The organism is Stenotrophomonas sp. SORGH_AS_0321 (genome assembly GCF_031453215.1).
Classification (GTDB): Bacteria; Pseudomonadota; Gammaproteobacteria; order Xanthomonadales; family Xanthomonadaceae; genus Stenotrophomonas; species Stenotrophomonas chelatiphaga.
The window spans coordinates 2,504,170-2,955,695 of the sequence record NZ_JAVIZG010000001.1 but is presented as its reverse complement, the minus strand read 5'-3'; the positions used below and the strand labels follow the sequence as shown (position 1 = coordinate 2,955,695).

406 protein-coding genes, 16 tRNA genes, 11 pseudogenes and 2 riboswitches (2 of these 435 only partly in view) are annotated in these 451,526 nt (G+C 66.9%); of the genes and pseudogenes, 228 read left to right on the top strand and 205 right to left on the bottom strand.

The window, feature by feature from the left end; all coding sequences use genetic code 11:
- The 3 genes from QE373_RS13250 to QE373_RS13240 form a co-directional block, all read right to left on the bottom strand.
- Positions 1-1,083: the 5' end (the start) of a TonB-dependent receptor gene (locus QE373_RS13250; RefSeq protein ID WP_309687306.1), read on the bottom strand. Its footprint begins 1,767 nt before the window's first position; only the first 1,083 of its 2,850 coding nucleotides appear in the window; its start codon is at positions 1,081-1,083; the stop codon falls past the left edge of the window.
- 239 nt (positions 1,084-1,322) lie between these two features.
- The gene (locus QE373_RS13245) at positions 1,323-2,171 is read right to left on the bottom strand and encodes a hypothetical protein (protein ID WP_309687304.1); all 849 of its coding nucleotides are present in this window, start codon (positions 2,169-2,171) and stop codon (positions 1,323-1,325) included.
- 144 nt (positions 2,172-2,315) lie between these two features.
- Positions 2,316-3,209 carry an Hsp33 family molecular chaperone HslO gene (locus QE373_RS13240; protein WP_309687302.1) on the bottom strand — a complete coding sequence of 298 codons (894 nt, stop codon included), beginning with the start codon at positions 3,207-3,209 and terminating at the stop codon, positions 2,316-2,318.
- 82 nt (positions 3,210-3,291) lie between these two features.
- Between QE373_RS13240 and mtgA the strand changes: the two genes are divergently transcribed.
- From mtgA to QE373_RS13225, 3 genes are read left to right on the top strand one after another with little or no spacing between them, the layout of a single operon-like run.
- A complete protein-coding gene (gene mtgA / locus QE373_RS13235; RefSeq protein WP_309687299.1) occupies positions 3,292-4,032 on the top strand; it encodes a monofunctional biosynthetic peptidoglycan transglycosylase in 741 nt (246 codons plus the stop codon).
- A 13-nt stretch (positions 4,033-4,045) separates the two neighbouring features.
- Positions 4,046-5,065: a glycosyltransferase family 2 protein gene (locus tag QE373_RS13230; RefSeq protein ID WP_309689804.1), complete on the top strand. Its 1,020-nt coding sequence runs from the start codon at positions 4,046-4,048 to the stop codon at positions 5,063-5,065.
- Positions 5,025-5,456 (top strand): CBS domain-containing protein, encoded by a 432-nt coding sequence (locus QE373_RS13225; RefSeq protein ID WP_309687297.1) that lies wholly within the window; start codon positions 5,025-5,027, stop codon positions 5,454-5,456. The genes QE373_RS13230 and QE373_RS13225 overlap by 41 nt, the downstream gene beginning before the upstream one ends.
- Before the next feature lie 38 nt (positions 5,457-5,494).
- Here QE373_RS13225 and QE373_RS13220 read toward each other — a convergent pair whose 3' ends face one another.
- The 4 genes and pseudogenes from QE373_RS13220 to QE373_RS13205 form a co-directional block, all read right to left on the bottom strand.
- On the bottom strand, positions 5,495-7,420 hold the full coding sequence (locus QE373_RS13220; protein ID WP_309687294.1) for an AsmA family protein: 1,926 nt from the start codon (positions 7,418-7,420) through the stop codon (positions 5,495-5,497).
- Positions 7,421-8,049: 629 nt separating this feature from the next.
- Positions 8,050-8,718: a hemolysin III family protein gene (locus QE373_RS13215; RefSeq protein ID WP_123699527.1), complete on the bottom strand. Its 669-nt coding sequence runs from the start codon at positions 8,716-8,718 to the stop codon at positions 8,050-8,052.
- Positions 8,719-8,775: 57 nt separating this feature from the next.
- Positions 8,776-10,377: a peptide chain release factor 3 gene (locus QE373_RS13210; RefSeq protein WP_309687290.1), complete on the bottom strand. Its 1,602-nt coding sequence runs from the start codon at positions 10,375-10,377 to the stop codon at positions 8,776-8,778.
- A 113-nt stretch (positions 10,378-10,490) separates the two neighbouring features.
- Positions 10,491-10,967, bottom strand: a pseudogene (locus QE373_RS13205) (M23 family metallopeptidase); the annotation flags it as partial.
- Between the two features lie 254 nt (positions 10,968-11,221).
- Positions 11,222-11,339, top strand: a riboswitch (SAM riboswitch).
- A 79-nt stretch (positions 11,340-11,418) separates the two neighbouring features.
- Between QE373_RS13205 and QE373_RS13200 the strand changes: the two are divergent.
- The 6 genes from QE373_RS13200 to QE373_RS13175 all read left to right on the top strand — a co-directional run bounded on the left by QE373_RS13200 (position 11,419) and on the right by QE373_RS13175 (position 22,330).
- Entirely contained in the window at positions 11,419-12,450 is a 1,032-nt protein-coding gene (locus QE373_RS13200) for a homoserine O-succinyltransferase (protein ID WP_057508708.1), read from the top strand.
- On the top strand, positions 12,447-13,685 hold the full coding sequence (locus tag QE373_RS13195; RefSeq protein WP_309687287.1) for an O-succinylhomoserine (thiol)-lyase: 1,239 nt from the start codon (positions 12,447-12,449) through the stop codon (positions 13,683-13,685). The genes QE373_RS13200 and QE373_RS13195 overlap by 4 nt, the downstream gene beginning before the upstream one ends.
- Entirely contained in the window at positions 13,682-14,770 is a 1,089-nt protein-coding gene (locus tag QE373_RS13190; RefSeq protein WP_309687285.1) for a homoserine dehydrogenase, read from the top strand. The genes QE373_RS13195 and QE373_RS13190 overlap by 4 nt, the downstream gene beginning before the upstream one ends.
- A 27-nt stretch (positions 14,771-14,797) precedes the next feature.
- Positions 14,798-15,529: a response regulator transcription factor gene (locus QE373_RS13185; protein ID WP_309687282.1), complete on the top strand. Its 732-nt coding sequence runs from the start codon at positions 14,798-14,800 to the stop codon at positions 15,527-15,529.
- Between the two features lie 333 nt (positions 15,530-15,862).
- Positions 15,863-20,422: an ESPR-type extended signal peptide-containing protein gene (locus tag QE373_RS13180; RefSeq protein WP_309687280.1), complete on the top strand. Its 4,560-nt coding sequence runs from the start codon at positions 15,863-15,865 to the stop codon at positions 20,420-20,422.
- A gap of 63 nt (positions 20,423-20,485) precedes the next feature.
- The gene (locus QE373_RS13175; protein WP_309687277.1) at positions 20,486-22,330 is read left to right on the top strand and encodes a S8 family peptidase; all 1,845 of its coding nucleotides are present in this window, start codon (positions 20,486-20,488) and stop codon (positions 22,328-22,330) included.
- Between the two features lie 57 nt (positions 22,331-22,387).
- Here QE373_RS13175 and QE373_RS13170 read toward each other — a convergent pair whose 3' ends face one another.
- On the bottom strand, positions 22,388-23,380 hold the full coding sequence (locus tag QE373_RS13170; RefSeq protein WP_309687274.1) for an alpha/beta hydrolase: 993 nt from the start codon (positions 23,378-23,380) through the stop codon (positions 22,388-22,390).
- 136 nt (positions 23,381-23,516) lie between these two features.
- On the bottom strand, positions 23,517-24,899 hold the full coding sequence (locus QE373_RS13165; protein WP_309687270.1) for an L-serine ammonia-lyase: 1,383 nt from the start codon (positions 24,897-24,899) through the stop codon (positions 23,517-23,519).
- A 100-nt stretch (positions 24,900-24,999) separates the two neighbouring features.
- On the opposite strand from QE373_RS13165, the gene QE373_RS13160 reads away from it, so the two are divergent.
- A complete protein-coding gene (locus QE373_RS13160; protein ID WP_309687268.1) occupies positions 25,000-25,230 on the top strand; it encodes a glutaredoxin family protein in 231 nt (76 codons plus the stop codon).
- A 36-nt stretch (positions 25,231-25,266) separates the two neighbouring features.
- Here the strand turns inward: QE373_RS13160 and QE373_RS13155 are convergent, their stop codons facing one another.
- The 3 genes from QE373_RS13155 to QE373_RS13145 are packed head-to-tail and all read right to left on the bottom strand — an operon-like array spanning position 25,267 to position 27,021.
- Positions 25,267-25,842 (bottom strand): YceI family protein, encoded by a 576-nt coding sequence (locus QE373_RS13155; RefSeq protein ID WP_309687266.1) that lies wholly within the window; start codon positions 25,840-25,842, stop codon positions 25,267-25,269.
- 4 nt (positions 25,843-25,846) lie between these two features.
- The gene (locus QE373_RS13150) at positions 25,847-26,416 is read right to left on the bottom strand and encodes a cytochrome b (protein WP_309687263.1); all 570 of its coding nucleotides are present in this window, start codon (positions 26,414-26,416) and stop codon (positions 25,847-25,849) included.
- Complete coding sequence (locus QE373_RS13145; protein ID WP_309689802.1) at positions 26,413-27,021, bottom strand: YceI family protein; 609 nt, start codon at positions 27,019-27,021, stop codon at positions 26,413-26,415. Before QE373_RS13145 ends, QE373_RS13150 begins: the two co-directional genes overlap by 4 nt.
- 292 nt (positions 27,022-27,313) lie before the next feature.
- Here QE373_RS13145 and QE373_RS13140 point away from each other — a divergent pair, with 292 nt between their 5' ends.
- Entirely contained in the window at positions 27,314-30,826 is a 3,513-nt protein-coding gene (locus tag QE373_RS13140; protein WP_309687260.1) for an ATP-binding protein, read from the top strand.
- A 156-nt stretch (positions 30,827-30,982) separates the two neighbouring features.
- Positions 30,983-34,507: an ATP-binding protein gene (locus tag QE373_RS13135; RefSeq protein WP_309687254.1), complete on the top strand. Its 3,525-nt coding sequence runs from the start codon at positions 30,983-30,985 to the stop codon at positions 34,505-34,507.
- Positions 34,508-34,543: 36 nt separating this feature from the next.
- On the opposite strand, the gene mdtD is transcribed toward QE373_RS13135, so the two are convergent.
- The 5 genes from mdtD to QE373_RS13110 all read right to left on the bottom strand — a co-directional run bounded on the left by mdtD (position 34,544) and on the right by QE373_RS13110 (position 39,435).
- Positions 34,544-35,941 carry a multidrug transporter subunit MdtD gene (gene mdtD / locus QE373_RS13130; RefSeq protein WP_309687251.1) on the bottom strand — a complete coding sequence of 466 codons (1,398 nt, stop codon included), beginning with the start codon at positions 35,939-35,941 and terminating at the stop codon, positions 34,544-34,546.
- A 95-nt stretch (positions 35,942-36,036) separates the two neighbouring features.
- On the bottom strand, positions 36,037-37,140 hold the full coding sequence (gene hemE, locus QE373_RS13125; RefSeq protein ID WP_309687249.1) for a uroporphyrinogen decarboxylase: 1,104 nt from the start codon (positions 37,138-37,140) through the stop codon (positions 36,037-36,039).
- A gap of 24 nt (positions 37,141-37,164) precedes the next feature.
- Entirely contained in the window at positions 37,165-37,404 is a 240-nt protein-coding gene (locus QE373_RS13120) for a WGR domain-containing protein (protein WP_309687246.1), read from the bottom strand.
- Positions 37,405-37,783: 379 nt separating this feature from the next.
- Positions 37,784-38,896 carry a 3-dehydroquinate synthase gene (gene aroB, locus QE373_RS13115; protein WP_309687245.1) on the bottom strand — a complete coding sequence of 371 codons (1,113 nt, stop codon included), beginning with the start codon at positions 38,894-38,896 and terminating at the stop codon, positions 37,784-37,786.
- The gene (locus QE373_RS13110) at positions 38,893-39,435 is read right to left on the bottom strand and encodes a shikimate kinase (RefSeq protein ID WP_057508722.1); all 543 of its coding nucleotides are present in this window, start codon (positions 39,433-39,435) and stop codon (positions 38,893-38,895) included. Before QE373_RS13110 ends, aroB begins: the two co-directional genes overlap by 4 nt.
- A 96-nt stretch (positions 39,436-39,531) precedes the next feature.
- Between QE373_RS13110 and QE373_RS13105 the strand changes: the two genes are divergently transcribed.
- On the top strand, positions 39,532-39,735 hold the full coding sequence (locus tag QE373_RS13105) for a dodecin family protein (RefSeq protein WP_057508723.1): 204 nt from the start codon (positions 39,532-39,534) through the stop codon (positions 39,733-39,735).
- 27 nt (positions 39,736-39,762) lie between these two features.
- Here the strand turns inward: QE373_RS13105 and QE373_RS13100 are convergent, their stop codons facing one another.
- Positions 39,763-40,590, bottom strand: coding sequence for a kinase (locus QE373_RS13100; protein WP_309687240.1), 828 nt, complete (start codon positions 40,588-40,590; stop codon positions 39,763-39,765).
- A gap of 39 nt (positions 40,591-40,629) precedes the next feature.
- On the opposite strand from QE373_RS13100, the gene pdxH reads away from it, so the two are divergent.
- Together pdxH and QE373_RS13090 are read left to right on the top strand one after the other, a co-directional pair.
- Positions 40,630-41,229 carry a pyridoxamine 5'-phosphate oxidase gene (gene pdxH / locus QE373_RS13095; RefSeq protein WP_309687238.1) on the top strand — a complete coding sequence of 200 codons (600 nt, stop codon included), beginning with the start codon at positions 40,630-40,632 and terminating at the stop codon, positions 41,227-41,229.
- A gap of 135 nt (positions 41,230-41,364) precedes the next feature.
- The gene (locus QE373_RS13090; RefSeq protein WP_123699510.1) at positions 41,365-41,832 is read left to right on the top strand and encodes a DoxX family protein; all 468 of its coding nucleotides are present in this window, start codon (positions 41,365-41,367) and stop codon (positions 41,830-41,832) included.
- A gap of 46 nt (positions 41,833-41,878) precedes the next feature.
- Here the strand turns inward: QE373_RS13090 and prpR are convergent, their stop codons facing one another.
- Entirely contained in the window at positions 41,879-43,465 is a 1,587-nt protein-coding gene (prpR, locus tag QE373_RS13085) for a propionate catabolism operon regulatory protein PrpR (protein WP_309687233.1), read from the bottom strand.
- A gap of 152 nt (positions 43,466-43,617) precedes the next feature.
- Between prpR and prpB the strand changes: the two genes are divergently transcribed.
- The 6 genes from prpB (at position 43,618) to pbpC (ending at position 57,165) form a co-directional block, all read left to right on the top strand.
- Positions 43,618-44,508, top strand: a complete 891-nt coding sequence (prpB, locus tag QE373_RS13080; protein WP_309687231.1) for a methylisocitrate lyase — start codon at positions 43,618-43,620, stop codon at positions 44,506-44,508.
- A gap of 30 nt (positions 44,509-44,538) precedes the next feature.
- Complete coding sequence (gene prpC / locus QE373_RS13075; RefSeq protein ID WP_057508728.1) at positions 44,539-45,696, top strand: 2-methylcitrate synthase; 1,158 nt, start codon at positions 44,539-44,541, stop codon at positions 45,694-45,696.
- Positions 45,697-45,845: 149 nt separating this feature from the next.
- Positions 45,846-48,461: a Fe/S-dependent 2-methylisocitrate dehydratase AcnD gene (acnD, locus tag QE373_RS13070; protein WP_309689799.1), complete on the top strand. Its 2,616-nt coding sequence runs from the start codon at positions 45,846-45,848 to the stop codon at positions 48,459-48,461.
- Between the two features lie 34 nt (positions 48,462-48,495).
- Positions 48,496-49,680 (top strand): 2-methylaconitate cis-trans isomerase PrpF, encoded by a 1,185-nt coding sequence (gene prpF / locus QE373_RS13065; RefSeq protein WP_309687227.1) that lies wholly within the window; start codon positions 48,496-48,498, stop codon positions 49,678-49,680.
- A gap of 131 nt (positions 49,681-49,811) precedes the next feature.
- Positions 49,812-54,746, top strand: coding sequence for an alpha-2-macroglobulin (locus QE373_RS13060; RefSeq protein WP_309687224.1), 4,935 nt, complete (start codon positions 49,812-49,814; stop codon positions 54,744-54,746).
- Between the two features lie 46 nt (positions 54,747-54,792).
- The gene (gene pbpC, locus QE373_RS13055) at positions 54,793-57,165 is read left to right on the top strand and encodes a penicillin-binding protein 1C (RefSeq protein ID WP_309687222.1); all 2,373 of its coding nucleotides are present in this window, start codon (positions 54,793-54,795) and stop codon (positions 57,163-57,165) included.
- A 6-nt stretch (positions 57,166-57,171) separates the two neighbouring features.
- Here pbpC and QE373_RS13050 read toward each other — a convergent pair whose 3' ends face one another.
- Complete coding sequence (locus QE373_RS13050) at positions 57,172-57,741, bottom strand: ferritin-like domain-containing protein (RefSeq protein ID WP_057508731.1); 570 nt, start codon at positions 57,739-57,741, stop codon at positions 57,172-57,174.
- A gap of 47 nt (positions 57,742-57,788) precedes the next feature.
- Complete coding sequence (locus tag QE373_RS13045; RefSeq protein WP_309687216.1) at positions 57,789-58,271, bottom strand: peroxiredoxin; 483 nt, start codon at positions 58,269-58,271, stop codon at positions 57,789-57,791.
- Positions 58,272-58,461: 190 nt separating this feature from the next.
- Here QE373_RS13045 and QE373_RS13040 point away from each other — a divergent pair, with 190 nt between their 5' ends.
- On the top strand, positions 58,462-59,361 hold the full coding sequence (locus QE373_RS13040) for a DnaJ C-terminal domain-containing protein (protein ID WP_309687213.1): 900 nt from the start codon (positions 58,462-58,464) through the stop codon (positions 59,359-59,361).
- A gap of 507 nt (positions 59,362-59,868) precedes the next feature.
- On the opposite strand, the gene pilH is transcribed toward QE373_RS13040, so the two are convergent.
- Both pilH and QE373_RS13030 read right to left on the bottom strand, forming a co-directional pair.
- Entirely contained in the window at positions 59,869-60,240 is a 372-nt protein-coding gene (gene pilH, locus QE373_RS13035) for a twitching motility response regulator PilH (RefSeq protein ID WP_309687209.1), read from the bottom strand.
- Between the two features lie 88 nt (positions 60,241-60,328).
- The gene (locus QE373_RS13030) at positions 60,329-61,324 is read right to left on the bottom strand and encodes a YhdH/YhfP family quinone oxidoreductase (RefSeq protein WP_309687203.1); all 996 of its coding nucleotides are present in this window, start codon (positions 61,322-61,324) and stop codon (positions 60,329-60,331) included.
- Positions 61,325-61,467: 143 nt separating this feature from the next.
- Between QE373_RS13030 and hflK the strand changes: the two are divergent.
- The 7 genes and pseudogenes from hflK (at position 61,468) to QE373_RS12995 (ending at position 68,606) form a co-directional block, all read left to right on the top strand.
- A pseudogene (hflK, locus tag QE373_RS13025) lies at positions 61,468-62,602 on the top strand (FtsH protease activity modulator HflK).
- Positions 62,599-63,462, top strand: coding sequence for a protease modulator HflC (locus QE373_RS13020; protein ID WP_057509347.1), 864 nt, complete (start codon positions 62,599-62,601; stop codon positions 63,460-63,462). Before hflK ends, QE373_RS13020 begins: the two are co-directional and overlap by 4 nt.
- 64 nt (positions 63,463-63,526) lie before the next feature.
- Entirely contained in the window at positions 63,527-63,712 is a 186-nt protein-coding gene (locus tag QE373_RS13015; protein ID WP_309687201.1) for a DUF2065 family protein, read from the top strand.
- 261 nt (positions 63,713-63,973) lie between these two features.
- The gene (locus tag QE373_RS13010; protein WP_309687199.1) at positions 63,974-65,950 is read left to right on the top strand and encodes a hypothetical protein; all 1,977 of its coding nucleotides are present in this window, start codon (positions 63,974-63,976) and stop codon (positions 65,948-65,950) included.
- Positions 65,951-66,155: 205 nt separating this feature from the next.
- Complete coding sequence (locus QE373_RS13005; protein WP_042613514.1) at positions 66,156-67,448, top strand: adenylosuccinate synthase; 1,293 nt, start codon at positions 66,156-66,158, stop codon at positions 67,446-67,448.
- A 404-nt stretch (positions 67,449-67,852) separates the two neighbouring features.
- A complete protein-coding gene (locus QE373_RS13000; protein WP_309687195.1) occupies positions 67,853-68,083 on the top strand; it encodes a hypothetical protein in 231 nt (76 codons plus the stop codon).
- An 88-nt stretch (positions 68,084-68,171) separates the two neighbouring features.
- Entirely contained in the window at positions 68,172-68,606 is a 435-nt protein-coding gene (locus QE373_RS12995; RefSeq protein WP_309687193.1) for a pyridoxamine 5'-phosphate oxidase family protein, read from the top strand.
- Between the two features lie 307 nt (positions 68,607-68,913).
- Here QE373_RS12995 and QE373_RS12990 read toward each other — a convergent pair whose 3' ends face one another.
- Together QE373_RS12990 and QE373_RS12985 are read right to left on the bottom strand one after the other, a co-directional pair.
- On the bottom strand, positions 68,914-69,606 hold the full coding sequence (locus QE373_RS12990) for a peptidoglycan DD-metalloendopeptidase family protein (protein ID WP_309687191.1): 693 nt from the start codon (positions 69,604-69,606) through the stop codon (positions 68,914-68,916).
- Between the two features lie 4 nt (positions 69,607-69,610).
- Entirely contained in the window at positions 69,611-70,585 is a 975-nt protein-coding gene (locus QE373_RS12985; RefSeq protein ID WP_309687189.1) for a L,D-transpeptidase, read from the bottom strand.
- A gap of 190 nt (positions 70,586-70,775) precedes the next feature.
- Between QE373_RS12985 and QE373_RS12980 the strand changes: the two genes are divergently transcribed.
- Complete coding sequence (locus tag QE373_RS12980) at positions 70,776-71,552, top strand: hypothetical protein (protein ID WP_309687187.1); 777 nt, start codon at positions 70,776-70,778, stop codon at positions 71,550-71,552.
- 101 nt (positions 71,553-71,653) lie between these two features.
- Here the strand turns inward: QE373_RS12980 and QE373_RS12975 are convergent, their stop codons facing one another.
- Complete coding sequence (locus tag QE373_RS12975; RefSeq protein ID WP_309687185.1) at positions 71,654-73,768, bottom strand: catalase; 2,115 nt, start codon at positions 73,766-73,768, stop codon at positions 71,654-71,656.
- 118 nt (positions 73,769-73,886) lie between these two features.
- Here QE373_RS12975 and QE373_RS12970 point away from each other — a divergent pair, with 118 nt between their 5' ends.
- Together QE373_RS12970 and QE373_RS12965 are read left to right on the top strand one after the other, a co-directional pair.
- Positions 73,887-74,597, top strand: a complete 711-nt coding sequence (locus QE373_RS12970; protein WP_057509354.1) for an AraC family transcriptional regulator — start codon at positions 73,887-73,889, stop codon at positions 74,595-74,597.
- An 82-nt stretch (positions 74,598-74,679) separates the two neighbouring features.
- On the top strand, positions 74,680-76,062 hold the full coding sequence (locus tag QE373_RS12965; RefSeq protein WP_309687179.1) for an amino acid permease: 1,383 nt from the start codon (positions 74,680-74,682) through the stop codon (positions 76,060-76,062).
- Between the two features lie 68 nt (positions 76,063-76,130).
- Here the strand turns inward: QE373_RS12965 and QE373_RS12960 are convergent, their stop codons facing one another.
- The 4 genes and pseudogenes from QE373_RS12960 to gcvP all read right to left on the bottom strand — a co-directional run bounded on the left by QE373_RS12960 (position 76,131) and on the right by gcvP (position 80,218).
- Positions 76,131-76,355 (bottom strand): hypothetical protein, encoded by a 225-nt coding sequence (locus tag QE373_RS12960; RefSeq protein WP_309687177.1) that lies wholly within the window; start codon positions 76,353-76,355, stop codon positions 76,131-76,133.
- 35 nt (positions 76,356-76,390) lie between these two features.
- Positions 76,391-76,618, bottom strand: a complete 228-nt coding sequence (locus QE373_RS12955; RefSeq protein ID WP_309687174.1) for a hypothetical protein — start codon at positions 76,616-76,618, stop codon at positions 76,391-76,393.
- 85 nt (positions 76,619-76,703) lie between these two features.
- Positions 76,704-76,931 (bottom strand): hypothetical protein, encoded by a 228-nt coding sequence (locus QE373_RS12950; RefSeq protein ID WP_309687171.1) that lies wholly within the window; start codon positions 76,929-76,931, stop codon positions 76,704-76,706.
- A gap of 418 nt (positions 76,932-77,349) precedes the next feature.
- Positions 77,350-80,218: pseudogene (gene gcvP / locus QE373_RS12945) on the bottom strand (aminomethyl-transferring glycine dehydrogenase).
- A 60-nt stretch (positions 80,219-80,278) separates the two neighbouring features.
- Positions 80,279-80,381, bottom strand: a riboswitch (glycine riboswitch).
- Between the two features lie 306 nt (positions 80,382-80,687).
- Here gcvP and QE373_RS12940 point away from each other — a divergent pair.
- Both QE373_RS12940 and QE373_RS12935 read left to right on the top strand, forming a co-directional pair.
- Entirely contained in the window at positions 80,688-81,923 is a 1,236-nt protein-coding gene (locus QE373_RS12940; RefSeq protein WP_057509139.1) for a multidrug effflux MFS transporter, read from the top strand.
- A gap of 58 nt (positions 81,924-81,981) precedes the next feature.
- A complete protein-coding gene (locus QE373_RS12935) occupies positions 81,982-82,374 on the top strand; it encodes a hypothetical protein (RefSeq protein WP_057509140.1) in 393 nt (130 codons plus the stop codon).
- Positions 82,375-82,457: 83 nt separating this feature from the next.
- Here QE373_RS12935 and QE373_RS12930 read toward each other — a convergent pair whose 3' ends face one another.
- The 4 genes from QE373_RS12930 to QE373_RS12915 form a co-directional block, all read right to left on the bottom strand.
- Positions 82,458-84,443, bottom strand: a complete 1,986-nt coding sequence (locus QE373_RS12930) for a M2 family metallopeptidase (RefSeq protein WP_309687167.1) — start codon at positions 84,441-84,443, stop codon at positions 82,458-82,460.
- Positions 84,444-84,550: 107 nt separating this feature from the next.
- Entirely contained in the window at positions 84,551-86,197 is a 1,647-nt protein-coding gene (locus tag QE373_RS12925) for a phosphoethanolamine--lipid A transferase (protein WP_309687166.1), read from the bottom strand.
- Positions 86,194-86,952 (bottom strand): phosphatase PAP2 family protein, encoded by a 759-nt coding sequence (locus tag QE373_RS12920; protein WP_309687164.1) that lies wholly within the window; start codon positions 86,950-86,952, stop codon positions 86,194-86,196. The genes QE373_RS12925 and QE373_RS12920 overlap by 4 nt, the downstream gene beginning before the upstream one ends.
- A 107-nt stretch (positions 86,953-87,059) precedes the next feature.
- Positions 87,060-88,682, bottom strand: coding sequence for a glycosyltransferase family 39 protein (locus tag QE373_RS12915; RefSeq protein ID WP_309689796.1), 1,623 nt, complete (start codon positions 88,680-88,682; stop codon positions 87,060-87,062).
- Positions 88,683-88,905: 223 nt separating this feature from the next.
- On the opposite strand from QE373_RS12915, the gene QE373_RS12910 reads away from it, so the two are divergent.
- The gene (locus tag QE373_RS12910) at positions 88,906-89,604 is read left to right on the top strand and encodes a response regulator transcription factor (RefSeq protein WP_309689793.1); all 699 of its coding nucleotides are present in this window, start codon (positions 88,906-88,908) and stop codon (positions 89,602-89,604) included.
- Positions 89,594-90,874 carry a HAMP domain-containing sensor histidine kinase gene (locus QE373_RS12905; RefSeq protein ID WP_309687162.1) on the top strand — a complete coding sequence of 427 codons (1,281 nt, stop codon included), beginning with the start codon at positions 89,594-89,596 and terminating at the stop codon, positions 90,872-90,874. Before QE373_RS12910 ends, QE373_RS12905 begins: the two co-directional genes overlap by 11 nt.
- Here QE373_RS12905 and QE373_RS12900 read toward each other — a convergent pair.
- Together QE373_RS12900 and QE373_RS12895 are read right to left on the bottom strand one after the other, a co-directional pair.
- Positions 90,866-91,252 (bottom strand): VOC family protein, encoded by a 387-nt coding sequence (locus tag QE373_RS12900; RefSeq protein WP_309687159.1) that lies wholly within the window; start codon positions 91,250-91,252, stop codon positions 90,866-90,868. The genes QE373_RS12905 and QE373_RS12900 overlap by 9 nt on opposite strands.
- Before the next feature lie 147 nt (positions 91,253-91,399).
- Positions 91,400-92,620, bottom strand: a complete 1,221-nt coding sequence (locus tag QE373_RS12895) for an ISL3 family transposase (protein WP_309683669.1) — start codon at positions 92,618-92,620, stop codon at positions 91,400-91,402.
- Positions 92,621-92,743: 123 nt separating this feature from the next.
- Here QE373_RS12895 and QE373_RS12890 point away from each other — a divergent pair, with 123 nt between their 5' ends.
- Complete coding sequence (locus tag QE373_RS12890) at positions 92,744-93,994, top strand: DUF819 family protein (RefSeq protein WP_309687156.1); 1,251 nt, start codon at positions 92,744-92,746, stop codon at positions 93,992-93,994.
- Between the two features lie 44 nt (positions 93,995-94,038).
- Here QE373_RS12890 and QE373_RS12885 read toward each other — a convergent pair whose 3' ends face one another.
- The gene (locus QE373_RS12885; RefSeq protein WP_309687153.1) at positions 94,039-95,316 is read right to left on the bottom strand and encodes a phosphatidylinositol-specific phospholipase C domain-containing protein; all 1,278 of its coding nucleotides are present in this window, start codon (positions 95,314-95,316) and stop codon (positions 94,039-94,041) included.
- A 415-nt stretch (positions 95,317-95,731) separates the two neighbouring features.
- Between QE373_RS12885 and QE373_RS12880 the strand changes: the two genes are divergently transcribed.
- The gene (locus tag QE373_RS12880) at positions 95,732-96,853 is read left to right on the top strand and encodes a DUF3103 family protein (protein WP_309687150.1); all 1,122 of its coding nucleotides are present in this window, start codon (positions 95,732-95,734) and stop codon (positions 96,851-96,853) included.
- Between the two features lie 59 nt (positions 96,854-96,912).
- Here the strand turns inward: QE373_RS12880 and QE373_RS12875 are convergent, their stop codons facing one another.
- Entirely contained in the window at positions 96,913-97,137 is a 225-nt protein-coding gene (locus QE373_RS12875) for a CstA-like transporter-associated (seleno)protein (RefSeq protein ID WP_057509146.1), read from the bottom strand.
- Positions 97,137-99,218 carry a carbon starvation CstA family protein gene (locus QE373_RS12870; protein WP_057509147.1) on the bottom strand — a complete coding sequence of 694 codons (2,082 nt, stop codon included), beginning with the start codon at positions 99,216-99,218 and terminating at the stop codon, positions 97,137-97,139. The genes QE373_RS12875 and QE373_RS12870 overlap by 1 nt, the downstream gene beginning before the upstream one ends.
- Positions 99,219-99,436: 218 nt before the next feature.
- Here QE373_RS12870 and QE373_RS12865 point away from each other — a divergent pair, with 218 nt between their 5' ends.
- The gene (locus QE373_RS12865; protein ID WP_309687145.1) at positions 99,437-100,288 is read left to right on the top strand and encodes a pirin family protein; all 852 of its coding nucleotides are present in this window, start codon (positions 99,437-99,439) and stop codon (positions 100,286-100,288) included.
- Between the two features lie 56 nt (positions 100,289-100,344).
- Here the strand turns inward: QE373_RS12865 and QE373_RS12860 are convergent, their stop codons facing one another.
- The 5 genes from QE373_RS12860 to QE373_RS12840 form a co-directional block, all read right to left on the bottom strand.
- Positions 100,345-100,806 carry a hypothetical protein gene (locus QE373_RS12860; protein WP_309687143.1) on the bottom strand — a complete coding sequence of 154 codons (462 nt, stop codon included), beginning with the start codon at positions 100,804-100,806 and terminating at the stop codon, positions 100,345-100,347.
- 262 nt (positions 100,807-101,068) lie between these two features.
- Positions 101,069-101,932 carry a pirin family protein gene (locus tag QE373_RS12855; protein ID WP_309687141.1) on the bottom strand — a complete coding sequence of 288 codons (864 nt, stop codon included), beginning with the start codon at positions 101,930-101,932 and terminating at the stop codon, positions 101,069-101,071.
- Between the two features lie 590 nt (positions 101,933-102,522).
- On the bottom strand, positions 102,523-103,782 hold the full coding sequence (locus tag QE373_RS12850) for an ectonucleotide pyrophosphatase/phosphodiesterase (RefSeq protein WP_309687138.1): 1,260 nt from the start codon (positions 103,780-103,782) through the stop codon (positions 102,523-102,525).
- 46 nt (positions 103,783-103,828) lie between these two features.
- On the bottom strand, positions 103,829-104,326 hold the full coding sequence (locus QE373_RS12845) for a methylated-DNA--[protein]-cysteine S-methyltransferase (RefSeq protein ID WP_309687135.1): 498 nt from the start codon (positions 104,324-104,326) through the stop codon (positions 103,829-103,831).
- Positions 104,323-105,798: an AlkA N-terminal domain-containing protein gene (locus QE373_RS12840; RefSeq protein WP_309687131.1), complete on the bottom strand. Its 1,476-nt coding sequence runs from the start codon at positions 105,796-105,798 to the stop codon at positions 104,323-104,325. The genes QE373_RS12845 and QE373_RS12840 overlap by 4 nt, the downstream gene beginning before the upstream one ends.
- A gap of 146 nt (positions 105,799-105,944) precedes the next feature.
- Here QE373_RS12840 and QE373_RS12835 point away from each other — a divergent pair, with 146 nt between their 5' ends.
- The 4 genes from QE373_RS12835 to ubiM all read left to right on the top strand — a co-directional run bounded on the left by QE373_RS12835 (position 105,945) and on the right by ubiM (position 109,386).
- Complete coding sequence (locus tag QE373_RS12835; protein ID WP_309687128.1) at positions 105,945-107,108, top strand: hypothetical protein; 1,164 nt, start codon at positions 105,945-105,947, stop codon at positions 107,106-107,108.
- 58 nt (positions 107,109-107,166) lie between these two features.
- Positions 107,167-107,721 (top strand): DUF4019 domain-containing protein, encoded by a 555-nt coding sequence (locus tag QE373_RS12830; protein ID WP_309687126.1) that lies wholly within the window; start codon positions 107,167-107,169, stop codon positions 107,719-107,721.
- Between the two features lie 3 nt (positions 107,722-107,724).
- A complete protein-coding gene (locus QE373_RS12825) occupies positions 107,725-108,114 on the top strand; it encodes an MAPEG family protein (protein WP_123699483.1) in 390 nt (129 codons plus the stop codon).
- Positions 108,115-108,204: 90 nt separating this feature from the next.
- Positions 108,205-109,386 (top strand): 5-demethoxyubiquinol-8 5-hydroxylase UbiM, encoded by a 1,182-nt coding sequence (gene ubiM / locus QE373_RS12820; protein WP_309687120.1) that lies wholly within the window; start codon positions 108,205-108,207, stop codon positions 109,384-109,386.
- A 30-nt stretch (positions 109,387-109,416) separates the two neighbouring features.
- On the opposite strand, the gene QE373_RS12815 is transcribed toward ubiM, so the two are convergent.
- On the bottom strand, positions 109,417-109,650 hold the full coding sequence (locus QE373_RS12815) for an RNA-binding S4 domain-containing protein (RefSeq protein ID WP_042615304.1): 234 nt from the start codon (positions 109,648-109,650) through the stop codon (positions 109,417-109,419).
- Positions 109,651-109,883: 233 nt separating this feature from the next.
- Here QE373_RS12815 and QE373_RS12810 point away from each other — a divergent pair, with 233 nt between their 5' ends.
- The 5 genes from QE373_RS12810 to QE373_RS12790 all read left to right on the top strand — a co-directional run bounded on the left by QE373_RS12810 (position 109,884) and on the right by QE373_RS12790 (position 118,068).
- Positions 109,884-111,797, top strand: coding sequence for a DEAD/DEAH box helicase (locus QE373_RS12810; RefSeq protein ID WP_309687117.1), 1,914 nt, complete (start codon positions 109,884-109,886; stop codon positions 111,795-111,797).
- 196 nt (positions 111,798-111,993) lie between these two features.
- A complete protein-coding gene (locus QE373_RS12805) occupies positions 111,994-114,390 on the top strand; it encodes an EAL domain-containing protein (protein WP_309687115.1) in 2,397 nt (798 codons plus the stop codon).
- Between the two features lie 142 nt (positions 114,391-114,532).
- Positions 114,533-116,161 (top strand): diguanylate cyclase, encoded by a 1,629-nt coding sequence (locus QE373_RS12800; protein WP_309687113.1) that lies wholly within the window; start codon positions 114,533-114,535, stop codon positions 116,159-116,161.
- A 39-nt stretch (positions 116,162-116,200) separates the two neighbouring features.
- Positions 116,201-116,923 (top strand): pseudouridine synthase, encoded by a 723-nt coding sequence (locus QE373_RS12795; protein WP_057508677.1) that lies wholly within the window; start codon positions 116,201-116,203, stop codon positions 116,921-116,923.
- A gap of 74 nt (positions 116,924-116,997) precedes the next feature.
- On the top strand, positions 116,998-118,068 hold the full coding sequence (locus QE373_RS12790) for a sensor domain-containing diguanylate cyclase (RefSeq protein WP_057508676.1): 1,071 nt from the start codon (positions 116,998-117,000) through the stop codon (positions 118,066-118,068).
- Between the two features lie 6 nt (positions 118,069-118,074).
- Here the strand turns inward: QE373_RS12790 and QE373_RS12785 are convergent, their stop codons facing one another.
- The 3 genes and pseudogenes from QE373_RS12785 to QE373_RS12775 all read right to left on the bottom strand — a co-directional run bounded on the left by QE373_RS12785 (position 118,075) and on the right by QE373_RS12775 (position 119,952).
- Positions 118,075-118,992, bottom strand: a complete 918-nt coding sequence (locus tag QE373_RS12785) for a DMT family transporter (protein ID WP_123699479.1) — start codon at positions 118,990-118,992, stop codon at positions 118,075-118,077.
- Positions 118,993-119,031: 39 nt separating this feature from the next.
- Positions 119,032-119,833 (bottom strand): annotated as a pseudogene (locus QE373_RS12780) (DUF72 domain-containing protein).
- The gene (locus tag QE373_RS12775; protein WP_309687106.1) at positions 119,830-119,952 is read right to left on the bottom strand and encodes a hypothetical protein; all 123 of its coding nucleotides are present in this window, start codon (positions 119,950-119,952) and stop codon (positions 119,830-119,832) included. Before QE373_RS12775 ends, QE373_RS12780 begins: the two are co-directional and overlap by 4 nt.
- A 106-nt stretch (positions 119,953-120,058) precedes the next feature.
- On the opposite strand from QE373_RS12775, the gene QE373_RS12770 reads away from it, so the two are divergent.
- Both QE373_RS12770 and smrA read left to right on the top strand, forming a co-directional pair.
- Positions 120,059-121,618: a serine hydrolase gene (locus QE373_RS12770; RefSeq protein WP_309687103.1), complete on the top strand. Its 1,560-nt coding sequence runs from the start codon at positions 120,059-120,061 to the stop codon at positions 121,616-121,618.
- 89 nt (positions 121,619-121,707) lie between these two features.
- Entirely contained in the window at positions 121,708-123,540 is a 1,833-nt protein-coding gene (gene smrA, locus QE373_RS12765; RefSeq protein WP_309687100.1) for a multidrug efflux ABC transporter SmrA, read from the top strand.
- 139 nt (positions 123,541-123,679) lie between these two features.
- Here smrA and QE373_RS12760 read toward each other — a convergent pair whose 3' ends face one another.
- Positions 123,680-123,898: a hypothetical protein gene (locus tag QE373_RS12760; protein WP_309687096.1), complete on the bottom strand. Its 219-nt coding sequence runs from the start codon at positions 123,896-123,898 to the stop codon at positions 123,680-123,682.
- Between the two features lie 266 nt (positions 123,899-124,164).
- A complete protein-coding gene (locus QE373_RS12755) occupies positions 124,165-125,964 on the bottom strand; it encodes a DUF885 domain-containing protein (RefSeq protein WP_309687094.1) in 1,800 nt (599 codons plus the stop codon).
- A 104-nt stretch (positions 125,965-126,068) separates the two neighbouring features.
- Here QE373_RS12755 and QE373_RS12750 point away from each other — a divergent pair, with 104 nt between their 5' ends.
- Together QE373_RS12750 and QE373_RS12745 are read left to right on the top strand one after the other, a co-directional pair.
- A complete protein-coding gene (locus QE373_RS12750; RefSeq protein WP_309687091.1) occupies positions 126,069-126,428 on the top strand; it encodes a GFA family protein in 360 nt (119 codons plus the stop codon).
- Between the two features lie 53 nt (positions 126,429-126,481).
- Positions 126,482-127,231 carry a DUF4349 domain-containing protein gene (locus QE373_RS12745; protein ID WP_309689790.1) on the top strand — a complete coding sequence of 250 codons (750 nt, stop codon included), beginning with the start codon at positions 126,482-126,484 and terminating at the stop codon, positions 127,229-127,231.
- 23 nt (positions 127,232-127,254) lie between these two features.
- Here QE373_RS12745 and QE373_RS12740 read toward each other — a convergent pair whose 3' ends face one another.
- Both QE373_RS12740 and QE373_RS12735 read right to left on the bottom strand, forming a co-directional pair.
- Positions 127,255-127,548 (bottom strand): hypothetical protein, encoded by a 294-nt coding sequence (locus QE373_RS12740; RefSeq protein ID WP_309687088.1) that lies wholly within the window; start codon positions 127,546-127,548, stop codon positions 127,255-127,257.
- An 81-nt stretch (positions 127,549-127,629) separates the two neighbouring features.
- The gene (locus QE373_RS12735; RefSeq protein ID WP_309687086.1) at positions 127,630-128,574 is read right to left on the bottom strand and encodes a LysR substrate-binding domain-containing protein; all 945 of its coding nucleotides are present in this window, start codon (positions 128,572-128,574) and stop codon (positions 127,630-127,632) included.
- 133 nt (positions 128,575-128,707) lie between these two features.
- On the opposite strand from QE373_RS12735, the gene QE373_RS12730 reads away from it, so the two are divergent.
- Positions 128,708-129,580, top strand: coding sequence for a DMT family transporter (locus QE373_RS12730; RefSeq protein WP_309687083.1), 873 nt, complete (start codon positions 128,708-128,710; stop codon positions 129,578-129,580).
- A 3-nt stretch (positions 129,581-129,583) separates the two neighbouring features.
- On the opposite strand, the pseudogene QE373_RS12725 reads toward QE373_RS12730, so the two are convergent.
- A pseudogene (locus QE373_RS12725) lies at positions 129,584-130,484 on the bottom strand (peptidylprolyl isomerase).
- Between the two features lie 155 nt (positions 130,485-130,639).
- Between QE373_RS12725 and QE373_RS12720 the strand changes: the two are divergent.
- Together QE373_RS12720 and QE373_RS12715 are read left to right on the top strand one after the other, a co-directional pair.
- Positions 130,640-131,005 carry a PadR family transcriptional regulator gene (locus QE373_RS12720; RefSeq protein ID WP_057508663.1) on the top strand — a complete coding sequence of 122 codons (366 nt, stop codon included), beginning with the start codon at positions 130,640-130,642 and terminating at the stop codon, positions 131,003-131,005.
- Positions 131,002-132,024 (top strand): sensor domain-containing protein, encoded by a 1,023-nt coding sequence (locus tag QE373_RS12715; RefSeq protein ID WP_309687079.1) that lies wholly within the window; start codon positions 131,002-131,004, stop codon positions 132,022-132,024. The genes QE373_RS12720 and QE373_RS12715 overlap by 4 nt, the downstream gene beginning before the upstream one ends.
- A gap of 143 nt (positions 132,025-132,167) precedes the next feature.
- On the opposite strand, the gene phaZ is transcribed toward QE373_RS12715, so the two are convergent.
- Together phaZ and QE373_RS12705 are read right to left on the bottom strand one after the other, a co-directional pair.
- Positions 132,168-133,475 carry a polyhydroxyalkanoate depolymerase gene (gene phaZ, locus QE373_RS12710; protein ID WP_123699469.1) on the bottom strand — a complete coding sequence of 436 codons (1,308 nt, stop codon included), beginning with the start codon at positions 133,473-133,475 and terminating at the stop codon, positions 132,168-132,170.
- Positions 133,476-133,571: 96 nt separating this feature from the next.
- Positions 133,572-134,162: a class I SAM-dependent methyltransferase gene (locus QE373_RS12705; RefSeq protein ID WP_057508660.1), complete on the bottom strand. Its 591-nt coding sequence runs from the start codon at positions 134,160-134,162 to the stop codon at positions 133,572-133,574.
- Positions 134,163-134,225: 63 nt separating this feature from the next.
- On the opposite strand from QE373_RS12705, the gene QE373_RS12700 reads away from it, so the two are divergent.
- Positions 134,226-134,681 carry a CopD family protein gene (locus QE373_RS12700; protein WP_057508659.1) on the top strand — a complete coding sequence of 152 codons (456 nt, stop codon included), beginning with the start codon at positions 134,226-134,228 and terminating at the stop codon, positions 134,679-134,681.
- 595 nt (positions 134,682-135,276) lie between these two features.
- Here QE373_RS12700 and QE373_RS12695 read toward each other — a convergent pair.
- The 25 genes and pseudogenes from QE373_RS12695 to QE373_RS12575 form a co-directional block, all read right to left on the bottom strand.
- Positions 135,277-135,756 (bottom strand): hypothetical protein, encoded by a 480-nt coding sequence (locus QE373_RS12695; RefSeq protein WP_309687072.1) that lies wholly within the window; start codon positions 135,754-135,756, stop codon positions 135,277-135,279.
- Between the two features lie 16 nt (positions 135,757-135,772).
- The gene (locus tag QE373_RS12690) at positions 135,773-136,684 is read right to left on the bottom strand and encodes a hypothetical protein (RefSeq protein ID WP_309687069.1); all 912 of its coding nucleotides are present in this window, start codon (positions 136,682-136,684) and stop codon (positions 135,773-135,775) included.
- A 1,094-nt stretch (positions 136,685-137,778) separates the two neighbouring features.
- Positions 137,779-138,738, bottom strand: a complete 960-nt coding sequence (locus tag QE373_RS12685; RefSeq protein ID WP_057508658.1) for an acetyl-CoA carboxylase carboxyltransferase subunit alpha — start codon at positions 138,736-138,738, stop codon at positions 137,779-137,781.
- A 74-nt stretch (positions 138,739-138,812) separates the two neighbouring features.
- Entirely contained in the window at positions 138,813-142,394 is a 3,582-nt protein-coding gene (gene dnaE, locus QE373_RS12680) for a DNA polymerase III subunit alpha (protein ID WP_309687066.1), read from the bottom strand.
- A 651-nt stretch (positions 142,395-143,045) separates the two neighbouring features.
- Complete coding sequence (locus QE373_RS12675; RefSeq protein ID WP_309687063.1) at positions 143,046-143,723, bottom strand: ribonuclease HII; 678 nt, start codon at positions 143,721-143,723, stop codon at positions 143,046-143,048.
- A pseudogene (gene lpxB / locus QE373_RS12670) lies at positions 143,720-144,968 on the bottom strand (lipid-A-disaccharide synthase). The gene QE373_RS12675 and the pseudogene lpxB overlap by 4 nt, the downstream one beginning before the upstream one ends.
- Positions 144,965-145,756: an acyl-ACP--UDP-N-acetylglucosamine O-acyltransferase gene (gene lpxA, locus QE373_RS12665; RefSeq protein WP_057507849.1), complete on the bottom strand. Its 792-nt coding sequence runs from the start codon at positions 145,754-145,756 to the stop codon at positions 144,965-144,967. The pseudogene lpxB and the gene lpxA overlap by 4 nt, the downstream one beginning before the upstream one ends.
- A gap of 19 nt (positions 145,757-145,775) precedes the next feature.
- Positions 145,776-146,231, bottom strand: coding sequence for a 3-hydroxyacyl-ACP dehydratase FabZ (gene fabZ, locus QE373_RS12660; protein ID WP_057507850.1), 456 nt, complete (start codon positions 146,229-146,231; stop codon positions 145,776-145,778).
- On the bottom strand, positions 146,228-147,250 hold the full coding sequence (gene lpxD / locus QE373_RS12655; protein WP_309687059.1) for a UDP-3-O-(3-hydroxymyristoyl)glucosamine N-acyltransferase: 1,023 nt from the start codon (positions 147,248-147,250) through the stop codon (positions 146,228-146,230). The genes fabZ and lpxD overlap by 4 nt, the downstream gene beginning before the upstream one ends.
- Positions 147,251-147,418: 168 nt before the next feature.
- Positions 147,419-149,782: an outer membrane protein assembly factor BamA gene (gene bamA, locus QE373_RS12650; RefSeq protein ID WP_309687056.1), complete on the bottom strand. Its 2,364-nt coding sequence runs from the start codon at positions 149,780-149,782 to the stop codon at positions 147,419-147,421.
- A 95-nt stretch (positions 149,783-149,877) separates the two neighbouring features.
- A complete protein-coding gene (rseP, locus tag QE373_RS12645) occupies positions 149,878-151,236 on the bottom strand; it encodes an RIP metalloprotease RseP (RefSeq protein ID WP_309687054.1) in 1,359 nt (452 codons plus the stop codon).
- A gap of 34 nt (positions 151,237-151,270) precedes the next feature.
- On the bottom strand, positions 151,271-152,461 hold the full coding sequence (gene dxr / locus QE373_RS12640) for a 1-deoxy-D-xylulose-5-phosphate reductoisomerase (protein WP_309687051.1): 1,191 nt from the start codon (positions 152,459-152,461) through the stop codon (positions 151,271-151,273).
- 1 nt (position 152,462) lies between these two features.
- Positions 152,463-153,305, bottom strand: coding sequence for a phosphatidate cytidylyltransferase (locus tag QE373_RS12635; RefSeq protein WP_057507855.1), 843 nt, complete (start codon positions 153,303-153,305; stop codon positions 152,463-152,465).
- Positions 153,302-154,069, bottom strand: a complete 768-nt coding sequence (uppS, locus tag QE373_RS12630) for a polyprenyl diphosphate synthase (protein WP_309687048.1) — start codon at positions 154,067-154,069, stop codon at positions 153,302-153,304. Before uppS ends, QE373_RS12635 begins: the two co-directional genes overlap by 4 nt.
- Positions 154,070-154,074: 5 nt before the next feature.
- Positions 154,075-154,632 carry a ribosome recycling factor gene (gene frr / locus QE373_RS12625; RefSeq protein WP_057507857.1) on the bottom strand — a complete coding sequence of 186 codons (558 nt, stop codon included), beginning with the start codon at positions 154,630-154,632 and terminating at the stop codon, positions 154,075-154,077.
- A gap of 90 nt (positions 154,633-154,722) precedes the next feature.
- A complete protein-coding gene (gene pyrH, locus QE373_RS12620; protein WP_057507858.1) occupies positions 154,723-155,454 on the bottom strand; it encodes a UMP kinase in 732 nt (243 codons plus the stop codon).
- A 122-nt stretch (positions 155,455-155,576) separates the two neighbouring features.
- A complete protein-coding gene (locus QE373_RS12615; RefSeq protein WP_309689787.1) occupies positions 155,577-157,115 on the bottom strand; it encodes a GGDEF domain-containing protein in 1,539 nt (512 codons plus the stop codon).
- A gap of 212 nt (positions 157,116-157,327) precedes the next feature.
- On the bottom strand, positions 157,328-158,206 hold the full coding sequence (gene tsf, locus QE373_RS12610; RefSeq protein WP_042613840.1) for a translation elongation factor Ts: 879 nt from the start codon (positions 158,204-158,206) through the stop codon (positions 157,328-157,330).
- Positions 158,207-158,331: 125 nt separating this feature from the next.
- Positions 158,332-159,141, bottom strand: coding sequence for a 30S ribosomal protein S2 (gene rpsB / locus QE373_RS12605; protein ID WP_042613841.1), 810 nt, complete (start codon positions 159,139-159,141; stop codon positions 158,332-158,334).
- Positions 159,142-159,378: 237 nt separating this feature from the next.
- Entirely contained in the window at positions 159,379-160,086 is a 708-nt protein-coding gene (locus QE373_RS12600) for a fimbria/pilus periplasmic chaperone (protein WP_309687043.1), read from the bottom strand.
- Positions 160,086-160,334: a hypothetical protein gene (locus QE373_RS12595; protein WP_057507862.1), complete on the bottom strand. Its 249-nt coding sequence runs from the start codon at positions 160,332-160,334 to the stop codon at positions 160,086-160,088. Before QE373_RS12595 ends, QE373_RS12600 begins: the two co-directional genes overlap by 1 nt.
- Positions 160,335-160,447: 113 nt before the next feature.
- The gene (locus QE373_RS12590) at positions 160,448-161,482 is read right to left on the bottom strand and encodes a spore coat protein U domain-containing protein (RefSeq protein ID WP_309687038.1); all 1,035 of its coding nucleotides are present in this window, start codon (positions 161,480-161,482) and stop codon (positions 160,448-160,450) included.
- Positions 161,479-163,833 (bottom strand): fimbria/pilus outer membrane usher protein, encoded by a 2,355-nt coding sequence (locus QE373_RS12585; RefSeq protein WP_309687035.1) that lies wholly within the window; start codon positions 163,831-163,833, stop codon positions 161,479-161,481. Before QE373_RS12585 ends, QE373_RS12590 begins: the two co-directional genes overlap by 4 nt.
- A 7-nt stretch (positions 163,834-163,840) precedes the next feature.
- Positions 163,841-164,578, bottom strand: a complete 738-nt coding sequence (locus QE373_RS12580; protein WP_309687033.1) for a molecular chaperone — start codon at positions 164,576-164,578, stop codon at positions 163,841-163,843.
- 14 nt (positions 164,579-164,592) lie between these two features.
- The gene (locus QE373_RS12575) at positions 164,593-165,135 is read right to left on the bottom strand and encodes a spore coat U domain-containing protein (RefSeq protein WP_057507866.1); all 543 of its coding nucleotides are present in this window, start codon (positions 165,133-165,135) and stop codon (positions 164,593-164,595) included.
- 223 nt (positions 165,136-165,358) lie between these two features.
- Between QE373_RS12575 and map the strand changes: the two genes are divergently transcribed.
- The 5 genes from map to dapE are packed head-to-tail and all read left to right on the top strand — an operon-like array spanning position 165,359 to position 171,324.
- On the top strand, positions 165,359-166,135 hold the full coding sequence (gene map / locus QE373_RS12570; RefSeq protein ID WP_042613845.1) for a type I methionyl aminopeptidase: 777 nt from the start codon (positions 165,359-165,361) through the stop codon (positions 166,133-166,135).
- Between the two features lie 2 nt (positions 166,136-166,137).
- Positions 166,138-168,774 carry a [protein-PII] uridylyltransferase gene (locus tag QE373_RS12565; RefSeq protein WP_309689783.1) on the top strand — a complete coding sequence of 879 codons (2,637 nt, stop codon included), beginning with the start codon at positions 166,138-166,140 and terminating at the stop codon, positions 168,772-168,774.
- Positions 168,774-169,832 (top strand): 2,3,4,5-tetrahydropyridine-2,6-dicarboxylate N-succinyltransferase, encoded by a 1,059-nt coding sequence (gene dapD, locus QE373_RS12560; RefSeq protein WP_309687028.1) that lies wholly within the window; start codon positions 168,774-168,776, stop codon positions 169,830-169,832. Before QE373_RS12565 ends, dapD begins: the two co-directional genes overlap by 1 nt.
- 5 nt (positions 169,833-169,837) lie before the next feature.
- Positions 169,838-170,200 carry a Spx/MgsR family RNA polymerase-binding regulatory protein gene (locus tag QE373_RS12555; protein ID WP_309687026.1) on the top strand — a complete coding sequence of 121 codons (363 nt, stop codon included), beginning with the start codon at positions 169,838-169,840 and terminating at the stop codon, positions 170,198-170,200.
- A complete protein-coding gene (gene dapE, locus QE373_RS12550) occupies positions 170,197-171,324 on the top strand; it encodes a succinyl-diaminopimelate desuccinylase (RefSeq protein ID WP_309687024.1) in 1,128 nt (375 codons plus the stop codon). Before QE373_RS12555 ends, dapE begins: the two co-directional genes overlap by 4 nt.
- A gap of 93 nt (positions 171,325-171,417) precedes the next feature.
- On the opposite strand, the gene QE373_RS12545 is transcribed toward dapE, so the two are convergent.
- Positions 171,418-172,101, bottom strand: a complete 684-nt coding sequence (locus tag QE373_RS12545) for a pentapeptide repeat-containing protein (protein ID WP_309687021.1) — start codon at positions 172,099-172,101, stop codon at positions 171,418-171,420.
- 82 nt (positions 172,102-172,183) lie between these two features.
- Positions 172,184-173,077 carry a tetratricopeptide repeat protein gene (locus QE373_RS12540; RefSeq protein WP_309687018.1) on the bottom strand — a complete coding sequence of 298 codons (894 nt, stop codon included), beginning with the start codon at positions 173,075-173,077 and terminating at the stop codon, positions 172,184-172,186.
- Positions 173,078-173,445: 368 nt separating this feature from the next.
- Here QE373_RS12540 and asnB point away from each other — a divergent pair, with 368 nt between their 5' ends.
- Positions 173,446-175,137 (top strand): asparagine synthase B, encoded by a 1,692-nt coding sequence (asnB, locus tag QE373_RS12535; RefSeq protein ID WP_309687016.1) that lies wholly within the window; start codon positions 173,446-173,448, stop codon positions 175,135-175,137.
- Positions 175,138-175,165: 28 nt separating this feature from the next.
- On the opposite strand, the gene QE373_RS12530 is transcribed toward asnB, so the two are convergent.
- Entirely contained in the window at positions 175,166-177,475 is a 2,310-nt protein-coding gene (locus QE373_RS12530) for a penicillin acylase family protein (protein WP_309687013.1), read from the bottom strand.
- Between the two features lie 152 nt (positions 177,476-177,627).
- Here QE373_RS12530 and bfr point away from each other — a divergent pair, with 152 nt between their 5' ends.
- Positions 177,628-178,116 (top strand): bacterioferritin, encoded by a 489-nt coding sequence (gene bfr, locus QE373_RS12525; RefSeq protein ID WP_057507875.1) that lies wholly within the window; start codon positions 177,628-177,630, stop codon positions 178,114-178,116.
- A 118-nt stretch (positions 178,117-178,234) separates the two neighbouring features.
- On the opposite strand, the gene parC is transcribed toward bfr, so the two are convergent.
- Both parC and QE373_RS12515 read right to left on the bottom strand, forming a co-directional pair.
- Positions 178,235-180,478, bottom strand: coding sequence for a DNA topoisomerase IV subunit A (parC, locus tag QE373_RS12520; RefSeq protein ID WP_309687011.1), 2,244 nt, complete (start codon positions 180,476-180,478; stop codon positions 178,235-178,237).
- A 58-nt stretch (positions 180,479-180,536) separates the two neighbouring features.
- Positions 180,537-181,442 (bottom strand): helix-turn-helix transcriptional regulator, encoded by a 906-nt coding sequence (locus tag QE373_RS12515; RefSeq protein WP_057507877.1) that lies wholly within the window; start codon positions 181,440-181,442, stop codon positions 180,537-180,539.
- A 145-nt stretch (positions 181,443-181,587) separates the two neighbouring features.
- Here QE373_RS12515 and QE373_RS12510 point away from each other — a divergent pair, with 145 nt between their 5' ends.
- The 4 genes and pseudogenes from QE373_RS12510 to QE373_RS12495 all read left to right on the top strand — a co-directional run bounded on the left by QE373_RS12510 (position 181,588) and on the right by QE373_RS12495 (position 186,376).
- Positions 181,588-182,031 carry a MarR family transcriptional regulator gene (locus QE373_RS12510; RefSeq protein ID WP_057507878.1) on the top strand — a complete coding sequence of 148 codons (444 nt, stop codon included), beginning with the start codon at positions 181,588-181,590 and terminating at the stop codon, positions 182,029-182,031.
- Positions 182,028-183,521: an efflux transporter outer membrane subunit gene (locus QE373_RS12505; protein WP_309687008.1), complete on the top strand. Its 1,494-nt coding sequence runs from the start codon at positions 182,028-182,030 to the stop codon at positions 183,519-183,521. The genes QE373_RS12510 and QE373_RS12505 overlap by 4 nt, the downstream gene beginning before the upstream one ends.
- A gap of 11 nt (positions 183,522-183,532) precedes the next feature.
- Positions 183,533-184,696: pseudogene (locus QE373_RS12500) on the top strand (HlyD family efflux transporter periplasmic adaptor subunit); the annotation flags it as partial.
- A 96-nt stretch (positions 184,697-184,792) separates the two neighbouring features.
- Positions 184,793-186,376: a DHA2 family efflux MFS transporter permease subunit gene (locus QE373_RS12495; RefSeq protein WP_309687006.1), complete on the top strand. Its 1,584-nt coding sequence runs from the start codon at positions 184,793-184,795 to the stop codon at positions 186,374-186,376.
- Positions 186,377-186,536: 160 nt separating this feature from the next.
- Here the strand turns inward: QE373_RS12495 and QE373_RS12490 are convergent.
- A tRNA-Leu gene (locus QE373_RS12490) sits at positions 186,537-186,623 on the bottom strand.
- A 75-nt stretch (positions 186,624-186,698) separates the two neighbouring features.
- Positions 186,699-187,595 (bottom strand): LysR family transcriptional regulator, encoded by an 897-nt coding sequence (locus tag QE373_RS12485; RefSeq protein ID WP_309687004.1) that lies wholly within the window; start codon positions 187,593-187,595, stop codon positions 186,699-186,701.
- An 89-nt stretch (positions 187,596-187,684) separates the two neighbouring features.
- On the opposite strand from QE373_RS12485, the gene QE373_RS12480 reads away from it, so the two are divergent.
- On the top strand, positions 187,685-188,434 hold the full coding sequence (locus QE373_RS12480) for a sulfite exporter TauE/SafE family protein (RefSeq protein ID WP_309686999.1): 750 nt from the start codon (positions 187,685-187,687) through the stop codon (positions 188,432-188,434).
- A 98-nt stretch (positions 188,435-188,532) separates the two neighbouring features.
- A complete protein-coding gene (locus tag QE373_RS12475) occupies positions 188,533-189,753 on the top strand; it encodes an ISL3 family transposase (protein WP_309683344.1) in 1,221 nt (406 codons plus the stop codon).
- A 43-nt stretch (positions 189,754-189,796) separates the two neighbouring features.
- Here the strand turns inward: QE373_RS12475 and QE373_RS12470 are convergent.
- Both QE373_RS12470 and QE373_RS12465 read right to left on the bottom strand, forming a co-directional pair.
- A tRNA-Leu gene (locus QE373_RS12470) sits at positions 189,797-189,883 on the bottom strand.
- Between the two features lie 108 nt (positions 189,884-189,991).
- Positions 189,992-190,078: transfer RNA gene (locus tag QE373_RS12465), tRNA-Leu, on the bottom strand.
- Positions 190,079-190,164: 86 nt separating this feature from the next.
- Here QE373_RS12465 and rnr point away from each other — a divergent pair.
- The 3 genes from rnr (at position 190,165) to rlmB (ending at position 194,113) form a co-directional block, all read left to right on the top strand.
- Entirely contained in the window at positions 190,165-192,687 is a 2,523-nt protein-coding gene (rnr, locus tag QE373_RS12460) for a ribonuclease R (protein ID WP_309686996.1), read from the top strand.
- A gap of 58 nt (positions 192,688-192,745) precedes the next feature.
- Complete coding sequence (locus tag QE373_RS12455) at positions 192,746-193,228, top strand: GFA family protein (protein WP_309686994.1); 483 nt, start codon at positions 192,746-192,748, stop codon at positions 193,226-193,228.
- A 138-nt stretch (positions 193,229-193,366) separates the two neighbouring features.
- Positions 193,367-194,113, top strand: a complete 747-nt coding sequence (rlmB, locus tag QE373_RS12450) for a 23S rRNA (guanosine(2251)-2'-O)-methyltransferase RlmB (protein ID WP_057507885.1) — start codon at positions 193,367-193,369, stop codon at positions 194,111-194,113.
- A gap of 266 nt (positions 194,114-194,379) precedes the next feature.
- On the opposite strand, the gene QE373_RS12445 is transcribed toward rlmB, so the two are convergent.
- Genes QE373_RS12445 through QE373_RS12435 form a run of 3 tightly spaced genes read right to left on the bottom strand, consistent with a single transcriptional unit; the run spans position 194,380 to position 199,033 of the window.
- Positions 194,380-195,828 carry an efflux transporter outer membrane subunit gene (locus tag QE373_RS12445; RefSeq protein ID WP_309686991.1) on the bottom strand — a complete coding sequence of 483 codons (1,449 nt, stop codon included), beginning with the start codon at positions 195,826-195,828 and terminating at the stop codon, positions 194,380-194,382.
- Positions 195,825-197,792 (bottom strand): MacB family efflux pump subunit, encoded by a 1,968-nt coding sequence (locus QE373_RS12440; protein ID WP_309686989.1) that lies wholly within the window; start codon positions 197,790-197,792, stop codon positions 195,825-195,827. The genes QE373_RS12445 and QE373_RS12440 overlap by 4 nt, the downstream gene beginning before the upstream one ends.
- Complete coding sequence (locus QE373_RS12435; RefSeq protein WP_309686986.1) at positions 197,789-199,033, bottom strand: efflux RND transporter periplasmic adaptor subunit; 1,245 nt, start codon at positions 199,031-199,033, stop codon at positions 197,789-197,791. Before QE373_RS12435 ends, QE373_RS12440 begins: the two co-directional genes overlap by 4 nt.
- Before the next feature lie 201 nt (positions 199,034-199,234).
- Here QE373_RS12435 and QE373_RS12430 point away from each other — a divergent pair, with 201 nt between their 5' ends.
- From QE373_RS12430 to QE373_RS12420, 3 genes are all read left to right on the top strand, one after another.
- On the top strand, positions 199,235-199,963 hold the full coding sequence (locus QE373_RS12430; protein WP_057507889.1) for a response regulator: 729 nt from the start codon (positions 199,235-199,237) through the stop codon (positions 199,961-199,963).
- Positions 199,960-201,372, top strand: coding sequence for an ATP-binding protein (locus QE373_RS12425; protein WP_309686984.1), 1,413 nt, complete (start codon positions 199,960-199,962; stop codon positions 201,370-201,372). Before QE373_RS12430 ends, QE373_RS12425 begins: the two co-directional genes overlap by 4 nt.
- Before the next feature lie 248 nt (positions 201,373-201,620).
- Entirely contained in the window at positions 201,621-204,557 is a 2,937-nt protein-coding gene (locus QE373_RS12420; RefSeq protein ID WP_309689780.1) for a two-component regulator propeller domain-containing protein, read from the top strand.
- A gap of 90 nt (positions 204,558-204,647) precedes the next feature.
- Here the strand turns inward: QE373_RS12420 and rnt are convergent, their stop codons facing one another.
- The 11 genes from rnt to QE373_RS12365 all read right to left on the bottom strand — a co-directional run bounded on the left by rnt (position 204,648) and on the right by QE373_RS12365 (position 214,934).
- Positions 204,648-205,232 (bottom strand): ribonuclease T, encoded by a 585-nt coding sequence (gene rnt / locus QE373_RS12415; protein ID WP_309689777.1) that lies wholly within the window; start codon positions 205,230-205,232, stop codon positions 204,648-204,650.
- Positions 205,233-205,455: 223 nt separating this feature from the next.
- Positions 205,456-206,160 carry a phosphate signaling complex protein PhoU gene (phoU, locus tag QE373_RS12410; RefSeq protein ID WP_123699442.1) on the bottom strand — a complete coding sequence of 235 codons (705 nt, stop codon included), beginning with the start codon at positions 206,158-206,160 and terminating at the stop codon, positions 205,456-205,458.
- A gap of 32 nt (positions 206,161-206,192) precedes the next feature.
- Entirely contained in the window at positions 206,193-207,023 is an 831-nt protein-coding gene (pstB, locus tag QE373_RS12405) for a phosphate ABC transporter ATP-binding protein PstB (protein WP_101100120.1), read from the bottom strand.
- Positions 207,024-207,042: 19 nt separating this feature from the next.
- A complete protein-coding gene (gene pstA / locus QE373_RS12400) occupies positions 207,043-207,906 on the bottom strand; it encodes a phosphate ABC transporter permease PstA (RefSeq protein WP_057507732.1) in 864 nt (287 codons plus the stop codon).
- Positions 207,906-208,874, bottom strand: coding sequence for a phosphate ABC transporter permease subunit PstC (pstC, locus tag QE373_RS12395; RefSeq protein ID WP_123699440.1), 969 nt, complete (start codon positions 208,872-208,874; stop codon positions 207,906-207,908). Before pstC ends, pstA begins: the two co-directional genes overlap by 1 nt.
- An 85-nt stretch (positions 208,875-208,959) precedes the next feature.
- Positions 208,960-210,051: a phosphate ABC transporter substrate-binding protein PstS gene (pstS, locus tag QE373_RS12390; protein WP_057507734.1), complete on the bottom strand. Its 1,092-nt coding sequence runs from the start codon at positions 210,049-210,051 to the stop codon at positions 208,960-208,962.
- Positions 210,052-210,489: 438 nt separating this feature from the next.
- Positions 210,490-211,509 carry a phosphate ABC transporter substrate-binding protein PstS gene (gene pstS, locus QE373_RS12385; protein WP_042614357.1) on the bottom strand — a complete coding sequence of 340 codons (1,020 nt, stop codon included), beginning with the start codon at positions 211,507-211,509 and terminating at the stop codon, positions 210,490-210,492.
- A 201-nt stretch (positions 211,510-211,710) separates the two neighbouring features.
- Positions 211,711-212,922: an OprO/OprP family phosphate-selective porin gene (locus tag QE373_RS12380; RefSeq protein ID WP_309686975.1), complete on the bottom strand. Its 1,212-nt coding sequence runs from the start codon at positions 212,920-212,922 to the stop codon at positions 211,711-211,713.
- Between the two features lie 183 nt (positions 212,923-213,105).
- Entirely contained in the window at positions 213,106-213,795 is a 690-nt protein-coding gene (gene nth, locus QE373_RS12375; protein ID WP_309686974.1) for an endonuclease III, read from the bottom strand.
- The gene (locus QE373_RS12370; protein WP_309686972.1) at positions 213,795-214,151 is read right to left on the bottom strand and encodes a hypothetical protein; all 357 of its coding nucleotides are present in this window, start codon (positions 214,149-214,151) and stop codon (positions 213,795-213,797) included. Before QE373_RS12370 ends, nth begins: the two co-directional genes overlap by 1 nt.
- 3 nt (positions 214,152-214,154) lie before the next feature.
- Positions 214,155-214,934 carry an enoyl-CoA hydratase-related protein gene (locus QE373_RS12365; protein WP_309689774.1) on the bottom strand — a complete coding sequence of 260 codons (780 nt, stop codon included), beginning with the start codon at positions 214,932-214,934 and terminating at the stop codon, positions 214,155-214,157.
- Between the two features lie 183 nt (positions 214,935-215,117).
- Here QE373_RS12365 and QE373_RS12360 point away from each other — a divergent pair, with 183 nt between their 5' ends.
- From QE373_RS12360 to QE373_RS12350, 3 genes are all read left to right on the top strand, one after another.
- Positions 215,118-215,819 carry an FKBP-type peptidyl-prolyl cis-trans isomerase gene (locus tag QE373_RS12360; protein WP_057507738.1) on the top strand — a complete coding sequence of 234 codons (702 nt, stop codon included), beginning with the start codon at positions 215,118-215,120 and terminating at the stop codon, positions 215,817-215,819.
- Between the two features lie 99 nt (positions 215,820-215,918).
- Positions 215,919-216,731: a CoA pyrophosphatase gene (locus QE373_RS12355; protein WP_057507739.1), complete on the top strand. Its 813-nt coding sequence runs from the start codon at positions 215,919-215,921 to the stop codon at positions 216,729-216,731.
- On the top strand, positions 216,728-217,633 hold the full coding sequence (locus QE373_RS12350) for a sulfurtransferase (protein WP_309686966.1): 906 nt from the start codon (positions 216,728-216,730) through the stop codon (positions 217,631-217,633). The genes QE373_RS12355 and QE373_RS12350 overlap by 4 nt, the downstream gene beginning before the upstream one ends.
- A gap of 34 nt (positions 217,634-217,667) precedes the next feature.
- Here the strand turns inward: QE373_RS12350 and QE373_RS12345 are convergent, their stop codons facing one another.
- On the bottom strand, positions 217,668-218,237 hold the full coding sequence (locus tag QE373_RS12345) for an N-acetylmuramoyl-L-alanine amidase (RefSeq protein WP_309686964.1): 570 nt from the start codon (positions 218,235-218,237) through the stop codon (positions 217,668-217,670).
- Between the two features lie 72 nt (positions 218,238-218,309).
- On the opposite strand from QE373_RS12345, the gene QE373_RS12340 reads away from it, so the two are divergent.
- Together QE373_RS12340 and rlmKL are read left to right on the top strand one after the other, a co-directional pair.
- Entirely contained in the window at positions 218,310-218,837 is a 528-nt protein-coding gene (locus QE373_RS12340) for a hypothetical protein (protein ID WP_309686963.1), read from the top strand.
- A gap of 313 nt (positions 218,838-219,150) precedes the next feature.
- A complete protein-coding gene (gene rlmKL / locus QE373_RS12335) occupies positions 219,151-221,286 on the top strand; it encodes a bifunctional 23S rRNA (guanine(2069)-N(7))-methyltransferase RlmK/23S rRNA (guanine(2445)-N(2))-methyltransferase RlmL (protein ID WP_309686961.1) in 2,136 nt (711 codons plus the stop codon).
- A 98-nt stretch (positions 221,287-221,384) separates the two neighbouring features.
- Here the strand turns inward: rlmKL and QE373_RS12330 are convergent, their stop codons facing one another.
- The 9 genes from QE373_RS12330 to QE373_RS12290 form a co-directional block, all read right to left on the bottom strand.
- A complete protein-coding gene (locus tag QE373_RS12330; RefSeq protein ID WP_309686959.1) occupies positions 221,385-221,714 on the bottom strand; it encodes a DUF3325 domain-containing protein in 330 nt (109 codons plus the stop codon).
- Positions 221,711-223,345: a PepSY-associated TM helix domain-containing protein gene (locus QE373_RS12325; RefSeq protein WP_309686957.1), complete on the bottom strand. Its 1,635-nt coding sequence runs from the start codon at positions 223,343-223,345 to the stop codon at positions 221,711-221,713. The genes QE373_RS12330 and QE373_RS12325 overlap by 4 nt, the downstream gene beginning before the upstream one ends.
- The gene (locus QE373_RS12320) at positions 223,342-223,674 is read right to left on the bottom strand and encodes a DUF3649 domain-containing protein (protein ID WP_309686954.1); all 333 of its coding nucleotides are present in this window, start codon (positions 223,672-223,674) and stop codon (positions 223,342-223,344) included. Before QE373_RS12320 ends, QE373_RS12325 begins: the two co-directional genes overlap by 4 nt.
- A gap of 98 nt (positions 223,675-223,772) precedes the next feature.
- A complete protein-coding gene (locus QE373_RS12315) occupies positions 223,773-225,995 on the bottom strand; it encodes a TonB-dependent siderophore receptor (RefSeq protein WP_057507746.1) in 2,223 nt (740 codons plus the stop codon).
- A 262-nt stretch (positions 225,996-226,257) separates the two neighbouring features.
- Positions 226,258-226,659, bottom strand: coding sequence for a hypothetical protein (locus tag QE373_RS12310; protein ID WP_309686951.1), 402 nt, complete (start codon positions 226,657-226,659; stop codon positions 226,258-226,260).
- Positions 226,660-226,711: 52 nt separating this feature from the next.
- Positions 226,712-227,839, bottom strand: a complete 1,128-nt coding sequence (locus QE373_RS12305; RefSeq protein WP_309686948.1) for a M23 family metallopeptidase — start codon at positions 227,837-227,839, stop codon at positions 226,712-226,714.
- A gap of 283 nt (positions 227,840-228,122) precedes the next feature.
- Positions 228,123-229,412 carry a DUF445 family protein gene (locus QE373_RS12300; protein WP_309686945.1) on the bottom strand — a complete coding sequence of 430 codons (1,290 nt, stop codon included), beginning with the start codon at positions 229,410-229,412 and terminating at the stop codon, positions 228,123-228,125.
- A 222-nt stretch (positions 229,413-229,634) separates the two neighbouring features.
- Positions 229,635-230,501 carry a plasmid replication/partition related protein gene (locus tag QE373_RS12295; protein WP_309686943.1) on the bottom strand — a complete coding sequence of 289 codons (867 nt, stop codon included), beginning with the start codon at positions 230,499-230,501 and terminating at the stop codon, positions 229,635-229,637.
- A 63-nt stretch (positions 230,502-230,564) separates the two neighbouring features.
- The gene (locus QE373_RS12290) at positions 230,565-231,917 is read right to left on the bottom strand and encodes an aspartate aminotransferase family protein (RefSeq protein WP_309686941.1); all 1,353 of its coding nucleotides are present in this window, start codon (positions 231,915-231,917) and stop codon (positions 230,565-230,567) included.
- Positions 231,918-233,082: 1,165 nt separating this feature from the next.
- Between QE373_RS12290 and QE373_RS12285 the strand changes: the two genes are divergently transcribed.
- Entirely contained in the window at positions 233,083-233,463 is a 381-nt protein-coding gene (locus QE373_RS12285; protein ID WP_309686938.1) for a hypothetical protein, read from the top strand.
- Here QE373_RS12285 and QE373_RS12280 read toward each other — a convergent pair.
- The gene (locus QE373_RS12280; protein WP_309686936.1) at positions 233,435-234,451 is read right to left on the bottom strand and encodes an IS30 family transposase; all 1,017 of its coding nucleotides are present in this window, start codon (positions 234,449-234,451) and stop codon (positions 233,435-233,437) included. The two genes, QE373_RS12285 and QE373_RS12280, sit on opposite strands and share 29 nt — an antisense overlap.
- 290 nt (positions 234,452-234,741) lie before the next feature.
- Between QE373_RS12280 and QE373_RS12275 the strand changes: the two genes are divergently transcribed.
- A complete protein-coding gene (locus tag QE373_RS12275) occupies positions 234,742-235,086 on the top strand; it encodes a hypothetical protein (protein WP_309686930.1) in 345 nt (114 codons plus the stop codon).
- Positions 235,087-235,196: 110 nt separating this feature from the next.
- A complete protein-coding gene (locus QE373_RS12270) occupies positions 235,197-235,550 on the top strand; it encodes a hypothetical protein (protein ID WP_309686928.1) in 354 nt (117 codons plus the stop codon).
- Positions 235,551-235,733: 183 nt separating this feature from the next.
- On the opposite strand, the gene QE373_RS12265 is transcribed toward QE373_RS12270, so the two are convergent.
- On the bottom strand, positions 235,734-236,096 hold the full coding sequence (locus tag QE373_RS12265; protein WP_309686925.1) for a hypothetical protein: 363 nt from the start codon (positions 236,094-236,096) through the stop codon (positions 235,734-235,736).
- Between the two features lie 340 nt (positions 236,097-236,436).
- A complete protein-coding gene (locus QE373_RS12260; protein WP_309686923.1) occupies positions 236,437-237,108 on the bottom strand; it encodes a hypothetical protein in 672 nt (223 codons plus the stop codon).
- A gap of 320 nt (positions 237,109-237,428) precedes the next feature.
- On the opposite strand from QE373_RS12260, the gene QE373_RS12255 reads away from it, so the two are divergent.
- A complete protein-coding gene (locus tag QE373_RS12255) occupies positions 237,429-238,721 on the top strand; it encodes an MFS transporter (RefSeq protein WP_309686921.1) in 1,293 nt (430 codons plus the stop codon).
- Here the strand turns inward: QE373_RS12255 and QE373_RS12250 are convergent, their stop codons facing one another.
- From QE373_RS12250 to QE373_RS12240, 3 genes are all read right to left on the bottom strand, one after another.
- Entirely contained in the window at positions 238,722-239,183 is a 462-nt protein-coding gene (locus tag QE373_RS12250) for a bacteriohemerythrin (protein ID WP_057507758.1), read from the bottom strand. It abuts the gene before it with no gap.
- A gap of 247 nt (positions 239,184-239,430) precedes the next feature.
- Positions 239,431-240,756, bottom strand: a complete 1,326-nt coding sequence (locus tag QE373_RS12245) for a diguanylate cyclase (protein WP_123699422.1) — start codon at positions 240,754-240,756, stop codon at positions 239,431-239,433.
- A 68-nt stretch (positions 240,757-240,824) separates the two neighbouring features.
- Positions 240,825-242,126, bottom strand: a complete 1,302-nt coding sequence (locus QE373_RS12240) for an FAD-binding oxidoreductase (RefSeq protein ID WP_309686918.1) — start codon at positions 242,124-242,126, stop codon at positions 240,825-240,827.
- 103 nt (positions 242,127-242,229) lie between these two features.
- Here QE373_RS12240 and QE373_RS12235 point away from each other — a divergent pair, with 103 nt between their 5' ends.
- The 6 genes from QE373_RS12235 (at position 242,230) to QE373_RS12210 (ending at position 248,871) form a co-directional block, all read left to right on the top strand.
- Positions 242,230-242,991, top strand: coding sequence for a gamma-glutamyl-gamma-aminobutyrate hydrolase family protein (locus QE373_RS12235; RefSeq protein WP_309686915.1), 762 nt, complete (start codon positions 242,230-242,232; stop codon positions 242,989-242,991).
- Positions 242,988-244,385 carry a glutamine synthetase family protein gene (locus QE373_RS12230; protein ID WP_309686914.1) on the top strand — a complete coding sequence of 466 codons (1,398 nt, stop codon included), beginning with the start codon at positions 242,988-242,990 and terminating at the stop codon, positions 244,383-244,385. Before QE373_RS12235 ends, QE373_RS12230 begins: the two co-directional genes overlap by 4 nt.
- A 348-nt stretch (positions 244,386-244,733) precedes the next feature.
- Complete coding sequence (locus tag QE373_RS12225) at positions 244,734-245,846, top strand: polyamine ABC transporter substrate-binding protein (RefSeq protein ID WP_309686911.1); 1,113 nt, start codon at positions 244,734-244,736, stop codon at positions 245,844-245,846.
- A 138-nt stretch (positions 245,847-245,984) separates the two neighbouring features.
- The gene (gene potA, locus QE373_RS12220) at positions 245,985-247,121 is read left to right on the top strand and encodes a polyamine ABC transporter ATP-binding protein (RefSeq protein WP_309686908.1); all 1,137 of its coding nucleotides are present in this window, start codon (positions 245,985-245,987) and stop codon (positions 247,119-247,121) included.
- The gene (locus QE373_RS12215) at positions 247,118-248,029 is read left to right on the top strand and encodes an ABC transporter permease subunit (RefSeq protein ID WP_309686907.1); all 912 of its coding nucleotides are present in this window, start codon (positions 247,118-247,120) and stop codon (positions 248,027-248,029) included. The genes potA and QE373_RS12215 overlap by 4 nt, the downstream gene beginning before the upstream one ends.
- The gene (locus tag QE373_RS12210; protein WP_309686904.1) at positions 248,026-248,871 is read left to right on the top strand and encodes an ABC transporter permease subunit; all 846 of its coding nucleotides are present in this window, start codon (positions 248,026-248,028) and stop codon (positions 248,869-248,871) included. Before QE373_RS12215 ends, QE373_RS12210 begins: the two co-directional genes overlap by 4 nt.
- A gap of 80 nt (positions 248,872-248,951) precedes the next feature.
- On the opposite strand, the gene QE373_RS12205 is transcribed toward QE373_RS12210, so the two are convergent.
- Positions 248,952-249,308 (bottom strand): hypothetical protein, encoded by a 357-nt coding sequence (locus tag QE373_RS12205; protein ID WP_309686903.1) that lies wholly within the window; start codon positions 249,306-249,308, stop codon positions 248,952-248,954.
- A gap of 283 nt (positions 249,309-249,591) precedes the next feature.
- On the opposite strand from QE373_RS12205, the gene QE373_RS12200 reads away from it, so the two are divergent.
- Entirely contained in the window at positions 249,592-250,956 is a 1,365-nt protein-coding gene (locus QE373_RS12200) for an NAD-dependent succinate-semialdehyde dehydrogenase (protein ID WP_309686902.1), read from the top strand.
- Between the two features lie 69 nt (positions 250,957-251,025).
- On the opposite strand, the gene QE373_RS12195 is transcribed toward QE373_RS12200, so the two are convergent.
- The 9 genes from QE373_RS12195 to QE373_RS12155 form a co-directional block, all read right to left on the bottom strand.
- Complete coding sequence (locus QE373_RS12195) at positions 251,026-252,051, bottom strand: magnesium and cobalt transport protein CorA (RefSeq protein ID WP_309686900.1); 1,026 nt, start codon at positions 252,049-252,051, stop codon at positions 251,026-251,028.
- Positions 252,052-252,057: 6 nt separating this feature from the next.
- Positions 252,058-253,269: a DUF4105 domain-containing protein gene (locus QE373_RS12190; protein ID WP_309689771.1), complete on the bottom strand. Its 1,212-nt coding sequence runs from the start codon at positions 253,267-253,269 to the stop codon at positions 252,058-252,060.
- Between the two features lie 44 nt (positions 253,270-253,313).
- Positions 253,314-254,195: a transporter associated domain-containing protein gene (locus tag QE373_RS12185; protein ID WP_057507771.1), complete on the bottom strand. Its 882-nt coding sequence runs from the start codon at positions 254,193-254,195 to the stop codon at positions 253,314-253,316.
- Between the two features lie 110 nt (positions 254,196-254,305).
- The gene (locus tag QE373_RS12180; protein ID WP_309686896.1) at positions 254,306-254,860 is read right to left on the bottom strand and encodes a hypothetical protein; all 555 of its coding nucleotides are present in this window, start codon (positions 254,858-254,860) and stop codon (positions 254,306-254,308) included.
- Between the two features lie 89 nt (positions 254,861-254,949).
- The gene (locus QE373_RS12175) at positions 254,950-255,144 is read right to left on the bottom strand and encodes a hypothetical protein (protein WP_057507773.1); all 195 of its coding nucleotides are present in this window, start codon (positions 255,142-255,144) and stop codon (positions 254,950-254,952) included.
- Positions 255,145-255,223: 79 nt separating this feature from the next.
- The gene (ybeY, locus tag QE373_RS12170) at positions 255,224-255,709 is read right to left on the bottom strand and encodes an rRNA maturation RNase YbeY (RefSeq protein WP_309686890.1); all 486 of its coding nucleotides are present in this window, start codon (positions 255,707-255,709) and stop codon (positions 255,224-255,226) included.
- Complete coding sequence (locus tag QE373_RS12165) at positions 255,706-256,692, bottom strand: PhoH family protein (protein WP_309686885.1); 987 nt, start codon at positions 256,690-256,692, stop codon at positions 255,706-255,708. The genes ybeY and QE373_RS12165 overlap by 4 nt, the downstream gene beginning before the upstream one ends.
- 228 nt (positions 256,693-256,920) lie before the next feature.
- A complete protein-coding gene (miaB, locus tag QE373_RS12160; RefSeq protein WP_309686882.1) occupies positions 256,921-258,342 on the bottom strand; it encodes a tRNA (N6-isopentenyl adenosine(37)-C2)-methylthiotransferase MiaB in 1,422 nt (473 codons plus the stop codon).
- A 343-nt stretch (positions 258,343-258,685) separates the two neighbouring features.
- Positions 258,686-259,306 carry a glutathione S-transferase family protein gene (locus QE373_RS12155; protein WP_309686879.1) on the bottom strand — a complete coding sequence of 207 codons (621 nt, stop codon included), beginning with the start codon at positions 259,304-259,306 and terminating at the stop codon, positions 258,686-258,688.
- Positions 259,307-259,382: 76 nt separating this feature from the next.
- Here QE373_RS12155 and QE373_RS12150 point away from each other — a divergent pair, with 76 nt between their 5' ends.
- The 8 genes from QE373_RS12150 (at position 259,383) to QE373_RS12115 (ending at position 267,061) form a co-directional block, all read left to right on the top strand.
- Entirely contained in the window at positions 259,383-260,357 is a 975-nt protein-coding gene (locus QE373_RS12150; RefSeq protein ID WP_309686874.1) for a WYL domain-containing protein, read from the top strand.
- 47 nt (positions 260,358-260,404) lie between these two features.
- Positions 260,405-261,364, top strand: coding sequence for a lytic transglycosylase domain-containing protein (locus tag QE373_RS12145; RefSeq protein WP_309686871.1), 960 nt, complete (start codon positions 260,405-260,407; stop codon positions 261,362-261,364).
- 150 nt (positions 261,365-261,514) lie between these two features.
- Positions 261,515-262,135 carry a ubiquinol-cytochrome c reductase iron-sulfur subunit gene (gene petA / locus QE373_RS12140; RefSeq protein WP_123699411.1) on the top strand — a complete coding sequence of 207 codons (621 nt, stop codon included), beginning with the start codon at positions 261,515-261,517 and terminating at the stop codon, positions 262,133-262,135.
- Positions 262,135-263,394 carry a cytochrome bc complex cytochrome b subunit gene (locus QE373_RS12135; RefSeq protein WP_309686868.1) on the top strand — a complete coding sequence of 420 codons (1,260 nt, stop codon included), beginning with the start codon at positions 262,135-262,137 and terminating at the stop codon, positions 263,392-263,394. Before petA ends, QE373_RS12135 begins: the two co-directional genes overlap by 1 nt.
- A complete protein-coding gene (locus QE373_RS12130) occupies positions 263,387-264,136 on the top strand; it encodes a cytochrome c1 (RefSeq protein WP_309686865.1) in 750 nt (249 codons plus the stop codon). Before QE373_RS12135 ends, QE373_RS12130 begins: the two co-directional genes overlap by 8 nt.
- A gap of 163 nt (positions 264,137-264,299) precedes the next feature.
- On the top strand, positions 264,300-264,935 hold the full coding sequence (locus QE373_RS12125; protein WP_123699408.1) for a glutathione S-transferase N-terminal domain-containing protein: 636 nt from the start codon (positions 264,300-264,302) through the stop codon (positions 264,933-264,935).
- Positions 264,936-265,014: 79 nt separating this feature from the next.
- On the top strand, positions 265,015-265,491 hold the full coding sequence (locus QE373_RS12120; RefSeq protein ID WP_309686861.1) for a ClpXP protease specificity-enhancing factor: 477 nt from the start codon (positions 265,015-265,017) through the stop codon (positions 265,489-265,491).
- A 130-nt stretch (positions 265,492-265,621) separates the two neighbouring features.
- Entirely contained in the window at positions 265,622-267,061 is a 1,440-nt protein-coding gene (locus tag QE373_RS12115) for a PhoPQ-activated protein PqaA family protein (protein WP_309686860.1), read from the top strand.
- 33 nt (positions 267,062-267,094) lie between these two features.
- Here QE373_RS12115 and QE373_RS12110 read toward each other — a convergent pair whose 3' ends face one another.
- From QE373_RS12110 to QE373_RS12095, 4 genes and pseudogenes are all read right to left on the bottom strand, one after another.
- Entirely contained in the window at positions 267,095-267,445 is a 351-nt protein-coding gene (locus tag QE373_RS12110) for a DUF3301 domain-containing protein (protein WP_123699405.1), read from the bottom strand.
- Between the two features lie 662 nt (positions 267,446-268,107).
- Positions 268,108-268,992: pseudogene (locus tag QE373_RS12105) on the bottom strand (DUF2272 domain-containing protein); the annotation flags it as partial.
- A 152-nt stretch (positions 268,993-269,144) separates the two neighbouring features.
- Entirely contained in the window at positions 269,145-270,011 is an 867-nt protein-coding gene (gene nadC, locus QE373_RS12100; RefSeq protein WP_309686855.1) for a carboxylating nicotinate-nucleotide diphosphorylase, read from the bottom strand.
- Positions 270,008-270,277 carry a Trm112 family protein gene (locus QE373_RS12095; RefSeq protein WP_042614172.1) on the bottom strand — a complete coding sequence of 90 codons (270 nt, stop codon included), beginning with the start codon at positions 270,275-270,277 and terminating at the stop codon, positions 270,008-270,010. The genes nadC and QE373_RS12095 overlap by 4 nt, the downstream gene beginning before the upstream one ends.
- Positions 270,278-270,335: 58 nt before the next feature.
- On the opposite strand from QE373_RS12095, the gene purE reads away from it, so the two are divergent.
- Entirely contained in the window at positions 270,336-270,839 is a 504-nt protein-coding gene (gene purE, locus QE373_RS12090; RefSeq protein WP_057508690.1) for a 5-(carboxyamino)imidazole ribonucleotide mutase, read from the top strand.
- Complete coding sequence (locus tag QE373_RS12085; RefSeq protein WP_309686852.1) at positions 270,836-271,984, top strand: 5-(carboxyamino)imidazole ribonucleotide synthase; 1,149 nt, start codon at positions 270,836-270,838, stop codon at positions 271,982-271,984. The genes purE and QE373_RS12085 overlap by 4 nt, the downstream gene beginning before the upstream one ends.
- 93 nt (positions 271,985-272,077) lie before the next feature.
- Here the strand turns inward: QE373_RS12085 and QE373_RS12080 are convergent, their stop codons facing one another.
- Entirely contained in the window at positions 272,078-272,653 is a 576-nt protein-coding gene (locus QE373_RS12080; RefSeq protein WP_057508692.1) for a Fe-Mn family superoxide dismutase, read from the bottom strand.
- Between the two features lie 126 nt (positions 272,654-272,779).
- Here QE373_RS12080 and grxD point away from each other — a divergent pair, with 126 nt between their 5' ends.
- The 11 genes from grxD (at position 272,780) to QE373_RS12025 (ending at position 286,095) form a co-directional block, all read left to right on the top strand.
- Positions 272,780-273,100, top strand: coding sequence for a Grx4 family monothiol glutaredoxin (gene grxD, locus QE373_RS12075; RefSeq protein ID WP_042614176.1), 321 nt, complete (start codon positions 272,780-272,782; stop codon positions 273,098-273,100).
- Positions 273,097-273,846: an SDR family NAD(P)-dependent oxidoreductase gene (locus QE373_RS12070; protein WP_309686845.1), complete on the top strand. Its 750-nt coding sequence runs from the start codon at positions 273,097-273,099 to the stop codon at positions 273,844-273,846. The genes grxD and QE373_RS12070 overlap by 4 nt, the downstream gene beginning before the upstream one ends.
- A 260-nt stretch (positions 273,847-274,106) precedes the next feature.
- Positions 274,107-277,304, top strand: coding sequence for a TonB-dependent receptor (locus tag QE373_RS12065; RefSeq protein ID WP_309689768.1), 3,198 nt, complete (start codon positions 274,107-274,109; stop codon positions 277,302-277,304).
- 104 nt (positions 277,305-277,408) lie between these two features.
- Positions 277,409-278,806, top strand: coding sequence for a nucleotide 5'-monophosphate nucleosidase PpnN (ppnN, locus tag QE373_RS12060; RefSeq protein ID WP_185000375.1), 1,398 nt, complete (start codon positions 277,409-277,411; stop codon positions 278,804-278,806).
- A gap of 310 nt (positions 278,807-279,116) precedes the next feature.
- Positions 279,117-279,626, top strand: coding sequence for a GspH/FimT family pseudopilin (locus QE373_RS12055; protein WP_309686841.1), 510 nt, complete (start codon positions 279,117-279,119; stop codon positions 279,624-279,626).
- Positions 279,626-280,117 carry a type IV pilus modification protein PilV gene (pilV, locus tag QE373_RS12050; protein ID WP_309686838.1) on the top strand — a complete coding sequence of 164 codons (492 nt, stop codon included), beginning with the start codon at positions 279,626-279,628 and terminating at the stop codon, positions 280,115-280,117. Before QE373_RS12055 ends, pilV begins: the two co-directional genes overlap by 1 nt.
- Positions 280,114-281,289 (top strand): PilW family protein, encoded by a 1,176-nt coding sequence (locus QE373_RS12045; protein ID WP_309686834.1) that lies wholly within the window; start codon positions 280,114-280,116, stop codon positions 281,287-281,289. The genes pilV and QE373_RS12045 overlap by 4 nt, the downstream gene beginning before the upstream one ends.
- Positions 281,290-281,292: 3 nt before the next feature.
- Positions 281,293-281,817 carry a PilX N-terminal domain-containing pilus assembly protein gene (locus tag QE373_RS12040; protein WP_309686832.1) on the top strand — a complete coding sequence of 175 codons (525 nt, stop codon included), beginning with the start codon at positions 281,293-281,295 and terminating at the stop codon, positions 281,815-281,817.
- A gap of 11 nt (positions 281,818-281,828) precedes the next feature.
- Positions 281,829-285,515 carry a PilC/PilY family type IV pilus protein gene (locus tag QE373_RS12035; protein WP_309686828.1) on the top strand — a complete coding sequence of 1,229 codons (3,687 nt, stop codon included), beginning with the start codon at positions 281,829-281,831 and terminating at the stop codon, positions 285,513-285,515.
- A 16-nt stretch (positions 285,516-285,531) separates the two neighbouring features.
- Positions 285,532-285,966 carry a type IV pilin protein gene (locus QE373_RS12030; RefSeq protein WP_309686826.1) on the top strand — a complete coding sequence of 145 codons (435 nt, stop codon included), beginning with the start codon at positions 285,532-285,534 and terminating at the stop codon, positions 285,964-285,966.
- A 52-nt stretch (positions 285,967-286,018) separates the two neighbouring features.
- Positions 286,019-286,095: transfer RNA gene (locus tag QE373_RS12025), tRNA-Asn, on the top strand.
- 40 nt (positions 286,096-286,135) lie between these two features.
- Here QE373_RS12025 and QE373_RS12020 read toward each other — a convergent pair.
- Positions 286,136-286,525 carry a GspH/FimT family protein gene (locus QE373_RS12020; RefSeq protein ID WP_309686823.1) on the bottom strand — a complete coding sequence of 130 codons (390 nt, stop codon included), beginning with the start codon at positions 286,523-286,525 and terminating at the stop codon, positions 286,136-286,138.
- Positions 286,526-286,819: 294 nt separating this feature from the next.
- Between QE373_RS12020 and uvrB the strand changes: the two genes are divergently transcribed.
- The 3 genes from uvrB to QE373_RS12005 all read left to right on the top strand — a co-directional run bounded on the left by uvrB (position 286,820) and on the right by QE373_RS12005 (position 289,766).
- Positions 286,820-288,853, top strand: a complete 2,034-nt coding sequence (gene uvrB / locus QE373_RS12015; RefSeq protein ID WP_057508702.1) for an excinuclease ABC subunit UvrB — start codon at positions 286,820-286,822, stop codon at positions 288,851-288,853.
- 165 nt (positions 288,854-289,018) lie between these two features.
- Positions 289,019-289,093: transfer RNA gene (locus tag QE373_RS12010), tRNA-Val, on the top strand.
- Positions 289,094-289,349: 256 nt separating this feature from the next.
- Positions 289,350-289,766, top strand: a complete 417-nt coding sequence (locus tag QE373_RS12005; RefSeq protein ID WP_309686817.1) for a hypothetical protein — start codon at positions 289,350-289,352, stop codon at positions 289,764-289,766.
- 16 nt (positions 289,767-289,782) lie between these two features.
- Here the strand turns inward: QE373_RS12005 and QE373_RS12000 are convergent, their stop codons facing one another.
- Positions 289,783-290,100 carry a hypothetical protein gene (locus QE373_RS12000; RefSeq protein ID WP_259169863.1) on the bottom strand — a complete coding sequence of 106 codons (318 nt, stop codon included), beginning with the start codon at positions 290,098-290,100 and terminating at the stop codon, positions 289,783-289,785.
- A gap of 122 nt (positions 290,101-290,222) precedes the next feature.
- On the opposite strand from QE373_RS12000, the gene QE373_RS11995 reads away from it, so the two are divergent.
- The 18 genes and pseudogenes from QE373_RS11995 (at position 290,223) to QE373_RS11910 (ending at position 306,673) form a co-directional block, all read left to right on the top strand.
- Positions 290,223-290,894, top strand: coding sequence for a response regulator transcription factor (locus QE373_RS11995; RefSeq protein WP_309686814.1), 672 nt, complete (start codon positions 290,223-290,225; stop codon positions 290,892-290,894).
- A 2-nt stretch (positions 290,895-290,896) separates the two neighbouring features.
- On the top strand, positions 290,897-292,243 hold the full coding sequence (locus tag QE373_RS11990; protein ID WP_309686812.1) for a HAMP domain-containing sensor histidine kinase: 1,347 nt from the start codon (positions 290,897-290,899) through the stop codon (positions 292,241-292,243).
- 66 nt (positions 292,244-292,309) lie between these two features.
- Positions 292,310-294,751 (top strand): annotated as a pseudogene (locus QE373_RS11985) (DNA internalization-related competence protein ComEC/Rec2); the annotation flags it as partial.
- A 7-nt stretch (positions 294,752-294,758) separates the two neighbouring features.
- Complete coding sequence (locus tag QE373_RS11980) at positions 294,759-295,439, top strand: MotA/TolQ/ExbB proton channel family protein (RefSeq protein WP_309686809.1); 681 nt, start codon at positions 294,759-294,761, stop codon at positions 295,437-295,439.
- Positions 295,440-295,442: 3 nt separating this feature from the next.
- Complete coding sequence (locus QE373_RS11975; protein WP_042614192.1) at positions 295,443-295,865, top strand: biopolymer transporter ExbD; 423 nt, start codon at positions 295,443-295,445, stop codon at positions 295,863-295,865.
- Complete coding sequence (gene msbA / locus QE373_RS11970; protein WP_057508273.1) at positions 295,862-297,610, top strand: lipid A export permease/ATP-binding protein MsbA; 1,749 nt, start codon at positions 295,862-295,864, stop codon at positions 297,608-297,610. The genes QE373_RS11975 and msbA overlap by 4 nt, the downstream gene beginning before the upstream one ends.
- A complete protein-coding gene (gene lpxK, locus QE373_RS11965; RefSeq protein ID WP_309686803.1) occupies positions 297,610-298,629 on the top strand; it encodes a tetraacyldisaccharide 4'-kinase in 1,020 nt (339 codons plus the stop codon). Before msbA ends, lpxK begins: the two co-directional genes overlap by 1 nt.
- A 36-nt stretch (positions 298,630-298,665) precedes the next feature.
- The gene (kdsB, locus tag QE373_RS11960) at positions 298,666-299,436 is read left to right on the top strand and encodes a 3-deoxy-manno-octulosonate cytidylyltransferase (RefSeq protein ID WP_309686800.1); all 771 of its coding nucleotides are present in this window, start codon (positions 298,666-298,668) and stop codon (positions 299,434-299,436) included.
- A 65-nt stretch (positions 299,437-299,501) separates the two neighbouring features.
- The gene (locus QE373_RS11955; protein WP_309686798.1) at positions 299,502-300,914 is read left to right on the top strand and encodes a hypothetical protein; all 1,413 of its coding nucleotides are present in this window, start codon (positions 299,502-299,504) and stop codon (positions 300,912-300,914) included.
- Positions 300,911-302,752: an excinuclease ABC subunit UvrC gene (uvrC, locus tag QE373_RS11950; RefSeq protein WP_057508277.1), complete on the top strand. Its 1,842-nt coding sequence runs from the start codon at positions 300,911-300,913 to the stop codon at positions 302,750-302,752. Before QE373_RS11955 ends, uvrC begins: the two co-directional genes overlap by 4 nt.
- Before the next feature lie 9 nt (positions 302,753-302,761).
- On the top strand, positions 302,762-303,385 hold the full coding sequence (pgsA, locus tag QE373_RS11945) for a CDP-diacylglycerol--glycerol-3-phosphate 3-phosphatidyltransferase (protein ID WP_309686794.1): 624 nt from the start codon (positions 302,762-302,764) through the stop codon (positions 303,383-303,385).
- A 46-nt stretch (positions 303,386-303,431) separates the two neighbouring features.
- A tRNA-Gly gene (locus QE373_RS11940) sits at positions 303,432-303,507 on the top strand.
- A 109-nt stretch (positions 303,508-303,616) separates the two neighbouring features.
- A tRNA-Gly gene (locus tag QE373_RS11935) sits at positions 303,617-303,692 on the top strand.
- Positions 303,693-303,846: 154 nt separating this feature from the next.
- Positions 303,847-303,922: transfer RNA gene (locus QE373_RS11930), tRNA-Gly, on the top strand.
- A gap of 154 nt (positions 303,923-304,076) precedes the next feature.
- Positions 304,077-304,152, top strand: a tRNA-Gly gene (locus tag QE373_RS11925).
- Positions 304,153-304,218: 66 nt separating this feature from the next.
- A tRNA-Cys gene (locus QE373_RS11920) sits at positions 304,219-304,292 on the top strand.
- A gap of 109 nt (positions 304,293-304,401) precedes the next feature.
- Positions 304,402-304,833 carry a tyrosine-type recombinase/integrase gene (locus QE373_RS11915; protein WP_309686791.1) on the top strand — a complete coding sequence of 144 codons (432 nt, stop codon included), beginning with the start codon at positions 304,402-304,404 and terminating at the stop codon, positions 304,831-304,833.
- A 1,525-nt stretch (positions 304,834-306,358) separates the two neighbouring features.
- Positions 306,359-306,673: a hypothetical protein gene (locus QE373_RS11910; protein ID WP_309686788.1), complete on the top strand. Its 315-nt coding sequence runs from the start codon at positions 306,359-306,361 to the stop codon at positions 306,671-306,673.
- A gap of 518 nt (positions 306,674-307,191) precedes the next feature.
- Here QE373_RS11910 and QE373_RS11905 read toward each other — a convergent pair.
- Positions 307,192-307,836 carry a glycoside hydrolase family 19 protein gene (locus QE373_RS11905; protein WP_309686785.1) on the bottom strand — a complete coding sequence of 215 codons (645 nt, stop codon included), beginning with the start codon at positions 307,834-307,836 and terminating at the stop codon, positions 307,192-307,194.
- Positions 307,837-308,001: 165 nt separating this feature from the next.
- Positions 308,002-308,175, bottom strand: a complete 174-nt coding sequence (locus QE373_RS11900; protein WP_309686782.1) for a hypothetical protein — start codon at positions 308,173-308,175, stop codon at positions 308,002-308,004.
- A gap of 242 nt (positions 308,176-308,417) precedes the next feature.
- On the opposite strand from QE373_RS11900, the gene QE373_RS11895 reads away from it, so the two are divergent.
- Positions 308,418-308,654 carry a hypothetical protein gene (locus tag QE373_RS11895; protein WP_309686778.1) on the top strand — a complete coding sequence of 79 codons (237 nt, stop codon included), beginning with the start codon at positions 308,418-308,420 and terminating at the stop codon, positions 308,652-308,654.
- 1 nt (position 308,655) lies between these two features.
- Here the strand turns inward: QE373_RS11895 and QE373_RS11890 are convergent, their stop codons facing one another.
- Complete coding sequence (locus QE373_RS11890; protein ID WP_309686775.1) at positions 308,656-309,705, bottom strand: 4Fe-4S dicluster domain-containing protein; 1,050 nt, start codon at positions 309,703-309,705, stop codon at positions 308,656-308,658.
- The gene (locus QE373_RS11885; RefSeq protein WP_309689765.1) at positions 309,702-310,007 is read right to left on the bottom strand and encodes a hypothetical protein; all 306 of its coding nucleotides are present in this window, start codon (positions 310,005-310,007) and stop codon (positions 309,702-309,704) included. The genes QE373_RS11890 and QE373_RS11885 overlap by 4 nt, the downstream gene beginning before the upstream one ends.
- 165 nt (positions 310,008-310,172) lie before the next feature.
- Here QE373_RS11885 and QE373_RS11880 point away from each other — a divergent pair, with 165 nt between their 5' ends.
- Together QE373_RS11880 and hemN are read left to right on the top strand one after the other, a co-directional pair.
- Positions 310,173-310,598 (top strand): group III truncated hemoglobin, encoded by a 426-nt coding sequence (locus tag QE373_RS11880; RefSeq protein WP_309686773.1) that lies wholly within the window; start codon positions 310,173-310,175, stop codon positions 310,596-310,598.
- A 58-nt stretch (positions 310,599-310,656) separates the two neighbouring features.
- The gene (gene hemN / locus QE373_RS11875; RefSeq protein ID WP_309686770.1) at positions 310,657-312,066 is read left to right on the top strand and encodes an oxygen-independent coproporphyrinogen III oxidase; all 1,410 of its coding nucleotides are present in this window, start codon (positions 310,657-310,659) and stop codon (positions 312,064-312,066) included.
- Positions 312,067-312,094: 28 nt separating this feature from the next.
- Here the strand turns inward: hemN and QE373_RS11870 are convergent.
- Positions 312,095-312,181: transfer RNA gene (locus QE373_RS11870), tRNA-Leu, on the bottom strand.
- A gap of 150 nt (positions 312,182-312,331) precedes the next feature.
- Here QE373_RS11870 and QE373_RS11865 point away from each other — a divergent pair.
- The 4 genes from QE373_RS11865 to QE373_RS11850 all read left to right on the top strand — a co-directional run bounded on the left by QE373_RS11865 (position 312,332) and on the right by QE373_RS11850 (position 316,356).
- The gene (locus QE373_RS11865; RefSeq protein WP_309686767.1) at positions 312,332-312,778 is read left to right on the top strand and encodes a BLUF domain-containing protein; all 447 of its coding nucleotides are present in this window, start codon (positions 312,332-312,334) and stop codon (positions 312,776-312,778) included.
- 71 nt (positions 312,779-312,849) lie between these two features.
- Positions 312,850-314,178 (top strand): nucleotide sugar dehydrogenase, encoded by a 1,329-nt coding sequence (locus tag QE373_RS11860; RefSeq protein ID WP_309686765.1) that lies wholly within the window; start codon positions 312,850-312,852, stop codon positions 314,176-314,178.
- Positions 314,179-314,242: 64 nt separating this feature from the next.
- Positions 314,243-315,865: an FMN-binding glutamate synthase family protein gene (locus QE373_RS11855; protein WP_309686762.1), complete on the top strand. Its 1,623-nt coding sequence runs from the start codon at positions 314,243-314,245 to the stop codon at positions 315,863-315,865.
- Positions 315,862-316,356, top strand: coding sequence for a GNAT family N-acetyltransferase (locus tag QE373_RS11850; protein ID WP_309686760.1), 495 nt, complete (start codon positions 315,862-315,864; stop codon positions 316,354-316,356). Before QE373_RS11855 ends, QE373_RS11850 begins: the two co-directional genes overlap by 4 nt.
- On the opposite strand, the gene QE373_RS11845 is transcribed toward QE373_RS11850, so the two are convergent.
- Genes QE373_RS11845 through QE373_RS11835 form a run of 3 tightly spaced genes read right to left on the bottom strand, consistent with a single transcriptional unit; the run spans position 316,342 to position 319,301 of the window.
- A complete protein-coding gene (locus QE373_RS11845) occupies positions 316,342-317,592 on the bottom strand; it encodes a TIGR03862 family flavoprotein (protein WP_309686758.1) in 1,251 nt (416 codons plus the stop codon). The genes QE373_RS11850 and QE373_RS11845 overlap by 15 nt on opposite strands.
- Positions 317,576-318,007, bottom strand: coding sequence for an FKBP-type peptidyl-prolyl cis-trans isomerase (locus tag QE373_RS11840; protein ID WP_057508326.1), 432 nt, complete (start codon positions 318,005-318,007; stop codon positions 317,576-317,578). The genes QE373_RS11845 and QE373_RS11840 overlap by 17 nt, the downstream gene beginning before the upstream one ends.
- Positions 318,008-318,062: 55 nt before the next feature.
- Positions 318,063-319,301, bottom strand: a complete 1,239-nt coding sequence (locus QE373_RS11835) for a YcaO-like family protein (protein ID WP_309686756.1) — start codon at positions 319,299-319,301, stop codon at positions 318,063-318,065.
- A 310-nt stretch (positions 319,302-319,611) separates the two neighbouring features.
- Here QE373_RS11835 and QE373_RS11830 point away from each other — a divergent pair, with 310 nt between their 5' ends.
- The 4 genes from QE373_RS11830 (at position 319,612) to QE373_RS11815 (ending at position 322,469) form a co-directional block, all read left to right on the top strand.
- On the top strand, positions 319,612-319,977 hold the full coding sequence (locus QE373_RS11830; RefSeq protein WP_309686753.1) for a DUF6164 family protein: 366 nt from the start codon (positions 319,612-319,614) through the stop codon (positions 319,975-319,977).
- 28 nt (positions 319,978-320,005) lie between these two features.
- Positions 320,006-320,773, top strand: coding sequence for a sulfurtransferase (locus QE373_RS11825; protein ID WP_309686749.1), 768 nt, complete (start codon positions 320,006-320,008; stop codon positions 320,771-320,773).
- A gap of 107 nt (positions 320,774-320,880) precedes the next feature.
- A complete protein-coding gene (locus tag QE373_RS11820) occupies positions 320,881-321,876 on the top strand; it encodes an LLM class flavin-dependent oxidoreductase (RefSeq protein ID WP_309686746.1) in 996 nt (331 codons plus the stop codon).
- Positions 321,877-321,971: 95 nt separating this feature from the next.
- A complete protein-coding gene (locus QE373_RS11815) occupies positions 321,972-322,469 on the top strand; it encodes a pyridoxamine 5'-phosphate oxidase family protein (RefSeq protein ID WP_057508304.1) in 498 nt (165 codons plus the stop codon).
- Between the two features lie 79 nt (positions 322,470-322,548).
- Here QE373_RS11815 and QE373_RS11810 read toward each other — a convergent pair whose 3' ends face one another.
- Both QE373_RS11810 and QE373_RS11805 read right to left on the bottom strand, forming a co-directional pair.
- A complete protein-coding gene (locus QE373_RS11810; protein WP_309689756.1) occupies positions 322,549-323,124 on the bottom strand; it encodes an exopolysaccharide biosynthesis protein in 576 nt (191 codons plus the stop codon).
- Between the two features lie 82 nt (positions 323,125-323,206).
- Positions 323,207-324,517 (bottom strand): hemolysin family protein, encoded by a 1,311-nt coding sequence (locus tag QE373_RS11805; RefSeq protein WP_309686744.1) that lies wholly within the window; start codon positions 324,515-324,517, stop codon positions 323,207-323,209.
- 282 nt (positions 324,518-324,799) lie between these two features.
- Here QE373_RS11805 and QE373_RS11800 point away from each other — a divergent pair, with 282 nt between their 5' ends.
- Together QE373_RS11800 and QE373_RS11795 are read left to right on the top strand one after the other, a co-directional pair.
- Positions 324,800-325,426 (top strand): DUF47 family protein, encoded by a 627-nt coding sequence (locus QE373_RS11800; protein ID WP_057508307.1) that lies wholly within the window; start codon positions 324,800-324,802, stop codon positions 325,424-325,426.
- 12 nt (positions 325,427-325,438) lie between these two features.
- Complete coding sequence (locus QE373_RS11795; protein ID WP_309686741.1) at positions 325,439-326,560, top strand: inorganic phosphate transporter; 1,122 nt, start codon at positions 325,439-325,441, stop codon at positions 326,558-326,560.
- A 161-nt stretch (positions 326,561-326,721) separates the two neighbouring features.
- On the opposite strand, the gene parE is transcribed toward QE373_RS11795, so the two are convergent.
- Positions 326,722-328,611 carry a DNA topoisomerase IV subunit B gene (gene parE, locus QE373_RS11790; protein WP_309686738.1) on the bottom strand — a complete coding sequence of 630 codons (1,890 nt, stop codon included), beginning with the start codon at positions 328,609-328,611 and terminating at the stop codon, positions 326,722-326,724.
- Positions 328,612-328,774: 163 nt separating this feature from the next.
- Here parE and QE373_RS11785 point away from each other — a divergent pair, with 163 nt between their 5' ends.
- From QE373_RS11785 to truD, 9 genes are all read left to right on the top strand, one after another.
- Entirely contained in the window at positions 328,775-329,011 is a 237-nt protein-coding gene (locus QE373_RS11785; RefSeq protein ID WP_309686736.1) for a hypothetical protein, read from the top strand.
- 353 nt (positions 329,012-329,364) lie between these two features.
- Positions 329,365-331,029, top strand: a complete 1,665-nt coding sequence (locus QE373_RS11780) for a CTP synthase (RefSeq protein WP_057508311.1) — start codon at positions 329,365-329,367, stop codon at positions 331,027-331,029.
- Positions 331,030-331,122: 93 nt separating this feature from the next.
- On the top strand, positions 331,123-331,953 hold the full coding sequence (kdsA, locus tag QE373_RS11775) for a 3-deoxy-8-phosphooctulonate synthase (protein ID WP_057508312.1): 831 nt from the start codon (positions 331,123-331,125) through the stop codon (positions 331,951-331,953).
- Complete coding sequence (locus tag QE373_RS11770) at positions 331,950-332,303, top strand: hypothetical protein (RefSeq protein WP_309686732.1); 354 nt, start codon at positions 331,950-331,952, stop codon at positions 332,301-332,303. The genes kdsA and QE373_RS11770 overlap by 4 nt, the downstream gene beginning before the upstream one ends.
- A 126-nt stretch (positions 332,304-332,429) precedes the next feature.
- Complete coding sequence (eno, locus tag QE373_RS11765; RefSeq protein WP_309686729.1) at positions 332,430-333,722, top strand: phosphopyruvate hydratase; 1,293 nt, start codon at positions 332,430-332,432, stop codon at positions 333,720-333,722.
- Between the two features lie 4 nt (positions 333,723-333,726).
- Entirely contained in the window at positions 333,727-334,077 is a 351-nt protein-coding gene (ftsB, locus tag QE373_RS11760; protein ID WP_309686727.1) for a cell division protein FtsB, read from the top strand.
- Positions 334,074-334,772 (top strand): 2-C-methyl-D-erythritol 4-phosphate cytidylyltransferase, encoded by a 699-nt coding sequence (gene ispD / locus QE373_RS11755; RefSeq protein ID WP_123699379.1) that lies wholly within the window; start codon positions 334,074-334,076, stop codon positions 334,770-334,772. Before ftsB ends, ispD begins: the two co-directional genes overlap by 4 nt.
- A 34-nt stretch (positions 334,773-334,806) precedes the next feature.
- The gene (ispF, locus tag QE373_RS11750; protein WP_057508316.1) at positions 334,807-335,304 is read left to right on the top strand and encodes a 2-C-methyl-D-erythritol 2,4-cyclodiphosphate synthase; all 498 of its coding nucleotides are present in this window, start codon (positions 334,807-334,809) and stop codon (positions 335,302-335,304) included.
- Positions 335,301-336,332 (top strand): tRNA pseudouridine(13) synthase TruD, encoded by a 1,032-nt coding sequence (gene truD / locus QE373_RS11745; RefSeq protein ID WP_309686721.1) that lies wholly within the window; start codon positions 335,301-335,303, stop codon positions 336,330-336,332. The genes ispF and truD overlap by 4 nt, the downstream gene beginning before the upstream one ends.
- 9 nt (positions 336,333-336,341) lie before the next feature.
- Here truD and QE373_RS11740 read toward each other — a convergent pair whose 3' ends face one another.
- The gene (locus QE373_RS11740; RefSeq protein WP_309686720.1) at positions 336,342-336,878 is read right to left on the bottom strand and encodes a Smr/MutS family protein; all 537 of its coding nucleotides are present in this window, start codon (positions 336,876-336,878) and stop codon (positions 336,342-336,344) included.
- 194 nt (positions 336,879-337,072) lie between these two features.
- On the opposite strand from QE373_RS11740, the gene surE reads away from it, so the two are divergent.
- Genes surE through QE373_RS11720 form a run of 4 tightly spaced genes read left to right on the top strand, consistent with a single transcriptional unit; the run spans position 337,073 to position 339,942 of the window.
- Positions 337,073-337,852, top strand: a complete 780-nt coding sequence (surE, locus tag QE373_RS11735) for a 5'/3'-nucleotidase SurE (protein ID WP_123699572.1) — start codon at positions 337,073-337,075, stop codon at positions 337,850-337,852.
- Positions 337,849-338,526 carry a protein-L-isoaspartate(D-aspartate) O-methyltransferase gene (locus tag QE373_RS11730; RefSeq protein WP_057508319.1) on the top strand — a complete coding sequence of 226 codons (678 nt, stop codon included), beginning with the start codon at positions 337,849-337,851 and terminating at the stop codon, positions 338,524-338,526. The genes surE and QE373_RS11730 overlap by 4 nt, the downstream gene beginning before the upstream one ends.
- 22 nt (positions 338,527-338,548) lie before the next feature.
- Entirely contained in the window at positions 338,549-339,163 is a 615-nt protein-coding gene (locus QE373_RS11725) for a YqaA family protein (protein WP_057508320.1), read from the top strand.
- Entirely contained in the window at positions 339,160-339,942 is a 783-nt protein-coding gene (locus QE373_RS11720; RefSeq protein WP_309686717.1) for a peptidoglycan DD-metalloendopeptidase family protein, read from the top strand. The genes QE373_RS11725 and QE373_RS11720 overlap by 4 nt, the downstream gene beginning before the upstream one ends.
- Before the next feature lie 445 nt (positions 339,943-340,387).
- On the opposite strand, the gene QE373_RS11715 is transcribed toward QE373_RS11720, so the two are convergent.
- Both QE373_RS11715 and yhbY read right to left on the bottom strand, forming a co-directional pair.
- Positions 340,388-340,762: an Mth938-like domain-containing protein gene (locus QE373_RS11715; protein WP_309686714.1), complete on the bottom strand. Its 375-nt coding sequence runs from the start codon at positions 340,760-340,762 to the stop codon at positions 340,388-340,390.
- A 15-nt stretch (positions 340,763-340,777) separates the two neighbouring features.
- The gene (gene yhbY, locus QE373_RS11710) at positions 340,778-341,083 is read right to left on the bottom strand and encodes a ribosome assembly RNA-binding protein YhbY (RefSeq protein WP_309686710.1); all 306 of its coding nucleotides are present in this window, start codon (positions 341,081-341,083) and stop codon (positions 340,778-340,780) included.
- Between the two features lie 65 nt (positions 341,084-341,148).
- On the opposite strand from yhbY, the gene rlmE reads away from it, so the two are divergent.
- From rlmE to QE373_RS11635, 15 genes are all read left to right on the top strand, one after another.
- Positions 341,149-341,781, top strand: coding sequence for a 23S rRNA (uridine(2552)-2'-O)-methyltransferase RlmE (gene rlmE / locus QE373_RS11705; RefSeq protein WP_042614910.1), 633 nt, complete (start codon positions 341,149-341,151; stop codon positions 341,779-341,781).
- A 63-nt stretch (positions 341,782-341,844) separates the two neighbouring features.
- A complete protein-coding gene (gene ftsH / locus QE373_RS11700) occupies positions 341,845-343,794 on the top strand; it encodes an ATP-dependent zinc metalloprotease FtsH (protein ID WP_057687585.1) in 1,950 nt (649 codons plus the stop codon).
- Between the two features lie 126 nt (positions 343,795-343,920).
- On the top strand, positions 343,921-344,106 hold the full coding sequence (locus tag QE373_RS11695; RefSeq protein WP_057687586.1) for a hypothetical protein: 186 nt from the start codon (positions 343,921-343,923) through the stop codon (positions 344,104-344,106).
- 91 nt (positions 344,107-344,197) lie between these two features.
- A complete protein-coding gene (gene folP, locus QE373_RS11690) occupies positions 344,198-345,094 on the top strand; it encodes a dihydropteroate synthase (protein WP_309686702.1) in 897 nt (298 codons plus the stop codon).
- Positions 345,094-346,047: a tRNA (adenosine(37)-N6)-dimethylallyltransferase MiaA gene (gene miaA, locus QE373_RS11685; RefSeq protein ID WP_309686699.1), complete on the top strand. Its 954-nt coding sequence runs from the start codon at positions 345,094-345,096 to the stop codon at positions 346,045-346,047. The genes folP and miaA overlap by 1 nt, the downstream gene beginning before the upstream one ends.
- A gap of 102 nt (positions 346,048-346,149) precedes the next feature.
- Positions 346,150-346,428, top strand: a complete 279-nt coding sequence (gene hfq, locus QE373_RS11680; protein ID WP_042614905.1) for an RNA chaperone Hfq — start codon at positions 346,150-346,152, stop codon at positions 346,426-346,428.
- 14 nt (positions 346,429-346,442) lie between these two features.
- Positions 346,443-347,753, top strand: a complete 1,311-nt coding sequence (gene hflX, locus QE373_RS11675) for a ribosome rescue GTPase HflX (RefSeq protein WP_309686695.1) — start codon at positions 346,443-346,445, stop codon at positions 347,751-347,753.
- Between the two features lie 64 nt (positions 347,754-347,817).
- Positions 347,818-348,312, top strand: coding sequence for a CinA family protein (locus tag QE373_RS11670; protein WP_309686693.1), 495 nt, complete (start codon positions 347,818-347,820; stop codon positions 348,310-348,312).
- A gap of 36 nt (positions 348,313-348,348) precedes the next feature.
- Positions 348,349-350,028, top strand: a complete 1,680-nt coding sequence (ubiB, locus tag QE373_RS11665) for a 2-polyprenylphenol 6-hydroxylase (RefSeq protein ID WP_309686690.1) — start codon at positions 348,349-348,351, stop codon at positions 350,026-350,028.
- Between the two features lie 695 nt (positions 350,029-350,723).
- Positions 350,724-351,368 (top strand): transcriptional repressor LexA, encoded by a 645-nt coding sequence (gene lexA, locus QE373_RS11660; RefSeq protein WP_309686687.1) that lies wholly within the window; start codon positions 350,724-350,726, stop codon positions 351,366-351,368.
- A gap of 154 nt (positions 351,369-351,522) precedes the next feature.
- Positions 351,523-352,563 carry a recombinase RecA gene (gene recA, locus QE373_RS11655; protein WP_042615466.1) on the top strand — a complete coding sequence of 347 codons (1,041 nt, stop codon included), beginning with the start codon at positions 351,523-351,525 and terminating at the stop codon, positions 352,561-352,563.
- A 109-nt stretch (positions 352,564-352,672) separates the two neighbouring features.
- On the top strand, positions 352,673-353,167 hold the full coding sequence (recX, locus tag QE373_RS11650; protein WP_057508822.1) for a recombination regulator RecX: 495 nt from the start codon (positions 352,673-352,675) through the stop codon (positions 353,165-353,167).
- Positions 353,168-353,272: 105 nt separating this feature from the next.
- The gene (alaS, locus tag QE373_RS11645; RefSeq protein ID WP_057508821.1) at positions 353,273-355,924 is read left to right on the top strand and encodes an alanine--tRNA ligase; all 2,652 of its coding nucleotides are present in this window, start codon (positions 353,273-353,275) and stop codon (positions 355,922-355,924) included.
- 144 nt (positions 355,925-356,068) lie between these two features.
- A complete protein-coding gene (gene csrA, locus QE373_RS11640; RefSeq protein WP_057508820.1) occupies positions 356,069-356,269 on the top strand; it encodes a carbon storage regulator CsrA in 201 nt (66 codons plus the stop codon).
- 81 nt (positions 356,270-356,350) lie between these two features.
- Positions 356,351-356,443: transfer RNA gene (locus tag QE373_RS11635), tRNA-Ser, on the top strand.
- 121 nt (positions 356,444-356,564) lie between these two features.
- Here the strand turns inward: QE373_RS11635 and QE373_RS11630 are convergent.
- Together QE373_RS11630 and QE373_RS11625 are read right to left on the bottom strand one after the other, a co-directional pair.
- Complete coding sequence (locus QE373_RS11630; RefSeq protein WP_309689733.1) at positions 356,565-358,652, bottom strand: TonB-dependent siderophore receptor; 2,088 nt, start codon at positions 358,650-358,652, stop codon at positions 356,565-356,567.
- Between the two features lie 183 nt (positions 358,653-358,835).
- A complete protein-coding gene (locus tag QE373_RS11625; protein WP_309686682.1) occupies positions 358,836-359,537 on the bottom strand; it encodes a pirin family protein in 702 nt (233 codons plus the stop codon).
- 139 nt (positions 359,538-359,676) lie between these two features.
- On the opposite strand from QE373_RS11625, the gene QE373_RS11620 reads away from it, so the two are divergent.
- Positions 359,677-360,591 (top strand): LysR family transcriptional regulator, encoded by a 915-nt coding sequence (locus QE373_RS11620; protein WP_057508817.1) that lies wholly within the window; start codon positions 359,677-359,679, stop codon positions 360,589-360,591.
- 143 nt (positions 360,592-360,734) lie between these two features.
- On the opposite strand, the gene QE373_RS11615 is transcribed toward QE373_RS11620, so the two are convergent.
- The 9 genes from QE373_RS11615 to QE373_RS11575 all read right to left on the bottom strand — a co-directional run bounded on the left by QE373_RS11615 (position 360,735) and on the right by QE373_RS11575 (position 365,966).
- A tRNA-Arg gene (locus QE373_RS11615) sits at positions 360,735-360,811 on the bottom strand.
- A 54-nt stretch (positions 360,812-360,865) separates the two neighbouring features.
- Positions 360,866-360,942, bottom strand: a tRNA-Arg gene (locus QE373_RS11610).
- Positions 360,943-360,998: 56 nt separating this feature from the next.
- Positions 360,999-361,075, bottom strand: a tRNA-Arg gene (locus QE373_RS11605).
- Between the two features lie 63 nt (positions 361,076-361,138).
- Entirely contained in the window at positions 361,139-361,993 is an 855-nt protein-coding gene (locus QE373_RS11600; RefSeq protein WP_309686677.1) for an alpha/beta fold hydrolase, read from the bottom strand.
- Positions 361,990-362,799, bottom strand: a complete 810-nt coding sequence (gene thiD, locus QE373_RS11595) for a bifunctional hydroxymethylpyrimidine kinase/phosphomethylpyrimidine kinase (protein WP_309686673.1) — start codon at positions 362,797-362,799, stop codon at positions 361,990-361,992. Before thiD ends, QE373_RS11600 begins: the two co-directional genes overlap by 4 nt.
- 50 nt (positions 362,800-362,849) lie before the next feature.
- On the bottom strand, positions 362,850-363,344 hold the full coding sequence (locus tag QE373_RS11590) for a hypothetical protein (protein WP_309686669.1): 495 nt from the start codon (positions 363,342-363,344) through the stop codon (positions 362,850-362,852).
- Complete coding sequence (locus QE373_RS11585) at positions 363,341-364,738, bottom strand: PhoH family protein (RefSeq protein ID WP_057508813.1); 1,398 nt, start codon at positions 364,736-364,738, stop codon at positions 363,341-363,343. Before QE373_RS11585 ends, QE373_RS11590 begins: the two co-directional genes overlap by 4 nt.
- 85 nt (positions 364,739-364,823) lie before the next feature.
- On the bottom strand, positions 364,824-365,303 hold the full coding sequence (locus QE373_RS11580) for a peroxiredoxin (protein WP_057508812.1): 480 nt from the start codon (positions 365,301-365,303) through the stop codon (positions 364,824-364,826).
- A gap of 102 nt (positions 365,304-365,405) precedes the next feature.
- Entirely contained in the window at positions 365,406-365,966 is a 561-nt protein-coding gene (locus tag QE373_RS11575; protein WP_042615184.1) for a glycine cleavage system protein R, read from the bottom strand.
- Positions 365,967-366,130: 164 nt separating this feature from the next.
- Between QE373_RS11575 and dapA the strand changes: the two genes are divergently transcribed.
- The gene (gene dapA / locus QE373_RS11570; RefSeq protein WP_309686660.1) at positions 366,131-367,024 is read left to right on the top strand and encodes a 4-hydroxy-tetrahydrodipicolinate synthase; all 894 of its coding nucleotides are present in this window, start codon (positions 366,131-366,133) and stop codon (positions 367,022-367,024) included.
- Positions 367,025-367,052: 28 nt separating this feature from the next.
- A complete protein-coding gene (locus QE373_RS11565; protein WP_309686657.1) occupies positions 367,053-367,601 on the top strand; it encodes a hypothetical protein in 549 nt (182 codons plus the stop codon).
- A gap of 100 nt (positions 367,602-367,701) precedes the next feature.
- On the opposite strand, the gene fdxA is transcribed toward QE373_RS11565, so the two are convergent.
- The gene (gene fdxA, locus QE373_RS11560; protein WP_057508809.1) at positions 367,702-368,025 is read right to left on the bottom strand and encodes a ferredoxin FdxA; all 324 of its coding nucleotides are present in this window, start codon (positions 368,023-368,025) and stop codon (positions 367,702-367,704) included.
- A gap of 317 nt (positions 368,026-368,342) precedes the next feature.
- Between fdxA and xylB the strand changes: the two genes are divergently transcribed.
- Genes xylB through QE373_RS11545 form a run of 3 tightly spaced genes read left to right on the top strand, consistent with a single transcriptional unit; the run spans position 368,343 to position 372,701 of the window.
- On the top strand, positions 368,343-369,881 hold the full coding sequence (gene xylB / locus QE373_RS11555; protein ID WP_309689727.1) for a xylulokinase: 1,539 nt from the start codon (positions 368,343-368,345) through the stop codon (positions 369,879-369,881).
- A 22-nt stretch (positions 369,882-369,903) separates the two neighbouring features.
- Positions 369,904-371,244 (top strand): xylose isomerase, encoded by a 1,341-nt coding sequence (xylA, locus tag QE373_RS11550; RefSeq protein ID WP_309686655.1) that lies wholly within the window; start codon positions 369,904-369,906, stop codon positions 371,242-371,244.
- A gap of 32 nt (positions 371,245-371,276) precedes the next feature.
- Positions 371,277-372,701, top strand: a complete 1,425-nt coding sequence (locus QE373_RS11545) for a sugar porter family MFS transporter (RefSeq protein ID WP_309686652.1) — start codon at positions 371,277-371,279, stop codon at positions 372,699-372,701.
- Positions 372,702-372,805: 104 nt separating this feature from the next.
- Here QE373_RS11545 and QE373_RS11540 read toward each other — a convergent pair.
- Positions 372,806-372,880: transfer RNA gene (locus QE373_RS11540), tRNA-Glu, on the bottom strand.
- Between the two features lie 53 nt (positions 372,881-372,933).
- Here QE373_RS11540 and pcnB point away from each other — a divergent pair.
- The 4 genes from pcnB to panC are packed head-to-tail and all read left to right on the top strand — an operon-like array spanning position 372,934 to position 376,490.
- Positions 372,934-374,313: a polynucleotide adenylyltransferase PcnB gene (gene pcnB, locus QE373_RS11535; RefSeq protein ID WP_057508162.1), complete on the top strand. Its 1,380-nt coding sequence runs from the start codon at positions 372,934-372,936 to the stop codon at positions 374,311-374,313.
- Positions 374,314-374,318: 5 nt separating this feature from the next.
- Complete coding sequence (gene folK, locus QE373_RS11530; RefSeq protein ID WP_057508161.1) at positions 374,319-374,807, top strand: 2-amino-4-hydroxy-6-hydroxymethyldihydropteridine diphosphokinase; 489 nt, start codon at positions 374,319-374,321, stop codon at positions 374,805-374,807.
- 31 nt (positions 374,808-374,838) lie between these two features.
- Positions 374,839-375,654 (top strand): 3-methyl-2-oxobutanoate hydroxymethyltransferase, encoded by an 816-nt coding sequence (gene panB / locus QE373_RS11525; RefSeq protein WP_309686646.1) that lies wholly within the window; start codon positions 374,839-374,841, stop codon positions 375,652-375,654.
- The gene (panC, locus tag QE373_RS11520; protein WP_309686643.1) at positions 375,651-376,490 is read left to right on the top strand and encodes a pantoate--beta-alanine ligase; all 840 of its coding nucleotides are present in this window, start codon (positions 375,651-375,653) and stop codon (positions 376,488-376,490) included. The genes panB and panC overlap by 4 nt, the downstream gene beginning before the upstream one ends.
- Before the next feature lie 77 nt (positions 376,491-376,567).
- On the opposite strand, the gene QE373_RS11515 is transcribed toward panC, so the two are convergent.
- Positions 376,568-376,978: a hypothetical protein gene (locus QE373_RS11515; RefSeq protein ID WP_309686641.1), complete on the bottom strand. Its 411-nt coding sequence runs from the start codon at positions 376,976-376,978 to the stop codon at positions 376,568-376,570.
- 448 nt (positions 376,979-377,426) lie between these two features.
- Between QE373_RS11515 and panD the strand changes: the two genes are divergently transcribed.
- Both panD and pgi read left to right on the top strand, forming a co-directional pair.
- Entirely contained in the window at positions 377,427-377,807 is a 381-nt protein-coding gene (gene panD / locus QE373_RS11510) for an aspartate 1-decarboxylase (RefSeq protein WP_042614028.1), read from the top strand.
- Positions 377,804-379,315, top strand: coding sequence for a glucose-6-phosphate isomerase (gene pgi, locus QE373_RS11505; protein WP_309686634.1), 1,512 nt, complete (start codon positions 377,804-377,806; stop codon positions 379,313-379,315). The genes panD and pgi overlap by 4 nt, the downstream gene beginning before the upstream one ends.
- A gap of 228 nt (positions 379,316-379,543) precedes the next feature.
- On the opposite strand, the gene QE373_RS11500 is transcribed toward pgi, so the two are convergent.
- Together QE373_RS11500 and QE373_RS11495 are read right to left on the bottom strand one after the other, a co-directional pair.
- Complete coding sequence (locus QE373_RS11500; RefSeq protein WP_057508156.1) at positions 379,544-380,125, bottom strand: response regulator transcription factor; 582 nt, start codon at positions 380,123-380,125, stop codon at positions 379,544-379,546.
- Positions 380,122-381,351: an ATP-binding protein gene (locus QE373_RS11495; RefSeq protein ID WP_057508166.1), complete on the bottom strand. Its 1,230-nt coding sequence runs from the start codon at positions 381,349-381,351 to the stop codon at positions 380,122-380,124. The genes QE373_RS11500 and QE373_RS11495 overlap by 4 nt, the downstream gene beginning before the upstream one ends.
- A 113-nt stretch (positions 381,352-381,464) precedes the next feature.
- Here QE373_RS11495 and ispG point away from each other — a divergent pair, with 113 nt between their 5' ends.
- From ispG to argS, 4 genes are all read left to right on the top strand, one after another.
- On the top strand, positions 381,465-382,730 hold the full coding sequence (gene ispG / locus QE373_RS11490) for a flavodoxin-dependent (E)-4-hydroxy-3-methylbut-2-enyl-diphosphate synthase (RefSeq protein WP_309686624.1): 1,266 nt from the start codon (positions 381,465-381,467) through the stop codon (positions 382,728-382,730).
- Complete coding sequence (locus QE373_RS11485) at positions 382,711-383,436, top strand: phosphatase PAP2 family protein (protein ID WP_309686621.1); 726 nt, start codon at positions 382,711-382,713, stop codon at positions 383,434-383,436. Before ispG ends, QE373_RS11485 begins: the two co-directional genes overlap by 20 nt.
- Positions 383,437-383,631: 195 nt before the next feature.
- Positions 383,632-384,279: a response regulator gene (locus QE373_RS11480; protein ID WP_042614023.1), complete on the top strand. Its 648-nt coding sequence runs from the start codon at positions 383,632-383,634 to the stop codon at positions 384,277-384,279.
- 428 nt (positions 384,280-384,707) lie between these two features.
- Positions 384,708-386,546, top strand: a complete 1,839-nt coding sequence (argS, locus tag QE373_RS11475; protein ID WP_309686614.1) for an arginine--tRNA ligase — start codon at positions 384,708-384,710, stop codon at positions 386,544-386,546.
- A gap of 134 nt (positions 386,547-386,680) precedes the next feature.
- Here argS and eda read toward each other — a convergent pair whose 3' ends face one another.
- From eda to zwf, 5 genes are all read right to left on the bottom strand, one after another.
- Entirely contained in the window at positions 386,681-387,340 is a 660-nt protein-coding gene (eda, locus tag QE373_RS11470) for a bifunctional 4-hydroxy-2-oxoglutarate aldolase/2-dehydro-3-deoxy-phosphogluconate aldolase (protein WP_309686611.1), read from the bottom strand.
- 196 nt (positions 387,341-387,536) lie between these two features.
- Positions 387,537-389,453, bottom strand: a complete 1,917-nt coding sequence (gene edd / locus QE373_RS11465; protein ID WP_309686609.1) for a phosphogluconate dehydratase — start codon at positions 389,451-389,453, stop codon at positions 387,537-387,539.
- Between the two features lie 41 nt (positions 389,454-389,494).
- Positions 389,495-390,217, bottom strand: coding sequence for a 6-phosphogluconolactonase (gene pgl / locus QE373_RS11460; protein WP_057508151.1), 723 nt, complete (start codon positions 390,215-390,217; stop codon positions 389,495-389,497).
- Complete coding sequence (gene glk, locus QE373_RS11455) at positions 390,217-391,224, bottom strand: glucokinase (RefSeq protein ID WP_309686605.1); 1,008 nt, start codon at positions 391,222-391,224, stop codon at positions 390,217-390,219. The genes pgl and glk overlap by 1 nt, the downstream gene beginning before the upstream one ends.
- On the bottom strand, positions 391,221-392,657 hold the full coding sequence (zwf, locus tag QE373_RS11450; protein WP_309686603.1) for a glucose-6-phosphate dehydrogenase: 1,437 nt from the start codon (positions 392,655-392,657) through the stop codon (positions 391,221-391,223). Before zwf ends, glk begins: the two co-directional genes overlap by 4 nt.
- 342 nt (positions 392,658-392,999) lie before the next feature.
- Here zwf and ugpC point away from each other — a divergent pair, with 342 nt between their 5' ends.
- Positions 393,000-394,088, top strand: coding sequence for a sn-glycerol-3-phosphate ABC transporter ATP-binding protein UgpC (gene ugpC / locus QE373_RS11445; RefSeq protein WP_057508148.1), 1,089 nt, complete (start codon positions 393,000-393,002; stop codon positions 394,086-394,088).
- A gap of 152 nt (positions 394,089-394,240) precedes the next feature.
- On the opposite strand, the pseudogene QE373_RS11440 reads toward ugpC, so the two are convergent.
- A pseudogene (locus QE373_RS11440) lies at positions 394,241-395,114 on the bottom strand (folate-binding protein).
- Positions 395,115-395,153: 39 nt separating this feature from the next.
- On the opposite strand from QE373_RS11440, the gene QE373_RS11435 reads away from it, so the two are divergent.
- From QE373_RS11435 to QE373_RS11390, 10 genes and pseudogenes are all read left to right on the top strand, one after another.
- Positions 395,154-395,327 carry a DUF1674 domain-containing protein gene (locus QE373_RS11435; protein ID WP_083491974.1) on the top strand — a complete coding sequence of 58 codons (174 nt, stop codon included), beginning with the start codon at positions 395,154-395,156 and terminating at the stop codon, positions 395,325-395,327.
- Positions 395,328-395,385: 58 nt separating this feature from the next.
- Positions 395,386-395,781, top strand: coding sequence for a succinate dehydrogenase, cytochrome b556 subunit (gene sdhC / locus QE373_RS11430; protein WP_057508146.1), 396 nt, complete (start codon positions 395,386-395,388; stop codon positions 395,779-395,781).
- Positions 395,778-396,164: a succinate dehydrogenase, hydrophobic membrane anchor protein gene (sdhD, locus tag QE373_RS11425; RefSeq protein ID WP_309686596.1), complete on the top strand. Its 387-nt coding sequence runs from the start codon at positions 395,778-395,780 to the stop codon at positions 396,162-396,164. The genes sdhC and sdhD overlap by 4 nt, the downstream gene beginning before the upstream one ends.
- Before the next feature lie 31 nt (positions 396,165-396,195).
- A complete protein-coding gene (sdhA, locus tag QE373_RS11420; protein WP_057508144.1) occupies positions 396,196-397,986 on the top strand; it encodes a succinate dehydrogenase flavoprotein subunit in 1,791 nt (596 codons plus the stop codon).
- Positions 397,987-398,055: 69 nt separating this feature from the next.
- Positions 398,056-398,841, top strand: coding sequence for a succinate dehydrogenase iron-sulfur subunit (locus tag QE373_RS11415; RefSeq protein ID WP_057508143.1), 786 nt, complete (start codon positions 398,056-398,058; stop codon positions 398,839-398,841).
- Between the two features lie 70 nt (positions 398,842-398,911).
- Positions 398,912-399,160, top strand: coding sequence for a succinate dehydrogenase assembly factor 2 (locus QE373_RS11410; protein WP_042614010.1), 249 nt, complete (start codon positions 398,912-398,914; stop codon positions 399,158-399,160).
- Complete coding sequence (locus QE373_RS11405) at positions 399,111-399,551, top strand: hypothetical protein (RefSeq protein WP_309686591.1); 441 nt, start codon at positions 399,111-399,113, stop codon at positions 399,549-399,551. Before QE373_RS11410 ends, QE373_RS11405 begins: the two co-directional genes overlap by 50 nt.
- 35 nt (positions 399,552-399,586) lie before the next feature.
- A pseudogene (locus QE373_RS11400) lies at positions 399,587-400,829 on the top strand (lipoprotein-releasing ABC transporter permease subunit).
- Complete coding sequence (lolD, locus tag QE373_RS11395) at positions 400,822-401,535, top strand: lipoprotein-releasing ABC transporter ATP-binding protein LolD (protein WP_309686589.1); 714 nt, start codon at positions 400,822-400,824, stop codon at positions 401,533-401,535. Before QE373_RS11400 ends, lolD begins: the two are co-directional and overlap by 8 nt.
- 130 nt (positions 401,536-401,665) lie before the next feature.
- Positions 401,666-402,103 (top strand): DUF6491 family protein, encoded by a 438-nt coding sequence (locus QE373_RS11390; RefSeq protein ID WP_057508139.1) that lies wholly within the window; start codon positions 401,666-401,668, stop codon positions 402,101-402,103.
- Here the strand turns inward: QE373_RS11390 and QE373_RS11385 are convergent, their stop codons facing one another.
- The 4 genes from QE373_RS11385 to htpG form a co-directional block, all read right to left on the bottom strand.
- Positions 402,104-402,373: an oxidative damage protection protein gene (locus QE373_RS11385; protein WP_309686586.1), complete on the bottom strand. Its 270-nt coding sequence runs from the start codon at positions 402,371-402,373 to the stop codon at positions 402,104-402,106.
- Between the two features lie 125 nt (positions 402,374-402,498).
- Positions 402,499-403,515 carry an A/G-specific adenine glycosylase gene (mutY, locus tag QE373_RS11380; protein ID WP_309689722.1) on the bottom strand — a complete coding sequence of 339 codons (1,017 nt, stop codon included), beginning with the start codon at positions 403,513-403,515 and terminating at the stop codon, positions 402,499-402,501.
- A gap of 73 nt (positions 403,516-403,588) precedes the next feature.
- Entirely contained in the window at positions 403,589-404,956 is a 1,368-nt protein-coding gene (ftsY, locus tag QE373_RS11375) for a signal recognition particle-docking protein FtsY (RefSeq protein ID WP_309686584.1), read from the bottom strand.
- Positions 404,957-405,211: 255 nt separating this feature from the next.
- Entirely contained in the window at positions 405,212-407,119 is a 1,908-nt protein-coding gene (gene htpG, locus QE373_RS11370; protein ID WP_309686581.1) for a molecular chaperone HtpG, read from the bottom strand.
- Between the two features lie 698 nt (positions 407,120-407,817).
- Between htpG and rsmD the strand changes: the two genes are divergently transcribed.
- From rsmD to QE373_RS11340, 6 genes are all read left to right on the top strand, one after another.
- Positions 407,818-408,396 carry a 16S rRNA (guanine(966)-N(2))-methyltransferase RsmD gene (gene rsmD, locus QE373_RS11365; RefSeq protein WP_309686573.1) on the top strand — a complete coding sequence of 193 codons (579 nt, stop codon included), beginning with the start codon at positions 407,818-407,820 and terminating at the stop codon, positions 408,394-408,396.
- Positions 408,397-408,422: 26 nt separating this feature from the next.
- Positions 408,423-408,932 carry a pantetheine-phosphate adenylyltransferase gene (coaD, locus tag QE373_RS11360; protein WP_042612384.1) on the top strand — a complete coding sequence of 170 codons (510 nt, stop codon included), beginning with the start codon at positions 408,423-408,425 and terminating at the stop codon, positions 408,930-408,932.
- A gap of 82 nt (positions 408,933-409,014) precedes the next feature.
- The gene (locus tag QE373_RS11355) at positions 409,015-409,509 is read left to right on the top strand and encodes a hypothetical protein (protein WP_057506679.1); all 495 of its coding nucleotides are present in this window, start codon (positions 409,015-409,017) and stop codon (positions 409,507-409,509) included.
- A gap of 156 nt (positions 409,510-409,665) precedes the next feature.
- Positions 409,666-409,947, top strand: coding sequence for a YfhL family 4Fe-4S dicluster ferredoxin (locus QE373_RS11350; protein ID WP_042612382.1), 282 nt, complete (start codon positions 409,666-409,668; stop codon positions 409,945-409,947).
- Positions 409,944-411,665, top strand: coding sequence for a gamma-glutamyltransferase (ggt, locus tag QE373_RS11345; protein WP_309686563.1), 1,722 nt, complete (start codon positions 409,944-409,946; stop codon positions 411,663-411,665). The genes QE373_RS11350 and ggt overlap by 4 nt, the downstream gene beginning before the upstream one ends.
- 83 nt (positions 411,666-411,748) lie before the next feature.
- A complete protein-coding gene (locus QE373_RS11340; protein WP_309686560.1) occupies positions 411,749-412,636 on the top strand; it encodes an MBL fold metallo-hydrolase in 888 nt (295 codons plus the stop codon).
- 83 nt (positions 412,637-412,719) lie between these two features.
- Here the strand turns inward: QE373_RS11340 and upp are convergent, their stop codons facing one another.
- Positions 412,720-413,355, bottom strand: a complete 636-nt coding sequence (upp, locus tag QE373_RS11335) for a uracil phosphoribosyltransferase (RefSeq protein ID WP_057506676.1) — start codon at positions 413,353-413,355, stop codon at positions 412,720-412,722.
- 166 nt (positions 413,356-413,521) lie between these two features.
- Between upp and QE373_RS11330 the strand changes: the two genes are divergently transcribed.
- The 6 genes from QE373_RS11330 (at position 413,522) to QE373_RS11305 (ending at position 421,627) form a co-directional block, all read left to right on the top strand.
- Complete coding sequence (locus tag QE373_RS11330; RefSeq protein WP_309686556.1) at positions 413,522-416,080, top strand: TonB-dependent receptor; 2,559 nt, start codon at positions 413,522-413,524, stop codon at positions 416,078-416,080.
- On the top strand, positions 416,080-417,210 hold the full coding sequence (locus QE373_RS11325; RefSeq protein WP_309686553.1) for a phytase: 1,131 nt from the start codon (positions 416,080-416,082) through the stop codon (positions 417,208-417,210). Before QE373_RS11330 ends, QE373_RS11325 begins: the two co-directional genes overlap by 1 nt.
- On the top strand, positions 417,210-418,586 hold the full coding sequence (locus QE373_RS11320; RefSeq protein ID WP_309689719.1) for a metallophosphoesterase family protein: 1,377 nt from the start codon (positions 417,210-417,212) through the stop codon (positions 418,584-418,586). Before QE373_RS11325 ends, QE373_RS11320 begins: the two co-directional genes overlap by 1 nt.
- Complete coding sequence (locus QE373_RS11315; RefSeq protein WP_309686551.1) at positions 418,583-419,215, top strand: inorganic diphosphatase; 633 nt, start codon at positions 418,583-418,585, stop codon at positions 419,213-419,215. The genes QE373_RS11320 and QE373_RS11315 overlap by 4 nt, the downstream gene beginning before the upstream one ends.
- Before the next feature lie 165 nt (positions 419,216-419,380).
- Positions 419,381-420,796 (top strand): deoxyribodipyrimidine photo-lyase, encoded by a 1,416-nt coding sequence (locus QE373_RS11310; protein ID WP_309686549.1) that lies wholly within the window; start codon positions 419,381-419,383, stop codon positions 420,794-420,796.
- Positions 420,797-420,931: 135 nt separating this feature from the next.
- Complete coding sequence (locus tag QE373_RS11305) at positions 420,932-421,627, top strand: OmpA family protein (protein ID WP_309686546.1); 696 nt, start codon at positions 420,932-420,934, stop codon at positions 421,625-421,627.
- A 97-nt stretch (positions 421,628-421,724) separates the two neighbouring features.
- Here QE373_RS11305 and QE373_RS11300 read toward each other — a convergent pair whose 3' ends face one another.
- Positions 421,725-422,744 (bottom strand): LysR family transcriptional regulator, encoded by a 1,020-nt coding sequence (locus QE373_RS11300; protein ID WP_057506671.1) that lies wholly within the window; start codon positions 422,742-422,744, stop codon positions 421,725-421,727.
- A 146-nt stretch (positions 422,745-422,890) separates the two neighbouring features.
- On the opposite strand from QE373_RS11300, the gene QE373_RS11295 reads away from it, so the two are divergent.
- From QE373_RS11295 to QE373_RS11270, 6 genes are all read left to right on the top strand, one after another.
- Positions 422,891-423,118 carry a hypothetical protein gene (locus QE373_RS11295; RefSeq protein ID WP_057506670.1) on the top strand — a complete coding sequence of 76 codons (228 nt, stop codon included), beginning with the start codon at positions 422,891-422,893 and terminating at the stop codon, positions 423,116-423,118.
- Positions 423,115-423,885 carry an SDR family oxidoreductase gene (locus tag QE373_RS11290; RefSeq protein WP_057506669.1) on the top strand — a complete coding sequence of 257 codons (771 nt, stop codon included), beginning with the start codon at positions 423,115-423,117 and terminating at the stop codon, positions 423,883-423,885. The genes QE373_RS11295 and QE373_RS11290 overlap by 4 nt, the downstream gene beginning before the upstream one ends.
- Before the next feature lie 112 nt (positions 423,886-423,997).
- Positions 423,998-425,245, top strand: coding sequence for an efflux RND transporter periplasmic adaptor subunit (locus QE373_RS11285; protein WP_148049418.1), 1,248 nt, complete (start codon positions 423,998-424,000; stop codon positions 425,243-425,245).
- 98 nt (positions 425,246-425,343) lie between these two features.
- Positions 425,344-428,514, top strand: coding sequence for a multidrug efflux RND transporter permease subunit (locus QE373_RS11280; protein WP_101098418.1), 3,171 nt, complete (start codon positions 425,344-425,346; stop codon positions 428,512-428,514).
- 69 nt (positions 428,515-428,583) lie between these two features.
- Entirely contained in the window at positions 428,584-429,321 is a 738-nt protein-coding gene (locus QE373_RS11275; protein ID WP_309686540.1) for an SDR family oxidoreductase, read from the top strand.
- Complete coding sequence (locus QE373_RS11270) at positions 429,315-430,733, top strand: efflux transporter outer membrane subunit (protein WP_309686538.1); 1,419 nt, start codon at positions 429,315-429,317, stop codon at positions 430,731-430,733. Before QE373_RS11275 ends, QE373_RS11270 begins: the two co-directional genes overlap by 7 nt.
- Positions 430,734-430,901: 168 nt before the next feature.
- Here the strand turns inward: QE373_RS11270 and QE373_RS11265 are convergent, their stop codons facing one another.
- Positions 430,902-431,753, bottom strand: a complete 852-nt coding sequence (locus tag QE373_RS11265; RefSeq protein WP_309686535.1) for an endonuclease/exonuclease/phosphatase family protein — start codon at positions 431,751-431,753, stop codon at positions 430,902-430,904.
- Between the two features lie 90 nt (positions 431,754-431,843).
- Positions 431,844-432,167 carry a hypothetical protein gene (locus QE373_RS11260; RefSeq protein WP_309686532.1) on the bottom strand — a complete coding sequence of 108 codons (324 nt, stop codon included), beginning with the start codon at positions 432,165-432,167 and terminating at the stop codon, positions 431,844-431,846.
- A 432-nt stretch (positions 432,168-432,599) separates the two neighbouring features.
- On the opposite strand from QE373_RS11260, the gene QE373_RS11255 reads away from it, so the two are divergent.
- A complete protein-coding gene (locus tag QE373_RS11255; protein WP_042612362.1) occupies positions 432,600-432,773 on the top strand; it encodes a DUF1328 domain-containing protein in 174 nt (57 codons plus the stop codon).
- A 69-nt stretch (positions 432,774-432,842) separates the two neighbouring features.
- Here QE373_RS11255 and QE373_RS11250 read toward each other — a convergent pair whose 3' ends face one another.
- Complete coding sequence (locus QE373_RS11250; RefSeq protein ID WP_309686527.1) at positions 432,843-433,226, bottom strand: VOC family protein; 384 nt, start codon at positions 433,224-433,226, stop codon at positions 432,843-432,845.
- A 375-nt stretch (positions 433,227-433,601) separates the two neighbouring features.
- Between QE373_RS11250 and QE373_RS11245 the strand changes: the two genes are divergently transcribed.
- Positions 433,602-434,006: a hypothetical protein gene (locus tag QE373_RS11245; protein ID WP_309686524.1), complete on the top strand. Its 405-nt coding sequence runs from the start codon at positions 433,602-433,604 to the stop codon at positions 434,004-434,006.
- Positions 434,007-434,084: 78 nt separating this feature from the next.
- Here QE373_RS11245 and QE373_RS11240 read toward each other — a convergent pair whose 3' ends face one another.
- On the bottom strand, positions 434,085-434,537 hold the full coding sequence (locus QE373_RS11240) for a response regulator (RefSeq protein WP_057506654.1): 453 nt from the start codon (positions 434,535-434,537) through the stop codon (positions 434,085-434,087).
- 318 nt (positions 434,538-434,855) lie between these two features.
- Here QE373_RS11240 and QE373_RS11235 point away from each other — a divergent pair, with 318 nt between their 5' ends.
- A complete protein-coding gene (locus tag QE373_RS11235; protein WP_309686522.1) occupies positions 434,856-434,978 on the top strand; it encodes a hypothetical protein in 123 nt (40 codons plus the stop codon).
- A 290-nt stretch (positions 434,979-435,268) separates the two neighbouring features.
- Here the strand turns inward: QE373_RS11235 and QE373_RS11230 are convergent, their stop codons facing one another.
- From QE373_RS11230 to QE373_RS11205, 6 genes are all read right to left on the bottom strand, one after another.
- Positions 435,269-435,544, bottom strand: coding sequence for an AlpA family transcriptional regulator (locus QE373_RS11230; RefSeq protein WP_309686520.1), 276 nt, complete (start codon positions 435,542-435,544; stop codon positions 435,269-435,271).
- 223 nt (positions 435,545-435,767) lie between these two features.
- Positions 435,768-437,783, bottom strand: coding sequence for a DNA cytosine methyltransferase (locus tag QE373_RS11225; protein WP_309686517.1), 2,016 nt, complete (start codon positions 437,781-437,783; stop codon positions 435,768-435,770).
- On the bottom strand, positions 437,776-438,225 hold the full coding sequence (locus tag QE373_RS11220; protein ID WP_309686515.1) for a hypothetical protein: 450 nt from the start codon (positions 438,223-438,225) through the stop codon (positions 437,776-437,778). Before QE373_RS11220 ends, QE373_RS11225 begins: the two co-directional genes overlap by 8 nt.
- Positions 438,222-438,881, bottom strand: coding sequence for a hypothetical protein (locus QE373_RS11215; RefSeq protein WP_309686514.1), 660 nt, complete (start codon positions 438,879-438,881; stop codon positions 438,222-438,224). Before QE373_RS11215 ends, QE373_RS11220 begins: the two co-directional genes overlap by 4 nt.
- Complete coding sequence (locus QE373_RS11210; protein WP_309686512.1) at positions 438,874-439,191, bottom strand: hypothetical protein; 318 nt, start codon at positions 439,189-439,191, stop codon at positions 438,874-438,876. The genes QE373_RS11215 and QE373_RS11210 overlap by 8 nt, the downstream gene beginning before the upstream one ends.
- Positions 439,191-439,328: a hypothetical protein gene (locus QE373_RS11205; protein ID WP_309686509.1), complete on the bottom strand. Its 138-nt coding sequence runs from the start codon at positions 439,326-439,328 to the stop codon at positions 439,191-439,193. Before QE373_RS11205 ends, QE373_RS11210 begins: the two co-directional genes overlap by 1 nt.
- 32 nt (positions 439,329-439,360) lie before the next feature.
- On the opposite strand from QE373_RS11205, the gene QE373_RS11200 reads away from it, so the two are divergent.
- Entirely contained in the window at positions 439,361-439,990 is a 630-nt protein-coding gene (locus QE373_RS11200; RefSeq protein ID WP_309686508.1) for a hypothetical protein, read from the top strand.
- Between the two features lie 5 nt (positions 439,991-439,995).
- Here the strand turns inward: QE373_RS11200 and QE373_RS11195 are convergent, their stop codons facing one another.
- The 16 genes from QE373_RS11195 to QE373_RS11120 all read right to left on the bottom strand — a co-directional run bounded on the left by QE373_RS11195 (position 439,996) and on the right by QE373_RS11120 (position 447,376).
- Positions 439,996-440,256 carry a hypothetical protein gene (locus QE373_RS11195; RefSeq protein ID WP_309686506.1) on the bottom strand — a complete coding sequence of 87 codons (261 nt, stop codon included), beginning with the start codon at positions 440,254-440,256 and terminating at the stop codon, positions 439,996-439,998.
- Positions 440,253-440,543 (bottom strand): hypothetical protein, encoded by a 291-nt coding sequence (locus QE373_RS11190; protein WP_309686505.1) that lies wholly within the window; start codon positions 440,541-440,543, stop codon positions 440,253-440,255. Before QE373_RS11190 ends, QE373_RS11195 begins: the two co-directional genes overlap by 4 nt.
- Positions 440,543-442,306 (bottom strand): lambda-exonuclease family protein, encoded by a 1,764-nt coding sequence (locus tag QE373_RS11185; RefSeq protein WP_309686503.1) that lies wholly within the window; start codon positions 442,304-442,306, stop codon positions 440,543-440,545. Before QE373_RS11185 ends, QE373_RS11190 begins: the two co-directional genes overlap by 1 nt.
- A 2-nt stretch (positions 442,307-442,308) precedes the next feature.
- On the bottom strand, positions 442,309-443,154 hold the full coding sequence (locus tag QE373_RS11180; protein WP_309686500.1) for a recombinase RecT: 846 nt from the start codon (positions 443,152-443,154) through the stop codon (positions 442,309-442,311).
- 330 nt (positions 443,155-443,484) lie between these two features.
- On the bottom strand, positions 443,485-443,757 hold the full coding sequence (locus QE373_RS11175) for a KTSC domain-containing protein (protein WP_309686498.1): 273 nt from the start codon (positions 443,755-443,757) through the stop codon (positions 443,485-443,487).
- 97 nt (positions 443,758-443,854) lie between these two features.
- On the bottom strand, positions 443,855-444,367 hold the full coding sequence (locus QE373_RS11170) for a hypothetical protein (RefSeq protein ID WP_309686496.1): 513 nt from the start codon (positions 444,365-444,367) through the stop codon (positions 443,855-443,857).
- A 21-nt stretch (positions 444,368-444,388) separates the two neighbouring features.
- Positions 444,389-444,640: a hypothetical protein gene (locus QE373_RS11165; RefSeq protein ID WP_309686494.1), complete on the bottom strand. Its 252-nt coding sequence runs from the start codon at positions 444,638-444,640 to the stop codon at positions 444,389-444,391.
- 40 nt (positions 444,641-444,680) lie between these two features.
- Entirely contained in the window at positions 444,681-444,914 is a 234-nt protein-coding gene (locus QE373_RS11160) for a hypothetical protein (RefSeq protein WP_309686491.1), read from the bottom strand.
- Positions 444,911-445,042 (bottom strand): hypothetical protein, encoded by a 132-nt coding sequence (locus QE373_RS11155; RefSeq protein WP_309686488.1) that lies wholly within the window; start codon positions 445,040-445,042, stop codon positions 444,911-444,913. The genes QE373_RS11160 and QE373_RS11155 overlap by 4 nt, the downstream gene beginning before the upstream one ends.
- The gene (locus QE373_RS11150) at positions 445,039-445,278 is read right to left on the bottom strand and encodes a hypothetical protein (protein WP_309686485.1); all 240 of its coding nucleotides are present in this window, start codon (positions 445,276-445,278) and stop codon (positions 445,039-445,041) included. The genes QE373_RS11155 and QE373_RS11150 overlap by 4 nt, the downstream gene beginning before the upstream one ends.
- A 64-nt stretch (positions 445,279-445,342) precedes the next feature.
- Positions 445,343-445,507: a hypothetical protein gene (locus QE373_RS11145; RefSeq protein WP_309686480.1), complete on the bottom strand. Its 165-nt coding sequence runs from the start codon at positions 445,505-445,507 to the stop codon at positions 445,343-445,345.
- A complete protein-coding gene (locus tag QE373_RS11140; protein WP_309686477.1) occupies positions 445,507-445,773 on the bottom strand; it encodes a hypothetical protein in 267 nt (88 codons plus the stop codon). Before QE373_RS11140 ends, QE373_RS11145 begins: the two co-directional genes overlap by 1 nt.
- Complete coding sequence (locus QE373_RS11135; protein ID WP_309686474.1) at positions 445,770-446,234, bottom strand: hypothetical protein; 465 nt, start codon at positions 446,232-446,234, stop codon at positions 445,770-445,772. The genes QE373_RS11140 and QE373_RS11135 overlap by 4 nt, the downstream gene beginning before the upstream one ends.
- Positions 446,235-446,382: 148 nt before the next feature.
- Positions 446,383-446,586 carry a hypothetical protein gene (locus tag QE373_RS11130; RefSeq protein ID WP_309686472.1) on the bottom strand — a complete coding sequence of 68 codons (204 nt, stop codon included), beginning with the start codon at positions 446,584-446,586 and terminating at the stop codon, positions 446,383-446,385.
- Positions 446,587-446,622: 36 nt separating this feature from the next.
- A complete protein-coding gene (locus QE373_RS11125) occupies positions 446,623-446,940 on the bottom strand; it encodes a hypothetical protein (RefSeq protein ID WP_309686470.1) in 318 nt (105 codons plus the stop codon).
- Positions 446,921-447,376, bottom strand: coding sequence for a helix-turn-helix transcriptional regulator (locus QE373_RS11120; protein ID WP_309686467.1), 456 nt, complete (start codon positions 447,374-447,376; stop codon positions 446,921-446,923). Before QE373_RS11120 ends, QE373_RS11125 begins: the two co-directional genes overlap by 20 nt.
- Positions 447,377-447,459: 83 nt before the next feature.
- Here QE373_RS11120 and QE373_RS11115 point away from each other — a divergent pair, with 83 nt between their 5' ends.
- Positions 447,460-447,714 carry a helix-turn-helix transcriptional regulator gene (locus QE373_RS11115; RefSeq protein WP_309686466.1) on the top strand — a complete coding sequence of 85 codons (255 nt, stop codon included), beginning with the start codon at positions 447,460-447,462 and terminating at the stop codon, positions 447,712-447,714.
- 104 nt (positions 447,715-447,818) lie between these two features.
- Here the strand turns inward: QE373_RS11115 and QE373_RS11110 are convergent, their stop codons facing one another.
- The gene (locus QE373_RS11110; RefSeq protein ID WP_309686463.1) at positions 447,819-448,031 is read right to left on the bottom strand and encodes a hypothetical protein; all 213 of its coding nucleotides are present in this window, start codon (positions 448,029-448,031) and stop codon (positions 447,819-447,821) included.
- Between the two features lie 142 nt (positions 448,032-448,173).
- Here QE373_RS11110 and QE373_RS11105 point away from each other — a divergent pair, with 142 nt between their 5' ends.
- The 4 genes from QE373_RS11105 to QE373_RS11090 form a co-directional block, all read left to right on the top strand.
- Complete coding sequence (locus QE373_RS11105) at positions 448,174-448,617, top strand: phage regulatory CII family protein (protein ID WP_309686461.1); 444 nt, start codon at positions 448,174-448,176, stop codon at positions 448,615-448,617.
- A 79-nt stretch (positions 448,618-448,696) separates the two neighbouring features.
- A complete protein-coding gene (locus QE373_RS11100; protein ID WP_309686458.1) occupies positions 448,697-449,521 on the top strand; it encodes a hypothetical protein in 825 nt (274 codons plus the stop codon).
- A 5-nt stretch (positions 449,522-449,526) separates the two neighbouring features.
- Positions 449,527-450,993, top strand: coding sequence for a replicative DNA helicase (gene dnaB, locus QE373_RS11095; protein ID WP_309689712.1), 1,467 nt, complete (start codon positions 449,527-449,529; stop codon positions 450,991-450,993).
- Positions 450,990-451,526: the 5' portion of a hypothetical protein gene (locus tag QE373_RS11090; protein ID WP_309686456.1), read on the top strand. 84 nt of this gene lie beyond the right edge of the window; 537 of the gene's 621 nt are visible here — the first part of the coding sequence; it begins with the start codon at positions 450,990-450,992; the stop codon falls past the right edge of the window. Before dnaB ends, QE373_RS11090 begins: the two co-directional genes overlap by 4 nt.

The window sequence follows — 451,526 nt, the reverse complement described above, 5'->3', positions numbered from 1 at the left end:
TTCGACGTCGGTCGCACCGCCGTTCGGGCTGTACAGGCTGTCAGCGCTCAGGTTCAGGTCTTCGTACGCGCCGGACTGCAGCGGGTAACCGGCGATCTGGCGGTCCGAGCTGCGCTTGGAGTACTGCAGGTCGGTGACGAAACGGACGTTGTCGACGAGATCATAGTTGGCCGACACATACAGCGAGCGGCGCTCCAGCGGGGTCAGCAGGTGCATCTGATCCGAGGAACGGCTGCGGTCGTCGAGATTCTGCGGGTGGAACTGGCCCACGCCCAGCGCGGTGCCGCCACGGTTCGGCGCCTGGTAGCCGCCCGTGCTGCCGGCCGGACGCCAGTTGCCCCACTGCCCGACGTTGGTGAAGGACGCGTTGTGGTTCCAGCCCGGATAGGTATTGCGGGTGAACCAGCGGTCCTTGGCCCAGACTTCCTCTTCGTTGTGGTATTCACCGGCGATGGTCACCGAACCACGATCGCCGGAGAAGCCGATCATGAAGTCATAGGTTTCCTTCTTGCCGTCGCCCTGGCCGTACTGACCGGTGTAGACGTTGGCTTCGGCACCGTCGAAGTTCTTGCGGGTGATGATGTTGATCACGCCGGCCATCGCGTCCGAACCGTAGATCGACGAGGCGCCGTCCTTCAGCACGTCGATGCGCTCGACGATGACGGTCGGGATGGTCGACACGTCCTGGAAGCCGTCCGGCGAGATGCCCAGGCGCTTGCCGTTGACCAGGACCAGCGTACGCTGCGCACCGAGGTTGCGCAGGTCGATGTACTGACCGCCTGCTTCCTGGTTGGAGGTCAGCGGGGAGGAGCGGCTGAACGCCGGGCTGCCTGCGGCCGAGATGTTCTGCAGGATGTCACCGACCGAGCTGAAGCCCTGGTTCTGGATGTCCTGACGGGAAATCGTCAGCACCGGCTGGGCGGTTTCGACGTCGACCTGACGGATGCGCGAACCCGTGACCGAGATGCGGTCCAGGTTGGTGGTGCCGGAGGTTTCCTGCGCGACGGCGGCGCCGGTACCTGCAGCGCTGGTGATCAGCGCGATGACGACGGCGTCACGCAGTTTATTGCTGTTGCGGTTCATTGGGCTCTCTCTCCAAGTGGACTTGGTAGCTACGTGGTGTGGCCCGCGACGAAAGCGAATGGCGCTTCCAAAAATCGCCGGGCTGATCCCGATACTACTTCCGTCTTTTCGAAAATTAAAGCTTTGTTAATGATTCGCGTGATTTTGGTGAAATTCGGCAAACCCGTTCAGGCAGTCCGCAAACGAAAACGCCCCGGAATTCGGGGCGTTCTCAAAAATACCCTACAGGGATCAAGTGCTTACAGATCCTGCTCGTAACGGACATACGGAACAGTGCCGTCGTCGTTACTCTCATTGCGTGGTGAGAACGGGTTCTTGCCACGGCTTACGACGTTCTCCGCACCCACCGTCAGCTGGCCCGACCACGGCGTACGCCAGGTCAGACCGACCCCCAGGCCTTCCCATTTGCCGGGCTGGCCGGGCACATCGACCACGCGGCCGATGATGTTGCCGCTGAAGTTGCCATAGCCTGCGCCAATGCTGATGCTCTTGCTGTCCCAGCGATCCACGATCGAGGGCGCGGCATCAGCCAGCGGCACCAGGCGCGCCTTGGCGTAGGTGCCACCAATGGACACGAAGCCTTCGCGGCCGATGTTCTTCTGACCGAATACAGTGAGGTCGTTCTGCTCGGCACGCAGCGCTGGCGACTTGTTCGGTCCTGCCAGCCAGGCGGGCAGGGTCTCGCGGCCGGCGCCGGCGGTCAGTCCGACACGTCCACCGGCGCGGTTGAAGGCCGCCGTGGCACTGAATCGTCTGGACAGCGTGTCTTCGTCATCGCCCAGGCTGGCCAGCATGCAATGACTGGCAAGCCCGCTGATGCTGGTGCCACGGCTGCTGTTGCAGAGCAGCCCCAGCGAATCGCCGGAGGACAGGCCGAAGGCCGCATCCAGTGAACTCCGCCCGAAATGCCAGCGTGCGCCGGCCATCTGTTCGCCGGTCGGTTCCAGGTACAGCAGGGCTTCGACCTTGCCACTGCCCTTGTTCCAGACCGGGATGACCGTGCGGGTGTCCTTGGCCTGCGCATGTGCGCCCGTGACCGTCCCGAGGGCGATCAGCAGGGCAAGTGGCAGGCGCAGGAAGTTCGGCATGGGTCCAGTCAGACAGTCGAATGCAGGGCAAGTTCCCGCGGAAGCGGGAACTCGAGACTAGGCTGTTTATGAATCTTTAACAAGTCGTTGTCCTCCCCAGAACACGAACTCGCGAAGATGGTCGGCATGCTGGGGCGGAAACGGTTACTGAAGCCGCTCAGGGGCCGGCACGGAGGCTCCGGCACCGTGGAACAGTATCCCGAATTCCGTCAACGGAAAGTGATACTCCCGTCCGCAGAATTCGCATTTCACATCTACCGATCCCGTGGCTTCAGCGGCCGCGCGGGCCTCCTCCTCGCCCAACGACTGCAGCATGGCCTCCACCCGCTCACGCGAGCAGGAGCAGGCGAAGCGCAGCGGCTTGTCGCCCATGGCCTCGGGTTGTTCCTCATGGAACAGCCGGCGCACCAGCTCTTCGGCCGGGGTGAGCAGCAGTTCGGCCTTGCCCAGCGTCTCGAACAGCGCGCTGGCGCGGGTCCAGCCGTCGGCATCGCCTTCTTCGCCGGGCAGTTTCTGCAGCAGCAGGCCCGCGGCGCCCTGGCCATCTGCGGCCAGCAGCAACCGCGTGGGCAACTGCTCGGACTGGCGGAAGTAATCCTCGAAGGCCTCATCCAGGCTCGGTGCGGTGAGCCCGACCAGGCTCTGGTAGCGCTGCGGCTCGCGCGGGTCCAGGCCGGGGTTTTCGATGGTGATGGCCAGCACCGCGTCCTCGCCCAGTGCGGTCAGTTCGCGCGGGGCATCCTCGCCGTCTTCCACGCGCGCGATGCCGCGCAGGGTGCCGGCGGCGGTGCATTCGGCAAACAGCGTGCGCAGTGCGCTGCTGCTGCGCATCTGGATGGACAGCCGCCCGTCAACCTTGGTGTGGCCGGTGAACAGCGCCGCGGCAACCGTCGCTTCGCCCAGCAGGCCAGCGGCTACGGCAGGGTAGTCGCCGCGCGACAGGATCTCCTGCCAGGTGTCCTGCAGGCGCACGTGCACCCCACGGACGCCGGCATCGGGCAGCAGGAAGCGGAACAGGGAGTCGGTGTGGTCGCTCATGGATTCGGGGCCGCGCGTATATAAGGGAGAGGGCTTGCCGGATAATGTGCCGACAACGGTTTGAAAGAAGAGTGAGCGATCAATGGGGTCAGGGGACGAAAACCTCAAGGTGGCCGATGTCGCGGCCGCGCCGCGCTGGCGCTGGCGGCGCCTGCTGTGGCTGCCGGTGCTGCTGGCCGCGTTCAGCGTGCTGCAGGTACTGGCGCTGCGTTTCATCGATCCGCCGCTTTCCACCGTGATGGTCTGGCGGTATGGCGAAGCGCTGGGGCAGGGCGACTGGAAGTACCGCCTGCATCACCAGTGGCGTGACCTGGACCAGATGGCGCCGAGCCTGCCGATTTCGCTGGTCGCCGCCGAAGACCAGCGCTTCCCGCTGCACAACGGCTTCGACCTGCAGGCGATCGAGAAGGCCCGCGACCACAATGCACGCGGTGGCCGGGTGCGCGGCGCCAGCACGATCAGCCAGCAGGTCGCCAAGAACCTGTTCCTGTGGCAAGGCCGCAGCTGGCTGCGCAAGGGCCTGGAGGCCTGGTACACGCTGCTGATCGAAACCTTCTGGCCGAAGCACCGCATCCTGGAGGTGTACGCCAACATCGCCGAGTTCGGCGATGGGATCTATGGCGCGCAGGCGGCGGCGCGGCAGTTCTGGAACAAGGATGCGTCGGCTTTGACCCCCGCCGAGAGCGCGCGGCTGGCAGCGGTGCTGCCGGCGCCGCGCCGGTACAGTGCGGCCCGGCCGGGCCCTTACGTGCAGCGCCGGGCGAACTGGATCCAACGGCAGGCCCGTCAGTTGGGCGGCGGCGGGTATCTGCAAGATGACTGAGTACACTGCTGTGATGCAGCCCGATCAACTGACCGTCCTCGTCGCCGCCTACAACGAAGAGGTGGCCCTGCCGCACCTGCACGAGCGGGTGACGGCGGTGTTCGCCACCTTGCCCGACATCGACGGTCGCATGCTGTACGTGGATGACGGCAGCAGCGATGCGACCTGGCAGGTGATCTGCGAACTGGCGCGGAAGGACCCGCGCGTTTCGGCGCTGCGGCTCTCGCGCAACTTCGGCAAGGAAGCCGCGCTCACCGCCGGACTGGACCAGGTGCGCGAAGGCGCGGCGATGATCCTGGACGCCGACTGCCAGGATCCGCCGGAGTTGATCCCGCAGTTCGTCGCGCGCTGGCGCGAGGGCTACGACAACGTGTACGGCACGCGGCTTGCCCGTGCCGGCGAAAGCTGGAGCAAGCGCGCCACCGCGAACATGTTCTACCGGGTGATCGGTCGGCTGTCGCCGACCCCGATTCCGGCCGATACCGGCGATTTCCGCCTGCTGTCGCCGCGCGCACTGAACGCCCTGGGCGAGCTGCGTGAACGCCATCGCTTCATGAAAGGCCTGTTCAGCTGGGTCGGCTACCGACGCATCGCCGTGCCGTACGAGCGCCATGCGCGGATCGCGGGGACGAGCAAGTTCAGCCTGTGGCGACTGTGGAATTTCGCGCTGGAAGGGATCACCAGCTTTTCCACCGTGCCGCTGCGGGCGGCTACCTATCTGGGATTGCTGACCGCTGCCGGCGCTTTCGTGTTCGCCGTGGGGGTGGTGGTCAAGGCCGCGCTGTATGGTGACCGTGTCGCCGGGTGGCCGACCATGATGGCGGTGATCCTGTTCCTGGGCGGCGTGCAGCTGATCGCCCTGGGGCTGATCGGGGAGTACCTGGGGCGTCTGTACGAGGAGTCCAAGCAGCGGCCGCTGTACCTGCTTGACACCTGGATCGCTCCGGGCGTGGCAGACTCTGGGTGGCAACCCACCCTGGGAGGGCAGGCAGATGACCACGGTTCGGCAACTGTTGGACGGCAAGTCTCCTGAAGTGCATGCGGTCAGGTCGGACGCGGCGGTGATCGACGCGATCCGGCTGATGGCGGAGAAAAGCATCGGCGCGGTCCTGGTGATGGACGGGCCGGTGCTGGCCGGCATCCTGTCAGAGCGCGATTACGCGCGGAAGATCGTGCTGCGGGACCGCTCCTCACGGGATACGCAGGTCGCAGAGATCATGACCGCAAAGCTGGTGACCGTGGCGCCGACGGCGCACGTGGCGCACTGCCTGCAGGTGGTGACTGATCACCGCATCCGCCATCTACCGGTCGTGGACAACGGCAAGGTGCTGGGCGTGATATCGATCGGTGACCTGGTCAAGGCGGTGATCGATGCGCAGGCGCAGGAGCTGGAACAGCTGCAGCAGTACATCGTGGCCGGCTGAGGCGTCCCGGGTTTGACGGCCAGCGACCGTCACTACCCTTATTTGGCGTATTTGCCGCCGCAGTCGCTGTCCTTGCCCGGGCCGGGCTCGAAGGTCGCCAGCAAGGCGGCCGGCGGGGCGATGCTGCCCAGTGCCAGCGCGATCGCACCCCGCAGTCCGAGCGCCTTGAAGTCCGGCCGGAACCCGGGATCCTTGAAGGTGCCATTGATCCGCAGCGGCGAGCGCAACGCCAGGATGCTGATGTCCTTCGGCCGCGGCTTCAGCAGCAGGTCCATCTGCTCGTTCTTCAGGTTGACGGTGCCTTCGCCGACGATCAGCGTGTCGGTGGTGTCCACCGCCAGCGCCCGGCTGTCCATCAGGCCGTCCTTCACCCCGAAATCGGCGAATGCGCAACGCAGCGGAATCTGCTTGTCACCGGTGAACAGGAACTTCAGCGACTCGGCCACGTCCAAACCGGCCAGTTCCATGATCAGGTTGCCGACGTGGCCCTTGCCCATGCCGACGGCGACGTTGCCGTCGCTGCTGCCGAGCATCGCGGCGATCGAGTTGCCGTTGCCGGTCAGGTCGATCTCCCCGCCGATGCCGCCGGAGGCCTGTTCGGCCAGCTTCGCATCCGGGAACAGCTGGCCAAGCTGTACGCGGCGCACGCTGGCCTTCAGTGACGTGGCGATCTGCGGACGGCGCGCGTCCATGCGGATGGTGCTGCGGATGTCGCCACCGGCCACGCCGAAGTTCAGCGGCTCCAGTCGCAACAGGCCGTCATCGAGGAAAAGATGGGCATCCATGTCGTCCAGCGGCAGGCTGGGGGCATTGATCCGCTGGGCCTTCAGGCGCACGTCGGCATCCATCGCACGCAGCTTGCCCAGGTCGTACGGCGTATCCGGCAGCACGGTCGGCTTGGCCGCAAGCCGGGCGGCTTCGGCCTTCTGTTCGGCGTTGGCGGTTTCATCGCCCCCGGTCTTGGGCGGCGCGCCGACGAAGCCGGCCAGGTCGTCGAAGTCCAGTCGCTTGGACACCAGGTTGGCGGTCAGGCGCGGTCGCTCGCCGCCGGTTTCGACCTTCACATCACCGCCCAGGTCGCTGTCGCCGACCGTTCCGCTGAACTTCTCGTAGCCCCATACCTGGTGGTTGCGGCTGAGCTGGCCGTCCAGCCGATACGGGGGCGTGGAGGGCAGGGCGATGCCGACCAGCGGATACAGGTCTTCCAGGTCCTGGCCACTCAGCCGGAACCGCAGCTTGAAGGTCTGGAACTGGAAAGGATTGATCAGCGTGCCGCTGGCCACGGCATGCGTGGCGCCGGCGCGGCCATCCAGATGAATCCGGAACGGATGCCCGCTGTTGGTCAGCTCCAGCGGCGATTCGGTGTTGCCGTTCAAGGTGAACGCATTGCCCTGCCACGAGCCCTTGCCGCTGACCAGCAGCGGTGGCGCGGCATCGGCCTGCTTCGGCTCGCCGCTGCGCACGGCCACCTGGATATCGGTGCGACCGCGTTCATCCAGGAACTGCAGGCGCCCGTCGTCGATATGCAGCCGACGCAGCTGCAGCGGTTCGCCACCGCTGCTTTCGCCCATGAAATCCCAGTTGCCCGGCTGGTCGGCTTTGGGCGCCGTCTGCAGCAGCGCATCAGGCCGGGTAAGGCGGATCTCCGGCAGCTGCACGCTGCCCCGCAGCAGGGGCCACACCCGCACGTCGATTTCCACGCGGTCCGCGCTGGCCATCTTCGGCTGCCTGGCCCATTCGGCGTTGGCGAAGGTGATGGAGTCGGCGCGGACGGTGGTCACCCGACCCAGATCCACGTCGAGGTTGCCGATATGCAGCGCACGTCCTGTCTTGGCCTGCACCGCCCGCTCCACCGGCCCCTTGAACCAATTCCAGTCCCACAAGGCAATCAGCAGCAGGATCGCGGCGAGCAGGAACACCAGGATCGCGAGCCACCGTTGCCCGCGCTTGGTGGGACGGCGCATGCGCCAGCGGGAAGGACGTGCAGGTACGGGGGGCGAGGTGTCGTTCACTGCTGCATGGTTGCCCGTTCATCGTGCACAGGGTGCGAAGCGGGCATTCGGATGATGTGCAGGGGGCGTGGGCGAACGGGTGGAACCCCCTCGCGGGTGGCTCTTCGGGTGTTGCTGCTTGTCGCTGCGAGTGGGTCGGGCGGGGAGGCTGTGCGGGGCACGCGTGAATACATCCATGTAGCTCTTCGCGGCTCCTGCCGCTCAAGGCCCCGCACAGCCTCCCCGCCCGACCCCCTGACAGGTTCCGGTGGCCGCCACCCGCGCAGGAAAATAAAAGAACAAAGGCAGGGGTCAGAGTCCTTTCGCGGCTACGTGGCCGGCGAAGGGAGCCCCTGAGTCAGGGGCGGCCGCGAAGCGGCGGGGTGTGGGGGGGGAGACGGGGCCCGCGGTTTGCGCAGCAAAGCGTGGGAGCGACAGCGCGAATGCGATGGCGTGGACCCGGCATGGATGGCGCGCATCGAGGCCCGCAGGAGCGGCTCTTGCCGTCCCCCGCCAACCCACCTCGCCCCACCAGCTAGCAGCCCTGCAGCATTTGACGTTGCTTTTGCGGTTGCTTCAAAGCAGCGCGCAAGCGCACGAACTCACAACACCTGCGCAGTCACCGCGACGAAGTGGCACACGCTGCCGCCGATCACGAACAGATGCCAGATCGCATGCGAATAACGGATCGATTCGCGGTGGTAGAAGTAGGTGCCCAGCGTGTAGGACAGCCCGCCGGCCAGCAGCCAGCCCAGCGTCCACAGGTCGATCGCCGCCAGCATCGGCTTGATCGCCACCACGATAAGCCAGCCCATCGCAATGTAGATGCCCGTCGACAGGGCCTTGAAACGGCCGGTATAGAACAGCTTGAACACCACCCCGGCCAGGGCCAGGATCCAGATCGCGGTGAACATGCCCCAGCCCCACGGACCGCGCAGGCCGATCAGCATGAAGGGAGTGTAGGTGCCGGCGATCAGCACATAGATCGCGCAATGGTCGAATACCTTCAGCCGCCCCTTGGCCACCGGGTGCTGGATCGCGTGGTACAGCGTGGAGGCGGTGTACAGCAGCAGCAGCGCCACGCCGAACACGATCGAACTGAACAGCTGCCAGCCATCGCCGTTGATGGCGGCCAGGGTGATCAACACGGCGCTGGCGGCCAGGGCGAATACCGCACCAAGGCCATGGGTCAACGCACTGGCGATTTCCTCGCGGATCGATTCAACAGAGGTCATGGAAGAGGAGTGGGTCGCAGGGAGGGGGACCTGCATCCCCCCTATCATCGCCGCGATGGCCGGCGCTTGCACGCCCGGCCATGACCCTCTGGTTCAGGACGTAGCGGTGTAGGCCGCTTCACGGGTTGCCGAGAACCGCACGTCCGGCGCGCGTTCCTGCGCCAACTGCAGGTTGACCCGCGTCGGTGCCAGGTAGACCAGCTGCCCGGCCGCATCCACCGCCAGGTTCAGCGCGTTCTTCTCGCGGAACTCTTCCAGCTTCTTTTCATTGCTGCAGGTGACCCAGCGCGCAGTGACCACGCTGACCGGTTCGAAGGTCGCTTCCACGCCGTATTCGTCCTTCAGGCGGTACGCGGCCACGTCGAACTGCAGCACGCCGACCGCGCCGAGGATCAGGTCGTTGCTCATCAGCGGACGGAAGAACTGGGTCGCGCCCTCTTCAGACAACTGCGCCAGGCCCTTCTGCAGTTGCTTGAGCTTGAGCGGATCGCGCAGGCGCGCACGGCGGAACAGTTCCGGGGCGAAGTTGGGGATGCCGGTGAAGGTGATCGCCTCGCCTTCGGTGAACGTATCACCGATGGAAATGGTGCCATGGTTGTGGATGCCGATGACATCGCCCGGCCAGGCCTCCGCGGCGATCTCGCGGTCGCTGGCCATGAAGGTCAGTGCGTTGGCCAGCTTCATGTCCTTGCCGGTGCGCACGTGCAGGGTCTTCATGCCCGCCGCGAACCGGCCCGAACACACCCGCATGAATGCCACGCGGTCGCGGTGCTGCGGATCCATGTTGGCCTGGATCTTGAACACGAAGCCAGTCAGCTTGTTTTCCTGCGGCTGCACGGCGCGGCCGGTGCTGGCACGCGCCTGCGGTGACGGGGCGTGTTCAACGAAGAAGTCCAGCAGCGGCTGCACGCCGAAGTTGTTCACGCCCGAACCGAAGAACACCGGGGTCTGCTTGCCGGCGCGGTAGGCGTCCAGGTCGAACGGGTGGCTGGCGCCCTGCACCAGTTCCAGTTCGTCGCGCAGGTCGGCCAGCATCTGCGCGCCGATCTTCTCGGCCAGGCCGGGCGAGTCGATGGACGGGAAGATGATCGAGTCCTGGCGGGTGAAGTTGCGGCCCTGCTCGTACAGGTGCACCTCGCCGGAGATCAGGTGGACCACGCCCTTCAGGCGCTGGCCCATGCCGATCGGCCAGGTCACCGGCGCGCACTGGATGCCGAGCACGCTTTCCACTTCATCCAGCAGGTCGATCGGTTCCTTGCCCTCGCGGTCCAGCTTGTTGATGAAGGTCATGATCGGCGTGTCGCGCAGCCGGCAGACCTCCATCAGCTTGATCGTGCGTTCTTCCACGCCCTTGGCCACGTCGATCACCATCAGCGCCGAGTCCACCGCGGTGAGCACGCGGTAGGTGTCCTCGCCGAAGTCGGCGTGGCCGGGCGTATCGAGCAGGTTGACGATCTTGCCTTCGTACGGGAACTGCATCACCGAGGAGGTAACCGAAATACCGCGTTCTTTCTCCAGCGCCATCCAGTCGGACGTGGCGTGGCGTGCAGCCTTGCGGCCCTTCACTGAGCCGGCCATCTGGATCGCACCGCCGAACAGCAACAGCTTTTCGGTCAGCGTGGTCTTGCCCGCATCAGGGTGGGAAATGATGGCGAACGTACGGCGACGCGCGGCTTCGGTGGCGACTTCGGACATGGCAGGGGGCGCCCGCCCGGGGCGCAGATCAATGAAGTAAGCCGATGATTATCGCCGAAAAAGGGGACGGAGGGGATTAAGACGTGAAAGGCCGCGTTCGGGCCGAATGCGCCTTAATCCCCTCCGTCCCCTTTTTCGAAGTGGAGCTGGCCGCGCGGGGTGACGATGCGCACCGGGATCGACTCGAGCTGGGTACCGCGCTGCCGCTGCACGGCGAAATGCAGGTGCGGGGCGGTGCTGTAGCCGGTGTTGCCGGACAGGCCGATCAGCTGGCCGGCCTGCACCTGCTGGCCTTCACGCACGCGCACGCCCGCGTGTTGCAGGTGCGCGTAGACCGCCATGCTGCCGTCGTCATGCACGATGCGCACATAGTTGGCGCGCTCGCGGTCCCGCTGCGGGTCCAGACCATTGCCGCTGAAGCCCGCCTGCACCCGGGTCACCCGGCCGGCGCGCGCGGCCAGAACCGGCGTGCCTTCGGGCAGGGTGAAGTCCACCGCATGGCGGTTTTCGGCGTCGCGGTGGCTGAAGCGGCCCTGCGGCGCCTGTCCCACGCTGAAGCGGCGGGCATCGAACGGTAACTGGTAGGCAAACGAATCGGCCGCGGGGGCGCCTGACAGGCCCCAGCCGGCGCGCCAGTCGGCGGTGTCTGCCGCCATGGCGGGCCGCGCCCACGCGGACAGCAGGATCAGGCAGCACGGCAGCAGACGGCGCATCGAGGCTCGGCGTGGCAGCAGGAGGGCGGACTGTAGCAGCCCGCGCAGCGGCAGGCGGAAGTTGCGAATGAATCCATCTCTTCATCCGCATGAAGGGATTGACATGACGAAAATACACTGGCATCGTGGCTCCACCATCGAGACCGGCAGAGGGACAGGCCCTTTGAAGCCGGGGCAGCCCGCAGGCGCGAAAGCGTCAGCGTAGGTGCCAAATCCTGCGGGGACCCCGTGTCTACCGGAAGATGGTTCGAGCCGTGCCCTGCAAGGGCAGGACTTGGACGCGAGTCCCGCGAAGGCTCGATGGCCGTTTTCCTTATTGGATGCCGCCATGAGCTTCGCCCCCAGCACCGCCCTCCGCCCCGACTCCTTTGTTCCCGTCAGCGTGCCGGTCGAAGACCGTGTGCATGCCGCACGCGGCGAGTTCGCCGCGGTGCTGGACATGCGCCACGCCGGCCCCCGCCCGATCCGCCTGCGTTACGAATGGGTAGGCCCTGCCGACGCGCCGGTGGTGGTGCTGGCCGGTGGCATTTCCGCCAACCGCCACGTGGCAGCCAATGCCCAGTTCGTCGAAAAGGGCTGGGCCGAAGGCCTGGTCGGCCCGGGGCGGACGCTCGACCCGCAGCTGCTGCGCGTGCTGGCGTTCGATTTCATCGGCGCCGATGGCGCGCTGGACGTGCCGATCGATACCGCCGACCAGGCCGATGCGCTGGCGATCCTGCTGGACCATCTCGGCATCGCGCAGCTGCAGGCCTTCGTCGGTTACTCCTATGGTGCGCTGGTCGCCCAGCAGTTCGGCGTGCGCCACCGCCCGCGCGTGCAGCGGCTGGTGGTGGTCAGCGGTGCGCATCGCGCGCATCCCTATGCAGCGGCATGGCGCGCGCTGCAGCGGCGTGCGGTGGCCCTGGGCCAGCTGCAGTGCAGTGATGAAAACGGCCTGGCGTTGGCACGCCAGTTCGCGATGCTCAGCTACCGCACGCCGGAAGAGTTCAGCGAGCGCTTCGACGCCGCGCCGGAAGTGATCAATGGGCGCGTGCGCGTGGCCGCCGAAGATTACCTGGACGCCGCCGCCGCGCAGTACGTCGCGCGCACGCCGGTCACGGCCTGGCTGCGCCTGTCCGAATCCATCGACCTGCACCGCATCGAGCCGGCGCAGCTGCTGCTGCCGACCGTGGTGGTGGCCGTCGAAGGTGACCGCCTGGTGCCGCTGGCCGACCTGGTCAGCCTGGTCGAAGGGCTGGGCCCGCGCGGCAGCCTGCGCGTGCTGCGCTCGCCCTACGGCCACGACGCCTTCCTGAAAGAAACCGATCGCATCGACGCGATCCTCGCCAACGCCATCCGCATCCCGGGAGAAACCGCATGAGCCACGACAACAACGGCACGCCGTCCTGTAGCCGCACCACTGCCGCAGTGCGCGCCGGCATCGACCGCGATAGCGCCTACGGTGCGGTGACCCCACCGATCGTGCTGTCCTCCAACTTCAGCTTCGACGGCTTCGGCAACAAGCGCCAATACGACTACACCCGCAGCGGCAACCCGACCCGCGACCTGCTGGGCGAGGCGCTGGCCGAGCTGGAAGGCGGCGCGGGCGGCGTGGTCACCGCGACCGGCATGGGCGCGATCAGCCTGGTGCTGCAGGCGCTGCTGGGACCGGAAGACACCCTGGTGGTGCCGCACGATGCCTACGGTGGCAGCTGGCGGCTGTTCAACGCACTGGCAGGCAAAGGCCAGTTCAAGCTGGTCACCGCCGACCTGACCGACCCGCGCTCGCTGGCCCAGGCGCTGGCCGGTTCACCGAAGCTGGTGCTGGTGGAAACCCCGTCCAACCCGCTGCTGCGCATCACCGACCTGCGCTTCGTGATCGATGCCGCGCACAAGGCCGGCGCGCTGGTGGTGGTCGACAACACCTTCCTGTCGCCGGCCCTGCAGCAGCCGCTGGCGTTCGGCGCCGACCTGGTCCTGCATTCCACCACCAAATACATCAACGGCCATAGCGATGTGGTGGGGGGGGCGGTGGTGGCGCGCGATCCGGAACTGGCGCAGCAGCTGACCTGGTGGGCCAATGCGCTGGGCCTGACCGGTTCGCCGTTCGATGCGTTCCTGACCCTGCGCGGCCTGCGCACGCTGGATGCACGCCTGCGCGTGCACCAGGAAAACACCGCGGCGATCGTGCCACTGTTGGCCGCCCATCGCGCGGTGAGCGCGGTGTACTACCCCGGCCTTGCCGACCACCCGGGGCATGCCATCGCCGCACGCCAGCAATCCGGTTTCGGCGCCATGCTGTCCTTCGAACTGGTGAACTGCGACGGCGGCGATCCGCACGCGGCCGTGCGTGCCTTCGTTGATGGCCTGCAGTACTTCACCCTGGCCGAGTCGCTGGGCGGGGTGGAAAGCCTGGTGGCGCATCCGGCGACGATGACCCATGCGGCGATGACCGTGCAGGCACGCCAGGCCGCTGGTATCAGCGAAGGCCTGCTGCGTCTGTCGGTGGGTATCGAATCCGAACGCGACCTGCTGGCCGACCTGGCCGCTGCACTGGACCGGGCGGCGGCCGTGGTCGATGCACAGGCGCGGCAGAAACAGGTCGTGGACGCATGAACGCACAGGTGGTCGAACTGGGCCATGCCGCGCCGCGCCGCCTGGCGCTGCTGGGCACCGGCACCGTGGGCACCGCGTTCGTCGCGCGCTACCAGGCGCTGCAGTCACGCGGGCTCGCCTTGCCGCGCTTTGATTGGCTGGCCAACTCGCGCGCGGTGCTGGCCTGCGACGGTGCGCCGGAACAGCCCCTGCATGCGCTGCGCCGAGCGCCCCGGCTCAGCGACGCAGCCGCACCGTGGAAGCAGGCCGACAGCCTGCACGCCGGTGACGTGGTGGTCGATGCGACGGCCAGTGAAACGGTCGCGGCCGAACACGCGCACTGGTTGGCGCGCGGCGTGCACGTGGTGACCGCCAACAAACTGGGGCAGGGGGCGCATGCGCAGCGCGCCATGCAGATCGCGGCGCACTGTGCCGACAGTGGCGCACGCTATGGCGACAGTGCCACGGTCGGTGCGGGCCTGCCGTTGCTGAGCAGCCTGCGCGCGTTGGTGGAAGGCGGGGATCGCATTCTTCGCATCGAAGGGGTGCTGTCCGGATCGCTGGCCTGGTTGTTCCACCGCTACGACGGCAGCCAGCCGTTCTCGCTGGCGGTCCGCGAAGCGCTCGATGCCGGCTTCACCGAGCCCGACCCGCGGCTCGATCTTTCTGGAGAGGACGTCCGCCGCAAGCTGTTGATACTGGCGCGTGCAAGCGGGCTGGACCTCGCCGATGGACAGGTGCAGGTCGATTCGCTGGTGCCGGCGGCGCTGGCCACGCTGCCGCACGCGCAGGCGCTGGAACAGCTCGCGCAGCTGGATGCGCCACTCCACCAGCGTTGGCTGCGCGCACGCGAAGCGGGCCAGGTGCTGCGCTTCATCGGCTGCGTCGAAGCGGGCGCTGCACGCGTGGGTGTGCAGGCGCTGGCGGCGGAGCATCCGCTCGCGTCAGGTGCGGGCACGGATAACCGTGTCGCGATCCACAGTGATCGATATCGCGATCAGCCTCTTATGATCCAGGGCCCGGGCGCGGGCGCGGAGGTCACGGCGGCGGCATTGCTGGATGACGTGCTGCGCATTGCGAGGAAGGAGACAATCGAGCGCTGCTGAGCCCGCGGTTCTGCCTATGATCGATTTATGGCAGTGATCGAAGAGTTTGCAGTGAACGATTTAGTAATCAGCCCTCTGCGCGTGGCCGTGCTTGAAGTCGATGCGGTGCTTCGCGAAAGGATTCTTGTGCCGCGCCTGCGCGACCATGGCTTCGACGTAGTCGGGCTGGGCACGGCGGCCGCGCTGGAGCACCTGCTGGTGACTCACCGGCCCGACATCATCGTGCTGGATGTCGGGCTGCCGGACGCCGACGGCTTCGAGCTGGCGCAGTCGCTGCGTTCGCGTTTTCCGGCCGTCGGGGTGGTGATGTTGACCGGGCGCCGGAGCCCGCAGGACCAGGTCCGCGGACTGGTGCAGGGCGCCGATGCCTACCTGGTCAAGCCTGCGGAACCGGCGCTGCTGGCGGCCACTCTGCACAGCCTCGCCCGGCGACTGCGTCGGGTCGACGATCCGTCTGCACGCCCCGCTGAGCCGGGTTGGCGACTGGACGGCAACGGCTGGCGGCTGCTGGCACCGTGTGGACAGCCGGTGCAGTTGACGCGCAGCGAGCGCCCGCTGCTGCACTGCCTGATGCAGCACGCCGGCGAAGTGGTCGAGCGCGAGGCGCTGGCCGCGACCCTGACCGCCGATCCGTTCTCCTTCGACATGCATCGGCTGGATTCGCTGATCCACCGCCTGCGGCGCAAGGTCGCGGTGGCAAGCCGGCATCCGTTTCCGCTTTCGGCGGTCCACGGCGCCGGCTACGTGTTCGCGCCCTGACCCGGCTGACCGGAGTAACCGCAACATGCGATGGACCACCGGATGCCGGCTGCCGACGTCCAGCCTGCGTGTGCAAGGGTGTCCAAGCGTGCGGCGGAGACCCGCACGGCAGGGCACCCGGGGAACGGTGAGAAGTGGTGAATATTTGGTGACAACGCGTGCGTGACAGCAATCGCGGCTGAATCGTACGTTGCTCAGCGTCGCTGCGGGGCGCACTCAACGAATGCCCTGTACAGCGTCCCTCTGGACACTCGGGCCACGCTCCAGACCAGTGCATCGCACCGGTCCATAGCGGGACGGGAGTCTGTTGCCCTTCGAATCATGAGGTGCGGGATGAACAAGATTTTCAGTCGTGTGTGGAGTCGCTCGCTGCAGCAGCTGGTGGTGGCATCGGAGCTCGCTACCCAGGCCGGTGGCGCAGGCGCCCGACGTCGTCTCGCCGGATGCGTCGTCGTTGCCGGTGCGCTGCTGTTGCCGGCCGGCTTCGCCTCTGCAACGGAGGACCTGCGCGTGCAACCGGCCGCCACGCCCACCAGCGGCTATGTCGCCGTCGGCGGCAGCGGTGACGGAACGGATGATGCACAGGCGTCCGCCGATGGCGCCGTCGCCGTCGGTGTGCTGGCACGCGCGCAGGCCGCCGATGCCATTGCCGTCGGCAGCCAGGCACGGGCGACCGCTGTGGGCGCCGCCGCGTTCGGCAGCAACGCACGGGCGACGGCCGGGTCGGCCACCGCGGTGGGGCAGAGTGCACGCGCGCTGGCCCAGGGCGCCACGGCGCTGGGGCAGAACGCCACCGTGAGCGCACAGGGTGCTGGCTCGGTGGTGCTTGGCGCGTACGCGCAAGCCGATGCGGCCGATGCCGTGGCGCTGGGCAGCAATGCACTGGCCGACCGCGCCGGAACCGTTTCGGTCGGCCGCCGCGGACAGGAACGCCAGATCACCAACGTCAAGGCCGGCAGCGCGGCAACCGACGCAGTCAACGTGGCGCAGCTGGACGAGGTACGCGCGAAGATGGGCGAGCTCGACTACATCGCGATAGATGGCGACGCCGACCGCAACGACCGCGCCTCGACCAGCGGCAACAAGGCGATCGCGATCGGCTCGCGCGCCACCGCCGATGGCAACGCCAGCACTGCAGTGGGTGCCGAGGCCTGGGTACAGGGAATCGGCAGCGCCGCGTTCGGGCAAGGCGCCAGTGTGATCGGTGATGCCGGCACCGCCATAGGCCAGGGCAGCGTGGCGGCGGGGTTCGGCAATACCGCCGCCGGTGCCGGTGCAACGGCCGAAGGGGACCAGGCTGCAACCGCGCTGGGGGCATTGAGTACGGCAGCCGGGCAGGGCTCTACCGCTGTCGGCGCTCAGGCGCAGGCGTATGGACCTGGCAGCTTCGCCGCAGGCTTCAACGCGGGCACCAACAGCGAAGCGGGTGTGGCCATCGGTGCCAACGCGCGCGCTGCGGGCGGTGACTTCACCGTGGCCGTGGGCGCAGGCACGCAGGCGGTCGGCAACCGCGCCGCTGCGCTGGGTGCCAATGCGCTCGCGCACGGTGAAAAGGCCACGGCGCTGGGCAGCCAGGCCACTGCCGAAGGCAAGGCGGCACTGGCGACCGGCAGCAACGCCGCCGCCTACGGTGCTGAAAGCTTGGCGGTGGGCAGCAACAGCCTGGCCACTGGCGAGCGCGCGGTAGCTGCCGGTGGCAGTGCCTTGGCGACCGGCGATGATTCGCTTGCGCTGGGCGGTGGAGCAAGCGCGCTGGGCGAGCGCGCGATCGCGCAGGGCAGTGGCGCATCCGCCACCGCACAATCGTCGATCGCCCTTGGCGACGGTAGCACCGCAGCCGGCCAGGGCGCGCTGGCGCTGGGTTCGTTGTCCTCGTCCAACGGCTACGCCAGCGTGGCCGTCGGCGGGCTGGCCGAGGCCAATGGCAACAGCTCGGTGGCCGTGGGAACCCAGGCCGTCGCAGACGGACCGGCCAGCATGGCGGTTGGTGTGGGCACCTTGGCCACGGGCGACTTCTCCACAGCGCTTGGCCCGTTCAGCGCGGCGCGCGGCCATGGCAGCGTGGCACTCGGGGCATCCAGCCAGGCCGACGGGTTCCGCGCCATTGCGGCCGGCTACAAGGCAGCCGCACGGGCTGATGGAGCGATGGCCCTGGGTGCGGAATACGTCTGCGACGGTCTCTGCATTGAATCCAACACCGATGCCAGTGGCCGCAACAGCATGGCGCTGGGTGCCTCGGCGCGTGCGTCCGGTAGCGATTCAACGGCCCTGGGGCCGATGAGTGCAGCGTTCGGCCAGAAGGCCGTGGCGTTGGGCTGGCTGGCCGAAGCGCATGGCAACGACAGCATCGCCATCGGCGAGGAAGCGCGCAGCGTGGGCGGCAACAACATTGCGCTGGGCAGCAATGCACAGGCGATCGGCAACGACAACCCGGCGATGGCGTCCAACAACATCGCCATCGGCGCGGACAGTGTGGCCGATTACGCTTATGCCACTGCGCTGGGCAGCAACGCACGCGCCACGGGCCTGGGTTCGATGGCACTGGGCAGGGATGCCAGCGCCGCAGGCTGGAATGGTATCGCGGTGGGTACCCTGGCCGATGCCAGTGAAGCCTTCGGGGTGGCGGTCGGCAACGACAGCCACGCTGGTGCCTACCAGGCAACGGCGGTCGGGGCGACCGCGCGCGCGTCCGGCAGTGCAGCCACGGCGGTGGGCGGCAGCAGCTTCGCCGACGGCTACGGCAGCGTGGCGGTCGGCAAGCTGGCCTACAGCCACGGTCAATACGCCACCGCGCTGGGTACGATGTCCATCGCCTACGCCGACCGCAGCGTGGCCATCGGCGCGTCGTGGGTGCAGGAGCAGGCCACCGACAGCGTCGCGCTCGGCCATGGTTCGCTGGCCACCCGCGCCAACGCCGTGTCGGTCGGCGCCTCCGAGGAGTGGTGGGATGCGATGGGCGAACGCCACGGCGTGATCCAGCGCCAGATCACCGACGTGGCTGACGGCACCCAGGACCACGATGCAGTGAACCTGGCCCAGCTCAAGCGTGTCGAAGCCAAGGCCGGCAACGGTCGCTTCGTAGCCGTGGACGGTGCCGATGACGGCAGTGACGACCCCTTCGCCAGCGGTGAAGGCGCAACGGCGGTGGGACCGCAGGCACTGGCGCTCGGCGACGGCGCCATTGGCTTGGGCGGCGCCAGCAGCGCAATCGGAACCAACGCAACGGCGATCGGCCAAGGTTCCGCGGCGACCGGAGATTTCAATACAGCCGTCGGCGGAACTTATCTCGGGCTGGTCGATGGCGTGCAGGTGCAACGGACGACGCTGGCGGCCGCACCGGGCGCCAGTGCATTTGGTGCGGGCGCCCAGGCGACCGGCGTCAACTCGCTGGCAGTGGGTGCCGCCGCTACTGCGGTCGAGCAGGCGACGGCACTGGGCTTCGGGGCGTCGGCCAGTGACGCCTACGGCGTTGCCGTGGGAGCCTACAGCCATGCCGGATCCGAAGGCACCGCCGTAGGTTACGGTGCGAAAGCGCTGATGCATGGCTCCACAGCCGTAGGGTGGAACGCAGAGGCTACGGGGTTGTACTCCGCCGCCTACGGCATCGGAGCTCGGGCAACGGAATGGAGCGGGTTGGCGATCGGCTCGTTTGCCGACGCACTGGGCAGTGGCAGCGTCGCCATTGGTGAATTCGCGCAGGGCACTGCCACCAACGCCGTGGCGATCGCGCCCGGTGCCAGATCCAGCGGCTGGCAGTCGGTAGCGCTGGGCGCGTCAGCGGTGGCGGAGGCGAGTGATTCGGTAGCTATCGGTTCGTCCAGTCGCGCTGATCGTGGAAGGTCGGTGTCGGTCGGCAGCGCCGGGGCCGAGCGCCAGATCGTCAACGTCGCCGATGGCACGGAAGCGACCGACGCGGTCAACAAGCGGCAGATGGACAGCGCCATTGCCGATCTCGGAGACGGGCTGGGGGATCTCGGTGCCACTGCGGTCCGCTACGAGGACAAGGACAAGGCCCGGATCACGCTGGGCGGGGAGCAGGGCACGTCGATCAGCAACCTGCGCGCAGGCGTGGCTGCCACTGATGCGGTCAACGTCAACCAGCACACCGACGTGGTGCGCGCCTTGGGCGGCGGTGCGGCGCTGGGCGGCGACGGCATGCTGATCGGGCCGGTGTATACGGTCCAGGGTGCCCGCTTCGGCAACGTCGGCGGTGCGGTCAGCGCACTGGATGGCGCGGTGAGCGCGCTCGGCAACCGCGTGGGCGCGCTGGAATCGGGCGCCCCTGCAACGCCGGGTCCTGGCCCAGGAGACGGTGGCACTCCGCCGGTCGGTCCATTGCCCGGCGACGGCGGTGGTGAAGCGGCCCCCGGGCTGGTCACTGCAGGCAGCGGCAAGGGCTCGGTTGCAATAGGCGAAGGCGCGGTCGCGGATGAGGCGAACGTGGTGTCGGTCGGCAGTGCAGGAAATGCCCGCCGCATCTCCAATGTCGGTACGGGCACGGCCGCGACCGATGCGGCCAACCTCGGTCAGATGCAGGCCGGCGATGCACAGACGCTCGCATCGGCACGCACGTATACCGATTCGCGCTTCAAGGAAATGGACGACCGCTTCGTCGACCTGTCGCAGCGCGTGGACCAGCGCCTGCACCAGCAGGACCGGCGCATCGATCGCCAGGGTGCGATGAGCAGCGCCATGATGAACATGGCGATCAACGCGTCGGGCAGCCGCAGCCCACGGGGTCGCGTGGCCGTGGGCGCGGGCTGGCAGAACGGTGAGCAGGCCCTTTCGGTCGGCTATGGCAAGCAGGTCGGCGAGCGCGCCAGCTTCAGCCTGGGCGGTGCGTTCAGTGGCAGCGACCGTTCCGCCGGCATCGGTTTCGGCATCGATCTGTGAACCCCCGGGGCCGCTCTCATCGGAGCGGCCTTCTTCCTGATGTGTCCTTCTGGAGAAACACGCATGCGTCAACGCTTCACTCCCCAGGCCAGTCTTCTGGCCCTCGCCATCTCGCTCGGCAGCGTGCCGATGCTGGCCCACGCCGCCGACATTGCCGTGGCGCGCAGCGTGGTCCCGCTGCGGCAGCTCCCCGCAGAACCCGCGGTTGCACCGGTGCAACGCTTCATCATCAAGTACAAGCCGGCCAGTGCGCCGGCGCGTGACCGCAGCCGCGTGCAGTCCAGCCTGAGTGCTGCCGCCGCGCGCAGCGCCGGCACGCAGGCTGCGCGCGCAGCGCTGGGCCTGAAGGCGCTGCGTCGCGGCGCCACCGGTGCGGAAATCGTGGCGGCATCGCGTCCGCTCGACCAGGCCGAAGCGCAGGCAGTGCTGCAGCAGCTTCGCCAGGATCCAGATGTGCAGTACGCTCAGCTGGATTCACGCAAGTACGCGTTGGATTTCATGCCGAACGATCCGCAGCTGCCGATCTACCAGTGGGACCTGCTTAACACGGTGGGCGGCATCGCCGGGCCACAGGCCTGGGACCACAGCACCGGCGAAGGCGTGGTGGTGGCGGTGCTGGATACGGGCTCCACGCCGCATGTGGACCTGAAGGACAACCTGGTTGCCGGCTATGATTTCATTTCCTGGTACGGCCAATCGCCTGATCAGCCCGATATCGCCGGCGATGGCGACGGGCGCGATCCCGATGCCACCGATACCGGTGACTGGACCGACGCTTCCATGCCCTGGTGCGGTGGCAGCGCCGACAGCAGCTGGCACGGCACCCATGTGGCCGGCACCGTAGCGGCGATGACCAACAACGGGCTTGGCGTGGCGGGAACCGCGTGGGGGGCGAAGGTGCAGCCGGTGCGCGTGCTGGGCCATTGCGGTGGCCTGACCTCCGATATCGCCGATGCGATTGTCTGGGCCGCGGGCGGCAGCATCGACGGGGTCCCGGTCAATCCGACCCCGGCCGATGTGATCAACATGAGCCTGGGCGGAGGTGGCGCCTGCTCGCAGGACCCGGCCACGCAGGAGGCGATCGACTTCGCCGTGTCGCGTGGCACCACGGTGGTGGTCGCGGCGGGCAACAACAACGCCGATGCCTCGCAGTTCAGTCCTGCAAGCTGCGACAACGTCATCACCGTGGGCGCCACCGGCGTGGGCGGCACGATCGCCAGCTACACCAACTACGGCCCACGCGTGGACCTGGCCGCTCCGGGTGGCGATCCGGACAGTGGCGCCGGGATATCACGAGGCTATGTCTGGTCCACCGGCAATGATGGCGCGACGGTGGCAGGCCGGGACATCATCGTCGGCATGGTGGGCACCTCGATGGCATCGCCGCATGTGGCGGGCATCGTGGCGCTGATGCAGTCGGCGGCGGTGGCTGCGGGCAAGGATGCGTTGACGCCTGCGAAGGTGCGCGAGCTGTTGGTGGAGTCGGTGCGTCCGTTCCCGGTGCAGCCGCCGGCCAACCGCTCCATTGGTGCGGGGCTTGCCGATGCCGGCCGTGCGGTGCAGCTGGCACTGGGCAATACGCTGCCGGAGCCGCCGGTACCTGAACTGCAGAGTGGCGTGTTGCTGCAGGGGCTGGGCGGTGGCGAGGCGCAGTCGTTGCTGTACCGGGTCGAGGTGCCTGCCGGCACGCGCAGCCTCAACCTGCGCAGCCTCGGCGGCCGCGGCGATGTCAGTCTGTATGCCGCGCCCGGCGCCCCCCCTTCGGTGGAAGATGCGGCGTACCGCTCCCGCCGTGCCGGCACTGCCGAAGCGATCGTGGTGGCCAGTCCGCAGCCGGGCACCTGGTACCTGCGGGTGGTAGGCGAGGCGACCTTCAATGGCGTCAGCGTGCTGGCCCTGGCGCGCTGACCCTGCGTCGCATCCGCGAAAGCATCAGGGGCCGCCCTCGGCGGCCCCTGATGCCGCTCAGAGGCGTGCAGCAAGAAAGCGCAGCAGTGCGCTGTTGAACGCTGCCGGGTCCTGCACCTGCGGCGAATGTCCCAGCGTGGCGAACTCCACCAGCTGCGCTGCCGGGATGGCCGCGGCCGCGGCCTTGCCCAACGCAGGGTAGTCGCCCAGCGTTGCCTTCACCGCAGGCGGTGCCAGGTCGCGGCCGATGGCGGTGCGGTCGGTCTGGCCGATGAACAACGTGGTCGGCACCGTGATGTTCTTCAGTTCGTAGACCACCGGCTGGTTGAACACCATGTCCGAGGTCAGCGCCTGGCTCCACGCCACTGCCTCCTTGCCCGGCCCGGTATACATGCCGGCCTGCATCCGCGCCCACTGCTCGAACTGCGGCTTCCAGTCGCCGTTGTAGTACACATCCAGCTGGTACTTCCTGATCGATTCGAAACTGGTTTTCAGTTCGTTCGCATACCAGGCATCGACGCTTCGCCATGGCACCCCGAGTGCCTTCCAGTCTTCCAGGCCGATCGGATTGACCAGTGACAACGACTGCGTGGCATCCGGGTAGATCAGCGCATAGCGCGCTGCCAGCATGCCGCCCATCGAATGACCGACGATGTGCGCGCGCTGCACGCCCAGCGCCTGCAGCAGCGCATGCGTGTTGGCTGCGAGCTGTCCGAACGAATACTGGTAGCCCTGTGGCTTGCTGGACTTGCAGAAGCCCACCTGGTCCGGCGCGATCACCCGATAGCCGGCATCGAGCAGCGGCTGGAAGCTTTCCTTCCAGGTTGCCGCGCAGAAGTTCTTGCCGTGCAGCAGGACCACGGTGCCGATCGGCGTACGCGAGGGTGACAGATCCAGATAGGCCATTTCCAGCGCCTGGCGCTGCGATTGCAACGCGAAGGTCTTTACCGGATGGGGATAGTCGAAGCCTTCCAGGCGTGCGCCGTAGCTGTCAGCGGCGAGCGCGGTGAAGGGAAGGCAGGCAAGCAGGGAGACGGCCAACAGGCGCATGGGGGGCTCCGGGGGGAAAGCCTGAGGTTACCCCGAAAAGCGTGACGACCAACGGTCGTCACGCACCTCAAGCGGTGGTCGTCAGCCACCTGCAGCGGCGGCCGTCACCTACCGTCAGCGACGGTGTTCAGCGAGCTCAGCACTCGATGACGTTGACCGCCAGCCCGCCGCGGCTGGTTTCCTTGTACTTGTCCTGCATGTCGCGGCCGGTGTCGCGCATGGTCTTGATGACCTTGTCCAGCGATACCTTGTGCTTGCCGTCGCCGCGCATCGCCATCCGCGATGCATTGATCGCCTTCACCGCGCCCATCGCGTTGCGTTCGATGCAGGGAATCTGCACCAGGCCGCCGATCGGATCGCAGGTCAGGCCAAGGTTGTGTTCCATGCCGATCTCGGCTGCATTCTCGATCTGGCTGGGGTTGCCGCCGAGCGCGGCGACCAGGCCACCGGCGGCCATCGAGCAGGCCACGCCCACCTCGCCCTGGCAGCCGACTTCGGCACCGGAAATCGAGGCGTTTTCCTTGTACAGGATGCCGATCGCTGCCGAGGTCAGCAGGAAGTCGAAGATCCGCTGTTCGTTCGCGCCCGGACAGAAACGGTCGAAGTAGTGCAGCACCGCCGGCAGCACACCGGCCGCGCCGTTGGTCGGGGCGGTCACCACGCGGCCGCCGGCAGCGTTCTCTTCGTTCACCGCCAGCGCGTACAGGTTGACCCAGTCCAGCGTGGTCAGCGGGTCGCGCATTGCGGCTTCCGGCTTGGACGACAGTTCGCGATGCAGCGCCGGCGCGCGGCGGCCCACCTTCAACCCGCCGGGCAGCACGCCTTCCTGGCGGATGCCGCGGGCCACGCAGGCCTGCATCGCTTCCCAGATCTCACGCAGCTGGGCGCGGATATCGTCTTCGCTGCGCCAGGATTTTTCGTTCTCGAACATCAACTGGGCAATGCTCAGGCCGCTGCGCGCGGTCTGCGCCAGCAGCTCATCGCCACTCTTGAACGGATACGGCAGCGGGGTCTCGTCGGGCACGATGCGGTCGTCCGCCGCGTCATCCTGGTTGACCACGAAGCCGCCGCCGACCGAGTAGTAGTCGCGCGTGGCGATCAGCTCATCGTTGGCGCCGTAGGCGGTGAAGCGCATGCCGTTGGTGTGGTAGGGCAGCTTCTGGCGCTTGTTCAGGCCCAGGTCGCGTTTTTCGTCGAAGCTGATCTCGTGCTGGCCCATCAGGTTGATGCGCTTGCTGGCACGGATGCGTTCCAGCGTCGCCGGGATGATGTCCGGGTCGATCAGGTTCGGTCGCTGGCCTTCCAGCCCCAGCAGGACCGCCTTGTCGGTGCCGTGCCCGCGACCGGTCAGCGCCAGCGACCCGTAGACGTCGGCGCGGATGCGCACCACGTCCTGCAGCCGGCCGGGGTCCAGCAGCCAGCGGTGCACGAAGCGCTCGGCGGCCTTCATCGGGCCGACGGTGTGCGAGGAACTCGGGCCAATGCCGATCTTGAAGACGTCGAACGTGCTGACTGCCATGGATGCCGCGCTGCGGGTACCGGGAAAGCCGCTATTCTAGCGGTTGCCGCAGCCCATCCTTGGCTGCGCCGCAGCAAAGCCGGTCACTGGAGCCCTGCCTGTGTTCATCCTGTACCAGCGCGACGACTGCCAACTGTGCGACGAGGCGCTGGCGGTGCTCGCCCAGGCGTATTTTCCTGCCTTCGATTCGCTGTTCATCGATGACCAGCCGGGGCTTGAACGGCGCTACGGTTCCCGCGTCCCCGTGTTGCGCGATGCCGGGTCGGACCGCGAACTGGACTGGCCGTTCCACGCCGCTGACGTGCAGGCCTGGCTGGCGGAAGACAGGTAGTGCCGGCCGCTGGCCGGCACCTCCCATGCCTGTCGATCACTTCGCCTTGAAGGTCACCACGGTGCTGATTGCCGTTTCATCCGGGATCGTCTTGGTATCGGCCCAGTCGCCACCGCCGACGCCGAAGTCCAGCCGCTTCACCGTTGCCTTGCCCTTCAGCACCGGCTGTGCGCCCGGGGTCCAGGTGAAGGTGAGGGTGACCGGCTTGCTGACGCCACGCAGTTCGAGCGTGCCGTCTGCGGCGAACTGATCATTGCCAAGCGCGCGGAACCCCTTGGCGGTGTAACGCGCGGTGGCGAACTTGCCGACATCGAAGAAGTCCGCGCCCTGCAGGGTGGAGTCGCGGTCACTGTTGCCGCTGCGGGCACCGGCCAACGGAATCGCCACGTCCAGCGAACCCGCCGCCGGATTGGCCGGGTCGAAACTGAGCTGGGTGGAGAAGCCGGGGAAGGTGCCGGCGAAGACTTCGCCGTCGTACTTGGTGGCGAAGGCCAGGTTGGATCCCGGCGCGCCGGCCGCCTGGACGTAGTCGGCGGACATCGCCGGCGAGGCCGCCAGCAGGCCGGCCAGGGCCGCAGCGACGGCGGACGGGGTGCTCAGTTTGATGCTCATCGAATCAATCCTTCTGGGAAGAGGCGAGCCAGCCGCGCGGCAGCATGCGCACCAGCGTGGCATCGCGTTGGAAAAAGTGGTGGTAGAGCGCGGCGCCAGCATGCGCCAGCACCACCGCGATCAACAGCCAGAAACCGTACTCATGGATGGCATGCGACACGGCGACCGTCTGCGGATCCGGTGCCACCAGCTTGGGCACGTCGACCAGCCCGAACCAGCGGAACGGGCGCAGGCCACTGGCCGAGTCGTATATCCAGCCGGACAGCGGAATGGCGAACATCAGCACGTACAGCAGCCCGTGCGTCGCACTGGCAACGCGTTCCTGCCAACTCGGCGTGCCCGGCACCGCCGGGGGCGCACCGGCATACAGGCGCCAGCCCAGCCGCAGGGCCACCAGCGCCAGGACGCTGATGCCCAGGGATTTGTGCGCGGTGTACACCCAGAAATATTTCGGCGTCTTCGGCAGTTCGCCCATGGTCAATCCCACCACCCCCAGGGTCAGGATCAGGATGGCGATCAGCCAGTGCAGGGACTGGCTCACGCCTCCCCAGCGTTGTGCATTGGGACGGGTCATGGCGTGCTCCTGGCAGGCGGTTCGGGCGCAACAGGGGCCGCCGGCGAGGCGGCAGGCGGTTCGTCATCAGCGCCGTTGCGGTCGCGGACCGCCTCGGCTTCGATACGCAGCTGCACGCTGTCGCCGATCATGCTGGACCACGCGGTAAGGCCGAAGTCATGGCGGCTCAAGGTGGTCGTCGCGGAAAAACCGGCGGTGCGGCGGAACGGTGGCAGCGGATGCCGCTTGAGGGCGTTAAGCGTCACCTCCAGCACCACCTCGCGGGTGACCCCGCGCAGGGTCAGCCCACCGATGACGCGTGCGTGCGTGTCATCAATCGGTTCCACCCGGGTAGACACGAAGCGTGCTTCGGGGAAGCGTTCGCCGTCGAGCAGGTTGCGCGCCAGCGTGGCCTGGTTCCACTTCGCATCGCCCAGGTCCAGGCGGGTGATCGGCACGCGTACGTCCAGCCGCGAGGCGGCCCAGTTGGACGGGTCGAAATACAGCTCGCCCTCGCTGCCCGATACGGTGCCCAGTGCATGGGAGAAGCCGGCGTGTTCAATGGCGAACAGCACCCGTGTATGCACCGGGTCGAGGCGGTACAGCGGCGTGGCGGCCAGTCCCATGCAGGGCAGGGCGGACAGCAGCAAGGCGACGGTGAGACGTTGCAGCACGCGGTGGGCTCCTGCAGGGGGACGTGACGATCATACGCACGGCACCGGCTTCGCGAGCAGCCACATGGCTGCAACAGTTCATGGTGCCGATGACGCCTTGGCTGTCAGGGCGTGTCGGCAACGACAGCGGCAGCCTCCGCCTCGACGGACGCCTCGTCAAGGCTGTGTGACAATCGCCGGCATCCAAGGGGAAGCGATGGTCAGGCACATGCATCATGGACGGGCATTGGGATGGCTGCTGGCAATGGCCAGCACCGTGCTGGCCGGGCTGCTGCCCGGCCCGGCAATGGCCGCCACGCAGGACGCCGCCGAAACGCCCCGGCTGCGGCGCCTGGGCACCGCCGAAGGCCTGCCTTCGCGCATGGTGACCGCGCTGGCGCAGGATCGCCAGGGCTACCTGTGGGCCGCGACCGACGGTGGGCTGGCGCGTTACGACGGCGTGTCGCTGCGCAGCTGGCGGCATGACCCGCAGGTGGAAGGCAGCCTGCCCGGCAACGAGATTGAAACGTTGCTGGTGGATGCGCAGGACCGGCTGTGGCTGGGCATCAACGGCGTGGGCCTGGTGCGCATGGGACCGGCCCGTGATGCCTTCGAGTCGATCAACGATCTCAACGAAACCTGCCAGGGACAGTTCTGGACGCTGGCCGATCACGACAAATCGTTGTGGATCGGCACCAGCGCGTACGGGCTGTGCCGGCGCGACGAAGCCGGAAACGTGCAGGTGTTCCGCCATGATCCGGCCAATCCGCGCAGCATCCCGAGCGATACGATCTATTCCAGCCTGGTGGACGAACGCGGACGCTTGTGGATCGGCACCGAGCAGGGCGTCGCGCGCTGGGACGGAACCGGCTTCGAGCGGGTTGGCGTGGCCACCCTGGGCACGACGGCGGTGCTGCGGCTGAGCCGCGATGCCGGCGGCAGTGTCTGGGTGGGGACCCAGGCGGAGGGCATGTTCGGCATCGATGCCGACGACCGGGTACATCGTCCGCAGTGGTCACAAGGGGGGACGCTGCGCTCTTCGATGGTCCTGCATGATCGCCAGGGCGGCTACTGGGTCGGCGGATCGGAGGGGCTGCTGCGTGGCGATGAAAAGCAGCTGCGGCGGCTCGAAGGCGACCGCGGCAGTGGCTTCCTGACCGCACACAGTGGCGTGCTTGACCTGCTGCAGGATCACGAAGGCGGCATCTGGATCGCGCTGCTCACCCAGGGCCTGGCCTATCTGCCGCCGGACTGGAAGCGCTTTTCGACGTGGTACCAGCTGGATGGCAAGCCACTGGACAGCCAATACCTGCTCAGCGCCGCCAGTGATGGCACCGACTTCTACATCGGCGCGGCGCATGGCGTGTACCGACTGGATGGAAAAGGCACGCTGTCGCTGCTGGTCAGCGATGAAACCATCGGCAGCGGCGCCATCTGGTCGCTGCTGCCACGTGCCGACGGCAACGTGTGGCTGGGGCGTGCCGGGCGCATCACGGTGTACGACCCCCGCCGGGGTACCCATCGTGACTGGTTGATCCACGGCGGTGCGGACCTGCGCCAACGCATCGACCTGATGCGCGCCGCGCCGGATGGAACGGTGTGGTTGTCGGTGATGAACCATGGCCTGCAGCAGCGTGCCGGTGATGGACGCGTGCTGCGCGAAGTGCTGGCCGCCGACCTGCCCGGGCGCAGTGAAGCGCCGGTTGAACAGATCCGCTTCGACGCCCGTGGCCAGCCATGGATCGTCGGCGACATGGGCGTGCTGCGCTTCCAGGACGACACCTTCATCGCCGTGCCGGGGGTGTCACGTGGGCCGATCTTCGACATCGCCTGGATGACCTCGACCAGCCTGTGGCTGGCACGCCAGGGTGCCTTTGAACGTTATGACTGGGATGGCCTGGGCCTGACCCTGCGCGAGCAGGTCGCGGCAGATGAAGGCGTGCCTCCGGTTTCAATCGGCGGCCTGGTGCCTGGCGCGGACGGGCAGCTGTGGGCCACCAGTCCGCGCGGCCTGATGCGCTGGGATCCGCAGAGCCGGCAACTGCGGCTGTACACCGAACGTGATGGACTGCCGGATGCCGAGTTCACCGGTCGTCCCCCCGCCCAGGACGCGGCAGGGCGCGTGCTGGCGGTGTCGCAGACCGGCCTGGTGGGCTTCGACCCCGGCGTGCGCGATGCCGCACTGCCGCCATCGCAGCTGGTGCTCGGCGCGCTGCGGGTGCGCCGCGACGACGGCGAAGGCTGGCAGGAGTTGCCGCTCGGGGCCCCGGTGGTGCTGGGGCCGGATGATCGCGACCTGCAGATCAACGCACGCCTGCTGTCCTTTGCCAATCCGCTGAGCAACGCCTACCGCTTCCGCGTGGAGGGATACGACCTGAACTGGGTGCCGGCGGTGGACGGCGAACGCACCTTGTCGCGGCTGCCGGCAGGCCGCTACGGCATTGAAGTCCAGGCACGCCGCGCCGGTGGTGAGTGGACCGCCGCCCCCGACCTGCACGTGCAGGTGCTGCCGCCGTGGTGGCGCAGCGGCGTTGCGCTGTCGCTGTATGCGGTGAGCGGCGTGGCGCTGCTGGCGGCACTGGGCGGTTACGTGCGGCTGCGGCTGCGGCGTCGCCAGCAATGGCAGCTGAGCCTGCACAAGCAGCACCTGGCCGAGCAGGCATCGCAGGCCAAGAGTCATTTCCTGGCCACGCTGGGCCATGAGGTGCGCACCCCGATGACCGGCGTGCTGGGCATGAGCGAACTGTTGCTGGATTCGGCGCTGGATGAGCAGCAGCGCGGCTACGCCGGCGCCATCCACCAGGCCGGCACCCACCTGCTGCGACTGGTCAACGATGCGCTGGACCTGGCGCGCATCGAGGCCGGCCGGCTGGAACTGGACATCCGGCCGTTCGACCTCGGTGCGCTGCTGGACGAAGTCCAGGGATTGATGGAACCGTTGGCGCGGCAGCGCGGGCTCGACTTCCAGCGCCGGGTCGGCATGCCCGGCTACGTGTCGGCCAGCGGCGATGAGATGCGCGTGCGGCAGATCCTGATGAACCTGTTGGGCAACGCCATCAAGTTCACCGAACGTGGCGGGGTGCGCCTGGAAGCCCACCCCTGCGAGGGCGGGGTCGGGCTCGCCTTCGAGGTCATCGATACTGGTCCGGGCATCAGTGCCGAGCAGCAGGCGCGGCTGTTCGAGCGCTTCGAACAGGCCGAGGGACCCCGCACCGCCTCGCGCTTCGGTGGCTCCGGGCTGGGGCTGGCGATCTGCCAGGAACTCGCCGTGGCCATGGGCGGGCGCATCGGCGTGCAGAGCCGTCCGGGCCACGGGGCGTGTTTCCGGGTGGAACTGCCGCTGCCGTGGCAGCAGGAGGCTGGGCCGCCTGCGCCCGGCGCCGATTCGCTTTCATTGGAGCTGCCCGGCCTGGCGATCCTGCTGGTGGAAGATGATCCGACCGTGGCCCGGGTCATCGTCGGCCTGCTGTCGGCGCGCGGCCACCGCGTGGTCCATGTGCTGCACGGGCTGGCGGCGTTGGCCGAAGTGACCACCTCCTCCTTCGATGTCGGACTGCTGGACCTGGACCTGCCTGCGCTGGACGGCCTGGCCCTGGCGCGGCAACTGCGCGCCCTCGCGCATGACTTCCCGCTGGTGGCGGTGACCGCCCGTTCCGACGCCTATGCGGAAGCGGAAGTGCTGGCAGCAGGATTCGACGGATTCCTGCGCAAGCCGGTGACCGGCGACATGCTGGTCGGTGCCATTGCGCGCGCGCGCCAGCGCCGTCCATGGCCGTGAATCCTGCCGTGGCAGCGGATTGCCCGCGGCGCGCCCCGCGCGAAGGGCAGGCCTTCGGTTTACCATGCCGGGACGGCGATGTGCTGTCGCATCCACCGCTGCGTTGAACGCGCGGTCTGGCAGGTGAGGGACGGCAATGCGGAGATGGCAAGGGTGATGGGGCGTGGGAATGTAATCGCGTTGTTGCTGTCGGCCTGGCTGCTGTGCGTGCCAGCGCACGTGCTGGCGCAGCCGGTGCCGCCCACGCCACGCCAGCTGACCGTGTTCGATGGGCTGCCTTCCAACACCGTCAACCGGATGGCCGAAGATCGCCTGGGCTATCTCTGGATCGCCACCAACGACGGGCTGGCGCGCTTCGACGGCCGCAGCTATCGCATCTGGCGCGCTGAGGATGGCCTGCGTGACAACCGCATCTGGACGGTGCTGGCCGACGCGCGCAACCAGTTGTGGATCGGCACGGAAAACGCCGGGCTGGTGCGGCTGTCCGCCGACCGCCGGCAGATGCGTTTCTATGACCGCGCCAGCCAGCCCCTGCTGGCCAGCAACACGGTGTGGAGCGTCGCCTCCACCCCCGATGGTGCGATCTGGTTCGGCACCTATGAGGGCGGCCTGTACCGCCTGGATGCGCAGGACCGGTTGCAGCGCTTCCTGCCCGAGCCGGGCAACCCGCGCAGCCTGCCGTCCAACAGCGTACCGTTCCTGGCCACGCTGCCCGATGGCACGCTGTGGGTCGGCACCAAGCGCGGACTGGCGCGCTGGACCGGCAGCGATTTCGAACGCATGCCGGATGCGCTGCCCGCCGATGCGGTGATCAACGGAATGACCGCCGACGCCGATGGCAGCTTGTGGATCAACACGCTCGGCAGTGTCATCGTGCGGCGCGCCGACGGGCGCTTCGAACCTGCGCCCTGGCCGGTACCGGCCGGGGACCAGGTGCTCGGCGTGATGCTGCATGACGAGCAGGGCGGCTACTGGCTGGACACCCGTTCCGGACTGGGCCGGGGGGTGGAAGGGCATTACCAGCAGGTGCCGCTGTACAGCGCGCTCGCGCGGGGGCGGGTACGCCCGAACTGGAGCGGCGCTTTCCAGGATCGCGAAGGCGGCATCTGGCTGGCCAGCACCAATGCCGGGCTGTGGCACCTGCTGCCGCGCTGGTGGCAGTTTTCGGTGCTCGCCCGGCTGGAAGACGAGCCTTCGTCACTGCGCAATGCCTTCGTGCTGGGCACCGCGGCGTCGCGCGATGGGGGCGTGTGGACGGTGGGCGGCCACGGCGCGCTGGACAAGCTGGACCCGGCCACCGGGAAAGTGCAGCAGCACCTGACCTGGGTCAACGGCAACCATTGGTTGTTGTCGGTGGCCGAGGATGCCCGCGGGCGGGTCTGGATCGGATCGATGGATGCGCTGCTGCGCTACGACCCGGCCAGTCGCCAACTGCTGCGTTGGGGCACCGGGGTCGGCCGGGATGCGGTGATGGAGGGCAACGTCCAGGACATCGCCGTGTGCGGCGACCAGGTCTGGACGATGTCGCCGCCCGGCGTGCAGGCGCGTGACCTGGACGGGCACCTGCTGCATGACGTACCGCTTGGGCAGGGTGGGCTGCAGTCGGGCCAGCTCGCGACCAGCCTGGAATGCGGTCCGCGCGGCCTGCCCTGGCTGACCAGCAGCGCCGGCGTGCAGGAATGGGATGCGCAGGGGGCGCGTTTCGTGCAGGTCGATGGCGGTCCTTCCGGGGCCGTGCATGCGATGGTGCTGGCGGCCGACGACCAGGTCTGGCTGTCGCAGGATGGTCGCCTGGTGCAGCACCGGTGGAACGGCAATGCGCTGCAGCGGCACCGCGCGATCGGCGCGGTGCAGGGCTATCCGGCGCTGGCCGCCAACGGGCTGGCGGTGGGGGCCGACGGCATCGTCTGGGCCAGCAGCCCGCGCGGCATGCTGCGGGTGGACCCGCGCGCGCCGAGCGTGCGGCTCTATGGGGTGCATGACGGCCTGCCCAGCCAGGAGTTCCGTGAAAACACGCTGGTGACCGCGGCCGGTGGACAGCTGCTGGCAGGCACGCCGGCCGGGCTGGTGGTGTTCGATCCGCTGAAGGTGGGGCCGCCCACGCGGCAGGCGCCGCTGGTGATCGAGCGGGTCGAGGTCAGTCGCGGCGACAAGGTGGTCGAGCTGACCCACGATGCAGCCGTGACCATCGAAGACGGTGACCGTGACCTGCACATCGTGGCGCGGCTGCTGTCCTTCAGTGATGCGGCCTCGAATGTCTATCGCTTCCGGCTGGCGGGCTATGACCCGGACTGGGTGGATGGCGGGGCAGGCGGGGAGCGGGTGTTCTCGGCGCTGCCGCCGGGGCGTTACGCACTGGAAGTGCAGGCACGCTCCGCCGACCACGTCTGGTCGCGGGTGCAGACGCTTGAATTCCAGGTGCTGCCACCGTGGTGGCGCAGCGTTACCGGCGTGCTGGTGCTGGCCGCCGCGTCGCTGCTGCTGCTGAGCGGTTTTGCCTGGTTGTACCGGCGGCGGCTGCACCGGCGGCATGACTACCAGATGGCCGTGCACAAGCAGGAAGTGGCCGAGCAGGCATCGGCGGCCAAGACCCGCTTCCTGGCCAATCTGGGACACGAGGTGCGCACGCCGATGACCGGCGTGCTGGGCATGACCGAACTGCTGCTGTCATCGCCGCTGGACACGCGCCAGCGCAGCCAGGCCGAATCGATCCGAAGCGCGGGCGAGCACTTGCTGCTGCTGGTCAACGATGCGCTGGACCTGGCGCGGATCGAATCGGGCCGGCTGGAACTGCAGTCGCAGAGCATTGACCTGCACGCGCTGCTTGCCGAAGTGCAGGCGCTGACCGCGCCGCTGGCGCGGCAGAAAGCGGTGCAGTTCACGTTGTACAACGAGCTGGATCCGGGCCTGGCCGCCGAAGGGGATCCGCTGCGGGTCCGGCAGATCCTGCTGAACCTGCTCGGCAATGCGGTGAAGTTCACCCAGCGCGGCTCCATCACCCTGCTGGCGCGCGCCGAAAACCCGTCCAGCGGACTCTGCTTCGAGGTCGCCGACACCGGGCCCGGCATCAGCCACGAACTGCAGAAACGCCTGTTCCGGCGCTTCGAACAGGCCGAGGGGGCGCGTACCGCGGCCCAGTACGGCGGCAGTGGGCTGGGGCTGGCGATCAGCCGCGAACTGGCGTTGGCGATGGGCGGCGACATCAGCGTGGAAAGCCAGTTGGGCCGCGGCACGCGGTTCCGCGTCGACCTGCCGCTGCCGCTGCACGCGCTGGACGTCAGTGGTGCGCCCGCCACGCAGCTGCGCCCGGCGCCGGCGCTTCCGCTGCGCATCCTGCTGGTGGAAGACGATCCGACCGTCGCCGAGGTGGTCGGCGGGCTGCTGCGCGCGCGCGGGCACGAGGTGGTGCATGCCGAGCACGCGCTGGCCGCCCTGCGCGAGATGGCCGGTGAACGCTTCGACATCGGCCTGCTCGACCTGGACCTGCCCGGCCTGAGTGGCTTCGACCTGGCCCTGCACCTGCGCAACCAAGGCCATGTGCTGCCCTTGCTGGCGGTGACCGCGCGCACCGATGCCGACCTGGCCGAGCGCGTCGGCGCTGCGGACATGCAGGGCTTCCTGCGCAAGCCGGTGACCGGCGACCTGCTGGCCGAGGCGATCGCCCGGGCGATGTCCCGATAGCGCCGGGCGCGGGGCCGATCGCGGTCGGCAGCTGCGCTATTCGGCGACTTCCTCGATCTGCTTCGGGTCCGGGCCGGTGTCGGGCAGCTGCCAGAAGATCAGCGTGGAGGTCAGCGTGATCGCGCCCACGCACAGGAACGTGGCATGCAGGGCCGCGGTGGCGCCGTGTGATTCCAGCGGCGCGAAGGCCGCCAGCAGGCTGCCGGCGGCGGCGGCGCCGAAGCCTGCCGCCAGCATCATCACCATCGACAGCAGGCTGTTGCCGGAGCTGGCGAAGCCGACGTCCAGGTCGCGCAGGGTCACGGTGTTCATCACGGTGAACTGCAGCGAATTGACCGCCCCGAACAGCGCCAGCTGCAGCAGTCGCCAGCCCAGCGGCTGGTCCGGCGACATCAGTGCGAAGCTGGCCATGGCCAGGCCCACCAGCACGGTATTGGTCATCAGCACGCGCCGGTAGCCGAAGCGTTCCACCAGCTTCACCGCCAGCCGCTTGGACACCATGCCGGCGGCGGCCACCGGGATCATCATCAGGCCAGCGCTCATCGGGCTCATGCCCATGCCGACCTGCAGCAGCAGAGGAATGAGCAGCGGCATGGCGCTGCTGCCGATGCGCGAGAACAGGTTGCCGAGGATGCCGATGCGGTAGCTGGGCACGCGGAACAGGGCGAGCGAAAACAGCGGCGCGGTGGAGTTGGCCGCGTGCAGCCAGTAGCCCACCAGCGCGGCCAGCCCGGCCACCGTCATCAGCATCACCAGTGCATGCGGGGTGCCCATTCCGGAGATGCCATCCAGGGCCAGCGACAGCACCACCATGCCGAAGGCCAGCATCACATAGCCGCGCAGGTCGAAGCGGCTGCGATGCGCGGCGTAGTGGTCGGGCATGACCTTCATCGCCACCAGGTAGCCGATCACCCCGATCGGCAGGTTGATCAGGAATACCCAGTGCCAGGACGCCACTTCCACCAGCCAGCCGCCCAGCGTGGGACCGATCAACGGGCCGATCAGCGCCGGGATGGCGATGAAGCTCATCGCCCGCAGGAAGTCTTCGCGCGGCACCGAGCGCATCACCGCCAGCCGCCCGACCGGCAGCAGCATGGCCCCGCCGATGCCCTGCAGCACGCGCGCGGCCACCAGCTGGTGCAGGCTCTGGGCCAGTGCGCAGGCCAGCGACCCGAGGGTGAACAGGATGATCGCGACCAGGAAGGTGCGCCGGGTGCCGAAACGGTCGGCGATCCAGCCCGATGCTGGAATGAACGTGGCCACCGCCAGGGCGTAGCTGAAGACCACCGACTGCATCTGCAGCGGGCTTTCGCCCAGGCTGCGCGCCATCGCCGGCAGCGCGGTGTTGACGATGGTGGAATCCAGCATCTGCATGAAGATCGCCAGCGACACCAGCCACAGCAGGGGACGGATGGAGGCGTAGCTTGACGTCATCGGGCTTGGATCCGCACGACCGGGAGGCGACATCATCACCCAATGGCGGTCATGGCGCGATCAACGCACGCCATGCCGCCATGTAGGGAAAAGCGTCAGCGCGCGCTGAGCCGATGCACGGCGTCCACCAGCACCTGCACGCTGGCCGGGTCCATGTCCGGCGACATGCCATGGCCGAGGTTGAACACGTGGCCTTCGCGCGAACCGCCGTTGCCGGCCGCGTAGGTGTCCAGCACCCGCCCGGCCGCCGCGGTGATCGCTTCGGGGCTGGCATACAGGGTGGTCGGATCCAGGTTGCCCTGCAGTGCGACCCGTCCGCCGGTACGCCGCACGGCCTCGTCCAGGTCCAGCGTCCAGTCCAGGCCGAGCGCATCGGCGCCGGTGTGCGACAGGGCTTCCAGATGCAGGCCGGTGCCCTTGCCGAACAGGATCAACGGCGTGCGCTCGCTGCCCTGGCCGCGTTCGAGTTCGGCGGAAATCCGCTGCAGGTAGCGCAGCGAGAACTCGCGGTACATCGCCGGGGACAGGACGCCGCCCCAGGTGTCGAACACCTGCAGCGCCTGCGCGCCGGCCGCGCGCTGCGCGCCGAGGTAGGCGATCACCGCATCGGTCACCACCTCCAGCAGCCGGTGCAGTTCCTGCGGGTGGTTCAGCGCCATCGCCTTGATGCGCGCGAAATCCTTGCTGCCGCCGCCTTCCACCATGTAGCAGGCGAGCGTCCACGGGCTGCCGGAAAAACCGATCAGCGGCACCTGGCCATCCAGTTCGCGGCGGATCACCCGTACCGCGTCCATGACATAGCGCAGTTCCTGTTCCATGTCCGGCACCGCCAGCCGGGCGATGGCCGCGGTATCGCGGACCGGATGGCGGAATTTGGGACCTTCGCCCTCGACGAAGTACAGCTCCAGGCCCATCGCATCGGGAATGGTCAGGATGTCGGAGAACAGGATCGCCGCGTCCAGCGGGAAGCGGCGCAGCGGCTGCAGGGTGACCTCGCAGGCGATCTCCGGATTCTTCGCCATGGCCAGGAAGCTGCCGGCCTTGGCGCGCGTGGCGCGGTATTCCGGCAGGTAACGGCCGGCCTGGCGCATCAGCCAGACGGGCGTGTGGTCCACCGGTTCGCGGCGCAGGGCGCGCAGCAGGCGATCATTGCGGAGGGGACTGGTCACGTAAGGGTGTTCCTTGTGCGGGTGGGACATGGGCGCGGTGCGGGGGAGGTGCGATCAGGTGCTGCCTTCGACGAGCGCGAAGCCGCGATGCAGTTCTGCATCGCGCGCCTTGTCGAATGCCGCGCGGGCCTCATCCTGCTCCAGGTACAGCTCGCAGCGAAGCTGCGACCGGCCGCCGATGCGACCCGTTTCGCGCAGCAGTTCCCAACCACCGAACAGGTCCGGCAGCAGGGTGAGGCGCAGGAAGCGGGGCGCTTCGGTGCCGGTTGCAGGGTGTTGCAGGAAGGCATGCATGGTGCAAGTGTAGCGCCGCGCTATGTGACCCGGAGACAAGGCGGGTTACTACGGCGCGTCCGAAAGCCGCGGGAACGGGCAGGCGGCGGGGTATCGGGGGGGCGGTCGAACGGGTGAGGCCCCTCGCGGGTAGCTGAAAGCCGCAGCTGGAAGGGGCCGGGCGGTGGGGCTATGCGGGGGACGGCAAAAGCCGCATCCATGCGGGCCTCGTTTCGCGCCATCCATGGCGCTCAACGCCCCCGCCCAGCCCCACCGCCCGGCCCCTGACAGATTCCGGTGGCCGCCACCGCGTAGAAAAAAAAAGGCAGGGGTCAGAGTCCTTTCGCTACGCGAAAGGACTCTGACCCCATGCTTGACCCGATGCCTGAAGGCTGCGCGCTCAGCCGGCGGCCAGCACCGCCAGCACGGCCTCGTCGTGCACATCGGCCACCACTTCGGCTTTGCCGATGCCGCGCCAGAGCACCAGCCGCAGCCGCCCGGCCACGTTCTTCTTGTCCAGCCGCATGCGTTCCAGCAGCGCCTGCGGGGCCAGCCCGGCGGGAATGGCGACCGGCAGCTGCAGTGACTGCAGCAAGGCCACCAGGCGATCGGCGTCGGCGGCGGGCGCGCGGTCCAGCGCGGTGGAAAGCCGCGCCGCCAGCACCATGCCGACCGCGACCGCCTCGCCATGGTTGAGCGCATCACGGCCCGGGGCGGCGTAGCCCTGCTCGGTCTCGATCGCATGGCCGAAGGTGTGGCCGAGATTGAGCAGGGCGCGCTCGCCCTTTTCCAGCGGGTCACGCGCGACGATGGCGGCCTTGTGGGCGCAGCTGCGCGCGATGGCTTCGGCCAGCAGCGCGCTGTCGCCGGCAGACAGGCCCTGCGCATGCTGCTGCAGCCAGTCGAAGAACTCCGGATCGCCGAGTGCCCCGTACTTGACCACTTCAGCCAGGCCGGCGCGCAGTTCGCGCACCGGCAGCGTGGAAAGTACCTGGGTGTCGGCGATCACCGCGCGCGGTGGATGGAAGGCGCCGACCAGGTTCTTGCCCGCCGCGATGTCCACCGCGGTCTTGCCGCCCACCGACGAATCCACCATGGCCAGCAGCGTGGTCGGCAACTGCACGCAGTCCACCCCGCGCATCCAGCAGGCGGCGGCAAAGCCGGACAGGTCACCCACCACCCCGCCGCCCAGCGCGAGCACGCAGGCATCGCGGGTAGCGCCCAGCGCGGCCAGCGCTTCGATGGCCCGGCCGAACTCGGCCAGCGTCTTGGACGCTTCGCCGGCAGGCAGGACGTGTTCGCCAATGAGCAGGTCCGGTCGCGCCTGCAGCAGCGCCGCACGCACGCCGGCCAGGTACAGCGGGGCGACCTCGCTGTCGCTGACCAGCAGCACGTGGCGACCGCGCACATGGCGGGCCAGGGCGTGGCCGTCGGCGAGCTGGCCCAGGCCGATGGTGATCGAATACGGATGCTCGCCGCCGACGGCGACGTGCAGGGGGGGGGTGTCGGTCATGCGATGAGGTCCTGTCGCTGCCAGTGCGCGGCCAGCTTCACCACCAGCTGGGAAGTGGCCTCGGCGGCGGTATAGAGGTCGGTATCCAGGGTGAGGTCGGCCAGCTGCCGGTACAGCGGATCGCGGTGGTAGGCCAGGTCCTGCAGCACCTGTTCGCGGTCCGGCCGCTGCAGCAGCGGGCGGCCCTTGTCGCGCGCCAGGCGTTCCAGCTGGGCCGCAACGCTGACCCGCAGGTAGACCACATAGCCATGCGCGGCGATGGCCTGGCGGTTGCCGGCATCCAGCACCGCGCCGCCACCGGTGGACACCAGCTGGCCGTGGCCGCTGAGCACCTGCTGCAGGGCCTGCCGTTCATGCTGGCGGAAGCCGGCTTCGCCGGCCAGTTCGAACAGGGTGGGGATGCTGGCGCCGGCGTTGTCGACGATCACCTGGTCCAGGTCGATGAAGTCCAGCGTGAACCGTTCGGCGAGGCGACGGCCGATGCAGGTTTTACCGGCCCCCATGGGGCCGATCAGGATCAGGTTCGGTGCGGGATTCATGCCCTGCGATGCTAACACCTCCGTGACATTCCTTTACGCCCCTACGCCCCAGCCTTGGCCGGCGCGGAGCTTCCCGCGCGCCACGGAGCAGCCACCATGTCGGTCGCCAAGGTCATCGAAATCAACGCCTCCTCCAAGACCAGTGTCGAGGATGCGGTACGCAGCGGGCTGAAGAAGGTTTCCGAAAGCGTGAAGAACATCCAGGGCGCCTGGATCAACGAGACCAAGGTGGTGACCAGCGGAAGCGGCGAGATCACCGAGTGGCGGGTCAACCTGAAGGTCACCTTCCTGGTTGAATAAGGCCGTTCCGCGTCGCGCGGATCCGGCTCAGCGGACCTCGACGATGCGGCGTTCGGCGTCCAGCGCGATCACCCGGTCGGCCAACGCCGGCAGGGTGCGCAGGGCCTGCCGGCTGACCCGTTCGTAGTACTGCACGAAGCGCTCCAGCTGCGCCCGGGTCATGCCACTGCGTCCGGGCTGGGCGGCCTGCAGGTGTTGTTCCTGCTGCCAGCGCCAGCGCGGAACCACCGCGAAATCCGGCGGCTGCAGGAACCACAGCCGGTCACAGCGCCGCCACAGCGGGGCGTAGTGGTCGGCCAGCGCCTGGTTGCACCAGCGCCGCCAGCGTCCGTCGGTATCGGCATCGCGCTCCAGGGCATTGAGTGGTTCGTCGAGCGCGTCCGGCTGCTGCGCCGGCGTGCCCAGGAACCAGCCTTCGAACACCAGCAGGTCCAGTGGTGCATCCAGGACCTGCCACTGCGCCGGCGGCAGCCGTTCATCGGCCAGTTTGTCGAAACGTGGCAGCGAGGTGGGCGCGCGGGCGATCACCGCATCGAGCACCGCATGCGCCAAGGGCAGATCATGCGTGCCAGGCGGGCCGCGGGTGACCAGCAGCGGATGCACGTGGCGCGCCAGCCGCTGGCGTTGGCCGCGGGTCAGGTAGACATCGTCCACCGACAGCGTCGCGGCCCGCAGGCCACGCGCCTGTGCACGCGCCACCACCTGCGCGGCCAGCGTCGATTTGCCGCTGCCCTGCAGGCCGCTGATCGCCAATACTGGCACCTCGGCGCCGCTGGCCAGCGCGTCATCCAGCGCCTGTTCGGCCAGCGTGTCCGGGAATCCTTTCGTCGTGGTCGTGTACGCAGTTGCCTTCATGCCGCCACAATAGCCCAATCCCTGCAGGAATGAAGCGTCATGAGCGAGCTCTACACCGAAGCGTTGTCCACCTTCTCGGCGCTGTTCGACGAGGCCCGGCAGGGCAGCGAGATCGAGCCCAACGCGATGACCGTGGCCACTGCCGACGCGGAAGGACGCCCGTCCGCGCGCACCGTGCTGCTGAAGGCCTTCGATGCGCGCGGCTTCGTCTTCTACACGCACCTGGACAGCCACAAGGGGCGTGAGCTGCAGGCCAATCCACGGGCGGCGCTGTTGTTCCTGTGGCGCAGCCTGCGCGAGGCCGGCATCCAGGTGCGCATCGAAGGTGCGGTGGAGCAGGTCGACGATGCCGAGGCGGATGCGTACTTTGCTTCGCGGCCGCGGTTGAGCCAGATCGGTGCGTGGGCATCGAGCCAGTCCCGGACGCTGTCCTCGCGCGAGGAATTCGATACGCGGGTCGCCGCGGCAGAGGCGCGTTTCGACGGCCAGGACGTGCCGCGTCCGGACGGCTGGAGCGGGCTGCGGGTGGTGCCGGACCGCGTGGAATTCTGGTACGGGGCAAAGTTCCGCCTGCACGAGCGCTGGTGCTACGAGAAGGCCGCCGATGGCAGCTGGAGCAAGCGCCAGCTGTATCCCTGAGCACGCGGCGCCGCGAGTTCATGACGTGATCTGCATGCTGTATCGGGTTCCCCCAGCCGCACGCCAGTGACCGCTTCATGTGCCGGCAGGGCAGACCGTTGCAGCTTCGGTTCTTTTCGGGAAGGGAGAGTCGGGATGGAGCTTCTGCGCAGGGTCTGGTCGGTTGCGCCGTTACGCGGCGGCGTGGAGTCGTGGCTGCTGCTCGCCGCGCGCGTGGTGGCCGGCGGGATGTTCAGCATTTCGGGCTGGAACAAGCTGTTCACGGTGCCGGGTCGGGAACGCATGGTGGCCACGCTGCACGATGCCGGCATCCCGTTTCCCGGGCTGAGCGCGCCGGTATTGGGCGCAATCGAATGGGTGGCCGGGGCGCTGCTGGTGGCCGGCCTGCTCAGTCGTCCGTCGGCGCTGTTGCTGGCGGCGATCTGCGTGGTGGCGGCACTGACCGATGGGGTCGCACGCATTCCCGGCGGGCTTGGCGTGCTGGATTGGCTGAGCTGGTTCTTCTACCTGACCGAGGTGCCACTGGCGGTCCTGCTGTCGTGGCTGGCGCTGGCCGGAAGTGGACGTTTCGCGCTCGACGCGCGCTGGGCGGCGCGGCGATAGCAAGGGTGTGGTGGATGACGACGGCTCGTCAGCAGGGAATCGCTCGTCACAGCCCCGCTGCGCGCAGCCAGCGCCACAGCGTGGTGCGCGAAATGCCCAGCGCCTGCGCCATTCCCTCGCGATCATTGCGGTGGGTCGCCAGCAGCTGCTGCAGCTGCACGCTGGACGGGCGCCCGGCGGCGAGCGGCGCGGCAGGCGAAGCGGGCGTGCCCTGCGCCAGTTCCGGTGCCAGTGACAGCAGGCGGTGTGTATCGATGAGGCCGTCGCCCGGCTGCCAGTGGATGCGCAGGCGGTCGACCAGGTTGCGCAGTTCGCGCACGTTGCCGGGCCAGTCCGCCGCACCCAGCAGGGCCATGGCGTCCTCGTCCAGCGGGGCGTCGATGCCGCGCAGCTGCTGGAAGAAGTGGTGCACCAGCAGGGCGACGTCGCCGCGCCGTGCACGCAGCGGCGGCAGCACGATGCGCAAGGTCGCCAGCCGATAGAAAAGGTCGCGACGGAACTGGCCGGCCTGTACGCGCTGCTCGAGCGACTGCAGGGTGGCGGCGACCACGCGCAGGTTGACCGGCGTGGGTTCGGTGGCGCCCACGCGCAGCACTTCGCGCTCTTCCAGCACGCGCAGCAGGCGGGTCTGCAACGGCAGCGGCAGCTCGCCGATTTCGTCCAGGAACAGCGTGCCGCCGTCGGAGGCTTCCACCAGCCCGATGCGACCACCGCGGCGGGCGCCGGTGAACGCGCCGTCGCTGTAACCGAACAGTTCCGATTCCAGCAGCGATTCACTGATCGCGCCGCAGTTCAACGCGACGAAGCGGCCACGTCGCCCGCTTTCAGCGTGAAGCTGGCGGGCCACCAGTTCCTTGCCGGTGCCGGTCTCGCCGCTGACCAGCACGGTGCTGTCATGCGGGGCGTACAGCGCGATGTGCTGGCGGACCTCGGCCATCGCGCCGCTGTCGCCGAGCAGCGCCGTGCCCTGGCCTGCGCGGTTGCCGCGGCGTTGCCGCAGCGGCAGGCGGCGGCTGCCCGAACGTGCCAGTGTGTGGGTCAGCTCCAGCGCATGTTCAAAGGCCTGGCGGACCGAATCGGCCGAATACAGCAGCACGCCCTGCAGCCCGGCGGCTTCAGCGTGGTCGATGGCCATGCCGGTGCCGACGATGACTTCGATGCCGTTGGCGCGCAGGTCGGCGATGCAGTCGCGCGCATCTTCGCGGGTGACGAAACGGCGGTGCTCGATCTGCAGGCCGAAGCTGTCCTGGAAGCTGCCGAAGGTCGGCACGTCGCTGGCGTGGGTGACCAGGCCGATGCGCGGGGCGATGCGGCGCGCCCGCGCCAGTGCTTCCATCAGGTCGAAGCCGTTGGCCTGGATCGGCACCAGCGGCACGTCCAGCCGGCTGCGCAGCCAGGCGGCATTGGAGCCGCCAGCGATCACCACGTCGCAGTGTTCCTGGCGCAGCCGCTGGTTGATCACCGCAACGGCCTCCTCGAAGCCGAGGTTGATCTGCTCGATGCGCGCGCGGCGGTCGAATTCGGGAATGACATCGCCCAGCAGACCGGTCAGCCGGGACACGCTCACCGTCCAGATCACCGGCTGGGTGGGATCGGCATCGCCGGCGCTGTCGGGAGGGCGGGGCAGGTACATGGGCGTCGCGGTCGGCAGGATGTTTCATGATACATCTGTTTCGATGTTTCATATGTTTCAAATCCGCGGTCAGGCAAGGCAGGAAAATCAATGGCTTGCCGGTTGGCACGTTCTTTGCGCTGCCCTACGCTGACCCCTGACAGGATTGCTGCATGACTGCTTCCCTCGTTTCCGCCGGCGCCCGCTTCCGCCAGGCCCTGGCTGCCGAATCACCGCTGCAGGTGATCGGTGCGATCAACGCCAACCATGCGCTGCTGGCCAAGCGCGCCGGTTACCGCGCCATCTACCTGTCCGGCGGTGGCGTCGCGGCCGGTTCGCTGGGCCTGCCGGACCTGGGCATCAACACGCTGGAAGATGTGCTGATCGACGTGCGCCGCATCACCGATGTGTGCGACCTGCCGCTGATGGTGGACATCGATACCGGCTTCGGGCCGAGCGCGTTCAACATCGCGCGCACGGTGAAGTCGCTGATCAAGGCCGGTGCGGGTGCCTGCCATATCGAAGACCAGGTGGGCGCCAAGCGCTGCGGCCACCGGCCGGGCAAGGAGATCGTGTCGCAGGGCGAGATGGTGGACCGGGTCAAGGCCGCCGCCGATGCGAAGACCGATCTGGCGTTCTTCCTGATCGCGCGTACCGACGCCATCCAGGTCGACGGCGTGGACGCGGCCATCGAGCGCGCCATCGCCTGCGTGGAAGCCGGTGCCGACGGCATCTTCGCCGAAGCCGCCTATGACCTGGACACTTACCGCCGCTTCGTCGATGCGGTGAAGGTGCCGGTGCTGGCCAACATCACCGAATTCGGCGCCACCCCGCTGTTCAGCCGTGACGAGCTGGCCTCGGCCGGCGTGGCCATCCAGCTGTTCCCGCTGTCGGCCTTCCGCGCGGCCAACAAGGCCGCCGAAAGCGTGTACGAAGCGGTGCGCCGCGACGGCCACCAGCGCAATGTGGTGGATGCCATGCAGACCCGCAACGAACTCTACGACCGGATCGGCTACCACGCCTTCGAGCAGCAGCTCGATGCGCTGTTCGCCGCCAGGAAGTAACCTGCTGCCACGATTTCCGGGAGGAAAACCATGAACGATACGACCGCCACCCCGACCTTCAAGCCGAAGAAGTCCGTCGCCCTGTCCGGCACCGCCGCCGGCAACACCGCCCTGTGCACCGTGGGCCGCAGTGGCAATGACCTGCATTACCGTGGCTACGACATCCTGGACCTGGCGACCACCAGCGAGTTCGAGGAAATCGCCCACCTGCTGGTGCACGGCAAGCTGCCCACCCGCGCCGAGCTGGTGTCCTACAAGGCCAAGCTGAAGTCGCTGCGCGGCATCCCGGCCGCGGTGAAGGCCGCGCTGGAAGAACTGCCGCCGTCGGCACACCCGATGGACGTGATGCGCACCGGCGTGTCCGTGCTGGGCTGCGTGTCGCCGGAAAAGGACGACCACAACCATCCCGGCGCGCGTGACATCGCCGACAAGCTGATGGCCTGCCTGGGCTCGATGCTGCTGTACTGGTACCACTGGAGCCACAACGGCCGTGCCATCGACGTGGAGACCGACGATGACTCCATCGGCGGCCACTTCCTGCACCTGCTGCACGGCGAAAAGCCGCAGGATTCGTGGGTCAAGGCGATGCACACCTCGCTGATCCTGTACGCCGAACACGAGTTCAACGCCTCGACCTTCGCCTGCCGGGTGATTGCCGGCACCGGCAGCGACATGTACAGCGCCATCGCCGGCGGCATCGGCGCGTTGCGCGGACCCAAGCACGGCGGCGCCAACGAAGTGGCGTTCGAAGTGCAGAAGCGCTATGACAGCCCGGATGAAGCCGAGGCGGACATCAAGGCGCGCGTGGAGCGCAAGGAAGTGGTGATCGGCTTCGGCCATCCGGTGTACACCGTCTCCGATCCGCGCAACAAGGTGATCAAGGACGTCGCCCGCGAGCTGTCCGAAGAACAGTCGAGCATGAAGATGTACGACATCGCCGAGCGCCTGGAGACAGTGATGTGGGACATCAAGAAGATGTTCCCGAACCTCGACTGGTTCAGCGCGGTGAGCTACCACATGATGGGCGTGCCGACGGCGATGTTCACCCCGCTGTTCGTCATCGCACGCACCTCCGGCTGGAGCGCGCACATCATCGAACAGCGCATCGATGGCAAGATCATCCGCCCCAGTGCCAACTACACCGGTCCGGAAGACCAGGCGTTCGTGCCGATCGACAAGCGCGCCTGACGCGTGACCCGGCACCCTCGCGCAGGGTGCCGGGCGGAGCGGGACGGCGATGCCGTCCCGGTTCCGTTGTGGCGTTGCAACGCCGTCCCTGCCGGTGACGCGACGCCCGGCCCGCCACTGTCCAAGAGCCAGCCATGACCAGCCCCATGATGAATGAGTCGTACCGCAAGAACCTCCCCGGCACCGCGCTGGACTATTTCGATACCCGGGCCGCGGTCGATGCGATCCAGCCCGGCGCCTATGCCACGCTGCCGTATACCTCGCGCGTGCTGGCGGAAAACCTGGTGCGCCGCTGCGACCCGGCCACCCTGGAAGCCTCGCTGCGGCAGCTGATCGAGCGCCGCCAGGACCTTGATTTCCCGTGGTTCCCGGCCCGCGTGGTGTGCCACGACATCCTCGGCCAGACCGCGCTGGTCGACCTGGCCGGCCTGCGTGACGCCATCGCCGATGCCGGCGGTGACCCGGCACAGATCAACCCGGTGGTGCCGACCCAGCTGATCGTCGACCACTCGCTGGCGGTGGAGTATCCCGGATTCGACAAGGCCGCCTTCGAGCGCAACCGCGCCGTGGAAGACCGTCGCAACGAAGACCGTTTCCACTTCATCAACTGGACCCGCAAGGCGTTCAAGAACGTGGACGTGATTCCGCCGGGCAACGGGATCATGCACCAGATCAACCTGGAGAAGATGTCGCCGGTGGTGCAGGTGCGTGATGGCGTGGCCTTCCCGGATACCTGCGTGGGCACCGACAGCCACACCCCGCACGTGGATGCGCTGGGCGTGATCGCCATCGGCGTCGGCGGCCTGGAAGCGGAGAGCGTGATGCTCGGCCGTGCCTCGTGGATGCGCCTGCCGGACATCATCGGCGTGGAACTGACCGGCCGCCCGCAACCGGGCATCACCTGCACCGACATCGTGCTGGCGCTGACCGAGTTCCTGCGCGCGGCCAAGGTGGTCGGTGCGTGGATCGAGTTCTTCGGCGCCGGTGCCAGCGCGCTGAGCATTGGTGATCGCGCGACGATTTCCAACATGACACCGGAGTTCGGCGCCACCGCGGCGATGTTCTCCATCGACCAGCAGACCCTGGACTACCTGCGCCTGACCGGCCGCGAGGAAGCGCAGGTGCAGCTGGTGGAAACCTATGCCAAGGCCGCCGGCCTGTGGGCCGATGACCTGGCGCAGGTGCAGTACGAGCGCGTGCTGCAGTTCGACCTGTCCAGCGTGGTGCGCAACATGGCCGGCCCGTCCAATCCGCACAAGCGCGTGGCCACCAGTGAACTGGCCGCGCGCGGGATCGCCGACGAGGCCAAGCTGGTCTCCGGCAAGCTCGAGCAGGCCGGCGGGCTGATGCCCGATGGCGCGGTGATCATCGCCGCCATCACCAGCTGCACCAACACCAGCAACCCCCGCAACGTGATTGGTGCGGCGCTGCTGGCGCGCAATGCCAACCGCGCCGGGCTGACCCGCAAGCCGTGGGTGAAGAGTTCGCTGGCGCCGGGTTCCAAGGCGGTGCAGCTGTACCTGGAAGAGGCCGGGTTGCTGGGCGAGCTGGAGCAGCTGGGCTTCGGCATTGTCGGCTTCGCCTGCACCACCTGCAACGGCATGAGCGGCGCGCTGGACCCGGTGATCCAGCAGGAGATCATCGACCGTGACCTGTATGCCACCGCGGTGCTGTCGGGCAACCGCAACTTCGATGGCCGCATCCATCCCTACGCCAAGCAGGCGTTCCTGGCATCGCCGGCGCTGGTGGTGGCCTATGCGATCGCCGGCACGGTGCGGTTCGATATCGAAAAGGACGCGCTGGGGGTCGATGCGCAGGGCACTCCGATCACCCTGAAGGACCTGTGGCCGAGCGACGAAGAGATCGATGCGGTGGTCAAGGCCAGCGTGAAGCCGGAACAGTTCCGCAAGGTCTACGACCCGATGTTCACCTTCAAGGTGGAGCACGGCGCGCCGATCAGCCCGCTGTACGCATGGCGTCCGCAGAGCACCTACATCCGCCGCCCGCCGTACTGGGAGGGTGCGCTGGCCGGTGCCCGCACCCTCAGCGGCATGCGTCCGCTGGCCGTGCTGGGCGACAACATCACCACTGACCATCTGTCGCCCTCCAATGCGATCCTGGCCAGCAGCGCTGCCGGTGAGTACCTGGCGCAGATGGGCCTGCCGGAAGAGGACTTCAATTCCTATGCGACGCACCGCGGCGACCACCTCACTGCGCAGCGCGCCACGTTCGCCAACCCGAAGCTGATCAATGAGATGGCGGTGGTGGACGGGGTGGTGAAGCAGGGTTCGCTGGCCCGCGTGGAACCGGAAGGCCAGGTGCTGCGCATGTGGGAAGCGATCGAGACCTACATGCTGCGCCGGCAGCCGCTTATCATCATCGCCGGTGCCGACTACGGCCAGGGAAGTTCGCGCGACTGGGCGGCCAAGGGCGTGCGCCTGGCCGGTGTGGAAGCGATCGCCGCCGAAGGCTTCGAACGCATCCACCGCACCAACCTGATCGGCATGGGCGTGCTGCCGCTGGAGTTCAAGCCGGGCGTGACCCGCCTGACGCTGGGCATCGACGGTACCGAAACCTTCGACGTGACCGGTGCGCGGCTGCCGCGCGCGGAGCTGACCCTGGTCATCCATCGCCGCGACGGCAGCCAGCTGATGGTGCCGGTCACCTGCCGGCTGGATACCGCCGAAGAGGTGTCCATCTACGAGGCCGGCGGCGTGCTGCAGCGCTTTGCGCAGGACTTCCTGGAAGCGTCTCAGGTTGCATGACGATCTCGCCGACCTTCCTCCTTGGAGTGATCCCATGACCTTTCTTCCGCAGCTCCGCATTCCCGCCACCTACCTGCGCGGTGGCACCAGCAAGGGCGTGTTCTTCCGCCTGCAGGATCTTCCGCCCGCCGCGCAGGTTCCCGGGCCGGCGCGCGATGCGCTGCTGATGCGGGTGATCGGCTCGCCCGATCCGTATGCCAAGCACACCGATGGCATGGGCGGGGCAACGTCGAGTACCAGCAAGTGCGTGATCATTTCGGCGGCGTCGGTCCCCGACCACGATGTCGATTACCTGTATGGCCAGGTGTCGATCGACACCGCCTTCGTCGACTGGAGCGGCAACTGCGGCAACCTGAGCACGGCGGTCGGCCCCTTCGCCATCAGCAATGGCCTGATCGACCCGGCGCGGGTGCCGCGCGATGGACTGTGCAGCGTGCGCATCTGGCAGGCCAACATCGGCAAGACCATCATTGCCCACGTGCCGATGCGCGATGGCCAGGTGCAGGAAATAGGCGATTTCGAGCTGGACGGGGTGACCTTCCCGGCGGCGGAAATCCAGCTGGAATTTCTCGACCCGTCCGATGACCAGGACGGCGGGGCGATGTTCCCGACCGGCAACCTGGTTGATGACCTGGAGGTGCCAGGCGTGGGCACCTTCAAGGTGACGATGATCACCGCCGGGATCCCGACCATCTTCCTCAACGCCGCCGACCTGGGCTACACCGGCACCGAACTGCAGCCGGCCATCAACGAAGACCGCGCGGCGCTGGAGCGCTTCGAGGCGATCCGCGCGCACGGCGCGGTGCGCATGGGGCTGATCGAGCGCATCGAGCAGGCGGCCACCCGCCAGCACACGCCCAAGGTGGCGTTCGTGGCGCCGGCGCAGGATTTTGTTTCTTCCAGTGGCAAGGCGATTGCCGCCGCGTCGATCGACCTGCATGCGCGGGCGTTGTCGATGGGCAAGCTGCATCACGCGATGATGGGCACCGCCGCGGTCGCCATCGGCACGGCTGCGGCGATTCCGGGCACCCTGGTCAATCTGGCGGCGGGCGGCGGGGCGCGCACGTCGGTCGTGTTCGGTCATCCTTCGGGCACGCTGCGGGTCGGCGCCGAGGCGGCGCAGGTGGACGGGCAGTGGACGGTGACCAAGGCGATCATGAGCCGCAGCGCCCGGGTGCTGATGGAAGGCGCCGTCCGCGTCCCGGCCGATACCCTTTGAACCGGTACTGACGGCCGCTTGAACCGGTAGTGACGGCCGCTGGCCGTCAGCGTGGCGCCGGATGACGGCCAGCGGCCGTCACTACCGGTGCGCGCGGGGCATAATGCACGCCTTGTTCAAGGAGTGACGACATGACCGGTCCGCAGCGGCTTCGGAAGTGGGGATGGGCGGCGGCCCTGATGGCAGGAAGCCTGCTGGCCGGCATCACCGGCTGCAACCGCAACGACAGCGGGCAGCTGCCCGCCGCCAGCGGCGAGGCGATCACCGCCAAGGCCGAGCAGGTGACCGAGTTCACCCTGCTGCGCGCCTACCCGGACCAGAAGAACGATGGCCTGTCGCTGGCGCTGGAGTTCTCGCGCCCGCTGGTCGGCACCCAGGACTTCGACGCGCTGGTGCGCTTCGAGGAAAAGGTCGGCACCGATGACAGCAGCTGGACCCTGTCCGACGACGGCAGGACCCTGCGCTACCCGTTCGTGGAAGCCGCCAGGGAATATTCGCTGGTGGTGTCGGCCGACCTGTTGGCCGCCGACGGCAGCAGGCTGGGCAAGGAACTGCGGCAGAAGGTGTTCAGCGGCGAACTGACCCCGGTGGCCGGCTTCGCCTCGCAGGGCAGCGTGCTGCCGGCGCGCGACAGCCGCGGCCTGCCGGTGGTGTCGGTCAACGTGCCGGAAGTGGACGTGGAGTTCCTGCGCGTGCGCGAGAAGGAACTGCCGACGTTCTTCAGCCAGTACCAGCGCGGCGGCCGCCGCGGCAGCTGGGAACTGGACAGCGACTACAGCGAACGCACGCCGATCAGCCGCCTGGCCGAACCGGTCTACGTCAACCGCTTCATCCTGGGCGGCAAGCAGAACGAGCGCGTGCTGACCTACCTGCCGACCCAGGACATCAAGGAACTGCAGGAGCCCGGACTGTACTTCGCCGTGCTCAAGCGCACCGGTGCCTTCGATGGTGAGTTCGATACCGCGTTCTTCAGTGTCAGCGACATCGGCCTGCATACCCGCGCGTACAAGGACAAGCTGTTCGTCCACACCGCCTCGCTGAAGGACGGCGCGCCGCTGAAGAAGGTGGACGTGCGCGTGCTGGACGGCAAGGGCGAAGTGGTCCTGCGCGGCAGCACCGACGGCAACGGCAACGCGCTGCTGGATTACACCCTGGATGCCAGCCACGTGCTGGTCGCCGGCAGCGGCAAGGACACCAGCTTCCTGCCGTTCAACCAGCCCGCGCTGGACCTGAGCGAGTTCGCGGTGGCCGGGCGCGACAACGCCTGGTTCGATGTGTTCGCCTGGTCCGGGCGCGACCTGTACCGTCCCGGCGAGACCGTGCGCCTGTCCGCGCTGCTGCGCGACAACGATGGCAAGCCGGTTGCACCGGGCAAGGATGCCAAGGCACGCCAGCCGGTGTTCCTGCGGCTGAAGCAGCCCGATGGCAAGATCTTCCGCGAAACCCAGCTGCAGCCCGGCGAACAGGGCTACTTCAATTTCGAACAGCTGATCCCTGCCGATGCGCCGACCGGCCGCTGGCAGGTCGAGTTCCGCACCGATCCGGCCAGCAAGGAAGCGATCCAGGGCATGACCCTGCGCATCGAAGAATTCCTGCCGGAGCGGATGAAGCTGGACCTGGACAGCGCACAGAAGAGCCTCAAACCCGGTGATGCGCTGCGGCTGCAGGCCAACGGTGCCTATCTGTATGGCGCACCGGCCGACGGTAATCGCTTCACCGCGCGCCTGGCGGTGGCGGTGGAACAGACGCCGGTGGAAGGCCTGCCGGGCTACTTCTTCGGCGACCCGACGGTGAGCCTGCCGCGCGAAGCCAAGGACGTGGTGGACACCACGCTGCCCGCCGATGGCATGCTGAAGCAGGATGTGGACCTGCCGGAAGAAGCCGCCAAGGCCAAGACCCCGGTGGCGGTGGTGTTGTCGGGCAGCCTGTATGAAACCGGTGGACGCACCGTCAACCGCACCCTCAAGCGGGTGATGTGGCCGGCCGCGGCGCTGGTCGGCGTGCGCCCGCTGTTCAACCCGGACGACGGCGCCGATGCCAATGGCACCGCGCGCTTTGAACTGATGCGCGTGGATGCGGCCGGCAAGCCGCAGCCGGCCAAGGGGCTGAAGGTCACCCTGGTGCGCGAGCTCCGTGATTACCACTGGGCGTTCAACGACAATCGCTGGGACTACGATTTCACCCGCCGCTTCGAGAACAAGGACACCCGCACCGTCGACGCCAGCACCAGCGCGGTGGCCTTCGACGTGCCGGTGGAGTGGGGCGAATACCGGGTGGACGTATTCGATCCGGCCACCGGTCTGTCCAGCCGCTACCCGTTCCGCGCAGGCTGGAGCTGGGGCGACGACAACCGGGGCCTGGATGCACGCCCGGACAAGGTCAAGCTGGGCCTGGACAAGACCGGCTACAAGGCCGGCGACACGCTGGAAGTGACGGTGACGCCGCCGCATGCAGGTCGTGGCCTGCTGATGGTGGAAACCGATCGCATGATCTACGTGCAGGACATCGACGCCAAGCCGGGCAGCACCTTCAGGATTCCGGTCACCGCCGACTGGGAGCGCCACGATGTGTACATCACCGCGCTGGTGTTCCGTGGCGGCAGCGCACCGAGCAAGGTGACCCCGGCACGCGCGGTGGGCGTGGTGCACGTGCCGATGGACCGCAAGGCGCGCACGGTCGCGGTGGGACTGGTGGCGCCGAAGCAGATGCGTCCGGAGCAGGACCTGCCGGTCACCGTGAGCGTGCCGCAGCTGGCCGGCAAGGTCGCGCACGTGACCGTGTCCGCGGTGGACGTGGGCATCCTCAACATCACCCGCTTCCCGGTGCCCGATGCGGCGGCGCATTTCTTCGCGCAGCGCCGGCTGGGCATCGATGCCTATGACATCTACAGCCGCGTCATCGAAAGCTTCGACGGCAGCAGCGGCAAGCTGAAATTCGGCGGCGACATGGCGCTGGCGGCGTTGCCGCAGGCCAAGCGGCCGACCGCGCGGGTGCAGACCGTGGACCTGTTCACCGGGCCGGTGAAGCTGGATGCCAAGGGCAATGCCCGGGTCCGCCTGAAGGTGCCGGATTTCAACGGCACGCTGCGGGTGTCGGCGCTGGTGTATGCCGATGAAAGCTATGGCAAGCGCGATGTGGAAACCGTGGTGCGCGCCCCGCTGCTGGCCGAAGCCAGCATGCCGCGCGTGCTGGCCCCGGGCGACCGCAGCACGGTCACCCTGGACGTGCAGAACTTCACCGGCAAGCCCGGCCAGTTCAACGTGCGGGTGGAAACCGAAGGCCCGCTGAGCCTGGCCGAGGGCACGCGCAGCATCCAGCTGGCGGCCGATGCCAAGAGCACGCTCAGCTTCCCGCTGAGTGCGCGCGAAGGGCACAGCGTGGCCAAGGTGCGGGTGCGGGTGGACGGCAACGGCTTCAAGGCCGATCGCCGCTACGACCTGCCGGTACGTGCGGCCTGGCCGCAGGTGCTGCGTTCGCAGGTGCGCACGTTGGATCCGCTGGCTGCGATCAGCCTGGATGGCAGCCTGATGGACGGCCTGATGCCGGAATCGGTGACCGCGCGCCTGCTGGTCAGCCCGCTGCCACCGATTCCCTTCGCCAGTGCCCTGCAGGGGGCGCTGAACTATCCATACGGCTGTGCCGAACAGACCACCAGCAAGGGCTACGCCGCGCTGATCCTGGACCAGGCCACGTCGACGATGCTCGGTGCCGACGGACTGGACGCCAAGGTGCGCCGCGAGCGCATGGAAGGCGCCTTCGGTCGCTTGGCTTCGATGCAGGTGGCCAACGGCAACTTCTCCATGTGGGGCGACGACGGCTACGTCAATCCGTGGCTGACGCCGTACATCACCGAGTTCCTGCTGGATGCCCGCGATGCCGGTTTCGCCGTACCCGACAACGTGCTGCAGAAGGCATTGAACCGGCTCAGCGAGGACCTGCTGTCCGGCGGCAATCAGTTCTATGGCCAGGATCGCCGTGACAACCTGAAGTTCGCCAACCAGGCCTACTCCGGCTACGTGCTGGCGCGGGTCAACCGCGCGCCGTTGGGCACCCTGCGCACGTTGTATGACAACGAACGGGCCAAGGCCATCGGTGGCCTGCCGCTGGTGCACCTGGGCGTGGCGTTGTCGCTGCAGGGTGACCGCAAGCGCGGTGAAGCGGCCATCGCGGCCGGCTTCGCCAAGCCGAGCAGCGAACGGCCGTCGTACTTCGGTGACTACGGCAGCGCGATCCGCGATGACGCGCTGATGATCGCGCTGACCCACGAGCACAACCTGGCCAAGCCGGCCTGGGATGCGCGTTCGGTGGACCTCGGGCGTGAGCTGGATAGCCGCCGCAACCGTGGCTGGATGTGGCTGAGCACCCAGGAACAGGTGGCCATCGCCCGCCTGGGCAAGGCGCTGGCCGCGAACCAGAAGAAGCGGGTGGCCGGTGAGCTGGTGATCGGTGCGCAGACCGAAAGCATCGGGGAGCGTCGCCTGTTCGGCCGCGGTTTCGATGCCGCGCAGCTGCTCAGTGGCGTGCGCTTTGCGCCCACCGGCGAGCCGCCGATGTTCGCCAGCATCGACGTGGCGGGTATTCCGCGCACCGCGCCGGCGCCGGACAACAGCGTGATCGGGGTGGAGCGCAGCTGGTTCGGCACCGACGGCAAGCCGTGGACGCCGCGTCCGTTGAAGGAAGGCGAGGCACTGATCGTGCGCGTCACCGTCACCCCGGACAGCAGCATGCCCGACGCCCTGCTGACCGACCTGCTGCCGGCCGGGCTGGAGATCGAGAATTTCAACCTCGGTGATGCCAAGCAGTGGGCCGACGTGGTGGTGGACGGCATCGGCATCAGCGCACGCGGGGATGCGGCCGACGTCAAGCACGAGGAGTTCCGCGATGACCGCTACGTGGCGGCACTGAACCTGTCGCGTGGCAGCAAGGCGACGCTGTTCTACCTGGTGCGCGCGGTCACTCCGGGCACCTACACGGTGCCGCCGTCGCTGGTTGAAGACATGTACCGACCGCAGCTGCGCGGTGTCGGCCGCAGCAACCCGAGCACGATCACGGTGGTGCAACCGTGAGCCGGCGGGCGGGCCGCCACGCTGCGGCCTGCCTACGGGGCCGCCGGTGATCAAACGCGGCCTGCGCCGGTTGCGGCGCAGCCTGCGGCCGCTGTGGCCGTGGCTGCGCTGGGGCAGCGCGGCGCTGCTGTTGGCGGTGCTGCTGCTCGACCTGGCGTTCCCGCCGCCGTTACCGAAGCAGCGCGATACCAGCACGCTGGTCGTCGCGCGCGACGGCAGCCCGCTGCGCGCGTTCAGCGATGCCGAAGGTGTGTGGCGCTACCCGGCTTCGGTCGACCAGGTCTCCCCGTTGTACCTGCAGGCCCTGCTGGGCTACGAGGACCGTTGGTTCTGGCGCCATCCCGGCATCAACCCGGTCGCGCTGCTGCGCGCCAGCACGCAGATGCTGGGGCAGGGGCGCATCGTGTCGGGCGGCTCCACGCTGACCATGCAGGTGGCGCGCATCCTTGACCCGCATACGCGCACGCCCTGGGGAAAAGCCAAGCAGATGCTGCGCGCGCTGCAGCTGGAAGCGCACCTTTCCAAGCGCGAGATCCTGACCCTGTACCTGGAGCGCGCGCCCTACGGCGGCACCATCGAGGGCGTTGAAGCGGCCAGCTGGGCCTACCTGGGCAAACCGGCGGCGCAGCTGTCGCATGCCGAGGCAGCGCTGCTGGCGGTACTGCCGCAGGCGCCCAGCCGGCTGCGTCCGGACCGCCATCCGCAGGCAGCGCAGCAGGCGCGTGACAAGGTACTGGCACGGATGGCTTCGCTGGGGCGCTGGTCCGCCGACGCGGTGGAAGATGCACGCGTGGAAACGGTGGTCACCCGTTCGCTGCGTCCACCCCTGCATGCCGCCTTGCTGGCGCAGCGCCTGCGTGCCGCGCAACCCGGTCAGCCACGCATCGAAAGCAGCATCGACATCGACCTGCAGCGCACGCTGGAGGGCCGGCTTTCCAGCTACTTCTCCACGCTGCCCGAGCGGACGTCGGCGGCGCTGCTGGTGGTCGACAACCAGACCCTGCAGGCACGCGCCTACGTCGGCACGCTGAACTTCGGCGACCGCCAGCGGCTGGGCCACGTGGACATGGTGCAGGCGTGGCGCTCGCCGGGTTCCACGCTCAAGCCGTTCCTGTACGCGATGGCGCTGGATGACGGCCTGATCCACTCGGAAAGCCTGCTGGTGGACGCACCGCAGAGCTTCGGTGGCTACCGCCCCGGCAATTTCGACGAGGCTTTCAATGGCCCGGTGAGCGCGGCCACCGCACTGCGCCTGTCGCTCAACGTGCCTTCGGTGGACCTGTTGGACCGGGTCGGGCCGGCGCGCTTCGCCGCGCGCCTGTCGCATGCCGGGATCCAGCTGCGCTTTCCACGTGGAAGCTCACCCAACCTGTCGCTGATCCTTGGCGGCACCGGCGCGCGGCTGGAGGACCTGGTCGGTGCCTTCGCTGCGTTGAACCGCGATGGCATCGCCGGTCGGGTGCGCTATACCGATGCGGATCCCGTGCTAGATCGCCGGCTGGTGTCTCCGGGCGCGGCGTGGATCGTGCGCGAGATGCTCGAAGCCAATCCGCGCCCGGGGCAGGGTACCGATACCTTCGACCTCGGCGGCCGGCCGCGGGTCGCGTGGAAGACCGGCACCAGCTACGGCTACCGCGACGCGTGGGCGATCGGCAGCACGCGCCAGTACACCGTGGGGGTCTGGGTAGGGCGGCCGGACGGCACGCCATTGCCCGGACAGTACGGGGCGGTGACGGCACTGCCGCTGATGTTCGAGGTGGTCGACAGCCTGCCGCGCCAGGGCCGTGCCAGCGCCGCGCCGCCGCGTCCGGCCAGTGTCACCCAGGCGGACGTGTGCTGGCCGACCGGGGAACTCGCCAGCGAGCTGCCGGCGGGATTGTGCCAGCGCCGGCTGAGTGCATGGTTGCTTGATGGCAGCGTGCCCCCCACCTTCGCCGAGCGCGATGCGCGGCGCTGGCAGCCGGGCCGGCAGCGCTACCAGGCTGATCTGCAAAGCGGCCTGCGACTGTCCGCCGACTGCAGCGCGCCGCACCAGGCGGAAGACCGCGAAGTCGCGCGCTGGCCGGCGCTGCTGTCGCCGTGGCTGCCGCAGGCGGCACGGGCCGCCTCGCAGCTGCCCGCCCTGGCACCGGATTGTCGCGACGACGGACGCCAGGCCAGCATCGCCCTGCATATCGACGGGCTCAACGACGGGGCGTCGCTGGCGCGCGCGCCGGGGGCAGTCGAAGGCGTGCGCCTGCAGCTGCGTGCGCTCGGCAGCGAGCACGACATCGACTGGCTGCTGGACGGCCGCTGGATCGCCCGCACCCGCGGCGCCCAGCCGTTCAGCCAGCGCTTCGAACAGCCAGGACGGCACACGTTGACCGCACTGGCCAGCGATGGGGCCTGGACCCAGGTGCGGTTCAACGTGGTGCGCTGAGTCGGCTTACTTGCCGATCCAGCCATCCAGCAGGTCGGCGAACTCGTCGGCGTGCTCTTCCTCCTGGGCCAGGATCTCTTCCAGGATGCGCTTGGTGGTGGTGTCCTTGTCGCCGACGAAATTGATCATCTCGCGGTAGCTGTCGATGGCGATGCGTTCGGCGATGAGGTTCTCGCGCACCATGTCACGCAGGTCACTGCCTTCCTTGTACTCGGCGTGCGAGCGTGCGGTCAGGGTGTCCGGGTTGAAGTCCGGCTCGCCGCCGAGCTGCACGATGCGTTCGGCCAGCTTGCCGGCATGCGCCTGTTCCTGCTGCGCGTGTTCCAGGAACTCGGCCTTGACCGCGTCGGCGAGCATGCCCTTGGCCATGTAGTAGTGGCGGTAGTAGCGCAGCACGCACACGTATTCGGTGGCCAGTGCATCGTTGAGCAGCTGGATGACCGCCTTGCGGTCGGCGTTGTAGGTATCGGTGATCGCGCCATCTTCGATATTGCGCCGGGCGTTGTCGCGCAGAGTCTGGCGATCGCTGATGCCGGCGGGATGGGCGGGGTGGGGGTGCTTGGCTGGCTTAGACATGGCTGGCCTTTTCTCCTTCGTTATCGTTGATTGCGGTACTACATTGATCAGTGCGGCAGGTGCGCCAGTACATGCTTGGCCGATGACACCTCGAACTTGCCGGGGGCGTCGATCCAGGCCTCGCGCACCGTGCCGTTGTCCACGTACAGGGCGAAACGACGCGAGCGCATGCCCATGCCGGACGCGCTGGCATCGATTTCCAGGCCGAGCGCGCGGGCCAGTTCGCCGTTGCCGTCGGACAGCATCAGCAGTCCATCGGGCACGTGCTGGCTTTCGCCCCAGGCCTTCATCACGAACGGGTCGTTGACCGCCACGCAGTACACCTCGATGCCGCGCTGGCGGAATGCGTCGAAGTGTTCGATGAACCCGGGCAGGTGGCTGGCCGAGCAGGTGGGGGTGAACGCACCGGGCACGGCGAACAGCACGGCCTTGCGGCCGTCGAACAAGGCCTTGGTGTCGACCGTCTCCACGCCGTCGCGGATCCGTTTCAGGGTGACTTCCGGGATCGGGTCGCCAGCTTGGATGCTCATGGGGGGCTCCTGGTAAGCGGGCAGCGTAGGCACGCAGATGGGATGGCCGCGTCAACGGATTGAAAATCCCGCGTGCACGCCCGATCTGGCAGGCGACGGGGGACGGCAACGTCCGGGCCTGCACACGGCAGCCGCTAGAATAGGCGCGGGTTGGCGCCCCCGGTGCCGACGGATCACTCGAGGTAGAACGATGGAATTCAAGGATTACTACGCCACGCTGGGCGTGGAGCCCAGCGCAGGCGACGCCGAAATCAAGACCGCTTACCGGCGGCTGGCGCGCAAGTACCACCCGGATGTCAGCAAGGAAGCCGGCGCGGAAGAAAAATTCAAGGGCATCAACGAGGCGTACGAGGCGCTGCGCGACCCGCAGAAGCGCGCGGCGTATGACCAGTTGAAGGCCCAGGGGTACCGGCCGGGCGAGGAGTTCAATGTCCCGCCCAACTACGGCGGGGGCGGTGGCTTCGATTTCGAGGAGGTGTTCGGTGGCGGCGCAGGCGGTGCCAACGGCGGCTTCAGCGATTTCTTCGAGAGCCTGTTCGCGCGCCAGCGTGGCGCGGCCGGACGCGGCCCCGGTCCTGGCTTCAGCAGCGGTGGCCACGCCCCGCAGCGCGACACCCGGGCCAAGCTTTCGGTTCCGCTGGAAGCGGCCTACAACGGCGATACGCTGCGGATCACGGTCAACGGCCGCCAGCTGGACGTGCGCGTGCCGAAGGGCATCAAGCCGGGCCAGGTGATCCGGCTGGGCGGGCAGGGCACGGATGGTGGCAACCTGCTGCTGGAAGTGGAATACGCCGCGCACCCGCAGTTCGAGGTGGACGGTCGCAACATCCTGTACACCCTGCAGGTGACGCCGTGGCAGGCGGCGCTGGGCACCAGCATCAGCGTGCCGACGTTGGGCGGTGCGGTGGAACTGAAGGTGGCTGCAGGGTCCGATGCCGGGCGCCGGCTGCGCCTGCGCGGCCGTGGCCTGCCGGGCAACCCGGACGGCGACCAGATCGTGGAACTGGAGATCGTGGCGCCGGCGGCCAACGATGAGGCCCAGGCCGAGGCTTACCGCAACCTGGCCAAGGCGTTCGGCGAGTCGATCTGAGAGGGTTTGTTGTGCTGCGCACCGCTTGAAGCGCAGGCAACGTCAAAAGCTCACGTCAACGGCAAAAGCTGCAGGGCTGTTGTGTTGGCGGGGCGGGGTGGCTGTGCAGGACACGCCGTGAATCCGTCCATGGAGGCTCGCTTTTCGCATCCATGCGAAAAGACGGTCCTGCACAGCCACCCCGCCCCACCTTCGACAGGTCCATGGTGGCCATGGACACGGCGGGGGTTGGAAGGGTGGGTGAGAGATGGGGTCAGAGTCCTTTCGCGTAGCGAAAGGACTCTGACCCCTGCCTTTGTTCTTTCTCTGCGCGGGTGGCGGCCACCGGAACCTGTCAGGGGGGCGGGCGGGGAGGCTATGCGGGGCCTTGAGCGGCAGGAGCCGCGAAGAGCTACATGGACGTACTTGCGCGTGCCCCGCATAGCCTCCCCGCCCGGCCCACCCCCGGCTGCAGCTTCAGACAACAGCCACGCGCCAGGGGGTCCCACCCGTTCGACCGACGCCCGGTCAGGGCTGGCCGGCGAACACGCGCTCCAACACCTCGGACAGTTCGTCTTCGGAAAACGGCTTGGTGATGTACGCCTTTGCGCCCTGGCGCATGCCCCACATGCGGTCGGTGTCCTGGTCCTTGGTGGTCACCAGGATCACCGGGATGTGGCGGGTGCTTTCATCGCGGGCCAGCGTGCGGGTGGCCTGGAAGCCGTTGAGGTTGGGCATCACCACGTCCATCAGCACCAGGTCCGGCAGTTCGGCGCGCGCGGTTTCCACGCCGGCCGCCCCATCAGTGGCGGTCAGGATCTGGTGACCCAGCTTCTCGACGATGCGCTGTATCCCCAACAGCTGCGATGGTGAATCGTCGACGATCAGGATGCGTGCCATGTTGCTCCCCAGGTGATGCCGCAGTGTAGTGTGCCGCTCGCCTTGGGGAGAAGGCGACAACGTGCCGTCCGTCGCCCGCCTGCGACGTTCAGTCGATCCGCACCACGGTACGCCCGTGCGCTCCGCCCGAAAGCATGCTTTCAAAGACCGGCGGCAGCTCGGCAAGCCCGATTTCCCGCGTGCATATCTGCTGCAGGTGCGCCGGCTTCCAGTCGCTGCCCAGCCGTTCCCAGACCTGCTCGCGCAGCGTCCGCGGTGCGCTGGCCGAGGACACGCCGAGCAGCGATACGCCGCGCAGGATGAACGGCATCACGGTCATGTCCAGGGTCGGCTCGGCGGCCAGTCCCGCGCTGACCACGCTGCCGTAGCCCACGGTCTGTGCCAGCAGGCTGGCCAGCATCGGGCCACCTGCGTTGTCCAGGCCACCGCCGAAGCGCGCCGACTGTAGCGGCGCGGTATCGGCCAGCACCTCGCGCGGCAGCACCTCGCTGGCACCGATCGCGCGCAGCCAGTCGGCCTGCTCCGGCTTGCCGCTCACCGCATGCACGGCATAGCCGGCGCGGCTGAAGATATCCACCGCCAGGCTGCCGACCCCCCCGCTGGCGCCGGTTACCGCCAGCGGCCCGTGGTCCGGCGTCAGGCGGTTGTCCTGCATGCGCAGCAGCGCCAGCGCGGCGGTGAAGCCGGCGGTGCCCAGCACCATCGCCTCGCGCGGGGTCAGCCCGGGCGGCTGGGCAATGACCGCGCTCGATTCCAGCCGCACGTACTGGCTGTAGCCGCCGTCGCGGGTCTCGCTCAGGCCGCAGCCGGTGGCCAGCACCGCATCGCCTTCGCGCCAGGCGGGGTCGGTCGAAGCGACCACCACGCCCGCCACGTCGATCCCGCCGACCAGCGGAAACCGCCGCAGGATGCGGCCGCGGCCGGTTCCGGCCAAGGCGTCCTTGTAATTGACCGACGACCACTGCGCGCGGACCAGCACCTGCCCGGGGGAAAGATCGTCCACCTGCAGGGGCTCCAGGCCGCTGCGGTGGCCGTGGTCGTCCTTGTGGATGCGGAAGGCGCTGAAGCTGTCGGGCAGGGACATTGGAACGCTCGCTGACGGGGAAATATCACCTTACCCCCTTCCAATCCTTCTGGTCCGCCCCATCTTGTAGAATCAGGGAAACCGGTACAAGGCTGGTGTCACGGGAAGGGCCCGTGGCGCGGCCCAATTCAGATGGAGCGTGCATGGCCTGGAATACACCCGGCGGCAACAGGGACGGACACCGTCCCGAAGACAACCGGCGGGGGCCTTCCAAGCCCCGCGGCGGCGGATTTGGTGGTGGCTGGGGTGGGTTCCCGGGGCCGTTGAAGGAAATGTTCGATGGCGGCATCGTCCGCTGGATCGCCATCGCGGCGGTCCTGCTGCTGCTGTTTTCCAGCTTCCAGCTGATCGGCGAACAGCAGCGTGGCGTGGTCCTGCGCTTCGGCCAGTTCTCGCGCATCCTGCAGCCGGGCCCCAGCTTCAAGCTGCCCTGGCCGATCGAGTCGGTGACCAAGGTCAACGCCACGGAAATCAAGACCTTCTCGGTCTCGGTGCCGGTGCTGACCCGTGACGAGAACATCGTCAACGTCTCGCTCAACGTGCAGTACCGCATCGACGATCCGCGCCTGTTCCTGTTCGGCACCTACGATGCCAACCAGGTGCTGGAGCAGTCGGCGCAGAGCGCGGTGCGCGAAGAAGTCGGTCGTGCCGACCTGAACTCGGTGCTCAACAACCGTGGCCCGCTGGCGACCGCCGCCGAAACCCGCCTGCAGACCCTGCTGGGCGCGTATCGCACCGGTGTCACCGTGACCGGCCTGACGCCTGCCCGATGCGCGTCCGCCGGAAGAAGTGAAGCCGGCCTTCGACGAGGTCAACGGTGCGCAGCAGGTCAAGGAACGCCTGATCAACGAAGCGCAGGCCTACGCGGCCAAGGTGGTTCCGGAAGCACGCGGCCAGTCCGCCCGTACCCGTACCACCGCCGAAGGCTACAAGGCGGCCGTGGTGTCGCGCGCCGAAGGTGATGCCCAGCGCTTCACGCTGCTGCAGCAGCAGTACAAGAACGCGCCGGACGTGACCCGCAAGCGCCTGTGGCTGGAAACGGTCGAACAGGTGCTGGCCGAAAACCGCAAGGTGATCGGTGGCGACAGCCGCCAGGTCCTGTACGTGCCGTTCCCGGGCGAATCCCGCCCGACCGGTGCAGCGCAGCTGCCATTGTCCAATCCGGATGTCGTGCTGCCTGCCGTGACCGGCAGTGCAAGCCCCACCCCGCGTGATGCAGGCCGGCCGACAGGCCGCCCGACGGGACGACCGAGCGGCCGTGAGGAGGGCAGCCAATGAGGAGTTCACTGTGGATCGGCCTGGTGGTCGTGATCCTGTTCGGCCTGCTGGGGTCGGTGTTCGTGGTCCGTGAGGACCAGACCGGCATGGTCTTGAACCTGGGCCGCGTGGTCCGCGCCGACATCAAGCCGGGCCTGCACTTCAAGGTGCCGCTGGTGGAAACGGTGCGCGTGTTCGATCGCCGCTTCCAGGTGCTTGATACCGCGCCGGCGCGTTACTTCACCGCCGAACAGAAGGACGTCAGCGTCGACTTCTTCGCCATCGGTTACATCTCCAACGTGGGCGATTATTTCCGCGCCACCGGTGGCGACCCGCGCGTGGCCAATGCCCGCCTGGCACCGATCATCACCGATTCGCTGCGCAACCAGATCAACTCGCGTTCGCTGACCGAGCTGGTGTCCGGTGACCGCAGCGAACTGATCGCCGACCAGCTGACCGGCATCAACGAAGCGGTGAAGGGCCTGGGCATGCAGATCATCGACCTGCGCATCAAGCAGATCGACCTGCCGACCGACAGCCAGGTGATCAACGATGTGTACGAGCGCATGCGCGCCCAGCGCAAGCAGGAAGCGGCCAAGCTGCGAGCGGAAGGCGAGGAGCAGTCGTTGACCATCCGTGCCCAGGCCGATCGCGAGGCGACGGTGCTGGTGGCCGAAGCCGAACGCGATGCCCAGCGCCTGCGCGGTGAGGGCGATGCCGATGCAACACGCATCTACGGCGAGGCCGGCTCGGCCGATCCGTCGTTCTTCGCGTTCACCCGCAGCCTGGAGGCCTACCGGAACTCGTTGACCGATGGCAACGGCGTGATCGTGCTGGACAAGAATGATCCGTTCCTGCAGTACCTGAAGAGCGACCGCTGAGTCGCAGTCGTTTTCCCACGGGGCCCGGCATGTCCGGGCCCCGTGCTTTTTGTGGAGCTGTTGGATGAAAGATCTGTTCGCCGCGCTGTGCCTGGTGGCCGTGCTGGAAGGGCTGCTGTTGTTTGCCGCGCCACTGGCGTGGAAGCGCATGGCCGAACGCTTGCTGGACATGCCCGGTCCCGCCCTGCGCAGCTTCGGGGGGCTGGTGCTGCTGGCGGGCCTGAGCCTGCTGTGGTGGGCCCGGCACTAAGGGTTTCATCCATCGCGCTTCGTCGCATATGGCTCTTGGCAGGCTGAAACGTCTGTCATTAACGTCAAGCCTCGACCAGCAGGAGGTAGGGCGATGCCGATTGAAACAGCTACCATGCGCGTGCGTCAGGGCCGCAACGAGGCCGCGAGGGCCGCAGGCAGGCAGCCGGTGTCTGCCCGAGTGCGCGTACCGCCGCGGCCCCCCTCCGGGGTGTGTTACGTCGGCAACAGGCCCTGGGACCGTCGGTCCACGTTGACGGTGATGACCGCGCTGCTGCTGGCCGGGCAGGCCGCGGCGACGACCGCCACGCGGGTCCAGAACGTCCCGCGTGCCGCACTCCAGCCGCCGGCAATGCCACCCCGCGGTTTCCACCCCGGCCTGTTTGCTTCGTTCACCGAGCCCTTGGCCGGGTTGGCCAACGAAGAGGCACTTGCGGTAGCCGAAGAGAGCGGCGGCGGTGGCAGCTCGCTGCTCTGGCAGGGCATCGCGGCCTGGTTTGCCACCCCCTGCAGCCAGCTCGACAACTACGCCAATGGCTTCTGGAAGCTGGAACATCCACCGGCACGTGAGATCCCGACCCGTTTCGCTGACATGCGCCATCGCTGCAGTGCGTCGTTGCTGACGATGGCACAGCAGGCATCGGCCACAGCAGGGAACGCCGAGGCCGCGTTGGCCGCAACCTGGGCCGCCGCCGCCGATCCTGCGGGCCGACAGTGGTCGCATTTCCAGCCGCAGCGTGATGCCATTGCCGCGCTCGCCAGCCGTGCGGACATCGAGCAGCACCTGTGCCAGGGGATACTGCGAGGTCAGGAGTCGGTGCTGGGCCTGGAGCGCGTCTTCCGCAACGGCATTCTGGCCACCGACTTCGCACTTGGCAGCCCGGATGTCGCGATCTATGGCCTGCCCATTTCCCATCCCGACGTGCTGGCTTACCGCCATCGCATTGCCGATCTGCTGCACGCGTCCGGCATGGCGTCCGCGGCGGCGGCGGCAGCAGCCGACAATGTCATGGAGATGGAACGCACGCTGGCCCAGGCACCTGTACAGCTCGACTCCTACTCGCTTGTCCAAGCCGAGGCCGCGCTGCCGGAATTTGCCTGGCAGACCGTCTGGCAATCGCTGGGCCTGGATCCGATGACGGCGCTGTACATCACCATGGAGAGCTGCAGGAAGCTGGACCTGCTGCTTGAACAGCGCCCGCTTGCCGATTGGCAGGCATTCCTGCAATACCACCAGGCGCGTCGCGCGCAGCGGTACCTGCAGGGCGGTTTCCAACCACAAGAACGGCTGGAACAGCTGGATGCGAGCCGCGGCGGCAGGTTGCTGCTCAGTGCCTGGTACGGCCAGCGCATGGCACCGGCGCTGACCGCACCGGCGCTGGCGATGTTCGATGCGATCCGCCAGGTTTTCATCGACGACCTGGCGCTGTCCGCGTTGCCCGATGCGGACCGTGCTTCGCTGCAAGCAGGGCTCGAGGCCGTCCAGCTGGTTTTCGACGACGCAGGCCATCAGGTCCGCTGGGACGGATTCATCGGCTCGCCCTCGCACCTTGCCAATATGCAGGCGCTCGACGCACTCGCCACGCGCAACGATCTGGCCATCATTGAAGGTCTTGCCGATTCGAGCATTGCAGGGCCTGCGCATCACCTTTCGCTTGGCACGAACGTGAACGACCTTCGGGTCAGGCTCTCACCGGCGCTGCTGCACGGCCTTGAACAGCTCGGTGCATCCCGTGAGGAGCGCTGGGGCACGCTGGGTTTGATGCTGGGGCATGAAATCGCGCACGTGATGGGCGACGCGGGCGAACTGAGTGCCGAGACCAAAGCACTGATGGCACGCGAAGATACCGTCATCGGACAGCGTATCGGGGATTTATGGGTAGACGATATCCATTTGAACGCCACGCGTGTGGAACAAGAAGCGGCGTGTGACCTGCGCGGCATCAGTGCGGCGCGACGTGCCGGGCAGGCGGAGGCGGATGCAGCAGGTGAGCCGTTCGATCTGCCGCGCTTTTTCCTTGCCACCGCGGGGCTGCATGCCGCCAACCCAACCCGGCGGCAACTGCGCAGGCAGGTTGCCGAAGATGCCCATCCGCCCGGCCCGTTCCGCGCGGGACTGGCCCGCTTGGTGCAGGGCTTCGACAGCGCCTTCGGCTGCACGCCACGCCCCACCCAGCCCTTCGACCATCTGTTTCCGAGGCGCGCCGCTGCCGCTGCGGCCGACCCCAACGGGGGCTGACCCGGACCCTGGTCGGGGTGGCACCTGCCCCCCGAAACCCGGATAATGCACAAAAGCCGGACGGGCCTCCCGTTCGGCTTTTTCCGTGTCCGGGCCCTCCATCGCCGGCGCCTCCCCGTTGGAGCCGCCACCCCGCGCTGGCCAGCCTCGCCACGGTTTACCCGTCCGCGGCCCCGATGGCCGCACACAATTCGAGGAGCCCGTCATGGGTCAGTCTGTCGTAGTGCTTGGTGCCCAGTGGGGCGATGAAGGCAAGGGCAAGATCGTCGATCTGCTCACCGAGGAAATCGGTGCCGTAGTGCGTTTCCAGGGTGGCCACAATGCCGGCCACACGCTGGTCATCAATGGCAAGAAGACCGTCCTGCACCTGATTCCGTCGGGCATCCTGCGCGCCGATGCGCTGTGCCTGATCGGCAACGGCGTGGTGATCTCGCCGGCCGCGCTGCAGAAGGAAATCGCCGAGCTGGAAACCTCCGGCGTGGAAGTGCGTTCGCGCCTGAAGATCTCCCCGGCCGCGCCGCTGATCATGCCGTACCACATCGCCCTGGACCAGGCGCGCGAACGCGCTGCCGGCGGCAAGGCGATCGGCACCACCGGCCGTGGCATCGGCCCGGCGTACGAAGACAAGGTGGCGCGTCGCGGCATCCGCATCGCCGACCTGCATTACCCGGCGCAGCTGGAAGAACTGCTGCGCACCGCGCTGGATTACCACAACTTCGTGTTGACCAAGTACCTGGGCACCGATGCGGTCGATTTCCAGCAGACCTTCGACGAGGCACTGGCCTTCGGCGAGTACGTGCAGCCGATGAAGTCCGACGTGGCCGGCATCCTGCACGACCTGCGCAAGCAGGGTAAGCGGGTGTTGTTCGAAGGGGCGCAGGGCGCGCTGCTGGACATCGACCACGGCACCTACCCGTACGTCACCAGCTCCAACACCACCGTCGGTGGTGCGCTCGCCGGTGCGGGCGTGGGCGCCGATTCCATCGATTACGTGCTGGGTATCGCCAAGGCGTACGCCACGCGCGTCGGCGGTGGTCCGTTCCCGACCGAACTGGACGATGAAATCGGCCAGGGCATCCGTGACCGTGGCGCCGAGTACGGTGCGTCCACCGGTCGCCCGCGTCGTTGCGGCTGGATGGACATCGTGGCGCTGAAGCGCGCGGTGGCGATCAACGGCATCAGCGGCCTGTGCATCACCAAGCTGGACGTGCTGGATGGCATGGAAAAGCTGAAGATCTGCATCGCCTACGAATACCGTGGCAAGCGCACCGAATATGCCCCGCTGGATGGCCAGGGCTGGGAAGAGTGCACCCCCGTGTACCTGGAGTTCCCGGGCTGGACCGAGAACACCCACGGCATCACCAACTGGGACGACCTGCCGCCGGCCGCACGCGCCTACCTGCGGTCGCTGGAAGAGCTGGCCGGTTGCCCGATCAGCATCGTGTCGACCGGTCCGGACCGTGACCACACCATGGTCCTGCAGGACCCGTTTGCCTGATCCCGGCGATAACGCGATAACGCCGGGCCACCCGGTGGGAAAACGATAACGCCGAGCCATGCTCGGCGGGCTCCAGCAGAGGGCGTGACGGCCACCGGTCGTCACGCCCTCTGTCGTTTTGCACATCGGCCCATAGCCGCAGCGGTGTCCTGCATCGACGATGCACAGGCGGGTGCAACAGCACGCGCCGGGATTGGCATCCTGCAATGCTTTATCGAAGTCACTCTGTTGTTGCCCTTCGGGGACGGCGGAGAATGCATCGTCACGCCGGTTCTACGGCGGGCGGTGTGTGGGGATGTAACCCATCCGCCGGTTTTGATTGACTTCGTAAAGCGCCGGTATGCCAACCCGCACCGTCCGCCACCCGCATCCCGCGGGTGGCCCGCAGCGAGGAACAGGCAACCATGGGCGTCTTCTCTCCCCCCGGCACGCGGCTGCATGCCCTTATCGGCGATGCCATGCTCGACCTGCCGGTCTACCTGGTCGAGCGGCTGGAACAGACCCTGGACGCACAGGGCAGGGCCGTTGCGATGCTGGCGCTGATCGCCCACCTGGCAGGACAGCATGCCGTCACCGAAGCGCCCTCCGCAACGCATCCGCACGCTGCCGCGCAGGAGTCCCCGGATGTCCGGTGATGACACTGCACATCGTCCTCGCTGGCCCTACACGGTGCATTTACCGCGACCGCTCCACCCTCGGCGCATCACCAACCAGGAATCACCGATGAGCGCCTACACCCTGCAGGACCTGGCCAAAAAAATGGCCGACATCGATTTCGTCATGCTGCAGACCACCACCGACGGCGGCGAGCACGCGGCGCGGCCGGTGAGCAACAACGGCGACGTGGACTACGATGGCGACAGCTGGTTTTTCACGTTTGAAAACACCCGCATGGTGGCCGACATCCGCCGCGATCCGAAAGTCGGCCTGTCCTTCACCGGTGCCAAGTCATTGCTGGGCAAGCCGCCGATCTTCGTCGCGGTGCAGGGGCATTGCCACCTGCATACCGACAAGGCGACCTTCGCCGAGCATTGGGTCAAGGATCTGGAGCGCTGGTTCGAGCAGGGCATCGATACCCCGGGCATCGTGCTGCTTCACGTGCGTGCCTCGCGCATCGCCTGGTGGGACGGCGAAGAAAATGGTGAACTGACGGTGTAATGCGCGGTCCCGGTTCCCGCCGAGCATGGCTCGGCGCTACCAGACCCACCCCGCCTTGGTAGCGCCGACCCATGGTCGGCGAGCGCAGCGGCCGGCACGCAGCGGGCATTGGTAGCGCCGACCCATGGTCGGCGAACGCAGCGGCCGGCACGCAGCGGACATTGGTAGCGCCGACCCATGGTCGGCGAACGCAGCGGCCGGCACGCAGCGGGCATTGGTAGCGCCGACCCATGGTCGGCGAGCGCAGCGGCCGGCACGCAGCGGACATTGGTAGCGCCGACCCATGGTCGGCGAGCGCAGCGGCCGGTTACCGCCCCGTGAGCAACGGATACGGGTTGATCGATTCCCCCTTCCACCACTGCTTTTCCGGCCCCAGCACATGCACTTCAAAGTGCAGATGCGGCGCTTCCGGATTCGCATTGCCGGTGCTGCCGACGTAGCCGATCACCTCACCCCGCTTGATCTGCTTCTTCTCCGCCAGCCCGTCGGCATAGCGCTGCAGATGCGCGTAGTAATAGCAGTGCACGCCATCGGGATCGAACTGGTACATCGTCAGCCCGCCCTTGTCGCTGTCGAACAGCTTCTCGACATGGCCGTCGGCCACCGCCAACACCGGCGTGCCTTCGGCCGCCATGATGTCGATGGCATCGTGCACCCGGCCTTCGCTGCGCGCATCGGTAAAGGTGTCCTGCAGCTGCGACGCTGCGACGCCCTGCACTGGCAACAGCAGCCCACTGCCGGCGGGCGCCACGACAGGCGTGGCGACCGGCGCGGCCGGCAGGGCGGGCGCCGCGGCCGTCACCTGCAGCGATGAAGGCGACGGTCCGGACACCGCTTCGGGCGTCACCGATGGCGACGGCGCCGGTTCACCGGGCACGGCAATCACCGACGCCGGATCCACCGGCGCGATATCCACCGCCTGGCCGTGCTGGCCGAACAGCCACCAGCCGGCACCGATGCCCACCACCAGTCCCACTGCGATCAACGGCATCACGCGCATCGGCTTACTCCTGCATCACCACGGTCAGCGACGGTCCCACCGCATCGGCCACGCGCAGCGCATCCCAGTTGGTCATGCGCACGCAGCCATGCGATTCGGTCTTGCCCACGTGGCCCGGCTCGGGCGTGCCGTGCAGGCCATAGTGCGGCTTGGAGATGTCGATCCACACCACGCCGACCGGATTGTTCGGGCCCGGCGGCAGGGTCTGCTTGCTGTCGCCCTTCTTCGCATCCCAGAACAGCTTGGGGTTGTAATGGAAGGTCGGGTCACGGGCAACGCCGAGGATCTTCCACTCGCCGATCGGCAGCGGATCGTGCTGGCTGCCGGAAGACACCGGCACCTGGGCCAGCACCTTGCCTTGGTCGTCCAGCAACTGCAGGGTGGAGTCGGATTTGTCGATCAGCACCTTGGCCGCCTTCGGCAGTGCACCGCCGCCGATGTTGGGCACCTGGATGGTGGTTCCGGCCTTGCCCAGGTCCACGCCCGGATTGAGTGCCTTGAGCAGGTCGGGCGAGGCATGGAAGCGTTCGCCCAGTGCTTCAGCCACCGAGCCGAATCCGAGTGCTTTCAGCTGTGCCTGTGCGGCGGGCCCCTTGGGCGTGGGCTGGAACGGACCGGCCACGTCTTCGGCGGTGAGCGTGTAGCGCACCAGCATGTTGGTGCTGTCGGCCTGCAGTGCCTGCCAGGTCTCCTCGTCCAGTTCGCCGGTGACCTTCAGTCCGCGCGCGGCCTGGAAACCGGATACCGCGCGGCGCTGGTTCGAGCCGACCTCGCCGTCGATCTGGCCGGGCGAGAAGTTCGCGCGGTCCAGCAGGACCTGGGCGTGCAGCGGCGAGCGCGGTTCGATGTTCACCGGTTGCCCGGCCGCCGCCTGCGCGGGGGCGGCAGGCGCAGGCGCCTGGGCCATCGCCAGCGGCGCGGCGGCCAGGCCCAGGCAGGTGAGCAGCAGGGAAGAGAGGGGCAGGCGTTTGGGCAGCATCGGGAACTCCTTGATCGAATGCCTCCACCATGCCCATGGGGCATGCGCAGCCACCGTGAAAAGGCTGAGGGGAGGCTGAGCGGACGATGCAGCGCCGCGCGTGTTCGACGACGGGAGGGGGGGTGAGCACGCGCGACACTACCGCTGCGGCGCATCTTGGCCGATGCTGGGCGCAAGACAAGGGGATGCCATGGACAGCAGTGACAACGCAGTACCTGCCGGCGGGCTGCCGGGCAGTCGGCCCAGCGCGTTCGACTGGTCGTTGATACCGGTTTCGAAGGGCAATGAGGATTCCCTCGTGCTGCGGGCCTCGCACCGCATGCGGCGCGAGCCGGCGCTGTTGTTCACCACGGCCTACCTGCTGGTTTCCGCGCTCGGCCTGTGGTGCAGCTACTGGTTCTACCGTGGCTTCGGACTGTCGATCCTGGATTACCTGCAGGCCAGCGATTTCCTCGTCGCCGGTGTGCGCGACCCGGTATACATCGGCCTGCTGGTGTCGGGCGTGTTGCTGGTGCTGCTGGTGACCTGGCCGGAGACGCTGCGCCTGCGCAATCCGGATGCCGTGGCGCGGCTGGCCGGCCGCAACCGGGCGTGGAAGATGCTGCTGGGGCGTTCGGTGTTCACCAGCTGGGAGGCGACGCGGATGCGTCCGCTGACCGCGATGACCGTGGCCGTGACCCTGTTCATGGCGGTGGCGGCGGCCGGTTACGTGGCCCAGCGCGGCGCGGACATCCGCGATCACCGGGACGGTGATGCGGTGACCGTGCACCTGATCGGCGACGCGGCGGCATTGCCGGGCCAGGCGCGGCTGCTGGGCACCAGCAGCGCGTTCGTCTTCCTGTGGTGGCCGGCGCAGCGACGGGCCGAAACGGTGCCGATCGCCGCGGTTCGCCGGGTGCAGGCGGTAGTGGTGGCGGCGAAGGTGGCTGCGCCGGGGCGCGGAGCGGGCAAGCCAGCTCCGCGCTGAGAGCGTGACGACCAACGGTCGTCACCCACCCATCCGAGGGTCGTTACCCACCCGTCCGAGGGTTGTCACCCACCGATGTAACCGCCGGGTGCGGCCCGCTGTCAGGCCAGCAGGCGCAGTTTCGGTTCGCGTGCCCATTGGCGGAGCGCGGCCGCGCGGATGAATGCCTGCGCGTCCGCGGCGCCCACGATGCCGGGATCATTGCCGACGCCGGCGGCCTTCAGCAGCGCCTTGGCGCCGTCATCGTGGCCGATAGCTTTCAGGTGTGCCCACGCGTTGCTGACGAAATCGATCGCGGCGGACTCCTTGGACAGCGCCTTGCCCGCATCCGCGCTCAGCACCACCGCGACCGCATCGAAGACCACCGAGGGCGTACCCGCCAGTTGACCATCCGCGGCTTGGCGCTTGCCGTCGCTGAGCACGCCGCCGCCCAGCTTGGGCGCGACCAGCTTCACGTCCGCGCCGGCTTTCTGCGCGGCCTTGCGCAGCCCGGCAATCACGCCGGCGTCGGATCCTTCGTCGAACAGGATGCCGATGCAGCGGCCCTGAAGGCTGTCCTTGCCGCGCCCGATGGTGCGCACTTCCGGGGCGTTGGGCAGGTCCTGCGCGGGCACGGCGGCAGGCACCGGGTCCGGCAGCGCGGCCATGCCCAGGCCGTCGGCCACGCGCTGGGCCAGGCTGTCATCGATATTGCGCAGCTGGCCGACGGTGCGCTCGCGCACCGCAGCGGTTTCCACCTTGGACAGCTCAAACACCAGCGCAGAAGCGAGGTGGGCCTGCTCCGGCTTCTCCAGGCTGCGGAAGAACATCCGTGCCTGGCTGAAGTGGTCGGAGAAACTCTCGGCGCGGGTGCGGCCCTTGCGCCCATCATCGAAGGTGGCATGGCTGCGGAAACCGGCCGGCGTCTCGCGCGGCGTGTCGGCTTCCAGCGAACTGGGGTCATAGGCCACCCGGCCCTTGGGCACCTGCATCTGCATGTGGCCGTCGCGCTGGTGGTTGGCGAACGGGCACTTCGGTGCATTGACCGGTATCTGGTGGAAGTTCGGCCCGCCCAGGCGGATCAGCTGGGTATCCAGGTAGGAGAACAAACGCCCCTGCAGCAGCGGGTCATTGCTGAAGTCAATGCCGGGCGGCACGTTGGCCGGGCAGTACGCTACCTGCTCGGTTTCGGCGAAGAAGTTGTCCGGCCAGCGGTCCAGTACCATCCGGCCGATCACCTGCAGCGGAACCAGCGATTCGGGGACGATCTTGGTCGGGTCCAGGTGGTCGAACGGGAACTGTTCGGCCTCTTCTTCGGTGAACAGCTGCACGGCCAGTTCCCATTCGGGGAAGTCGCCACGCTGGATGGCCTCGAACAGGTCGCGGCGCTGGAAATCATTGTCAGCACCCTGCAGTTTCAGCGCCTCGTCCCATACCGTCGACTGCAGCCCCAGCTTGGGCCGCCAATGGAACTTGACGAAGGTGGAATTGCCCGCCTCGTCGAGCAGGCGGAAGCTGTGGATGCCGAAGCCTTCGATCATGCGCAGCGAGCGCGGAATGGTGCGATCGCTCATCGCCCACATGATCATGTGCATGGATTCGGGCATCAGGGACACGAAATCCCAGAATGTGTCGTGTGCGCTGGCCGCCTGCGGGAAGGCGCGGTCCGGCTCCATCTTCACTGCGTGGATCAGGTCCGGGAACTTCAGCGCATCCTGGATGAAGAACACCGGGATGTTGTTGCCCACCAGGTCCCAGTTGCCTTCGGTGGTATAGAACTTGACCGCGAATCCGCGCACGTCGCGCGGGGTATCGACCGAACCGGCACCGCCGGCCACGGTGGAAAAGCGGGTGAACACCGGCGTCTTGACGCCGACTTCGGTCAGCACCTTCGCCCGGGTGAATTTGCCCAGCGAACGGGTCAGCTCGAAGTAGCCATGGGCGGCGCTGCCGCGCGCATGCACGATGCGCTCCGGGATCCGTTCGTGGTCGAAGTGGGTGATCTTCTCGCGCAGCAGGAAGTCTTCCAGCAGGCTGGGGCCACGCAGCCCTGCACGCAGCGAGTTCTGATTGTCGGAAACCGGAATGCCCTGGTTGCTGGTGAGTACCGGGTGGGAGCCACCGGCCAGCTGGTGCAGTTCATCACCCTGGCCGCGCTGTTCCAGCGCCTCGCTGGACGACGGTGCGGACGTGGGCTGGGCGGGTGCGCGCTTGCCGGAGGGCTTGCTGGCGGCCATTGAAGGATCTCCTGGTGGATTGGCGGGGTCTCTGTTCGACTGTGGCCGGTCAGGTGTTAATCCACGGTCCCGTGCAGGTGAGCGCGCAGGCAAAACGGGGGTCGGCTATGCTGTGGGCATGCGTGTTGAACCTGCCGACATCGAAGCCCTGTTCGACGCCATTCCGGACGTGCTGTTCTTCATGAAGGACCGCGAGGGGCGTTACACCCACATCAACCAGACCATGCTGCGCCGGCTCGGGTTGAAATCGCGCAAGGACGTGATCGGTCGGACGGCGGCGGAGATCTATCCCACCGGCCTGAGCGCGGACTACGCCGACCAGGATGCCCGGGTGATCGCCGGGGCGGTGATCGAAAACCTGATGGAACTGCACCTGTTCGCCAACCGGGAACCGGGCTGGTGCCTGACCTGCAAGCGTCCGTTGGTCGTGGAAGGGGAGATCAAGGGGCTGATCGGCATTTCCCGCGACCTGGGGCAGAAGCACAGCCTGGGCGCGCAGTACGAGCACCTGCGACTGGCGCTGGCCCACCTCAATGCGCATTACGCCGAGAACGTGCGCATGCAGACCCTGCTGGACATCACCGGGTTCTCGCTGTCCAAACTGGAGCGCAGCTTCCGCAAGGTGTTCCAGATGACCCCGCAACAGGTACTTACCCGGTTGCGGATCCAGATGGCCATGCATCTGCTGCATGGCAACGACAGCATCGCCAGCATCGGCCAGGCCTGCGGCTTCAGCGACCAGAGCGCTTTCACCCGCAAGTTCAAGGCGGAGGCGGGGCTTTCCCCACGCGCCTACCGGGCGCGCATCTCCGAACTGGCAGGCGGCTGAGCCGGCAGGCCATCCGGCCTATCCCACCGGCGCGCCGGACAAGGTAATGTGACGGCCTTGTTGCCGCACACAGTGTCCTTCGATGCCTGCCAACCCGACGCCTGCCGCTCCTGCTTCGACCCCCCGCCTTGGGCATGCGCTCAAGCCCCGCCAGCTGATCATGATGGGGCTGGGCAGTGCCATCGGCGCCGGGTTGTTCCTCGGCTCCGGGGTTGGCGTGCAGCTGGCCGGCCCGGCCGTGCTGCTGTCCTACCTGGTCGCCGGTGCGCTGGTGATCATCGTGATGAACGCGCTGGGCGAAATGGCGGCCAACAAGCCGACCAGCGGGGCGTTTTCGGTGTATGCCGCCGACGCACTGGGCCCGACCGCCGGTGCCACCGTCGGCTGGCTGTGGTGGGTGCAGCTGGTGATCGTGATCGCCGCCGAAGCGGTAGGCGCGGCCGGCCTGCTGGCGACGGTATGGACCGGGCTGTCGGTGCCGATGGCGGCCTTGGCGTTCATGCTGTTCTTCACCGCCATCAACCTGCTGGGGGTGAAGAACTTCGGTGAGTTCGAGTTCTGGTTCGCAATCCTCAAGGTGGCCGCGATCCTTGGCTTCATCGCCATCGGTGCGGCGCTGCTGCTGGGCTGGTTGCCGGATGCCACCTCACCGGGCCTGTCCAACTTCACCGGCAATGGCGGCTTTGCCCCGACCGGCCTGGCCGGCGTCGGCGCGGCGCTGCTGGTGGTGATCTTCGCCTTCGGCGGCACCGAGATCGTAGCGGTCGCCGCGGCTGAAACCGAGGACCCCGAGCGCAGCATCGCGCGCGCGATCCGTACCGTGGCATGGCGCATCCTGGTGTTCTACATCGGTTCGCTGAGCGTCATCATCGCGGTGGTGCCGTGGACCAGCGAGGCGTTGAAATCGCCGTTCGCCGCCGTGCTGGAAGCAGCCAATATCCCCGGTGCCGGCACCGCCATCACGCTGGTTGCGGTGATCGCGCTGCTGTCCGCGCTCAACGCCAACCTGTATGGCGCTTCGCGGATGATCTTCTCGCTGGCACAGCGCCGCGAGGCGCCTGCGGTGCTCGGCTGGGCCGACCGTCGCCAGGTGCCGGTGCTGGCGGTGCTGGCCAGCGTCCTGTTCGGCTTCGCCGCTACGGTGATGGAGCTGGTGTTCCCGGACAGGGTGCTGCCGGTGCTGCTTAACATCGTCGGTTCCACCTGCCTGCTGGTGTGGACGTTGTCGCTGCTGTCGCAGCTCGTGCTGCGTCGGCGGGCGGACCGCGCAGGGGTGGCGCTGCCATTCCGTATGGCCGCTTTCCCCTGGTTGACGGCGCTGGCGCTGGCCATCCTGGCCTTGATCTTCGCGCTGCTGCTGTACGGCGACCAGACCCGCCTGCAGTTCCTGTCGATGGTGGTCCTGACCCTGTTCATCGCCGGCTGCAGTGCGTTCGCTCGTCGCATCCGCGCCGGAGGCCACTGAGGATCGGGCAGGAATCGGATCAGCCGGCACACGCGCGACCGGTGCACCGGTCGCGTGTGTGCGCCACCTCAGTCGACTGTCACCGGAAGTGATACCCGCGTCATGCTGGGCGTATCGATACAGCGCTTGTAGCCGATGCCGCAGGTCAGCCAATTGCCGGTGGTCGCCACGCATTTTGCGAACTCTATACCGCAGGTGAGCGGATTGCCGGTTGGCACCGCTTGTGCGTGTGCAGGAGGGGCAGCGATGGCGCCGATCAGCAATAGGCTGCCGGCAAGGATCCGAATGTTCATTTTTTTTCCTTTTAAGTCAGCATCGCCCAAGGGGCTCAGCGAGTGGGTGTTGGAGGGAGTGCGACGCTGGTTGCGCCGGCCAGGCACTTGCCCAGCTCCAGGGTGCAGCTGACCAGGTCGCGGCCATTGATGTAGTAGCACTGGAAAAACGCCTTGGCGCAGTCGAGCGACGCGGCGCGCGGTTCCGATGACTGGGCCATTGCAGGAAGCGAGGCGGCTAAGGTCATGGCAACTGCGAGGACACCGCTTTTGAAAAAGGACATGACAACTCCTGTTGAAGAGACGGGTTGAAGTGCAAACCAGCGTTTGAGGAGGACGCGGGCGCGTCGGCGCCCGCGTCCATCGGCCTCAGGGCTCGCGGCGATCGGCGACCGCGGTGGACACACCGCCTGCCGCAACGCATTTTGCGAACGCGGTACCGCAGGTCAGCACATCTCCGCCCGACGTCAGGCAGAGGGCGAACTTCAATGCGCAGTCCGCGACGCCGCGGTCCTGCGCAGGCTGCGCATGGGCAGCCGGAATGGCGAAGGTGAAGGCGAGAGCGGCGGCAGCGACAATGGCTTTCAGATGACTCATGATGATTCTCCGTTTGAAAGTTCCCGTCGACCGGGATGGGCGGCGGTTTCGACCCCGCTCGCGATCGGGGTTTCGTCCTGGCTGGCCGGTGTCAGAACGTGGAGTCACAATGCGCTGCGGCTTGCCCGTTGGTGATGTCGGAATGTGACGTGTCTAGCAGAATTTCGGCTTACTTTTACGTCCGCGACGCAGTGCCGTTACCGATGAGCACTGCGTGGTTTTTGAATGAGACGTGACGTTAATAGCGAACGTGAGATCGCGGCGACCGCTGTAGGAAATTACGGAATGGTCGCTGTCGGCTATGCTGAATGCGACGGTGCGTCCGGGCGCCGCGCTGGACGGATTGCTCGGATACAAAAAAAACGGCCCGCTTGCGCGGGCCGTGATTCGTCATAGCGGTCCGGTCGTGCTGACCCGGTCAGGCGTTGACTTCGTCATCCTTGTACGCATCGACCGGGATGCAGGCGCACATCACGTTCTTGTCGCCGTACACGTTGTCCACGCGGGCTACCGGCGGCCAGTACTTGGACTGCTTCAGGCTGGCCAGCGGGAACGCCGCCAGTTCGCGCGGGTAGGCGTGGGTCCACTCGCTGGCCGTCACCGCGGTGGCAGTATGCGGTGCGTTCTTCAGCGGGTTGTCCTCGCGCTCCAGGCTGGCCATCTTCGATGGCAGCGATCTCTTCGCGGATCTGGATCATCGCGTCGATGAAGCGGTCCAGCTCGTGCTGGGATTCGCTTTCGGTCGGCTCCACCATCAACGTGCCGGCGACCGGGAAGCTGAGCGTCGGCGCGTGGAAGCCGAAGTCGATCAGGCGCTTGGCGATGTCTTCGGCACCGATGCCGCTGGTCTTTTCCAGCGGGCGCACGTCCAGGATGCACTCATGCGCCACCAGCCCGTTGCGGCCGGTGTACAGGGTCTTGAAGTGCGGGGCCAGGCGGGTGGCGATGTAGTTGGCGTTGAGCAGGGCGACCTGGGTTGCCTTGCGCAGGCCTTCGCTGCCCATCAGCGTGATGTACATCCAGCTGATCGGCAGGATCGACGCGCTGCCGAACGAGGCCGCCGAAACCATCCCGACATCGCCTTCGCCACCGAGCACGCGCGGCAGGAACGGGGCCAGGTGCGACTTCACCGCGCAGGGGCCCACGCCGGGACCACCACCGCCGTGCGGGATGCAGAAGGTCTTGTGCAGGTTCAGGTGCGACACGTCCGAGCCCCACTTGCCGGGCTTGGCCACGCCGACCAGGGCGTTCATGTTGGCACCGTCGGTGTACACCTGGCCGCCGTGCTGGTGGATGATCTCGCAGATCTCCACGATCTCTTCTTCGAACACGCCGTGCGTGGACGGGTAGGTGACCATCAGCGCGGCAAGGCGGTCGCTGTACTTTTCCGCATTGCGTCGGATGTCTTCGACATCGACGTTGCCGTTGGCGTCGGTCTTGGTCACCACGACCTTCATGCCGCACATCTGCGCCGACGCCGGGTTGGTGCCGTGGGCCGAATCGGGAATGAGGCAGATATCGCGATGGTCATCGCCGCGCGAGCGGTGATAGGCGCGGATCGCCAGCAGGCCGGCGTATTCGCCCTGCGCGCCGGAATTGGGCTGCAGGCTCACCGCGTCGTACCCGGTGCATTCCACCAGCATTGCTTCCAGGCCTTCGATCAGCGCCTTGTAGCCCACGGCCTGGTCGGCCGGCACCAGGGGATGGATGTTGCCGAACTCCGGCCAGGTCACCGGAATCATCTCGGCGGTGGCGTTGAGCTTCATCGTGCACGAACCCAGCGGGATCATCGTGCGGTCCATCGCCAGGTCCTTGTCGGCCAGCGAACGCAGGTAGCGCAGCAGTTCGTGCTCGCTGTGGTGGGTGTTGAACACCGGGTGGGTCAGGAAGTCGCTGCGGCGCACCAGGTCGGCCGGGATCGCGTCGGCGGTGCTGCCGTCCAGCGCATCCACGTCGGCCTGCGCACCGAACACGGCGGCCAGCGCGACCACGTCCTCGCGGGTGGCGGTCTCGTCCAGGCTGATGCTGACCGAACTGCTGTCGATGGCACGCAGGTTGTAACCGGCCGCGCGTGCGGCCTGGTGGATCGCGGCGGCATCGATGCCGGTCACGTGCAGCGTATCGAAGAAGTCGCTGCCGACGGCAACGCCGTTGCTGCGCAGGGCCGCGGCCAGGATCGCCGCCAGGCGGTGGGTGCGGCGGGCGATGCGGGTCAGCCCGTCCGGCCCGTGGTACACCGCATACATCGAGGCCATCACCGCCAGCAGCACCTGTGCGGTGCAGATGTTGGAGGTGGCCTTCTCGCGGCGGATGTGCTGCTCGCGGGTCTGCAGGGTGAGGCGGTAGGCGGGGTTGCCCTGGGCGTCGATGGAAACGCCGATCAGGCGGCCCGGCATCGAACGCTTGTAGGCATCGCGGCAGGCCATGAAGGCCGCATGCGGACCGCCGAAGCCGAACGGCACGCCGAAGCGCTGGCTGTTGCCGACCACGATGTCCGCGCCCCATTCGCCGGGGGCGGACAGCAGGGTCAGTGCCAGCAGGTCGGTGGCCACGGCGACCAGGCCGCCGCGCGCATGCACGGCATCCACCAGCGCCTTGTGGTCGGCGACCTGGCCGAAGGTGTCCGGGTACTGCAGCAGCAGGCCGAACGCCTCCGCTTCCAGTGCTTCAGCCGGGGTGCCCACGCGCAGCACGATGCCCAGCGGCTCGGCGCGGGTGCGCAGCAGTTCCAGCGTCTGCGGATGCACCGCGTCGTGCACGAAGAAGGTGTCCGACTTCGACTTGGCCGAACGCTTGGCCAGGGTCATCGCCTCGGCGGCGGCGGTGGCTTCGTCCAGCAGCGAGGCGTTGGCGATTTCCATGCCGGTCAGGTCGGCGCACAGGGTCTGGAAGTTGATCAGCGCTTCCATGCGGCCCTGCGAGATCTCGGCCTGGTACGGGGTGTAGGCGGTGTACCACGCCGGATTTTCCAGGATGTTGCGCAGGATGACGTTCGGCGTGTGGGTGCCGTAATAGCCCTGTCCGATGAAGCTGCGCAGCACGGTGTTCTGGTCGGCGATGGCGCGGATCTTGGCCAGTGCCTGCACTTCGGTGATCGATTCGGGCAGCGCCAGCGGCGCCGGCGACTTGATCCGGGCCGGCACGATGGCGTCGGTCAGCGCATCCAGCGAGGCATGGCCGACCACGCCGAGCATCTGCGCGATCTCCGCGTCGTTGGGGCCGATGTGGCGCTCGACGAACGCGTTGTGGTGTTCAAGCTCGCGCAACGAAGGGGTGTTCTGGGACATGGCGAAGGATCCGTCGGGAAAGGGCACGCACGTGGGCAGGCTGCCGATCAGCAGCCCGCGGGGCGCCCCTCTGTCCTTTTGCCTGAGAGTTTGGAAGCGCGCGTGTGCGCGGCTTCGTGCCCCTTCGGCGCCGGATCGAACCGGTCTCTCCAGAGTTTTGATGCGGGTGGTCACGGGCCTGAGCGATTACGGGCGTTTGCGCCTTCGGCAGCGGTGTCCTGCTTCTCCCACCTTGTTGCCCGCCGATTATAGCGGGCCGCGTGGAAGCCGGGGGGGCGGCGGCCCGGTAGACCCTGCTGAATGCGTTACGACCCACCGGACGGATCCGGTCCGGATCGCATGGTATTGGGGCGGCCAACGGCCTATCATGGCACCACTCTCGTATTCATCCGGCGCCACCTTCCTGTCCTGCCTGGGCCGGGTCGGGCGCCTGCCGCGCATGGCCTGCGCGGCTCCTCCGGACGCTCCCATGACTGCCGCCTCGCCTTCGACCCGCCGTCTGGCCCTGCTGCTCGCAGGCCTGGCGATGTTCGGCCCGTTCTCCATCGACACCATTTTCCCGGCATTCCCGCAGTTGGCGCAGCGGCTCGGGGTGGACGAAGTGGCGGTGCAGCAGACCGTCAGTGTCTACCTGCTGTTCTATGGCCTGATGAGCCTGGCGCACGGCCCCCTGTCCGATGCCTGGGGACGCAAGCGGGTCATCCTCGGCGGCCTGGTGGTGTTCGTGGGCGCCTCGGTCGGCTGTGCCCTGTCCACCGACCTGACCACGCTGCTGATGTTCCGCGCGCTGCAGGGCCTGTCGGCCGGCGTCGGCATGATCGTCGGCCGCGCGGTGATCCGTGACCTGTACCACGGCCACGATGCGCAGCGGTTGATGAGCCAGGTGTCGATGATCTTCGGCATCGCGCCGGCCATCGCGCCGATCATCGGCGGCTGGATCCTGCTCAGCGGTGCCGGCTGGCCACTGATCTTCTGGTTCCTGGTGGTGTTCTCGCTGCTGCTGCTGGTGGCCACCGCGCGTTTCCTGCCGGAAACCCATCCGGTCGCCGCGCGCACGCCGTTGTCGCCGCGCGGACTGGTGCGCGACTACCTGCGCATCGGCTCCAATCCTCGCTTCATGCGGCTGGCGCTGGCCGGCAGCATCAACTTCGGTGGCATCTTCCTGTACATCGCCTCCGCGCCGATGTTCGTGATGCAGCACCTGCGGCTGGGCGAGGGCGGATTCGCCTGGTTGTTCATCCCGACCATCGGCGGCATGACGGCCGGTTCGTTCCTGTCCGGGCGCATGGCCGGCCGCACCACGCCGACCCGCCAGGTCAGCATCGGCTTCATCTGCTGCGCGGTGTCCGCCGTGCTGAACATCGCCTACGTGGCCACCGCGCCGCAGCTTGCGCTGCCCTGGGCGGTGCTGCCGATCTTCATCGGTGGCCTGGGCATGGCGCTGATCTTCCCGATCCTGGCGCTGGCGGTGCTGGACATGTATCCGCACCAGCGCGGGCTGGCGTCGTCGTTGCAGGCCTTCCTGCAGCTGATGGTCAGCACTCTGGTGGCCGGGCTGGTGTCGCCGCTGCTCAGCCATTCGCCGCTGCAGCTGGCCCTGGGCCAGGCGGCGTTCTTCGCCGTGGGCTTCGTGTTCTGGTACTGGGAACACCGGCGCGAGCGCGATCAAGAGGCACTGCGGGTGGCCGCGGGCGGCCCGCCGTGAAGCAGGTCCGCGCGTGGCGTGCGGTATCCTTGGCGCCCCGATTGCCCGTACTCCGCTGATGTCGACCACCTCGAAACTGCGCCGTGACATCCGCCGGCGCCGCGAAACCCAGGCCGCCAACCGCGAAGCCGCGCAGGCCTCGCCGGTCGAGCCGCACGCCGAACTGCGTGACCAGCAGCGCACGCTGCTGGCCGGCGTGGTGCGACGCGATGGTGAATGGGTGCTGGGCATGGATGGCCGCATCGCCGGCCAGAGTGAAAGCGCCGCCCAGGTGCTGGCCTTGATCATGCAGGCCGGCGAACTGCACGAACGCAAGGGTACGCCGGTGCGCCTGGTGTATTCGGATGCGCTGCGCGATGCCGCGCAGGCCGAGGCCAATGCGCAGGGGCTCAGTTTCGATGAGTTCAAGGACGCGCTGGCAGCGAAGATGGCCGCTGGCAAGGCCAACTGACCCCGCTTGATCGCGCCGGGCGATGCCCGGCGTTGCATGACGTCCGATGGTGGCGCCGGGCCATGCCCGACGCCACCGGATGATCAGCGCTGTGCAGGCGCTGCCGGTGCTGCCGGCGCGGCCGCGCTGGCCTGCCAACCGCAGACCTGGCCCTGGTTCTGCTCCTTCAGCCAGGCGTTGACCGGGGTGAAGTATTCGATCATCGGGCCGGCATCGAGCTTGTCACCGCCGGTGAGCTCCTTCAGCGTGGCCTGCCACGGCTGGCTGGCGCCCTTGCTCAGCATCGACCAGAACTTCTGCCCGGCTTCCTTGTTGCCGTAGAAGCTGCATTCGTGCAGCGGTCCCTTGTAGCCGGACGCATCGCACAGGCCTTTGTAGAACTGGAACTGCAGGATCCGCGCCAGGAAGTAGCGGGTGTACGGCGTGTTGCCCGGCACGTGGTACTTGGCGCCCGGATCGAAGAACTCTTCACCGCGCGTGGTCGGCGGGGCCACGCCCTGGTAGCGCGCCTTCAGGTCCCACCAGGCCTTGTTGTAGTTGTCCGGGGTGATCGAGCCGTCGAACACGCCCCAGCGCCAGCGGTCGATCATCAGGCCGAACGGCAGGAAGGCCACGCCGGACAGCGCCATGCGCATCTGGTTGTTGATCACCGCTTCGCGGCTTTCTTCCGGCTTGTCGACCAGGCCGATGGAGTTCAGGTACTTCGGCGTCATCGCCAGCACGATGGTGTCGCCGATCGCTTCATGGAAGCCATCGTTGGCACCGCCCTGGAACAGCGGGGGCAGCGGGTTGTAGGCCAGGTCGTAATAGATGTGGCCGAGCTCGTGGTAGATCGTGGTGAAGTTTTCTTCGTTCGGCTTGATGCACATCTTGGTGCGCACGTCGCCTTCCATGTTCATGTCCCAGGCGCTGGCATGGCACACCACGTCGCGGTCCTGCGGCTTGATGAACTGGGTGTTCTCCCAGTACGACTTCGGCAGCGCCGGCATGCCCAGCGACACGTAGAAGTCCTGCGCGCGTTCGGTCATCTGCCGCGCGGTACGCAGTTCGGCTTCACGCTGCGCCTTGTACAGGCTTTCCACGTTGGCGTTGCTGCCGGCCTTGGCCAGCGCGCCGCTGAGGTTGCCCTGGTACTGCTTTTCCAGCGCAGCGGTGATGTCCAGGCTGCCGGCACCAGGATACGGCTGCAGCTGGTCCCACAGGTTGGACCAGTCCTGCTGCCACATGTTGCCGGTCAGGTGGGCGGCGATCAGGCCGTTGCCCACTTCGGCCTTGTCCTTGCCATAGGTGGCGTCGAGCTTGCCGCGGGCGTAGCAGTGCAGCTGCTCGTACATCGGCTTGACCTGTTCCCACAGGCGATCGGTTTCCGGGCCGATCTGCTCCGGCGGCATGTCATAGCCACTGCGCCACATCTGCCCGGCATCGGCGAAGCCCAGCCCCTTGGCACCTTCGTTCACCAGGCCGACGAACTGCTGGTAATCGCCCCGCATGTTCCTGGTGGTGCCGTGCCAGCCCTGCCACGCATCCAGCTGCTGGTCGTAGTCGCGGCTGCTGGACAGCACCTGCTCCAGGTCGCCGAGCTGGCGGCAGGAGTTCGGATCATTGGCGTCGGTGCAGTACTTGCCAGCACCATAGCTGCCTTCCATGCGGGTGGCGATCTGGGTCAGCTGCGCCAGCTTGGCCGGGTCGCGCGGGGCTGGCATCGACGACATCAGCTTGAGCAGCTGCAGCGCACGCTTGCTGTCGTCGGACATCGGCTGGCCTTCGAACTTCGCCGCCTGTTCGATCCAGCTGTTGAGCTGGGTCAGCGAGCGTTCGTTGGCCTTGGCCGCCACGCGTTCGGAATCGCCGTTGATGTAGGTCGACGACAGCCACTGCGCCGAGGTCATCTCCGGGTACGCGGCCTTGTATTCGGCGTTGATGCGGGCCACGAACTGGTCGGCGGTTTCGCCGGCCGGCGCCGTTGCGGTCGCGGTGTCGGTGCCCGGGGTGGGCTCCTTCTTGCAGGCGGCCAGCGACAGCGTGGCGGCGGCGATTGCCGACGCCAACAGGAGATGACGGTGTTTCACGGGTGGTCCTTGGGTGGTGAACGACCGCTGAAGGCTAGTGGCCCGGGCCCGCTGCCGCAAGGGGCAGTGCAATGAAAGGCACTACGGGGCGGGACGACGCACGCCGATCAGCCTTCGCAGCGGGCGAACAGGTCGTGCTGCGGATCGTACAGCGCGGTGCGCACCTGCATCAGGCCCAGCACGGAGGAGAACAGCGCATCGTGGTCGGTGCGCTGGCCGGCACGCTCGCGCAGGCAGGCCAGGTCCAGCCTGCGGTCGCGCACGAACTGCGGTGAGAACCACATCGTCATCGGCACATGGGTCTGTTCCTGCGGTGCGATCGCGTAGGGCACCCCGTGCAGGAACAGGCCTTTCTCTCCCAGCGATTCGCCATGGTCGGAGACATAGATCATCGCGGTGTCGTAGTCCTGCATCCCCTGCAGGCGGCCGATCGCCTGGGCCAGCACATGGTCGGTGTACAGCAGCGCGTTGTCGTAGCTGTTGGCGATCTGGGCACGCGTGCAACGACCGAGGTCAGCGGTATCGCAGGTAGGCGTGAAGCGGCGGAAGCGCGGCGGATAGCGTTCAAAATAAGCTGGCCCGTGGTTGCCCAGCTGATGCAGCACGATGACCCGGTCACCGGGTTTCGCGCGGACCTGTGCCGGCAGGTCCTGCAGCAGGATTTCGTCCATGCAGCGACCGTCGGCGCACAGCCCCGGCGTGGTGGCATCGGTAAGCGACTGCAACGGCAGTCCATCGCAGACGCCTTTGCAGCCGGACTGGTTGTCACGCCACAGCGTCGCGATGCCGGCATGGTCCAGCACATGCAGCAGCGACTGGTGCGCACGGATTTTCTTCTCGTCGTAGTCGCGGCGTCCCCAGGGCGAGAACATGCAGGGCAGCGATACTTCGGTGCTGGTGCCACAGGAATGCATGTCGGGGAAGTTGATCACCTGTTTCTGCGCCAGCTCCGGGGTGGTCTGGCGCGTGCCGCCATTGAGCCCCCAGTCCTGCGCACGCGCGGTTTCGCCGATGACGACCAGCAGCAGGCGTGGCCTGCTTCCCGCCGCGCGGGGCATTGCCTTGGCATCGGTGCCGATCGGAAGCTTGGGCGCGCGCTGCACCGGGTTGTCGCCACGCAGGGCGCGCGGCAGTCCCAGCAGGACATTGGCGGGCGTGGCCAGGTAGCGCACTTCGCGCTGGTTGCGCATCAACGCCGAGATTTCCTGGAACGACAGCAGCGCACCGCCGAGTGCCACGCTGGCGGCGAGCAGCAGGAAGCCGGCGCGCCACAGCAGGGTGCCGGTCCAGCGCCGCTGCGCCAACTGCACCCGCCACAGCGCGACCACCGGCAGCATGCCGATCAGCAACGGCCCGGCCAGCGAGGCGGTGAGCAGCTCGCGGCTTTCGCGGCGGTCGGTTGCCAGCACGTTGCGCAGCATGTCCGCATCCAGGTAGATGTGGTAACGGCTCATGTAGTGCGAAGCCAGCGTGGTCAGCAGGATCAGCAGGCTGACCACGGCCTTGCCGTTCCAGCGCCAGACCAGCAGACCCAGCAGGAAGGCGTGGGTCCCGAGCAGCAGCAGCAGCAGCGACACGGCATAGCAGATGCTGCCGGGGTGGGTGGCCATTGCGCTGGTCCAGAACAGCCCATTGCCTGCGACGGCGAAGTACAGGCTGGCAAGCGCGATCAGCGCCTCGCTGGAGATCAGCGGGCGCCACTGCAGCCAAGCCATGGCCGGCAGCCGTACGCCGCGTGCGACGGTGGCATTCATGCGCGCGCTCCCGCTGGGTGCCACGCCCGACGCGGCAGGCGGGAACGCACCAGCGCATACAGGCCCAGCGAGAGCAGCCAGCAGACGCCCAGCGTGCCCAGGTCGTGCGACATGAAATGCGCGCCGCGAAGCTGCTGGGCAAGCCCCAGCGCGATGCCGGCAAGCAGGCCGACGGCAAACCCGCGCCAGCGCCAGGCCGGTCGCCACAGCAGCGCAAAGAAGTACAGGCTGACCCATGCGTAACCCGCACTGGCCTGGCCGGCAGGGAAGCAGGCGGCGGCGGGCAGGATGGCGGGCCGCGCCTGCAGAAGGCCGACGAACGGACGCTGTCCGCCATAGCGCAGCAGGTCCCACGGGCAATCCATGTGGGTCAGCGATTTCAGCAGCGATACCGCGCCAGTGCCCAGTGCGATGGCCAGGACCAGGTACAGCAGCGCCCAGCGCAGGTGGCGATTGCTGCCGTAGCGCCAGTGGTGGAAACACAGCACGAGCAGCACCAGCGTTGCGGTGGCGCTGAGCCATTTGCCGCCCTTGTGCATCAGGACGGTGGTGCCCCACGCATCGCGCAGCAGCCAGTGCTGGCCTTCGAGCGCGAAGATGCGATCGGCGATCCACTGGTCACCGCCCAGCACCAGCGCGCTGAAAATCAGGGAGGCCGCGATCAAGGGCAGCCACAGGTGGCGTGCGGTGAATCCGCTGCTTGCGATCTGCCAAATGCGTGGGAGCGGATATCCGGGAACAGCGGAGCGGTGCATGTACAAGGCCTTTGGTGGATCGGCGGCCATGCTAGGGAGCGCGTTGTCGGAGAAAAATCGGAGCGATGTTCGGCTTCGGTTAAACCCGACCATCCCGCCACGCTGGCTCAGTCTTCAGCGTCGCTTGCCCCGCCCGCCTCTGCGTGGCACGTGCGGGACCACGCCGTTCCCGGTACCAGCTGCCATCGATTGCCGTTGGACATGCCGATGTCGATGATCTGCGCGATATCCACGCAGGGGCTCATCGCCGCATCCAGCACCAGCAGCCAGCGTGTCCGTGGCGCAGCAGCGAGCCACTGGCCGGCGTCCTGCCATTGCAGGTCCCACGGACGGTTGAAGCCGAACTCGCGGACCGGTCGGTCCGCCTGCAGCAGGTTCTGTTCGCGCCAGGCCAGCAGGCCCAGTTCGGCCCGTGGCCCGATCCGTGCGCCTGCACGCTGCATCAGGGCCGAAGCGGAGGCGTAGGGGTCCATCGCGGGCAGCAGCACGACGCCGTACACGCACCACAGCAAGGCATGGGTCACCAGCACCAGCGCGGCGGCGTGGCGTTGCCGCAGCCATGCTGATATCCCCAGTACGGCGGTTCCCAGGACCAGCAGGCCTGCCCCCAGAACGGGCAACAGGCTGGTCGGCATCGCGCGTCGCTCGAGTTGCGCCACGGCCCATGGCGCGGCGTACACCAACAGGGCACCGACGGTGATCGCCAGCAGCCCCAAGGCGATGCTGTAGCCCACCAGGTAGCGGCGCACAGCGGTCCGGCGCAGCAGGCCGGGCAACAGCGGGGCACTGGCCAGCGCGAGCGCCGGCAGCATCGGCAGCAGGTAGACCTCGCGCTTGCCGGGGCTGAGGATGAAGAACAGCAGCACCAGCACGGCCCAGCCCAGCAGCAGCCAGAGGCGTGCATCGGTGCGACGCAGCCGCCGCCACCACGGCCGCAGCAGCCAGGGCACCAGCAGGCTGCCGGGCAGCCACAGCGTGAGCATCACCTGCAGGTAGTACCAGGCGGGTTGCACGTGATGCCAGGCATGGGCGTAACGGGTGGCCGTCTGCTTGAACAGGAGTTCATGCGCATAGGCCTGCAGGGCAGGGTCGGGCTGGCGCAGCAGGGCCCAACCCAGCGGCGCCAGCCAGACCGCAGTGCCGAGCAGGAAGGACGGCAGCAGCCAGGCCAGCGTGGAGGGGGCAGGGCCCGGCGCCACGTGGCCGCGCAGCCGCCGGTAACCGGACCGCCACGCCAACCACGGCAGCACGACCAGCAGGGGCAGGAAGCCGACCCCCTTGGTGACCGTGCCCACGCCGGCGGCGATGCCGGCCAGCCAGAGCGCCGGCAGGTTGCGGCGTTCGCACAGGTGCCGCAGCAGGCCCCACAACGACAGCGTGGTCATCGCCACCAGCACCATGTCGATCTGCGCGCGCTTGGCCATCAGGCCGAACTGCAGGCTGCAGAACAGGGCCGCCATGGCATGGGGCGCCACCCGCGGCGACCACAGCCGACGGGCCAGGTCGGCCACCAGCCACAGGCTGAGCAGGGCGGCCAGCAGGGACGGCAGCAGGAAGCTTCCCTTCCAGTCCAGCACCTGCTGCGTCGCTGCCTGCATCCACATGTACACGGGTGGCTTTTCGGCGTAGAACTCGCTGCCCCGGTGTGGCACCAGCCACTGGCCGGAGTCCAGCATGGCACGCGCGGCCAGCACGAAGCGGGGCTCGTCCGGCGGCTGCGGCAGGCGCATGCCGATGCCGGCCGCCAGCGCGATCACTACCAGCAGCCACAGCAGGGGCAGGCGCCAGCGCGCACGGGGGAAGGAAGGCGGGGACAAGGGGGGGGCGCATCCGGGCAAAGCCGGACTATCCATCCGGGCGCGTGGGAAATTCGTCGGAAGCGCGGGGGGGGGGGGCACGGGATTCCGACATCGGCGGCGCTACCATGCAGGGAACTACGGGATGGATACGCGCATGCGTCTGCTGGTGATCGAGGACAATCGGCAACTGGTCGCCAATCTGTTCGACTATTTCGAGTCGCGCGGGCACGTGTTGGACGTTGCGCCCGATGGAATCACCGGCCTGCACCTGGCCACCACGCAGCTCTACGATGCGCTGATCCTGGATTGGATGCTGCCGCGCATGGAGGGCCCGGAAGTCCTTCGTCGCCTGCGCGCCGAACATGCCTCGGAAGTGCCGGTGATCATGCTCACGGCCCGCGACGAACTGCCCGACAAGATCGCCGGTTTCCGCGCAGGCGCCGATGATTACCTGACCAAGCCCTTCGCATTGCCCGAACTGGAGGTGCGGCTGGATGCGCTGCTGCTGCGTGCGCAGGGACGCAACCCACGCAAGCGCCTGCAGGTGGCCGACCTTGTGCTGGACCTGTCCACGTTGGAAGCCCAGCGCGCAGGGCAGGTGCTGCACCTGTACCCGGCCTGCCGCAAGCTGCTGGAAGTGCTGATGCGCGCCAGTCCGGCTGCCGTTACCCGCCAGCAGCTGGAGTTCGCGTTGTGGGGTGATGAGCCGCCGGACGGCGACCTGCTGCGATCGCATGTGTACGAACTGCGCCGCAGCGTGGACGGACCGTTCGCGCGCAAGCTGGTGCATACCCTGCCGCGGGTCGGCTACCGCTTGGCCGTGCAGGAAGGAGAGATGATCGATGGCCGCTAGGCCGGCGCCGCTGTACCGGCGCGTACTGGGCTGGTTGCTGACCTATCTTGCGCTGATTTCGCTGGCGGTGTTCGGCGTGGGCAACAACGTGCATGAACATGCCGAGCACGCGGCGTGGCGCGCGCTGCTGAACTCCGAACTGGACAGCATCATCCTGCACAGCGAGCGCGACCCGCAGTATCGATGGCAGGATTCGGACACGCTGAGCCTGTACCGGCTGGACCAGGCCAGCACGCCGGAAACCCTGCGCGGCCTGCATCCCGGGCTGCATGACGGCATCCCGATCGGCGAACGCAAGGCGGCGGTGATGGTGCGGCAGACGGAAACCATGGGCCGGCTGGCACTCGCGCTGGATATTTCCGATTTCGAAGCGCTGGAACAGTTCGCCACGCGCTGGGTGCTGCTGGCCGGGCTGGTCATGGTGATCGTCACCGTGGTGATGGCGCGGCTGGGCATGCAGCGGGTGGTGCGCCCGCTGAGCCTGCTGGCAGGCGACATCGGCGCGCTGAAACCGGGGGCGCCGGGCCAGCGCATCAGCGTGGATCCGCGTGGCAGCGCCGAGCTGCATACCATCGCCAATTCACTCAACGACTACCTTGCGCGCAACGAGCAGTTCGTCGAGCGCGAACGGGTTTTCATCAGTACCGCCAGCCACGAACTGCGTACCCCGGTGGCGGTGATCACCGGCGCAGCGGAGCTGGCGCTGGAGCAACCGGGCCTGCCCGAGCGCGCACGCCAGCAGATGCAGCGCGTGCAGCGCACGGCAGAGGACGTGGAGGAGCTGATCGAACTGCTGCTGGTCCTGGCCCGTGATCCGGCGCGGCTGGCCGCGCGCGCCGAGCGCATCGCACTGGCCCCGTTGTTGCTGCAGATCATCGAAGACCATCGTCACCTGCTGGGGGACAAGGACCTGACCGTGGGCCTGCAGGCCGCGCCGGTGGATGTGATCGCGCCGCTGGCGGTGGTGCAGGCGGCGATCGGCAACCTGCTGCGCAACGCCATCGAGAACAGTGGACGTGGCAGCATCCAGCTGGAACTGACCTCGGCCGGCGTGCTGACCCTGCGTGACCCCGGACACGGCATGAGTCCGGAGGAGATCGCCGCCATCCACGCGCGCATGGCACGCGGGCTGCGCAACGAACACGCCGGCATCGGCCTGGAACTGGTGGCACGCCTGTGCGAGCACCTGGGGTGGACGCTGCATTTTGAACCGGTACAGCCGCGTGGCACCCTGGCTACCCTGGATGTCAGCGCCTCGCGCTCAGGTTGAAGGGCGCGGCACGTGCTGGTCGATCAGGATCACGTTGCCATCGGGATCGCTGAGCATCACGTGCGCCGGCCCGTTACCGTCGTGATCGGCGCGCGTGCTCAGGGGGACGCCGCTGGCATCCAGCCGGGCCTGCAGCTGGCGGATGTCGGTGAAGCCGGGCAGCGGCTTGGCCTGCTGGTCCCAGCCCGGGTTGAAGGTCAGCCAGTTGCCTTCGAACATTCCCTTGAACAGCCCGACCACGGTGTTGGCGTTGCGCAGCACCAGCCAGTCCTGGGCGGCATCGCCACCGGTCACGCTGAAGCCCAGCGCCTCATAGAACGCACGTGACGCATCCAGGTCTTTCACTGAAAGGCTGATGGAGAAAGCACCGAGTTCCATGGACGTGCTCCTGGCGGGTTTCCGGGGGATTTCCGGCGGATTCTGCGCAGCGGCGAAGGACCGGGCAAGCCGCGCTGCGGCATGCGGCCGGGCAGGGCCGATGGTAAGCTCGGCGGGTGCCGCCTCCTGCGGCATTTTTTTGGTTCTTCACCCAACTCCGGGGAAGGCCGCCCGGATCTTCAGGAAGAAATACGCGTCGTCTCGGTATCCGTAGGCGACGCGCTTGATGACCTTGATCTTGTTATTGATGCCTTCCACCAGGTTCGTCCCGAGCGGCCATCGGCAGTGGGCCAGGATGCCCGGGAGATATGGTTGCAGACGGCGGACAAAGATGCGCAGCGGCTCCAGCCCGCTTCGCAGGGCGCGATGCTTCCATGACCGCCAGGCCTTCTCCGCCCAGCTCTGGCTTCGGTAGCGCCACAGCTGCTTCAGGTCGTCTTTGAGCAGATACGTGGTCAGCAGGGCTTTGTTGGCGGCCAGCAGCTCCTCGAGTTGGACGCGCTGCTCGGCTGGGACGTTTTGCCTATTGCGCAGCAGGAGCCAGCGCGAGGTCTTCACCACCCGTCGCGCGGGCTTGTCGGTGCGTAGGCGATTGGCCTCGTCAACCCGCACCCGATCAATGACTTCGCGCCCGTACTTGGCCACGACATGGAAGAGGTCGTAGACCACCTCGGCGTTGGGGCATTGGGCTTTCACTTCCAGGTCGAATGCCGAATTCATGTCCATGGCGACCGCTTGGATGCGTTCGCAGCCGTCCCTTCCGAGTAACTCGAAGAAGGGGCGCACGTCAGCGCGACTGCGTCCTCGACCGACCCAAAGCACGCGCTTGCGTGATGGCTCGACCACCACGGTGGCGTAGCGATGGCCCTTCTGGATCGCAAACTCGTCCATCGCGATCACTCTTACGTCCGATAGGTCCACCGGCCCCAGCGTCTGCACCAGATGCCTGAAATCAAGTGCCTTGACCGTCTTCCAGTCCAAGCCATGCCACTTTGCGGTGGCATGGATCGAGGTCGTGGCACACATGCGTGCCACGCTCTGCGCAAGCCGTTGCGTTACCCGGGCATGCCGCTCCAACCAATCCAGATGCTCCAGCTTTGGCCCGCAGCGAGGACAGGCCAGTCGCTGTCGCTGGATCTCCAACTCGACCGGCGCATCGAACACAGGCAGGTCACGAACCCGCCGGAGCGTCTGGTCGTGGATGGCCACGACCCACTTGTCGCATCCGCTGCAGCGTCGGCGGCGGCGTGAATCGGGCACCAGCGAAAGCACCAGCCACGTGGCTGCGCCACGTGCCTCGCGGCGCCACCCATCCAGGCGATACCCCGCCCAGCCTCCCAGCAACGGCATACAATCCAGCTTGGCCACGGCCGGCCTCGGTTTGTTGTCTCGACAACTACAAATCTAGCTGGTCGGCCGTGCGCCTTCTCCCCTCAGATGGGAGAAGAACCATTTTTTTCGCCCGTCACTTTTCGATCGACAGAGGACTGCATGCCGACCGAACCCGCTACCGCCCTGATCTCCAGCGACATCGTCGGCCTGGGGCTCATCGCCGCCACCCTTGCGCTCATTTTCTGGGCGGCCAGTGGCCCCACGCCTTTGTTGAAGAAGATATTCGCCTGGGTTCCGGCGTTGCTGCTGTGTTACTTCATCCCGGCCATCTACAACACCGCCGGCCTGATCGATGGCCATGCCACCGCGCTGTACAACCCGGTGGCACGCGACGTGTTGCTGCCCGCAGCGCTGGTGCTGCTGACGCTGTCCATCGACCTCAAGGGCATCGTCAAGCTGGGCCCGAAGCTGCTGGTGGTGTTCTGCGCCGGTACCGCCGGGGTGATGCTCGGTGCGATCGTGTCCTTCCAGGTGATGAAGCTGATCCATCCTGAAACCGTGTCCGGTGATACCTGGGCGGGCATGGCCGCGCTGGCCGGCAGCTGGATCGGCGGCGGTGCCAACATGGTGGCGATGCGCGAAATCTTCGGCACCGATGCCACCACCTTCGGCCAGTTCGCGGTGGTCGACGTGGCCTGTGCCAGCCTGTGGATGGCGATCCTGCTGTTCCTGGCCAACCGCTCGCAGCAGATCGATGCCCGCAATGGCGCCGACACCCGTGCCATCGATGAGATGAAGGCGCGGATCAGCGCCTATGAGGCGCAGAACGCGCGCATTCCCAGCCTGACCGATCTGATGGTCATCGTGGGTGTGGCGCTGGGTGGGGTGGGGCTGGCGCATGCCATCGCCGCGCCGCTGGCGGCCTGGTTCAAGGCCAACGTCGGCTGGTCCAGCCAGTTCAGCCTGGACAGCCAGTTCGTCTGGGTGGTGTTGTTCTCCACCGCGCTGGGCCTGGCGTTGAGCTTCACCCGCGCGCGCCAGCTGGAATCGGCCGGTGCCTCGCGGCTGGGCACGGTGTTCCTGTACTTCCTGATCGCCTGCATCGGCATGCAGATGGACCTGCTGTCGCTGCTGGATCGTCCGTGGTTGTTCCTGCTCGGCCTGATCTGGATGGCAACCCACGTGCTGGTGCTGTGGATCGTGGCCAAGCTGATGCGCGCGCCGTTGTTCTTCTTCGGCGTCGGTTCAATGGGCAACATCGGTGCGGCAGCGTCGGCACCGGTGGTGGCTGCGGCCTTCCACCCGTCGCTGGCGCCGGTCGGCGTGCTGCTCGGAACGGTGGGCTATGCGACCGGAACCGGCCTTGCGTATGTCACCGGGCTGATCCTGAAGGCGATGGCCGGGGCATGAGCCGATAGCTGCGCCTGCCATTTCAGGGAGAGGCGCCGCCGGGATCAATGATTGCCGGCGGACCTCACTGCAATGCGCGACACCTTGCCATCCAGTCCATTGACGCGATGATGGCGGACCCTCAGGCGTGGCGTGTCGGCATCCTGCTCAAGTGTTTGGATGAACTCCGGGGACTCCCAAGGGATGTCCTGCAGGACATCTATGACGGTGTAGTCATCGGCCTGGTTTCCTTCGGGGCTGTCGTAAAGCGTGATTCGCTGTCCCTGCCGCGCGCCTCGAAACTGCAACGATCGGATTTCATCGTTCTCGCAGCCCATGCGCGGTTCCGCGACGAGGCTCCACGTCCGGTCAAAAGCGGTACTGAAACTGCACATCGGATTGCCTTGGGCATGGTTGTCGGCGAAGGCCAGGAGCCCGCCGTTGTTGAAGGTTTCTGCAAGCTCAAGCATGTCGCCGCGCTCGATGAAGTCAATTGCCAGATAGTTCGGCATTCGTTCCGCGGCAGGCAGGCAATGCGTGGACAGGCGATTCTGCACGATGTCCAGGCGGTTGTCCGTGCTGCTGTGGAGGCGCACCGGCACGCCATGGAAGTGGTTCATCACGAACAGGCGCGGCAAGTCGTAGGCGGACCCCCGCTTGTTCAACGGGACATGGTCCCAGCGTGGGCGGCAGCTGGGGTCGTGGGTGAAGATCGTGGCGCCCAGGCTCCAGTAGTTCTCGGCTGTGATGGCCTGATCGTGCATGAAGTAGGCGCGCGACGGCGGGTAGGTGCCGGACAGCTCCGCTCGCTGGCTGGTGATCAGAAGGCGCTGGTCCGCCGTGATGAGTTCGCGCAACGTGGGCCATGCGGTGCCGTGCATGGCCCACTGTGGATCGTCGGGATTGAAGGAGCGACGGAAAAGCTCGGGAAAATTCCGGGTAAAAGCCTGCATCGCCTGGCGTGTATTGTGGTCCTCCAGGTGCAGCGTCACCACGGCATCGGGATTGGTGTCCAGGAACGAGTCGACCAGGCGAAGATCGTCTTCCAGCGGCGCTTTACGTCCGTGAGAAGCACAATCGGCATGGCAGGTAACCAATCGTCCATCGCGCTCATAGATATCCAGCATCAATCCTCGGACCCCGCGTTGCAGCTGCCTGAAGATGTCGATCGATTGATTGGGGATCAGGCTGCCGTGGTTGGCCGCGTTATGTGCGGTTATCCATAGATACTGATCGAATGGTCGATCAATATCGAGCACGTCGGCTGGGCGTGGATTCTGGCCTGCCGCCGGAAGCGCTGCAGCCAGGAGTGCAGCGCAAAGCTGTTCTCGCACGTGTTTCATGATGAGCTCTCGCAGTGGGTTGGCGAGGACATTCCGCCACTCGCCGCCTTCGCTTTGAGATGGCCATCACGGATGCGCGCGGGACGGACATGGACACACTTCGTTTTCCGTCGTTACCTACACCGTAGCGGCCATGTGGCCGGCGCGGAACAACGTTGCCTGTCACTGCGAGGGCACCGACCGCGCAGATGACGTCAGTCCTGTCCCGTTGCCGGAAAGCGGGACGTGAAGCGCGCTGCTCATGGCGATTACGTCGCTGTTCAACGTTTTGCGCGATCAACTGTCTGGATAGTGCGCTCTAGGTCAGGAAAAGCCACCGAAGTCAGCCTTACTCTTCCTGCCGCGCAACCTGATGCTGACGCGAAGGCCGCGCGAACTCGCCGGAAAACGGCTTTTCCAACAGAAGGAGCAAAGTATGAAAATGAACGTCTGTGTCTTGGCGATCACCCTTGCGATTGCCAGCGTCTCAGCTGCCAGCCCGGCCGCAGCATCGCCGACAACACCGGATAGCGTGCCTGCGGTGCTAGCGTCCACGTCGGCTGAGGTGACTCACCTGCTACGTCAACCGGGGTTCATAGAAACAGCGATCTCGGCGATGCGCGACAAGGCGCTGACCACTGTTGCAGTGAGCGAGGTGCTCGCTACGTTCGACCCAGGCATGCGGGGGGCTGCCTCTGCGCAGTTGATTGACGCCGAACGTCGACTCCGCGAACTGAAGGGCCTTCCCGCCGTAGGTGCGCCCTTGATGCAGCTCAGGCTGGTAATGCCCGCGGATTCCAGCGTGGACGATGTTGATGCCCGCCGGGTCCGTGTTGCCGCAACGCCGATCGGAGACGACCGGCACTGGACCAAGGTGAGCGCCCGGGGCGCAGACGGTAGCGTAGTCGATGTCGATTCAGATACGTTGCCGCCGTTCCCTTTGCTGATGGTGGGAATCGATACGCGCGCGGCGTTACACGAAGGGCTGGCCGTGGTCAATGAAGGGCTGCGCGAAAAAGGGCTGCAGACGCTGGGTGGGCGGCGTGCAGGCGAGGCGCTCGAGCTGACCGTGCTGGACAAGATCCGCCTGAAAGTCGATCAGGAGCCCAACATCAAGGGCGCTGCCGAAATATTCGCCATCGAGTCGGGCATCCAGGTCGACGAAGCCAAGGCGGAGATGCGGACCTTCGAGATGCCTTGGCTGGATTACGACAAGACCGATTATTACCCGAACCAGGAACTCGTGGTGTGGAACAAATATCGATTCGGGCTCGCCAACATCCAGATGTTCGAGGAAGACGGCAATACCAATTACAAGACGATGCTGAGTGGCCTGCTTGCCGCGGTAACCGTCGCCATCGGGCCGTTCCAACCCACGGTGGCGCTGGTGGGGCGCATCGCGGATGAAGTGTTGAAAATCATGCCCGATGGGTGGTTCGTAGACGATCATGATTATGTCGAGAGCTTCTACCTCCTGAGGAAAGGGCAAACCTACGTCGACCACACCGGGGCAGCAGGCAATGCCACGGTATCGTTGAGCCCGCTTGTAATCGACTGAAGTTCCTCCTTGGAACATGAAAAAACGGCGGGGCCCAAGCCCCGCAGTTTTCGTCTGACTCAGCAGCAGCGTCCGCCGTTCCTGCCGCCGTAGCGCGCTTCCTGGCGCTCGCGGAAGAACGTCTTGTAGTCCATCGGCGTGCGGTCGGGATGGTTCTCCAGCACATGCCGGACGTAGTTGTCGTAGTCCGGGATGCCGCAGCACAGCCGCGCGGTCTGCACCAGGCGCCGCCAGATGCGGCGATGGGCCTGGTGCTGGCCGACCGGTACCAGTTCGGTACTCATCACAGGTCCGCCATCTGGTGCGGCAGCAGCTTCACGTACTCGGTTTCCTTGTCCGTGCGCTGCGGCGTGCGGCGTGCGGCGGCGATGGTCTTCAGTGCATAGAACAGGATCGAGAACACCACCAGCAGGAACAGCACGGTCAGCGTGGTGTTGACGTAGGCGTTGACCACGATCTGCTGCATCTGGCCGACGGTCTTGGCCGGTGCGGTGATGGTGCCGCTGGCGATGGCATCCTGGAACTTGTGGGCCTGGGCCAGGAAGCCCTGCGCCGGGTTGCTGTCGAAGATCTTGATCAGGCCGGCGTAGGTGGTGCAGATCAGCAGCCACACCGCAGGCACCGCGGTGACCCAGGCGTAGCGGTCACGCTTCATCTTGAACAGCACCACGGTGCCCAGCATCAGCGCGATACCGGCCAGCATCTGGTTGGAGATGCCGAACAGCGGCCACAGGGTCTGGATGCCACCGAACGGATCGACCACGCCGGAATACAGCAGGTAACCCCACAGCGCCACGCAGCCGGCGGTGGCGAGGATGTTGGCCGACCAGGACTCGGTCTTCTTCAACGCCGGGATGAAGTTGCCCAGCAGGTCCTGCAGCATGAAGCGACCGGCACGGGTACCGGCATCGACCGCGGTCAGGATGAACAGGGCTTCGAACAGGATGGCGAAGTGGTACCAGAACGCCATCATCGCATCGCCCGCACTGGGGATCGCTTCGTGCAGGATCATCGCGATGCCGACGGCCAGGGTCGGCGCGCCGCCTGCGCGGTGCAGGATGGTCGGCTCGCCGATGGCCACCGCGGTGGCTTCCAGCTGCTCTGGGGTGATGGTGAAGCCCCAGTTGGTGGTGATGTAGTGCGCCGCCGACACCGCGTCGGCGCCGATCACCGAGGCCGGGCTGTTCATGGCGAAGTAGATGCCGGGTTCGATGATCGAGGCCGCGACCAGCGCCATCACCGCGACGAAGGATTCCATCAGCATGCCGCCGTAGCCGATGTAGCGCGCGTGCGCTTCATTGGCCAGCAGCTTGGGCGTGGTGCCCGAGGCAATCAGCGCATGGAAGCCGGACACCGCGCCGCAGGCGATGGTGATGAACAGGAACGGGAACATCCCGCCCTTCCACACCGGGCCGTCGCCACTGGCGGCAAACTGGGTCAGCGCGGGCATCTTCAGTTCGGGCATGACGATCAGGATGCCGACGGCCAGCGCGATGATGGTGCCGATCTTGAGGAAGGTGGACAGGTAGTCACGCGGTGCCAGCAGCAGCCACACCGGCAGCACCGATGCCACGAATCCGTAGCCGATCAGCATCCAGGTGATCTGCTTGGCGGTGAAGGTGAAGGCCGGGCCCCAGACCGGATCGGCCGCGACGATGCCGCCGAACCAGATGGAACCCAGCAGCAGGATCAGGCCGACCACCGAGATCTCGCCGATCTTGCCGGGGCGGATGTAGCGCATGTACACGCCCATGAAGATCGCGATGGGCATCGTGGCGATCACCGTGAACATGCCCCACGGGCTTTCCGCCAGCGCCTTGACCACCACCATCGCCAACACGGCCAGGATGATGATCATGATCAGGAACGCACCGAACAGGGCGATGGTGCCTGGAACCGGCCCCATTTCCTCGCGCACCAGGTCGCCCAGCGAGCGGCCGTTGCGGCGGCTGGACAGCACCAGGATCATGAAGTCCTGCACCGCACCGGCCAGCACCACGCCGACCACCAGCCACAGCAGGCCGGGCAGGTAGCCCATCTGTGCGGCCAGCACCGGGCCGACCAGCGGGCCGGCACCGGCGATGGCGGCGAAATGGTGGCCGAACAGAACGTGCTTGTTGGTCGGGACGTAGTCCAGGCCATCGTTGTTGAGCACTGCCGGCGTAGCCCGCGTGGGGTCCAGCTGCAGCACCTTGCTGGCCACGAACAGGCCGTAGAAGCGGTAGGCGATCAGGTAGATGGAGACCGCGGCGACCACGATCCACAAGGCGTTGATGGGTTCACCGCGGCGCAGCGCCACGGTGCCCAGACAGAATGCGCCGAGCAGTGCGAGCAGTGCCCAGCCCAGCTTTGAGAAGCCTTTCATGAGGTGAACTCTCCCTTAAGAACATCACAAGGGTCCGCCTTGCCCCGTGTCGGGTCAATGCAGACAGGGTGTTTCCCAGCTAGTACTTTGGTCGTAACGCGGTCACGGCACCTCCCCGGCCGTGGCTGGCACCGCTGGAACAATGGGTTGCGGTGCGAGGGCTTGGCGCTGCCCGCGACAGCCGCCATCTTGCGGGTAGACACTTTGCTGGAGTTTCCATGAGCACCCAGACCGCGGCACGCGTGCTGCGCACCATTGAAGGCTCGCCCACCTCCGACGGCGCCGGCGTGCGCCTGACCCGCGTGATCGGCGGCTCCGCGCTGCCGGACCTGGATCCGTTCCTGCTGTTGGATGAATTCGGTACCGACAAGGCCGAGGATTACCTGGCCGGCTTCCCCAGCCATCCGCATCGCGGGTTCGAGACGGTGACCTACATGCTCGACGGGCGCATGCGGCACAAGGACAACCATGGCAACGAAGGCCTGCTTACCCCGGGCAGCGTGCAGTGGATGACCGCGGGTCGTGGGCTGGTGCATTCAGAAATGCCCGAGCAGGAAAGTGGCCGCATGCGCGGTTTCCAGCTGTGGGTGAACCTGCCGGCGCGCGACAAGATGACCGCGCCGAAGTACCAGGAGTTCGCCCCGGAACGCATCCCGCAGGTCACCCCGGTGGCCGGCGTGACGGTCAAGATCATCGCCGGCGAGGTCGACGGCACACCCGGGCCGATCGCGCAGCCGGCGACCGATCCGGTGTATCTGGACATCACCCTGGACGCTGGCGCGGCGTGGGACTACGTGCTGCCGGATGGCCACAACGTGTTCGCGTATGTGTTCGAAAGCGATCTGCAGATTGGCGCCGGCGACGATGCGCGGCCGGTGGCGGCGCAGCAGATGGCGGTGCTTGGCGGGGGCAATGCGTTGCACCTCGCCGCTGGCAGCGCTGGTGCACGGCTGATCCTGGTCGCGGGCCGTCCGCTGCGTGAGCCGGTGATGCGGCACGGGCCGTTCGTCATGAACACCCGGCAGGAACTGATGCAGGCCTTCGTGGATTTCCAGGAAGGCCGTTTCTGAGGCCACCGTGGCGTTGGGCCGGTCATCCACCGGCCCCGCCCACAGGGGGCGCATGATCAGCGACCGGCGGCCACGGCTGCCGGATTGAGGTTCATGCTTCGGATCATCTGCTGCAGGCCGGCGCGCTCTTCGCTGTCGCCGGGATACAGCGCCAACTGTGCGTAGCGGTTCTTGTCGATCTTCACCACGCTGACGCGGCGGTCGGCGAAGCCCGGGGGTTCCTGGCCGCCGAGGTCAGGCAGGTACCAGTAGAGCTCCTCGCCGGCGAAGCTGTCCTTTTCCTGGCGCAACGCGCGCGGGAAGCGCAGCTCCGGATCGCTGCCGGTCAGCATCAGGCTGAGGACTTCGCGGCCGTCGCTGGTGGTCGCGCGGCACACCAGGAAATCGCCGGTGGCCTGCTCCTGCCACTGCAGGTTGCTGGCAGCCGGCAGCGACGGGCACTTGGGTGCGCTTTGCGCGTGGGCGCTCATGGCAGTGGCGCACAGGCACAGCAGTACGGCAGCAGAGACGATTTTCATGCAGTTCCCCCAGAGGCGTTCAAGTCGACGGCACCGCCAGCGGCGGGCCGGCGTGGTCGCCGTTGCGACCTGGCATCCATCCCCGGATGCCGCGTCGGCCCGCCAGCCCAGCTGGCGGGTATTCCTTGACCTTAACGGAACGTGAGCAAGTGCACAAATCGCGGTTTCATCGGTAACCAAATTCCACGGACCGGTGGGCCGTAGCGGGCCGGGAAGATCCTGCCAGCCAGCCTGACGGCTCAGTGACGCGCAGGCCGTCGGCTCACTTCGCCGGTAGCGGGATGAATTCCGTTGCGTCGCCCGGGATGGTGCCGAAGCGTCCGTTTGCCCAATCGTCCTTGGCCTGCTCGATGCGCTCCTGGGAACTGGAGACGAAGTTCCACCACAGATGGCGCGGTGCATCCAGCGGCTCGCCGCCCATAAGCATCGCCTTGACCGGCGTCTTCGCGCGCAGCCGGCCGCGGGCGCCATCGGCCGGGATGATCAGGTGCTGGGCGGGCACGTCGACGCCGTCCAGCTGCGCCTGGCCGTCGAGGATGTACAGCGAGCGTTCGCGGTGGCCGGTGTCGATGTCGATCTCCGCATCCGGGTCCAGGTCGATGGCCACGTTGAGTGTGTCGGCGAACACCTTGACCGGGGATTCCTCGCCGTACGCACGGCCGGCGATCACCCGCAGCCAGGCGCCATTGCGGCGTTGCTGGGGCAGGGTGGCGGCGCTGTGGTGGTGGAAGGCCGGTTCGACTTCCTCGTACTGCCTGGGCAGTGCGATCCAGGTCTGCATGCCATGCAGCGGATGGCCGTGTTCGCGCTCCGGTGGCGGCGTGCGTTCGGAGTGCGAGATGCCACGGCCGGCGGTCATCCAGTTGACGTCGCCGGGGCGGATCACCTGGTCCGAACCGAGGCTGTCGCGGTGGCCGATGGCGCCGGACCACAGGAAGGTCACCGTGGCCAGGCCGATGTGCGGATGCGGTCGCACGTCGATGCCGGTGCCGGGGTTGAGCAGGGCTGGGCCCATCTGGTCGACGAACACGAACGGACCGACGCTGCGTGCCTGCAGCGACGGCACGGCACGGCGGACTTCCAGACCGCCGATGTCGTGCACGCGGGGGGCGATGAGGGTGGTCATGCGGGCGATCTCGCTGGCGGGGACAGGGGCGCAGGATCGCATGCGCGGTGTGCGGGCACATGCCCCGGATGGGCAACAGGCTGTTGCGCGGTGCGAACGGGTGAGACCCCCTCGTGGGCGGCGGCTTACAGTTGGCTACGTGCTTGGGGCCGGGCGGTGGGGCTGGTCGGGGGACGGCAGAAGCTGCATCCATGCGGGCCTCGTTTCGCGCCATCCATGGCGCTCAACGCCCCCGCCCAGCCCCACCGCCCGCCCCCCTGACAGGTTCCGGTGGCTGCCACCCGCGTAAAAAACAAAGGCAGGGGTCAGAGTCCTTTCGCTGCGCGAAAGGACTCTGACCCCATCTTTCTCCCACCCCTCAAACCACTGCATTTCCCGTGGCCGCCGTCGGCCTGTCGAAGGTGGGGCGGGGTGGCTGTGCAGGACCGTCTTTTCGCACGGATGCGAAAAGCGAGCCTACAGGGACGTACTTGCGGCGTGTCCTGCACAGCCACCCCGCCCCGCCAACACACAGCCCTGCAGCCTTTGACGTTGCCTTGCCTTCCGCTTGAAAAAGCAGGCGCCGGGCGCAGCCCGGCACACACACGCCGTCAGCGCAGCGCGTCCAGCAGGCGATCCGCATCGCCATCATTGGCGGCCGCCGGCACCTGCAGCAGCCGTGCCAGCAACGGATACACATCCACGTTGTCGAACGGCGCGATCACCTGGCCCTGCTTGAACGACGGACCGCGCGCGATGAACACCGCACGCATCGAAGGCAGCGCGTTGTCATAGCCGTGCGATCCCCGATCCTCGTAGCTGCGGCGCGCGATGCTCTCGCGGCTGAGCGCATCCCAGCCCTCGTCCATCTGGCAGACGATCGACGGAATGCGCGGATTGCTGCCGTAGTGCCAGCGTGCCGGCAGGTCCTGCTTCTTCCAGCACTGGTACTGCGCGTGGCGGCCGAGCAGGGCACGTTCGGCGGCGGCCCGCTGCCCTTCCACCGGCTCGAAACCAATCGACTGGCCCGTGCTGATGTTGCGTGCCAAGCGCGGGTCCACCATGTCTTCGGTGGCGACCACCTGGCCGGGCGCTACCGCTGCCATGCCGTGGTCGGAGACCACCACCACGTTGGTGTCCGCGCTCAATCCGTGCTGCTGCAGGCCATCCAGCAGACGCCCCACCACGGCATCGGCCTGCTTGATCGCCGCGCTGTACTGCACCGAATCCGGACCGTGCCGGTGCCCGGCCTTGTCGACCGTCTCCAGGTACAACGTGGCCAGCCGCGGTGCATCGGCATCGGTCTGCCGCAGCCACCCCAGCACGCTGTCGGCGCGTGCTTCCAGTGCGATGCTTTCATCGTAGCGGCGCCATTGGCTGGGCCGGATACCCTTGATTTCCGCTTCGCTGCCCGGCCAGGACCAGGTCGCCGTGCGTACCCCGGCCTGCTCTGCGCTGACCCAGATCGGCTCGCCGCCCCACCATTCCACCCGCGTCACCGTCGCCGCCTCGCTCAGCTTGAAGCGGCCCAGTTCGGCCACGTCCATGCTGTTGTGGATGATGCCGTGGTGGTCCGGGCGCAGGCCGGTGACCAGGGTGTAATGGTTGGGGAAGGTCAACGAGGGATACGAAGGCGTCATCCACTTCGCGCGCACCCCGCCGTCGATGATGCGCTGCAGGTTGGGCGTGATGCCGCGGTCCAGAGCATCGGCGCGCAGGCCATCGATGGAGACCAGCAGCAGTTTGTGCGGCGCGTTTTCCCGCGTCGCTGCCGCAGCAGGGGAGGTTTCGCTGGAGCGCGGCGGGGCGGTGGTACAGGCAGCCAGCGGCAGGATCGCGGCCAGCATCCAGGCAAGGGGGCGTCGAGTCATCGCACCATTCTAGGGCGAGGCGATGACGCACCCAAGACAACCAACGTCACTGGCGCGGGAACAGGCCGCCATCCCCCTGTTCCAGGCGCAGCAGCGCGGCCTTGGTTTCCAGCCCGCCGCCGAAGCCGGTCAGCGCGCCGTTGCGACCGATCACCCGGTGGCACGGCAGCACGATCGGCAACGGATTACGCCCGTTGGCCGCTCCCACAGCGCGGGTAGCGGTGGGTTGGCCAAGCAGGGTCGCCAACTGCAGGTAGCTCCATGTCTGGCCGAACGGGATGCCGGCCAGCGCCTTCCAGACGCGCAGCTGGAACGGCGTGCCGCGCGGTGCCAGCGGCAGATCGAAGTGGGTCCGCTCACCGTGCAGGTACGCCAGCAACTGCTCGCGTGCCTCGCGCACGGTGGGCGGGTGGTGTACCCAGTGCTCGCGCCCCTTGGCATCGTGGCGGTTCTGCGGGAACAGGATGTGGGCGATGCCGTGTGCATCGCCGGCAACGGTCAGTTCGCCGATCGGACTGTCGAAACGGTCGTAGTGCAGGGTCATGACGGAACTCCGGTGAACGGGGTGGACAGATGCCACAGGTGCAGCACGGCATAGGCGCGCCACGGACGCCATGGCTGCGAGCGCTGCTCGGCCTGGCGCTCGGTCAGGCGTTTTCCGGGTGTGCCCAGCATCTGCTGCAGCACCAGGTCGCCGGCCGGGAAGGCATCAGGCTGGCCAAGCGCGCGCAGCGCGATGTAGTGCGCGGTCCAGGCGCCGATGCCCGGCAATGCAACGCAGCGCGCCACGAAAGTGTCCAGCTGCTGGCCCGGGCGGAAATCCAGATCACCTGCATCGCAGGCCCGTGCCAGTGCACGCAGGGTTGCCGCGCGCGTTCGCGGCAGGCCGATTGCTTCCAGCGGTGCGTCGGCGAGCTGCGCCGGCTGCGGGAACAGACGGTCCAGTCCGTCTGGCATGCCCGGCAGCGCCCGCCCATACGCCTGCACCAGCCGCCGCGCCAGCGTGGTCGCGGCGGCCACGCTGACCTGTTGCCCCAGCACCGCGCGCACCGCCACTTCGAAGCCCTCCCAGCCGCCGGGCACGCGCAGCCCCGGCCGCAGCGCGATGCCCTGCGCAAGCAGCGGCTCGTCCTGCAGCGTGGCGTGCACTTGGCGCAGGTCGGCATCCAGGTCGAACATGTGGCGTACCCGCCGTACCACGTGCGGAATCTGCCGCGGGTCGACGCCGTCCAGCTGCAGCACCAGCTCGCTGCGGCGGGTATCGGCATGCACCCGTAGCAGGGCAGGGCGCTCGGGCGGACCGATCACGCGTGCATAGCCGTCTTCTTCGATGCGCTCGATGCCGGGGATCATGCGCCGGCGCAGGAACTGCAGCATCAGGCCGAAATCCAGCGGCGGCCGGTAGCCCAATCGCAGGCGCAGGCCCTCACCGGTCTGCGAAGCGGCGCCGGGCAGCCGGCGGATGGCGCTCGGTGGCATGCCGCAGCCTGCCAGGAAGGCATCGTTGAACCGACGCAGGCTGTTGAAGCCCGCCGCGAGCGCGACATCGGTCACCGGCAGCCGGGTTTCGGTCAGCAACTGCTTGGCCTGCAGCAGGCGCTGGGTGGTGTGCAGCTGCAGCGGCGTCACCCCCAGCGCGGCGACGAACACGCGCTGCAGCTGGCGTGCGCCCACGCCAACGCGTTCGGCCAGTGCGGCCACGCTGGCGTCCTGCAGGAAGCCGGCGTGGATCAGCTCCAACGCCCGGCGCACCGTGTCCTGTTCCAGCCCCTGCTGCGCGGTTGGTGAAAGTTCCGGGCGGCAGCGCAGGCACGGTCGGTAGCCGGCGGCGGCAGCAGAGGCCGCGTTCGCGTAATAGGTCACGTTGGCCGGCTTCGGCGGCGGCGCCGGGCACACGGGACGGCAATAGATGCCGGTGCTGCGCACGGCAGTGAAGAACAGCCCGTCAAAGCGCGCGTCGCGCGCCAGGCGGGCCCGTTCGCAGGTGGCAGTGTCGAGGGCGGCGGGCGAAGGCATGGCGACAGTCTAGGCCCCGGGGCAGGGCCAGGCTCGCCATTTTCGGACATGCATGCGGCGCGCCGGGGTGGATTCAGCAAGTGTTGTCGCGGCGCTGCGCGCAGGCCCTAGACTGTGATCGTGTCCTCTTCCCGGTTCGATGGTTCATGTCGCCCAGATGGTGCCTGCCCCTGCTATGCCTCGCCCTCGCTTCGTGCAGCAAGCTGGAGAACCCCGGCAACGTCACTGCCAATGAAGCGGCCACACGGGCGCCCCGTGCCGATGGCGACCACATGGTGTCCATCAACGTGGCCGACGCGCCGCGTCCGGTGGCCCGGCCCGCCGAACGCGCTGACCGGACGTGGCCGGCAGCGTGGCTTGAAAACGGGCAGGCGTGGATCAGCTGCAGCACCGATTACGCCGCCGATCCGGGCGATGGCGAGCCGCTGCCGGGTCTGGAGCGCGCGCAGCTGGAACAGGCCCTGCAGCCCTGCGTGGAGCGCGGCCTGCTGCGCGTGCGCTACAGCGGCAAGATCAACCCCGGCTTCGCCGAGCTGAGCTGGCGGCTGGCGGTGGTCGCCGGACAGCTCGGCATCCACAAGCGCATCCTCGACCTGGACTCCAGTGGCGGGCAGGTGGAATCGGCGATCGTGGCCGGTGATGCCATCGGTGAGTCGGGCTGGACCATCTGGATCCGCGAAGGCTCGATCTGCCACAGCGCCTGCGTGTTCGTGCTGGCGGCCGGTGACAACCGGCTGGTCTCGGGCAAGGTCGGCATCCATCGGATGATGCGGATCAGTTCGAAGGCCACCTCGCGCGCCGAACTCAACCGCGAACTGCAGGAGGTCTACGACAACGTCAAGGATTACCTGCAGCGCAACGGCGTGGCGGTGGGCGTGGCCGACCTGATGATGACCGTGCCCAACCGCAGCCTGCGCCTGCTCAGCGCCGGGGAGCTGCGCCAGTTCGGCCTGGATGGCACCAACGCGGTGCAGGACGATCTGGAGCGGATCAGGCAGATGCGCGCCTGTGGCGATGACTTCGTGCGCCGCAAGGATGCGTTCCTGGTGGCGTTCGACCAGCAGTGCAAGCGCGAAGGCGCGGAGCTGGAAGCAGTCAATGCCTGCGGCCAGTCGCTGAAGAAGGAATACGGCTTCCCGGACGAGGTGTGCCCATCGGACAGCCCGCTGTCGGAGATCGACGTGGCGACCCTGCCACCCGCCCCTGGCGATTCGGCGGACGCGGACGCTGCCATCGAAGCGCCGGGCGCTTCCGGGGCGACCAGCACGGCCGAGCGCCAGCGCGATGCGGGTGCACTGCCGGAGTCGTGAAGCAAGCGGGCGAAGCTGGCGTAGACTGCGGGCACTTCTCCTTGAGCGGTGGTGTCCGATGAAGCATTCGTTGATGGTGCTGTCCCTGTTGTTGCCCTTCACCGCCATGGCCCAGCAGCCGGCAGCGCAGCCTGCGCCGCGCGCCGCTGCAGCGCCGGCAGCCGCGCCGGCTACCGCACCGGCAGCGGCACGGCCGGGCACGCCGGCCCAGCAGCTGACCCCGGCCCAGCAGGCCCAGCTGGACAAGCAGAACGCCGAAATGAGTGCGGCCGCCCTGCAGGCCGTGCGCCTGGTCGATGGGGGGCAGGCCGCACAGCTGTGGGATGGCGCCTCGGCGGTAGCACGCAAGGCGGTTGCCCGCGATGCGTTCGCCAAACAGATCGCGGCCGATCGCAGCCGCCTGGGCGCACTGGTAGGACGGGGCCAGCCGAGCATCAGCAGGGTCCGCTTCAATGCCGGTGCGGCGGTGCCTGAGGGCCTGTACCTCAACGTGACCTACCCCACCCGTTTCGAGAAGAGCGCCCAGCCGGTCCGCGAGCTGGTCAGCTTCCGCCTGGACGAAGACCGCGTCTGGCGCCTGGCCGGTTACAGCGTCCGCGCGCCGGGGACCTGAGCCATGGCCATCGAACTGCAGATGCTGGCCTGGGCCGGTGTGCTCGGGCTGGTGCAGGTGATGCTGGCGGCCGCGGCGATTACCCGCGAACGCGGCACGCGCTGGAACGCGTCAGCCCGCGATGGCCAGGCGCCGCCACCGGGGCTGCTGGCGGGGCGGCTGCAACGCGCGCAGGCCAACTTCCTGGAAACCTTCGCCGTGTTCGCCGCTGCCGCCATCGCGGTGGTGGTGGCGGGCAGGCAGGACAGCAGCACGGCGTTGGCGGTGCAGCTGTATTTCTGGGCGCGACTGGCCTACGTGCCGCTGTATGCGGCCGGCATCCCGTACGTGCGCAGCCTGGCATGGGTGGTGTCGCTGGTCGGTATCCTGATGCTGCTGTGGGCGCTGCTGTGAACCGTCACTGCCACGCCTGATCCAGATCAAGGCCGCGCGCGTGCCGGCGTCGCTATGCTGGCGCCGGACATGACATCAGAGGGCAGCAGCATGCACGGCACGGATGTGGTGGTGGTGGGCGCAGGCCCGGCCGGGCTCTGCTTCGCACGCTCGCTGGCAGGCAGTGGCCTGCAGGTGACCGTGGTCGAACCACAGTCGCGGCAGGCGCTGGCCGAGGCGGCGTTCGATGGCCGCGAAATCGCGCTGACCCATGCTTCACGGCAGATCCTCGAACAGCTGCAGCTGTGGGACAGGCTGCCGGCGGCGGAGGTCGCCGAACTGCGTGAGGCGCGGGTGCTGGACGGACGCTCGCCGTTCGCGCTGACCTTCGCCAGCGACCACCGCAGTGGCGATCCACTGGGCTGGCTGGTGCCCAACCACCTGATCCGTCGCGCGGCGTGGGATGCCGTGCAGGACCAGCCCGGCCTGCAGCTGCGCGACGGACGCCGGGTGCAGGGCGTGCGCGCGGTCGACGGTGGCCAGCAGGTGCTGCTCGACGACGGCAGCACCCTGCATGCAAGGCTGGTGGTGGCGGCCGACAGTCGGTTTTCGTCCACCCGGCGCATGCTGGGGATCGGTGCGCGCCTGCAGGACTTCGGCAAGACGATGCTGGTCTGCCGGATGCAGGTCGAGCGCGACCACCACCACACGGCGTGGGAATGGTTCGGCTATGGCCGCACGATGGCCCTGCTGCCACTCAACGGTGGCCTGGCATCGGCGGTGATCACCCTGCCGCCGCGACAGGCCGAGGCCCTACTGGCGATGGATGAGGGCGCGTTCGGTGAAGCGGTCAGTGGGTTCTTCGAACACCGGCTGGGCCGCATGCAGCCGGTCGCCATGCCGCAGGCGTATCCGCTGGTGGGCGTGTACGCCGAACGCTTCATCGCCGCCGGTGCGGCCTTGATCGGAGACGCTGCGGTAGGCATGCATCCGGTGACCGCGCATGGGTTCAACCTGGGCCTGGCCAGCCAGCAGCGGCTGGCGCGCGGGATCATCGCGCAGCAGGCGCGTGGCGCCGATATCGCCGATGCACGCATGCTGGCCCGCTACCAGCGCGAACACCGACTGGCCTCGCGGCCGCTGTACGAGGCCACCAACGCCATCGCCCGGGTGTACACCGATGATCGCGTGCCGGCGCGGCTGCTGCGTGCGGCCGGGCTGCGCATCGCGCAGGGCGTGCGCCCGTTCCGCCGGCTGATCGCCGACCGGCTTACCCAGCCCGTAGCGGGGTAGCGGGCGGCCGCCGCCGCGTGCCGCCGGGGCTTACTCTGCTTCGGGCGGCAGCGCCAGCACGCGAATCACGCTGTCGTTGAATTCCACCTGCTGGCCTGCGCGGATCTTGCAGGCCTTGCGCAGTTCGACGGCCCCATCGACCAGCACCAGGCCCTCGCTGATGGCCATCTTGGCTTCGCCGCCACTGCTGACCAGGTCGGTCAGCTTGAGCAGCTGCTTCAGCTCGACGTACTCGCCGTCGAGGTCGAATTCAAGGATCTGCATGGGGTATTCCTGAAAAGAACGGCGCCCATTGTGCGGCAGCCGCGACGCTGGCGCACCGGGTCCGGCGGTAGCCGGGCAGGCGATGATGACATGCCGTGCACGTCGTTCATGCAAGGTGCTGTAAGCTATGCACTCGAAAAAGCGCCGGGGCACGCGTCAGAAGGGCGCCCTAAGCGCAAAATACCCCCCTTTTTTCGCCTGCCACGTTCGTGGCAGTGCCTTCGGAGTTCCCCATGTCCCAAGATACCCAGGCGCCGCTGCAGTTCGCGCAGCTCGGCCTTTCCGAGCCCGTGATGCAGGCGGTTGCCGCCGTCGGTTACGAAACCCCCTCGCCGATCCAGGCCGCCACCATCCCGGCGATGCTGGAAGGCCGCGACGTGCTGGGCCAGGCCCAGACCGGCACCGGCAAGACCGCAGCGTTCGCCCTGCCGGTACTGTCCAACATCGACCTGCAGCAGAGCAAGCCGCAGGCCCTGGTGCTGGCCCCGACCCGCGAACTGGCCATCCAGGTCGCCGAGGCCTTCCAGACCTATTCGTCGAAGATCCCCGGTTTCCGCGTGCTGCCGGTGTACGGCGGCCAGCCGTATGCCACCCAGCTGTCCGCGCTGCGTCGTGGCGTGCACATCGTGGTGGGCACCCCCGGCCGCGTCATCGACCATCTCAACCGCGGCACGCTGGACCTGTCCGAGCTGAAGACGCTGGTGCTGGACGAAGCCGATGAAATGCTGCGCATGGGCTTCATCGACGACGTCGAAGCGGTGCTGAAGAAGCTGCCGGAGAAGCGCCAGGTGGCGCTGTTCTCGGCCACCATGCCGCCGGCCATCCGTCGCATCGCCCAGACCTACCTGAAGGATCCGGCCGAAGTCACCATCGCCAACAAGACGACCACCTCGGCGAACATCCGCCAGCGTTACTGGTGGGTGAGCGGCATGCACAAGCTGGATGCGCTGACCCGCATCCTGGAAGTCGAGCCGTTCGATGCGATGATCATCTTCGCCCGCACCAAGGCCGGCACCGAAGAGCTGGCCGGCAAGCTGCAGGCGCGTGGCCTGGCCGCTGCCGCCATCAACGGCGACATGCAGCAGGCCCAGCGCGAACGCACCATCGCCATGCTGAAGGAAGGCAAGCTGGACATCCTGGTCGCCACCGACGTGGCCGCGCGCGGCCTGGACGTGGAACGCATCAGCCACGTGCTGAACTACGACATCCCGTACGACACCGAAAGCTACGTGCACCGCATCGGCCGTACCGGCCGTGCCGGCCGCAGCGGTGAGGCGATCCTGTTCGCCACCCCGCGCGAAAAGGGCATGCTGCGCCAGATCGAGCGCGCCACCCGCCAGCCGATCGAAGAAATGCAGCTGCCCAGCGTGGAAGCGGTCAACGACAATCGCGTCAACAAGTTCACCGCGCGCATCAGCGAAACGCTGGGCCAGGGCGGCCTGGACTTCTACCGCCAGCTGCTGGAGCGTTTCGAAGGCGAGAACAACGTGCCGGCGATCGACGTCGCCGCCGCGCTGGCCAAGATGATGCAGGGTGACACCCCGTTCCTGCTGCAGCCGCCGGTGCGTGCGCCGCGCGAAGAGCGTGCCCCGCGCGAGCGGTTCGAGCGCACCGAGCGTCCGGAGCGGAGCGACCGCTTCGATCGCGGCGACCGGCCGAAGTTCGACCGCGCCCCGCGTGCCGAAGGAGAAGGTTTCCAGGAGCGTCCGCGCCGTGAGATGCCGCCGCGCGGTGCACCGGAGCAGGGCATGGAAACCTTCCGTATCGAAGTGGGCCACCAGCATGGCGTGAAGCCGGCCAACATCGTCGGCGCCATCGCCAACGAAGCGGGGCTGGAAAGCCGCTTCATCGGTCGCATCGACATCCACGATGGTTTCTCGGTGCTCGACCTGCCGATCGACATGCCGCAGGACGTGCTGACCCACCTGAAGAAGGTCTGGGTGTCCGGCCAGCAGCTCAACATGCGCCGCGTGGAGCCGGGCGAGGACATCAGCCAGGCACCCCGTGCCCCGTCCAAGCCGCGTTTCGACAAGGGCGGTCCGCGCCGCAGTGGTCCGGGTGGTCCGGGTGGTCCGGGTGCCCCGGGCGGCAATGATCGTCCGCCGCGCCGCGAAGGCTTCAAGCCGCGTGGTCCGCGCAACTTCTGATCCGCGCGTGATCGGTTGAATCCAACGCCAGCCTCCGGGCTGGCGTTTTTTTTTGTCCCGGGACAATGCTGTGGCCACCGGCGGGTGGTTTCGCATGGTGCAGACAGCGCCGGGTCTAGCGTGCATGATGTGAAGGCGGCAAGCAGGACCAACCACGGATTCGGGGGTTCCATGTATGGCTGAAGCCGGTGCGGGGATGCGACCAGGTGCCAGGACGCGCGGTCTTACGCTGCGTTTCGCCCTGCTGACCGGCATGGCCGTCGGTCTGGTGGGCATTTCCGCGCTCATCCAGGAGTTGCAGGCCGCGTCCACCGCGTGGATCGTTGGCCAGAGCCACTGGTCGCGCGCGCAGCAGCAGGCGGTGGCCTCGCTGCAGCAGTATCTGGACAGCGGCCAGCCGGGGCACCTGCAACAGGCCCGCGCGCAGCTGGATGTTCCGCTGGCCGACCTCGAAGCGCGCCGCGCTTTGGAGCGCGACCCACCCGATACCGCCGCCGCCCGCGCCGCGTTCCTGCGCGGCAACAACGCCAAGGGCGACCTCAATCGGCTGATTCTTTCCTATCGTCATGGCAGGGACCTGGCCTATTTCCGCGAGGCCTCCCGGCTGTGGCGGGAGACCGACGCGCCGCTGCTGGAGATCGCCCGCATCGGCGATGACCTGGAGCGCCGGATCGCCGCCGGGCCCATCGAAGGCGACCAGGCCAGGGCGTACCAGCAGCGGCTGCAGCAACTGGACCTGCAGCTGCAGGACACGGCGCGCAGCTTCTCGCTCGCGCTGGTGCACATGTCCTCGCTGGTGCGCTTGACCACCTTGATTGTCGGCGCCCTGTCGGTGGTGGCCATCGCCATCGTGGCGGTGCTGCTGGCGCGGCGCGTGCGCATCGACCTGATGGACCAGGAGGCGCGCTTCCGTGCGGCGTTCTACCAGGCCAGCGTGGGCATGCTGAAGATCGATGGCGGCGGCGGCCTGATGGAGGTCAACCAGGCGCTGTCCGACCTGCTGCAACGATCACGCGACCAGCTGGTGCACATGCACCTGCGCGAGCTGCTGGCCGATGGCGAGCTGGTGCTGGATGGCAACGGCGAGATCGACTGGCCGCGGCAGTTGAAGGCCGGAGAGCTGCGCTTCCTGCGCGCCGATGGCAGCCTGATGTGGGGACGCTGGAGCGGCACGGCGGTGCCGCGCGGCAAGCAGGGCATTTCGATCTTCGCCATCGTCGAAGACGTGACCCAGAACCACGCACTCGTGCGCGAGGTGCAGCACCACGCCAGCCACGATGCGTTGACCGGGCTGATCAACCGCCGCGAGATCGAGCGGCTGCTCGAACAGGCCCTGCAGCAGGTACGCAACGAGGGCGGCGTGCATGCGCTGTGCCACCTCAACCTGGACCATTTCAAGCTGGTCAACGACACGGTAGGGCACGCGGCGGGCGACCAGATGCTGCGTGCGTTCGCCGAGCACCTGAAGGGCTCCGTGCGCGATGGCGACTGGGTGGGACGCTTGGGCGCCGATGAGTTCGCGCTGTTCCTCGCGCGTGCCAGTCAGGACGAAGCGCGGCAGGTGCTGCACCGGGTGATCCGCACGCTGGGCCAGGCCGGCATCCAGTTCGGCGAAGACACGCTGAAGATCAGCTGCAGCGTGGGCGTGGTCGAAGTGGGCGCCGATACGCCTGACGTGAACTGGTTGATGGGCGCGGCCGACAGTGCGTGCTATGCCGCAAAGCAGGCCGGGCGCAACCGCGTGCACTGCTTCAACGAAGACCGCATGGCGCTGGATGAGAGGCGCAACGAGGCCGAGCGCCTGCGCCGCGTCAGCCATGCCATCGCTGACAATCGCATGCTGCTGTACGCCCAGCGCATCGCTACCGTCGGCGATCCGGGCTACCTGCACTACGAAGTGCTGGTACGGATGCGCGATGAGCAGGGCGTGCTGCATGGCCCGGGCGAATTCATCGCAGCGGTCGAGCGCTACGGCATGGGGATGTCGCTGGACCGCTGCGTGCTGTCGATGCTGATCCGCCACCTGCAGGTGTGTCCCGCGCACGTGGCGCGGCTGGGTCTTTGCAACGTCAACGTCTCGGCGCAGTCGATCGCCGAGCCCAGTTTCCTGGCCTTCGTCAGTGACCTGCTGGAACGCAACCGGACCCTGGCCAAGCGGCTGTGTTTCGAGATCACCGAAACGGCGGTGATCAGCAATCTTGCGCAGGCGCGGGAGTTCATCGATGCGGTGAAGGCGCGCGGCTGCCGCATCGCGCTGGATGACTTCGGCTCGGGACTCTCGTCCTTCGGTTACCTGCGGCAGCTGCCGGCGGACCTGCTGAAGATCGATGGCACCTTCGTGCGCGACATGCAGACCGACCCGGTCAGCCGTGCCACCGTGCGCGCCATCGCCGCGCTGGGGCGCGAACTGCAGTTGGAGGTGATCGCCGAATGGGTGGAGACCGAAGCGCAGGCAGCGCAGCTGGTGGAGATGGGCGTACAGGGTCTGCAGGGGTATGCGATCGAGCGTCCGCAGCCGCTGGAGCGGATCACCCAGACCGCCCTGCACCCGGTGCGCCAGGACACGCACGGGAAGTGGTTGGGTCGCGGCTGAAGCGCGTCCTCGCCCGCGCGCGGCGGCGGTCCGGCGTGAAATCAGCCGGGCTGCGATAATCTCCCGACATGGATGGCAAGCAGGCGGGTGGTGCGTGGGGAGCACGATAGTACGGTCGGGCCGCTGGAACAGGGGCGGGTGGGTGCTGGCTGCGGTGCTGCTGTCCGGCCTGCTGTCATTGTGCAATGCCGCCGCGGCACCGCAGCCGGTGCGCGACTACCTGCTGCTGGGCGGACCGACCGACGAGCCGACGCCCCATCGCGCCTGTGCCCCCTACATGCTGCGCGGACAGCGCCAACAGCTGGATATTCCCGCCCCGCAAGGCGGCTGGTCGGGCCAGCCGCAGGCGCTGGATATCTTCAACGTCTATGCGGGCGAAGTGTCGATACGCCACGGCGACCGTGAGATCTGCGGCAACATGGGCGATGCCCGCACGCGGGATTCGCGCTTCCGCGCCGGCATCGGCATGGTCACCGTGCCCCGCGCCGGAAGTCTGGAGCCGATCCATGTGTCCTGGGCGACACCGCTCAAGGAGCGTTGGGGCCCTACGCTGCGGCTCGGCGCGCCTAGTCCGGTACAGCAGCGCGATACCGCGCGGTTGCTGGCGCGTACCGCCTGCGTGGCGGTTGCGCTGGCGCTGGCACTGTCGGCGCTGATGGGATTTTTGACCTCCCGCGACCGTATTTTCCTGGTCTACGTTGGTGCCTGCGCGGTGTTCGTGCTGTGGCAGGCCGTGCTGGGGGGGCTGAGTGGGTATCCGGAACCGTGGTTCCCGATCGGCGTGGACAGTGCCTGGTGGCTGGTTGGCCTGACCGCCTGCGCACAGGCCGTGCTGCTGCCGATGCTGTGGCGACTCAACGCAGGCGACCGCGCCTGGCCGCGTTCGCGTGGCGTGGTGTCGGCCGTGAGTGGCGCCTTGTTCGCGGTGGCGCTGCTGGTGCCCTGGATGGACTGGACGCTGCTGGGCTGGACCTCGGATGTGCTGGAGGCGGCGCACTTCACCGGCTGCATGGCGGCCTTGCTGGCAGGAGTATGGGCATGGTCGCGCAGTGACCGCTGGGCCAGTATCGGCCTGGTGGCGCTGGCCCCGTTCCTGGTGATGATCGTCGCCGACCTGGCCCGTGCCCAGTGGCTGCTGGCGCACCGTGTGGAAGCGCTGCAGCTGGGGGTGACCTGGTTGCTGATGATGGCCGCCTATGCGCTCAACCAGCGCCTGGGCAACCTGCGCGAACAACGTGACCAGATGCGCCAACTGGCCGACACCGATGCATTGACCGGGCTGCCCAATCGCCGCGCCGGGCTGCGCGAGCTGGGCGTGCAGATCGAACGCGCACGTGCCGAGGGCGCACCGCTGGTGATCGGTTTCCTCGACATCGACCTGTTCAAGGAAATCAACGATCGCCATGGCCACGACACCGGCGATGCGGTGCTGCAGGCGGTGGCTGGGGCCTTGCGCGGCGCCCTGCGCGGGCGTGACGAGGTGTTCCGGATGGGCGGGGAGGAATTCCTTCTGCTGTTGCCGGGCGCTCCGCGCGATATCGCCGCGGCGCGGCTGCAGCAGGTGGGGCGCCGGATCACCGAGGCCGGGGTGGCGTTGCAGGTGGACGGCCTGGCACTGACCGCCAGCATCGGCCTGGCCCAGTGGCGGCCCGACCATGATGACCTGGCCGGACTGCTGCGCCGGGCCGACCATGCGATGTACGGGGCCAAGCGCGCCGGACGTGACCGGGTGATGGACGGTGAACAGCTGGACGCGGTGCGCCCGCTCTGAACGGATGCCGTGGGCGCGACAATGCCGGATAATGGGGGCATGACCATCCGCATCAACAAATACATCGCCGAAACCGGCTTCTGCTCCCGTCGCGAGGCCGACCGGCTGATCAGCGAACGTCGCGTCACTGTCAATGGACGTCCCGCCGGTACCGGCGCGGTGGTCGGCGAAGAGGACAAGGTGCTGGTCGACGGCCAGCCCCTGCGTGCCCGCCAGGCCAGCCGCCCGGGCGGTCGCCGCCACGTCTACATCGTGCTCAACAAGCCGGTCGGGGTGACCTGCACCACCGAAAGTTCGGTGAAGGGGAACATCGTCGAGTTCGTCGGGCACGAGCAGCGCATCTTCCCGATCGGCCGGCTGGACAAGGATTCGGAAGGCCTGATCCTGATGACCAGCAACGGCGACATCGTCAACCAGATCCTGCGTGCGGAAAACGGGCACCAGAAGGAATACCTGGTCGCGGTGAACAAGCCGGTGACCGACGAATTCCTGCGCGCGATGGCCCGCGGTGTGCGCATCCACGACCAGATGACCCTGCCGTGCCGTACCTCGCGTATCGCCAAGTTCGGGTTCCGCATCACCCTGCAGCAGGGGCTCAACCGGCAGATCCGCCTGATGGCGGCCGAGTTCGGTTTCCGGGTCACCCAGCTGCGTCGCGTGCGCATCGACAACATCAAGATCGGCGCGCTCAAGCCGGGCCAGTGGCGCAACCTCAGCGAGCCGGAACTGCGCGGGCTGCTGCCGGGACAACTGGACTGGTAAGACCCGGCCGGGCCGCGCCATGCCCGGTGGCTTTCCTCTAGACTGGGTGGCAGCTGCCATCACTCGAGTGCTGGATGATCAAGCCCGACAAGCCTGCCAATGAAGCGCATCGCCTGGATGCGCTGCACCGCTACCGGATCCTGGACTCGGAGAAGGAGCAGACCTTCGAGGATCTTGTCACCATCGCCAAGGCGGTGGCCGGCACGTCCATGGCAGCGGTCACCCTGATCGATGCCGAGCGGCAATGGTTCAAGTCGGTGCAGGGCGTGGAGACGGCCGAGCTGCCGCGCGATGCGTCGATGTGCGGGCATGCGATCCTGAGCCCGCGCGAGGTCATGGTGATCGAGGATGCGCGCCTGGATGCGCGCTTCCATGACAACCCGATCGTGGTGGGTGCCCCCGGCGTACGCTTCTATGCCGGTGCGCCGCTGATCAGCAACGAGGGCCTTCCCCTGGGCACGCTGTGCGTGTTCGATTCGCAGCCGCATCAGCTCGAACCGGACCGTGCCAAGGCACTGGCGGCGCTGTCGCGGCAGGTGATGGTGGTGATGGAGCTGCGCCGGTTCGCGCTGGACATCCAGCAGCACATGCAGGAGCGTGATGACTACGAACGGCTGCTCGCTGATTACCATGACGTGCTGTTGGCGCAGAACGCGGACCTGGCCGAGCAGAGCCGGACCGATGCGCTGACCGGGCTGCCCAACCGGCGGGCCATGGCGATGGCGCTGGATGCAGCCGTGGCCGACACCGAGGGGCAGCCGCGGCAGACCTGCGTGGCGCTGCTCGACATCGATCATTTCAAGCGCATCAACGATTTCCAGGGGCACGCTACCGGCGACCGCGTGTTGGCCGAACTGGGGCGCCTGCTGCGTGGCCAGTTTGCCGGCGCCGGCATGGCGGCGCGTTACGGCGGCGAAGAGTTCGTGCTGCTGTTGCCGGACACCGACCTGCGCACCGCTGAACTGCAATGCGATTTCCTGCGCATGGCGGTAGCCGACCTGCCGCTGGGATTCCCGGTGACCGTCAGCATCGGCGTGGCCGCGCACCGCAGCGGTGACCCGACCGACCGCACCATCGAACGCGCCGACGCTGCCCTGTACCGGGCCAAGGCGGCCGGCCGCAACCGCGTGGAGACCGCCGGATGAATCCGGTCAGATCAGTTCGGGGTGCTGCACCGGGCGGCGCCGATTGAGCAGCGGGTGCAGGAAGACCGCACCGACGATGACCGCCACGCCGACGTAGAACCAGCCGGCGACTTCATGTTGTTCGCGCAGCAGTACCACCGCCAGGATTACCGCATACACCGGTTCCAGGTTGGTCACCAGCTGCACGGTGTAGGCGCTGAGGTGGCGCAGCGCGACCAGCGCCAGGGCGAAGGGCAGCAGCGTGCAGAAGCCGGCCAGCACCAGCAGCAGGATGCCGTCATGCAGGTCCGGCAGCACCCATAGCGGGCTGGCGAGGGCGGGCAGCAGGAACGGCATCAACGGTGCCAGCAGGGTCAGGGTCAGGGTGCCGGCACCCAGTTCCAGCGCGGTGACGGTCAGTGGGTCGGCATGGCTGACCATGCGCTTGTTGAGCGAACCGAACACCGCCACCAGCAGGGCCGACATCGCGCCGACCAGCACTCCCAGGCGCATGCCCTCCGGGACGCCGCCGACCACCAGCGCCACGCCAGGCAGCACCGCGATGCCGAACAGCAGTTCGCGCAGCTGGAAGGGGCGCTTGGCCACCCAGGGTTCGATGATGGAGGTGAACACCGGAGCCAGCGCGATGCAGGTGGCGGCAACGGAGGCGTTGGCCAGCTTCACCGCGCCGTAGAAGGTGAGCCAGTGCAGCGCAACCAGGGCGCCGATCCCGGAGTAAGCCGCGACCACCCGCCATGGCATGTTGAGCAGGCCGCGCCACACCCGCGGCAGCAGCGCCAGCATGGCCACCACCAGCAGCATGCGCCACCACACCAGCGGCAGCGCGGGCAGCGTGATCAGCTTGCCGAGGATGGCGGTGATGCCCCACAGCAGCACGCAGAAATGGATCTGGAGAAGGGCTTTGCGGGTATCGGGGCTGCTCATCGCGGTATTGTGCGGCAAGCCAGCGTCGGCGGCGATGGGTCAGCGCGTGTCGCAGCGTTGTTGCAGGGCGATGGCGGCCGCGGGGTTGCGCTGCTTGCCTGCGCCGATGCACAGCAGGTAGACCTCGCGCGGCCTGCCTGCGGCCGGCGCTGCGATCAACGGAAGGTCGTCCACCGCATGGCCAGCGGCCCAGGCCTGTGCGCGCGCGGCCCAGCGTTGCTGCAGTGGCGCGGGCAGCCCGGCACGCAGGCGCGGCTGGCTGCGCTTGATCCGTGCGTAGACGAAGTCGGCGCTGACATCACCGTGCAGCGCCGCTTCCTGGCTGTCTTCGATGACCAAAGCCACCCCATGCAGGCGTGCGGCCTGCACCAGCGTGGCGTCCATCGCGGCAGCATTGCGCACCTCCACCGCGTGCTGCAACGGCACGCCCTGCAGCGTGGCGGGCAGGGAACCCATGAACGCCGCCAGTGCCTCGGCGTCGGCCGCGTGGCCCGGCGCGAACTGCCATAGCAGGGGGCCCAGCCGGTCGCCCAGGCCCAGCGCGGCCTGCAGGAAAGGCTGCGCGGCCTCGGCAACACCGGACAGATCACGCCCGCTGCACCAGGTAGCGCGGCGCCTTCATCGAAAAACGGAAGCCCGGCGGCGTCTGTGCGGCCCACTGCGCGCATTGCGCAGCGGTCGGGGTACGGTAGAACGTGCCGTTGATTTCAATGCAGCGCAGGGCGCGGCTGGCGAACCCCAGTTCTTCGCGCTGTGCCAGGCCCTCAGGATAGAAGACCCCGCCACGCCATTCGGGGAAGACCCAGCCGCCGATGCCGCAGCGGATTGCCGCCGCTGTCATGCGCGTGCCTGCACGCAGCGGCCGACGTCGGTTGCACCCACGAACACTTCCAGCGCATCGCGGTAGCGCAGGCACGGGATGATGGTCGAACCGTTGCTGGTCTGCTCGCGTGTATCCATGGCACCCTCCTTTGGCACGGGAAAGGCTGCGCTGGACCCCGTTACCATCATGAGAATTCCGTCGGCGGCTGTACCGCGCGGCAACCCAGCCTGGAGAAAGTGCGTGATGAAATTCCTGATCGGAGGCGCGATGCTGCTGGCCTGTACCACCCTGGCGACCGCGGCGACTCCGCCCCCGCTGCAGGACCTGGATGCCACGGTGGAGCGGGTACGCGCGCGCTTCGACGTGCCCGGCATCGCGGTGGCCGTGGTCAAGGATGGCAAGGTGGTGCTGGAGCAGGGCTGGGGCGTACGCGAGCAGGGCCGCCCGGAGCCGGTGCAGGCCGACACGCTGTTTGCCATCGCGTCCAACACCAAGGCATTCACCGCGCTGTCGCTGAACCTGCTGGCCGAACAGGGACTGCTGAAAATGGACGACAGGGTGATCGACCACCTGCCGTCGTTCCGCATGTCCGACCCGTTCGTGACCCAGCAGATGACCCTGCGCGACCTGCTGTCGCACCGCAGTGGACTGGGCCTGGGCGCCGGTGACCTGCTGTTCTGGCCGACCACCGCCTACAGCAACGCCGAGGTGGTGGAACGTTTGGGCAGGGTGCCGCTGAAAGGCGGTTTCCGCGAGCGTTATGCCTACGACAACATCCTGTACGCCGTCGCACAGCAGGTCATCGAGAAGGTCTCCGGACAGTCCTACCAGGCGTTCCTGCAGCAGCGCATCTTCGACAAGGTCGGCATGGCCGGCACCCGTTACAACGCCGATCATCTGCGCGCTGGCGACAACGCGGCGGTGGGCCACGCGAAGTTCGACTTCACCGACCTGCGCACGGTGGCACCGCTGACCTGGCAGAACAATGCCGGCGCCGGTGGCATCTACTCCAGCGTGCATGACATGGCGCGCTGGATGCAGGTGCAGCTGGCGCAGGGCCAGCTGGCCGACGGCAGTGCGCTGTTCACGGCGAAGAGCCAGCAGCAGATGTGGCAGATGATCACCCCGCAGGTGGTGGCCGAGCCGGCGGTACCGGAACTGGCGCCGGCGCGGCCGAACTTCGCCGGTTACGCCGAAGGCTGGAGCCTGAGCGATTTCCGCGGCCGCAAGCTGGTGTGGCATACCGGCGGCTGGCCGGGCATGGTGTCCCGGGTGACGCTGGTACCCGCCGAGAACCTGGGCGTGGTGGTGCTGACCAACCAGGAGGCCGGCGCGGCCTTCAATGCCATCACCCTGAGCGTGCTCGATGCCTATCTCGGCGGTGAGCGGCATGACTGGGTGGAAGCCTACGGCAAGGCGGTGGACAAGGGCCGGGACAAGGCCGACGCGGCCTGGGCCAGGCACCAGGCGGCACGCACCACGGGCAGCACCCCGTCACTGCCGCTGAAAGGCTATGCGGGCCGCTACCGCGACCGCTGGTACGGCGACATGCACGTCACCGGCAACGGCAAGGCGCTGCGCCTGCAGTTCGACAAGACCGCGCAGCTGGTCGGCACGCTGGAGCATTGGCAGCACGACACCTTCATCGTGCGCTGGGACGACCGCTCGCTCAATGCCGATGCGTTCGTCAACTTCAGCCTGGATCCGGACGGCAAGGTCCGCGAAGTGCGCCTGCAGGCGATCTCGGAGCTGACCGACTTCAGTTTCGACTTCCAGGATCTGTTGTTCGTGCCGCAGGGATGAGGCTGGCGTGGACAACGGCCAGCGGCCGTCACTACACGCCATGCATACGATGGGATAATCCACCCGTTACCCCGCTGTGAGCGACTGTGATGTTCCGCTGGTTTGAATCCCTGATCCCGGTCTTCCCGCCGGTGGACAAGCGCATGCCGCCGCGCAGCGTGTTCAAGTTCTACCTGTTCTATCTGCGCCCGGTGTGGCCGGTGCTGCTGGCAACGCTGGTCGCTGGCCTGCTGCTGGCGCTGGTGGAAGTGGCGATGTTCGATTTCCTCGGCCGCATCGTCGACATGGTCGCCGAGCAGCCCGGCGCCGGTTTCTTTCAGCGGCATGCGTCGGACCTGCTGTGGATGTTGGGGGTCTGCGTGATCGCCCGGCCGGTGCTGGTCGGGCTGCACAACCTGCTGGTCAACCAGGCCATCGTGCCGGGCCTGAGCAACCGCTCGCGCTGGCTGATGCACAACTACGTGGTGCGCCAGAGCCTGACCTTCTTCCAGAACGATTTCGCCGGCAGCGTGGCCAACCGGGTCATGCAGACGGGTACCTCGTTGCGCGAATCGGCGGTGCAGATGGTCGATTCGCTCTGGTACATCGTGGTCTATACCGGCACCGCGCTGTTCCTGTTCGCCCAGGCAGACTGGCGGCTGATGATCCCGCTGGTGCTGTGGATGCTGGCCTATGCGGTGATCATGGTGTACTTCGTGCCGCGTGCGAAAGAGCGCGCGTGGATCGCCTCCGAAGCGCGTTCCAAGGCGATGGGCCGCATCGTCGATGGCTATACCAACATCCCCACGCTGAAGCTGTTCGCCCATGGCGGACGCGAGCAGGCCTACGTCGCCGAATCGATCCAGGAACTGGCGGAGAAGCATCGCCGGCAGACGCGCATCACCAGCGGCATGGACCTGACCATCGCCATCGTCAACGGGTTCCTGATCGCAGGCACCTGCGGGCTGGCACTGTGGCTGTGGAACGATGGGCTGATCACGGTCGGTGCGATCACCCTGGCCACCGGCCTGGTCATCCGCATCCACAACATGTCCGGCTGGATCATGTGGACCATCAACGGCATCTTCGAAGACATCGGCACGGTGCAGGATGGCATCACCACCATTTCCCAGCCGCTGACGGTGCAGGACCGCGATGATGCCGTGCCGCTCAAGGTGAGTGCCGGCGGCGTGCACTTCCAGGACATCCATTTCCACTACGGCAAGCGCGGTGGGGTGATCGCCGGGCTGGACCTGAAGGTGAAGCCGGGCGAGAAGATCGGCCTGGTCGGGCCATCGGGCGCGGGCAAGTCCACCCTGGTCAACGTGCTGCTGCGCCTGTACGACCTGGAAAGTGGCCGTATCACCATCGATGGCCATGATATCGCCGGCGTCACCCAGGAAAGCCTGCGCGGCCAGATCGGCGTGGTGACCCAGGATACGTCGCTGCTGCATCGTTCGATCCGCGACAACCTGCTGTACGGGCGGCCGGAAGCGTCTGAAGAGGAACTGCGTGCGGCCGTGGCCAAGGCGCGTGCCGATGGCTTCATCGATTCACTGGTCGACGCCCAGGGCCGGCAGGGTTACAACGCCCTGGTGGGCGAGCGGGGGGTGAAACTCTCAGGTGGGCAGCGCCAACGCATCGCGATTGCCCGCGTGTTGCTGAAGGACGCGCCGATCCTGGTGCTGGACGAAGCCACGTCGGCGTTGGATTCGGAGGTGGAAGCGGCGATCCAGGACAACCTGGATGAGCTGATGGGCGGCAAGACGGTGATTGCCATTGCGCACCGGCTTTCGACCATCGCGCGGATGGACCGGCTGGTGGTGATGGACCAGGGGCGCATCGTGGAAACCGGCACGCATGCCGAGCTGGTCGCGGCGGGCGGTCTGTACGCGCGGCTGTGGGCACGCCAGACCGGTGGATTTGTCGCCGCCGAGGGCTAATGGGTAGCGCCGAGCCACGCTCGGCGGATGCCTTCCGTGGCGATCGAATCGGAAGCCGCCGAGCATGGCTCGGCGTCCCCTTGATGCGGCATTTCAGCTGCAGGGCGTGTCGGGCCCTGCAACCGGTTTCGCCAATGCTTCAGGCCGGGCGGCACCCGAGGAAGCGGTCGATCAGGAAGTTCTGTCCTGCCGCCCATTCACGCGTGCGCTGCATGGCCTGCCTCTGCGAGTTGGCCTCCACGTAATGGCTGTCGGCGATATCGCCTTCATGGATGTAATCACAGCGCCACGTTGATCCCGCGTGGGCAGAGAGGCTGGCGAAGGATAAAAGCAGGGTAGCGGCAATGGGCTTGATCATTCTGGTCACCTGGGGTTCGGGCCGGTGGCGGATTCCATCGGCTTGCCCATAGTCTTGTCTCGCGGCGGCAGGGCGTCGCCCGGCATTCGCAGCAGGTGCGGTCGGGCGCGGCCTCTCACGCTGGATCTGTGATGGCAATTAGACAGTGCCTGGTTACATCGTCAGAGATCCCGTTTTCTGGCATACCAGCGAAAGAAAAAGCGCCCCTCACGGGGCGCTTTGCGTTCAGCGTGCCAGCAGGCCTGCCCGGGATCGGACAGACGCACTTACTCGATCGGCTGGTCCAGCATCAGCTGGCGCGCGAAACGCACCGGCGGGGCGCCGTAGGACAGCATCTTGTCGTGGTAGGCCTTCAGGTTGAACTGGTCGCCCAGCTTTTCCTGCGCGGCCTTGCGCGTGTCGAAGTGTTCCTGCGCACCGACGAAGTAGGTCGGCAGTTGCGCCGACGTCAGCTGCGCGCGCACCCACTTGCCCGATGCTTCGCTTTCCTGCTGGAACGCATCGTGGGTCATCAGGTGCATCGCCTGTTCGCGCGTCCAGTTGTCCACGTGCACGCCCTGGTCCAGGATCGCGTTGGAAATGGTGCGCAGGTAGAACTTCAGCTGGACCAGGTGGAACAGCGGATCGTTGTCGAGATAACCCTGCTCCTGCATCATGCGCTCGGTATAGACCGCCCAGCCTTCGGCAAACAGGCCCGAGCGCAGCACCGCGCGCAGGGTGGACGGGAACTTGGCCGAATGCCAGCCTTCCAGGTAGTGGCCCGGGGTGCCTTCGTGGATGCTCAGCAGGTGGATCATGCGCGAGTTGTACTCGCGCAGGAACGAGTCGACCTGCTTGTCGTTCCAGTCATCCGGGATCGGCGAGACCGCGTAGAAGGTCTTCAGGTTCTTGTCCAGCGGACCGGGCGAATCACAGTAGGCCACGGCCACGCCGCGCTGGAATTCGGGCATCAGGATGATGTCCACCGGCGCATCGGGCAGGGTCATCAGGTCATGCTCGCGCACGAACGCGGTGGACTGGTCCAGTGCGGCCTTGGCATCTTCCACGACCTTGTCGCGGGCTGGCTTGTCGGCGTAGGCCAGTTCCAGCGCCGCTTCGATCGCCTTCTGCTGCTGCGCGTCGCTCGGCTGCGCCGGCATTTCCGGTGCACCCGGCTTGTCCTTCAGCACGGTCTGGGCGATGCCGTACATGTCCTGGCGCACGCGCTTGAGTTCGGCACGTGCACGCTCACCGATCTGCTGCCGCGACAGCGAGGAGTTCAGCGCGAACTTCAGCTTCTGGTCGTACAGCTCGGCGCCGACGCGGAACTCGCCCTTGGCATTGGGCACCAGGGTCTTGTCCAGCCACTGCTGCTGCTCGTCCACGGCCTTCTTCAGCCCATCGATGGCGGCCTGCAGGCGCTGCTGGTCGGCCTGCGGCAGTTCGCCGATGTGCGGGGTGATGAAGGTATCGACGATGCTGAGGATGCCGCGGTTCTGCTTGGCCACCGTTTCGGCATGGATCTTCGGCACGCGTGCCGGATCCAGGTTTTCGCGGGCCTGGGCGAAGATCGCCGGGATCTTCTCCATGCGCGCGGTCGCCGACTTCAGGCGCTCGGGGAGCGGTGCGAACTCGCGCGCCATCAGGCCGTAGATCGCGCTGCCGGCCAGGCCGTTGTACATCTGCGGATCCCACTTGGAGGACTGCAGCACTTCGGCATTCCAGATGTCCGACTGCAGCTGGTTGCGCAGGATCGCCGCATCCACCTGGTTTTCGCGGCCCAGCTTGGCCACGTCCATTTTCTCAAGCTCGGCGAGCAGGCCCTTGTAGGCGGTCAGGGTCTTCTGTTGCCCCGCGGCACTGAGATCGTCGATCTCGCTGTCGAAGCGGTGGTCGCCGATCTGCGTGGCACCCACCGGCGAGAGCTGCATCCAGCTGTCCAGGGCGCGCTTGGACAGATCGGCAAAGGCCGCATCGGCGGCCTGCGCCGGCGCGGCGGCGGGCGGGGTGGCGGACGCGGGGGCGTCGGCCTGCTGGCAGCCGCCGAGGGCAGCGATCAGGGCGAGGGCAAGGAGATGCTGGCGCATCGGCAATCCTGTCTTGGGGTCAATCGCCAAGCATAGGCCGGGGCCGTCGCCCTGTCTGCGTGCCAAAGGATTACCATCGTCGCATTCCCACGTGGAGGTGGATCATGCAGTACGAAGGAAGCTGCCATTGCGGCCGGATTGCGTTCACCGTGCAGGCCGATGAACCGGTCACCGAGGTCATCGACTGCAACTGTTCCCTGTGCCGCCGCCGCCGCGGGGGCCTGCTGTGGTTCGCCGCGCGCGAGGCCTTGGCGCTGTCCAGCGACCCCGCCCAGCTGGCGACTTACCAGTTCCACAAGCACCACTTGCAGCATCACTACTGCGCCCAGTGTGGCATCGCCCCGTTCAGCGAAGGCGTCGATCCCCGCAGTGGACAGGCCATGGTGGCGGTGAATGTGCGTTGCCTTCCTGGCGTGGCGCTGGATGGATTGACGGTGACGGCATTCAATGGAGCCGATGCGTGAGCTGTGCAACCGTGCGCTACCCGGCGCCTGCGGTGGCGGCAGCCGTTGTGCTGATGCTGGCCGGCTGCGGCAGGCACGAGGCAGCGGCCGATGCGGGTGCCGGCGCTGCCGGTGCGGTGATGTCCCCGGAAGGGGCATCGCTGGCCTACGAGCATGACCTGGACATCCGCCTGGACGCGGCGCAGATCGGGCCACGGGTCAAGCAGATCGCCGATGCCTGCCAGTCCGCCCGCTTCGGCGACTGCGCGGTGCTGCAGGTGGGTCAGCAGGGCGGCGAGTATCCCAGCGGTTCGATCCGCGTGCGCATCGCGCCGAAGGGCGTGGAGCCGCTCATTGGATTGGCCGGGCAGGGCGGCCAGGTGTCATCGCGCAACACCCATGCCGAAGACCTCGCCCAGCAGGTTGCGGATACGGCCTTGGCCAAGGCGCGGCTGCAGAAGGAGCACGAGCGCCTGCTTGCCTACCAGGACAGCAAGGACATCAAACTGGCGGACCTGCTGGTCATCACCCAGCGGCTGTCGGAAATCGAGGCGGGGGTGGAACAGGCCAACAAGGACGCGGCGCAGCAGCGCCGACGCATCGACACGCAGCTGGTGACGATGCAGTTCAACGCGCCGTCCGGACAGCGCAGCCGCAATGAAATCGGCATGGCGCTGTCCGAATCGGGAGCGATCCTGACCACCAGCATCGCGTACCTGATACGCGCCATCGCCGCGCTGCTGCCGGTGCTGGTGGTCGGCAGCATCGTCGGCTCGATCGGCCTGCGCCTGTGGCGCCGGCGACGTGCGCGCAGGGCGGGTTGACCCGCCCTTTCAACCGCGCCGGATCAGCCTTCGTCGGTCTCGTATTCGACGAACACATCCAGCTCCAGGGCGAGCTCCTGGACCGCATCGCGCACCTTCTGCGCGGTGCTTTCGTTGCCGACTTCCACTTCCAGTTCATGGCTGCCCGGGCCGATGTCATCGGACAGGCCGGCCGAACTGGAATCGTCGTCGTCCATCTTCGGCATCAGGTCGTCGGTCTCCTCGACATGCTCGATGCCTTCGATGCCCAGCAGCAGGTCGCTGATCGCACGCGCGTCGTCTTCAGATCCGGTAATTCGCAGTCGCAGCATTGGCATGGGATGGTCCTGGTGGGAAACAGGACCCCAGCCTAGCCAGCGGCCGGAAAAGAGCGGGTGACGGTGGAACCGGGCCGTTGCTCACGCGTCCTGTACGGCACGCCCCGGCGGCTGCGGTGGTGGCGCCGGCATCGGCGTGCGCTCGTCGAGCGCTTCGCGCAGCAGCCAGTCGATGAAGGGGCGTGCCGGGGGCGAGGGCGCCTGCGTATCACTGTTCACTACGTAGTACGCATAGCGCGCCTTCATCACCGGGCCCGGCAGGCGCACCACCTCGTTGCGTTGCAGGTAGGGCTGGGCGATGTGCCGGCGCGCCAGCACCGCGCCCATGCCGTACACCGCTGCGCGCATGGCATCGGTGCTGTCGGCGAAGGTATGCACCGGCGGCAGCGCTGCCGGCACGCGTACGCCCGCATGCCGGAACCAGTCCCGCCAGCCCTGCGGTGACAGATCACTGAGCAGCGGCAGGCGGGCGATGGGCGCAGGGTCCTGCAGGCCGTGCACGCCGGCCAGCGCCGGTGAGGCGACCGGGAAGAGGTCATCGTCCATCAGGTGGCGCGCGTGCAGGCCGGGCCATTGTCCCAGCCCGTAGCGGATGCCGACCTCGGGCCCATTGTCGTCGAAGCGGTCCAGGCCGCTGCCGGTGTGGAGTTCGATCCGCACCTGCGGATGCAGCCCGGTAAAGCGTGGCAGGCGCGGCAGCAACCAGCAGTAGGACAGCGAGCGCAGCGTGGTGATCCGCAACGGCACGCTGTCGGCGTGCGGCCTGAGATGGCTGGCGACCGTGGCCAGGTCGGACAGCGCGGCGCTGGCCGCATCGGCCAACTGGCGACCTTCGGCGGTGAGGCGCACACCGCGCGCATGGCGCAGGAACAACGCGCTGCCGAATTGCTGTTCGAGGCGGCGCACCTGGTGGCTGACCGCGCTGGCGGTGAGGCTCAGCTCCTGCGCGGCGGCGGCGAAGTTCTGGTGGCGCGCGGCAACGGCGAACACACCGAGGGCGGGCAGCAGGGACGGGCGCAGGAGCATGGCGAGCCTCAAAGCCGGATTTGTGGCTGGCAGCGATACTACGCGCTTGCGGGCCCTGCGCAGCAGCGCGAAGCTGGGCAACCCGACAGCAGGAGAGCGGCATGGTGGTGCAGGTGATTCCCAGGAGGCAGCCATGAGCGCGTTGCCGCAGGCGCTGGAACGCGACTGGCGTACGCCACTGGAGCTGACCCTGCTGGGCGCCATCTGGGGCTGCTCGTTCCTGTTCATGCGCGTAGCCGTGCCCCACTTCGGTCCCTATGCGCTGGTGGAAGTGCGGCTGGTGCTCGGCGCGCTGGTGCTGCTGCCGTTCCTGTGGCGTGCGCGGGCGCAGTTCCCGGCGCGTCGCTGGCTGTGGTTGGCGCCGATCGGGCTGATCAATTCCGCCGTGCCCTTCGTGCTTTTCGCGTGGGCTGCCGAACGGGCACCAGCGGCGATCGGGGCGATCTGCAATGCGATGACGGTGCTGTTCGCCGCGCTCATCGCCTTCCTGTTCTTCGGCGAAAAAATCGGCATGCGACGCGCACTTGCGCTGCTGGTCGGGTTCAGTGGCGTAGTGGTGCTGGCTACCGCCAAGGTCGCCGGGCTGAGCATTGGCGCGGCGGTCGTCGCCGGTGCGCTGGCGTCGCTGCTGTATGGCCTGGGCGTGAACCTGGTGAAGCGCCACATGACCGGCCTGCCGCCGGCGGCGTCGGCGGCGGCAACGCTGGGATGCGCTTCGTTGTGGATGCTGCCGATGGCGCTCACCCATTGGCCGCAGGGCCCGGTGCCGGGCGCTGCATGGGCCTGCGCGGTGGCGCTGGGCGTGGTCTGTACCGGGCTGGCCTTCCTGATGTTCTACCGGCTGATCGCCCGCATCGGCCCCTCGCGCGCCTCCACCGTGACCTACCTGGTGCCGCTGTTCGGCGCGGCGTTCGCCTGGCTGTTGCTGGGCGAGCCGGTCACCCTGCAGATGCTGCTGGCCGGCGCACTGATCCTGGGCAGCGTGGCGGTCAGCCAGCGCCGCTGAGCGTCACCGCACCGGCACCGGGATGTTGCACAGATCGATGTGCCCGGCCGGCCGTTTGTAGAAATCATCGACACGGTTGCGACGGGCTTCCACGGTATCGGCGAAGGTTTTCGAGTCGGTGCGCAGCACCTGGATCGGCGTGCGTTCGGCGGCGGGCACGTCGCTGGCGCGGCGTATCGCGGTGATCGGCGTGCGCTGCTGCGGGTCGGCATAGAAGCCCATCGGCGCCGGGCCCCGCGGCAGGGCGCTGAGCAGTTCCATGCCCTTCAGCACGCGGCCGACCACGGTGATGTTGCGGTCCAGCTGGCGCGGCGACTGGCCGGTGACCACGTACAGTTCGGCGCCCACGCTGCTGTCTTCGTCGTTGTTGCGGCCGGCGCCCAGCGCGCCATAGCAGTGCGCCAGCCAGGTCCTGCCGTCCTTCGTATCCTGGCCGACCGGGAAGCCGTCGACGAAACCGGTGCGTGCCGCCCAGCCATCGCGATCGGGCAGCGGGCTGACCTTCAAATCCCGCCGTGGCGCGTTCGAATTCGGCCGGCAGTTTCTTCTGCGCCGATCCCAGTGGCCGGGCCTTGGCGGCGTCGTCGGCGTCGGCATCGCCGAACTGCACCACGAAGTTGTCCTGCGACCGGTAGATGCTGGTGCCGTCCCAGAAATGTTCGTGGGCGAAGGTCTGGATGTTGGCCACGTGGCGCGGCGCGAACTGCGGCGCCAGCTCGATGATCACCCGTCCGGCCGGCAGGTCCATGTACAGCAGGTTGGCCGGGTCCGGCGTGCGCCAGTCGCGGTCGGGTGCGGCTTCCAGGATCTGCTGCGCGCTGCGGTAGGGCGTGGCCGCCGGGGCCAGCGAAGGCAGCAGGCAGGTGGCCAGGGCAAGCGCCAACAGGGCGGGGCGACGGTCCATGGTGAGCCTTTCAGGAAAGAGAGCCCGATCATGCGCGAGGCCACGGTTTCCTGCCAGCGCCGGGCACGGCGGCTGCACGACACCGTGACGTCCGGCCTATTCCACTAGGTTGAACTCCGCACTAGTGTTCACTTCAACGTAGTGGAGATGCCGCCATGGTCGATGAAGAGATCCAGCTGAAGAAGTTCCAGAAGGAGCTCAGTGCGGGGACCGTGTCGCTGGCGCTGATGGCAGTGTTGGCCAAGGCACCGGAGCCGCTGTACGGCTACCTGATCGCCAAGGAACTGGAGCAGGTGGGCGAGGGCGTGCTGAGTGGCAAGCAGAGCGCGCTGTACCCGGTGCTGCGCAACCTGGAAGGCGCCGGGTTGCTGCAAAGCCACGTGGAGCCCTCCACCAGCGGTCCGCCGCGACGTTACTACCGCATCACCGAGCAGGGACGTGCCGTGCTGGAGCAGTGGATCCAGGCCTGGCGTGCCACCCGCGATTCCGTCGATTCCGTTCTGGAGGGCGTACTGCAATGAACATCGAGCACACCATGGGCAGGACCCTGCCGGCGACCATTCCCGATTACCTGGCGCAGCTGCGCGCGGCGCTGCACGATGCCGACCCGGCGATGGTCCAGGACGCGCTGTACGACGCCGAGGAGTACCTGCGTTCGGAACTGGCGGCGCAGCCGGGGCGCAGCGAGGGCGAGGTGATCGCCGACGTGGCCGGCAGCTACGGCGCGCCGGACGAGGTGGCCGACATCTACCGCGAAACCGAGCTGACGGTGACCCGCGCGCTGCGCACGCCGAAGACCCCACTGGGCACCCGCGTGACGGCCGCCCCGGCAGTGGCCAGCGGCTTTGATGCGGTTCCGCCGGCAGCAGGCGCTGCGGCACCGGGTCCGTCCATCCCGGATCCGCCGCCGCCGCCACCGCGCTCGCTGGCGGCGCGCTTCTTCGGTGTGGTGGTGGATCCGCATACCTATGGCGCGCTGTTCTACATGCTGCTTTCGCTGGCGACGGGCACCTTCTTCTTCAGCTGGGTGGTCACCGGCCTGTCGCTGTCGCTGGGCCTGCTGATCCTGATCATCGGCGTACCGGTGGCCGTGCTGTTCTTCGGCTCCATCCGCGGGCTGTCGCTGCTGGAAGGGCGGCTGGTGGAAGTGCTGCTGGGTGAGCGCATGCCGCGACGCCCACGCTTCAGCGACCGCAGCCGCAGCTGGATGCAGCGGATCGGCGATATGTTCACCGATGGCCGCACCTGGCTGACCCTGCTGTACTTCGTGCTGATGCTGCCGCTGGGCATCGCCTACTTCACCGTGGCAACGACGTTGCTGGCGCTGTCGCTGGCCTTGATCTGGTCGCCGGTGGCGGTGTGGTTCCCGGGTGCCTACACCGGGGTGACCATCAACGGCCTGCCGCTGCTGGAAGGGGCCTGGGCGACGCCGCTGCTGGCCCTGGCTGGCGGGCTGCTGCTGTTCGGCACGCTGCACCTGGCGCGGGCGGTCGGCCGCATGCACGGCACCCTGGCCAAGCACCTGCTGGTACGGTTGTAAGCGCGATGGACGTGACGGCCGGAGCGGCCCGGTAGTGACGGCCGCTGGCCGTCACTCCGCCGCGCTCGCCGAGCGTGGCTCGGCGCTACCTTGCCGCTTCCCCGGTCGTGACGGCCGCTGGCCGTCAGCGCCAACGCCGGCCGTCAGCCGGCTTTCCGCCGCAGCGGGGTGACGTTGCTTTTCTTCTTCGGCTTCGCCGCCGCCGGTGCTTCGGCATTGGCGGCGAAGAAATCACGAACCTTCGGGTACACCACCTCGCGCCAGCGGCGGCCGCTGAAGATGCCGTAATGGCCGGCGCCTTCGACGATGAAATGCTCGCGACGGTCTTCGGCGATGCCCGTGCACAGCGACTGCGCCGCTTCGGTCTGGCCGAGTCCTGCGATATCGTCCAGCTCGCCTTCGATGCTCAGCAGCGCCGTATCGCGGATGGCCGAAGGATCGACCTTCTCACCCTTGATGTACCACTCGCCACGCGGCAGCAGGAAGTCCTGGAACACCACGCTGATGGTATCCAGGTAGTACTTGGCCGGCATGTCCAGCACCGCGTTGTACTCGTCGTAGAAACGACGGTGCGCATCGGCGTCTTCCAGGTCGCCCTTGACCAGGTCGGCATAGAAATCCCAGTGCGAGCTGAAATGCCGGCTGGGGTTCATCGACAGGAAGCCGGCGTGCTGCAGGAAGCCCGGATACACACGGCGGCCGGCGCCGGGGTAGCTCGGCGGCACGGTGTGGATGACGTTGTTTTCGAACCACGACAGCGGGTTCTGGGTGGCCAGGTTGTTCACTGCGGTCGGGCTGCAGCGCGCATCGATCGGTCCGCCCATCATCACCAGCGACTTCGGCGTGGGTTCACCGCGGCTGGCCATCAGCGAAACCGCCGCCAGCACCGGTACGGTGGGCTGGCACACGCTCACCACGTGCAGCCGCTCTACGCCGAGGTGGCGGATGAACTCCTGGATGTACTCCACGTAATCATCCAGCCCGAACTCGCCTTCGCTGCCCGGGACCATGCGTGCATCGACCCAGTCGGTCACGTACACGCGGTGGTCGCGCAGCAGGGTGCGCACGGTGTCGCGCAGCAGCGTGGCGTGGTGGCCGGACAACGGCGCCACCACCAGCACGAACGGCTGGTTGAGCATGGTGTGCAGCTGGTCGGCTTCGTTGCTGTGGCGCTTGAAGCGCAGCAGCTTGCAGAACGGCTTGCTGACCTCTTCGTGGACCACGATCGGCACGCGCTCGCCGTCCACGTCGATCTCGTTGATGCCCCACTCGGGCTTCTCGTAATCCTTGCCGAGGCGGTGGAACAGCTCGTTCATCGCCGCCAGGCGATCGGCACCGGGCATCTGCCCCCACCAGTGGCCGGCATTGTTGAAGAAGTGGGCATTCGCCTGGGCCTGGTGGACCCAGGGGGCCAGCAGATTACGGGTCAGTTCGTGGAGCTGGTAGAGCATATTGACTCAATATGTATGGTCATATGTTGCCGCGCAGCATACCTGATCCGGCGCCGCGGAATATTAACTGGGGTCGCAGATCCGGACGACGCCGGTTCAGGCCTTTTCCAGGGCTGCGGCTTCCTGGCCCAGTGCGGCACCCAGCCAGCAGTGCGACCCGATCGGCGTCAGGCCGTGCTTGCCCAGTTCGCGCCGGTACCAGCGTGCCGGGCGCGGATGGAAGCCGTCATGGTCTCCTTCGAAGTCGTCCTCGGCGGCGAAGGTCTCCAGGAAGGCCACGCCGCCGGTCAGCTCGCCGATGCCGGCCAGCCCGGCGCGCAGTTCGCGGTCGGGCACGTAATGCATCACATCCGAGCAGACCAGCAGGTCCACCGGCGCGCAGGGCCGCAGCCAGGCGAAGTCGCCGAAGCTGGCCGGGTGCAGGTTGCGGGTGCGCCCGTAGCGGCCCACTGCGTAGTCGCTGCTGTCGAACCCCAGGTAGCTGAGCTTGGGGCGCAGCTTGAGCAGCGGCGCGCGCCATGCACCTTCACCGCAGCCGATGTCCAGCACGCTGCGGATCGGGCGTTCCAGGTAGTACTCGGCGCTGGCCACGGCCAGGGCGACCTTGCGCGCCAGCCGCGCGCTGCCGCCGATATCGGCGCGCCGGTACCAGTGCTGGAAATAAGCGGCGTCGTAGGTCTTGTGCATGTACGTGGCTCTGCGCATCGGTGAAAATGGTGCTCATCCTACGCCAGCCGCTGGAGCGAGCACATGCAGTCCTACTTCTGGGTCAAGACCTTCCACCTGGTGTTCGTGGTGGCCTGGATGGCGACGGTGTTCTACCTGCCGCGCATCCTGGTCAACATCGCCGAGACGGCGGGGCAGGCGGCAGTGAGTGAACGCCTGCAGCTGATGGGGCGGCGCCTGTACCGCTTCGGCCACAGCATGTTCGGGCTGGCCTTCGTGCTGGGGCTGGTGCTGTGGCTGGGCTACCGGGTCATTCCGGATTTCCCGACCATGGTGGCACCGGGCGGGGCCGGCTGGCTGCACGCCAAGCTGGGCCTGGTGGTGCTGCTGATGGCGTATTTCATCTGGATCGGGCGGCTGCTCAAGGGCGTGGCCAAGGGCCGGGCGCTGCCGTCATCGCGCGCGCTGCGCTGGATCAACGAGATCCCGCTGCTGGCCTTCATCCCGATCGTCTGGCTGGTGCTGGCCAAGCCGTTCTGAGCCACGACCGAGCGCCGGCGCGCCGGTTGGCTGGTAGCGCCAAGCCAAGCCATGCTCGCGAGCGTCAAGCGCGGCCGACGTCAGGGGTAGTGAAATTGAACGGAGAGCTGCCGAGCATGGCTCGGCGCCATCACCAAATCCGTTCCTCCACTCTCCGCACTGGAGTCGAAGAATCTGCTGATGCAGTGCCATCTGAAATCGGTAGGTGCCTGGAGGAGGTACCCATCACGGCGCCGGCAGGAAACCGCATGATCCGGTCACGCAACGACACCGTGCTTGCACGAGCGAGAACGAACGAGATGATGGCTTCCCAGTCAGAAGCGGTGTTGGTAACTATGCGCTGCGGCATGGCAAACGTCGTGGTGTGTGGACAGAATGAAGGCGTTACGACGAAGGCTTTGTCCGGCTCTTTGGCGCCATCGAGGCATAGTTGGAAGGGCACTCATAGGAACCAGCATCAACGCGTTCTGATCGGCGAAGTGGCATCTCAATAGCATCAATGCCACGAATCCCTGAACCGCGTAGAGAAGCTGCGGACGAGTGCGATTGCGCCCCAATGGGCACAATCGCCGGATGGGTCGATGCCGTAAGGAAGTTACCTTGGATTCTCCTGGAAGGGCGGTTTTACCGTAACAACTCCCGTGCAGCGTCCAACACAGCCGCCGGATCCGCCAAGGTTGGCGCCGCCGCCGCCGCCGCCGCCGCCGCTGCCATCATTTCTGCCACCTTCGCCACCACCGCCGCCACCGCCTGGTGGAGTGTTGTCCTTGGTGCCGCCGCCCATGAAGTCACCAGAGTCTGTCAATGTGTACGTCGTACAGAACGTGCCCGCGCATACGGTAACAGTGTCATTTGTGAGCAGTCTATTTCCAGCGTACTGCATTCTTGTTTTGAACTCTTTCAAGAAGGCCAGTGTTGGCACCTCAGGCATGTAAGGTGCAACTTTGCATGCATCGCAATGGAACGGCCCCCAGTTTCTTGGAGGGGCCCATTCGGCTGCCAACGCCAGTCCCGCAATTATCAGTCCCGTACCTGCCAAGGAAGCTGCCAGGGATTTTTTGTTCCCAAATTTCATTGATACAAAACTCCAATTATAGTGTGCAGCACGAGTTGTAGATGCTCCGCGAGAGCGCTATTCCCGACTCCCGCTGTTTTGCCGAGAGATTACTCTCCAGGTTTCCTATCAGCGCGGGGCCTGATGAGTCTGGATGTATCATGTTGGCAGCGAGCGCGTATGCATAAGCGATTTCGAGGTTTTGATCGACTAATATTCCATTCTCGTAGGCGCTTGATAGTCGAGAAATAGCATCGATGTTTCCTGTTCCTGCGACCTCTTGCAGATATGAGATGGATTGATCTTTCCATCTCATTACTTTTTCAGGGTTTCTTAATTGGTCAGTAGAGTCGCCGATGATGGAATTGGTGTCGATTGCGTAATAGAGTTTTGCTTCCATTGATCCTTGCTGTGCTGCAATCTCGAGCCACTTCTCTTCTGTTACAGTCCGTGCAGTGGAAAGTCCTGCGCATTCGGAAATCTTGCGCTCTATTTTCTCCAGATTCCTGATATGGCTTGTGCCGCTGGCGCCAGCAGAAGGTCCGCGGTCAGCAGGCCCGCTCAAATAGTTGCGACAGTCAGAAACGGCGAGATAGATGTCGAATGTCGCGAGTGCATCGCCTGATTCGGATCTGGGCATGAGACTCATGACGTAAGAAAGGGCATCACCCGGAGGGCGCGCGTCTTCCATGCGCACTATTTGATAGGTCGTCGCGCTGATCGGCTGGAATACCATTGGATCAATCTTCTTTCTGGCCTCGTCAATTGATCCTCGCAGTATTGGCGGCGCCGCCCCGCTTCCAATGGGGCGTACCCATTTCTGCTCTGAACTGCTGGCGCTCGGCCTTGAACTGTTCTGTTCTTTTCGTACTTCTCTCGCCGCGAAGTGGAATATAGAGAGTACTATCCCAAGGCACAGCGTACTGGCTAGGGCGTATTTAGCTTTCATTCCGTGCGATCTCGTTGTTAGCTTCCAACAGGTAAGAGGCTGGGATCGGAAGTTTAAATTGAACTTTGAGCGGTTCGCTTATATGTCGATCAGATGCTTTCCAAGCAAGGTGGTGGGGGCTGTGTATTACAGCGTTGGCTTGCTCCGGCAAGCTATTTCGTTCCAATCGAATTGCTTTCTGTCCATAAATCGAGCATATGGCAATCCGCACGGTTGGGTTTGTTGCTCTGATGTTTCAAAGCAATGATGGCGATTTATCTCGTGGAGCGGTGGGCGCTATTGGCGTGCTCCTGGTTGGTTATTCAGTCGTCGGTGGGGTGTTCAATCTAATCCATGGCTTTCATTCGAGATAGCAGATTTCGCGCGAACTTTGGCATCCCCGTAAGGGTGCCGGATATTAATGCTGTTTCACACGCTGGTTTAAAGGTCAGCGCACGCTGCAAGTGCTTGCCTATGGCCCGGCCAGGCTTCACGTGCGCGTCCGCGTAGCGCCCGATTGAGGGGTCGCTGGTGCTGTTTTTTCCGAGTGCAGCTGGGGTGGTTCGTTATCCAATGCCCATTATCTCGGGAGCCCCCACGCTAGGGTCTGTTCCTCGGATTCTTTTCCGATGCATCTTGGCGATGATCGGTCCGATGGGCTTTCGGTTAGGACTTGTCGACCCCTGAGCACTGGGTGTGCTTGAGGAGGGGGGGCGTCGGTGGTCGCCGGCGCGATTGGCTATAGTCGTCAGATAAGCAGGGCTCGCGCATAAGCGAGCCGTACGCGGGGAGGCGCGGCAATGGCGCCGTGCTAACAAGGTGCCCAACCGCACCACGGTTGCACCTAATAAAAATGCCGCCGTCGTTATAGAAAAACGACTCAGTCGATTACATCGCGCTATTCAAGTCGCGGCTTTTCGAGATTCGTGCGATCGCGCAGCACCGTCTGCGTCAGGCACCGCAGCACCGGATTGGAGAGTCGCCGAGCATGGCTATGCCGGTCTTCCTGACCGGCACCCTTGCGGGCCGTCGCAAGCGACGTTGGCAGCGGCTCCTGTCGCTGCCTTCGGAGCTACCAGGGCGAACAGCCGCCGGGCATAGCCAGCCGCCGCAGGTTACGCGGCTTCGTAGGTGCCGTAGCTGCGCAGGCGCGTATAGCGCTTGGCCAGCAGTTCGTCGGTCGGCAGTTCCTGCAGCGCGTCCAGTTCGTTGACCAGCACGGCCTTCAGGCGCTTGGCCATCTGCACCGGGTTGCGGTGTGCGCCGCCGGTCGGCTCGCGCACCACCTTGTCCACCAGGCCCAGCCCCTTCAGGCGCGGAGCGGTCAGGCCCAGCTGCTCGGCGGCGTCCTTGGCCTTGGTGGCATCCTTCCACAGGATCGAGGCGCAGCCTTCCGGGCTGATCGTCGAATACACGCTGTATTCCAGCATGATGGTGCGGTCGCCCACGCCCAGCGCCAGCGCGCCGCCGGAGCCGCCTTCGCCGATCACCGTGCAGATCACCGGCACCTTCAGCTCGGCCATCTCCATCAGGTTGCGGGCAATGGCTTCGGACTGGCCACGGGATTCTGCGTCGATGCCCGGCCAGGCGCCGGCGGTGTCGATCAGGGTCAGCACCGGCAGGCCGAAGCGCTCGGCCATCTTCATCAGGCGCAGCGCTTTGCGGTAGCCCTCCGGCTTGGGCATGCCGAAGTTGCGCTTGATCTTTTCCTTGGTGTCGCGGCCCTTCTGGTGGCCGATCACCATGACCGCGCGGCCATTGATGCGGGCCAGGCCGCCCATGATCGCCTTGTCGTCGGCGAAGGCACGGTCGCCGGCCAGTTCCTGGAACTCGTCGAACATCAGGTGCAGGTAGTCCTGCGTGTACGGACGCGACGGATGGCGGGCCAACTGCAGCACCTGCCACGAGGTCAGGTTGCGGAAGATCTGCGCGGTGCGCGTGCGCAGCTTGCCGCGCAGGGCCGTTACTTCGGCTTCAACGTTGACCGCCGGGCCGGCGCTGGCGCTGCGCAGCTCCTGGATCTTGGCTTCCAGGTCGGCGATGGGTTGCTCGAAGTCGAGGTAGTTCGGATTCATCGGAAGCCGTCGTATGAATGTAAGGAGGGAAGTTTAGCCGAATGCGTGGGGATGCCCCGTACGCCGTCGTCTGGTCAGCTCGCCCACGGCGGGCTGTAGCGCACCTTCACGGTGCGCACGGCCGGGTCGGCGCGCAGGGCCTGGATCAGCCGGGAATCGATGCGTACGGCGCTCTCGCCGCCCACGTCCAGCATGCCGGCCAGCGAGCCTTCCTGGTCCTTCAGCAGCAGGTCCAGGCGCAGGGGCGTGCGGCCGGGGCGATGGCGGTCGAGCAGGGCATTGACGCGCTCCCAGACCGGGCGTTCGCGGCGCAGGTCCACGCGCAGCGACAGCCGCGTTGCGTAGTTCGCGCAGACCTCGTCGAAGTCCCAGCACTGGCGGATGCGCAGGGCGAAGCCGCCATTGAATTCGTCTTCGCGCAGGCCGCCCTTGACCACCAGGATGCGGTCCTTGGTCATCAGGTGGCCGAACTCGGCCATCGCGTCGGAGAACGCACTGCATTCGACCCGGCCGCGACCGTCTTCAAGCTGGATGAAGATCTGGCTTTCGCCCTTGCGGCGCACCCCGACCACCTGGCCGGCCAGCACCGTCTGCACTTCCGGGCGCCAGCGCTTTTCGCCACCGCCGCCGCCGCCGCTGGCGGCACTCCAGATCTTCTCGACCGCGCCCAGGTCGGTGCCGACCAGGTCGCGCACATCGTCGCGATGCGGATCGAATGGATGCCCGCTTAGGTAGAAGCCCAGCGTATCGCGCTCACCGGTCAGCCGCTGCAGCAGCGGCCATTCGTCGGTTTCCTGCAGTTCCAGGTGGATCGCCGGTGCATTCGGATCCGGGCCGCCGAACAGCGAGTTCTGGCCCGATGCGCGTTCGCGCGCCATCTGCTCGGTGGCCTTGATCACTTCGGGCAGTTGCAGGGCCAGCGAGGCACGGTTGCGCCCCAGCTCGTCCAGCGCCCCGCAGTTGATCATCGCTTCCAGCGTGCGCCGGTTGAGCTTGGCCGAGCCGATGCGCGTGCAGAAATCCAGCAGGTCGGTGTAGGCACCCTTCTGCAGGCGCTCGTCGACCACCGCTTCGCAGGCGCCCTGGCCAACGCCCTTGATCGCGCCGAGGCCGTACTGGATGGTGTCCGGGGTGGCCGCTTCGAACATGTAGGCCGACTGGTTGACCTTGGGCGGCAGCACGGTCAGGCCGAGGTTGCGCACCTCGTCCAGGAAGCCGACCACCTTCTCGGTGTTGTCCATGTCCGAAGACAGCGTGGCGGCCATGAACTCGGCCGGGTAATGCCGTTTCAACCAGGCCGTCTGGTAGCTGACCAGCGCGTAGGCGGCGGCGTGCGATTTATTGAAACCGTAGCCGGCGAACTTCTCCATCAGGTCGAAGATCGCATCGGCCTTGGCCTCGCCGACGCCGTCCTTGGCCGCGCCTTCGCGGAAGATCTCGCGGTGCTTGGCCATCTCGGCCGGCACCTTCTTGCCCATCGCACGGCGCAGCAGGTCGGCGCCGCCCAGCGAGTAACCGCCGACGATCTGCGCCATCTGCATCACCTGCTCCTGGTACACCATGATGCCGTAGGTGTCGCGCAGGATGCGCTCGGTGCGCGGATCGGGGTACTCCACTTCCTCGCGCCCATGCTTGCGGTCGACGAAGGACGGAATCAGGTCCATCGGGCCGGGACGGTACAGCGACACCAGCGCGATCAGGTCTTCGAAACGGTCGGGCTTGGCGTCCTTCAGCAGGCGGCGCATGCCGGAGGATTCGAACTGGAACACCGCACCGGTATTGCCGGAGGCGAAGATGTCCTTGTAGGTCGGCGCATCGTCCAGCGGCAACTGGGTGATGTCCAGCGGCGGGATGCCGGCGCGCTCGTGGCGCTTGTTGATCGCCTTCACTGCCCAATCGATGATGGTCAGCGTGCGCAGGCCGAGGAAGTCGAACTTCACCAGGCCGACTTCTTCCACGTCGTTCTTGTCGAACTGGGTCACCGGATTGCGGCCGATGCCGTTTTCGTCGTGTTCGGCGAACAGCGGGCAGAACTCGGCCAGCGGCTCGGGCGCGATCACCACGCCGCCGGCGTGCTTGCCGGCGTTGCGGGTCAGGTCTTCCAGCTGCCGCGCCAGGTCGATCAGGTCGCGGACATCGTCCTCGCTCTGGTAGCGCTGGATCAGCTCCGGCGAGGCCATCTCGCTGTCCTTGCCTTCGCCCATCGCATCCTTCAGCGAAATGCCCAGGATGTTGGGGATCAGCTTGGCCACGCTGTCCACCAGGCCGTACGGGAAGCCCAGCACGCGCCCGCAGTCGCGCACCACGGCCTTGGCCGCCATCGTGCCGTAGGTGATGATCTGGCTGACCCGCTCGCGGCCGTACTTGCGCGCAACGTAGTCGATGACTTCGTCGCGGCGGTCCATGCAGAAGTCGATGTCGAAGTCGGGCATCGACACGCGTTCGGGGTTGAGGAAGCGCTCGAACAGCAGATTGTAGGGCAGGGGATCCAGATCGGTGATCTGCAGCGCCCAGGCCACCAGCGAACCGGCACCGGAACCGCGGCCCGGACCGATCGGGATGCCCTGGTTCTTGCCCCACTGGATGAAGTCGGCCACGATCAGGAAGTAGCCGGGGAAGCCCATCTTGATGATGGTATCCAGCTCGAATTCCAGGCGCTCGCTGTAGTCCTGCAAGGTCATGCCAGGCGCTACGGGATTCTTCTCCATGCGCAGCGCCAGCCCCTTGCGCGCTTCGCTGCGGATCCAGCTGTCCAGCGTTTCGTCGTCGGGCACCGGGTAGTTGGGCAGGAAGTAGGTGCCCAGCCGCATTTCGATGTTGCAGCGCTCGGCCAGCGCGCGGGTGTTGTCGATCGCATCGGGGATGTCGGCGAACAGCGCGCACATCTCCTCGGACGACTTCAGGTACTGCTGGTCGCTGTAGTCGCGCGGACGCTTGGGATCATCCAGTACGCGGCCGGAGGCGATGCACACGCGCGCTTCGTGGGCGCTGAAATCAGTCGGTGCGAGGAAGCGCACATCGTTGCTGGCGATCACCGGCAACCCACGCTGGCCTGCGGCCATCAGCGCGAACTGGTTGAACGCCTCTTCGCCCTCGCGCCCGGTACGGGTCAGTTCCAGGTGCAGGCCATCGCCGAACACGCGCTGCCAGTCGGCCAGTTGCTGTTCGGCGAGGTCATGCTTGCCGGCGGCGGCCAGGCGTCCGGCCAGGCTGTCGCGGCCACTGAGGGCGAACAGGTTCTGGCAGCCGGCTTTCAACCATTCCGGGTGCACGGCCACGCCGCCTTCGGAGCGATGGCCTTCCATCCACGCGCGGGTCAGCAACCGCGACAGGCTGAGGTAGCCCTCGCGGTCACGGCACAGCAGGGTCATCCGCCAGGGGTCCTGGCCTTCTTCGGCGATCATCACATCGGCGCCGGCGATGGGCTTGATGCCCACGCCTTCGGCGGCCTTGTAGAACTTGACCAGCGCGAACAGGTTGTTCAGGTCGGTGACGGCCAACGCGGGCAGGCCGAGTTCGACCGAGCGTGACAGCAGGTTGGCCTGTTTGGCTTTCTTCGGGTCAGCCTGTTCCGGCTTCGCCGGCACGCGGATGGTGGAATCCGCCAGCGAAAACTCGGTGTGGACGTGGAGATGGACGAAACGGGAGTTGGACATGCCGGACCAGGTTGGAGCGCACCGGCCCCGGGAGCAGGCGTAGGAACGGCCGCCGGGGTCACAGGTGCGCAGGAGTGCCCGCTCAGGGTAGCGGCGGGGGGCTATACGGACAAGGTCTTGACGTGGGGGGTGTTGCGCGCTGCGCGCGGGCTTTGAAGCCAGAGCCAACGGCAACGGCAACGGCAACGGCCAGAGAGCGACAGCTGCGGGACTGCTTGTTGGTGGGGCGGGGTGGGTTTGCGGGAATCGCCGTGAATCCGTCCATGGAGGCTCGCCATCCGCATCCATGCGGATGAGCGTTCCCGCCAACCCACCCCGCCCCACCTTCGACAGGTCCATGGTGGCCTTGGAAAATGCGATGGGTTGGAAGGGTGGGAGAAACTTGGGGTCAGAGTCCTTTCGCGCAGCGAAAGGACTCTGACCCCTGCCTTTGCCTTTTTCTTTTCATTACGCGGGTGGCGGCCACAGGAACCTGTCAGGGGGCCGGGCGGTGGGGCTGGGCGGGGGCGTTGAGCGCCATGGATGGCGCGAAACGAGGCCCGCATGGACGCGGTTGTTGCCGTCCCCCGACCAGCCCCACCGCCCGGCCAACCCCCCGGCTGCAGCTTCAAACAACAGCCACCCGCGAGGGGGTCTCACCCGTTCGCCAACTCACAGCGCCAGCGCCATCTCCACAGGCACCGCAACCGGCACCGCCAGGCACTCCCGCACCGGGGCGAAACTGCGTCGGTGCTCCACGCACGGGCCATGCTCGCGCAACGCCGCCAGGTGCGCCGGCGTGGCATACCCCTTGTGCTGGTCGAAGCCGAAATGCGGGTACTGCGCATGCACCTGCTGCATGTAACGGTCGCGGCTGACCTTGGCCAGGATCGAGGCGGCCATGATCGCGCGGTCGATGGCATCGCCGCCGATCAACGCCTCGCCCGGCAGCACCAGACCCTTGGGCACGACGTTGCCGTCGATGCGGGCCAAATCGGCCACGTGGGCCACCGCAGCCACTACCTCACGCATGCCCTGCAGGGTGGCCTGGTAGATGTTCAGCCGATCCACGGTGGGCGCATCCACCAGCACGACATGGAACGCCAGCGCACGGTCGATGATGCGGTCGTACAGCTGGTCGCGGCGGGCGGCGGTCAGCTGTTTTGAATCATCCAGCCCGTTGATGCGCGGCCGTGCCGGGTTGAAGACCACCGCGGCCACTGCAACGGGACCGGCCAGCGGGCCGCGACCGGCTTCGTCCACCCCGGCGATGCGCTGCACCGCCACCGGTGCCGGACCGCCCCCGCCGAACAGCGCCAGCGTGGCGGCGGCAGCGCCGCGACGGCTCACGAAGCCACCGCCTCGCGTGCGACCAGTTCCGCTACGGCGTCGGCGGCGCGTGCCGACGCATCGCGGCGCAGGACACCGTGCAGCTGCTCGTAGGTGGCCTGCAGGTCGATGATCTTCTGCGGGTGGTCGAACCACTGCTGGATTGCCGCGGCCAGCTTTTCCGGCACGCAGTCGTGCTGCATCAGTTCCGGCGCCAGGTCTTTGTTGGCCAGGATGTTGGGCAGGGCATAACGGTCCACCTTGAGCAGGCCCAGTGCCTTGACCAGGCGGTAGGTCAGCTCGTTGACCCGGTAGCCCACCACCATCGGGCGCTTTACCAGCATCGCTTCCAGGGTGGCGGTACCGGAGGCGAGCACCACCACGTCGGCGGCGATCATCGCCATGCGCGCCTGGCCATCCAGCACATGCGAATGCGCAACCGGCAGGGCCGAGCCGGAGAGTTGCTGGTCGATCAATGCACGGCAGGCCGCATTGGCTGCCGGCACCACCACGTGCAGGCCCGGGATGCGTTCGCATACCTGCCAGGCCGCCTCGAAGAACGGTTCGCCGAGCCGGCTGATTTCACCCAGCCGGCTGCCGGGCAGTACCGCCAGGACCTTGGCGTTGGAAGGCAGGCCCAGCCCCGCGCGCGCCTGCTCGCGGTCTACGTGCAGGGGAATGTCATCGGCCATCGGATGGCCGACAAAACGAGCATCGATCCCGTGCCGGGCGTAGATCGGCGGTTCCATCGGAAACAGGCACAGCACCAGGTCGGCGCTGGCGCCGATCTTCTCGGCGCGCTTCTCGCGCCAGGCCCACACCGAAGGGCTGACGTAGTGCACGGTGCGGATGCCACGCTGCTTCAGCCAGCGCTCCACGGGCAGGTTGAAAATCAGGGGCGTCGATGCCGATGAACACGTCCGGCTGCCATTCCAGCACGCGCTGGCGGAACTGCGCGCGCAGCTTCAACAGGCGTGGCAGGTGCCGCAGTACTTCGGTCAGCCCCATCACGGCCAGCTCGCTGGCATCGAACCAGGTCTGGCAGCCGGCACCGCGCATGCTGTCGCCGCCGATGCCGGCGAATTCGGCATTCGGGAAACGGGCCTTCAGTTCGCTCACCAACCCCGCACCCAGCAGATCGCCGGAGGCTTCGCCGGCCACCAGCGCAACGCGCAGCGGCCGCGGATCCACGCGCGCCGGCAGGCTGGCGTTGTGCACGCGGAGCGGGATGACCGCGGCGGTCGGCGGCAGCGGCGCAGGATTCATCGCAGCAGCGGCCGCTCGGCCTGCTCGATGAATGCCAGCAGCTCGGCCACGTCCTCGCTGCTGCGGGCCTGTTCGGCCAGCTGGACCTTGGCTTCGGCCAGCGGCAGGCCGGCCACGTACAGGGTGCGGTAGGCGCGCTTGATGCTGGCGATGCGCTCGGCATCGAAACCGCGGCGCTTGAGGCCTTCGCTGTTGATGCCGCGCGGGCGGCCGAGCGAATCACTTCCCACCATGGTGAACGGCGGCACGTCGCCATTGGTCAACGCGCCCATGCCGAGGAACGCATGCGCGCCGATCCGGCAGAACTGGTGCGCACCGGCGAAACCGCTGATGATCACGTGGTCGCCCACGGTCACATGGCCGGCCAGCGTGGTGTTGTTGGAAAACACGCAGTGGTTGCCCACGTGGCAGTCATGCGCCACGTGCGTGTAGGCCAGCATCCAGTTGTCGTTGCCGATCGTGGTGATGCCACCGCCGCCGCCGGTGCCGCGGTTGAGGGTGACGAACTCACGGAACACGTTGCGGTCGCCGATCACCAGTTCGGTGCGCTCGCCCGCGTACTTCTTGTCCTGCGGTTCACCGCCCACCGCCACGTGGCTGATGAAACGGTTGTCGCGGCCGATCCGGGTGGGACCGTGCACGCTGCAGTGCGGCCCGATCTCGGTGTTTTCGCCGATTTCGACATCGGCGCCGATCAGGGTGAAGGCGCCCACGCGGACGCCGTCGGCGAGTTTCGCCGACGGATCGATCACGGCCGTGGGGTGGATCAACGGAGCGTGTCCGCTCATCGGTGGTCCTCCTGTTGGGTTATTCGCGGGTGCCGGCACACATGACTTCGGCGCACGCGACGATCTTGCCGTCGACGAAGGCCTTGCAGTCGTACACCGCCATGTTGCGGATCACGCGCTTGATCTCCACGTGCATTTCCAGCACATCGCCGGGGACGACCTTGTCACTGAAGCGGACGTTGTCGACCTTCACCATGTAGAACAGCTTGGACTGTGCATCACGGCCCAGGGTGAGCTGGGTCAGCACGCCACCGGCCTGGGCCATGGCTTCGATGATCAGCACGCCGGGCATGATCGGCTGTTCCGGGAAATGCCCCTGGAAAAACGGCTCGTTGATGCTGACGTTCTTGCGCGCCACGATCCTGCGGTTCTCGAAGTCGAGCGATACGACCTTGTCCACCAGCAGGAAAGGGTAGCGGTGCGGGATCAATGCCCGGATCTGGGCGATGTCCGGCAGGGTCTGTTCCTGGCTCATTCCTTCTCCTTGCTCACAGACAGGATGCGACGGGCCAGCGCATCGAGCTGTTTGAAGCGCGCGGCGTTCTTGCGCCACGTGCGGTTGTCGGTCAACGGGGTGCCGGACGAGTATTCGCCTGGCTCGGTAATCGAGTTGCGCACCACCGACTTGCCGGTGATCACGACCTTGTCGCAGATTTCCAGGTGGCCGACCACGCCCACCGCACCGCCCAGCAGGCAGTAGCGGCCGATCTTGGCGCTGCCGGCGATGCCGGTGCAGCCGGCGATCGCCGAATGCGCACCGATCTGCACGTTGTGGGCGATCTGCACCAGATTATCCAGGCGCACGTCCTCGGCCAGCACGGTGTCTTCCAGCGCGCCGCGGTCCACGCAGGTATTGGCGCCGATCTCGCAGTCGTCGCCGATCCGCACGCCGCCCAGCTGCGGCACCTTGATCCACTTGCCGGCGTCCATCGCCAGGCCGAAGCCATCGGCGCCCAGCACCGCGCCGGGATGGATGCGCACGCGCTTGCCCAGCTTGACCCGGGTGACCAGGGTGACCCGGGCGATCAGTTCGCAGCCGCTGTCCAGCGTGCAGTCTTCGCCGATCACGCTGCCGGCGCCGATGATGCAGTTCTCGCCGACCACGCTGCGCTCGCCGATGGTGACGAACGGGCCGACATGGGCGCTGGCGGCCACCTGCGCGCTGGGGTCGATGACCGCGCTGGGGTGGATGCCGGGCGCGCGCGCGGGCACCACGTCGAACAGGGCGGCGATGCGGGCGAAGGTGTTGTAGGGATCCTTGGCCACCAGCGCCGTGCCGGGCGCGGCTTCGGCGTCGTCGGCGCGCAGCACCACGATGCCGGCCTGGCTGTCGGCCAGCTGCGCGCGGTAGCGCGGGTTGGCCAGGAAGGTGAGCTGGCCGGGTCCGGCATGGGCCAGCGTTGCCACGCCACCAATGGAGGTGGAGGCATCGCCATGGACCTGCAGGCCGAACTGCTCGGCGAGTTGCTGGGCGGTGTAGGTAGGAGTATTCACGCGGGGAGTTTACCGCGTGCCGTGACAGCGGTCATGTTGCCGAGTCAGGCGGGGGCAGGCTCGCGCCGCGCGATGCCCGGCGAGCGCGAAACGCGGGGGCGGCCGACTGCCCCCGGAAACGAAATCGCCGGGCAGTGCCCGGCGATCCCATACGACCTGCGGCAGGGCTTAGAACTGTCCGCCGAAGGTGAACTGCAGGCGCTCGACTTCGTCGCCGTCTTCCTTCTTCAACGGGAAGGCGTAGCTGATCGAGATCGGACCCACCGGGGCACGCCACAGCAGGGCGACACCGGTAGAGACGCGCAGTTCGTTGGCCTTGAAGTTATCGACGCCGTTGTAGACGTTGCCGAAGTCAAGGAACGCGGACACGCGCGCCGACGGGCTGTCGAACAGGCGCGGGAAGTAGGCTTCAACGGACCCGACGGACTTGAACGAGCCACCCAGCGGCTGCCCGTTGGGATAGTTGCCCGTAACTTCGCGAGGCCCGAGTGTGTTGTCCTCGAAACCTCGGACGGAGTTGGTGCCACCGGCGTAGAAGTTCTCGTAGAACGGCAGCCCGGACGCGGTGACCACACGCTGTGTGCCATCCGCCTCTGTGAGAACGCGAGATACATCCTTTCCGTAGCTGTCGCCGTAACCAAGTTCGACACGGGTATTGATCACCAGCGAAGGAATGATCGGCCAGTACTTGCTGATCTGGTAGTTCAGCTTGTAGTACTCGACGGTCGAGCCCGGCAGGGTGGCTTCCAGGCCTACGCGCTGATAGGTACCGCGGGTCGGCATGAAGTAGTCATTGCGCGAATCGCGTGCCCAGCCCAGCTCACTGCGCCAGGCGTGGAACGTCTTACTCCCAACCGCATCGATATAATCAATGATCGACTTCGGCGTCGAGCCCGGGTACGTCGTGATCTGGTTGCTATCAATACCGAACATCAACGAAACCGTATCGGTCTCGGTGATCGGCACGCCGAACACCATCTGCGCCGCACCGTTGGTGCTGTTGTACTGCGCGGTGTTGAAGTCGGAGTAGTCCAGTTCGCGCCAGGACAGGTTGTAGCCCAGCGACACGCCGTCATCGGTGAAGTACGGGTTGGTGTAGCTGAAGCCGTAACGCTGCAGGTAGCTGCTGCGCGATGCTTCCACCGACACGCGGTTGCCGCCGCCGAGGAAGTTGTTCTGCGACAGCTGCACCGAGGTGGTCATGCCGTAGGACTGCGAGTAGCCCAGGCCGAACACGAAGCTGCCCGAGGTGGTTTCCTTGACGTTGTACACAACGTCGACCTGGTCGTTGCTGCCGGTGACCGCCGGGGTTTCCACTTCCACCGCCTCGAAGTAACCCAGGCGCTGCAGGCGGATCTTGGAACGGTCGATGGCGGCCTGCGAGTACCAGCTGTTCTCGAACTGGCGCATTTCACGGCGCAGCACTTCGTCGGACGTGCGGGTATTGCCGCGGAACACGATCTGGCGGACCGAAACGCGCGGGCCGGGGACGACCTGCATGTTGATCGCCACGGTGCGGTCGGCACGGTTGCTGGTCGGGATCGGGTTCACCTTGGCGAACGCATAACCGATGTTGGCCAGCGAATTGGTGATGCTGTTGCTGCTGAATTCCAGCAGCGCGCGCGAGAAGGTGTCGCCGGCCTTCTGGATGACCATGCGCTCGACGTCTTCCTGCGGCAGCACCGTATCGCCGCTGACCTTGATTTCGGAAATCTTGTACTGCTCGCCCTCGGTGACGCCGGCGCTGATGAACATGTCGCGCTTGTCGGGGCTGATCGACACCTGGGTGGAGTCGATGCTGAAGTCCACGTAGCCGCGGTCCAGGTACCAGGAATTGAGTTTTTCCAGGTCGCCGGACATCTTTTCCTTAGAGTACTGGTCATCGCGGCGATACCACGAGGCCCAGTTGTGTTCCTTCGACTCCCAGGTGTCCAGGATGTCTTCGGCTTCGAACTTCTCGGTGCCGATCAGGTTGACGTGGCGGATCTTGGCCGCCTTGCCTTCCTTGATGGTGATCGCGATGTCCACGCGGTTGCGGTCCAGCGGGCTCACCACCGGGGTGATTTCCACGTTGTACTTACCGCGGTCGTTGTACTGGCGACGAAGCTCCTGGGTCACCCGGTCCAGGCTGAGCCGGTCGAAGGTGCCGCCTTCGCTCAGGCCGATGTCGCTCAGGCCCTTCAGCAGCTGGTCGGACTTGATGTCCTTGTTGCCGGTGACGGTGAGCTTGTTGATGGCCGGGCGTTCCTTGACCGTGACCACCAGGATGTCGCCCTGCCGGTCCAGCTGCACGTCTTCGAAGAAGCCGGTCTTGTACAGGGCGCGGATGGTTTCACTGATCTTGGCGTCGGTCAGTGCCTGGCCGCGTTCCACCGGAAGGTAGGTGAACACGGTACCGGAGCTGATCCGCTGCAGGCCGTCAACGCGGATGTCGCTGACCGTGAAGGGGGCGGCAGCCTGGGCCAGTGCGGGGGCGCCGATGCCAACAGCGAGGGCGAGGGCCAGCAGGCGGCGGTTCGGGAGTCGCGTCATGTCACGTCCGGTTGAGGTCGATTGCGTGTTGCGGGATGCGGGATGCCGACGTGTAGACGGCGACAGCAGGAAAAAGTTCATCAAGGAGCCCAGGTTCATCGGGTGACCAGGCCAAGGATGTCGTTGTAGAACGCCAATCCCATCAGCCCTGCCAGCAGCGCCAGGCCAACGAACTGCCCGGCGGCCATGGCGCGCTCACTGAGCGGGCTGCCCTTGACCAACTCGATAAGGTAATACAGCAGGTGCCCTCCGTCCAAGACGGGGATGGGCAACAGGTTGATGATGCACAGGCTCAGCGACAGCAGGGCCAGGAACTGGAGGAACCAATCCAGCCCGCGCTGCGCGGAAACATTGGCCACCCGGGCGATGGTGACCGGGCCGGAAACGTTCTGCAGCGAGGCGCTGCCGGTGACGATCCGGCGCATCATGCCCAGCGAATCGGCGGCCATGCGGCCGGTTTCGCGGATGGCCACGGGCACGGCGGCAAAGGCGCCGTACTTCAGTACGGTGTCGTAGGCCGGGGCATGGGACTCGGAAAAACCGATGCCGAGCTGCCAGATGGGCTGCCGGTTGCCGTCCAGGCCCTGCCGGGGGGTGACTTCCAGTGCCAGCCGCTCGCCGCCGCGCAGCACGTCGATCATGCCCGCACCGCCGCGCTTGCCCAGCGCCTGTACGGCCGGGTAGACCTGGTCGGCGGCATCGATGCGCTCACCGTCCACCGCCACGATCAGGTCGCCGGGCTGAAGCACCCCGTGCACCGCGGAGTCGTCCACCAGCCGGTCCACCAGCGCCGGCTGCAGCCAGAACTGCCAGTTGACCCCGGCCAGCGGGGCGACCCGCCGTTCATCGAAGCCGGCCGGCAGCTGGGACAGCGGCAGCACGCGCTGGTGCTGGCGTTCCTGCGCGTCGACCACCTGCAGGGTGACATCGTGGCGGTCCATGGCGGCGGCGGTCAGCGCCATGCTGGCTTCGCCGACGGTGGCCACGCTGCGGCCATCCACCGACAGGATGCGCTCGCCGCCCTGCAGGCCGGCGGCCTGTGCCATGCCGGTGGCGCGGCCGACGGTGGCGGAGTAATCCTGCTTGCCGATCACGAACATCGCCCACAGCAGCAGCATGCACAGCAGCAGGTTGGCCAGCGGACCGGCCGCCACCACCGCGATGCGCTGCCAGACGGTCTTGTGGTTGAACGCCTGTCCACGCTCGTGGGGGTGCACCTCCACCTCGCGCTCGTCCAGCATCTTCACGTAGCCGCCGAGCGGAATGGCGGCGATGGCGAATTCGGTGCCATGGCGGTCGCGGCGCGACCACAGCGGCTTGCCGAAGCCCACCGAGAAGCGCAGCACCTTGACCCCGCACCGGCGCGCAACCCAGTAGTGCCCGAACTCGTGGATGGTCACGAGCAGGCCCAGGCTGACGATCATCCACCATACCGATCCGAGGAACTCAGTCATGGCAGCGCACGGCGGTGGTGGCGGGGCAGGGCATTCAGAGGGCTTCGATGGCAGTCCGGGTGAGCAGGCGGGCACGCTGGTCGGCGGCGAGCAGGCCGCCCAGTGTATCGGCAGGCTCGACCGGCAGTGTTGAGAGAGCGTTATCCACAAGCGCGGGAATGGTCAGGAAGCCTATCCTTCCCTGAAGAAACGCTGAAACGGCTTCTTCGTTGGCGGCATTGAGGACCGCCGCGGCAGTGCCACCGGCCTGCATCGCCTGCCAGGCCAGCGCCAGGCACGGGAATGCATCGGTGTCGGGGGCTTCGAAATCCAGACGTCCCTGCAGCAGCAGGTCCAGCCCACTGACCCCGGCGTCGATCCGCTGCGGCCAGCCCAGGCCCACGGCCAGAGTGGTGCGCATGTCCGGCAGGCCCATCTGGGCCAGGGTGGAGCCATCGATGAACTCGACCAGCGAATGGACCAGGCTCTGCGGGTGCACCAGCACCTCGATCCGCGTGGCCGGGACGTTGAACAGGTGGTGGGCCTCGATGACTTCCAGCCCCTTGTTCATCAGGGTGGCCGAATCCACCGAGATCTTCGGCCCCATCGACCATTTCGGATGGGCCACGGCCTGCGCCGGAGTCACCTGTTCCAGTTCGGCGCGACTGCGGCCACGGAACGGGCCACCGGACGCGGTCAGCAGGATGCGGCGTACGCCGGCGCCTTCCAGGCTGGCGTCGCGCGAGCGCAGGCACTGGAAGATGGCGCTGTGTTCGCTGTCGATCGGGATGATCTCCGCGCCGGCCTGCTGCGCGGTGTGCATCAGCAGCTCGCCGGCCAGCACCAGCGATTCCTTGTTGGCCAGCAGGATCCGCTTGCCTGCCGCAGCGGCGGCGAGCGTGGAGGACAGCCCGGCGGCACCGACTATCGCGGCAATCACGGTATCGCAGTCATCGCCGGCGGCCAGCGCGTCCAGCGCGGCGCTGCCGGCGTGCGCGGCGGTGTCCAGCCCGGCCTCGCGCAGGCCATCGCGCAGGCGCGCGTACAGCGCCTCATCGGCGATGACCGCGTGCAGCGGACGATGGGCACGGCACAGCGCGATCAGTGCATCGACCTGGGTGCCGGCGGCCAGCACGGTCGGCTGGAAGCGGTCCGGGTGGCGCGCGATGACGTCCAGCGACGATGCGCCGATCGAGCCGGTGGCGCCGAACACGGCGACACGGCGCAGGGCAGGGGCAGCATGCATGTCAGAGTCCGAAGATTTCCTTGCCGATGGCAAACACCGGCAATGCGGCCAGTACGCCGTCGACGCGATCCAGCACGCCGCCGTGGCCGGGAATGATGTGGCCCGAATCCTTGGCGCCAGCGTGGCGCTTGAGCAGGCTCTCGAACAGGTCACCGAGCACCGAGGCGAACACCGCCACCACGGTCACCAGCAGCAGCCAGGGCAGCTGCGCGGGGGTGACCAGCTGCCAGGCATCCACGCCGAAACCGAGGCCGAACACGGTGGCCACCAGCAGGCCGGCGAGCAGCCCCCCGAACAGGCCTTCCCAGGTCTTGTTGGGGCTGATGCGCGGGGCCAGCTTGTGCCTGCCGAAGGTGCGGCCGGCGAAGTAGGCGCCCGAATCGGCGGCCCAGACCACGGCCAGCGCGGTAAGCAGCCACAGGTGGCCCTGGTCGCTGGACGCATGCAGCAGCACCAGCGAGGCCCACGCCGGCAGGATCGCCAGGGTGCCGGCGAGCAGCTTGAGGGCGCGCGCCGGACTGTCCGGCTGCGCACCGAAATTGAAGAAGCGCAGCCACAGCAGGGCCAGCAGCCACCAGCCGACGCCGACCAGTGCGGCCACGCGGAACAGGAACAGCGAGGCGTCGCGGTCCCAGACCACCAGCACCATCAGCACCAGGTTGAGCAGCAGCAGGGTGGTACGGGCCAGCGTATCTTCCACGCCGGCCAGCTTCAGCCATTCCCAAAGGCCGATCAGGAACACCGCGGCGGCGGCGGCGGCCAGCCATTGGCTGGGCAGCAGCAGGATCGCGGCAATGGCCGCCGGCGCCATGATCAGCGCGGCGAGGACTCGGGTCTTGGTCATGGGCTGGACGTCTCGGTGGCCAGGGCAGCGATCTGGGCACTGGTCAGGCCGAAACGGCGCTCCCGCCCGGCGTAGGTGTCCAGCGCGCGCTGCAGCTGGTCGGTGTCGAAGTCCGGCCACAGTACATCGGTGAACCAGAGTTCGGTGTAGGCCAGCTGCCACAGCAGGAAGTTGCTGATGCGGGTGTCGCCACCGGTGCGGATGAACAGGTCCGGGGCCGGCATGTCGGCCAGCGCCACGTGGCTGCCCAGCAGGTCTTCGTCGATCTGTTCGGGCAACAGGCGGCCGGCAGCCACTTCATGGGCCAGCGTACGCGCGGCGCGCGCGATGTCCTGGCGGCCGCCGTAGCTGGCGGCGATGGACAGGGTCATCGCGGTGTTGTCCACGGTGCGCTGTTCGGCCAGCTGCATGCGGCTGACCAGCGAGGCGCCGAAGCGCTCGCGTTCGCCGATGAAGCGCACGCGCACCCCACGCCGGTGCAGTTCGTCCACTTCGCGATCCAGCGCGTGCAGGAACAGCTTCATCAGCGCCTGCACTTCGTCATCCGGGCGGCCCCAGTTTTCGCTGGAAAACGCGAACAGGGTCAGTGCCGGGATGCCCAGTTCCAGGCAGCGGTCGACGGTGCGGTTGACCGCGCGTGCGCCGGCACGGTGGCCGATCATGCGCGGACGGCGGCGCTGCTGTGCCCAACGCCCGTTGCCATCCATGATGATGGCAACGTGGCGCGGCAGCGCGCTGGGCAGCGGGGGCGGGGCTGAAGGCATCGGCTTCAGACCGCCATCAGTTCCTTTTCTTTTTCCGCAACGACCTTGTCCACGTCCTTGATGCTGTTGTCGGTCAGCTTCTGGATATCGTCCTCGGCGCGCTTCTTGTCGTCCTCGGTGATTTCCTTGTCCTTGAGCAGCTTGGCCACTTCCTGGTTGGCATCACGGCGGATGTTGCGGATGGATACCTTGGTCTCCTCGCCTTCCTTGCCCACGGTCTTGGCCAGTTCCTTGCGGCGCTCTTCGGTGAGCGGCGGCAGGTTCAGGCGGATAACGGTGCCGACCACGGTCGGGGTCAGGCCCAGGTCGGAGGCGTAGATCGACTTCTCGACCGCTGAGACCAGCGACTTGTCGAACACCGAGATCACCAGCGAGCGGCCTTCGGAGACGCTGATGGTAGCCACGTTGGCCAGCGGCGACTGCGAGCCATAGGCCAGCACGGAAATGCCGTCCAGCAGCGCCGGCGAGGCGCGGCCGGTGCGGATGGTGGTCAGGGTGTGGCGCAGAGCGTCGATGCTCTTGGCCATGCGCGTCTGCGCGTTCTGCTTGATGTCGTTGAGCATCGCCCGGTCCTGGGTATTACTGGAATCGGGCGATTATAGGCGAATAGGCGCCCAGCCGGGACCGCAGGGCCCCGGTCATGCATCCGGCGCTCAGGCGGCGGGATTGCGGCCGCTGACCAGGGTGCCGATGTTCTCGCCGTGCAGGATCTTCAGCAGTTCACCCGGCTGGCCCATGTCGAACACGCGCATCGGCAGGTCGCTGTCGCGCGCCAGGGCGAAGGCCGCCGTGTCCATCACTTCCAGGCCGCGGATGATCACTTCGTCGTAGGTCAGGCTGTCGAAGCGCACCGCATCGCTGTGCTTGTTCGGATCCTTGTCGTACACGCCATCGACCTTGGTGGCTTTCAGCAGCAGGTCCGCGCCGATTTCGATGGCGCGCAGGGCGGCGCCCGAATCGGTGGTGAAGAACGGGCTGCCGACGCCGGCGGCGAAGATCACCAGGCGGCCCTTTTCCAGGTGGCGGATGGCGCGGCGGCGGATGTAGTCCTCGCACACGTCGTTTATCTTGATCGCGCTCATCACGCGGGCCTTGGCGCCGACCTTTTCCAGCGCGTCCTGCATGGCCAGCGCGTTGATCACCGTGGCCAGCATGCCCATCTGGTCGCCGGTGACGCGGTCCATGCCCCCTGCGGCCAGGCCGGCGCCGCGGAAGATGTTGCCGCCACCGATCACCAGTGCCACTTCCGCGCCGGCCTGCTGGGCTTCGACCACTTCACGGGCCAGACGGTTGATGATCTTGGGGTCGATGCCGTAGTCCTCGTCCCCCATCAGTGCCTCCCCGGAAAGTTTCAACAGGATTCGGCGATAGGCGAGCTTGGACATGGGGGACCTCAGGGTGCGTGAATTCCCGGCAGATTCTACTGGCAAGCGAGGCGCTGCTGTAGTTATTTCGCGCACGGCCCCGCGCCAGGCCCGTCGCACCAGCGTGTGGCCGCTGCCGTGGTTCAGGCGATGGTAGGCGTCTCCAGTGGAGGCAGCGGTACCGCGCCGTCGCCGGGGGAACGGGCGATCACCCGGTTGCGGCCGAGGTTCTTGGAGCGGTACAGCACATCGTCGGCCGCACGCAGCAGTCCCTGCACGTCGGCGAAGCGCTCATAGCCGCCCTGGGTCGCCACGCCGGCGGAGAAGGTGATGAACAGCGGCCCGCCTTCCAGCATCGCCATCGGGGTGGACACGATGCGCGCCAGCACGCGGCGGATCACATCCAGGGCGACTGATTCGGTGGTGTTGGGCAGCAGCGCGACGAACTCTTCGCCACCGAAGCGTGCCACCGTGTCGCTGGTGCGCAGTTGCCCCTGCAGCGTGCCGGCGAACTCGCGCAGCACTTCATCGCCGGTCAGGTGGCCGTGCGCATCGTTGATCTTCTTGAAGTCGTCCAGGTCGATGAAGGCGACCGACAGCGGCCAGCCATGCCGCGTGGCGCGCAGGAATTCCTGTTCCAGCACCGCTTCCAGCTGGCGGCGGTTGAGCACGCCGGTGAGGGCATCGCGATGGGCCTGTTCGGACAGCCGGTTGGCACGCGCTTCGAACTCGTCGGCGCGGCGGCGCGCCTGCTCGGCGTCCTGCATCTGCCGCAGGTTGCGCAGCGTGGCCAGCTCCTGCGCGTGGTCGATCAGCAGCTGCACGCGCGCCGGGGTGGTTGGCGAGGTGTCGAACAGGCTGGCGATGGTCGGCAGGGCCTCGCTGATCTGCGCCAGCACCTGGTCGAACTGCGCACTGTCCAGCTGCAGGCGCGCATGCACCTGTTCCAGCGCACGCTCGCGTGCGGCGTCCGGGTCGCTGTCCAGCCAGATGTCGGCGACCATGCCGGACAGTTGGACGCAGGCCTGGAACACGTCCTCGGACAGCACCGCGTCTTCACTGTGGCTGATCGCTTCGCTGAGGTAGCGCGGCAGGTCCCACTGCGCGGCCATGTAGGCGCCGACCTCGGCATGGGTGCACTGCAGCTGCGCGCGTTCGGCGTCCAGCAGGGCAGCATTGCTGCCGGCATCGCGCAGCAACGGCAGGTAGGTATCCGGATGGGACTGGGCCAGGGCGAGCACGCCGATGTCCTGCAGCAGGCCGGCCAGCATCAGTTCTTCCAGTCGGCGCAGGCCGCGCGCCTGGCCGAGCTGGCTGGCGGCCAGCGCGCTGAGGATGCTGCGGCGCCAGGCGCGTTCGCGCAGGTCCTGTTCGCGGCCACCCGGCGCGCCGACCACGCCCTGGGTGAGGGTGAAGCCCAGCGCGAGGGTGAGCGTGGCATTGAGCCCCAGCATGGTCAGTGCCTGGCCGAGGTTGTCGATCCGGCGGCGGCTGGCGTACAGCGGCGAATTGGCGATGCGCAGCATGCGCGCGCTGAGCGCCATGTCGATGGCGATGATGTCGGCGGCCGTGCTGAGGTCCGCTTCGGGATCCTGGGCCAGTTCGATGATGCGCAGCGCGATGCCGGGAGGCGACGGGAGATTGCGGCAGAGCGCCAGGACAGCTGTCAGCTCGGGAGGCATGTCGGGTCGTTCGTTCATGTGTGGCGGGATGAGGGTTCCGTCACAGATCTGCGTATTGCCCCTTGCACCCAACGAACTCCCCCGGAAGAAGTATCGGCGCGATCGCCGCATAACGCAAAGGCGGTCCCGCCCCGCGCGTCGTGCATCCCCGGCGCGGAAACGAAAAAGCCGCGCAGGGCGCGGCTTCTCCGTGGATCAGGTCAGTCCGGCAATCAAGCCAGGCCGGCCTGCTTCATCACTTCGGCGGCGTAGTCTTCCACCACCTTCTCGATGCCTTCGCCAACGGCCAGGCGCTTGAAGCCCACCACGTCGGCGCCGGCAGCCTTCAGCACCTGCTCGACGGTCTGGTCGGTGTTCAGCACGTACGGCTGGCCGTACAGCGTGACTTCGTTGACGATCTTGGCGATCTTGCCGCTGATGATCTTCTCCAGGATGTCAGCCGGCTTGGCCTTGTCCTTGTCGGTCATCTTGGCCAGCTCGATTTCCTTCTCCTTGGCAACGAAGTCGGCCGGAACGTCGGACGCCTTGTTGTGCGGGGGATTCATCGCGGCCACGTGCATGGCCAGGCCACGGGCCAGCTCGGCGTCGCCGCCAGCCAGTTCCACCAGCACGCCGATGCGGCCGCCGTGGACGTAGGCCGCCACGTTGTTGCTGCTTTCCAGGCGCACGATGCGACGCACGTCGACCTTCTCACCGACCTTGGCGATAACCGCAGCGCGGGTCTCGTCGACGGTGTCGCCCGAAGCCAGCTTGGCGGCCTTCAGCGAATCGATGTCGGCAGCGCCGGAGGACAGCGCAACGTCGACCACCGACTTGGCGAAGTTGGTGAAGTTCTCATCCTTGGCGACGAAGTCGGTTTCGGAGTTGATCTCGACCAGCACGGCCTTGCCGGCTTCCTGGGCGGCCACGATGACGCCTTCGGCGGCAACGCGGTCGGACTTCTTGTCAGCCTTGGCCAGGCCGGACTTGCGCAGCGCTTCGATGGAGGCTTCGATGTCGCCGTTGTTCTCGACGAGCGCTTTCTTGCATTCCATCATGCCGGCGCCGGTGCGCTCGCGCAGTTCCTTGACCAGGGAAGCAGTGATTTCCATGGGATTACCTCACAAAAGAAAGGGGTTGGGCCGGCATGCTGGCCGGCCCGTATGACAGGGTGCTGTCAGCCGCCCGGGGCGGCCGGCAGGACGGGTGGACGCGGCGCATCCACCCGCGGCCTGGATCAGGCCTGTGCGTCGTCGGACTTCTTCGGCGCAGCCTTCTTGGCCGGAGCGCGACGGGCCGGCTTGGCCTCTTCGCCTTCAGCGGCTTCGGCGAACTCTTCTTCGCGCACGGTGGCGGCGTGCGGCGCAGCGGCCTTGCCTTCCAGCACGGAGTCAGCGGCGGCACGGGCGTACAGCTGCACGGCACGGATGGCGTCATCGTTGCCCGGGATGGCGTAGTCCACCAGTTCCGGGTTGTAGTTGGTGTCAACCACGGCGATCACCGGGATGCCGAGCTTCTTGGCTTCCTTGATGGCGATGTCTTCGTGGCCGATGTCGATGACGAAGATCGCGTCCGGCAGGCGGTTCATGTCCTTGATGCCGCCCAGCGAAGCTTCCAGCTTGTCGCGCTCGCGACGCAGGCCCAGCACTTCGTGCTTGACCAGCTTCTCGAAGCTGCCGTCGTTCTCGCCGGCTTCCAGCTCCTTCAGGCGCGCAACCGACTGCTTGACGGTACGGAAGTTGGTCAGGGTGCCGCCCAGCCAACGCTGGTTCATGAACGGCATGCCGCAACGCTCGGCTTCTTCGCGGATCGACTCACGCGCGCTGCGCTTGGTGCCCAGGAACAGGATGGTGCCGCGCTTTTGCGCAACCGAGGAGATGAAGTTCATCGCATCGTTGAACAGCGGGACGGTCTTTTCCAGGTTGATGATGTGGATCTTGCCACGGGCGCCGAAGATGTACGGGGCCATCTTCGGGTTCCAGTAACGGGTCTGGTGACCGAAGTGGACGCCGGCTTCGAGCATCTGGCGCATGGTGATCTGGGGCATTGCAAAACTCCTGGCGGGGAACCGGCGTGCTCCGTTGTCCCTTGCGGGACGCCCGCGGAAAGTGTGCGGGACTGCGCGGGCGCGCATTGATGGTTCCGGGGTTGGGCTTCCCCATCGTCTCCGTGGCCGAACCCCTTGCGGGGCACCCCGGCACGGATCGGGACGATGGGTGTGGATTCACCGGTGACGTCCGGTGTGGACGATTACCCGCGCAGGATGCGGCAGGTAATCCGGGGATTATAGACCGGCGCTGGCGCCGGCTGCAATCGGCTCCAGGTCTTCGGCTGCCGTGCCGTCGCGGCGGGCCTGGAAACGGCCGCCCGCGTAGCCATCGGCACGCTCGGGCAGCGCCCAGCATACCGTGGCGCCGGGCAGTACATAGCCGGACAGGCCGGGCTGCAGGGGCTGCCGCGCGCCATCAGGGGCAACGAAGGCCAGGTCCTGCAGGCGCGCGCGGTGGCTGCCGGGGTTGTGCAGCCGCAGGCAGGGCGTGGCGCCGCGCGCGCCCAGCTGCGCCGACAACGCGCTGGCCACGGTGTGCTGCGGCAAAATGAACAGCGGCAACGAATAACGCGGCAGGCGGGGGTCGGACGGCTCGATCAGCACCCGGAACGCCTGTTCGCCCGGCGCGTCCAGGGCCGACGGCAGTACCAACCGGACCCGCTGGCGGGCGCCCGCTGGCAGGTGCGGAAGGGCCGGGCTGGCGACGATGGCGGTGGTGGGCTGCAACCGGTCACGGCCGCTGGACTGGTCCCACTGATGGACGAGGATGCGACCCTGCCAGGGCGAGGGCTGGTCGTTGACCAGCCACAGTTCGGCCTGGGTCTGGCCCGGTTGCAGCTGCAGCGTGGTCGGACGCAGCTCCAGTGCCTGGCTGGCGCCGGCGCAGCCGGCCAGCAGCAGGGCCAGCGTCCATCGTCCTCGCAGTGGGCCTGCCGCAGGCATCAGAACACCATCAGGGGTGCGCTGCTGCCTTCCGTGGCGTCGGTGTCAGGGGCCAGCTGGCGCAGCTGTTCGGGCAGGCGGGCCGGCTCGCTGCGCTGGTGCGGGGCACCGCAGCGTGCGGCAGCGTCCGCCGCGCCTGCAGGCAGCGGGCCGTCCTGGCAGCTTTCCACGATCACCAGCCGCAGGCGCAGCGGTTGGCCTTCGGTTGCGGCATGCGCGCCGCCGGCCAGCAGCAGGCAGGCCGCCATGGCCGGTGCCCTGTACCCCCGTCGCGTTGCCATCCCGTCGTCCCCTGCGCTGCACTTCAGCCCTTATCGGCTGCGTGCCCGCCGGCTTTAACGGGGAACCCTGCACGTCGCGGTCAGTAGGTGATGGTCACGGTGATCCGGTCGGCGTAGTTGCCGGCCACCGGCAGGGCGCCGGTGGTGGCGGGGGCGCGCCCGTAGATGGTGACCTGTTGCGCCACGCCGGTGCCGGTGCCGGCCACCACGTCGCTGCCCACGGTGTTGCCCCAGCGCTGCAGCCGCGCGCTGTCGCGGTACAGCTCATACGGAATGAACGCCGTGGTGGTCGTCGCATGGCGCATGCGTCGGGTGCTGCCGGAGGCATGCAGTCCGTTGTCCAGCGCCACGTTGAAGGCGGTACGGCGCACGCAGGTCAGGGTCAGCTGGGCGGTCTGGTTGATCGGCGTGGCGATGCGTCCTGCGGCCGTGCCGAACTCCATGTCGGTCACCAGGTAGCTGCCGCACTGCGGCAGCACGGTGGCGGTGGCGGTGAACGGGAAAGCGTTGCTGGCGCTCTTGCGATTGGTGGCGGCGGCGTCGGTGCAGCTGCCCGGCATGGTCGGGGTCCCGAGCAGTACCTCGTTGTAGGCGTAGGTCAGGGTCACGTTGCCGGTAGTGAAGGCGCTGCTGTAGCTGCCGGTGGCCAGTGTCTGGTTGGCCGGGACCTGCCCGTAGACCGTGGTGGTGATGCTGCCGCTGCCGCCCAGCAACGGCGCGGCGTAGCTCAGCTGCAGGTCCTGTGCGGGCGGCGAGCCGGCCTGCAGCAGTCCCCAGGGCACCTGGCGGGCGGCATCGGTGTACAGCTGGAACGCCAGCGGGTCTGCCGTGGCGTTGGTCATCTGCCGGGCCGGCAGCACTGCGGTGGAGGCGCTGCCGCTGCCGATGCCCACGCACAGGCGCACCCGCACGTTGGCCAGCAGGGTCAATCCGCCGGTGGTGCAGGTGATGGTCACGCCCATGTTGGCCGGCGTGGCCGACGCGGCCATGTTGCTGATGTTGCCAAAGGCCACCGCCGACGCGGTGGCGGTGCAGGTGGTATCCGCGCGTGCAGCGCCAGGCCAGGCCAGCAGCACCAGCAGCACCAGCAGCCCGGCCGCCCATGCACGGATCATCGGGTCTCCTGCACTGGCAGCGGCGTGCAGGTCACCGGGCCCAGGCGCGGGATCGCGCCGGTGGCAGTCACCGGCGGCGGGCTGACCTGCAGTTGGCACGGGCCCTCCGGCGTGGTCACCTGCAAGCGGCCATCGGCGGGCAGGTCCTGGAGGTACACCGCACCGTCATAGCCGACCAGCGCTTCACCCTGCTGTCCGAAGCGGACCACGCTGCCCACCGGCAAGGCGACGCCGGCGCGGTCCTGCGCTACGAACTGCACGGCACGGCTGCGACGCAGGCCGAAGCTGACCCCCAACCCGGCACCCTGGCTGGGCGTGACCCAATCGTCGACCCGCTCGGCGGCGATGTCGGCCGGCAGCCCCATGGTGTCGATCGACAGCCGGTTGCGCTGCCAGGAAAGCAGCGGGCTGACCAGCAACAGGCCGTGCCGGTCGGTGACGCCGATCTCCCGGTTTTCCAGGCGTACCGGCACCCCGGCGATGCCGCCGGTGGACACCACCGCGAACGCATCGTTGACTTCGCGCGCGGCAAACACGTGGCCACCCATCCACACCAGCGCGCCGCCGGCGTTGGCATAGCCGTAGGTGCTGTCGCCCTCGTGCACCGCGCCCACCGAATAGCGCCCGGTAGGGGTCAGCCAGCCGGCCTCGGCCAGACCGCCGGTGCCGCGGTCGCCCTGCCGGGCCTGCACCCGCCAGCCCATGCCATTGCCGCCGCCGTCGCCCGGTACCGGCTGTGACACGTCCAAGCTGTACAGCTGTTCGCCGCCGTTGCGCTGTGCGGCCACGCTGGCCTGGCGGTTGTTGCCCAGCGTGGCGGCGAGCGAAACGTAGACGCTGCGGTCGCTGCTGTGGCCCAGGTTCTGGTTGGCAGATACATACGCCGACCAGCGCTGGGCGAAGCTGCGCGACCAGTACAGGCTGGCATAGCGGTCGTCCTGGCCATCCGGTTGGCGCAGCCGCAGGTAACTGGCACTGACCGCGCCGAAGCGCTCCAGGCTGACCCCGAAGGTGGCCTGTTCGGTGATGTCTGGCGGCAGGCTGTCCTGCAGGGCGCCGAGGTCACGGTAGTCGCCATGGCTGCGTCGGCTCAGCAGGTTCACGTTGAACCGGCGGTTGTTCCAGTTGTAGCCGACCGAATACTGCCCGCCCTGCAGATCGCCGTACTGGCTGCGTGCATAGGCGGCGGTCAGCACGCCGGCGCGGCCCGCCAGCCAGCCGCCGCCGATGCCGGCCTGGCGCAGGCCGCCACCGGCTTCGGCGTGGGCTTCGGCCGTGAACCGGTCAGTGACGCCGTGGCGCCAGGTGGCGCTGGCCAGGGTCCGGTCGTCGTAGGCGAACGAGCGCACGCCGTAGTCTTCGCGCAGTCGCCCCACGCCCACCGACCAGTCGGTCAGCCCGCGTGCCAGCAGCTGCTGGGTGCCGTAGAAGTCGAAATCCACCGTTCGACTGCGGCCGAACGCATCGGTGATCACCACCTGCGCGGTGCCGGTGCCGCTGATCCCGGGCTGGGTGGCCAGTTGGAACGGCCCTACCGGGACCTCTCCGCTGTACTGGCGCAGCCCGTCCACGTACAGCTCCACGTTCGAAGGCACCACGGCCTGGCCGAGGAAGCTCGGCGTCGGTGACAACACGCGATAGGGTTGCAGGCCGTAGTTGCGTCCCACCTGGATACCGCCCATCCGCACCGGTCGGCTCCAGTCCAGGAACCCGCTGTAGAAATCGCCGACCTCCAGGCTGACCGCCTGTTCCGGGAAATCCAGCGTCCAGCGTGTATCCAGGCGCACGCTTTCGCTGCGCCAGCGGCGCGCATCGCCGTCCTGGAAGCGGCGCTGCAGCGAGAGGTTGGACAGCGTGCCGCGACCCACGCCGAACACCCGCAGTTCCGAGGTGAGGGCCAGGCTGGACTGGTCTTCGACATGGGTGGCGTACAGGTCGTAGTTGAGCAGTACGCCGGGCGAGGCGCTGGCACGGGGGATGTCGTTGGCCCGGGCGCCGATGGAGGCGGTGGGCAGGTCCAACTGGTCCAGCGGGGCATCGATGGCCAGGGTCTGCATGCGCGCGTCGTAGCGCACCTGCACGCCGACCAGCTGGTCCAGGTATACCGGCGCCTCGCCGCGGGCAGGGAAGCCCAGCTGGCGCAGCACCTGGGGCAAGGCCTGCAGGCGGCCGTGCTGGTCGATGAAGGGCAACAGGCCACGCGGCGCCTGGTTCAGGGTGACTTCCAGGTACAGCGACGGGCTGGCAGTAAGCGGAGTCGGCGGTGGCAGCATCGCATCGGGCATCGCGCCGGCGGCGACCACGTCCGCCGCCTGGGCGCTGATCGGCACGAGCCCGAGCAGGATGCGCACGGCCGCCTCAGCGAGCCGGTGGCGTCGCGGGCAGCGCGGTCTGTGCCGGTTCGCCATTGATCTTCGCCGAGAACGTGGCCGCCTCGGGCAACGAAGCGGTGTCCAGGTTCCAGTGCATCACCTGGCCAGGCAGCACGTAGCCGACCAGCCCGGGGCGCAGGATGCGTGGGCGCTGCGGGTCGCCGATGGCGACATCGGCCAGCTGCGCATAGCCATCGCCTTCGTTGCGCACCTCCAGGCCGGGGGTGCCGTCGGGCATCGGCAGCGCGCGGGCGGCCAGCCGCGGCTTCAGGCCATCGGCATCGGCCGGTTGCAGGAACAATGGCACCGAGTAACGCAGCACGAACTGCATGCCGCGCGCCTCCGGGTCCAGCCGAGGCAACTCGTCCACCACCACCCGGTAGGCCTGCTGGGCGGGGCTTTCGGCCGGTGCCATGCGCACCAGGCGTACCAGCTGCTGCTGGCCCGCAGCGAGGTCATGTACCGGTGGACTGGGCTGGATGTCCTGGGTTTCTACCAGTTGGTCCTCGCCACCGGCCTGCTGCCAGCCGAACACCCGGATCTGCACCTTCATCGGCGCGGTGCCGGTGTTGGTCAGCCAGAGGGCCTCGCTGGTCTGCGCGGGGCGCAGTTCCAGCCGGGTCGGCGCTACCTGCAGGCTGGCGGCGATGGCGGCGGCGGGAAACATCGGCGCGCACAGGGCCAGCAGGCCGATGGAAGCCCATCGGCGCTTGGTCGGGGTCATCACGGTCACCCTCTTCAGTAGGTGATCGTGGCGGTGACCGTATCCAGGTAGGAACCGGCTGCTGCGTTGTTCACGCTGGGATTGAGTACCCGGCCGTAGACGTTGTAGGGCTGCGGAGTGCCGTTGCCCACTGCTGCCACGGTGTTGGTGGCGGTGGTCGCGCCCCACACGTTGGTGCGTCCGGCGTCCTGGTACAGCTGGTAGCCGACGAAGTTGTTGGTGGTCACCGCCGCATCGGTATGCCGCATCCGACGCGTGGTCACGTCACCGGCGGTCGCGGCATTGCTGCCCGCGTTGAGCGCGATGGAGTAGGGGGTCAATGCCGAGCATTGGGCGGTGATGGTGCCCTGCGCCAGTACCGGGGCGGTGGCGGTGGACGCGACCGTACCGAAATCGACGTCGGTCGGCGCTGCGGCGGCGATCGTGCAGGAGGTGGTGATGGCGATGCGGACGTTGAAGGTCACGCTGTTCTGCGCGAAGGCAGGGGCGGCCGCGAAGGCCAGGCAGAGGGTCAGGCCACTGAGGGCAAGACGGCGAGAACTACGTGAAGAGCGCATGGGCGGGATCTCCTTGGACCCTTCAGGGTCCTGAACCGAAACGATGCAGTCGAACGCGTTGCTACATGACGGTTATAAGCGCAAAACCGTGGTCGGAGGGTGAGGGGTGGCCGACGGCCGTCACACTTTTCGTTGCCCGGACCGCGCCGGACCCTCAACCCCGGCTGTCGCAGATGCAATGGACCCGTTCAGCATCGGGCCCGGATCAGCGATAATGGCGGGCATGAGCGTAAATCTGAAAACCCCCCAGGAAATCGAGTTGATGCGCGAGGCCGGGCGGCTGGCCAGCGAAGTGCTGGACATCGTCACGCCCTTCGTCAAGCCCGGTGTCACCACCGAAGAGCTGGACCGCATCTGCCACGACCACATCGTCAACGTGCAGAAGACGATCCCGGCCAACGTCGGCTATCGCGGCTTCCCCAAGAGCGTATGCACCTCGGTCAACAACGTGATCTGCCATGGCATCCCCAGCGAGGCCAAGGTGCTCAAGGACGGCGACATCGTCAACATCGACGTCACCGTGATCAAGGATGGCTGGCACGGCGACACCAGCCGCATGTACTACGTGGGCACGCCGTCGGTGATGGCCAAGCGCCTGGTCGATGCGACCTATGAAGCCATGTGGCGCGGCATCCGTGCGGTCAAGCCGGGCGCCACGCTGGGCGATATCGGCCATGCCATCCAGAGCTACGCAGAAAGCGAGCGCTTCAGCGTGGTGCGCGAGTACTGCGGCCATGGCATCGGCAAGGTCTACCACGATGAGCCGCAGGTGGTGCATTACGGCCGCCCGGGGCAGGGCCTGGTGCTGCAGCCGGGCATGACCTTCACCATCGAACCGATGATCAACGAGGGCACCCGCTACAACAAGGTGCTGCCGGACGGCTGGACCGTGGTCACCAAGGATCGCAAGTTGTCGGCGCAGTGGGAGCACATGATCGCGGTCACCGAGACCGGCGTGGACGTGCTGACCCTGTCGCCGGGCGAATCGCAGGTCGCTTGACGATGCTGCCGGCGGGTTCGTTGCTGGACACGCCGGCTTCGTCGGTGCCCGATGCCGAATGGGCTGCCGCGGCGCGCCAGGCGCTGCAGCAGGCCGATGCGCGCCTGCACCGCCGCTTCGACCAGGGCGATCGGATCGAACGCCTGCTGGCGCTGCGCGCGCGCGCAGCCGATCATCTGATCCGCCTCGCCTGGCAGCGCTGCATGCCGGCCGGGCAGGCACTTTCGCTGTTTGCGGTGGGCGGGTACGGGCGCGGGGAGCTGTTCCCGCATTCTGACATCGACGTGCTGGTGCTGGGCGAAACGTCGGCCCAGCACGCCGCCGAAGCCGGGCTGTCGCGCCTGTTCGCGCTGCTGTGGGATTGCGGCCTGCCGGTCAGCCATGCAGTGCGCTCGCTGCAGCAATGCCGCGACGCCGCCGCCGACCAGACCGTGCTGACCGCGCTGATCGAAGCGCGTCCGCTGGTCGCCGCCGAAGGCGCGCGCCGCGCGCTGCGCCAGACCATCGACGATGGCGCGCTGTGGCCGCCGCGTGCCTTCTTCCTCGCCAAGCTGGACGAACTGCGCACGCGGCATGCCCGCTTCGGCGATACCGCCGACAACCTGGAGCCGGACCTGAAAGACGGCCCCGGCGGGCTGCGTGACCTCAATACGCTGGGCTGGATGGCGCTGCGCGCCTTCGGCGTGCGCGAGCTGGAGGCGCTGGTCGGCCTCGGCCACCTCGGCGCGGACGAGGCAGTGGCCCTGCAGCGCGAGCGTGGGGTGCTGGCCGGGCTGCGCTACGGACTGCATCTGGTGGCCGGCCGCCCTGAAGAGCGGCTGCGCTTCGACTACCAGAAGACCCTGGCCGCGCGGCTGGGGTTCGAAGACGATGTGGAAAGCCTGGGCGTCGAAAAAATGATGCAGGGCTTCTACCGCGCCGCATCGGTGGTGCGGCGGATCAGCGACCGGCTGCTGCAGCGCTTCGAGGAACAGTTCGATGGCGAAGCGGTGCCCGAACCGCTGACGGTCGGCTTCTCGCTGCGCCGCGGTTACCTGGCCGCCAACGATGCGGACTGGCCACGCGGGGACATCGGCGAAGTGTTCGCGCTGTTCTCCAGCTGGGCCAACAACGGCCAGGTGCGCGGCCTGCATTCGCTCACTGCGCGCGCACTGGCCGAAGCGCTGCCGCAACTGCCGGATTACCAGCACGCCTGGCCACACATGCGGCAGCAGTTCCTTTCGCTGCTGCGCCAGCCGCGGCCGGTCGATACCCTGTCACGGATGGCGCGGCTGGGCGTGCTCGGCCAGTGGATACCGGCCTTCGCCCAGGTCAGCGGGCGGATGCAGTTCGACCTGTTCCATGTCTATACCGTGGACCAGCACACGATGATGGTGCTGCGGAACATGGGTGAGTTTTCCAGCAGCAAGGCCGCTGAACGTTTCTCGATCGCCCATGAGGTGTGGCCGCGCCTGCGCAAGCCCGAACTGCTGCTGCTTGCCGGGCTGTTCCATGACATCGCCAAGGGGCGCGGTGGCGATCATTCCGAGCTCGGCGCGGTGGACGCGCGGGAATTCTGCCAGACCCTGGAAATGAGCCTTGCCGACACCGATCTGGTGGCCTGGCTGGTGGAGCAGCACCTGCGCATGTCGGTGACCGCGCAGAAGCAGGACATCTCCGATCCGGCAGTGATCCATCGCTTCGCTACGCTGGTGGCCAGCCGCGAACGGCTGGATTACCTGTACCTGCTGACCTGTGCCGATATCGCCGGCACCAGTCCGAAGTTGTGGAATGCATGGAAGGACCGGCTGCTTGCCGACCTGTATTTCGCCACCCGCCGCGCGCTGCGCGAAGGCCTGGAGCCGCCGCTGCCGGCCGCCGAGCGGGTGATCGAGGCGCGCGAATACGTGCGCCAGCTGGTGCGCGAGCAGGGCTATGACGATGCCACGATCAACCGCCAGTTCGCGGTGATGCCCGATGAAGGTTTCATCCGCCTGCGCCCGGAGCAGCTGGCGTGGCAAGCCGGTGCCCTGGTGCCGGTCCGCCAGGGCCACACCCTGGTGAAAGTGCGCCCGATCAGCCCGGACGACCCGGCGCTGGAAGTGTTCGTGCATTCGCCCGACCGCGATGGCCTGTTCGCCGCGATCGTGATGACGCTGGACCGCAAGGGCTACGGCATCCACCGTGCGCGCGTGCTGGATGGACCCTCCGACACCATCTTCGATACCTTCGAAGTGAATCCGGCCGACAGCTTCGCCGACGGCGACCCGCTGCGGCTTGAGGCCGCCCTGCGCGAGGCGCTGTCCGGCGACCTGTCGCGGTTGCGTCCTTCTCGGCGTGCGATCCCGCGCCAGCTGCGGCACTTCCGCTTCGCCCCGCGCATCGAGTTCCGCGACGAAGCGGGCGATGCCGCCGGCACCCGTTTCAGCCTGGTCGCGCCCGACCGCCCCGGCCTGCTGGCCGATGTGGCGCACGTGCTGCGCAACCAGCGACTGCGCGTGCATGACGCGCGCATCGCCACCTTCGGCGAGCGCGCCGAAGACACTTTCGTGATCACTGACGAACACGACCTTCCCCTGGATGAAACCGCCAGGCAGCAGCTGCAGGACGCCATGCTGTCCTGCCTGGACCCAGACCGCAACACCGGAGATACCCACTGATGGCCACCAAGCCGACCAAGAAAGCTTCACAACAGCCGAAGGCTGGTCAGAGCGCCGCTGCCAAGACCGTGGCAACCAAGAAGAGCACCGGCGGCAAGGCCGTGGCCGTCAAGCAGGCGGTGAAAAAGGCGGCGGCCAAGCCTGCCGTTGCGAAGAAGGTGCCGGCGGAGAAGGCACGCGCGGAAAACATCGCGCGCAAGTCGCTGCGCAAGCCGCCCGCCGTGGGCGTGGAAGAGCTGAAGTTCGGCATCGAGAGCGCCTTCGAGCGCCGTGCCACGCTCACCCTGCATGAGCTGGAAGGTTCCACCAAGCCGCTGGTCGGCCGGGTCATCGATGGGCTGGAAAGCGGCGAATTCCGCGTCGCCGAGCCGGACGGGCACGGCGGCTGGAAGGTCAACGAATGGTTGAAGAAGGCCGTGCTGCTGTACTTCCGCGTCAACGACATGGCGGTGGTCGATGCGCGCCCGGCGCCGTTCTGGGACAAGGTCGAATCGCGCTTCGCCGGCTATGACGAAGCGAAGTTCCGCCGCGCCGGCGTGCGCGTGGTGCCGGGTGCGATCGCGCGCCGCGGCACGTATTTCGGCAAGGACGTGGTGCTGATGCCGAGCTTCACCAACATCGGCGCCTACGTCGGCGAAGGCACCATGGTCGATACCTGGGCCACGGTGGGATCGTGCGCGCAGATCGGCCAGCACTGCCATCTGTCCGGCGGTGCCGGCATCGGTGGCGTGCTGGAGCCGCTGCAGGCCAGCCCGACCATCATCGAAGACCATTGCTTCATCGGCGCGCGTTCGGAAGTGGTGGAAGGCGTTGTCGTCGGCCATCACAGCGTGATCGGCATGGGCGTGTTCCTCAGCCAGAGCACCCGCATCTACAACCGTGCCACCGGCGAGATCAGCTACGGCTACATCCCGCCGTACAGCGTGGTGGTGTCCGGTTCGCTGCCTTCGGCCGACGGCACCCATTCGCTGTACTGCGCGGTGATCGTCAAGCAGGTCGACGCGCGTACCCGCAGCAAGACCAGCGTCAACGACCTGCTGCGCGGCCTGGCTGACTGATCGCGATGACCACCACCGTGCATGGGTTGAAGAACTGCGATACCTGCAGGAAGGCCACGAAGTGGCTGGACCGTTTCGAGGTGCCGTATACCTTCGTCGACTACCGCGAGAACAAGCCGTCGCCTGAGACCCTGGTCGACTGGGCCAGCCAGGCCGGTGGCTTCCCCGCGCTGGTCAATAAATCCTCCACCACGTGGCGGCAACTGCCGGACAACCGCAAGGCGGCCGGTTCGGATGCAGAATGGAAGCTGCTGCTGCGCGAATACCCGCAGTTGATCAAGCGGCCGCTGGTGGTGACCGCCGATGGCACGGTCAGCCAGGGCTTTTCGGACAATGGCTTCAAGCAGCGCTTCGGAGTGGGCGCGTGAGTGCGGTGCTCGACCTGGCCTGCGACCTGATCGCACGGCCGTCGGTCACCCCCGATGATGCGGGCTGCCAGCAGCTTCTGGCCACGCGGCTGCAGGCCGCTGGCTTCCAGTGCGAGCACCTGCGGCTGGGCGAGGTCGACAACCTGTGGGCCACCCACGGCAGCGGCGGACCGGTACTGGTACTGCTCGGCCACACCGATGTGGTGCCGACCGGGCCGGTGGCGGACTGGACCAGCGATCCGTTCGTGCCGACCGTGCGTGATGGCGTGCTGTACGGCCGCGGGGCGGCCGACATGAAGGGGAGCGTGGCCGCCTTCGTGGTGGCGGCCGAGCAGTTCGTTGCGGCGCACCGGGAGCATCCGGGCACGCTGGCGGTGCTGCTGACCAGCGACGAAGAAGGCGATGCGATCGATGGCGTGCGTCATGTCGCGCGGCTGTTCGCCGAACGTGGCGAGCGTATCGATTGGTGCATCACCGGCGAACCGTCATCGACTGCGCGGCTGGGTGACCTGTTGCGGGTCGGTCGGCGCGGCAGCCTGTCGGCGCGGCTGCTGGTGCAGGGCGTGCAGGGCCATGTCGCTTATCCGGACAAGGCGCGCAATCCGATCCACCAGGCCGCGCCTGCATTGGCCGAGCTGACGGCCCGGCGCTGGGACGAGGGCTTTGAAAGCTTCCCGCCGACCAGCCTGCAGGTGTCCAACGTGCATGCGGGCACGGGTGCCAACAACGTGATTCCCGGCCAGCTGCAGGTGGACTTCAACCTGCGCTACAACCCGCATTGGAACGCAGACAAGCTGGAGACGGAGATCGCTGCGCTGCTGGACCGGCACGGGCTGGAATACACCGTCAGATGGCATCGCAGCGGTGAGCCGTTCCATACCCCGGAAGGCACGCTGCGCCGGGTGGCGCGTGAGGTGCTGGGCGAATTCGCCGGTGCGCCGCCGGAAGAAAGCACCGGTGGCGGGACCTCGGATGCGCGGTTCATCGCGCCGCTGGGCGCGCAGTGCATCGAAGTAGGGCCGGTCAACGCCAGCATCCACCAGGTCGACGAGAACGTGCGCGTGGACGAGCTGGAGCAGCTGCCGGCGCTGTACCAGCGGCTGATTGAACGCCTGTTGGCGTGAGGTGGGTCGCCCCGGGTGATGCTCGGCGGCTCCTTGCAACGGGCGCGCGGCTGCATCTCGCCGAGCATGGCTCGGCGCTGCCGCCGATAGCGCCTAGGCCACCACCAGGCCGAACGCGGCCAGCGCCGCGGCGGCCTGGCGCTGCGAAATCACCGCCTTCCGGAACAGCTTGGCATCCATCACGTTGAGCCCGCTGATGTCGGTGCTGCGCAGGTCGGCACCTTCGAAACGGGTGAGCCGGGTCTGCGCATTGCGCAGGCTGCCGCCGTTGAATACGGCATCGCGGAAGTCGCAGCCGGACAGTTCCGCGTCGGAGAAATCAAGGCCGTGCAACTGCGCTTTGCGGAACGACAGGCCGCGCAGGTCGGCGCTGACCAGCAGGCAGTCGCGGAACTCCAACGCCCACCCGCCTGCCTCCTGCAGGTGGGCCCCGGTCAGCTTGCAATCCTGGAACTGCACCGAGGACAACGTGGCGCGCCGCCAGTGGCTGTTGTTGAGATCACAGTGCGAAAAGCGCGCGTCACTCAGCAGGGCCGAGCTGAAGTCGCACGCCGCGCCACGGCACTTGCTCCACTGGCTTTCCTCCAGCGACGCCGCCAACCAGTTCGCCCCCGCCAGCGAACACTGGTTGAACTGGAATCCGTCCATGTCCAGCCGCGAAAAGTCGCCGTGGTCGAACGTGCAGCCTTCGAAGATCGCCGCGCGTGGATGCGCGGCGATGATCGCCTGCATGCGTTCCCGGGTGAGGATTTCAGCACGGAAGATGGGGGTTTTCATGCCGCCATTCTGGGTGATGGGCAGCGCACGCAGTAGTCTTGAGCATTGCGCCGGAGTGTGTACAACGTTGCCTGCTGCGCGGTTACTCGAAGGTCCAGAACGGCGGTGCGATCGCCTCGCGCCAGTAGGATTCGGCTGCCATGTAGAAGCCCTGTGCCTCGGCCTGAGCGAACCATGCCGCCGCTGCCTCCACGTCCTTGGCCAGTCCATCGCCACCGCGGCCGACGGCCAGCCCGGCCAGGTACTGGCCATACACGTTGCCCTGGTTGCCGGCACGTGCATACCAGCGCAATGCCTCGGCCTTGTCCTGCACCACGCCGATGCCGGCTTCATGCAGTGCGCCGAGGTCGACCTGGGCCTCGGCGTCGCCGCGCGCGGCGCGGCGCTGGATGCCGGCGATGACCGGGTTGGGTGACGGGCCGGGAGCGATCGGCTGGCCGTGCGCTGCCGAGCCGCTGGTCGCCTCGCGCAGCGGCTTCAGTTTGTACAGTTCACGCAGGTACACCGCCGAACGCAGCCGCCAGCGCAGCGCGCCGGTCATGTCGCCGCGACCTTCGTACCAGCGCTCCAGGCCGTGCATCGCATACGGCGAGCCGTGATAGGCCGCGCTCTGGAACCAGTGGAACGCCTTGCGCGGTGACGCCTTCATGACCACGTCGGCGGGCTTCTGTGGTTCGTCGCTGCTGTCCAGGCGGCCGCGCGCGTACAGCGTGCCGAGCGTTTCCTCCGCACTGGTGCTGTGGTGCGTGCGCGGGGTCGTCGCGGCCGCGCGCGCATACCAGTCCAGCGCGCGCGGATCATTCCAGCCCCGGTACATCCGGGCCACGCGCAGCGCCGAGTCGAAACGGCCATCGGCGGCCGCAGCGAGGGCATCGCGCTCGGCGTCGCTGGGTGGGCGGGTCGGCGTGCTGGCACAACCGGCAAGCGCGAGCACTGCCAGCGCGTGCAACAGCGCGCGGCGGGGGAAGGGAATCATCCGTGAAGTCCTGCAGGGGGCGGCAGATTATCCGCGACGCCGACCGCGTGGCGGCTGAACGCGCACGCAGGAACGGTTGCCATCGCAACAGTTGCGCCGCCGCCGGAACCCGGTTACGGTCGATCCATGTCCTTGCTCCCCGCCACCGCCACCGCCGTCAGCAATACCAACCGCAATAACCTGCGCGCGAATAATCGTGCGCGGCCGATGCGGGACTGCGCCCTGGGTAGATAAGACACTACACACCCGGACACCAGAAAACCCGCATCGACTGATGCGGGTTTTTTTTGTGCCCGGGAAACCTCCCGGGCCAGGCTGGCCGGTCGAACACCCCCGCCACGTATAGACCCCAAACAGGAGCTTCCCCCATGTGTTCGATCTTCGGAATATTCGGCCTGCAGGCCGGTGATGACCTCCCCGCGCTGCGCCGCCACGCATTGGAATCCTCGCAGCGCCAGCGCCACCGCGGCCCGGACTGGAGCGGTGTCTACCTGGACAACGGCGCGCTGCTGGTGCACGAGCGGTTGGCCATCGTCGATCCCGCCGGTGGCTCGCAGCCGCTGCTGTCCGAGGATGGCGGCCTGGCGCTGGCGGTCAACGGCGAGATCTACAACCACCAGCAGCTGAAGGCCGGGTTGGACCAGCCATACGCGTTCCAGACCGGCTCGGATTGCGAGGTGATCAACGCGCTGTACCGCCAGGGTGAACCGTCGCAGTGGCTGGAACAGCTCAACGGCATCTTCGCCTTTGCGTTGTGGGACAAGGCGGCTGCGCGGGTGCTGGTGGCGCGTGATCCAATCGGCGTGGTGCCGCTGTACTGGGGCCACGATGCGCAGGGGCGCCTGCGCGTGGCCTCCGAATTGAAGGCGTTGGTGGACACCTGCGCCGATGCCGCGCAGTTCCCGCCGGGCCATTACTACGACAGCGCAACCGGCGCGCTGGTGCGTTACTACCAGCAGTCCTGGCGCGAGTACGACGCCGTGCAGGGCAAGCCGGTGGACCTGGCCGAACTGCGCGAAGCATTCGAGCGCGCGGTGGAGCGCCAGCTGATGAGCGATGTGCCTTACGGCGTGCTGCTGTCCGGTGGCCTGGATTCCTCGCTGGTGGCCGCGGTGGCCGCACGCTATGCGCGCCGACGCATCGAAGACGGTGGTGAGAGCGAGGCGTGGTGGCCGCGGCTGCATTCCTTCGCCATCGGCCTGAAGGGCTCGCCTGATCTCGCCGCCGCCGCCATTGCCGCCGAGGCGCTGGGTACGGTGCACCATGGCTTCGAATACACCTTCGAAGAAGGCCTGGACGTGCTGCCGGAGGTGATCCGCCATATCGAGACCTACGACGTCACCACCATCCGCGCCTCCACCCCGATGTTCCTGCTGGCGCGCCGGATCAAGGCGATGGGCGTGAAGATGGTGCTGTCCGGCGAGGGCAGCGACGAGATCTTCGGTGGCTACCTGTACTTCCACAAGGCGCCGGATGCACGTGAGTTCCACAGCGAGCTGGTGCGCAAGCTGGATGCGCTGCACAACTACGACTGCCTGCGCGCCAACAAGTCGATGATGGCGTGGGGCGTGGAGCCACGCGTCCCGTTCCTGGACCGTGAGTTCCTGGACGTGGCGATGCGCTTAGATGCCGCGCACAAGATGGTCGGCAGCGAAGCCTCCGGTGGCCGCCGGGTGGAGAAGGGCGTGCTGCGTGCGGCGTTCGAAGGCTATCTGCCGGAGAGCATCCTGTGGCGCCAGAAAGAGCAGTTCAGCGATGGCGTAGGCTACGGCTGGATCGACGGGCTGAAGGCACACGCTGAAGCGCAGGTCAGCGACCGCGTGCTGGCTGCCGCCGACAAGCGCTTCCCGCACAACCCGCCGCAGACCAAGGAGGCGTATTACTACCGCCACGTGTTCGAGCAGTACTTCCCCAGCCATGCGGCGGCGGAAACGGTGCCCGGCGGCAAGTCGATCGCCTGTTCGTCACCGGCGGCGATTGCCTGGGATGCCAGCTTCGCCGCTGCGGCGGACCCGTCCGGACGGGCGATCGCCGGCGTGCACGAGGCCGCATTGGCGTGATGCGCGGGTAGCGCGCCAGGCGGGGAAGTCAGCGGGCAGGCCGCAGGGTCAGCGTGTGCTGGCTGGGGCCCGGCAGGAACGGGGTCGGCCGCCCGTGCACATGATCTTCGTGTCCGGCCGCCCAGAACGGGGACAACGGGTGGCCGCTCTGGCCACCCGGCATATGGATGATGCCCTGGTCTTCGTGGCCGGGGGATACCACCATCCGCTGCGAAGCGCCGAAGCCCGGTCCCTGCACGCGCGGCATGTTGTTGTCACCGGGCAGCGGCTCGGCCGGCATGCACAGCCAGCGTCTGGCGATGGCCGGCAGGGCACGGCTGATCGGGTGGCAGATCGCGGCGGTATTGCGCTCGCCCCAGTTGCGTTCGGCCAGCGGTCCCTGCGCGCTCAGGTCCGCTTCCAGGCGCTTGGCCGTGTCGGCCAGCAGCGCGTCCCAGCTTGCGTGGCCAGGCGGCAGCAGGTGCGCCGGGCGCTGGGTGACCAGCGGCCACAGCACGCCTTCGAACTGCGCCAGCCGCGGCTCCAGCCAGTCATCGCCCAGCGTCTGTCTGGCCGGTGCCAGCATCGCGCCGGAGACCTCGTCCAGCAGCATCCCGCGGAAGCCGCGCACCACCCGGTAGCTCACCGAGTCGACCGAAGCATGGCCGTCCCAGGTGCGCGTGACGGCCTCCAGCCGCTGCAGTTGCGGATCATTGGAGCCCACCACTACCTGGCGCAGCAGTTGCCACCAGCGTTGCAGGAACAGCGCGCGGTCATCCAGCTGGATCGCCAGCAGGTCCGCTTCGCTGAAACGTTCGCTGGCCTGCAGCGCATCGCGGATCTGGGCCCCGCGCGCGCCGAGGTCGTAGCCCCCGTCACCGGCCACGGCCAGTGCCTCGCCGTCCATGACACGGCCGTTGGCCGTCCACAGCCGGTGGCTGGGCGGATCAATCAGCGAGGGCGCCGCATCACTGCGGATGCCCCATGCCGGGCACCCATCGGCCATGGTGGTGCGCATGTCGGTGGGCGCGCAGCCGGCGGCACGGTCCGGGCGCGCCCCCAGCACCCGCCAGCCGATGCGTCCGTGGCGGTCGGCCAGCAGCAGGTTCTGCGCCGGGATGCGGGTGTGGTCGGCAACCTGCAATGCCTGGTCGATGTCGGCCACGCGCGCCAGTCCGGTCAGCGCCAGGCTGACTGCGCCGGGTTGGTGGGCAACCCAGCGCAGCGCATCGCCGCTGCCATCCGCCCGCTGGTGCAGCAGCGGACCCCATGCGCTTTCGCGCACGATGAAATCCACCGGCGGGGCACCAGCCACCTCGATCTTTTCGTGGTACTCGGCCAGCTTGGTACCGGCCGGCACCGGCTGGAAATCGGCAGTGTCGATGTAGCTGTTGGTGAACCCCCACGCCACGTATCCGTTGCTGCCGACGATGATCGCCGGCAGGCCGGGCAGCGAAAATCCACTCACGTCGACTTTTCCGCCGGGGGCCTGCGGATCCGGGTAGCGCAGGCGCACGCGGAACCAGATGTTCGGCGCGCGCAAGCCCAGGTGCATGTCGTCGGCCAGGATCGCGCGGCCATCGGCGGTCAGCGCCGCGCCCACGGCGAAGTTGTTGCTGCCTTTGACATCCGTATCGGCCACGGCAGCGGCAGGCGCGGCAGGCCGGCCACGCAGGTCCAGCACATCGGCGGCGGGCAGCTGTGCATCACCCCGCGGCCCGCCCATCAGCGGCGCATCCCAACTGCTGCCGTCGTGGCTCAGCAGCGCATACAGCGCCGGCGGCACCACCGCACGCAGGCGGCTGTACGCCAACTCGCTCTGGTTGCCTGGATCCTGCAGGTCGGCATACATCGCATAGCCGGTCAGCAGGCTGTCGCTAGCCTGCCACGGTGCAGGCTGCTGGCGCAGCAGCAGGTACGGCCAGGGGCGCACGCGCAGGCGGGCGATGCCTTCATTCACGCCCTCCACGTAAGCCTGCAGTTCGGCGCTCACCGGTTCCCGTGACGCGCGATGGCGCAGGCGATGCACGCGCATCCGCTTGTCCGCCTCCAGCGCGGCCGGGCCGAACAGCACCGACAGCTCGCCAGCGGCACTGCGGCGCATCAGGTCCATCTCGAAACCGCGTTCCTGCGCATGCACCTGGCCCAGGGCGCGCATCACATCGCGCTGGCTGGCGCCTTCGATGGTGACCACGCCCAGGCGGTCGCGGCTGACGGTCACCGGGGCCTGCAGTCCGCCCAGGACCTGCTCGCCGTCCAGCGGCGCAAGGCTTCCGCGCAGCAGCCACCACACGGCCAGGCCGAGGCCCAGGGCCAGTACCAGCAGCAGCCAGAACAGCCGCAGCAACCATCGACGCATGGGACGCTTCCTTGCAGGAGAGGAGGGTGGGACGAGTCTAGCCAGCCGGTGTGGCAGATCGCAGACGTGACGCGACTGCGATTGATTCCGATTAGATCACGGGATTTCCGGATAGGGCACCATGGCGCCATCGAGTCAAAGGAGCATCCCCCATGAAAGGCAATCCGGACGTCATCGCCTGCCTGAAAGAACTGCTGCGCGGCGAGCTTGCCGCCCGCGACCAGTACTTCATCCATTCCCGCCGCTACGAGGACCAAGGCCTGTTCGCGCTGTACGAACGCCTGAACCACGAAATGGAAGAAGAAACCCAGCACGCCGATGCGCTGCTGCGCCGGATCCTGTTCCTGGGCGGTGACCCGGACATGCGCGCGCATGCCTTCGAACCCGGCAAGACCGTGGAAGAGATGCTGCGCAAGGACCTGGACACCGAATATCTGGTGCGCAACAACCTGGCCGCCGGCATGAAGCTGTGCGAAGCCAACGGGGACTATGTCAGCCGTGACATGCTGCTGGTGCAGCTGAAGGACACCGAAGAAGACCATGCCTGGTGGCTGGAGCAGCAGCTGGGCCTGATCCAGCGCATCGGCCTGGAGCTCTACCAGCTGAGCAAGATCGACGGCAAGGGCGCTGCCGCGCACTGACCTCGCAGCCAGCCAGCTTCGCGCCAGCCAGCAACGAAAAAGCCGGGGATTTCCCCGGCTTTTTTTTGTCCGATCGCGGAGGGTGGGTGGCGCCGGGCAGGGCCCGGCGCTACCTCGCTCATTCCACCGAAAGCCCTTCCACCTTCTGCCAACCGCGCGGCAGCAGGTGGCCACGCGTGGCGCGCGAACCCAGGTAGGCGTCCAGCTCGCTGAACTTCAGGCCCATGGTGCGCTGGCCGCTGCGTACCTGCAGGGTCTGGCCGGGGCTGATCGCCACCACCGCCACTACCCGCTCAGTGGCCAGCTTGGCCTTGGGGATCTCGATGATCTTGTTGCCCTTGCCCTTGTCCAGTTCCGGCAAGTCACTGGCGGCGATCGCCAGCAGGTTGCCCGAACTGGTCACCGCCACGATGCGGTCGGTGTCCACGTTGGCCACCAGCGCCGGCTGCAGCACCGAAGAGCCCGATGCCAGGTTGAGCATCGCCTTGCCGGCCTTGTTGCGGCCGATCAGGTTCTCGAAGCGGGTCACGAAGCCATAGCCGTGGGTGGAGGCCAGCACGAAGCGGCCGTTCGGTTCGGCGCTGGCGAGGGTGACGAAGCTGGTGCCGGGCGCCGGCGAGAAGCGGCCGGTCAGCGGTTCACCGTTGCCACGTGCCGACGGCAGGGTGTGCACCGGCGTGGAGTACGCGCGGCCCTCGCTGTCCAGGAAGGCGACCTGCTGGGTGCTGCGTGCACGCACCGAAGCCAGCATGCTGTCGCCGTCGCGGTAATTCATCGAAGACGCATCCACGTCGTGGCCCTTGGCCGCACGGATCCAACCCTTCTCCGACAGCACCACGGTCATCGGCTCGCTGGGCACCAGCTCGGTTTCGTCGATGGCCTGGGCGGCCGTGCGCTGCACCAGCGGCGAACGACGGGCATCGCCGAACTTCTTCGCATCGGCGGTCAGTTCGTCCTTGATCAGCTTCTTCAGCTTGGCCTTGCTGTCCAGGATGCCGAGGATCTTGTCGCGTTCCTTGGCCAGCTCGTCCTGCTCGCCGCGGATCTTCATTTCTTCCAGGCGCGCCAGCTGCTTCAGCTTGGTTTCCAGGATGTACTCGGCCTGGTCGTCGGACAGGCCGAAGCGCGCGATCAGCGCGGCTTTCGGCTCGTCTTCGGTACGGATGATGTGGATCACCTCGTCCAGGTTGAGGAAGGCGACCAGCAGGCCTTCCAACAGGTGCAGGCGACGCTCCACCTTCTGCAGGCGATGCTGCAGGCGGCGGGTCACGGTGCTGCTGCGGAAGGCCAGCCACTCGCTCAGCAGGGTCTTGAGGTTCTTGACCTGCGGGCGCCCATCCAGGCCGATCACGTTGAGGTTGACCCGGTAGCTGCGTTCCATGTCCGTGGTGGCGAACAGGTGGCCCATCAGCTGGTCGGCGTCGACCCGGTTGGAGCGCGGCACCAGCACCACCCGCACCGGATTGGCATGGTCGGATTCATCGCGCACGTCCTCGATCCACGGCAGCTTCTTGGCGCGCATCTGCGCGGCGATCTGTTCGATCACCTTGGACGGCGAAACCTGGAAGGGCAGGGCGTTGACCACCACGTTGCCGTTTTCCTTGAGGAAGGTCGCGCGCGCACGCACGCTGCCATGGCCGGTTTCGTACATGTGCAGCAGGTCGGCGGCCGGGGTGATGATCTCCGCGTTGGACGGATAATCCGGACCCTTCACGTGTTCGCACAGGTCGCGCACGCTGGCATCGGGATCTTCCAGCAGGTGCAGCAGGGCGCTGACGATCTCGTTGAGGTTGTGCGGCGGCACGTCGGTGGCCATGCCCACGGCGATGCCGGTGGTGCCGTTGAGCAGCAGGTGCGGCAGCCGCGCCGGCATCCAGGTCGGCTCCTGCAGGGTGCCGTCGAAGTTCGGCGTCCAGTCGGTGGTGCCGTGGCCCAGTTCGCCCAGCAGCACTTCGGCGATCGGGGTCAGCTTGGATTCGGTGTAACGCATCGCCGCGAAGGATTTCGGGTCGTCGCTGGAACCGAAGTTGCCCTGGCCTTCGATCAGCGGATAGCGGTACGAAAACGGCTGCGCCATCAGCACCAGTGCTTCGTAGCAGGCACTGTCACCATGCGGGTGGTATTTACCGATGACGTCGCCGACGGTGCGGGCGGACTTCTTCGGCTTGGAAGCGGCGTTCAGTCCCAGCTCGCTCATCGCATAGATGATGCGGCGCTGCACCGGCTTGAGGCCGTCGCCGAGGAACGGCAGCGCACGGTCCAGCACGACATACATCGAGTAGTCGAGGTAGGCGCGCTCGGCATACTCGCGCAGCGGCAGTTGTTCGAAGCCGTGGAAGACGGGGCGGGCAAGATCGGTCATGCGGGGTTGTTACCTGTGTTCGGAGGCGGCGACGGCCGTCGCCCTCGCAATGCGTTGATTATCCGGATGCGGCCGGAGAAGCCAAGCCACGCGGCGGATCCAGTCCGCGCCCGGCGCGCGCCAGGTAGCGTCCCGGTGGTACCCCGAAGTGGCGGCGGAACACGGTGACGAAGGCGCTGGAGCTGCTGAAGCCCAGTGCGTGGGCGATATCGGACACCGCGCGGCCTTCGCTGAGCTGGCGCAGCGCCTCGGCCAACCGCGCCTGCTGGCGCCAGTGGGCGAAGCTGAGCGTGGTCTCCTCGCGGAAATGGCGGGTCAGCGAACGGGTCGACAGGCCCGCCCACGCCGCCCACTGCGCCAGGCTGCGGTCATCGGCCGGTTCGGCCAGCAGCTGCGAGGCGATCTTCAGCAGGCGCCGGTCGCGCGGCATCGGCAGGTGCATGCGCTGGCGCGGGGCGGCGCGGATTTCGTCCAGCAGCACCTCGATCAGGTGCTGCTGGCGGGCGCTGGCCGCATCGGCGATCGGCCAGTCGCAGACCCGCAGCGCCACGGCCTGCAGCAACGGAGAAATGCCGATCACGCAGGGGTCGGCGGGCAGGTCATGGCACAGCGCCGGCGCCAGCACCATGCCCCAGCCGCGCAGCGGCCCATCGATGGCCACCGTATGCGGTTCGGCGGCGGGCATCCAGCCGGCCGATCCGGGCGCCAGCGACCAGGTACCGTGGCGGGTGCGGGTGGTCAGCAGGCCGCTTTCCACGCAGATCAGCTGGGCACGGCCGTGGGTATGCCAGTCCACCTCGTTGGCCAGCCCGGTCGGGCTGTCGATGCGGAAGCCCACCACCGGCAGCCCGTCCTCGCGTTCGAACCACTCCAACGCGCTGTCACGCAGCAGCTGTCTGGCGGCTTCGGTATCCGGACCTTGGCGCACATGGGCCGGCGGCATTGGCTGGAAACTGTCATTCATTGGCTGGATTGTACTACCCGGCCACTTCGTACGCCCGTTAAGGTAGCCACCTTCGCGATCACGCCCATTGCTGCAACACAGCATTCATTGCCAGATCGAAATATTTCTATTGAGAAATATATTTTTTGGAAGAGAATGCTACCCCATGATCTGCCCTTCCGACTCTCCCCCCAGCTTCGGGCTGCTGCTGCGCCAAGTGCGCGACGGCCTGGTCCGCCAGCTCGATGCCTCGATGGCCGAAGAAGACCTCGGCCTCAACTTCACCCATTACATCGGCCTGAAAGTGCTTGCGCGGATGGCGCCGTGCACCGCCAACGAACTGGCCAGGGCGATCGACCAGGTGCCCAGCGCGGTGACCCGCCTGCTGGACAAGCTGGAAGCGCTGGGCTGTGTTCGCCGCGAAGCCCATGCGCAGGACCGGCGCGCGCTGCAGATCGTACTGACCGAAGAAGGCCGCGCGCTGTGGCTGCGGCTGCAGAAACGTGGCGAGGACGTGATCGATTACGCCTCCCGTGAGCTCAGCGCCGACGAACGCGCGCAGCTGCTCTCCCTGTTGACCCGAATCCGCGACTCCCTGGCGACTCCATGACTCCCATCACTCTCTCTACTCCATGGCGGCACGGCCGGCCGTTGCTGCTTGCCGGCCTGGCGCTGGCCCTGGCCGCGTGCGCCAGCAGCCGTGGCCTGCAGCCGCAGGGCGCGCTGCGCGACGTCGATTCCCTGCACAGCGAGCGCACGCTGGCCGATGCCACGCTGGGTGCGGCTGGTTTCCCCGCCCGCGACTGGTGGACCGCGCTGGGCGACCCGCAGCTCGATGCGCTGATCAGCGAAGGCCTGGCCAGCCACCCCAGCCTGGAAGCGGCCGACGCACGCCTGCGCCAGGCCCGTTCGCAGGTCGGTGGTGCGCGTGCGGATCAGCTGCCGAACCTGTCCGTATCCGGTGGCTACACCGGGCTGCGCCTGCCCGAGTCGATGCTCGGCGATGAGGCCGGTGGCCATTACGCCGGCAGTGGGCAGGTCGCGTTCAATTTCAGCTATGGCGTGGACCTGTGGGGCGGCAAGCGTGCGACCTGGGAAGCGGCGGTGGACAGCGCCCACGCGGCGGCCATCGATGCGCAGGCCGCCCGACTGAACCTGTCGGCCAACATCACCCAGGCGTATGCCGGGCTGGCCTATGCCTGGCAGCTGCACGACGTGGCAACCGAAGAACTGGCGCGTTCGCAGAAGGCGTTGCAGCTGACCGGCCAGCGCCGCGCGGCCGGCATCGACAGCGACTTGCAGGTGCGCCAGGCCGAGGCACGCGTGCCGGCGGCGCAGCAGCAGCTGCAGGCCGCCCAGCAGCAGATCGACGAGAGCCGCACGGCACTGGCCGCGCTGGTCGGGCAGGGCCCGGATCGTGGGCTGCAGATCGAACGGCCGCGCCATCTCGATCCGCTGGCCCTGCAGTTGCCCGGCGTGTTGCCCAGCGCGCTGCTGGGCCGTCGTCCGGACATCGTGGCCGCGCGCTGGCGGGTGGAAGCGGCCGGCAGGCAGATCGATGCCGCCAAGGCGAAGTTCTATCCCAGCCTGAATCTCACCGCGCTGGCCGGGGTGGTCGCCCCGAACGTGGGTGACCTGCTGCAGAGCAGCTCCACCTTCGCCTACATCGGCCCCGCGCTGAGCCTGCCGATATTCGATGGCGGTCGCCTGCGCGCCGGCCTGGACAGCAAGGACGCCGACTATGACCTGGCCGTGGCCGGCTACAACCAGCGGCTGCTGGATGCACTGCACGAGGTGGCCGACCAGGTCAACGCCGTGCGCTCGCTGCAGCAGCAGGCGCAGTCGCAGCAGCAGGCGGTGGACACCGCGCGCGCCGCGCATGGACTGGCCGAACAGCGCTACCGCGCCGGCATCGGCGGCTACCTCGATGTGCTGACCGCGCAGTCCACCTTGCTGCAGGCGCAGCAGCGGTTGGCCGGGCTGCAGTCGCAGCAGGTGCTGTCCTCTATCCGCCTGAGCCAGGCGCTGGGCGGGGGCTTCGATCCCACCACCGATGACAGCCGCCGCGCCGCCTCCCTTTCCGATTCCTCGCATTCCTGAAGAAGCCTCTCATGAGCCAGACTCCCTCATCCGCGGCGCCCGCCGCTCCCAGCCGTCGCGGCAAGCTGCTGCGCGGACTGCTTGTCATCGTGCTGCTGCTGATTGCTGCCGCCGCGCTGTGGTACTTCATGTTCGGCCGCTGGTTCGAAGAAACCGACGATGCCTACGTCGGCGGCAACCAGGTGCAGATCACCTCCATGATCACCGGTACGGTGGTCGGCATCGCGGCCGACGATGGCATGCGCGTGGAGCGCGGCCAGGTGCTGGTGCAGCTGGATCCGTCCGATACCGAAGTCGCCCTGCAGCAGGCCGAAGCCAAGCTGGCCGGTACCGTGCGCCAGGTGCGCGGTCTGTACCGCAGCGTGGAAGGTGCGCAGGCTGAACTCAACGCCCGCCAGGTCACCCTGAAGCGCGCCCGCGATGACTTCGCACGCCGCAAGGACCTGGCCGCCACCGGCGCCATTTCCAATGAAGAGCTGGCGCATGCCCGCGATGAACTGGCCGCTGCCGAAGCGGCCGTAGCCGGTTCGCGCGAGACCTTCGAGCGCAGCCGTGCGCTGGTGGATGACACCGTGATCGCCACCCAGCCGGACGTGCAGTCCGCCGCAGCGCAGCTGCGCCAGGCGTGGCTGAACAATGCGCGTGCCGGCATCGTTTCGCCGGTCAGCGGCTACGTTGCGCGTCGTTCGGTGCAGGTGGGCCAGCGCGTGCAGCCGGGCAATGCGCTGATGGCCGTGGTGCCGACCGAGCAGATGTGGGTGGAAGCCAACTTCAAGGAAACCCAGCTGCGGCACATGCGCCTGGGCCAGGAAGTGGAGCTGCGTTCGGACCTGTACGGCGGCGATGTGCGCTACACCGGCCACCTGACCAGCCTGGGCATGGGCACCGGTTCGGCGTTCTCGCTGCTGCCGGCGCAGAACGCCAGCGGCAACTGGATCAAGATCGTGCAGCGCGTGCCGGTGCGCATTGCCATCGATGCCAAGCAGCTGGCCGAACACCCGCTGCGCATCGGCCTGTCGATGAAGGCCGAAGTGAGCCTGCGTGACCAGAAGGGCGAGGTGCTGCCCAGCCAGGCCGCCACCGGTTCGGTGTTCGACACCGACGTGTACGCCAAGCAGATGCACGATGCCGATGATGCGATCCACGCCATCATCCAGGGCAACCTGCCGCAGCGCGCCGGCGCTGCCGCCGCGGCCGGCCCGAAGGCGACCGCCGCGGTGGGCCAGCAGCCGACCACGCCGCCCCACGTATCCAAGGCAGGCTGAGTTTCCATGTCTTCCCAAGCCCCTGCCGTGCCCGGTACGCCGGGCCCGCCGGCCGCCCCGGCCGCCGGTTTCCTGCCGCCCAACGTCGCCCTGTGCACCGCGGGCCTGGCGATGGCCTCGTTCATGCAGGTGCTGGACACCACCATCGCCAATGTGTCCCTGCCGACCATCGCCGGCAACCTGGGGGCCAGTTCGCAGCAGGCCACCTGGGTGATCACCTCGTTCGCGGTCAGCACCGCGATCGCGCTGCCGCTGACCGGTTGGCTCAGCCGCCGGGTCGGCGAGACCAAGCTGTTCGTGTGGGCCACGCTGGCCTTCACCATTGCCTCGCTGCTGTGTGGGCTGGCCCAGAGCATGGGCATGCTGGTGGTATCGCGCGCACTGCAGGGCTTCGTTGCCGGCCCGATGTATCCCATCACCCAGTCGCTGCTGGTGTCGATCTACCCGCGTGAGAAACGTGGGCAGGCGCTGGCGTTGCTGGCGATGATCACCGTGGTGGCACCGATCTGCGGGCCGATCCTGGGTGGCTGGATCACCGACAACTACAGTTGGGAATGGATCTTCCTGATCAACGTGCCGCTGGGCATCTTCGCCGCGCTGGTGGTGGGCAACCAGATGAAGGGCCGCCCGGAGCAGATCGAAAAGCCGAAGATGGATTACGTCGGTCTGGTCACCTTGGTGATCGGCGTCGGTGCGCTGCAGCTGGTGCTCGACCTGGGCAACGACGAAGACTGGTTCAGTTCGCCGACGATCGTCGCGCTGTCCTGCGTTTCGGTGGTTGCCCTGGCGGTGTTCCTGATCTGGGAACTGACCGACAAGGATCCCATCGTCGACCTGCGCCTGTTCCGTCATCGCAACTTCCGGGCCGGCACGATGGCGATGGTGGTGGCCTATGCGGCGTTCTTCAGCGTGTCGCTGCTGATCCCGCAATGGCTGCAGCGTGACATGGGCTACACGGCCATCTGGGCCGGCCTGGCCACCGCGCCGATCGGCATCCTGCCGGTGATCATGACTCCGTTCGTGGGCAAGTACGCATCGCGCTTCGACATGCGCATGCTGGCCTCGGTGGCGTTCGTGTTCCTGTCCTTCACCAGCTTCCTGCGTTCCGGATTCAACCTGCAGGTGGACTTCCAGCACGTGGCCGGGGTGCAGCTGCTGATGGGCGTGGGCGTGGCGCTGTTCTTCATGCCGGTGCTGCAGATCCTGCTGTCCGACCTGGATGGGCGCGAGATCGCCGCCGGCTCCGGCCTGGCCACGTTCCTGCGCACGCTGGGCGGCAGCTTCGCGGCGTCGTTGACCACCTGGCTGTGGTCACGGCGCACCCAGGTGCACCATGCCGACATCACCGAACACATATCGGTGTACCAGCCGGGCATCCAGGAGCAGGTGACCGCGATGGGGCAGGGCGACCTGCAGCACGGCGCGGCAGCGCTCAATACGATGATCAACCATCAGGCATCGCAGATGGGGTTCAACGATATCTTCTTCCTGCTGGGCTGGATCTTCCTGGCCATCATCGCGTTCCTGTGGCTGGCCAAGCCGCCCTTCGGCGCGGGTGCGGGCAGTGCGGCGGCAGCGGGCGGGCACTGATCGCAGGCGCGGACATTACGGTAGCGCCGGGCCATGCCCGGCGAGCACAGCGGTAAACGAGCGACGGTCCATGCTGAAGATTGACGGCCAGCGGCCGTCGCTACGCAAACGCCGGACATGAAAAAACCCGCTTTCGCGGGTTTGATCATTTTCCGAGTCGTGGTGCCCAGGAGAGGACTCGAACCTCCACGAAGTTGCCCCCGCTAGCACCTGAAGCTAGTGCGTCTACCAATTCCGCCACCTGGGCGACTCAGGAGGAGAATTATGGGGAACGAATTAATTTGTGTCAACAACATTTATGCATTCCGATGACGCCGCCGCATCAGTCATCCACTGCGTGCCCGCCCAAGTGCAGCAGCAGGCTCTGCATGGAACGCGACAGCCCGTTCCAGCGGATGAAGCACAGGCTCAGCTGGCGGCGCGCCCAGGCATCTTCCAACGCGATGGCGTGGAAGCCGTAACGGCGCCGATGCTGCCGGCAGATCGAGCGCGGCACGATGCCGATGCCGATCCCATGGCCGACCATCTCGCACACGCCTTCGAAGGTCTTCATGCGGATGCGCGGTGACAGGCTGCGGCCGAGCGCACGCGCGTTGTCTTCGATATGTTCCTGCAGCGCATTGCCATCGGCGAGGGCGACGAAGGTTTCGCCCAGCACCTCGGCGAACCGGGTCGAAGGGCTGGCCGCGAGACGATGGTGGGGCGGCACGATCAGCAGCAGCGGGTCATCGGCCACCGGCTGCAGTTGCAGCGGGGTGCTGTCCACCGCATCGGAAGTGATGCCGGCCTCGGCCTGCCCGCCGCGCACCGCGCGCACGATCTCCTTGCTGGTGCGTTCCTTCAGGTCCACGTGCAGGCGCGGCCGCGTCGCCATCCACGGGGCAAGGCGGCCGGGCAGGAAGGTGGTGAGTGCGCCGGTGTTGGCATACAGGTGCAGGGTGCCACGCGCGCCGCTGGCGAACTCCTGCAGTTCCTCGCGCAGCAACGACTGCTGGCGCAGCATCAGGCGTGCGTGGTGGGCAAGGGCCTCGCCGGCCTCGGTGGTGGTGACCCCGCGCGGGTGGCGGGTCAGCAGGGCGATCCCCGCTTCGGCCTCCATCGTGCGCAGTCGTTCGCTGGTGGAGGCCAGGGCGAGGTGCGCGCGTGCGGCCCCGGCGGTGATGCTGCCGGCTTCAACCACCGCCAGGAACAGGCGCAGGTCGGCCAGGTCCATTCGCATATCTGCTGCTCCCTGCCTTCGGCCCAGCCGAAGGCGCGTTGATCCAGGCCGCATTGTGCCGCAGGCCGGTGACGGGTCCTAATGGCGCAATGAACGATTCGCTGTACTTCTATTTCCTGCTGGTGGTGGTGTTCGTGTTGGCCGGCGTGGTCAAGGGCGTGACCGGCATGGGCCTGCCCACGGTCGCGATGGGCCTGCTGGGCAGCGCGCTGTCACCGGTGGCCGCCGCCTCGATGCTGTTCGTGCCGACGCTGGTCACCAATGCGTGGCAGATCCTGGCCGGGCCGTCGATCGGGCGCATCGTGCGCCGGCTGTGGCCGATGATGCTGGGCGTGGTGGTCGCCACCGTGGCCGGCGCGGCGCTGCTGGTGCGGGTGCAGGCGCACTGGTCCGGCCTGGCACTGGGCGTGGCGCTGATCGTGTACGCGGTGTACTCGGCCTTCGCGCCGGCGTTCCGCGTGCCAGTGCGCAAGGAGCGCTGGCTGTCGCCGCTGGTGGGCGCGGTATCCGGTGTGGTCACCGGTGCCACCGGGGTGTTCGTGATGCCGGCCGTGCCGTACCTGCAGTCGCTCGGGCTGGATCGCGATGAGCTGGTGCAGGCGCTGGGCCTGGCGTTCACGGTATCGACGATCTCGCTGACCACCGGTCTGCTGGTGCACGGCGCGTTCGGTGTGCAGCAGTTGGGGCTGAGTGCACTGGCGATCGTGCCGGCGCTGGCGGGGATGTGGCTGGGTCAGAAGATCCGCGGGAGGATCAGCGCGCGCGCGTTCCGGCTGTGTTTCCTCGGCTTCCTGCTGTTGCTCGGAATCGAGCTGGTGGTGCGTCCGTGGATCGGATGAGCAGGCAAAAAAAAAGGTTCTTCTCCCATCTGAGGGGAGAAGGCGCACGGCCGACCAGCTAGATTTGTAGTTGTCGAGACAACAAACCGAGGCCGGCCGTGGCCAAGCTGGATTGTATGCCGTTGCTGGGAGGCTGGGCGGGGTATCGCCTGGATGGGTGGCGCCGCGAGGCACGTGGCGCAGCCACGTGGCTGGTGCTTTCGCTGGTGCCCGATTCACGCCGCCGCCGACGCTGCAGCGGATGCGACAAGTGGGTCGTGGCCGTCCACGACCAGACGCTCCGGCGGGTTCGTGACCTGCCTGTGTTCGATGCGCCGGTCGAGTTGGAGATCCAGCGACAGCGACTGGCCTGTCCTCGCTGCGGGCCAAAGCTGGAGCATCTGGATTGGTTGGAGCGGCATGCCCGGGTAACGCAACGGCTTGCGCAGAGCGTGGCACGCATGTGTGCCACGACCTCGATCCATGCCACCGCAAAGTGGCATGGCTTGGACTGGAAGACGGTCAAGGCACTTGATTTCAGGCATCTGGTGCAGACGCTGGGGCCGGTGGACCTATCGGACGTAAGAGTGATCGCGATGGACGAGTTTGCGATCCAGAAGGGCCATCGCTACGCCACCGTGGTGGTCGAGCCATCACGCAAGCGCGTGCTTTGGGTCGGTCGAGGACGCAGTCGCGCTGACGTGCGCCCCTTCTTCGAGTTACTCGGAAGGGACGGCTGCGAACGCATCCAAGCGGTCGCCATGGACATGAATTCGGCATTCGACCTGGAAGTGAAAGCCCAATGCCCCAACGCCGAGGTGGTCTACGACCTCTTCCATGTCGTGGCCAAGTACGGGCGCGAAGTCATTGATCGGGTGCGGGTTGACGAGGCCAATCGCCTACGCACCGACAAGCCCGCGCGACGGGTGGTGAAGACCTCGCGCTGGCTCCTGCTGCGCAATAGGCAAAACGTCCCAGCCGAGCAGCGCGTCCAACTCGAGGAGCTGCTGGCCGCCAACAAAGCCCTGCTGACCACGTATCTGCTCAAAGACGACCTGAAGCAGCTGTGGCGCTACCGAAGCCAGAGCTGGGCGGAGAAGGCCTGGCGGTCATGGAAGCATCGCGCCCTGCGAAGCGGGCTGGAGCCGCTGCGCATCTTTGTCCGCCGTCTGCAACCATATCTCCCGGGCATCCTGGCCCACTGCCGATGGCCGCTCGGGACGAACCTGGTGGAAGGCATCAATAACAAGATCAAGGTCATCAAGCGCGTCGCCTACGGATACCGAGACGACGCGTATTTCTTCCTGAAGATCCGGGCGGCCTTCCCCGGAGTTGGGTGAAGAACCAAAAAAAACCCCGCATCAGCGGGGTTTTTTTTATCGATGGTGCCCAGGAGAGGACTCGAACCTCCACGAAGTTGCCCCCGCTAGCACCTGAAGCTAGTGCGTCTACCAATTCCGCCACCTGGGCATCGAGGGAGCGAATTATGCAGAGGGGTGAAGAGGCTGTCAACCGTGTTTTTCAAGCGCTTTATCGCGCCCAACAAACAACCCCCGCTTGCGCGAGGGTTGTTTGTTTTGGTGCCCAGAAGAGGACTCGAACCTCCACGAAGTTGCCCCCGCTAGCACCTGAAGCTAGTGCGTCTACCAATTCCGCCATCTGGGCTTGCAGAGCGGGCGATTTTGAAGATGCGGGAGGCGCTTGTCAACGATTTTCGAAAAATCGTGGTCTCCATTCATTTACGCCGGGCCATGACCCGTTCTGCACGCCCGCAACGGCTACCATGGAGGGCGATGAACACCAAAAAACCAAGCAAGGGCGGGAAGAGCTCCCGCACGTCGCCGCCCCAGGGCGCCCCCACCGGATCGCCGAAGGGTCCGAAGGGTCCGAAGAAGAAGAGCCTGCCGCCGTGGATGCCGGAAAGCCTGACCGGTGGAAACGCCGGTGCGGCGTCCGCACCGCGTGGCGCAGGCCGCCGCGGCCCGGCCCCGTCCGGACCACGCGGTCGCCGTCCGCTGCCGCCGATGGGCGCGCCGGTGGATGACCCGCATGCCGCCCGCGAAGCGGAAAAATACGAACAGCCCATCGCCAGCCGCGAGGCCATCCTGGCCCTGCTTGAACGCTGCGAAGGCCCGCAGACCGCCGAGGAAGTCGGTGCCCGCCTGGGCCTGACCGCACCGGATCGCGCCGAAGCGCTGTCGCGCCGACTGGGCGCGATGGTCCGCGATGGCCAACTGGTGCAGAACCGCCGCGGTGGCTTCGCTCCGATCCAGGCGCTGAACCTGGTGACCGGCGTGGTGATCGCCAATCCGGAAGGCTTCGGCTTCCTGCGCCCGGTGGAAGGGGGCGACGACCTGTTCCTGCCACCGTATGAAATGCGCAAGGTCATGCACGGTGACAAGGTGCTGGCCAACGTGACCGGCATCGACCACCGCGGCCGCCGCGAGGGCAGCATCGCCCGCGTGCTGGAGCGCGGCATGACCCGCCTGATCGGCCGCTTCAGCGTCGAGATGGGCATCAATTACGTGGTGCCCGATGACAAGCGCATCCAGCGCAACGTGCAGGTACCGCCGGACCACACCGGCGGCGCGCGCGATGGCCAGCTGGTGGTGTGCGAACTGACCCAGGCCCCGGACAGCCGCCGTCCGCCGATCGGCCGCATCATCGCGGTGCTCGGTGACAAGCTGACCGCTTCGCTGGTGGTGGAGACCGCCATCCACGGCCATGAACTGCCGTTCGAATTCCCCCAGGAGGTGCTGGACGAAGCCGCCTCGGTGCCGCTGGTGGTCGAACCGGCGATGATCGGCAACCGCGTGGACCTGCGCAGCACGCCGCTGGTCACCATCGATGGCGAGGATGCCAAGGACTTCGACGACGCGGTCTACTGCGAACCCAATGCCAACGGCTTCCGGCTGGTGGTGGCGATCGCCGATGTGTCCAACTACGTGCGCCCCGGTACCCCGCTGGATGACGAAGCGCAGAAGCGCGCCACCTCGGTGTACTTCCCGGGCTTCGTGGTGCCGATGCTGCCGGAAACCCTGTCCAACGGCATCTGCTCGCTGATGCCGAAGGTCGACCGCATGTGCTTTGTCTGCGACATGCAGGTGGACCGCGACGGCCAGGTCAGCAGCTCGAAATTCTACGAAGCGGTGATGAACTCGCACGCACGGCTGACCTACACCCAGGTGTGGCAGGCGGTGGGCGAGGACGATGCCGGCGCCAAGGCGGCGATCGGTCCGCTGCTGCCGCAGGTGGAACGCCTGTACCAGCTGTACCACGTGCTGGCCAAGGCGCGCAGCAAGCGCGGTGCGATCGAGTTCGAATCCAGCGAAGTGCGCTTCGTGCTGGACAACACCGGCGAGGTCACCCAGGCCGGCATGCTGGTGCGCAACGACGCGCACAAGCTGATCGAAGAATGCATGATCGCTGCCAACGTGGAGGCGGCGCGTTACCTGCTCGGCCACGGCGTGCCGGCACCGTATCGCGTGCATGAAAAGCCGCCGGAGACCAAGTTCGCCGACCTGCTGGAGTTCCTCAAGGAGTTCAAGCTGAGCCTGCCGCCGTGGTCGAAGGTGGTGCCGGGCGACTACACCAAGCTGCTGAAGAAGATCCGCGACCGCCCCGATGCCGCCCTGCTGGAGTCGGTGCTGCTGCGCAGCCAGAGCCTGGCGGTGTACAGCCCGGACAACAATGGTCACTTCGGCCTGGCGCTGGAGGCGTACGCGCACTTCACTTCGCCGATCCGCCGCTACCCCGATCTGCTGGTGCACCGTGCGATCAAGCACGCGCTGACCGGTGCACGCGTGGAGAAATACATCTACACCGCGCGCGAAATGGCGGCGCTGGCCCTGCAGTGTTCCGAGCGCGAGCGTCGGGCCGACGAGGCCGAGCGCGAAGTGGACGAGCGTTACCGCGCTGCCTGGATGGAAAAGCACGTCGGCGGCCAGTTCGAAGGCGTGATCAGCGGCGTCACCAGCTTCGGGCTGTTCGTCGAATTGACCGATTCCAAGGTGCAGGGCCTGGTCCACGTCACCCAGCTGCCGCATGACTATTACAAGTTCGATGCAGTGCGTAAGACCCTCGGTGGTGAGCGTCGTGGCACCAGCTACCGGTTGGGTGACAGCGTGCGCGTGCTGGTGCTGAAGGCCAGCATGGAAGAGCGCAAGATCGACTTCCGTTTGGTCGAGCACAAGGGCGAGGAAGAAGAAGCGCCGCGCCCGGCGCCGTTGCCCGAACACGGCAAGCCGGCCAAGCGCACCAAGAAGAAGTACTGAGACATCGCGGGTAGCGCCGAGCCCTGCTCGGCGTCCGCTGCAAAGGGAGGCGAACACCATGCAGGGCCAACCCGAACACAGCGGCGGTTGCCAGTGCGGCGCCGTCCGCTTCGAAGTCCGCGGTGAGCTGAAGGACAGCTCGATCTGCCACTGCCGGATGTGCCAGAAGGCCTTCGGTGCCTACTACGCGCCGCTGGTGTCCGTGCGCGGTGCACAGTTCAGCTGGACCCGTGGCCAACCCCGCCATTTCCAGTCCTCCAACCTGGTGCGACGCGGCTTCTGCAGCGAGTGCGGTACGCCGCTTACCTATGAAGCGCCGGACGGAATGGCCATCGCGGCCGGGGCCTTCGACCAGCCTGCGCGGTTGCCGCCGGTGCGCCAGTACGGAATGGAAGCGCGGCTGCCGTTCATCGATGCGCTGGGGGGCTTGCCGTCCTCGCGCACCGAGCAGGACGTGGAGGCGCTGGAGTTCCTGGCGGGGCTGGTATCCCACCAGCATCCGGACCACGACACCCCGCACTGGCCGCCGCAGAGTCGTTGAGCGGTGGCGGCGGGATCCGCTGACGGGGTCAGCTGACGGGGTCAGAGTCCTTTTCGGACGGAAAGGCGTCTGCCCCCATCCTGACCCCGCCCGGCAGATGCTCTACCATACCCACCCCCCTTACCGGTCACGCCGAGCATGAGCAGCAAGAGCAGCCAGTGGATTGTCGGCGTCAACGCCGTCGCTTCCTCCATCGAAAACGATGCCGAGAACGTCCGCGAGGTGCTGGTCGAGGCGGGCGCGAAGAACCCGCGGCTGACCGAGATTGAGGAAAACGCCCGCCGCAAGGGCATCGACGTGCGCAAGGTGAACAGCCAGGCGCTGGACGGTGTCGGCGGTTCGGTACGCCACCAGGGCGTTGCCGCGCGTTATGCCGCGGCGCGCACCTACAGCGAAAACGAGCTGGAGGCGCTGGTGGAAGCCGCCGAAGGCAAGGCGCTGCTGCTGGTGCTGGATGAAGTGCAGGATCCGCACAACCTCGGCGCCTGCCTGCGCAGCGCGGCTGCCGCCGGTGCCACGGCGGTGATCATCCCCAAGGACAAGTCGGCCACGGTGAATGCCACGGTGCGCAAGACCTCGGCCGGCGCCGCCGACCGCATCCCGGTGGTCGCGGTGACCAATCTGTCGCGCTGCCTGAAGGACCTGCAGAAGCAGGGTGTATGGATCTACGGCTTGGCCGGTGAAGCCACCGCGTCGCTGTACGACCTTGACCTGAAAGGCAACATCGCGCTGGTGCTGGGCGGTGAGGCCGACGGCCTGCGCCGGCTGACCCGCGAAAACTGCGATGGCCTGGTCAAGATTCCGATGCCGGGCGAGATTGAAAGCCTGAACGTGTCGGTCGCCACCGGCGTCAGCCTGTTCGAGGTCGTGCGCCAGCGCGGCTGAGCCGGTGCAACGGCGTGACGACCAACGGTCGTCACCCACCACGGCGAAAAGCCTGACGGCCAGCGGCCGTCACTACCGGCGGCAGTAGCGTAGCGCCGAAGGCAGCGGCAGGAGCCGCCGCCCTTGGTAGCGCCGAGCCACGCTCGGCGAGCGCAGCGGTGAGGCAGCAACGGCGTGACGACCGACGGTCGTCACCCACCACGGCGAAAAGCCTGACGGCCAGCGGCCGTCACTACCGGCGGCAGGAGGACGGCCAGCGGCCGTCGCTACTGCGCTGCGCTGCCGCCCAGTGCTTTGAACAACGTGACGTCATTGGCCAACTGGGTCTGCCGCACGCGCGCCAGCGACAGTTCGGCCTGGCGCCGGGTCTGCTGCGCCAGCAGCCAGTCACGCAGGTCGGTCGCACCAACCCGGTAGCGCACTTCTTCGGCCCGCTCCACCGCCACGGCCTCGTTGAACGAGGCCTGTGAGGCGGCCACCTGGATGGCCAGCTGGTCACGCGCGGACAGCGCGTTGTCCACTTCGGAAAGCGCGGTATACAGCGTCTTGCGGAACGTGGTGGCGGCGATCTGGTAGTCGGTACCGGCCACGTCCGTGTCCAGCTGCGCACGCTGCAGGTTGAGGAAGGGCAGCGCCAGCCCGGCGCCCAGCGTGGCCACCGGATTGCGCAGCACATCGCCCAGGCTCGGGCCGCTGGTAATGATGCCGCCGTTCAAGCTCAGCGTCGGGTAGTAACTGGTCGCGGTCACGTGGATCTGCTTGAGGCTGTTGCGCAGCCGCAGTTCGGCCGCGCGCAGGTCCGGCCGGCGCGCCAGCAGCTCGGCCGGCAGGCCCGCCTGCAGGGCCGGGCTGGTGGCGCCGGCCAGGCTCTGCGGTTCTTCCGCCTGCGGCCAGGGTTGGCCGTCCAGCAGCACGGTCAGCGCGTTGCGTGCCTCCACCCGCTGCTGTTCCAGCGCCGATTGCGCGGCGCGCTGCGCTTCCAGGCTCTGCCGCGCCTGGCGTACTTCCATGCCCGCTGCGGCACCGGCGTCCAGCCGTGCCTGCACCAGCTCAAGGGTTCGCTGCAGCCGCGCCAGGTCTTCAGCCCCGGCGGCGATGGACTGATTGAGGTAGGCCAGGTTCCAGTAGTAGTCCACCGCATCGCCGATGGCGATCAGCGCGGTGTTCTGCCGGTCCTCCTCCGTGGCCTGCGCCGACCACACCGCGATGTCACGCTGGGTGCGCAGCTTGCCCCACAGGTCCACTTCCCACTGCAGCGAAACACCGGTGGCGTAGTCGCCGGTGCGCTGCCAGTCCGCGCTGCGGTCGATCGGCCGCGCGGTGCTGGTGCTGATGCCGCTCAGGGAAGGATCCGGAAACAGCGCAGTGCGCGCCAGGCCAGCCTGCAGGCGGGCCCGTTGCACGTTCAGCCCGGCCACGGCCAGGTCGTTGTTGACCTCCAGCACGCGGCTGACCAGCCGGTCCAGCCCGGCATCGCCGAAACCGGTCCACCAGGCATCGGCGCGCACATCGGCACGGGGCTGGTCCAGCCCGCTTACCGGGGCCGCATCGGCCGTGCCTAGGGGGGTGCTGTGGGTGCCATAGCTGGCGGGAACCGCAGCGGCCCGCACCGGATAACGCCCCGCCGAAGCGCAGCCAGCCAGCGAGGCAAGCAGGGCAGTGGCCAACAGCAGGCGCGACGGCGCCGGATAAAAACAGGTCATGGGCAGTCTCATTCGCGGGCCAGCGCATCGACCGGATCCAGCTGCGCGGCACTGCGCGCGGGCAGGAAGCCGAAGGCCACGCCGATCAGGGTGGAACAGGCAAAGGCAGCAATGATGGAAGCGGTCGAGAACACCATCTGGAAATCGCTGGACAACCGTCCGAAGGCCCAGCCCAGGGCCAGCGCCAGGCTGACGCCGATCAGGCCGCCCAGCAGGCAGACCAGCACCGCTTCGATCAGGAACTGCTGGCGGATGTCGCTCTGGCGCGCGCCCACGGCCATGCGCACGCCGATCTCGCGGGTGCGCTCGGTCACCGATACCAACATGATGTTCATCACTCCGATGCCGCCGACCAGCAGCGCGATGGCGGCGATGGCGCCGATCAGCAGGGTCATCGTGCGGGTGGTCTGCTCGATGGTCTCGCGGATTTCCGCGCTGTTGCTCAGGAAGAAATCCTCGGTGCCGTGGCGCAGCGTCAGCACATTGGTGATTGCCGCCTGGGCGGCGTCCATCGGCGTATCGTCCTTCACCCGCACGGTGATGCTGGACACATGGTTCTGGCCCAGCATGCGTGACATCGCCGTGGTGTGCGGCACCCACACACTCAGGCTGGTGCTGCCACCGAAGCCGAAACTCTGCCGCTTGGCGACGCCGACCACGCGCGCCGGCACGTTGCCGAGCAGGATCACCTGGCCGATCGGATCGCTGTCCGGGAAGAACTGCGTTTTGGTGTTCTCGTCGATCACCGCGACCTGCGCCAGTGACTTCACTGCCTCGCTGTCGAAGAAGCTGCCGTTGACCAGGCTCACGCCCTTGACCCGGAAGAACTGCTCGCCGACCCCGCTTACCGATGCGGTGGCAGACAGGTTGCGGTAGCGCGCGGTCACCGACGTGGACACGCTCGGCGTGGCGCTGTCCACGTAGCTCTGGCCGGCCAGGGCATCGGCATCGCTGGCCTTCAGCGTCTGCACCCGTGCCGAGCGCATGTCACCGAAGCCACGCCCCGGATAGACATCGATGGTGTTGGTGCCCAGCGAGCTGATGTTCTGCAGGATCTGCTGCTGCGAGCCGTTGCCCAGTGCCACCACCGACACCACCGAGGCGATGCCGATGATGATGCCGAGCATGGTCAGGAAGGTGCGCAGGCGATGCGCGTTCATCGCCAGCAGGGCCATCCTGAACGCTTCGGTGAAGCGGTCGCGGGCGGCCCGCCAGCTGTTGCCCTTGCCGGCATCGATGCTCGGCGCGCGCTGCGCACGGTAGGCCGGCGCGTTCTGGTTGATGCGGTCGGCGATGATCTCGCCGTCGCGGATTTCGATGATGCGCTGGGCATGCTCGGCCACGCTCATGTCGTGGGTCACGATGATGATGGTGTGGCCTTCGGCATGCAGCTCGCCCAAGATGCCCATCACCTCTTCGCCGGAGCGCGTATCCAGCGCACCGGTGGGTTCATCGGCCAGGATCACCTCGCCGCCGTTCATCAGCGCGCGCGCGATGGATACGCGTTGCTGCTGGCCACCGGACAGCTGCCCCGGCTTGTGCTGCATGCGATCGCCCAGCCCCAGCCGCTGCAGCAGCTGCACGGCGCGTGCGCTGCGTTGTTCGCTCGGATTGCCGGCATAGATGGCCGGCACTTCCACGTTGCCGCGGGCATCCAGGTCGCCCAGCAGGTGATAGCGCTGGAAGATGAAGCCGAAATGCTCGCGACGCAGTTCCGCCAGTTCATCCGGGTCCATGCGGCCGGTCTCGCGGCCGGCCACCTGGTAGCTGCCGCGGGTAGGGCGGTCCAGGCAGCCCAGGATGTTCATCAGGGTTGATTTGCCGGAACCGGACTGGCCGACGATGGCGACCATCTCACCGGCATGGATGTCCAGGTTGACGTCGCGCAGCACGGCGATGGTGTCGTCGCCTGCCGGGAATTCGCGGCGCAGGTCGCGCAGCCGCAGCAGCACGGTGGGAGCGGCCGGCGTACTCATCGGCGCGGCCCGCCGCCGCCCATGCCCGGACCCATGCGCATGCCGGGGGCGCGGTTGGACGAGGCCGAGGCGCTGGCCGCGCCGCCTTCGCCGACCACCACGCGCTCGCCTTCGGCCAGCCCGGACAAGATCTCGGCATTGGCGCCGTTGTTGATGCCCACCGTGACCCGGCGCGGCTGCGGCTGGCCATCCTCGCCGATCACGCGCACCCGCTGCTGGCCATCACGGGTCTTGGGCCCCAGCGCGACCGACGGCACCGTCAGTGCGTTCTTCGCCTGCTTGAGCAGCACCGACACCTGGGCGGTCATGTCGATGCGCAGGGTGCCATCCGGGTTTTCCACGTCGAACAGCGCGTTGTAGTACACCGCCGTGCTGGAACTGGAGCTGGACGAGCTGCTGGAACTGGACGAGCTTTCGCTGGCGATCGACGCCGGCGCCGGATTCACCTGGCGCAGCGTGGCGTGGTACCTGCGATCCGGTTCGCCCAGCGTGGTGAAGTACACCGGCATGCCCGGCTTGATCTTGACCACGTCGGCTTCGGAGATCTCCGCATTGACCGTGACCAGGTCCAGCCGAGCCAGCATCACGATTGTCGGCGCGGTCTGGTTGGCGTTGACGGTGCGGCCTTCTTCGGTCACCACCGCCACCACCGTGCCATCCATCGGCGCGGTGATGCGGGTGTAGGCCAGGTCGGCACGCGCGGTGGCCACTTCGGTTTCGCTGCCCTTGATCTGCGCCTGGTTGGCCTGGATCTGCGCGCGGGCGGTCTTCAGCGCGGCTTCGGCGGCGTCGTACTCCTGCCGCGAGGTGGCTTCGGCGGCGAGCATCTGCTGCTGGCGGGCGAAGTCCAGTTCGGCCTGTCGCAGGCTGGCCTGCTGCACCGCCAACTGCGCGCGCTGCTGCTGCAGGGTGGCTTCGGCCTTGAGCACGGTGTTCTGCTGGGTGGTGGCGTCGATCTCGGCGATCAGGTCGCCTTCCTTCACCGTGTCGCCCAGCTGGACCTTCAACGAACGCACCTGGCCGGAGGCCTGCGCGCCGACGCTGACCAGCCGGTAGGCATCGATGACCCCGGTGGCGTCCACCGTCTGCTCCACGTCGGCGCGGGTTACCGGGGACGTGGCCAGGGCCGGCGCATCCGGCTTGCGCAGCAACCACCAGGCGCCACCCGCCAGCAGCACGATGACCAGCAGTGACAGCAACAGGCGACCGCGGCGGGTCCTGGGCAGCAGACGGAAATTCACGGTGGGGTGTACTCGGCAGGCCGTCCAGCGGCGTCGCGTTCATTGTGCGAACCGTTTGCCTGCAGGCTCAATCCTCAACGTGTGTCTGTGTGTAACATTGCGGCACCCTGTCTGTTTCACCCTGTATCGCGATTGCCGCTGGATACACTGCAACGCATTGGCCCGAGTGCGGTTCAGCTGCCGACAGGGGATGATGCCGTCATGGAGACCACTCAACCGATGCACCGCCTGCTTATTGTCGATGACGACAACGACATCCGCAGCCTGCTGGCCGAGCAGCTCGGTCGCGCCGGCTACCAGGTCAGCACCGCCGCCGATGGCGCGGGCATGCGTCAGGTGCTGGAACGCGAGCACGTCGACCTGATCGTGCTGGACCTGAACCTGCCGCGCGAAGATGGCCTGACCCTGTGCCGCGACCTGCGCGCCCGCTCGGCCACCCCGGTGATCATGCTGACCGCACGCGCCGAACCCATCGACCGCGTGCTCGGCCTGGAAATGGGCGCCGATGATTACCTGGCCAAGCCGTTCGAACCGCGCGAGCTGCTGGCGCGGATCCGCAACGTGCTGCGCAGGACCGAGGCGCTGCCGGCCAACCTGGAACCGCTGGCGATCCGCCGTGCGCGTTTCTCGCGCTGGATCTTCGACCTGGAGCATCGCCACCTGGTCGATCCGGATGGACGGGTGGTGGTGCTGTCCGGCGCCGAATTCCGCCTGCTGCGGGTGTTCGTCGGGCACGCCAACAAGGTGCTTTCGCGCGAACAGCTGGTGGCGCTCAGCACGGGGCGCAACTACGAATCGCAGGACCGCGCGATCGACCTGCAGGTCAGCCGGCTGCGCAACAAGCTGGCCGATGATGGCGGCCCGGATGGCCTGATCAAGACCGTGCGCAACGAAGGCTATGTGCTGGCCACGGCAGTGACGCTGGAATGAGCCGGCTGCGCCGCTTCCTGTCTTCGATGGTGGGACGCCTGTTCGTGATCCTGCTGCTGGGCATGAGCGTAGCGGCGATCGGCGCGACCCTGCTGGCCGGGACCAAGCGGCAGCAGGAATTCGAACGGCAGAACCTGACCCGCATCGCCGACCGCCTGCAGGGCTATGTGAACCTGCTCGATGGCAATCCGGAACTGCGCGAGCGGCTGCTGGCCGCCGGTGGGCCCAGCGTGCGCGTGCTGCAGCCGGGTGCGCGGCAGGGCAGGGCGGACAACGCGTTGATGGACGTGCTGGCGGCGCGTCCGGGGCCGGTGTCCGGCGCGTCGGTGCATTTCACCTCGTTCCGTTCGTGCCTGCCGCGGATGGAGGACCTGCTGCCGCCGCAGGACAAGGACAGGCACCGCAATCGACCGCCGCGCGAACGCGACCCGGCGTTCATCCCGCCGCGCTGCCGGGCCGTGCAGTTGACGCTGGCCGATGGCACTGCGCTGGCGCTGGCGCTGGAATCGCCTGCGGTGGCGCACAACGGCGTGCTGGCGGTGGATCCGCTGTTCCTGAGCCTGCTGGTGCTGGCCATTGCGGTGCTGGCGTATGCGGTCGCGCGGATGGCCAGTGCGCCGCTGCAGCGGTTGGCTGGTGCCGCGCAGGAGCTGGGCGTGGACCTGCACCGCGAGCCGATGCCGGTCACCGGCCCGCTGGAAGTCCAGCGCGCCGCCGAAGCCTTCAACGCCATGCAGCAGCAGCTGCAGCGGCACCTGGCCGAGCGCACCCACATGCTGGCGGCGATCACCCACGACCTGCAGACGCCGGTCACGCGCTTGCGCCTTCGGCTTGAGAACGTGGAAGACGAAGCCCTGCGCGAGCGCCTGGTCGCTGACCTGGCGGCGATGCAGGCACTGATCCGTGAAGGGCTGGAGCTGGCGCGCAGCGCCGAAAGTGCCGAGCAGCGCGCCCCGCTGGACCTCGATTCCCTGCTGGAGAGCCTGGTGGAAGATGCCGTGGAAGCGGGCGCCGACGCACGCTTCGACAGCGGCTGCGGCGCGGTGCTGATGCTGCGGCCGCTGGCCATGCGCCGTTTGTTCAGCAACCTGCTGGACAACGCGCTGATGTATGGATATTCGGCCAGCGTGCGCGCCGAACGGGATGGCAAGGGCATCCGGGTGCGCATCAGCGACCAGGGACCGGGGCTGGCCGAAGACGAGCTGCGCAGCGTGTTCGATCCCTTCGTGCGGTTGGAAACCTCGCGCTCGCGCGAAACCGGTGGGGCCGGGTTGGGGCTGACCATCGCCCGCGCGCTGGCCGGCAAGGACGGTGCCCGGGTGAGCCTGGAGAACCGCGAAGGCGGCGGGCTGGACGCGGTGGTGCATTGGCCGGCGCCGGTGATGGCCAGCCCGCGCGGCGCCGGTTGACGCATGCGGGCGCGGATTTGAATATCATGCGCGTATCTTCCCAGCTCCAACCCGATGAACCAGTTCGACCTCGCCCCTGCCCGCAAGGGTGCATGGCGCACAACCGTGCGCGTGCGCCGGGGCAGCCGTGTGCCAGGAGTTGACCGGCTGCGATGAGGCACCGGGGGCTTCCAGCCATCGCGTGGCGGCGTGATGGAGGCGGCGCCGGCTTCCGGCGCATGACGCTGGGCCTGCTGCTGGGGCTGCTGATGCTGCTGGCCTGCGCACCGGCGCAGGCGCAGGGCGGCGGTGCGCCGCCGCTGCGCGACTACGCCATCGATGTCTGGACCTCGCGCAACGGCCTGCCGCACAACTCCCTGCGCGATATCGCCCAGACCCCCGAAGGCCACCTGTGGTTCGCCACGTGGGAAGGGCTGGTGCGCTACAACGGGCTGGACTTCACCGTGTTCGACCGCAGCACGCGGCCCGGCCTGCGCGACAACGGGGTGGGCGCCCTGCTGGTGGATCGCCAGGGGGGGCTGTGGATCAGCGATTCGCGCGGCAACATCACCCGCCGTTCGGCCGATGGCCAGTGGGAGGTGTGGCAGCGCGAAGAACATACGCCGCAGGTGCTGATCCAGGCGATGCAGATGGACAGCCATGGCCGCCTGTGGCTGCTGTTCGAAGGCAAGGGCATCGGCTACCTGGGACCGGATGGACGCATGGTCTACCAGCCACCGCCGAAGGACCTGCCGTTCGCGCTCAACTTCACCAAGCTGGTGGTCGATGCGCAGGACCGGGTCTGGATCGGGACGCTCAACGGGCTGCTGCTGCGCGATACCGATGGCACGCTGAAGCGCGCGCCGGCCGCGTGGGGGCTCGGCAGCGGGCTGGTGTGGCCGTATCGCGCCCCTGATGGGGTGTTGTGGATCGTGGGCGGCGAGAGCCTGTACCGGTTGCAGGACGACACCCCGCAGCTGGTCCATCGCCTGCCCGGGCAGATCCACCTGACCGCCATGCTGCAGGACCGTCACGGCGACCTGTGGCTGGGAACGGAAAACCAAGGGTTGCTGCGCATCTCCCGGCATGGGCTGGAGCGCCTGCCGGCGGGGCTGAACCTGCCCGGCGGCCGCGTGGTGAGCCTGCGCGAGGATGCCGAAGGCAGCATCTGGGTCGGCGCCAATGGTGGCCTGTACCGGCTGCGGGAAACCCTGTTCGCCAGCTACACCGAGCGCGATGGCCTGAGCGGCGACTACGTGCGCACGGTACTGGAAGATTCACGCCGCACGCTGTGGGTCGGCAGTGCCAGTGGGCTGGACCGGCGCGTGGCCGATGGACGCTTCGCGCCGGTCATCCTGCACAACCGCGGCGGCAAGCCGCCGTCGGTGCTGAGCCTGGCCCAGGGCAGGGACCGTGACATCTGGGTGGGTACCTTCGGCGACGGGGTGATGCGGCTGGACGAAAACGGGCATCCCAAGCGCACCTACGACAGCGTCGACGGGGTGCCGATCGGCAACATCCGCGCGATCAGCGTCGACCGCCAGGGCGTGGTGTGGGCGGGTACCCAGAAAGGCGTGGTGCGGATCGACGAGACCGGAGCCAGCCTGCCGCGCGTCGACGGCATGCCATCCACCCTGATCACCGCGCTGGCCCATGATGCCGAGGGCAGCCTGTGGATCGGCACCATCGAGGGTATCCGCGTGCTGCGCGGCGACAGCGTGCAGCACATCGACCTGGCCGGACTGGGGGGCGGCCGCAGCGTGTTCGGCTTCCAGCAGATCGGCGATGCGATGTGGGTCAGCAGCGACCGCGGACTCTACCGCTACCAGGACGGGGTGCTGGCGCGCGTCGGACTGGAGCAGGGCATGCCGGTGGATACGGTGTTCCAGCTGGTGCCGGACAAGGTGGGCAACGTGTGGATCAGCAGCAACCGCGGCGTGCTGCGTACCGACATGGGCATGCTCAACGAAGTCGCCGACGGCCGCGCGCCGCGGGTCGAGGTGGAGCGTTACAACGAAATCGACGGCATGGCCAACTCGCAGGCCAACGGCAGTTCCGGGCCGGCGGCGCTGTTGCGCCAGGACGGAACCTACTGGGTAGTGACGGCCGGTGGATTGAGCACGGTCGATCCGCTGCGGCTGCAGCGTTTCCGCGAGCGGCTGGCGCCACCGGCGGCGATCGAGAACGTGCAGGTCGACGGCGCCCCCATCCACTGGGAAGGCAGCGAACGCAACCGCATCGAGGGTGGGCGACGGCTGGCGGTGAGCTTCGTCGGGCTGAGCTACCTGATGTCCGAACGGATCCGCTACCGCACCCGGCTGGACGGGCTGGACAGTGGCTGGGTGGAGCGCGGGCAGCAACGCAGCGTGGAGTTCATCGGCCTGCCGCCGGGCGATTACGTCCTGCATGTATCGGCGGCGCATCCAGGCGGCGCCTGGAGTGACAGTGAAGCGGTGTGGTCGTTCACCATCGAACCGTTCTGGTGGCAGCGGCACAGCGTGCAGGCGGTGGCGGCGCTGCTGCTGCTGGCCGCCCTGATCGCGCTGTACCGTTTCCTGATCAACCGCTACAAGACCTCCAACATCCGCCTGGCGCGCCTGGTGGACGAGGCCACGCGCGACCTGCAGGCGCAGACCGTGCACCTGCAGGCATTGAATTCAGAGAAGAGCGATCTGGTGGACCGGCTGGCACTGCAGTCGGAGGCATTCGAACGCCAGGCCCGCGAAGACGCGCTGACCGGCCTGCCGAACCGCCGCGCCTTCGATGAAACGATGGCGCGCGACTTCGCCCGTTCGCAGCGCAGTGGCCACCCGCTGTGCCTGGTGGTGCTGGACGTGGACCACTTCAAGAACGTCAACGACCGCTACTCGCACAGCGTGGGCGATGCAGTGCTGGTCGAGGTGGCGCAGGTGCTGGCATCGGCCTGCCGCGATTCGGACCTGCCCGCGCGCACCGGCGGCGAAGAGTTCGCGCTGCTGCTCAACGACACCCGGCTGGAGGAAGCGGCGCAGGTCTGCGCACGCCTGCACGGGCTGTTCCACGACCATCCGGACTGGGCCGGGATACCGGACCTGCGGGTCACCTTCAGCGCCGGCCTGGTCGAACTGGACCCGGCCGACCGCACGCCGAAGCTGCTGTATCAGCGCGCCGACCGCGCGCTGTACCGTGCCAAGAGCGACGGCCGCGATCGGACCAGCATCGGCTGATCTTCGGTCAGCCTATGCTGGTCCACGCATTCCACCTTATCCCCACGCCCGGTGGGTGACGACCGTTGGTCGTCACGCGTCCATCAAGGCTCAGCGCGGCCAGGCATTGGCAATGGTGCAGAACAACTTCGCGGTCTGCTCGGTGTCATATACCGCGCTGTGTGCCTCTTCGGCATCCCAGCCCAGCCCGGCGGCCGTCGCGGCGCGGGCCAGTACGGTCTGGCCGTAGGCGATGCCGGCCAGGGTCACCGTGTCGAACACGCTGAAGGGGTGGAACGGATTGCGCTTGTGGCCCACGCGTTCGACCGCCGCGTTGACGAAGCCGAGGTCGAAATGCGCGTTGTGGCCGACCAGGATCGCGCGCTGGCAGCCGTATTTCTTCATCGCCGCACGCACCGGGGTGAAGATGTGGTCCAGCGCGTGCTTTTCTTCCTTGGCCAGCCGGAACGGGTGGTCCAGGATGATGCCGGTGATCTCCAGCGACTTCGGGTCGATCTCCAGGCCTTCGGCCGGCACCACGTGTGCACTGGCCGTCTGGCCCGGGTACAGCAGTCCGTTCTCGTCCATTTCGATGGGAACCGCCGCGATTTCCAGCAGGGCATTGCGTCGGCAGTCGAAGCCACCGGTTTCCACGTCCACCACCACCGGCAGGAAGCCGCGGAAGCGCTGGGACATCGCACGATGCGTGGCAGGGGGCGGGGCAGGGGCGTCGACGGGCGAGGGCAGCGGGGTGTCAGTCATACCCGAATTCTAACAGAGGCGGCCGGTCGGCCCCGGCCCGCGGGGGGTACCGGCGCGCGGCCTGCGGCCAGCCAGCGAGGGCCTTCACCCCTACCCGCGGGCCTGGAACGAGGAAAGCCGAGCAGGGCCCGGCTTCCAGGCAACACCGTGCCACGGATCATTCCGCGGCGCTGGAGGTCTCGTCGCGCTTCTCGCGCGGCGGCAGCGGCTGCTCGCCATGCACCAGGAACCAGACGTTTTCGGCGATGTTGGTGGCGTGGTCGCCGACCCGCTCCAGGTTCTTGGCCATGAACAGCAGGTGGGTGCACGGGGTGATGTTGCGCGGGTCCTCCATCATGTAGGTCAGCAGCTCGCGGAACAGCGCGGTGTACTGCGCATCCAAGCGTGCGTCGTCCTCGCGCAGCGCCAGCGCCGCGTCCACGTCGTTGTCCCGGTAGGCTTCGATGGCCCGGCGCACCTGTACCGCGGCCAGCCGGCCCAGCGCACGCAGGCCCTGGATCTGCGGCAGCGGCGGCACCTTGCCCAGCGCGATGGAGCGCTTGGCCACGTTGGCGGCATAGTCGCCGATGCGTTCGATATCAGCCGGGATGCGCAGGCCGGCGAGGATCTCGCGCAGGTCGCGCGCCATCGGGCCACGCAGCGACAGGCGCATGACGTCGTGGCTGATCTGCTGTTCCAGCGCGTCGATGGCCTCGTCGTTGGCGATGATGCGGCGGGCGGCATTCTCGTCGCGCTTCTCGATCACGTCCATCGACGCCTCGAGCTGGGCCACGGCCATCTCGCCCATGCGCACGATTTCGGCCACCAGGCGCTGCTGCTCTTCGTCGTAACTCTTGACGATGTGGTCGTTGGGAAGGTTCATGTCTGTGCTCTCGGAAGGGGGCGTGCGGCGGATCAGCCGAAGCGGCCGGTGATGTAGTCTTCGGTCTGCTGCTTGCTGGGCTGCGAGAAGATCACCTCGGTCCGGTCATGCTCGATCAGGTCGCCTAGGTACATGAAGGCGGTGTAGTCCGAAACACGCGCGGCCTGCTGCATGTTGTGGGTCACGATGACGATGGTGTAGTCGTGCTTGAGCTCTTCCACCAGCTGTTCGATGCGGCTGGTGGAGATCGGATCCAGCGCGGAGGTCGGTTCGTCCAGCAGCAGCACGTCCGGGCGCAGGGCGACCGCGCGTGCGATGCACAGGCGCTGCTGCTGGCCACCGGACAGGCCCAAGGCGCTCTGGCCCAGCTTGTCCTTCACTTCGTCCCACAGCGCGCCCTGGCGCAGCGCATGTTCGACGCGGTCGTTCATGTCCGCCTTGGACAGTTTTTCGTGGTGGCGGATGCCGTAGGCCACGTTCTCGAAGATGGTCATCGGGAACGGAACCGGCTTCTGGAACACCATGCCGACCTTGCTGCGCAGGCGGTTCATCGGGTACTTCGGCGACAGGATGTTCTCACCGTCCAGCAGCACTTCGCCGCGCGCTTCCAGCTTCGGGTAGAGCGCGTAGATGCGGTTGAAGATGCGCAGCAGGGTCGACTTGCCGCAGCCGGACGGACCGATCAGCGCGGTGACGCGCTTTTCCGGCACTTCGATGTCGATGCCCTTCAGGGCATGGAACTTGTCGTAGTAGAAGTCCAGTCCACGCGCGGCCAGCTTGACCGGCGCCGGGGTGGCAAGCGATTCATGCGAGGCCGGGACCACGATGCGCTGCATCGGCACGGCGTTGGAAAGATCGTTCATGGCAGTGTCCGCGGAAAGGTCAGTCATGGGAGATACGGTTGCGCAGCAGGATGCCGCGTGCGCTCAGGCTGATAAGGAGCACGAAGACGGTCAGCACCAGCGCGCCGGCCCAGGCCAGCACCTGCCAGGATTCGTACGGGCTGCCGGCGAACTGGTTCATCACCACCGGCACCGAGGCCATCGGCTGGAACACGTTGCTGCTCCAGTACTGGTTGCCGAAGGCGGTGAACAGCAGCGGGGCGGTCTCGCCGGAAATGCGTGCCAGCGCCAGCAGGATGCCGGTGACGATGCCGGCCGACGCGCTGCGATACAGCACCTGCACGGTGACCTTCCACTGCGGGATGCCCAGCGACAGCGCCGCTTCGCGCATCTGCGAAGGCACCAGGCGCAGCATCTCGTCGGTGGTGCGTACCACCACCGGCAGCACGATGAAGGCCAGCGCCAGCGCACCGGCGAAGGCGGAGAAGCTGCCGCCGGTCTGCATCACGAACAGCGTATAGACGAACAGGCCGAGCACGATCGACGGGGCCGACAGCAGGATGTCGTTGACGAAGCGGACCACGGTGCCGGCCTTGCGGAAGTTGCCGTACTCGGCCAGCCAGGTGCCGGCCAGCACGCCCAGCGGGGTGCCGATGCCGATCGCCATGGCGCACATCACCGCGCTGCCGTAGAAGGCATTGGCCAGGCCACCTTCCTGCATCGGCGGCGGGGTCATCTGGGTGAACAGCGCCCAGTTGATGCCCGGGATACCCTTGGAAAACAGCGTCCACAGGATCCAGCCGAGGAAGAACAGGCCGAACAGCGCGGTGACGACGGACAGCAGGATCGCGATGACGTTGCCGATGCGACGGCGCAGGTACAGCGATTCAGTGGCAGTGGACATCAGTTGCCCTCCTTGCGGGACAGGCGCATCAACATCAGGCGGGCGATGGCGAGCACCACGAAGGTGACGATGAACAGTACGAAGCCGAGCAGCAGCAGCGCCGAACGGTAGGTTTCGGTGGCTTCGCCGAAGTCATTGGCGATCAGCGCGGCGATGGTGGTACCCGGCTCCAGCAGCGACGGCGACAGGCGCACGCTGTTGCCGATCACGAAGGCCACGGCCATGGTCTCGCCCAAGGCGCGCCCCAGGCCGAGGAAGATGCCGCCGATCACCGCCGAACGGGTGTAGGGCAGCACGATGTCCCAGCTGACTTCCCACTTGGTCGAACCCAGCGCATACGCCGATTCCTTCAGGCGGGTCGGCACGGTCAGGAACACTTCGCGCATCACCGAAGAGATGAACGGAATGACCATGATGGCCAGCACGAAACCGGCGGTGAGCATGCCGATGCCCAGCGGCGGACCCTGGAACATCGGACCGATGATCGGCCATTCGCCCAGGGTTTCGTTGAGGAAGGGGGTCACATGCTCGGTCATCACCGGCACCAGCACGAACAGGCCCCACATGCCGTAGATGATGGAAGGAATGCCGGCCAGCAGTTCGATGGCGGTGCCGACCGGGCCACGCAGCCAGCGCGGGGCAACTTCGGTCAGGAAGAAGGCGATGCCGAAGCTCACCGGTACGGCGATCACCATCGCGATCAGCGCGGTGACCAGGGTGCCGTAGATCGGCGCCAGCGCACCGAATTTATTCTCCACCGGATTCCATTCGGAGGAGTAGAAGAAGCTCAGGCCCTGCGCTTCCAGGGCGTGGCGACCGCCCCACAGCATCGACAGCGCGGCGCAGGCCAGCGCGGCCAGGACGAAGATGACGGTGCCGACCAGTACCCAGCGGAACAGGCGGTCGTTGCGGGCATCACGCGTGTCACGCGTGGAAGGTACGGCGGCAGGCTGTGCGATGGCATTCATGGGATGGGCGGCGCGGCCAGTTGGGGGCGGGGTGATGCGGTACGCAGAAGGACGGTGCCCGCGCGGGGCGGGCACCGTGCCGGCATCACTTCAGTTCGGTGCCCCAGTAGGCTTCGATCTGGGTGACCAGTTCGGCCGGCAGCGGCACGTAGTGCAGCTCGTTGGCCTGGGTCTGGCCGTTTTCGAAGGCCCACTTGAAGAACGCCAGCGCGTCCTGGTTGCGCTTGGCATCCTTGGGCTGCTTCTGCATCAGCATGAAGTTGGTGGCGGTGATCGGCCAGGCCTGCTCACCCGGTGCATTGGTGATGACCAGGTTGAAGTCCTTGGCACTGGCCCAGTCGGCGCTGGCGGCCGCGGCGGCGAAGGTTTCAGCGCTCGGCTGCACCCAGGTGCCGGCCGCGTTCTGCATGGAGGTGTACGGCATGCTGTTCTGCAGGGCGTAGGCCAGTTCGACGTAGCCGATGGAACCCTTGATCTGCTTCACGTACGAAGCCACGCCTTCGTTGCCCTTGCCACCCACGCCGTCCGGCCACTGTACGGAGGTGCCTTCGCCGACCTTGCCCTTCCAGTCCGCGCTGACCTTGGACAGATAGTTGGTGAAGTTGAAGGTGGTGCCCGAACCGTCGGAGCGGTGGACCAGGGTGATCTTGCCTTCCGGCAGGGTCACGCCCGGGTTGGCGGCGATGATCGCCGGGTCGTTCCAGGTCTTGATCTTGCCCAGGAAGATGTCCGCCAGCAGGGTGCCACTCAGGCGCAGCTTGCCCGGCTCCAGGCCTTCGATGTTGACCACCGGCACCACGCCGCCGATGGCCGACGGGAACTGCGCCAGGCCGGACTGGGCCAGCTCTTCGCTGCTCAGCGGCTTGTCCGACGAACCGAAATCAACGGTGCCGGCCTTGATCTGGGCGATGCCGCCGCCGGAGCCGATCGACTGGTAGTTGATCTTGGCGCCGCTGGCGGCGTTGTAATCGGCCGACCACTTGGACACCAGCGGGAAGATGAAGGAAGCGCCGGCGCCGGAGACTTCGGCACTGACCTTGTCACCGGCGGCCGGGGCCGCAGCGGTGGAGCCGTCAGCCGGCTGCTGGGCGGTCGGTGCTTCGTTGCCGCCGCAGGCCGACAGGCCGAGGGCAATGGCCAGGGAAAGGGTGGCCAGGCCGGCCTTCTGCAGTTTCATGCGTCACTCCATAGCGGTAGGTTGCCGGTCTGTCCGGCGGTTGCGGCTATGAAATGATGTTTTTGTTACAACCTGATGACGCAGGTGACAGCTTCCCCGCAGCGCCCCTGTTGACGGGCCTTTCACGACCCCGCGCCGTCCAGCCAAGCCACCTGCGCCACCCGAACTGCGCGGCTTCTGCTCTCGCCTTCACGCCCACGCGCCCGCAGTCTGTCCCAAGCGGTGCCGGGTCGGGTAGTGCAGGACGCTGAGCCGCATGGATGCGGCGACGCAGCCTTCAAGGATTTACTTGCGGCGTGTCCTGCACTACCCCACCCGGCACCGCGTGCATGCAGGAAGACCGGGCGCAAAAAAAAAACGCGCAACCCTGGAAGGTCGCGCGCCCCGGAAAGGGCCGGCGGAGGGAGAGAGTCCCCGCCGGCCCCATGCCTTGATGGATCAGTACTTCAGGTTCTGCGTCCAATACGTTTCGATCTGCTGCACCAGGCTGTCCGGCAGCGGCACGTAGTCCAGCTGCTTGGCCTGGTTGTCACCGCTCTTGTAGATCCAGCGGAAGAAGTCCTGGGTTGCCTTGGCGTTGGCCACGTTGCGCGGCTGCTTGCGCACCAGGATGAAGTTGGTGGCAGTGATCGGCCAGGCCTGGGCGCCCGGTGCGTTGGTCATCACCAGGTAGAAGTCCTTGGCGTTGGCCCAATCGGCGCTGGCGGCCGCAGCGGCGAAGGTGGTGTCCGACGGCTGCACGACATTGCCGGCGGCGTTCTTCATCGATGCATAGGACATGCGGTTCTGCAGGGCGTAGGACAGTTCGACGTAGCCGATGCCGCCCTTGATCTGCTTGACGTAGGCGGCGACGCCTTCGTTGCCCTTGCCGCCGATGCCGGCCGGCCACTGGACCGAGGTGCCTTCACCGACCTTGGTCTTCCACTCCGGGCTGACCTTGGACAGGTAGTTGACGAAGTTGAAGGTGGTGCCCGAACCATCCGAACGGTGGACGATGGTGACCTTCGCGGCCGGCAGGGTCAGGCCCGGGTTCAGCGCGGCGATGGCCGGGTCGTTCCAGGTCTTGATCTTGCCCAGGAAGATGTTGGCCAGGGTGGCGCCATCCAGCTTCAGCGCGCCCGGGGCGATGCCGGCCACGTTGATCACCGGCACCACGCCGCCGATCACCGAAGGGAACTGGGCCAGGCCTGCAGCCGCCAGTTCTTCCGGCTTCAGCGGGGCATCGGAAGAACCAAAGTCGACCGTGGCGGCCTTGATCTGCGCGATGCCACCGCCGGAACCGATGGACTGGTAATTGACCTTCTTGCCGGTGGCGACGGTGTAATCGGCCGACCACTTGGACATCACGGGGAAGATGAAGGACGCGCCGGCGCCGGTCACATCAGCGGCGTTGGCGGCGAAGACGGACGACGCGGCCAGGATGGCGACGGCGGCGCGCGACTTGAAGGCGTGGATCACGGGGATGGCTCCTGGGTGGTGGACGGGTGAGTACCCGTCGTGTCGCTGCACATTCCATAACGATTGCGTGACACCAACGCGACTGTCACATGACGCCTCCATGACAGCGCGAAAAAACTTCCGCGGCCAATCAGCCCGCAAACGCAGAAGGGCACGGCGCAATGCCGTGCCCTCCACGATCAGCTGATTGCAACTACGCGCTTACCAGAAGAACTGCAGGCGCGCTTCCAGGATGTTTGGATCGTCGTTGACGAAGCCACGCGCGCTGGAGCTGTACTTCTCGCTGTCCACCATCACGTAGTTCAGCGCGAACTTGGTGTTGGAGCGCCAGTAGTAGTTCACGCCCACGGTCCAGATATCCATCTTGCCGCCCAGCACGCCGTCCACGATCGGCGGACGACCGGCGACCGGGTTGGCGCTCAGATTGCCGTCGTTGAGGTCCATGTGGTCGTAACGTGCGCCAAGCTGCCACATGCCGCTGCCCGGGTTGTCCGGCAGGCCGGTGCCCGGCACGCCGCCCTTGTAGCCCCAGGTCTCGCCGGTGATGTTCCACAGGCCGCTGACATAGAAGCCATCGCTGGTGTAGTTGTCGTTGGCCATGCGCTTGGCCTTGCTGCTGTAGTACTCACCCTGCGCCTTGAACGGTCCGCCGATGTACATCGCTTCCACGCCCAGCGTGGTGACGCGATCGGTGTCGACCATGTTGCCGCTGTCGACCAGGCGCACGGTGGCCAGGTCGGCGTTCGGACGGGCACGCACGCGCAGGGTATCTGCGTCGGTGTCGTAGGCCACGTAGCTCAGGCCGAAATGCAGCACCTGGCCCTTTTCGTTGATCGGGGCGAAGGTGCCGCGCGCGCCGTAGCCGCTGCCGTGGGCCAGGTTGCGGGTCAGTTCGCGGCCGAAGGCGCTGGCAGTGACCGACCAGTTGTCCTGGCCGTAGCCCCAGGCGCCGCCGAGGCGACGCGCCACCGCGTAGGTGTTGGTGACGGCGGCCTTGGAGATGAAGTCGTTGTTCTTGGTGCTGGACAGCTCTTCCAGGCTGTTGGGCTGCTTGTACTGGCCCAGCTGCAGGTAGTGGTTGCTGTTGCCGCCCAGCTTGTACTTGATGTTGGTGTCGAGGAACTTGTCAGCCTTGGCGTCGTAGCCGACCACCCATTCCACGTTGCCCGGGCCCTTGCCCTTGAGCACCAGTTCGGCGCGGCGCAGCTCGAACTCGCTGTCCTTGCCGTTGGCTGCATCGCCGCCGTTGAGGTCGGCTACATCGTTGTCGAACCAGTTGCCATCGGCCTGGATCAGGCCTTCGAAGGTGATCTCCGAACCGCCGATCACATCGATGGCCACTTCAGCGTGGGCGGCCGGGACGAACAGCGCAGCCGCAACGGCCGCAGTGAGAAGTTGGCGATGCAGTTTCATGGAGAAAGTAGCCTTGCAGGCAGGTGGGAAGATGCGCGCAGGCTAGATCGTGAAGATTGCGTAAATATGACAGTTCGCGAACGGCCGTCGGCCGCGAGGGGCCTTGCCCACCAACAAGGTGCCTATCAGGCCCGACCCATATGACGGCAGGATTGCGTCCCGATGGCAGCGCGTGTGCCCGCGTCAGGCGGCCAGCGTCTTGTCCTTGAAGCGGCACAGATCGCGGATCACGCACTGCGGACAATCCGGTTTGCGCGCCTTGCACACATAGCGCCCGTGCAGGATCAACCAGTGGTGCGCATCGAGCAGGAACTCCGCTGGAATCGCCTTCATCAGCCCGTCCTCGACCGCGCGCACGTCCTTGCCCGGTGCCAGCCCGGTTCGGTTGGAAACGCGGAAAATATGCGTATCCACCGCCATGGTCGGCTGCCCGAAGGCGGTGTTGAGCACCACGTTGGCGGTCTTGCGGCCCACGCCGGGCAGGGCTTCCAGCGCGGCGCGGTCCTGCGGCACCACGCTGCCGTGCTGCTCGACCAGCAGGCGGCAGGCGGCGATCACATTCTTCGCCTTGGCGTTGAACAGGCCGATAGTGGAGATGTAGCGCTTCAGTCCTTCCTCGCCCAGGTCCAGGATCGCCTGCGGCGTGTTGGCCACCGGAAACAGCTTGCGCGTGGCCTTGTTGACGCCCACGTCGGTGGCCTGCGCGGACAGTGCCACGGCCACCAGCAGCTCGAACGGCGAGCTGTATTCCAGTTCCGTCTTCGGGTGCGGATTGAGTTCGCGCAGCCGGGTGAACATTTCCACCACGTCGGCGCGCGGCATCTTCGCCGTACGCCGCGCGGGTGCGCGTGCGGTCTTGCTGACGGTAGCCATCAGTTTCCTTTCGGTGCGGCGGCGCGCGCCTTCGCGCGGGCCAGGATCGCCGCGGCGGCAGAGGGCAGGGCGGGCTTCTGGTCGGGTGCCGGCGGCGGTGCACGGCGCGCGTCGCGCTCGGCATCGCGGCGCGCCAAGCGTACCGCGCGTGCCCGGTAGCGCTCACGTGCCGCCCAGGCCTGGCGCAGCTGGTGCTGGGCCTGCAGCAAGCGCTGCGCAAGATCCGGATGCCCGGGCACCCGGCTGCCATCGGCATCACCGGGCGCGTACTCCATCAGGCCAGCCTGCACGGCGCCATCCAGGTCGTCGGCCAGAACCCGCTGCAACAACAGCGCAGGGTCGATCACGCGGGCCATGGTTCAGCGGTTCTGGAACACGGCGGCACGCCGCTCGAGGAAGGCGCTGGTGCCTTCACGCATGTCCTGGGTGGCAAACAGCAGCCCGAACTGCGCACTTTCGTATTCCAGTCCCGATTCCAGGCTGCATTCACCGCCCACGTGCACCGCATCCAGCAGCGCCCGCACGGCCAGCGGCGCCGCGTTTGCCAGCCGTTCGGCAAGTCCGGCTACCCGCGCATCCAGGTCATCGGCGCTGGCGACCTCGTTGACCAGCCCCAGCTGCAGCGCCCGCGCGGCATCGATCGGGGTGCCCAGCAGGCACAGTTCCAGCGCTGCGGCGCGCCCGCACAGGCGCAGCAGGCGCTGGCTGCCGCCGAAGCCGGGAATCAGTCCCAGGGTGATCTCCGGCTGGCCCAGCCGGGCGGTATCGACGGCAATGCGCAGGTGGCAGGCCATGGCCAGTTCCAGCCCGCCGCCCAGCGCGAACCCGTTTACGCGCGCGATGACCGGCTGGGGCATCCGCTCGATCTGACGCATAAGGCGCTGGCCCAGAAAGGAAAAGTCCCGTCCCTCCACGGCCGACAGGGTATTCATCTCGCTGATGTCAGCCCCTGCAACGAAGGCTTTCGGCCCGGCGCCGGTCAGGATCACGACGCGTACGGCCGGGTCCTGGGCGGCCTGCTCGAAGGCTGCAGCCAGTGCGCGCAGGGTTTCCCCGTTGAGCGCATTGAGTTTCTCCGGCCGCTGCACCGTCACGGTGCGGATGAAACCGTGGTCCAATACGACAACGGGGGCGGCAATCGGGGCGTCGGCCACGCTGAATCTCCAGAAACGTTAAAAAATAGTGATGTTGAACTCTTGAAACGCAGTCAGGTCAAAGCCTGCGTTGTCAGTAGCGGAACCCCCCTCGCGGCCGCTATCCTAACCCGTCGCCTCAGGGCGGCGAAAACGCCCCCTGAGTTACCACCCCTGGAGAATTGTTTGATGAAGTTGCGTTCTATCGCGGTCGCCGTCGCGGCCCTGGCCCTGACGGGCAATGCCTTCGCCCAGGACGTTGCGTCCGAAAAGGGCAAGCTCAGCTATTACTTCGGTTACGACTACGGCAACAACCTTGCCGAGCTGACCGGTCGCGGTGAACAGCTGGACATCAACTCGGTGGTGAAGGGCCTGCAGGATGCCTACGCCAAGAAGCAGCCGGCCATCACCGCCGACCAGCTGAAGCCGGCCGTTGAAGCGTTCCAGAAGCGCGAGCAGGGTCGTGCGCAGGCTGCCAAGGCCGAGTACGACAAGGCTGCTGCTGAAAACAAGACCAAGAGCACCCAGTTCCTGGCCACCAACAAGGCCAAGTCGGGCGTGCAGACCCTCGCCAGCGGCGTGCAGTACCGCGTGATCGAAGCCGGCAACGGCGCCAAGCCGACCCAGGCCAGCACCGTGCAGCTGGAAGTGGCCGGTCCGTTCCCGTACGGCACCCGGCCGGCTGAAGCCCGTCCCGCCCAGCAGATTCCTGCGATGAAGCTGAGCGAAGTGGAAATGAAGGCCATGCGCGAGACCCTGCTGCAGATGCCGGCTGGTTCGAAGTGGGAAGTGACCCTGCCGCCGGAACAGGCCTACGGTGCGGACCCGCGTACCCCGTTCCCGCCGAACGTGGCCGTGCAGTTTGAAATCAAGCTGGTCAGCGTCAAGTAATCAGCAACACGGTTCTACCCGACGCGCCGGTGGCTTCCACCGGCGCGTTTTTGTTTGCGCCGGGTGCCGGCCGTGGCCCATTCGCGGTAATGTACGGCGGTGCAAACCACGGAAAAAACAGCACGTGCCGTGCCCAGTCCCTGCATTGGAAAATGCGAACTCGACCCGCATCGGTCGTGCACCGGCTGCCTGCGCAGCATCGACGAAATCGCGCGGTGGTCGTCGATGAGCGAGCGCGAACGACAGCATGTCATGCACCATCGCCTGCCGCTGCGCGAGCAGCTGCGCGCTTCGCTGGAAGGTTCGCTGGCCGACCACCAACGCCTGATGCGCGCGCTGCATCCGCTGGATGCGCCGCCCCAAGGTGATGGCTGGAACCGCAGCGAACTGATCGACCTGCTGCCCCCCGGGCCGCTGGTCGAAGCGGCCGTGCTGGCCGGTATCGTGCCGCGTGCCACCGGCGCGCAGGTGATCCTGACCCGCCGCACCGAAGCGCTGCGCCAGCATGGTGGCCAGGTGGGTTTTCCCGGCGGCCGCACCGAAGCCGACGACGCCGATGCGGTTGCCGCGGCGTTGCGCGAAAGCAACGAAGAGATTGCGTTGGCGGCCGGCCAGGTGCAGGCGCTCGGTTATCTGGATCCGTTCGTTACCATTACCGGTTACCGCGTGACGCCGGTGGTGGCGGTGATCGATCCGGCCTTCAAGCCCATTCCATCCCCTGATGAAGTGGCCGATGTGTTCGAAGTGCCGCTGGATTTCCTGATGTCTCCGGACAACCTGCGCCACGTGGAAATCACCCATCGCGGGCGCGTGCGCCATGTCCTGGAATACAGCTGGCCGGGCCAGCGGATATGGGGCGCCACCGCAGCCATCCTGTACAACCTGCGCCGTCGCCTGGAGCAAGTGCAATGACCGACATTGAAGGACGCTGGAACCCGCTGGTCGACGCCGCATCATTGGCCGCGATGCTCGACGCCGATACGCTGCGCGTGGTGGACGCACGCGCCACCGCCAGCACCGCCGTGCGCGTGGTCGATGCGCGGTTTTCGCTGACCGATGCGCAGGCCGGGGCAGCGCAGTACGCCGCCGGGCACATTCCCGGTGCGGTGCATGCCGACCTCGACCACGATCTTTCAGACAAGCGCAGCGTGGGCCACGGCCGGCATCCGCTGCCGGACAGCGCAACGTTTGCTGCCACCGTCGGTCGCTGGGGCATCGGCCCGGACACGCAGGTGGTGGTGTATGACGCGGCCGAAGGCAGCATGGCCGCCGCACGCCTGTGGTGGCTGCTGCGCTTGATGGGGCATGGGCGGGTGTCCGTGCTTGATGGCGGCTTCGCGGCGTGGCAGCAGGCCGGTCTGCCGGTAAGCACGAAGGTCATCCCCCCCGCCGCACTGCCGCCGTATCCCGGCCAGCTGGATGGCCGCCAAGTGGCGAGTGCGGACGAAGTAGCGATGCGGCTGAAGCATGCCGCCGGCTGGCTGGTCGATGCACGCGCCAACGAACGTTTCCGCGGTGCAGTGGAGCCGCTCGATCCGGTGGCCGGCCACGTACCCGGTGCGGTCAACCGTCCGTTCGCGTTGAACGTGGTGGACGGCAGGATGCGCCCGGCCGATGAGCTGCGCGCCGAACTGCAGCAGGTGATCGGCGCGCATGATCCCGCGCAGGTGGTGCTGATGTGTGGATCGGGCGTTACCGCCTGCCATCTGTTGCTGGCGATGGAATCGGCCGGCCTGCATGGCGCGCGCGTCTACGCCGATTCGTGGAGCGGCTGGATCAGTGACCCGGCCCGGCCGGTGGCGACCGGCGCGTAATCCATCCGTGGTGGCGGGCAGGCGCGCCGCCCTTTTACGGTACTGCGTGGCGGAGCGGGACGCCGGCCAGCACCTCGTGCCATGGGAACAACGGGCCCGGATCGCGCTTGCGCGCCACCGTGATCGCGGCATCGTCGCTGGCCGGGATCTGCTCCAGGTCCAGCTCGTCGTGGCCCACGATGTGGCGCAATGACGGATGGCGCGCCGCCAGCGCGCGCACCAGTACGAGCAGGGCCGCGATCTGCGCGGCGGGGTAGGGTTCCTGCATGGATTGGCAACGGCTGTCGAACCAGTCCGGATAGCGGCCCGTGTTGACCAGCTCGATGCCGATGGACGTCGCGTTCATGCCCCGCACGTGGTGGGCGATGCGCTCGGTGGCCACGTACTGGTACACGCTGCCATCGCGGTCGATGTAGAAGTGCCCGCTGTTGCCGGTCCCGCTTTCGTACAGCGGCTTCTCACCGTACTGGCGTGCCATCGCCAGGTCCGGCAGTTCGGTGCAATGCACCACCACGGTCTGCAGGCTGTCCGTCGCGCGCAGGGGCAGCAGGTCGTGGTAGGGCAGCGGCTGGATCTGCAGCCCGGGAATCAGCGGATTCGGCATGTGCCGATGCTAGCATTGCGCGATGAACTGCATTCCCGAAATGACCGCTGCGCGCGTCCCGACGGTGTCCGCATGAGCCGCGGACACTGCATCCTGTCGCATGGCTTCGAAAGCGGCCCCGATGCCATCAAGGTGACCGCGCTGGCCGACGTGGCCGAGCGGCTTGGCTGGACCCACGAGCGGCCCGACTTCATGGACCTGGATGCCAGGGCGGAGGTGAGCCGGCTCGGCGACGTGCCGGCACGGCTGCAGCGGCTTATCGTGCTGGCCACGGCCGCCGCGGCCCGCGGCCCGGTGGTGCTGGCCGGGTCCAGCCTGGGCGCCTACATCTCCGCCATCGCCTCGCTGCAGGTGCCGGTGGCGGGCCTGTTCCTGATGGTGCCGCCGACCACCATGGGCCCCATGCCCGCGTTGGATGCGGCCGCCGTGCCCACCAGCGTAGTGCACGCCTGGCATGACGAACTGATCCCCGCGACCGCGGTCATCGACTGGGCGCGCAAGCGCTCGGCATCGCTGCTGCTGGTCAACGACGGCCATCGCCTGAACAACCACGTGGCCGAATCCTCGGCCGCCTTCGAAGCCCTGCTGCGCCGCCTGTAAGACGCCGCCCCCGGTAGTGACGGCCGCTGGCCGTCCAGTTCTTGCAGCCGCCGCAGTCCCGGTAGGGACGGCCGCTGGCCGTCCAGCTCCTGCTCCCCGCCGAGCACGGCTCGGCGCCACCAACGGGTTTGCTCTCGGTGACGACCGTTGGTCGTCACGCCCTTTCCCAACGCCCCGAGACCCGTCAGGGCGGTCCGGGCCGCCAGCGATTACAATGGGGCCCCCGTGCCGCCGGCATGGGCGCGGGCCCGTTGCCAGGGCCTGCCCGACCCTGCGCCGCGCAAGCGGCCGCCCCACCTGCGAAACCGATCCCGTGAATTTCTTCGTCTCCTGCGCCAAGGGCCTGGAATACCTGCTTGCCGATGAACTGTCGGCCCTGGGCCTCGCCAAGGCGACCGCTACCATTGCCGGCGCCAACGCCGAAGGTGACCTGGCACAGGCGCAGCGCGTGGTGCTGTGGTCGCGCCTGGCCAGCCGCGTGCTGTGGCCGCTGGCCGAGTTCGAATGCCCCGACGAACAGGCCCTGTATGACGGCGTGCACATGATGCCGTGGCAGGACCACATGAAGCCGGAGATGACCCTGGCCGTGGATGCGCACGTCTCCGGAGACAAGATCACCCACGCGCGCTTTGCCGCGCAGCGGATCAAGGATGCGGTGGTCGACCGCATGCGCAGCGAAGGGCTGGAGCGTCCGTCGGTGAATACCGATCTGCCGGACATCCGCATCAACCTGTCCCTGCGCAAGGGCCGGGCCACGATCTCCATCGACCTCGGGGGTGGCCCGCTGCACCGCCGCGGTTGGCGTGGCGCCGCGCACGATGCGCCGCTGCGCGAAAACCTCGCCGCCGCCGTGCTGCTGCGCGGGCAGTGGCCGCGCCTGCACGCCGCCGGAGGGGGCCTGCTGGACCCGATGTGCGGCAGTGGCACGCTGCTGATCGAAGGCGCCTTGATGGCCGCCGACGTGGCACCCGGACTGATGCGCCATGGCAGCCTGCCGCCGAGCCGCTGGCTGGGCTTTGACAAGGAAAGCTGGAAGGCCCTGCTGGCCGAGGCGCGCGAGCGCGAGACGGCCGGCCTGGCGGCGCTGAAGCCGGTGGTGTTCGGCAGCGACATCGATCCGCTGGCGATTGCCGCGGCGCGCGAAAATGCCGAAGTGGCAGGCGTCGCGCATGCGATCACCTTCACCCGCGCCGATATCGATGACCTGCCGGCGCCGCCGCTGGAGATCGGTACGGTGGTCTGCAACCCGCCCTATGACGAGCGGCTGGCGGCCGATCCAGCACTGTATCGCCGTCTCGGCGATGCGCTGCAGAAGGCCGTGCCGCAGTGGCGCGCCAGCCTGCTGTGTGGCGATGACGAACTGGCCTTCGCCACCGGCCTGCGCGCCGGCAAGAAGTACCAGATGTTCAACGGTGCGCTGGAGTGCGCGCTGATCGTCTGTGATCCGGTGGCCGTGCCCAAGCGCGACCCGGCCGTGCCGCGCGAGCTGAGCGAAGGCGCGCAGATGGTGGCCAACCGCATCCGCAAGAACCTGAAGAAGTTCAAGACCTGGCGAGCGCGCGAGCAGGTGAGCTGCTTCCGTGCCTACGATGCAGACCTGCCCGAATACGCGGCGGCCATCGACGTGTACCAGGAAGACGGCGGCAAGGGCCGCACCTTCCTGCACGTGCAGGAATACGCCCCGCCGGCGACCATCCCGGAGAACGACGTGCGCCGCCGCCGCAACGAACTGCTGTCGGCCGCGCGCGAGGTATTCCAGGTTCCGCCGGAGCAGGTGGCGCTGAAGTCGCGCGAGCGCGGCAAGGGCGGCAGCAAGTACGGTCGCTTCGAGCGGCGCGATGAGTTCCTCATCGTGCGCGAGAACGACGCGCTGCTGCGGGTGAACCTGTTCGATTACCTCGATACCGGCCTGTTCCTGGACCACCGTCCGCTGCGCCGCACGATGGCCGAACAGATCCGCGGCAAGCATTTCCTCAATCTGTTCTGCTATACCGGCGTGGCCAGTGTGCAGGCGGCGGTGGCGGGTGCGGCCAGCACCACCAGCGTGGACCTGTCGGCGACCTACCTGCAGTGGTGCTACGACAACCTGGCCTTGAACGGGCAGGGCGGCAACCAGCACCTGCTGGTGCAGGCCGATGCGATGGCGTGGCTGGAGGCCGACGAAGGCCGGTACGACGTGATCTTCTGCGATCCGCCGACCTTCTCCAACTCCGCGCGTGCCGAAGATTTCGACGTGCAGCGCGAGCAGCTGCGGCTGCTGCGTGCGGCCGTGGCGCGGCTGGCACCGGGTGGCGTGCTGTACTTCTCCAACAACTTCCGCCGCTTCAAGCTGGAAGAAAACGCGATCGCCGCGTTCGCCACCTGCCGCGAGATCAGCCCACGCACCATCGGGCCGGATTTCGAACGCAACGCGCGCATCCATCGCGCATGGGAACTGCGCGCGCTCTGATCGCCCCGGGTGGGTCGCGCCCGCCGTTCCCCGGTAGCGCCGAGCCATGCTCGGCGAGCGCAGCGGTAGAAGCGTGACGGCCAGCGGCCGTCACTACCTCACACCAACGCCACCACCAGCCCCAGTACCGGCAACGCCAGCGCCGCCGGCGCGATCCAGCGCGGCTTCCACGGATACAGCCCGAAGGCCAGCAGCAGCCCGGCGATGGTCATCGTGCCCAGCCACAGCACCGGGCCCATCGCCCAGCCGTGGTCGACCACGCTCAAGCCGAATGCCACGCCCAGCAGCACCCAGCCCAGCACCGACCACTGCCGGCGCCGCGACAGCGGCGCGGCCTGCTTGCCATGCAGGTCCAGCTGGTGCTTTTCCATCGCCAGCGACAACGCCGCGAACGCGCTGAAGGACACGCCCAACGCCAGCAGCATCATGCCTTCGCCTCCATCGCCACCGCACTGCCCGCGGCAGCGGCGGCCGCTCGTTTTTTCTTCTCCGCCGCGCTCAACGGCGGCGTCCAGCGCTGCATCCTCCAGCCGCACATCGCCAGCATCGCGCCGAAGGCCAGCATCACCAGGTCGAAGCCGGCCAGTACCCAGTCGCCGGCCGGCACGGTCACGCCCAGATGGGCGTGCGTGGTCAGCGCATTGAGCAGCGGCAACAGCGCGAACAAGGCCGCACCGAGGTACAGCTGCCACGTCCACATGACCCGCTTCGGCCAGACGAACGCGGCCAGCAGGGCCGCACCCCAGGCGTAGAAGAACACGCTTACCTCGGCGTCGGCGCGCTCGGGCAGCTGCAGCGGCAGCAGCCGGTTACCCCAGAAGTACGCTGCGAACGCGATCGGCAGGCCGGCCACCGCGCCGATGTTCAGCGCGTCCACCAGCCGCAGGCCGAAGCCGATCCGGCCACTCTTGGCATGTTTCGGCCGCTCCTTGACCGCCCACAGCACCACGCCGCTGGCCACCATCAGGCAGCCGGTCAGGCCGGACAGGAAGAAGAACGCACGCAGTCCCCAGTCGGCGAAGTGGGCCAGGTGCAGTCCGTACATCACCCCGCGCGTCGCAGTGGCCGCGCCGGAGGCCGGTGATTCCATCAGCAGCTTGCCGGTCACCATGTCGTAGCGCAGCGCCGGCGTATCGATGGACAGGCGTCGACCATCGCGCTGGCGGATGTCGATCACCGCATTGGCCGCGCCCGGGCTGGTGACGCTGAAGCCGGATACATCCACGCCCTTCCAGTGCGTGCGCGCGCTGTCCAGCAACTGTTGGATCGGCAGCGGTGCAGCGCGTCCTTCAGCCGGTGCGCTGACCTCGGGCATGCCGCCGAACGCTTCGCTGAAGAACGCATCTTCATCAGTGGGGTAGGCCGCCTTGATGCCCCACGGCAGGTACATCACCATCAACGTGACGATGCCTGTGTAGGTGATCATCGCGTGGTACGGCAACGCCATCACCGCGCTGACGTTGTGGAAATCAAGCCAGGAGCGCAGGCCCTTGTCTTTGCGGAAGGTGAAGAAGTCCTTGAAGATCTTCTTGTGGGTGATGACCCCGGTGATGATCGCTACCAGCATGAACATCGCGCAGAAACCCACCAGGTAACGTGCCCACAGCACCGGGATGTAGTGCAGGTCGAAGTGCAGGCGGTAGAAGAATTCGCCGCCGCGGGTTTCGCGCGCCTCCAGCTTTTCGCCGGTGTTGGGATCTACCGTGGCATCACCGAAGCGTCCGCCACCGCGGCGGCGGCGCTCGCCTTCCACCGGCGGTTTGACCATCGATTCCGGATTGCGCCAGAACATCCGCATGGCCGGGTTGCGCGGGTCGGGCAGGGTGACGAACCAGGTCTCGGCCCGGCCGGCATGTTCCTGCAGGTAGTGCACCGCGCGCTCGGCGGCGACGTCGGTACTGACCGTGGTGGCCGGCAGTTCCGGGCGCATCCAGCGGCTGATTTCCTCGCGGTAGTAGCTGGCCGTGCCGGCCATGAAGATCAACAACAGCAGCCAGCCGACCAGCAGGCCGGTCCAGGTGTGCAGCCAGGCCATCGACTGGCGGAATCCGTTTTTCATGCCCACGCTCCCAGTGCCCATGCAACCGCCGCCATCACTACCGTGGGCAGCGCGATGCCCAGCCAGGCACGCAACGCGGTACGGCTGGCGAAGGCCCACAGCGCCGCACAGGCACAGACCACGATCGCCACCAGCATGCCGGTCAGCACGGTCTGGCCGCGCGCGCCGGGCAACGCCAGCGCGCAGAACACGCAGGTCACCGCGGCCAGCGCGTAGCCACCGAAGATGGCGGCCATGCTGCGCGAAAACACACCCCAGCCGGGGTGGGCGAAGAACGTGGCCAGGCGGGCGCTGGCGGTCGTGCTGGCAGAAGGAGGCGAGCGGTCCACGGTGATCCTGCAGTTGCGGTTGATGGCATCGCTGCCGGTGGAGAGGGGGCCATCCGTGGCCGGCCACCGGCACCTCGCCGGCGGCATCCATCAGATCGTCAGAGCTTCCAGCGCAGCGTCATGGTCACGTTGCGGGGTTCGCCCCAGTAGACACCCTGGTAGAAGCCGACATTGTTGTAGTACTCCTTGTCCAGCACGTTGTTGATGTTGAGCTGGGCACTGAAGTTTTCGTTGAAGCGGTAACCGGCCGACAGGTTCACCAGGTAGAACGCATCCTGTTCGATGCGCGCGCTTTCGGTGCGGCCGCTGGTCAGGTAGTCCGCGCGCGGCTTGGTGCTGTTGTTCCAGATGCCGCTCTGCCAGGTCGCGCCGCCGCCCAGCCAGAAGCGGCCCTCGGCGCCGCCCGGACGCCAGCTGGCGTTGAGCCGGAAGGTGTCCTGCGGGTTGGTGGTCTTCTGCAGCACGCCGGCGCGGTTGCGGATGGTGGTGTGGGCAAAGCCGGCGGAGAGGTTCCAGTGCTCGCCGATGCTGCCCTGGGTTTCCAGCTCCCAGCCTTTCACCTTGTTGCCCTTGCCGGTGGAACGGTAGGCCTGGCTGCCATCGGGCAGCGACGACGGCGGCACCGAATCATCGATCTCGGCCACGTTGTCCTGCTCGCCTTCGAAGATCGCCGCGGATGCGTTGAGCAGCCCGCCGAAGAACTCGGCTTTCAGGCCGCCTTCCCACATCGTGCCGACCACCGGTTCCAGGTAATCCCCATTGCGGTCGCGGTAGTTCTGCGGCTGGAAGATGTCGGTGTAGCTGACGTAGCCGCTGAAGATCGTGTTGAAGTCGTACACCAGTCCCAGGTACGGGGTCAGCGAATCGTCAGGCTTGTAGCCGGTGCGGGTGGTGGCGGTCAGGTTGCCGGCGGTGTCATGGGTGTAACGCCAGGTCCTGGTTTCCCAGCTGCCATAACGGGCACCGACCACGGCCAGCAGCGGATCAGCCAGCTGCAGCCGTGCGGCCACGTAGGCGGCGCTCTGCTTCAGCTCGTTCTCCGACGCCAGGTAGCCCAGCCGGGTGACCGGCAGCCGCGGCACATCGCCGGTCCAGTTGCGCCAGTCCGGCACCACCGCATAGGCGGTGGTGTAGTCGAAGTCGAGCGCATCGGATTCGCCCTTGCGCACCGACTGGCCCAGCCCGAACACCAGTTCGTGGTTGCGCCCGAACAGCTTGAACGGACCGCTGACGTTGAGGTCGAACACATCCATCGTGCTCTGCTCGTTGAAGTGCGAAACGTAGGCCGACACGCCGGTACCGTCCGGGCGTGGGTAGCCCTGCGCGCCATACCAGACGCTGCCATCGGTATCGCGGTCGGCGTGGGTCAGGTTGGCCTTGGCCGACCAGCCGTTGCCGAGCTGCTGCTCCAGGCGTACGAAGCTGGTCTTTTCAATGATCGGCCAGGCACTCCACGATGCCGACAGGTTGGTCGAGCGCGGCAGGTTGGCCGGCTTGCCATCGGCGCCCCAGTACGGCACCACGCCCCAGGTCACCCCGGAAGTGTGCGGCGACTGGTACTCGTAGCCCAGTTCCAGCAGGGTGCTGTCGGTGACGTCGGCCTGTACGATGCCGTAGAACACGTCCTTGTCCAGCTTGTACACATCGCGGAAGGAATCGCTCTGCTGCTTGGCCGCGACCACGCGCGCCCGGATGCGCCCGTCCAGCGCCACCGGACCGCCGAGGTCGGCTTCCAGGCGCTGGTTGCCCCAGCGGCCCACGGTCAGGTTGGCACCGGCCTGGAAGGTATCGGTGGGGCGCTTGCGCACGAAGCTGATGGTGCCCGACGGATCGCCGGCACCGGTGGTCAGGCCGGTCGCACCGCGGATCACTTCGATACGCTCGTAGATCACGCTGTCGGTGTTGGTCTTGATCGACCCACCGAAGGTGTTGAGCATGCCATCGACCTGGAAATTGGTGATGTTGTAGCCGCGCGACACATAGTTGATGCGCTCGCTGTCGGTGACCGAAACGTGCACGCCGGTGACCTGGCCCATGACATCGGACAGCGCGAACAGGCCCATGTCGTCCAGCCGCTGGCGGGTGATAACGGTCACCGACTGCGGCGTTTCGCGCAGCGAAAGGTCCAGCTTGGTGGCGGTGCTGGCGTGCTTGACCGTATAACCGTTCTTGATCTCGCCATCGGCGGTGACCTGCACGGCATCCAGGGTGCGCGCGGAGGCATCGGCCGGGGTGTCGGCGTGGGCGGTGGAAGCGAGCAGCAGGCTGCCGATGGCAAGCGCGAGCAGCGAACGGGGCGGAGCGTTGAACAGCGACGACATGAGGGATGCGATTCCATGCAGGTAAGAAAGCCGGCGATGGAAGTGGCCGCGCAGGCGCGCAGGCCCAGCGCCAGGATGCAGCGCCCGCTCCCATCGTCACCGCACCGGATGAGGCGGCGAACGTTAGCTGGTACACGGGGCGGCAACGGCGGAACGGGTCCGCGACTGACTGGCTGGGCGTACGAAGTGACTAAATGATAAGTATTCGCATTTAGTTAAGCAAGCGTTTTCAGTACGGTCACACGCGTGACCGCACGGGCTTTCAGCGCACCGCGCAGGCGCGGTGGATTTCCTGGTCGATGCGGGCCGGCGCGCTGCGGCCGGTGAACACTTCGGCCATTTCCTTGCGCAGTCGTGCGTCTTCGCAGGATTGCGGATCGACCACGTTGTCGATCACCGTGCCGCGCACGTCGGGCTGATCGTAGCCGGCGCCCTCGCGCACCCAACGGCGTGCCTGCGACGATTCCTGCGCCACGCGGATCCGGTCGGCAGTGGTCAGCCTGGGATCACGCACCACTGGGCGGCTCACCCCGGTGTCCTGTTCCTTCGGGCAGGGCACCGACTGGTAGGCCACCTGCTGGCCATCGCTGCACTTGTACACGCGTTGCGCGTGCGCCTGCGTTGCCAGCGCACACAGCGCCAGCGTCATCAACATCCTGGTCATGGATCCCCCCGGCGCACCGCCTTGGCGCGCGATGCGCGGGAGAATACCCTATTCAGGGAGCGTCAACACCTATGTTTGTGTAGAACCCGGCACAGTAGCGCTGCCCCTTGCGGCTCAGGTTGAATCGCTGGCAATTGGTGTCGTAACTGAAACCTGTCGCGGTGATCAGATAACTGGACAGCGTGACGCCGTTCAGATGGTGCTGGCTGCCATTGGATTTCAGCGACCAATGCTCATGCGGCCCGGTCGAGGAGCCGCCATCGCACAACGCCTGGCCCCGCGTATTGGCCGGATTGGCAATGGGTTCATTGGCGGCCACCGTGGCGCCGGTGGGCTGACGGATGTTCATCAGGTGGTAATAGGTCGTGGACCACCCGCCTTCATGCACGACCTCGGCCATGCACGACGAATGGCGCTTGAACCTGCCCGCTGCAGAGGACGTTACCCAGTTGTTGTTCTGGTTGCTGCCCCATCCTCCGCCGACGGACATGTCCAGCGACGACATCGGGAAGCGGCCGCTGCCGGAATGGGTGTGCGCCCCGCCTACGTGCCACCGCGCATTGAGCGGATAGGGAAACTGCAGCAGATTGGTGGGAGGGGTAACTGCGCGAGGCTGCGGCAGCGCCGTGCGCGAGCGCAGCGCCACCTGCCGGGTGCTGCCGAACAGCCGGCGATAGACGTCGTTGAACCCGGCGCCGGCCAGCGCGACAGCACGCGTGTCGTCCATGCCTGACAACGCGTACAGGGTACGCAGCGGATTGTCGCCGGACAGCGCCACTGGCCCCTTGGTGCTGGTGTCATTGGCGTCGTACATCGCATCACGCAGGGACTCGGCCACTTCCCGCAGCTGCGGCCCGAAGCCGGTGGTGGCGACCAGCGTACCGAACGGCCGGTCCAGGCGTGCAGGCGGAGCATCCTGATTGCCGACCACGCCTGTCTGCAGTTCCATCAGGGCGAGCAGGACGCGCGGACTGATGCCGCTGTAGCCTGCCCAGTGCGAAAGTGTTTCGGCATGCGGGCTGAGCTGTGGGGCATGCCCGGCCAGCCACGTGGCAATATCGAAATCAAACATTTCGTCGTACTGGTACACCAGGTCCTCGCTTTTCAGGGATGGTGCGTCGGCGTGTGCCGTGGACAGGGTCGATGCTGCGCAGAGAGCAGCAAGGAGTAGCGGTTTCATCAGTCGGCGCGCAGGAAGGGGCATGGTTCGGATTCCAGAGTGGATCTGAGCGGCATGGGGATTTCAGGCCGCACCCATCCCTGGACCCCTGCAAAAGGGGATCCTGTCGAGAGGCAAGGACTGGCTCGCTGCTGCCGCTGTTGGCGGGCGGGCAAGGCCAATGCTAGGTACGTGCGATGCAGCCGGGTTTGTCGGCAATCACAGAGTTACCTGCGTCGAAAATATCCATCGGAGTGGACATCCAGCGCTGCGCCATCAATGGGCCTTGCGACTACGCGCGCGCTCACCCGGCCAGCAGTGTCGTGGCTGCATGCAGCAGCAACCCGATCAGCCCGCCGACCAGCGTGCCGTTGAAGCGGATGAACTGCAGGTCGCGGCCGACGCTCAGTTCCAGTTGTTCCACCAGATGGCGTTCGTCCCACCCCTTCACCGTCTGTGCGATATGCGCGGTGACACCATCGCGCAGGCGCGAGGTCAGCCGCTGCGCGCCCTCCAGCAGGTGCTGGTTGAGCGCATCGCGCAGGGCCGGGTCCGAAGACAGGCTGCGGCCGAGCGCGGCCATGCTGCGCTCCAGGTACCCGGCCAGGGCGGAATCTTCGCTCTGCAGGTCGGCGCGCAGGCTGGCGTGGATGCGCGACCATAGTCCCTGCACGTACTCCTGCAGGGCAGGGTGGTCGATCATTTCCTGTTTCAGCTGTTCGATACGGGTGGCCAGCGCCGGGTCCTCGCGCAGACGCTGCACGTAGCTGCCCAGCCACTGTTCGTAGTCCTGCCGCAGCGGGTGCGTCGGCTCGGCCAGCACCTGCTGCATTTCTTCCAGAACCGCACCAGCCAGGCGCTCGGCCAGGCTGTCGCCGATCTCATCGATCGGCTTGATCCAGTTCACCGTGCTGGACAGGGTCGGCCACTCGCGCTGGATGTAGCGCACGATCAGCTGCGAGGCGCGTTCCTTGACCTCCGGCTGTTCCAGCCAGCGCGCCAGCCGCTGCAGGCCTTCGTCCAGCACGCGCTGGTGGCGGCCATCGGCGGTCAGCAGGGCCAGCAGTTCACCGGCGGTGGAGGCCGCGTTCCACTGCCGCAGCTGCTGCACCACGAAGCCGTGCAACTGGCGGCGCACGGCGGCTTCGTCGAAGAAATCCAGTGCCTGCAATGCCCAGCCACGTGCCATGTCGGCCAGCATGCGCACCTGCTCGGGTGCGGACAGCCAACTGCCCAGGCGGGCAGCCGGATCGAACACTTTAAGCCGCGCCAGCAGCATGTCCGGCGCCAGGAACTGGTCGCGCACGAAGACCGCCAGGCTGTCGCCGATGCGCTCCTTGCTGCGCGGGATGATCGCCGTATGCGGGATGGGCAGGCCCATCGGCCGGCGGAACAGCGCCACCACCGCGAACCAGTCGGCCATCGCGCCCACCGCGGCGGCTTCGCAGAAGGCGGCAACCCAGGCCCAGATACCGCGCTCGCCCTGCCAGTGGCTGACCGCGAAACCGGCCAGCATCACCAGCAGCATGCCGAACGCGATGGCTTTCAGGCGCCGCAGCTGGGCGCGGCGCGGATCAACGGGAGTCGTGGTCATGCGGGCAGTCTACCGGGGCCGGTGTTGAGCCCCGTTGACGGTGAACATCGAGCCGATTGCCGCTGAACATGCAGGGGTAGCGCAGAGCCACGCTCGGCGAGCGCAGCGGCAGCCTGTCCTGCCACCCAGCTCGGCACCACGCAGTGTGGTAGCGCCGAGCCATGCTCGGCGAGCGCAGCGGGGCAGCCTGTCCCTGCCACCCAGCTCGGCACCACGCCGTGATCAGGCCAGCTGCGCGCGCAGCGCCGCCAGCTGCTGGCGCAGCGCATCGTTTTCGCGGGTCAGGCTGACGATGCGGGCACGCAGCGCCGGGGCGCCTTCGCCCAGCTGTTCCAGCGCGTGCATTACTTCGGCATCGCGCAGTGCCTGCTCGTCCTCGCTGACCTCTTCCGCCTGTACCGCCACGTCCGGCTTGGCGGCACGCGGCTTGCGGCTGGCCTCGCGGGCGCGCTTGGCGGCCTGCTTCAGTTCTTCCTTGCCACCGGTGGCGGCCGCGCGCTGCTCGTCTTCCGGCAGCGATGCCACCGCCGCCGCCGCGCTGATCGACAGCTGGCCGTTCTTCACCGCTTCCACCACTTCCGGCGCAGCCTGCGCACGGATGCGTTCGATCATGCTGATCTGGTTGCTGCTCAGCTTGGCTTCGCGGGCCAGTTCGGCGCGGCTGAAGCTCGGTGCCGGATCCCACGGCGGGCTGTCCTGGTCGTCTTCCTGGCCTTCGGCGGTGCCGTCGCTTTCGCGCTGCAGCTTTTCCTGCTCGATGCGCTTGCGCTGGGCCAGGATCTCGCGCTTGCGCAGCGCCAGTTCGCCACGCTGGAAGTCCGACACGCTGCGCCGTCCCAGGTGCTGTTCGATCATCCACAGGTGGACATCGTCCATGCTCTGGAAGCGCGTGTTCTGTACCGTGTTGAACGGCAGGTCGTGCTTCTGGCAGATGCCATGACGGTTGTGTCCGTCCACCAGCACGTCACCCCACAGCACCAGCGCGTCGCGGCAGCCTTCGGCCAGGATGCTGCGCTCCAGCGCCTCGTATTCGTCTGCGGTGAGCGGGTCGATGTAGGCCTTGAGTTCTTCTTTGACGACGATGTTCATGGGCAACGGGCGGTCGTGGAGCGGAACCGCCCATTGTACCGGCTCGGGCTGGCGCATCCCGGCTCAGGCAGTGGCGCGGATCATCGCGCCGAGAACGTCGGCGATCTGGTCGATCTGCGCCGGTTCCACGATCAGTGGTGGCGACAACGCGATGGTGTCGCCGGTCTGCCGCACCAGCAGGTTGCCGTCGTGGAAGCAGCGCCGGAATACCTCGTAACCGCGGCTGCCCGGGGCATCGCGGCGCGGGGCCAGTTCCACCGCGCCGACCAGCCCGAAGTTGCGGATGTCCACCACGTTGGGCAACCCCTGCAGCCCGTGCAGGGCGCGCTGCCAGTGCTCGCCAAGTTCGATGGCGCGCTCGAACAGGCGCTCTTCGGCGTACACGTCCAAGGTGGCCAGTGCGGCCGCGCAGGCCAGCGGGTGGCCCGAATAGGTATAGCCGTGGAACAGGTCGATCGTCTGCGTCGGCCCCTGCTGCAGGCTGGAATGGATGGCGTCGCCGACCAGCACCCCGCCCAGCGGCACCGCCCCGTTGCTGGCGCCCTTGGCGAAGGTGATCAGGTCCGGGGTGACGCCGAAACGCTGCGCGGCGAAGGGCATGCCGACGCGGCCGAAGCCGGTGATGACCTCATCGAACACCAGCACGATGCCGTGGTGGTCGCAGATTTCGCGCAGGCGCTGCAGGTAGCCCGGCGCCCGCAGGATGACCCCGGCCGAGCCGGCGATGGGTTCCACGAACACCGCCGCGATGGTGGATGCATCGTGCAGCGCGATCAGCCGCTCCAGCGCATCGGCCAGCTCCGCCCCGTGCCGCGGCAGGCCCTGGCTGAAGGCGTTGCGCTGCAGGTCCAGCGTGTGCGGAAGGTGCGCGCTGCCACCCAACTGCAGGCCGAACTGGCGCCGGTTGTTGGGCAGGCCGCCGATCGCCATGCCGCCGAAGCCGACGCCGTGGTAGGCCTTCTCGCGCCCGATGAACCGGGTGCGCTGGCCTTCGCCGCGGGCGCGATGGTGCGCCAGCACGATCTTCATCGCGGTATCGACTGCTTCCGAACCGGAGTTGGTGAAGAACACATGGTTCAGTCCGGCCGGGGCCAGCGCGGCCAGGCGCTGCGCCAGCACGAACGGCAGCGGCGAGCCCATCTGGAAGGTGGGCGCGAAATCCAGCGTGCCCGCCTGTTCGGCGATGGCCTGCACGATCTTCTTGCGGCCATGACCGGCATTGCAGCACCACAACCCGGCGGTGCCATCGAGGATCTGCCGGCCTTCCACATCCTCGTAGTACATGCCCTGCGCGCGCACCAGCAGGCGCGGCGCGCCCTTGAACTGCGCATTGGCGGTGAAGGGCATCCAGAAGGCGTCGAGGGTGTCTGGCTGCGTGGTTGCCAGGACGCTGAGCGGCGGGGTCGGGGAGGGCATGGCGGGCTCCGGAACGGCGGCGGTATATCTGACTGTAGCGTAGGGATATGCCGCGCTGGCGTGTCGACACGTGCGTGATGCGGCTACGGGGCAGAGCTATATGCAGCAGGGGTACTACGATCCGGAGGCGTGGCGATCAATTCGAGTGGATGCACGCACCCGCCGTGGCCATCACTAGCGCGCTTGCGGCAGCGACCCCTGCCGTTGGCGGCTACTTGGCTGCCGCGTTGTGAACCACGGCGAAGTCTGCAGATAAGACTTCAGTCCGCAAGGCCGATGGGCCTTGTTCGCGGCCAGCCAATGCGACTGTCAAAGCTCAGACAGAGGCGGTCCGGGGAAGCCATGTGTACAGTGCGGAGAGGAGACTCCACGTCAAGTGGCGGGCACAAGGAAGCGCTTGTTAAGGAGTGCCATCAGACCGGAGCCATCGATCAACAGAAGAGGCATGATGTTCGCTCCGTTCAACCAGAGTGTCCCGCATGCTCCGCCAAGGAAGGCGCCGAGATGTCGCGCTACTCACGTGAAATGAACAAGCAGTTCAAGGAGGAATAGAGGATGGCCCATCACAGTAACTCTTTGTTGGTGCGGCAGATGTCCGTATGCAGAGGGAATGGAGCCGAGTTCAGAGCGCCTCTCGCCGGTTCTAAGCTGGGAATCTCGAGAGCCGCCTTGAGGGCCGTCTTTCCTATACATGGACTTAGACATGCTCCTGGTCGAGGAACATCGGGATGGTACATATGGTCCGGCGATTCTTCAGATGACCCGGCATTCTTCGAGCCATTGCACGTGGGCCACGCTGAATCGGGTGAGATGATATTTGGCTCTGGCGCCAGGCTGGAGGTTCCTGCTTGGGGAGGATGGCTATCAGGACGTGTGGTTCGACCAATCGCTGCTTGAATTGGCAGGCAAATGAGGCTTGTCAGCAGCGGAACGCTCCTCCAGGCCTGACGCCAGGGCGGAAGTAACCCCCATAGCCGAATGGAGAGAGAGGGCGCTTACGGGCAATACACCACGCATAACGGTGACGGTACGTTCAAGCAGTACAGAGGTTCAGGAAAGGACCATGGACAGGTGCCTAGGCCGAATGTTAACGAGAATAAGTTGAATGTTGCCCCGAATGGACAGAGTTATCCTGGCAAGCCGGAAGTTAGATCAGCACGCACAGATGAAACTCCTAAAGGCAAATGATATGAGGGTGGATTATGATCCCGTTGAAGATATGCCCGACTTTCGAGAGTGGGTAGCTGCAAATGGGTCTTCATTTGACTTTTCGGATTACATTCATGCGCAGGTTCTGCGGGGCGCACTGACGGCTGATGCACTGATGTCGGTAATTCTTTTGGTATGGCCTTCATTCGTCGAGGTGGACGGTTTCGTCGCCCTGCAGTCGCGACGTGACCGGGTGCGCGAGCTTGTTTCGCAGGGCGTTACCGGGAAGGAAGTCGAGTATTGGTGCAATCACTTGAATATTGATGGGCTCCTCCCGGGGATTGAGGTCTCCCTCAACGAGTGCGGTCTCAAGAAGCAAGCGCAACACGTGATCTGAATTCGGCGATCTCTTTGTCCATCACTTCGGCGGGCGTTTTCCAGCCAAGCGTCTGACGCGGGCGTGTGTTCATGAGCATCGCAACGTGATTGAGGTACTCCTGGCTCGCGCTCGACAGATCAATGCCCTTGGGCAGGAACTGCCGAAGCAATCTATTGGTGTTCTCGTTGCTGCCGCGCTGCCACGGCGCGTGTGGGTCAGCAAACCACACGTCGATATCCAGGCGATCCATCAGCTCTGGATAACACGTCAGCTCCGTGCCTCGGTCGTAGGTCAAACTGGTGCGCATGGATTCAGGCAGCTTTTTCAGTTGCCGACTGAAACCCTCCAGTGCCGCTTCAGCTGTGCAGCCATCCATCTTGCAGAGGATCACAAAGCGTGTCTTACGTTCGACCAGCGTCCCTACGCAGGAGCGGTTGAAAGCACCCTTGATCAAGTCGCCTTCCCAGTGGCCCGGAACCAGTCGCTTCTGCACTTCTTCCGGGCGATGCACGATACGCAGCTGCTCAGGAACCCATGTCCGCTTGGCTGCCGTCGTGCGGCGTAGACCTCGCGTCGGCTTGCTCTGCCGAAGCGCTTCCACCAGCTCTTTCTTCAGCCCTCCGCGCGGATGGGCATAGATGCTGGCGTAGATAGTCTCGTGGCTGACGCGCTGGCTGGAATCGTCCGGGTGCATGTCACGAAGCTTGGCAGCAATCTGCTGGGGCGACCAGCGATACAGCACCAAGTGATCACGAACGAACTGAGACAACTCGCTGCCCTCGGTCAGCCGCCGGTGCCGAACAGAGCGTAATCGGCGGGCACAATAGTCTTTGCCAGCCTCGCTGGCGCTGTACGCCCCAGCGATCTGGCGCGCCACCTCCCGGCTCAGGGTCGAAGGGCTGCGCCCCAAGCGCCTGGCGATGGATCGCATGCTCTTGCCATCCTGGATCTCGATCTGGACAACGGCGCGCTCTTCGGCGCTCAAATGGTTGTAATGCCTGGACATGCTGACACCCTACTGGTTAGTGGGTGTTGCACTTGGAAATTGAGTCTAAGGAGTGCGTCGGCGCAATTCTGCGAAACGCATGGGCCGCGAAGCTCGCGTCCCAGTTTCCGCTGTTAAAATTCAACGTCATACTGTTGAGCGATAGTGATAGCTCAGAGGTTAGTGTTACGTTTCATCAGGTTGAATAGATTTTCCTGTCCGTATTTTTGAAGATTTCGCACCGTGCCAAGAGTTTTTCTGCAGCGCGGTGTTTGTCTCATGGATTTCGCGCCCGTGGAGCAGCAGGAATAATGCGAAAGATCACCGATCTCGAAAGGCGGTTGATCGAGGGCGTCGCGAGCAGGCTTCCTCCTCTTGAAGCCTCAGTGCTTATGACCGACCTGGAATACGCTGTTGTAGCCAATGATGCTGTGCCAGGTGCAAGGGTTGTGTTCGCTATCGCAGGATATGAGCGACCGCCTTACAAGGGCCAGCACAGCTATCCGGTTGAGATTCGCCTATCGGATGCAGATGGAGCGGAACTGACTGCCGTGCTATACGCAGATGAAAACAATAGACTTTACGAACTTGAGGTCATCCGGTGGGAAGAAGGCGCGCCGCTTGCTCCTGATGCCTGCTCTGCCAGGTTTTTTTGAACCGGCCGAGCGATGAGAATTCTTGGCCTGCAAAATGCATCATGCCATCGCGACCGTTTTGCGTGGATGACTCGGACCCGGTGGACGTGAATCGAATGGAGCGTGTCGGCATGCAGGATCCAGACGTGGTGCAGCAGTCGGACGTATGCAAGCGATACGGCGCGGAAATCGATATGCCCGAAGCAGAGTCCAAGCTGGGCCTGACCCCGAGCGCGGCGTGCGGGGTCTTGCCCATCCACGGATTGCGGCATCTGCCACGCGGCGATGCGTCCGGCTGGTACGTGTGGTCCGGTGATTATTCTGAAGATCCTGATTTCTTTGAGCCGCTGCGTGTGAACCATGCCCTATCAAGTGCCATGGTGTTCGCGCGTTACCTGGCACTGCCACCGGGATGGCGGTTCCTGATTGGCGCGGATGGCTACGAGGACGTGTGGTACGACGCGTCGTTGCTCGCGACTGAATGACTCTGAGGCGCGATGACCTGCTTCAGCCCGTGCCCATGTGCTGCCAGTTTCGCTCTTCAATTAGCTGTTCATTTGGAAGGAGCACTACGCACTAGGCCCCTTAGCTCCACATTGTGGTCCGTTTTACAGCACGGCAAGACCGTGACGTGGAAGGCGAGTCGTCGACGCCGAGGAATCGCGCTTTCAGCCTTCCCGGGTCAGCTCGCGCGCCGCGATGATCAGCCCTTCAACCAGCTCCTCGTTCATCACCACCACGTCGTTTCCGCTGGTGTGGCTGACATGCACCGCATGCAGGATGTCCAGGATGACGATCACGCACTGCTGCCTGCTGTAGACGGGGGAACTGCCGGTGTCAGGCTGCTGGTTGACCTGTGCTGTGGCGGCGGCCGGCGGAGGGTCGGCAAGCGGCGGCACCAGCCGCAGGCGGGGCGTGTCCTGGGACACCGGATGCGGCACGCCATTGGCGCGCAGGATCCGTTCCAGCTTGTCGATGAAGTGCGGCGGCAGATCATTCATGGCATCGCCCAGCAGGGAGTACAGGCGCATACCGCTTAGGGTGTGATCGGACATGGGGCAACCTCGTAGCCGGATGGGCCCCCTGCGTCAGGGCGCAGGGTGGCGGGCGGTGCGGGTTGGCATACCGGCCGAATACTCCCAAAAACCGGCGGATCAAAATCCCCACGCACAGCCCGCCGTGTGACCGACGAGTCAGTGCATTCTCCGCCGGGCCCGTGAGGGCAGCAACGAAGTACAAGGAGTAAACGGATCAGGATGCCAATCCCGGCTGGCGCTTCTACGTCGCCAGCATCGCCATCGTGCGCAACGCGACCCGGCTACGTACATGGGCAAAGCTGCAAACCAGGGTCACCACGTCATGCAGCCCATCTCACCGGCAGTTCGCGCTCACCTGATGTATCGCATCCCGCAGTGCCTGACGATCCCGCTCGTCCACCGCATCCTGGAAGTACTGCAGGTCCTGCTTGCCCAGCCCGCAGGGGTCATCGGTATAGCCGGGCGGCCACAGTCCGAGGAACTGCGCCACCCCGGCGATGATCTGTTGCGGGCTCATCTGCGGACGCATGCGGAAGTAGCGCGGGCGGTCCTGGAAGGCTGCATGCACGGCGCGGCGTCCGATCAGTTTCGGGGCGAGGGTGGTGGCGTCGATGCCGTCGCCGCCGCTGACCGCATCGCCGCGCAGGCGAAGGTCCAGTGGCGCGTTTGCGACCGGGTCGGCGATGTCCACCACCACGGTTGCATCCGGTGCGGTAACCAGCGGCTGCAGCGGGCTGACCACGCGGCGGCTGCGTTGCGCCGGCGCAACCTCAGGGCTCTTCGGTAGCGCGATGGACGGAGCTGCGGGCGGTGGCGGCGGCAACCAGCGCACGCTGGTGCGATGGCCATCGCTACGCGCCAGGGTGGCGCGGGTGGTGGTCAGCAGCCACCAGCCGATCAAGACATGCACGGCGATGACCAGCGCCCAGGCGATGACGTGCGGGGCGGCTGCCGTGGGGAGTAATGGGCGGGGTAGGGCCAGGGTCGACATCGGCAGTGCATCCATGCGGTTACCTGGGGAGTGAGAGTAGGGGGAGGGACGAAAAGTTTCGTTGGGTGGTTCAGGGGCTGCCGCTTCGCTCGCCGAGCATGGCTATGCCGGTCGTCCTGACCGGCACCCTACGGGCCGTCGCAAGCGACGTTGACAGCGGCTCCTGCCGCTGCCTTCGACGCTACCAGAGCCGGGCGTGGCTGCGCGCTACCAAGGCCGGGCAGGAGGGCGCGCGCGCAGGGGGATGGCGCGGCGGTGTCGGCTGAAACCAATCTGCCCCCCGTCGGGAGGGGCGTGGCAGAATCCGGAACGCTCTCTGTTTGTTGATCCTGCCCATGTCGTCCACTGCTGCACCCGCCTCGATCCCGCCCACGCCGGCCAATTCGCCGCAGCGCGTGCTGCTGGCCAGCCTGATCGGCACCACCATCGAGTTCTTCGACTTCTACATCTACGCCACCGCGGCGGTGTTGGTGTTCCCGCATCTGTTCTTCCCGGAAAGCAGTGACAAGGCGGCCATGCTGCAGTCATTGGCGACCTTCGCGGTGGCGTTCATCGCGCGGCCGGTGGGATCGGCGGTGTTCGGGCACTTCGGCGACCGCATCGGGCGCAAGGCCACGCTGGTGGCGGCGCTGCTGACGATGGGCTTGTCCACGGTGTTGATCGGCCTGCTGCCCACGCATGCGCAGATCGGCCTGTGGGCGCCGGCACTGCTGGCGCTGTGCCGTTTCGGGCAGGGGCTGGGGCTGGGCGGGGAATGGGGCGGTGCCGTGCTGCTGGCCACGGAAAACGCACCGCCGGGCAAGCGTGCCTGGTACGGCATGTTCCCGCAGCTGGGCGCGCCGCTGGGCTTCCTGCTGTCGGCCGGTATCTTCCTGATCCTTGGCCGCCTGCTCAGCGCCGATGACTTCCTGCAGTGGGGCTGGCGCATTCCGTTCGTGGCCAGTGCGCTGCTGGTCGGCCTCGGCCTGTGGGTGCGCCTGAACATCCATGAGACGCCGGCCTTCCAGAAGGCGCTCGATGCGCACGCGCGGGTCAAGCTGCCGATGCTGACGGTGCTGCGCGACCACGCCATGTCGATGCTGCTGGGCACGCTGGGCGCCTTCGCCACCTTCGTGCTGTTCTACCTGATGACCGTGTTCGCGCTCGGCCATGGCACGGCGGTGTTGGGCTACAGCCGTGAGCAGTTCCTGCTGCTGCAGATGGTCGGCATCCTGTTCTTCGCCGCCGGTATTCCCATTTCGGCGCGCTACGGCGATCGCTGGGGCACGCGCCGCACGATGATCATTGCCAGTGGCCTGATCGTGGTGTTCGGCGTGCTGCTGGCGCCGATGTTCCAGGCCGGCAGCCCGTGGATGGTGCTGGCGTTCCTGTCGCTGGGACTGTTCCTGATGGGCCTCACCTACGGCCCGTGCGGCACCTTCCTGGCAGAGATCTACCCGGTGGAAGTGCGCTACACCGGCGCGTCGTTGTCGTTCAACCTGGCCGGCATCCTCGGCGCGGCGCCGGCCCCGTACCTGGCGACATGGCTGGCCGAACGTTTCGGTCTGGTGGCGGTCGGCTATTACCTGTGCATCGCCGCGCTGGTGACCATCTGCGCGCTGCTGGCGTTGCAGCGGCGGGTGCGCTGATCAGCCGAAGAAGCGCTTCAGCGTGCGTCCCAGCCAACTGCCGCCCTGGTGTTCGCGGGTGAACTGGTTGAGGTGCTGCTTGACCGTTTCGGCGTAGGCTTGGTCATCGCCGCGGATATGGTTGAACAGCCAGCGCGAGAGCATGGTGCGCAGTTCGTCGGTCACGTCCTCGCCGGCCTGGAAACGCAGGCGGTAGTCGGACACGCGCTTGCCGAAGATTTCGTGCACGCGCTTGTGCGCGGCGCAGAACGGGTAGCCGGCTTCTTCCATCAGCTCTTCTTCGAAGGCGAAGTGGGACATGGTGTAGTCCACCAGTTCGTCGATCACCTCGGCCACGGCCAGCCGCTGCAGGCCCTGCTGGGCGACGTGCAGATGGTTGAGCATCTCCACGATCCGCCTGTGCTGGTTGTCGATGACATCGATGCCGATGTTGAGATCGTCCTGCCAGACAAGCAAGGCCATCTGCGTGCTCCCTGTATGCGATGGGAGCGAGTCTGGGCGGGCGTGCCGATTGCGACACTGATCTGGATCAAAGCGGGTAAGCACGTGACGACCAACGGTCGTCACCCACCATCCGCGGGACCGGTAGCGCCGAGCCATGCTCGGCGGAATGTTTCAGGCAGCGCGGTGTGCGCCGAAAGGCCGCCGAGCATGGCTCGGCGCTACCGCGGAATGTTTCAGGCATACCGGTCGGTGTCGAAGGCCTGCCTCAGGCGGCGGTGGCGGCCAGTGCGGCGCCGCAGACGCGGTTGCGGCCGCCGGCCTTGGCCAGGTAAAGCTGGCGGTCGGCTTCGGTGATCAGCTCATGCAGGCTGTCGTGGTTGGGGCGGATGCAGCACAGGCCGATGCTGACGGTCATGCGCAGCACGCTGTCGCCGATCGGCACCTGCAGCTGGGCCACGCTCTGGCGCAGGGTTTCGAAGTAGTCCGCTGCCTCATCCGGTGCCAGCCCCGGCACCATCAGGCAGAACTCTTCGCCCCCGAAACGAGCGACCAGGTCGCCGCTGCGCGCATGTGCGGCCACGGTATCGGCGCAGGCGCGCAGCGCGTCGTCGCCGCCATCGTGGCCGAAGGTATCGTTGATGTGCTTGAAGTGGTCGATGTCCACCATCGCCACGGTGATCCAGTCGTCCTGCTGCTGCACGCCATGCAGCTGGCGCTGGCTCTGTTCCAGGAAGCAGCGGCGGTTGGGCAGGCCGGTCAGGAAATCGCGGGTGGCCAGGTCCTGCAGGGTGCCGATCAGCTCCAGCTGGTCCACGTTCTGCGAGACGCGGCAGAAGAATTCTTCGCGCGAAAAGGGCTTGCGCAGGAAGTCGTTGGCGCCGTTCTTCAGGAAGCGCGGGATCAGCGAGGCATCGGTATTGCCGGACAAGCCGATCACCGCCACCTTGTCGCGCGAACGCTGCATGCGCAGCCGGCGGGTGAACTCCACGCCCTGCATGCCGGGCATTTCCTGGTCCACCACGGCCAGCCGGATGGACGGGTGCGCCTCGATCGCCGCCAGTCCCTTTTCGCCGTCGGCCGCTTCGTACACCGGGTGGCCGTACATGCGCAGCAGGGCTGCTGCATAGGCACGCGCGGACGGGGAGTCATCCACCACCAGCGCGGCGATGCGGCGGTTGCGGTCCAGCCGCTGCACCAGCCACACCAGGTAATCCACGCTGCCGGGGGTGTTCTTCAGCACGTAATCGATGACTTTCTGTTCCAGCACGCGCCGGCGCACGTCTTCGTCATACACCCCGCTCACCACTACCGTCGGCAGGCCGCGGGACACGAAGTAGTCCACCACTGCTTCGCGGTCACCATCGGCCAGCACCAGCCCGGTCAGCACCAGGAACCAGCCCTGTTCCTGCTCCAGCAGGCGGCCGGCTTCGGCCAGGGTCGAAGCCACCGTCACCTTCAGTTCCAGGCGCTGTTCGATGGCTTCGCGCACCAGGGTGGTGAAGGTTCGCGAATTTTCCACCAGCAGGATGCGCTGGGGCAGGGGGTCAACACCGGGGTCGCTTACGAAAGCGCCCTGCAGCAAGGCGGGCATGAGGCGTGCGCTCGGAACGGGCTGGGTCTTCAAGGCTATCGGCCGCTCCTCTGAAAACTTGAACTGCGTCACCAAATTAGATTGCGCAGCTTTACAAATGCCATCGTGGCGACCAGCAACGGCGTGCGCAGCAGGCGTCCGCCGGGGAAGGGCCGGTGCGGCAGGCGCTCGAATACGTCCAGCCGTGCGGCCTGGCCGGCGATGGCTTCGGCGATGACCTGGCCGGCCAGGTTGGCCGCGGCGACCCCATGGCCGGAGAACCCCTGCGCGAAGTAGATGTCCGGGGTCAGCCGGCCCCAGTGCGGCGCGCGGCTGGGGGTGATGTCCACGTAACCGCCCCACAGGTATTCCAGCGGCACGCCCTGCAGCTGCGGGAACACCTGCCACAGGCGCCGCTGCATCACGCTGTCCAGGCCGGCCGGCGGGCGCGAGGAATAGCTGGCGCCGCCGCCGAACAGCACGCGGTGGTCGTGGCTGAGCCGGAAGTAGTCCAGCACCAGCCCGGTATCGGACACGGCCATGTCGTTGCGGATCAGCGCCCGCGCGCGCGCCTCCCCCAGCACCGGGGTGGCGCCCACGTAGGTGCCGACCGGCATCACGTGGCGCTCCAGTTCCGGGGCGATGCCTTCCAGCCAAGCATTGCCGGCCAGCAGTACGTGGGCGGCGTGCACGGTGCCGGTGGCGGTGCGCAGGGCAGGGTGCGGCGTGCGCTGCAGTTCCAGCACCGGCGTGTGCTCGTGGATCACCGCGCCGGCGGCGATCGCCGCATCGGCCAGGCCCTGCGCGTAGGCCAGCGGATGCAGGTGGCCGCTCAGCGGGTCGAACATCGCGCCCTGGTAACGCGGGCTGTCCAGCTGCGCGCGCAGGGTGGCACGGTCCCACCACTGCATGGGGTAGTCGTAACGGGTGGTCAGCCGCTCCATGTCGCGCTGCAGCGCCTGCGACTGGCGCGTGGTGATCGGCACGTTGGCATGCCCGGATACCCAGTGGCAGTCGATCCGGTACTGGTCGATGCGATCGCGCAGCAGTTGCACGCCCTGGCGCGAATAGTCGAACAGGGTGCGCGCGTCTTCAACGCCGACCTGCTTTTCCAGCACGTCCACTTCGCAGCCGTAGCCGACCAGGGCCTGGCCGCCATTGCGTCCGGACGCTCCCCAGCCGACCCGGCAGGCGTCCAGCACCACCACGCGCAGGCCACGACGGGCCAGTTCCAGTGCGGCCGAAAGCCCGGTGTAGCCGGCGCCCAGGATCGCCACGTCCACGTGCACATCGCCATCCAGCGGCGGCTGGGCAACGCGTGGCGCGACACTGGCGGCATACCAGCTGGGCGGCAGGGCAGGGTCTTCGCGCAGGGGGTGCGTGGGGTCCATCGCCATAGTCTGGCGCAGTTGCCACACGGATGGTGTGACTGGCAGTAAGGTTGCTGCGGTCATCTGCCGGGGTTACCGTGTGGGCAGCGCCGAGGACCTTCGCATGCGCCTTCCGCCCCTCGTGGGATTGCCGACCGACAGCAGCTTGCAGGGCCACCACCGTTTCGCGATGGCCGGGGAGAAGTACGTGCGCGCGCTGGTGGAGGCCGCCGCGGTGACGCCGGTGCTGCTGCCCTCGCTGCAGCCTCCGCTGCCAGCGGGCGACTGGTTGTCACGCGTGCACGGGCTGCTGCTGACCGGCGCGGTGAGCAACATCGAGCCGCAGCATTACGCCGGCGGCCGCACGTGGCCGGGCAACCTGCATGATCCTGCGCGCGACGGCGCCGCGTTTTCGCTGCTGCAGCATGCCTTGGCCGCCGACCTGCCGGTGCTGGCGATCTGCCGTGGTTTCCAGGAGCTCAACGTCGCCTTGGGCGGCACCCTGCACCCGCAGGTACACAGGGTGGAGGGACGGCACGACCACCGCGAAGACCCGGCGGCCTCGGTCGAGGTGCAGTACGGTCCGGCGCACAGCATCGCGCTGGTCGCCGGCGGTTGGCTGGCGCAGTGGCACGGTGCGCGTTCGGCGGTGGTCAATTCGGTTCACGGCCAGGGCATCGACAGCTTGGCCGACGCGCTGTTGCCCGAAGCGCACGCCGACGATGGCCTGGTCGAGGCGGCACGCAGCCGCAGGCATTCCTTCGTGCTGGGCGTGCAGTGGCATCCGGAGTGGCGCGTCACCCACAATCCCTTCTATCACGCTGTGTTCCACGCATTCGGCCAAGCTTGCCGGCAGCGACAACGACTTCAACAGGATTCCGCATGAGTACCGACAGCCGCACGCGCAGGATGCCAACGGAGGAAGATGCGCAGGAAAGCAGCCTGCTGCGCTGGCTGAAGGACCGCCGCATCACCGAAGTGGAGTGCCTGGTGCCGGACATCACCGGCATCGCGCGCGGCAAGATCATCCCGGCCGACAAGTTCTCCCACGATTACGGCACGCGCCTGCCGGAGGGCATCTTCGCCACCACCGTCACCGGTGATTACCCGGATGATTACTACGAACTGACCTCGCCTTCGGATTCGGACATGGTGCTGCGCCCGGACCCGGAAACCGTGCGCATGGTGCCGTGGGCGACCGATCCGACCGCGCAGATCATCCACGACTGCTATACCAAGAACGGCCAGCCGCACGAACTGGCGCCGCGCAACGTGCTGCGCCGCGTGCTGGATGCCTACACCGAACTGGGCCTGCGCCCGGTGGTGGCACCGGAGCTGGAGTTCTTCCTGGTGCAGAAGAACACCGATCCCGACTTCCCGCTGCTGCCGCCTGCCGGGCGCTCTGGCCGCCCGGAGACCGCGCGGCAGAGCTATTCCATCGATGCGGTGAACGAGTTCGATCCGATCCTCGACCTGATGTACGACTACGCCGACGCGATGAAGCTGGACGTGGACACGCTGATCCACGAATCCGGCGCGGCGCAGCTGGAAGTCAACTTCACCCACGCCGGTGCGATGAACCTGGCCGACCAGGTGTTCCTGTTCAAGCGCACCATGCGCGAGGCGGCGATGCGCCACGGGGTGTACGCCACCTTCCTGGCCAAGCCGATGGAAAACGAGCCGGGCAGCGCCATGCACATCCACCAGAGCCTGCTGCGGATCAGCGATGGGGCCAACGTGTTTGCCGGCGATGGCGATGGGGAAGGGGAGTTCAGCCCGGTGTTCGGGCATTACCTGGGCGGGCTGCAGAAGTTCGCCCCGCAGGCGATGGCGTTCTTCGCGCCCAACGTGAACTCCTACCGCCGGCTGGTATTTGGCGAGGTGTCGCCGAGCAACGTGCACTGGGGCTTCGACAACCGCACCTGCGGCCTGCGCGTGCCGATGGACACCCCGGACAACATGCGGGTGGAAAGTCGCTTTGCCGGCTCCGATGCCAACCCGTACCTGGCGATGGCCGCCACCCTGGCCTGCGGGCTGCTGGGCCTGCGCGGCCAGCTGGCCCCGGATGCGCCGGTCAGCGGCAGCGCCAAGGAACTGGGGTACGACCTGCCGCGATCGCTGGGCGAGGCGCTGGACGGCCTGGAGCAGTGCGCCGAACTGCAGGCGCTGCTCGGCGAACGCTTCTGCAGGGCCTACATTTCAGTGAAGCGCAAGGAATACGAGACCTTCTTCCGGGTCATCAGTTCGTGGGAACGCGAGTTCCTGCTGTTGAATGTCTAGACATGGGACCCATCCCGCCGAGCATGGCCCGGCGCTGGCTGTCTTTTTTCCGTGCGCGCACGGGAAGCGCCACAGGACGGCTCTGTTTTCTTCCGTCGGCGCAGGCTACGTGTCACAGGGCCGGGCGGTGGGGCTGGGTGGGGGCGTTGAGCGCCATGGATGGCGCGAAACGAGGCCCGCATGGATGCAGTGGTTGCCGTCCCCCACCCGGCCCCATCGCCCGGCCAGCCCCGGAAGGTAGTCGCAACGTGCACGCGAGCATCACTGGATGAACCGGCGCCCCGGCGTTAGGCTGGCACCCGTCTGCAGGCCGCAATCGGCCCCCACCCCGCTATGGAGCCCCCTCCCATGAAGCTGCGCACCCTCACGCTCGGTCTTTCCGCCGCCCTGCTTGCCGCCTGTAGCGGCGGTGGCAACGGCGCCGCGCAGGACGGCAAGGTCCTGAATGTCTACAACTACAGCGATTACATCGCCGAAGACACCATCCCGAACTTCGAAAAGCAGAGCGGGATCAAGGTCACCTACGATGTGTTCGACAGTGACGAGATGGTGGAAACCAAGCTGCTGGCCGGCAACAGCGGCTACGACGTGGTGGTGCCGACGCTGAACTTCTTCGGCCGGCAGATCCAGGCCGGCGTGTTCCTGCCGCTGGACAAGGCGAAGATCCCCAACCTGGCCAAGCTGGACCCGAAGGTGATGGAGCGCATCGCCACCCAGGACCCGGGCAACAAGTACGGCGTGCCGTACATGATCGGCACCACCGGAATCGGCTACAACGTGGACATGCTGAAGGAACGCTTCGGCGGCAGCGCCGACATCGCCAACAGCTGGGACCTGGTGTTCAAGCCGGAAAACATCGCCAAGATGAAGGACTGCGGCGTGACCCTGCTGGACACCCCGGCCGACATGATCCCGGTGGCGATGCATTACCTGGGCCTGGACCCGCACAGCAACAACCCGGCCGACATCCAGAAGGCCGCCGAGCTGCTGAAGTCGATCCGCCCGTACGTGCAGAACTTCCACTCTTCGCAGTACGTGGGCTCGCTGGCCAACGGCGGTACCTGCCTGGTGGTGGGCTGGTCGGGCGACATCATCCAGGCGCGTGACCGCGCCGAAGAAGCGGCCAACGGCGTGCACGTGGCCTATTCGATCCCGCGCGAAGGCGCGCCGCAGTGGTTCGACATGCTGGCCATCCCGAAGGATGCCAAGAACCCGGAAGCGGCCTACCAGTTCATCAATTACCTGCTGGAACCGAAGGTCGCCGCGGCCAACACCAACTTCATCCATTACGGCAACCCGGTGAGCGAGGCGACGCCGCTGGTGGACGAGGCGATCCGTAACGATCCGACCATCTACCCGCCGGCGGACGTGGCCGAGAAGATGTTCACCTATTCGATCAACACCCCGGAAACCGACAAGCTGTACACCCGCTTGTGGACGGAAATCAAAACCGGCCGTTGACCGTTGCGGCCCGCCGCCCACGTCCCCGCCGCAACGCGGGGACGTGCCCGCTGCAGGCCGCCAACTGCCGTCATGTCGCCTCGGCACGGGCATGGCTAGAATGGCGCCGCTGTCCACCATCCGCTCCCGGAGCCCCCCATGCCCGCTGAAGCCCTGCCGGAAGCCGCCGTCATCGATACCCACGGCGATCCCGGCTACCTGTCCATCCGCGACCTGCGCAAGGAATTCGACGGTTTCGTCGCGGTCGACGACGTCAACCTGGACGTGCGCAAGGGCGAGATCTTCGCCCTGCTGGGTGGCTCGGGCAGCGGCAAATCCACGCTGCTGCGTTGCCTGGGCGGGTTTGAAACGCCCACCAGGGGCAGCATCGTGCTCGACGGCCAGCCGCTGGTGGCGCTGCCGCCGTACAAGCGTCCGGTCAACATGATGTTCCAGTCGTATGCGCTGTTCCCGCACATGAGCGTGGAGCAGAACATCGCCTTCGGCCTGAAGCAGGATGGGCTGGCGGGTGACGCAATCCGCCGCCGGGTGGGCGAGATGCTGGAGCTGGTGCACATGACCCAGCTGGCCAAGCGCCGGCCGCACCAGTTGTCCGGTGGCCAGCAGCAGCGCGTGGCGCTGGCCCGTTCGCTGGCCAAGGGGCCCAAGCTGCTGCTGCTGGACGAGCCGATGGGCGCGCTGGACAAGAAGCTGCGCTCGCAGATGCAGCTGGAGCTGGTCAACATCATCGAAACTTCCGGGGTGACCTGCGTGATGGTCACCCATGACCAGGAAGAGGCGATGACCATGGCCACCCGCATCGCGGTGATGGACGCCGGCTGGATCCAGCAGGTGGGCAAGCCGGATGAGGTCTACGAGCAGCCGGCCAACCGCTTCGTCGCCGGCTTCATCGGCTCGGTGAATTCGTTCGAAGGGGTGATCGACGAGGATCTGCCGGAGTACGTCACCGTGCGCTCGCCGGCGTTCCCCGCGCCGATCTACATCGGCCACGGCATCACCTGCTACGAGGGCCAGCCGGTCGCCTTCGCGGTGCGCCCGGAGAAGATCATTATCGGCAAGGACGAGCCGGAAGGGCACCCCAACAAGGCCCAGGGCGTGATCGAGGACATCGCCTACTTCGGCAGCCATTCGGTGTACCACGTGCGCCTGCCGAGCGGGGCCAAGGTAATGGCCAACTTCGCCAATTCCCAGCGCTGGGCCAGCGATGGCCTGACCTGGGGCGATGAGGTCTGGGTGCACTGGCGCGACAACGACGGCGTGGTGCTGACCTCATGAGCGCGGCCGTGCGCAAGCGCTGGATGCCCGGACTGCGCGATGCGGTGGTCGGCGTGCCGTACCTGTGGCTGCTGCTGTTCTTCGCGGTGCCGTTCGTGATCATCCTGATGATCTCCTTCGCGCACACCCAGGTGGGCTCGCCGCCGTACACGTGGTTGCTGCAGTACGTCGATGGCGCGCTGGCGCTGAAGTTGAACCTGGAAAACTACCTGCAGCTGGTGCGTGACCAGCAGTACGTGCTGGCCTATGTCAGCTCGTTCAAGATCGCCGCCATTTCCACCGTGCTGACCCTGCTGATCGGCTACCCGATGGCCTACGCGATCGCGCGGATGAAGCCGTCCACGCGCAACATCATGATGATGCTGGTGGTGCTGCCGTCCTGGACGTCCTTCCTGATCCGCGTGTATGCCTGGATCGGCATCCTGGACCGCAACGGCCTGCTCAACCAGCTGCTGCTGAAGATCGGCCTGATCGACCAGCCGCTGCAGATCCTGTACACCCCGACCGCGGCCTACATCGGCATCGTTTACTGCTACCTGCCGTTCATGGTGCTGCCGTTGTATGCCAACCTGGTCAAGCATGACCAGCGCCTGCTGGAAGCCGCCTACGACCTGGGCGCCAAGCCGTGGCAGGCCTTCCTGCGCATCACCCTGCCGCTGTCCAGGGCCGGCATCATCGCCGGCTGCATGCTGGTGATGATCCCGGCGGTGGGCGAATTCGTGATTCCCGAAATGCTGGGCGGCCCGGACACGCTGATGATCGGCCGCGTGCTGTGGGGTGAGTTCTTCAACAACCGCAACTGGCCGGTGGCCTCGGCGGTGGCGGTGGTGATGCTGTTGCTGCTGCTGGTGCCGATCTTCCTGTTCAACCGTTCGCAGCAGCGCGTGCTGGAAGGAAAGCATGCATGAGCACGATGCGCGGTTACCGCTGGATGGGCTGGGGCGCGCTGGCGCTGGGGTTTGCCTTCCTGTACCTGCCGATCCTGCTGTTGATGGTGTTCTCCTTCAACAGCTCGCGGCTGGCCACGGTATGGGCCGGTTTTTCCACCCGCTGGTATGGCGAGCTGTTCAACGACCGCGCCCTGATGGATGCGCTGTGGATGAGCCTGAAGGTGGCGTTCTGGACGGCCTGTGCGGCCACCGTGCTGGGCACGATGGCGGCCATGGTGATGACCCGCTTCCGGCACTTCCGCGGCAAGTCCGCGTTCAGTGCGCTGATCACCGCGCCGCTGGTGATGCCGGACGTGATCCTGGGCTTTTCGCTGATGACCCTGCTGGTGTCGATGGGCGGCATTCCCGGCTTCCCGGCGCGCGGCGCGGCCACGATCTGGATCGCCCATGTGACCTTCACCCTGTCCTTCGTGACGGTGGTGCTGTCATCGCGGCTGCAGGAACAGGACATCTCGCTGGAAGAGGCGGCGATGGACCTCGGCGCCAGCCGGTTGACCGTGTTCCTGAAGATCACCCTGCCGATCATTGCCCCGGCACTGCTGGCCGGCTGGCTGCTGGCCTTCACCCTGTCGCTGGACGACGTGGTGATCGCCAGCTTCGTGGCCGGTCCCAGTTCCACCACCTTGCCGATGAAGGTGTTCGCCTCGGTCCGCATGGGCATCAGTCCGAAGATCAACGCGCTGGCCACGCTGATGGTTTCGGCGGTGGCGGTGGCGGCGGTGATCGGCTGGTATGTGACCGCGCGCGGTGAGAAACGGCGCCAGCGCGACCTCCTGCTGGCGCGCCAGGACAATGGCTGATGACCGGCGCTGGCGTGCCGCCAGCAGCCGCTTGTCCGCGGTGATCGATCAGCGCGGCCCCTTGTCGCGCAGTGTTCCGCTCAGGTGGGTGAACTCCAGTCCCTCGCCGGTGATGTTGGTATGGACCCGGCGCCCGTACCAGTCCTGGACTGCACCACGGTCGCCCGGTGGACCGGCTCGGTCCAGTAGAGCAGGTACTGGTCCGGTGCCGTGGCGATGGCGGTGTACGCCACGGTTTCGGTTTCGCCCAGCTCGGGACCGCGGATGCCGACATAGGTCATGGTGCGGCCATCTTTGTCGAACCGCAGCTCGAAGACATTCTCACCGAAATCCACCTCCACGACCCTGCCGATGCCGGGGTATGGCCGGTCCGGATGGGTGTGCGGCGTGGGACTGGCCAGCGCGGTGGCGGCGCTCAGCGCCAGCAGTGTGCTCATGATGATCTTCCTGTACACGACGTCTCCTGGTGTGCCTGTTCGATGGGTGCGGATGGCGCTGGCAGGACGGCTCGCGCAGAAGAAGTTTCGTCGCCTGCGGCCGGCGTCGTAAGAGGGAAGCGGGTCGGGGATTGACGGCTACCGATGATTCGCACGGCTGACCCCAGGCCGGCGGACGGGCGCGAGATCCGGTCGCACCGTCGGGCGCCAAGGCAGCCGATCCGGCAACATCCGGCTCACGGTGGGCGGCGCAGAATGGAGGCCTGACTTACAGGAGCCCTCCATGACCGTCGAGATCGTCAACCCCACCACCGGCCGCGTGGACTACCGCCATGAGCTGCTGGACAAGGCCGGGATCGAACAGCGCCTGCAGGCTGCCGCCGGTGCCTTCCCGGCGTGGTCGGCCACCTCGCTGCAGGAGCGCGCTGCGGTGCTGCGCGCCATTGGTGCCCAGCTGCGTGAGCGCAAGGACGACATCCAGGGTGCGATGACCCGCGAAATGGGCAAGCTGAAGGTCGAAGCGCTGGCCGAAGTCGAAAAGTGTGCAGCCGCCTGCGAGTACTACGCCGACCATGCTGCCGACTACCTGAAGCCGCAGTTGATCGACACCGAGGCACAGCGCAGCTACGTGCGCTATGAGCCGATCGGCTGCGTGTTCGCGGTGATGCCATGGAATTTCCCGATCTGGCAGGTATTCCGCTTCCTCGCCCCGGCCTTCATGGCCGGCAACGTGGCCCTGCTCAAGCATGCCAGCAACGTGCCGCAGTGCGCGGACCTGATCAACGAAGTGGTGCGTGCCGGTGGCCTGCCCGACGGCGTGTTCGACGTGCTGCATATCGACAACGACCAGGCGGCCGACGTCCTGCGCGATCGTCGGGTAAAAGCGGTGACCTTGACCGGCAGCGAGCGGGCAGGGCGCTCCATCGCGGCCAACGCGGGCGACCAGTTGAAGAAGTGCGTGATGGAACTGGGCGGCAGCGATGCCTTCGTCGTGCTGGATGACGCAGACCTGGACAAGACGATCGACGCGGCGGTGAAGTCCCGCTTCGACAACAGCGGACAGACCTGCATCGCGGCCAAGCGGTTCATCGTGGTCGAGGCGGTGGCCGATGCCTTCACCGAACGCTTCGTTGCCGCCGCCGGCGAGCGTCGATACGGCGATCCTGCCGACGCGCGCAGCACGCTGGCGCCGATGGCGCGTGCCGACCTGCGCGACGAACTGCACAAGCAGGTCCAGGCCAGCGTTGCCAAGGGCGCGCGGGTGCTGGCCGGTGGTGAGCCGGTGGCCGGCAGCCATGCCGGGTATCCGGCGACGGTGCTCGACCAGGTCGGCCCGGGCATGCCGGCCTACGACGAAGAACTGTTCGGCCCGGTGGCGGCGGTGATCCGGGTCAAAGACGAGGCCGAAGCGCTGAAGGTGGCCAACGATACCCGCTTCGGCCTGGGTGGCAGTGTGTGGACCACCGATGCCGCGCGTGGCGAAGCGTTCGCGCAGCAGATGGAGTGCGGCGCGGCCTTCGTCAATTCCATCGTCAAGAGCGACGTGCGGTTGCCGTTCGGCGGCAGCAAGGAATCCGGCTTCGGCCGTGAACTGGCCGAGCACGGCATCCATGAGTTCATGAACATCAAGACGATCTACGTCGCCTGATCCGCACCCATGGCGCCGGGCGATGCTCGGCGTCGGCGGCAGCGTCGCGCCGAGCCCGGCGCTGCCGGGTTACAGCCAGCGCACGCGCTTGAACAGCCGGTACAACCCGACGCAGATCGCGCCCACGCCGATGATCATCGCCGGATAGGCCCACGGCTGGTCCAGTTCGGGCATGTGGGTGAAGTTCATTCCATACCAGCTGGTGATCAGCGTCGGCGCCGCCAGCAGCGCGGCCCAGGCGCCCAGTCGCTTGACCGTCTCGCCTTGGGCCAGCGTGACCAGCGACAGGTTGACGCTGAGCGCGGTGCCCAGCATCTCGCGCAGCGTATCGATGACATCGCTGATCCGGACGGCATGGTCGTGCACGTCGCGGATGTACAGCTTGACCTCATCAGGCACCAGTCCGGACTCGGACGGATAGCGCCTGAGCGCCGACAGCACGTCCTGCAGCGGCGCCACGGCCATGCGCATCTTGTTGAGCTCGCGCTTGAGTTCATACAGCCGCACCACGGTGCTGCGCTTGTAGTTCTCGGCGAAGATGTCCTTTTCCAGCAGCTCCAGCGTGTCACGGAAGCGGTTGGTGATCGGCAGGTAGTTGTCCACGACGAAGTCCAGCACCGCGTACAGGCAGTACGAAGGACCCATCTTCAACAGGTGCGGCTCACGCTCCACGCGTGCACGCACCGGCGCGTAGGAGAGCGACGCGCCGTGCCGCACGGTGACCAGGAAACGCGGCCCGACGAAGGCGTGCGTTTCGCCGTACTGGATGCGCTCGTCGACCATCTGCGCGGTGGTGACCACTACGAACATCGAGTTGCCGTAGGTTTCCACCTTCGGCCGCTGGTGCGCGTTGCGCGCGTCTTCGATGGCCAGGTCATGCAGGCAGAATTCTTCCTGCAGTTTCAGCAGCACCGAATCGGCCGGATCGTACAGGCCGACCCAGACGAAGCCGTTGCCGCTGGCGATCACGTCGCTGATGGCATCCAGGCTGATGTCATGGCGCTTGCCATCGTCATCGTAGTGGACGCAGTTGATCACGCACGCAGGGTTATGCGCAGCGGGGGCGGTGGTATCGGGCAGGGTCATGCCACGCATTCTGCGTCAGCGTACGTGAAGCGCCAATCGCGGCAGGCGCCGGCCCAGTACCCAGGCCAGCGCGGCATGCACGGGCAGCAGCAGCACGATCCACTGGATGTTGTACTGCGCCTGCAGGCTGAGCCAGTGCAGCACCAGGCCGGCCAGGGACAGCAGCGCTACGCTCCACAGGGTGATCCGGAACAGACGGCCGGGCGCACGACGGCGCAGCAGGCCGATCGCCCCCGGCAGCAGCAGCAGGCACAGCGGCGAGAGCTGCAGCAGGTTGCGGTTGGCCCACGCGGCGTGATGGTCGCTGAAGCCCCACAGGAACACCAGCAGGCCGCCGGCGATCGTGCTGAAGGTCCAGAACGGCAGGGCCAGCGCGGCCAGCAGGCGCGGCCGCCGGCGCAGCGCGATCACGCCGGCGCCCAGCCCCAGGCCCAGCACCAGCCAGGGCCACCACGCACGTGCGTGTTCGGCCGGTTCGGGGTCGATGCGATGGGCCAGCAGCTGTTGTTCGGACTGCACCAGCGGACGTCCTTCGCTGTTGCGCACCTGGCGCAGCGCGTCGGCCAGCCGCATCGGTACGAATGCTTCCTGCCAGCGGGACAGCGGCTGGTCGGCGAACGGGCCCAGGCCGAGGTCGAAACCGAGCCACATCCATGGCGCCGGTGACGCCAGCCGCACCGATTCGCTGCGGAACGTATTGCCGCGCGAACGGCCGGACAGCTGCGCATGCAGGCCGCCGCCCAGTGCCTTGTCCAGGGTGTCGCGCACCATCGTGGCGCAGTTGGCGGTGTAGTAGTCGTAGCGGTAGCGCGCGTTCTCCGGCTTGGCACGTTCGGCCAGGTCGGCGGCCAGTGCACGCGCCTGCGCTGGGTCCAGGTCGAGCCACTGCACGCTGGCACCGCGGCCGGCTTCGTCGTAGTAGCCCAGGTCCTGTTCCAGCGGCAGCGCGACCAGGTAATACATCATCTCGCCGCGCACGAAGCGGCTGACGAAATCAGGCTCGCCCGGGTCGAAATAGCCGAAGTTGTACGAGGTGGCGGCGCCGGTGAGCGGGTCCACCACCACGATCGCATCGTGGCCGAAGCGTTCGAAGAAGATGGTGCCCGGCTGCATGGTGACCACGCCGACGCGCGGTACCGGGGCCTCGGTCACTGCGGCGGCGACCGGGCCTGTGGGCGGCTGCTGCGCCAGCGCCTGCAGGGGCAGTCCCAGCAGGCAGGCCAGCATCAGCACCGCCAGCGCGCAGCTCAGCCGCGTTGCCGTGCGCAGGTTCAAGCGTTTTCCTGCTCGTCCGCCGGCAGCACGGTCACATGGAAGGCCTGCACGCGGCGGGCGTCGGCACGGGCAACGCGGAACATGAAGCGGTCCAGCGCCAGCTCGTCGCCGATTTCCGGCAGGTGGCCGATGGCTTCGGTGACCAGTCCGCCGATGGTGTCATAGTCATCATCGGGGAAGGTGGCGCCGAAGCGTTCGTTGAAATCGCCGATGGCGGTCAGCGCATCCACCACGTACTGGCCGTCGGCCTGGATGGCGATGCCGGCGGCCGGATCCTCGGCTTCGTCGTGCTCGTCGTCGATCTCGCCGACGATCTGTTCCAGCACGTCTTCGATGGTCACCAGGCCGGCGACGCCGCCGTACTCGTCGACCACGATCGCCATGTGGTTGCGCGACAGGCGGAATTCCTTCAGCAGCACGTTCAGGCGCTTGGCTTCGGGGATCAGTACCGCTGGCCGCAGCAGCTCGCGGATGTTGCCCGGCCCGTTGTCGGCGACCACGCCGCGCAGCAGGTCCTTGGCCAGCAGCACGCCGAGGATGTCGTCCTTGTTGTCGCCGTGCACCGGGAAGCGCGAATGGCCGGACTCGACCACCTGCCGCATCAGCTCCAGGAACGGCGCCTCCACCGGCAGCGACACCATCTGCGAACGCGAGATCATGACATCGCCCACGGTCAGGTCGGCGACCGAAATGGCACCTTCCATCATGCGCAGGGTGTCGGCCGCGATCAGGCCGTCTTCGTGTGCTGTGTGCAGCACCGCAACCAGCTGGTCGCGCGTATGCGGTTCACCGGAAAACGCAGCACCGAGGCGTTCAAGCCAGCTGCGTTTCTTCTCACTGTGCTCCTGTGCGGAGCTTGTACTGTCGTCTTCAGACATCTCGGGAAAAAAGGCACCCGGCAGGCCGGGCGATGGACGCAGTCTAGCAGGATGGCGGGGCGTGCAACGCGTCAGCCCCCGGCGCTGCGGGCTGGGACCAAGCGGCGTGTTCAGCCCTCGCTGGCGGCGGCTGGGGCGGGCGTGCCTTCCTCTTCCGCCGGCAGGTCAAGGCTGTAGGAGCAGCCGGCCAAGGTCTGGCCGGGATGGCTGCGGACGGTGGACACGCTCAGGATGATCGACTCGATCATCGGCTCACCGGTCTTCGGGTCGGTGGTGTCGCGGCTGACCACCTCACGCCCGGCCATGAACTTGCCGTCGGCGTCGTAGGCGGTCTCCAGCTTCAGTCCGGCGGCCAGCGGCCGGGGATCGGCCAGGTCCAGCACCGCCATGATGCTGGCGCCGGCCAGCGCGATGTGGTCGGTGGGGTGGCCGAACACGGTGGTGGGGTTGGCCAGGCGGAACTCGGTCATGAACGGGTTCTGCTGCGCCAGCGGCTGCAGGCCCAGGGCCACTGCCTTCAGCGGATCGGCCGCGGCGGCGCTGAGTGCAGCATGCTCGGCGATCCCCTGGCGGCACTCGACCAGCGCAGGAATGTCCACCCCGGTGGCGGCGGCCGGCAAGGCAGGCAACAGGGTCAGCAGGGCGGTGCAGGCGGGCAGTTTCATGGCAATCAACAGGCGGGCGCAGGACAGGCCCGATGATAACGGCCCACGCCGGTGACGCCCAATCGTGGCGAAGGCGGAGCGCGGTTGGCTCAGCCCAGGCTCTGCAGGGTGCGGGCCCACCAGCGCCACGCCGGCCCGGCTGCCAGTACCACCCCGACGGTACCCAGTGCCGTCAGTGCCATGCCGCTGTTCGGCGACAGCGGCAGCCAGCCTCCCCCCAGCGCGCAGGCCGCGCCGAGGATGAGCAGCAGCGGGGCGACGGCGGTGGGACGTTGTTCCAGCATCACAGCCTTCCTGGCATGGAGTCGAGGCGGGATTGAAGCACGAACGCCATCCCTTCAGGAAGCGCCGCGAACGACGGATTCAGCGCTCGCCGGCGTAGGGATCGGAGATGCCCAGTTCGGCGAGAATCTCGCGCTCCAGCTGTTCCATCGCGTCGGCTTCCTTGTCGTCCTCGTGGTCCCAGCCAAGCAGGTGCAGCACCCCGTGCACGGTGAGGTGCGCGTAGTGGGCGGTGAGTGCCTTGGCCTGTTCGTCGGCTTCGCGCGCCACCACCGGCGCGCAGATCACCAGGTCACCCAGCAGCGGGAACTTCACGCCCTTCGGCAGGCCTTCGGGCAGTTCGGCCGGGAAGCTGAGCACATTGGTGGCGTAATCCTTGCCGCGGTAGTGGCGGTTGAGGGATTGACCTTCCTTGGCATCGACCAGGCGGATGGCAAGATCCGCCTCGCGGATGCGGCCTTTCAGCGCCGCTGCCACCCATTTGCGGAAACTCACCGCCGAAGGCAGTCCGGCGCGGGGCAGGGCGTAGCTGACGGCGACGTCAAGGCGGACGGGACCCTTGGTCATGGGGTGGCTCCAGGCTGGATTTCGTGCAGGTCGCGACGGTCGTAGGCGGTGACGATGCGGGCCACCAGCGGATGGCGCACGACATCGCGCGCTTCCAGGAAGGTGAAGCTCACCCCTTCGACATCGCGCAGCACGTCGATGGCATCGCGCAGGCCGGATTTCACATGCTTGGGCAGGTCGGTCTGGGTCAGGTCGCCCGTGACCACGGCGGTGGAGCCATAGCCCAGCCGGGTCAGGAACATCTTCATCTGTTCGATGGTGGTGTTCTGTGCCTCGTCCAGGATCACGAACGCGTCGTTGAGCGTGCGCCCGCGCATATAGGCCAGCGGCGCGATCTCGATCACGTTCTTTTCCAGCAGCTTGACCACTTTTTCCACGCCGAGCATTTCATACAGCGCGTCATACAGCGGGCGCAGGTACGGGTCGACCTTCTGGGTCAGGTCGCCAGGCAGGAAGCCGAGCTTTTCGCCGGCTTCCACGGCCGGGCGCACCAGGATCAGGCGCTGCACGCGCGATTCGTTCAGTGCTTCCACCGCGCTGGCCACGGCCAGGAAGGTCTTGCCGGTGCCGGCCGGGCCGATGCCGAAATTGATGTCATGCGCGGCGATCTGGTGCAGGTAGCGGGCCTGGTTGGCGCCACGTCCGCGCACCGTGCCGCGCTTGACCTTGATCGCCACGTCCTGCGCCTCGTAGGCGCGTTCGGCGATGTGCTCCACGTTGGCCTGGTTCAGCCGCAGGTGGATGGCCTGGCTGTCGAAGGTGACTTCGGCGGCCTCTTCGTACAGTGCCTCGACCAGTTTCTGGGCTTCGGCGGCGGCTTCGGCCGGTCCGCTGATGCGGAACACATGGGCGCGGTTGGCGATCTCCACGCCCAGTTTCAGTTCGATCTGGCGCAGGTGGCCATCGAAGGGGCCGCTCAGGTTGGCAAGCCGCTCGGTGTCTTCCGGGGCCAGGGTGAAATCGCGATAGGCAGGTGCGGTCATTGCGTCAGGCGGCACCGACCGGAACGACCGTGCCGCAGGGCTTGGAATGGGACAACAGGGTAGCGCTGTCATGCCGGGACTGCCACCGCATCGCGCGTGCGCCGCACTTTCCACAGGCACTGTGGGCGGGCGTGGGAAGAAGGTGTGGATAAGCCGCACCAGGCCCCTGCGCGCAAGGGCTGCGGTACGCTGGTCAATTCATCGCCAGCGCCCGCCTGCCGTCACCGCTCAGGCGCGCTCCACCACCCGTCCGCGCAGCGAGTTGGCGTACGCCTCGGTGATCAGTACATCGACGAACTGCCCGACCAGCCGCGGCGGTGCGGCGAAGTTGACCGTGCGCATGTTCTCGGTCTTGCCGCTCAGTTCGTTGGGGTCCTTGCGCGAGGGACCTTCCACCAGCACCGACTGCACCGTGCCGACCATGCGCTCGGAGATTCCGCTGGCGTGCTGGTTGATGCGCGCCTGCAGGCGCGACAGCCGGGCGTGTTTTTCCGCATCGCTGATCGTGTCCTCCAGGTCCGCCGCCGGGGTGCCGGGACGACGCGAATAGATGAAGGAGAAGCTCTGGTCGAAGCCGATGTCTTCGATCAGCTTCATGGTCTTCTCGAAATCGGCATCGGTCTCGCCGGGGAAGCCGACGATGAAGTCCGAACTGATCGAAATATCCGGGCGCACTGCGCGCAGCTTGCGGATCTTCGACTTGAATTCCAGTGCGGTGTAGCCGCGCTTCATCGCCGACAGCACGCGGTCGCTGCCCGCCTGCACCGGCAGGTGCAGGAAGTTGGCCAGTTGCGGTACGTCGCGGAAGGCGTCCACCAGCGAATCGCTGAACTCCAGCGGATGCGAGGTGGTGAAGCGGATGCGCCCGACGCCGTCTATCTCCGCGATGGTGCGGATCAGCAGTCCCAGGTCGGCGAACTCGCCTTCGCCATACGGGCCACGGTAGGCGTTGACGTTCTGCCCGAGCAGGTTGATCTCGCGCACGCCCTGTGCGGCCAGTTCGGCCACTTCCACCACCACGTCTTCGAACGGGCGGCTGACTTCGGTGCCGCGGGTGTAGGGCACCACGCAGAACGAGCAGTACTTGGAGCAGCCTTCCATGATCGACACGAACGCCGACGCGCCTTCGGCGCGCGGGGCAGGCAGGTTGTCGAACTTCTCGATCTCCGGGAAGCTGATGTCGACCTGCGGGCGGTTCTGCTCGCGCCGTGCGCTGATCAGTTCCGGCAGGCGGTGCAGGGTCTGCGGACCGAACACCAGGTCCACGTAGGGCGCGCGCTTGATGATCGCTTCGCCTTCCTGCGAGGCCACGCAGCCGCCCACGCCGATGATCACGTCACGGCCGTTGTTCTTGAAGGCCTTCCAGTTGCCGAGCTGGCTGAAGACCTTCTCCTGGGCTTTTTCGCGGATGGAGCAGGTGTTGACCAGGATCACGTCGGCCTCTTCGGGCCGGTCGGTCAGCTCCAGCCCGTCGCTGGCGGCAAGCACGTCGGCCATCTTGGCCGAGTCGTACTCGTTCATCTGGCAACCGTGGGTCTTGATGTACAGCTTGCCGCGCACCGTGTCGGGCTTGCGCGGACCGGCGGGCAGGGGCAGCAGGGCGGTGTCGCCCGGGCTGGCGGGCAGGAAGACGTCTGGCGTCCCGGTCATGGCGATCAATCCAGGCGGGTGGCGTGATGGCCCCCTAGTTTACCGGAGGCACGGCCCCGGTAGCGCCGCCCCATGGTCGGCGAGCGCAGCGGGCCGTGGGCGGCGTGATTCCGCCGAGCACGGCTCGGCGCTACCAAGGCAGGGCGGTAGCGCCGACCCAGGGGCGGCGAGCGCAGCGGGCCGCGGTCGGCGGGATTACGCCGAGCACGGCTCGGCGCTACCGAGGCAGGGCGGTAGCGCCGACCCATGGTCGGCGAGCGCAGCGGTCGGGGTCGCCAGGATTCCGCCGAGCACGGCTCGGCGCTACCGGGTCGGAGCGCAGCGGTCCGCGGGCGCGGGCGCGTCAACCCGCTGCCAGCCCCGCGTCCAGCGCTTTCCCGCGCAGGACAGCCGGATGCGCGGCCATCCGGGCGATATACGCTACCGTCGCCGGACCCGGCTGCAGCAGGCCGAAACCGCTCATCCAGCCCAACGCGCTGCCCCACAGGAAATCCGCCGCCGACAGCCGTTCGCCCAGCAGGTAATCCCCCTGCTGCAGCTGCTCTTCGACCACCCGCAGCACGGTGTCCGCGTCCACGTACGGCGACATGCCGCGCGGCGCCGGCTCGCGCTTCATCGCCTTGTCGATCATCGCCGGCTCGAAACAGGCGCCATAGAACGCCAGCCAGCGCAGGAACGGGCCACGCAACCGGTCGCCGACGGGCGGGGCCAGTCCGGCCTCCGGATAGAGCTCGGCCAGGTACTGGTAGACCGCCACCTGCTCGGTGACCAGCACCCCGTCATGCACGATCGCCGGCACCTTGCCCATCGGATTGAGTGCCAGGTAGGCCGGCGCCAGGTTGTCGCCGTCCTTCAGGCTGAGCAGTTCCAGCGCGTAGTCCGCGCCGAGGGCTTCGAGCAGGACCAGCACCCCGCTCGAACGCGACGGGGAGGCGTGATAAAGGGTGACGTGGCGGGTGGTCATGGTCGCGCTCCAGTGGAATGAGCGGCCATGGTGGCGCAGTATCGCGGACAACTACTGACCTCGATAGCCCGCGCCCATGTCGCATACCGCCAATCGCCTGTTGCGCCTGATCGCCCTGCTGCAGGCCCGGCAGCACTGGTCCGGTGGCGAACTTGCCGAGCGCATGCAGGTGGACCGGCGCAGCATCCGCCGTGACATCCAGCGGCTGCGGGAACTGGGCTATCCCGTGCGCGCCTCGTCTGGCGTAGGCGGCGGCTACCGGATGGGCGCCGGCGGTCCGCTGCTGCCGTTGCTGCTGGAAGAAGAAGAGGCCACCGCCATCGCCCTGGCGCTGCGTGCAGCGGCGTCGAGCATGGCCGGGATGGAGGACACCGCACGTTCGGTGCTGACCAAGCTGGATCCGCTGGTGCCCAGCCGACGCCGCCAGCAGGCCGGCGAGATCCACGCCGCCACCGCCACCCTGTCGCAGAAGCCCAGTGTCGACGGCCAACTCCTGGGCAAGCTGGCCGTGGCCTGTCGGCAGGCCGCGCCGCTGGCGTTCGATTACCTGAGCCACGGCGGCGAAGCGACCCACCGCCGGGTCGATGCCCAGCACCTGGTGAACTACGGCCGCTGCTGGTACCTGCTGGCCTGGGATCACGGTCGTGGCGACTGGCGCACCCTGCGCGTGGACCGCATCAGTGCGCTGCAGTCGCTGCCCGGGCAGGGCATGCGTCGCGTGCTGTCGGTGCCGCCGGAAGTAGCGGTGCACCAGGCGGTGAGCCAGGCGCCCTTCGTGATGAAGGCCGAGGTCCACCTCGCCGGAACGCTTGAACAGCTGGCCCCGCAGGTGCCGCCGTGGTGCGGGGTGCTGCAGGAAGGCGGGCCGGCGCACTGCATCCTGCACGTGGGCGCGGACACCCCGGCGATGCTGGCCAGCCAGATCCTGAGCCTGGGAATCCGTCCGCTCCACGTCGCCACCACGCCCCCGGCGCTGCGCGCCGAGATGGTCGCCTGCCTGGGTGGCCTGGCCGCGGTGATCGCCGATGCGGGATCTTCACGCCCGGTTTGAGGGCAACGTGCTTGGCAAGGGCTGCACAAGCTGGGACACTCGCGCCCATGAAGGGGATCTTGGGGATCGCGGCGCTCATCGTTGCTGCACTGGTTGCCGTGCCGGCCAGTGCCGGCACGCTGTACAAGTGCGTTGGCGCCGACGGCGTGCCCAGCTATGTCAGCAAGCGGGTCGCCGGGGCGCAATGCAGCGTCATCAGCTACACGCGCGACAGCCGCAGCGCTCGGCCGGCGGTCGCCGCTGCCGCGCCGGTTGCCGTCGCGGCCCCGCGCGAAGCCCCCGCCGCCAGTGCGGTCCCGGTCGGCATGATGGGCGCGGCCACGGCGGTCGCCAGCACCACGGCCGCGGTGATCGGCTCACCAGCCGTTGCCCCTGCCTTGACCCCCGCGGCAGCGCCGAAGCCGCAGAACAAGGCCGGCCGAGTGGTCAGTGGCCAGGTCTATTCCTACATGCAGGACGGGGTGCGCCATTACACCAGCGCACGTCCCTCGCGGCAGGTCGCCAGCCTGGAGCAGGTGCGCACCATCCGCTACAGCTTCATCGAACGCTGCTTCGCCTGCGGCACCAACCCGGGCGTCAACTTCGGCTCGGTGCGCCTGAACACCACCGCCTTCCAGGCCGAGATCGCCGCCGCGGCGCGCCAGTACGGCGTCGAAGAAGCCATCGTGCGCGCCATCATCCACGCCGAATCGGCCTACAACCCGACCGCGCTCAGCCGTGCCGGCGCACAGGGACTGATGCAGCTGATGCCGCCGACCGCGGCACGCTTCGGCGTCACCGACTCGTACGATGCCGCGCAGAACATCCGCGGCGGGGTGCAGTATCTGTCATGGCTGTTGAAGCGCTTCAATGGTGACCTGACGCTTGCCGCCGCCGGCTACAACGCCGGTGAAGGCGCGGTGGACCGCCATGGCGGTGTTCCGCCGTACAGTGAAACGCGCTACTACGTGCAGCGGGTCGGGCAGCTTGCCGAACGCTACCGGGGTGCGCTGGCCAGCAACCAGTAGCCGCACGGCCGGTCCGGCGGCGTCGCGCTGCTGCACTGGCACATTGACCGCGACAAACGTTTCGCTACACTCGTTTCAGATTCAAAGCGGCCTGGCCCCCACCAGGTTGCCGGCAGCCTTAAAGCTACCTAATCAATATCGGAGTGCCGGATGGCCAACGATGGGGTATACGATCCAGTGAATCATGGACGTCGCCGTTTTCTTTCTGCCACCACGGCGGTGGTCGGTGCGGTCGGCGTCGGTTTCGTCGCGGTTCCTTTCATCAAGTCCTGGAATCCCAGTGCGCGTGCCAAATTGGCCGGCGCACCGATCACCGCTGACATCAGTGCCCTGCAGGAAGGCCAACGGCTGATCCTGGAATGGCGCGGCCAGCCGATCTGGATCGTCAAGCGTTCCAAGGCGGTACTGGACGCGCTGCCGGGCCTGGACGGGCGGCTGAAGGATCCCGAATCCAGCGTCCAGGACCAGCAGCCGGCCTACGTGCTGAAGGAAAACCCGGAGCTGCGCTCGATCAAGCCGGCGGTATCGGTGCTGGTCGGGTTGTGCACGCACCTGGGCTGTTCGCCGGAAATGGTCGCCGAAATCCGACCCGAGCCGTATGACGCGCAGTGGAAGGGCGGGTATTTCTGCCCCTGCCACAAGTCGCGTTTCGACATGTCCGGGCGGGTCTTCAACGACGTCCCGGCCCCGACCAACCTGCTGGTGCCGCCGCATCACTACCAGGATGACAATACCCTGATCATCGGCGTGGATCCGGAGGGAGCTGCCTGATGGCCAACATCCTTGCCCGCACCGCCAGCGGTGTCGCCGAGTGGGTGAACGCGCGCGCGCCGGGGCTGATGCCGGTGTACCGCAAGCATGTCAGCGAGTACTACGCGCCGAAGAACTTCAACATCTGGTACTACTTCGGTTCGCTGGCGATGCTGATCCTGGTCAACCAGATCGTCACCGGCATCTTCCTCACGATGCACTACAAGACCAGCGCGGTCGAAGCCTTCGCCTCGGTCGAATACATCATGCGCGACGTGGAGTGGGGCTGGCTGATCCGCTACATGCACTCCACCGGGGCCTCGCTGTTCTTCATCGTGGTCTACCTGCACATGTTCCGCGGGCTGCTGTACGGCAGTTACCAGAAGCCACGCGAACTGGTGTGGATCCTCGGCATGCTGATCTACCTGGTGCTGATGGCCGAAGCCTTCATGGGTTACGTGCTGCCGTGGGGCCAGATGTCGTTCTGGGGCGCGAAGGTGATCATTTCCCTGTTCGGTGCGATCCCGGTGATCGGCAACGGGCTGACCGAATGGATCATGGGCGACTACCTGCCCAGTGACGCCACGCTCAACCGCTTCTTCGCCCTGCACGTGATCGCGCTGCCGCTGGTCCTGCTGCTGCTGGTGGTGCTGCACCTGGGCGCCCTGCACGAGGTGGGATCGAACAATCCCGACGGCGTGGAGATCAAGAAGGGGCCGAAGGGCAACCGCTGGTCGGCGACCGCGCCCGCCGATGGCATCCCGTTCCACCCGTACTACACGATGAAGGATGCGGTCGGGGCGGGCTTCCTGCTGGTCATCGCCGCCTTCATCATCTTCTTCGCACCGGCCTTCGGCGGGCAGTTCCTGGAACATGACAACTTCACCGAAGCCAACCGCCTGGTGACCCCGGAACACATCAAGCCGGTGTGGTACTACACGCCGTACTACGCGATGCTGCGGGTGATCCCGAACAAGCTGGGCGGGGTGATCGTGATGTTCTCGGCGATCGCCATCCTGTTCCTGGTGCCGTGGCTGGACAAGTGCAGGGTCAAGTCGGTGCGCTACCGCGGGTGGATCTCCAAGGTGATGCTGGGCGTGCTGGTGGTGTGCTTCGTCTGGCTGGGGGTGATCGGTTCCGGCCCGGGCACGGCGGTGTGGGAAACCTGGGTGGGCCGGGTGCTGACCTTCCTGTATTTCGCCTTCTTCCTCACCATGCCGATATGGACGCGACTGGACAAGACCAAGCCGGTACCGGAAAGGGTGACCACGCATGACTGAGCGCTGGATGGTACGGATGGCCCTGGTGGCCACGATGCTGATTGCAAGCGGCATGGCCGTTGCCGCCGAAGGCACGGCGAAGATGCTGCAGGCCGGCAACGACCTTGGTGACCGCGCATCGCTGCAGCGCGGTGCGCAGCTGTACATGAACTACTGCTCCAGCTGCCATGCGCTGAAATACCTGCGCTACTCGCGCATGGCCGCCGACCTCGGCCTGACCGAAGAAGAGGTGATGAACAACCTCAACTTCACCGGGTCCGCCATCGGCGATCCGGTGCCGGTATCGATGCCCAAGGCCGAAGCAGAGAAATGGTTCGGCAAGATGCCGCCGGACCTCAGCCTGATCTCGCGGGTGCGCGGACCGGACTGGGTCTACACCTACCTCAAGTCGTTCTACCTGGACAGCAGCCGCCCGTTGGGCTGGAACAACACCGTGTTCCCCAACGCCTCCATGCCCAATCCGCTGTGGCAGATGCAGGGCCTGCAGCACGCCGTGCATGGCAAGCCGGAAGCGCCGGGGCTGGATCCGCCGGTGCTGGCGCTGGAGCTGCGCGCGCCGGGCAATGTCGATCCGGGCCAGTACGACCAGGCGGTGCGTGACATCACCAACTTCCTGGCCTACGCCGGCGAACCCGCCGCGCTCAAGCGCCAGCAGCTCGGTGTCTGGGTGGTGCTGTTCCTGGCCTTCCTGACCTTCCTGCTGTACCTGCTGAAGAAGGATTACTGGAAGGATGTCCACTGACGGCTGCGGCATGGCGGTGGCGTCTACGTCAATGCGTGGCCCAATACCCTTGGCCTATTGGCTTTTGTGAGCGTCGGTTGCACACTCGGGAAAGAGTCGACTGTCGGAAATGGTCCGGCAGCGCCGATGCGGCAGGCGGACTCCTGTCGTTGGAGAGCCTTTGATGGCGGCGAGCGTACGCATGCGTAATACCCTGACGCTGTTTTCCTCGAACGACGATGTGCTCTGTCATCGGGTACGTCTGGTCCTTGCGGCCAAGGGCGTCACCTATGACTTTGTGCCGGTGGATCCGCAGAATCCGCCGGAAGACCTGATCGACCTCAATCCCTACCATTCCGTGCCCACCCTGGTGGAGCGCGAACTGGTGCTGTATGCGGCGTCGGTGGTCAGCGAATACCTTGATGAGCGCTACCCGCATCCGCCGTTGATGCCGGTCGATCCGCTGTCGCGCGCGCGCATCCGCCTTGCGATGCTGCGCATCGAACATGACTGGGTGCCGCAGGTGCAGGCCATCCAGCTGGGCAACAAGACCCAGGCCGAAGCCGGCCGCAAGCGCTTGAAGGAACTGCTGACCAGCGCGGTGCCGCTGTTCAAGGCCAGCAAGTTCTTCCTGAATCCTGAAATGACCCTGGCCGACTGTGCGGTCGCGCCGATCATCTGGCGCCTGCAGGCACTGGATGTGCCACTGCCGAAGGACGGCAAGGCGATCGAGGATTACGGCAACCGGATCTTCCGCCATCCCGGCTTCATCCGCAGCCTGACCGAGCAGGAAAAGAAGCTGCGCGACCTGCCGGGTTGACCTGCACTTTCCGACTGTTTGCCCAACACTTCGCCCGCTCCCCTGCCACGCAGGGGGGGCGGGCGCGTACACTTCACGCATGACTGACGAATTCTTCCGGATGACCAGCCACCGCCCGTACCTGTTGCGCGCCTTGGTGGAATGGATCAATGACAACCAGCTGACCCCGCACATCCTGGTGGATGCCGGCGTGGCTGGCGTGCAGGTGCCGCCGTCCAGCATCAAGGATGGCCGCGTGGTGTTGAACATTGCCGAACGTGCGGTGATGGGGTTGGCGATCGACAACGAGTTGGTCAGCTTCTCCGCCCGCTTTTCCGGCGTGAGCTTCGCCGTGCAGGTGCCGATCAGTGCGGTGCTGGCGGTATACGCACGCGAAACGGGGCAGGGCATGGCGCTGCCGGATGACATCAGCGGTGCGGAATCGGCCGACGACGACGAGGTGACGCTGGAAGACGTGTCGGCTGACGCTGACGGCACGCCGCCGGATGACACGCCGCCGGATGGCAACCCGCCGCCGCGCCCGAGTGGCCGCCCGCAACTGCGCGTGGTGAAGTAAGCCGGCCGGCAGTTGGGGGCTGTTTCCTCTCGCCCCTGACGACGCGCGGCGTTGCCAGTCGTAACGCATCCGCCTCTCGTCAAAGCCGTGCGAGTGCTTCCATGCTGGCCTCTTTGCGGAGGCGCTGACGATGCGCACGATCATCGGCTGTATCGCGGTCAGCTGCGCCCTGCTGGGCAGCCCTTCAGGCGCCCGGGCCTTGGATCCCGCCCGCGCCTGGCTGGACTACCACGCACAGCAGTCAGCGCATCGCCTCGACTACGAGACCCAAGGCGAAGCGCCCTTCGATGGCGGACTACGTCGCCATTTTCTGCTTCACTCCCAACGCTGGCCTGCTCCGCTGGCCAGCGGATCACGCTGGTCGCATCGTGTTGAGATCCTGACGCCGGATCATCCACAGCCGGGTCCTGCGCTGCTGGTCATCAACAACGGCATACGGGGTGCAGACGGCGCTGCCCCGATGCGGGTTGCCGATGACCTGTCTGCCGGGCTGCTTGAGGAGCTCTCGCGACGCCTCGGCATGGCGGTGGTGTCCATTGCCGACGTGCCTGACCAGCCGCTGCGCCTGCCGGGGGACGACCGCTACCGTGTCGAGGACGATCTGGTCGCACTCAGCTGGCGGGGCTTCCTCGACGCCCCCCAGGACAAGGCCCACTGGCCCCTGCATCTGCCCATGGCGCAGGCAGCGACACGTGCCATGGACCTCGCCGGACAGGAGTTGCCCCCGTCCCTGCGGCCGTCGTTCGTGGTGACCGGGGCCTCCAAGCGCGCGTGGGCGGCGTGGTTGTTGCCCTTGGTCGATGATCGCGTCAGCCACCTGCTTCCGTTCGTCATGGACATGCATTGGGAGGCGCTGGCTCCGCATATCCAGCGCAGCTATGGGCAACGGTGGCCGATCGCGCTGCTACCGTATTCACAGCACGGCATCATCGCACGTCTCGGTAGTCCGGGGTTCCGCGCTTTGATGCAGGGCAGCGACCCCTACAGCTATCTGGGTGGCCCGTTGCGCGAGCGCCTGGCGCTGCCCAAGTATCTGGTGAATGCAAGCGGGGACGATTTCTTCACTCCCGACGCAACGCAGTTCTACCTGCATGCGTTGAGCGGCGAGACCACGTTGCGGATGGCACCCAACAGTGATCATCAGGGCATCCGTACCGTTATGGAGTCCAGCCTGCTGCCGGCCCTGCGGCGTTGGCGCAGCGGCCTGTCATTGCCCCAGCTGCAATCCGGCTGGCGCGCGGATGGCGGTGCTGGCAGCCTGAGGGTACGCAGCAGCGAAGTGCCGGTGGAGATGGTCCTGTGGACGGCACACAATCCGGATGATCGGGACTTCCGCTACGCCTGCGGCGTCCGCTACCAGGCGCAGCCGCTGGAGATCGCCGCGGGCCGGGACTGGGCAGTACCCCTGCAGCCCGTGCAACGTGGCTGGAGCACGTCCTTCGTGGAACTGCGCTACGGCGACGGCTTCGTCGCCACTACACCAGCCTATGTGTACCCGCATGATCGATTCCCGGCGCATCCGCCACCGGAGAAGGTGGGTGGCTGCAGACTGGTGCCGGAGCAGGGCTGACGGCGAGTGCAGGGCGCCTGCGGTCGCGCGTACTCAGAGGTCTTCGGCCTCATCCACGTCGGGCCGGATCGCACTGATCCGCGCCGCGCCGGGGCCGCTGAAGGACACCAGTTCATCGCCGCGCAGGACCATCCTGCCCACATGGCGATCGATCCCGTCATACGAGTATTCGAACTTGAAGGTGCGCTCGAAGCAGAGGCGCCCGTCGTCGCCGCGCGCCACTTTCAGGCCGATGGCATGCACGCTCTGGTCCAGCCACTGCACGTCGGCGGCCTTGCAGGCGTTGCGCCCGAGGACGCCGGCACGCTCGGCTGCGGCGCGCGACGAATTCCAGAAGGCGTAGCCACAGGCGCCGACGATCATCAGCAGGATCAGGGTGGGCATGAACGGCGCACTGGCAGGAAGAGGAATCTACAAGATGGTGCACGGGGGGGCGTAGTTCAAGCGCTGGGGTGTGGTTTGCGCGCTGCGCGCGGGCTTTGAAGCGAACGTCAACGTCAACGTCAAAAGCAACGTCAAAAGCCGGGGGCTGTGGGTGGGCGGGGCGGGGTGGGTTGGCGGGGGACGGCAAAGGCCGCTCCTGCGGGCCTCGTTTCGCGCCCTCCATGGCGCTCAACGCCCCCGCCAACCCACCCCGCCCCACCGTCGACAGGTCCATGGTGGCCATGAAACCTTCGGTAGCGCCGACCCTTGGTCGGCGGATGCGGGGAAGGAATCGGGGGGGGGAGAGATGGGGTCAGAGTCCTTTCGCGTAGCGAAAGGACTCTGACCCCGGCCGTTGCTCTTTTATTTTTCATTGCGCGGATGGCGGCCACCGGAACCCGTGAGGGGGCCGGGTGGGGGGCTGTGCGGGGGCGTTGAGCGCCATGGATGGCGCGAAACGAGGCCCGCATGGACGCAGCTTCTGCCGTCCCCCGCATAGCCCCATCGCCCGGCCCACTCCAGTCGCCGCTCTATCAGCCACCCGCGAGGGGGTCTCACCCGTTCGACCCTCACTCCGCAGGTGCAGCCACCGGCAAAGGAACCTGCATCGGCGCCGCCGCCGTGAGCTTCAACAGCGCCGCCCAGTCCTGCCGGTTGAAACTGCACTCCTCTTCGCGTCCCGGCGTGCACGTCGCCGCGATCCCGTCCGGCTCGGCGTCGCGCTTGGTCGGCAGTTCGATGCGACCACTGCGATCAAGCATGAGCATGCGCATCGCCACGGTATTGAGCACGTTGCCGCCGACCAGGTACAGCGTCCGGTCGCCGCCCATGTTGGCCGACACCACCACCTCGCAGTGCGACTTCCAGTGGCCCACCGAACCGTTGCCCAGCGCCTGCACCAGGCCGGTGTAGGTCAGGGTCTCGCGGCGGTCACGCAGGAAGCACAGCAGGTCGCCGACCGCGGGTTTTTCCGCTGCGGGATCGGCAAGACGATACGGTGATGCGCCGTTGTAGGCGGCACGGATGTAATCGATGTGGCGCGGGGAGGCGTTGAAGCCGGGAACCCCGGCGCGCACCATCACCCAGGAAATGAAGGCGGCCGACCAGGGGTTGTCGATCAGGAAGGCGCGGCAGTCGCTGTCGGTGTAACGCGATCCCAACGGGGCGATGCAGCTGCTGGCGCCGGGGATGGCGCCCATCGCATTCAACGTGCCGCTGTCGCGCCAATAGCCGGATACGCGTTGCCAGGCAATCAGGCCGTTGTCGGCAAGGTGCTCGTTCTCTGCTTCGGTCACCGCCAGGCTGGCGGCGCGCCCTTCGCGATCGATGAACGGACGGAACCACAGGCGATGCTCATTGCACGCCGTCTGGCGGATCGACAACGCCAACGGACTGAGGCCGTAGGGCGGCGGCACATCGCAGGCTTCGGCTGCCGCCGCGTCGGAGCTGACGCTGGACAGGCCGAGCGCGGAGAAAGGCAACAGGCAGGCAAGCAGCAACCGGCGCATGCGGTGCTCCGCAGAAGGGGGATGCGCGCAGCGTCTCAGTGTGTACGTGAAAAACGGGTGCACCTGCCGGATCACGTTTCTGACAGGGGTCAGAGTCAGGGGTCAGAGCAGGGACTCTGACCCCTGACTCTGACCCCGGACTCTGACCCCTTTCAGCCTGGCGGCGGGCCGAGCTTCAGTGACAGGTCGATGGCCTGCACGTGCTTGGTCAGGCCGCCAATGGAAATGCAGTCCACGCCGTCTTCGGCAATCGCGCGCAGGCCGTCCAGGCCGACGCTGCCGGACACTTCCAGCGGAATGCGTCCGGCGGTCAGGCGCACCGCTTCACGGCGCAGCGCGGCCGGGAAATCATCCAGCAGGATGCGCTCGCAGCCGGCCTGCAGCGCCTGCTGCAGCTGATCGAGGTCTTCCACTTCCACCACCAGCGGCAGCTGCGGCCACAGCGTGCGCGCGGCGGCCACCGCGGCTGGCAGCGAGCCGGCGGCGCGGATGTGGTTTTCCTTCAGCATCACCGTGTCGTACAGGCCGATGCGGTGGTTGTCGCCGCCACCACAGCGCACCGCGTATTTCTGGGCCAGGCGAAGGCCGGGCAGGGTCTTGCGCGTGTCCAGGATGCGGGTGCCGGTGCCGGCCACCGCGGCGACATGACGCGCGGTGATCGTCGCCGTGCCGGACAGGGTCTGCAGGAAGTTCAACGAGGTGCGTTCGGCGCTGACCAGCGAGCGGTTGCGTCCGTGCAGCAGGGCCAGCACGGTGCCGGCCACGACGGCCTGGCCTTCGCGGACCTGCCAGTCGATGCGCACCTGCGGATCCAGCGCACGATGGGTGGCGTCGAACCAGGGGCGTCCCGCGATCACCGCGTCCTGCTTGCACAGCAGGTAGGCGCTGTCGGCATGGTCGGGCAGCAGGGCAGCGGTCACATCACCGCTGCCGATGTCTTCAGCCAGTGCACGCGCCACGTCGGCGGCGACCTGCGCCGGGTCCGGCGCGATCAACGCGCCCGCGGCGGCGGTGCTCATGCGGAAGGGAAGTCCGCGATCTGCGCGGTGGCGATGGCTTCTTCAGCCAGCAGCACCGGGATGCCGTCGTCCAGGCGGAACACCTGCTTGCGGTCGCGGGTAACCAGCGCCTGCCGCAGCGGCTGGGCCAGCGGATTGCCGTCGGCCTTGTTGACGGTACCGGCACCGATGGCGCGGTTGAGGGCTTCCAGGCCCTTGGCATCCAGCAGGGACAGGGGCTGGCGGGTGTCGGGCGATACCAGCAGGTCAAGCAGCTTGCGATCCATGGTTCTTCGTCTTGCGTGGAAGACGGCTAGAATACGTCTTTAAGGCAGGTGACGGCCAATGACCCCCAACCAATCCGCGCCGCTCGTCGGCATCGTCATGGGTTCCCGCTCCGACTGGGAGACCATGCAGCACGCCGCCCAGAAGCTTGAAGCCCTGGGTGTTCCGTTCGAAGTGAAGGTGGTTTCCGCCCACCGCACCCCGGACGTGTTGTTCGACTACGCCGAACAGGCCGGTCCGCGCGGGCTGCGCGCGATCATTGCCGGCGCCGGCGGCGCCGCGCACCTGCCGGGCATGATCGCCGCCAAGACCGCCGTGCCGGTGCTGGGCGTACCGGTGCAGTCCAAGGCGCTCAACGGCATGGATTCGCTGCTGTCCATCGTGCAGATGCCTGCCGGCATCCCGGTCGCCACGTTCGCCATCGGCAATGCCGGCGCGTCCAACGCAGCGCTGTTCGCTGCGGCGATGCTGGCCAGTGACCAGCCGGCCATCGGCACGGCGCTGGATGCCTTCCGCGCACGCCAGACCGAAGAGGTCATGGCCCACGACGATCCACGTCAATGAGCACCAGGACGGTAGGCATCCTGGGCGGCGGCCAGCTGGCCCGCATGATGGTCCTGGCCGGTGCGCCGATGGGCCTGCGCTTCGAGCTGTTCGATCCGGCTGCCGATGCCTGCGGCGGGCCGCTGGCACCGCTGACCGTGGCCGCGTTCGATGATCGCCTGGCCCTGGCTGCGTTTGCCGCCAAGGTGGACGTGGTCACCTTCGATTTCGAGAACGTGCCGGCCGACAGTGCGCAGTGGCTGGCCGATCAGGTGCCGGTGTATCCGCCGCCGTCGGCACTGGCCGTGGCACAGGATCGGCTGAACGAGAAGACGTTGTTCCAGCAGCTGGGCATCCCGCTGCCGCCGTTCGCCGACATCACCAGCCGCGCGCAGCTGGCGGAAAAGGTGGCTGCGTTCGGCTTGCCATGCATCCTGAAGACCCGCCGCCTGGGCTATGACGGCAAGGGGCAGTTCCGGCTGCGCAGCGAGGCCGACATCGATGCGGCATGGGACGCACTTGGCGCGCAGGTCGACAAGACCGGCCTGATCCTGGAAGGCTTCGTCGCCTTCCAGCGCGAAGTCAGCGTGGTCGCCGTGCGCGGCCGCGATGGCAGCTTCCAGGCGTATCCGGTCACCGGCAACTGGCACGTCGATGGCGTTCTGTCGGCCAGTGTCGCGCCGGCCAGGTTGTCCGATGCCGAGCAGCAGGCGGCGATCGGCTATGCCCGCACCCTGGCCGAGCACCTGCAGTACGTGGGGGTGTTCGCGCTGGAGCTGTTCTGCCGCGATGGCGAACTGCTGGCCAACGAGATGGCGCCGCGCGTGCACAACTCGGGCCACTGGACCATCGAAGGCAGCGAGACCTCGCAGTTCGAGAACCACCTGCGCGCGGTGCTGGGCCTGCCGCTGGGCGATACCCGCATGCTGGGGCATGCCTGCATGCTCAACTGGATCGGCGCGATGCCCGACCCGGTGCCGGTGCTGGCGCAGTCCAGTGGCCACTGGCACGACTACGGCAAGCAGCCGCGTGACGGCCGCAAGGTCGGCCATGCCACGCTGCGCGACGACGACGCCTCCGCGCTCGCATCGGCCGTGGAGCAGGTAGGCGAAGCGCTGGGTCGACAGGCCCAGGTAGCCCCGGCCATCCAGGCCCTGCGCGCGTGATCCGAGACTGAAGGCGGGCAGGGCGGCCGTTCTCCGCCGGTAGTGACGGCCGCTGGCCGTCCTTCGTCGGTAGTGACGGCCGCTGGCCGTCATTCAACCCGGCAGCTGCTCCGCAGCGAATTCCCAGTTGACCGCCTTCCACCAGGCGTCCAGGTACCGCGCGCGGTCGTTCTGGTAATCCAGGTAATACGCGTGTTCCCACAGATTGCAGGCCAGCAGCGGCACGCTGTGGCTGGTCAGCGGCGTGGCCGCATTGCGTGTGACCACCACCGCCAGGCTGCCATCGGGATGCAGCACCAGCCACGCCCAGCCGGCACCGAACAGGCCCAGCGCGGCGTCATTGAACGCCTTGCGCAGGCTGGCGGCATCACCGAAGCAGCGCTTCACCCGGTCGGCCAGCCGGCCCACCGGATCGCCACCGCCGCGCGGCCGCAGGCACTGCCATTGGAACTGCAGGTTCCAGGCCTGGGCGGCGGCTTCGAACAGCGCGCCCTGGCTTTCGCGCACGATCCGCTCCAGCGGCGCGTCTTCCCATTCGGTCCCGCTGATGCGCGCATTCACCTGATCCACGCAAGCGCGCTGGTGTTGTCCATGCTGCAGCGCCACTGACCGTTCGGACAGATGGGGTTGCAGGGCGCCGGGCGAGTAGGGAAGGTCGGTGAGTTCCATGGGCGGGCGATAAGGGAAAGGGGGAGGATGCCGGTGGCTGGTTCCATCGGCTTACAATGGCGACTACTGTGGGAAGTCTAGCCGACCGTCGCGGTCGGATTCGCCCATCCAGGAGGCAGTGTGGTTGTGGCAGTGATGCAGCAGATCCAGGCCGAAGTTGATCGTTACCCCCTCGTGCTGTTCATGAAGGGTACGCCCCAATACCCGATGTGTGGCTTTTCCAGCCGCGCCGTACAGGCCCTGATGGCCGCCGGAGCGGTATCCCTGCGCACCATCAATGTGCTGGAAGAACCCGAGATCCGCGCCAACCTGCCGCGGTTTTCCAACCTGCCGACGTTCCCGCAGCTGTTCATGCACGGTGAGCTGATCGGGGGCTGCGACATCGTCATGGAGCTGTTCGAAGCCGGCGAGCTCAAGCGCATCGTCGAAGAAGCCTCGGTTGCATGAACCTGGCCGCGTTGCCTGACGCCGAAGCCGGCGCGCTCGAGGGCCGGGTGATCCTGGTGGTCGGCGCCGGTGGCGGGCTGGGCAGCGCTGCCGCGGTGGCCTGCGCGGCAGCCGGGGCCACGGTGATCCTGCTCGGGCGCAAACCGCGCCGGCTAGATCGCGTCTACGCCCAGGTGCAACAGGCCGGACCGGAGCCGCTGCTGTATCCGCTGGACCTGGAAGGCGCCACGCCGGATGATTTCGCCGAACTGGCCAGCCGCGTGCAGGCCGAATTGGGCCGTCTGGACGGCATTTTGGTCTGCGCCGCCGATTTCCCGGGTCTGACCCCGTTCGAGCTGGCCGAACCGGCCGCGTTCGCCCGCTCCCTGCATGTCACCCTGACCGCGCCGGCGCTGCTGGTGCAGGCCTGCCTGCCGTTGTTGAAGCAGCGCGAGGATGCCGCCGTGGTGTTCTGCGTGGACGACCCGGCACGGGTGGGGGCGGCGTACTGGGGCGGTTACGGCGTGGCCCAGCATGGGCTGCGCGGGCTGCTGGCCAGCCTGCATGATGAACTGAAGCAGGGACCGGTACGCGTTGCCGGGCTGCAACCGGCCCCGATGCGGACGGCGCTGCGCGCGCGGGCGTGGTCGTTGGACCAGGATGACGTGGCCGGCGGGCCGGGGTTGGCGGCCGCCGAGGCAGTGCACCTGCTGTCGCAGAAAGGCTTGACGTGGCGCGGAAGCGTGAAGGCCGTCAGGCCTGAATAGCATTATTTGTGAGGTGAATCTTCACGGGGAGTGAAGGAGCCGTCACGATTGGGTTGCGATCAGGCCGCTTCTGTCGCACTACCGTCACATTCGGACCGTACCGTGTTAATCTATTGTTAACCGTTGCGGCAGCTGCCGTTCACGGTTGGGAACCCCAGATAACTATCCGAGCAGCCGCCCGCAAGGCTGCCTGGATGCGCTTTTTTATCCGCCATCGCCAACTCCCATCGAGGCTACCCTAGATGAACCACACTCTCCGGATGTCCAAGCTCACCCTTGGCCTCTTGACCGTGCTTGCTGCCGCTCCCGCCTTTGCCCAGAGCACCTCTGCCGGTGTCGGCGGCCAGGTCGTCTCTTCCGCCGGTGCGCCTGTCGCTGGCGCCGAAGTCATCATCACCCACACCGAGTCCGGCACTGTTTCGCGTGCCACGACCGATGCGGCGGGTCGTTACAACGCGCGCGGCCTGCGCGTGGGTGGTCCGTACACGATCTCCATCACCAAGGCCGGTGAGGGCACCAAGACCGAAGATGGCGTCTACCTGGGCGTGAACCAGACCGGCACCATCAACGCGACGCTGGCCGGCGACCTCGCCGCCACCAACCTGGACGCGGTCCAGGTCGTCGCCGTGGGCGGTGGCTCGGAAGTGTTCAGCACCACCAAGATGGGCTCGAGCACCAACCTCAGCCAGGAAACCATCGAGATGGCGCCGTCGATCGGCGGCAACATCCAGGACCTGATGCGCCTTGACCCGCGCGTGACCTTCATCGACCGCGCCTCGGGCTCGATCTCGGCCGGTGGCCAGAACCCGCGCTTCAACTCGATCAACATCGACGGCGTGTCGGCCAGCGACACCTTCGGCCTGGAAGGCAACAACATGCCGACCCGTCGCCAGCCGGTTGCGATGGAAGCCATCGAAGCACTGGACATCAACCTGTCCAACTACGACGTCAGCATCGCTGCTGCTGCCGGTGCCACCGTCAACGCGGTGACCAAGTCTGGTACCAACGAAATCCACGGTTCGGTGTACGGCACCTACCGCGACGGCGACTGGTTCGGTGACAACCCCGAAGGCCAGCCGTTCAAGGGCTTCACCAAGGAAGAAACCTACGGCGTGACCGTCGGTGGTCCGATCGTCAAGGACAAGCTGTTCTTCTTCGCCAACTACGAGAAGTTCAAGCAGGCCGCGCCGGGCGCTGATCTTTCGGGCACCGCGCTGGGCAAGGCGGGTGCGAACTACAGCATGGCCGACGTCACCCGTGCGCAGCAGATCGCGCAGGATGTGTACGGCTTCGATGCCGGCGGCATCGAAAGCAATGCCGATACCGAGCTGGAAGAGTACGCAATCAAGCTCGACTGGAACATCAACGACAACCACCGCGCCAACTTCCGCTACAGCAAGCTGGAGCAGGACAAGCTGCGCATCAACGGCATGAACTCGACGTCCACCGCGTCGCTGAGCTCGTACTGGTACCAGCACGTCAAGACCAACGAAAGCTACGTCGCCCAGCTGTTCAGCGACTGGAGCGACAACTTCTCGACCGAGTTGAAGGCGTCGTACCGCGAGTACTCGGCGATCCGTGAAGTGTCCACCGGCGCGCCGAGCATCCGCATCTATTTCCCGCGCAACGCGACCACCCCGGAAGGCGATTCGCTGTACCTGGGCACGGAAGTGAACTCGCAGGACAATATCCTGGAGACCAAGGCGTGGAACTACTACGCTGCCGGTACCCTGACGATGGGCGACCACGACCTGAAGTTCGGCGCGTCGTACGACACCAACGACATCTACAACTACTACGGCGCCAACTCGTGGGGCACCTACACCTTCTACGGCCTGGACAACTTCGCCGCCGGTCGTTGGCAGACCTACAACCTGGCCAAGGAAACCGCGCCGGGTTCGATCGCCGCTGACTACGAGTACAGCAACCTGGCCCTGTTCGTGCAGGACACCTGGTACGTCAACAACAACCTGACCCTGACCATGGGCGTGCGCGCCGATCGTCCGGACACCAGCCCGTCGCCGCAGTTCAACCAGGCCGCCCTGAACACCTTCGGCCTGGACAACAGCAAGGTCTTCGAAAGCAAGTTCCTGATCCAGCCGCGCCTGGGCTTCAACTACACCTTCGACACCGACCGTCCGACCCAGCTGCGTGGTGGCGTGGGCCTGTTCCAGGGTGATTCGCCGCAGGTGTGGATCAGCAACAGCTACTCCACCACCGGCTTCAACTACACCTCCTACAACCTGACCGGCGGCTACAACCCGGCCCTGCCGTTCAACCCGGACAAGGACAACCAGCCCGTCCCGACCACCCCGGGTTCGGCGCGCCAGAACGTCAACTTCGTGGGCAAGGACTTCAAGCTGCCGTCGATCTACAAGGCCAACCTGGCCCTGGATCACGAGCTGCCGTGGAATGGCCTGGTCGCTTCGGCTGAACTGCTGGTCACCAAGGTCAAGGATGGCCTGTACTACCAGCACCTCAACCTGGGCAGCGGCAACCTGGTCGGCCCGGATGGCCGCACGCTGTACTACAACCCGGCCCGCGTCGGCCTGCCGTGGAACACCGGCAGCGCCCGTTACCAGACCGCCGCTGGCTTCGACAACGTGTACCTGATCGACAACACCGACCAGGGCCGTACGTCGCAGTTCACCGTGTCGCTGAGCAAGCCGTGGGCACCGGACAGCGACTGGTCCTACAGCCTGGCCTACACCTACACCGACGCTGAAGAAGTCGGCAGCCTGACCAGCTCCACCGCGAGCTCGGGCTGGGGCTACCAGTACGCCACCAACGCCAACGAAGAACTGCTGAACACCTCGCGTTACCAGATCCGTGACCGCCTGTCGGGCAGCCTGAACTGGAAGCACAAGTTCTTCGGCGACTACGAGACCAAGGTCGGTCTGGTGTACGAAGGCCGCAGCGGTCGTCCGTTCAGCTACATCTATGCGAACGACGCCAATGGCGACGGCCGCAACGGCAACGACCTGTTCTACGTGCCCAACCGTGGCGACGTGCTGTTCGGTGCGCTCAACGCCAACGGCACCTTCAGCCCGGATGCGGCCATGGAGAAGAGCTTCTTCGACTGGCTTGCCGCCAACCCGGACCTGGCCAAGTACGCTGGCGGTTCGGCTCCGGCCAACAAGTTCACCAGCGGCTGGATCAACACCTTCGATATCCGTATCAGCCAGCAGCTGCCGGGCTTCATGAAGGGTCACAAGTCGGAGATCTGGCTGGACATCCAGAACGTGGGTAACCTGCTGAACAAGGATTGGGGCAACATCTACGACTACGGCTTCTTCGCCAACAGCCGTGTTGCCACCCTGCAGGGCATCTACAACGACAAGTACGTGTACAACTTCACCGGCGCTGACAAGCCGAGCGTGGCCAACCAGGATGCCGACGGTTTCGACGCAGGTGTGTCGCAGTGGTCGCTGCAGCTGGGCTTCCGTTACCAGTTCTAATCGGTAGCGGTACCTGATGTGAACGGAAACGGCCGGGGAAACCCGGCCGTTTTCTTTTTTATGGGGGCAGCGCTACAGTCGGACACCTTGAAGGAAGCGAAACGTTGGACATGACCACGACGATTGAAAAGCCGGCACGTACGCTGCCGGTGCAGGACGCGCGGATCTACCCGCGCGGTGGGCTGGATGTGCTGTCCCGGGCGGAAGTGGCGCGCCTGCGCGATGCCTCCGGTGGCGGCATGCACGAGCTGCTGCGCCGCTGCGCGCTGGCCGTGCTGACCAGTGGCAGTGCCTCGGACGACCCGCGCGCGGCGCGTGACCTGTACCCGGATTTCGACATCCAGGTCGCCCAGCAGGACCGTGGCGTGCGCATCGACCTGGCCAACGCGCCGGCGATGGCCTTCGTCGACGGCGAGATCATCCGCGGCGTGGCCGAACTGCTGTTCGCCGTGGTCCGCGACCTGGCCTACATGGCCATCGAAATGGGCCCGGCCTACGCGGCCGAACTGGAATCATCGGACGGCATCACCAATGCCGTGTTCGGGCTGCTGCGCAATGCGCGCATCCTCAACCCGGGTGACCCCAACCTGGTGGTCTGCTGGGGCGGCCATTCGATCGGCCGCGACGAATACCTGTACACCAAGCAGGTCGGCTACGAGCTGGGCCTGCGCGGGCTGGATATCTGCACCGGCTGCGGCCCGGGTGCGATGAAGGGCCCGATGAAGGGTGCCACCATCGCCCACGCCAAGCAGCGCCGGACGGTGACGCGCTATATCGGCCTGACCGAGCCGGGCATCATCGCGGCCGAGTCGCCGAACCCGATCGTCAACCACCTGGTGATCATGCCGGACATCGAAAAGCGGCTTGAAGCGTTCGTGCGCATCGGCCACGGCATCATCGTGTTCGCCGGCGGCGTGGGTACGGCAGAGGAGATCCTGTACCTGCTGGGCATCCTGCTGCGCGAAGAGAACAAGGACCTGCCGTTCCCGCTGATCCTGACCGGCCCGACCGTGGCCGCGCCGTACTTCGAGCAGATCGACCGCTTCATCCGCCTGACCCTGGGCGATGCGGCCGCCGAGCGCTACCAGATCATCATCGGCGATCCGTCGGCGGTCGCGCGCAAGATGTCGGCCGGGATCAAGCAGGTGCGCGAACATCGGCTGGCGGCGAAGGATTCGTTCTTCTTCAACTGGTCCATCGACATTCCGTGGGACTACCAGCAGCCGTTCGAGCCCACTCATGAAGCCATGGCCGGGCTGGACCTGCACCACGGCCGTGCCCCGCATGCGCTGGCGGCCGACCTGCGCCGCGCGTTCTCCGGCATCGTGGCCGGCAACGTGAAGGAAGACGGCATGCGCCGGATCGAGGAGTCCGGTCCGTTCCAGATCCATGGCGACGCCGACATGATGCAGGCGCTGGACGCGCTGCTGCGCGCCTTCGTCGACCAGCGCCGGATGAAGATTTCCGGCGAGTACAAGCCGTGCTACCAGGTGCTGGCCTGACCGATCGCACCCAGGGTAGTGACGGCCGCTGGCCGTCAGCCGTCACCGTGGCAGGGGACAACCGGTAGTGACGGCCGCTGGCCGTCCGCCGTTGCCGCGGCAGGTGACGACCGGTAGTGACGGCCGCTGGCCGTCAGCCGTCACCGCGGCAGGTGAAGACCGGTAGTGACGGCCGCTGGTCGTCCGCCGTCACCCATTGGGGCGCCGATCTTTTGACGCTTGTCGCCCCCGAATGACCGTTCGTCCTGCATCCCCTTGCGGGGGGCGCCGGCCTGCCTCATCGTGCCGACATCACGCTGGGGAGCGTCCCATGTCTTTACGCCTGTCCAAGGGCTTCACGATGGTTGAACTGATGGTCACGATCTCCATTCTGGCGGTCCTGATGACCATCGCGTTCCCGAGTTTCCGCAGTACCTTGCGGTCAAACCGCGTCGCCAATGCCAACAACGAGATCCTCGGGCTGGTCGCGCTGGCCCGTAGTGAAGCCATCCGCAACAGCAGGGGCGGCGGCGTCTGCGCCAGTTCGGCTGGCAGCACCTGCGATGGCGCCTGGAATGGCGGCCTCATGGCCTACAGCGATGAAGATGGCAGCGGCAGCTTCAACAGCGGCGATACCGTGCTGCGTTATGTGGCAGGGCGGCCGAACCTGGTTCTCACCGGCCCCTCGGCCGAAATCGCATTCGATGCACGTGGGCGTCGTCGTGCAAGCGCAGACCAAGTGCTGACCGTGGCCCCGGACAGCTGCGCGGCAGGCGATCCCAAGCGCACGCTCACCGTCAACCTTTCCGGACAGGTCCGGGTGTTGCAGGAGACCTGCTGATGACACGTCGCGCTACGTTCAAACCGCTTCGCCAGCAAGGCGGCTTCAGCCTGCTGGAAGTGCTCATCGCGCTGCTGGTGCTGGGCTTCGGGCTGCTCGGGTTCGCCCTGCTGCAGACCATGAACGTGCGCTTCGTGCAGAGCGCCGGCTACCGCACCCAGGCGACCAACCTGGCCTACGACCTGATCGACCTGATGCGCGTGCAGCGCACCGATACGCTTAACGGTGGCGCCTACGGCACGGCCTCGTTCGCGGCCGGTTCGGTGACCCCGTCGGCGGGCCCTTGCGCCTGGCCCACCGGCACCATCACCCAGGCCCAGAACATCGCCCGCTGGCAGTGCCAGGTGGTGAAGACGCTGGGCGACAAAGCAGCCGCCAGCGTGAGCATGAACGCGGGAGTGGTCACCGTCGGCATCACCTGGGGCGACCAGCGCTGGGACAAGGCGAACCCGGACACCACCACCACGTTCACGCTGGTCAGCCGTCTATGAGCAAGTACATCCCATCGCGCAAGCAGGCCGCGGCCGGTATCTCTCTGATCGAGGTGATGGTCTCGCTGGTCATCGGCCTGATCCTGATGCTGGGCGTGATCCAGATATTCAGCGCCTCGCGCACCGCCTCGCGACTGTCCGAAGGCGTGGCCCGTACCCAGGAAAACGCGCGCTTCGCACTTGACTTCCTGGAGCGTGACATCCGCATGGCCGGGCACATGGGCTGCGTCAATGACCAGGCTCATATCGTCCGTGCCGACGATGCGATCCGCATCAATCTGACCGGCGTGACGCCCGGTGCGGGATCCGCGTTGGACTTCAACATCCCCATCCAGGGCTATGACGCGGCCAACACCGCGCCCGGCAACAGCCTGCAGTTGGGTGCCAACTGGGCCGGCGTGGCCAATGCCCCGGCCAGCATCAGCGGGCTCTCGCCGACACCGCGCGGTGGCAGCGACATCATCGTGCTGCGCTATCTGGCGCCCGAGGGCGCGCCGGTCCTTACGATCGCCGCCGGGACCAATTCCACGCTGACCATCAGCAGCGCTGCTGCAGCACGATTGACCGCCGGCGTGCCCTCGACACCGTCGTTGTTTGCCGTCGGCGACTGCAGCGGCGTGGACATCTTTGCCGGCACGCTGGCAGGTACCACCCTGACAGCTACCAACACCGACCTGAGCCGCTACGCGGCCAACAATGCGGTGACCATGGTGTACAGGGCCGAAGCGGTGGCGTACTACGTGGCCAACAACGGTGCCACCCCCGCGCAGCCCTCGCTGTACCGCGCACGTGCCAACAGCACTGGCTTCCAGTCAGGCGAGGAGCTGGTCGAAGGCATCGAGAACCTGCAGTTCCTGTACGGGCTCGACAATACGACCAACATCGGTTTGCTGCAGCCGCCGTCGGGCAGGATCACCGCCCAGCAGCCGGCTGCCCAGGTGAGTACGGCGGTCACCGCCGCCGCGGTGGGGCCGTGGCGGCGGGTCGGCCTGGTGCAGGTCGGGATTCTCGCCCGCAGCCCGCAGCCGGCAGCGGCCGCGCAGGCGACTGCGACGACCAATGAGCCGGGCGTACTGGGCGTGCGCTTCACCAATGCTGCTGCAAATGACAGCCGTTACCGCGCCTCGTACGAGGTATCGGTAGCGCTTCGCAATCGATTGTTCGGGAACTGAGCCATGCACCGCATCCACATTCCACGCGCCGCACTTCCCTCACGGCAACGCGGTGCAGTGCTCTACGTCGCGCTGATCATGTTGATCCTGCTGTCCCTGCTGGGGATTGCCGGCATGCAGGTGGCCAACATGCAGGAGCGCATGGCCTCGAACTACCGGGCCGTGAATGCAGCCTTCCAGCGTTCGGAAGACGCCGTACGCCTGACCGAGAACCAGGTGGAAGCGCTGGCCAACCGCGATGCGACAGCCGGTGCCACCGGATCGCTGACCAGTGCCAGCATCGAAATCCAATGTGACAACGGGTACGACCCCTCGGTATGGACCAGCCAGCGCGCCCAGAGTGAGCGCCAGGTGGTGAAGGTCCGGCAGATCGAGACCTGCATCCAGGGTGAGGCGGCGCTTGGCATGGGGCGACCGGTCGAAGCCGCGACGCCGGTATACCAGATCACCGCCTATGCAACGGACACGGCTACCAGTGGCGATCCCAGCCGCTCGGCGGTCGCCATCGACACTGTATTCAAGCTCTGAGGATGGCTGCCATGGCAAGCCGAAAGAAGATGTTCATCGCGGGCGGCGGCGCCACGCTGGCCCTCGTTGCCGGCGCACTGGTCTACTCGCTGTTCGCCGCGCAGGGGCAGGGCATCCTCGCTCAGGCGCCGCTGAACGTCGAAGTGCCGGTCGCGCCTTCGTTCATCATGGCGGTGGACAACTCCGGCTCGATGAATTTCCAGACCCAGTTCCCGGGGCCGGATGGCGAGGTCTGCTGGAACCGTACTCGGCGCAGCTTCTTCCTGGAGAACGGCAGCCTGTCGTTGTCGGGCAACTGTGACTACCTGTACGTGCTGCCCGGACCGCGCGCCGGCGCCAGCGTGGGCCTGCCGCCGCTTGATGTATACGGCTTTGCCCGGTCCTCCGAGTACAACCCGAGCTTCTTCGATCCGACCATCGTGTACCAACCGTGGATTAACCGCGACGGTACCTCGTTCGGAAATGCGAACCTTGCCAATACGCGCATCGACCCGCGCGAGAACGCGACGATTACCCTGACGGATGACTATTTCGGACTGAACACCACCGACAGCTTCCGCATGCAGGACGGCATGGTGGTCCCCGCGGGCACGCGCTTCCGTGTCAACAACACAACGTATGAATTCAATAGCGACTACACCTGGGCCATCGGCGCGGCCGATGCCTATGTCCGCTACCGGCCGGGCGTGTTCTTTACACCCTGGACCAGCAACAACGACGCGCGTCCCCTGATGGGTGGCGCGGCAGCTTATGCCAACGTGCCGCGTACCAAGATAGATAATGCCTGTGGCCAGGGCTGCCACATGTGGAAGTACACGCTGCGTACGGCTGATACGGCAGCGCTGCAGAACTTCGCCAACTGGTACTCGTACTACGGCAACCGCAACCGCGCGATGATCGCCGGCATGACCCAGTCGATGGCTGACGTCAACAAAATGTACGTTGGTTACTTTCGCATCGGTTCACATGCGTCGTACAACAGCTCCACGGACAGGAACAAGCGCCTGCCGATCTATGACATGTCGCAGGACCGCGAGAAGCAGACGCTTTACGACAACATGATCGCGCTGAACGCCAGTGGCGGCACGCCGAACCGCCAGGCGGTGGACGCGGCGGGACTGCAGTTCAAGCGTACCGACGCCGATGCACCGATCAAGCTGTCGTGCCAGAAAAACGCCGTGATGCTGTTCACCGACGGCTTCAGCAATGGTGGCACGCCGTCGTCCAGCAATGCCGACGGCAACATGGGCGTTCCGTTCAAAGACGGGCACTCCGGCACCATGGCCGATATTGCGGCCACCTACTACAACTCCCCGCTGCGCACCGATATGCCGCTGGGCCAGGTGAAGGTTCCCAGTACCTGCGCTTCCGGTGGCAACCCGAAACTGGACTGCAACACCAACCTGCACGCCAATTTCTACGGGGTCACGCTGGGTGCCCGTGGCCAGCTGTTCAACCCGGACATCTCCCAGGATCCGTACACCACGCCGGCGATCTACAACAACTGGCCTTCGGCGCAGAACGACAACCTGACCACCATCGATGACATCTGGCACGCGACCGTCAATACGCGTGGCGAGTACATCAATGCGCGCACGCCAGCCGACATCACCGAGGCCATGCGCCGCATCCTGTCGTCGGTGAACGCCGGTTCGTCACCCTCTGGCAGCCTGGCCATCACCGGCGCGCGGATCGGCAGCGGCTCGTTGGCGGTCACCCCGGTCTACGAGATCGCGAACCAGAGCACTGACTGGTTCAGTCGGTTGAGCGCGCAGACATTGGCGGTCAATCCGACCACGCGCGTGGCCGAATACACAGCGGCATGGGAAGCAAGTGCCCGGTTGGCCACCAAGTCGGTTGCCAGTCGGCGCATCTTCGCGGGCAAGGCGGCTGCGGCGTTTGAGTTCAACAGCACCAACTTCTCGCTCGACAATCTGTGCACGAAGAGCCTGGCCAACGGTGGCATGTCCTTCTGTACGGCCGATGAGATCACCCGGATGGGCGCGGATGCGTCCAGCGTGATCAATTACCTGAAGGGCGATACAAGCAAGGAAGTCCGCAACACCGGCGGCATCTTCCGCAGCCGTACCACACTGCTCGGTGACATCGTCAATTCCAGCCCGGTGGTAAGCTCGCCACTGGATGATTTCGGCTATCGTTCACTAGGTGGCACCCTGGCCACAACCTATGCGGCCTACCTCGCCGACAAGCAGCAGAACGGCCGCCACATGGTGTACGTGGGCGCCAACGACGGCATGCTGCATGCCTTCGACGGCGGCCTGACTGGCGCGGGCGTGAGCACCGGTAGTGGTGGCGACGAGGTCTTCGGCTACATTCCGCAGACCGCCGTGGGCCACATGGGCAACCTGGTGTTCCCTTACGTGGAAGCCGGCAAGGGCCTGCAGAAATTCTCGCATCGTTACTATGTCGATGGCCAGGTCACCGTAGCCGACGTACGGTTCGGTGGCAGCTGGGGCACGGCGCTGGTGGCGGCATCCGGGGCAGGTGGTCGCTCGGTGTTCGCGCTTAACGTGACCAATCCAGGAACGTTCGGTGCCGGCAACCGACTCTGGGAGATCAACGACCTGAACACCTCGTTGCCGCAGGACGTGCGCAACAACATCGGCTTCGTACTGGGCAAGCCGGTGATCGTGCCCACCCGCGGCGCCAATGGCAGCGTCGCGTGGAAAGCGATCTTCGGCAACGGCTACAACAGCGCCAGCGGCAAGGCCGTGCTGTTCGTGGTGGACATGAATGACGCATCGGTGCGGATGATCGAAGCCGCCGAGAGTGCCACGACAGCGCCGGCAGGCAGCAACGGGCTGGGCAACCTGGTGGTGGTCGATCGCTTCACCACCACCACCACCAATGGCACCACCACGCGCCGCCGCGGCCGCGATGGCATGGCCGACATCGTCTACGGCGCCGACCAGAAGGGAGCGATCTGGAAGTTCGACCTGGAGTCCGCTGCGACTTCGGTCACCCAACCGCTCTTCACCACGCGCACCAGCACCGAAGGCAGCCTGACCTATCGCCAGCCGATCACCGGTGGCATGACCGCAGTCTCCGGCCTTGGCGACGGTGCGATGCTGCTGTTCGGGACCGGCAGCTTCTCGTTCAATGGAGACGAGCGCGATACGACGGTACAGGGGCTTTACGGCGTGAATGACAACTTCCCCGGGCAGCCAACCACGACCTACACGGCAGCCAACCTGACCCCCTTCACGGTGGGGACCACCAATGGCGAGCGCACCATGACAATGGGCGCCACCCCGTCGAACCGCGTGGGCTGGACGGTCACCTTGCCGACCAGCGAGCGCTTCGTCGGCAACCCGACGGTCGCTGCGGGCGTGGTGTTCATGCCGACGTATGTGCCCAACCAGGCACAGGCGGGCTGTTCGACCGAGGGGTCCAACTGGCTCTACGGCCTGAGCAGCACCAGCGGCGTCGCCGCGCTCCAGCAGGCGCGAAAGGCGTCGCCGGATGGTACGCCGGTAGCTACCGGAACCGCCGCCATTCCGCTGAACACCGGCGGTACGTCGCCGGTCCGCGATGTCGGAGTTACCGTGGTCCCGCGGTTGGCGAACGGCACCGGCCCCCAGGGCCAGGCCTGCTGGATGGCGATCAATGCACCAGGCGCCGAGCCGCTGTACATTCCTTATCCCTGCGGTCGCCAGTCATGGCGTCAGCTGCAGTAAACCGGAGATCCCTGCGATGACATCCGCTGTTGCCCCCCCCCTGCCGCGCCGGGCCTTCGCCCGGGCGCAGGGCGGCTTCACCCTGATCGAGCTGATGGTCGTGGTGGCCGTGATCGCAATCCTCGCCGCGATCGCTTTCCCCTCCTACTCCGAGCACGTGCGCAAGTCCCGCCGGGGCCAGGCCAAGGCGGATCTGGTGGAGTACGCCCAGCTTGCCGAGCGCTTTCACACCACCAACAACACTTATTCCGGCTTTGCGTTGCCGGCGACCCAGTCGCCGCGCGAAGGTGGCACCGCACACTACGGGCTGGCCTTCCAGGGCGCGCAGTCGACGTTCGTCATCACCGCGACACCGTCCACCGCGCAGAGCCGTGACAAGTGCGGCACGATGACCATCAACCAGGCCAGCGTGAAGACGCCTTCGGAGGCGACGACGTCGGGCTGCTGGTGACCGCCCGGGGCGGTTGCAAGTCTCCTCAGCAGCGTCTAGAATGCGCGTCCCCGCCCGAATAGCTCAGCCGGTTAGAGCACTTGACTGTTAATCAGGGGGTCGTTGGTTCGAGTCCAACTTCGGGCGCCATATACTGCAAAAGCCGCGAGAAATCGCGGCTTTTGCTTTCTCAGGGAACCGCGCAGCGCAGCGACTTGCGCAGCACATTGCTGCGCACCCTGCCGGTCACGCTTACCTTGATCTCGCTGTGCAGACGGTCGCCGGCGCAGATGTAAAGCGACAGGTTGCGCCCCGCATTGCGTCCATCGTGGCGGAACTGAACGCGCAGGCGATGTTGGGTATGGAGTACGCGGACGGTGGACGGTGCTCGCTGCTCCACCATCAGCGGCACGATGGGGTGGGGATCCTTGCCCGCTTTGTCCGCTGCCTCGAACAACAGCCAGCCGTGCGCCCATTCAGTGCCGCAAGTAGTGCCATCACTGCTGGGACACACATGCGTGCGCTTGCGCCGGGTAAGCGCGGTCGCGCGTGCCATTGACAGGGTGGCGTGCAGTTGCATGCGCAGGTTGTCCGCCCGTAGCCGTGCCATGCTGTAATGCAAGGAGGGCAGGGCGACCGCGCACAGTAGGCCGACCACGGCCAAGGTGGCGCACAGCTCGATCAGGCCGTAACCGGTGGTGCGGGACGCAGGGCAACATGGCGTTTGCATGGACAGGGCCTCCGTGCCTGCATGGTCCGCCTTGCCCCGGCACCGGTCCGTCACCGGACCCGCCAACCGCAGGTAGCTGATTCCCTCAACCTGCCGTCACTGGCCGCCCCGCTATAATTGTTCCCCCCGGGACCTGGCAGCACCATGAGCGACCGTTTCCAACTCGTATCGCCGTATTCGCCGGCAGGCGACCAGCCCAACGCGATCGAGAAGCTGAGCAGCAACTTCGAAGCCGGCGTGGCCAAGCAGACCCTGCTCGGCGTGACCGGCTCGGGCAAGACCTACACCATTGCCAACGTCATCGACCGCATCCAGAAACCGACGCTGATCATGGCGCCGAACAAGACGCTGGCCGCGCAGTTGTACGGTGAGTTCAAGGCGTTCTTCCCGCACAACGCGGTGGAGTATTTCGTCAGCTACTACGACTACTACCAGCCGGAAGCCTACGTGCCGTCCTCGGACACCTTCATCGAGAAGGACAGTTCGATCAACGAACACATCGAGCAGATGCGCCTGGCGGCGACCAAGACCCTGTTGTCTCGTCCGGATGCGCTGGTGGTGGCCACGGTATCGGCCATCTACGGCCTGGGCGCGCCGGAAGATTACCTGTCGCTGCGGCTGATCCTGTCCAAGGGCGAGCGCATCGACCAGCGCGACCTGATCAACCACCTCACCCAGCTGCAGTACACACGCAACGAGTACGAGCTGCATCGCGGCACGTTCCGCGTGCGTGGTGAAGTGATCGACGTGTTCCCCGCCGAATCGGACAGCGAAGCGCTGCGCATCGAACTGTTCGACGGCGAAGTGGAGAAGATCACCCTGTTCGATCCGCTCACCGGCGAAACGCTGCGCAACATGATGCGCTTCACCGTCTACCCGAAGACCCACTACGCCACCACCCGCGAGCGCGTGCTGGCGGCAGTGGAAACCATCAAGGTGGAGCTGAAGGAGCGGCTGGACCAGCTGTATGCGGAAAACAAGCTGGTCGAGGCGCAGCGCCTGGCCCAGCGTACCCAGTTCGACATCGAGATGATGGCCGAGGTGGGCTTCTGCAACGGCATCGAAAACTATTCGCGCCACCTGACCGGCAAGCCGGCCGGTTCGCCGCCGCCGACCCTGTTCGATTACCTGCCGCCGGACGCGCTGCTGGTGATCGACGAATCGCACGTGACCATTCCGCAGATCGGCGCGATGTACAAGGGCGACCGTTCGCGCAAGGAAACGCTGGTGGAGTTCGGCTTCCGGCTGCCGTCGGCGCTGGACAACCGGCCGCTGCGTTTCGAGGAATGGGAACAGCGCTGCCCGCGCGCCATCTACGTGTCGGCGACGCCGGGCCCGTATGAGTACCGCGAAGCCGGCGAAGACATGGCCGAACTGGTGGTGCGCCCGACCGGGTTGATCGATCCGGTGGTGGAGATCCGCCCGGTCGGCACCCAGGTCGACGACCTGATGAGCGAGGCCAACGAGCGCATCAAGATGGGCGACCGCGTGCTGGTCACCACCTTGACCAAGCGCATGGCCGAGAACCTGACCGAGTACCTGAGCGAGCACGGCATCCGCGTGCGCTACCTGCATTCGGACATCGACACGGTCGAGCGCGTGGAGATCATCCGCGACCTGCGCCTGGGCAAGTTCGACGTGCTGGTGGGCATCAACCTGCTGCGCGAAGGCCTGGACATGCCGGAGGTCTCGCTGGTGGCGATCCTGGACGCGGACAAGGAAGGTTTCCTGCGTTCAACCGGTTCACTGATCCAGACCATTGGTCGTGCGGCGCGCAACGTGCGCGGCAAGGCGATCCTGTATGCGGACAAGATCACCCGCTCGATGCAGGCGGCCATCGATGAGACCGACCGTCGCCGTGCCAAGCAGGTGGAATACAACGAAGAGCACGGCATCGTGCCCAAGTCGGTCGCGCGCCCGATCGTGGACGTGCTGGAAGGCGCGCGTTCGGAGGCGTACGACCGGGCCTCGCGCAAGGGCAAGGGCAAAGGAAAGATCGGGGCGGTGGAGATCGCCGAGGAGGGCGCCGATTACGCGACGCTGTCGCCATCCCAGGTCGCCACCCGGCTCAAGTCGCTGGAACAGCGGATGTACCAGCACGCCAAGGACCTGGAGTTCGAAGAGGCCGGCCGCGTGCGCGACCTGATCAAGCGCCTGAAAGAGGCCAGCCTGGGCTGACCACCGTACCGGTAGCGCCGAGCCCTGCTCGGCGAAAATCGCCGAAACCTCGGGCCATCCGCGCTTTCGTAGATTTCTTCACAAAAGTGTTGCACAACCCCGGTCTCCTCCGTAATATACGCGGCCTGCCCCGACGCAATCGCAACGCGGCAGGAAACGAAAAACGGGCGGTTAGCTCAGCGGTAGAGCACTACCTTGACATGGTAGGGGTCACAGGTTCGAACCCTGTACCGCCCACCACTTCCAACGAAGTGGGAACGAAAAAGACCAGCCATCGCGCTGGTTTTTTTGTGCCTGCAATCCGGGATTGCTGGTCCGCGGCGAGGACCTGATCCGCACTGGTGAAGCCGCGCCCGGCCCAGCGCTGGCGTCTGCCCTTGGCGCTGCACGCAGGATTACGGCCGTTACCTTGCATGGCCACGTCCGCTGTCCTGGAATCAGGTGGCCGGGCCTGCCGGCGAGGGAGAAACCAATGGCTTGTTTGAACAAGACGACGATGACGATCCTGCTTGCCGGTGCGATGCTGGCGATGACCCAGGGCGCGAGGGCAGACGACGAACTGATCACCAGCACCAGAACGGTCGTGGTGGACGCACGATCTGCGGACGGCGCTGCCACGCTAGCCTGGATCCAACGGCATTCGCCCGGGTTCCCTCCGCGGCTTCAGGCGGAGCAGCTTGAAATAAGCAGGACGGTGGTTTTCGGGCCGGACAGCATGCAACGCGCGCCGGGAGACAGCCCGCCCGTTCCCCTTCCGGCAAGCGGTAAACCAGGCGACGTGATCAGCGTCAGCAGCCAGCGCAATGGTGGTCTGGAAACCTGGACCTACAAATGGCGGGCTGGCTCGAAGGGCGGTGGCAGCTGGAGCCTGATCGGCTACACCTTCAAGTACTTCGATGAGCAGGAGCGCTGACACCAGCGCGCCTGTCTCAGCCTGCGGCGAATGCCTGCCGCAGGCTGCGCAGTGAGTCCTGGCGGCAGCTGGTCGCACAGTCTTCGCCCATCTTGAATTCCTGCAGGCGCAGGCCGACCAGCGTCAGCGACAACGCATAGCCGCTGCCGGATGCATGGCGGGCATGGCTGATCGCATGGCGTGCCAGGGCATCCACATGGTCACGGTCAGGCAGCAGGCCGAGGAACGCGCGTTCAGCGCTGTCCAGGTCCGGGGCGGTCAGCACCACGCGCGGGTCGTTGGCGGGAGGGAGCAGGGCGGGCGCGGGGCTGGCCGGGGGGAGGAAAGCGTCCATGGCGTCGTTCGGCTCGATACAGAAGCGGTACGTGCACGATGCGACATCAACATTGTCAGAACATTGCGCGGCCTTCGCGCGGCTTATCATCAGCGCTGGTTTCTGCTGCCCACCGGTTTCCCATGCGCATCCTGCTGGTCGAAGACGATCCTGACCTGTCCCGTGCCCTGCAGTCCGGGCTGGAGCGCCAGGGCGTGGTCGCTGACGTGGTGGATACGCTGGCCGCGGCCGCCGCCGCGCTGCGTGATCCGGTGCACCAGCTGTTGCTGCTGGACCGCCAGCTGCCCGATGGCGATGGCCTGGCCTTCGTGGCCACCGCCCGTGCGCTGCGGCCCAGCCTGCCGGTCATCATGCTCACTGCCAAGGGCAGCCTGGGCGACAAAGTGGAAGGGCTGGATGTCGGCGCGGACGATTACCTGGTCAAGCCGGTGGCCATCGAAGAACTGATGGCGCGCATCCGCGCCGTGTCGCGCCGCCCGACCGAAATGGTCACCCCGGTGCTGCAGCTGGGGCGATTGCGTTTTGATTTCGAATCGCTGCAGGCGCAGGTGGAGGGACAGGCGCTGGCGCTGCCGCGCCGCCAGTTGCTGGTACTGCAGGCGCTGGCCCTGCGCCAGGGACGCACGGTGACCCGCAGCGGGCTGGAAGAAGCGGTGTATGGATTCGACGACGACATCCAGTCCAATGCCCTGGATGCGCATATTTCAAAGCTGCGCAAAGCGCTGCAGCAGGCCGGCGCGGGCGTGGAAATCCACGTCATCCGCGGGGTCGGCTACCTGTTGGCCGAGGCATGAAAATGAACACCGATATCCGATCCATTTCACTGGGACTGGCCTGGCGCGTCTGCCTGGCCCAGGTGTTCACCGTGTTGATCGCGGTGATGGCGCTGATCCTGACCTGGGGCGACCAGGAATCGGTGCACATGGACATGTTCACCGCCGACGACGTGGTGGCGGCGCTGCATGGCGATGGCACGGCCATCCGGCTGGATCGCAAGCGCTGGGATGCACTGAATGCGAAGGCCGGCGGCAACCTGTGGTTCGTCGCCGTGGACGAACGTGGCAACACCTTGTCCGAAGGGGCCGTGCCGGAGGTCCATCGGGAACTGCTGTCGCGGCTGGAGCGCGTCGGCTACAGCGAACTGGGATCACTGACCCCGCCGTACCTGGATGCGGCGCGCATCGTGATCAGCAACCAGGACGGCAGGCGGGTGACGGCGATGGTCGGCGGCCAGCCCAAGCACGGGCTGTGGGAAGGCGCGTTGATGGTGCTGCGGCTGATCGGCCCGTGGTTCTTCCTGCCGTTGATCGTGGTGACCCTGCTGGTCATGCCGCTGGTGATCCACCGTGCGATGCGCGGGGTGAGGCAACTGGCGCGCGAGGCGCGACTGCTGGACATCGGCAAGGCCGGCGCGCGGCTGGACACGCAGTTGGTCAGCAGCGAGATCGCCCCGCTGGTCAGTGCCTTCAACGATGCCATCGGCAAGGTCCAGCAGGGCTACGCGGCGCGCGACAAGTTCCTGGCCGACGCCGCGCACGAGCTGCGCGTCCCGATCGCGGTGGTGCAGGCGCGCCTGTCGCAGTTGCCGCAGGGCGCCTTGAAGGCACAGTTGTTGAACGACATCGCACGGCTGGGCAACGTCGCCGAACACCTGCTGGACCTGCAGCGCCTGGACCGCAGCGTGGAGAAGCTGCAGCCGCTGGACCTGGCTGCATTGGCGCGCACGGCGGCGGCGGAACTGGCGCCGCTGGTGATCGGGGCCGGATATTCCTTCGAGGTGGATGCGCCGGATGAGCCGGTGTGGATCGTTGGCGATGGCATTGCCCTGGGCCGCGTCATGGCCAACCTGGTGCACAACGCCATCGTGCATGGCGGCGGTCGCGGCACCATCAGCGTCAGACTGGAAGCGAACGGTACGCTGGAGGTCGCCGACCAGGGCGCCGGCGTGCCTGAAAACGACCGCGAGGCGATCTTCGAACCCTTCCATCGACTGCGTGCAGCCGGCAGCGGCAGCGGGCTGGGCCTGCACCTGGTGAAGGAGATCATCCAGCACCACGAAGGCGCGGTGAGCGTGGGCGAAGCGCAGGGCGGTGGTGCCAGTTTCCGGATCGCGTTCAATCGTTCGGTGCGCCGTCCCGGCTGATGCCCGAGCCTGCAGCGCGTAGAACGCTGATGGCTGGCGTTGCGGCATTCGTCCACGCTGGACGGCATGGGGGGACAGGCCTGCGATCATCTCGTCGTGTCGCCGGGCCTGTGGGGCAAGGCCAGTGCCGCCGCGCTGGTGGTCGGGACCACGGCATGCTGCCAGTTGCCGCTGCTGCCGCCGCCCGTGGCGGCCTGGTCGGGCCTGTTGCTGGGCAGCGTCCTGTGGCTGGCCCGCTGGCGGGGGCGCTGGCTGGGCATGCTGCTGGTGGGCTTCAGCTGGGCCGGGCTGCACGGACAGTGGGCGTTGCAGGCGCAGCTTCCGCCGCAGGATCCACCGGTCGACCAGGTGCTGCGTGGCAGGGTGATCGATCTGCCCGAGCATCGCCCGTCCTACAGCCGCTTCCTGCTGCGCATCGATGACGACCCGGCACTGCCCGGCGCGCTCCGCGGCCAGCGCGTGCAGGCTTACTGGAGCGCGCCCTTCACACGTGGCGCGCCCACCCACGCCGTCCCGGGGGCGATCACCCAGGGCCAGCGGCACACCGTTGCGGCCGGTTCACGCTGGCAGCTTCCGCTGCGACTGCGCGCGCCGCGCAGCCGGATCAATCCGGGAGGATTCGACGGCGAGCGCCACGCGCTGATGCTCGGCATCGCCGCCAGCGGCCAGGTCCGCGATGGCGCCGCTGCGGTCCTGCTGGAAGGTCCCAGCGGACTGGCGGCCTGGCGCGAACGCATGTCGCAGCGGATCCAGCAGGCAGTACCCGGCGACACCTCGCGGTTCCTGCGCGCGCTGGCGCTGGGCGACACGCGCGAGCTCAGCGACGCGGACTGGGAGCAGCTGCGCGCGCTGGGCCTGACCCACCTCATCGCGATTTCCGGCTTCCATGTGGGCTTGGTGGCGGGCGGTTTGGCGCTGCTGGCCGGCTTGCTGTGGCGCTGCGTGGCGGTACTGCCCCGGTGCCTGCCACGGCCGACCGCGGCGGCAATGGCGGCGGCTGCCGGCGCGGTGGGCTATGCACTGGTCGCCGGACTGGCGCTGCCGACCGTGCGTACCGCGCTGATGATCGTGGTGGTGGCGCTGGCACGCGCCAGCCGTCGGCGCATGCCGTGGGCGCAGTCGCTTGCGCTGGCAGCCTTCGCAACCCTGCTGGTCGCCCCGCTGTCGGTGCTCGCTGCAGGCTTCTGGCTCAGCTTTGGCGGCGTGCTGTGGCTGATGTGGTGCCTGCCCGGCGGACAGCGTGCCGAAGCCGGGCTAGGCGGGCTGCTCAAGCCGTTCTTCGCTGCGCAGGGCATCGCCAGCCTGGCGCTGTTGCCGCTCGGCATCAGCCTGTTCGGCCAGGCCTCGCGGATCGGCCCGCTGGTGAACCTGCTGGCGGTGCCGTGGTGGAGCCTGGTGGTGGTGCCGTTGGCGTTGTCCGGCACCGCGCTGGAGGCCCTGCATCAAGGGTTGGGAGCGTGGTGCTGGCGACTTGCCGGCGTGGCCTTCGACGTCAGTTGGCGGTGGCTGCAGCCGCTGGCGGCGTGGAGCGGGGCGGTGTGGTGGTTGCCGGAGGCGCCGCGCTGGACCCTGCCGCTGGCCCTGCTGGGGGTGTTCTGGTGGCTGCTGCCGCGCGGCCGGGGCGGGCTGCTGGCGGCCCCGCTGCTGTGCCTGCCGCTGCTGTGGCCGGATCGGCAGCTGCCGGCGCCGGGCGAGGTCGAAGTGCTGGTGCTGGACGTGGGGCAGGGCACCGCGGTGGTGGTGCGCACCGCGTCCCGGCTGCTGCTGTATGACCTTGGCCCGCCCGGTGCCGGCACCGATTCCGGCGAGCGCGTGGTGCTGCCTGCGTTGCGTGCACTGGGTGCCGGCGTCCCTGACCGCGTGCTGGTCAGCCATGGCGACGCCGACCATGCGGGCGGGCTGCCGGGGCTGCGCCGTGCCTTCCCGCAGATCCCGGTGTGGGCGCCGGCAGGGTCCGGAGTCGACGGCGCACAGCCCTGCCATCGCGGCCAGCAGTGGCGCTGGGACGGGGTGGAGTTCGAGATACTGCATCCGGGGCGGGACAGTGCGCAGCGCGGCAACGCCTCCAGCTGCGTGTTGCGGATCGCCACCGCGCGCGGGGCGATCCTGCTCACCGGTGACATCGGCATCGCCGAAGAAGCCGCATTGCTGCGCTCCAGCCGGCGCGCGCTGAAGGCCGACGCGGTGCTGGTTGCGCACCATGGCAGCGCCGGTTCGTCCAGCGCACCGTGGGTGCAGGCGGTGGGGGCGCGGCTGGCGCTGGTATCGGCCGGGCACCGCAACCGCTTCGGCCATCCGCGCGCCGACGTGGTGCAGCGCTGGGCCGCGTCCGGTGCCGAAGTGCTGGGCACCGCCTCCTCCGGCGCACTGCATGTCTGGCTGGGCGCGCAGGGGCTGCAGGTGCGCGAGCAGCGGGTGCATGCAGGTCGCTGGTGGAATGCTGCGGGCCGGGAGCGGGCGGCTGCTATCCTATCGGTGGACAAACAGGCGGCCGCTGGGCCGGAGGGTTGGAAACGTGTGGGAACTGGTCAAGGCCGGCGGTTGGCCGATGGTGCCGCTGCTGCTGCTGGGTGTACTGGCTTTGGCGATCGTCCTGGAGCGTTTCTGGTCCCTGCGCCGCAACGAGGTGCTGCCACCGGGCCTGGGCCAGGATGTGCGCAACTGGGCCGCGCGCGGCAAGCTGGATCCGGCCCACCTGGCGACCCTGCGCGCCAATTCCCCGCTCGGCGCATTGCTGGCGGCGGCGCTGGACGCGCGCAATCGTCCGCGCGACCAGATCCGTGAGCGCATCGAAGACACCGGGCGCTTCATCGTCCATCGCATGGAACGCTTCCTCAACGCACTGGGCACCATTGCTTCGGCCGGTCCGCTGCTCGGCCTGCTGGGCACCGTGGTCGGCATGATCCAGATGTTCCTGGGCATCCTGGACCACGGCGTGGGCGATGTGAACCAGCTGGCCGGCGGTATCGGCAAGGCGCTGGTCTGCACCGCCACCGGCATGATCGTGGCGATCCCCGCGCTGATGTTCCATCGTTACTTCAAGAACCGCATCAACGGTTACGTGATCGAAATGGAGCAGGAGGCCAGCGCGCTGCTGGATGCGCTGGATGGCCGTCCGGGCGTGATGGCCACGCCGCCGCGTCCGGCTGCCCCGGCTGCCGCCAACCCCGGCAGCGCCGCCCCGGCCAAGGCCTGACGGATGCGTATCCGCAACGACCGCGCCGGCGATGAGCCGCATATCGACCTGGTGCCGCTGATCGATGTGATCCTGGTGCTGATCATCTTCTTCGTGGTCACCACCACCTTCGATGCGCGCTCCACCCTGCAGGTGCAGCTGCCGCACGCCAGCCAGCAGGCCAACAGCGAACCACCGCGCGCGCTGAGCATCCTGGTCAACGCCGACGGCCGTTACTTCGTCAACGACCAGGAAGTGCTGCGCACCGACGTGGAGTCGGTCAAGCAGACCATCGCCGCGGTGGCCGGTGAAGACCGCACCCAGTCGGTGCTGCTGCGTGCCGATGCGCGCACTCCCTACCAGGCCGTGGTCACCGCCCAGGATGCACTGGGCCAGCTCGGCTTCCGCCGGATTTCCATCGCGACCGCTCCCGAGGTGCGTCAATGAGTTCCAAACACGCGCCCGTCTGGCCGATCTATAAACGCCTGCTTGGCTACACCCGCGCCTACTGGGTGTTCATGGTGGCCGCCGTCGTGGCGATGGCCGTCGAAGCCTTGGCCGGCTACGCCTTCACCCGGTTGATGGAACCGCTGGTCAACCGCGGTTTCGTCAACCCGGAACCGCGCATGGCGGTGATCCTGCCGCTGACCATCCTGGGCCTGTTCCTGATGCGCAGCCTGGCCACCCTGGTCAGCGACTACACCCTGGCGCGCACCGGCCGCAGCGTGGTCCGCGACCTGCGCGAACAGGTGCTGGAAAAGTACCTGCACCTGCCGTCCTCGCACTTCGACACCGAAGCCACGCCGGTGATGGTCAGCCGCCTGAACTTCGATACCGAACAGGTCACCCAGGCCAGCGCCGATGCGCTGAAGACGCTGGTGGCCGACACCCTGACCATCATCGCGATGCTGGTGGTGATGCTGCAGATGAGCGTCAAGGTCACCATGGCGATGCTGGTGGTGGTGCCGATGATCGGCCTGATCGTGTCCTACGTGGGCAAGCGTTACCGGCGCATCAGCCGCGGCATCCAGGACGGCATGGGCACCATGGCCGCCACCGCCGAACAGTCGCTGTCCGCGCAGCAGGAAGTGAAGGTGCACGGCACCCAGCGGCATGAGATCGACCGTTATTCGCGGCTGGCCAACCGCATGCTGGGCCTGAACATGAAGGTCGAGACCACCCGCGCCTTCGCCTCCAGCACGGTGCAGTTCCTGGCCGCGCTGGCACTGGCGGTGATCGTCTGGGTCGCCACCCGCGAAGCGCTGGTCGGCAAGCTCAACGCCGGCCAGTTCATGGGCCTGATGACCTCGATGATGGCGATCATCCCATCGCTGCGCCGGCTGACCAGCGTGCAGACCTCGATCTCGCGCGGCGTGGCCGCCGCCGAGCGGTTGTTCTCCATCCTGGACATGCCGGTGGAGCGTGACCAGGGCAGCAAGCGCATCGAACGCGCACGCGGTGAACTGGCGTTCGAGCACGTGATGCTGCGTTACCGCGAAGACGCCGGCACCGCGCTGGACGACATCAGCTTCGTCGCACGCCCCGGCACCGTGACTGCGGTGGTGGGACGCTCGGGCAGCGGCAAGACCAGCCTGATCCGGCTGGTGCCGCGCTTCTACGAGCCCAGCGGCGGACGCATCACCCTGGATGGCGTGGCACTGGACGATTACCCGCTGGCCGACCTGCGCCGCCAGGTGGCCATGGTGGGGCAGAAGGTGATGCTGTTCGACGACACCATCGGCTCGAACATCGCCTATGGCATGCAGGCCAGCCAGGAGCAGATCCGCGCGGCGGCCGAAGCGGCCAATGCCTGGGAGTTCATCGCGCGACTGCCACAGCAGCTGGACACCCCGGTCGGCGAGAACGGTGCGCTGCTTTCCGGCGGCCAGCGCCAGCGCCTGGCGATTGCCCGTGCCATCCTGCGCGATGCGCCTATCCTGATCTTGGACGAAGCCACCGCCGCGCTGGACAACGAATCCGAACGGCTGGTGCAGGATGCCCTGCAGCGGCTGATGCCCGAGCGCACCACGCTGGTCATCGCGCACCGGTTGTCCACCATCGAACACGCCGACCAGGTGCTGGTGATGGACCAGGGCCGCATCGTCGAGCGCGGCACCCACGCCGAACTGCTGCAGATGGGCGGGCTGTACGAGCACCTGTACAACATGCAGTTCCGCGAAAGGCAGGCCTGATGTCCGGCAAGGGTACCCAGACACCAGCCTACTGGTACGACGGCTCTGCGGTGCCGTTCGGCATGCGCCTGCTCAGTCCGCTGTATGCGGCCGTGTCCGGCCTGCGCCGGCGCCTGTACCGGCGCGGTTGGCTGAAGCGGCACGCGCTGCCGGTACCGGTGATCGTGGTCGGCAACATCACCGCCGGTGGCACCGGCAAGACCCCGCTGACCATCGCGCTGGTGCAGCAGTTGCGCGCCGCCGGCTGGAAGCCGGGGGTGGCCAGCCGCGGTTACGGCCGCGAGCAGGCCGACAGCGGCCGCTGGGTGGACGCCGATACGCCGACCACGCTGGGCGGTGACGAGCCGGTCCTGATCGCGTGGAAGACCGGTGCGCCGGTGCGCGTGGATGCCGACCGCGTGGCGGCCGGCAAGGCGCTGGTCGAAGCCGGCTGCGATGTGATCGTCTGCGATGACGGCCTTCAGCATTACCGCCTGGCGCGCGATATCGAAATCGAAGTCATCGACGCCCAGCGGCGCTATGGCAACGGCCGGCTGCTGCCGGCCGGCCCGCTGCGCGAGCCGGTGGCGCGCGCGGGCGAATGTGATTTCCGCGTGGTCAACCAGGGCGCGGCCAGCGCGGAAAACGCGGCGGTGGCCTGTGGGTTCGGGCAATGGCCGATGCGCCTGCGCATCGACAGTGCGCAGCCGCTGGTCGGCGGACGCCTGCGTGCGCTTTCGCACTTTGCCGGGCAGCGCGTGCATGCCGTGGCCGGCATCGCCCACCCGCAGCGCTTCTTCGACATGCTGCGCGCCGAACGCATCGGTGTGGTGCCGCATGCCTTCGCCGACCACCACGCCTACCAGCCGCAGGACCTGCGCTTTGGCAGCGAGCTGCCGATCCTGATGACCGAAAAGGACGCGGTGAAGTGCCGCGCCTTCGCCAACGACTGGCACTTCGCCATTCCCCTGCAGGCCGATCTGCCCGCTGCCTTCTGGGTGGCATTGACCGACCGCCTTGAGAAGCTGCGCGCGCGCTGAACCGACTGCGCGCGTGGCCTGTAACCGGAGAGCCCCATGACCGAGTTCGTCGTCGCCATTCCTGCCCGCTACGCCGCTTCGCGCCTGCCCGGCAAACCGCTGCGCCTGCTGGGCGGGGAACCGCTGGTGCTGCACGTGGCGCGCCGCGCGCTGCAGGCCGGCGCGCGAGAAGTGTGGGTGGCCACCGATGATGCGCGCATCGCACAGGCGCTGGAGGGATTGCAGGACGTGCAGGTGGCGATGACCGATCCGGCCCACCCGTCCGGCACCGACCGGCTGGCCGAATGTGCCCGCCATGCGGGCTGGGCCGATGACACGGTGGTGGTCAACCTGCAGGGTGACGAGCCGTTCGCACCGGCCGCCGGCATCCGTGCGGTGGCCGACGCGCTGGCCAGCGGCCGCGCCCCGATGTCCACGCTGTGCACGCCGGTCGAAGATGCGGCCACGCTGTTCGATCCCAACGTGGTCAAGCTGGTGCGCAACGCGCGCGGTGAGGCCATGTATTTCAGCCGGGCGCCGATCGCCTGGCACCGCGATGGCTTCGCGCGTAGCCGCGACGTATTGCCGGACGGGGTCCAGTGGCTGCGCCACATCGGCATCTATGGCTACCGCGCCGGGTTCCTGCAGCAGTTCGCCGCGATGCCGCCGGGCAGCCTGGAACAGGTGGAAAACCTGGAGCAGCTGCGGGTGCTGGAGGCCGGTTTCCCGATCAGCGCCGCGCTGTCGCCGGCGCCGTTCCCGCCGGGCATCGACACCCCCGAAGACCTGCACCGGGCCGAACAGTTGCTGGCCAGCGGCCAAGCCTGAGCGGGTGGATAAAAAAACCGCGTGGCACAACGATTGCATGACGCGCGGTCCGGCATAATCAGGGCATGAATGCCCAACCCGTCCAGGACCTCCCCGAGTTCGCCACGTGGCTGAACGCCGCGCCCGCCACCCTGAGCGAGCTGCGCGGGCAACCGCTGGCCCTGCTGTTCGTCAACGCCGCATCGGCGTGGTGCGCGCAGCGCCTGGCCGAAGTGGCGAACTGGCAGTCGCGCCATCCGGGGCGGCTGCAGGTGCTGGTGCTGCAGGTGCCGCGTTTTGATTTCGAACGCGAAGAAGCGGCCAGCCTGAAGCTGCTGCGGCGGCAGGGACTGCATTCGATCGCGCTGCTGGACAGCGACTGGGACGGCTGGCGGCGCTTCGGCGTCACTGCCTGGCCGACCATCGTGCTGATGGATGTGTATGGCCGCGAAAGCAGCCGCTTGGTCGGCCTGGGCCAGCCGGGCGAGCTGGATCGCGCGCTCAACGAACTGTGCGGCAGCGTGCAGCCGTCGGCATTCGAGCCGCTGCGCGAGCTGCACCCGGAGCCGCGCCTGCCGCTGTGTTTCCCCACCGGGCTGGCGGTCACCACCGAACGGCTGTACATCGCCGACAGCGGCCACCACCGCGTGCTGGAATGCACGCACGGCGGGCGCGTGGTGCGCCAGTTCGGGCAGGGCACGCCGGATTTCATGGACGGCGGCGCGCAGGAAGCGGCCTTCAACCGGCCGCAGGCGCTGGTGGTGGAACGCGAATCGCTGTACGTGGCCGACACCGGCAACCACGCCCTGCGTCGCATCAACATCATCACCGGCCAGGTCGACACGCTGTGTGGCAGTGGCCGGCCGGGCGAACCACTTGAAGGCCAGGTCAACGACCCGCGCAGCGTGGCGCTGAACCATCCCACCGGGCTGGCCCTGGCGGACAATGAACTGCACGTGGCGATGGCCGGTGACAACCGCATCTGGAGCTATCACCTGGGCCAGCGACGCCTCACCCGGCGCGCCGGCAGTGGTGCCATCGACCAGCGCGACGGCAGTGGCAACGTGGCTGCGTTCGCCCAGCCGACCGGGCTGGCTGTAGTGCAGCAGGCGCTGTACGTGGCCGATGCGCTGGCCTCTTCGATCCGTTGCGTACAGCTGCGCGGCGACCTGGTGCAGACGCTGATCGGGCAGGGCGTGTGGAACCACGGCAGCGAGGACGGTCCACGTGACCGCGCCAGCCTGCAGTTCCCGCAGGCCATCGCGCTGAGCCCGGATGCACCGCTGCTGTGGATCGCCGATGCCGGCAACGGGCGCCTGCGCACCCTGCGCCTGGGCGGCGGCGAACTGGTTACCCAGGCGCTGCCGCGCCGGCTGCACGGGCCGGCCGGACTGGCGGTGGGATCCGGTGCGGTGTGGATCGCCGAAACCGACGCCCACGCCGTGCTGCGTTTTGATCCGGCCAGTGGCGTGCTGAGCGACGTGCCGATCACCGAATGAACGCTGTACCCGCTTTTGATGGCAAGGCGTTCGCCGCCGCGCTGAGCACCGCGCCCGGTGTCTACCGGATGTACGCCGCCGATGACGTGCTGTTGTACGTCGGCAAGGCGCGGGCGCTGCGCAACCGCGTCGGCAGCTATTTCAACGGCAGCCCGAAGAACGCGCGGATCATGTCCATGCTGTCGCAGATCGTGCGCATGGACGTTACCGTGACGCGCTCGGAGAGCGAAGCGCTGCTGCTGGAAAACCAGCTGATCAAATCGCTGTCGCCGCGTTACAACGTGTCCCTGCGCGACGACAAGACCTATCCGCACGTGCTGTTGACCCGCGAACAGTGGCCGCGCATCGCGCTGCACCGCGGGCCGCGCGCGGTGCCGGGCCGCTACTTCGGGCCGTACCCCGGGGTCACTGCGGTGCGCGAAACGCTGAACCTGATGCACAAGCTGTTCAAGCTGCGCAGCTGCGAGGACAGCGTGTTCAAGAACCGCTCGCGGCCGTGCCTGCAGTACCAGATCGGCCGTTGCAGTGCGCCCTGCGTGGAGCTGGTGGCCGCCGAGGACTACGCCGAATCGGTACGCCGCGCGTCGATGTTCCTGGAAGGCAAGAGTGACGAGCTGACCCGCGAGCTGGGCGAGCAGATGCAGGCGGCCAGTGAGTCGCTCGAATTCGAGCAGGCCGCGCGCCTGCGCGACCTGGTCAAATCACTGCGCAGCATGCAGACCCGCCAGTACGTGGACGGCCGCGCCGCCGACCTGGACGTGCTGGCGGTAGCCACCCGTGGCGCGCAGGCCTGCGTGATGCTGCTGGCCTTCCGTGACGGCCGCAACATGGGCACGCGCCCGTTCTTCCCGCGCACCAATGGCGAAGACAGCCCGGAAGAAGTGCTGGGCGCGTTCGTATCGCAGTACTACGTGGAATTCGAGCCGCCGCGCGAGATCCTGCTGGATCGCGAAATCCCGGATGCGGCGCTGCTGGAAGCGGCGTTCTCCGCATCGTCGGAGCGCCGCGTACAGTTGAAATGGAACGTGCGTGGCGAGCGCGCGGGCTATCTGGAGCTGGCCAGCCGCAATGCCCAGCTGACCCTGGCCACCGAGCTCAACAGCCGCGATTCGCAGCATGCGCGCAGCGAGGCGGTGCGCGAAATGCTGGGCCTGGCCGAGCCGGTCAAACGGGTGGAATGTTTCGACATCAGCCACACCATGGGCGAGGCGACGGTGGCCTCGTGCGTGGTGTTCGATGCGGCCGGGCCGGTGAAGGCGCAGTACCGCCGTTTCAACATCAGCGGCATCGAACCCGGCGATGACTACGCCGCCATGCGCCAGGCGATCGATCGCCGCTTCCGCCGCGCGGTGGAAGAGCAGGGCGTGCTGCCGGATGTGCTGCTGATCGACGGTGGCGCCGGGCAGCTGGCGCAGGCGCAGGCCGCGCTGGCCGACCTGGGCGTGGAAGGCGTGCTGCTGGTCGGCGTGGCCAAGGGCGCCGAACGCCGCGCCGGGCATGAAGCGCTGGTGCTGCCGGACGGCCGCGAGCTGCGTCCCGGCGCCGCTTCGCCCGCGCTGCAGTTCATCCAGCAGGTGCGCGACGAGGCGCATCGGTTCGCCATCACCGGCCATCGCGGGCGCCGCCAGAAGGCCCGCATGACCAGCAAGCTGGAAGACATCGCCGGCATCGGGCCGCGCCGGCGCGCCAGCCTGCTCAAGCATTTCGGCGGGCTGGTCGGCCTGAAGGCGGCCGGTGAGGCAGAAATCGCCAAGGTGGAAGGCATCAATGCTGCCCTGGCCGCACGTATCTACGCTAACCTTCATGGACTGCCCGAGCCGAATGCGGCAGGCGAGTAGAGATTACTGATGACGCTGACCCTCCCCACCTGGCTGACCCTGCTGCGGATCCTGATGATCCCGGTACTGGTGCTGGTGTTCTATCTTCCCTACACGTGGACCAACTTCGCCTCCGCGGCGCTGTTCGGCCTGGCGGCGATCACCGATTGGCTGGATGGCTGGATCGCGCGGCGCTACCAGCTGGAATCGGCGTTTGGCGCGTTCCTGGATCCGGTGGCCGACAAGCTGATGGTGGCCGTGGCGCTGTTCCTGATCGTGCAGGGGCATCCCACGCCGTGGATGGCATTCTGGGCGGCGGTGATCGTTGGCCGCGAAATCGCCGTTTCGGCACTGCGCGAATGGATGGCCGAACTGGGCCAGCGGGCGAAAGTGCGGGTGGCGGTGATCGGCAAGGTGAAGACCACCGCGCAGATGGTCGCGCTGCTGTGCCTGTTGTATTCGGTGGCGCCGAATACTCCGGTGGAGGACATCTGGATGGGCCCGCCGGTGTTCCACATGGGCGACTGGACGCTGGCGATCGCTGCGATCCTGACCCTGTGGTCGGGCCTGCAGTACCTGCATGCGGCCTGGCCGAGCCTGCGCGCCGATGAACGCGCGGCACGCGAACGCGCGCGCCTGAAGAAGGGCAGCTGAAAGCAGTTGACACCGACGTGAAGACAGGTAAAATGCCGCCTCCCGAGCGGGAATAGCTCAGTTGGTAGAGCGCAACCTTGCCAAGGTTGAGGTCGCGAGTTCGAGTCTCGTTTCCCGCTCCAGATTGTGAAAAGAGGCCGAAAGGCCTCTTTTTTTGTGCCGGTAAGGCGGGAGGGGCGAGACGCCGTCTCTTGACACCTGCGACAGGCCGTGTAGAATGCCGCCTCCCAAGCGGGAATAGCTCAGTTGGTAGAGCGCAACCTTGCCAAGGTTGAGGTCGCGAGTTCGAGTCTCGTTTCCCGCTCCAGATTTTGAAGAAGAGGCCCACGCGGTCTCTTTTTTTTGCCTGTATTCGAGGGTGCGCTACGTGCGTGATTGCTGCGATCGGAGAGCTGAACAGGCTTGACGAGATGAAGGAGTTTCGACACAATATCGCTTCTTCGGCGCAGGTCGAAGAGATTGCGGGAATAGCTCAGTTGGTAGAGCGCAACCTTGCCAAGGTTGAGGTCGCGAGTTCGAGTCTCGTTTCCCGCTCCAGTTTTACCGGGCCCCGGAAGGGGCTTTGTTTTTCTCCCGCACCGGCCGTGCGGGGCGATGCCGGCAGATGCTGGCGGCGCAGCGGAAAAGCGGTGTTTCAAAGCGTGAAAACGCTGGTGTGGTTCCGGGTCTTCCGGTAGCATGTCGGCCTCACGCGGGAATAGCTCAGTTGGTAGAGCGCAACCTTGCCAAGGTTGAGGTCGCGAGTTCGAGTCTCGTTTCCCGCTCCAAATCCCGACAGGCCCCGACAGGGGTTTCGTCTTACCAGGACATCGCATTCCTGGTAGCTGTACACCGGCCTGGTGGCAGAGTGGTTATGCAGCGGCCTGCAAAGCCGCGTACGCCGGTTCAATTCCGACCCAGGCCTCCAGTTGAAAAGCCCTGATTTATCAGGGCTTTTTTTATGTCTGGCGTTAGGAGGGCAGGTCCGCAATCCCCTGATGTGGGGTCGAAATCATCGGGTTGCCACGCGTTTTCGAGTGGCAAACTCGCGTCAGCATGTGCCGAGTGCGTGTACGCGAGTTGAAACGGAAGGCCGGCAGCGCCCGCTCGAGCTGCGCTACTCGGAGGCGCTGACCCTGCTGCTTGATATGGCACTGGAGTCGGCCATGCGCATCCGGGAGATGTACACGCTGGAGCGCGGCCAGATTGACCTGGAGCGGCCAACGATTTTCCTGAGCAAGACCAAGAACGGCAGCAAGCGCCAGGTGCCCATGTCGTCGGTGCTGGTGGCGAAGCTCACCGCCTACGGTGGCGGCTCCGAACTGCACCTGTTTCGCTGGTGGGGTGGCAACCCCGATGAGAAGGCATTGGCGAAGATCACGTCACAGCCGTCGCGCCAGTTTGACCGCATATTCCAGGCCCCAGCATCGGCGCGCCCCAGCTCACCAGGACCGTGCCGCTGGCCGTAATGTCGGCTCATTGGAATTCAGAACAGCGCCCTCCGTCAGGGAAGCACGTGCAAAGCCTCTGCTTGACATCTGCTGACAGACTTGGAATACATGGGCGGTCCGTGCCGTGTAAGGACCGCGGTGAGGACTTAGTCTGTCTCTCATGGCCAAGGATGATTAGCGTGATGATTCGACTTTCAAGTATCGCTGTGGCAACCGCTCTCACATTGGGCGGCTCTCTCTTCGTAGGGGCGCCGAGCGTCGCCGCTCGAGATTTCTCGTCCACCACTGTCACCACGACGCAGACGGTCTACATGCCGGGCTCCCCTCAGTCAGTTGCAATATACGCCTGGATACGTGCCCAGTCTCCTGAGTACGCACCGATGCTGGACGGCGGTCAGATAACTGTAGTGACTGAGGCTCGCTCCGACGGCAATGCAGTAGCCCAATCGCCTGGCTCGAGCCCGCCGGTAGGTCTGCCATCTACTGGTCAGCCTGGCGAGGTGATCACAATCATGCAGAACAGACCTAACGGCGATAGTGAATCGTGGACCTACACCTACTCAAACTCGGGCGTCAAAGGTGGCGCATATCGTTGGGTGCTCAGCGCGTATGACTACAAGAAAGGAAACCTTCGCGTTCAATGACCGTCGCTGTCGTGTTACACGCTGGCGATAACGCGCGAAGTTTCCCGCGAATGCCCGCCTGGATTGGCGGGCATTTGCTTTTTCGAAAGTCGTTCGATGCCGCCACTTCAGTGCCATAGGTGGAGGTGGTTCGAATGGCTAGGTTTGACCACGACCAAAATTGGCCCTGTAGTGCTATCGAGCTTGTTTTGCTACATCATCGCGGGCGAACACGGTAGTGATTTCTGGGACGACGTGGAAAGTCATCGCGCCGATTCGCTTTAACTCAAGCGCACGTGATGAGCAGGCCGGCCACCCTTGAGAGACTCCTGACGAGTCTCCGCCCGGATGGCGTAGATGCGTACGTAGATGGTTTTAGGACTCATGCCCCGGCAGGGGTCGTCAGGTGGACCGCAAGCAGCTTGGCGGCAATCTGTTGAGCAGACGACCGGTAAAACGCGAGATGATCGCGAACGAACTGGAAGAGCCCGGTTCCCTCTGTCAGGCGGTGGCCGCGCACACATCTCCGTGGCACACGCGGTAATTCCTGCCGCCTCGGCGGCGATCCAGAACGTGCTTCTTGGCGACGGATCTCGCGGGACACGGTCAGAGCCCTACGCCCAAACCGGCGCGCCATCGACCGTGCGCCTTTGCCAACCTGGAGCACAATCTGGACCACGGCGCGATCTTCAGCGCTGACATGCACGAACCCTGCCGGAGTGGAAGGTGCTGCGCTTGGTAGTTAAGTCAAGGCAGTGAAGGCCAGCGTGCTGCCATGGCATATCTGCATGACGGTCGTTGCACTTGGAAGTTGAACCAAAAGTGCAGGGCGGGCACTATCTGTTTATGGCATTGCAGATTCAAGCTGCATAAGGCGTTTCCCGATTTAATGCCGAAACTGGAAATTGGAGCGAACTAAGATGGCGGTACTGCTTGCGATCATTCAACTATTGCTTGTACCGGTACTCCTCATTCCAGCACTGGCTGTTCGCTTCGCAGGAGAATCGCGGCCGCTCAATATCGTCAACTACGCGCGGGTAAAAGACCCTTCCGCCCTTCATCGCTGGGCTGGGAATCGACTTGCTGTCCTTCCTCTGCTGTTCCTGATCTCTGGATTGGTTTCGATACAGAAGCCAAGTCTATCAGCGGCGCTTCTAATACTGATGGTGATTACAATGTTGGTTGTCGCCGTATCACTTGTCGTAGGCTCTGAGAAGTTTCAAAGTACGCCCTGACGTGAAGGCGGGTGCACCGCCGGCCGTCGTCCATTCCAGAACGACCTCACCAGTGGCTGCGCCAGACTATGGCCCTTGGGGAAGAACCATCAGCGTCTGGCTGAGGCCTCAAGTGAGGAGCGGTGCACCTGGCCTGTAGTGGTTGCATGTAGCACAACTGGGCTATTGAGCGGTTCCAGCCAATTCCTCAAGAAGCGCGTCGGGCTCGTCGGGCGATACCAAGATGGAGTAACCGGCGGTGGTCGGAATGACAAGAACCCTTCCACCATCAGCTACTGCGGCGAAAATCTTATCCCCGCCAGACTTAGCCCGGAACCAACCCAATGCCATTCCAGGCATGCCAATTCCATTGGTTCGCAGTCCAGGTCTACCCAGAAAATTTTGAAGGAATCCTCAAGAGGGGTGCGGACCGCTCTGGCGCGCAGTGGGCAGTTTTTTTTCGAAGGCGGACACGAATGTACGGGGCTGAATTGAAGGATGCTGCTCGATGCAGGAATCCGGCCCTGGCGCGCTTTCAGCTATCTGGCCGACCCCACACCCAACACCAGCAGCGCGCGGCTGGTGCGCATCGTGCGGTCCGCCATGCCCTCCGGTGTGGCCTTGCTGGTGCTGGATCCCAGGTTGATCCGTCGGCTCACGCCCAGCAGGTCATCGCGGTCGGCCAGTGCATTGAGGCCGGCGTCCTGCCACCACGCGGCAGCGACCAACGCGCCCACTTCCGGTGATTCCAGCAGCTCGGGCTGGTCTTCCAGCGGCAGGTCGAGCAGTTCGCCGATGCGGCGATAGTTGTCGCGCCCGGTCAGCGCGATCGGTCCGCGCCCGCGATAGCGATAGCCATCGCCGCTGGCTTCGTCACGGTTGCCATTGCGGTTGGCATATACGCGGTTGGCCAGCCGCTCCGGCTTGCGCACATACTGCGGCTGTTCGGCTTCGGACAGGCGCCGACCGAACACTTCACCGATGCGTTTGCGGCTGTACGAAAGGTTTTCCTGCAGGTGCTGCAGGCTCAGGCTTTCATGGCCGATCTGTGCCAGGAAATGCGCGACGCGCCGTGGCGTGTTGATCTCGAAACGCTGCATGGCCTCGTTCAGCGGCGCGGTCCACCGCTGCGCCAGCGCCAGCGGGCACATCAGGATCTGCGAGAGCAGGGCGGCGTTGATCATCAGTCACTCCACGGGGCGGGGCGCTTGGGCGCGCGAATGCGATGCAGCGAACATCGCGCGCCCTTCCGTCGCATTCCAGTGGAAACCTGCGGGGTGCCCTCGCCGCAGGCCCTGTGCCAGCGCCGCGGCGGGATCGGCGACGCCCATGGCGCCAGCCTGCGCAGGCTAAAGGCTTGAAGAATCCACGTAACGCCGACCTTCCTGGGTCAGATCGATATCGCCGTCTTCGCCATGCGCGGCAAGGCCGGCTTGCACCGCCCAGGCCGCGTCTTCTTCCGCAACCGGGCGGGTGGCCTGGATCGCTTCCAGAATGCGTTGCTGCTTTTCGGTCAACTCCATTGGGGTTCCTTCGAGGTTTCCAGCCTTGCAGCCTACGCATGCGCGGTGAGGGCACCGTCTGGAAGGCGCTTGCGTCAACGCCCCTCGCAGTGTCATCTGATCTGAATGGTTCAGTGCGGTGCAAAGAATGTGTTCGCTGTGTCATTGACGCGTAGACAAAAAAATGTCTAATTCATAGGCATCGTGTTGCCTCGCCGGATGCTCCCGCATCCCCGCTGCCACCGATTTCGTGGAGGTCGTACATGGATTACGGCAGACAGGACCTGGCCGACCAGGTTCGCGATGAGTTGCAGGACAGCTACCAGCGGCATGGATGCGGCCCGGAGTTCTGGAATACCTATCAGCGGGTGCTGGCGCGTCTGGTACCGGAGGGGCGTGAGCGCACCCAGGTCACCAACGACATGGCCCTGCTGATCGAGCAGCTTGGCATTGTCCGGCACGCCCAGCTGGTGCCGCCGCCCGATCCGCCATCGCCCTGATTCACCCCGCCAGCGCGGCACCCAGCAGCACCAGTCCCAGCACCAGGCTCAGCAGTCCCGACAGCGCCAGGGTGCGCGGTCGTATCCACTGCGGTCGGTCACCGGCCAGGCGCCGCGGGCTGATGTGCTGGATGAGCCCATGGCCCAGCCCCGCCGCCTGCTGCGACTGCTCACAGGCCACGGCGCAGGCGCCGCAGTCCAGGCAATGGGCCTGCGGGCCGTCGCGCACGTCCAGCGCCATCGGGCATGCCTGCACGCAGTGTCGGCAGTCGGTGCAGTCCCCCAGTCGATCATCGGCGAAACGCGGCATCGGTCCGGCCAGCTGCGGATGGGCCCAGCGGAATACGTAATCCTGTGCGGTGCTGGCATCGAGCAGGCCGCGTCCACGCTGGGCGATGCTGCCGCCTCCCGGCCGCCGTGGCCCGCGCGGCTCGCCACGCGGCGCGTGGTACAGCATGCGCGGGGTGTGCCCATCGCACAGCAGCGGCTGCAGACGCGCGAAGGGACACAGCAGGCGGCACACGTGACGGCGCAGGAAGCCCGCGTTTCCCCAGGTCGCCACCGCGTAGAAAGCGACCCAGAACGATTCGAAGCCGCCCAGCCGCAGGGCAGCGGCGCGCGCCAGCAGCGGTTGGAGGGGCGTGAACAGGCCGACGAAGCTCAATGCAGTCCACAGTGCGATGCCGATCCACAGCGCATGGCGCGCGACCGGCTCTGCACGGGAGTGCCCGAACAGACGCCGCGTGCCGCGCTCCACCCACGAAAACAGCGTGCTCCACACGGTCTGCGGACAGGCATGGCCACACCACAGGCGGCCGGCCAGATGAGTGAGCAGCGCCAGCATCGTGGCGAGCACGGCCATCACTCCCAGCAGCAGGCCGGCCTGGCTGGGCCACAGGGTCAGGCCGAACACATCGAAGCGGCGCTCCACCAGGTCCAGCAGCACGGCCTGGCGACCGTCCCAGCGCAGCCAGGGCAGGGCGTGGAAGCCGACCAGCAGCCCGACCGGCAACCCCGTTCGGATTCGTGACAGCAGCGCAGGCCGGTTCATCCCAGCGGCACCTCGTCGTCGTCCCCGGGCTGCGCCGGCGCCGGCCGCAGCAGGTACCAGGTAGCGGCGCTGGACAGGCTGGTGATGCCCCAGGTCATGAAGAACCCCAGCGTGTAGCCCAGCCCACGACTGATGCCAAGGCCGGGAACGGCGATGTCACCCAGCCGCAGCGGATCGACGAAGGCGAACAACACCGCACACGCCAGTGCGGCGGCGATGAAACCGGGCCACAGGATCACGCCAAGGGCATGCAGGCGCTGCCGGGGGCGTGGATCGGCGTCGGTGGTGCACTGTCGGGGCATGCGGCACGGTCCGGCAGGAGGGGCGGTGGACACCGGCAGGGGCACGCAACGGCCCACCGGCAGGGTGTCACTGTAGAAAGCCTGCGGGCCAGCGTCCTTGATCCTGATCAAGCGGGCGTTGTGCAGGCCAATGCGATCATGCGCCATCACATTCGCCCGGATTCCATGGATACCCTGCCGCCCCCGTTGCCCGAAGCCTCCCTCGACCTGTGCTCCGAAGCGGAAGTGACCCGTCTGGTCCACGACTTCTACGCGCGCGTGCGCGACGAACCCCGGCTGGGTCCGGTGTTCACCGCCCATGTGCAGGACTGGCCGACCCACCTGTCCCAGCTGGTCGATTTCTGGTCGGCCCTGCTGCGCGGCACGCGGCGCTTCCAGGGCTCGCCGATGTCCAAGCACATGGCCATCGATGACATGGACCGCGACCTGTTCGATCGCTGGCTGGTGCTTTTCCGGATGACGTCGGCGGAAAGTGCCAACCCGGACATGCAGCGGCTGGCCGACGACATCGCCGCGCGCATCGCCGATACCTTCTGGAAGCGCTACCGGATGCTGCGCCTGCCATCGATCGGCCTGCCCATCGTCGGCTGATGCGCCTGGATTGATCTCGGTCAAGGCGCATGCGCACGGCCGCGCGCACGCTGCAGGCATGGACACGTACTCACCTGTTGCAGGCGGCCTGGCCTGGTGTTTCGACGCGGCGACCCTGCGCCGCCACGACAAGGCCGGCCCGCGCTACACCTCCTATCCGACCGCGCCGCATTTCCATGAGGGATTCGGCGAGGCCGAGCTGACCGCGACGCTGGCCCGCAGCAACGCGCAGGCGCGTGCGCTGTCGCTGTACGTGCACGTGCCGTTCTGCAGCAGCCCGTGCTTCTACTGCGGCTGCAACCGGATCATCAGCCGCGACCGCAGCCGTGGCCATGCTTACGTGGCGCGGGTGCTGGCCGAGGCGGACCTGGTCGCCTCACACATCGATCCGCAGCGCGAGGTGATCCAGCTGCACCTGGGCGGCGGCACGCCGAATTTCCTCACCGGCGAAGCGATGGCCGAGCTGGTCGAAGGACTGCGCCAGCGCTTCCGTTTCAGCGCCTCGCCTGAGCGCGATTTTTCCATCGAACTCGATCCGCGTTTCATCGACCGCGACGACGTGGCGCGGCTGGCCGGACTGGGGTTCAACCGGGCCAGCCTGGGCGTGCAGGATTTCGATCCGCAGGTGCAGGCGGCGATCAACCGCCTGCAGGGCGTGGAGCAGACGCTGGACATCCTGCAGGCCTGCCGCGATCACGGCATGCGCTCGGTCAACGTGGACCTGATCTACGGCCTGCCGGGACAGACCTTGGCTGGCTTCGGGCGCACCCTGCAGCAGGTGCTGGCGCTGCGCCCGGATCGTCTGGCGGTGTATGGCTACGCGCACCTGCCGCAGCTGTTCCGCGTGCAGCGGCAGATCGATGAATCACGCCTGCCCGCGCCGGAGCAGAAGCTGGCACTGCTCGGGCTGGCGGTGGAGCGGCTGCTGCAGGCCGGTTACCAGTACATCGGCATGGATCATTTCGCGCTGCCGGAAGAAGACCTGTCGCGCGCCCAGCGCGCCGGGCAGCTGCACCGCAACTTCATGGGCTATACCACCCATGCCGATACCGACCTGCTGGGGTTGGGGGTGAGCGCGATCAGCACCGTGGCCAGCAGTTACAGCCAGAATCCGCGCGAGCTGCCGGCGTGGGAGGCGGCGGTGGATGCGGGACATCTGCCGGTGTGGCGCGGCGTGCAGCTGGACCCGGACGACCTGCTGCGCGCGGAAATCATCCAGCAGCTGATGTGCCATGGCGAAGTCGATGTCGGCGCGTTCTGCGCCGCACGCGCGATCGCGTTCGAGGTGTACTTCGCCGATGCGCTGGCGCAGCTGCATAGCCTGCAGGCCGATGGCCTGGCCGAGGTGGACGCCGGGGTGGTGCGGGCCACGGCCAAGGGCCGCCCGCTGCTTCGCCTGCTGGCGATGTGCTTTGACCGCTACCTGTCGCAGCCGGGACAACCGGCGCGGTATTCGCGTGCGCTGTGAGGCATCGCGTGGTGCTGGCAAGCAGTTCTGGTGCCCGGAGCCGGGATCGAACCGGCAAGACCTTGCGGTCGGCGGATTTTAAGTCCGCTGCGTCTACCAGTTTCGCCATCCGGGCCGCGCGGCATAGGGTGCACCACGGGGCGCGAATTTGGAATGGCGACGCGCTCGCATGGAATCGTGACCCGCTGCGCGGTCTGCGCCGCGAGGCTGTCAACCGCGCGTTGTTCATGCCATATTCGGCTTTGTCAGGGGCCAGGGAGTGACCATGCCGTTGCACGCGATTGCCTACGTCAGCCAGGCCCGTTCGGCGCTGGCACCGCAGGAGCTGGATGCGTTGCTGGCCGATGCGACGGCGTTCAACCGGATGGCCGGCGTCACCGGGGTGCTGATGTTCGATGGCGAGCGCTTCCTGCAGTACCTGGAAGGCCCGCGCGATGGACTCGATTCGGTGTACGGCCGGGTGCTCAACGCCAGCATCCACCACGGCGTGCGGCAACTGGCCGCCGGGGCGGTGGCCACGCGCTGGTTCCCGCACTGGACCATGGCCAACCGGCGCATCGATCCGCTGACGATGACCCACATCATCAACGCACCCTGGACCGGCATCAGCGCCGGCCGACCCGCGGCCGGGCAGGGGCTGGCGCTGCTGCTGCGCAGCTGGACCGGCGGCGATGGCGAACTGGAGCCGGCGGCGGTCAGCCTCGGCTCCTGAAAGCGCAAGCGTGGTCAGCGCCGGGCATGGCGGTTACCCTTGTGCCTCTTTGAATCGGAGGCGGGTGCGCAATGGAGAGTTCAAACGCGCATCGCGCAGCAGGGTCGCAGCGTCAGGGCAGCCCGGTGTCGGCGGCCACGTCCCCGCGCCCTGCAATCATCGGCCTGGGGTATGTCGGCCTGCCGTTGGCGGTCGCCTTCGGGCGGTTGTTCCCCACCCTGGGCTTCGACATTGATGCCGCGCGCGTTGCCGAACTGCAGCAGGGCCATGACCACACCCTGGAACTGGAAGACGGCGAGCTGGCCGGTGCCCCGCTGCTGCGCTGCAGTGCCGATGCCGCCGATCTGGCTGCGTGCAATATCTACATCATCACCGTGCCCACGCCGATCGACGCGCGCGAACAGCCCGACCTGGGGCCGCTGCGTTCGGCCAGTGAAAGGGTGGCCAGCGTGCTGAAGGCCGGCGACCTGGTGGTGTACGAATCCACCGTGTATCCCGGCACCACCGAGGAAGTCTGCATTCCGCTGCTGGAGGCCGGCTCCGGGCTGCGTTTCAACCAGGATTTCTACTGCGGCTACAGCCCCGAGCGGGTCAGCCCCGGTGACCGCAACCGCCGCCTGGCCGATATCCGCAAGATCACCTCCGGCTCCACCCCCGAGGTGGCCGCGGTCGTGGACGCGCTGTATCGCCGGATCATCACCGCCGGCACGTTCCCGGCGCCGTCGATGCGCGTGGCCGAGGCCGCCAAGGTGGTGGAAAACATCCAGCGCGACGTCAACATCGCGCTGGTCAACGAACTGGCGCTGATCTTCGACAAGCTCGGCATCGATACCCAGGACGTGCTCGACGCGGCTGGCAGCAAGTGGAATTTCCTGCCGTTCCGGCCGGGACTGGTGGGTGGCCATTGCATCGGCGTGGACCCGTATTACCTGCTGCACAAATCGGAAAGCGTGGGCTACCACCCCGACCTCATCCATACCGCGCGCCAGGTCAACAACCGGGTCGGGGCGCACGTGGCCGAGCGCGTTCTGTCGCTGCTGGCCGATCGTGGACGCAGCGCGGAACAGGTCCGCATCCTGGTCCTCGGCGTGACCTTCAAGGAAGACTGTCCGGACCTGCGCAACAGCCGTGCGCTGGAACTGGCCGAACAGCTCCAGGCCAGTGGCGCGCGGGTGGACGTGCATGATCCGTGGGTGGGTCCGGCGGCGTTGGCCGACACGGCGGTGCACTGGGTGGCGCGTCCCGAACCCGGCGCCTACGATGCGGTGGTGCTGGCGGTGGCGCACGCCGCGTTCCTGGACATGGATGCGGCGCAGATCGCGGCCCTGCAGGCGCCGGGCGGCATCGTCTACGACGTCAAGTCGGCCTGGCCGCGTGCTTCGGTGGACGGCCGCCTGTAAGCGGCTGCCGCAGCGTTGACGGCGGCGCGGGTAGACTGGTTGCAGCCATCCCGAAAGGAACGCCATGCACCGCTACCTGGCCTACGTGCTCGCCATCATCCTGTTTCCGGTCTGCCTGTGGCTGGCCACGTACTGGGTCGCCTGGTACTGGGGGGTCGGGCTGACGGCCGCACTGGTGGTGCTGGGCACCTGGGACCTGCTGCAGGCGCGCAGCACGCTGCGCCGCAACTATCCGGTGCTGGCGCATTTCCGTTATGGACTGGAATCGATCGGTCCGGAAATCCGGCAGTACTTCGTGCAGAGCGACCTGGAAGACGTTCCGTTCTCGCGCCAGCAGCGCGCGCTGATCTACCAGCGCGCCAAGAATGAAATGGACGTGGTGCCGTTCGGTACGCTGCGCAGCACGTACGCGGTGGACTACGAGTGGATCAACCATTCGCTGGCGCCGACCAGCATCGGCCACAGCGATTTCCGCGTGCTGATCGGTCCGAACTGCGCCAAGCCCTATTCGGCCAGCGTGTTCAACATCTCGGCGATGAGCTTCGGCTCGCTGTCGGCCAATGCGATCCGCGCGCTCAACGAGGGCGCGCGGCGCGGTGGCTTCCACCATGACACCGGCGAAGGCTCGATTTCGCGGTACCACCGCGAGATGGGGGGCGACCTGGTGTGGGAAATCGGCTCGGGCTACTTCGGCTGCCGCCATGATGATGGCAGCTTCAGCGAAGAGCGCTTCGTGGCCAACGCGACCACCGATCAGGTCAAGATGATCGAGATCAAGCTGTCCCAGGGCGCCAAGCCCGGCCATGGCGGCGTGCTGCCGGCGGCCAAGGTGAGCGCGGAGATCTCCGAGACCCGCGGCGTGCCGATGGGCGTGGACTGCGTGTCGCCTTCGCGGCACTCGGCGTTCTCCACGCCGATCGAACTGCTGCAGTTCGTCGCCCGCCTGCGCGAGCTGTCCGGCGGCAAGCCGGTCGGTTTCAAGCTGGCGATCGGCCATCCCTGGGAGTGGTTCGGCATCGCCAAGGCGATGAGCGAGACCGGGCTGCTGCCCGATTTCATCGTTGTCGACGGCGCCGAAGGCGGGACCGGCGCGGCCCCTGCCGAGTTCGTCGACCATGTCGGCGTGCCGATGCACGAAGCGCTGCTGCTGGTGCACAACACGCTGGTCGGCCTGGACCTGCGCGACCGCATCCGGCTGGGCGCAGCCGGCAAGATCACCAGTGCCTTCGACATCGCGCGGATCATCGCGCTGGGGGCCGACTGGTGCAATGCCGGCCGCGGTTTCATGTTCGCGCTGGGCTGCATCCAGTCGCTCAGCTGCCACAGCGACAAGTGCCCGACCGGCATCGCCACCCAGGACCCGGCGCGCTGGCGCAGCCTGGACCCGACCGACAAAGCCGAACGGGTGCACAATTACCACCGGCACACCCTGCATGCGCTGAAGGAACTGCTGTGCGCGGCCGGACTGAATGATCCGGCCGAGCTGGGCCCGGAACACATCCTGCGCCGGGTATCGCCGGTGGAGATCCGTTCGCTGGCCTCGCTGTACCGCTACCTCGCCCCGGGCGAGCTGCTGCGCCAGGTGCCGGACCACGCGGTATTCCACGATTTCTGGGCCGATGCGCGCAGTGATTCGTTCCAGCCGCCGGCACGCATCCAGGCGCTGCGCGCGAGCAAATCGCGATGAGCCTGGACGTGCTGCCGCACTTCCGTGGCGGACGTCCTGAGGATGCGCCAGCGCTGTGGGAGCTGCGCACGCGCTGCGTGCGCGAACTGTGCCGCAGCCACTATCCGCCGGAGGTGATCACGCGCTGGGCCGCATCGCCACCGCCGCCGCGTTACCCGGGGCTGATCGCGGAAGGGGGCTGCGTGGTGGCCGACGACGCGCACGGACGGTTGCTCGGCTACGGCATCCTGGTGCTGCAGGACAATGAAGTGGATGCGTTGTTCGTGGCCCCGGAGCAGGCCGGAAAAGGGCTGGGCCAGGCGGTGCTGGCGCGTCTGCTGGCCCTGGCCGACCCGCAGCGGGACGTGCTGCTGTCGGCCTCGCTCAACGCGGTCGCGTTCTACCAGCGTGCCGGTTTCCTGGATGAAGGGGAACAGGCGTACCCGCACCCCAGTGGCATCACGCTCGCGGGCAGGCGCATGCGCCGGCCCGCGGCGTCAGCGCTGCGCTAGCCAGTGGGTCACACCCTCGGCCGCCCGCTTGGCGCTGGCATAGCAGGCGGTCAGCAGGTAGCCGCCGGTGGGCGCTTCCCAGTCCAGCATCTCGCCAGCGCAGAATACGCCCGGCAGGGCCGTCAGCATCAATCCGGAATCCAGCGCCGGCAGCGTGACTCCGCCCGCGGTGCTGATCGCCTCGGCCATCGGTCGCGGGCGCTGCAGGTGCACGGGCAGGCGCTTGAGCGTGGCGGCCACCGCGGCGATGTCCTGCCCGGCGTCCTTGCCCAGCACCTCGAACAGCAGCGATGCCTTCACCGCATCGACGCCGGTCTGCCGACGCAGGTGCTCGCCGAAGCTGCGGCCGTTGCGCGGGCGCGCCAGGTCGGCGGCCAGGCGGTCCTGCTCGCGTCCCGGCACCAGGTCCAGCCACAGGGTTGCGCTGCCGTCGCGGTTGATCGTTTCGCGCAGGTCGGCCGACAGCGCGTAGACCAGGCTGCCTTCGATGCCGTACTCGCTCACCACGCATTCGCCCTGCAGGTGTCGCGGCGTGCCCTGCAGGTCGGTCCAATGGGCCACCACGGACTTCAGCGGCGTGCCGGCGTTGCGCTGGACGAACCACGCGGTCCATGGCACATCGAAGCCACAGTTGGCTGCCTGCAGCGGCGCCAGGGCGACCCCACGCGACTGCAGCAGCGGCATCCACGCCCCATCCGAGCCCAACTGCGGCCAGCTTCCACCGCCGAGCGCGAGCAGCGTGGCATCGGCGTGCACGCTGCGCTGGCCGTCTTCGGTGGCGAAGCACAGCGCGCCATCGGCGTCCCAGCCCTGCCAGCGATGCTGCACGTGGAAACGCACGCCTTGTTCCTTCAGCCGGCGCACCCAGCCACGCAGCAGCGGGGCGGCCTTGCGGTCCACCGGAAATACGCGCCCGGAACTGCCCACGTAGGTCTCCACGCCAAGGCCGGCCGCCCAGCGACGCAGCGCGTCGGCATCGAACGCGTCCAGCCATCCGGCGACCGCAGGGGTCTGTTCGCGATAGCGGCTGTCGAACAGTGGACGGGGATCGGAATGGGTCAGGTTCAAGCCGCCCTTGCCGGCGATCAGGAACTTCCGCCCGGGCGAGCCCTTGGCCTCGTACAGATCCACCGACAGCCCGGCCGCACACAGCTGTTCGGCGGCAAACAGGCCTGCCGGCCCGCCGCCGATCACCGCGACACGGGCTGCGATGGCAGGATCAGCGGGGCTGGACATCAAGCAGCTCGACATCGAACACCAGCGACGAGCCGGCCGGGATCGGCCCTACGCTGCGCTGTCCGTAGCCCATGTCCGGGGTGATCATCAGCGTGCGCTTGCCGCCTACCTTCATGCCAGCTACGCCTTCGTCCCAACCGCGGATGACCTGGCCACCGCCGAGATCGAACGAGAACGGTTCGCCGCGGGTCACCGAGCTGTCGAAGGTCTTGCCGTGCTTGTCTGCGGCGCGTTCGTCGTAGATCCAGCCAGTGTAGTGCACCGTGACCTTGCTGCCCGGCGTGGCGACCGCGCCGGTACCGGGCTGGGTATCGATGGTTTCAAAGGCGGCGATGGTGCCACCCGGCGGCGGGCCGGCCGGCGCGCACGCCGCGAGGGCCAGGGACAGCAGCAGGGGAGCGAGCAGGCGGCGCATGGGCGGCATCCAAATCGAAGGGATGCAAGGGTAGCGCATCGCGCGGAAACGCAGGCTAGGCGCCCGGTGCACCGCCGCGCCGACCCGGCACCACGACGTGGCCAAGGGTGACCAGGTAGAAACGCTCAAAGCGCGGCACGACCGCGTTGACCAGCGTGATGCCGTTGTCGAAGGTATGGATCACGTTGTAGCCGGCAACCAGCCCGTCTGACTGCAGGGCTTGGCTGATTTGCTGGATCTGCGACGCCACCGGCCCTGCCGGTCGGTCTTCCAACCGGACGGCAACGATCGCTTGGCTCGCCAGGCGGTCTTCGATGTCCATGCGCGCGCTGGGCTGCAGCCGCGGCCATTGCTGCAGCACCTGCACGGGATGCACGGACGCTGCCCGACCGGCGCGTGCCGGGGCGGCGTCGCTGGCAAGCGCCAGATGCGATTGCAGCAGCTCGTGCAGGGCCCTGCGCGCGGCGTGGGCTGGATTGAGTGAAGCGCCAGCGCCATACGGGCGTGCGTGGTCGTAGCAGAGGTGGGCGACCGCAAGGCAGCTGGTGATGCCTGGCGTGCTGGAAATGTCGAGCAGGCAGATATCGGCATCCACGCACTGGCTGACCTGGCGGTACAGATCGGCGACATCGGCGGGCAGGCCGGCAGGACTGACCACGCGCAGCGCTTCGTTGCGGGCGTGGAAGAAGTGGGAGAGCAGGAACAGGGAGATGGCGTCGCGTTCGGCGCATTCGTTCAGTGCGTGCAGCAGCGCCTCTTCCAGGCTGCCGCCGATCGCGGTGCCGCTGTTGCTGGCATAGCGGCGCAGGGGAGCGTAGTCGAACGAGTCCCCAGGCAGCGGTGCGTCGGCGTAGGTGGGCGCGGACAGTGCAACCGGGTAGTGAAAGTCCGTCGCGCCCGCCAGGCCGGTATAGCGCCGGGTGGCGATGGTTTCTTCGATCTGGTCGAACAGCAGCGCACCGGGCAGGTAGCGGGTGAGGTCCGGATCCAGCAGCGCGATCAGGTCCTCCACGGCACGCACCTGCGAATCATGCGCGGCGTGGCGATCCATCAGCAGGTGCTCCATCGCCTCGTACAGCGAACCGACCATCGCCGCCTCGCGCACGCCTTTGCCCCATCCGCCGGTAAGCAGCGTGCCATCGGCGCCATGCAGCTCGGTCAAGGCCGCGCAGGGGTCCTGCCCGATGACGCTGGTGGCGTAGCGGATGCCCAGGGCATCGTAGGCTGCCTGGATGCGCCGTGTGGCGTCGGGCAGGCTGAAGTGTCGTTCCTCGGGAACGTCGGGGGTGGTCATGGTCTGCACACCTGCGCTGGGAGGGGTACCACTGCTGCGACGGTTGCAGCCCGCCCGCAGGAGGGCTGCAACCCGTCGATCAACCGGGCGTCAGCCCAGCAGCGCGACTTCCTGTGCGTTGAGCTGCAGGTCGGCGACCTGGATTGCGCCGGAGATCAGAAACGGAATGTTGAAAATGCCCATGATGTTTTCCTTTGCTGGGATCGCCGCTGATTGCGGCCAGGCAAGGTTCTCAAAGGCCCCCCCGTAACGTTATCGGACAGTGCCAGCAGACGGTGTAGGGATGGCCTGTGGCCGTATGATGGGCACCATGTCGAAACTCCTGCTCAACCTGCGCCACGTCGGCGATGACGAATACCACGATGTCTGCACGTTGCTGGACCAGCATCGGATCGCGTGGTACCGCACCGAACCGAGCCCGTGGGGCATCTCCAACGGCGGCTTGTGGCTGCGCGAGGATGCCGATCATCCACGCGCCCGCGAGCTGATGAGCGCCTACCAGGCCGAGCGCAGCGTCCGTATGCGCGCCGAGCGCGAGCAGGCCCTGCGCGACGGCAGCGCGGAAACCTTCGGCAGCCTGCTGCGGCGTCGGCCGGGGTTCGTGGTGCTGGTGCTGCTGGGCATGCTGGTGGCGGCCGCGCTGGTGCTGCTTCCGTTCATGCTGCTGCGCGGCTGAGCAGGCGGGCAGCGGGTAAAATGGGCGGATGATCGCCAACACCGCCGCCTACCACTTCGTCACCATCGACCATCCCCAGCAGCTGGCCGACCAGCTTCTCGCGCGGGCCGAAGCCGCCCACCTGCGCGGCAGCATCCTGGTGGCCGGGGAGGGGCTGAACCTGTTCCTCGCCGGTGCACAGGCCGGAATCGACGGGTTCTACGCGGCGCTGCACGCCGACGCGCGGTTTGCAGGCATGCGGGTGAAGACCAGTTACAGCGAGCACCAGCCGTTCGCCCGCCTGAAGGTGAAGGTGAAGGATGAAATCATCAGCTTCCGCCGGGATGATGGCCAGCCGCTGGAGTATCCGCGCGCCCCCGCGGTCGATCCGGCCACCGTGCAGCGCTGGTTGCGCCAGGGCCATGACGATGCCGGAAAGCCGGTGGTGATGCTCGACACGCGCAACCTGCAGGAAGTCGAATTCGGCACCTTCCAGGATGCGCTGGTGTTGCCGATCGAAAAGTTCACCGACCTTCCCGCAGCGCTGGCACCCCACCGCGAGGCGCTGAAAGACAGCACCGTGGTGAGCTTCTGCACCGGCGGCATCCGCTGTGAAAAGGCCGCGCTGTGGATGCGCAACGACGGCATGGACAACGTGCTGCAGCTGGACGGCGGCATCCTGGGCTATTTCGAGGAAGTGGGCGGCGAAGGCTACGAAGGCCGCTGTTTCGTGTTCGACGAGCGGGTGGCACTGGATGCGCAGCTGCAGCCACTGGTGGACCAGCCGCTGCCGGAGCCCAGGCCCAGCGCGTTCTGACCCTGCCGGGTTGCCGGGCCACGGGAATCAGCGTCCCGCCATCGACACTGGCAAGCGTGTCCACACGGCCCCATACCGTGTTCATCTCCTCATGGAATGCCCGCCTGATGATTCCCCTGTCGATCCTCGACCTGGCCCCGGTCTGCGAGGGCAGTGACACCACCGCCGCCTTCGCCAACATGCTCGAACTGGCCCAGCAGGCCGATGCGCTGGGCTACCGCCGTTTCTGGCTGGCCGAACACCACAACATGCCGGGCATCGCCAGCGCCGCCACCGCGGTGCTGATCGGTCATGTCGCCGGTGGCACCCAGCGCATCCGCGTCGGGGCGGGCGGCATCATGCTGCCCAACCATGCCCCGCTGCAGGCCGCCGAACAGTTCGGCACGCTGGCCTCGTTGTATCCGGACCGCATCGACCTGGGGCTGGGCCGCGCGCCCGGTACCGACCAGCCCACCGCCCGCGCGCTGCGGCGCTATTTCGACAGCGCCGACCAGTTCCCGCAGGATGTCCGCGAGCTGCTGCATTACTTCGAGCCCGCGCAGCCGGGGCAGGCCGTGCAGGCGGTGCCGGGGGCTGGCCTGCGGGTGCCGGTGTGGATCCTGGGCTCCAGTCTGTTCGGCGCGCGCCTGGCCGCCTCGTTGGGCCTGCCGTACGCCTTCGCTTCGCATTTCGCCCCGGATTCGATGGATGAGGCGCTGGCGGTCTACCGCCGTGATTTCCGCGAATCGGCCACGCTCAAGCGTCCGCACGCGATGCTGGCCCTGAACGTGGTGGCCAGCGAAAGCGAAGCCGAATCGCGACGGTTGTTCACCAGCCAGCAGCAGAGCTTCGTCAACCTGCGACGGGGTAACCCGGGCCGGATTCCGCCGCCGGTGAATGACATCGACACCTTCTGGCAGCCGCATGAAAAGGTGGGCGTGGAGCGCGCGCTGGCGTGCACCGTGCTGGGCGACGCGCAGCAGGTGGGCGAGGGCATCGCCGCCTTCGTGGACCGCCACCAGCCCGACGAACTGCTGCTGACCGCGAACATCTACGACCATCGCGCGCGCCTGCGCTCGTTCGAACTGGCCATGCAGGCCTGGCACGCCCGCCACGCTGCCTGAATGCCGCGCGCACGCCACCACGCGCACTGAACATCCACCTCACGCGGCGTTGCACGGCGCTCGCGTGAGATGGAGCTCTACCAAGGAGCAACCCCATGAATGCAGATCGCCAGCAGCACATCACCCAGCTTGCCGCCCTGATCAAGGATGTCGAGGTGGCAATGTTCACCACCACCGGCGTCGATGGCCGCCTGTACAGCCGCCCGCTGGGCACCCAGGAAGTGGAGTTCGATGGCGACCTGTGGTTCGCCACTTCGGCCGACAGCCCGAAAGTGGCCGAGATCGCGCTGAATCCGCGGGTCAACGTGGCCTATGCGTCGCCGTCGAAGAACAGCTACGTGTCCGTTGCAGGCACTGCGCGCATCGTCGCCGACCGGGCGAAGATCGATGAGCTGTGGTCGCCGGCGATGAAGCTGTTTTTCCCGGAAGGCAAGGATGATCCGAACCTGCGCCTGATCCACGTCGAGGCTGAATCGGCCGAATACTGGGACGGCCCGGGCACGCTGCTCGGCAAGGCGCTGAGCTTCGTACTGTCGGCGGTGCAGGATGAGCCAGCGCGTCTGGGCGACAACGGCTTCGTCGACCTGCGTTGACCCGACATAGCGTCGAGCGCGCTCGGCGCAATGCTTGTAGGTCCCCCCAGGTGTCGAGCCCGCTCGACACCTCGGCTGATCAGAACCAGCGCTGGAACAGCTCGGCCACGTAGCCGACCAGCTGCCCGGAACTGAAACCGAAGAACACCACCGCCACCACCGCGGCAATCCAGTTCACCAGCATCAGCGTGCCGTCGCGTTCCAGCAGTGCCAGCGAGAACAGCAGCAGCTGGAAGCCGAACAGGTAGTTGGTGAACGGAATCGGCAGCGACAGCAGGATCCCCAGCAGCACCAGCAACAGGCCGCTGAAGGCGTGCGCGGCAACCGGCTGGAGCAGCTGCGGGCGGCGCGGTTTGAGCAGGCGGTCGAGCCGGCGCAGTGCGCCATCGATACGGTCCAGGAACCTGTGCATCGTGCCGCGCCGGGGTCCACGCCGCGCAATGAAGCCGGGCACCCATGGCTTGCGCAGGCCGCACATCATCTGCGCGCCGATCAGGATCACCAGCGGGCCACTGAGTGCACCGCCCACGCCCGGGATCGGGATGAAGGAGGGCAGGATGGCAATGAACAGGAACACGCCGAACGCGCTCTGCTGCAGGTTCTGCAGGATCTGCCCGAGCTTCATGTGCTGGGTGGGATCGCCGAACTGGAACATCGCCAGCAGGGTGCGGATGCCTTCGTTGCGGTAGACCGGGCCGCTGTCTTCGGCGACGCCGTCGCCAGGCGGCTGGTCCGGATCAGGCGGTGAGTTCATCGGCCTGCTCGTCGGAAAGGGTGCGCAGCAGCAGTTTGTCCACGCGCGCGCCGTCCAGGTCGATCACCTCGATGCGCCAGCCGGCCCAGTCAAAGTATTCGCCCACGTGCGGGATGCGGCCGAAGAAGTGGATGCACATGCCGGCCAGCGTGTAGTAATCGCCGTCCTCGGCATCGGGCAGGTCGTTGGTGCCGAGCAGCTCGCGCAGGTCTTCGATCGGCAGCGAACCATCCACCAGCAGCGAGCCGTCTTCGCGGATCACCACCAGCGCGTCTTCGTCCGCGTTTTCAGTGGCCTGCAGGCGGCCAACCACCGCGCCCATCAGGTCGCTGATGGTGACCAGGCCCTGGATTTCGCCGTACTCGTCCACCACCAGCGCGACCGACTGCTGTTCCTCGCGGAAGATCTCCAGCAGCTTCATCGCATGGGTGCTTTCGGATACGTACAGCACCTCGCGCAGGTTCTGGAACAGCGCGTGGTCACCGCGCGCCATGCGCGTGGCCAGGGTCTTGACCTCGAGGATGCCGACCACGTCCGAGTCGTTGTCCCGGTATACCGGATACCGCGAGAACTCGTTCTCGCTCATGATCTCCAGGTTCTTCTCCAGCGCGCCCTGGGTATCCAGCCACGCAATCCGGTTGCGCGGGGTCATCAGGCTGTCGGCGGTGCGGTCGCCCAGGCGCATCACGCGGTTCATCATGTCGCGCTCGTGCGCGTCGATCACGCCGGCCTCGTGGCTTTCGGCCACCAGCATGCGGATCTCTTCTTCAGTCACGCTGGCCGCTTCATCCTTGCCCAGCCCGATGACCCGGAGCACCAGGCGGGTGCTGTGGGACAGCAGCCAGACCGCCGGGAAGGCGATCCGCGACAGCCAGCCCATCGGCCAGGCAACCAGGCCGGCGATGTCTTCCGAGCGGGTGATGGCAAGACGCTTGGGTACCAGCTCGCCGAAGATCAGCGTCAGGAAGGTGATCAAGGCCACGGCCAGGGCCTTGCCCACCTGGTTGGCGTAGGCGAAGCCGGGGAACAGGTCGTGCAGCCAGGTGGCGATGGCCAGGCCGATCGCCTCGCCGCCGAACACACCGGTCAGGATGCCGATCAGGGTGATGCCGATCTGCACCGTGGACAGGAAGCTTTCCGGCTTTTCGGACAGTTCCAGCGCACGCTCGGCGCGCTTGCTGGTGGCGGCCATCTGCTTGAGCCGGCTCTTGCGCGAGGTCATGACCGACATTTCGGACATGGCGAAGAAGCCGTTGAGCAGGATCAGGGCCAGGACAATAATCAGTTCAAACACGGGCATCGTCCCCGGTTGGTGGCAGGGAAGAGGGGTGTCTGCGATGGCGGCAGGCGCTGGGGACCGGGGTCGGGCGCGGCGGCGGGGGGTAAGGGTCGTCGTCCATAGGTGTGCGCCCGGAGGCGCGCTGGCATCTTAGCAAACAGAGGGCGGCGGGCGGCAAGTGCCCGTTCAGGTTTGGGCGGATTCCGTCAGAAACGTCCGGGAGTACCCGGAACGGTCATCTAGCCGTCATAATTCCATCTGGTGCCGTCCTTCCCGTGACGGCGAACAGGTTTCTCAATGTTCTCTCTGCAGACCATTTTCGGCTCCGGCAAACAGTTCTACACCCTGCTTGATGAGGCCGCCGTCGCGGCCAGCGACAGCGCACGCGCCCTGCACGCGATGATGCGCGAGTCCGACCGCCAGCCTGCGCTGGATGCCTTCAAGCTTGCCCGGCTGCGTGAACGCGCCGCGTCGGACAAGATCAGCCAGGCGCTGGTGGACAGCTTCATGACCCCGATCGAACGCGAGGACATCGAAGCGCTCGGCTCGGCGCTGTACAAGATCCCCAAGCAGGTCGAAAAGTTCGCTGACCGCTATTCGCTGGCCGTGACCCACCTGGAGCACATCGACTTCGCCCCGCGCGCGGCGATGCTGGAACAGGCCGCCGGCGTGGTGGTGGAGATGGTGGCCGACCTGCGCCACATGAACCTGGACCGGATGACCGCGCTCAACGAAAAGCTGCGTGCGCTGGAAAACGAGGCGGACCGGCTGATGCTGGAGTTGTACCGCGACATCTACTCCGGTCGCCTGGACCACCTGCAGATGTTCCTGCTGAAGGAGTTCTTCGAGATCCTGGAGAAGGCCATCGACCGCTGCCGCGAGGCGGGCGTGGTGGCGTACCAGATCGTGTTGAAGAACAGCTGACGGGCCGCACGGATGCTGACCCTTGTCCTGGTGGTGATTTTCGCCGCGCTCGTCTTCGAGTTCATCAACGGCTTCCACGATACCGCCAACTCCATCGCCACCGTGGTCGCCACCAAGGTGCTGTCGCCGGGTTGGGCGGTCATGCTGGCGGCCTTCATGAACCTCATCGGCGCATTGACCGGCACCGCCGTCGCGCTGACCATCGCCTCCGGGCTGCTCAACACCAACGTGGTCGACGTGACCCCGCAGGTGATCCTGTGCGCGCTGCTGGGCGGCATCATCTGGAACCTGATCACGTGGTGGAAAGGGCTGCCGTCCTCGTCCTCGCACGCGCTGATCGGTGGCCTGTGCGGCGCCGGCCTGGCCGCGGCGCACAACAACTGGGATGCGTTGATCTGGTCCGAGCGCCTGGGCAGCTGGGCGCAGAACAAGGGCCTGCTGTGGAAGGTGTTCGTACCGATGATCACCTCGCCGGTGGCCGGTTTCCTGCTGGGCATCGCAGTGATGCTGCTGCTGTGGGCGCTGATCGCCGGCCTGGCCAAAGTAGGCGGTGTGATCGGTCGGCTGGCACGCCCGCGCTTCGTCAACATGTTCTTCGGCAAGGCGCAGATCGTGTCGGCGGCCTACATGGGCTTCGCGCACGGACATAACGATGCGCAGAAGACCATGGGCATCATCGCCATGACGCTGATCGGCGCCGAGGCCACCGGTGCGCTGGACAACCTGCCTGCGTTCCTGGCGTTCATGCATCCGGATGCGAGCGCCGGGGACGGCATCGCCATGTGGATCGTGCTGACCTGCGCGGTGGTGATGGCAGCCGGTACGGCGTCCGGCGGCTGGAAGATCATCAAGACGCTGGGCCACAAGATGGTCAAGCTGCATCCGATCCATGGCTTTGCCGCGGAAACCAGCTCGGCCACGGTGCTGACCGTGGCGGCGCACTTCGGCATGCCGGTGTCGACCACGCACAGCATCTCCACCGCGATCATGGGCGTTGGCTTTGCCAAGAACCCGCGTTCCCTGCGCCTGGGGGTGATCGAGCGCATCGTGTGGGCCTGGATCCTGACCATCCCGGCCGCCGGTGGCTGCGCCTACCTGATCCTCAAGCTGTTCGAGATGGTCGGCTGGGCCTGACCGCCCGACGCTACCACACAAAAAAAGCCGGCCCTTGGGGCCGGCCTTTTTTTGTCAGGCTTCCAGCGACGCCAGGTCGCCCTTGGTCTCCAGCCGCGCCGCGTGAACAGCACCGCCGCAGCGGGGTTGGGGCCGTCGCCACGGCCCCGGGAAACGACGGGTCAGGCTTCCAGCGACGCCAGATCGCCCTTGGTCTCCAACCACCCCTTCCGGTCCGACGCACGCTTCTTCGCCAGCAGCATGTCCATCAGCGAATGGGTCTGCTCGCCATCATCGATGGTCAGCTGGACCAGCCGGCGCGTATCGGGATGGATGGTCGATTCGCGCAGCTGCGGCGGGTTCATCTCGCCCAGGCCCTTGAAGCGGGTCACGCTGATTGCGCCCTTGATCTTCTCGCGCTCGATCTTGTCCAGCATGGTGCGCTTTTCTTCTTCATCCAGCGCGTAGAACACCTGCTTGCCCACGTCGATGCGGAACAGCGGCGGCATCGCCACGAACACATGGCCGGCATCCACCAGCGCTGGGAAGTGCTTCAGGAACAGCGCGGTGAGCAGGGTGGCGATGTGCAGGCCGTCCGAATCGGCGTCGGCCAGGATCACCACCTTGCCGTAGCGCAGGCCGCTGATGTCTTCCTTGCCCGGATCGCAACCGATGGCGATGGCCAGGTTGTGCACTTCTTCGGAAGCCAGCACGCTGTTGGAGGAGACCTCCCAGGTGTTCAGGATCTTGCCGCGCAGCGGCATGATGGCCTGGAAGTCCTTGTCGCGGGCCTGCTTGGCGCTGCCGCCGGCCGAGTCACCTTCCACCAGGAACAGCTCGGTGCGGGACAGGTCCTGGCTGATGCAGTCGGCCAGCTTGCCGGGCAGGGCGGGGCCTTGGGTGACCTTCTTGCGCACCACCAGTTTTTCGGTCTTCAGGCGCGCGCTGGCGCGTTCGATCGCCAGTTGCGCGATGCGCTCGCCGATTTCCACGTTCTGGTTCAGCAGCAGGCTGAAGGCATCGTGCGCGGCGCCTTCGACGAAACCGGCGGCCTGGCGCGAGGACAGGCGCTCCTTGGTCTGCCCGCTGAACTGCGGGTCGGTCATCTTGATCGACAGCACGAAGGCGACCCGGTCCCAGACGTCTTCCGGGGCCAGCTTGACGCCGCGCGGCAGCAGGTTGCGGAAGTCGCAGAACTCGCGCAGTGCCTCGGTCAGGCCGGTACGCAGGCCGTTGACGTGGGTGCCGTGCTGGGCGGTGGGGATCAGGTTGACGTAGCTTTCCTGCACCAGCTCGCCTTCGGGCATCCACGCCACGGCCCAGTCGGCGATCTCGTTTTCCTTCTTGACGTGGCCGACGAACAGGTTGCCCGGCAGCATTTCCCGCTCGCCGAGTTCCAGCTTCAGGTAGTCGCGCAGACCGTCTTCGTAATGCCAGGTGTCCACTTCGCCGGTGGCTTCGTCAGTCAGTTTGACCGTCAGCCCCGGGCACAGCACGGCCTTGGCGCGCAGCAGGTGCTTGAGCGCGCGCACCGCGAATTTGGGCGTGTCGAAGTACTTCGGATCCGGCCAGAAGCGCAGGCGGGTGCCGGTGTTCTTCTTGCCCACGCTGCCGATCACCTCCAGCGGCGAAGCGAGATCGCCATTGCGGAAGGTGATGCGGTGCTCGGCGCCTTCGCGCTTGATGTGCAGTTCCACCAGGGTGGACAGCGCGTTGACCACGCTCACGCCCACGCCATGCAGGCCGCCGGAGAAGGTGTAGTTGTTGTTGTTGAACTTGCCGCCTGCATGCAGGCGGGTCAGGATCAGTTCCACGCCGGGGATCTTTTCTTCCGGGTGGATGTCCACCGGCATGCCGCGGCCGTCATCGCTGACTTCCACGCTGCCATCCTTGTACAGGGTGATCTCGATGGAACGGGCGTGGCCGGCCAGCGCTTCGTCCACCGAGTTGTCGATCACTTCCTGCGCCAGGTGGTTCGGGCGGGTGGTGTCGGTGTACATGCCGGGGCGGCGCTTGACCGGGTCAAGGCCGGACAGGACTTCGATATCGGCGGCGTTATAGCGGGTGTTCATCTATGTTTCAAAGCGTTGGAGCGACGCGCAAGTGTGCGGTCTGGGCAGGGATTTTGCACGCCTGCGGTTCATCTGGCGGGGCGGCAGGGGGGCTAAAATGGCCGCAGCTGGGAAAGCGACCCCAGCGCCCCCATTTTCGAGTCGTTACCGCGAGGAGGACTCCATGAAGAAGCTGCTTACCATTGCCATCGTTGCCGCTGCCGTGGTCGCCGTGCCGCTGGCGCTGGCCCAGAACGCCGGTCAGCCGGCGCCGCAGCAGGGCGATCAGGCCAATCCGGCGCAGGCCGAAGCCGATGCCAAGGCCAAGCGCCGCGCACAGGCCAACGCCGAGCTGAAGGCCAGCGGCCAGCAGGCCCCGCAGCGCGAGGAAGAAGAGGAAGAAGCCCGCAAGAAGCGCTGATCTGCCGCGCTTGCGTGCCCGGGCCCCGGTTCTGCCGGGGCCTTCTTTTTGCCCGGTTGTCGGCTGCCCCTTGGGCTTGGGGCCTTCAATCTGTAAACTATCGCTTTCCGGGAGTAGTGCGTGTCCACCATCAGCGATTGGACTGGCAAGGCCATGCGTGGCAGCCAGCAAGGCTGGGCGCAGGTGACGGTCTCCACGACCGGCACGGCCGAGCTGACCTCGCTCGCTGGCCACCGCCTCAGCTCCCCCCTCGCTGCCTCGGCGAGGCCCAAATCCCCTTTTCTGCCTAGCCCCCGCCCGTTGGGCCGGAGGGGCGTGGCCGTTTCCCAATTCAATACAGGATGCTTGCAGCCATGACTCCCTTGATTTTCGTAACCGGCGGCGTGGTGTCCTCGCTCGGCAAAGGCATTGCCGCCGCGTCCCTGGCCGCCATCCTCGAAGCCCGTGGCCTGAAGGTCACGATGATGAAGCTCGATCCGTACATCAACGTCGACCCGGGCACCATGAGCCCGTTCCAGCACGGTGAGGTGTACGTCACCGACGACGGTGCCGAGACCGACCTGGACCTGGGTCACTACGAGCGTTTCGTGCGCACCCGCCTGAGCCGCAAGAACTCGGTCACCACCGGGCGCATCTACGAGAACGTGATCCGCAAGGAGCGCCGCGGCGACTACCTCGGCGCCACCGTGCAGGTCATCCCGCACATCACCGATGAGATCCGCCGCTGCATCGACGAAGCCACCGAAGGGTTCGACGTGGCGCTGGTGGAAATCGGCGGCACCGTCGGCGACATCGAGTCGCTGCCGTTCCTGGAGGCCATCCGCCAGGTGCGCACCGAGCGCGGCCCGGAAAAGGCGTTGTTCATGCACCTCACGCTGGTGCCCTACATCAGCGCCGCCGGCGAACTGAAGACCAAGCCGACCCAGCATTCGGTCAAGGAACTGCGTTCGATCGGCATCCAGCCGGACGTGCTGCTGTGCCGTTCCGAGCAGGCGGTACCGGATTCGGAGCGCCGCAAGATCGCCCAGTTCACCAACGTTTCCGAGCGCGCGGTGATCAGCGTGCCGGACGTGGACGTGCTGTACAGCATCCCGATGGGCCTGCATGCGCAGGGCCTGGATGACATCGTGGTGAACCAGTTCAAGCTGGCCGACAAGGCCGGCCCGGTCGACCTGTCGATGTGGGAAGACGCGGTGGATGCCACGCTCAACCCGCTCGATGCGGTCACCATCGCGGTGGTCGGCAAGTACGTGGACCACCAGGATGCGTATAAGTCGGTGGGCGAGGCGCTCAAGCACGGCGGCCTGCGCCAGCGCACCAAGGTCACCCTGAAGTGGCTGGAAGCGCAGGAGCTGGAAGGCAGCGACATGGCCGCACTGGCCGATGTCGATGGCATCCTGGTGCCCGGCGGCTTCGGCGACCGCGGCTTCGAAGGCAAGGTGCTGACCTCGCAGTACGCCCGCGAGCACAAGGTGCCTTACTTCGGCATCTGCTACGGCATGCAGGCCGCGGTGGTGGACTATGCCCGCCACGTGCTCGGCCTGGAAGGGGCCAACAGCACCGAGAACGACCGCCAGTCGCCGGACCCGGTGATCGGCCTGATCACCGAATGGCGCACCGCCAGCGGCGACGTGGAAAAGCGTGACGACAAGAGCGACCTTGGCGGCACCATGCGCCTGGGCCTGCAGGAGCAGCGCCTGAAGCCGGGCACGCTGGCCCGCGAGCTGTACGGCAAGGACGTGGTCGAAGAGCGCCACCGTCATCGTTACGAGTTCAACAACCGCTACCGCACCCAGCTGGAAGATGCCGGCCTGGTGATCGCCGGCAAGTCGATGGATGACACGCTGGTGGAAGTGGTCGAACTGCCGCGCAGCGCACACCCGTGGTTCCTGGCCTGCCAGGCGCACCCGGAATTCCTGTCCACCCCGCGCGCCGGCCACCCGCTGTTCATCGGCTTCATCCGTGCCGCGCGCGAGCGCAAGGCCGCGGGCCAGCCGTTGGCCGAAGCCCACGCCTGACTTGCAGTGGGGGCATGCAGCCCCCATGTTCCGCGCTTGAACCCCTGATGCCTGCCGGCACGCGCCGGCGCCGCGCCACAACAAGGAAACACCATGAAACTGTGTGGATTCGAGGTCGGGCTGGACCAGCCCCTGTTCCTGATCGCCGGCCCCTGCGTGATCGAGTCGATGCAGCTGCAGCTCGACGTCGCCGGCCGCCTGAAGGAAATCACCGGCCGGCTCGGGGTGAACTTCATCTTCAAGTCCAGCTTCGACAAGGCCAACCGCACCTCCGGCACCGCCTTCCGCGGTCCCGGCCTGGAAGAAGGCCTGAAGGTGCTGGCCGAAGTGAAGAAGCAGATCGGCGTGCCGGTGCTGACCGACGTGCATGAGTACACGCCGATGGACGAAGTGGCCTCGGTGGTCGATGTGCTGCAGACGCCGGCGTTCCTGGTCCGGCAAACCGATTTCATCAAGAAGGTGTGTGCCGCCGGCAAGCCGGTGAACATCAAGAAGGGCCAGTTCCTGTCCCCGTGGGACATGAAGCCGGTGGTGGAAAAAGCCAAGTCGACCGGCAACGAACAGATCATGGTCTGCGAGCGCGGCGCCAGCTTCGGCTACAACAACCTGGTCAGCGACATGCGCTCGCTGTCGGTGATGCGCGATACCGGCTGCCCGGTGGTGTTCGATGCCACCCATTCGGTGCAGCTGCCGGGCGGGCAGGGCACCAGCTCCGGTGGCCAGCGTGAGTTCGTGCCGGTGCTGTCGCGCGCTGCGGTCGCCGTCGGGGTGTCCGGCCTGTTTGCCGAGACCCATCCGGACCCGTCCAAGGCGCTGTCCGATGGCCCGAACGCCTGGCCGCTGGACCGCATGGAAGAACTGCTGGAGACCCTGATGGAGCTCGATGCGGTGACCAAGAAGCACGGTTTCTCGCGCTTCGCATGAGTCTTGACCCGTGGGCGGCGCTCGCTGTGCGCCGCCAGCGGCGGCAGTGGCGCCACTGGCCATGGGGCTGGATGGCGTTCGGCCTGTCCTTGGCGGCGTGGGCCAGCGTGTTCATGCTGGCCTTTCTGGTGCTTGCCAGTGTCGGCATGCCCGGCGATGGCGACCACGCCATGCGGGCGACCCGCATTCCCCTGCTGATCACCCTGTCCTTCGGCGCGCTGGTGAGCGTCGGCTGCCTGGTGGCCAGCATGCTGTCGCTGCGCCTGCCGCAACGGCCGGCCGCAGGCATCGCTTCGCTCGCGTTGCTGGCCTTGCTGGTGGTCTGCCTGCTGCTGCCGCGCCTGGTCTAGACACCCCGCTGCGGGCGTGTCGGCACGGGATTCAGCCGCCGATTTGGCAATGGGCGGCCGTGCGGGGATAATCACGCGGCATTCGTTTTTGTCGCCTTCCTCTACAGACAGGTAACCGGCCAGCCCATGAGTACGATCCGCAGCATCCACGCCCGTGAAATCCTCGACAGCCGTGGCAATCCCACGCTGGAAGCCGACGTCATCCTGGAGGACGGTTCGTTCGGTCGTGCCGCCGTGCCCTCCGGCGCCTCGACCGGCACCAAGGAAGCGGTGGAGCTGCGTGACGGCGACAAGACCCGTTACCTGGGCAAGGGCGTGGGCAAGGCCGTGGAGAACATCAACGGCGCCATCGCCGGTGCGCTGGCCGGCTTCGATGCCACCGACCAGGAAGGCCTCGACCGCCGCCTGATCGACCTCGATGGCACCGAGAACAAGGGTCGCCTGGGCGCCAACGCGCTGCTGGGTGTTTCGATGGCCGCCGCGCATGCCGCCGCCGCATCGGACAAGCAGGCGCTGTGGCAGTACCTGGCCGGCAAGACCGGCGTGTCCCCGTCGCTGCCGGTGCCGATGATGAACATCATCAACGGCGGTGCGCACGCGGACAACAACGTGGACTTCCAGGAGTTCATGGTGCTGCCGGTGGGCTTCAGCTCGTTCTCCGAAAGCCTGCGCGCCGGTACCGAAATCTTCCATTCGCTGAAGTCCGTGCTGAAGGGCCATGGCCTGAGCACCGCCGTGGGTGACGAAGGCGGCTTCGCGCCGGACTTCCGCAGCAACGTCGAAGCGCTGGACACCATCCTGGAAGCGATCGGCAAGGCCGGCTACACCGCCGGTGACGACGTGCTGCTGGGGCTGGACGTAGCCTCCAGCGAGTTCTACGAGAACGGCAAGTACAACCTGGTCGGCGAGAACAAGCGCCTGACCTCCGAGCAGTTCGTCGACTTCCTCGCCGACTGGTCGAACCAGTACCCGATCATCACCATCGAAGACGGCCTGGCCGAGAACGACTGGGCCGGCTGGAAGCTGCTGACCGACCGCATCGGCAAGAAGGTGCAGCTGGTGGGCGACGATCTGTTCGTCACCAACCCGAAGATCTTCAAGGAAGGCATTGATTCGGGCACCGCCAACGCGATCCTGATCAAGGTCAACCAGATCGGCACCCTGAGCGAAACGCTGGAAGCAATCGCCATGGCCGACCGTGCCGGTTACGCCGCCATCGTGTCGCACCGTTCCGGCGAAACCGAAGACACCACCATCGCAGACATCGCCGTTGCCACCACCGCGACCCAGATCAAGACCGGTTCGCTGTGCCGCAGCGATCGCGTGGCCAAGTACAACCAGCTGCTGCGCATCGAAGAAGCGTTGGGCGCCGGCGCGCGCTACGCCGGTCGTGATGCCTTCGTTTCGTTGAAGCGCTGATCCCATGCGCAACTGGCGGTGGGCGCTGTTGGCCTTGGCCCTGCTGCTGGCATGGTTGCAGTACCGTTTCTGGTTCGGCCCGGGCAACTCAGGCGAAGTGATGACCCTGGAAGCCCAGGTCGAGCACCAGAACCGTGACAACGATGGCCTGCAGCAGCGCAACGATGCGCTGGCTGCAGAAGTGCAGGACCTCAAAGAGGGGCAGGCCGCCATCGAAGAGCGTGCACGCAGCGAGCTGGGCATGATCAAGCCCGGCGAGAAGTTCTACCGCGTCGTCGAAGATGCGCCGGTCGCGCCGGTGCAGGCGCCTTCGGCCGGCCCCGTGCCGTCCGATCACCCGGCGGACGTGCCATGAGCGCGGCGATCTGGGTGATCGTACCGGCCGCCGGTCGTGGCAGCCGTTTCGGTGCCCCGGTACCTAAACAGTACCTGCAGGCGGGCGGGCAGACGCTGCTGGCGCATACGCTGGATGCGCTGCTGGTGCATCCGGCCGTGGCCGGGGCGATGGTGGTCATCAGTGCCGACGACGTCGATTGGCCGGGCTGGACCGAATGGTCCGGCAAGCCTGTGCTGACCTGCCACGGCGGCGACACGCGTGCGGCGTCGGTGCTGGCCGGGCTGCTTGCATTGCCCGACAGCGTGCGCGCCGATGAGTTCGTGCTGGTGCATGATGCAGCCCGGCCCAACCTGGCCCTTGCCGATCTCAGCCGGTTGCTGGAAGTGGGCCGCGCCGACCCGGTTGGCGCGATCCTGGCCGCCCCGGTGCGCGACACGCTGAAACGTGCCGGCGACGATGGCGGCATCGACGGGACCGAGCCGCGCGCGCGGCTGTGGCGTGCACTGACCCCGCAGCTGTTCCGTCGCCATCAGTTGGCACGTGCGCTGACCGACGCGGCGGCGTCCGGCATCGAGGTCACCGACGATGCCATGGCCATGGAATGCCAGGGCCAGCGTCCGCTGCTGGTGGAGGGCAGCGAAGACAACTTCAAGGTCACCACGCCGGCGGACCTGGATCGCTTCGAATTCGTACTTTCACGTCGCGCCGGATGATCCTCGCGCGCGCTGCATAGCAAAGGCTGTTCCGATGACCACGCTTCCATTTCCGCCTGTCCGCATCGGTCAGGGTTACGACGTCCATGCCTTCGGCCCGGGCGACCACATCATGCTGGGGGGCGTGCGCGTAGCGCATACCGCCGGCGTGCTGGCGCACAGCGATGGCGATGTGATCCTGCATGCGCTGTGCGATGCGATGCTCGGCGCGCTGGCGCTGGGCGATATCGGCCAGCACTTCCCGCCCAGCGATGACCGCTGGAAGGACGCCGACAGCAGCGATTTCCTGATCCATTGCGACGTGCTGCTGCGTTCGCGCGGCTGGCGGGTCGGCAATACCGACATCACCGTGATCTGCGAACGTCCCAAGGTCGGGCCGCATGCGGCGGCCATGCGCGAACGCATCGCCGAGCTGCTGCAGCTGCCGCTGGATGCGGTCAGCATCAAGGCGACCACGTCGGAGAAGCTGGGCTTCACCGGTCGCGAGGAAGGCATCGCCGCGCAGGCCATCGTGCTGCTGGTGGCGGCATGACGCCGTTGCCGCTGGCATTTGGCGAGCCGCTGTTCGCGCGTGCGCTGATCCGCAGCACGCCCGATGATTTCCAGGTCGATGAACTGCCATCCTTCGAGCCCACTGGCGAAGGCGAGCACCTGCTGCTGGAGATCCGCAAGCGCGGCGCCAACACGGTGCACGTGGCCAAGCTGCTGGCGCAGTGGGCCGGCCTGCCGGAGATGGCGGTGAGCTTCGCGGGCATGAAGGATCGGCACGCGGTCACGACCCAGCGCTTCAGCGTGCACCTGCCCAAGCGCGTGGCGCCGGACCTGGCCCTGCTGGACAGCGACGAAGTGCACGTGGTGTCCTCGACCTGGCACAACCGCAAGCTGCAGCGCGGCGCGCTGGCTGGCAACCGCTTCAAGCTGGTGCTGCGCGACGTGGACGGTGATGCCGCGGCGATCGACGCACGCCTGCAGCAGATCGCCGAACGCGGCATTCCCAACTGGTTCGGCGAACAGCGCTTCGGCCGCGATGGCGGCAACGTGCCGGCGGCGCTGGCGATGTTCGGCGGCCGTCGCATGCGCAAGGACCAGCGTTCGCTGCTGCTGTCGGCCGCGCGCTCTGCGCTGTTCAACCGCGTGCTGGCCGCGCGCGTGGAGCAGGGCAGCTGGGACCAGCCGATCGACGGCGAGGTATGGATGCTGGATGGCAGCCGCAGCGTGTTCGGCCCGGAGCCGTGGAGCGAGGTGCTGGCCGAGCGCCTGGCGCGGTTCGACATCCATCCCAGTGGCCCGTTGTGGGGTGTCGGCGACCTGCGCAGCAGCCATGCCGCGCGCGCGCTGGAGCTGGGTGCGATCGACGACGAGCAGTCACAGGCGCTGCGTGCCGGGCTGGAGGCCGAAGGCCTGAAGCACGAACGCCGTTCGCTGCGCCTGCGTCCGGCGCTGCTGCAGCACAACTGGCTGCAGGAGGGCGTGCTGGAACTGTCCTTCGCGCTGCCGCCCGGCTGCTACGCCACCGCCGTGCTGCACGAGCTCGGACCGGTCACCGACGCGTCCCGGTAAACCAAGCGATCAACGGGCCAGCAGCACCAGCACCGCGCCGGTGCCTCCCTGCGCGCTGGGAGCGGAGTGGAAGGCCAGCACGTCGTTGCGCAGGCGCAGGTGGCGGTCGACCAGGTTCTTCAACACCGGCGCGCCGCCATCGGACTGCAGGCCCTTGCCATGGATGATGCGCACGCAGCCATGTTCGTGGTCATGCGCTTCCAGCAGGAACTGGCGCAGCAGCTGTTCGGCCTGGGTGGCGGTGGCGCCATGCAGGTCCAGTTCGTCCTGGACCGAGTACTGGCCCTTCTTCAGGCGCTGGAACATCCGCGGAGGCAGGTTGTCGCGGCGGTAGCTGAGCGCATCACCGGCATCCAGCGGGGGGCCGGCGCGCAGCAGCCGGGCGAACTCCCCCAGGGCTTCCTGTTCATCGCGTTCAGCCATCCGGGCGCGCGGGCGCGGCTTGGGCGCGGACGGCGTCGGGCCGCTGCCTTTTCGCAGCGGGGTGACCTGCCCGATGGCCGAGCGGAACAGCTCGGCGGGATCTTCGTCATGCGGATGCGACATGGCGACAGGTTAACGCATGCCGCCGCCGCCATGAGGATGCTCAATGACCCATGGCAGGGTAGGCCCTGCGACCGGCATGCGGCACAATACAAGACGCACTTGCGAGGTCGCCGCCGCCGGGGGAGCGCCGTGACCACGTCCATGTCAGCAGTGATGGAAGCGAAGTCTTGAACGATCATGTGGTGAAAACGCAGATGCGGGTCCTGGTCAGCAATGACGATGGTGTCGATGCGCCGGGCATCGCCATGCTGGCGACGGTCCTGCGCCAGGCCGGGCACGACGTCACCGTGGTCGCCCCCGACCGTGACCGCTCCGGCGCCAGCAACTCGCTGACCCTGGACCTGCCGATCCGCCTGAAGCGGCTGGATCCGCACACCGTGTCGGTGGCCGGCACCCCGACCGACTGCGTTCACCTGGCATTGACCGGGCTGCTGGACCAGGAACCGGACATCGTGGTGTCGGGCATCAACAACGTCGCCAACCTGGGCGACGACGTGATCTATTCGGGAACCGTGTCGGCGGCGATGGAAGGGCGGCATCTCGGCCTGCCTGCGGTGGCGGTATCGCTGGTCAGCCACAACCATGAGCCGAAGCATTTCCAGACCGCCGCGCGCGCGGCGGTGGAGATCGTGGCGCAGCTGAAGGCCGATCCGCTGCCTGCCGACACGATCCTCAACGTCAACGTGCCCGACCTGCCCTGGAACGAGGTCAAGGGATTCGAAGTGACCCGGCTGGGCAACCGCCACCGCGCCGAAGGCTGCATCGCGCAGAAGGACCCGCGCGGCAATGCGGTCTACTGGATCGGCCCGGCAGGGCGCGAACAGGATTCCGGCCCGGGCACGGACTTCCATGCGGTGCGTACCGGCTTCATTTCCATCACCCCGATCCAGGTCGACCTGACCCGCTACCAGGCGCTGGAAAAAGTCGCCAGCTGGGTCGGTGGGTTGAGCGCCGCACTGGGCCGTCCGGCATGACCGCGCGACTGCGACTGCAGCCCGAAGCGGTGGGCATCGGCATGACCTCCCAGCGCGTGCGTGATCGCCTGGTCGAGCGCCTGCGCGAGGCCGGCATCGTCGATGAGGCCACCCTCAACGCCATCCGCGTGGTGCCACGTCATCTGTTCATCGATGAAGCGCTGGCCTCGCGGGCCTACGAAGACACCGCCCTGCCGATCGGGCATGGCCAGACCATTTCCCAACCCTGGGTGGTCGCGCGGATGACCGAGGCGATCCTGCAGGTTGCGCCGAAGACCGTGCTCGAAGTGGGTACCGGTTCGGGTTACCAGGCCGCCGTGCTGGCCGCGGTCGGCCTGGAGGTGTTCACCGTCGAGCGCATCGGCGACCTGCTGCGGCAGGCGCGCAAGCGGTTCCGTTCGCTGGCCATGAACATCCGCACCAAGCATGACGATGGCCGCGCGGGCTGGCCGGAACATGGGCCCTACGACGCCATCGTGGTCACCGCCGCAGCGCCGGCGCTGGTGGATGTGTTGATCGATCAGCTGGCGGTCGGCGGCCGACTGGTCGCGCCGGTCGGTGGGCCGGGCGCGCAGTCGCTGGTGCAGCTGGACCGCCTGCCCGATGGCAGCATCACGCAGTCCGTGTTGGCGCCGGTCACCTTCGTCCCATTGCTGTCTGGCATGCTGGACTGATTTTTCACGGAGCAGGGCATTCATGAAGATTTTCGGGCCGCTGTACGAGCGCGCATTGAAGTGGGCCAACCATGAGCGGGCACCGACCTACCTGACGGTGCTGAGCTTCATCGAAGCGATCATTTTCCCGGTGATGCCGGAAGTGATGCTGGCCCCGATGTGCGTGGCCCAGCCCAAGCGCGGCTGGTGGTTCGCCACCCTCAGCCTGGCCGGTTCGATGGTGGGTGCGGTGGTCGGCTATGCGCTGGGCCATTTCGCGTTCGAGGCGGTCAAGCCGCTGCTGGACACCATGGGCATGCTGCCGGGCATCGAGCGCGGCATCGCGATCGTGCAGGCCAAGATGGCCGAGTCGCCGTGGGCGGTGTTCACCTTCCTGGTGCTGGGCGGCTTCATGCCGATCCCGATGAAGGTCTTCACATGGGCGTCGGGTATCGTCGGGGTACCGATGCCGCAGTATCTGCTGAGCATGCTGATCGGTCGTGGCAAGCGCGTGTTCGTGCTGGCTGCGGTGATCCGCATCGGTGGACCGCGCGCCGAGGCGGCGCTGCGTCGCTGGATTGAACCGCTGGGCTGGATCGCCACCGCGATGGTGGTGGTGCTGGTTGCCTGGCTTGTATGGAGGTCGAAGTTCGCATGAGTGCTGATCGTTTCAACAGGGGGCTGCGCCTGGGCGCGCTGGCCATCACGCTGTCCGCGTTGACCGCCTGCGGTACCGCCACCGTGGTGCGCCCCTCCGGCTCCGGTGGCAGTGGGGCATCGGCCACGCCGAAGGCATCCATCGCACAGCCGGGCAAGACGGTGCGCGTGCAGAAGGGCGACACGGTCTATGCGCTGGCGCGCATCCACAGCATCACGCCTGCTGACCTGATCGCCTGGAACAACCTGTCCAATCCGTCGACGATCTACCCCGGCCAGGTGATCCGCCTGTATCCGCAGGGTGCGGGTGGCAGCCGGGTGCCGACCACCGTGGTCACCGCGCCGCGCGCGTCCGGTGGCAGCACGACCACGACCACCCCGGTTGCGGCCACGCCGCCGGTGCGCAGCAGCATCAGCTGGCGCTGGCCGGCCGATGGGGCGGTGGTGGGCCGGTTCGTGGCCGGTGAGACGACCAAGCAGGGCGTGGATATCGCCGGCACCAGCGGCCAGGCCGTCAAGGCGGCCGCCGACGGGGTGGTGGTGTATTCAGGCGCGGGCCTGGTGGGCTATGGCGAGCTGATCATCGTCAAGCACAACGAGCAGTGGCTGTCGGCCTACGGCCATAACCGCAAGCGCCTGGTGAACGAAGGCCAGAGCGTGAAGGCGGGCCAGCAGATTGCCGAAATGGGCCGGACCGGCGCGAACCGGGACATGCTGCATTTCGAGATCCGCTACAACGGCAAGCCGGTAGACCCGCAGCAGTACCTGCCTGCACGGTGACGGGTTACCGCTGAGAGCGCGGCTGCCGTTTGAGGCCGAGTGGGCGGGTGGCGGTAGGCTAGACGGGACACGCCGTGAATCCGTCCTTGGAGGCTCGTCGCCGCATCCATGCGGCTCTAACGGTCCCGCCTAGCCCACCGCCACCCGCCTTCGACACGCTCGCCTCGGCGGGGGGAGAAAAAAGCAAAGCAAAAGCAAAGCAAAAGCAAAGCGTCATAGCCGATCATTGGATCGGCTGTCTGCTTTTGCTTTTGCTTTTTTATTTTTCCCCCGGCCACCGGGGATTGTCGGGGGGGCGGGGTAGGGGGCGTTGGCAGGACCGTCTTTTCGCATGGATGCGAAAAGCGAGCCCCCAAGGATGGGTTCGCGGCGTGTCCTGCCAACGCCCCCTATCCCGCCCCAAACACAGAACCCGTGGCCGAAAGCCGCTCTCAGCGACCAGAATTCAACGTTCGAGAATGAACGCCGCGGCGACCTTGCGGCCTTCGCCGGCCAGGATGTTGAAGGTGCGTGCCGCTGCCGGGTTGTTCATCACTTCCAGCCCGATGCCGCGTGACAGGCACGCCGCCATCAGCTGCTGCGACGGGAATACCTGCGTGGCGCCGGTGCCGAGGATGATCAGCACCGGTTCCAGGGCCAGGATCGCCTCCAGATGGGCCGGCTGCAGATCGGCCACCGACGCGACCGGCCAGCCTTCCACCAGCACCTGCGGGGTGACGATGAAGCTGGCTGCCAGTTCGCGGTCGTTGATCCGCGCCGAACGACCATCCGCACCGCGCAGGGTGTAGGCGTAATCAGGGGCTTCGTGGCTCAGTTGCATGGCAGGACCGGGTGATCAGCCGCGCGGAAGCACGATCTGGCGGTTTTCCTTGCTCGGCCGGTACAGCACGGCAACGTGGCCGATGCGCTGGACCAGGGCGGCGCCGGTAGTGGTGACCAGTTCGGTGACCATGGCGTCGCGGGCTTCGCGATCCTCTGCCGCCACCTTCACCTTGATCAGTTCATGGCGCTCCAGCACCTCTTCCAGCTCGGCCAGGAAGGCCGGGGTCACGCCCTTGCCGCCAATCTGGAGCAGGGCTTTGAGGTCGTGGGCTTGGCCGCGAAGAAAACGGGTCTGGGATGCGGTCAGGGCAGTGGACATGCAGGAAAGCGCTGTGACTTGGGGGGTTCAGGGTATCATGGCCACCCCATCCGGCTGTATTTACCATGGTTTCCCGCAGCAAGAGCAGCCAGCGCTGGCTGAAAGAACACTTTTCCGACCCCTACGTGAAGAAGGCGCAGGCTGAAGGCATGCGCTCGCGCGCGGCCTACAAGCTGGAAGAGCTGCTCGAACGTGACCGGCTGCTGAAGCCGCACATGCTGGTGGTCGACCTCGGTGCCGCCCCCGGGGGCTGGTCACAGCAGGTCCGTCGGCAGATGGGCGACACCGGCCGGGTATTCGCATTGGACATCCTGGAGATGCCGGCACTGGCCGGTGTGGACTTCCTTCACGGAGACTTCAGGGAAGAAGCCGTCCTATCGCAGTTCGAGGCCATGGTCGGGGACCAGCCGGTAGACCTTGTACTGTCCGATATGGCCCCCAATAAGAGTGGAATGGACGCGGTGGACCAGCCGCGGATGATGCACCTGGCAGAGCTGGCCATGGATTTCGCCGACAACCACCTCAAGACCGGTGGGGCGTTCCTGATCAAGCTGTTCCAGGGTGTGGGTTTTGACGACTACGTGCGTGAAATGCGCAGGCGGTACGACAAGGTCTCCATCCGCAAGCCGGACGCCTCGCGCAAGCGCTCCCCCGAGGTCTATGCCCTCGGACAGGGCAAGCGCGCCGTGATGAAGTAAGCTCGTCAAGCAAGCCCGACCCATGCACCAGCCAGCACAAGAGGAATACCGGAGCCAATGAGGATGAACGACTTGACCAAGAACCTCCTGCTATGGGTGGTCGTCGCCGTCGTGCTGATGGTGGTATTCCAGAGCTTCTCGCCAAAAACGAGCGGCGCCGGTGCGCCAGGCGCGACCTATTCGCAGTTCCTGGACCAGGTGGACAGCGGCGCGGTGCAGAAGGTGACGTTCGCCGGCGACATGCGCGGCGGCACCAACGAAATCACCTACACCACCCGTGGCGGCCAGACCTCCACCATCACCGCACCGTTCGATCGCGACCTGATCAACGTGCTGCGCACCAAGAACGTGGAAATCGTCCAGCAGGAGCCGTCCAGCGGCATCTCGCTGGGCGCGATCCTGATGAACTTCCTGCCGGTCATCCTGATCATCGGCTTCTGGCTGTTCATCATGCGCCAGATGCAGGGCGGCGGCGGCGGGGCCAAGGGCGCGATGTCCTTCGGCAAGTCGCGGGCCAAGCTGCAGGGCGAAGACCAGGTCAAGGTGACTTTCGCCGACGTGGCCGGGTGTGACGAGGCCAAGGAAGAGGTCGGCGAACTGGTCGATTTCCTGCGCGACCCGTCCAAGTTCACCAAGCTCGGCGGCAAGATCCCGCGCGGCGTGCTGATGGTGGGTCCGCCGGGTACCGGCAAGACGCTGCTGGCCAAGGCCATCGCCGGCGAGGCCAAGGTGCCGTTCTTCTCGATCTCCGGCTCGGACTTCGTGGAAATGTTCGTCGGCGTCGGCGCCAGCCGCGTGCGCGACATGTTCGAGCAGGCCAAGAAGCATGCGCCGTGCATCATCTTCATCGACGAAATCGACGCCGTCGGTCGTCACCGTGGCGCCGGCCTGGGCGGCGGTCATGACGAACGCGAGCAGACCCTCAACCAGCTGCTGGTGGAGATGGATGGTTTCGAAGGCGGCGAAGGCGTGATCGTCATCGCCGCGACCAACCGTCCGGACGTGCTGGATCCGGCGCTGCTACGCCCGGGTCGTTTCGACCGCCAGGTGGTGGTCGGCCTGCCGGACGTGAAGGGCCGCGAGCACATCCTGAAGGTGCACATGCGCAAGCTGCCGCTGGCCGACGATGTCGAGCCGATGGTCATCGCGCGCGGTACCCCGGGCTTCTCCGGCGCCGACCTGGCCAACCTGTGCAACGAGGCGGCGCTGTTCGCCGCGCGCAGCAACGAGAAGGAAGTCCGCATGGACCACTTCGACCGGGCGCGCGACAAGATCCTGATGGGTGCCGAGCGCCGCTCGATGGCCATGAGCGAAGAAGAGAAGACCCTCACCGCCTACCACGAAGCCGGCCATGCCATCGTCGGCCGCCTGGTGCCCGAGCATGACCCGGTCTACAAGGTCACCATCATTCCGCGCGGCCGTGCGCTGGGTGTGACCATGTACCTGCCGGAAGGCGACAAGTACTCGATCAACCGCGTGGCGATCAATTCGCAGCTGTGCTCGCTGTACGGCGGCCGCGTCGCCGAAGAGCTGATCTTCGGTGCCGACAAGGTCACCACCGGCGCCTCCAACGACATCGAGCGTGCGACGAAGATGGCGCGCAACATGGTCACCAAGTGGGGCCTGTCCGAAACGCTCGGCCCGATCGCCTATGGCGAAGAGGACGATGAGGTGTTCCTCGGCCGTTCGGTGACCCAGCACAAGAGCGTGTCCAACGACACCGCGCGCCGCATCGATGAAGAAGTCCGCAGCATCCTGGACAAGGCGTATGCCCGTACCACCGAGCTGCTGACCGCCAACGTCGACAAGCTGCACGCGATGACCCAGCTGCTGCTGCAGTACGAGACCATCGATGCCCCGCAGATCGACGCGATCATGGAAGGCCGTGATCCGCCGCCGCCGATGGGCTGGGGCAAGTCGAACAACAACGATGGCAAGAACGGCGGTGGCAACGACAAGGGCGGCGACGCCCGTCCGGTGCCGCCGATCAGCGGCCCGGCCGAGCAGATCTGACCACCGACTGCTGGGTGTAGAAGGAAAAGGCCGGGGAAACCCGGCCTTTTCCGTTCAGCCCGGCCGTGCACGCAGGAGGCAGCTGCGGGACAATGGGGGCCACGTTACCTACTGACCGGATGCTGCATGTCGACGCCCCCGCCCGAGCCGATTTCCCATACCGCTGAAATGGTCATTGCCACGGTGGTCGGCGTGGCCGTCGGGCTGGGCCTGGACAACCTGCTGCTCGGATGCGTGGTGGGTATCGCGCTGGGCATCGTGCTCAGCATCGGCAAGACGCTGTATCTGGATCGCAAGCGCCGCAGGCGCTGACCATCACGGCGGGTCGCGCCGCGGCATGCCCGGCGGACCCGTTGCATTTCCCGTTGACGGCCAGCGGCCGTCACTACCTTCGAGGACCGCCATGTTCGACATTTCTCCGCAGCTCGATTGTGCCGGCCGCATGCTGCGCCTTGATCGTGCGCGGGTGATGGGCATCGTCAACGTCACCCCGGATTCGTTTTCCGATGGCGGCCAGCACGACACGGTCGAGGCCGCCGTCGCCCACGGCCTGAAGCTGGTGGAGGAGGGCGCCGACCTGCTGGACATCGGCGGTGAATCCACCCGCCCCGGCAGCGAGCCGGTGCCGCTGGACGAAGAGCTGCGCCGCGTCCTGCCGGTCATCGAACAGCTCGCCGCCCGCACCACGGTGCCGATCAGCATCGATACCTTCAAGCCGGAAGTGATGCGTGCGGCGGTGGCGGCCGGCGCCGGGATGATCAATGACATCCACGCGCTGCGGCAGCCCGGCGCACTGGAGGCCGCTGCGGACACCGGCGTGCCGGTGGTGCTGATGCACATGCAGGGCGAGCCCGGCAGCATGCAGGCTGATCCGCACTACGACGACGTAGTGGCCGAGGTACATCGTTTCCTGGTCCAGCGTTTGTTTGCCGCTGAAATGGCCGGCATCGCGAAGAAGAACCTGGTGGTCGACCTGGGCTTCGGTTTCGGAAAGAGCGTGGACCACAACATGACCCTGCTGGCACGTTCGGAACGCTTCCTCGAACTGGGCGTGCCGATGCTCGTCGGCCTGTCGCGCAAGCGCACGCTGGGTGAGTTGACCGGCCGCCAACTGCCTGCCGAACGCGTGGCTGCGTCGGTCGCCGCGCATCTGGTGGCCGTGCAGCGCGGCGCGCGGATCGTGCGCGTGCACGACGTGGCCGCCACCGTGGATGCCTTGAAGGTGTGGGCCGCCGTGGATGCCGTGCCGGCGCCGCGCAAAGACGCCGCGCCCGCGATCCGCTGGCCGGACGAAGGCTGATGGCAGAGGACCGTCGGCCACTGGCGATCGCGGTCATGGGACCGACCGCCAGCGGCAAGACCGCGCTGGCGATCGACCTGGCCCGGCGGCTGGACGGGGAGATCGTCAGCGTCGATTCGGCGCTGGTGTATCGCCATCTGGACATTGGATCGGCCAAGCCGGATGCCGCCGAACGCGCGCAGGCACCGCACCATCTGCTGGACCTGTGCGATCCATGGCAGTCGTTTTCCGCTGCCGAGTTCGCGCGTGCCGCACGCGCTGCCGTGGATGACATCATCGCCCGCGGCAAGCGGCCGATCCTGGCGGGGGGAACCGGCCTGTATTTCCGCGCCCTGCTGGAAGGGCTGTCGCCGATGCCACCGGCCGACGAATCCACCCGCCTGCAGCTGTCGGCCGAGGCCGCCGAGCGCGGCTGGCCGGCGCTGCACGCCGAGCTGGCTGCGGTGGATCCGGAGGCCGGCGCGCGCATCCATGCCACCGATCCACAGCGCATACAGCGGGCGCTGGAGGTCTACCGGCTGACCGGCCGGCCGATCAGCGCCTGGCAACGGCTGCCCGGCGAGGGTCGACTGCCGGTACGCGCCCTGAAGCTGGTGCTCGCACCGCACGACCGCGGCGTGCTGCACCAGCGCATCGAACAGCGCTTCGATGCAATGCTGGAACATGGCTTCCTGGAGGAAGTGCGGGCGCTGCGGGCGTTGCCCGCGATGGCCGCGGTGGCGTCGCCACTGGACCTGCCGGCGGTGCGTGCGGTGGGCTACCGGCAGGCCTGGGAGTACCTGGACGGCCACCACGGTGCCGCCGCGTTCCGTGACAGGGCGATCTTCGCCACCCGCCAGCTGGCCAAGCGGCAACTCACCTGGCTGCGCGGCGAACTTGATGCGCGCTGGTTCGACCCCCATGTAGAGGGGCAGCGGTTGATGGCGGCGGTGTCCGCCTTCGTCCCGTCCTGAAAGCGTGCCGGGCGCCTGCCGTGTACCATCGACCTGTCGGTGGGCGGCTGGGGGGCCGTGGCATCTGCCGACACCCATAAAAACAATAATCAGGAGTTAGCAATGTCCAAGGGGCAATCGCTGCAGGATCCGTTTCTGAATGCACTTCGGCGCGAGCGCGTGCCGGTTTCGGTGTATCTGGTCAACGGCATCAAGCTGCAGGGCACGATCGAGTCGTTCGACCAGTTCGTGGTGCTGCTGCGCAATACCGTCAGCCAGATGGTCTACAAGCACGCCATCTCCACCGTGGTGCCGGCGCGCAACGTCAAGCTCGGTCCGGGCGGTGGTTTCGTGCAGGCCAATGAAGATGGCCAACCGGCGGGTGATGAATCCATTGAATAATCCTGGAGTGGTACGTGTTTGATCGCTCGAAAAAGGGTGAAAACGCCCTGTTGATCCAGCCCCATTTCGGCAAGCTGGAAGAGGACGTGCTCGAAGAGTTCGGCGACCTGGCACGCTCGGCCGGTGCCAGCATCGCCGCTACCATCACCGCGCGCATCGACCGCCCCAACCCCTCCACGCTGATCGGCAGTGGCAAGCTGGAAGAGGTCAAGGCCGCTGCCGATGCAACCGGCGCCGACCTGATCCTGGTCAACCATGCCTTGTCGCCGGGCCAGGAGCGCAACCTGGAAAAAATCCTGGAACGGCGGGTGATCGACCGTACCGGGCTGATCCTGGACATCTTCGCCCAGCGTGCGCACAGCCACGACGGCAAGCTGCAGGTCGAGCTGGCGCAGCTGCGCCACATGTCGACCCGGCTGATCCGCGGCTGGACCCACCTGGAGCGCCAGCGCGGTGGTTCCATCGGCCTGCGCGGACCGGGTGAAACCCAGCTGGAAACCGATCGCCGGCTGCTGCAGAAGCGCGTTGAGCAGCTGCAGAAGCGGCTGGAAAAAGTCGAAGTGCAGCGAACCCAGATGCGCCGCGCGCGCCTGCGCAGCGAACTGCCGCGCGTGGCCCTGGTGGGCTACACCAACGCCGGCAAGTCCACGCTGTTCAATTCGCTGACCGGTGCGGAGGCGTACGCCGCCGACCAGCTGTTCGCCACGCTGGACCCGACCGTGCGCCGCATCGCGCTGCCTGGCGGCAACGTCGTGCTGGCCGACACGGTGGGCTTCGTGCGCGACCTGCCGCATGACCTGGTGGCTGCATTCCGCTCCACGCTGTCTGAAGCACGCGAAGCGGATTTCCTGCTGCACATCGTTGATGCCGCCGATCCGCACCGCGAAGAACGCATTGCCCAGGTCGACGAAGTACTGACCGCCATCGGCGCCGGCGACCTGCCGCAGCTGCTGGTGTTCAACAAGATCGACCGCATCGAAGGGGCCGAGGTGCGCCACGACGGCCACGACGGCGTTCCCGATGCATCGCGCCGCGAGCGGGTCTGGATTTCCGCGCGCGACGGACGCGGCCTGGACGTGCTCGAGGCGGCGTTGGGCAAGCGCCTGGGCCTGCAGCACGTGACCGGCGAACTGCGCCTGCCGCCGTCGCAGGGCCGCCTGCGCGCGCGACTGCACCAGCTGGAAGTGGTCCGCGCGGAAACCGCGGACGAAGACGGCTGGCTGCTGCAGGTGGAAATCCCGATCGCCGAAGCGGAGAAGCTGGCCGCCGGCGACGACGGTGCCCCCATCCAGGCGCTGCTGCCTGAAAAGCTGCCGGAGTGGTAATCCCTCGGGGCCGGCCCTGCTGCACGGCAGGAAGGTGCTGGCTCCCCAACCGCAGGAACGCCCCATGTCCCTCCCCACCGACGACCTGCTGGCCGGCCTGGCCAGCGAACTGGGCCGCACGCTGCAGGCAGCGAGCCTGCAGCTGGTTACCGCGGAAAGCTGCAGTGGCGGCTGGATCGCCAAGGTGATGACCGACATCGCCGGCTCGTCGGCGTTCTTCGACTGCGGCATGGTGGTGTACAGCTACGAAGCCAAGCAGCGGTTGCTCGGCGTGCGCGCGCAGACGCTGGAGGCGCTCGGCGCGGTCAGCCGCGAGACGGTGCTGGAGATGGTCTCCGGCGCACTGGTCAACTCCGGCGCGGGTATCGCCGTGGCGGTGACCGGCATCGCCGGCCCCGGTGGCGGCAGCGACGACAAGCCGGTCGGCAGTGTATGGATCGGCTGGAAGCGCCGCGGTGGTTACGCGCACGCACAGCTGTTCCACTTCCACGGCGACCGCGACGCGATCCGCCGCCAGACGGTTTCGGCCGCGTTGAACGGACTGCTCGCGCAGCTGTGAGATGCTGCGCGCTCCCCCCGCCTGGAGCATGCACCGATGTGGGAAACCCTCGGCACCGTCCGTGACCTCGGCCGCCTGCAGGAAATCGCCTCGGTCCTGATCCGCAACGGCTTCGGCGACCTGGTGCGTCGGATCGGCCTGGCCGACGTGCTGGAGCGGGCAGGGCGGCTGCTGCACTGGGGCGATGACACCCAGCGCACGCCGCTGACCGCCCCGATGCGCGTGCGCCGGGCGATGGAAGAACTGGGCCCCACCTTCGTCAAGCTCGGCCAGGTGCTGGCCACCCGAGTGGACCTGTTTCCGGCGGAATGGATCGCCGAATTCTCCGAGCTGCAGAACGCGGTGCCGGCGCTGCCCTACGCGCAGATCCGCGAGCAGCTGGAGCGCGACGTCGGCGGCGATCCAGCGCAGGTTTTCGCCTGGCTGGACGAGGTGCCGATGGCGGCCGCATCACTGGCCCAGGCACATCGCGCGCGCCTGCACGATGGCCGCGAGGTCGTGCTGAAAGTGCGCCGCCCCGGTATCCGCGACGTGGTGGAAGCCGACCTGCGGCTGCTGGCACGGCTGGCGGAAATCATCGAGGCGCGCCTGCCGGACCTGCGCCGTTACCGGCCGGCCGACGTGGTGCAGCAGTTCACCACCTCGTTGCGGCGCGAACTGGATTTCGCCGCCGAGTGCCGTAACGCCGAGCGCATCGCTCGTGATTTCAGCGGCCGCACCGACATCCTGATTCCGTCGGTGCATTGGCAATGGACCTGCGAAAGCCTGAACGTGCAGGATTTCGTCGACGGCATCGCGGGGCGGGACCTGGCGGCGGTGGATGCGGCCGGGCTGGATCGACGCCAGCTGGCCCAGCGCGGCGCCGACATCGTGCTGAAGATGGTGCTGCAGGACGGTTGCTTCCACGCCGATCCGCATCCGGGCAACATCATCTACCTGCGCGATGGCCGGATCGGGGTCATCGATTTCGGCATGATCGGCACGCTGTCCGAATCGCGCCGCTTCCAGGTGGCCCAGCTGTTGCACGGGCTGGTCGAGCAGGAGCCGGAACAGGTTGCCGACATCCTGCTGGACTGGGCCGGCGGCGTGGCGGTGGATGAGGGACGCCTGCAGCAGGACATCAGCCAGTTTGTCGACCGTTATCGCGGCGTGCCACTGAAGGACCTGCGCATCGGCCTGATGCTGACCGACATCACCCTGTTGCTGCGCAGCTACAACCTGATGCTGCCGGCCGACCTGGCGTTGATGATCAAGGCCTTCCTGACCCTGGAAGGCATGGGCCGCCAGCTCGATCCCGAGTTCGACATGGCCAGTGCGGCACGCCCGTTCGTCGAACAGGTTGTGCTGCAGCGCTATGCCCCGCGCGCGCTTCTCAAGCGTGGCCGGCGCAGCCTGCTGGGGATGCTCGACCTGGCCGGTGAACTGCCGCGCGACCTGCGTCGCCTGGTGCAGGCCGCACGCCGTGGGCGCCTGCAGATCAAGGTGGAAACCAATGCACTGAAGGGCTTCGGCGACCAGGTGAACCAGGCCGCCAACCGGCTGGTGGTGGGCATCGTGACCGCCGCCCTGATCATCGGCTCCTCGATCGTGATGCACAGCGTCGGCGGGCTTTCCAGCCGTTGGCTGCTGGTGTTGGGCGTTGGTGGTTTCATCGGTGCCGGGTTGTGCGGGGTGTGGATCCTGTTCTCCATCTGGCGCAGCGGCCGCAGGCGCTAGGCTACCGGCGAACGGCGAAGCCCCTCGTGGTGGGGCGCTGGAAGCTGGAAGCTGGCTGCTGGGGGTGGGCCGAGCGGGGGGGGTTGATGGGGGACGGCAAGGACTGCATCCATGCGGGCCTCGTTTCGCGCCATCCATGGCGCGGGACCACGCCATCGCATTCGCGCTGTCGCTCCCACGCTTTGCTGCGCAAACCGCGGGCCCCCTCTCACCAGCACCCACACCCCGCCGCTTCGCGGCCGCCCCTGACTCAGGGGCTCCCTCCACCCGTCCCCCTGTGCTCTGGTAGCGCCGAAGGCAGCGGCAGGAGCCGCTGCCAACGTCGCTTGCGACGGCCCGCAGGGTGCCGGTCAGGACGACCGGCATACCCATGGTCGGCGGCATCCATCCGGCGCCGCGACGAAGAGCCGCCGACCATGGGTCGGCGCTACCGCTTTTTTTTTCTCTCCATACGTGGCGGGCCACTCGCGCACTGTCAGGGCCGGGCGGTGGGGCTGGGCGGGGGCGTTGAGTGCCATGGATGGCACGAAACGAGGCCCGCATGGATGCAGTCCTTGCCGTCCCCCGCACAGCCCCACCGCCCGGCCAGAGCCCAGAATTCCGGCTGATTCCCCCACCACGAGGGGCTCCGCCGTTCGCTTCAATCCCATGCGGGCACTTGCGACACGCAGAGGTTAGTAGTATTACTACTAACCATGGACACGACGAACCTGACCGAAACCCAGCAGGCCATCCTGCAGCTGATCGCCGAGCGCATCGAATCGGAAGGCGCACCGCCTTCGCAGACCGAAATCGCCCGTGCCTTCGGCTTCAAGGGCGTGCGCGCCGCGCAGTACCACCTGGAAGCGCTGGAAGCGGCCGGTGCCATCCGCCGCGTTCCCGGCCAGGCGCGCGGCATCCGCCTGGTGCAGGCCCCAGCGGTGAAGCAGATCGCCGCCCCGGCGCTGGACGACAGCGTGCTGCGCCTGCCGGTGCTGGGACGTGTCGCGGCCGGCCTGCCGATCGGCGCGGACATCGGCTCGGACGACTTCGTCGTGCTCGACCGCGTGTTCTTCTCCCCGGCACCGGATTACCTGCTCAAGGTGCAGGGCGATTCGATGATCGACGAGGGCATCTTCGATGGTGACCTGATCGGCGTGCACCGCACCCGCGACGCCCGTACCGGGCAGATCGTGGTGGCGCGCATCGACGAAGAGATCACCGTCAAGCTGCTGAAGATCGGCAAGGACCGTATCCGGCTGCTGCCGCGTAATCCCGATTACGCCCCCATCGAAGTGCTGCCGGACCAGGATTTCGCCATCGAAGGCCTGTACTGCGGCCTGCTGCGACCCAACCGTTGAATGTCCGGGGGCGGCTGCCGCTGACGTCTGCGGCGATAATGTTCGACTTGCCCGGCGCGCGTCTCATCCTGTGCGATGCGCGGCCGCTACAGTCTCCCCCGAACCCGAGTTGACCACGATTAAAAAGATGACCACTTCCCCAAGGACCAAGACGATGGACGAGAACAAGAAGCGTGCCCTGGCCGCCGCCCTGAGCCAGATCGAAAAGCAGTTCGGTAAAGGCTCGGTGATGCGGATGGGCGATCGCGTTGTCGAACCCGTCGAGATCATCCCGACCGGTTCGCTGATGCTGGATATCGCATTGGGCATCGGCGGCCTGCCCAAGGGCCGGGTCGTGGAAATCTATGGTCCGGAGTCCTCGGGCAAGACCACCCTGACGCTGCAGGCCATCGCCGAGTGCCAGAAGAAGGGCGGCACGGCAGCCTTCATCGACGCCGAGCACGCCCTGGACCCGATCTACGCAGCCAAGCTGGGCGTCAATGTCGACGACCTGCTGCTGTCGCAGCCGGATACCGGTGAGCAGGCGCTGGAAATCGCCGACATGCTGGTGCGTTCCAACTCGGTGGACATCGTGGTGGTCGACTCGGTCGCCGCGCTGACCCCGAAGGCCGAAATCGAAGGCGAGATGGGTGACCAGCTTCCGGGTCTGCAGGCCCGCCTGATGAGCCAGGCGCTGCGCAAGCTGACCGGCAACATCAAGCGCTCCAACACCCTGGTCGTGTTCATCAACCAGCTGCGCCACAAGATCGGCGTGATGATGCCGGGCCAGAGCCCGGAAGTGACCACCGGCGGCAATGCCCTGAAGTTCTACGCCTCGGTGCGCCTGGACATCCGCCGCATCGGTGCGATCAAAAAGGGCGATGAAATCATCGGCAACCAGACCAAGATCAAGGTCGTCAAGAACAAGCTGGCCCCGCCGTTCAAGCAGGTCATCACCGAGATCCTGTACGGCGAAGGCATCAGCCGCGAGGGCGAGCTGATCGACATGGGCGTGGAAGCCAAGCTGGTCGAGAAAGCCGGCGCCTGGTACAGCTACGGCGAAGAACGCATCGGCCAGGGCAAGGACAACGCCCGCGGTTACCTGCGCGACAACCCCGCCGTGGCCCAGCGCCTGGAAGCAGAGCTGCGCGAGAAGTTCCAGCCGGCTGAAGCCCCGAAGGAAGCCGGCGACGAAGACGACGCCGACGAAGCGTAAGGCATGCTGTGGGGCAGGGCGGCGCCGTCAGTGACGCCGTCCTGTCCCGCAGGATTTTCACGCCGGTCCAGGGCGTGGCGTCAGGGACGGCGCTGAGTGAAGGATGAGCATGCACGACGAACCCGACGCCCCGCCGGGCGCGAAAAAACGCCGCCGGCCTGAATTGACGCCCCTGCAGCGGGCGCTCGGCCTGCTGGTGCGGCGCGATCATTCGCGCAAGGAGCTGGGCCGCAAACTGGTTGCACGTGGCATCGAGCCCGAGCAGGCGCAGGCGGCGGTCGACCGGCTGACCAGCGAAGGCTGGCAGGACGATGAACGATTCGCTGAATTCCTGGTGCGCAACCGCGCCAATGGCGGCTATGGTCCGCGCCACATCCAGGCCGAACTGGGCACCCACGGGCTGGACAGTGAGGCGATAAGCGCCGCGATGGACAGCTACGAGGGCGATTTCCTCGAAAATGCCCGTGACCTGGTGCGCCGCCGGTTTGGCGAGGAAGGGCCGCAGGACCTGCCGCAGCGGCGCAAGGCCGCCGACCTGCTGGCTCGCCGTGGGTTCGATGGCGACACCATCCGCCGTGCCACCCGCTTCGATGCAGAGGACTGAGCGCCGCTGGCCTGTTACCCTTCAAGGTTTCGGAGGTCCGAAACCCGACCCTGGCCAGTGTGGCTGGAGGCGGTGGCGCCTCCGGCACGCAGACTGCCAGCCCCCATGACCGCATCCGCCAAATTCACTACTTCCCAGATCCGCAGCGACTTCCTTGAGTTCTTCAAGGGCAAGGGCCACACCATCGTGCCGTCGGCACCGCTGGTGCCGGGCAACGACCCGACCCTGCTGTTCACCAACTCCGGCATGGTCCAGTTCAAGGACGTGTTCCTGGGCGCGGAAAAGCGCAGCTACGTGCGCGCTGCCGACGTCCAGCGTTGCCTGCGTGCCGGCGGCAAGCACAACGACCTGGACCAGGTGGGGTATACCGCCCGCCACCACACCTTCTTCGAAATGCTGGGCAACTGGTCGTTCGGTGATTACTTCAAGAAGGACGCCATTGCCTGGGCCTGGGAGCTGCTGACCCAGGTCTGGAAGCTGCCGGCCGACCGCCTGCTGGTCACCGTCTACCAGACCGATGACGAAGCCTACGCGCTGTGGCGCGACATGGTCGGCATCCCCGAAGAGCGCATCGTGCGCATCGGCGACAACAAGGGCGCGCCGTATGCGTCGGACAACTTCTGGCAGATGGCCGACACCGGCCCCTGCGGTCCGTGCACGGAGATCTTCTACGACCATGGTGACCACATCGCCGGTGGTCCGCCGGGTTCGCCGGATGAAGACGGCGACCGTTTCATCGAAATCTGGAACCTGGTGTTCATGCAGTTCGATCGCCAGCCCGATGGCAGCCTGGTGCCGCTGCCGGCGCCGTGCGTGGACACCGGCATGGGCCTGGAACGCCTGGCGGCGATCCTGCAGCACGTGCATACCAACTACGAAATCGACCTGTTCCAGGCGCTGATCCGCAAGGCCAGCGAACTGACCGGCATGGCCGACCTGGAGAACAAGTCGCTGCGGGTGATCGCCGACCATATCCGCGCCTGCTCGTTCCTGATCGTCGACGGTGTGCTGCCGTCCAACGAAGGCCGCGGCTACGTGCTGCGCCGGATCATCCGTCGCGCGTTGCGCCACGGCTGGATGCTCGGCGTGCGCCAGCCGTTCTTCAGCAAGCTGGTGCCGACACTGGTCGAGCAGATGGGCGTGGCCTATCCGGAACTGCCGGCCACCGCCGACACCGTCACCCGCGCCCTGCAGGCCGAAGAAGAACGGTTTGCCGAGACGCTGGACGCCGGCATGAAGATCTTCGAAGACATCGCGGGCAAGGCCAGCAACAACGTCATTCCCGGCGTCGATGCATTCCGCCTGTACGACACCTACGGTTTCCCGCTGGACCTGACCGCCGATATCGCGCGCGAGCGTGACATGACCGTGGACACCGCCGGCTTCGACGTGGCGATGGAACAGCAGCGCGAAACCGCGCGTGCGGCGGGCAAGTTCGGTGGCGGCGTCAGCCTGCCGGCCGACCTGGTCGCGACCCTCAAGCCCACCGTGTTCCTCGGTTACGACGCGCTGCAGGCCGATGGCCTGCGGGTAGTGGCGCTGCTGAAGGACGGTCGTCCGGTGCAGGCCGCCGCCGCCGGTGATGCGGTGATCGTGCTGACCGAACAGACGCCGTTCTACGCCGAATCCGGTGGCCAGGTCGGTGACACCGGCGTGCTGTCGGCCAGTGGCGTGCGCGTGGACGTGACCGAAACGCAGAAATTCGCCGGCCAGTTCCATGGCCATGTCGGTACCCTAGCCGAGGGCAGCCTGAAGATCGGCGACGTGCTCGCCGGTCAGGTCGATGCACAGCGCCGCGGCGCGACCATCCTCAACCACTCCGCCACCCACCTGCTGCACGCCGCCCTGCGCGAAGTGCTGGGCACCCACGTGCAGCAGAAGGGATCGCTGGTGGCGCCGGACCGCCTGCGTTTCGACTTCTCGCATTTCCAGCCGATCAGCGCCGACGAACTGGCGATCATCGAGCGCAAGGTCAACCAGCAGGTGCGCATCAACAACGCCGTGGAAGTACACAACATGGCGATGCAGGAAGCGCTCGATTTCGGTGCGATGGCGCTGTTCGGTGAAAAGTACGGCGAGAACGTGCGCGTGCTGAAAATGGGCGATTACTCCACCGAACTGTGTGGCGGTACCCATGTAAGCCGTACCGGTGACATCGGCCTGTTCAAGATCACCTCCGAAGGGGGGGTGTCCGCTGGCGTGCGCCGCATCGAAGCGGTCACCGGCCAGGGCGCGCTGGATTTCGTCGCCGACGAAGAAGCGCGCCTGTCCGAAGCGGCCCACCTGCTCGGCGGCAGTGCCGGCGACGTGGTGGAAAAGATCCGCACCCAGATCCTGCGCCAGAAGCAGTTGGAACGTGAACTGGAATCGCTGAAGGCCAAGCTGGCCGCCGGCGCCACCGCGGACCTGTCCAGCCAGGCGCAGGACGTCGCCGGGGTCAAGGTCCTGGTCGCCCGACTGGAAGGCTTTGACGCAAAAGCCCTGCGCGATGCGGTCGATCGCCTCAAGCAGCAGCTCGGTGATGCGGTGATCCTGCTGGCCGGTGCGCAGGACGGGAAGGTCGCGCTGGTTGCTGGCGTGAACGGCAGTGCAATGGGCCGGGTCAAGGCCGGGGAACTGTTGTCCCACATTGCCGGTCAGATCGGGGGCAAGGGCGGTGGTCGTCCCGATCTCGCCCAGGGTGGTGGCGAGGACGGGCCCGCCCTTGCGACTGCCCTGGCTGCGGCGGTCGACTGGGTCCGCCCGCGTCTGGGATGAACCGCAGCCCTTCCGCGCCTTGAAGCTGCGGGAGGGCTGACGGTACCATTGGCAATCTTTTTCCCTTCGTAGTGGGGCGGGCCTTGACGGACCGCCAAGCCGGTGGGGGATACCCTTCCACACGGTTTCATGGAGAATTACCACATGTTGATCTTGACGCGCCGCGTTGGCGAAACCCTGATGATTGGCGACTCGGTCAGCGTGACCGTGCTCGGCGTCAAGGGAAACCAGGTCCGTATCGGCATCACTGCGCCGAAGGACGTCGCCGTGCATCGCGAGGAAATCTACCAGCGCATCCAGCGCGGTGATGAACCTGCGACCGGCAGTGAAGATTCTGCTGAATAAGGCTTTACCTCCGGCCGCGAAAAAAGCTATTATTCGCGTCCCCGCTGCGGAGTACCTCTCCACCAGCGGTTGCAACACCCCGGAGCGATGCCCGAGCGGCTGAAGGGGCTCCCCTGCTAAGGGAGTATAGGGTCAAAAGCTCTATCGAGGGTTCGAATCCCTCTCGCTCCGCCATATACGAAAACGCCCGCAGATACTGTCTGCGGGCGTTTTTTTTTGTGCTGTAGATGGGGCGTCGCCGGGCGTCTGCTGCGCGCGCCGACCCCGGGTCGGCGCTACCTCGCCACGCAGCCGCCTAGAAGGTGTACGACGCCTGCAGGTAGACCCGGCGCGGCTCGCCCGGGAAGTGGCCATTGCGTTCAATGAAGCCGCTGGCGGCGTAGACCTTGTCGAACACGTTCTTGACGTTGGCCTGCAGCTGCCACTGCTGCCACTGGGTCTTCCAGCTGATATCGAACACGGTGTAGGGCTTGACCCGTTGCCCGTCGCGGCTGATCCGCTCGTCCATGTAATCGGCGCCGAAGCCGACCGCCGACTTCAGCGCGGGCAGCTCGTAGCGCGTCCACAGGCCCAGCTTGTTGCGCGGCACGTTGACGAAGCGTCCGCCGGCGGCATCGGTGATGCCGTTGGTGCCGGCTTCGATCACCCGGGCATCGTTGTAGGCGTAGCTCAGGTTCACCACCCAACGCTCGGTCAGGTCGGCGAGCAGGTCCAGCTCGCCGCCCTTGCTGCGCACCAGTCCCAGCGCTTCCATCTGGTTGACGCCGCCAATCACCTCGCCGGTGCTCTGCACGATGTTGCTGCGCTCTATCCGGTAGATCGCGGTGTTGAGCGTCCAGCGGCCGCCGAGCAGGCTCTTCATGCCGATTTCCCACTGCCGGCTGCGCTCCGGATCGAACGGTCCACCGGCGGCGCGGTCCTGGTTGGCAGCCGCCTGCGGCACGAAGCCGGCCGCCACGTTGGCGTAGACATTCAAGCCTTCGCGCACGACAAAGGTGCTGCCCAGGCGCCAGCTCAGGTCATTGCCCTTCACCGCGGTGCCGGCGACGTTGTCGGTGTCCTTGAAGCCATCCCAGCGCAGGCCGGCCAGCAGCAGCCAGCGCGGCGACAGTTCGATTTCATCCTGCAGGTAGGCACCGTAGCGGTCGCTGCGGGTGCGGGTCGTGCGCCACGGCAGGCCGTCCAGCCCGTAATCGTGGTACGAGGTCACGCCGTACACCGGATTGAACAGGTCGATGCCCGGCACCGGTCCGGCGCCACGCGCCAGGTCGGCGCTGTTGGCGGTCTGCGCACGGAAATCGGCGTCGGTGCGGTAGACATCGGCACCCATCAGCACCTTGTGCGCGATCGCGCCGGTCTGCGTCCGCCACACCGCATTGCCGGCGAGGGTGACCGCATCGTTGTCACGGATCTGGTTGCGCAGCTGGCGGGTCATCCATTCGGCCGTCCCGTCGCGGTCGCGGTCGATCAGCCCCATCGGCTCGTGGTAGATCTGGTGCTCGTTGTTTTCGAACCAGCGCGCGGCCAGGTCCACGTCCCAGTTGGCGGCGGGGGCGAAGCGGTACTGCAGCAGCGCGACCTTCGCGTCCATGTCCAGGAAGTCGGTGGACTCGTTGTGGTTCCAGTGGGGGCTGGTCAGGAAGCTGCCGTTGTCATCCACCGGAACGCCGCGCAGGCGGTTGCCGCCGAGCTGCTGGGTGATGTCGGTGAACTGCAGCACCAGCTCGCCGGTGTCACCCACGTCGAAGGCAAGCGACGCATCGGCGATCACGCCGTCGCGGTCGGTGTTCCAGCGCGTGCCGTCTTCGGTTTCGCTGTAGATGCCGGCGCGGTAGCGCACCCGGTCGTGGTCCTTGACCTGCCCGGTGGCTTCGAAGGAGCCCGCGCGGAAGCCGGCATCGCCTGCCTGCAGCCGCAGCGTGCGCCGGGGCAGGGCGCTGGGCTTGCGCGTCACGTAGTTGATCACCCCGCCCGGATCACCGCCGCCGTACAGCGCGCCGGACGGTCCTTTCAGCACTTCCACGCGTTCGATGTTGAACAGCTGCGGCACCGAGAAACCGGCATAGGGATCGCCGCGCAGGCCGTCGTACAGCACGTTGTCCTGGCGGAACCCGCGCAGCGTCGCACTGCCGTAGCTGTAGACGCTCAGCCCGCTGATGCTGCGGTACAGATCGGTCACCTGGCGCGCGGCCTGGTCGTCGATCAGCTCGCGTGGCAGCACCTGGATCGATTGCGGCACCAACTCCAGCGGCGTATCGGTGCGCGTACCGACGGCGGCGTCGGTGGCTTTGTAGAGGGTCTGGGCGCGGCCAGTGACCTGGACCGAATCGAGCTGGCGCACGGCAGGGTCGGCGGCCAGGCTGGGGTGGCTGGCCAGCAGCATCGCTGCGGCAAGCAGGGTGGGGGCGTAGGGAATGTGTCGCACTGTCTCAAATGAGAATAATTAGCAAGTGCGATAGATTAGCATCTACAGGCCTGCGGTTTTTGCACGGATGTGCCCGCCGCAGCGCCGCCGCCTGACCTGCCGTGCCGCTGCAGGCCACGGCAGGTCAGGCGATGTGGGGCATTACAGCGCCAGGTCGAACAGCAGCACTTCGGCATCGTTGCCGTTTTCCAGCGTCAGCTGCGCTTCGTCGCGCACCTGCAGTGCATCACCGGCTTCCAGGGTGATGCCGTTGACCTGCAGCTGGCCACGCGCCACCTGCACGTAGGCGCCACGGCCGGCGGCCAGGGTGTGGTGCAGGCGCTGCGCCCCGTCCAGGATGCTGGCGAAGATGCGCGCATCCTGGTGGATCAGCAGCGAACCGTCGGCACCGTCCGGCGAAGCGATCAAGCGCAGCTGGCCGCGCTTGGCCTCCGGGCTGAAGTTCGTTTCCTGGTAGGACGGCGCGATGTTCTCCTGGTCCGGGAACAGCCAGATCTGCAGGAAGTGCACGGTCTCATCGGCCGAATGGTTGAACTCGCTGTGGCTCACGCCGCTGCCGGCGCTCATGCGCTGCACATCGCCATAGCGCAGCACCGAGCCGGTGCCCATCGAGTCCTTGTGCTCCAGCGCGCCGCCCAGCACGTAGGAGATGATTTCCATGTTGCTGTGGCTGTGGGTGCCGAAGCCCTGGCCGCCGATGACCTTGTCTTCGTTGATCACCCGCAGCGGGCCGAAGCTGGTGTAGCGCGGGTCGTAGTAATTGGCGAAAGAGAAGGTGTGCATGGAGTTCAGCCAGCCATGGTCGGCCTTGCCGCGGGTTGCGCTTTTACGGATCTGGATCATGGTGGTACTCCTTGTTCGATGGTTTCGACGTGGGGCCTTGGGGCCGTTTGGCCGCTGGTTTCCCGTTGCGAAGAAGTATCCGCTTGCCCTGGCGCTTTGAAAAACGGATAGTTTTGGAAGCCATCATCGAAATTTTCGAATGCTCAAGCTCAGCCTCGACGCCCTGCAGATTCTGGATGCCATCGACCGCCGGGGCTCGTTCGCCGCCGCCGGCAAGGCCCTGCACAAGGTGCCTTCGACCATTTCCTACACCGTGGCCAAGCTGGAAGAGGACCTGGGCGTGCAGCTGTTCGACCGGGTCGGGCCGCGCGCGGAAATGACCCCTGCCGGCCGCGCCCTGCTGGATGAGGGCCGCCACCTGTTACGGGCCGCGCGCGAGCTGGAGCTGCGGGTACGCCGGGTGGCCTCCGGCTGGGAGGCCGAACTGACCCTGGCGGTGGATTCGATGTTTCCGACCTGGCTGCTGGGCGCGGATATCCGGGCGTTCCGTGACGTCGCCGCGCAGACCCGCCTGCGGCTGATCGGCGAGGCCCTGTCGGGCACCTGGGAGGCATTGCTGGATCGTCGCGCGGACCTGCTGGTGGGCGCGGCGGGCGAGGGCCCCAGTGGCGGCGGCTACGTGGTGGAACCGCTGGGCAGCGTGGAGTTCGTGTTCGCCATCGCGCCGGGTCATCCATTGGCTGCGATGCCGGGGGTGCTGCGCCGCGAGCAACTGGTGGAACACTGCGCGATCGCCGTTTCCGATTCGGCGCGCCGGCTGTTGCCGCGTACGGTAGGCCTGCTGATGGGGCAGGAAACCCTCAGCGTGCCGGACATGGCCAGCAAGTTGCGGCTGCAGCGCGAGGGAATTGGATTCGGTTTCCTGCCGGCGCCGTGCGCGCGTGCGGCGGTGGAACGTGGCGAACTGGTGATCCGCGAGGTCGAAGAGCACAAGCCGGAAGAGACCTTCTGGCTGGCGTGGCGCACCGGCGAGGAGGGCGCCGCCCTGCGCTGGTGGCGCGAGCGCCTGCGCATGCCGGGCACGCTGGAAGCGTGGTGGAGCGCGATGCGCTGACCCGGTAGCGCCGCCCCTTGGTGGTAGCGCCGACCCATGGTCGGCGAGCGCAGCGGTAGCTGGCGCACGGATTCCGCCGAGCATGGCTCGGCGCTACCAACCAAAAAAAACAGCAGGCCAAGGCCTGCTGTTTCTTCAAATAATGGTGCGCCCGGAGAGATTCGAACTCCCGACCGCCTGGTTCGTAGCCAGGTACTCTATCCAACTGAGCTACGGGCGCACGGTGTACTGCCTTTTACTGCTGCATCAACGGCGGCGTTGATGATCGCGTCACTGGTGCGCCCGGAGAGATTCGAACTCCCGACCGCCTGGTTCGTAGCCAGGTACTCTATCCAACTGAGCTACGGGCGCATGTGACAGCGATTTTTTTGTTACTCACACCAACGGCGGGTTGGTGTTCCTGTTGATGGTGCGCCCGGAGAGATTCGAACTCCCGACCGCCTGGTTCGTAGCCAGGTACTCTATCCAACTGAGCTACGGGCGCCCTGCAACAGGAGCGGAATTATGCGGATTACCGCTGCATCCGTCAACGCCTTTGTGAAGAATTTCAGTCAAATGAACGCAGCAGCGCCTCTGCAACGGGCTCCGGCGCCTGCATCCAGTGGAAGTGATCGGCCCGTACGCGAAGGGTCGCGGCATCCAGCACGACGGTGGTCGCCCGCACCCGCGGCAACTTGGCCAGCAGGGCCTGCATCGACCCCGTCGGCGCCAGCCAATCATGGGCCATGACCACCGCGCGGGCGCGGCCTTGCACCTGGCCCAGCTGGCCTTCGAGGTCTTCGTGCAGGCCAACGGCGGCGTAGCGGTTGCTCAGGCCGACGCGGGACCAATCGCGGATCAGGCCGCGTGCTTCGTTGCCGCCAAAGCCCAGCCGTCGGCCGGGCAGCACGCCGTTGCGGTGCGCCAGCCATGGCAGGAAGCGGTACGCCAGCGGCAACAGCCAGCCGCGCGGGGCCGGGAAGCAGCGCCACCACGGCGTTCCGCTGGCCACCAGCCACAGCTGCCGGAAGCAGGCCGGGACGCGGCCGGCATGCAGGCACGCCACCTGCCCACCCAGGCTGTGGCCGCCGATGATCCAGGGCAGCGCGCCGTCGCGTTGGTCATGCAGGGCAAGCAGTTGCTGGCTGGCCGGCAGGTCGAATTCAAGGATTTCCCGGTAGCCCCAGTCCTGCGCGCGCGAAGCGCGCAGCGCGCTGCTGCCGTTGCCGCGCCACTCATGCAGGTAGACCGCGATGCCCTGCGCGGCCAGCGCCTGCGCCAAGGGCAGGTAATGGCGCGCGGCCACGCCCAGCGCAGGCAGCCACAGCAGCCGTGCACGCGGCTGCGTGGGCAGGCAGTGCAGCAGGGCGAAGGCATGTCCGTCGGCCGCCTGCAGCGGTGTGCTGGGCGCGTCGCCGGTCATGCGTGGGAGGCTGCGCCGAAGTGGTCCAGCACCAGCACCGTGCTGCGCCCGGGGGCATAGCCCTGCTGCAGCCCGCGCGCTACGTAATCGATGGCGGCCTCGCAGGCATTGGACAGGCTCAGCCCGTTGCACAGCTGGGCGGCAATCGCCGATGCCAGCGTACAGCCGGTGCCGTGCGCGTCCACCGGCAGCCGGGCATGGATGAAGGTTTCGCTGCTGACGCCGTCGAAGAAGCGGTCGATGACCCGGTTGCCCTCCTGCAGGTGGCCGCCCTTGAGCAGCACCGCGCCTGCGCCCAGGTCCAGCAGCATGGCAGCAGCGTGTTCGGCGTCATCGCCGTCCAGGATGCGCCGGCCGACCAGCAGCTCGGCTTCCGGGGTATTCGGAGTGACCAGCGTGGCCAGCGGCAGCAGGCGCGTACGCAGCGCCTCCAGCGCGCTGTCTTCCAGCAGGCGCGCGCCGCTGGTGGCGATCATCACCGGATCCAGCACGATGTGGGGAGGGCGGTGCTTTTCCAGCGCATCGGCCACGCAGTGGATCACCTCGGCGTTGGCCAACATGCCCAGCTTGACCGCGTGGACATCGAAATCATCGAAGCAGGCGGCGATCTGGGCGTGGAGGAACGCGATTGGCGGCACATGCACGGCGGTGACGCCGCGGGTGTTCTGCGCGGTCAGCGCGGCGATCGCCGAAAGGCCATGCACGCGGTGGGCGGCAAAAACTTTCAGGTCGGCCTGGATGCCGGCACCACCGCCGGAATCGGATCCGGCGATGGTGAGGGCGGAAGCGGGCGTGTTCGGGCTCATGGGCCGATTGTAGGGCCCCGCCATGCCCGAAGGTTCGTCATCATCCGCCGCTAGCCCTGTTTGCCCCCGTTGGCATGGAATTCGGAGAACGTGCCGAGCTTCGGATCGAACACCGCGCCCCAGAACATCGCGCCGCCATCGCAGGCACGCATCGCTTCGCGCGCCGGGTTGATGCCGCTGCCGTCAGGCAGCTTGAACGCATTGACGTAGATCAGCTCGCGGCCGTCGGCTTCGATGCCCACGTACTGCCGGTCGAAGTCCTGCGGCGCGCTTACCTGGCCTGCCAATTGCTGCAGTTGGGCCTCCAGCTGCTCGATCTGCACGCGGCTGGGTGCCCAATAGCCGGTGACCCGGCCGGCATCGCGCCCCGGGCTGGGGCGCGAGCAGGTGTCGAGCACCTGCGCGGCCACCACCGGGCGGGTCACGACCCACGACTGTCCGGTCTTCACTGCAGTGGGGATGCTGGGCGGGCCCTGCACGGTGCTGCAGGCGGCCAGCAGGGCGCCCGCCGCCAGTGGCAACAGCAGTTGCGTCAATCGGTTCACAACACCTCCGATGCGTAATCGGCCAGGCGCGAACGTTCGCCCCGGCGCAGCGTGATGTGCGCGCTGTGCGGCCAGTTCTTGAAGCGGTCCACCGCATAGGTGAGACCAGACGTGGTTTCGGTCAGGTAGGGCGTGTCGATCTGCTCCACGTTGCCCAGGCAGACGATCTTGGTGCCTGGACCGGCACGGGTGATCAGCGTCTTCATCTGCTTCGGAGTGAGGTTCTGCGCTTCGTCAAGGATCAGGTAACGCGACAGGAACGTGCGTCCGCGCATGAAGTTCATCGAACGGATCTTGATCCGGCTGGCCAGCAGGTCGTTGGTCGCCGCACGCCCCCACGACCCGCCTTCCTGCGGTTGGGTCAGCACTTCCAGGTTGTCGGTCAGCGCGCCCATCCACGGCGTCATTTTTTCTTCTTCGGTACCGGGCAGGAAGCCGATGTCCTCGCCCACGCTGACCGTGGCGCGGGTCATGATGATTTCCCGGTAGCGCTGCTGGTCCAGCGTCTGCGCCAGGCCGGCAGCCAGTGCCAGCAGGGTCTTGCCGGTGCCGGCGGTGCCGAGCAGGGTGACGAAGTCGATGTCCGGATCCATCAGCGCGTTGAGCGCGAAATTCTGCTCGCGGTTGCGCGCGCTGATGCCCCAGACCGCATGGCTGCCGTGGCGGAAATCATCCACCAGTGCCAGGTTGACCGTGTCGCCGGTGACCTTGCTGACGCGCAGCTCCACCTCGTCGTCGCCGGGCAGGTACACGTACTGGTTGGGATACCAGTCTTCGTCTTCGTGCGCTTCCACTTCGTAGTGCGAACGGCCCTTGTCGCTCCAGCTGCGCAGGTCGGTGGCGTGGCGCTTCCAGAAGTCTTCCGGCAGCTCGGTGGCGCCGGTATACAGCAGGCTGAAATCATCCAGCGCGCGGTCGTTCTCATAGTCTTCGGACACGATCCCGGCGATGGCGGCCTTGATCCGCAGGTTGATGTCCTTGGACACGAACACCACCGGCACGTCCGGTGATTCCTCCTGCAGCGCCAGGATCGCGCCGAGGATGGCGTTGTCCGGGATGACCTTGCCGAAGCTCTTGCCGGCGTCGAAGTGGCTGGTCTGGAAGCGCAGTTTGCCGGCGCTGTGGACGCCGCGCAGCTGCAGGCCGTTCGGTCGCTGCAGCGGGATGCCTTCGGCCAGGTTGTCCAGCCCGGACGCCTGTACCAGTTCATTGAGGAAACGGCTTACCTGCCGGGCGTTGCGGCTCGCTTCGGAGGTGCCCTTCTTGCCATTGTCCAGCTCTTCGATCACCTGCATCGGCAGGTAGACATCGTGCTCCTCGAATTTGAACAGCGCGGTGGGATCGTGCATCAGCACATTGGTATCCAGCACGTAGATGCGCTTGCCTCGGGTCATCATCGGTTCCTGGTGGACGGGCAGGGGAAAACCACCCCGGCCTGCACGCGGGCAGGGAGGTGGCAGACGAAGTAGGCGATGGGAGTCACTGTGCTTGGGCGGCCTTCAGTGCGTCGAGCACCGCATCGGCATGGCCGGCAACCTTCAACTTGCGCCAGGACTGCACGATGCGGCTTTGCGGGGAAACCAGGAAGGTGCTGCGTTCGATGCCGCGCACCTGCTTGCCGTACATGTTCTTCAGCTTGATCACATCGAAGGCGCTGCAGAGCGCCTCGTCGCTGTCACTGACCAGCGGGAAGCCGAATCCCTGCTTGGCGCAGAAGTTGTCATGCGATTTCACCGAGTCGCGCGAGACGCCGAGCACCACCGCACCGGCCTGCTCGAACTGCGGCAGCAGGGCATTGAAATCGAGGCCTTCGGTGGTGCAGCCCGGGGTGCTGTCCTTGGGGTAGAAGTACAACACCAGCCACTGGCCGGCGAAGTCGCCGAGGGAGGCGTGGGCGCCGCCGGACAATGCCAGCGGAAGGGACAGGGTAGTGCGGTCCAGGGTGTCGCCGTTGTTCATGTGTTCCTTGCAGAGCCTGGGGTGGAGCCTTCATCGAGCACGCTCGACGCTACTACATTTGCATGAAACATCGCACACCCGTGACGGGTGTGCGAAAAATCGTCAGAACTTCATCGGGTCCATGATCGCGTCCAGGTTCAGGTGGTCGCAGAACTCGAGGAAATCATCGCGCAGCGCGGCGATGTGCATGTTCGCCGGTACGCCGATGGTGACCTGCGCGCTGAACATTTCCGCGCCGGTCTGCATGGCGCGGTAGCGCGTGCTCTGCAGGCTTTCGATGGTGATGCCCTGGCGGTCGAAGAAATCGGCCAGCTGGAACAGGATGCCCGGCTTGTCGGCGGCGATCACTTCCACGATGTAGGGCAGCAGGTTGGACTGCGCCTGCTTGGCTTCAGTGCGGTACCAGACCAGCTTGAGGCCTTCCTCGCGCTCCAGCCGGGTCAGCATGGCCTCCAGTTTGGCCACCGAGTCCCAGGAGCCGGTAGCCAGCGCGGTGACCGACACATCGCGGCCCACGGTGGACAGGCGTGCGTCCACCAGGTTGCAGCCGCTGTCGGCGATGCGGCGGGTGACAGGCAGCAGGGGGGACTCCGGATGCGTCGTGTAGGCGTTGATCAGGAGATGGTTTTCGCTGGGCGAAGGGCGCGGGGTGGTGTCGGTCAAGGCGATTCCGGGTAATGCGTGCGTGAGTCTGAATGCCCCCAACGGGCGGGGATTCACCGGCGTCCAGCATACTTGCCCGCGCTTTCGCGCCGCAAGTAACATGCATGACGGCCGGGACTCCCTGCCGTCCCGTTTCTCCCCCCTACAGCCACGAGCAGCACGCCTTGTCCCTTTCCGGCCTCATCACCGCGCTGGCGACCCCCTTCCGGGCCGACGGCTCCCTCGACACCGATGGTTGGCAGCGCCTGCTGCACCTGCAGCTGGAAGGAGGGGTGCGCGGCGTGGTCGTGGCCGGCTCCACCGGCGAAGCGGCCACCCTGTCCGACGCGGAATACGACCAGCTGCTGGCCAGCGCGGTCGAACGCATTGCCGGCCGCGTGCCGGTGCTGGCCGGTACCGGCCTGTCCGGCACCGCCAAGACCATCGAACAGACCCGTCGCGCCGCCGCCGCCGGGGCGACCCACGCGCTGGTGGTGACCCCCCCCTACGTGCGTCCGACCCAGGCGGGGCTGATCGCCCACTACCGCGCCGTGGCCGACCACGGCGGCCTGCCGGTGGTGCTGTACAACGTGCCCGGCCGCACCGGCTGCGACATGCTGCCGGAAACGGTGGCCGAGCTGGCCGCTCACCCGAACATCGTCGGCATCAAGGAAGCAGTGGGTGACAACGGCCGGGTGAAGGCGCTGCTGGCGCTGCGCGGCGACGACTTCGCCATCCTCAGCGGCGATGACGGCACCGCCGCGCGCTCGATCCAGGCCGGCATGGATGGCCTGATATCGGTGGGCTCCAACGCGCTGCCCGGTGCCTACCGCCGGATGTGCGAGCTTGCCGCCGCCCATGATCACCATGCGACCGAAAGCTGGGACGCGCGCCTGCAGCCGTTCCATGACTTCTGTGGTGTCGAACCGAATCCGATCCCGGTCAAGGCGTTGTTGCGCCGGATCGGCATCGGCCATGACCTGCGCCTGCCGTTGCTGCCGCTGTCGGCAGCACACCAGCCCGCGGCCGAACATCTGGCCGGCGACATCGCCGCGCTCGAAGCCCTTTCCAGCCACTGACCCCCTCGTGGCGTTCCAGGAGATTCCCATGCGTCAATCCGTTTCCACCTTCCGCGTGCTGTCCATCGCGATCCTTGCCCTGGGCACCGTCGTGGCCACCACCGGCTGCTTCAAGAAGGGTGCGCGCGGCGATTACGCGCTGGCCCCGGACGTGCGCCCGCTGGAAGTCCCGCCGGACCTGACCGCACCGGCCGGTGCCGGCAAGGCGTCCACCACCGGTGAAACCGGTTCGGTGCTGGCCTCGCAGGCTTCGCGTCCGGCCCCGGCTGCTGCCCCGGGCCAGGCCCCGGCCGCACCGGCCAACAACGCGTCCGGCTTCAACGTCACCGCGGGCAAGGACCAGGCATTCACCGCCGTCGGCACCGCCCTGGAAGCCATCGACGGGCTGACCATCGCCACCCGTGCCCAGCTGCTGGGTTCCTACGACGTGGCCTTCGAAGGCAGCAACTTCCTGGTCCGCGTGGTCGCGGTGAACGGCGGCTCCTACGTTTCGGCGGTGGATCCGCGCGGCCTGCCGGCCACCGCCGATGCGCCGGTCAAGCTGATCGCTGCGCTGAAGGCCAAGCTGGCGCCGTAACGGGCCATGCCCGGTTGCGCCGAGCGGTGCTCGGCGTCACCTGCAGCACCAACGAAAAAGGGCGCCCGAGGGCGCCCTTTTTCGTTGCGGTGCGCGCGGTTCAGCGCTCCAGCAGCGGCAGCTTGTCCGGCTTGCCATCCCAGTCGCCGGCGTCGGCGGGCGGGTCCTTGCGCACGGTCAGCACCGGCCATTCCTTCGCCAGTTCCGCGTTCAGGGCGACGAATGCTTCCTGGCCGGCCGGGACGTCGTCTTCGGGGAAGATCGCGTTGACCGGGCATTCGGGCTCGCACAGGGTGCAGTCGATGCACTCATCCGGGTCGATCACCAGGAAGTTGGGACCTTCGTGGAAGCAATCCACGGGGCACACTTCCACGCAATCGGTGTGCTTGCACTTGATGCAGTTTTCAGTGACGACAAAGGGCATGGGGGGAGGCAGATCCGTCTTTCAAGCCGCTAATTCTAGAACAGGTTGGGGTGGGGGTGGTCGAACGGGTGCAACCCCTTTGCGGCTGGGCGGTTGTGTCGCGTCGGTGTGTGGGCCGGGCGGTGGGGCTGGGCGGGGGGACGGCAGAAGCCGGGGGCAGGCAGGGGTCAGAGTCCTTTCGCGCAGCGAAAGGACTCTGACCCCGTCCGCAACCCCGTGCGCGCGTCCACATGGGAAACGGCCGCGCCGTGGGAATTGATGCACTGCACATTGCCATGCAGGAACGGCCCGGCAACACTCGATGTCCATCGGTGGACATCGCGACGTGGGAGTGGCGGGTGCGGCAGGAAAACAGCGGGGAAGGGGCGGTCTACCTGGGCATCGATGCCGGGACGCAGAGCCTGAAGGTGCTGGCTTACGATCCGGCAGCGCGCGAGGTGGTGGGGCAGCAGTCACGTTCGCTGGCGCTGGACAGCGCCGACGATGGCAGCCGCGAACAGGACGCTGCCTGTTGGATCCGGGCCCTGCAGGACTGCGTGCTGGCGCTGCCGGAGGCGGTGCGTGCGCGGGTCGGGGGGCTGGCGGTGTCGGGCCAGCAGCATGGCTTGGTGGCGCTGGCGGCCGATGATTCGGTGCTGGCACCGGTCAAGCTGTGGTGCGATACCAGCAGCACCGCCCAGTGCGATGCGATCACCGCCGCCGTCGGTGGTGAAAGCGCCTGTATCGCGGCAGCCGGCAATCCGTTGCGGGTGGGCTATACCGCGTCCAAGCTGCCGTGGACGAAGCAGCATCGGCCACAGGCCTACGCGTCGCTGGACGGCATCGCACTGCCGCATGACTACCTCAACCTGTGGCTGACCGGCGCGCGCTTCATGGAGTGTGGCGATGCCTCCGGCACGGGCTGGCTGGATGTCCGTGCGCGGCAGTGGTCGCCGCAGATGCTGGCCGCGACCGATCCGGATCGCGATCTGGCCGGCCTGCTGCCGCCGCTGGTGGCGCCCGACACCACCTTCGCCCTGTTGCCTGCGGTGGCCGCTGCGCTCGGCTTGCCGGCTGGGATACGCGTGGCGGTCGGCGGCGGTGACAACATGATGGCCGCCATCGGCACCGGTGCGGTGCGCGAAGGACGCCTGAGCATGAGCCTGGGCACGTCGGGCACGCTGTTTGCCTGGAGTGCCCGGCCGAAGATCGATCCGCAGGGGCGCTGGGCCGCGTTCTGTGCCTCCGACGGAGGCTGGCTGCCGTTGATCTGCACGATGAACTGCACGGTCGCCACCAACCAGGTCGCCGCGCTGCTCGGTATCCAGCACGACCAGACCGAGGCGCTGCTGCAGGCCAGCCTCCCCGGCGCGGCAGGGCTTGTGCTGCTGCCGTTCTTCAACGGTGAACGCAGTCCGGACCTGCCGCTGGCCAAGGGCGCCCTGCACGGCATGGACCTGCACAACCTGTCCCCGGCGAATCTGTATCGCGCGGCCATGGAAGGCGCCAGTTACAGCCTGAAACTGGGCTATGACGCGTTGCACGAGGCGGGCCTGCAGGGCGCGCGGGTGGTGCTCACCGGCGGTGGTGCCAACAGCGCCGCCTGGCGCCAGCTGATCGCCGATCTGTTCCAGTTGCCGGTCGAAGTGCCCGTGCAAGCCGAAGGCGCGGCCTTCGGCGCGGCGCTGCAGGCGGCGTGGGCATGTGCCGGCGCCAGCATGCCGCTGGCTGACCTGGTCGATGCGCACGTGGTGTTCGACCCGGCCCTGTCAGCGCAGCCCGATCCCGTCCGCGGTGCTTCGTATGCACGCGGCTACCAGCGTTTCGTCCATTACCTGCAGGCCTCGCTGCCGTTGTACAGCCAGCGCCTGCCCTGATTTCCCCCAGAGGATGTTGCCCATGAGTTCTTCGTTCTACGTTGGCCAGCGCGAGTTCTTCCCCGGTGTCGGTCGCATTCCCTTCGAAGGCCGCGATTCGGACAATCCGCTGGCCTACAAGGTCTACGACGCCGACAAACAGGTCGGCGGGCGCAGCATGGCCGAGCACCTGCGATTCGCCGTGGCGTACTGGCACAGCTTCTGTGGGGCAGGGCACGACCCGTTCGGCCCCGGTACGCGCGTTTATCCGTGGGACCAGGGCGCCACGCCGCTGGCGCGTGCCGAGGCCAAGGCCGATGCCGCTTTCGAGTTCGTCACCAAGCTGGGCGTGCCGTACTACTGCTTCCATGACGTCGACCTGGCGCCGGATGCCGATGACATCGGCGAGTACCGCGACAACCTGGGGCACATGGTGGAAATCGCCGGCGAGCGCCAGCGGCAGACCGGGGTCAAGCTGTTGTGGGGTACGGCCAACCTGTTCTCGCACCCACGCTACATGAACGGTGCAGCGACCAATCCGGATTTCGCCGTGGTCGCGCGCGCTGCGGTGCAGGTCAGGGCGGCGCTGGATGCCACGGTGGCGCTGGGCGGCAGCAACTATGTGTTCTGGGGTGGCCGCGAAGGCTACGCCTGCCTGCTCAACACCGACATGAAGCGCGAGCAGGCGCATCTTGCGCGGTTCCTCGCGGCGGCGCGCGATTACGGGCGCAGCATCGGCTTCACCGGGACCTTCCTGATCGAACCCAAGCCGATGGAGCCGATGCACCACCAGTACGATTTCGACAGTGCCACGGTGGTCGGTTTCCTGCGCGCGCATGGGCTGGACCGCGACTTCAAACTCAACATCGAAGCCAACCACGCCACCTTGTCCGGGCATACCTTCGCCCACGACCTGCAGGTGGCCTCCGATGCCGGCCTGCTGGGCAGCATCGATGCCAACCGCGGCAACCCGCAGAACGGCTGGGATACCGACCAGTTCCCGACCGACCTGTATGACGCGGTAGGCGCGATGCTGGTGGTGCTGCGGCAGGGCGGTTTTGGCGATGGCGGGCTCAACTTCGATGCCAAGGTGCGTCGGGAATCCAGCGACCCGCAGGACCTGTTCATCGCCCACATCGGCGGCATGGATACCTTTGCCCGCGGCCTGGAAGTCGCCCATGCACTGGTCACCGCTTCGCCGCTGGAACAGTGGCGCAGCGAACGCTACGCCAGCTTCGACAATGGCGCGGGCGCTGCGTTCGCCAATGGCCAGTTGACCCTGCAGGACCTGTGCGCGCACGCCCAGCAGGCCGGCGAGCCGCGGCAGCGTAGCGGCCGGCAGGAAGCGTATGAGAACCTGCTCAACCAGTACCTGCTGCGCTGAGCGGCAGGCGTCCATCGCAACCGGGTAAACCCATGTCCAAAGCGCTATCCGCTTCTTCCGGCACGCAGGGCGAGAACACCGCCTTCATCGTGCTGATCAGCTGCGTGGCCACCATTGGTGGCTTCCTGTTCGGCTTCGACAGCGGGGTCATCAACGGTACCGTCGACGGCCTTCGAAACGCGTTCAATTCCAGCGAAGCCGCGCTCGGCTTCGAAGTGGCTTCGATGCTGCTCGGTTGTGCCATCGGCGCGTTCCTGGCCGGGCGGCTGGGTGACCTGCTGGGACGGCGCAGCGTGCTGATCATCTCGGCGGTGCTGTTCCTGCTGTCGGCGTTGGGGGCCGGCGCGGCGCACGCGTCGTGGCTGTTCGTCGCCGCGCGCGTGATCGGCGGTTTCGCGGTCGGCGCGGCCAGCGTGATGGCCCCGGCGTACATCGCCGAAGTCGCCTCGGCGCGCTATCGCGGCAAGCTCGCCACGGTGCAGCAGATCGCCATCATCAGCGGCCTGTTCGCGGCCTTCCTGAGCAACTACCTGCTGGCACGCGCGGCGGGTGCGTCCACCGAAGTGCTGTGGCTGGGGCAGGAAGCATGGCGCTGGATGTTCTGGATGCAGGCCATTCCTTCGCTGCTGTTCCTGGCGCTGCTGCTGGTGATCCCGGAAAGCCCGCGCTTCCTGGTGGTCAAGGGGCGCAGGGCGGAAGCATCGGCGGTGCTGACCCGCCTGTACGGCGCGGTGGAGGCCCAGGCCAAGCTCGGCGAGATCGAGCACAGCCTGGCCCAGCACCAGCACCGGCCGTCCTTCGCCGATCTGAAGGACAAGGCGAGCGGCAAGCTGCGCGGCATCGTCTGGGTGGGCATCGGGCTGGCCGTGCTGCAGCAGCTGGTCGGCATCAACGTGGTGTTCTACTACGGCGCAGTGCTGTGGCAGGCGGTGGGCTTCTCCGAAAACGATGCGCTGCTGATCAACGTGCTGTCCGGTGCACTCAGCATCGGAGCGTGCCTGGTGACGGTGGTGCTGATCGACCGCATCGGTCGCAAGCCGCTGCTGTGGGTGGGTTCGGTGGGCATGGCGATCGCGCTGGCCCTGATGGTGGTGGCGTTCTCCAGCGGCAGCCTGGTCGATGGCCGCTTGCAGCTGTCCGATGGCATGGGCCGGCTGGCGCTGGTGGCGGCCAATGTCTACGTGGTGTTCTTCAACATGTCCTGGGGCCCGGTGATGTGGGTGATGCTGGGCGAAATGTTCCCCAACCAGATCCGCGGTTCGGCGCTGGCCGTGGCGGGTGCGGCGCAGTGGACTTCGAACTTCGCCATCACGGTGACCTTCCCGATCCTGCTGGCCGGGATCGGCCTGGCCGGTGCCTACAGCATCTATGCGGTAGCCGCGTTCCTGTCGATCTTCTTCGTGATCCGCTACGTGCGCGAGACCAAGGGAAAGGAGCTGGAACAGATGGAAGGCTGACTTCCACGCAGGGCCCGGCGCCACCGCGCCGGGCCTTCAACGACACGCCAACAGGCACAAAAAAACCCGCTCATGGCGGGCTTTTTGCTTCCTGCTGCAGTGACTGGTGCTCCCTAGGGGACTCGAACCCCTGTTTTAGCCTTGAGAGGGCCACGTCCTAACCTCTAGACGAAGGGAGCGTTTGAAGTGTCACTGCCGGGGCAGGCGCGCTAGTATATGCATCTCGATGCCATTGGGCAATCCCGAAACTTCAACCGGAAGCGCCAACATCATTCCCTCCGTGACAACTCCGATCAGCCTGCGCGTCATCCCGCGCGACCAGCACACCATCTCGCGCAAGGACATCAGCCCCAACGCCGTGCGCGTGCTGTACCGCCTGCGGGATGCCGGCTTCGGCGCCTACCTGGTGGGTGGCGCCGTGCGCGACCTGCTGGTCAATGGCCACCCCAAGGACTTCGACGTGGCCACCGATGCCACGCCCGAACAGGTCAAGCAGCTGTTCCGCAACTGCCGCCTGATCGGTCGCCGCTTCCGCCTGGCCCACGTGGTGTTCGGCCGCGAGATCATCGAAGTGGCCACCTTCCGCGCCAACATCGATGACGGCAGCGGCGACCGCGAGATGGAAAACGGCATGCTGGTACGCGACAACGTGTACGGCTCCATCGAAGACGATGCCATCCGCCGTGACTTCACCTGCAACGCGCTGTACTACGCCATCGAGGATTTCTCGGTGCGTGATTACACCGGCGGTTTCGAAGACGTGCAGGCCCGCCTGATGAAGCTCATCGGCGATCCGGAACAGCGTTACCGCGAAGATCCCGTGCGCATGCTGCGTGCCGTGCGCCTGGCCGGCAAGCTCGGTTTCCAGATCGAGGAAAAGACCGCCGCGCCGATCCCGCAGCTCGCCAACCTGCTCAACGAAGCGGCCCCGGCGCGCCTGTTCGAGGAAGTGCTGAAGCTGTTCCTGGGCGGGCATGGCGTGGCCAGCTTCGAGGGCCTGGAACGTTACGGCCTGTTCGATGTGATGTTCCCGGAAAGTGGCAAGGCGCTGCGTTCCAACCGCAGCGGTGCGCTGCGCCGCATGCTGATCGAAGGCCTCGCCAATACCGACCAGCGCGTGGCCAACGACGAGCCGGTGTCGCCGTCGTTCCTGTTCGCGCTGCTGCTGTGGCCGGCGTTCTGCCGCACCCAGGCCACGCTGCTCAAGCAGGGTGTCGCCGAAGAAGAAGCGCAGCGTCGCGCCGCCGACCGGGTGACCCTGCACCAGCTGACCACCATCGCGCTGCCGCGCCGCTTCTCGCTGCCGATGCAGGAGATCTGGCTGCTGCAGGCCCGCTTCGGCTCACGCCAGCGCAAGCGCGTGTTCCGCACGTTGACCCACCCGCGTTTCCGCGCGGCGTTCGACTTCCTGATCCTGCGCCAGGTGGCCTCCAGCGAACATGCCAGCGACGTGGCGTTCTGGCGCGAAGCGCAGCAGCAGTCCGGCCGTGAGCTGGAAAGCGCGCTGGATGACCTGCACACGCAGGATGCCGACGATGCGGGTGACGAGCCGCGCAAGCGCCGCCGCCGCCGTCGTCGCCCGGGTGCTCCCGGCGCACCGGCTGCCGAGTAAGCGGCGTGGTCAGGGCATGGATCGGCCTGGGCGCCAACCTCGGTGACGCTGCCAGTACGGTCAGTGCGGCGATCGAGGCGCTGGACGGCTTGGCCGATACTGAACTGACCCGCGCCTCGCTGCTGTACGCCAGCCCGGCCTGGGGCAACGAGGACCAGCCACCGTTCGTCAATGCGGTGGCCTGCGTCCAGACCGACCTGCCGCCGCTGGCCTTGCTCGATGCCCTGCTGGCGCTGGAAACCGGCTTCGGTCGGGTGCGTGATCCGGCCGTGCACTGGGGCCCGCGCCTGCTCGACCTGGACCTGCTGCTGTACGGCGACCAGGTGATCGACCTGCCGCGCCTGCAGGTCCCGCATCCGTACCTGCACCAGCGCGCCTTCGTGCTGGTGCCACTGGCCGAAGTGGAGCCGGACCTGCTGATTCCCGGGCACGGCCGCGTGCGGGATGCAGTGATGCAGGTGCCGACCAGCGGGATCGCGCCGATAAGGGGATAATGGGGCGGTTATCACCCCCGGTTATTTCCTGATGAGCACCCACGCAGACAGCAAACCCTGGACCGTCCCGGCGCTGGCCGAGGCCAAGCGCAATGGCCAGAAGCTGGTCATGTTGACCGCCTACGACGCCGGTTTCGCCCGGACCTTCGACGCCAACGGGGTCGACCTGATCCTGATCGGCGACTCGCTGGGCATGGTGGTGCAGGGGCACGATTCGACCCTGCCGGTGACCGTGGCCGACATGGTCTACCACACCGGCGTGGTGGCCCGCGTGCTGCAGCGCGCGCTGCTGATCGCCGACCTGCCTTTCGGCGCCGACGCCACCCCGGAACGTGCCTTCGATGCGTCGCTGCAGTTGCTGCAGGCGGGCGCGGAGATGGTCAAGATCGAAGGCGCCGGCTTCAAGCTGGACATCATCCGCCACCTGGTGGAGCGCGAAATCCCGGTGTGCTCGCACCTGGGGCTGACCCCGCAGTCGGTGCTGCGCCTGGGTGGCTATCGCGTGCAGGGTCGCGGCGATGCCGCCCGCCAGCTGGTCGAAGATGCCAAGGCCGTGGTCGCCGCCGGTGCCAGCATGATCGTGCTTGAATGCCTGCCCACGCCGGTGGCCGCCGAGGTCACCGCCGCCGTTGCGGTGCCGACCATCGGCATCGGCTCCGGTCCGCAATGCGACGGCCAGGTGCTGGTGATGCATGACATGCTGGGCCTGGACAGTGGTCATCGCCGGCCCAAGTTCGTCAAGGATTTCCTTGCCGAAGGCGGTTCGGTGGCCGGTGCCACCCGCGCTTACGCCGATGCCGTGCGCAACGGCACCTTCCCCGATGCCGAGCACGCCTACGCCTCATGATCCAGACCGTTACCGAACTTGCCCAGCTGCGCGCGATCGTCAGCGGCTGGAAGCGCGAAGGCCTGCGCGTGGCGCTGGTGCCGACCATGGGCAACCTGCACGCAGGCCACTATTCCCTGGTCGCGCTGGCGCGGCAGTACGCTGATCGCGTGGTCTCCAGCGTGTTCGTCAACCCGACCCAGTTCGGGCCGAACGAAGACTTCACCCGTTACCCGCGCACGCCCGAGGCCGATACCAGTGGCCTGGAAGCGGCTGGCTGCGACGTGCTGTGGCTGCCGACGGTGGAGTCGATGTACCCGTTCGGCGTGGAGCTGGCGGCCAACGTCAGCGTGCCGGGAATCAGCGGGCTGCTGGAAGGGGCGCATCGCCCCGGTCACTTCGACGGTGTCTGCACGGTGGTGACGCGCCTGTTCAACCAGGTGCAGCCCGACGTGGCGGCGTTCGGCAAGAAGGACTACCAGCAGCTGGCGGTGATCCGGCAGATGGTGGCCGACCTGGCGTTCCCGATCCAGATCGTCGGCGGCGACATCGTGCGCGAAGACGACGGCCTGGCCATGAGTTCGCGCAACCAGTACCTGGATGCGGTGCAGCGTCCGGCATCGACGACGATCCATCGGGTGCTGCAGGGCATGCGCGAAGGCTACATCACCGGGCTGTCGCGTGAGCGCATCGAGGCCGATGCGGCCGCTGCCCTGCAGGCCGCGGGATTCCAGGTGGACTACGCTGCGCTGCGTACCCCGGACCTGATCGAGCCGCCGCATGAAGGCGGGCCGCGCGTGGCGCTGATCGCCGCGCGGCTGGGCAGCACCCGGCTGATCGACAACCTCGAGTTCTGACGCGCCGGGTTGCGTGACAGCGCCCTGAAGGGGGGAGCGTCCTTTTCGCCAAGCGACAAGGACGCTCCCCCTTTTTTTTACAGCTGTTCCAGCGCGCGCCGGACCAGGCCCTCGCGGTACCAGGTCCTGTCAGGGTAGACCGGCTGCCCGCACGCGATCCGCGCCTGATGGATACGCACCGCGATCTCCATCGCCCTGTCTGATTGCCGATCGAGCGTGGACGGTGCGCGTGGCAGGCCGGCCTGCCCGCGGCTGGCCGCCGCAACGGGGGCCGCAGCGCAGGCGCAATAGCGGAAGCCGCTGGCCACCGACCCCGCTTTGTCCGCCTGTTCGGCTTCGGCCCACGCCGCCCGTGTCAGGCGCGCTTCCAGGTTGGCGATCCTGCGCAGCATCGGGTGGGCGTCGTAGATGCCGGTGGCGGGGAACAGCTCGCGGTACCCACCCGTGCGTACATCCGGCGCGGCAGCGCGGGGGGACGACGCAGGCATCGCCGCAGGAGCTGTTGCCTGCGCGGGTGCAGGTGCCGCTGTTGATGCCCGCGCCCGCGCGTCTGTGCTGCGCGCGCGGGGCAGGGCGGGGCGATCTTCCTGGTTGCGCACGGCTACCGAACGCGATCGCGGGCGTCGCGCTCTGGCAGGTGGCTCGCCGATCCAGGTAGGCCCGGAAAAGCGCTTGACCAGCTTGTCGAAATCAGAGGCACGGCTGAGGGTGGCGGCGGCGGTGGAAGGCATGTGGACTCCGGGTTGAGAAGGGTAGTCCAGCAGATGCAGGCACGGCGCGCTTGCAGGAATCGTGCGTTTCGCGCCGGGCGCCGCTGCGTCGCTGACGGGTTCAGGCGGCCGGACCTGAACCGCTGCCTGACCGGCGCCGGGTGGCCCTGTCGCCAACGTCCCAGGTGGTAGAATCCCGGCTTTCCTTTACCGCGTTGCCTGTGCCATGCACCTGTCCCTGCTGAAGACCAAGATCCACCGCGCCACCGTCACCCATTCGGAGCTGAACTACGAAGGGTCGATCGCGATCGACGACAACTTGCTGGCGGCCACGGGCATCCGTGAGTTCGAGCAGGTGCACATCTGGGACGTCACCAACGGCGCCCGGTTCAGCACCTATGCCATCCGTGCCGAAGCCGGCAGCGGCGTGGTCTCGCTCAACGGCGGCGCCGCCCGTCATGTGCAGGTCGGCGACATCATCATCATCGCCGCCTTCGCCACCATGAGCGAGCAGGAAGCAGACAGCTTCCGGCCGAAGCTGGTATACGTGGATGGCAACAACCAGATCTCCCATACCAACGACAGCATCCCGACCCAGGCCGCATGACAACGAACAACGGACTCGACACGCTTCACTCCCATGCCCAGCGCCTGCGTGGCGCGCGCATCCCCGACCTGCTCGCGGCCGAACCCGGCCGGGTAAAGGATCTGGCACTGCGGGTCGGTCCGTTGTACGTCAACTTCGCGCGGCAGAAATACGATGCCGCCGCCCTGCAGGCGTTGCTGTCGCTGGCCGCTGACCGTGACGTCGGCGGTGCCATCGCGCGCCTGTTCCGCGGCGAGCAGGTCAACCTGACCGAGGGCCGTGCCGCGCTGCATACCGCGCTGCGCGGTGATGTGGTCGATGCGCCGGTGGCTGCCGACGCCTTCGCTACCGCGCGCGAGGTCCGCCAGCGGATGGGCGAACAGGTGCGCGCGCTGGAAAACAGCGGCGTCACCGATGTGGTGAGCGTGGGCATCGGCGGTTCGGACCTCGGTCCGCGGCTGGTTGCCGACGCCCTGCGTCCGGTGGACGGCAGCCGCCTGCGCGTGCATTTCGTGTCCAACGTGGATGGCGCCGCCATGCAGCGCACGCTGGCCACGCTGGACCCGGCGCGTACCGCCGGGATCCTGATTTCCAAGACCTTCGGTACCCAGGAAACCCTGCTCAACGGGCAGATCCTGCACGACTGGCTGGGTAGCAGCGAACGCCTGTATGCGGTCAGCGCCAACCCGGAGCGCGCCGCCAAGGCCTTCGACATCGCCTCCAGCCGCGTGCTGCCGATGTGGGACTGGGTCGGCGGTCGCTACTCGCTGTGGTCGGCGGTCGGTTTCCCGATCGCACTGGCGATCGGATTCGAGCGCTTCGAAGCCCTGCTGGAAGGCGCCTCGCAGATGGACGCGCACGCACTGGATGCGCCGCTGGAGCGCAACCTGCCGGTGCTGCACGCGCTGACCGATATCTGGAACCGCAACGTGCTGGGCCATGCCACGCACGCGGTGATGACCTATGACCAGCGCCTGGCGCTGCTGCCGGCCTACCTGCAGCAGCTGGTGATGGAAAGCCTGGGCAAGCGCGTGCAGCGCGATGGCCAGCCGGTTTCCAGCGATACCGTGCCGGTGTGGTGGGGCGGGGCGGGCACCGATGTGCAGCACAGCTTCTTCCAGGCCCTGCACCAGGGCACCAGCGTGATCCCGGCCGATTTCATCGGCTGCGTGCGAAGTGACGATCCGTACACCGTCAACCACCAGGCGTTGCTGGCCAACCTGCTGGCGCAGACCGAAGCCCTGGCCAACGGCCAGTCCAGCGATGATCCGCACCGTGATTATCCGGGCGGCCGGCCGAGCACGTTGATCCTGCTCGATGCGCTGACCCCGCAGGCGCTGGGTGCCCTGATCGCGATGTACGAACACGCGGTGTACGTGCAGTCGGTGATCTGGAACATCAACGCCTTCGACCAGTTCGGCGTGGAGCTGGGCAAGCAGCTTGCCGGGCAGCTGCTGCCGGCGCTGCAGGGCGAGGCGGTGGACATCACCGATCCACTGACCCTGGAAGTGCTCGGCCTGCTGAAGTAACGCGTAGCGACGCTGTACCTGGTAGTGACGGCCGCTGGCCGTCAGCTCCTGCCCCGGCAGGTGACGACCGTTGGTCGTCACTCCGTCGCCCCGGCCGCCTCGCTCGCCGAGCATGGCTCGGCGCTACCCTGCGTGCGCACGGCCGCTGTACCCGGTAGTGACGGCCGCTGGCCGTCAGCTCCTGCCGGGGCACGCCGCCCACCTGGCGTCGCCAGGCGCCAGCATCGTTCAGCGCGAAGGTTCCGGGCTCGGCCGTTTGGCCAGCTTGCGCTGCAGCGAGCGCCGGTGCATGCCCAGCAGCCGCGCGGCGGCCGACACGTTGCCACCGGTTTCATGCATCGCCTGCTGGATGTGCTCCCACTGCAGCCGGCTGATCGGCGTCATCGCATCGGGCAGCTCCAGCTCGCCGTCGTCGTCGGGACCGTCATCCTCTTCCCCCAAGGCGCGCAGGATCATCGGCACCGTGGCCGGCTTGGGCAGGTAATCATCCGCGCCCAGCTTGATCGCCTCCACCGCGGTGGCGATGCTGGCATAGCCGGTTACCAGCAGGATGCGCATGTCCGCGCGCAGCGCGCGCAGCGGCTGGATCAGCGCCAGTCCGGACTCACTGCCGAGCTTCAGGTCGATCAGGGCGAACGCTGGCGGCTGCTGCCGTGCCAGCAGCAGCGCGCTGGCCGAGTCCTGCGCCGTGCGCGTTTCCAGCCCCTTGCGCGCCAGGCTGCGCTGCAGGGTGCGCAGGTACAGCTCGTCATCATCGACCAGCAGGCCATCACCGTGCAGCGAGGCCGGGGTGGGGAAGGGCGTATTCATGGGGTTTCCTCGCGGGGGACCAGGGGGATGCGGAAGCCGACGCGGCTGCCGGCGCCCTGCGCCGGACGCATCCACATTTCACCGTGCAGTCGTTCAATGGTGGCGTGGGACAGGGCCAGTCCAACACCCATGCCTTCGCTCTTGCTGGAGCTGAACAAGGTGCCGGGCAGCACTGCCTTGCGCGTATCGAAGCCGGGACCGAAGTCGCGCACCTCGCCGACCAGATCGTCGCCCTCGATGCGCAGCGACAGCTCCACTTCCGCACGCCCGACCTGCTCGCCGGCTTCGGCGGCATTGTTCAACAGCACCATCAGCAGGTGGCCGACGCCGGCATCCAGCGGCCGGGTCAGCGGCGCATCCGGATTGCGGCTCAGGGTGATGGTCGGGCGCACCAGTCGCCATTGTTCCAGCACCTGCAGGGCGGTGGACGGTCCGCGGCCAGGGGCATCCGGGGAGGCCGGGGCGGCCAGCGCCAGCACCCGTTCACGGCACTGCACCAGCAGCTCGCGCAGGGTTTCCACATCCTCGCGCACGTCGGTGCTCTGGTTCTGTTCGGCGATGTCGTCGGCCAGCAGGGTCATCGTCGCCAGGGGCGTATTGAGTTCGTGCGCGACCGACGCCGCATGGGTAGCCAGCGCGACGATGCCTTCGTTGCGCGCGAAGCGCTCGCGCAGCAGCGACAGTTCGTGTTCGCGCTGGCGCAGGGCGATCGCCAGCCGGGTGGAAAAGGCCAGCACCACCGTCACCGAGATCAGGAAATTCGCCACCACGCCCCACTGCTGCAGGACATCCGGAGCGAAGTAGCCGCCCGCCGGCAGCGGCAGGCCGAACGCTGCACTGACGCAGTAGCCGATCAGGCAGGCAGCAGCCACCGCCAGCGTCCAGCGCGCCGGCAGGGCGAGCGCAGCCAGCGCGATCAGGATCAGGAACAGCGAGCCGAACGGATTGGTGATGCCGCCGCTCCAGCCGACCATCCAGGTCAGCACGGTCACATCCACCAGGATGTGCCCGAACGCAGTCACCGGGGCGGTATCGGTGCCGTGTACGCGCAGCTGGGCGTAGGTGTTGAACAGCGCCAGCACGGCCACGCCGGCCCACAGTGGAACCTGCGGCAGCGGCAGGCCAAGCACCCAGGTGGCGACCAGGATCGTGGCCGCCTGGCCGGCGGTGGCCAGCCAGCGCAGGCTGCACAGGGTCTGCAGGAAGGGGGCGTCAGGGGAAGTCATGGCTGCCATCGTATGCGTTGCCTGCGTGCACCGCCTGCGACAATCGGCCGCAGATGCCACCGCGGCTGAATGGGAGTCACCCGACGGTCCTGCAGCAGCGCTAGAATATTGCGATGCATGACGCCGTCTCCCGACCGACCCCGCCCGCCGAGCCCACTTTCTGGCCGCGCCGACTGACCCAGCCTGTCCGCATCGGCGGCGTGGTGGTGGGCGGTGGCAAGCCGGTGGTGGTGCAGTCGATGACCAACACCGATACCGCCGACGTGGCCTCCAGCGTAAAGCAGGTGGCCGAGCTGTGGCGCGCCGGTTCGGAAATGGTGCGGCTGACCGTCAACAACCCCGAGTCCGCCGCGGCCATTCCGCGCATCGTCGACAAGCTGGCGATGATGGGCATCGAGGTGCCGCTGATCGGTGACTTCCATTACAACGGCCACCAGTTGCTGAGCGCCGAGCCGGCCTGTGCCGAAGCGCTGGCCAAGTACCGGATCAATCCGGGCAACGTCGGCTTCGGCAAGAAGAAGGACCTGCAGTTCGCGCAGCTGATCGAGTTCGCGATCCGCTACGACAAGCCGGTGCGCATCGGGGCCAACTGGGGCTCGCTGGACCAGTCGCTGGCGGCCAGGCTGATGGACGAGAACACCCAGCGCGAGCAGCCCTGGGATGCCGGCCGCGTCCTGCGCGAGGCACTGATCCGCTCGGCGCTGGATTCTGCCGAAACCGCGGTCGAACTGGGCCTGCCACGCGACCGCATCGTGCTGTCGGCGAAAGTCAGTGGCGTGCAGGAGCTGATCGCGGTGTACCGCGACCTTGCCCAGCGCTCGGATTTCGCCCTGCACCTGGGCCTGACCGAAGCCGGCATCGGCAGCAAGGGCATCGTGGCTTCGGCAGCGGCGCTGGCGGTGCTGATGCAGGAAGGCATCGGTGACACCATCCGGATTTCGCTGACGCCCGAACCGGGCCAGTCGCGGACCCAGGAAGTGATCGTCGCCCAGGAGCTGCTGCAGACCACCGGTCAACGTGCCTTCACCCCGCTGGTCACGGCCTGCCCGGGCTGCGGCCGCACCACGTCCGAGTTCTTCCAGGAGCTGGCCAAGGTGGTGCAGAACCACGTGCGTGAACGCATGCCGCTGTGGAAGATCGAGCATCCGGGGGCGGAGAACATGACGCTGGCCGTGATGGGCTGCATCGTCAACGGGCCGGGCGAATCGCGCCACGCCAACATCGGCATTTCCCTGCCGGGTACCGGTGAAGCACCGGCCGCGCCGGTGTTCGTCGATGGCGAGAAGAAGATCACCCTGCGCGGCGAGAACATCGCCCAGGATTTCGTCAAGCTGATCGACGACTACGTCGAACAGAACTATGTCCGAAACGCCGGATAAGCCCGGGATGCTGGCCGGTCCCGGGGAAGAGGCGGCAGGCGTCCGCCATTGGATGTCGCGCAACGCGTGGCGCTTCGTGCTGCTGTTTGCCGGCGTGCTGCTGCCGTTGGCGGTGTTCGTCGCGCTGGCCGATGAGGTGCATGAATTCGAGGCGTTCCACTTCGATGCACCGCTGCTGTGGCGGATGCACGGCTGGCATGGTCCGGTGCTGGACCAGGTCGTGGTGGTCATCACCCGGCTGGGTTACGAGTGGTTCCTGATCCCCGCCGACGTGGTGATCGTGGCGGCCCTGTTGTGGGCCAGGCGCTGGCGTGAGGCGAGCTTCGCGGCCATCGGCTTCGTCGGATCGGCGCTGCTGAACATGAGCAGCAAGCAGTTCTTCCAGCGTGACCGGCCCAGCCTGTGGGAGTCGATCGCGCCCGAAGCGACCTACAGCTTCCCCAGTGGCCATGCGATGGGGTCGATGACCTTCGCCTGCGTTGCCGTGCTGCTGGCCTGGAATACCCGATGGCGCTGGCCGGTGGCAGTGGCTGCCCCGGTGTTCGCCGTGCTGGTGAGCGTGTCCCGGGTCTACCTGGGGGTGCATTACCCGTCCGACATCCTGGCCGGCTGGTGCGCCGCGCTGGTCTGGGTGGTCGGCTGCTATCTGGTGATGTTCCGCCAGCACCGGCCATGGCGCCGGGGTGCAGATGTTCCGGTGGCGTGAATGAATCATAAAGATGGGGCCGTTAGTAGGCTATATTGATCGAGAACGTGGATTCATGGCGGACCTTCGAACGCCGGAGCTGGGCAGTGTGATTCCGGCCGCAATTCGGAACCTGCTGTCGGGTATTGCGCTTGTGGGACCTCTTCCCGCGTACCTACCGTGGAAGTCGGAAGCGGTAGTGAAAGGGGAAGATGCATGACGATTCGTGTCTATCTGGTGGATGACCACGCGCTGGTCCGCACCGGCATGAAGATGATCCTGTCCGGCGAAACCGATATGGAGGTCATCGGCGAGGCGGAGTGCGGCGAAGATGCGCTGCGCGAGATCCGGCAACTGAAGCCGGACGTGGTGCTGTGCGATCTCCACCTGCCGGGCGTCAGCGGGCTGGAAGTGACCGAACGGATCGTGCGCGGCCAGGAGGCCACGCGGGTCGTCATCGTGTCGGTGCTGGAAGACGGGCCGATGCCCAAGCGCCTGCTGGAAGCCGGTGCATCGGGCTACATCAGCAAAGGCTGCAACGCACAGGAACTGCTTCGCGCGGTCCGAGATGCGTCGCTGGGGCGGCGTTACTTGGGCAGCAACATCGCACAGAACCTTGCCCTGTCCACGGTGGAAGGCAGCGCCTCACCGTTCGACAGCCTGTCACCGCGCGAACTGGAAGTGGCCCTGCTGCTGACCCAGGGGCTGCGCCAGGAAGACATCGCGCGCCGGCTCAGCCTGAGCGCCAAGACCATCAACACGCACAAGGCGCGCTTGTTCGAAAAGATGGGAATCCACGACAACATCGCGCTGGCCCGCATGGCCAGCCAGTACGGCCTGGTGGACCCGGCACGACCGATGTAATCGGGGTGGGTGACGACCGTTGGTCGTGGTGGGTGACGAAGCATCGGTCGTGGTGGGTGACGACCACTGGTCGTCACGCTCTTCTCCCCGCCGAGCCAGGCCCGGCGCTACCCTTCGCCGGGCAATGACCCCGGCGCTACCGCATCAGCGGCCGCACCGGCGGCGGCATCGCGCACCTTGTCCCATGCGCCGTCGGCGATCCAGTTGCCCGGCACCAAATTTCCTGAGTGCGCGAAATCCAGCAGCGCTGCCCGGCGGTGGCCGGCAAGCTGGAGGCGTCTTACGTGTAGGTTGAAGAGCCCCATGAGGCTGGCATTCGGCGAGGCTGAGAAATTGGGCAACGCGCCCCAGTACTTCTTGAGTTTTCATAAGGCGGTCATGCCGTTGTGGCCGCGCAGCGAGGGCTGCTTGCGCTCTGGCGGGCCTTCATGAGTCATGCCACCGGTAGGTCGCCGGTAACTGATCATTTTGAGCTTGCGAGCGTTACGCGGGTCAGCCTGAACGTTTACCTGGATGCGCTGGTGGCGCGGGCGCTTGCTGCCTGCAGTTTCCCTGCCGACCCGGTGCGCATCGTGCGGACCGGGCGCCCGGAGTGGGGTGACCTGCAGTGCAACGCAGCCTTCCTGCTGGCCAAGCGCTTGAACCGTCGGCCGGCCGAGATCGCGGCCGAGTTGGCGGCGAAACTGGGTGAGAGCAGGGTATTCGAGAAAGTCGAAGTCGCAGGCGCCGGTTTCATAAACCTCACGCTGTCCGCCCGGTGGCTGTCGAACTGGGCGCAGGCGCAATTGGCCTCACCCGAATTGGGCGTCGTGCAGCGCGCACCGGCGCGGGTAATGCTGGATTACGGCGGACCCAATGTCGCCAAGCCGCTGCACGTAGGCCATCTGCGCTCGCTTGTGATTGGTGAAAGCCTGCGCCGTATCCTGCAAGCGGTGGGAGAGCAGACCTTGACAGACGCTCACCTCGGCGATTGGGGCCTGCAGATGGGAATGCTCATAGCTGAGATTCGCCGCGAGTACCCGCAGTTGTCGTGCTTCTCATCCGATCCCGCTGCAGCGGCAACGCCACTGGACGAGTGCGCGCTGGGATTTGGCATGGACATCCTTCAGAAGCTCTATCCGCGCGCCGCGGCAGCCTGCAAGGAGGACGCCGCGCGCATGAAGGAGGCGCGCGACCTGACCGCAGCACTGCAGGCGCATGAACCGGCCTTTATCGCGCTCTGGCGCGCGCTGCGAGCGATGTCGCTTAAGTCGCAGCAGTGCGACTTCGCCGCCTTGGATACGCACTTCGATCTATTGCTGGGCGAGAGCGATGTGCAATGCGAGATTGCGCCGATGCTTGACGATCTACGTCGACGGGGGCTTTGCGTGGAGAGTGATGGCGCGCTTGTTGTAGACGTCGCCGAAATCGGTGATAGACAACCAGTGCCGCCGCTCCTGTTGGCCAAGTCCGACGGGGCTGCGCTGTACGCAACTACCGATCTGGCTACGATCCTGACCCGCGTGCGCGAGCATGCGCCTGATCGCGTGATCTATGTCGTAGACCAACGGCAATCTCTGCATTTCGAGCAGGTGTTCCGCGCGGCCGTACTTGCAGGTTACTGCGAACGCCGTCAGTTGATCCACGCCGGCTTCGGCACGGTCAACGGCGTGGATGGGAAACCATTCAAGACCCGCCAGGGCGGGGTGGCGCGCTTGTCGGACCTCCTCGGCGATGCGATCGACAAGGCGCGCGAGCGGCTGAGCGAACTGTCGGATGACGGCCACGGGCGGATTCCCGCGCCGGAGCTCGAGCGACTGGCGCGGTCGATCGGCATCGCGGCGGTGAAGTTCGCTGACCTGTCCAGCTACCGCATGTCCGGTTACGTATTTGATCCAGAACGGATGGTCTCGTTCGAGGGAAGGACCGGCCCCTATGTGCAGTACGCCTGCGTGCGTATCCGATCGATGACGCGCCGCGCCGAGGCGCTGGGCCTGAAGGCGGGGACGGTGCGGGTCGGGGCGTCGACCGAACGCAATCTAGCGCTCGAATGCGCACGCTTTGCCGATGTCGTCGCCTCCGCCGCCGATTCGCTGGCGCCGAACGAGCTGGCCGAGTACGCGTTCCAGCTTGCCCAGACTTTCAATCGCTTCTATCTGGATTGCCCGGTACTGGCCGCGCAGGATCATGTCGAACAGTGCTCGCGATTGGCGTTGAGCAGCTTGACCGAACGGGTACTTGGCAAGTGCCTCTATTTGTTGGGTATCGAAGTTCCGGACCGCATGTGAGCGTCTGCCGGCAGCTTCGGGAGATGACGACGATTGGTCGTGGTGGGTGACGACCGTTGGTCGTCACGCTCTTCTCCCCGCGGAGCATGGCTCGGCGCTACCCTTCGCCGGGCAATGACCCCGGCGCTACCGCATCAGCGGCCGCGGATGCGCGCCACGATCTTCGCCGCACCGGCGGCGGCATCGCGCACCTTGTCCCATGCGCCGTCGGCGATCCAGTTGCCCGGCACCATCCACGAACCGCCGATGCAGACCACGTTCTTCTGCTCCAGGTACTCCGCCGCACTGTCTTCGGTGATGCCACCGGTCGGGCACAGCTTCAGGTCCGGCACCGGCCCGGCCAGGCCCTTGATCATCGCCAGTCCACCCACCGCCGTGGCCGGGAACAGCTTGCACACCCGGAAGCCGCGCGCGTACAGCGCCAGCAGTTCGGTCGGCGACGCCGCGCCAGGCACCACCGGCAGCGGCGCAGCGGCCAGTGCATCGGCCATGTGCGACGGCGTCCCCGGGGTAACAAGGAAATCCGCACCGGCATCGATCGACTGCTGCATCTGCTCCACCGTCAGCACCGTGCCGGCACCGACCACCACGCCGGGCAGCTCGCGCTTCAACATCGCCAGCGCGTCCATCGCCACCGGCGTACGCAGGGTCAGCTCGATGGCCGGCAGCCCGCCTTCCAGCAGCGCCGCACTGACCGCCCGCGCCTGATCCAGCGTATGCACCGTCACCACCGGCAGAATGCCGGCCGCCGTCAACAATTCCGCCGCCCGCACCTGATGCTGCTGAATGCTCATGCCCTGCTTTTCCTTTTTATTTTCCGTCTGCTGCGCACAACGCGCCAGGGATTTGTCCGGAGGCTGCGGGAGGCCTCGGCCGGGACCGCTCTCGCGCATGGATGCGCGAGTGCGAGCCTACATGGATGTACTTGCGGCGTGTCCTGGTCGAGGCCTCCCGCAGCCTCAGCCAGGAATGAGCACCGCACAATGCGCCTCAGGCGTCCTTCGCCTCATGCGGCGCATCCGCCGCCGCGGCATCATGCCCCAGCTCATACTCCGCATCGTAATCCCACGCACTGCCATCAGCCGCCGCCGGCCCGCACGAAATCGAGATCGCGCCCTGGTCGGCCGGCCCCACCACCAGGCGGTTGACCGCAAACAGATTGCGTCCCAGGTCATTGGCCGCCGGCGCGGTGTTCGGCGCATGCGTGCGTGCCGCCCATTCGGCCTCGTCGATCAGCACCTCCAGCGTGCCGGCCTCGCCATCCAGGCGGATGATGTCGCCCTCGCGCAGCTTGCCCAGCGGGCCGCCGCGCGCGGCTTCCGGCGTCATGTGGATCGCCGCGGGAATCTTGCCCGACGCGCCGGACAGGCGGCCATCGGTCACCAGCGCCACGCGCCGGCCCTGGTTCTGCAGCAGGCCCAGCAACGGCGCCAGCGAATGCAGTTCCGGCATGCCGTTGGCACGCGGCCCCTGGTAGCGCACCACGGCCACGAAGTCCTGCGGCAACAGGCCGGCGGCATGCAGCTTGTTCAGCACCTGCGGCGCATCGACCACCACCGCCGGCGCCTCGATGCTGCGGTACTGCGGCTTGACCGCCGACAGCTTGATCAGCGAACGGCCCAGGTTGCCGCGCAGCAGGCGCAGGCCGCCCTGGCTTTCGAACGGATTGTCCACGCCGCGGGCGACGTCTTCATCGGCACTGCGGATGATGCCGTCCACCCAGGTGACCTGGCCGTCCTGCAGGCGCGGTTCGCGCGCGTAGTCGGCCATGCCGCCGCGCGCGACGGTGACGATGTCGCCGTGCATCAGGCCGGCGCGGATCAGCTCGCCGAACACGAAGGCCGGACCGCCTGCCGCGGCGAAGCGGTTCACGTCGGCCTCGCCGTTGGGGTACACGCGGGTCAGCAGCGGGATCAACTGGGACAGCTGGTCCATGTCGTCCCAGGTCACCACGATGCCGGCCGCACGGGCCACGGCGATCCAGTGGATGGTGTGGTTGGTCGAGCCGCCGGTGGCCATCAGCGCGACGATCGCGTTGACGATAGCGCGCTCGTCGATGATCCGCCCGATCGGACGGTAATCATCGCCCAGCGCGGTCATTTCCAGCGCACGCACGGTGGCTTCGCGGGTCAGCGCACCGCGCAGGGTCTGTTCCGGGTTGACGAACGAGGCGCCCGGCAGCTGCACCCCCATCGCTTCCAGCAGCACCTGGTTGGAGTTGGCCGTGCCGTAGAACGTGCAGGTACCGGCGCCGTGGTAGGACGCCGCTTCCGCTTCCAGCAGTTCCTCGCGGGTGGCTTCGCCGGCGGCATAGCGCTCGCGCACTTCGGCCTTCTGCTTGTTCGGAATGCCCGGTGTCATCGGGCCGGCCGGCACGAACACCGAGGGCAGGTGGCCGAAGGCCAGCGCACCGATCAGCAGGCCCGGCACGATCTTGTCGCACACGCCGAGGTAGATCGCCGCATCGAACATGTCGTGGCTGAGCCCGATGGCGGTGGACTGGGCAATCACATCGCGCGAGAACAGCGACAGTTCCATGCCACCGCGGCCCTGGGTCACGCCGTCGCACATCGCCGGCACGCCACCGGCCACCTGCGCGGTCGCGCCCCATTCACGGGCGATCTCACGGATCTGCTCGGGATAGGTCTCGAACGGCTGGTGCGCCGACAACATGTCGTTGTAGGAGGTGATGATGCCGAGGTTCGGCGTCACCCCGCCGCGCAGGCGTTTCTTGTCGGTGCCACCGCAGGCGGCGAAGCCGTGGGCAAGGTTGCCGCAGCTCAGGCGGCTGCGGAACGGGCCATCGCGCAGGGCGGCGTCGATGCCGGCCAGGTAAGCAGCGCGCGAAGCGGCGCTGCGGCGCACGATGCGCTCGGTGATGGCGTGCAGTTGCGGATGCAGACTCATTGGCTACCAGCGTGGAAGAGGTGGCGAGAGGGAACGTCGGATCAGTCGGCCCAGTGCACGCGCAGGCGCGGGCCGGGCTGGTCGATGGCGGCGAGGATCGGATACTGCTGGACATCGTTGCTGTCCAGCGCGTGCTGCAGGACTTCCAGTTTCTGCTTGCCGCGCAGCAGCAGCAGGCGCTGGCGGCAGGCGCGCAGGCCGTGCGGGGTCAGCGTGATGCGCAGCGGCCACTGGTTCGAACCGGGGCAACCGGTCGCATCCAGTGCGGCATAGGGCAGGGTGCTTTCCAGGGCGCGCTGCAGGTCGCGCGAACCCGGGAACAGCGAGCAGGTATGCCCGTCATTGCCCATGCCCAGCGCCACCACGCTCGGTGGCAGGCTGTACTGGGCCTGCAGGTTGGCGGTGTACACGCACTCCGGCAACGGCTTGCCGATGCGTACCAGTGGATCGAAATGCGCCCCTTCGGCGCGCTGCAGGAAGCTTTCGCGGACCAGGTGCGCGTTGCTGTCGCGATCCTGCGGCGACAGCCAGCGCTCATCGGCCAGGCTTACTTCCACCCGGTCCCAATGCACGTCCAGTTCGGCCAGTGCCTGGTACACCGGTGCCGGCGTGGTGCCGCCGGACAGCAGCATGCGCGCACGGCCGTGTTCGGCGATGTCGGCATTGAGGATCTTCGCCATGTCGGCGGCGACCGCTTCGATCCAGCCATCGGCCTCGCGGTGGGCGATGAATTCGACGCGGTCGGAAGAGAACGCAGTGGGCATCAGGCAGCAGCTCCGGCAACGGCGCACTCGGCATCGACGGCGTACGCCGCCGCGCCCAGCAGGCCGGGATTGGGATGGATCACCGCCAGGGACGGAACCCGGCCCATGATCGAAGAGAAACGCCCCTTGTGTTCGAAGCGTTGGCGGAAACCGGAGTGCTGCAGGGATTCCAGCATGCGCGGCACCAGTCCGCCGGTCAGGAACACGCCGTCCCATGCGCCCTGGATCAGCACCAGGTCGCCGGCGATCGCACCGAAGATGGCGCAGAACAGGTCCACCGCGCGCATCGCCTGCGGATCACCCGCGCCAGCGCGTGCGGTGACGTCGGCCGGCTTCAGGTGGCCGGGATCGAAGCCGGCCATCTCGCACACGGCGCGATGGATGTTGACCAGGCCGGGGCCGCAGATCAGGCGTTCGTTGGAGACGCGGCCGAACGTTTCGGAGAGGATTTCCAGGATGCGGATCTCTTCCGGCGTGCCCGGCGGGAAGCTGACATGGCCGCCTTCGGTTTCCAGCGGGAAGCAGCGGTCGTGGCGGATCACCAGGCCGCCGACGCCAAGCCCGGTGCCCGGGCCGATGACACCGTAGTTGGCCGGCGCACCGCTGCGTCGCGGGCTCCAGCTGGCCCCGCCGATCTGCACCACGTCCTTGGGCTGCAGCAGCGAAATGGCCATGGCCTGGGCAGCGAAATCGTTGATCAGGTGCAGCTCGGAAAAACCGAGCATGGCGGCGGTGCGGCTGCGCGAAATCACCCACGGGTGGTTGGTGATGCGGGCCTCGTCGCCGTCCACGCGGCCGGCCACCGCGAACACGCCGCGGCTGGCTTCGGCATCCACTTCCTGCAGATAGTGGCGCGCGGCATCACCGAGCGAAGGGAAGTCCACCACCGGGAATTCACGGATGCTGTCTTCCAGCAGCGGGCTGCTGTCGGCGGTGTCCGCCAGCGCGAAACGCGCGTTGGTACCGCCGATGTCGGCGACCAGGATCGGCTGCGCCGGCCCCGTCATGCCTTGTCCCCGACCGTGTTGCCATCGACGTCGCCGGGCAGGAAGCCGGCTGCGGCGTCCGGGCCCCACGATCCGGCGGGGTAGGGCTGCAGCGGCAGGTCGGCGTTCTTCCACGCATCGGCCACGCTGTCGATCCACTGCCAGGCCGCACGCACTTCGTCATCGCGCACGAACAGGGCATGGTTGCCGTTGAATGCATCCAGGAACAGGCGCTCGTAGGCGATGCGGCGGTGCAGGCCGGTCGGCACGGACAGTTCCAGTTCCAGCGGCTGCAGTTCCAGCGCGCCCCATTCCGGGCCGGCCAGGCTGCTCATCAGGCCCAGTTCGATGTTTTCCTGCGGCTGCAGCTGGAACACCAGGCGGTTCGGCGTGGCCTGGCCACGGTGCGGACGTTCGAACAGCCAGTGGGTGACCGGCTTGAGCGTCACCACCACGCGGCTGGTGCGCTCGGGCAGGCGCTTGCCGGTGACCAGGTGGAACGGCACCCCGCTCCAGCGCCAGTTGTCGATATGCGCGGTGACCCCGGCGAAGGTTTCCACGTCGCTGCCTTCCGGCGGCTGGTAGGCCTGGGCGGGCTGGCCGTTGATGGTGCCGGCGGTGTAGCGGCCACGCACGCTGTCACGCGCGGCGTGCTTGGCATCCAGCGGACGCAGCGAGCGCAGCACCTTGACCTTTTCATCGCGGATGCGGTCGGCTTCCAGCGATGCCGGCGGCTCCATCGCCACCAGGCACAGCAGCTGCAGGATATGGCTCTGCACCATGTCACGCAGCGCGCCGGAGCGTGCGTAGTAGGCATCGCGCCCGTCCACGCCTTCGCTCTCGGACACCAGGATGTGCACCGATTCGATGTAGTTGCGGTTCCATACCGCTTCCAGCAGGGTGTTGCCGAAGCGCAGTGCGATCAGGTTCTGCACCGCTGCCTTGCCCAGGTAGTGGTCCAGGCGGAACACGCGGTCTTCGTCGATCCACTGGCCGATGGTGCTGATGATCTGTTCGGCACTTTCGCTGTCGCTGCCGATCGGCTTTTCCAGCATCAGCCGGTGCGGTGCCGCCAGGGCGCCGCCCTTGGCCAGGCCTTCGCAGGTGGAGATGTACAGGCCCGGCGGAATGGCCAGGTAGCTGACGCAGCGGCGGTCTACCAGGTCGGACACCGCCTCGGCCACCGAGTCGGCGTTGCGCAGGTCCACCGAACGGTAGTCGATACGCTGCAGCAGCGAGGCGATGTCTTCGGCGGTGGCCAGCGGCATCGCCTGCTGCAGGCGAGGGCGCAGGATGTCCCGGAAGGCCTCGGTGTCATGCGGTGAGAGCGCCAGGGCGCGGACCTTGAAGTCTTCCGGCAACAGGCCATCGCCAAGCAGGCGCAGCAGGGACGGGAAGAGATAGCGCTGGGCCAGATCGCCAGTGGCGCCGAACAGGAAGAGGGTATCGTGCATCGCTCGAGTTTCAGATCCGGGTGACATCGTTGTCAATCGCTGCCTGGCTGGGTTCCGGGGAAGGTTTTTTACTGCGTTGTCCGCCTGCTGCAGCGGGCCATCCGGCGTCTGCCGGTACGACCAGCCACGGGCGGGCGGGGTACTGTCCGTACATCGTGACGCAGATGATGCGTTTCGACCTAGGGATACTGCCACGTGAAAACGTTTACATGGCAGAATGTGCAACTGTATTCGATTGCATTGGCGCCGTCATGCGGCACTGAGGCAAAAACACTGCCATCGGGAGGGCCGAAGGCAGTCCACGTGCAACAGCCCCGGCGACGGGCGGACTGGAAGAGTGATATGGCAAAAGTGCAGTTGCAGGGTGTGCGCAAGGTCTACGACAACGGCCAGGTCGCGGTGAAGGACGCTACCTTCGAGGTCGCCGATGGCGAGCTGATGGTATTGGTGGGGCCGTCGGGCTGCGGGAAGTCGACCCTGCTGCGGATGATCGCCGGCCTGGAAGAGATCAGTGGCGGCACGCTGACCATCGGCGAGCGCGTGGTCAACGACGTGGCGCCGAAAGACCGTGACATCGCCATGGTGTTCCAGAGCTACGCGCTGTACCCGCACATGACCGTGGCCGAGAACCTGGCCTTCGGCCTGAAGCTGCGCGGCCACGACAAGGCCACCATCGACAAGCGCATCAGCGAAGCGGCGCAGACGCTGGGCCTGACCGACATGATGGACAAGCTGCCCAAGGCGATGTCCGGTGGCCAGCGCCAGCGCGTGGCGCTGGGCCGTGCGCTGGTGCGCGAGCCGGCGGTGTTCCTGCTGGATGAGCCGCTGTCCAACCTGGACGCCAAGCTCCGCCACAGCGTGCGCACCGAAATCGCCCAGCTGCACCGCAAGCTGGGTACCACGATGATCTACGTCACCCACGACCAGGTAGAGGCGATGACGCTCGGCCAGCGCATCGTGGTGTTGAAGGACGGTGTGATCCAGCAGATCGACACGCCGATGGAGCTGTACGACCGTCCGGCCAATCTGTTTGTCGCCGGCTTCCTCGGCAGCCCGGCGATGAACGTGCTGCGTGGCACGCTGCAGGCCAGCGCGTCCGGCGTGGTGGTGAGCGATGGCGACTGGAAGGCGCCGCTGGGCCACGCCACCATCGATCCGCGCTGGCTGGACAAGCCGATCGCGGTGGGCGTGCGCCCGGAGCACCTGCAGCCGGCCGACGCCGGTGCCGAATGGACCTTCGAGGCACGCATCGAAGGCATCGAGCCGGTGGGCAACGAAATCTTCGTCAACCTGGTCAGCGGCCAGCATGCGCTGACCATGCGCGTGGCGCCACGCGCGCTGCCGGCGGTGGGCGAGACCCTGAAACTGGCCGTGCAGCCCAACGCACTGCACTTCTTCGATGCAGAAACCGGCGAACGCCTCAACGCCTGATCCCGGTAGCGACGGCCGCCGGCCCGGTAGTGACGGCCGCTGGCCGTCAGGAAGGAGCACCCGGTAGTGACGGCCGCTGGCCGTCACCAAGAAACACCCGGTAGCGACGGCCGCTGGCCGTCAGCAACCCCGGTGACGACCAACGGTCGTCACTACCTTGCCAGGCCGTCCTGCAGCGGCAAGCGCTGCGCAGGCTGGCCGCCCACGCTGAGCGCTGCATCACTGGTTTCCAGCGGCAACACCGCCAGTGCCAGCTCGCCAGCCACGCTGGCGATACTGCCGAGCACGCTGCCATCCTGCTCCACGCTGGCACCCGGTTCGGCGCCGGCAGACAGTTGCAGCAGCTGCAATGCTCGTTTGGCCTTGCCCAGGAAATGCGTGCGCGCCACGATTTCCTGGCCGGGGTAGCAGCCCTTGCGGACGCTGTAGCCGTTCAGTCGATCCAGCCCCAGCTGCTGTGGGGTCCAGTGTTCACGCTGGCCCGGCACCAAGCGGGGGCAGGCCCAGCCGCAGGTCGGCCTGGCGCCACGCCGCGGTGAAGGCGGCTTCGCTCTGTGTTGCGGCATCGCTGGCAGAAGCGGCGGTGATGCGCATCGCCCGCGGCAGCTCCGCACCGCCGAGGTCCAGCTCCAGCATGTCCTCCAGCGAACCGCTCACGGTTGCGCCCAGGGCGGTCTGCGGTGCGGCAAATGCGCCCCGCACCTGCAGATCGTCGCGACGGCTGATCTTGACCTTGCGACGGAACACGAAACGCTGCAACTGCGAAGCAATCTCATCTGCGTCGCCGTCTGCGAACACCAGCAGCAATGCTTCCGAATCCAGGCGGATGAGCTGAAACACGCCGATCGTGCGGCCTTTGGCGGTCAACCACGCACTCCACTGCCAATGCGAATCGCTCAGCGCGGCCACATCACTGGAGAACTGGGCCTGCGCGAACACCACCGCATCGGGTCCGGAAAGGGACACCAACTGGCGGTCTTCCAGCAGGGCATATGGAACTAATTCGGGGGAAAGGTTGTCAGGCACGTGAACGAGGTCTAGAATTTGTGCGTTGCGAGAATCCTGATGATAGGCCAAACAACCCCCACTCCCGACACCGAATCTGAAGCCCCGCTGGATCCGAAGGCGCCCGCGCCTGAAGGCACGCCTGCTGAGCAGAAGGAATACGGTGGCCGCGGCGGACTTGATCCGGTGCGGTACGGTGATTGGGAGAAAAACGGACGCTGCATCGATTTCTGATCCAGCATTGAGCCAACGCGGCAGTTGTGCCGCCCAGCCGAGACAACGAGCCCAGCGAATGGCGACCCGAGAACGCCCCCTTTCCCCGCACCTCCAGGTGTATCGCTGGCAGATCCAGATGGCCACCTCGATCCTGCATCGAGCCACGGGCATCTTTCTGTCTGTTGGAGCCTTGATCATCGCCGGCGGCCTGCTCGCCCTGATGATGGGCCCCGCCTCCTGGACCTGCTTCACCGACCACGCTGGCGCCTGGTACGGCAAGCTGTTCCTGTTTGCCTGGACCTGGGCCTTCGCGTACCACCTGTGCAATGGCCTGCGCCATATCGTGCAGGACTTCGCGATCGGCTTCAGCATCCCGGCCTTCGTGCGCAGCAGCTGGCTGTCGGTGTTCGCATCGCTGGTCATCACCGCCCTGGTCTGGGCCTACGTGCTGGTTTCCGGAGGTGCCGCATGAACCGTTACCGCACCCCGTTGAAGAACGTGCGTGGCCTCGGCGCTGCCAAGACCGGCACCGAGCACTTCGTGCACCAGCGCCTGACCGCCACCGCGCTGGTGGTGCTGTCGATCTGGTTCCTGGTGTTCGTGCTGGGCCTGCTCGGCGCCGATTACGTGACCGCCACGGCGGCCATCGCCAAGCCGTGGAATGCGGTGCTGGTGGTGGGCTTCCTGGTCGCCATGTTCTGGCACGCCCAGCTTGGCCTGCAGATCGTGCTGGAAGACTACATCCATAATTCGCTGCTGGCCCTCGCGCTGCAGACCACGGTGAAGTTCGTTGCCGTGCTCGGCGCCATCGTCAGTGTGTTTGCTGTGGTCCGCATCGCGCTCGGCGCGGCCTGAACCCAGGCACCAAGACAGGAATACAGAGTAGATGTCCGCTTACAAGATCACCGAACACAAGTACGACATGGTCGTGGTGGGCGCCGGCGGTGCCGGCCTGCGCGCGACCTTCGGACTGGCCGCCAAGGGCCTGCAGACCGTGTGCCTGACCAAGGTCTTCCCGACCCGTTCGCACACCGTTGCTGCCCAGGGTGGCATCTCCGCCGCGCTCGGCAACATGGGCGAGGACGACTGGCGCTACCACTTCTACGACACGATCAAGGGCTCGGATTGGCTGGGTGACCAGGACGCCATCGAGTACATGTGCCGCGAGGCGATCCCGGCGATCATCGAACTGGAGCACTACGGCGTGCCGTTCAGCCGTACAGAAGAGGGCAAGATCTACCAGCGCCCGTTCGGCGGCATGACCACCAAGTACGGCGAAGGCCCGGCGGCGCAGCGTACCTGCGCGGCGGCCGACCGTACCGGCCACGCCATGCTGCACACGCTGTACCAGCAGTCGTTGAAGCACGATGCGCGCTTCATGATCGAATACTTCGCGCTGGACCTGATCTTCGACGAAGACGGTACCTGCCGCGGCGTGCTGGCCATCGACATGGCCGAAGGTTCGCTGCACCTGTTCCGCGCCCAGGGCGTGGTGCTGGCCACCGGCGGCTACGGCCGTGCGTACTTCAGCGCCACCTCCGCCCACACCTGCACCGGTGATGGCGGCGGCCTGGCCATGCGCGCGGGCATCGCGATGCAGGACATGGAGTTCGTGCAGTTCCACCCGACCGGTATCTACGGCGCGGGCTGCCTGATCACCGAAGGCGTGCGCGGCGAAGGCGGCATCCTGCGCAACAGCAGCGGCGAGCGCTTCATGGAGCGTTACGCACCGCATTACAAGGACCTGGCATCGCGCGACGTGGTTGCACGTTCGATGACCGTGGAAATCCGCGAAGGCCGCGGCGTCGGCGAGCACAAGGACCACATCCTGCTCGACCTGACCCACCTCGGCCCGGGCGTGATCGACGACAAGCTGCCGGGTATCGCCGAAAGCGCGCGCATCTTCGCCGGCGTGGACGTGCACAAGCAGCCGATCCCGGTCATCCCGACCGTGCACTACAACATGGGCGGCATCCCGACCAACTTCCACGGTGAAGTGGTGCGCATCGACGGCGACAACCCCGATGCCGTGATCCCGGGCCTGTACGCCATCGGCGAAGCGGCCTGCGTTTCGGTGCACGGCGCCAACCGCCTGGGCTCCAATTCGCTGCTGGACCTGGTGGTGTTCGGGCGTGCGGTGGCCAACCGTTGCGCCGAAACCATCAAGCCGGGCGCTTCGCACAAGCCGCTGCCGGCCGATGCCTGCGACAAGGCGCTGGGCCTGCTGGACAAGCTGCGCTATGCCAAGGGCGATACGCCGACGTCGGTGATCCGCGACAACATGCAGCGGACCATGCAGGCCGATGCGGCCGTGTTCCGCACCAGCCAGACGCTGAAGGAAGGCTGCGAGAAGATGGCCGGCATCTTCGATTCGTTCCAGGACGTCAAGGTCAGCGATCGCTCGCTGGTCTGGAACTCGGACCTGATCGAAACCTACGAGCTGAACAACCTGCTGCTCAATGCAGTGGCGACGATCAACTCGGCCGAGCAGCGCAAGGAAAGCCGTGGTGCGCATGCGCACGAAGACTTCCCGGACCGCGACGACGTCAACTGGCACAAGCACACGCTGGTCAAGGTCGACGACAAGGGCAAGTGCAGCTTCGATTACCGTCCGGTGCACATGTACACGCTGACCGACGAGGTCGACGTGGTGCCGCCGAAGCCGCGCGTGTACTGATCGCGACCCCCGCCTACCATGCAATCCGCGCCTTGACGGCGCGGGCCGCCTGAGCCAACGAGAGCAGCCATGGCCGAGTTTTCCCTGCCGAAGAATTCAAAGATCACGAAGGGCAAGCACTTCCCCGCCGCCAGCGGTGCGAAGAACCTGCGTACCTTCAAGGTCTACCGCTGGAGTCCGGATGACGACAGCAACCCGCGTACCGATACGTACGAGATCGACCTGGATGCGTGCGGCCCGATGGTCCTGGACGCGCTGATCAAGATCAAGAACGAGATCGATCCGACGCTGACCTTCCGCCGTTCGTGCCGCGAGGGCATCTGCGGTTCGTGCGCGATGAACATCGACGGCACCAATACGCTGGCCTGCACCCGCGCCATCGCCGACTGCGGCAAGAAGGAAGTGCCGATCTACCCGCTGCCGCACATGAGCGTGGTCAAGGACCTGGTGCCGGACCTGACCCACTTCTACGCGCAGTACGCGTCGATCAAGCCGTGGATCCGCACGCAGACCCCGGCACCGCCGGACCGCGAGCGCCTGCAGTCGCCGGAAGACCGCCGCAAGCTGGACGGCCTGTACGAGTGCATCCTGTGCGCGTGCTGCTCCACCAGCTGCCCGAGCTACTGGTGGAACGGTGAGCGTTACCTGGGGCCGGCGATCCTGCTGCAGGCCTATCGCTGGATCATCGATTCGCGTGATGAGGACACCGGTGCGCGCCTGGACGATCTGGAAGATCCGTTCAAGCTGTACCGCTGCCACACCATCATGAACTGCGCACGGACCTGCCCGAAGGGCCTGAACCCGGCGCTGGCGATCGCCGAGATCAAGAAGCTGATGATGGCCCGCCGCGCCTGAGTGGTGCGGTTGCCGTGTAGCACCCCGCGACGCCGAGCCCTGCTCGGCGTTGCGTTATCCGGGAATGACAATGGACGAAGCGATCCTGTTGAAGAAGCTGCGCTGGCGTTGCCGCCGCGGCATGCGTGAGCTGGACCAGCTGTTCGAGCATTACCTCGACCGCGAATGGGCCACGGCCCCGGCCGAAGAGCGGGAGGTTTTCCTGTTCCTGCTCGATTGCGAGGACGATAAGTTGTGGCGGTGGTTCATGGGTTACGAGGCCTGCCCGCATGCACACGCCGTCCCCTTGCTCGACCGGATCCGCACCCTCAAGGCTTGAATGGCGCCCGTCGCGGCTGCAGGCCGCGGCCGAGGCGATGGTGCTGCTGGCGGCACCTTGGCTGATCGGCGCCAGTGGGCTGCCTGCGCGCCTGCAGCCGCCGGCCGTGCTGCTGTGCTGGCTGGTGCTGGCGCTGCTGCTGTGGCGCCGGCTGGGCGCGTCGTGTCGCGTGCTGTGGCTGCAGGACGCGCCGCGCCCCCTGCTCCTGGATGGGCGGGAGCTGGAAGACCCTGCGCTGCACGTACGCGGCCCGTGGCTGCAGCTGCGCTGGCAGGGCCCGGGGAAACAGCGCGGCGTGCTGCTTTTCTGGCCGGATGTGCTGTCTGCCGGCCAACGACGTGAACTGCGTCTGGCCGTCCGCGCACGGCAGGTTTCCCGTAAGCCGCCGTAGGTGGCACCATACGCTGAATCTATTGGCGCACCTGCATGTTCAAACCCATTCCCGTGGCCATCGGCCTGCGCTACCTGCGGGCCAAGCGCCGCAACGGCTTCATCTCCTTCATTTCGATGGCATCGATCCTCGGCATCGCGCTGGGCGTGACCGTGCTGATCACCACGCTGGCGGTGATGAGTGGTTTCCAGAAGGAAATCCGCGACCGCCTGCTGCAGATGTCCGCGCATACCACCATCAGCCGCGATGGCGAGCCGATGAGCGACTGGCAGCGTGCCGTGGACGTTGCCTACAAGGATCCGCGCGTGGCCGGTGCCGCGCCGTACATCGAGATCCAGGCGATGATCAGCGGTCCGCGCGTGCAGGGCGCGCTGGTGCAGGGCGTGGACCCGGCGATGGAGCCGAAGGTCTCGGTGGTTGCCGAGAAGATGAAGAAGGGCCGCTTCGACAGCCTTGCGCAGGGCAGCTACAACATCATCCTCGGCCAGGAGCTGGCGACCTGGCTGGGCGTGGATGTCGGCGACCAGGTGGTGGCGACGCTGGCCGAGGTGCAGGGCACGCCGATGGGCGCGATCCCGCGCATGAAGCGCTTCACCGTCAGCGGCATCTTCGAAGCCGGCTACAACGAGATCGACCGCGGCGTGGCCTTCGCCAACATGCAGGACCTGGAGCGCGTGCTGCGCATCGACGGGGCCACCGGCGTGCGCCTGAAGCTGCATGACATGGACCAGGCGCTCGACGTCGGCGTGGACCTCGCCCAGCGCCTGGGCGGTGCCTACCGGGTCAGCGACTGGACCCAGCAGAACGCCAACCTGTACCACTCGCTGCGGATGGAGAAGGTGGTGATGGGCATCCTGCTGTCGCTGATCATCGCGATGGGCGCCTTCAACCTGGTGTCTTCGCAGGTGATGCTGGTGACCGACAAGCAGGCCGACATCGCCATCCTGCGCACGCTGGGGCTGACCCCGCGCGGGGTGATGGGGGTGTTCATGGTGCAGGGTTCGCTGATCGGCATCATCGGCACCGTCGCCGGGCGTGATCGGCGGCATCACCCTGACCCTCAACCTGGAACGGATCCTCGCCGCCATCGAAGCGGTGTTCAACGTCAAGCTGCTGCCGGAAGACGTGTATTACATCACCGGCCTGCCGACCGACATGCAGACCGCCGACATCGTGGTGATCACCGTGGTGGCGCTGCTGATGAGCTTCCTGGCCACCCTGTACCCGGCGTGGCGCGCCGCCCGCACCCAGCCCGCGGAGGCGCTGCGTTATGAATGAAGTTTTCTCTCCCGGGCAGGAAGTGATCCGCGCGCAGGCGCTGGGCAAGACCTATGCCGAAGGCCGGATGCATACGCCGGTGTTCGATGGACTGGACCTGCAGGTCAGCGCCGGCGAAACCGTGGCGATCATCGGCGCCTCCGGTGCCGGCAAGAGCACGCTGCTGCACCTGCTGGGCGGGCTGGACACGCCGAGTGCGGGTGAGGTGTTCGTCACCGGCCAGCAGATGTCCACGCTGTCCGACGGCGCCCGTGGCCTGCTGCGCAATCGCGCGCTGGGCTTCGTGTACCAGTTCCACCACCTGCTGCCGGAGTTCACCGCGCTGGAAAACGTGATGATGCCGGTGCTGCTGGGCGGTGGCGAAGTAGCGGCGGCCAATGACCGCGCCCGGCAGCTGCTGGAGTCGGTGGGCCTTGGTCATCGCTTGCAGCACAAGCCCGGTGAGCTGTCGGGTGGCGAGCGCCAACGCGCGGCCGTGGCGCGCGCGCTGGTCAACCAGCCGGCCTGCGTGCTCGGCGACGAACCCACCGGCAACCTGGATGACCGCACCGCCGGCACCGTGTTCGAGCTGATGCTGGAGCTCAATCGCGCCCGGTATACCTCGCTGGTGCTGGTCACCCATGACCGCAGCTTGGCGCGCAAGCTGGACCGCGTGCTTGAACTGCGCGAAGGCAAGCTGCACGCGCTGGCCCACGCCGAGATCTGAGGGTAGTGACGGCCGCTGGCCGTCATTTCTGCTGACGGCCGCCGACCGTCATTTTTGACCGCCAGCGGCCGTCACTACCGGGTTCACGGGCGTGGCTGCATCATCGGCTTGATCCCCATGGAGCCCCGCCATGAAACGCCTGATGATTGCCGTCCTGTGCGCCAGCCTTGCCGCCTGTGCCAGCAGTGGGCGGCTGGGCAGCGACCAACGGCTGGCGCTGTACCGCGCCCACGCCGGTGCGCCGCAGAGTGACATGCCCTTCCAGGGCAACCTCAACGGCTGGAACGAACTGGGCGACAGCGCGCTGGCGGTGTGGACCCGGCCGGGCCAGGCCTTCCTGCTGGAGTTGACCGGGCCGTGCCCGGACCTGCCGTATGCGCAGGCGATCGGGCTGACCAGCCGGGTCGGGCGGGTATCGGCGCGGCTGGACAAGGTGCTGGTGCGCGGGCCGGGCCCAGGCCCGCAGATGCCCTGTTACATCGGCAGCATCCGCCCGCTGGACGTCAAGGCACTGCGGACGTCAGAGCAGCAGCTGCGGCACGCGCAGGCGCAGGCGCGCGAGGACTGATCAGGCTTCCGGCACGAAGCCCGGCGGCTTTTCCGCGTTGCCGGAGAACAGGTACTTGACCAGTTCTTCTTCCAGGAATGCACGGTGCTTGGGATCGCGCGGCGACAGCCGGTTTTCGTTGATCAGCATGGTCTGGTGGGCCAGCCACGCGCTCCAGGCCGGCTTGCCGACGTTGGCGTAGATGCGCTGGCCAAGCTCGCCGGGGTAGGGCACGAAATCCAGGCCTTCGGCGTCGGCTTGCTGGTACTGGCAGAAAATGGTGCGGGGCATGGGCAGGTACTCGTGTTCGAAGGGCTAGTGTAGCGCCGAGCCACGCTCGGCGGCCTTTGTATACGGGATCGCAGTGGCGGGACAACGCGCGCCAGGCATGGCTCGGCGCGACCGGGTGCCTGCGCTCAGCCTGCCTGCAGCAGCTTGCGGATGGGCGCGGGCAGGCCCAGTGCGGGCAGGTCCACGGCCGCCACCCAGCGCAGCATGGGATGCTCGTGCTTCAGGCCCTGCACGCGCGTGCGCAGTACCTGCAGGTGCAGCCGGTAGTGGCTGAAGGTGTGCTGCAGCACCGGCAGCTCCTCGGCATCTTCCAGCGCCCCGTCCACGTTCGCATCGAACCACTCCTGCAGCGCCGCGCCGCTGTCGGCCTGCGGCAGGGTCCACAGCGAGGCCCAGATTCCGGTCTCCGGGCGCTTCTGCAGCAGCACGCGTCCGTGTCCGTCGCGCAGCCACAGGGCCGTCGCGTCGCGTTCCGGCAGCACCTTGCCCGGCTTGGCCGTAGGCAGTTCGGCGGTGCGTCCCTCGCGGCGCGCCACGCAGTCTTCCTGCAGCGGGCAGACCACGCAGGCCGGCCGGCTGCGCGTGCACAGCGTCGCGCCCAGGTCCATCTGCGCCTGGGTGTAATCGGCCATCCGTCCGGCCGGCACGTGGGCCACGTGCGCTTCGGCCAACGCCCACAGCGGCCGTTCGACAACCGGCAGGCCGGGGAATCCTTCGATACCGTGGTAGCGGGTCAGCACGCGCTTGACGTTGCCATCCAGGATGGCGAACGGATCGTTCCAGGCCTGGCTGAGGATCGCCCCGGCGGTGCTGCGGCCGATGCCGGGCAGCGCGTGCAGCGCATCGAAATCGCGCGGCAGCTCGCCGCCGTGGTCGGCCACGCAGCGTTTGGCGGCGGCATGCAGGTTGCGTGCGCGGGCGTAGTAGCCGAGTCCGGCCCACTGCGCCATCACCGCATCGTTGTCGGCCGCAGCCAGGTCGGGCAGGGTGGGGAAGTGCTGCAGGAACTTCAGGAAATAGGGGATTACCGTGGCGACCTGGGTCTGCTGCAGCATGATTTCCGACAGCCACACCCGGTATGGCGTGCGCGGGTGCTGCCAAGGCAGGTCATGGCGGCCGTGCTGGTCGAACCAGTGCAGCAGCCGCGCGACGAACCGGTCATCACCGCCGGCGGCCGACGCCGGTGCTGGCGTGGCCGCAACCGCGGTGGCGGCCTCAGGCACTGCCGAGCGCTTCGGGCAGCAACGCGTCGACGAAGGCTTCGGGATCGAACACGCGCAGGTCTTCCGGGCGTTCGCCGATGCCGGCGAAACGGATCGGGATGCCGAACTCCTGCGCCAGCGCGAACACCACGCCGCCCTTGGCGGTACCGTCCAGCTTGGTCACCACCAGGCCGGTGACATTCACCGCCGCGTTGAACTGGCGCAGCTGTGACAACGCGTTCTGGCCGGTGGTGCCATCGATCACCATCAGCACTTCATGCGGCGCACCGGGGTCGATCTTGCCGAGCACGCGGCGGATCTTGCCCAGCTCGTTCATCAGGCCGGACTGGGTATGCAGGCGGCCGGCGGTATCGGCGATCAACACCGAGGTGCCGCGTGCCTTGCCGGCCTGCAACGCATCGAAGGCCACCGAAGCGGCATCGGCGTTCTGGCCCTGGGCGATCACGGTGACGCCGTTGCGGTCGCCCCAGGCCTGCAGCTGCGCCACGGCGGCGGCACGGAAGGTATCACCGGCGGCCAGCATCAGGCTGTGGCCTTCGTCCTTGAAGCGCTTGGCCAGCTTGCCGATGGTGGTGGTCTTGCCGACGCCGTTGACGCCCACGGTGAGCACCACGAACGGCTTGGCGTTGCGGTCGATCAGCAACGGCTGGGCGACCGGCTTCAGGATCGCGATCAGGTCCGCGCGCAGCGCGGCCAGCAGCGCATTGGCATCGGCGAACTCGCGCGACTTCATGCGCTTGCGCAGGCTTTCCACCAACGTCGTACTGGCGGTGACGCCCACGTCCGCGGTGATCAGCGCGGTTTCGATTTCATCCAGCAGATCATCGTCGAGCTTGGGATTGCGCGAGAACAGGCCACCGAAGCTGCGTGCGAAGGTGCTGTTGCGCAGGCGCTCGCGCCAGCCGGTCTTGCCGGCCGGGGCGGGCTCGGCATCGACCAGCACCGGCAGGTCGGCAGCGGGGGCGGCCGGTGCAGGCGCCGGGGTGACCGGGGCCAGTGGAGCCAGTACCGCGGCCGCGGCGAGGGCTTCTGCTTCGAAATCTTCCGGCGCCAGCACGCGTTCCGGGGCGGGCGCGGCGATGGGGGCGGCAGCGGCCGGTGCAGATTGAGGTACGGGTGCAGGTGCAGGTGCAGGTACAAAGACGGGCGCTGCTGCAGGCGGTTGTGCAACCGGCTGCGGCGCTGCTTCCGCTACGGGCGCGGGTGCCTCCGCTACCGGCGCGGCGACCGGCTCCGGCGGCTGTGCCGGCCTGGCCGAAGGAAACGCAGCGGCGAGCTCTTCAGCCGAGTAGTGCTGGGTCTTGGGCGCATCGACCTGCGAGGCGTCCTGGGCTTTTTTGCGGCGGAAGAAACTGAGCATTGGCAGGTAACGGCTTTAGATCAGGGGGTAGATTACCACCGGGCCCGTCAGGGCCCGTGTGGAGGGGGGGGGCAGCGCAGGGAGGTGAATGACGGCCAGCGGCCGTCACTACCGGTGGGCGGCACCTTCGTGGCGGCGCCCCTGACCGGCAGCGCCGAGCCATGCTCGGCGAGCGCAGCGGCAGGAGGCGTGACGACCAACGGTCGTCACCCACCAACGGTCGTCACCCAGCAGTGGTCGTCACCCACCCTCTGCTCAGGCAGACAGTTCCAGCAGCAGCTTGTTCAAGCGCGCCACGTAGGCACCCGGATCCTTCAGGCTGTCACCGGCGGCAAGCGCGGCCTGGTCGAACAGCACCCGGCCGAGGTCGTCGAAGCGCTCGCCATCGGCTTCGGCGTCGAGCTTGGCGATCAGCGGATGGCCCGGGTTGATCTCCAGCACCGGCTTGCTGTCGGGCACTTTCTGGCCACTCGCTTCCAGGATCTGGCGCATCTGCAGGCCCAGGTCCTGCTCGCCGATGGCCAGCACCGCCGGCGAATCGGTCAGGCGGTGCGACACGCGCACTTCGGCCACGTCATCGCCGAGGGCGGTCTTCAGCCGTTCCACCAGCGCCTGCTTGTCCTTGGCCGCCGATTCCTGCGCCTGCTTGTCTTCCTCGCTTTCCAGCGCGCCCAGGTCCAGGTCGCCGCGTGCGATATCCACGAAGCGCTTGCCGTCGAAGTCGGTCAGGTAGCCCATCAGCCACTCGTCGATGCGGTCGGTCAGCAGCAGCACTTCGATGCCCTTCTTGCGGAACACTTCCAGGTGCGGGCTGTTGCGCACCTGGGTGTAGCTCTCGCCGGTCAGGTAATAGATCTTGTCCTGGCCCTCGGCCACGCGGCCCAGGTAGTCGGCCAGCGACACCGTCTGCGCATCGCCTTCGCCGCGGGTAGAGGCAAAGCGCAGCAGGCCGGCGACCTTTTCGCGGTTGTTGTAGTCCTCGGCCGGGCCTTCCTTCAGCACCTGGCCGAATTCCTTCCAGAACGTGGCGTACTGCTCCGGCTTGTCCTTGGACAGCTTCTCCAGCATGTCCAGCGAACGCTTGGTCAGCGCTGATTTCATCGAGTCGATGACCGGGCCGGACTGCAGGATTTCGCGCGAAACATTCAGCGACAGATCGTTGGAGTCGACCACGCCCTTGATGAAGCGCAGGTACAGCGGCAGGAACTGCTCGGCCTGGTCCATCACGAACACGCGCTGCACGTACAGCTTCAGGCCCTTCGGCGCTTCGCGGTGGTACAGGTCGAACGGTGCGCGGCCGGGCACGTACAGCAGCGAGGTGTATTCCAGCTTGCCTTCGACCTTGTTGTGGCTCCACGCCAGCGGATCGCTGTGGTCATGCGCCACGTGCTTGTAGAACTCGGTGTATTCGGCATCGGTGACTTCGGTGCGCGGACGGGTCCACAACGCGCTGGCGCGGTTGACGGTCTCCCATTCCAGCGCCGGTGCTTCCGTCTCACCTTCGGCCGGAGCGGCTTCCTTCGGCATCTGGATCGGCAGGCCGATATGGTCCGAATACTTCTTCAGGATGCTGCGCAGGCGCCAGCCATCGGCGAAGTCATGCTCGCCGTCCTTCAGGTGCAGCACGATGCGGGTGCCACGCTCGGCCTTTTCCACCGCGGCGATGTCGAACTCGCCTTCGCCGCGCGAGGACCAGCGCACGCCTTCGGCCGCCGGCGCGCCGGCACGACGCGAGTACACATCGACCTGGTCGGCAACGATGAAGGCGCTGTAGAAGCCGACGCCGAACTGCCCGATCAGCTGGGAATCCTTCTTCTGGTCGCCGGACAGCTGGCGCAGGAAGTCGCCGGTGCCGGACTTGGCGATGGTGCCCAGGTGGGCAATGGCTTCCTCGCGGCTCATGCCGATGCCGTTGTCTTCGATGGTCACCGTGTGGGCATCGGTATCGAAGCTGACCCGCACGCGCAGGTCGTTGTCACCTTCCAGCAGCGCCGGCTGGGTCAATGCTTCGAAGCGCAGCTTGTCAGCGGCGTCGGCGGCATTGGAGACCAGTTCGCGCAGGAAGATTTCCTTGTTCGAGTACAGCGAATGGATCATCAGCTGCAGCAGCTGCTTGACTTCGGTCTGGAAGCCAAGGGTTTCGGTCTGTGTCGTTTCAGTCATGGCATGGAGCTCCGTGTCATTGCCGCGCCAGCGTGTGCGGCCTGGGCAAGGGGTGAGGGTGATTGTCCCGTTATCAAGGCCTTCTACCGACGGCCAGCGAACGGCGGAGCCCCTCGTGGTGGTCGCTGGAGCGGTTTACTGGATTTGGGCCGGGCGGTGGGGCTGGGCGGGGGACGGCAACAGCCGCTCCTGCGGGCCTCGTTTCGCGCCGTCCTTGGCGCTCAACGCCCCCGCCCAGCCCCACCGCCCGGCCCTGTGACATGTCCCGTGCGCCCACCCCGGAAAAAAGAGAGATCAAAAGCAGGGGTCAGAGTCCTTTCGCTGCGCGAAAGGACTCTGACCCCGTCCCCAGCGCTGACAGGTGAAGGGAGCCCCTGAGTCAGGGGCGGCCGCGAAGCGGCGGGGTGTGGGTGCTGGTGAAGAGGGGCCCACGGTTTGCGCAGCAAAGCGTGGGAGCGGCAGCGCGAATGCGATGGCGTGGACCCGTGCCAAGGATGGCGCGAAACGAGGCCCGCAGGATGCGGCCCTTGCCGTCCCCCACCAACCCCTCCCGCCCGGCCCAACCCCTTGAACCGAAGCTCCCCGCGACCCACCACGAGGGGCTCCGCCGTTCGCCGCAGACCGCGCTGCCGTTACAATCGCACCATGCTGAATTCCATGAACCCGACCCGTGCGCGGGTCACCCCCGGTTGCGCGCCATGAGCGGCCGCGCTGGCAATGACGGCCAGGTCCGCATCATCGGTGGGCAGTGGCGCAATACCCGGCTGCCGGTGCCGACCCTGCCGGGCCTGCGTCCCAGCAGCGACCGCGTGCGCGAAACCCTGTTCAACTGGCTGATGCCCCGCCTTGGCGGCGCCCGCGTGCTGGATGTGTTCGCCGGCAGCGGCGCGCTCGGGCTGGAGGCGGTGTCGCGGGGTGCGGCCCATGCCACCCTGGTCGAACGGGACCCGCAGCTGGTGGCCAACCTGAGCGCCGTGGTCACCCGGCTGAAGGCCGAGGCCCGCGTGCAGGTGGTGCAGGCCGATGCGCTGCGCTGGCTGCAGACCGCTGCGCCGGTCCAGGCCAGCATCGCCTTCGTTGATCCGCCGTTCGCCGCCGGGCTGTGGGACAGCACGCTTGCGCTGCTGCCGCGGCACCTCAGCGCCGATGCCTGGCTGTACCTGGAGTCGCCGGAAGGGCAGGCCCCGGCGCTGCCGGCGGACTGGCTGCTGCACCGCGAAGGCGGCACCCGCGAGGTGCGCTTTGCGCTGTACCGGCGCGCCACTGCTACACTTTGACCCAATCTGAACGTTCACGACCGCACATGACCGTCGCCAATCGTCGCATCGCTGTCTATCCGGGCACCTTCGATCCCATCACCAACGGTCACATCGACCTGGTGAACCGGGCAGCGCCGCTGTTCGAAAAGGTGGTCGTGGGCGTGGCACAGAGTCCGTCCAAGGGCCCGACGCTGCCGCTGGAGCTGCGCGTGCAGCTGGCACGCGGGGCGCTGTCGCACCACGACAACGTGGAAGTGATCGGCTTCGACACCCTGCTGGCGCACTTCGTGCGTTCGGTCCAAGGCGGCATCCTGCTGCGCGGCCTGCGCGCGGTCTCCGATTTCGAATACGAGTTCCAGATGGCCAGCATGAACCGCCACCTGATCCCGGAAGTCGAAACCCTGTTCCTGACACCAGCCGAGCAGCACAGCTTCATTTCGTCCTCGCTGGTACGTGAAATCGCACGCCTGGGTGGCGACGTGTCCGGCTTCGTGCCGGCGTCGGTGCTCGACGCGCTGCGCAAGGCCCGCGAAGCCAAGGCGGCGCAGGCCTGATCCACCCGCCCGTGGCGGATGACCGCCGTCGGCACCTTTTTGTATCCACTGCAATCCACAGAACCACCACGGGAGATCATCCATGAACACCACCATGCGCGCGATGCTGCTGGCCTCGCTGGCCCTGGCCTTCACTGCCTGCAAGAAGGAAGAAGCCCCGGCTGCCGCTGCCGATGCACAGCAGGCGCTGGTCGCCCCGGCCAAGGACGACGATGCCGGCTGGAAGAAGTACCTGCAGACCGTCGCCGTGCAGAACATGGGCACCGTGACCAACAGCCCGTTCCTGTACTACCTCGCACCGGAATCGGATCCGGAGTTCGCCGCCAAGTTCGAGCGCCAGACCGAGAGCGCCACCCAGGCCGTCGCCCGTGGCGTGCAGCCGGGCAACATGCTGGCCTTCGGTTCGTCGGCGTCGGGCAAGATGGCCGACATGATCCAGGTCGTGTTCAAGGACGTGTCGCCGGATTCGATGAAGAACGTGCGCGTGCTGTTCATCGGCGAAGCCGCTGACAACGCCCGCGTGCAGTCCGTCGTGCAGCCCACCGGTGCCGACTACGTTTTCGTCGAAGCCAAGTAATTCCCGTGCGGTAGCGGCCACGCCATCCGGCGTGGTCGTGGGCGGCGCCTTCGTGGCGGCGCCCCTGACCGGCCCGCGCGCCCGCGCAGGCCGGTGCCAGTCCAGCATCCCGGCCCGCGCTGGCCGGATGCGGTGCGCGGGCGAGGAGTCATCGCCGTGTCGCTGAAAATCAACGAGCTCTGCGTCAACTGTGACGTCTGTGAGCCGGCCTGCCCCAACCAGGCCATTTCGATGGGTGAAACCATCTACGTGATCGACCCTGCGCGCTGTACCGAGTGCGTGGGCCATTTCGACGAAGCGCAGTGCGTGGTCGTCTGTCCGGTCGAATGCATCGACCCGGACCCGGATATCGTCGAAACGCATGACCAGCTGATGGCCAAGCTACGTGGCCTGCAGCACGATCACCCCGAACTCTACGCGGAGCCCCCATCCGAATGAACCCGATCCTGCGCCCCTTGTTGCTGCTGGGCCTGTTGCTGTCCGCCCCGCTGGCCCATGCCGCTGTCCCGGCCCGTGCCGCCCATCCCGATGGCGCGGCCATTGCCAGCGGCCACCGGCTGGCCACCCAGGCCGGCATGCAGATCCTGGCCCAGGGCGGCAACGCCTTCGACGCGGCCGTGGCGGTGTCGTCCACGCTGGCCGTGGTCGAGCCGATCAGCTCCGGGCTGGGCGGTGGCGGGTTTTTCCTGCTGCACGATGCCGCTTCGGGCAAGGACCTGATGCTGGATGCGCGCGAGACCGCGCCGGCCGCGGCCACCGAGGCGGCGTTCCTGGACAAGGACGGCAACCTGGATCGTGACCGTTCGGTCAACGGCGCCTGGTCGGCCGGCATCCCCGGTCTGCCGGCAGCGCTGGTGGAGCTGTCGTCCAAGCACGGCAAGCTGCCGTTGAAGGCATCGCTGCAGCCGGCGATCCGCATCGCCCGCGAAGGCTTCCCGGTGTATGCGCGGATGGCCAAGGGCTACCAGTCGCGGCGCGAGGTGATGGAACGTTATCCCGGCACGCGCGAGGTATACCTGCGCAACGGCAAGCCGATCGCCGAAGGCGATCTGTTCCAGCAGCCGGAACTGGCGCGCACGCTGGAGCGTCTGGCTGATGGCGGCTTCGATGGGTTCTATCGCGGCCAGACCGGCGCGCTGCTGCTGGCCGGCGTCAAGCAGGCCGGTGGCCGCTGGACCGCCGACGAACTGGCCGGTTACACGGTGAAGGCGCGCGCGCCGATCGTGTTCGATTACAACGGTTGGAAGATCACCACCGCGCCGCCGCCGTCGTCCGGTGGCATCGCGCTGGCGAGCATGCTGCAGATCCTGGAAGGGTGGGACATCAAGTCGATGGATGAGGCGCACCGCGCCCATCTCGTGGTCGAAGCGATGCGTCGTGCCTACCGCGACCGTACCTTCTTCCTGGGCGATCCGGACTTCGTGGAGATTCCGCAGAAGGTGCTCACCAGCAAGGACTACGCGCAGGGCCTGCGTGCCACCATCCACCCGGAAAAAGCCACGCCCAGCGACCTGCTGTCGGGCAACCCGACCCCGCTGGAAGACGACGAGACCACGCATTTCTCGATCATCGACCGCGACGGCAACCGCGTCGGCGCGACCCAGACGGTGAACCTGCTGTACGGCTCGGGCCTGATTCCGAAGGGCACCGGCGTGCTGCTCAACAACGAAATGGACGACTTCGCGCTGAAGCCGGGCACGCCCAATGCGTTCGGCGTGATGGGCTATGCCGCAAATGCGCCGAAGGCGGGCAAGCGCATGCTCAGTTCGATGACCCCGACCTTCATGGAAAATGCCGACAAAGTGGTGGTGCTCGGCACGCCCGGTGGCAGCCGCATCATCACCATGGTGCTGCTGGGCATCCTGGGCTACGACCAGGGCCTGACCGCACAGCAGGTCGCCGCATTGCCGCGCTACCACCACCAGTGGCTGCCGGATGCGATCGAAGCGGAAACCGGTGCGTTCGATGCCGGCACCGTCAAGCAGCTGCAGGCGATGGGCCACAAGATCGACCTGCCTGGCGACAGCGCCGAAGGCGGTCGCGGTTCCAGCCACGTCTGGGGCAACCTGCAGACCGTCGAATGGGATCGTCGCAGCAACACGCTGTTTGGCGGTAGTGATCCGCGCAACCCGGTGGGGAGCGCCGAGGTGAAGTAATCCGGTGCGGCAGCGCCGGGCCACGCTCGGCGTCATCGCTTCGGCTAGCGATTATTTAACGCTGGCTGACCGATACTTGCCGCATGAAACTATGGTCGATCCGCGGCAACACGCAGCGCCTGGATGGCGGTGCGATGTTCGGCAACGCACCACGCGCGGTGTGGGAAAAATGGGCAGTGCCCGACGAACTCAACCGCATCGAGCTGGCATGCCGCGCACTGCTGGCCAGCCCGCTCGAAGGCAAGACGGTGCTGTTCGAAACGGGTATCGGCGCGTTCTTCGAGCCGCGCCTGCGCGAACGTTACGGCGTGCAGGAAAACCAGCATGTGCTGATCGATTCCCTGCGTGAAGCCGGTTTCGAGCACGAAGACATCGACGTGGTGGTCCTGAGCCATCTGCATTTCGACCATGCCGGTGGCCTGCTGGCGCCGTGGGTGGAAGGGCGTGAGCCGGAACTGCTGTTCCCCAATGCGACCTTCGTGGTGGGTGCCGAGCACTGGCAGCGGGCACTGCAGCCGCATCCGCGCGACCGCGCCAGCTTCATTCCCGAACTGCCCGCGCTGCTGCAGCAGAGCGGACGACTTGAAGTGGTGCAGGGCGAGCATTCCCGGGTGCTGGGCCGCAGCGTGCGCTTCAGCTTCAGTGACGGGCATACCCCGGGCTTGATGCTGGCCGAGATCGTCGGCCAGCCGGGCAGGGACGGGCAGGCGCATGGCGGGGTGGTGTTCTGCGCCGACCTGGTGCCCGGCCGTTCGTGGGTCCACGTGCCGATCACCATGGGCTACGACCGCAATGCCGAACTGCTGATCGACGAGAAAAAACAGTTCCTCGAAGACAAGCTGGCGCGCAACGTCCACCTGTTTTTCACCCATGACCCGCAGGTAGCGCTGGCGCAGCTGCAGCGCGACGACAAAGGCCGTTTCGTGACCGTGCACGAACAGGGCGAACTCAAGGCCCGCGCCCTCGCCTGAAAAAAGGGGACGGAGGGAATTAAGTCGCAATCGACCGTGGTCTGGCCGATTGCGACTTAATTCCCTCCGTCCCCTTTTTTGTGTCAGCCGATCAGGCGGGTGCCGAAGATGCGGTCGCCGGCATCACCCAGGCCGGGCAGGATGTAGCCCTTCTCGTTCAGGTGGTCGTCGATGGCGGCGGTGTAGATCTGCACGTCCGGATGGGCGGCCTGCACGGCGGCGATGCCTTCCGGCGCGGCAACCAGGAAGATGCCCTTGATGCGGCGGGCGCCGGCGCGCTTGAGCATGTCGATGGTGGCGATCAGGGTGCCACCGGTGGCCAGCATCGGGTCCAGGATCAGCGCATCGCGCTCCTCCAGGCGGCCGGTCAGGCGTTCGAAGTAGGGCACCGGCTGCAGCGTTTCCTCGTCGCGCTGCAGGCCGACCACGCTGACCCGGGCCGCCGGGATCAGCGACAGCACGCCGCTGAGCATGCCCAGGCCGGCGCGCAGGATCGGCACCACGGTGATCTTGGCACCGGCGATGCGCTGCACCGTCACCGGGCCGGACCAGCCGTCCATGGTGTGCGATTCGGTGTCCAGGTCGGCGGTGGCCTCGTAGGCCAGCAGCGTGCCCAGTTCGTTGGCCAGTTCGCGGAAATCCTTGGTGCTGAGCGCAGCGTTGCGCATCAGGCCGATCTTGTGCTGCACCAGCGGATGGCGCACTTCGACGATGTTCATGGGGGGCGGGAAAGGGGAAAGGCAGAGGCCTGTATTCTGCCGCAGCCGGTCGGTCGCGGCCAGCGCGGGGACGCGTCCCTGCCGGATCCGGTGCCCCGGTGTCATGCCGGTGAAACCTCGCCGACATACCTTGCCCTCCCATTCTTCACACCGAATGGGGACACCCGTGCAGACCAAGACGCCGTTGGCGATCGCCATCACCCTGACCCTGGCAATGGGGGCTGCAGCACCGCTGCATGCCGCCGGGCAGGACGTGGCCGCCACCAGTGCCCTCGCCGCCGATGCCACCGACCTGGACCGCATCGAAGTGCGTGCCCAGCTGGAATCGCAGATCCGCGCGGTGGACCTCAAGCGCAGCAGCGATGCCATCGAAGACGCCGTGTCCTCCGATGCGCTGGGCCAGTACCCGGACAAGAACGTGGCCGAATCGCTGCAGCGCCTGCCCGGTGTCAGCGTCACCCGCGACCAGGGCGAAGGGCGCTTCGTGGTGGTGCGTGGCCTGGATGCCAACCTCAACAGCGTCAGCATCGACGGCATCGCGGTGGGCACGCCGGAGGATTCCAGCCGCGCCGCGCCGCTGGACGTGATTCCGTCCGATTCCACCGAGCGCCTGCGCGTGGTCAAGTCGCCGACCCCGGACATGCCCGGCGATGCCATCGGCGGCGCGATCCTGGTCGAGTCCGCGTCGGCCTTCGACCGCGATGGGCGCAGCCTGCGCGGCAAGATCGAAGGCAGCCACCAGCCGCTGTCCGGCCACACCAGCCCGAAGGCGGCGATCAACTACAGCGAAGTGTTCGCCGATACCTTCGGCGTGGCACTGGGCGTGAATTACCAGAACCGCAAGTTCGAATCGGACAACACCGAAGTGGAGTACGACGGCGAGGACGATGCCACGCCGGGCGATGTCACCGCGATCAACCTGCAGCACCGCAAGTACGAAATCGAGCGCAAGCGCATCGGTGCCAACCTCAACTTCGACTGGCGTCCCAGCGAAGGCAGCAGCTACTACCTGCGCACGCTGTACAGCCGCTTCGACGACGCGGAAACGCGCCAGCGCACGATCTTCAACTTCGAAGATGCCGACGTGGTGGCCACCGGCACCGACCAGTTCCGGCTGGATGACCTGCCGTCCGATGCGATCCAGAAGCGCATGCGCTACCGCACCAAGGAAGAGAACACCTTCGCCGCCAGCCTGGGCGGCGAGAACCGGCTGACCTCCGCGGTGGTCGACTACAAGGTGGGCTACACGAAGACCGAAGAGCGCGTGGACGATGAGATGGAAGCACGCTTCGAGCTCGATGCCGACGACCTGTCCGGCACCCTGGACCAGCGCAGCCGGCTGCCGCGCTATACCTTGTCCAACAACGAATGGATGGACAACGCCAACTTCGCCTACGACCGCATGATCCTGTCGCCCAAGCGGGTGGATGACAACGAACACAGCGCACAGGTCAACGTGCGCTTCGACGCCGACAACGCCAGTTACAAGATCGGCCTGCTCGGGCGCTGGCGCGAGCGCGACGTGGACGTCAACGAAGTGGAACTGCGCCGCGGGCCGGCGATCGACCTGGACAGCTGGACCACCAGCGCGCCCGAACATCGCCATGGGTCGTTGGGGCAGGGCATGAGCTCGGCGCTGATGCGCCGCTACTGGGCCGCCAACAGCGGCCTGTACAGTGCACGCCCGCAGGAGACCGGGGCCAATGCAGTGACCTCGCTGGAAGAGGACTACAGCGCCAGCGAAGACATCTTCGCCACCTACGCGATGGGTACCTGGGACATCGGTGCGCTGCGCATCATCGGCGGCGTGCGCGTGGAGAACACCCAGTTCAGCGCGGTCGGCAACCAGGTCGACGTGGCCGAAGACGAGCGCAGCTTCACCGTCACCCCGCGCGTGGCCAACCGCAGTTACAGCAACGTGCTGCCCGGCCTGCACCTGCGCTATGACGCGGCCGATGACTGGGTGCTGCGGGCATCGGCCAACAAGACGGTCTCGCGTCCGTCCTTCGGCGACATCTCCCCGCGCGTGGGTTACAGCCGCGGCGACGAGGAAGTGCGACTGGGCAACCCGGAACTGGATCCGTACGAATCGACCAACATCGACCTGTCGGTGGAGAAGTACCTGGGCAGCACCGGCATCGTCTCGCTGGGCCTGTTCCACAAGTCCATCGACGGCTACATCGTGGAGACCGTGCGCCAGAACGATCCGGCCTACGAAGGCTTCGACGTGACCCAGGCGATCAACGGCGACAAGGCCACCGTGCGCGGCGCCGAGTTCAATTACCAGCAGCAGCTCGCGTTCCTGCCGCCGGGGCTGGATGGCTTGCTGGTGGGTGCCAGCGGCACCTGGCTGGATACAGACTTCGATCCGGGCCTGGCCGACCGCGCCGCCGATGATTTCATGCTGCCGCGGGCGTCCAAGCATGTGTACAGCGCGCATGTCGGGTATGAAAAGTACGGACTGAGCACGCGCCTTGCCGCGGTGTACCGCAGCGAGTACCTCGACAGCATCGGCACCGGCCGTGCGTTCGACATCTTCGTCGCCCCGCACACCCAGCTCGATTTCTCGCTGGACTACACGTTCAGCCCCCGCGTCAGCCTGTATTTCGAGGCACAGAACCTGTTGGACAAGCCGCTTGAGCTTTACCAGGGCACGCGCTCGCGCACCCTGCAGCTGGAAGAATACGGCCGCACCTATGCGGTCGGCCTGAAGGTGTCGCTGTGATGGCGCGGCGCATGCTGCTGGCCAGCGCGGTGACGCTGGTGCTGGCGACCGCTTGCACGCGCACCCCGCCGGTTGCGCCGCCGGGCAACGACGCCGCCACCAGGGCGCCTGCCGCCGGGGAGGCCAGCGCCGAACGCCAGGTCGCCACGCTGGCCGAAGCCTTCCTGACCCCGATGACCCCGGATGACAACATCGATTCGCCGGCGGCCTGGACGGCACCGGATGGCAAGACCTGGCTGATCGCCACGGCCAAGGCCACCGACAAGCTGGTGGTGTACGACGGCAGCACCGGCGCGCCGCTGCGCGAGGTCGGCAGCACCGGTACCGCGCTGGGCCAGCTCGATCGCCCCAACGGCATTTCGGTGATCGATGACCTGCTGTGGATCGTCGAGCGTGACAACCACCGCGTGCAGGTGTTCTCGTTGCCGGACTTCACTCCGCTGGCGGTATTCGGTGCCGACGACCTGCGCAAGCCGTACGGCCTGTGGGTGGACAAGCGCGCCGATGGCTATGCGGTGTACGTGACCGATTCCTGGGACAACGGCGAGGACGCGCAGGGCAAGGACATCCTGCCGCCACTGGCCGAGCTGGACAAGCGCGTGCGCCAGTACCACGTGCGCCGCGATGGCGCGGAGGTGACCGCAACGCTGGCCGCCAGCATCGGCGACACCAGCGAAGCCGGCGCGCTGCGCGTGGTGGAATCGATCTGGGGCGATCCGGCCAACGACCGCCTGCTGGTGGCCGAAGAGGACGAGACCTACGCAAGTGAGTTCAAGGTGTACACGCTGGCGGGCCGCTTCACCGGCACCACCTTCGGCCGTGATGTGTTCAAGGCACAGGCCGAAGGCGTGATGCTGCGTACCTGCGGCAAGGACGGCTGGTGGATCACCACCGAACAGGGCAAGGAGCGCAGCGTGTTCCACCTGTTCGACCGCCACAGCCTGAAGCCGGTGGGATCGTTCCAGGGCAACAAGGTCGCCAATACCGATGGCATCTGGATGATGCAGCAGGGCATCCCGCGCTTCCCGCATGGCGCGCTGTATGCGGTGCACGATGACCAGGGGGTGGTCGCCTTCGACTGGGAACAGATCGCCAAGGCGCTGGCGCTGCCGCTGGAGTGTGCATCGTGATCGCGCGCCTCGCTTCCCTCGCGTTCGGCGTCGCACTGGCGCTGTCTGCCACCGCGGCGCTGGCCGACGACCTCGCCGCGCGCGTGGAGCCCAACAGCCAGGTGCCGGCGGGCAACCGCCACTATGCCGCCAGCGGCTTCCCGGACCGCATCGTCGCCTCGCCGGCGGCCGATGCCGCGCATGGATTCGCGGTGCGCTGGCGCACCGATGGCAGCGTGCAGGCGCCGCTGCTGGAAATCGCTCCAGCCGACGATACGCCCGGCTTCGGCCCCATCACCCGCATCACCGCCAGCAGCCAGCCGCTGCAGACCGAGAACGGCCTGTCGCACCACCATCGCGCGGATGTGAGCGGGCTTGAACCCGGCACGCTGTACGTCTACCGCGTGCAGGGCAAGGACACCTGGAGCGCCTGGAACCAGCTGCGTACCGCGGGCAGCGCGGACCAGCAGATGACCTTCCTGTACTTCGGCGATACCCAGAACAAGAACCTCAGCCATGTCACCCGGGTGGTGCGTGCCGCGCAGAAAGCCGCGCCGGAGGCCAACCTGAGCCTGTTCGCCGGCGACCTGGTCAGTGGCGGCTACGACGCCGATGACAGCGAATGGGGCGAGTGGTTCGCCGCCACCGGCTGGCTGGCCCAGGAAACGATGCTGGCCCCGGCCATCGGCAACCACGAGTACTTCGAGGAATTCGAAGACACCCCGCAGGAGCGTCGGGTGATGGCGCGGCATTGGCCGGCCACGTTCGCGCTGCCGGGCAACGGGGCCGAGGGCGCAGAGAAGAGCACCTACTGGTTCGACTACCAAGGGGTGCGCTTCGCCGTGCTGGATGGCACCTCGGCAATGGACCTCGGCACCGCGCAGGCGCAGGCGCGGTGGCTGGACCAGGTGCTGGCCAGCAATACCCAGCCGTGGACGATCGTCGTCGTGCACCAGCCGTTCTACTCACCGGCGCGGGGGCGCCACAACCCGGTGCTGCAGGAGGCCCTGCTGCCGGTGGTGCGCCGCCACGACGTGGACCTGGTGCTGCAGGGCCATGACCACACCTATGGCCGCCGTGGCGAAGACGGCATGGCGACCCCGCAGTTCGTGGTCAGCAATGCCAGCCCGAAGCAGTACCGGCTGTCGAAGGAGGCCCTGCAGACCATGTCGCCGGTGGCCGAGGACACCCAGTTGTTCCAGGTGCTGCGCATCGATCCGCAACGCCTGCATTACGAAGCCCGCACCGTCACCGGCAAGCTCTACGATGCCTTCGAACTGGTCCGCCAGGCCGATGGCAGCACCAGGAAGGTGGAGCTGGAAGAAGGCCGCATCGCACCGCGGCGCTGCCTGCGCCCGCACGCGCCGACCGGCCGCAAGGACCGGTGCTGGGAATGAAGACCCCCATGCGCAACGCGTTGCCGATGCTGGCACTGGCCGCCGGCCTGACCCTGATGGCCGGCGCCGCGATCGCCGCCGATACGGTGCTGCATCCGTTCCTGGCCGCGCAGCCGAAGCAGGCGCCGGACGAAGCAAACCTGGCGGTGGAAATCCCGGCGGGCAGCTTCACCAAGTACGAAATCAAGCAGGACGGACTGCTGCATGTGGACCGCTTCCAGTCGATGCCGGTCGCGTACCCGGCCAACTACGGTTCGATGCCGCGTACGCTGGCCGGAGACAACGATCCGCTGGACGCGCTGGTGCTGACCCGCGAGCCGCTGCATCCGGGGGTGATCGTGCGCTTCCGGCCGATCGGCTACCTGAAGATGGTCGACGATGGCGAGCAGGACGAAAAGGTGATCGGCGTGCCGACCGACAAGGTCGATCCCAGCTACGCCCACGTCCGCGATCTGGATGACCTGGCGCCGATCGAGCGCCAGCGCATCGAGGCGTTCTTCCGCGTGTACAAGGACCTGCCCGAAGGCCGCAATCCGGTACAGCTGGGCGGCTGGGGCAACGCGGCCGAAGCGAAGGTGCTTATCCAGCAGTCGATGCAGCGCTTCGACAGCGCCGGAAAGGGCAGGTAGCGCCGAGCCATGCTCGGCGAGCGCGCAGCGCGGCCTGTATCAGACGTCGCATCGCCTGCACGGAAAGCCGCCGAGCGTGGCTCGGCGCTACCGAAGTCGGCTCTACAGCCAGGTCACGCGCCATCGCTATGATGGCGCTTCCTGTTTTTGTCCTGGATGCAGCGCGTGTCATCAGCCCTGGTGTGGTTTCGCCGTGATCTCCGCCTTGCCGACAATCCGGCCCTGCAGGCGGCGCTGGAGGCCGGGCATGACGTCGTGCCGGTCTACATCCATGCCCCGCACGAAGAGGGCAGCTGGGCACCCGGCGCGGCATCCAATGCCTGGCGGCACCGCTCGCTGGCCGCACTGGATGCGGACCTGCGCGCACGCGGCTCGCAGCTGGTGTTGCGCCAGGGCGACAGCCTGGACGTGCTGCAGCAGCTGATCAGCGAAACCGGCGCCGAAGCGGTGTTCTGGAACCGCAAGTACGAACCGGCGACGCAACCGCGTGATGCGAAGATCAAACGCACGCTGCGCGAGCAGGGCCTGCAGGCAGACAGCTGCAACGGCAGCCTGCTGTTTGAGCCGTGGGAGCTGGAAACCAAGCAGGGCGGTCCGTACAAGGTGTTCACCCCGTTCTGGCGCAACGCACTGAGCAACTGGGGACTGCAGCCGGGCAGCGATGCGCCGGCCCGCTTGACCGCGCATTCCGTGCAGGGCATCGCGCTGGATGCGTTGGGACTGGCCCCCACGCTGGGCTGGGATGCCGGCTTCTGGGAGCACTGGCAGCCCGGCGAGGCCGGCGCGCGCGAGGCACTGACCGTGTTCGTCGATGGCGCGCTGCACGGCTATCGCGAGCAGCGCGACCTGCCGGACCGCGTCGGCACCTCCTTGCTGTCACCGCACCTGCATTTCGGCGAGATCGCGCCGTGGCGCATCGTGCATGCGCTGGAAGCCGAGCGCACCGCCGGCCGCAGTGCCGACATCGATGCCTACATCCGCCAGCTCGGCTGGCGCGATTTCGCCCATCACCTGCTGCACCATTTCCCGAAGACCAGCGACGAAAACCTCAACCCGCGTTTCGATGGATTTGCCTGGGTCACGCCCAGCGCCGTCGACCTGCAGGCGTGGCAGCAGGGCCGCACCGGCGTACCGATCGTCGATGCCGGCCTGCGCCAGCTCTGGCATACCGGCGTGATGCACAACCGGGTGCGGATGATCGTGGCCAGTTACCTGTGCAAGCACATGCGCGCGCACTGGATCATCGGCGCGCGCTGGTTCTGGGACACCCTGGTCGATGCCGACCTGGCCAACAATTCGATGGGCTGGCAGTGGGTGGGCGGCACCGGCGCCGATGCAGCGCCGTATTTCCGGGTGTTCAACCCGGTGACCCAGTCCGAGAAATTCGATCCGCAGGCACGTTACATCTCGCGTTGGGTGCCCGAACTGGCCGCACTTCCGGTCAAGGCCCGTTTTGCACCCTGGCAGCACCCCGCGCTGCTGGCGGACAAGGCGCCCAGCTACCCGCGCACACCGCTGGTGGATCTGGCGGAAGGCCGCGATGCGGCATTGGCTGCGTATCGACGCACCGGGGCGGAGTAGGGCGCTTTTGCACGCCGTCGGGAACAAGCTGAACGGGGCACCGGCCGCAGTCAGGACCCTCATCCCCGCATCGCATCAGGCTGTATATGCTCACCCCGACGCACGCCGGACCAGCCGGCTTCCAAGGAGAACTCCATGATCCGTTCCGCCCCCCGCAATGTGGCCCTTGCCCTGATGACCGCCGCAGCGCTCAGCGCCTGCGCCACCGGCGGTTCCTACGTGCAGAGTGACCAGTACGGCAATGAAACCCAGCAGCAGAACCGCACCGGCCGCAACGCCCTGATCGGCACCGCGGTGGGTGTCGCAGCCGGCCTGTTGACCGGTGGCAGCGCGACCGAGCGCCGCCAGCACGCCATGATCGGCGCCGGCATCGGTGCGCTCAGCGGCGCGGCCGTAGGCCAGTACCAGGATCGCCAGGAACGTGCGCTGCGCGAGCGTACCGCCAACACCGGTATCGACGTGGTGCGCCAGGGCGACAACATCAGCCTGAACCTGCCGGACGGCATCACCTTTGATTTCGGCAAGTCGGCGCTGAAGCCGCAGTTCTACGGTTCGCTCAACGGCGTGGCCAGTACGCTGTCCGAGTACAACCAGACGATGATCGAAGTGGTCGGCCATACCGACAGCATCGGCAGTGATGCGGTGAACAACCGCCTGTCCAAGGAGCGCGCCGATGCCGTGGCGTCCTACCTGACCGCGCAGGGTGTGCAGGGCGCGCGTATTGAAACGCTGGGTGCCGGCAAGGCCTATCCGATCGCCGACAACAGCACCGACGCGGGCCGCGCACAGAACCGTCGTGTTGAAATCCGTGTGATTCCTCTGCAGCAGTAACGCGCAGCGTTGTTGCGGTTGCGGCTTCGGCCGCAACAGAATGCCGCCCTTGCAGGCGGCATTTTTTTGGCTGACGGCCAGCGGCCGTCACTACCGGTCAGGCGGCGACCACTTCCAGGATCCGCTTTCCTTCCGCGGCGGCCTCGGCTTCCGCTTTCTCGGTCTGTTGCTGGGCGTACTTCGCCGCCGGGCACTGCGCCATCATGTAGTTGGCGTCGAAGTTCAACTTTTCGACCAGGAAATCCACAAACGCACGTACCTTCGGCGACACCAGCTTGCCGCCGGCGAATACCGCGTTGAAGTCCACTTCCGGGCCGGTCCAGCCGGCCAGCACGCGCCGCACCATGCCGGTTTCGATGAACGGTTTGGCCATCACGTCGCCGGTCAGCAGCAGGCCTTCGCCGCACACCAGTGCGCCATTGAGCGCGGACACATCGTTGGCCACCATCAGCGGGGTGACCGGGAAATCGCGCAGCTCGCCGCCGTTCTCGCCCAACTGCCAGGTAATCCGGTTGGGATGGCTGTGGTACGCCTTGCGCATGGCCAGGATGCGATGGAACTGCAGCTCGTCCGGGTGCAGCGGCTCGCCATGGCGTTCGATGTAGGCCGGGCTGGCGAACACCTGCGTACGCAGGGTGCCCAGCTTGCGCGCCACCAGGTTGGAATCAGGCAGCGAGCCCACGCGCAGCGCCAGGTCGGCCTCGCCGGCGATCAGGTCCAGCTTCTCGTTGCCCAGGTGCATGTCCAGGCGGATTTCCGGATACATCGCATGGAACTGACCCAGCAGCGGGGCGATCCAGGTAATGCCCAGCGAATAGGGCACGGTGAAGCGCAGCCAGCCGCGCGGGCCGGACTGCAACTGGCTGACCGCACTCTCCGCTTCCTCCAGTTCGCGCGCGATGCGCTGGCAGTGCTCGTGGTAGATCGAGCCGGCCTCGGTGAGGCCCAGGCGGCGCGTGGTCCGGTGCAGCAGGCGCGCGCCGAGCCGCGTTTCCAGTTCCTGCACCTTGCGGCTGACGGTGGTCTTGGGAAGGCCGAGCGATTTGGCTGCAGCAATGAAACTGCCTTGCTCGACCACTTTGACGAAGATCAGCGTTTCGTTGAGATCGTGGGACATGGTCGAATTCCTGGACGTCGGGGACGGGACTATCGTGACAAAAAGATTGGACCGGGTGCGGGATGATTATTCCCCTAAAAGAGGACTAATCAAGTAGGAGTTAGAAGCGCACCATGGCGCCATTCCCGAATCGGAGGCCATCAGCCATGAGCCTGCGCAACATTCTCAACCTCTTCCGCTCCGCCGACCAGGACACCCTGGACCAGGCGATGACGGTCGAAAATCGTCCCAGCTCCTTGGTTAACAAGGATTTTCGGGAGTTTACCGCGGTCCCGCGCCAGCAGCGCGGTGGTGCCTTGCGTATCCGCCCGCGTGGCATGGATCGCCTGGGCCGTATCGGTATTGTCCCGCAGATGGGAGGAAATATCCCGTGAACGGGACGCTGGCTCCGGAGGTCCTCGTCCTCGGCGGCACCGGTGCCGTGGGCCAGGGCGTGGTCGGTGCATTGCTGGAAGCCGGCAGCCCGGTGCTGGTGGTCGGCCGCGATCCGGGCCGGCTGGCCGCACTCCGGCTGCAGTTCGACGACGAGCCTGGCCTGGAGACGATGCTCGGCTCGCTGGCCGATGACGAGTCGGCCAAAGTGGTTGCCGACCGCGTGGCAGCACGCCAGCGCCCCCTCGGCGCGGTGGTCGCCGCGCTCGGTGGTCCCTATGCGCGTGGCCGGGTCATCGACCGTCCCGGCGATGCGCTGATGCAGACGCTGCAGTTGGACCTGATGCCGCACGTGCATGCGGTCCGCCACCTGTTGCCGCTGCTGCAGGACCATCACCACCCGCGCCGCTTCGTGATGATCGGCAGCCCCGCCGGCCTCAAGCCGTGGGCCGCGCATGGTGATTCGTCGATCACCGCCGCAGCGCTGCGCATGTACGCCCAGGTGGTGCACCAGGAAGCGCAGGCGATCGGCGTGCGCGCGCAGCTGCTGGAAGTCGGTGCGCCGGTGTGCACGCCCAGCAATGCGGCCAACGCCTGCATCGAGTGGCCGAGCGCGCTGCTGGTCGGCCGCCGCCTGGTCTCGCTGCTGGACCAGTGCCACGACAACCGCGCCATCGTGCGCTGCGATTCACGCGATGCGCAGCTGCCACGCGGGCTGCTGCAGCTGGACGCGCCGCCGCGCTGGCGCGAATCGGCCGGGAGTGCTTGACCTCAACCTTTGTTGAGGTCGCACCATCCCCCGGCCGCCGGCACGACCGGCACCCCGAAAGACAGAACACCCGTATCACCACCCCCTACGGATACATGCCATGAACACCATGATGCCCCTCCACCGCACCACCCGCCGCGTGGCCTTCGCCACGGTTTCGGCGCTGGCCCTGGCGATCCTGACTGCCTGCAGTGGCAGCCACGCCGAAGAAGCCGGCGCACCGCCCGCCCCGGAAGTCAGCGCCGCGCCGGTGCTGGTCAAGCAGGTCAGCCAGTGGGACGAGTTCAGCGGGCGCGTCGAAGCGGTCGAGAATGTCGACCTGCGTCCACGCGTCTCCGGCTACATCGACAAGGTCAACTACATCGAAGGCCAGGAAGTGAAGAAGGGCGATGTGCTGTTCACCATCGATGCCCGCAGCTACCAGGCCGAGTACGACCGCGCCCGTGCCGAAGTCGCCCGCGCCCGCACCCAGTCCACCCTGGCCCGCGGCGAGTCCGATCGCGCCAAGCGCCTGTCCGAACAGCAGGCCATCTCCACTGAAACCTGGGAACAGCGCCGCGCCGCGTCCGACCAGGCCGGTGCGCAGGTGCAGGCCGCGCAGGCGGCACTGGATGCGGCCGCGCTCAACCTGGAGTTCACCAAGGTGCGTGCGCCGATCAACGGCCGTGCGGGCCGTGCGATGGTCACCGCCGGCAACCTGGTCAGTGCAGGCGATGCCGCAAGCGTGCTGACCACGCTGGTATCGCTGGACAAGGTGCACGTGTACTTCGATGCCGACGAAGCGACCTTCCTGCGCTATGCGCAGATGGCGCGCAAGGGCGAGCGTCCGAGCGAGCGCGATGCGTCGCTGCCGGTACGCATCGGCCTGAGCGGCGAGCAGGGCTTCCCGCACGAAGGCAAGGTCGACTTCCTGGACAACCAGGTGACCCGCAGCACCGGCACCATCCGCGTCCGCGCGCTGCTGGACAACGCCGATCGTGAGTTCACCCCGGGCCTGTTCGCCCGCGTGCAGCTGCTCGGCAGCGGCCAGTTCCAGGCCATGCTGATCGACGACCGCGCCGTGCTGACCGACCAGGACCGCAAGTATGTCTACGTGGTCGACAAGGACGGCAAGGCACAGCGTCGCGACATCGCGCTGGGTCGCAGTGCCGAAGGCCTGCGCATCGTGGAGAACGGACTGGCGGCCGGCGACAAGGTGATCGTCGACGGCGTGCAGAAGGTCTTCATGCCGGGCATGCCGGTGCAGGCCAAGCCGGTGGCCATGCAGTCGGGCACCGCACCTGCCGCTGCACCTGCAAAGGCCCCCGTCCCGGCACCCGCACCGGCACGTGTGGGTAGTGAAACCGCCGCACTGAACTGATCCATCCGGCCAGCGTCACCGCGAACCCCGATCCCCTGCCAGCACGGCAGGGGCAGGGTGGCTGCACCCCCACGCCGGCCAAACCCAAGGACATTCCCATGGATTTCTCCCGCTTTTTCATCGACAGGCCGATCTTCGCGGCGGTGTTGTCGATCATCATCTTCGCCGCCGGCCTGATCAGCATCCCGCTGCTGCCGACCGGTGAATACCCCGACGTCGTCCCCCCTTCGGTGGTGGTGCGTACCGTGTACCCGGGCGCCAACCCGAAAGTGATCGCAGAAACGGTGGCCACGCCGCTGGAAGAAGCGATCAACGGCGTGGAGGACATGATGTACATGAAGTCCGTCGCCGGTTCCGACGGCGTGCTGCAGATGACCATCACCTTCCGCCCGGGCACCGACCCGGACGCGGCCGCGGTGAAGGTGCAGAACCGCGTGGCGCAGGCCCAGGCGCGTCTTCCCGAAGACGTGCGGCGCCAGGGCGTGACCACGCAGAAGCAGTCGCCGACCTTCCTGATGGTGGTGCACCTGACCTCGCCGAACGGAAAGTACGACACGCTTTACCTGCGCAACTACGCCCGCCTGCACGTCAAGGACGCGCTGTCGCGCATCCAGGGCGTGGGTGATGCACAGATCTTCGGTGGCGGTGACTACGCCATGCGCGCCTGGCTGGACCCGGACAAGATCGCCGCGCGCGGCCTGACCGCCAGCGACGTGGTCGGCGCGATGCGCGAGCAGAACGTGCAGGTGTCGGCCGGCCAGCTCGGTGCCGAACCGATGCCCAACAGCCAGTTCCTGACCCTGATCAATGCGCAGGGCCGGCTGAAGAGCGAGCAGGAATTCAACGACATCGTGCTCAAGAGCGGCGTTGACGGTGAAGTGGTGCGCCTGTCCGATGTCGCCCGCCTGGAGCTGGGTGCCGGTGACTACACCCTGCGTTCGCAGCTGGATGGCAAGAACGCGGTGGGTATCGGCATCTTCCAGGCACCGGGTGCCAACGCGCTGGAAATCCGCGATGCCGTCATGAACACCATGGACGAAATGCAGAAGACCTTCCCGGCCGACGTCAAGTACGAAGCGGTGTATGACACCACCATCTTCGTGCGCGACTCGATCAAGGCGGTGGTGTCCACCCTGCTGGAAGCCATCGCGCTGGTGGTGCTGGTGGTGATCCTGTTCCTGCAGACCTGGCGTGCCTCGATCATCCCGCTGATTGCCGTGCCGGTGTCCATCGTGGGCACGTTCGCCGCGCTGTACCTGCTGGGCTTCTCGATCAACACCTTGAGCCTGTTCGGGCTGGTGCTGGCGATCGGCATCGTGGTCGATGATGCGATCGTGGTGGTGGAGAACGTCGAGCGCAACATCGAAGAAGGCCTGTCGCCGACCGCGGCGGCCCACCAGGCGATGAAGGAAGTGTCCGGCCCGATCGTCGCCATCGCGCTGGTGCTGTGCGCGGTGTTCGTGCCGATGGCCTTCCTGTCCGGTGTCACCGGCCAGTTCTACAAGCAGTTCGCGGTCACCATCGCCATTTCCACGGTGATTTCGGCGATCAACTCGCTGACCCTGTCGCCGGCCCTGGCCGCGCGCCTGCTCAAGCCGCACGACGCGGCCAAGGATGCGCCGACGCGCATCATCGACCGCCTGTTCGGCTGGATCTTCCGTCCGTTCAACCGCTTCTTCAAGTCCAGCTCGGAAAAGTACGAGCGCAGCGTGTCGAACATCCTCGGCAAGCGCGGCGCGGTGTTCGTGGTGTATGCCCTGCTGCTGGTCGGCACCGGGGTCATGTTCAAGCTGGTCCCGCCGGGCTTCATCCCCACCCAGGACAAGCTGTACCTGATCGCCGGCGTGAAGCTGCCGGAAGGTTCTTCCATCGCCCGTACCGACGCGATGCTGAAGAAGGTCGCGCAGATCGCCATGGAAACCGACGGCGTGGCGCACACCATTTCCTTCCCGGGCCTCAACGCACTGCAGTTCACCAATACGCCCAACACCGGCGTAGCCTTCGTGCCGCTGAAGCCCTTCAGTGAGCGCAATGGCCGCACCGCCGCGCAGATCAACGCGGAGATCAACCAGAAGATCGCCGCGCTGCAGGAAGGCTTCGCGTTCTCAATGATGCCGCCGCCGATCCTCGGGTTGGGCAACGGCAACGGCTACCAGATGTTCATCGAAGACCGCGGCAACCTGGGTTACGGTGCGCTGCAGACGGCCGTGCAGACCATGCAGGGCGCTGTTTCGCAGACCCCCGGCATGGCCTTCCCGATCACCAGCTACCAGGCCAACGTGCCGCAGCTGGATGCCGAAGTGGACCGCGTCAAGGCCAAGGCCCAGGGCGTGCAGCTGACCGAACTGTTCGACACGCTGCAGACCTATCTCGGTTCGTCCTACGTCAACGACTTCAACCAGTTCGGCCGTACCTGGCAGGTGATCGCCCAGGCCGATGGCCAGTTCCGTGACAGCGTGGAAGACATCGGCCGCCTGCGTACCCGCAACGACCGTGGCGAAATGGTGCCGATCGGTTCGATGGTCACCGTCAAGCAGACCTTCGGCCCGGACCCGGTGCTGCGCTTCAACGGCTACCCGGCCGCCGACCTGGCCGGTGAAACCGATCCGCGCCTGCTGTCGTCCACCGAAGGCATGGCCAAGCTGACCGAAATCGCCGCCCAGGTGCTGCCGCCGGGCATGGTCACCGAATGGACCGACCTGAGCTACCAGCAGGCCACCCAGGGCAATGCGGCGCTGATCGTGTTCCCGGTGGCGGTGATGCTGGCCTTCCTGGTGCTCGCCGCGCTGTATGAAAGCTGGTCGCTGCCGCTGGCGGTGATCCTGATCGTGCCGATGACCCTGCTGTCGGCGCTGTTCGGGGTGTGGCTGACCGGCGGTGACAACAACGTCTTCGTGCAGGTCGGCCTGGTGGTGCTGATGGGCCTGGCGTGCAAGAACGCGATCCTGATCGTCGAGTTCGCCCGCGAGCTGGAAATGGGCGGCAAGGGCATCGTCGAAGCGGCGCTGGAAGCCTGCCGCCTGCGCCTTCGCCCGATCGTGATGACCTCCATCGCCTTCATCGCCGGCACCGTGCCGCTGGTGCTGTCCCATGGTGCAGGCGCCGAAGTCCGCTCGGTCACCGGCATCACGGTGTTCGCCGGCATGCTGGGCGTAACGTTGTTCGGGCTGTTCCTGACCCCGGTGTTCTACGTGGCCTTGCGCAAGTTCGTCACCCGCAATGGCGGTGGCCAGCTGGTGACCCACGGCGAATCCACGCTGCATCACTGATCTGTTCCTCCCCGGTAGCCGCCGAGCAGGGCTCGGCGCTACCCCCCTGATCCAACCTGGAGCCACACAATGAACGCGAATACCAACAAGATCGCCCTGGTGACCGGCGCTACCCGGGGTATCGGCACCGAGACCGTGCGCCAGCTGGCGCAGGCCGGCGTGCACACCCTGCTGGCCGGCCGCAAGCGCGACACCGCCGTGGAGGTCGCACTGAAGCTGCAGGCCGAAGGGCTGCCGGTGGAAGCGATCGAGCTGGACGTCACCGATGACGCCAGCATCGCCGCTGCCGTCGAGCAGGTCCGCGCGCGCCACGGCCGGCTGGACATCCTGGTCAACAACGCCGGCATCCTGCTCGATGACATCAGCAAGGCACCGTCGCAGCAGTCGCTGGACGCCTGGCGCCGCACCTTCGACACCAACGTGTTCGCGCTGGTGGCGGTGACCCAGGCCTTCCTGCCGCTGCTGCGCGGATCGGCTGCTGCCCGCATCGTCAACGTGTCCAGCCTGCTCGGTTCGATCACCCTGCACAGCCAGCCGGGCTCGCCGATCTATGACTTCAAGGTGCCGGCCTACAACGTGTCCAAGAGCGCGGTGAACGCCTGGACCGCACAGCTGGCCTACGAACTGCGCGATACCGCGCACAAGGTCAACACCGTGCATCCGGGTTACGTAAAGACCGACATGAACGGTGGCGAAGGCGAAGTGGAAGTGTCCGTCGGCGCGCAGTCCAGCGTGCAGATGGCGCTGCTGGATGCCGATGGCCCGAACGGCAGCTTCACCTACCTGGGCGAGGTGCTGCCGTGGTGATCAAGACCCTGGTGGTCGCCCTGACCAGCGTGCTGCTGGCTGGCTGCGTGACCGTCGGACCCAACTACACGGCACCGGTGGAAGCACCGGTGACCCTGCAGGGATCGGCGGCACCGGTGTACAGCACCGAGTCGCCGGTGGCGACCTGGTGGGCCCAGTTCGATGATCCGGTGCTGGAGGAACTGGTGCACCGCGCGCTGGCCGACAACCTTGATCTTCGTGTCTCGGTTTCGCGCGTGCGGCAGGCCCGTGCGGTGTTCGTGGAAAGCCGGCTGGACCAGGCCCCGCACGTCACTGCGGGCGGCTCGTATGACCGCCGCAAGCAGCCCGATGCGCTGGCCGGTGGCGAACGTGTGTTCAGTGAAACCTACCAGCTCGGCTTCGACGCCGGCTGGGAGCTGGACCTGTTCGGTCGCCAGCGTCGCGCTGCCGAGGCGGCCCGCGCGGACCTGGATGCGGAGTGGGCCAACCTGGCCGACGCCCAGGTGCTGGTCGCTGCCGAAGTGGCACGCAACTACTTCGAACTGCGCGGCACGCAGAAGCGGATCGCGGTGGCCGAACAGACCCTGGGCAACCTGCGCGACACCCAGAAGCTGACCGAAACCCGCTGGAACCTGGGCGCCGGCAGTGAGCTGGACGTGCAGAGCAGCCGGGCGCGCTTGAAGGCCATCGAGGCCGACATCCCGCTGCTGGAGGTCGCCCAGACCCAGTCGCGGCATCGCCTGGCGGTGCTGCTGGGCCTGCGCCCGGATGCGCTGGACAGCGTGCTGGCCCCGCGCGAGGTGCCGGCCTTCGCCAAGGCGTTGCCGCTGGGGGATACCCGCGAACTGCTGCGCCAGCGTGCGGACGTACGCGTGGCCGAACGGCGGCTCGCCGCAGCCACGGCGCGTATCGGCGTAGCCACGGCGGATCTGTTCCCGCGGCTGTCGCTGACCGGCTTCGTCGGCTTCCTTGGCGGTGATGCCAGCGGGCTGGTCAACGGCAACAACAAAGCGTGGTCGCTGACCCCGTCGCTGAGCTGGGCTGCGTTCGATTTCGGCACCGTGCGTGCGCGGTTGAAGGCCAGCAAGGCCGAAGCCGATGGCGTGGCGGCGCAGTACGAACAGGCCGTGCTGCTGGCGTTGGAAGACACCGAAAACGCGTTGACCCGGTATGCCAAGCAGCAGGCCCGGCTGGCGATCGTCGCCGAGCAGGCGCAGGCCGCACGGCGTGCGGAAACGCTGGCGCAGATCCGCTATCGCGAGGGCTCGGAAGACTTCCTGACCCTGCTCGATGCGCAGCGCACGCAGCTGTCGGCCGATGATGCATTGTCCGCCGCCGAAGCAGAGGTCAACGTCAGCGTGGTCGGTGTGTACAAGGCGCTCGGCGGCTGGGGCCAGGCAGCGCAGCCAACCATCGCGCTGGCCAACTGACCCTGGCGGGGTGACGACCGTCGGTCGTGGGTGGGTGACGGCCGCTGGCCGTCATGCCGCAGCGCCAGCGCAGGCCACCCCCGGTAGTGACGGCCGCTGGCCGTCATGCCGCAGCGCCAGCGTAGGCCACCCCCGGTAATGACGGCCGCTGGCCGTCATGCCGTTGGCTTACCGTGCATCCCACTCCAGCTCCACGACCAGCGGGAAATGATCGGACGGCAGGATGCCGTCTACCCGTGCATCCAGCGTAGCGAAGCTGCGCGCCTTGAACCCGCGCACCAGCACCCAGTCCAGTTCCGTGGTCGCCTTCCCGGTGAAATCGTGGAACGTCTTCTTCGGCCCCAGCGGTTCGGCGACCTGTGTGCGCGCATCCTGCAATGCCGTGGTAAACGCGGCATACGTAGGCCCGCCCGGTTCACTGTTGAAGTCACCGGTCACCACCACCGGGATATCGGCCGGCAGCGTTTTCAGGTGCGCCACGATAGCCTGCGCGCTGCGCACCCGCCGTGGCTCGTCCTCATCGCGGTAGGGCAGGTGGGTGTTGAACAGATAGAACCGCCGCCCGTCTGCCGCGCGGCGGAACAGCCCCCAGGTGACCATGCGCGGGAACAGGTTGCCCCAGCTGATGCTGCCCGGCACCTCCGGTGTATCGGAAAGCCAGAAGTTTCCAGACTGTTCAAGCGCCAGCGCCTTGCTGTCGTAGAACACGCCCATGTGCTCATCGCCATCGCCGCCACGCCGTCCTTCACCGAACCACCGGTAGTCCGGCAACTGCGCGGCCACGTAGTCGGCCTGCTCCTTGACCAGTTCCTGGGTTCCCATCACATCCGGGTGCGCCGTGCGGATGGTCGCCACCAGCGCCTCGCGGCGGTCCGGCCAGCGTTTCTGCGGCGCGGTATCCGCGGGCGTGCGTACGTTGAAGGACATTACCTTCAGCGGTGCGGGCGGGGTGGCCGCCGCGGCAGGCAGCGCAAGCGCCAACAGGAGCAAAGCGGCAGGGCGCCGCAGACGGTGCAACATGGGAATCCCTCCATTCCAGTCAAACAAGGTCGGGACAAGGTTCGCATGGAAGGGAAGGGATCGGATGTGCCGTTCCGGCTGGTTGGCGCATCATGCGGGCAGTGCATCCCATCGCTGCACCAGGCCCATCAGGAACAACAGCCCGTACACCAGGCAGAGGGCCGAGCTGACCCAGACAAAGCGGGCACTACGGCCATTGCCGACCAGCACGAACGGGCCCAGCAGCGCGCGCAGCAGGAATACGCTGGCAATGGCAACCAGCACCGCGCGCAGCAGGGGCGCGATCACGCCCGCGCCGGAAAGCGCATAGGTGGCCCATGGCAGCAGCACCACGCAGATCATGCTGGTCAGCGCCGCCGGAACGCGGCTGGCGGCGTAGCCGACCTGGCCCTTGTTGCCTCTCAGGCCGGTCACCAACGAGCGCTGGTACCCATCGAGCTGATGGCGCCGTAACCGGTAATGGCGACGCGGCGCGGCGGTGGGGTAGCGGGTTTATCCATGGTGCTGGTCTCCTGCAGCAAGGGAGATGGGGCGTCGCCGCGTGGTGGCGGCAAGCGGGAATCAGGCATCTGCGAAGGCGCAATCGACGGCGTAGTCGCCGGCGTGACCGCGTCCCAAGGAAACGGCGAAGCCACGTGCATCGAGCAGGGCGCGTGTTTCTGCCAAGGCGGGCTATTGTCCGGAACGCGACACAGTGCGTGACAGGTCGTCAGCGGATTACATGCAATCACGTCGGCATTGCCTGCCGAGGCCCTTCACCCGACGCAATCGGCGGAATCACCAGCAAACGACATTCTTCCCGATACGCTTGGGCCAACACGTAACTCCCTGTCGGAAAGGACTGTCATGATCAAGTGGGCCATCATCTTCGCCATCATCGGCCTCATCGCCGGTGCCCTCGGCTTCGGCGGCATCGCCGGCGCGTCGGTCGGCATCGCCAAGTTCCTGTTCTGGGCGGGCATCATCATCGCCGTGGTCCTGTTCCTGCTCGGCATGACGATCGCCAAGAAAGTGACCTGACCGGCCTTTCGCGAGCGTTTAAGCAAAAAGCCGCATCGGAGACGATGCGGCTTTTTTACTGGGCGGGGATCAGCCGATTACAGTTTTGTTGATCACCGCTTCGACGTGGTGCCCATCGGGATCGATGAGGAAGGCCGCGTAGTAGTGGGGGCCGTAATCGGGGCGGGGGCCGGGCGCACCCTTGTCCCGGCCGCCGGCGCTGACACCGTCACGGTGGAAGGCATCAACGGCCTCCTGCGATGTCGCGGCAAACGCGATGTGGAAGCCATCAAGTGGCACGGCGGCATCGTCGGTGAGGTTGAGCAGCAACAGGTCCTGGTCGTCGACCAGGCCATAGCCGATGGATTCACCGCCATCGAAGACGCGGCGAAAGCCCAGTGCGCCGAGGGAGGCGTCGTAGAAGCAACCGGCGCGGGCGAGGTCGCTTACGCCCAGAGAAAGATGATGGAACATCGGACACCGCAGTGGGGAACGGACAGTGAGCATAGCGGTGTGTCGGCTTCAGCACTGCGCGGGGTACGGCGCTGGCGGCCTTTCTTTTTGCAGATTCGCCCATGTACGCAGTGGGGTGCCGATGGTTGGATAGGACCACTGGCGACGTAGAGCGTCAGTCGGGATTGGCGTCCTGATCGTAAGTAGACATATGTCTCTGTTTTGCCCCTTGGGCACGGCGGAGAATGCACTGCGCTGCCCTCCGGTTCCATGGCGGGCGGTGCGTGGGATCCCTGATCCGCCGGATATTTTGTCTACTTGCCCGGTACGCCAACCCGCATCGCCTGCCACCGCGTGCCTCGTCGCCGGTGGCCTCCCGCCTTGTGAGGTATGCCAATGGACCCGAAACACCCGCTGAGTGCCGAGCGCCTGCACGCCCTGATGGGCGACAAGATGCTCGACTTCCCGCCGCATTTCATCGAAAAGCTGGAACAGCGGCTGGAAGCGATGGAGGCGGAGCGTTCCCGATCGTGCGCCGTGGTGGTGCCACTGCGACCGGCCACCGGCACGCTGCAGCGCCCGAGCCATGCGGCCGACCCGACGCAGGATGAAAGCACGGCGGTCCCGGTCAGCACGCTGCGCGCGCTGTCCAACATCCTGGATATCCTGCACACCGCGCATCTGCTCCAGCAGGACCACATCACCGCCAGCATGGTGTCCGAACAGAGCGTGGAGTGCCTGATCGTGTGCGGGCGGGAACTGTTGAAGGGCCATGCCGGCGCGATGTGGACCAACGCATGAAGGCCGGCGAGGAGGCGTGCAACGACCCCGATGCAGTGGATCCGCGTGCCGCGCGACCGGCTGCGCGAAGCATCCGCCTCAGGCGGTCGGCAGGAACGGGGGCGGCGGCTGGTTGGTCACTCCCCAGAACATGCCAAGCTCCTGTACGGCGGACAGGAATTCATCGAAGTCGAGCGGCTTGACCACGAAGGCATTCACGCCCACTTCGTAGCTTTTCACCAGGTCGCGGTCCTGGCGGGAGGCGGTCAGCATCACCACCGGGGTATGTCGCAGGGCGGCGTCACGGCGGATCTCGGCGAGCACTTCCAGGCCATTCAACTTGGGCAGTTTCAGGTCCAGCAGCACGACGACCGGGCCACCGTGGTGCTGGCCGGCATAGCGTCCGGTGCTGCGCAGGTAATCCAGCGCTTCTTCGCCATCGCGCACGTGGATGACCGGATTGAGCAACTGGCAGCGGGCCAGTGCGGCGATGGTCAGCTCTGCGTCCTGCAGGCTGTCTTCTACGAGCAGTATCGGTCGCAGGTCTCTCATGCAGCGTCCTTCTGGATCGATTCGCCAGCGTCACTGGTCTGGCGTAGGGGGCGCATAGATTTGCATGAGGCTGCGCCGCTGTCAGTACTCTGATGAACGGTTAATATTAACGCTTCAGGATGTTTGTTCAGACTGATCTGTGACCGTCCTCGCACCTTGGACGTCCGCTGCGGCCAAACGCGTCAGAATCACGCGGGTTTAACCGTCGCGTCGACAAATTGACGCTGCGCGAAGGGTCAGCAGGGGGACTCTGCACGGAGGTGAAAGCCTGCGTAGGCGTGAAAAGCCCCCCACACACAGGACTCACTCATGGAGCTCATGATTGCGCTGCTCGGCATTGCCGCAGCCTTTGCCTCGACGCTGGTCGTGCTGCAGGCGGCCACATTGGTATGGAAGAAGCTCCGCTTGCGGCGCGATGCCATCAGGAGATCGATTGCCTGATGGGTGCTGTTCGCTACGCCTACACAAAAGCGCGCCATTGGCACGCCTCACCGTTGGTATCGGCCTGGGCCGCATGCCGTTATGCCCTGACCGGCGACACCGGGTATTTCCGGTCCCATGCGGGCCGGAGGCTGTCGCGCATCCATCGCGGTTCTTTGGCGCAGGATGACTGAAGCGGTAAACGAAAAAGCCCGGAAACCCTTGAACTGCGGGGGTTTCCGGGCTCTCGCGGACCTTCTCGGTCCCTTCAATGGTGGAGGTGGGCTCTACCCGATGCGAAGGCTCAGGCCTTATGCCGCAAGGGGTGGAGTGTGACCGGGGCCATCTGTACCCCCAGCTGTACCCCCTTCTTCGGTGCCATGATCGCGGGCTGAAATCTGCGCCGCGATCCATGCGTCGACCTCCGATTCGACCCATCGAACCGATGCCCCCAGGTTCACCGGTTTGGGGAACGTTCCGGCCGAAATGCGCGAATACAGGGTCGACTTGGCCAGGCCGACCCGGTCCATGACCTCAGCCCGGCGCAGCAGTCGGCGGGGGGCGATTGGGTGTACGGTGCTGGTCATCTTGTCTCCTTCGCCGCGCGGTCGCGGCTGACTGGTGTGGGGGCGGGGAATAGGTCCTGTTGGACAGGAGAGGCCAGCACCGAGGCTGCCGCCGTAGCTGCGGCTTCTGCACGCCGCCGGGCGTTCCCCGCCCAGCGGAGCAGCACGTCGGAGAACGGCGAACCCCTCCGGACGCGGGCTTCGTGAAGCAGCACGCGCGCGGTGTGTTTGTGCTGATGCGCGCTCATGCTGCTTCCCTCATCAGGCTCATCACCAGGGCCTTCGCGGTGCGGTTCGGCACCGCGTTGCCGATCTGCTTGGTGATCTCGGTGGCGTTGCCGGCGAAGTCGTAGACCTCCCCCTCGTCATCGAACGACGTGGCCCGGGCAAGCTCGCGCCAGTGCAGCATCCGGTAGTTGATGTCGATGACCACCTCGTCCGCCAGCCCAGCGCCCGGCATCGCCAGGCCCAGCTCGCCACGGTTGGCACCGGTGATGGTCGGCAGCGGATCGTTCATGCCGTGGGTTCGGTGGTCGCCGTGGTGCGTAATGGGCAAGGCAAAGGGCTCGGCCAGCGCCAGCGACTCGGAGCAGGTGATGGTGGGCATCGGCTCGCTGGCCGTGCGCATGTCGCCAGTCCGGCCGGTACCGACGTTGCCGCGCATGACGATCGGCTCAGCCAGCGCGACCTCATTCGAGCCGGTAAGGGCAGGCATCGGTGCGTCGGCGTCCAGTACGCGACTGGCCGGGTCACGTCCATCACTGTCTCCGTGGCCAGCGCGCATCAGCACCGGCTCGGCCAGGCCAAAACGAGCCTTGGTGGTGACCGACGGCACGGGCTCGGCCACTGACTGCGCAGTGGCGGTGGCACCGTAGTACTGCGCTACCAGCGGTACGGCCATGGCCTGGTCGCCGCCCTTGGCAGTGGTGACAGTTCGGATCGGGTCGGCGACCGAGCGCGGCACGCCGGCGCTGCTGCTATTGGAGGTCGGAACGATGATCGCCTCGATCAGCTGGGGTCGAGCACCGTTGCCTCCGGTGGTGATCGTGGGTACCGGCTCGGCGACAGGCCGTGCGGTGCCGCCGCTGGCCGTCGCCATCAGCAGCGGCTCGACCAGCTGCGGGCGTGCGCAGCCCGGCCGCTCGCTGCCGGCGCCGCCCGTGGTGATTGTCGGCAGAGGCTGATCTAGGTCGCGCGCTGCGCCACCGCTGCTGGTGGCGAGCACCAGGCCGACGTGGGTGCCGCCGGCAGTCAGCGTGGGCAGTGGCTCATCGGCAGAGCGTGCCGACGCCAGCAGGTGCTGGTCGCTGGTGCCTCGCATGTGGATGACTACCGGCTCGGCTTGGATCAGTCCCAGCTCAATCGCTTCGGCGTGGCTGAAGACCAGACGCGGGGCAGTGCCGTTCAGCAGCGCCTGCACGGCATCGATGTACGGCTGGGGCCACGAATACTTCACCGCCCCGGCGGCGATGCGCCGCAACGTGTTCGGCTTCAGCGGCTTCTTCCTACGGAAGATGCTGTTGCCAGTCATGGACCAGTCGATCACCTCGCGCGCTCCGCGCCAGCGCTGCCGGCTGCCCAGCAGGTCGGTGCCGCCGACGCGGTCATGACTGGGCTCCGGCCAACGAAGGCGTTTACCGTCACTGCGGCCAATCAGGAAGAAGCGCCGGCGCGTCGTCGGGTCGCCGTAGTCGGCGCAGGTCAGCACCTTCCAATCGACCTTGAAGCCGACGGCCTCCAGCGCTGCCACCCAGGCGCGGAAGTACTCACCGCGGCGCGACTTGATCGGCCGGCCGGTGACCAGGCTGCACGGACCCCAGTCCATGAACTCCGGCACGTTCTCGACCAGGATCCGGGTGACGCGCAGCTCGGTGCACCAACGCACCACGTGCCAGGGATCCATGCGCTGCTGGTCGTGCACGGGCCGGCCGCCGCGCGCGCGGCTGTGGAAGACGCAGGAAGGGGCGGCGATCAGCAGGTCCAGACGGCCCTCCGGCACCAGCGTCAGCGGCAGCGCGGACTCCAGGTCGGCGCAGTGGATCCGGTTGGAATGGTCCGCGTGGTTACGGCGGTTCGTCTCAATCGCGACCGGCCAGTGGTTCACGGCGATCAGCTGTACCGGCCGGCCGAGCTCGCGCATGGCGCGCGCCGCACCGTTGGAAAGTCCGCCGGCGCCGCAGAACAAGTCGCCGACCAGCGCGGCGCGGGTGCGGGACTTCGGGCTGATGCGGATTTCGGGCGAGCGGGATCCATCAGCCATTGGAGCTCTCCTGCGGAATCAGCTTCTGCTGCTGGACGTGCTCAATGATCGTTTGACCATTGGGCAGCAGGATGTGGGACAGGAATGCGGCTTCGAAGGTCAGCATCCCGATCTCGATCGCGGTGACCTGGCCCTTGACCCAGTCGCGCAGGATTGAGTAGACCGCGATACCGCCGATCTTCAACGCCTTCGATTCGTGCTCGGCCTTGGTGGCGCGCACGCGCGGGCCGTATGGATGCTCGCGCAGCCAGGCGGCGGCGTAGCCCCGCGCGCTGGCCTTCAGCTGCACCTGCCGGCCGCGGTGCTCGAACTGGATGAAGAGCTCGCCCGTCTCGTAGTCCTCGCCGGTGGCGAAGCGCTGGCAGCCGAAGGCGCGCAGCATCTTCTGGATGTCGTTTATCGCATTGCTACCGCTGGTGGCGTTCTCGTAGGGGAGGCTCACGACTGCACCGCCTTGCCGCCGTCGATCAGGGCCAGCGGACGGACGAAGAACGCAGCCGGGCCATCCTCGGTGTCCTGGATGCCGACCAGGCGCCAGTGATCGCCTGCGGGCGCCTCCGGGGTCCAGCTGGCGAGCCAGGCGCAGTAATCCACCTCTTCGCCTTCATCTTCCGGGTACTCGCCGAACACCACCTCCACGGCAAAGCCCTGCGCGGTGATCAGCGGCCCGATGCCGCGCTCTTCGTCTTCATTCTTCGGCCACGACGGAAGATCGGGGTGGGCTACGTGGTACAGGTTGACGCCATCCAGCGTCGGCATGAGGTGCGGGCTGTACAGGCCGCGCCAAGGATCTTGCGGGTCCACGGCCCGCGCGGGCGGGGAGAACAGCAGAGCCGCTTTCCACGCGTGTCGAGCTTCATCGGTTACGCGGTCGAGGAACAGATAGTGCAGCGGGTGCTGGTCCAGGTTGAGCTTGCGCGAGGCAGCATGCGCTTCGAACGCCTTGCTCTCCACCGCGAACAGCACCGGTTCCTGCACCGCGCCAACCTGCCGCGTACCAGCAGCAGCGCCGATAGCGATCGCTTCGTCGACCTTCGACTGCTCGACGTGGCCAGCGGCAACAAGCGCCTTCAATGCAAAACGTTCCAGGTCACTCATGGGTCTCTCCAGTCAGGGCGGCGCGGTGCTGCTGCACCTCGGTGCGCCAGTAGTCGATGGTTTCTTGGGGGCTGCTGCGCAACGTCTCGAAGTGGCCCAGGTTCGTTGCCGCCTCGATGAGGTCGGCCAGCAGCTGGTCGCGCTCGGCACCAACGAGCCCGCCGGCAGCACGCAGCTCGGCGACTTCCGCCTGTAGCTGCTCGATCCGGTCGGTTGCCTGGACCAGCCACTGGCGCAGGGCTGCCTTGGTCGGCTGCCGCATGCGCGTCGGCGCGCGGTCCTGCGCCGGTGCCAGCACGAGGGCGCTCATCAGCGGGCGTCCCGCCGGGCTTCGGCCAGGATCTCGCGCAGGTCTTCCAGCACCTTGCGTTCCTCGCCCAGGGCGACAGCGGCGGCCAGAGCACGCTCCAGCGCGTAGACCCGGTCGTTCGGATGGATGTAGGTCATGGCAGAATTGCCTCTCGAGACAGGGGGATCAGATGGCTTACGAATGGATGCAAGGCGTTTCGCAGTGCTGGCCACCCGGAACTAAATGCGAGGTTTGGTGGGACGCCTGGGCGGTGGTCGTCGCAGCGCTGTCGCTTTGCGTGGCTCTGTTGACCACGGTCGTGACTGCCGGTTCGGCAGTAGCAGTGTTCATGCTCGGCCGAGCCGCTAATCGGCTCGCAGGGGCGTCCGAAAGCAGAGAGGAAGAACTTCGGAAGAGAGAAGCACGTGTCCTCGCTGGTTTTCTGCAGGCTGAGCTTCGACACACAGCTCTCGCTGCAGCAGTGGTTCTCGAGACGTTGCAAGAGTTTGGGAAGAAAGACTATGTGAGCAGCAGAGAGCGTTCCGCCCTGCGGCTCCAGTTGGAGGCAGAACAGATGCCACTTTCCGCATCCGTGATGAGCCGATTGCACGTACTGCCTACGTCGGCGTGCGACAGCATTACAGGCGCCATTTCGAACATGTCGCTCGCACTCAAGGCGGCGCATGGCTTTGAGGAACCCAACGGCGAAATTGGAGATGACTTGTACCGGCAAATAATAGAGTTGCGCGTGCAGAGTGCTGCCGACGCTCTGACTGTGGCGCTTACCGAGTTGAGCTCTATCTTGGGACGCAATAGCTAGTCTGTTCACGCGGCCACCCCCATCGCCACCAGGTCGATGTCGTCTACCTTGTCGCGGAGGAACTTGCGCGCGCGGCGCAGGATCGCGGCAGCCGTGCGCGCGTCGTCGTGGACGAAGAAGCTGACGACGTGCATGTGCACCGCGCGGCGAAGGTCGCGGCGGTACAGGCGGTAGGTGATGACCGAGCCATCCTCGGTCGGGAAGCGGCCCCAGGCGAAGCCGAGCGTGGCCTTCGGTGCGCGGCGGGTGGCGTGGCGAGCGATCATGCTGCTGCTCCTTCGTATACCCAGCGGCGCACGGTCCCGAATGGGATACCCAGCGCGGCGCTGATCTGGTTGACGGTGTGGCCACTGGCCCGCATTGCGCGGGCGCGGCGCTTCGTGGCGGTGGGCCAGTACAGGACGTGCTGCTGGCGCGGTACCGGCGTTCCCTGCCGGCGGGCCATGTCCTGGACCGCGCGCGGCGTCCGGCCCAAGGCGGCAGCGACGGTCATCGCGTCACTGCCGGCCATCTGGCGCAGCGCCCGAACCTCGGTGGTGCGCCAGAGGTTCATCAGGCTGCCTTCGGGTAGCTGCGGGAGACGTCCTGCAGGCGCGCCACCATGGCCTGGCACATCGCCTCGAAGTTCGCCGCGTCGTACAGCTTGGCCGCGCCGGTGGTGTTGAGCGGCTTGAAGCCGAGCAGCGCCAGGCCGTCTGCCGACACCGACATCGGATGGATGATCGAGTTGATGTCGCCCAGCTTGATCTTCTCCACCTCGCGCGGAGCTGCAGCAGCTGCCGGGCACGGCGCGGGGCTGGTGGGCACGCTGCGCACTGCCGGCGCAGGCGCGGGCTGTGACGCGACCACAGGCTCGGACGACGGCTCGGGCGCAGGAGCAGCAGCAGCGGCGGCAGCAGCATCAGCAGCCGCGACGCGCGCAGCTTCTTCGTCGGCCAGCTTCTTCCGCGCCTTGGCTTCCTCTTCCTCGCGCATCTTCGCCCGCTCATCCTCGCGGCGCTTTGCCTCGCGCTGCTCGTGCTCGTTGATGCGGGCCAGCACCAGGTTGCGCAGGTCGTCGGTCGCCTTCTCGGCCACCAGCCGCACGCGATCGGCGAAAAGGGATGCGTGCTCCGGATGCTCGGCCAGCACCGCCATGTTGGCGCGGACGCGGTCGGCGGTCTGGCTGGCGGTGATCTTGGCATTGGCCACCACCGAGCTGACCGCCTCCTGCATGCTGCTGAAGGACTTCTTCCCCTTCATGGCGGCCTGGATGTCCGGGATCAGCGTCGACGGCATCGGCAGGCCGTGCTCGTCCAGCGTCTCGTTGATGCCGAGGATGTGCTGCTGCACCGCGCGGCGAGCATCGTTGCCGATCTCGCTGCGGCGCTCTTCCTTCCGCGCCTTGACCAGCTTGTCCAGGCGCAGCCGGGTGGCGCGGGCCTCTTCGCTGATGGCGTCGATCGTGCGGAACAGCTCGTCGATGCTGGCCGTCTGGCTGAGCGCGTGCTGCTTGGCACCCTTCAGCTGGTCCTCGATGTCGCCGCACCACTTCACCGTCTTCTCGGCATCGGCGAAGTCCTGATCCGTGCTCAGGTCGGTGCTGATTCCCTGGAACACCGCGATCGCCTGCTCCTTCCACGCGGCGAGGTTGGACTGCGTGACCTGGCCGGTGACCTCGATCAGCAGAGCCGGCATCTGGTCCGGGGCGCGGCCGGCGGCTGCAGGCTGAGCTGCGGCTTCCGGCTCGTAGGCAGCCACATCGGCTTCCAGCTGGGCCCAGCCGGCGACGATGCGCGCGCGCAGCTCATGGTTGGCCGTGTAGAGGCAGTGCCGCTCTTCCATCAGGTTGCCCTCGGCGTCCCACTTCGACGCCATGAACAGCACGCGGTCGGTCTCGATGCTGACCAGCAGTTGGTGCTCCATCTGGACCTGGTAGATCTCGGGCAGATCCGCACCTGTGCAGCCTTCGAACATGGCCGCGCGCAGCGTGTCGTTGAGGGACTTGTGCTCGAACGCAGCGTCGCCCAGCAGGGTCAGGCCGTCGTAGGAAGCGGAGTAGGGACCTTCGACGCCGACGACCGGGTACAGCTCTTCGCCGATGATCTGCTCCGCCAGCGGCCGGGCCAGTGCTTCGTACCGGTGGCCGTCATCGAAACGGCGCTGCGTGGCCTCGTCGATATCCGGCAGTGCGCCGGTCGCCAGCTCGCGGATCAGCTGCGCGCGGGTCTTGTAGGGGGACAGTCCCAGCATCGCCGGCGCGTCGCTGGCGTTGAAGTGGCTGGCGCGGTGGGCGTGCCATTCCGGCGTCCCCTGGATCAGGCTCACGATTTTCATGGTCAGCGCTCCACGGCAGTCTGGGTCACGCCGCCAGCAGCAGCTGCGACGTCGCTCTGGGGCTCGCCTTCGTCCTCATCCTTCGGCGGGTTCCTGATGTCCTTCAGCTGCTCGGCCGTGAAGCGCCCCTTGGTCTGCAAGGTGGCGATCACGTCGTCGGCGGTCTTCTTGCCGCTGACGATGAGGTCCCACCACTTCGGCAGGTTGGCCTTGAAGTCCGCTTCCGGATAGAACGGGAGCTGCTTCTCGGACTCGCCCTCGATGGCGGCTCGGGCCGGATCAGCCTGGGCGGCGCCCGCCATGGGGATGTCCATGACCTCTTCGGCGATGGGCATGCCGCGCAGCACGTCGGGGAAGACGTCGCGCAGAGCGAAGGCACGCGCGCGCATCTGGCGCATGCGCTTCGGGTACTGCGTCCACGGGCCTTGTTTGCCTGCCAGGCCTGCAGCCTTCGCGTCGTCCATGCTGAAGACGCGGATCTCTTCGGCTTCGCCGCGGCGCTTCACCTTGCAGATCGCGGCGTTGCCGTCGTCCGATTCGGTGATGTACTCACAGAGCGGCGAGCTGCGCACCAGGGCGATCACCGCATCGCCCCACAGCGCCGCGCGCCCGTTGATGACGGCGATGTTCTGCACTGCCTGCAGCGGCTTCAAGCCCAGCTCCGAACCCCACTGGATCGCGATGAGGCAGTTGGCGGGCTTCCCCTTGAAATCCTTCGGGACCAGGTCGCTGTCGGCGAGGTAGTCGCAGAAGGTCAGGGCCTGCTCGAAGGTCTGCGGACTCAGGTCGAACTGCTGGCGCGGCTGCGCGGCGAGCGCGGTCTGCTCCTTTATGGCGGGAACGTTCATGTCGCTGGATCTCCGGCCGGCATGGCCGGCGTTGTAGGAATGGGGTGTCCCGTATCGCCGGGACCACGCGGGCTTTGGCTTCCAATGCCCCTTCACGGAATCGAACCGCATCTCGTCTTGACCACAACGTCGCCACCTAGCGGGAATCGAACCCGCGATTTACTGGTGGAGAGGGCCGGTGCTGATCTCCGGCTTGCTGGGTGGCACTGATCCAGCGCTTAGACGGTTATGCCGAAGCGCCCCGTCATTACCACCTATGGCAGCCGCGCCCTTGAACTGCGGCATTCCATCTCGCTGCGCATCAGCCTGCGCATTCCTCTCCGTGATCGGTCAGGCGGCCTGCTGCTCCTCGGCGACCTTGTGATACGGGTACTTCGCCGGGAACGCCTTGATGTAGCCGCCGAAGTGCTTGCCCAGCGACTCGGCGCCCTTGAAGGCTTCGAAGTCGGCGGCGGTAAAGTTGCTGTAGTGGTACAGCGAGCCGGGGCCGCGGTTGGCGCCGTATCCCTTGGTGAAGCGGATGGCCAGGGTGTTGGTTTCCGGGTCGTGGCCGATGCTGTGGATCTGCGAGGACACGACGTCCTCCATCTTGATGAGAGGCATGGGTAGCTCCAGGGCGGTGGATGATGGGTGCCGGCGTACAGCTCCTGGCCGGCGGCAGGCGCCTCGCGCTACAGGGGGGAAGCGCGGGGCAGGGGGATCAGGCAGCGAGGTCTTCCTGCTGCTGTTCTTCTTCGGTCTTGCCGGGGGTCAGGGACAGCACGACGTTCTCGCGGATCAGCGCTTCGGTCAGCTCGGCCACTTCGTCCGGATCCACGTTGGCCGAGGCCTTGAACTTCAGCTCGACGCTGCCGCCTTCCTTCGGGGTGATCACGAACTTCTTCAGGGCCACGTCGACCAGGAAGATCGGCTGGGTGTTTTCCAGCTCGCCATCGATCTGCAGCTCGAACCCCTTGAACTGGTGGCCGACCTTCAGCGGCTCCAGGCTCGGGATCTTGATCTCGGTCAGGTGGTCGCCGATGGTCGGCAGCGACTGCTGTTCGCCGCGCACCGGCTTGCGGAACAGGGACTTCCGCAGCTCTTTGTCGAAGTGGTCCAGCGCCGTGTTGCTGGTGCTGGTCACGACGTTGATATCCACTGCCAGCGCACGCTCGTCGCCATGCTTCTCGATGCGCACGTTGACGTTGGTGATGACGGCAGGGTTCTTTGCCAAGTTGAACATTGGGGACCTCGGTCAGTAGTTGCGGGAGGGCGCTGCGTCGTGGCCGGGCGTGGCCGAGTTATCGAGCGTCACCGGCACGCCTTCGCTGACCTGCAGGCGCTGGTCGTCGAACCACTGGCCGTCACGCAGCTTCCCTTCGGCATCCACCGGCGGGACAACGAGCGTCTGGTTGCAGCCGGTCAGGTATTCGACGTGGCCGACGGCGACACCCTTGAAGCCGGTGATGCGGTCGGTGACGGTGGAGCCGAGAATGCGAGCGGTCATCTGAAGCCTCATTGGATTGGCCGACGTGGTCGGCAGGGAGTTACTGCAGGTCGTCCGCCGGCAGAGGCGCGGCAGGATTCGTGGAAGGGGCCAGCAGTGCGGTGAAGTGGCGCCAGGCGCCGAAGGTGCCCCACAGCAGCCAGACCAGCAGCGCGCCGAAGGGGAACCAGATGATCGGGAGGTCCAGGTTGGAGACGACTACCGCGGTCGTCAGGCCGATGGCCAGGCCCAAGGCCAGCAGCGTCAGCACGCCGCAGAAGCGCGCGCGGCTCACGGGAACACCGCCTGCACCACCACGGTGGACACGACGCCGACGATCAGGCCGGCCAGCCCACCCCAGACGAAGAACTCGCGGGACATCTCGCAGGTGGCCTTGGCCAGCTTCTGTTCGAAGGTGCTCATGCGCAGGCTCCTCCCTGCTCGGAGATGGCCAGCGAGACAGATGCTTTGGCCTCGGCGTAGATCCGGGCGCCGCTCTTCTTGCCGGCCAGCACCTGCTGCTTGGCCTTGATGGCAGCATCCATGGCAGCATGCCCAGGCATGCCCATGCGGCGGGCCATGATGTTCACGGCGGCGAAGACACCGTCGGCGCGATCGACGCGCACGGTGCGGCGGAACGGCAGAATGCTGGCGCTCATGCGGCGGTCCTCAGGGTGTGGTTGATCGGGTTAACTGCACGGTTGGCGGCTGTAGGGAGTCGCATCAGGAGGTTTCCTTCTGGACGCGGGCGACGATCCGTGACGTATGCAGGTAGCTCTTGCCGGTCACCTTCGCGATGGCCGAAGCGCTGTATCCAGCTGCCAGCAGCTCGCGCACTCGGCGCTCGAACGTCTCGGATCCACGGCGGAGAGCCTTGCTGCTGGCCATCAGGCGTCACCCCGGACGCGGGCGAGGGCCTTGTTCCGCCTATGGCAGGCATCGGTGAGTCGCTGTTGGATGCGGCGCTGCTTGATCGCCGCGCAGTCGAGATACGCGCGGCTATCGCGATTCTTCATGGCTACGTCGTAGGCGGCATCAGCCTCAATCAGCTCGGCGAAGGCGGCGCGGGCTTCGATGAGGTTCTCAACGTTCCCGGTTTCCCCAGATGCGCGCAGCTCGTCAATCTGCGAATCGATGACGGCCATGGCGCTCATGCCGCGGCCCTCGACAGGGCCCACATGCTGGCGGAATTGCCGGCGCGCAGCTCGGTCACCTTCAGGCCATAGCAGGGCTGCATGGCGGTGGTGCGCAGCGCGCGGTAGCGGGGCTCGTGGCGGGCACGCAGGGTAGGGAAGCGCATTGCCCAGCGCTGGCCGTGCATCAGCACCAGTACGTCGACCTCGCCGTCTTGGATGACGCCGTTGCCTTTGCAGTCGAAGCAGAGGGTGGGAGAGGTGCCGCCGGGCGCGCGCTGCCAGCTGGCGTTGAAGCCGATGGACCCATAGCCGTCGCAGGCCGGGCAGCTGATCAGCGCGTTGGCCGGGTGCTGCGGCAGGTCGCGCTCTGTGCGGGACTCACCAGCACAGCGCAGGTCTGCACGAAGGCCTTGCCAGCCCGATTTCGTGATCGAGCGGGGCAGCAGGGCAGTGATCGGGTTTTGGGCGGTGCGGTCCATGTCGGTCTCCACCGCACCGACGGATGTCGTGGTGCGTTGGACCGAAGTATGCCTATAGGAATCTAACTGTCAATGCCTATAGGAATACGATGCTGCACAAGCCGACGAACGGTAGGTCCGTATTCACGAAATCAGGTACTGAGGCACCTTAACGCCGGGCGTCGCTCGAGATGCGACCGGCCTCATGTTTGATCTCTTCTAGCAGCTCGATCGTCCTTTCCTGCTGGGCGACTGACTTCACCAGCAGGCGCCGGATGGCGAGGATTGCGAAGGGAACGAACATCCAAACGACGATGAAGATGAGCGCGATGATCTGCCACCCGATGCTGCGAGGGTCAAAAAAGTCTTCCATGGTTTCTCCACTGGTGAACTACCTAGGCTGATTAGATCATGCCACCCAGTTGCAGGTTGCCCCACGAACCAGGCCGACCTCCACGAACGGCACGCCGTCATGGATTGCTTCCACGCCTCGTTCCAGCATCGCAAGGAGCTCGGCAAGAGCCTGGTCGTCTAGACATTCCACTACGCCGAATACGTGCATCGTCTCCTGACGCACGAGCCAACCGAGTGAGTACATGGCTTGGAGGTCCTGGATACGCAGCATCAGTGCGTCCCTTTTCGTAGCTGCCTGGGCGCGCTCGGCCACCGGCATGGACATCTCTTCCGCAATCAGGGCTGCGAGTTCGTCACGTAGCAATGGGTTCATCTTCCACCATGGTCAGGATGCTTGCCAAAAGCGCTTGCACGGTCTGAGGCGTGCTCGCGGCGAGTTCCGGATCGTGGGCGTAAAGGGCAGCAATCATCTTTGCTTTCAGGCGTGGGGGCACCGCGCGGCGGCTTTGGGCGACAGCTGCTTCTACGGTTTCGATCAGAGCAGCCAGCTTTCCAGAGTCCAATCCCACAGGCTGAGACGGGCGCGAGTCTCCTTCCAGCTCAAGGTCGCGGCTTACCAGGTCGTCCATCGAGACGCCGAAGTGGCGAGCCAAACCCATGACGGTGGTGTAGCCGGGCTGCTTGGTGCCGCCGTTGATGATCTTGCTGATAGCCGGCTGGCCCACACCAGCGGTCGTGCCTGCGCCCGACTGGCCGGCTTGGCCTCGGGTGGCGGAAAGGAAGCGGAGGTTTTTGACGAGGAAATCCATTTTGGAAGCGTGTCCTTTACCGTTCGTCAGGTCGAATGCCTATAGGAATTGACAGTGTGATTCCTATAGGCATAATCCGACCCATGAACCCTTCCACAGCAATCGAAAGTCTCCGCGTGTCTGGCATGACCGAGCAGGCCATCGGGGCCAAGGTCGGAGTGGGCCAGTCGACCATCAACAAGATCCGCCGTGGGCTGATGCAGCCGACGTATCCCGTCGGTAAAGCGCTGGTCGATCTGGCCACCGCCCTTGATGCCAAGGTGAAACGTGACCAGCGTCGCGGACTCGGCAACCAAAGCATGCGAGTCGCGCCTGGTGAGGTGCCCCGTGCTGCGTAAGTGGTTGGCTGCAATCGTCCGGCGGCCACCGGTTGCTGAGACCGAAAGCCGCCGGTACACCGACGCGGACCTGGACGCAGTGCGTGAGGTCTGGCTGCGGTACTTCAACGGGTGTCCGTTCTCAGCACCGTTGCTCGCAGAAGTTCCTCGTACGCCCGGTGCGATTCGGCGAGTTCGACCCGCCCTGTCATTGAAGCTGCGGCTCGCTGCACTCCGAGTTGCTTCAGAAAGGCGGCGGGCTCGATGAGTCCGGTATCGGCCAGTTGCTTGATCAGTGCCGTAAGCACGTCGAGCGGTAACTGCGGATGCATTTCCATGTCGTCCTCCAAGCGGGCTGTGCGTGTGGTGACCGCAGCTTACCGCTTGGAGGGCGACGCCTTCATTCCCTGAGTTGATGTTGTCCATGGCGCTCATGGTGCGCCGCCATCACCGCCCCGTCTCCAATCGAGTTCTCCGCCCATGAATGTCACTGACGCCGCTTACGACACCGTCCACGAATACCCCGGCGGCAGCGAGCCGCTCGCCCAGCGTATGGGCATGTCCAGCGCGACCCTGCGCGGCAAGGTCAACCCGAACAACGATCGGAATCTTCTCAGCCTGCAGGAAGCGGATGCGCTGATGGGTAAGACCGGCGACTACCGCATCCTGCATGCCATGGCGGCGGAGCACGGCTTCGTCGTGCAGCGGGTTGATGCCCCGAAGTCCGGCAACCTGATCGGGGCGCTGCTCGCAGCCGCATCCGCAAAAGGGGAGCTCTCGCAGCTCATCGCCGACGCGTTGGCTGACGGTAAGGTCAGCGCCAACGAAGCCGACGACATCGGCCGGGCCTGCGCTGCTGTCCAGGCATGGATTGCACAGGTGGGCCAGCACGCCGATGCCGCGTCGGAACGGGGTGGGGCATGAACGCCACAGCGATGGCCATGTTGACCGTACGGCAGCTCTGGCATCTCGCCGGCTGCCTCATGATCCTGCGGGGCCCCTGATGGCACGTATCCGATCCATCAAGCCTGAGTTCTGGTCCAGTGAGCAGGTCATGGAGTGCTCGCCGACATCTCGGCTGCTCTTCATCGGCCTGTGGAACTTCTGCGACGACGCTGGCAACCACGTCGCCAGTGCCAAGACCATCAAGGCGGAAATCTTCCCGGGCGACGACATCTCATCGACGGACGTTCAGCGAATGCTCGACGAGCTGTCGTCGAATTCTCTGATCGCCTTCTACGCCAACGGGGACAAGCAGTATCTGCACGTCACAGGCTGGAAGAAACACCAGAAAATCGACCGTCCGACCTTCAAACACCCCGCATATTCGAGCGATGATCGACGAGGGCTCGACGAGTCCTCACCCCCGGAAGGGAAGGGAGAGGAAGGGAAAGGAGAGGAAAGGAAGAAGAACCCCCCTAACCCCCCGGCTGACGCCGAGGGGAGGAAGCCGACCCGCTCGAAGCGGGAGAAGATCACGTTCCCGGCCTTCGTCGAGGCATGCCGCGAGGCGGGGGAGCGCGCGATCCGTGCTGACGACCCCATCTTCGACTTCGCCGAGGACGCTGGGATCCCGAGGGAGTTCATCGCGCTGGCCTGGCGCGAGTTCGCCCTGCGGCACCGTGACAGCGGCCGGCAGCAGAAGGACTGGCGGGCCCACTTCCGCGATGCCGTGCGCCGGAACTGGTTCAAGCTCTGGTGGTGCCCGGAAGGAGGTGGCTGTGAGCTGACGACCTCGGGCGTCCAAGTCAAGCGAGAGCGCGATGCCGAGCGTGCGCGGGAGCAGGCTGAGCAGGCCGACCAGCAGCGCGGGCAGGAGGCGGCGTGAGCGCGATGCCCGACTACCTCGACGACGCCGCGCAGCTGCGCATGCCGCCGCATTCCGTTCCGGCGGAGCAGTCGGTGATCGGCGCGCTGCTGCTGGTGCCCGCATCGCTGAAGGAGGTCCGCGACCAGCTGGACTCCGAGGACTTCTACCGCCGGGACAACCAGCTGATCTACCAGGGCATCTGCGCGGTCGACGACCTGAAGCGCGAGGTCGACGTGGTGACGGTAGGAGACTGGATCACCGCCAATGTGGAGGTAGGTGCCCAGGAGCTGATCGCCACGGTGTACGACCTGGCCGGCAGCACGCCGTCGGCAGCCAACGTGCGGGCCTATGCCGACATCGTCCGCAACAAGGCGCTGCTGCGGCAGCTGATCAGCACCAGCACCGACATCTCCGACAGCGCTTACAGCGCCAGCGATGACGAGGCCGAAGAGGTCGTGTCGGCGGCTGCCGGCAAGCTGGCCAGCCTGACCGTGCGGTCCAGCGGCAGCGGCGGCCTGATCCTGGTGCGCAGCGGCGTGCAGCGCGCGTGGGAGGAAATGGAATCCCGATATCACGGCGAAGGGCATCTCGGGCTGGCGCCGCGGTGGAGCAGCGTGCGCCGGAAGATCCCGGGGCTGGAGCCGACCGACCTGATGGTGATCGGCGCGCGCCCCTCGATGGGCAAGACCGCGCACGCGCTGAACTGGGCGGAGGACGCCGCTGCGGGCGGCAGGAACGTGGCCTTCTTCAGCCTGGAGATGTCCGCTAGCCAGCTGAGCATGCGCCTGATGGCGGCGCACGCCGGCGTCGACCTGAGCCGGATGCGCGAAAAGGGCGCGCTCACCGATGACGACTGGACGCGGCTGTCCCTGGCTCGCAACTACCTGCACACGCTGCCGCTGGCGATCGACGACTGTGGCTCGCTGTCGGTGGACGCGCTGTCAGCCCGCGCGGCCCGCATGCACGCCAAGGTGCAGGGCGGCTTGGGCCTGATCGTGGTGGACTACCTCCAGCTGCTGACCGGGCAGGCGAGGTCGGAGAACCGCACGGCCGAGGTGTCCTACATCTCGCGAAAGCTCAAGGGCCTGGCCAAGAACCTCAACTGCCCGGTGATAGCGCTCTCCCAGCTCAACCGCGGTCTGGAAAAGAGCAACGACAAGCGCCCCGGCATGGCCGACCTGCGGGAGTCCGGCGCCATCGAGCAGGACGCCGACGTGATCGCCTTCCTCTACCGGGACGACTACTACTCCAAGGACGCGTGCGCAGCGCCGGGGATCTCCGAACTGATCGTGGCCAAGAACCGCCAGGGCGCCACAGGCACCTGCTACCTGCAGCACCGCCTGCAGTGCAGTGCGTTCGACGACTACACCGGCCCGAAGCCCAATTACTCGATCAAGGTTGCCAAGCAGGGCGCATCGGACGACGACTTCGAGGTGCCGCAGCCGCGCCGTCGGTCCCGCCGTGACCTGGCTGCAGGAGATGACGCATGACCCTGACCGCTGCAGCGAGGAAGATCCGCGCCAAGCGCGCGCGCCGGCCGATCTACGCCACATGCATGCGCCTGGCCGACCCGGCCACTGGAGAAGAGCTGGGCTCGTTCGTGCCGCTGCACGACATCGATCGCCGGCTGGCCAAGGAGCGCGGCTACAAGGTCGGGCACGAGTACCGGCTGGAGATCAAGGAGTCACGCAACGCGGCATTCCACCGGCTCGCGCACGCCGTCGGCAACCTGCTGGTGGACAACGTCGAAGCCTTCCGCGACCTAGACGCGCATGCTGCGCTGAAGCGGCTGCAGCTGGAGGCCGGCATCTGCTGCGAGATGGTGGAGATGGACGCTACCCCTGTGATCGCCGCGGTGCTGGACGCCAGCGAGACCCTTCTGGGCGCCGGCGCGCGCAAGGTCCTGGCTGGCGTGCTGCCGGAGATTCACACCATTCCGGTCAAGGTCGCGCAGTCGCTGGCGTTCGATTCGATGGAAGAGGAAGACTTCGGCGCCTTCTTCAAGGGCATCACCGCCTGGATC

What these genes read in the sequence shown, in the direction of transcription:
- QE373_RS13245 (WP_309687304.1), bottom strand. Translation starts at nt 2,171, where the DNA reads ATGCCGAACTTCCTGCGCCTGCCACTTGCCCTGCTGATCGCCCTCGGG.
- QE373_RS13240 (WP_309687302.1), bottom strand. Translation starts at nt 3,209, where the DNA reads ATGAGCGACCACACCGACTCCCTGTTCCGCTTCCTGCTGCCCGATGCC.
- mtgA (WP_309687299.1), top strand. Translation starts at nt 3,292, where the DNA reads ATGGGGTCAGGGGACGAAAACCTCAAGGTGGCCGATGTCGCGGCCGCG.
- QE373_RS13230 (WP_309689804.1), top strand. Translation starts at nt 4,046, where the DNA reads ATGCAGCCCGATCAACTGACCGTCCTCGTCGCCGCCTACAACGAAGAG.
- QE373_RS13225 (WP_309687297.1), top strand. Translation starts at nt 5,025, where the DNA reads ATGACCACGGTTCGGCAACTGTTGGACGGCAAGTCTCCTGAAGTGCAT.
- QE373_RS13220 (WP_309687294.1), bottom strand. Translation starts at nt 7,420, where the DNA reads ATGCGCCGTCCCACCAAGCGCGGGCAACGGTGGCTCGCGATCCTGGTG.
- QE373_RS13215 (WP_123699527.1), bottom strand. Translation starts at nt 8,718, where the DNA reads ATGCAGGTCCCCCTCCCTGCGACCCACTCCTCTTCCATGACCTCTGTT.
- QE373_RS13210 (WP_309687290.1), bottom strand. Translation starts at nt 10,377, where the DNA reads ATGTCCGAAGTCGCCACCGAAGCCGCGCGTCGCCGTACGTTCGCCATC.
- QE373_RS13200 (WP_057508708.1), top strand. Translation starts at nt 11,419, where the DNA reads ATGAGCTTCGCCCCCAGCACCGCCCTCCGCCCCGACTCCTTTGTTCCC.
- QE373_RS13195 (WP_309687287.1), top strand. Translation starts at nt 12,447, where the DNA reads ATGAGCCACGACAACAACGGCACGCCGTCCTGTAGCCGCACCACTGCC.
- QE373_RS13190 (WP_309687285.1), top strand. Translation starts at nt 13,682, where the DNA reads ATGAACGCACAGGTGGTCGAACTGGGCCATGCCGCGCCGCGCCGCCTG.
- QE373_RS13185 (WP_309687282.1), top strand. Translation starts at nt 14,798, where the DNA reads ATGGCAGTGATCGAAGAGTTTGCAGTGAACGATTTAGTAATCAGCCCT.
- QE373_RS13180 (WP_309687280.1), top strand. Translation starts at nt 15,863, where the DNA reads ATGAACAAGATTTTCAGTCGTGTGTGGAGTCGCTCGCTGCAGCAGCTG.
- QE373_RS13175 (WP_309687277.1), top strand. Translation starts at nt 20,486, where the DNA reads ATGCGTCAACGCTTCACTCCCCAGGCCAGTCTTCTGGCCCTCGCCATC.
- QE373_RS13170 (WP_309687274.1), bottom strand. Translation starts at nt 23,380, where the DNA reads ATGCGCCTGTTGGCCGTCTCCCTGCTTGCCTGCCTTCCCTTCACCGCG.
- QE373_RS13165 (WP_309687270.1), bottom strand. Translation starts at nt 24,899, where the DNA reads ATGGCAGTCAGCACGTTCGACGTCTTCAAGATCGGCATTGGCCCGAGT.
- QE373_RS13155 (WP_309687266.1), bottom strand. Translation starts at nt 25,842, where the DNA reads ATGAGCATCAAACTGAGCACCCCGTCCGCCGTCGCTGCGGCCCTGGCC.
- QE373_RS13150 (WP_309687263.1), bottom strand. Translation starts at nt 26,416, where the DNA reads ATGACCCGTCCCAATGCACAACGCTGGGGAGGCGTGAGCCAGTCCCTG.
- QE373_RS13145 (WP_309689802.1), bottom strand. Translation starts at nt 27,021, where the DNA reads ATGGGACTGGCCGCCACGCCGCTGTACCGCCTCGACCCGGTGCATACA.
- QE373_RS13140 (WP_309687260.1), top strand. Translation starts at nt 27,314, where the DNA reads ATGGCCAGCACCGTGCTGGCCGGGCTGCTGCCCGGCCCGGCAATGGCC.
- QE373_RS13135 (WP_309687254.1), top strand. Translation starts at nt 30,983, where the DNA reads ATGGGGCGTGGGAATGTAATCGCGTTGTTGCTGTCGGCCTGGCTGCTG.
- mdtD (WP_309687251.1), bottom strand. Translation starts at nt 35,941, where the DNA reads ATGACGTCAAGCTACGCCTCCATCCGTCCCCTGCTGTGGCTGGTGTCG.
- hemE (WP_309687249.1), bottom strand. Translation starts at nt 37,140, where the DNA reads ATGTCCCACCCGCACAAGGAACACCCTTACGTGACCAGTCCCCTCCGC.
- QE373_RS13120 (WP_309687246.1), bottom strand. Translation starts at nt 37,404, where the DNA reads ATGCATGCCTTCCTGCAACACCCTGCAACCGGCACCGAAGCGCCCCGC.
- aroB (WP_309687245.1), bottom strand. Translation starts at nt 38,896, where the DNA reads ATGACCGACACCCCCCCCCTGCACGTCGCCGTCGGCGGCGAGCATCCG.
- QE373_RS13110 (WP_057508722.1), bottom strand. Translation starts at nt 39,435, where the DNA reads ATGAATCCCGCACCGAACCTGATCCTGATCGGCCCCATGGGGGCCGGT.
- QE373_RS13105 (WP_057508723.1), top strand. Translation starts at nt 39,532, where the DNA reads ATGTCGGTCGCCAAGGTCATCGAAATCAACGCCTCCTCCAAGACCAGT.
- QE373_RS13100 (WP_309687240.1), bottom strand. Translation starts at nt 40,590, where the DNA reads ATGAAGGCAACTGCGTACACGACCACGACGAAAGGATTCCCGGACACG.
- pdxH (WP_309687238.1), top strand. Translation starts at nt 40,630, where the DNA reads ATGAGCGAGCTCTACACCGAAGCGTTGTCCACCTTCTCGGCGCTGTTC.
- QE373_RS13090 (WP_123699510.1), top strand. Translation starts at nt 41,365, where the DNA reads ATGGAGCTTCTGCGCAGGGTCTGGTCGGTTGCGCCGTTACGCGGCGGC.
- prpR (WP_309687233.1), bottom strand. Translation starts at nt 43,465, where the DNA reads ATGTACCTGCCCCGCCCTCCCGACAGCGCCGGCGATGCCGATCCCACC.
- prpB (WP_309687231.1), top strand. Translation starts at nt 43,618, where the DNA reads ATGACTGCTTCCCTCGTTTCCGCCGGCGCCCGCTTCCGCCAGGCCCTG.
- prpC (WP_057508728.1), top strand. Translation starts at nt 44,539, where the DNA reads ATGAACGATACGACCGCCACCCCGACCTTCAAGCCGAAGAAGTCCGTC.
- acnD (WP_309689799.1), top strand. Translation starts at nt 45,846, where the DNA reads ATGAATGAGTCGTACCGCAAGAACCTCCCCGGCACCGCGCTGGACTAT.
- prpF (WP_309687227.1), top strand. Translation starts at nt 48,496, where the DNA reads ATGACCTTTCTTCCGCAGCTCCGCATTCCCGCCACCTACCTGCGCGGT.
- QE373_RS13060 (WP_309687224.1), top strand. Translation starts at nt 49,812, where the DNA reads ATGACCGGTCCGCAGCGGCTTCGGAAGTGGGGATGGGCGGCGGCCCTG.
- QE373_RS13050 (WP_057508731.1), bottom strand. Translation starts at nt 57,741, where the DNA reads ATGTCTAAGCCAGCCAAGCACCCCCACCCCGCCCATCCCGCCGGCATC.
- QE373_RS13045 (WP_309687216.1), bottom strand. Translation starts at nt 58,271, where the DNA reads ATGAGCATCCAAGCTGGCGACCCGATCCCGGAAGTCACCCTGAAACGG.
- QE373_RS13040 (WP_309687213.1), top strand. Translation starts at nt 58,462, where the DNA reads ATGGAATTCAAGGATTACTACGCCACGCTGGGCGTGGAGCCCAGCGCA.
- pilH (WP_309687209.1), bottom strand. Translation starts at nt 60,240, where the DNA reads ATGGCACGCATCCTGATCGTCGACGATTCACCATCGCAGCTGTTGGGG.
- QE373_RS13030 (WP_309687203.1), bottom strand. Translation starts at nt 61,324, where the DNA reads ATGTCCCTGCCCGACAGCTTCAGCGCCTTCCGCATCCACAAGGACGAC.
- QE373_RS13020 (WP_057509347.1), top strand. Translation starts at nt 62,599, where the DNA reads ATGAGGAGTTCACTGTGGATCGGCCTGGTGGTCGTGATCCTGTTCGGC.
- QE373_RS13015 (WP_309687201.1), top strand. Translation starts at nt 63,527, where the DNA reads ATGAAAGATCTGTTCGCCGCGCTGTGCCTGGTGGCCGTGCTGGAAGGG.
- QE373_RS13010 (WP_309687199.1), top strand. Translation starts at nt 63,974, where the DNA reads ATGACCGCGCTGCTGCTGGCCGGGCAGGCCGCGGCGACGACCGCCACG.
- QE373_RS13005 (WP_042613514.1), top strand. Translation starts at nt 66,156, where the DNA reads ATGGGTCAGTCTGTCGTAGTGCTTGGTGCCCAGTGGGGCGATGAAGGC.
- QE373_RS13000 (WP_309687195.1), top strand. Translation starts at nt 67,853, where the DNA reads ATGGGCGTCTTCTCTCCCCCCGGCACGCGGCTGCATGCCCTTATCGGC.
- QE373_RS12995 (WP_309687193.1), top strand. Translation starts at nt 68,172, where the DNA reads ATGAGCGCCTACACCCTGCAGGACCTGGCCAAAAAAATGGCCGACATC.
- QE373_RS12990 (WP_309687191.1), bottom strand. Translation starts at nt 69,606, where the DNA reads ATGCGCGTGATGCCGTTGATCGCAGTGGGACTGGTGGTGGGCATCGGT.
- QE373_RS12985 (WP_309687189.1), bottom strand. Translation starts at nt 70,585, where the DNA reads ATGCTGCCCAAACGCCTGCCCCTCTCTTCCCTGCTGCTCACCTGCCTG.
- QE373_RS12980 (WP_309687187.1), top strand. Translation starts at nt 70,776, where the DNA reads ATGGACAGCAGTGACAACGCAGTACCTGCCGGCGGGCTGCCGGGCAGT.
- QE373_RS12975 (WP_309687185.1), bottom strand. Translation starts at nt 73,768, where the DNA reads ATGGCCGCCAGCAAGCCCTCCGGCAAGCGCGCACCCGCCCAGCCCACG.
- QE373_RS12970 (WP_057509354.1), top strand. Translation starts at nt 73,887, where the DNA reads ATGCGTGTTGAACCTGCCGACATCGAAGCCCTGTTCGACGCCATTCCG.
- QE373_RS12965 (WP_309687179.1), top strand. Translation starts at nt 74,680, where the DNA reads ATGCCTGCCAACCCGACGCCTGCCGCTCCTGCTTCGACCCCCCGCCTT.
- QE373_RS12960 (WP_309687177.1), bottom strand. Translation starts at nt 76,355, where the DNA reads ATGAACATTCGGATCCTTGCCGGCAGCCTATTGCTGATCGGCGCCATC.
- QE373_RS12955 (WP_309687174.1), bottom strand. Translation starts at nt 76,618, where the DNA reads ATGTCCTTTTTCAAAAGCGGTGTCCTCGCAGTTGCCATGACCTTAGCC.
- QE373_RS12950 (WP_309687171.1), bottom strand. Translation starts at nt 76,931, where the DNA reads ATGAGTCATCTGAAAGCCATTGTCGCTGCCGCCGCTCTCGCCTTCACC.
- QE373_RS12940 (WP_057509139.1), top strand. Translation starts at nt 80,688, where the DNA reads ATGACTGCCGCCTCGCCTTCGACCCGCCGTCTGGCCCTGCTGCTCGCA.
- QE373_RS12935 (WP_057509140.1), top strand. Translation starts at nt 81,982, where the DNA reads ATGTCGACCACCTCGAAACTGCGCCGTGACATCCGCCGGCGCCGCGAA.
- QE373_RS12925 (WP_309687166.1), bottom strand. Translation starts at nt 86,197, where the DNA reads ATGAATGCCACCGTCGCACGCGGCGTACGGCTGCCGGCCATGGCTTGG.
- QE373_RS12920 (WP_309687164.1), bottom strand. Translation starts at nt 86,952, where the DNA reads ATGCACCGCTCCGCTGTTCCCGGATATCCGCTCCCACGCATTTGGCAG.
- QE373_RS12915 (WP_309689796.1), bottom strand. Translation starts at nt 88,682, where the DNA reads ATGCGCCTGCCGCAGCCGCCGGACGAGCCCCGCTTCGTGCTGGCCGCG.
- QE373_RS12910 (WP_309689793.1), top strand. Translation starts at nt 88,906, where the DNA reads ATGCGTCTGCTGGTGATCGAGGACAATCGGCAACTGGTCGCCAATCTG.
- QE373_RS12905 (WP_309687162.1), top strand. Translation starts at nt 89,594, where the DNA reads ATGGCCGCTAGGCCGGCGCCGCTGTACCGGCGCGTACTGGGCTGGTTG.
- QE373_RS12900 (WP_309687159.1), bottom strand. Translation starts at nt 91,252, where the DNA reads ATGGAACTCGGTGCTTTCTCCATCAGCCTTTCAGTGAAAGACCTGGAT.
- QE373_RS12890 (WP_309687156.1), top strand. Translation starts at nt 92,744, where the DNA reads ATGCCGACCGAACCCGCTACCGCCCTGATCTCCAGCGACATCGTCGGC.
- QE373_RS12885 (WP_309687153.1), bottom strand. Translation starts at nt 95,316, where the DNA reads ATGAAACACGTGCGAGAACAGCTTTGCGCTGCACTCCTGGCTGCAGCG.
- QE373_RS12880 (WP_309687150.1), top strand. Translation starts at nt 95,732, where the DNA reads ATGAAAATGAACGTCTGTGTCTTGGCGATCACCCTTGCGATTGCCAGC.
- QE373_RS12875 (WP_057509146.1), bottom strand. Translation starts at nt 97,137, where the DNA reads ATGAGTACCGAACTGGTACCGGTCGGCCAGCACCAGGCCCATCGCCGC.
- QE373_RS12870 (WP_057509147.1), bottom strand. Translation starts at nt 99,218, where the DNA reads ATGAAAGGCTTCTCAAAGCTGGGCTGGGCACTGCTCGCACTGCTCGGC.
- QE373_RS12865 (WP_309687145.1), top strand. Translation starts at nt 99,437, where the DNA reads ATGAGCACCCAGACCGCGGCACGCGTGCTGCGCACCATTGAAGGCTCG.
- QE373_RS12860 (WP_309687143.1), bottom strand. Translation starts at nt 100,806, where the DNA reads ATGAAAATCGTCTCTGCTGCCGTACTGCTGTGCCTGTGCGCCACTGCC.
- QE373_RS12855 (WP_309687141.1), bottom strand. Translation starts at nt 101,932, where the DNA reads ATGACCACCCTCATCGCCCCCCGCGTGCACGACATCGGCGGTCTGGAA.
- QE373_RS12850 (WP_309687138.1), bottom strand. Translation starts at nt 103,782, where the DNA reads ATGACTCGACGCCCCCTTGCCTGGATGCTGGCCGCGATCCTGCCGCTG.
- QE373_RS12845 (WP_309687135.1), bottom strand. Translation starts at nt 104,326, where the DNA reads ATGACCCTGCACTACGACCGTTTCGACAGTCCGATCGGCGAACTGACC.
- QE373_RS12840 (WP_309687131.1), bottom strand. Translation starts at nt 105,798, where the DNA reads ATGCCTTCGCCCGCCGCCCTCGACACTGCCACCTGCGAACGGGCCCGC.
- QE373_RS12835 (WP_309687128.1), top strand. Translation starts at nt 105,945, where the DNA reads ATGTCGCCCAGATGGTGCCTGCCCCTGCTATGCCTCGCCCTCGCTTCG.
- QE373_RS12830 (WP_309687126.1), top strand. Translation starts at nt 107,167, where the DNA reads ATGAAGCATTCGTTGATGGTGCTGTCCCTGTTGTTGCCCTTCACCGCC.
- QE373_RS12825 (WP_123699483.1), top strand. Translation starts at nt 107,725, where the DNA reads ATGGCCATCGAACTGCAGATGCTGGCCTGGGCCGGTGTGCTCGGGCTG.
- ubiM (WP_309687120.1), top strand. Translation starts at nt 108,205, where the DNA reads ATGCACGGCACGGATGTGGTGGTGGTGGGCGCAGGCCCGGCCGGGCTC.
- QE373_RS12815 (WP_042615304.1), bottom strand. Translation starts at nt 109,650, where the DNA reads ATGCAGATCCTTGAATTCGACCTCGACGGCGAGTACGTCGAGCTGAAG.
- QE373_RS12810 (WP_309687117.1), top strand. Translation starts at nt 109,884, where the DNA reads ATGTCCCAAGATACCCAGGCGCCGCTGCAGTTCGCGCAGCTCGGCCTT.
- QE373_RS12805 (WP_309687115.1), top strand. Translation starts at nt 111,994, where the DNA reads ATGCGACCAGGTGCCAGGACGCGCGGTCTTACGCTGCGTTTCGCCCTG.
- QE373_RS12795 (WP_057508677.1), top strand. Translation starts at nt 116,201, where the DNA reads ATGACCATCCGCATCAACAAATACATCGCCGAAACCGGCTTCTGCTCC.
- QE373_RS12790 (WP_057508676.1), top strand. Translation starts at nt 116,998, where the DNA reads ATGATCAAGCCCGACAAGCCTGCCAATGAAGCGCATCGCCTGGATGCG.
- QE373_RS12785 (WP_123699479.1), bottom strand. Translation starts at nt 118,992, where the DNA reads ATGAGCAGCCCCGATACCCGCAAAGCCCTTCTCCAGATCCATTTCTGC.
- QE373_RS12775 (WP_309687106.1), bottom strand. Translation starts at nt 119,952, where the DNA reads ATGGATACACGCGAGCAGACCAGCAACGGTTCGACCATCATCCCGTGC.
- QE373_RS12770 (WP_309687103.1), top strand. Translation starts at nt 120,059, where the DNA reads ATGAAATTCCTGATCGGAGGCGCGATGCTGCTGGCCTGTACCACCCTG.
- smrA (WP_309687100.1), top strand. Translation starts at nt 121,708, where the DNA reads ATGTTCCGCTGGTTTGAATCCCTGATCCCGGTCTTCCCGCCGGTGGAC.
- QE373_RS12760 (WP_309687096.1), bottom strand. Translation starts at nt 123,898, where the DNA reads ATGATCAAGCCCATTGCCGCTACCCTGCTTTTATCCTTCGCCAGCCTC.
- QE373_RS12755 (WP_309687094.1), bottom strand. Translation starts at nt 125,964, where the DNA reads ATGCGCCAGCATCTCCTTGCCCTCGCCCTGATCGCTGCCCTCGGCGGC.
- QE373_RS12750 (WP_309687091.1), top strand. Translation starts at nt 126,069, where the DNA reads ATGCAGTACGAAGGAAGCTGCCATTGCGGCCGGATTGCGTTCACCGTG.
- QE373_RS12745 (WP_309689790.1), top strand. Translation starts at nt 126,482, where the DNA reads ATGCTGGCCGGCTGCGGCAGGCACGAGGCAGCGGCCGATGCGGGTGCC.
- QE373_RS12740 (WP_309687088.1), bottom strand. Translation starts at nt 127,548, where the DNA reads ATGCCAATGCTGCGACTGCGAATTACCGGATCTGAAGACGACGCGCGT.
- QE373_RS12735 (WP_309687086.1), bottom strand. Translation starts at nt 128,574, where the DNA reads ATGCTCCTGCGCCCGTCCCTGCTGCCCGCCCTCGGTGTGTTCGCCGTT.
- QE373_RS12730 (WP_309687083.1), top strand. Translation starts at nt 128,708, where the DNA reads ATGAGCGCGTTGCCGCAGGCGCTGGAACGCGACTGGCGTACGCCACTG.
- QE373_RS12720 (WP_057508663.1), top strand. Translation starts at nt 130,640, where the DNA reads ATGGTCGATGAAGAGATCCAGCTGAAGAAGTTCCAGAAGGAGCTCAGT.
- QE373_RS12715 (WP_309687079.1), top strand. Translation starts at nt 131,002, where the DNA reads ATGAACATCGAGCACACCATGGGCAGGACCCTGCCGGCGACCATTCCC.
- phaZ (WP_123699469.1), bottom strand. Translation starts at nt 133,475, where the DNA reads ATGCTCTACCAGCTCCACGAACTGACCCGTAATCTGCTGGCCCCCTGG.
- QE373_RS12705 (WP_057508660.1), bottom strand. Translation starts at nt 134,162, where the DNA reads ATGCACAAGACCTACGACGCCGCTTATTTCCAGCACTGGTACCGGCGC.
- QE373_RS12700 (WP_057508659.1), top strand. Translation starts at nt 134,226, where the DNA reads ATGCAGTCCTACTTCTGGGTCAAGACCTTCCACCTGGTGTTCGTGGTG.
- QE373_RS12695 (WP_309687072.1), bottom strand. Translation starts at nt 135,756, where the DNA reads ATGAAATTTGGGAACAAAAAATCCCTGGCAGCTTCCTTGGCAGGTACG.
- QE373_RS12690 (WP_309687069.1), bottom strand. Translation starts at nt 136,684, where the DNA reads ATGAAAGCTAAATACGCCCTAGCCAGTACGCTGTGCCTTGGGATAGTA.
- QE373_RS12685 (WP_057508658.1), bottom strand. Translation starts at nt 138,738, where the DNA reads ATGAATCCGAACTACCTCGACTTCGAGCAACCCATCGCCGACCTGGAA.
- dnaE (WP_309687066.1), bottom strand. Translation starts at nt 142,394, where the DNA reads ATGTCCAACTCCCGTTTCGTCCATCTCCACGTCCACACCGAGTTTTCG.
- lpxA (WP_057507849.1), bottom strand. Translation starts at nt 145,756, where the DNA reads ATGAGCGGACACGCTCCGTTGATCCACCCCACGGCCGTGATCGATCCG.
- fabZ (WP_057507850.1), bottom strand. Translation starts at nt 146,231, where the DNA reads ATGAGCCAGGAACAGACCCTGCCGGACATCGCCCAGATCCGGGCATTG.
- bamA (WP_309687056.1), bottom strand. Translation starts at nt 149,782, where the DNA reads ATGACGCGACTCCCGAACCGCCGCCTGCTGGCCCTCGCCCTCGCTGTT.
- rseP (WP_309687054.1), bottom strand. Translation starts at nt 151,236, where the DNA reads ATGACTGAGTTCCTCGGATCGGTATGGTGGATGATCGTCAGCCTGGGC.
- dxr (WP_309687051.1), bottom strand. Translation starts at nt 152,461, where the DNA reads ATGCATGCTGCCCCTGCCCTGCGCCGTGTCGCCGTGTTCGGCGCCACC.
- QE373_RS12635 (WP_057507855.1), bottom strand. Translation starts at nt 153,305, where the DNA reads ATGACCAAGACCCGAGTCCTCGCCGCGCTGATCATGGCGCCGGCGGCC.
- uppS (WP_309687048.1), bottom strand. Translation starts at nt 154,069, where the DNA reads ATGCCTTCAGCCCCGCCCCCGCTGCCCAGCGCGCTGCCGCGCCACGTT.
- frr (WP_057507857.1), bottom strand. Translation starts at nt 154,632, where the DNA reads ATGCTCAACGACATCAAGCAGAACGCGCAGACGCGCATGGCCAAGAGC.
- pyrH (WP_057507858.1), bottom strand. Translation starts at nt 155,454, where the DNA reads ATGTCCAAGCTCGCCTATCGCCGAATCCTGTTGAAACTTTCCGGGGAG.
- QE373_RS12615 (WP_309689787.1), bottom strand. Translation starts at nt 157,115, where the DNA reads ATGCCTCCCGAGCTGACAGCTGTCCTGGCGCTCTGCCGCAATCTCCCG.
- tsf (WP_042613840.1), bottom strand. Translation starts at nt 158,206, where the DNA reads ATGGAAATCACTGCTTCCCTGGTCAAGGAACTGCGCGAGCGCACCGGC.
- rpsB (WP_042613841.1), bottom strand. Translation starts at nt 159,141, where the DNA reads ATGCCCCAGATCACCATGCGCCAGATGCTCGAAGCCGGCGTCCACTTC.
- QE373_RS12600 (WP_309687043.1), bottom strand. Translation starts at nt 160,086, where the DNA reads ATGCCTGCGGCAGGCCCACTGCGAGGACGATGGACGCTGGCCCTGCTG.
- QE373_RS12595 (WP_057507862.1), bottom strand. Translation starts at nt 160,334, where the DNA reads ATGGCGGCCTGCCTGCTGCTGGCCGGCGGCGCGCATGCCGCAACCGAA.
- QE373_RS12590 (WP_309687038.1), bottom strand. Translation starts at nt 161,482, where the DNA reads ATGATCCGTGCATGGGCGGCCGGGCTGCTGGTGCTGCTGGTGCTGCTG.
- QE373_RS12580 (WP_309687033.1), bottom strand. Translation starts at nt 164,578, where the DNA reads ATGACCCCGACCAAGCGCCGATGGGCTTCCATCGGCCTGCTGGCCCTG.
- QE373_RS12575 (WP_057507866.1), bottom strand. Translation starts at nt 165,135, where the DNA reads ATGCGCTCTTCACGTAGTTCTCGCCGTCTTGCCCTCAGTGGCCTGACC.
- map (WP_042613845.1), top strand. Translation starts at nt 165,359, where the DNA reads ATGAGCGTAAATCTGAAAACCCCCCAGGAAATCGAGTTGATGCGCGAG.
- QE373_RS12565 (WP_309689783.1), top strand. Translation starts at nt 166,138, where the DNA reads ATGCTGCCGGCGGGTTCGTTGCTGGACACGCCGGCTTCGTCGGTGCCC.
- dapD (WP_309687028.1), top strand. Translation starts at nt 168,774, where the DNA reads ATGGCCACCAAGCCGACCAAGAAAGCTTCACAACAGCCGAAGGCTGGT.
- QE373_RS12555 (WP_309687026.1), top strand. Translation starts at nt 169,838, where the DNA reads ATGACCACCACCGTGCATGGGTTGAAGAACTGCGATACCTGCAGGAAG.
- QE373_RS12545 (WP_309687021.1), bottom strand. Translation starts at nt 172,101, where the DNA reads ATGAAAACCCCCATCTTCCGTGCTGAAATCCTCACCCGGGAACGCATG.
- QE373_RS12540 (WP_309687018.1), bottom strand. Translation starts at nt 173,077, where the DNA reads ATGATTCCCTTCCCCCGCCGCGCGCTGTTGCACGCGCTGGCAGTGCTC.
- asnB (WP_309687016.1), top strand. Translation starts at nt 173,446, where the DNA reads ATGTGTTCGATCTTCGGAATATTCGGCCTGCAGGCCGGTGATGACCTC.
- QE373_RS12530 (WP_309687013.1), bottom strand. Translation starts at nt 177,475, where the DNA reads ATGCGTCGATGGTTGCTGCGGCTGTTCTGGCTGCTGCTGGTACTGGCC.
- bfr (WP_057507875.1), top strand. Translation starts at nt 177,628, where the DNA reads ATGAAAGGCAATCCGGACGTCATCGCCTGCCTGAAAGAACTGCTGCGC.
- parC (WP_309687011.1), bottom strand. Translation starts at nt 180,478, where the DNA reads ATGACCGATCTTGCCCGCCCCGTCTTCCACGGCTTCGAACAACTGCCG.
- QE373_RS12515 (WP_057507877.1), bottom strand. Translation starts at nt 181,442, where the DNA reads ATGAATGACAGTTTCCAGCCAATGCCGCCGGCCCATGTGCGCCAAGGT.
- QE373_RS12510 (WP_057507878.1), top strand. Translation starts at nt 181,588, where the DNA reads ATGATCTGCCCTTCCGACTCTCCCCCCAGCTTCGGGCTGCTGCTGCGC.
- QE373_RS12505 (WP_309687008.1), top strand. Translation starts at nt 182,028, where the DNA reads ATGACTCCCATCACTCTCTCTACTCCATGGCGGCACGGCCGGCCGTTG.
- QE373_RS12495 (WP_309687006.1), top strand. Translation starts at nt 184,793, where the DNA reads ATGTCTTCCCAAGCCCCTGCCGTGCCCGGTACGCCGGGCCCGCCGGCC.
- QE373_RS12485 (WP_309687004.1), bottom strand. Translation starts at nt 187,595, where the DNA reads ATGCGAATGGACCTGGCCGACCTGCGCCTGTTCCTGGCGGTGGTTGAA.
- QE373_RS12480 (WP_309686999.1), top strand. Translation starts at nt 187,685, where the DNA reads ATGAACGATTCGCTGTACTTCTATTTCCTGCTGGTGGTGGTGTTCGTG.
- rnr (WP_309686996.1), top strand. Translation starts at nt 190,165, where the DNA reads ATGACCCGTTCTGCACGCCCGCAACGGCTACCATGGAGGGCGATGAAC.
- QE373_RS12455 (WP_309686994.1), top strand. Translation starts at nt 192,746, where the DNA reads ATGCAGGGCCAACCCGAACACAGCGGCGGTTGCCAGTGCGGCGCCGTC.
- rlmB (WP_057507885.1), top strand. Translation starts at nt 193,367, where the DNA reads ATGAGCAGCAAGAGCAGCCAGTGGATTGTCGGCGTCAACGCCGTCGCT.
- QE373_RS12445 (WP_309686991.1), bottom strand. Translation starts at nt 195,828, where the DNA reads ATGAGACTGCCCATGACCTGTTTTTATCCGGCGCCGTCGCGCCTGCTG.
- QE373_RS12440 (WP_309686989.1), bottom strand. Translation starts at nt 197,792, where the DNA reads ATGAGTACGCCGGCCGCTCCCACCGTGCTGCTGCGGCTGCGCGACCTG.
- QE373_RS12430 (WP_057507889.1), top strand. Translation starts at nt 199,235, where the DNA reads ATGGAGACCACTCAACCGATGCACCGCCTGCTTATTGTCGATGACGAC.
- QE373_RS12425 (WP_309686984.1), top strand. Translation starts at nt 199,960, where the DNA reads ATGAGCCGGCTGCGCCGCTTCCTGTCTTCGATGGTGGGACGCCTGTTC.
- QE373_RS12420 (WP_309689780.1), top strand. Translation starts at nt 201,621, where the DNA reads ATGCTGCTGGCCTGCGCACCGGCGCAGGCGCAGGGCGGCGGTGCGCCG.
- rnt (WP_309689777.1), bottom strand. Translation starts at nt 205,232, where the DNA reads ATGTCCCAGCGCTTCCGCGGCTTCCTGCCGGTGGTGGTGGACGTGGAA.
- phoU (WP_123699442.1), bottom strand. Translation starts at nt 206,160, where the DNA reads ATGAACCTTCCCAACGACCACATCGTCAAGAGTTACGACGAAGAGCAG.
- pstB (WP_101100120.1), bottom strand. Translation starts at nt 207,023, where the DNA reads ATGAACGATCTTTCCAACGCCGTGCCGATGCAGCGCATCGTGGTCCCG.
- pstA (WP_057507732.1), bottom strand. Translation starts at nt 207,906, where the DNA reads ATGTCCACTGCCACTGAATCGCTGTACCTGCGCCGTCGCATCGGCAAC.
- pstC (WP_123699440.1), bottom strand. Translation starts at nt 208,874, where the DNA reads ATGAATGCCATCGCACAGCCTGCCGCCGTACCTTCCACGCGTGACACG.
- pstS (WP_057507734.1), bottom strand. Translation starts at nt 210,051, where the DNA reads ATGAAACTGCAGAAGGCCGGCCTGGCCACCCTTTCCCTGGCCATTGCC.
- QE373_RS12380 (WP_309686975.1), bottom strand. Translation starts at nt 212,922, where the DNA reads ATGAAACTGCATCGCCAACTTCTCACTGCGGCCGTTGCGGCTGCGCTG.
- nth (WP_309686974.1), bottom strand. Translation starts at nt 213,795, where the DNA reads ATGGCTACCGTCAGCAAGACCGCACGCGCACCCGCGCGGCGTACGGCG.
- QE373_RS12370 (WP_309686972.1), bottom strand. Translation starts at nt 214,151, where the DNA reads ATGGCCCGCGTGATCGACCCTGCGCTGTTGTTGCAGCGGGTTCTGGCC.
- QE373_RS12360 (WP_057507738.1), top strand. Translation starts at nt 215,118, where the DNA reads ATGAAGTTGCGTTCTATCGCGGTCGCCGTCGCGGCCCTGGCCCTGACG.
- QE373_RS12350 (WP_309686966.1), top strand. Translation starts at nt 216,728, where the DNA reads ATGACCGACATTGAAGGACGCTGGAACCCGCTGGTCGACGCCGCATCA.
- QE373_RS12345 (WP_309686964.1), bottom strand. Translation starts at nt 218,237, where the DNA reads ATGCCGAATCCGCTGATTCCCGGGCTGCAGATCCAGCCGCTGCCCTAC.
- QE373_RS12340 (WP_309686963.1), top strand. Translation starts at nt 218,310, where the DNA reads ATGAGCCGCGGACACTGCATCCTGTCGCATGGCTTCGAAAGCGGCCCC.
- QE373_RS12330 (WP_309686959.1), bottom strand. Translation starts at nt 221,714, where the DNA reads ATGATGCTGCTGGCGTTGGGCGTGTCCTTCAGCGCGTTCGCGGCGTTG.
- QE373_RS12325 (WP_309686957.1), bottom strand. Translation starts at nt 223,345, where the DNA reads ATGAAAAACGGATTCCGCCAGTCGATGGCCTGGCTGCACACCTGGACC.
- QE373_RS12315 (WP_057507746.1), bottom strand. Translation starts at nt 225,995, where the DNA reads ATGTCGTCGCTGTTCAACGCTCCGCCCCGTTCGCTGCTCGCGCTTGCC.
- QE373_RS12310 (WP_309686951.1), bottom strand. Translation starts at nt 226,659, where the DNA reads ATGACCAGGATGTTGATGACGCTGGCGCTGTGTGCGCTGGCAACGCAG.
- QE373_RS12305 (WP_309686948.1), bottom strand. Translation starts at nt 227,839, where the DNA reads ATGAAACCGCTACTCCTTGCTGCTCTCTGCGCAGCATCGACCCTGTCC.
- QE373_RS12300 (WP_309686945.1), bottom strand. Translation starts at nt 229,412, where the DNA reads ATGACCACGACTCCCGTTGATCCGCGCCGCGCCCAGCTGCGGCGCCTG.
- QE373_RS12295 (WP_309686943.1), bottom strand. Translation starts at nt 230,501, where the DNA reads ATGAACATCGTCGTCAAAGAAGAACTCAAGGCCTACATCGACCCGCTC.
- QE373_RS12290 (WP_309686941.1), bottom strand. Translation starts at nt 231,917, where the DNA reads ATGCCCTCCCCGACCCCGCCGCTCAGCGTCCTGGCAACCACGCAGCCA.
- QE373_RS12285 (WP_309686938.1), top strand. Translation starts at nt 233,083, where the DNA reads ATGAAACTCCTAAAGGCAAATGATATGAGGGTGGATTATGATCCCGTT.
- QE373_RS12280 (WP_309686936.1), bottom strand. Translation starts at nt 234,451, where the DNA reads ATGTCCAGGCATTACAACCATTTGAGCGCCGAAGAGCGCGCCGTTGTC.
- QE373_RS12275 (WP_309686930.1), top strand. Translation starts at nt 234,742, where the DNA reads ATGCGAAAGATCACCGATCTCGAAAGGCGGTTGATCGAGGGCGTCGCG.
- QE373_RS12270 (WP_309686928.1), top strand. Translation starts at nt 235,197, where the DNA reads ATGCAGGATCCAGACGTGGTGCAGCAGTCGGACGTATGCAAGCGATAC.
- QE373_RS12265 (WP_309686925.1), bottom strand. Translation starts at nt 236,096, where the DNA reads ATGCGCCTGTACTCCCTGCTGGGCGATGCCATGAATGATCTGCCGCCG.
- QE373_RS12260 (WP_309686923.1), bottom strand. Translation starts at nt 237,108, where the DNA reads ATGGATGCACTGCCGATGTCGACCCTGGCCCTACCCCGCCCATTACTC.
- QE373_RS12255 (WP_309686921.1), top strand. Translation starts at nt 237,429, where the DNA reads ATGTCGTCCACTGCTGCACCCGCCTCGATCCCGCCCACGCCGGCCAAT.
- QE373_RS12250 (WP_057507758.1), bottom strand. Translation starts at nt 239,183, where the DNA reads ATGGCCTTGCTTGTCTGGCAGGACGATCTCAACATCGGCATCGATGTC.
- QE373_RS12245 (WP_123699422.1), bottom strand. Translation starts at nt 240,756, where the DNA reads ATGCCCGCCTTGCTGCAGGGCGCTTTCGTAAGCGACCCCGGTGTTGAC.
- QE373_RS12240 (WP_309686918.1), bottom strand. Translation starts at nt 242,126, where the DNA reads ATGGACCCCACGCACCCCCTGCGCGAAGACCCTGCCCTGCCGCCCAGC.
- QE373_RS12235 (WP_309686915.1), top strand. Translation starts at nt 242,230, where the DNA reads ATGCGCCTTCCGCCCCTCGTGGGATTGCCGACCGACAGCAGCTTGCAG.
- QE373_RS12230 (WP_309686914.1), top strand. Translation starts at nt 242,988, where the DNA reads ATGAGTACCGACAGCCGCACGCGCAGGATGCCAACGGAGGAAGATGCG.
- QE373_RS12225 (WP_309686911.1), top strand. Translation starts at nt 244,734, where the DNA reads ATGAAGCTGCGCACCCTCACGCTCGGTCTTTCCGCCGCCCTGCTTGCC.
- potA (WP_309686908.1), top strand. Translation starts at nt 245,985, where the DNA reads ATGCCCGCTGAAGCCCTGCCGGAAGCCGCCGTCATCGATACCCACGGC.
- QE373_RS12215 (WP_309686907.1), top strand. Translation starts at nt 247,118, where the DNA reads ATGAGCGCGGCCGTGCGCAAGCGCTGGATGCCCGGACTGCGCGATGCG.
- QE373_RS12210 (WP_309686904.1), top strand. Translation starts at nt 248,026, where the DNA reads ATGAGCACGATGCGCGGTTACCGCTGGATGGGCTGGGGCGCGCTGGCG.
- QE373_RS12205 (WP_309686903.1), bottom strand. Translation starts at nt 249,308, where the DNA reads ATGAGCACACTGCTGGCGCTGAGCGCCGCCACCGCGCTGGCCAGTCCC.
- QE373_RS12200 (WP_309686902.1), top strand. Translation starts at nt 249,592, where the DNA reads ATGACCGTCGAGATCGTCAACCCCACCACCGGCCGCGTGGACTACCGC.
- QE373_RS12195 (WP_309686900.1), bottom strand. Translation starts at nt 252,051, where the DNA reads ATGCGTGGCATGACCCTGCCCGATACCACCGCCCCCGCTGCGCATAAC.
- QE373_RS12190 (WP_309689771.1), bottom strand. Translation starts at nt 253,269, where the DNA reads ATGCTGGCCTGCCTGCTGGGACTGCCCCTGCAGGCGCTGGCGCAGCAG.
- QE373_RS12185 (WP_057507771.1), bottom strand. Translation starts at nt 254,195, where the DNA reads ATGTCTGAAGACGACAGTACAAGCTCCGCACAGGAGCACAGTGAGAAG.
- QE373_RS12180 (WP_309686896.1), bottom strand. Translation starts at nt 254,860, where the DNA reads ATGAAACTGCCCGCCTGCACCGCCCTGCTGACCCTGTTGCCTGCCTTG.
- QE373_RS12175 (WP_057507773.1), bottom strand. Translation starts at nt 255,144, where the DNA reads ATGCTGGAACAACGTCCCACCGCCGTCGCCCCGCTGCTGCTCATCCTC.
- ybeY (WP_309686890.1), bottom strand. Translation starts at nt 255,709, where the DNA reads ATGACCAAGGGTCCCGTCCGCCTTGACGTCGCCGTCAGCTACGCCCTG.
- QE373_RS12165 (WP_309686885.1), bottom strand. Translation starts at nt 256,692, where the DNA reads ATGACCGCACCTGCCTATCGCGATTTCACCCTGGCCCCGGAAGACACC.
- miaB (WP_309686882.1), bottom strand. Translation starts at nt 258,342, where the DNA reads ATGACCGGGACGCCAGACGTCTTCCTGCCCGCCAGCCCGGGCGACACC.
- QE373_RS12155 (WP_309686879.1), bottom strand. Translation starts at nt 259,306, where the DNA reads ATGACCACCCGCCACGTCACCCTTTATCACGCCTCCCCGTCGCGTTCG.
- QE373_RS12150 (WP_309686874.1), top strand. Translation starts at nt 259,383, where the DNA reads ATGTCGCATACCGCCAATCGCCTGTTGCGCCTGATCGCCCTGCTGCAG.
- QE373_RS12145 (WP_309686871.1), top strand. Translation starts at nt 260,405, where the DNA reads ATGAAGGGGATCTTGGGGATCGCGGCGCTCATCGTTGCTGCACTGGTT.
- petA (WP_123699411.1), top strand. Translation starts at nt 261,515, where the DNA reads ATGGCCAACGATGGGGTATACGATCCAGTGAATCATGGACGTCGCCGT.
- QE373_RS12135 (WP_309686868.1), top strand. Translation starts at nt 262,135, where the DNA reads ATGGCCAACATCCTTGCCCGCACCGCCAGCGGTGTCGCCGAGTGGGTG.
- QE373_RS12130 (WP_309686865.1), top strand. Translation starts at nt 263,387, where the DNA reads ATGACTGAGCGCTGGATGGTACGGATGGCCCTGGTGGCCACGATGCTG.
- QE373_RS12125 (WP_123699408.1), top strand. Translation starts at nt 264,300, where the DNA reads ATGGCGGCGAGCGTACGCATGCGTAATACCCTGACGCTGTTTTCCTCG.
- QE373_RS12120 (WP_309686861.1), top strand. Translation starts at nt 265,015, where the DNA reads ATGACTGACGAATTCTTCCGGATGACCAGCCACCGCCCGTACCTGTTG.
- QE373_RS12115 (WP_309686860.1), top strand. Translation starts at nt 265,622, where the DNA reads ATGCGCACGATCATCGGCTGTATCGCGGTCAGCTGCGCCCTGCTGGGC.
- QE373_RS12110 (WP_123699405.1), bottom strand. Translation starts at nt 267,445, where the DNA reads ATGCCCACCCTGATCCTGCTGATGATCGTCGGCGCCTGTGGCTACGCC.
- nadC (WP_309686855.1), bottom strand. Translation starts at nt 270,011, where the DNA reads ATGAGCACCGCCGCCGCGGGCGCGTTGATCGCGCCGGACCCGGCGCAG.
- QE373_RS12095 (WP_042614172.1), bottom strand. Translation starts at nt 270,277, where the DNA reads ATGGATCGCAAGCTGCTTGACCTGCTGGTATCGCCCGACACCCGCCAG.
- purE (WP_057508690.1), top strand. Translation starts at nt 270,336, where the DNA reads ATGACCCCCAACCAATCCGCGCCGCTCGTCGGCATCGTCATGGGTTCC.
- QE373_RS12085 (WP_309686852.1), top strand. Translation starts at nt 270,836, where the DNA reads ATGAGCACCAGGACGGTAGGCATCCTGGGCGGCGGCCAGCTGGCCCGC.
- QE373_RS12080 (WP_057508692.1), bottom strand. Translation starts at nt 272,653, where the DNA reads ATGGAACTCACCGACCTTCCCTACTCGCCCGGCGCCCTGCAACCCCAT.
- QE373_RS12070 (WP_309686845.1), top strand. Translation starts at nt 273,097, where the DNA reads ATGAACCTGGCCGCGTTGCCTGACGCCGAAGCCGGCGCGCTCGAGGGC.
- QE373_RS12065 (WP_309689768.1), top strand. Translation starts at nt 274,107, where the DNA reads ATGTCCAAGCTCACCCTTGGCCTCTTGACCGTGCTTGCTGCCGCTCCC.
- QE373_RS12055 (WP_309686841.1), top strand. Translation starts at nt 279,117, where the DNA reads ATGTCTTTACGCCTGTCCAAGGGCTTCACGATGGTTGAACTGATGGTC.
- pilV (WP_309686838.1), top strand. Translation starts at nt 279,626, where the DNA reads ATGACACGTCGCGCTACGTTCAAACCGCTTCGCCAGCAAGGCGGCTTC.
- QE373_RS12045 (WP_309686834.1), top strand. Translation starts at nt 280,114, where the DNA reads ATGAGCAAGTACATCCCATCGCGCAAGCAGGCCGCGGCCGGTATCTCT.
- QE373_RS12040 (WP_309686832.1), top strand. Translation starts at nt 281,293, where the DNA reads ATGCACCGCATCCACATTCCACGCGCCGCACTTCCCTCACGGCAACGC.
- QE373_RS12035 (WP_309686828.1), top strand. Translation starts at nt 281,829, where the DNA reads ATGGCAAGCCGAAAGAAGATGTTCATCGCGGGCGGCGGCGCCACGCTG.
- QE373_RS12030 (WP_309686826.1), top strand. Translation starts at nt 285,532, where the DNA reads ATGACATCCGCTGTTGCCCCCCCCCTGCCGCGCCGGGCCTTCGCCCGG.
- QE373_RS12020 (WP_309686823.1), bottom strand. Translation starts at nt 286,525, where the DNA reads ATGCAACTGCACGCCACCCTGTCAATGGCACGCGCGACCGCGCTTACC.
- uvrB (WP_057508702.1), top strand. Translation starts at nt 286,820, where the DNA reads ATGAGCGACCGTTTCCAACTCGTATCGCCGTATTCGCCGGCAGGCGAC.
- QE373_RS12005 (WP_309686817.1), top strand. Translation starts at nt 289,350, where the DNA reads ATGACGATCCTGCTTGCCGGTGCGATGCTGGCGATGACCCAGGGCGCG.
- QE373_RS12000 (WP_259169863.1), bottom strand. Translation starts at nt 290,100, where the DNA reads ATGGACGCTTTCCTCCCCCCGGCCAGCCCCGCGCCCGCCCTGCTCCCT.
- QE373_RS11995 (WP_309686814.1), top strand. Translation starts at nt 290,223, where the DNA reads ATGCGCATCCTGCTGGTCGAAGACGATCCTGACCTGTCCCGTGCCCTG.
- QE373_RS11990 (WP_309686812.1), top strand. Translation starts at nt 290,897, where the DNA reads ATGAACACCGATATCCGATCCATTTCACTGGGACTGGCCTGGCGCGTC.
- QE373_RS11975 (WP_042614192.1), top strand. Translation starts at nt 295,443, where the DNA reads ATGCGTATCCGCAACGACCGCGCCGGCGATGAGCCGCATATCGACCTG.
- msbA (WP_057508273.1), top strand. Translation starts at nt 295,862, where the DNA reads ATGAGTTCCAAACACGCGCCCGTCTGGCCGATCTATAAACGCCTGCTT.
- lpxK (WP_309686803.1), top strand. Translation starts at nt 297,610, where the DNA reads ATGTCCGGCAAGGGTACCCAGACACCAGCCTACTGGTACGACGGCTCT.
- kdsB (WP_309686800.1), top strand. Translation starts at nt 298,666, where the DNA reads ATGACCGAGTTCGTCGTCGCCATTCCTGCCCGCTACGCCGCTTCGCGC.
- QE373_RS11955 (WP_309686798.1), top strand. Translation starts at nt 299,502, where the DNA reads ATGAATGCCCAACCCGTCCAGGACCTCCCCGAGTTCGCCACGTGGCTG.
- uvrC (WP_057508277.1), top strand. Translation starts at nt 300,911, where the DNA reads ATGAACGCTGTACCCGCTTTTGATGGCAAGGCGTTCGCCGCCGCGCTG.
- pgsA (WP_309686794.1), top strand. Translation starts at nt 302,762, where the DNA reads ATGACGCTGACCCTCCCCACCTGGCTGACCCTGCTGCGGATCCTGATG.
- QE373_RS11910 (WP_309686788.1), top strand. Translation starts at nt 306,359, where the DNA reads ATGGCGGTACTGCTTGCGATCATTCAACTATTGCTTGTACCGGTACTC.
- QE373_RS11905 (WP_309686785.1), bottom strand. Translation starts at nt 307,836, where the DNA reads ATGATCAACGCCGCCCTGCTCTCGCAGATCCTGATGTGCCCGCTGGCG.
- QE373_RS11900 (WP_309686782.1), bottom strand. Translation starts at nt 308,175, where the DNA reads ATGGAGTTGACCGAAAAGCAGCAACGCATTCTGGAAGCGATCCAGGCC.
- QE373_RS11895 (WP_309686778.1), top strand. Translation starts at nt 308,418, where the DNA reads ATGGATTACGGCAGACAGGACCTGGCCGACCAGGTTCGCGATGAGTTG.
- QE373_RS11890 (WP_309686775.1), bottom strand. Translation starts at nt 309,705, where the DNA reads ATGAACCGGCCTGCGCTGCTGTCACGAATCCGAACGGGGTTGCCGGTC.
- QE373_RS11885 (WP_309689765.1), bottom strand. Translation starts at nt 310,007, where the DNA reads ATGCCCCGACAGTGCACCACCGACGCCGATCCACGCCCCCGGCAGCGC.
- QE373_RS11880 (WP_309686773.1), top strand. Translation starts at nt 310,173, where the DNA reads ATGGATACCCTGCCGCCCCCGTTGCCCGAAGCCTCCCTCGACCTGTGC.
- hemN (WP_309686770.1), top strand. Translation starts at nt 310,657, where the DNA reads ATGGACACGTACTCACCTGTTGCAGGCGGCCTGGCCTGGTGTTTCGAC.
- QE373_RS11865 (WP_309686767.1), top strand. Translation starts at nt 312,332, where the DNA reads ATGCCGTTGCACGCGATTGCCTACGTCAGCCAGGCCCGTTCGGCGCTG.
- QE373_RS11860 (WP_309686765.1), top strand. Translation starts at nt 312,850, where the DNA reads ATGGAGAGTTCAAACGCGCATCGCGCAGCAGGGTCGCAGCGTCAGGGC.
- QE373_RS11855 (WP_309686762.1), top strand. Translation starts at nt 314,243, where the DNA reads ATGCACCGCTACCTGGCCTACGTGCTCGCCATCATCCTGTTTCCGGTC.
- QE373_RS11850 (WP_309686760.1), top strand. Translation starts at nt 315,862, where the DNA reads ATGAGCCTGGACGTGCTGCCGCACTTCCGTGGCGGACGTCCTGAGGAT.
- QE373_RS11845 (WP_309686758.1), bottom strand. Translation starts at nt 317,592, where the DNA reads ATGTCCAGCCCCGCTGATCCTGCCATCGCAGCCCGTGTCGCGGTGATC.
- QE373_RS11840 (WP_057508326.1), bottom strand. Translation starts at nt 318,007, where the DNA reads ATGCGCCGCCTGCTCGCTCCCCTGCTGCTGTCCCTGGCCCTCGCGGCG.
- QE373_RS11835 (WP_309686756.1), bottom strand. Translation starts at nt 319,301, where the DNA reads ATGACCACCCCCGACGTTCCCGAGGAACGACACTTCAGCCTGCCCGAC.
- QE373_RS11830 (WP_309686753.1), top strand. Translation starts at nt 319,612, where the DNA reads ATGTCGAAACTCCTGCTCAACCTGCGCCACGTCGGCGATGACGAATAC.
- QE373_RS11825 (WP_309686749.1), top strand. Translation starts at nt 320,006, where the DNA reads ATGATCGCCAACACCGCCGCCTACCACTTCGTCACCATCGACCATCCC.
- QE373_RS11820 (WP_309686746.1), top strand. Translation starts at nt 320,881, where the DNA reads ATGATTCCCCTGTCGATCCTCGACCTGGCCCCGGTCTGCGAGGGCAGT.
- QE373_RS11815 (WP_057508304.1), top strand. Translation starts at nt 321,972, where the DNA reads ATGAATGCAGATCGCCAGCAGCACATCACCCAGCTTGCCGCCCTGATC.
- QE373_RS11810 (WP_309689756.1), bottom strand. Translation starts at nt 323,124, where the DNA reads ATGTTCCAGTTCGGCGATCCCACCCAGCACATGAAGCTCGGGCAGATC.
- QE373_RS11800 (WP_057508307.1), top strand. Translation starts at nt 324,800, where the DNA reads ATGTTCTCTCTGCAGACCATTTTCGGCTCCGGCAAACAGTTCTACACC.
- QE373_RS11795 (WP_309686741.1), top strand. Translation starts at nt 325,439, where the DNA reads ATGCTGACCCTTGTCCTGGTGGTGATTTTCGCCGCGCTCGTCTTCGAG.
- parE (WP_309686738.1), bottom strand. Translation starts at nt 328,611, where the DNA reads ATGAACACCCGCTATAACGCCGCCGATATCGAAGTCCTGTCCGGCCTT.
- QE373_RS11785 (WP_309686736.1), top strand. Translation starts at nt 328,775, where the DNA reads ATGAAGAAGCTGCTTACCATTGCCATCGTTGCCGCTGCCGTGGTCGCC.
- QE373_RS11780 (WP_057508311.1), top strand. Translation starts at nt 329,365, where the DNA reads ATGACTCCCTTGATTTTCGTAACCGGCGGCGTGGTGTCCTCGCTCGGC.
- kdsA (WP_057508312.1), top strand. Translation starts at nt 331,123, where the DNA reads ATGAAACTGTGTGGATTCGAGGTCGGGCTGGACCAGCCCCTGTTCCTG.
- QE373_RS11770 (WP_309686732.1), top strand. Translation starts at nt 331,950, where the DNA reads ATGAGTCTTGACCCGTGGGCGGCGCTCGCTGTGCGCCGCCAGCGGCGG.
- eno (WP_309686729.1), top strand. Translation starts at nt 332,430, where the DNA reads ATGAGTACGATCCGCAGCATCCACGCCCGTGAAATCCTCGACAGCCGT.
- ftsB (WP_309686727.1), top strand. Translation starts at nt 333,727, where the DNA reads ATGCGCAACTGGCGGTGGGCGCTGTTGGCCTTGGCCCTGCTGCTGGCA.
- ispD (WP_123699379.1), top strand. Translation starts at nt 334,074, where the DNA reads ATGAGCGCGGCGATCTGGGTGATCGTACCGGCCGCCGGTCGTGGCAGC.
- ispF (WP_057508316.1), top strand. Translation starts at nt 334,807, where the DNA reads ATGACCACGCTTCCATTTCCGCCTGTCCGCATCGGTCAGGGTTACGAC.
- truD (WP_309686721.1), top strand. Translation starts at nt 335,301, where the DNA reads ATGACGCCGTTGCCGCTGGCATTTGGCGAGCCGCTGTTCGCGCGTGCG.
- QE373_RS11740 (WP_309686720.1), bottom strand. Translation starts at nt 336,878, where the DNA reads ATGTCGCATCCGCATGACGAAGATCCCGCCGAGCTGTTCCGCTCGGCC.
- surE (WP_123699572.1), top strand. Translation starts at nt 337,073, where the DNA reads ATGCGGGTCCTGGTCAGCAATGACGATGGTGTCGATGCGCCGGGCATC.
- QE373_RS11730 (WP_057508319.1), top strand. Translation starts at nt 337,849, where the DNA reads ATGACCGCGCGACTGCGACTGCAGCCCGAAGCGGTGGGCATCGGCATG.
- QE373_RS11725 (WP_057508320.1), top strand. Translation starts at nt 338,549, where the DNA reads ATGAAGATTTTCGGGCCGCTGTACGAGCGCGCATTGAAGTGGGCCAAC.
- QE373_RS11720 (WP_309686717.1), top strand. Translation starts at nt 339,160, where the DNA reads ATGAGTGCTGATCGTTTCAACAGGGGGCTGCGCCTGGGCGCGCTGGCC.
- QE373_RS11715 (WP_309686714.1), bottom strand. Translation starts at nt 340,762, where the DNA reads ATGCAACTGAGCCACGAAGCCCCTGATTACGCCTACACCCTGCGCGGT.
- yhbY (WP_309686710.1), bottom strand. Translation starts at nt 341,083, where the DNA reads ATGTCCACTGCCCTGACCGCATCCCAGACCCGTTTTCTTCGCGGCCAA.
- rlmE (WP_042614910.1), top strand. Translation starts at nt 341,149, where the DNA reads ATGGTTTCCCGCAGCAAGAGCAGCCAGCGCTGGCTGAAAGAACACTTT.
- ftsH (WP_057687585.1), top strand. Translation starts at nt 341,845, where the DNA reads ATGAACGACTTGACCAAGAACCTCCTGCTATGGGTGGTCGTCGCCGTC.
- QE373_RS11695 (WP_057687586.1), top strand. Translation starts at nt 343,921, where the DNA reads ATGTCGACGCCCCCGCCCGAGCCGATTTCCCATACCGCTGAAATGGTC.
- folP (WP_309686702.1), top strand. Translation starts at nt 344,198, where the DNA reads ATGTTCGACATTTCTCCGCAGCTCGATTGTGCCGGCCGCATGCTGCGC.
- miaA (WP_309686699.1), top strand. Translation starts at nt 345,094, where the DNA reads ATGGCAGAGGACCGTCGGCCACTGGCGATCGCGGTCATGGGACCGACC.
- hfq (WP_042614905.1), top strand. Translation starts at nt 346,150, where the DNA reads ATGTCCAAGGGGCAATCGCTGCAGGATCCGTTTCTGAATGCACTTCGG.
- QE373_RS11670 (WP_309686693.1), top strand. Translation starts at nt 347,818, where the DNA reads ATGTCCCTCCCCACCGACGACCTGCTGGCCGGCCTGGCCAGCGAACTG.
- ubiB (WP_309686690.1), top strand. Translation starts at nt 348,349, where the DNA reads ATGTGGGAAACCCTCGGCACCGTCCGTGACCTCGGCCGCCTGCAGGAA.
- lexA (WP_309686687.1), top strand. Translation starts at nt 350,724, where the DNA reads ATGGACACGACGAACCTGACCGAAACCCAGCAGGCCATCCTGCAGCTG.
- recA (WP_042615466.1), top strand. Translation starts at nt 351,523, where the DNA reads ATGGACGAGAACAAGAAGCGTGCCCTGGCCGCCGCCCTGAGCCAGATC.
- recX (WP_057508822.1), top strand. Translation starts at nt 352,673, where the DNA reads ATGCACGACGAACCCGACGCCCCGCCGGGCGCGAAAAAACGCCGCCGG.
- alaS (WP_057508821.1), top strand. Translation starts at nt 353,273, where the DNA reads ATGACCGCATCCGCCAAATTCACTACTTCCCAGATCCGCAGCGACTTC.
- csrA (WP_057508820.1), top strand. Translation starts at nt 356,069, where the DNA reads ATGTTGATCTTGACGCGCCGCGTTGGCGAAACCCTGATGATTGGCGAC.
- QE373_RS11630 (WP_309689733.1), bottom strand. Translation starts at nt 358,652, where the DNA reads ATGCTGCTGGCCAGCCACCCCAGCCTGGCCGCCGACCCTGCCGTGCGC.
- QE373_RS11625 (WP_309686682.1), bottom strand. Translation starts at nt 359,537, where the DNA reads ATGATCCAGATCCGTAAAAGCGCAACCCGCGGCAAGGCCGACCATGGC.
- QE373_RS11620 (WP_057508817.1), top strand. Translation starts at nt 359,677, where the DNA reads ATGCTCAAGCTCAGCCTCGACGCCCTGCAGATTCTGGATGCCATCGAC.
- QE373_RS11600 (WP_309686677.1), bottom strand. Translation starts at nt 361,993, where the DNA reads ATGACCGGCGACGCGCCCAGCACACCGCTGCAGGCGGCCGACGGACAT.
- thiD (WP_309686673.1), bottom strand. Translation starts at nt 362,799, where the DNA reads ATGAGCCCGAACACGCCCGCTTCCGCCCTCACCATCGCCGGATCCGAT.
- QE373_RS11585 (WP_057508813.1), bottom strand. Translation starts at nt 364,738, where the DNA reads ATGACCCGAGGCAAGCGCATCTACGTGCTGGATACCAATGTGCTGATG.
- QE373_RS11580 (WP_057508812.1), bottom strand. Translation starts at nt 365,303, where the DNA reads ATGAACAACGGCGACACCCTGGACCGCACTACCCTGTCCCTTCCGCTG.
- QE373_RS11565 (WP_309686657.1), top strand. Translation starts at nt 367,053, where the DNA reads ATGCGTCAATCCGTTTCCACCTTCCGCGTGCTGTCCATCGCGATCCTT.
- fdxA (WP_057508809.1), bottom strand. Translation starts at nt 368,025, where the DNA reads ATGCCCTTTGTCGTCACTGAAAACTGCATCAAGTGCAAGCACACCGAT.
- xylA (WP_309686655.1), top strand. Translation starts at nt 369,904, where the DNA reads ATGAGTTCTTCGTTCTACGTTGGCCAGCGCGAGTTCTTCCCCGGTGTC.
- QE373_RS11545 (WP_309686652.1), top strand. Translation starts at nt 371,277, where the DNA reads ATGTCCAAAGCGCTATCCGCTTCTTCCGGCACGCAGGGCGAGAACACC.
- panB (WP_309686646.1), top strand. Translation starts at nt 374,839, where the DNA reads ATGAGCACCCACGCAGACAGCAAACCCTGGACCGTCCCGGCGCTGGCC.
- panC (WP_309686643.1), top strand. Translation starts at nt 375,651, where the DNA reads ATGATCCAGACCGTTACCGAACTTGCCCAGCTGCGCGCGATCGTCAGC.
- QE373_RS11515 (WP_309686641.1), bottom strand. Translation starts at nt 376,978, where the DNA reads ATGCCTGCGTCGTCCCCCCGCGCTGCCGCGCCGGATGTACGCACGGGT.
- panD (WP_042614028.1), top strand. Translation starts at nt 377,427, where the DNA reads ATGCACCTGTCCCTGCTGAAGACCAAGATCCACCGCGCCACCGTCACC.
- pgi (WP_309686634.1), top strand. Translation starts at nt 377,804, where the DNA reads ATGACAACGAACAACGGACTCGACACGCTTCACTCCCATGCCCAGCGC.
- QE373_RS11500 (WP_057508156.1), bottom strand. Translation starts at nt 380,125, where the DNA reads ATGAATACGCCCTTCCCCACCCCGGCCTCGCTGCACGGTGATGGCCTG.
- QE373_RS11495 (WP_057508166.1), bottom strand. Translation starts at nt 381,351, where the DNA reads ATGACTTCCCCTGACGCCCCCTTCCTGCAGACCCTGTGCAGCCTGCGC.
- ispG (WP_309686624.1), top strand. Translation starts at nt 381,465, where the DNA reads ATGCATGACGCCGTCTCCCGACCGACCCCGCCCGCCGAGCCCACTTTC.
- QE373_RS11485 (WP_309686621.1), top strand. Translation starts at nt 382,711, where the DNA reads ATGTCCGAAACGCCGGATAAGCCCGGGATGCTGGCCGGTCCCGGGGAA.
- QE373_RS11480 (WP_042614023.1), top strand. Translation starts at nt 383,632, where the DNA reads ATGACGATTCGTGTCTATCTGGTGGATGACCACGCGCTGGTCCGCACC.
- argS (WP_309686614.1), top strand. Translation starts at nt 384,708, where the DNA reads ATGAGTCATGCCACCGGTAGGTCGCCGGTAACTGATCATTTTGAGCTT.
- eda (WP_309686611.1), bottom strand. Translation starts at nt 387,340, where the DNA reads ATGAGCATTCAGCAGCATCAGGTGCGGGCGGCGGAATTGTTGACGGCG.
- edd (WP_309686609.1), bottom strand. Translation starts at nt 389,453, where the DNA reads ATGAGTCTGCATCCGCAACTGCACGCCATCACCGAGCGCATCGTGCGC.
- pgl (WP_057508151.1), bottom strand. Translation starts at nt 390,217, where the DNA reads ATGCCCACTGCGTTCTCTTCCGACCGCGTCGAATTCATCGCCCACCGC.
- glk (WP_309686605.1), bottom strand. Translation starts at nt 391,224, where the DNA reads ATGACGGGGCCGGCGCAGCCGATCCTGGTCGCCGACATCGGCGGTACC.
- zwf (WP_309686603.1), bottom strand. Translation starts at nt 392,657, where the DNA reads ATGCACGATACCCTCTTCCTGTTCGGCGCCACTGGCGATCTGGCCCAG.
- ugpC (WP_057508148.1), top strand. Translation starts at nt 393,000, where the DNA reads ATGGCAAAAGTGCAGTTGCAGGGTGTGCGCAAGGTCTACGACAACGGC.
- QE373_RS11435 (WP_083491974.1), top strand. Translation starts at nt 395,154, where the DNA reads ATGATAGGCCAAACAACCCCCACTCCCGACACCGAATCTGAAGCCCCG.
- sdhC (WP_057508146.1), top strand. Translation starts at nt 395,386, where the DNA reads ATGGCGACCCGAGAACGCCCCCTTTCCCCGCACCTCCAGGTGTATCGC.
- sdhD (WP_309686596.1), top strand. Translation starts at nt 395,778, where the DNA reads ATGAACCGTTACCGCACCCCGTTGAAGAACGTGCGTGGCCTCGGCGCT.
- sdhA (WP_057508144.1), top strand. Translation starts at nt 396,196, where the DNA reads ATGTCCGCTTACAAGATCACCGAACACAAGTACGACATGGTCGTGGTG.
- QE373_RS11415 (WP_057508143.1), top strand. Translation starts at nt 398,056, where the DNA reads ATGGCCGAGTTTTCCCTGCCGAAGAATTCAAAGATCACGAAGGGCAAG.
- QE373_RS11410 (WP_042614010.1), top strand. Translation starts at nt 398,912, where the DNA reads ATGGACGAAGCGATCCTGTTGAAGAAGCTGCGCTGGCGTTGCCGCCGC.
- QE373_RS11405 (WP_309686591.1), top strand. Translation starts at nt 399,111, where the DNA reads ATGCACACGCCGTCCCCTTGCTCGACCGGATCCGCACCCTCAAGGCTT.
- lolD (WP_309686589.1), top strand. Translation starts at nt 400,822, where the DNA reads ATGAATGAAGTTTTCTCTCCCGGGCAGGAAGTGATCCGCGCGCAGGCG.
- QE373_RS11390 (WP_057508139.1), top strand. Translation starts at nt 401,666, where the DNA reads ATGAAACGCCTGATGATTGCCGTCCTGTGCGCCAGCCTTGCCGCCTGT.
- QE373_RS11385 (WP_309686586.1), bottom strand. Translation starts at nt 402,373, where the DNA reads ATGCCCCGCACCATTTTCTGCCAGTACCAGCAAGCCGACGCCGAAGGC.
- ftsY (WP_309686584.1), bottom strand. Translation starts at nt 404,956, where the DNA reads ATGCTCAGTTTCTTCCGCCGCAAAAAAGCCCAGGACGCCTCGCAGGTC.
- htpG (WP_309686581.1), bottom strand. Translation starts at nt 407,119, where the DNA reads ATGACTGAAACGACACAGACCGAAACCCTTGGCTTCCAGACCGAAGTC.
- rsmD (WP_309686573.1), top strand. Translation starts at nt 407,818, where the DNA reads ATGAGCGGCCGCGCTGGCAATGACGGCCAGGTCCGCATCATCGGTGGG.
- coaD (WP_042612384.1), top strand. Translation starts at nt 408,423, where the DNA reads ATGACCGTCGCCAATCGTCGCATCGCTGTCTATCCGGGCACCTTCGAT.
- QE373_RS11355 (WP_057506679.1), top strand. Translation starts at nt 409,015, where the DNA reads ATGAACACCACCATGCGCGCGATGCTGCTGGCCTCGCTGGCCCTGGCC.
- ggt (WP_309686563.1), top strand. Translation starts at nt 409,944, where the DNA reads ATGAACCCGATCCTGCGCCCCTTGTTGCTGCTGGGCCTGTTGCTGTCC.
- QE373_RS11340 (WP_309686560.1), top strand. Translation starts at nt 411,749, where the DNA reads ATGAAACTATGGTCGATCCGCGGCAACACGCAGCGCCTGGATGGCGGT.
- upp (WP_057506676.1), bottom strand. Translation starts at nt 413,355, where the DNA reads ATGAACATCGTCGAAGTGCGCCATCCGCTGGTGCAGCACAAGATCGGC.
- QE373_RS11325 (WP_309686553.1), top strand. Translation starts at nt 416,080, where the DNA reads ATGGCGCGGCGCATGCTGCTGGCCAGCGCGGTGACGCTGGTGCTGGCG.
- QE373_RS11315 (WP_309686551.1), top strand. Translation starts at nt 418,583, where the DNA reads ATGAAGACCCCCATGCGCAACGCGTTGCCGATGCTGGCACTGGCCGCC.
- QE373_RS11305 (WP_309686546.1), top strand. Translation starts at nt 420,932, where the DNA reads ATGATCCGTTCCGCCCCCCGCAATGTGGCCCTTGCCCTGATGACCGCC.
- QE373_RS11300 (WP_057506671.1), bottom strand. Translation starts at nt 422,744, where the DNA reads ATGTCCCACGATCTCAACGAAACGCTGATCTTCGTCAAAGTGGTCGAG.
- QE373_RS11295 (WP_057506670.1), top strand. Translation starts at nt 422,891, where the DNA reads ATGAGCCTGCGCAACATTCTCAACCTCTTCCGCTCCGCCGACCAGGAC.
- QE373_RS11285 (WP_148049418.1), top strand. Translation starts at nt 423,998, where the DNA reads ATGCCCCTCCACCGCACCACCCGCCGCGTGGCCTTCGCCACGGTTTCG.
- QE373_RS11280 (WP_101098418.1), top strand. Translation starts at nt 425,344, where the DNA reads ATGGATTTCTCCCGCTTTTTCATCGACAGGCCGATCTTCGCGGCGGTG.
- QE373_RS11275 (WP_309686540.1), top strand. Translation starts at nt 428,584, where the DNA reads ATGAACGCGAATACCAACAAGATCGCCCTGGTGACCGGCGCTACCCGG.
- QE373_RS11265 (WP_309686535.1), bottom strand. Translation starts at nt 431,753, where the DNA reads ATGTTGCACCGTCTGCGGCGCCCTGCCGCTTTGCTCCTGTTGGCGCTT.
- QE373_RS11255 (WP_042612362.1), top strand. Translation starts at nt 432,600, where the DNA reads ATGATCAAGTGGGCCATCATCTTCGCCATCATCGGCCTCATCGCCGGT.
- QE373_RS11250 (WP_309686527.1), bottom strand. Translation starts at nt 433,226, where the DNA reads ATGTTCCATCATCTTTCTCTGGGCGTAAGCGACCTCGCCCGCGCCGGT.
- QE373_RS11245 (WP_309686524.1), top strand. Translation starts at nt 433,602, where the DNA reads ATGGACCCGAAACACCCGCTGAGTGCCGAGCGCCTGCACGCCCTGATG.
- QE373_RS11240 (WP_057506654.1), bottom strand. Translation starts at nt 434,537, where the DNA reads ATGAGAGACCTGCGACCGATACTGCTCGTAGAAGACAGCCTGCAGGAC.
- QE373_RS11235 (WP_309686522.1), top strand. Translation starts at nt 434,856, where the DNA reads ATGATTGCGCTGCTCGGCATTGCCGCAGCCTTTGCCTCGACGCTGGTC.
- QE373_RS11230 (WP_309686520.1), bottom strand. Translation starts at nt 435,544, where the DNA reads ATGACCAGCACCGTACACCCAATCGCCCCCCGCCGACTGCTGCGCCGG.
- QE373_RS11225 (WP_309686517.1), bottom strand. Translation starts at nt 437,783, where the DNA reads ATGGCTGATGGATCCCGCTCGCCCGAAATCCGCATCAGCCCGAAGTCC.
- QE373_RS11215 (WP_309686514.1), bottom strand. Translation starts at nt 438,881, where the DNA reads ATGAGTGACCTGGAACGTTTTGCATTGAAGGCGCTTGTTGCCGCTGGC.
- QE373_RS11210 (WP_309686512.1), bottom strand. Translation starts at nt 439,191, where the DNA reads ATGAGCGCCCTCGTGCTGGCACCGGCGCAGGACCGCGCGCCGACGCGC.
- QE373_RS11205 (WP_309686509.1), bottom strand. Translation starts at nt 439,328, where the DNA reads ATGACCTACATCCATCCGAACGACCGGGTCTACGCGCTGGAGCGTGCT.
- QE373_RS11200 (WP_309686508.1), top strand. Translation starts at nt 439,361, where the DNA reads ATGGCTTACGAATGGATGCAAGGCGTTTCGCAGTGCTGGCCACCCGGA.
- QE373_RS11195 (WP_309686506.1), bottom strand. Translation starts at nt 440,256, where the DNA reads ATGATCGCTCGCCACGCCACCCGCCGCGCACCGAAGGCCACGCTCGGC.
- QE373_RS11190 (WP_309686505.1), bottom strand. Translation starts at nt 440,543, where the DNA reads ATGAACCTCTGGCGCACCACCGAGGTTCGGGCGCTGCGCCAGATGGCC.
- QE373_RS11185 (WP_309686503.1), bottom strand. Translation starts at nt 442,306, where the DNA reads ATGAAAATCGTGAGCCTGATCCAGGGGACGCCGGAATGGCACGCCCAC.
- QE373_RS11180 (WP_309686500.1), bottom strand. Translation starts at nt 443,154, where the DNA reads ATGAACGTTCCCGCCATAAAGGAGCAGACCGCGCTCGCCGCGCAGCCG.
- QE373_RS11175 (WP_309686498.1), bottom strand. Translation starts at nt 443,757, where the DNA reads ATGCCTCTCATCAAGATGGAGGACGTCGTGTCCTCGCAGATCCACAGC.
- QE373_RS11165 (WP_309686494.1), bottom strand. Translation starts at nt 444,640, where the DNA reads ATGACCGCTCGCATTCTCGGCTCCACCGTCACCGACCGCATCACCGGC.
- QE373_RS11155 (WP_309686488.1), bottom strand. Translation starts at nt 445,042, where the DNA reads ATGAGCACCTTCGAACAGAAGCTGGCCAAGGCCACCTGCGAGATGTCC.
- QE373_RS11150 (WP_309686485.1), bottom strand. Translation starts at nt 445,278, where the DNA reads ATGAGCGCCAGCATTCTGCCGTTCCGCCGCACCGTGCGCGTCGATCGC.
- QE373_RS11145 (WP_309686480.1), bottom strand. Translation starts at nt 445,507, where the DNA reads ATGGCCAGCAGCAAGGCTCTCCGCCGTGGATCCGAGACGTTCGAGCGC.
- QE373_RS11140 (WP_309686477.1), bottom strand. Translation starts at nt 445,773, where the DNA reads ATGAGCGCCATGGCCGTCATCGATTCGCAGATTGACGAGCTGCGCGCA.
- QE373_RS11135 (WP_309686474.1), bottom strand. Translation starts at nt 446,234, where the DNA reads ATGGACCGCACCGCCCAAAACCCGATCACTGCCCTGCTGCCCCGCTCG.
- QE373_RS11130 (WP_309686472.1), bottom strand. Translation starts at nt 446,586, where the DNA reads ATGGAAGACTTTTTTGACCCTCGCAGCATCGGGTGGCAGATCATCGCG.
- QE373_RS11125 (WP_309686470.1), bottom strand. Translation starts at nt 446,940, where the DNA reads ATGAACCCATTGCTACGTGACGAACTCGCAGCCCTGATTGCGGAAGAG.
- QE373_RS11120 (WP_309686467.1), bottom strand. Translation starts at nt 447,376, where the DNA reads ATGGATTTCCTCGTCAAAAACCTCCGCTTCCTTTCCGCCACCCGAGGC.
- QE373_RS11115 (WP_309686466.1), top strand. Translation starts at nt 447,460, where the DNA reads ATGAACCCTTCCACAGCAATCGAAAGTCTCCGCGTGTCTGGCATGACC.
- QE373_RS11110 (WP_309686463.1), bottom strand. Translation starts at nt 448,031, where the DNA reads ATGGAAATGCATCCGCAGTTACCGCTCGACGTGCTTACGGCACTGATC.
- QE373_RS11105 (WP_309686461.1), top strand. Translation starts at nt 448,174, where the DNA reads ATGAATGTCACTGACGCCGCTTACGACACCGTCCACGAATACCCCGGC.
- QE373_RS11100 (WP_309686458.1), top strand. Translation starts at nt 448,697, where the DNA reads ATGGCACGTATCCGATCCATCAAGCCTGAGTTCTGGTCCAGTGAGCAG.
- dnaB (WP_309689712.1), top strand. Translation starts at nt 449,527, where the DNA reads ATGCCCGACTACCTCGACGACGCCGCGCAGCTGCGCATGCCGCCGCAT.